We start from the raw sequence: 461,373 nt of genomic DNA, 5'->3' as shown, positions 1-461,373 counted from the left end.
TATGAGACAGTGTGCTTAACGGGGATAAGATACGCGACGAGAGTGATGGTGGTGGGGGAAGGATTCGAACCTTCGAAGTCGATGACGGCAGATTTACAGTCTGCTCCCTTTGGCCGCTCGGGAACCCCACCAGGGGTAATTCAAATTGTAGGTAAAGCTTGAAGATGGTGGTGGGGGAAGGATTATTCGTCGCTTCGCTCCTCACCCTACGGGCCGTTGCCGTTGGCAACGTTCTCTCGCTTTCGCTCAAGTCGAACCTTAATCGAAGGTTCTCACCCTTCCCCGACAAGTGCAAACTTCTGCATTGCTCATCAAGTTAACTACATCGCTGTAGTGAATAATGGTGGTGGGGGAAGGATTCGAACCTTCGAAGTCGATGACGGCAGATTTACAGTCTGCTCCCTTTGGCCGCTCGGGAACCCCACCACGGGGTAATGCTTAATACTGGCCTGCTTCCTTTCGGGAAGCGGGGCGCATCATATCAAATGACACGCCGCTGTAAAGCATTCCTTTGCCTGAAATGAACTGTTTGCGTACTTTTCATCCGTAACGGATTAAAGCTAATCAATTCATATTACTGACGATTAAAGAATAATCGTCCGATTGCCGTAAACAAAGACCCGCTGCGCCAGAACCTGATACAGCGCGCGGCTTAATACGTTTTTCTCAACGTCGCGCCCGGCACGCATCATATCTTCTGCTGTGTAGGTGTGATCGACGTGAATCACATCTTGCATAATGATCGGACCTTCATCCAGATTATCATTCACATAGTGCGCGGTAGCGCCGATGATTTTCACGCCGCGCTCATAGGCCTGATGATAAGGACGTGCGCCAATAAAAGCAGGCAGGAATGAGTGGTGGATATTGATAATTTTGTTCGGAAAGCGCGCCACAAAACCTGGCGTCAAAACACGCATATACTTGGCCAGCACCACATAGTCCGGTTGATGGGCATCAATGGCGTCCGCCATCTTCGTGTCATGCTCTTCACGCGTTAATCCCTCATGGCTGACCAGTTCGAAAGGGATCTCAAAACGTTCAACCAGCGAGCGTAACGTTTCATGGTTGCCAATGACCGCGGCGATTTCAACATCCAGCCCGCCATAGTTGGCTTTCATCAGCAAGTCGCCCAGACAATGCGCCTCTTTAGTAACCAGAATCACTACCCGACGGCGTCCGGCGGGATTGAGTTCACGAACAGAGCCTTCCGGTAAGGCGCTGTCCAGATCGGCCAGAAGAGTGGAATCATTGAAGATGCCTTCCAGCTCGGTCCGCATAAAAAAGCGTCCGGTGCGATGGTCCACAAATTCATTGTTTTGCACAATATTAAGCTCGTGCTTATAGCAAATGTTGGTAATCCGCGCGATAAGGCCTTTTTGATCGGGACAAATAGTACGCAGAACTTTACGTTGTAGTGATTGCATTGCCGGAAAAATCCTGTTGAGAGTGTTTGTTGTATCGATACTGTCAGGCATCACTGGCCGCAGCACTTTTTAAATTTTTTGCCTGAACCGCACGGGCAGGGATCATTTCGACCCAACTGCGGGCGGGTACCGTCAATATAATACCACTGACCGTTTTCTTTGATAAAACGAGAGCGTTCGATAATCGCCCCGGTTTTCCCTTGTTCGGAAAAGCGCGCGATAAAACTAACATACCCTGTATTTTCTGCGTCTGACCAGGTATGTTCAAAAATAGTCAGGCCGAGCCACCTGGTATTGGCAAATCCGGCGATGATATCATCGCGAAACGCGGCCGCATTGCAGGTTGGATGCCAGCTCTTAATTAAGTAATCTGCGTCTTTCATCACAAAAGCGCAGTAACGAGAGCGCATGAGATGTGACGGATCGGGTGCTACTCGTTCTCCGGACACAATACGACCACAACATAGGCTATACTCGTCAGCGCTACCACAGGGACAAGGCTGAGACACAATAATCTCCCTGAATATAAAAAACGGCGTTGAACGCCAGGGTGGCATTATGTTAACTGAGCAGTGGCGATGTTGCTACGTCTTGAAGCCAGGGGAAGTCGTTAAGTACGATGAGAAAAATGAAAATAGGGCTGGCGCTGGGATCTGGCGCAGCGAGAGGATGGTCTCATATTGGGGTCATCAAAGCCCTCAAGCAAACAGGCATTGATATTGATATCGTTGCGGGATGCTCAATAGGTTCACTGGTCGGCGCCGCGTATGCCTGTAATAAATTATCGGCGCTTGAACAGTGGGTATGTTCATTCCGCTACTGGGATGTTTTACGCCTGATGGATGTATCCTGGGGCAGAGGAGGGTTGCTTCGCGGCGAACGCGTATTTAATCACTATCGGGATATTATGCCCGTCACGGATTTTGACCACTGTTCAAGACGTTTTGGCGCGGTCGCGACGAATCTTAGCACGGGACGAGAGCTATGGTTTACTGAAGGCGATCTACACCTTGCCGTACGCGCGTCGTGCAGTATGCCAGGGCTGATGTCTCCGGTTGAACATAACGGTTACTGGCTGGTAGATGGCGCAGTCGTTAATCCGGTACCTGTTTCGTTAACCAGGGCGCTGGGGGCTGATATCGTTATTGCGGTAGATCTGCAACATGATGCCCACCTCATGCAGCAAGATTTGCTCTCTGTAAATGTCGGGAATATAAATGAAGAGAGCGATGATGCGCTGCCCTGGCATAAGCGTTTAAAAGAACGTTTCAGTAGCCTGACTTCACGCCGTGGCGTGAGTTCGCCTGGGGCAATGGAAATCATGACAACCTCCATTCAGGTGTTGGAAAATCGTCTTAAACGTAACCGTATGGCTGGCGATCCGCCTGATATTCTCATTCAACCATTCTGTCCGCAAATCTCTACGCTGGATTTTCATCGCGCCCATGCCGCTATTGCGGCGGGTCAGTTAGCCGTAGAGAAAAAGATGGACGAACTTATACCCTTGGTGCGTACCGACGTTTAATGTACCTTTTACGATCACTTAAGCAAATTCTGACAGGCGCAAGCGGCAATACCATGCCACTATTGATTAAAGCCAGTCAGGGGAGAGAACATGACGCAGCCATTGGTCGGAAAACAGATTCTTATTGTTGAAGACGAGCCTGTATTTCGCTCGCTTCTGGATTCGTGGTTTTCCTCTTTGGGAGCGACAACGGCATTGGCAGGCGACGGGGTGGATGCCCTGGAGTTGATGGGGCGTTTTACCCCTGATCTCATGATATGTGATATCGCTATGCCGAGAATGAACGGTCTCAAACTGGTAGAAAACTTACGTAATCGCGGAGACCAGACGCCTATTCTGGTTATTTCCGCAACAGAAAATATGGCGGATATCGCCAAAGCGTTACGCCTTGGGGTTGAAGATGTCTTGCTGAAGCCGGTAAAAGATCTCAACCGCTTGCGGGAAACCGTATTCGCTTGCTTATACCCTAATATGTTTAACTCGCGGGTTGAAGAAGAAGAACGCCTGTTTCGTGACTGGGATGCAATGGTGAGTAATCCGACCGCCGCAGCGCAATTGTTGCAGGAATTGCAGCCCCCGGTACAGCAGGTGATTTCTCATTGCCGCATTAATTACCGGCAGCTCGTCTCCGCCGATCAGCCTGGACTGGTGCTGGATATTGCGCCGCTATCTGATAACGAACTGGCATTTTATTGCCTGGATGTCACCCGGGCGGGCGATAACGGCGTGTTAGCCGCATTGTTGCTGCGGGCGCTATTTAACGGCTTATTGCAGGATCAGCTCGGCCAACAAAAGCACCGTTTACCGGAGTTAGGCGCGCTATTAAAACAGGTAAATCATCTGCTCAGACAAGCCAATTTACCTGGGCAATTCCCGCTATTTGTCGGCTACTATCACAGTGAGCTCAAAAATTTGATTCTCGTCTCCGCCGGATTGAACGCCACCTTAAATACGGGCGCTCATCAGGTTCAAATTAGCAGCGGCGTGCCGCTAGGAACATTGGGTAACGCCTACCTTAACCAATTAAGCCAGCGTTGCGACTCATGGCAGTGTCAAATATGGGGCGCAGGAGGGCGTCTGCGATTGATGTTGTCTGCGGAATGACCAAACGGAAGAGTGAGCGGAAATTGCTTTACCGGCCTTTCCCGACGAGTGTTACTATCTGCGGCAGATTTATAAGTATTTGTCTTAATTATACCAATATAAGTCCTTTTTGGACCTGAGGCTTGTTCTGGTACTGATATACTGGAACACGATACAGATTAATGAACACGTTCAATACATGAACAGTCCAGGAGAATTTTAAATGGCTGCCCTTAATTCGAAAGTCAAAAAAGCCGTTATCCCGGTCGCGGGATTGGGAACCAGGATGTTGCCAGCGACCAAAGCTATCCCGAAAGAGATGCTGCCGCTGGTTGATAAGCCATTAATTCAGTACGTCGTGAACGAATGTATCGCTGCTGGCATTACTGAAATCGTGCTTGTGACGCACTCGTCTAAAAACTCTATTGAAAACCACTTTGATACCAGTTTTGAGCTGGAAGCGATGCTGGAAAAACGCGTTAAGCGTCAGCTTCTGGAAGAGGTCCAGTCTATTTGCCCTCCGCATGTCACTATTATGCAGGTACGTCAAGGGCTGGCAAAAGGCCTGGGCCATGCCGTATTGTGCGCGCATCCCGTTGTCGGAAACGAACCTGTCGCTGTTATTCTGCCAGACGTTATTCTTGACGAATATGAGTCCGACCTGTCTCAGGATAACCTGGCTGAAATGATCCGCCGTTTCGACGAAACCGGCAATAGCCAGATTATGGTTGAGCCAGTAGAAGATGTGACTGCATACGGCGTGGTCGATTGTAAAGGCGTTGAGCTGGCACCGGGCGAAAGTGTGCCGATGGTTGGCGTGGTTGAAAAACCAAAAGCGGATGTCGCGCCGTCTAACCTTGCGATTGTCGGGCGTTATGTGTTGAGCGCGGATATCTGGGCGTTGCTGGCGAAAACCCCTCCGGGCGCCGGGGATGAAATTCAGTTGACCGATGCTATCGATATGCTGATCGAAAAAGAAACGGTTGAAGCCTACCACATGAAGGGTAAAAGCCATGACTGTGGTAATAAGTTAGGATATATGCAGGCATTCGTTGAATATGGCATCCGTCATAATTCGCTGGGTGCTGAATTTAAAGCCTGGCTTGAAGAAGAAATGGGTATTAAGAAGTAACGATACGTTATAAATTTTTTAACAGAAGCGCTGGTAAATCCGGCGCTTTTTTTATGCCTGGGGTTGTCAGCGGAGAACTCAGGCAAAAAAAATCCCGCCAGCGGCGGGATTTTAAGCATCCAGGAAGTAAATTATTCCTTGATCAGGAAATCTTCCAGTTGCTTACCTTGTTCTTCCATTGCTTTTTTGATTACAGCCGGTGTACGACCCTGGCCAGTCCAGGTTTTAGTTTCACCGTTTTCGTCAACATAGCTATATTTAGCCGGACGAGCTGCGCGTTTAGCTTTGGTGCCGGATTTAGCGGCAGCCATGCTATTCAGCAGTTCATTCGGGTCAATGCCGTCGGCAATTAACATTTCACGATACTGTTGCAGTTTACGAGTGCGTTCTTCCACTTCAGCAGCAGCAGCGCTTTCTTCTTCACGACGCTCATTAACGACAACTTCTAATTTTTCCAGCATTTCTTCAAGCGTTTCCAGAGTACATTCTCTTGCCTGCGCACGAAGAGTACGGATGTTGTTCAGAATTTTAAGTGCTTCGCTCATTGTAGTAATCTCAAACTTATATTGGGGTGGTTTGTTGAGCTAATAATAGAGCGATAAATTCAGTTGTGCAATAGCCAGGAATGTAAGGAATTCAAAATTACGCTTTATTAAGCACACGTTTTAATTATCTCAACTTAAATTTTCCTTGAGGCGCCGCACAAAAAAGAGCTTATTGGCAGGGGGGATACTCACCGTCTGTCGCTAAAAATTTAGGAGTCAGGTCACATTTTATCATGATGAAATACGATCTCATTGCAGAGATATCAATCTCTTGTATTAGCTTTCCTTACAAGAAAACCCTATTACTTTGCACCGGGTATGAGTAACGGTAACAATAAGTACAAGGTTTTCATATTGGCGGGTGATGATAAGCATTGTTGATGAATTTTAACGGCATAATTTGTGAAGGAATGTGTATATACCCTTCATACTTCAAGTTGCTTATGTGTTGGCTACGCTCGCTCACCCCAGTCACATAGTTATCTATGCTCCTGGGGACTCACTCCCTTGCCGCCTTTAAGCAACTCGAATTATTTTGGGTATAGTGAGCGATGTTTGTACAATTCTTAATACTCACCGGAGCGCGAGCCGCGCCGTCGCGTCGGTAAATTATGGTACAATCCCGCCAATCTTTATTTCACTCAGGTGAGGTCCTGCGACCAATGGCACAGCTATATTTCTACTATTCGGCAATGAATGCGGGTAAGTCGACTGCACTGCTGCAATCTTCATACAATTATCAGGAACGCGGGATGCGTACCGTCGTATATACGGCGGAAATCGACGATCGTTTCGGCGCAGGCAAAGTCAGCTCTCGTATCGGTTTGTCGTCGCCGGCAAAATTGTTTAACCAAAATACATCCTTGTTTGAAGAGATTCGTGCCGAGAGCGCGCGGCAGACAATACATTGCGTGTTAGTCGACGAAAGCCAGTTTTTGACTCGCCAGCAGGTTTATCAATTATCCGAGGTTGTCGACAAATTAGATATTCCAGTACTCTGCTATGGGCTACGAACAGACTTTCGTGGGGAGCTCTTTGTCGGCAGCCAATACTTGCTGGCATGGTCAGATAAGCTGGTGGAATTAAAAACTATCTGTTTCTGCGGTCGTAAAGCCAGTATGGTTCTGCGACTTGATCAGGACGGCAGGCCTTATAACGAAGGCGAACAGGTGGTTATTGGCGGGAATGAACGCTACGTTTCAGTTTGCCGTAAGCATTATAAGGACGCGCTGGAGGAGGGCTCACTGACGGCGATTCAGGAGCGTCATCGGCACATATGATACCTGAGGTAAAGATCGGCTTATAAAACGCCCTGTAGCGCTTTGGAGGTCATTATTCAGGCCTCCAGACGAAGGGCGTGCCGTGAGCACGTAGGCCAGATGATCAGCATAGCGCCTTCAGGCATCAGGTAAACAGGTAAAACAAAAAAACGGCCTCAATTGAGGCCGTTATTGTCATGCTAAAGCAGATAACGAATTAAGCGGATTTTTTCGCTTTTTTCTCTGCTTTCGGTGCGGCAACGACGTCTTTCTTCGCTGCAACTTCACCTTCGGTGAAATCACGACCGTAGTAGGTATCCAGCAGAATCTGTTTCAGTTCGGAGATCAGCGGATAACGCGGGTTAGCGCCGGTGCACTGGTCATCGAAGGCATCTTCAGACAGTTTGTCAACGTGTGCCAGGAAGTCAGCTTCCTGCACGCCTGCTTCACGGATAGACTTAGGAATACCCAGCTCAGCTTTAATGCTTTCCAGCCATGCCAGCAGTTTTTCAATCTTAGCGGCGGTACGGTCGCCCGGCGCGCTCAGGCCCAAGTGGTCAGCAATTTCAGCGTAACGACGGCGTGCCTGCGGACGATCGTACTGGCTGAAAGCGGTCTGCTTGGTCGGGTTGTCATTCGCGTTGTAGCGGATAACGTTACAAATCAGCAGGGCGTTCGCCAGACCGTGCGGAATGTGGAACTGAGAGCCCAGTTTGTGCGCCATGGAGTGACATACACCGAGGAAGGCGTTGGCAAACGCGATACCGGCGATAGTCGCTGCACTGTGAACACGTTCACGCGCAACCGGGTTTTTAGACCCTTCGTGGTAAGACGCCGGCAGGTTTTCTTTCAGCAGTTTCAGAGCCTGCAGAGCCTGACCGTCAGAGAACTCAGAAGCCAGTACGGAAACGTAAGCTTCCAGGGCGTGAGTTACCGCATCCAGACCACCGAACGCACACAGGGACTTCGGCATATCCATCACCAGGTTGGCATCGACAATCGCCATATCCGGGGTCAGGGCGTAGTCAGCCAGCGGATATTTCTGACCGGTTGCATCGTCGGTCACAACCGCAAACGGTGTGACTTCAGAACCGGTACCGGAAGTGGTGGTGACGGCGATCATTTTCGCTTTCACGCCCATTTTCGGGAACTTGTAGATACGTTTACGGATGTCCATAAAGCGCAGCGCCAGTTCTTCGAAGTGAGTTTCCGGATGTTCGTACATGACCCACATGATTTTCGCCGCGTCCATCGGGGAACCACCGCCCAGCGCGATGATCACGTCCGGTTTGAAGGAGTTAGCCAGCTCAGCGCCTTTGCGAACAACGGAAAGCGTCGGGTCGGCTTCAACTTCGAAGAAGACTTCGGTTTCAACGCCAGCCGCTTTCAGCACAGAGGTGATCTGGTCTGCGTAGCCGTTGTTGAACAGGAAGCGGTCAGTCACGATGAGCGCACGTTTGTGGCCATCAGTAATCACTTCATCCAGCGCGATGGGCAGAGAGCCACGGCGGAAGTAGATAGATTTCGGAAGTTTGTGCCACAACATGTTTTCAGCTCGCTTAGCAACGGTTTTCTTGTTGATCAGGTGTTTCGGACCAACGTTTTCAGAGATGGAGTTACCACCCCAGGAACCACAACCCAACGTCAGGGAAGGTGCGAGTTTGAAGTTGTACAGATCACCGATACCACCCTGAGAGGCCGGGGTGTTGATCAGGATACGCGCGGTTTTCATCATCTGACCGAAGTAAGCAACGCGTTCTGGCTGGTTATCCTGGTCAGTGTACAGGCAGGAGGTGTGACCGATACCGCCCATAGCGACCAGTTTTTCTGCTTTTTCTACCGCTTCTTCGAAATCTTTCGCACGATACATCGCCAGAGTCGGAGACAGTTTTTCGTGTGCAAACGGTTCGCTTTCATCAACGACCGTAACTTCACCGATCAGAATCTTGGTAGTTTCTGGTACGGAGAAGCCTGCCAGTTCAGCAATTTTGTAGGCTGGCTGACCGACGATAGCGGCGTTCAGAGCGCCATTTTTCAGGATAACGTTTTGAACCGCTTTCAGCTCCTGGCCCTGCAGCATGTAGCCGCCGTGGCTGGCGAAACGTTCGCGAACGGCATCATAGACGGAATCAACAACGACAACAGACTGTTCAGAAGCACAGATTACGCCGTTATCGAAGGTTTTAGACATCAGAACAGACGCCACAGCGCGTTTGATATCAGCGGTTTCATCAATGACAACCGGGGTGTTGCCTGCGCCTACGCCGATAGCAGGTTTACCGGAGCTGTATGCTGCTTTAACCATGCCTGGACCGCCCGTCGCAAGGATCAGGTTAATATCCGGGTGGTGCATCAGCGCATTAGACAGTTCTACGGAAGGTTGATCGATCCAGCCAATCAGATCTTTCGGCGCGCCGGCAGCGATAGCCGCTTGCAGAACGATGTCTGCCGCTTTGTTGGTTGCTTCTTTAGCGCGCGGATGCGGAGAAAAGATGATGGCGTTACGGGTCTTCAGGCTAATCAGCGATTTGAAGATCGCGGTAGAGGTCGGGTTAGTGGTTGGAACGATACCGCAAATAATGCCGATAGGTTCAGCAATGGTGATGGTCCCGAAGGTGTCGTCTTCAGACAGCACGCCGCAGGTTTTTTCATCTTTATAGGCATTGTAAATATATTCAGAAGCGAAGTGGTTTTTAATCACTTTGTCTTCCACGATACCCATACCGGATTCGGCGACGGCCATTTTGGCCAGCGGAATGCGGGCATCAGCGGCTGCCAGAGCGGCGGCGCGGAAGATTTTGTCGACCTGTTCTTGAGTGAAACTGGCATATTCACGCTGGGCTTTTTTTACACGCTCTACGAGTGCGTTAAGTTCAGCGACATTAGTAACAGCCATAATGCTCTCCTGATAATGTTAAACTTTTTTAGTAAATCATCTGCGCGATACGTGAGTATAGACAGAACGACGATACTTTGTATAAATGCCTGAAATTCAGGTGGTTACTTAACGTCCGTTTCGCTCTGATTTACTAAAAGAGCTTCTGCGTTAGTATCATTTAACTCTAACGCGTTACGTCCAGGTGGCGTAAGCAAGATTACTCACTTCTGAGTAGCGATTGTGTGATCTAAATCAAGATTACGCAAAGCTGACACCTTTCAGCAGGCCATTTTAGCCTTTTATGTAAATTGTTAAGAAATCGTTGTCATGAAGAGTAAGTGGATTAGCATAACGAGTACATATAAATAACAGCGATGAATGGATGAAATTAGGTGTAGATAAGAGGTGAACTATGCGAATAAAAGGCGTATCTTCTGCGCGTTTTGATCATTAACGAACATTGACTTCATCCGGCTAACGCTTCGGAGCTAACCGTGATTCAACCGCTTTTTGATTTTCCTGTTTACTTTAAGTTCTTTATCGGGCTCTTTGCGCTGGTTAACCCGGTGGGGATTATCCCCGTTTTCATCAGCATGACCAGCTACCAGACGGCCACGGCGCGTAATAAAACTAACCTCACCGCGAATCTGTCGGTCGCGATTATCTTGTGGAGTTCCTTATTCCTCGGCGATGGCATCCTGCAGCTGTTTGGTATTTCTATTGATTCGTTCAGAATTGCGGGCGGTATCCTGGTTGTCACCATTGCAATGTCGATGATCAGCGGGAAGCTGGGGGAAGATAAACAAAACAAGCAAGAAAAGTCAGAGACGGCCATACGCGAGAGCATTGGCGTTGTGCCGTTAGCGCTGCCGTTAATGGCGGGGCCAGGGGCGATTAGCTCCACTATCGTCTGGGGGACGCGTTATCACAGCATCGCGCATTTGCTTGGTTTTTCAGTTGCCATTGCGCTTTTTGCGCTTTGCTGCTGGGGCGTGTTCCGTATGGCGCCGTGGCTGGTTCGTTTGCTGGGGCAAACCGGCATCAACGTTATTACCCGAATCATGGGGTTGTTGTTAATGGCGCTCGGCATCGAATTTATTGTCACAGGAATAAAAGGCATTTTCCCCGGCTTGCTCAACTAAACTCCCACCTGTTGATTTACAGGCGGCGCCCTAAGGGGGCCGCCTTGTGACATTCCCACGTAACACTTCTTACTTTGATAAGCATTCAGCGTTTTAATGATAAAAAATACTAATATAATCTAACGCTATTTATTTTTATTAATCAAACTATTATGAACATTACTGAGTCCGTGAGAAGCGGTAGGTCTGTTATTTTATTCACACCATACTCTGGGGCTTGATGAAGGATTATTGAAATGTTATTAGTTGTTTCAGCTCCATCGTAGATGAATGTGCTAAATAATGAGCATTTGTTAAATTTGTGTGTGTTTTCTGGCGCAAGTATATCCTACGATGTGACAGCGAGATGATTTTCTTTCAACTGGTTGATTATAAATAATAAATTAAAATTTTTTAACATTCTTTAACTGTTTTTCTGGGCAGGAAATTTTCCATAAAAGAGAATTGGTTAACAAAATTGTAAAATGAATTGGCGGTTCAGAAACGCATTTGATACTTTTCGGCCAAACATTTTGCAGAAGATTTCACATTGTTGATAACTATTTTCATTTACATGGTTGTCAGAAATAACGTGCGACGTGGGCAGGTACGTCGTATACCGAATCGACGAAAGGCGATCGAACGAATCGTCAGAATAAATAAAGTCGGTGATAGCAAAAGCAGTGACAGACCTGGCAGTACACCACCAGTGCTGTACAGGAGCCCTGACGGGATTAAACAGGCTGGTAAAAACCAGTAATTATAATGAGTGGAGTACAAACACAATGTCTAACATCACGAAAAAAAGTTTGATTGCAGCGGGAATACTCACTGCGCTCATCGCCGCCAGCGCCGCGACTGCGGCAGACGTGCCCGCCGGTGTTCAGTTAGCCGACAAGCAAACGTTGGTACGTAATAATGGATCAGAAGTGCAGTCTCTCGACCCGCATAAAATTGAAGGCGTGCCGGAATCGAACGTCAGCCGTGATCTCTTTGAAGGCTTATTAATTAGTGATGTCGAGGGGCATCCTTCACCGGGCGTCGCGGAAAAATGGGAAAATAAAGATTTTAAAGTCTGGACATTCCATCTACGTGAAAATGCGAAATGGTCAGATGGTACGCCCGTCACCGCCCATGATTTCGTTTATAGCTGGCAACGCCTGGCCGATCCTAATACGGCATCGCCGTACGCCAGCTATCTGCAATACGGTCATATCGCTAATATCGATGACATTATCGCCGGTAAAAAACCCGCCACCGATCTGGGGGTAAAAGCGCTTGATGATCACACCTTTGAAGTGACCTTAAGTGAGCCGGTGCCTTATTTCTACAAATTGTTGGTCCACCCTTCAGTGTCTCCTGTACCGAAATCGGCGGTCGAAAAATTTGGCGATAAATGGACACAACCAGCCAATATTGTCACTAACGGCGCTTATAAGTTAAAAAATTGGGTGGTGAACGAACGTATCGTGCTGGAGCGTAATCCGCAATACTGGGATAACGACAAAACCGTCATCAATCAGGTAACTTATTTGCCGATCTCTTCGGAGGTGACGGATGTTAACCGCTACCGCAGCGGCGAGATCGATATGACTTATAACAATATGCCGATCGAATTATTCCAGAAACTGAAGAAAGAGATCCCGAATGAAGTCCGCGTAGACCCTTATTTGTGTACCTATTATTACGAAATTAATAATCAAAAAGCGCCGTTTAACGATGTCCGCGTGCGTACCGCGCTGAAACTGGCGTTAGATCGCGACATTATTGTTAATAAGGTTAAAAATCAGGGCGATTTACCCGCTTATAGCTACACGCCGCCGTATACCGATGGCGCAAAACTGGTAGAGCCTGAGTGGTTCAAATGGTCCCAGCAAAAGCGTAATGAAGAAGCGAAGAAATTGTTGGCTGAAGCCGGCTTTACGGCGGATAAGCCCTTAACATTCGACCTGCTGTATAACACCTCCGATCTGCATAAAAAACTGGCCATTGCCGTGGCGTCTATCTGGAAGAAAAATCTGGGTGTCAATGTGAATCTGGAGAATCAGGAATGGAAGACCTTCCTGGACACCCGTCATCAGGGCACCTTTGATGTCGCCAGAGCCGGGTGGTGCGCAGATTATAATGAACCGACCTCGTTCCTGAATACCATGTTGTCCGACAGTTCAAATAACACCGCGCATTATAAGAGCCCGGCGTTTGATAAGCTGATTGCCGACACGCTGAAAGTGGCGGACGATACGCAGCGCAGCGAACTCTACGCTAAAGCGGAGCAGCAGTTAGATAAAGACTCGGCTATTGTGCCGGTGTATTACTACGTTAACGCGCGCCTGGTGAAACCCTGGGTGGGCGGGTATACCGGTAAAGACCCGCTGGATAATATTTATGTGAAAAACTTATATATTATCAAACATTAATGGCAAGACATGGGACAACTGCGGTTGTCCCATGGTGTCTTTTTTCATCGCACTATAACGTTCCCTGGCGGATCTGTTTGTCACGTCCGGGAAGTAAAGGCACAGGCCAGAAGGTACGGGCAATGTTGAAATTTATTTTACGCCGCTGTCTGGAAGCGATTCCGACGCTGTTTATTCTTATTACCATCTCTTTCTTTATGATGCGCCTCGCGCCGGGGAGTCCTTTTACCGGCGAGCGCGCATTGCCGCCGGAAGTGCTGGCCAATATTGAAGCAAAATATCATCTGAACGATCCTATCATGACGCAGTACTTCAGCTACCTGAAGCAGCTGGCGCATGGCGATTTTGGACCATCGTTTAAATACAAAGATTACACGGTCAACGATCTGGTTGCCGCCAGCTTCCCCGTTTCGGCGAAACTTGGCGCCGCCGCTTTTTTACTGGCGGTCATTATTGGTGTCAGCGCTGGCGTGATTGCCGCGCTAAAGCAAAATACGCGATGGGATTATACGGTGATGGGATTTGCCATGACCGGCGTCGTTATCCCCAGTTTTGTGGTAGCGCCGCTACTGGTGATGGTCTTTGCGATAACCTTGCAATGGCTGCCTGGCGGTGGCTGGAACGGCGGGGCGTTAAAATTTATGATCCTGCCGATGGTCGCGCTTTCACTGGCCTATATTGCCAGCATCGCTCGTATTACGCGCGGCTCAATGATTGAAGTTCTGCATTCGAACTTTATTCGTACCGCGCGGGCAAAAGGATTACCGATGCGCAGAATCATCTTCCGCCATGCGTTAAAACCTGCGCTGCTGCCGGTTTTATCCTATATGGGGCCAGCCTTTGTCGGCATTATTACCGGCTCAATGGTGATTGAAACTATTTATGGCTTACCGGGCATTGGGCAGCTTTTCGTTAATGGCGCGCTCAACCGCGATTACTCGCTGGTGTTAAGTTTGACCATTTTAGTCGGGGCTCTGACCATATTGTTTAACGCCATTGTCGATGTGCTCTATGCCGTTATCGACCCGAAAATTCGCTATTGATACTGGAGCTCGCGATGATGTTAAGTAAGAAAAACAGCGAGACGCTGGAAAATTTCAGTGAAAAGCTGGAGGTGGAAGGTCGCAGCCTTTGGCAAGATGCCCGTCGGCGCTTTATGCATAACCGTGCGGCGGTGGCCAGTCTTATTGTCCTGTTTCTGATAGCCTTATTCGTGACAGTGGCTCCTATGCTGTCGCAATTTACCTATTTCGATACCGACTGGGGCATGATGTCCAGCGCGCCGGATATGGCGTCCGGTCACTATTTCGGCACTGACTCTTCCGGGCGCGATCTGTTGGTGCGCGTTGCCATCGGCGGGCGTATCTCATTGATGGTCGGGATTGCCGCCGCGCTGGTGGCGGTCATTGTTGGAACGCTGTATGGCTCGCTGTCCGGCTATCTGGGCGGCAAAATTGATTCTGTGATGATGCGGTTGTTGGAGATCCTCAACTCGTTCCCGTTTATGTTCTTTGTGATTTTGCTGGTGACGTTTTTTGGGCAGAACATTCTGTTGATTTTCGTCGCCATCGGCATGGTCTCCTGGCTTGATATGGCGCGTATCGTGCGTGGCCAAACCCTAAGTCTTAAACGTAAAGAGTTCATCGAAGCCGCGCAGGTGGGTGGTGTGTCGACCGCCAGCATTGTGATCCGCCATATTGTGCCTAACGTCCTGGGCGTAGTGGTAGTGTATGCATCGTTGCTGGTGCCCAGCATGATTCTGTTTGAGTCTTTCCTCAGTTTCCTGGGGCTTGGGACGCAGGAACCGTTAAGCAGTTGGGGAGCGTTGTTGAGCGATGGCGCAAATTCAATGGAAGTCTCACCGTGGCTGCTGCTGTTTCCGGCTGGCTTTCTCGTGGTGACGTTATTCTGTTTTAACTTTATTGGCGATGGCCTGCGTGATGCCCTCGACCCGAAAGATCGTTAAGGAGTACAGCCATGAGCTTATCAGAAACCGCAACTCAGGCGCCGCAATCGGCGAATGTACTGCTGGAGGTAAACGATCTTCGTGTTACGTTCGCTACGCCTGATGGTGATGTGACGGCGGTCAACGATCTGAACTTTACGCTTCGCGCTGGAGAAACGTTAGGTATTGTTGGCGAGTCTGGATCGGGGAAATCGCAAACGGCGTTCGCATTAATGGGACTGCTGGCGACGAATGGTCGAATCGGCGGTTCCGCGACCTTTAACGGACGTGAAATTCTTAATCTACCTGAGCGCGAACTGAATACGCTGCGCGCAGAACAGATTTCGATGATTTTTCAGGACCCGATGACCTCGCTAAATCCTTATATGCGCGTTGGGGAGCAGTTAATGGAAGTCCTGATGCTGCATAAAGGGATGAGCAAAGCGGAAGCTTTTGAAGAGTCCGTCAGAATGCTGGATGCCGTAAAAATGCCGGAAGCGCGCAAACGGATGAAAATGTATCCGCACGAATTTTCCGGCGGAATGCGTCAACGTGTGATGATTGCGATGGCGCTGTTGTGCAGGCCGAAACTGCTTATTGCCGATGAGCCTACCACCGCGCTTGATGTTACCGTACAGGCGCAGATTATGACCTTGCTTAATGAGCTAAAGCGCGAATTTAATACCGCCATTATCATGATTACCCACGATCTGGGTGTGGTCGCGGGTATTTGCGATAAGGTCCTGGTAATGTATGCCGGGCGTACCATGGAATACGGTAAGGCGCGCGATGTCTTTTATCAGCCCGTTCATCCGTATTCGATAGGCCTGCTTAATGCGGTGCCGCGTCTGGATAGCGAGGGGGCGGAAATGCTGACGATTCCGGGCAATCCTCCCAATTTATTGCGTTTGCCTAAAGGGTGTCCGTTCCAGCCGCGTTGTCCTCATGCGATGGAGATCTGCAATAATGCGCCGCCACTTGAAGCGTTCAGTCCTGGTCGCTTGCGCGCCTGTTTTAAACCGGTGGAGGAACTGCTATGAATGCTGTGATTGAACAACGTAAAGTTCTTCTCGAAATCGCCGATCTGAAAGTACATTTTGATATCAAAGAAGGGAAGCAGTGGTTCTGGCAACCGCCGAAAACCCTGAAAGCGGTGGACGGCGTTACGCTACGCCTGTATGAAGGCGAAACGCTGGGCGTGGTGGGCGAATCCGGCTGCGGCAAGTCGACGTTTGCGCGCGCCATTATTGGTCTGGTGAAGGCGACGGACGGTAAAGTCGCCTGGCTGGGAAAAGATCTGCTGGGCATGAAAGCGGATGAGTGGCGCGAAGTGCGCAGCGATATCCAGATGATTTTCCAGGACCCACTGGCGTCACTCAACCCGCGAATGACGATTGGCGAAATTATCGCTGAACCGCTGCGCACTTATCATCCTAAACTTTCGCGCCAGGACGTGCGTGACCGCGTGAAAGCCATGATGCTGAAAGTGGGGCTGCTGCCGAATCTCATTAACCGTTATCCCCATGAATTTTCCGGGGGGCAGTGCCAGCGCATCGGTATCGCCCGGGCGTTGATCCTGGAACCTAAGCTTATTATTTGCGATGAGCCGGTGTCGGCGCTGGACGTTTCTATTCAGGCGCAGGTGGTGAATTTGCTCCAGCAGTTACAGCGAGAGATGGGGCTGTCGTTGATTTTTATTGCGCACGATCTGGCGGTCGTAAAGCACATATCCGATCGTGTCCTGGTGATGTATCTCGGTCATGCGGTAGAATTGGGCACCTATGATGAGGTGTACCATAACCCACTGCATCCTTATACCAAAGCGCTGATGTCGGCGGTACCGATTCCCGATCCCGATCTGGAGCGAAATAAGAAGATACAATTGCTGGAGGGCGAATTACCTTCGCCCATTAACCCACCTTCCGGCTGCGTGTTCCGTACACGCTGTCCGCTAGCCGGGCCAGAATGCGCGCTAACGCGACCGGTGCTGGAAGGGAGTTTTCGCCATGCCGTTTCCTGCCTTAAAGTAGACCCGTTATAATCGCAAGGGCTGACAATTCGTCAGCCCTTCTTTTAGGTGAGGTTACCGTGTCACTTTCTTTGTCGTCGGTTCGCCGTCGTCTTTATCATAATCTGTTCGATTTGACTACGTGCTCAGGTCGCCGTTTTGAAGGGTTATGCGCGCTGTTTGCGCTGCTTAGCGTACTGGTCATTTTTGTTGAATCAGGCGTAGGAACGGAATATCACCTGACATTTGATGAATGGCATATTTTTGTCTGGCTGGAGCTCTGCGTTACCCTGATATTTACCGGTGAATACTTGCTCAGACTGTTTAGCTGGCCCGACCCGACAAAATACGTTTTTAGTTTTTGGGGATTTATTGATCTGGTGACGATTTTGCCGCTGTACGTCATGTGGCTGTGGCCGGAAATTAGCCTGAACTATATGTTTGCCTGGCGTGCTATGCGAGCGATTCGCGTGCTGCGTATTCTTAAACTGCTACGCTTTATGCCATCTCTGCGCGTATTCTGGAGCGCCATTATTAGCGCGCGTCATCAGCTTATTCTGTTCTATTCATTTATTGCGATCGTGATGATTATTTTCGGTGCCCTGATGTATCTTATTGAAGGACCGAAATATGGCTTCACGACGCTTAATGCCTCGGTGTATTGGGCGATAGTGACAGTCACAACCGTGGGGTACGGTGATATTACGCCGCATACGCCGCTGGGACGTATTGTCGCGTCGGTGCTTATTTTGATTGGTTATTCGGTGATTGCGATTCCTACAGGACTGATTACCACGCACATGAGCAGCGCGTTTCAAAAACGTCACTGGCAGCGAAAATGTCCGCAGTGCCAGCAAAGCCAGCATGAACATAGCGCGCAATATTGTAACCGATGCGGCAGTAAGCTACCGGATTAAACAGGCTTGCCGGAGGGCGCAATCAAACGCCATCCGGCCTGAACCGCTTATTCGCGCCAGAGAATATGGCACAGCTTGTGGTCCTTTTCCCGGCACAGCAGAACGCGGGCAAAAATGTCGTTAATTTCGCCGTCTTCGGTATCCGCCAGGCCAATCACCACCTCGGCAAAAAAGTCTGGATTCAGGTCAAAATCGACGTGCTCTTGCCAGTCTTCAGCGGGATCAAACAACTCCGCGCCACCGCGCTCCTCGAATTGCAAATTGAACAGAATGATATCAGCCGGATCAAGATTATCCGCCGCCAGCTCAAGAAAAATATCGTAAGCCTGCTCAAGCGTTTCGTCTTCAGTCAGGCGATTGTTCAGATCCATTTCCATAGTGACTACCTGTTTACTCATGTTGGTCACGTTTTACAGCAATGGACTAAAGAAGTAAAACAATCGCTCGGTAATACGCTGCCATAACGGACGTTTTACCCACAAACGCGCATCTAACAGGCGGGAGCGCGAAATATAATCGTCCTGTACCGCAGCCAGATCGGCGCCGAAACCCGTATCATCAATGACCAGCGTAATCTCGAAATTAAGCCACAGGCTACGCATGTCGAGATTCACGGTACCGACCAGGCTCAGTTCGCCATCGACCAGCACGCTTTTAGTATGTAACAGCCCGCCTTCGAACTGATAGATTTTCACGCCCGCCGCCAGTAACTCGCTGAAAAAGGCGCGACTGGCCCAGCCGACGAGCAGTGAATCATTTTTACGAGGCAGGATAATACTGACATCCACGCCGCGCTGCGCAGCGGTACAAATGGCGTGCAGCAGATCGTCGCTGGGGACGAAATATGGCGTGGTCATAATTAAATATTCGCGCGCAGCATAGGTGGCGGTTAATAGTGCCTGGTGAATGAGATCTTCCGGAAAACCAGGACCGGAAGCAATGGTATGAATGGTATGCCCGCTGGCCTGCTCAAACGGCATAATATTCACGTCCGGCGGGGGAGGCAGAATGCGTTTACCCGTCTCGATTTCCCAATCGCAGGAGTAAACAATCCCCATTGCTGTCGCCACGGGGCCCTCCATCCGCGCCATCAAATCGACCCATTGCCCAACGCCGGCATCCTGTTTGAAAAAACGCGGGTCCACCATATTCATACTGCCGGTATAGGCGATGTAATTGTCAATCATCACCATTTTACGGTGCTGGCGAAGATCCATACGGCGTAAAAAGACGCGCATCAGATTCACCTTCAGCGCCTCTACGACTTCAATGCCAGCGTTACGCATCATGGCCGCCCAGGGGCTGCGGAAGAAAGCGACGCTACCCGCGGAATCCAGCATAAGCCGGCAGTGGATGCCACGGCGGGCGGCGGCCATTAACGATTCAGCGACCTGATCCGCCATGCCGCCTGGCTGCCAGATGTAAAACACCATTTCGATATTATGCCGCGCCAGTTGGATATCGCGAATAAGCGCCTGCATGACATCATCGGAGTCGGTAAGCAATTGCAACTGGTTGCCTTTGACGCCCGCAATCCCCTGACGTCGTTCGCACAGCTTAAACAAGGACGATGCGACGCTACTGTTTTCTTGCGCGAAAATGTGTTTGCAGGCTTTGAGGTCATTCAACCATTTGGCGGTAGACGGCCACATGGCACGGGCACGCTCGGCGCGACGTTTGCCTAAATGCAATTCGCCCACGGACAAATAGGCGATGATCCCGACCAGCGGAAGGATATAGATGATTAATAACCAGGCCATTGCGGAGGGAACTGCGCGCCGTTTCATTAGAATACGTAATGTGACGCCGGCAATGAGAACCCAGTATCCCAAAATGACCAGCCAACTCACCACGGTGTAGAAGGTTGTCATAACTTTAAAAATCCTTTAGAAAGCGTGTTGTTAAGAGTTTACGCGTCAGGATTCACATGGCAAATAAAAACACGGGAAAAGCGCTGGTCTGCATCCGGCGAGGGGGTATAATGGCGCTTCTGTTACAGTGAGAGTCGTAAACATGAAGCGTAGTAGAACGGAAGTGGGGCGCTGGCGAATGCTACGTCAGGCGAGCCGCCGTAAAGCGCGTTGGCTTGAAGGGCAATCACGCCGTAATATGCGTATCCATACCATCAGGAAATGCATCTTTAATCGTCAGCGTAATTCATTACTCTTTGCGATTCACGGTGTGTGAGCCAGAAAGGGCACCGTATGCGGTGCCCAACAGGCCATCCTTTTCAAAAGATCTTCTTATATGGTTTGACCGAAACCTGCGCATAGACGCCCGCTGCGACGTAGGGGTCCGCATCAGCCCAGGATTGCGCCGCTTCTAAAGATTCAAATTCAGCAATCACCGTTGACCCGGTAAATCCGGCTACCCCAGGATCGTTACTGTCCACTGCGGGCATCGGCCCGGCAGTTAATAATCGCCCTTCATCATGCAGAAGTTGCAGGCGCGCCAGATGCGCGGGCCGTACCGAGAGGCGTTTTTCAAGCGAGTTGGCATTATCCTGAGCGTAAATAACATACAGCACGGGTAGAGCTCCTTAATCGGTAAAAGTTGCTGATTACGTTATTGGAAAGGGCATTTAACTGCAATGTAAAGATACCGACTTTGTTAAACATGCACATTTTGTGTGGTGTTTTTGTGCGATATCATCTTTTAAATGCCGCTATCGGCAATGCCTTATTGAATATGATTGCTATTTGCATTTAAAATTCAGCTCTGGTTTTTCAACTGAAACGATTATGACTTCAATGACCCTTGATTTACCTCGTCGCTTTCCCTGGCCGACACTCCTTTCCGTAGGCATTCATGGTGCTGTAGTGGCAGGTTTGCTCTATACCTCGGTACATCAGGTTATTGAATTGCCTGCGCCAGCGCAGCCTATCACGGTGACAATGGTTTCACCCGCTGACCTGGAGCCGCCCCAGGCGGTTCAGCCGCCGCCGGAGCCAGTGGTTGAACCCGAACCGGAGCCAGAGCCGATCCCTGAACCGCCTAAAGAAGCGCCCGTGGTGATTGAGAAAACCAAACCTAAGCCAAAACCCAAGCCAAAACCGAAACCGGAACCGGTGAAAAAGGTTGAAGAGCAGCCGAAGCGCGAAGTCAAACCGGCTGCGCCGCGTCCTGCCTCACCGTTTGAAAATAGCGCCCCGGCGCGGCCAACAAGCAGCACCGCGTCGGCGACCAGCAAGCCGGCGGTGAGCGTGCCCACTGGGCCTCGCGCTCTGAGCCGTAACCAGCCGCAGTATCCGGCGCGAGCACAGGCGTTACGTATTGAAGGCCGCGTAAAGGTGAAGTTTGACGTGACCTCTGCTGGGCGAGTGGAAAATGTACAGATTCTGTCCGCGCAGCCAGCCAATATGTTTGAGCGTGAAGTTAAGAATGCGATGCGCAAATGGCGCTATGAAGCAGGCAAGCCGGGTTCCGGGCTGGTGGTCAATATTATCTTCCGTCTGAACGGTACGGCACAGATTGAGTAATCTCTGGCGCCGCCAGTAGGAATATTACCATCACCTGCTGGCGGCGTAAGCGGGTATACTTAACCCTGAACCGGGAGCGGGCGAGGTTTACCGTCCGGATCGACGGCAACATAAATAAACAGCGCCTCGGTGGCCTTGTAGCGCTGCCCAATCGGTTCTGACGCGACTTTTTTCACCCAGACTTCAATATTTATGCTAATAGACGTCGTACCGCGTTTAACGCAGCGCGCGTAGCAGCATACGACATCGCCAACCGCGACGGGGCGCAGAAATGTCATTCCTTCCACGCGTACGGTTACAACCCGACCGTGCGCGATCTCTTTGGCCAGTATCGCGCCGCCAATATCCATTTGCGACATCAGCCAGCCGCCAAAAATATCGCCGTTCGCATTGGTATCGGCAGGCATGGCCAATGTACGTAAAACCAGCTCGCCCTGAGGAGTATTATCCATTGTTGTCATTGTAAAACCGACTATCAGAAAAAATTACAGCCGCGATGCTACTATGAATTTTGTGTGGAGAATAGAGGGAATAAAGGTACTGACGGGAAAGCGCAGGGCGTAAAGGTGGAGAAAATATCGCCAGGCGTTCGCAGTCTGGCGATGATAAGTCACGGGAGGGTTATGATTTATCTTCCTGTGGCAGATGCCGGTAGATATAGACGCCGCTCAGCAGGGTAAAAATGAGCGTCAGCGCCGTGAGTCCGAAGACCTTAAAGTTGACCCAGATATTTTGCGGCAACCAGAAGGCGATATAAATGTTAGCCAGACCGCACACAATAAAAAACAGCGCCCACGCCAGGTTCAGCTTTGACCAGACCTGCTGCGGCAACGCCAGTTCTTTACCTAACATACGTTGGATTAACGGTTTTTTCATCACCCACTGGCTTATTAACAGCGCGCCAGCGAACAGCGCATAAATAACCGTCACCTTCCATTTAATAAATTCATCGTTATGGAAGAAGAGCGTCAGACCGCCGAAGACGGCAACCAGAACAAAGGTAATCAGCGCCATCTTCTCTATTTTCCGATAGCGCACCCAGCTATAAATCAGCACGATTGCCGTCGCGACAATCAGTGCGGAGGTCGCCGCATAGATGTCATAAAGTTTATAAAACGCAAAAAAGACAACCAGCGGTAAAAAATCCAGAAACTGCTTCATTCTTCGATTCCATCATCAACGAGCGTCGAATGCGCCGCGTAACGGCGCATTGCGGATTATTGGCGAATCAACATATACAGGCGGAATAAGTAGATAAGCAATACTGCGGAAATCAGATTGCTCAACGTATTCGCCAGTACAGCGCCTACATTTGGGGTCAGTACAGCGAAGCTGGGCGCGAACAGCAATAGCAATGTTTTAGCCAGTAACCAGCCTATCACCGCAGGCGCGACCAGTCTCATGTTAGCCCAGGCCAAACGCATACTATTGCGCATTGCGGCAAACACGCCCATTTTCTCTTCAACCAACATCACTGGCGCAAGCGCCAGCACAATGGCCATAATAATCCCCGGAACGACAATCAGCATTATACCGATTTGCACTAACAGGGTAGTCAGAAAAATGAGAATAAACAGTTTAGGCAATGCAGGGGCGCTGGCGCCGATAGCGCGCAGCGCGCTAACCCGATGTCCCGCTGAAACTAACTGAATCATCAGGATGATACCGCCGGCCAGAATAGCGTTGCCGATAAGCCCGGAAAACGTCGAGGCGGCAGAGGCGCGCAACAGGATCTGCTGCTGCTCCGGCGTCATATTTTGTACCAGCTCAAACAGGCCAGCGCTGCCTGCCAGATGTTCTCCTTCACTGAGTTGCGCGATTTGCGCATCGCTGGGTGAAAAGGCATGACCTAAGACCACCGTGATAAATGCGCACAGCAACGAAACCAGCAAGATAGTAATAAATTGATTTCGGAAAAAATTTCCGGCGTCACGGTAAACGGACTTCGCCGTGATAGACATGCACTCTCCTTGAGTTTTGCAGGTGTTAATTTGCGGGCAATTGTACCCTGGATAACTCTACAGTGGCAGCATCAGCAGTTGTATGGAAAAGCATATCTTTGTAAAGCGGCGGTAATCCGTATCGCGCGCGGGCGCGATTGCACGCCTCATTCACTTCGCCTCCTTCGCCCGATATCGAAAATTCGCGACAGGTTGAAGGGCGGTTTTCATAAATAGCGCAACTGACATTTTCACCCGGCGTGCCAATTAGCGCTTTACAGTGCGGCTGTTTTTGGTTTGTACCGGCCATACAACGTAAAAAAGGGGTAACAGGCTCGGTTAATGATGCCGGAACGCGTTCGCTGGCATCGTCGCCTTCAGCCCAATAAAAGGAGACACGAAAATAGGCACAACAGGCACCGCATGTCATGCATGGGTTAAGAACGCTCATGATTCACCTGCAAAAAACTCACGTATCAATAGATTACAACGGAAATTAATCTGTCCCGCAGTGTTCGTGAATCTTAACGCCACGCGCCATTGCGGGACATTGATTACCTTAGCCAGCCTTTATCGCCATGGCAACAGAGCAGACAAATATTTGCATAGCGTGAATATGTCAAAATTGATCTGAATTCCTATAACCAGGATTTTCAATACAAGTTCTAAATTAATCTGGATCAATAAATGTTAAATTATAAGAACAAATGTGATCTGTGTTAGATCACTTATTACTTCATTGTGGGTATATTCATCACGCTTTTATAACCATAACGATGGAGCGGGTATGAAAAAATTTACAGTGGCGGCACTGGCGTTAACAACTCTTCTCTCAGGCAGCGCGTACGCGCACGAAGCCGGAGAATTCTTTATGCGTGCAGGTCCGGCAACCGTCAGACCTACAGAAGGGGCGGGTGGTACGCTGGGGCATTTAAACGGGTTTGATGTGAGTAATAACACGCAACTCGGCCTGACATTCACTTACATGGCGACGGACAATATCGGGGTTGAATTGCTGGCGGCTACGCCGTTCCGCCATAAGGTGGGGACGGGCGCGACGGGCGATATCGCCACGGTCCACCTGTTACCGCCAACGTTAATGGCGCAGTGGTACTTCGGCGATTCCAGCAGCAAAGTGCGTCCTTATGTCGGCGTAGGGGTGAACTACACCACCTTCTTCGATAACGGCTTTAACGATAATGGTAAAAATGCCGGGCTGTCCGATCTGAGCTTTAAGGATTCCTGGGGCGCGGCAGGGCAAGTTGGGGTAGATTACCTGATTAACCGCGACTGGTTAATTGGCGCCTCTGTCTGGTACATGGATATTGATACTACCGCCAATTATAAAATGGGCGGCGTTCAGCATCATGACAGCGTGCGTCTGGACCCATGGGTATTTATGTTCTCGGCAGGCTATCGTTTCTAATCGCGTGATGTTGTGACGAAAAAAGACCCCGCCAGGCGGGGTCAAAAAAGGACATGACACACGGATTTTACTTGTCGGAACTCACTTGTCTTCTTTCGGTTCGCCGCAGCCTAGTTCTGCGCCAGTGAGAGGATCAACGGTGGGGGCCGATTTCGTTCTTTCTGCCATCGCTTTGAGCAGCGCCAGCTGCTCGCGCGGCAATTTCACTGTCGCCAGGCCATCGCCGCCATCAACAGCAGGCATCGGTTCTGCGACATAGTTGAAGTTCTCATCGCTATTCCAGCTACCTCGCGGATCCTCGCCTTGCGACATGTTGTAGTACACGTCGGTATACTGTTCTACTGGCGGTAATTTACCCGGCGGGAAGTTGTTACGAATCGAATACAGCGCCTTTTCAAAAGAGAGCTGGTGCGCGACTTCACGGGTCATTAAGAAACTGAGCGTGTCTTTTACGCCAGGATCGTCGGTCAGATTAATCAGGCGTTCATAAATGATCTTCGCTCGCGCCTCTGCCGCGATGTTTGAGCGTAGATCGGCTGTGACTTCGCCGATAGTATCAATATAAGCCGCGGTCCACGGTACGCCGCCGGAGTTTGTCAACGCAGGGCCGCCGCCATACAGCAGAGAGGTGATATGGCTGTCATTACCATTCTGCGTCAGCGAGCGATAAAGTTCCGCTTCGCTTTCGGTGCCTTCCGCCAGCTCGCCTTTAGCGCCTTTATTAAGCATTCCTACCAGTGAGCCGATAATTTCCAGATGACTCAGCTCCTCGGTGGCGATGTCCATTAACATCTCTCTACGACCGGCATCATCATCGCTTAAACCTTGCGTGAAGTAGCGGCAGGCGGCCGCCAGTTCGCCCTGCGGGCCGCCAAACTGTTCCAACAGCAGGTTCGCTAATCCAGGATTAGGTTCGCTCACTCGCACAGTATATTGAAGTTGTTTTACGTGTCGAAACATATTGCCTCCTGCTTATTATTTATTTTTTGGCTTCAACGCCATCTGCTTCAGATCGCAGTAAAAATTGTTCCGTTGTCTGCGGAATATGTTTGATAAGCCAGTCAGCCATTTGCATTTCTTCTTTCAGAATGGCTTCAATCGTCGGAATTGAGGCAGTGTCGCCAGCTTTTTTTGCCGCCGCCAGCAGGGAGGTATAACAAGCAATTTCGAACTGCTCGAAAACATAACCGCTAATTGAGCCTTTGACAATTTCATCGGAAGGGAACATGCCACCGATAGATTGCCCCATTGCTGCCATTTTACTCATGGAGTCTTTCAACACCGAACGAGAAATGCCATTACGGTCCAATACTTCTTCGAGCATGGTAATTTGATGTTTGGTTTCACTAATATGTTGTTCAATTCTGGCTTTTATATCAGGATAATTTTCAATACGGCTGGCCATAGATTCAAGCATCGATTCTGCCTGTTTTTCCATGGCATGGGCGTCACGAAGCCAGTCATGATAATGTTCAGTATAATTCATTTTAAATTCCTCAATGCGTGATAATCTGCTCCGATAATAAAATCGGAATCATGCAAGCTGATAATTAAAAATATTATTTCGATTTGCGTTCAGCACTTTTATTAACATTGCTGACTGCTAAATCGGTAAGTTTTAAATCAGTTTGTTTTTCCTCGTCGAGGGTTTCTTTGAGCAGTTTTAATGCTTTGCTATAGCCAAGCTGCTCGGCCAGGGTGGCTAGCGTGCCGTAGCTGGCGATTTCGTAATGCTCGACTTTTTGCGCCGCGGCGATAAGCGCTGCATCTCGTACTTCGTTTTTCTCCGTACTTTCGATGACTTCATTGGCTTCTTCAATCAGCCCTTCCATAGCGACGCATTTCATTCTTTTCAGTTTAATGCCAGATTCAGATTCGACGATCTGATCAATACGTTCAATCTGACCCTGGGTTTCTTCAAGATGAGATTGAAAGGCCTGGCTTAATTTTTCATTGGACGTGGCTCTGGCAAGTTTAGAAAGAGCCTTGGTTAATTGTTTTTCTGCACTATAGGTATCTGAAAGTAGATGGATAAAAAGGTCTTCAACGGTTTTGATATTCATAAATCTAATTCTCCTGGGTAAAATACTGCGAGCCAGAAGACTCGCAGATTGCTTGATAAAAGCATGTGTTATATTTACATTACAGTAAATCAGGAATTATCGGATTTACGTCCGCCGTGACTATTCTGACCACCTTTTTTACCGGCTTCAGAAGCTCGTTGCGGATCGTTTTTGAAATTCCCGCCGCTATGTTGACCGCCTTTGCGGCCCGCTTCAGATGCTTTTTCACGATTTTCGGCGAAATTTCCTGAACCACCACGATGTTCGGCCATATTATTTCTCCTGTCTCGTTGCTTGCTGAAAAAATCGGTTTTAACCGTGTCGACACCCTATTAAAATTAGTTGGTTAAACCGATTAGTCAAATTGACGGAAATAGTTGTGATTTACCGCGTAAATAACGCACAAAAAATGGTTTAGAGATAATATATTCTATATTTTCTTTTAGAATAAGCGATTTAACAGAAAATACTTTGCATTGTTATTAATAACAAGTGTCACTATCTGCGGCAATAGAAACGTTAATGCATTGCTTGTTGACATTTCTTTACATAAAGGTGGGGGAAATTGACGTGAAAACGCTAAATTTTTCGGCGTGATTAGGAGTTTTCTTAACAAAAATTGACTTCAGACTTTTTGAAAGCTGGACAGGGAATAACACCAAAAAGATTGATGATGTACGCCTGAATCGTGATTCTGGTTCGGCGCAACCTCTCATTAAGCCGCCAGCGTTATGCTGACGGCTTAACCCGTTATGCGCGGCTGGCGGCTTTCATCGCTGAGACAAAGGACCTGAGCTCCGCCAACATCTGTTCGGGAGACGTGTGGTTTTTCTCGATAATGTTGACAATGGCTGAGCCGGAGATAGCGCCAGCCGCCCCGGCACGCACGGCCGCAGACACCTGTTCCGGCGAGGAGATACCGAAACCCTGTAACGCAGGCGCGGCATGGTACTCTTTAAGCTTCTCAATGAGATGATGCAACGGCAATGCGCCACGGTTTTCCGCGCCGGTGACGCCCGAACGCGAAAGCAGGTAGGTGTAACCGCGGCCGTAAGATGCGACCTGGCGCAGAAGATCGTCATCCGCATTTGGCGGGCAGATGAAGATCGGCGCGATATTATGCCGTAACGCCGCCTGGCGGAAGGGGGCCGATTCTTCAACCGGGACATCTGCGACCAGCACGGAATCTACGCCAACCTGTTCACAACGGGCATAGAACGCATCTATGCCGTTATTGAACACCAGATTCGCGTACATTAGCAGGCCAATCGGAATGGTCGGGTGTTTTTCACGAATCAGCGCCAGCATTTCAAAACACTGAGCCGGCGTGACGCCAGCGGCGAAGGCGCGTAAGTTCGCATTCTGGATAGTAGGGCCATCGGCCAGCGGATCGGAGAAGGGAACCCCTAGTTCCAGAGCGTCGGCGCCAGCGTCAATCAGTGTGTCGATAATTTTCAGTGACTGTTCAATGCCAGGGTCGCCCAGGGTCACGAAGGGGACAAAAGCGCCTTCCCGGCGATCGTTGAGCTGTGCAAATAAATTTTCGTAGCGTTCCATCAGATTTCCCCTCGCGCTTTCAGGATATCGTGTACGGTAAAGATGTCTTTATCTCCGCGGCCAGAGAGATTAACCACCAGCAGTTGCTCTTTTTCCGGCTGCTCGCGCATCATTTTCAGAGCGTGCGCCAACGCGTGGGAGGATTCCAGCGCCGGGATAATTCCCTCATGGCGGCACAACGTTTTGAAGGCTTCCAGCGCCTCATCATCGGTAATGGAGACATAATCCGCGCGTCCGATGCTGTTCAGGTACGCATGTTGCGGCCCAACGGACGGGAAATCGAGCCCGGCGGAAATGGAATAGGACTCTTCAATTTGCCCGTCCGCTGTTTGCATCATCGGCGCTTTCATCCCGAAATAGATGCCAACGCGACCATGTTTAAGCGGCGCGCCATGCTCGCCGGTTTCAATACCGTGACCGCCAGGTTCAACGCCTATTAGCCCGACGCTGGTATCATTAATAAAATCCGCAAACATCCCGATAGCGTTTGAGCCGCCACCGACGCAAGCGATAACGGCATCTGGCAGACGGCCCTCTTTGTCGAGGATTTGCGCTTTCGTCTCTTCGCCAATCATGCGTTGGAACTCGCGAACGATGGTGGGATAGGGATGCGGTCCTGCCGCCGTGCCGAGCATATAGTGCGCGGTTTCGTAACTACCGGACCAGTCGCGCAGCGCCTCGTTACAGGCATCTTTTAGCGTAGCGGAGCCGCTATGAACCGGGATGACCTCAGCGCCCATCAGACGCATACGGAAGACGTTCGGCGACTGGCGCTCAACGTCTTTGGCGCCCATATAAATACGGCATTTCAGACCCAGCAGGGCGCTGGCGAGCGCAGAGGCGACGCCGTGCTGACCGGCGCCGGTTTCAGCGATAATCTCGCTTTTCCCCATCCGTTTGGCCAGCAGCGCCTGACCCAGTACCTGATTGGTTTTGTGCGCGCCGCCGTGCAGTAAATCTTCGCGCTTTAAATACAACGTGGTACGCGTACCGGCGGTAATGTTCTGGCATTTCGTCAGCGCAGTGGGGCGTCCCGCGTAGTTTTTTAGCAGATCGGCGAATTGCGCCTGAAATTCAGGATCTTTTTGCGCGCTGACGAAGGCCTCTTCAAGCTGGTTCAGCGCAGGCATCAGGATCTGCGGCACATACATGCCGCCGAATTCACCAAAGTAGGGGTTGAGAAGTGTTGTCATGTTTTTTCCTTAATATGCGCGCAGTGTCTGAAAAACCGAGGCCAGAAGACGAGCATCTTTGATGCCCGGCTGTGACTCCACACCTGAATTAAAATCGAGACCGGCACAGCCGACTTGCGCCGCCTGGACGCAGTTATCGGCCGCCAGCCCGCCCGCCAGTAACACATTATCCAGCGGTTGCCCCTGTAGCAGTGACCAGTCGAAGCGCTGCCCGCTGCCGCCTTGCCCATTGTCGAAAATGTATTTATCGACATGGTGGTAATCGCGTGCGGGAAGGGCATCGCTAACGCTCAGCGCCTTCCAGATTTGCACCTGTTTGGGCAACGCCTCGCGCAGCGCGTTGACATACGCCTGGTCTTCGCTGCCATGTAGCTGTATGGCAGAAAGCGGCAGGACGGCAGCTTTCTGGCAAACATCGGCGATATCAGCGTCCTGGAAAACGCCGACGTACTGCAATGGCGCGGCGCTTATCACTTCTCGCGCCTGCTCAACGCTCACCGCGCGCGGAGATGAGGGCACAAAAATCAACCCGCCATATATTGCGCCAGCGTCACAGGCAGCTTTAGCGTCCTGGGCGCGGGTCAGGCCACAGACTTTATTCTCGCCAAGCAGCACGCGACGGACGGCGGCGTTAAGATCGTCATGCGCCATTAACGCCGAGCCAATTAAAAAACCGTTGGCGAAGTGGCTCAGTTCGCGTACCTGACCATAGGTGTTAATCCCGGACTCGCTGATGACAGTCACGCCGTGGCCCAGTTTTGGCGCCAGCTGGCGGGTGCGATTCAAATCAATCGACAGATCGCGCAGATCGCGATTGTTGATACCTACCACTTTTGCGCCTAACGCTATCGCGCGCTCCCGTTCTTCGTCATTACTGACCTCCGTGAGCACGCCCATTTTCAGACTGTGCGCGACGGCGGAGAGTTGGCGATACTGTTCGTCATCCAGAACCGAGAGCATCAGTAAACAGGCATCGGCCTGATAGTAACGGGCAAGGTAGATCTGATAGGGATCGATAATAAAATCCTTACACAGAATCGGCTGCGGCGCGCTTTGGCTAACGACCGGCAGAAAATCGAAGCTCCCCTGAAAATATTTTTCGTCGGTGAGCACCGAGATTGCCGAGGCGTAATGTTGATAAATACTGGCAATACACGCCGGATCGAAATCATCGCGAATCACGCCTTTTGATGGCGATGCTTTCTTACACTCCAGAATAAAGGCGGTACGCGCGCCCTGGAGCGCATCATAAAAATGGCGTGTACTTGGCTGGATCTCATTTTGAAAACTGGCCAGCGGCTGTTGCTGTTTGCGGGCTTCTACCCAAATCGCCTTGTCTGCGACGATTTTAGCTAAAACGGTTTGCATTATTTACCCTCTTGCCGCCAGTGCGGTGACTCTGTCATATGCGGTGCCGTTGCGCAGAACATCAAGCACGGCTTGCGCGTTGGCTTTGAGATCTTCCTGACCATGCAGACGCATCAGCATCGCCACATTGGCGGCGACGGCGGCCTCATGCGCGGCATCGCCTTTACCTTGTAATAACCGCGTTAGAATGTCACGGTTTTCTTCCGGCGTGCCGCCAGCCAACTGATCCTGATGGTAAGGCGTCAGGCCAAAATCCTCCGCCGTAAGTTGATAGCTTTTAATTTCGCCGTCATGCAGCTCCGCGACAATCGTCGGCGCATGGAGTGAAACCTCATCCATGCCGCCGCTATGTACCACCGCCGCGCGCTGATAGCCCAGTACCCGTAAGGTTTCCGCAATCGGAAGCACCAGTTCCGGGCTATAGACGCCAATCAATGCCAGCGGCGGATGCGCCGGGTTGATCAGCGGGCCGAGTACGTTGAACAGGGTTCGCGTTTTTAACTGTTGGCGAACCGGCATCGCGTGACGGAATCCGGTGTGATATTTCGGCGCGAACAGGAAACAGACGCCCAGTTCATCTAACGCCTGACGTGATTTATCGGCGTTCATATCCAGATTAATACCGAATGCCGCCAGCAGATCGGATGACCCCGATTTGCTGGACACGCTGCGGTTGCCGTGTTTCGCCACTTTCAGTCCACAGGCCGCCGCGACAAAGGCGCTGGCGGTAGAGATATTGATACTGTTACTGCCATCGCCGCCGGTACCAACGATATCCGCAAACAGATACTCCGGGCGCGGGAACGGGGCGGCATTTTCCAGCAACGCAGTGGCGGCGCCGGCAATTTCATTGGGATGCTCGCCGCGAATTTTCATGCTCACCAGCGCGGCAGCGAGCTGTTCAGGCTTAAGTTCGCCGCGGACGACCGCCGAAAACAACTGATGGCTCTCTTGTTGCGTCAGAGTTTGCGCCTGATAGAGTTTCTCCAGAATCGGCTGTAGGGTGTTGGTCGGTTCCAGCTTTTGCTGCGCCCAGGCTAATGTTTGCTCCAGCAGACGCGCGCCCTGTGTCGTCAGGATGGACTCAGGATGAAATTGAAAACCGCAAACGCGATCCGCATCATGACGTACCGCCATCACCATGCCGTTGAAATGGGCGTTAATGGTCAGCCCGGCAGGAACATTACTGCCGACCAGCGAATGATAACGCGCGACCGGTAGCGGATTCGCCAGCCCGGCGAACATCGCCTGACCGTCATGCTCAATGCTGGAGGCTTTGCCATGCAGGATTTCTCCCGCCTGACCGACATAACCGCCGTAAGCTTCGACAATCGCCTGATGCCCCAGACAAATGCCGATGATCGGTAACTTGCCGCGTAGTCGGGTCAGCAGCTCCGGCATACAGCCTGCCTCGCTGGGAACGCCCGGACCGGGGGAGAGCATTAGCACCGGATTTTTCATTGTCGCCAGGCGATCGATAAGGGTCTGCGCCGGAATATGGTTACGGTAAATCACCACGTTATGACCGTTGGTCCGTAGCTGATCTGCCAGGTTCCAGGTAAACGAGTCGATGTTATCGAGCAGCAGAATATCAGCCATCAGAAGGTCTCCTGTGCATGATGCGCGGTGGCGATAGCACGCAATACGGCGCGCGCTTTATTACGGGTTTCATCGGCTTCAGACTGCGGAACAGAGTCCAGCACGATTCCGGCGCCCGCCTGTACGGTGGCGATACCGTTCTCCACCAGCGCGGAGCGGATAACAATACAGGTGTCCAGATCGCCGTGGGCGGTGAAGTAACCGACAGCGCCGCCATAGCTGCCGCGGCGCTGTCCTTCCGCATCGGCAATCAACTGCATGGCGCGTACTTTCGGCGCGCCGCTCAGGGTGCCCATGTTCATGCAGGCGCGATAGGCGTGCAGCGCGTCGAGATCGTGACGCAGTTCGCCCACCACCCGGGAAACCAGATGCATCACGTACGAATAGCGGTCAACTTTTGTCAGATCGGCAACGTAGCGACTGCCCGGCGTACAGATGCGCGCCAGGTCATTGCGCGCCAGATCGACCAGCATCAGATGTTCGGAAAGCTCTTTATGGTCGGTACGCATGTCCAACTCAATACGGCTGTCGAGATCTCTGTCCAGCGTACCATCGGCGCGGCGACCGCGTGGACGGGTACCCGCGATGGGGTAAATTTCAATCTGACGGCTGGTGGCGTCATATTTCAGCGAGCTTTCCGGCGACGCGCCGAAAAGCGTGAAATCATTATCCTGCATAAAGAACATATACGGGCTGGGGTTGCTCTTTTTCAGCACGTAGTAGGCAGCCAACGGCGACGGGCAGGGCAATGAAAAGCGGCGCGACGGCACCACCTGAAATATCTCCCCCGCGCGGATGGCTTTTTGCAACTGGCGTACCACCGCGCCGAACGCGTCATCGCTCTGATTACATTCGCAGCGCATGTCCGGCACCGGCGTCACCGGCAACGGCGGCGCAGGCTGGGTTAACTGTTGGCTAAGATAGGCCAGGCGGGCGTTCAGGCGCTGTTTTTCCCGGTCGCTGGCGGTGAACAGACTGGCCTGAATACGGGTGCTTTTTTTCTGATGGTCTATCACCATCAGCGTTTCCGCTAAATAAAAGCAGTAGTCCGGGCAGTTATTGCCAGCCTCAAGGTGTGGCAGCGCTTCAAAGCCAGCGACCAGGTCGTAGGCAAACAGACCGCCGAAAAACATAGCCTCCCGCTCTTGCGTCGGTATGTTCACCACTCCCTGTAACAGGCGGAACGCATCAAATACCGACAGAGAGCATAAACGGGCGTCTTCATCTAATAATGGGCTGACGGGCGGAAAGCGTAGAATGCGACCGGCAGGCAGGACTTCGTTCTCCACGCCAGCGGGCAGGGCGGTATCCAGTAGCGGTAATAACGAGGCGCCATTATCAGATAACGCCTGAATAGTGACAGTGTCACCTAGAGCGGTAATGCGCAGCGCGCTATCTACCAGCAGCAGGCTTTTTAAATCGTCTTTACTGTCGATATCTGCGGACTCCAGCAGCAGCGTTGCCGGGCGATCGCCGCAGACCTGGTGAAAAAGCGCCGTTGGGTTTTCCCGGTAGGCGGCATCGCAGGTCAACAGTTCGAGCGTGGGTTTTGGTGTTTGCATGGTTATTCTCATTATTTTGTTCAAAAAAAAGCCCGCTTAACAGGCGGGCCGGGTATCGTTTGGCTGATTACAGCTGTTCATACACCGCCCGCTATCAGGAAGTGCGCCACCAACCGTGTAATGCAAATGTCGCTGCCATTTTAGATACCCTCTTCATGTGAACTTTCGTACTAGTTAACTAGTTCGATGGAATAATGTCAACACCTATTTCAGTATATTTGCCGGAACCGTTATGATGTACATGACATACCTTTATCTCTATGGGAGCCGCCTTGAGCGACACGAATTACGCAGTGATTTACGATCTGCACAGTCATACCACGGCGTCCGATGGACTGTTGACGCCAGAAACATTAGTACACCGTGCGGTAGAGATGCGAGTCGGCACGCTGGCGATTACCGATCATGACACCACAGCCGCGATTCCTGCGGCAAGAGAAGAAATTTCACGTTCCGGGCTGGCCCTGAATCTTATTCCCGGCGTGGAGATTTCAACGGTCTGGGAGAATCATGAGATTCACATTGTGGGTCTGAATATTGATATTGCGCACCCGGCAATGCGCGATTTTCTGGCGCAGCAGACACAGCGGCGTCAAGCACGCGGTCGGCTCATTGCGGAGCGTCTGGAAAAAGCCCATATTCCCGGCGCGTGGGAAGGGGCATTGAGACTGGCCAATGGCGGCGCGGTGACGCGCGGCCACTTCGCCCGCTTTCTGGTGGAGTGCGGCAAAGCCGCGACCATGGCGGAGGTTTTTAAAAAATATCTCGCGCGTGGGAAAACCGGTTACGTTCCGCCGCAGTGGTGTACAATAGAACAAGCTATTGATGTCATTCATCATTCTGGCGGTAAGGCGGTGTTGGCCCATCCGGGACGCTACGACCTTAGCGCTAAGTGGCTGAAAAGATTAGTGGCGCATTTTGCCGACCATCACGGCGACGCGATGGAAGTGGCGCAGTGCCAACAATCGCCCAATGAACGCACCCAACTGGCGACGCTTGCGCGTCAGCATCATTTATGGGCATCGCTTGGATCTGATTTCCATCAGCCCTGCCCGTGGATTGAGTTGGGGCGTAAACTCTGGCTGCCCGCTGGCGTTGAAGGCGTATGGCAGACATGGGAACAGCCGCAAATATCACAGTGAGGGAAGTATGAGCCAGTTTTTTTATATCCATCCGGATAACCCACAGCAACGGCTGATTAATCAGGCCGTCGACATTGTGCGTAAAGGCGGTGTTATTGTTTATCCAACCGATTCCGGCTATGCCCTTGGTTGTAAAATTGAAGACAAAGGCGCAATGGAGCGCATTTGCCGCATCCGTCATCTGCCGGACGGCCACAACTTCACGCTGATGTGCCGCGATTTGTCCGAGTTGTCGACCTATTCCTACGTCGACAACGTGGCGTTTCGTCTGATGAAAAACAATACGCCGGGTAATTACACCTTTATCCTGAAGGGGACAAAAGAGGTGCCGCGCCGTCTGTTGCAGGAAAAGCGTAAAACCATCGGCCTGCGCGTACCGTCAAACCCGATTGCGCTGGCGTTATTGGATACGCTGGGCGAACCGATGCTCTCGACGTCGTTGATGCTGCCTGGCAGCGACTTTACCGAGTCGGACCCGGAGGAGATTAAAGATCGGCTGGAGAAGCAGGTGGATCTGATCATCCACGGCGGTTACCTCGGTCAACAGCCTACCACGGTAATCGATTTGACCAATGACTCCCCGGTGGTGCTGCGCGAAGGCGTCGGCGACGTTACACCTTTCTTATAAGGGTGTAAGCCTGTATACTACGCGGCCTTAAAATGGCGCGGCAACGCGCCGTTCATTCTCCTGTTCGACGCCTGTGAAGGCGACACCTGAAGGAAGCTCTATGAGCGAAAAGTTACAAAAAGTGCTGGCGCGCGCTGGCCACGGCTCTCGCCGTGAAATCGAATCCATTATTGAAGCGGGACGTGTCAGCGTTGACGGTAAAATCGCCACGCTTGGCGATCGTGTTGAAGTCACTCCCGGTTTGAAAATCCGTATCGACGGTCACCTGATTTCGGTGAAAGAGTCGGCGGAACAAATTTGCCGCGTTCTGGCCTATTACAAACCAGAAGGTGAACTGTGTACCCGCAATGACCCTGAAGGGCGGCCAACCGTTTTTGATCGCTTACCGAAACTGCGCGGCGCGCGGTGGATTGCGGTAGGACGTCTGGATGTCAACACCTGCGGGCTATTGTTGTTTACCACCGACGGTGAACTGGCGAACCGCCTGATGCACCCTAGTCGTGAAGTTGAACGTGAATATGCCGTGCGCGTGTTCGGTCAGGTGGATGAATCGAAACTGCGTGATTTAAGCCGTGGCGTACAGTTGGAAGATGGTCCGGCGGCATTTAAGACCATTAAATTCAGCGGCGGCGAAGGCATTAACCAGTGGTATAACGTAACGCTGACGGAAGGGCGCAACCGCGAAGTTCGCCGACTGTGGGAAGCGGTAGGCGTTCAGGTCAGCCGTCTGATCCGCGTTCGTTACGGCGATATCCCGCTGCCGAAAGGCCTGCCGCGCGGCGGCTGGACTGAGCTCGACCTCGCGCAAACGAACTATCTGCGTGGTCTGGTAGAGCTCCCGCCGGAAACCTCGTCGAAGGTTGCCGTCGAAAAAGACCGTCGTCGTATGAAAGCGAACCAGATCCGTCGGGCGGTAAAACGCCACAGCCAGATAGCTGGCGGACGCCGCTCCGGTGGGCGTAATAACAACGGGTAATCTCTACCACGGTCTATAGGCCGAGAATCATCAGACAAGAGGGTTTGTGCCGGATGGCGGCGCAAACGCCTTAATCCGGCCTACGGTTAATAATCAATTCCCATCTGGGCTTTTACGCCCGCGTCGAAAGCATGTTTAACCGGACGCAGTTCGCTGACGGTATCCGCAAGATCAAGAATATCCCGATGACAGCCGCGACCTGTAATAATCACCGTCTGGTGACCAGGGCGCGCGTTTAGCGCGCTTATGACCTCTTCCAGCGGCAAATAGTCATACGCCACCATATAGGTCAGCTCATCCAGTACCACCATATCAAGCAGCGGGTCGGCCAGCATCCTTTTCCCATGCTGCCAAACGGCCATACATGCTGCGGTGTCTGCCTCGCGATTTTGCGTCTCCCAGGTAAATCCCGTTGCCATCACCTGAAATTCGACGCCATGCGGTTCCAGCAGATTACGCTCGCCGTTGGGCCAGGTGCCCTTAATAAATTGCACCACGCCTACGCTTTTACCGTGTCCTACGGCGCGGGCGGCAGTCCCGAAAGCCGCCGTGGTTTTGCCCTTACCATTGCCAGTAAACACGATAATAATACCGCGCTCTTCCTGTGCCTGGGCGACGCGGGCGTCAACCCGATCTTTTACCTTCTGCTGGCGCTGCTGATAACGTTCATCACTCATTGGGCGATTCCTGGTTTACGGCCCGGTTGGGCGTCAAAGGTCATACCGGTTTTACGGCGACTGTCGTCGCCCATAAGCCACAGGTAAAGCGGCATAATATCGGCAGGCGTTTTTAATTTCTGTGGATCTTCCGTCGGAAAGGCGCTGGCGCGCATACTGGTGCGCGTGCCGCCCGGGTTAATGCAGTTAACACGCAGAGAACGGTTCTGGTATTCGTCCGCCAGCACCTGCATCATTCCTTCAGTAGCAAACTTCGAGGTGGCATAGGCGCCCCAGTTGGCGCGCCCCTGACGGCCAACGCTTGATGACGTAAAGACCAGCGAGCCGGCATCGGACTTCAATAATAACGGTAACAGCGCCTGGGTGAGCATAAAGGTGGCGTTAACGTTTACCTGCATGACATCCTGCCAGATCTGCGGATCTTGTTCGCTCATTGGACCGATTTCCCCCAGTAACCCGGCATTGTGCAGGACGCCATCCAGGCGGGGATAGTGCGCGGCGATGCGATCGGCCACTTGCCGGCACTCTTCAGCGGTGCAGGTCAGTAGATCAAGCGTAAACCACTGTGGTTGAACATGTTGCTCGTCAGCAATGTGCTGCGCGACCCGACGCAGTTTCTCTTCGTTACGTCCCAGCAGAATCACCGTTGCGCCGTAACGCGCATACGTGAGCGCGGCTTCCCGCCCAATGCCATCGCTGGCGCCAGTGACCAGAATAATGCGGTTTTGCAATAGATCTTGTTTCGGTTGGTAATGCATGGCTACTCCTCAACGGCGTGGTACACCGTCCTGCCAGGTTGTCTTATCTTCGCGTTAACTTTTCGGGTTTATGCCTGAAAGCGCCTTTTTTTTCAATCAGACAGGGGCGATAACGCCGTAAAATGAACGTCTTGTCATACTTTTTCTTCCTCAACAGGCATACGGATGAAGAGAGACTGGCTTCGATGCCTGTTGTACACTGAGCGCAAGTCGCGTTATTTAATCAAGGTGGGAGTCGTGGAATTGTTGTCTGAATATGGCTTATTTTTGGCAAAAATCGTCACCGTTGTGGTGGCCATTGCCGTCATTGTGTTGCTGATCGTGAATGCTACGCAACGCAAACGTCAGCGCGGCGAGCTGCGCGTGACCAATTTGAGCGAGCAGTATCAGGAGATGAAGGATGACCTTGCTGCGGCGTTGATGGATGGCCATCAGCAAAAACTGTGGCATAAAGCGCAGAAAAAAAAGCATAAGCAGGAGGCGAAAGCCGCCAAAGCGAAAGCGAAGCTGGGGGACATTGCGACATCGGACAAACCGCGCGTATGGGTGATAGATTTCAAAGGCAGTATGGACGCTCACGAAGTTAATGCGTTACGCGAAGAGGTCACGGCGGTGCTGGCAGTGGCGAAACCCGGCGATCGGGCGGTTGTGCGTCTGGAAAGCCCCGGCGGCGTTGTGCATGGCTATGGCCTGGCGGCATCGCAATTGCAGCGCCTGCGCGATAAAAATATTCCGCTGACCGTGACGGTGGATAAAGTCGCGGCAAGCGGAGGCTACATGATGGCCTGCGTGGCGGAAAAAATTATTGCGGCGCCGTTCGCTATTGTGGGGTCAATTGGTGTTGTCGCGCAAATTCCGAACTTTAACCGCTTTCTCAAAAGTAAAGACATTGATATTGAACTGCATACCGCAGGGCAGTACAAACGTACCCTGACATTGTTAGGCGAGAATACGGAAGAAGGGCGGCAGAAGTTTCGTGAAGATCTCAACGAAACGCACCATCTGTTCAAAGAGTTTGTGCAACGGATGCGTCCGGCTCTGGACATTGAACAGGTCGCCACGGGCGAACACTGGTACGGTCAGCAGGCGCTGGAGAAGGGGCTGGTTGATGAGATTAACACCAGCGATGAGGTTATTCTCGGCCTGATGGAAGGGCGCGAGGTGCTGAATGTGCGCTATATGCAGCGTAAAAAACTGATCGATCGTGTTACCGGCAGCGCGGCGGAAAGCGCGGATCGGCTGCTGCTGCGCTGGTGGCAGCGTGGACAAAAGCCGTTGATGTAAACCGCTATTGCCGGATGGCATTCAGTGCCATCCGGCATGGATTAATCAACCAGGTGATACTTCTCAGACAGCACATGCGCCAGGTGTTTAAACATGTTAAACACCGCGGTGCTTTTAGGGGTCGGTAACCCTTGCTCGTCTAAAAAGTAATCGCCGCTGAAAACCAGCACGCCATTTCTCTGCGTTACGCCGGTGGCGACAATACCTGCCATCGTGTCTTCATGTTCCCGAATAATTTTGTTGGCTTCAAGCAACAGTGTTTCGCGATCGATAGGTTGCGTCTCTTTATGCATTTTTTACTCCTTAAACAAGGAGATTAGTCTACGCTGAGCACTTCTGATGGGCAAATATTCTCACAGGAAATTGATGGATTTGTCATGTTGCGTTCACTGGCAAGATTTGTTTTTGCATGCTAATAAAGTTGCGTATCGAATTTTATCAGGTACAGTGTGACGCTTTCGTCAATCTGGCAACAGAATTGCTTGACATTCGACCAAAATTCCGTCGTGCTATAGCGCGTGTGTGCAAAAAAGCCTGTTAACTCAGTCACCTGAGGGTTACATTTCGTACACAAAGCCAGTACAAGGGGTTGATATCCGCAGACGCAGAGACCATATATCGTTGTCTCGTCGCCAGTGGAAGGTGAATCAACATGCGACGCATTCCTGGAAGAATCAACTTAGGTAAAGGTGAATATGGGTAAAGCTCTTGTCATCGTTGAGTCCCCGGCAAAAGCCAAAACGATCAACAAGTATCTGGGTAATGACTACGTGGTGAAATCCAGCGTGGGTCATATCCGTGATTTGCCGACCAGTGGCTCAGCAGCTAAAAAGAGCGCCGACTCTACCTCCACCAAAACGGCTAAAAAGCCCAAAAAGGATGAACGTGGCGCTCTCGTCAACCGTATGGGGGTTGACCCGTGGCACAACTGGGATGCGCACTATGAAGTGCTGCCCGGTAAAGAGAAGGTCGTCTCTGAACTGAAACAGTTGGCGGAAAAAGCCGACCACATCTATCTCGCAACCGACCTTGACCGCGAAGGGGAAGCCATTGCATGGCACCTGCGGGAAGTGATCGGCGGCGATGACGCGCGCTACAGTCGCGTAGTCTTTAACGAAATAACCAAAAATGCCATTCGCCAGGCGTTTGAACAGCCGGGCGAGCTGAACATTAACAGGGTCAACGCCCAGCAAGCGCGCCGCTTTATGGACCGCGTGGTAGGCTATATGGTCTCGCCGCTGCTGTGGAAAAAGATCGCCCGTGGTTTGTCGGCAGGTCGCGTTCAGTCTGTCGCGGTCCGTCTGGTCGTTGAACGCGAGCGCGAGATTAAAGCGTTTGTTCCGGAAGAGTTCTGGGAAATTGACGCCAATACGACGACGCCGTCTGGCGAGGCGCTACCGCTACAGGTCACGCATCAGAACGACAAGCCATTCCGGCCGGTAAATCGCGAGCAGACGCTTGCCGCCGTCAGCTTGCTGGAAAAAGCGCGCTATAGCGTACTGGAGCGTGAAGACAAACCGACCAGCAGCAAACCTGGCGCGCCGTTTATCACCTCCACGCTACAACAGGCGGCCAGCACCCGGCTGGGCTTTGGCGTGAAGAAAACCATGATGATGGCGCAGCGTCTGTATGAGGCGGGCTACATCACCTATATGCGTACAGACTCCACCAACCTGAGTCAGGATGCGGTCAACATGGTGCGTGGTTATATTGGCGATAATTTCGGCAAGAAATACCTGCCGGATAACCCGAACCAGTACGCCAGCAAAGAAAACTCTCAGGAAGCGCACGAAGCGATCCGTCCTTCCGACGTTGCTGTCATGGCGGAGTCGCTGAAAGACATGGAGGCTGACGCGCAGAAGTTGTATCAGCTAATTTGGCGTCAGTTTGTCGCCTGTCAGATGACGCCAGCACAATATGACTCTACTACGCTTACCGTTGGCGCAGGCGAGTTCCGCCTGAAAGCGCGTGGGCGTATTTTGCGCTTTGACGGCTGGACAAAAGTGATGCCGGCGCTGCGTAAAGGCGATGAAGATCGCACATTGCCTGCCGTGAATAAGGGCGATGCGCTGACGCTACTTGAATTGACGCCTGCTCAGCACTTTACTAAACCGCCAGCCCGGTTTAGCGAGGCTTCTCTGGTTAAAGAGCTTGAGAAGCGCGGTATTGGTCGTCCGTCTACCTATGCGTCGATTATCTCGACCATTCAGGATCGCGGCTATGTTCGTGTTGAAAACCGTCGCTTCTATGCGGAAAAAATGGGTGAAATCGTCACCGATCGGCTGGAAGAAAACTTCCGCGAATTGATGAACTACGATTTTACCGCGCAGATGGAAGATAGTCTGGATCAGGTTGCAAATCACCAGGCCGAGTGGAAAGCGGTACTGGATAACTTCTTCAGCGATTTTACTCAGCAGCTCGATAAAGCCGAGAAAGATCCGGAAGAAGGGGGGATGCGCCCTAACCAGATGGTGCTGACCAGCATCGACTGTCCAACCTGTGGCCGTAAAATGGGAATTCGTACTGCCAGTACGGGGGTTTTCCTTGGATGTTCAGGTTATGCGCTTTCGCCGAAAGAGCGTTGTAAAACGACCATTAACCTGGTGCCGGAAAATGAAGTTCTGAACGTGCTGGAAGGCGACGACGCCGAAACCAACGCCCTGCGCGCCAAACGTCGCTGTCAGAAGTGCGGTACGGCGATGGACAGCTATCTGATCGATCCGAAGCGTAAATTGCATGTGTGTGGTAATAACCCGACCTGTGACGGCTACGAGATTGAAGAAGGCGAGTTCCGCATCAAAGGGTATGACGGCCCGATCGTTGAGTGTGAGAAATGTGGTTCCGAAATGCACCTGAAAATGGGGCGTTTTGGTAAGTACATGGCCTGTACTAACGACGAATGTAAAAATACCCGTAAGATCTTGCGTAACGGCGAAGTTGCGCCGCCGAAGGAAGATCCTGTTCCATTGCCGGAACTGCCGTGTGAAAAATCGGACGCGTACTTTGTGCTGCGCGATGGCGCCGCAGGGATATTCCTGGCGGCCAATACGTTCCCGAAATCACGCGAAACGCGCGCGCCATTAGTCGAGGAGCTATACCGGTTCCGCGATCGCCTGCCGGAAAAACTGCGTTATCTGGCGGATGCGCCGCAGCAGGATCCGGAAGGCAATAAAACCGTTGTTCGCTTTAGCCGCAAAACAAAACAGCAGTACGTTGCGGCGGAAAAAGACGGGAAGGCGACGGGATGGTCAGCGTTCTTCGTCGACGGCAAGTGGGTTGAAGGCAAGAAATAACCCCTGCCTGTCGTCACTATAGTCAAGCGGGCCGCGTAAGCGGCCCTTTTTTATATACCCTTCATATTTAAAGTGGCTTATGTGTTGGCTACGGATTACTCGGCCCATCCATGGGCCTCGTCCTGACGGGCCGTCGCACGCGACGTTCAAATCTGCTCCCGGCAGATTTGTCGCTCATCCCAGTCACCTTATGCTCCTGGGGACTCACTCTCTTGCCGCCTTTAAGCACTCGAATTATTTTGGGTATAGCGGCCTTATTATTTTATCGCGCTGGCTATACAGTTCAGATATAAATGATATAGTGGTTATAGTTAACACCTTTTTTATTATTAAATCGTATTAGCAGCCCGATTAAGTCTGCAGATAAACGATGGCCTGATGGCGCTAATCTGGATGATGTATTATGAAATTGCAGCAGCTTCGTTACATTGTTGAAGTGGTTAATCATAACCTTAACGTCTCCTCTACCGCTGAGGGGTTGTATACTTCCCAGCCGGGGATCAGCAAGCAGGTTAGGATGCTGGAAGATGAGCTTGGCATCCAGATTTTCGCCCGCAGCGGTAAGCATCTGACTCAGGTGACGCCCGCAGGACAGGAGATTATTCGTATTGCGCGTGAGGTGCTTTCCAAAGTCGATGCCATTAAGTCGGTCGCCGGCGAGCACACCTGGCCGGATAAAGGCTCGCTCTATATTGCCACTACCCATACTCAGGCGCGTTACGCATTGCCAGGCGTGATTAAAGGCTTCATCGAGCGTTATCCGCGCGTTTCGCTGCATATGCACCAGGGGTCGCCAACGCAGATTGCGGAAGCGGTATCGAAAGGGAACGCCGATTTCGCGATTGCCACGGAAGCGCTGCATTTATATGACGATCTGGTGATGTTGCCATGCTATCACTGGAACCGTTCGATAGTGGTGACGCCGGATCATCCATTGGCGGCAACGTCTTCCGTAACGATTGAAGCGCTGGCGAAGTATCCGCTGGTGACGTATACCTTCGGCTTTACCGGGCGTTCCGAACTGGATACCGCTTTTAATCGCGCAGGGTTAACGCCGCGGATCGTCTTTACTGCAACCGATGCGGATGTGATTAAAACGTATGTCAGGTTGGGGCTGGGCGTTGGCGTCATTGCCAGCATGGCGGTCGATCCGCTTGCCGATCCTGATTTAGTGCGGATTGACGCGCACGATATTTTTAGCCACAGCACCACAAAAATTGGTTTTCGCCGTAGTACTTTTTTACGCAGCTATATGTACGATTTTATCCAGCGTTTTGCGCCGCATCTGACGCGTGATGTGGTGGATACGGCGGTGGCGTTGCGTTCTAATGAAGAAATTGAAGCGATGTTTCAGGATATAAAGCTGCCTGAAAAGTAATAGCACCGTCGGTTTGCGTCGTAGTGGCATGGCAGACAAAGCCGCTTTTTGCAATATCCCTCAAAGTATTACGGGTAATGATCAGCAAAATAGTGTTGAATTACCCGTCCCGCCAGTTTCTTTTTCCAAATAGTTATCTTGAGTCAAAAGATTGATTTATTCACTGGCAACGATTCGTAAATTGACTGGATTTTTGACTAAAGTTTATTTAGGATTTGTCTCATCTGATGATTAATTGTACCGATTGTTTGGTGCTGAAATGATAAGTGATACCGATAGCATGAGGTTAGTAATGCCTTCTGAAAACCAGGAACCGCGCCGCGACCCTGAGCTCAAACGTAAAGCATGGCTGGCGGTTTTTGTGGGTTCTGCGTTGTTCTGGGTAGTGGTAGCGCTTGTTATCTGGCATTGGTGGGGTTAAGTGAGCATTACGTCGGAACGCGAGCGCGTGGTCGCGCCCCCGATTCAATCTTGTGACGATGATAACACCCCGGATACGACCGTTTTTCGGTCTGTTCCGCAACACTGGACGCTCACACCGCAGCAGCGGGCATTTATTGATGCTTTTGCTGATGAGGTGTCACAAAAATAATATCCGTCTTTTTATTGGCGTTATTGTTTTATTAACGCTGTCTTATTACACCGCAGCAACCGTGTGCTGAGCGCCTCTCAGTATTGATTAAACACAGTTGGTGTCGCCTATGTTAACGTCAAATATAAAGTATTGGTCATGGACTGGCGCGTTTATATTATCGCTACTGTTCTGGGCCGAGTTAATCTGGATTGCCGTCTAATCTCGTCAAAGCCCGATAATGCGCTATTTATCGGGCTTTTTCATCTTCGCTCCTCGCCTGTTAGGTTTCTCCTCTTTTAGCAATTTGGGTTGTTATCAAAACGTTACATTTTGTTTGTGTTATCTTTAATACAACCCTGTGGAGAATCAGGGTAACGCAACCCTGTCATTTAAGGAGGAGCTATGTCGTCAACCCTACGAGAAGCCAGTAAGGATACATTGCAGGCCAAAGATAAAACGTATCATTACTACAGTCTGCCGCTGGCTGCCAAATCCCTGGGCGATATCGCCCGTTTGCCCAAATCACTTAAAGTGTTACTGGAAAACCTGTTGCGCTGGCAGGACGGCGAATCTGTGACTGATGAAGATATTCAGGCGCTGGCCGGTTGGCTTAAAAATGCCCATGCCGATCGTGAAATTGCCTGGCGGCCCGCCCGTGTCCTGATGCAGGACTTTACCGGCGTGCCTGCCGTTGTCGACCTGGCGGCGATGCGTGAAGCCGTTAAACGCCTCGGCGGCGATACGTCGAAAGTGAACCCGTTATCGCCGGTTGATCTGGTTATTGACCACTCTGTGACGGTCGATCATTTCGGCGATGACGATGCGTTTGAAGAAAACGTGCGGCTGGAAATGGAACGTAACCATGAGCGTTATATGTTCCTGAAATGGGGAAAGCAGGCATTCAGTCGTTTCAGCGTGGTGCCACCCGGAACCGGCATTTGCCATCAGGTTAACCTGGAATACCTGGGTAAAGCCGTCTGGAGCGAATTACAGGACGGGGAGTGGATTGCTTACCCGGACTCGCTGGTGGGGACTGACTCCCATACGACCATGATTAATGGTCTGGGCGTATTGGGGTGGGGCGTGGGCGGTATTGAAGCGGAAGCGGCGATGCTTGGTCAGCCCGTGTCGATGCTTATCCCGGATGTCGTCGGCTTTAAGTTAACCGGTAAACTTCGGGAGGGGATCACTGCCACTGACCTGGTGCTAACCGTCACGCAAATGCTGCGTAAGCATGGCGTCGTGGGTAAATTTGTTGAATTTTATGGTGATGGTCTGGATTCGCTGCCGTTGGCGGATCGCGCGACCATCGCTAATATGTCGCCGGAATATGGCGCAACCTGTGGTTTCTTCCCTATTGACGCCATTACCCTGGAATATATGCGATTAAGCGGACGTAGCGACGATCTGGTCGAGCTGGTTGAAGCCTACGCGAAGGCGCAGGGAATGTGGCGTAATCCCGGAGACGAACCGGTATTTACCAGTACGCTGGAACTGGATATGGGCGATGTCGAGGCCAGCCTGGCCGGGCCGAAACGCCCGCAGGATCGCGTAGCGTTAGGCGATGTGCCGAAAGCCTTTGCCGCCAGCGCCGAGCTGGAGCTGAATACCGCGCAAAGAGATCGCCAGCCGGTTGACTATACGATGAACGGACAGCCATATCAGCTTCCTGATGGCGCTGTCGTCATTGCCGCCATCACCTCCTGTACGAATACCTCGAATCCCAGCGTGCTGATGGCTGCGGGATTACTGGCGAAAAAGGCAGTAACGCTGGGGTTGAAGCGTCAACCTTGGGTCAAGGCTTCTCTGGCGCCGGGGTCAAAAGTGGTATCTGACTATCTGGCGCAGGCCAAACTTACGCCTTACCTGGATGAGCTCGGTTTTAACCTGGTCGGTTATGGCTGTACGACCTGTATCGGGAACTCCGGTCCGTTGCCGGAGCCTATTGAGACCGCGATTAAAAAAGGCGATCTGACGGTAGGGGCCGTGCTTTCCGGTAACCGAAATTTTGAAGGGCGTATCCATCCGCTGGTGAAAACGAACTGGCTGGCGTCGCCGCCGCTGGTGGTGGCGTATGCGCTGGCCGGAAACATGAATATTAACCTCGCGACAGACCCGCTGGGGTACGATCGTAAAGGCGATCCGGTATACCTGAAGGATATCTGGCCTTCAGCGCAGGAAATTGCCCGCGCCGTTGAACTGGTATCATCGGATATGTTCCGTAAAGAGTATGCGGAAGTGTTTGAGGGCACGGACGAATGGAAATCGATTCAGGTTGAATCGTCCGATACCTACGGATGGCAGTCGGATTCAACCTATATTCGCCTGTCGCCTTTCTTTGATGAAATGCAGGCCCAGCCTGCGCCCGTCAAAGATATCCACGGCGCGCGTATCCTGGCGATGCTGGGTGATTCGGTGACGACCGACCATATTTCCCCGGCCGGCAGTATCAAGCCGGACAGTCCCGCCGGACGCTATCTGCAAAATCACGGCGTTGAGCGGAAGGATTTTAACTCTTATGGATCACGGCGCGGTAACCATGAAGTGATGATGCGCGGTACGTTCGCCAATATTCGTATTCGCAACGAAATGCTGCCCGGCGTCGAAGGTGGGATGACGCGGCATTTGCCGGGTACGGAAGCGATGTCGATTTATGATGCCGCGATGCTCTACCAGCAGGAAAAAACGCCGCTGGCGGTGATTGCCGGGAAAGAGTATGGGTCGGGATCGAGCCGTGACTGGGCGGCAAAAGGTCCGCGGCTGTTAGGTATCCGCGTGGTGATCGCCGAGTCGTTCGAACGTATCCACCGCTCAAACCTGATTGGGATGGGGATCCTGCCGCTGGAGTTTCCACAGGGCGTAACGCGTAAAACGCTGGGACTGACCGGGGAAGAGGTGATTGATATCGCGGATCTGCAAAACCTGCGCCCTGGCGCGACCATTCCGGTGACGTTAACGAGATCGGACGGCAGCAAAGAAACGGTACCTTGTCGCTGTCGCATTGATACCGCCACCGAGCTGACTTACTACCAGAATGACGGCATATTGCACTATGTCATTAGAAATATGCTGAACTAAAGCCGTTTATCGGGCCTGCCGTAAACAGGCAGGCCCGCGCTTTAATACCGGTGGCTTACTTGTTTAGCAGGTGACCCATTTTGGCCGCTTTAGTATCGAGATAATGCTCATTATTTGGATTACGACCCACAATGAGCGGAACGCGTTCCACGATATTAATTCCCGCCTCGGTCAGTATTTCGACTTTCTTCGGATTATTGGTCAGCAGGCGAACTTCATCCACGCCGAGTAATTTGAACATATCCGCGCACAGGGTGAAATCACGCTCATCGGCGGCAAAGCCGAGCTGATGATTGGCCTCCACCGTGTCATAGCCTTGATCCTGTAACGCATAAGCGCGAATTTTATTAAGCAGGCCGATATTGCGGCCTTCCTGACGGTGGTAAATCAGAATACCGCGTCCTTCTTCCGCAATATGCGTCAGCGCGGCTTCCAGTTGAAAACCACAATCACAGCGCAGACTAAAAAGCGCGTCCCCGGTAAGACATTCGGAATGAACGCGAGCCAAGACCGGCGTTTTACCTGAAATATCGCCAAAAACCAGCGCGGCATGGTCGTGTCCGGTTGCCAGTTCTTCAAATCCCACCATCAGAAAGTCACCCAATGGGGTTGGCAGTTTGGCTTCTGCCACACGTTTAAGCTGCATGTATTTCTCCAGATTATGCTGACGCCTGCGGTGTCGTCGCCTGTTGGATTGTATCCCGCTATTTTGCCATAAGGCGGCGGTCATCACCTAATCACTACCACGTAATTGCTCAGGAATGGCACAAATTTGTCAATTTTCCAGTCCGGCGAGAATTTTCAGTTATGATTGTGATACTTACTTATAAAAGGAGCATCCATGCTTTCAATTGCGAGGCGCACCGCGGCAGGCGCAGCCCTGTTGCTTATCATGCCGCTTGCCGTATGGGTATCAGGCTGGCAGTGGCAGCCAGGACATCAGGTCTGGTGGCTAAAAACGCTATTCTGGATAACGGAAACCGTGACCAAACCCTGGGGCGTTATCACGCATGTGATTCTTTGCGGATGGTTCTTATGGTGCCTGCGATTTCGCCTGCGCGCCGCCATTATGCTGTTTGCGATTCTCGGTGGGGCGATTATCGTCGGGCAGGGCGTGAAGTCATGGGTAAAGGAGCGCGTACAGGAGCCGCGGCCATTTGTGGTCTGGCTTGAAAAAACGCACCATATTCCCGTCGATGAGTTCTACACTTTAAAGCGTACAGAACGCGGACATTTAGTGAAAGAGCAGTTGGCCGGGCAACAGAACATCCCCGTTTTCCTGCGTCAGCACTGGCAAAAAGAGACGGGTTTTGCGTTTCCCTCCGGACATACCATGTTTGCAGCGAGCTGGGCGCTTTTGGCCGTGGGTCTGTTATGGCCGCGCAGACGGACTTTCACCATCGCGTTTTTGTTAGTCTGGGCAACCGGCGTAATGGGCAGCCGTTTGCTTCTGGGAATGCACTGGCCGCGAGATTTAGTGGTCGCCACGCTTATCTCCTGGCTATTAGTTACCCTGGCGACCTGGCTGGCGCAGCGAATTTGCGGGCCGCTTATGCCGCCTCGTGAAGAAGCGCAAGAAATTGCTGAACGCGAGCAGGAAAGCTGACAACGGTTGATTTTCTGACTATTGCCCTTAAATCATCTGATGGCGGGCGCATTTCCATTTCGCGCGAGGCGGGAAAATGGTAATTTAGAAGGCTGGATGCGGTAAGTTGGACACGATTTATTCGCGCAAACCACATAACGGGAAGTAATGTGAAATATTTACTCATTTTCTTACTGGTATTGGCGATTTTTGTTATTTCGGTGACGCTGGGCGCGCAGAATGATCAACAGGTGACGTTTAACTACCTGCTGGCGCAAGGGGAGTATCGTATCTCCACGTTGCTTGCTGTGTTGTTCGCCGTCGGTTTTGCGATTGGCTGGCTGATTTGCGGCCTGTTCTGGCTGCGGGTCCGCGTTTCCCTTGCCCGTGCTGAACGTAAAATTAAACGACTGGAAAACAAGCTTTCGCCAGCAACCGACGTTGCGGTCCCTGCCGATTCGTCGGTTGTAAAGGAATAATCATTTATGTTGGAGTTGTTATTTCTGCTGTTGCCTGTAGCCGCTGCCTATGGGTGGTATATGGGTCGCAGAAGTGCGCAACAAACAAAACAGGATGAAGCTAACCGCCTGTCGCGCGATTATGTCGCAGGGGTTAACTTCCTGCTGAGTAACCAACAAGATAAAGCGGTGGATCTGTTCCTCGATATGCTTAAAGAGGATACCGGCACCGTTGAGGCTCATCTCACTCTCGGTAATCTGTTTCGCTCACGAGGCGAAGTCGATCGCGCCATTCGTATTCATCAAACGCTCATGGAAAGCGCTTCATTGACCTATGAACAGCGTTTACTGGCTGTTCAGCAACTGGGGCGCGACTATATGGCCGCCGGTTTATATGACCGCGCGGAAGATATGTTTAACCAACTTACCGACGAAACGGAATTTCGCGTAGGCGCGTTACAGCAGCTCTTGCAAATCTATCAGCTAACCAGCGACTGGCAAAAGGCGATCGAAGTAGCAGAACGGCTGGTGAAACTGGGCAAAGATAAACAGCGTATCGAAATCGCCCATTTTTACTGTGAGTTAGCGTTACAGCAAATGGGCAACGACGACATGGATCGCGCGATGGCGTTGCTGAAAAAAGGTGCCGCCGCAGATAAAAATAGCGCCCGGGTGTCTATCATGATGGGGCGCGTTTATATGGCGAGAGGGGATTACGCCAAAGCGGTCGAAAGCCTGCAACGTGTGATCGTTCAGGATAAAGAGCTGGTCAGCGAAACGCTGGAGATGCTGCAAACCTGTTATCAACAGCTCGGTAAAAATGCCGAGTGGGCGGAGTTTTTACGTCGCGCCGTTGAGGAGAATACCGGTGCTGGCGCTGAGTTAATGCTTGCCGATATTCTGGAAGCGCGTGAAGGTAGTGACGCAGCTCAAGTCTATATCACACGTCAGCTACAGCGACATCCTACCATGCGGGTGTTCCATAAGCTGATGGATTACCATCTCAACGAGGCGGAAGAAGGGCGAGCGAAAGAAAGCCTGATGGTACTGCGTGATATGGTTGGCGAGCAGGTGCGCAGTAAACCGCGGTATCGTTGTCAGAAATGCGGTTTTACCGCCTATACCTTGTACTGGCACTGTCCGTCCTGCCGGGCATGGTCGACCATTAAACCTATTCGCGGACTTGATGGGCAGTAGTATATAAAAAAAGCTTCACTTTAGTTACAACATACTTAATGATGTAAAACTAAAAACAACGCTGGCATCGGCGACCAAGGCTTATCAGGTTGTCAATCGAACCTATTAATTTCCCTGCGCCGCAGGTAGAATGCACGCCGTTTATCCAATTTGCGCCACTTCCGGTGCCCATCATCAAGAAGGTCTGGTCATGACGTTTACTGCTTCATCTTCTTCCTGCGCTATTACTGAATCGCCTGTCGTTGTGGCGTTGGATTACCATGAACGCGATAAAGCCCTGGCGTTTGTCGATAAAATCGATCCTCGCGATTGTCGCTTAAAAGTAGGCAAAGAGATGTTCACGCTGTTTGGTCCACAGCTCGTTCGGGATCTCCAGCAGCGTGGGTTTGATGTCTTTCTTGATCTAAAATTTCATGATATTCCCAACACCACGGCCCGGGCAGTCGCCGCAGCGGCAGACCTGGGCGTCTGGATGGTAAACGTTCACGCGTCTGGCGGGGCGAGAATGATGGCCGCAGCGCGCGACGCGCTGGCGCCATTCGGTAAAGATGCGCCGTTGCTCATTGCCGTGACCGTGTTGACCAGTATGGAAACCTGCGATCTGCGCGATCTGGGCGTGACGTTGTCACCGGCGGAACATGCGGAGCGGCTGGCGCGCCTGACGCAGCAATGCGGGCTGGATGGCGTGGTCTGTTCCGCTCAGGAAGCGGTCAGATTTAAACAGGTCTTTGGCACTGCATTTAAGCTGGTGACGCCGGGCATTCGGCCCGCAGGCAGCGAGGCAGGCGATCAGCGACGCATTATGACGCCCGAACAGGCATTATCCGCCGGCGTCGACTATATGGTGATTGGCCGCCCGGTTACGCAATCGGTAGATCCGGCGCAAACGCTGAAGGATATTAACGCGTCACTGAAACGGGAGGCATAATGAGCGATTCCAATAGTCGTCTGGTTTATTCAACACAGACGGGGCGCATTGAAGAACCTAAAACGGCGCCGGTTCGTCCCAAAGGGGATGGTATCGTTCGCATTCAGCGTCAAACCAGTGGCCGTAAGGGTAAAGGCGTATGTTTGATTACCGGTATCGAGATGAATGATGCGGAATTAACCAAACTGGCGGCTGAACTGAAGAAAAAATGCGGCTGTGGCGGGGCAGTAAAAGAAGGGATTATTGAAATTCAGGGTGATAAACGCGACTTGATAAAATCATTGCTGGAAGCTAAAGGAATGAAAGTAAAATTAGCTGGCGGCTAATGAAAACGCCACGGTTGTAAATTACCGTGGCGTAAAAGTCAACTTTGTCTATTTTTGTAATCCAGACCTGAAAAGAATAAACGTATTATTTTGAGCCGTTCAATATTTAAACGTCTGGATTATTTTCCAACCTGGTGACCAATCACGCCGCCGACCGCCGCGCCGCCCAGGGTGCCTAATGTACTGCCGTCCGTTAACACTGCGCCGCCTAACGCCCCCGCACCTGCGCCAATAGCCGTGTTGCGATCGCGCTTGGACCAGTTTGAGCAGGCGCTCAGAGACATTGCTACGGTGATTGCCAGCACAGCAGCGGCCATTTTTTTGCTCGTCATAAACATAATACTCTCTCCTGAATTAACGATTCACGGAATTAAGCTCACTATAACTATAGTTAAAATAAAACCTGTTAAGAGATTTTCCGTAAAACCTGATTGCGCAGGGGTATATCACGCAGGTGATAGTCACTTCCTGTTATTTCGCTAATATTAATTTTACGACGTTACGCTCGTTACAACAGGTAAATAGTCTTAATTGGGGTGTCAGAAAAGTCTTAGAGAGAGGATGATTTGCCATAGGGCAAACCATCGGGAAATATTTTAAACGGATGAGCCAATAACATTGACTAGCAGCCCTGCATGTTCTAACTGCATTTGATCGCTGGCGGAAATTCTGGAATCCGTAATGACACGATGGAAGCGAGAGAGCGGGCCCAGGGGATAGGGATGCACACAGCCAAATTTGGAGCTGTCGGTGAGGACAATCGCTTCTGAGCCTTTTTCCAGAACAGCGTTAACCACATCCGATCGCATCATATCGCGTCCGGTAAAGCCGGTATCAGCCTGCCAGCCATCAATACCGATAAATGCTTTGCTGAAATGCACTTGATGGATAAACTGTCGCGTCAACGGCCCTACCATGCTTTCACTTTTTTTCTGATAGATTCCACCGAGGAGAATGACTTCGCAAGGAGTTTCTTTGAGCAGATGCGCGATATAACTGCTCACGGTGATGATCGTGACATCTTTTTGTTCCGCCAACGTCCGGGCCAATAGCGCATTGCTGCTGCCATTTTCAATAAAAACGGATTCCCCTGGACTGACCAGCGAGGCGGCGAACTCCGCCAGTCGGCGTTTTAGCGTGTAGTTCGTCATCATGCGAGTCTCTACGTCATCGCTCTCAAGCGAAACGGCGAAACCGTGCGCACGGCGTAAATAGCTCTGCTTTTCCAGGGTATTCAGATCCTGACGAATCGTGACTTCAGATACGCCGGTAATTTTCGCCAGTTCAGCAACGCTCATCTGGCCTTTATCAACCACCATTTGCAAAATTGATTGTTGTCGGGAGTTCATAGTATTAATTTTATACGTTAAGAGGAGTCAACAGACAGTTAGAGAGCCGGGAAGGGCTAACGGCCATCCCGGACAAATTATCGCTATCAGATTTCCCAGGGCGACCCGGGAGCCTGGGATGGCGAGATACCGTCTTTAACCTGATCTAACAGCTCTGCTCTCAATATTTCAAGGTTATTGATGGCCGAGTGGTAATCGCCAGCAACAAGGATATCCAGCACGGTATCAATGCGTGCGGCAATTCGTTGTGCTTCGATATCAGACATGTTTGTCATCCTTAATGTCAGAAAAGGTTTCAATTCATGATGCAGAAATTAATCTGAAAAGAGAAGGGAAAAATAGGGCTATGCCTGTCTGCACAGGCTGTTCTCCCTATTATCGTCGCCATTAACGCATTTTTTTCGTCTGATAACGTTTGTACCAGCGTTCAAAAGAAACGGCGGGCATAGGTTTGGCGAATAAAAAACCCTGTCGTTCATTGACGCCGTTTTTTGTCAGGAAGGCATCTTCTTTAGCATTTTCTACACCTTCGGCAATCACTTGTAAATTTAGCGCCTGAGCCACCGCGACAATCGCCCTAACCAGAGATTGCGACAGCGGTTGCTTATGGATATCTCTGACGAAAGCCTGATCCAGTTTAACGGCATCAATAGGGAACCGGGCGAGTTGAGAAAGCGAAGAATACCCGGTGCCAAAATCATCCAGATGGATCTGAGCGCCGAGCTGACTAAATTGCTGGATAACCGATAGCGCCAGCGTGTCGTTTTCGATCAGGCAGCTTTCCGTTAGCTCGACATCGATCGGGCAATACTCAAAATTCAGATCGTACAAAGCCTGTTTAAGCGCAGTAAAAAGCGTCTGGTCGGCCAGTTGTCGCGCCGAAAAGTTAACGGCTACGCGCAAGTTAATCCCCTTATCGCGCCATTTCGCAATCTGGCGAACCACATCCAGAATCACCCAGCGGCCCAGCGGGACGATGAGTCCTGACTCTTCGGCGTATGAGATGAACTCCAGCGGCGGAATTAATCCGCGTTCCGGCGATTGCCAGCGTACCAGCGCTTCCAGGCTACGTACTTCGCCGCGCCAGGTAATTTTGGGCTGATAGTGAATAAGTAACTGGTCGTTTTCCAGCGCTTTTCGCAGGTTTGTATCCAGCCAGTGATAGTCAAATACGCGCTGATTCATTTCCGGCGAAAAAACGCAGAACTGACCGCGGCCGCCTTCTTTGGCGTTATACATTGCGGTGTCGGCAGTGCGAATGAGACTTTCGCTGTCCTGTCCGTGCCGGGGGGCCAACGAAATGCCAATGGCGCATCCCGTGTAAACTTCAATGAGTCCAATGCGAAACGGTTGCCGCAGCCGGGTAAGGATTCGTGAGGCTACTGCTTCCAGCGCGGCCTGAGACGTATGGGCAGCGAGGACAATGAATTCATCTCCCCCCAGTCTGGCCAGCAATTGATCTTCCTCCAGACAACTCAACAGCGCCAGCGAAACGGCCTGTAAGAGCTGATCGCCAAACATATGCCCATAGGCGTCATTAATTTTCTTGAAGTTATCCAGATCGAGATAAACGATACCCACCTGCGACTCGCCAGCCGAGGCAATAGCATGATTAATAAATTCATGGATAGCATTGCGATTGGGCAGGCCGGTGACGGTGTCTGTATTCGCCAGTATGCGTAAACGCTCCTGAGCCCGCCTTTCTTCGGTGATATCCGTGCCTGCGCAGATCAGGAAAATTTCGTTTTTTCCGCTGCCGTTATGGACGAATTTATTACGAAATAAGAACAGGCGTTGGCCTTTACGGGTCTTTATCCAGCGTTCGATTTCATAGGCATTGCCATTGCGAAAAAAATTCTCAATGTAGTGCCGGGAGGCAACCGCCTCCCGGCGACTCATAAATAATTTAAAGACGCTTTGACCAATTACATCTTGCTCTTTTAAGCCCGTGTACTCTTCGCATAACCGATTAAATCGACAGATTTTTCCCCGACTATCCAGTATCGCAATGACTGAGTTGGCTTCTGATACGATTTGCTCGGCAAAAGAGAGCTCCTGCGCCTGCGTTGGCGAGACGGCAGGCGTATCAGGCCAGGTTGCCAGGCTGCCAGCCCATTCACGGTTATTAATCTTACGGCCTACCAGGTGCACAGCGGTAACCTGTTTTTCTATCAACAACGTTATCAGCAGACTGGACGTAATCGCCGTTATTTCCCGGATACGCCCGGCTTGTTCCGGCGATAGCTCAACCGTTTTTTCTGCATCCGTTTCACCTGTCGGGGAGAGATACAGCACGTTGCGGTTATCAGCCAGACGCCAGTGAGAGTGAAGGGGACTTAGCGCCGTTTGTTCCTGAATCTGTTTCATCATGCATACCATCCCATTTAAGCGCCAGGTGCCCGAAAAGAAAGGTTAGCCATGTTATAAATAAGGGTAATTATGGCTGAACGTATTGTTTTATCTATGTATTCATATGTAATCCAGATTCTGGAAAAAGCATAGTCGCCAGCTAAAAATAACAAGAAATGGGGCGCTTGAATAAGATTAAACGCAGAGCATGACGGAAGGGAGAAGAAGAAAAGAAACGGCCTTTGCCTTCTCAGCAAAGGCCGTTGAGCGAGCTAAGCGTGGTTACGCTGCCGGTCGGGCAATAATGCTGCGGGTTTCCATGCGAACTTCCGCAATAGTGACATCAATGACATCCGTCACTTTATAAACCGTCTCACCTTTAATCTGTACCGTACCGTTTTCCTGGCTGCATACCAGTTCATCGCGAACGGCGTGCAGGAACGGGGCAGGGATAAAGGCGATAGCGCCGTTATCGACCAGTCGCACACGCATACCACCGCGGCTGACGTCAATAATTTCTGCCGCGAAACGGGTATTTGTCCCCGCCTTATCGTTAAGGAAGCGTGCATATAACCAGTCGCCGACATCGCGCTCCGCCATACGGTTCAGGCGACGGCGTTCCGCCATTTGCTGGGTGATATCTTCCTGCGGACGCGCAATAGCCTCCCCCTTGATGACCGCTTTCAGCAGGCGATGGTTAATCATATCGCCATACTTACGGATGGGAGAGGTCCAGGTGGCGTAAGCCTCAAGACCAAGACCGAAATGCGGCCCCGGCTCGGTGCTGATTTCCGCAAAAGACTGGAAGCGACGAATGCGGCTGTCAAGGAAACCGGAGGGCTGCGCATCCAGTTCGCGACGCAGTTTACAGAAGCCTTCCAGCGTCAGCACCTCTTCGGCATCGACATGAAGACCATGCGTTTTCAGCAGTGCGGCCAGCGCGTCGGCATTCGCGGGATCGAAGCCCGTATGTACGTTGTAAATACCGAAACCGAGCTTATCGCGCAGTACGCGCGCGGCGCAAAGGTTAGCGGCGATCATCGACTCTTCTACGATACGGTTAGCGATACGGCGCGGTTCCGCCACAATATCCAGTACTTCGCCTTTTTCGCCAAGCACAAAGCGATAATCCGGGCGGTCTTTAAAGACTAACGCATGATGATGACGCCACTCACTGCGGCTTAGACAAATACGGTGCAACAGACGAATCTGCTGGGCAATGCCTTCGTTATCCGGCTGCCAGGTGCCGTTATTTTCCAGCCAGTCGGAGACATTGTCGTACGCCAGCTTGGCCTTCGATTCGATGGTGGCCGCAAAAAAGGCGATATCATCGTCAATGGTGCCGTCTGCGGCGATTATCATGCGACAGGCGAGCGCCGGACGCACTTCGTTGGCGCGCAGTGAGCACAGATCGTCAGACAGCTCACGCGGCAGCATAGGAATATTGAAGCCCGGCAGGTAGTTGGTGAAGGCGCGAATTTTCGCGGCGTTATCCAGCTTACTGCCTTCGGCAATCCAGGCGGTAGGATCGGCGATAGCCACCGTAAGCTGGAGTCTGCCGTCCGCTAATTCCTCAGCATAAAGCGCGTCATCCATATCTTCAGTGCTGGCGCTATCGATAGTGACGAAATTCAGCGCGGTCAGATCCTGGCGCTCCAGCCCTTCGTCCAGCATCTCCGTCGCTACGCCGTTCGGCGCTTCTTTTTCCAGGTTGTGGCGGGCAAGCGTAACCCACCAGGGAACAAAGTGATCGTCGGCAAAGGTGATGTACTGCGTTAAATCGGCGTAAAACGAACGGTCGCCTTTAAGCGGATGGCGGCGCATTTCAGCAACCGCCCAGTCACCTTCTTTGAACTCATGCTGAACGCCGCGCGCGGCGCGGCAGGGAATCGCGTCTTTCAGCAACGGATGATCCGGCACGATGGACAGGCGGTCATTTTTACCCTGAACTTTTCCCACAAAGCGCGTCAGGAACGGTTCGATCAGTTCTTCCGGCTCGGCAGACTCCCGTTCTTTTTCCGTGTGGATGACCGCGACGATACGATCGCCATGCATCACTTTTTTCATCTGCGGCGGAGGAATGAAATAGCTTTTTTGCGCGTCAACTTCAAGGAAGCCAAAGCCTTTTTCCGTGGCTTTTACGACCCCTTCAGCGCGCGGCGTCTGGGAATGCAGTTGCTGTTTAAGCTGCGCTAGCAGCGGGTTGTCCTGAAACATATTCGTCTATTTTCGTAGCCAAAAGAGCGGCTGACAGTTTTACGCGATTCTGCCTGGCGCAGCAAGCGCTCTTTCTGTAATGGATGAGTTAATAGGTTTCGCCCAACGCGATTTTTAAACGATTTAACCATCCGCACACGCCGCACCAGCCTAACATATTAATGGCCTGCTCCGATGAAACTCCCCTGGTGAGTAGCGGGAAAAAATGCGCGGCGCTAAAGCGATCGGGCGCTCTGGTGAGCCATTGTATCGCCTGTGTCAGCGCAGGCTCAAGTTCCCAACGAGCGATGTCGTCGTCTTCCTGGCGTAACGTGATGACAGCGCGACGCCACGCGCCAGGTTGGGTTGCCTGTTCGTTAAAGCAGGCGGCGCTGCCGTTGATACGTGATGTGAGGAGCGTGATAAGTGGAAGTAAAGAGGGGGGCGACGCAGTGTGTAATGTGCTGGTCAGTATGCGTTCGAGTAACGCGAATGAAGACGGATCGCAGATGAGTACCGGTGCCATCATTTGGCATTGTGAAGACGAATATTGCCGCTGAACTTTGGTATGGGCGGGAGGATATTCTACCAGACTGGCGGCGGGCTGCCATGTCGTCTGGGGGTTTTGAAACCGCGCGGCCCTGGCAAAGCGCTGCATCTCCTGGCCGGGCAGTTCGCGCACGGGTAGACGACAAAACGCCTGAAATATCGCCGCTACCCGCGCCTGAAAACCGATAAACCCAATGATCTGATTGATGAGTACGGTATCCCGGGTGGTTAATCCCACCTCTGCAAGTTGTTCGCGGGCCCGCGTATTGATAACGGAGGGGGAGCCGGCAAGCTGACGAGCGTATTGCGTAATTTGCGCCAGCCGTTGATTGCTCTCTCTTGAGGCATCAGGGCCGGGTAGCGGCGCCAGACGAGCGGCATAATAGCGGCACAAACGCTGAACCCCAAATACCTGAGCGGCGGTCAGCGCGGTGCTCATACGTTCATAGGCGCTAAATGTATGAAGCCGGTCGTTGAGAACCGTGCGGGGAAATAAGACATCCGCCAACTGGCGAGCTGGCTTTAACCATGACTCAAAAGGCGTCAACGCGGTTTCTGCTACCGCTAAATCCAGTAAAAATCGATCGTTAACATACGCGGCTTCCGGCATTAGCGAAAGCGGGGTTTGTGACGACATAGTGGATTGTGTTTCATGATACCAGTGGCTTTTACCCGCTTTTCGGCATTGTTCCATAGGGTTTCCCGAGGATGAAATGGCGATCGATAATGATTCGGCGTCGGATCGTTTATGCTGGATTATCCTGGCGTATGCGGGAAAGGGATGAAAGATTGTTAGGTGATAACAAATATCAGAACGCTATATAACGAGATGAGTGGTGAGTGAGGGGAATGGGGCAGCACAGCCGTGCCGCCCGCTAATAAACTTAATGCGCTTACTTCAGTTCCAGTTCATTCATTGCCGCAATGCTGAACCCGCCGTCAACATGGACGACTTCGCCAGAAATGCCTGCCGAGAGATCGGAACACAGAAACGCCGCTGAGTTACCCACATCTTCAATGGTCACGGTGCGACGAATTGGCGTAACGGCTTCACAATGCGCCAGCATTTTACGGAAATCTTTAATACCGGACGCCGCCAGCGTGCGGATTGGACCCGCAGAGATGGCGTTGACGCGAACCCCTTCCGGCCCCATTGCATTTGCCATATAACGCACGTTGGCTTCCAGAGAGGCTTTCGCCAGACCCATGACATTGTAGTTCGGGATGGCGCGCTCCGCTCCCAGATAAGACAAGGTCAACAGCGCAGAACCCGGATTCAGCATGGTGCGGCAGGCTTTCGCCATGGCAACAAAGCTGTAAGAGCTAATATCGTGAGCGATTTTAAAGCCTTCGCGGGTAACCGCATTAACATAATCGCCGTCCAGCTGATCGCCAGGCGCGAAACCAATTGAGTGTACGAAACCGTCAAATTTCGGCCAAACGTTACCCAGCTCCGCAAACATAGCGTCAATGCTGGCATCTTCAGCGACATCACACGGTAAAACGATGCTGGAACCCAGCTGGGCAGCAAATTCTTCTACGCGGCCTTTCAGTTTGTCGTTCTGGTAGGTGAACGCCAGTTCAGCTCCTTCGCGGTGCATCGCCTGTGCGATACCGTAGGCGATGGACAGTTTACTGGCCACGCCAGTGACCAGAATGCGCTTACCGGAAAGAAAACCCATAGCTTTAATCCTTATAGTCATTGCTTATTTTTTGCTTTTACGAACAATGGTTAACAGCAACTTTTCAACATTATTCGAAATTAGTCTGAAATTATATCTCACTCCTGACCCCGTGTGTCACGCTATTTTTCCGCCGCTATCTCCGGCAGGTGACGTTCTAAAACCACACGGTAACGAAGTCCCTGAGGATTTTGAGCACTCCCCAGGGCCAAACTGGCAAATCAAAGAGTCTAATGGGACAGGCCCTACGCTGCAGTATACCAGCTGGTGTAAGGTTCGCCTCATCCAACCAGAGACACCGGGACGGATAGCAAGTACGCATAGCGATGCACCTTCCACCAGACAAATAAAGGTTCTGTAGGAAGCCTGAATATTCATCCGAATGGTTTACCTCACCTATTAGCGATGTTATGGACATGTAATTTTAACCATCAAATGCTTAACAAAAATAATTTCTTTTTTAGGTGCTGAAGGTTTTCTCTATTTATTGATGCAGAGTAATACTTAATATGAAAAATTTTGGAAATCAGGTGATTACAGTAGTTACAAATCGGGTTTTTATATGTTTGCATGTGTATTATAATAAATTTTCAGAGGATGAGACATATGCCGTTTACATTTCAGATCGGAAATCATAGTTGCCAGATATCAGAAAGGTATTTAAGAGATATCATCGATAATAAAAAAGAGCATGTTTTTTCAACGTATGAGAAATTCATAGATTTTTTCAGGAATATATTTACCAGTCGAAGTTTAATTTCTGATTATAAAGAGATATATAATCTACTGTGCCAAAAAAACGAGCGTCCCGATATTACGAAGCCTTTCTCGCTACGACCATTTTCGAGGCGAGATGAAGACTGTACACGATGGCGCCCCCTTCTTGGATATATTAAACTGATTGATGCCTCCAGACCTGAAACAAGAGATAAATACACTGTAGAGGTATTAGCGTATCAAGAAAATACGTTACTACTAAAACTGTTTTACGATGGAGTATTAGTGACCGAGACGGAGTGTTCTGAGCGTTGCGTCGATTTTTTAAAAGAAACGATGTTTAATTATAATAATGGGGAAATTACGCTTGCCGCTTTAGATAATGATAACCAGCCGCCGAGCGAAGCAGGTAGTAATGGGATCTATGAGGCTTTTGAGCATCGTTTGATAGACTTCCTGACCACGCCCGCCACGGCGTCTGGTGATGAGAGCTGCGCTACTGATCAGACGGATGCATCACAACCAGCGGCAATAGAGGCGTTTATTAACTCGCCGGAGTTTCAGAAAAATATTCGCATGCGTGATATTGAAAAAAATAAAATAGGTAGCGGAAGTTATGGGACAGTCTATCGGTTACATGAAGACTTTGTTGTTAAAATTCCAATTAATGAGCGGGGAATAAAAGTGGATGTTAACTCTCCGGAACATCGTAATTGTCATCCTGATCGTGTCAGTAAGTATTTGAACATGGCCAATGGCGACAAGGATTTTTCTCGTTCGGCCATCATGAATATTAATGGTAAAGACGTTACGGTTTTAGTTTCAAAATATATTGAAGGTCAGGAGTTCGATATTGAAGATGAAGATAACTATAGAATGGCGGAGGCGCTTCTTGAATCCCGGGGGGTTTATATGCATGATATAGATAACTTAGGTAATATTCTGGTTAAAGAGGGGGTACTTTTCTTTGTGGATGGCGATCAAATCGTGCTGTCACAAGAATCCCGGCAACAGCGAAGCGTTTCTCTTGCAACAAGGCAACTGGAAGAGCAAATTAAGGCCCGTTACCTGATAAAATTAAAGCAGGCCGAGACCGAAGGAAATACTGAAGATATTGAATATTATAAGTCACTTATTACAGAGCTTGATGAGTTAATCGGAGAGGAAGAACAAACACCTGCGTCAGGAAGACGTTTTAAACTAGCCGCGCCGGAGGAAGGGACTCTTGTGGCTAAAGTATTAAAGAATGAATTAAAAAAATAGCATTTAGTTCCGTTCTTTTCTGCGAATCGCCGGGGCTCATTCGCTACAGATTTGCCGATCAATTATTGAGAGTTGCTATTCGTTTAAAGGTCGTTCAGGGGATTTGGACAGCCTGCAGCGGAGATGCAACTCGCAAGTACGGTTGGTGATGCCGCGCCGCCATAGTGGATGAAATGCCTCGCGATGGTGCAACAACATTAACTCGCCTTGATTTTTCCCCTCTACCTGGCAAGAAGACCCCGGCTTTACGGATGGTCTCTTGCCGTCGTATTAGCGTTGTTTGGCGTAGTATGTAAATTTCCTTATAGCAATAGAAGAACATTCTCAAAACATAAAATTAGCAAGTTATCATGAAGTTAACATATATTGTTTTTTTCGATCATTTTTTATATATTGATCGTTTTTATTGATTGATTTGCGTTAAAAGCGCATTATCAGGGAGTTAAGATCAAGTGGAGTGGTCACATGCGCTATTTTTTTATGGCAGAGCCGATAAGGGCAATGGAGGGGGATTTACTGGGTGTCGAAATTATTACCCATTTTGCATCGTCGCCCGCTCGTCCGCTACACCCTGAGTTTGTTATCTCGTCATGGGACAATTCGCAGAAGCGCCGTTTTCTGCTTGATCTGTTGCGGACAATCGCGGCCAAACATGGCTGGTTTCTACGCCACGGCCTGTTCTGTATCGTAAATATCGATCGGGGTATGGCGCAGCTTGTCCTTCAGGACAAAGATATTCACGCATTACTACACGCCATGCTATTTGTGGAGCTGCAGGTCGCTGAACATTTTTCATGTCAAGATAACGTCTTAGTCGATCCTTTAATACACGCGCTTCATAAACAACCTAATCCATTATGGCTGGGCGACCTGGGCGTAGGGAACGCAACCGCTGCGCCATTAGTTTGCGGGTGTTTTAGCGGCGTAAAACTTGATCGCAGCTTTTTTGTCTCACAAATTGAAAAAATGACGTTTCCGCTGCTTGTCAAACATATCCGGCGTTATTGTGACAAGATCGTGGTGGGGGGCCAGGAAAACACACGCTATTTGCCGGTGTTAAAAACGGCAGGCATTTGGGCAACCCAGGGCACGTTATTTCCTTCCGTTGCGTTAGAAGAGGTTGAAACATTGCTGTTGGGCAGTCGCATGAACACCCTCAGAGAATCGAACTGAGGGTATTTGTTTCGCTTAGCGATCCTTTCGCCATGCGTCAGCGGTCAGCGCCTCGCCAAAATGGCCTGCGATTAAACGGCGGGTAAGCTCATGTAGCGGAGAGGCGAGCACATCGGCGGTGCTGCCGCGTTCAACCACTTCCCCCTGATGCATCACTAATACCTGATCGCTAATATGCTTCATCATGCCGATATGCTGCGTGACATAGATATAGGAGATGCCTTGCTTTTCCTGCAATTCAAGCATCAGATTGATGAGCTGCGAGCGCATGGACATATCAAGCGAAGCCAGCGCTTCGTCCGCGATAATGACTTTAGGGCGTAAAATCAGCGCGCGGGCCAGGCCCAGACGCTGTTTCTGCCCCGGCGCCAGCATATGCGGGTAGTAGCTCACATGATCGGGCAATAGCCCCACCATACGCATCGTCTCGACAATCTGTTTGCGCCGCTGTTCCGGCTCCAGATCGGTATTAAGGCGCAGGGGGAAGTCAAGGATCTGCGAAATACGTTGACGTGGATTCAGTGACGTTGAGGGATCCTGAAAAATCATTCGAATACGTTGGCTTCGAAACGAATAGTCGCCGTAATGCAGGGGATGATCGTCAATAAGAAGCTCGCCGCTGGTGGGTTCAATCATGCCGGCCAGCATCTTTGCCAGCGTGGATTTGCCGGAACCGTTTTCGCCAATAATGGCCAGAGTCTGACGCTCACGAAGCGTAAAGCTTAATGGTTTCACGGCGTCGACGGTCTGGCGGCGAAACCATCCTGTCCGGTAGCGAAAGGTTTTACTCAGGTTGCGCACTTCAAGCAGAGTTTCCACCATATCACTCTCTCTCCATATTCAGCGGAAAATGACAGGCATAGAGATGATTTTTCGCGCCGGTTAAGCGTGGCGTGATAATGCATTCTCGTTGCGCGTAAGGGCAGCGCGGCCCCAGACGACAACCTATCGGTAACTGCTCCAGTAGCGGGATCGCGCCCGGCAGCGTATTCAGACGGCTTTTATGCGGCATCGCGCTGCCAAAATCCGGAATCGCGCGGATAAGCGCCTGCGTATAAGGATGATGTGGCGTCGTCACCAGATCTTTACTTGGCGCGGTTTCTACCGTCTGGCCGCAGTATAAAACGTTGATTTTGTCAGCCCACTGACTCAGCATTTGCAGGTCGTGGCTAATCAACAGAATGGTGGTATTACTGTTTTGATTCAGTCGGGTCAGCAGGCGAAAAATTTGCGCCTGCGTCGTCGGTTCCATTGAGTTGGTGGGTTCATCAGCGATCAGGAGTCGCGGTTGATTCGCCAGCGCGATAGCGATCATGACTTTCTGACACTCGCCATCGGTCAGTTCATAGGGAAAACTGCGCATCGCGTCTTTATGATCTTTAATTCCCACCCGGTGCAGTAATTCAATAGCACGCCGTTTACGCCAGCCTAAACGCTGCCACCAGCGGCCTTTATAGGTCCAGGCGGGAATATTTTGCATTAACTGGCGGCCGACGCGTTCGGAAGGATCAAGGCACGACTGCGGCTCCTGGAAGATCATCGACACATTATGCCCGACCAGCTTACGCCGTTCACGAGAGGAGAGGCGCAGCAGATCGATATCATCAAAACGCATACGGTCGGCAGTGACTCGCCAGTTGTCTTTCGCGACGCCGCAAATAGCTTTAGCAATCAAGCTCTTTCCGGAACCCGATTCACCTACCAGGCCGCGAATTTCACCTTCGCTTAATGTCATACTGACGCGATCGACCGCTTTTACCCAACCTTCGCTGGTTTTAAATTCAATGGTGAGATTGCGGATATCCAGTAACGGCATTATTCCACCCCCGCAATAATCGCACGACGAATCCCATCTCCGAGCAGGTTTACCAGTAAAACACTGAGCGTTATCGCCGCGCCGGGTAGCATAACGGTCCACGGCGCGACATAGATTAACTCCAGCGCATCCCCCAACATGGCGCCCCATTCAGGAGAGGGAAGCTGCGCGCCGAGATCTAAAAATCCCAGCGCGGCGATGTCCAGAATCGCCATCGACAGCGCCCGGGTAATTTCGGTGACCAGACCGGCGGTAATATTCGGTAAAATGGCGAACCACAGAATATTCAGCGTTGTCGCGCCATCCAGACGGGCGGCAATGACGTACTCTTTTTCCAGTTCATCATGCACCATGCTATAGACGGAACGTACCATTCGCGGCAACAGGGCCAGCCAGACGGCAAACATCGCGTGTGACAGATGTGGGCCGGCAAATGCCACGACGATAATCGCCAGCAAGAGCGAAGGGATGGAAAGCAGCGTGTCCAGAATATGGTTCAGTACGGCAGAGCGTAAACCGTGCGTCGCGCCTGCCACTACGCCGAGGACTAATCCACATAGCGTAGCCGCCAGCGTTACGATAAACGCGCCGCCGACCGTGGGCGCCGCGCCGCTTAACAGGCGGCTCAGCACATCGCGCCCCAGATCGTCAGTCCCCAGAAAAAAGGAGACTTCGCCATAGCGTGACCAGGAGGGCGGCAGTAGCTGATAGCCCAAAAATTGCTGATCGATACCATAGGGCGCGATCCAGCCGCCAAAAATACACAACAACGCCAGACCGGCGCATCCATACAGACCCACCATCGCAGGCGCGTCGCTATAAAATTTGCGCCAGGCAGTACGCAGGGTGCCTGGCGGGCGCTTTTCGCTGTAGACGCTATCGTAAGGCATATTTACTCGTTTTATTTTTGTTTACCATGCTTTATGTCTTTTGAAATTTTAAAACATTATCAATTGGTTATCGAGCGTTGGTGTTTTAATTTTGTGCACTTTGAGGTTATCAATTATGCAAAATGTGTAAACTAATGTGCATATCCTCTCATGGAGTGTACACATTGCTTGCCGATACAAAATTAAGAAAGGCTCCTGCAAAAAAAGAGACCAAATCAAGGTCATCTCAGACGCTCATGGTCTCAATGTCAGGCTCTCTACATCCGGCAGTATAACATTCTTTTACCGATACAGATGGAACGGGAACGCTGCTCAACTGACGATTGGCGATTATCCAACCATATCACTATCTCATGCCAGGGAACGCCGTCAGTACTTTAGATCATGGTTAACTGAGGGACTCGATCCTCGTCGCCAGATGGTACTGGAGAAGAAGAAAAAAACAGAAGCGTTAACCGTAAAAGAACATACGACTACTGGGAGAAGTTTTAGCACTGTACGGAATTTGGGCCAGGGTCATTAAGACCGACAGTGGCGGCTGGCGCCAGTTCGGAGTATGGCGCGATCAGGATGTTGCGGTATTAGTCTCTGGGAGGTTCACAATAAGACAGATCGGAATACTCCGGCATGGGGTGTTGCGTCTTAAACCGCTGCAGCGGGTCAGCAGGGGGAATTATATTTATTAGCTCAGATGTGAGCTGACAGTTACCGATTATTTATACAGTAACTGTCAGTTTACAATATCGCAAAAACATTAACAAAAATATAATTTTGATGATAACCCCCTTGATCTACCCAAAAGTAATAGAGCTGAGTTTATGATTTAATCTATAGGACTTTCCAGCGTTACTCTTACGGACTTTCTTTTTACAGTGATAGTTGGCGGGATCGTCGTGCTTCTAAGATGTGTAAATGGGATTTCACCAGCATAAAATACACCAGCACCATGGTAACCAGAAACTTTGACATCTATGTAGCCTCTACTCCAGATCTCATTAGCAACCCTCTCTATAAAAGTATCACGTTCTCCAAACACCATTCGTTCAAAGAAACCAGCATTTCTATTCGCTTTATCTATGTCCTCCTTTTTAAAACTATTAGGCTCTCTTTTATCTGCGGAATAACAACTACTAATCCTTATATCCTTTATAACCTCTAAAACTTTATTAGCAACCAGAATATCAACCAGTTGTTTTGCAGAAAAAACAGAGTCGCCACTGGCTAGAACATTAGTGCCTGCTGCACCATGACCGGTAATATAGACCTTTTTAAACGTGCTTAATGTGATCTCATCTAGTATGAGGTTTTCTTGCTGCCGTGCAACAATACCTACAGCTGCTCCGCAATTTACATCATTAGTGTATTGTTGCAGATCAATGTGACTCGAAAGAGTTTTATAATGAGTGCTGATTGTTTTTTCAAATTCGGACGCTGCGTCTTTACTTATAAAAACACCAGGATATAAGTGCTTCCCAGAAAAAACTCTGGATATTTGTTGTCCCAGCATATGCAGGCAAGCCGATTTGTTGAAGCCTTTCTCTCCCATTACTAACAAGAAACCACTTTTTTGCTCAACCTGTGAAATATTATAAGCAATATTAGCTACCCTAATAATATCTTTGGCTAGGTTAGTTGCGCCATTTCCGAAGTGGCAGTGCCGGGGGCTGTCCCTCTAATATTGAGAATCGCGGCAGAAATAGGTTTCATCATATTCACCTCTCATGTAGTGATAATGGTTATTATGTGATATTTACTTTTTAATATTTATTTGTTATCACTTACCTGCTGTCCAGTCAATATTAATACATGATTACGCCTATTTTTACATTAATTTTACTGGTGCGGGATTGTATGATCTTGTTATTACTCAACGTAAGCCTCTGTTTATATATAATAAAATTGGAGAAATCTGTTGACTGTATTTTATTTACATTAATATAAATATGCTATGAATTATTACGCATGCATAATCTAACGTTATTAGATGCTATATCCGTAACCGGGTCTGAGGTGAGCATGGCTAAATTACCGCGCCGTAAATGCAAAGTTTGCCGGGAATGGTTTTCTCCTGCTTACAGCAACGTTGTCTGGTGCTGTCCTGAACATGGCGCTATCTACGCGCTGGAACTGCGTGCCAGGCGTATCAGGGATAAATATCAGACGGATAAAGCCGAACGCCAGGCGAACGCCGCAGTTTAAGGATAGGCATTGTGTGATTACGGGGATTTTCGTGCCCGTAAACCAGGGAGGTTTGTTTTTCTAATTTTATCCAGCGAGACGTAAAGTATGACTGAGCTATGGTTAGCACTCGGTTTAACACATTAGGTGGTTTGCCTGATAGTTTCTGTGGGAGGGGGTATGATAAAAAAGTAATATTATTTTTAGTGTTTTTCTGATTATGCAAGTGCCGTTGATTTTGTATATCGTGTTGACTCGAGACCTTCAGATGTGATTTTTCGGGATGGTTTTGCTTCGCACGGTAATAACAGGAATCTTCAGCAACATATAAGAGATGACTCCTGTGCATCCGGTAGTCGAGACAGTACTATATTGCGACTATCTCAGATATTAATGAGTCTTATAATATAGCACGATTATATTACTCCAGAGCAACATTTAGCGGCAGGTTGTACAGATACAGAATCCGTGCAGACAATAGTTTCTACAGCCTTCCGCCGTCTGTTGCTTATATTGAGTTATGTGGTATCCAGTTTGGTCATTTTGAGCGAGTGATGATGCGGTTACAAAGTGAGTATGTATCTGTAAATTCTATCCCAATTGAAAATATCCATGAAGCAGTTGAGCTTGTTTACGAGAGAAATGCAAGTATGGTAAATATTGTTGGAGTGGATTATGAAAAAGAAATTAAAGGTTCTGACTCTTGCTCTTGCGTCATTATCCAGTGTTTGTTATGCAGCTATGGCTGATTATGATACGTATGTGAGTAATGTTCAGATTAAAAACCTGTCTTATGGTGTGTATACGTCAGGGGATAAGGAAACTCAGTTTTTTTGTATCGAACTGAAGCGCGGGAGTGAGGCTATTAGTGTCAATGCCATGTGTAAAGTGGATGTGTACGGGAATCATAAACAGGGGTTTGATAACATGCTAAATATAGCAAAGTATTATTATACAACAGGGGGGGATGTAAGGATATATTATAAAGAGAATGTTTGGCGCGACCCCGATTTCAAAAGTGCATTCTCTTCCAGGGAATTAATTGCGATAACTACTTGTAGCTCATCAAGTTATTGTATGGGGCCTATGTTGACAAATTAAATGTTGCTGGGTATTAAACGCTCTAAAGAACAGGCTTAATCTTGTTGGTGAGACGATTATGTCTGAACCTTTATCAGGTTCCTGTATGGCTGTAGCGATCTGTGGGGCAACGATATTCAGACTGTTTACTGGAGCGGATTTTGGGATTGTATTTTGAGCATTTGCGGGAACGTTGTTCGTGGCAACAATGCCGCAGATACTGTCACCCCAAAGCACTCCTTCAAGCTTCTGACAATTGTGGGTGGTTTGTTTGATGGAGTGCCTCTTAAGATTAGAACTCTCACCATAAAGGCTGCGCATTTACGTGGCCTTTTTCGTATTCAGCCTCACGGGAAACACTCACTACGCGCTTTGTTGGATAAATCCAGCCCGTGAAGCCTGCTCCTTTTAGTCAGGACGTTATCAGAAGGGGACACACTGGTTGTATGGAAGCTTGATCGCCTGGGTCACAGTATGCGTCATCTGGTCGTTCTGGTAGAAGAATTGCGCGAACGCGGCGTTAATTTCCACAGCCTGACCGACAGCAGCATAGACACGTCGACGCCAATGGGGCGATTCTTCTTTCATGTCATGGGCACACTCGATGAAATGGAACGTGAATTGATTGTGGAAAGAACCCGCGCTGGACTGGAAGCGACAAGGGAGAGGGGGTGTAATGGTGGCCGACGACCGAAACTAACATTGGAACAATAGGCGCAGGCCGGGCGTTTGATTGGGGCTGGCGTACCGCGACAGCAGGTAGCGATACGTAGTGAAACCCGGAGGCGCTGATACAGAAGATAAATCTCCGGCAATCATCATCGAAGCATGGACTGCCGGAGAAAGTAGAAAACAAAGTGTATATATTTGTGTACTAAAAAACGAACTTATCACAAAAATAAAAGCATAACTTTTTGATTTAATGATATTTTTATTGTTTCTTATCGTAAGGCATACCATTCCTTATGTTTCAGAGGGTTAGCCATAGCACCCAAAATATCGGAAATCACATTGACCACAATAACCAGCGACCCAATGACCATCACGCCAGCGGAAATAGCGGCATAGTCCTGCTGACGAATGGCGTGAATTAACCATCGTCCCAGCCCTGGCCAGCTGAAAACCATTTCGGTAATCATCGCCAGCGTTAACATGGTTGAAAACTGCAGGCCAAGACGGGGAATGACCGGCGGCAGCGCATTATGCAACACGTGACGGCGTAAAATCGTAAAGCGCGACAAGCCGCGCGTGGCCGCCGCTTTAACGTAGTTCTGATCGTAGACCTCAATAGTGCTGATTCGCATCAGGCGGATCACTTCTGTGGTCGGCGCGACGGAAAGCGTGAGCACCGGTAAAACCATATGTCGTATGGCGCTCATCACCATTTCATCGCGCCACGGCGAATCTGAAATCCAGGCGTCAATGATGGCGAAACCGGTAACCGGTTTAACTTCATAAAGTAGGTCAAATCGCCCGGATACCGGCAGCCACCCCAGCGTGAGCGAAAAGAACAGTGTGAGCAGAAGCGCCAGCCAGAAAACCGGAATTGAGAAACCTAATAGCGCCAGCGCGCTGATAAAACGATCCGGCCATTTGCTACGCGTCACGCCAGCCAGCATCCCGACCGGGATGCCGACCATCAGCGCAAAACCAAAGGCGAGAATGCACAGCTCCATCGTGGCGGGAAACACCTCTTTAAGCTGTTCGGAGATCAGCTGGCCGTTAATGCTGGACACGCCAAAGTCCCAGTGCAGCAGACCATTGAACCAGAAAACCCAGGCATTCCATAATGATGCGCCTTGTAGCGGCGCGTGCGGCGTAAAATAGCTCAGACTAAAGCCGATAAAGGTCAGGAAGAATAGCGTCACCAGCAACAGCAATAACCGACGCAGGGTGAAGATAATCATGGTTTTTTCACCTCTTCGTGTTTTTCGCGGGAGACGCCGGCAAAAGACGCATTGCCGAACGGGCTTAACACCAGCCCTTTAATATCGTAGCGGTAAGCCTGCAGGCGTAGTGATGATGCCAGCGGCAGTATCGGCAGCTCTTTCTCCAGGATATTCTGCGCTTCCTCATACGCTTCTATGCGCGAAGCCAACTGCTGCGACGACAGTGCTTTACGCAGCACGCTGTCAAATTCAGGGTTACACCAGTGGGCGAAATTGGTTTGCGAATTGATGGCTGCACAGCTTAACAGCGGTCTGAAAAAGCTATCCGGATCGTTGCTGTCCGTGGCCCAGCCGGATAAGGTCAGATCGTGATTCATATCCATCAGACGCGCCTCTTGAAAACGACCTTCAACCGGCACAATGACCACTTTTACGCCAACCTGCGCCATATCCGCCTGAATAAGCTCCGCCGTTTTTAGCGGACTTGGGTTCCAGGCCTGAGAACTGGTCGGCACCCAGAGATGCAGCGTAAGATTCTCAATGCCCAGCGCTTTTAGCTGTTCGCGCGATTTTTCCGGATTGTACTCCGTAATTTTGGCATCGTTATCGTAAGCCCATGAGGCTCTCGGTAAAATGGAGGCTGCGGTTTCTGCCGTGCCGTAATAAATCGACTGCATCAGGCGCTGGTTGTTGATCGATAAGGCCAGCGCATGGCGCACTGCGGGATTATTCAACGGCGGCTTATCGGTGTTAAAGGCCAGATAGGCGATATTCATCCCCGGGCGCAACGTCAGGCGCAAACGCGGATCGTCGCGTAAAATAGTTAGCTGGCTGGCGGCGGGCCAGGCCAGAACATCGCATTCACCGGTCAGTAATTTTGATAAACGCCCGGTACCGCCGGAGCCTAAATCCACTACTACTTGCGGCATCAGCGGTTTGCCGCGCCAAAAACCATCGTGGCGCTGGAGACGAATAAACTGCCCGGCACGGTACTCCGAAAGCTGGAAAGGCCCGGTGCCGACCGGTTGGCGGTCTAGCAGTTCCTGACGATCTTTTCGGCTAAGCTGCGCGGCGTACTCAGCGGACATGACGGAAGCGTAGTGTGTGGCCAGATGCCATAAAAAGGAGGCGTCTGGCTGCGTCAGGCGAAACTCAACGGTGTTATTGTCCAGCTTACGCACGCTTTTTACATTGTCGGCGAACTGTAGGCTATCAAAGTAGGGGAAGCTACTGCCGTTAATGTTATGCCACGGATGTCGACGATCGAAAATCCGCTGAAAGGTAAAGACAACATCATCAGCATTGAGTTTTCGGGTCGGCGTAAACCAGGCGGTTTTTTGAAAGGAAACGTCGCGGCGCAGGTGAAAACGGTACGTTGCCCCGTTATCCAGCACTTCCCAGCTTTCTGCCAGCTCTGGGACTAAACGATAAGTATAGGGATCGACATCCAACAGGCGGTCATATAACTGGGCGGCCAGGGTATCGACGATGAGGCCGCTGCTCGCTTTTTGCGGATTAAAGGTGTTGACCTGCCCGCTGACACAATACACAAAGCCGCTATCGCGAATATCTGCACTCGCAGTTTGTTCGGGCGCAGTCGCAGCCGTAGCCTGACTACTCAGTAGACCCGCTATCACGATCAGAGACGATAAAACCAGGCGCATAATAGTTAAGTTTTTGAAGTTCAATTTGCAAAGTGTATCGCACTTCGGCCCGCCACGTAAAAATGTCGGTGGATAACTGGCGTAAATGTCGTCAATTAGCCGGAGAAATAGCTAAAGCTGATGCTTTTTAAGCAAGGCGCGAAACTGGTGGTAAGTGAGTGCCAGCAAATCGGCGGCTCGTTTCTGGTTAAATTTCGCCTGCTGTAAGCTACGTTGCAGCAGCGCTTTTTCCTGTTGCAGTTGAAACTCCCGCAACTTGAGCGGCAGGTCGGGCGTGGCGGTTGCCGATGGCAGGGCGGGCGCGGGTGGTTCGGCGGGATGGCGTTGAAAAGGATCGATAACAATTTCATCCAAAGGATGTTCACTGCTGCCGTGGCGATACACTGAACGTTCGACTACGTTTTTCAGCTCGCGGACATTACCCGGCCAGGCGTAATGCAACAACGTTTCTTTTGCCCGATCGGTAAAACCGGGAAATAAGGGCAGACGTAGTTCACGACACATCTGAATAGCAAAATGCTCGGCCATCAGCATGATATCGCTCTGGCGTTCGCGCAGCGGCGGCAGTTGTACAACATCAAAAGCCAGCCTGTCGAGCAGATCGGCACGAAATGTTCCTTCCTTTACCATGGCGGGTAAATCGGCATTGGTGGCGCATACTAATCGCACATTAACCTGTAACGGCTGGCTGCCGCCGACGCGCTCTAGCTCGCCATATTCAATCACCCGCAGCAGCTTTTCCTGTACCAGCATCGGCGCTGTCGCCAGTTCATCCAAAAACAGCGTGCCGCCATCGGCGCGTTCAAAGCGACCGGGATGACGTTTTTGCGCCCCGGTAAAAGCGCCCGCTTCATGACCAAACAGTTCGGAGTCCAGCAGATTTTCGTTAAGCGCCGCGCAGTTAAGCGAGATAAGCGGCCCCTGCCAGCGTGAAGAGAGATAGTGCAGGCGATTGGCGATAAGTTCTTTACCCGTACCGCGTTCGCCAATAATCAGCACTGGCTTATCCAGCGGCGCGAGCCGGGAGACTTGTTCCAGTACTTCAAGAAAACGGTTTGCCTCGCCGAGCAGGTTATCTTTAAATTCAGCCATGATGAAAATCGCCACTTGTTAGTGTTTTTCACCACTTTATCCTTTTTTGCTGGCGAGGTAAAACGAAACAATTTCTTTATTATCAGTCGCATGAAAAGTTGGCACGCAAATTGTATTAATCATGTAGCAGGGCATCGCCCGTTATCAGAACATTATGTGAGGATTGAATTATGGGTATTTTTTCTCGTTTTGCCGACATCGTGAACGCCAATATCAATGCGTTGTTGGAAAAAGCGGAAGATCCGCAGAAGCTGGTGCGCCTGATGATTCAGGAGATGGAAGATACGCTGGTGGAGGTTCGCTCGAACTCCGCGCGTGCTTTAGCGGAAAAGAAACAGTTATCCCGTCGTATTGAACAGGCTACGGCTCAGCAGACCGAGTGGCAGGAAAAAGCGGAACTGGCTCTGCGCAAAGATAAAGACGATCTGGCGCGCGCCGCGTTGATTGAAAAACAAAAGCTGACCGATTTAATTGCTACGCTTGAACAGGAAGTGACGCTGGTGGATGACACGCTGGCGCGCATGAAGAAAGAGATTGGCGAGCTGGAAAACAAACTCAGCGAAACACGCGCTCGCCAGCAGGCGCTGATGCTGCGTCATCAGGCGGCGAGTTCTTCCCGCGATGTCCGTCGTCAGCTTGACAGCGGCAAACTGGATGAAGCCATGGCGCGGTTTGAATCCTTTGAACGTCGTATCGATCAAATGGAAGCGGAAGCGGAAAGCCATCGTTTTGGTAAGCAGCAATCGCTGGACCAACAGTTTGCCAACCTGAAAGCCGATGATGAAATCAGCGAGCAGCTGGCACAGTTGAAAGCCAAAATGAAGCAAGATAATCAATAATGACAATGGCGGCGCCGGTACGCGCCGTCGCTCATCAGCTTTAGGTGTAAGGAGAACGCATGAGCGCGCTATTTCTGGCCATCCCGTTAACCATTTTTGTGTTGTTTGTGTTACCGATTTGGCTGTGGCTGCATTACAGCAACCGCGCCGGTCGGGGAGAACTTTCGCAAAGCGAGCAGCAACGCTTACTGCAACTCACAGACGATGCGCAACGTATGCGCGAGCGCATTCAGGCGCTGGAAGACATTCTTGATGCAGAGCATCCGAACTGGAGAGAGCGCTAATGGGTGGAATAAATCTTAATAAAAAACTATGGCGTATGCCGCAAAAGGGCATGGTGCGGGGTGTTTGCGCTGGGATCGCCGACTACCTTGATGTACCGGTAAAACTGGTACGTATTCTGGTCGTGCTGTCGATTTTCTTTGGGCTGGCGTTTTTTACCGTAGTGGCCTATATCGTTCTGTCTTTTGTAATGGACCCTATGCCGGATAATCTGGCCGCAGGCAAACCGCAGCCGACCAGCGGCGAACTGCTGGATACCGTAGACAGAGAGCTTGCCGCAGGCGAAAAGCGTTTGCGAGAAATGGAACGCTACGTCACGTCAGATACGTTCACACTGCGTAGTCGTTTCCGTCAACTTTAAGTGTTATATCGGGAAGGTGAAGATGAATACTCGCTGGCAACGCGCCGGGCAGAAGGTAAAGCCCGGCTTCAAAATAGCAGGTAAGCTGGTTCTGTTGACCGCGTTACGCTACGGGCCTGCCGGCGTGGCGGGATGGGCGGTAAAATCCGTCGCCCGTCGTCCGCTAAAAATGTTGCTGGCGTTTGCGCTGGAGCCAGTACTTCGTAAGGCGGCGAATAAAATTTCGCAGCGTTACAAATAGCGAGTCTGGTCATAATATTTCGTTAAGCTCTGGCGTATAGTGTGTGCGAAATACATTACGTGTCAGGACGGAAGTATGTTGAAAAAAGGAATATTTGCGTTAGCGTTATTCGTAGCCATGCCGCTTTATGCCGCAGAATACTGGATAGATGTCCGCATTCCGGAACAATATCAGCGTGAGCATATTCAGGGCGCGATTAATATCCCATTGAAGGAGATTAAATCTCATATCGAAACGGTAGTTCCAGACAGGAACGATACGGTAAAGTTATATTGCAACTCCGGACGACAGTCGGGCATGGCAAAACAAATGTTGCTTGATATGGGGTATACGCACGCGATGAATATGGGCGGCATCAGTCGTCTTGATATGCCGAAAGTAAAAAAATAGATAATCTATTGCTCAATACTCATACTAACCGCGGCGCTTAATGCGCCGTTGTTGATCTCTCCGGGTAGTTGATAATAACGTTTTTGCACATATCTATAACGCAGGCTCGTTATTATTTTTTCTTCTCTTCAGGCTCAACAGGATGTCAATGAAGCGACTTAAAACTGAACTCAACGCGCTGGTCAATCGTGGGGTAGACAGGCATTTGCGACTTGCCGTAACCGGGTTGAGCCGCAGCGGCAAAACGGCGTTTATCACGGCGATGGTTAACCAGTTGCTTAATGTCCACGCGGGCGCGCGCTTACCGTTGCTCAGCGCGGTACGCGAAGAACGCCTGCTTGGCGTAAAGCGCGTGCCTCAACGTGATTTTGGTATTCCCCGTTTTACCTACGACGAGGGGATACTTCAGCTTTATGGCAATCCTCCCGCCTGGCCCACACCGACGCGCGGCGTCAGTGAGATTCGGCTGGCGTTGCGCTATCGCTCAAACGACTCGCTGCTGCGCCATTTTAAAGATACCTCGACATTGTATCTGGAGATTGTGGACTATCCAGGGGAATGGTTACTCGATCTGCCCATGCTGGCTCAGGATTATTTAAGCTGGTCCCGTCAGATGAACGGCTTGTTACAAGGACAACGCGCTGAGTGGGCCGCAAAATGGCGGCAACTTTGCGACGGACTCGATCCGCTGGCGCCCGCCGATGAAAACCGGCTGGCGGAGATTGCCGCCGCCTGGACGGATTATTTGCATCAGTGTAAATCGCAGGGATTGCACTTTATTCAGCCTGGACGGTTTGTTTTGCCGGGCGATATGGCGGGCGCGCCAGCGTTGCAGTTTTTCCCGTGGCCGGATGTGGACGCCTTCGGCGAGTCAAAACTGGCGCAGGCGGATAAGCAGACCAACGCTGGAATGCTGCGCGAACGCTTTAACTACTATTGCGAAAAAGTGGTCAAGGGGTTCTACAAAAATCATTTTCTACGCTTTGATCGCCAGATTGTGCTGGTCGACTGTCTGCAACCGCTTAATAGCGGGCCGCAGGCGTTTAATGATATGCGTCTCGCTTTAACGCAGCTGATGCAAAGTTTTCACTATGGTCAGCGAACTCTGTTTCGCCGCCTGTTTTCGCCGGTGATTGACAAATTGCTGTTCGCCGCGACGAAAGCCGACCATGTCACCCTCGACCAACATGCCAATATGGTGGCCTTGCTCCAGCAACTTATTCAGGATGCCTGGCAAAATGCCGCGTTTGAAGGCATTAGTATGGATTGCCTGGGGCTGGCGTCGGTACAGGCGACCACCAGCGGCGTGATTGAGGTCAACGGTGAAAAAATCCCGGCTTTACGTGGAAACCGTTTGAGTGACGGCGCGCCGTTAACCGTGTACCCCGGCGAAGTGCCTTCGCGTTTGCCGGGGCAAGCGTTTTGGGATAGTCAGGGTTTTCAGTTCGAAGCCTTTCGTCCGCAGGTGATGGATGTTGATAAACCGTTACCGCATATTCGTCTGGACGCTGCGCTGGAGTTTTTAATAGGAGATAAGCTGCGATGAGCGAACCGTTAAAACCGCGTATTGATTTTGCAGAACCGCTAAAGGAGGAACCTACGTCGGCCTTCAAAGCGCAGCAAACTTTCAGCGAAGCGGAGTCGCGTACATTTGCGCCTGCAGCTATCGATGAGCGCCCGGAAGACGAAGGCGTGGCAGAAGCGGCGGTCGATGCCGCGCTGCGTCCCAAACGCAGCCTGTGGCGTAAAATGGTGATGGGAGGGCTGGCGCTGTTTGGCGCGAGCGTGGTCGGGCAAGGCGTACAGTGGACAATGAATGCCTGGCAAACTCAGGACTGGGTCGCTTTAGGCGGCTGTGCCGCAGGCGCGCTGATCGTTGGCGCTGGCGTGGGATCGGTGGTCACGGAGTGGCGGCGATTATGGCGCTTGCGCCAGCGGGCGCATGAGCGGGATGAAGCGCGTGAGCTGTTACATAGCCATAGCGTCGGGAAAGGTCGCGCATTTTGCGAAAAACTGGCGCAGCAGGCGGGGATTGATCAATCACATCCGGCATTACAACGTTGGTATGCCGCTATTCACGAAACGCAAAACGACAGGGAAATCGTCGGTTTGTATGCGCATCTGGTACAGCCGGTACTTGACGCGCAGGCGCGACGTGAGATTAGCCGTTTCGCCGCGGAATCGACTCTGATGATCGCCGTCAGCCCGTTAGCGTTGGTGGATATGGCATTTATTGCCTGGCGTAATTTACGCCTGATTAACCGTATCGCAACGCTGTATGGCATTGAACTTGGTTATTACAGCCGCCTTCGTCTGTTCCGTCTGGTGTTGCTGAATATCGCGTTCGCGGGAGCCAGTGAGCTGGTGCGTGAAGTCGGTATGGATTGGATGTCTCAGGATCTGGCCGCACGCCTGTCCACGCGCGCGGCACAGGGGATTGGCGCAGGTCTCCTTACCGCTCGACTGGGAATAAAAGCGATGGAGCTATGTCGACCATTGCCGTGGATCGATAACGATAAACCACGTCTCGGTGATTTTCGTCGTCAGCTTATCGGTCAGCTAAAAGAGACGTTACAAAAGAGTAAGTCGTCGCCTGAGAAATGACCTTCCACAGGGCGCTGACTGCCTGGCTTTACGCCGCAGCGCCCGTTTTTCCGTCATGCTGTCAATATTTGTTGACAGAATCCTTCCTGCCAGCCGAATAGTGGCTTATCATCTATTTAATGGTTCATTATTCAGGTGAAGGTTCCCATGCGTCTGGAAGTCTTTTGTGAAGACCGACTTGGTCTGACCCGCGAATTACTTGATTTACTGGTGTTACGTAGCATTGATTTACGCGGAATCGAGATTGATCCCATTGGGCGAATTTATCTTAATTTTGCTGAGCTGGAATTCACCGACTTCAGCAGCCTGATGGCCGAAATCCGCCGTATTTCCGGCGTAACGGATGTCCGTACCGTTCCCTGGATGCCGTCCGAACGTGAACATCTGGCCCTGAGCGCGCTGCTTGAGGCGTTGCCGGAGCCGGTGCTCTCATTGGATATGAAGAGTAAAGTGGAGATGGCGAACCCGGCGAGTTGTCAGCTTTTTGCCCAGAGCCAGGAGCGAATGCGGCACCATACCGCCGCACAATTAATCAACGGCTTCAATTTTCAGCGCTGGCTGGACGGTAACCCGCAAAGCTCCCATAACGAACATGTCGTGATCAACGGGCAAAACTTCCTGATGGAGATTACGCCGGTACATTTACAAAACGAAAATGACGAATACGTGTTGACCGGGGCGGTCGTGATGTTGCGTTCCACGATTCGTATGGGGCAGCAGCTACAGAATTTGTCCACGCAGGATCTGAGCGCGTTTAGTCAGATTATTGCCGTGAGCGCAAAGATGAAGCACGTTGTTGAGCAGGCGCGCAAACTGGCGATGCTCAGTGCGCCGCTGCTGATTACCGGCGATACGGGAACCGGCAAAGATCTTTTCGCCTATGCCTGTCACCAGGCAAGCCCTCGTTCAGCGAAGCCGTATCTGGCGCTCAACTGCGCTTCAATCCCGGAAGATGCGGTAGAAAGCGAACTATTTGGCCATGCGCCGGAAGGTAAAAAAGGCTTTTTTGAACAGGCGAATGGCGGTTCGGTGCTGCTGGATGAAATTGGCGAAATGTCGCCGCGTATGCAGGCGAAGCTGCTACGTTTTCTCAATGATGGTACGTTCCGTCGCGTCGGCGAAGATCACGAAATTCATGTTGATGTCCGCGTTATCTGCGCCACGCAGAAAAATCTGGTGGAGCTGGTGCAAAAAGGACTGTTCCGCGAAGATCTCTATTATCGACTTAACGTTCTGACGCTTAATTTGCCGCCGTTGCGCGATTGTCCGCAGGATATTATGCCGTTGACCGAACTGTTCGTGGCGCGTTTTGCCGACGAACAGGGCGTTCCGCGACCGAAACTGTCTGCCGATCTGAGTACGGTCCTCACTCGTTACGGCTGGCCGGGTAACGTTCGCCAGCTTAAAAATGCGATTTACCGGGCGCTGACGCAACTGGAAGGGTATGAGCTGCGTCCGCAGGATATCCTGCTGCCTGACTACGATGCCGCGACGGTGGCAGTCGGCGAAGATGCGATGGAAGGTTCGCTGGATGACATTACCAGTCGTTTTGAACGTTCTGTCCTGACCCAGCTTTATCGTAGCTATCCGAGTACGCGTAAACTGGCGAAACGGTTGGGGGTATCGCACACCGCGATTGCCAATAAGCTGCGTGAATATGGTCTGAGCCAGAAGAAGGGTGAAGAGTAGAAAAAAAGAAGGCCTCTGGATAGAGGCCTTCTTGTGACAAAAGAGCACCGCCTGTAGCACTGACAAACGTAGCGCCAGCAGTCGCTGGCTTATGCCTTCAGGACATTAAGCGCGGCGTCGTAATCCGGCTCGTGGGTGATTTCATCCACCAACTGGCTGAAAATAACGTTGTCGTTTTCGTCAAGCACGATGACTGCGCGCGCCGCCAAACCTTTCAGCGGGCCGTCAACGATTTCGACGCCGTAGTTTTTCAGAAACTCGTTATTACGCAGAGTGGAAAGCGTAATAACGTTGCTCAGGCCTTCCGCGCCGCAAAAACGCGACTGTGCAAAAGGCAGGTCAGCAGAAACGCACAATACGACGGTATTCTCCACTTCTGTGGCCAGTTGATTAAACTTACGAACTGATGCGGCGCATACGCCAGTATCAATGCTTGGGAAAATATTCAGCACTTTGCGTTTGCCTGCATATTGGCTGAGGGAAACGTCAGACAAATCTTTTGCGACAAGAGTAAAAGCCTGTGCTTTGCTACCAGCCTGCGGAATAACGTTGGCAACGGTGACCGGGTTACCCTGGAAATGTACAGTCTGTGACATAATTATGTTCCTATTTACTTATAGTTAACGTCGAAATCCAGTTTAAGTCATTATTCATTAACACGGCAAATACTATTTGTAGCAAGCCGCGTCCGGCGCTATCAGAGGGGAAGAGATGAGATCTGTTAAGGTATATGAGGAAACCTGGCCGTTGCATACGCCTTTCGTTATTGCGCGTGGTAGCCGAAGCGAAGCGCATGTTGTCGTTGTCGAACTGGAAGAAGAGGGCGTAAAAGGCATCGGGGAATGTACGCCATATCCACGTTATGGTGAAAGTGATGCCTCGGTCATGGCGCAAATCATGAGTATTGTGCCTCAGTTGGAAAACGGGCTGACTCGCGAAGCATTGCAGAAACTGTTGCCGGCAGGCGCGGCGCGCAACGCGGTGGATAGCGCCTTATGGGATTTGCAGGCCCGCCAGCGGCAGCAAAGCCTTGCCGGGCTGCTCGGCGTGACGCTGTCCCCGGTTTTTACTACCGCGCAAACGGTAGTGATAGGCACGCCGGAACAGATGGCAGCCAGTGCGGCGGCACTATGGGAAAAAGGGGCGACGTTGCTGAAAATCAAACTCGATGCTCGTCTGATTAGCGAACGTATGGTGGCGATCCGCGCGGCGGTGCCGGAGGCGACGCTCATTGTGGACGCCAATGAATCGTGGCGTCCGGAGGGGCTGGCGGCGCGTTGTCAGTTACTGGCGGATCTGAATGTCGCGATGCTGGAGCAGCCGCTGCCCGCGCAGGATGACGCCGCCCTGGAAAATTTTATTCATCCGTTGCCCATCTGTGCAGATGAGAGCTGCCATACTCGCAGTAGTCTGAAAGCCCTGACGGGGCGCTACGATATGATTAACATTAAGCTGGATAAAACCGGCGGTCTGACCGAGGCGCTGGCGCTGGCAACGGAGGCGCGGGAGCAAGGATTCGGCCTGATGCTGGGCTGTATGCTCTGTACATCAAGAGCGATTAGCGCCGCGCTGCCGCTTATGCCGCAGGTGAGCTTCGCCGATCTTGATGGCCCAACATGGCTGGCGGTTGATGTTGAGCCCGCGCTACGCTTTACGACGGGTCAACTCCATCTTTAGGATGCCAGCGGAGCAGATTCGACATAGCCAGCAGGTATTTTTCGCTGGCTTCATCGGCAGAAACAGGGGGAAACTCGGCGGTAATGCAGTGCAGGTTGAGGTCGGCGCACCAGCTGCCAAACGAACCGGGCGTTTCGTAACCAACGCTGGTCACCAGCGGCAACGCAAACGCATCGGCCAGCCACTCGCCTAGCTCGCTGCGACGTGGATCTTCAATGCAGGCTAGCGGATCGTGAAAAGAGACGACCCAGGCGGGTTGGAGTCGATGTATTAACTGGCAAAGCGCCTGGGTTTCCGGTTCTGAGCCGGGATGGTCGCCGGTTAGCAGCACGACATCACGCTCTTGCGCGCGGCTATTCCAGCGATAAACTGTTTCACCCGCTTTCCAGTTGGCGGCGGGAAAGTTACGGTTTAAATCAATGCCATTTGCATTTGCCCTTAATCCCAGTTGACAGCCATCAGGATTAACGGCAAGTACGACATGATGACGGCGAAGGGAAGGATTTAAGGTGCGTAACGCACAGGAGAGCGTCACCACGGATGAGGTTTCATCCCCGTGGGTGCCAGCCAGTATCAGGCCGCTTTCGCGATCGGCGGCAGGCGCCGGAAACCAGATTAGCGGTGCGCCTAGTAGCGAACGTCCATAATGTTCAGTGCCTGGCGGAAATGCGCCGCGCTCGGCACGGGGGCGGGTGACAGTCATACATGTTTCCCGAAGCTGAGACCAGTAGGGTAATCATCGTAGTGTTGTGTAAAACCCGCCGATTATCAAATGGTTTCTATTTACCCTCTTGTATGGCGCGATATCAACTTTCTGGCGGAAGATAATTGCATTTCTTTCTGCTGAAACAAATAATTACGTTGTTATTTAACTCATCTTTGAGGAACTTCTATGAGGCATTCTGTTTCAGTAACCTGTTGTGCGCTGTTGGTTAGCAGCTTTTCCCTGGCATATGCTGCGGATGTTCCCGGTGGAACGGTACTGGCAGAGAAACAAGAACTGGTGCGTCATATCAAAGATGAGCCCGCTTCGTTAGATCCAGCGAAAGCCGTTGGGCTGCCTGAAATTCAGGTGATCCGCGATCTATTTGAAGGGCTGGTTAACCAGAACGAAAAGGGTGAAATTATCCCTGGCGTCGCCAGCCAGTGGAAGAGCAATGATAATCGTATCTGGACGTTTACGTTGCGGGATAATGCGCAATGGGCCGATGGAACGCCGGTGACCGCCCAGGATTTTGTCTATAGCTGGCAACGTCTCGTTGATCCCAAAACGCTTTCCCCCTTCGCTTGGTTTGCCGCTCTGGCTGGCATCACTAATGCGCAAGCCATTATCGACGGTAAAGCCACGCCGGATCAGCTTGGCGTCAGTGCCGTGGACGCGCACACTTTGCGTATTCAGCTTGACAAGCCGTTGCCCTGGTTTGCCAGTCTGACCGCCAGTTTTGCCTTTTATCCGGTCCAAAAAGCGAATGTTGAAAGCGGTAAAGACTGGATGAAGCCGGGAAAACTGATCGGCAATGGCGCGTATGTGCTTAAAGAGCGCGTGGTAAATGAAAAACTGGTGGTCGTGCCTAATACGCATTACTGGGATAACGCGAAAACGGTACTGCAAAAAGTGACATTTTTACCCATTAACCAGGAGTCGGCTGCGACGAAACGTTATCTTGCCGGTGATATTGATATCACCGAATCTTTCCCTAAAAATATGTACCAGAAATTATTGAAGGATATTCCAGGGCAAGTTTATACGCCGCCGCAATTAGGGACTTATTATTATGCGTTTAATACGCAGAAAGGGCCGACGGCGGATTCCCGCGTTCGTCTGGCGCTAAGTATGACCATTGATCGCCGTTTGATGGCGGAAAAAGTCTTAGGTACCGGTGAAAAACCGGCCTGGCATTTTACACCGGATGTCACGGCAGGATTTAAGCCCGATCCTTCACCGTTTGAACAAATGAGCCAGGAAGAACTTAATGCCCAGGCGAAAACATTGCTGCGTGCAGCAGGCTACGGATCGCAGAAGCCGCTTAAATTAACCCTGCTTTACAATACCTCAGAAAACCATCAGAAAATCGCGATTGCGGTGGCGTCAATGTGGAAGAAAAATCTGGGGGTGGATGTGAAATTGCAAAACCAGGAGTGGAAAACGTATATCGACAGCCGGAATACCGGTAATTTTGATGTTATTCGCGCCTCCTGGGTGGGGGATTACAACGAACCGTCGGCTTTCTTATCCTTATTAACGTCCACGCATACGGGGAATATTTCACGCTTTACTAATCCGAATTATGACAAAATCCTGACGCAAGCGACGATGGAAAATACCGCCGAAGCGCGTAACGCGGATTACAATGCAGCGGAGAAAATTTTAACGGATCAAGCGCCTATAGCGCCTATTTATCAGTATACCAATGGCCGGTTAATTAAACCGTGGGTAAAGGGATACCCCATTACTAACCCGGAAGATGTGGCCTATAGCCGTACAATGTATATTGTGAAGCACTGATGCGTACTGGTTACCTTTTGATGAAAGGTAACCACGCCCGCCGCCTGATGCCGCCGTTCTCATTGGTGTGTTTTCAGCCAGGCGGCAATATCCTGTGTCGGCAGATGATGTTGTGCATTCCAGGTGTCACTCATCGGCCACCACATACCGTCACCACGCGCGAAGGCAACGCGATAGCGCAGCATTGGGTCATGCGGATGTAAACGGAGCTGCTCCTGTAAGTCAGGTAGCGTCAATACGCCTCGGGTAAAGGTTTGCTGCGTCACGCGTTCGACCGTTTCCGCCAGTTTTGCATAAGAGGTCGTTTCCCCCGCAACAAAGACGACTTCGTTAGTGATACGCGGCTGATGCAGATAAATTTCAGTGGTCAGGCGACCAATATCCGCAGGCGACGTGACGGTGACCTGCATTTCCCATCCGCCGAGGGCATTGATGGTTTTTTTGGCTAAGTTGACCACATCAAAGGCCGGTTCGAAGAGAAAAGAGGTAAATATACCGGTTGAAACAATCACCCACTCTGTGACGTTTTGCTCGCGCAAAAGCGTCCTGACGTCATACTGTTCGTCCCACACCGGCTGGCCGCTGCCTTTGCCGACCACATCGTAATTCACGCCAAACTGCCAGGGGAAATAGCGCTTAACGCCCGCCTCCAGTACCGCGCGGGTGATTTTTATCTGGGTACCCGCACCGGCGACAAACCCCATACAATTGATGATCGTATCAAAACCGTGGAATTGATCTTTTAACGCTGCAACCGAACTGCCCGCGATGTCGACCGGGATAAACCGCGCACCGGCATCTGCCAGTTGTTGATGAATGCTGGAACGTCGTTTGCTCTGTTTATCCCTGGATCGCCCTGACACAATAACGCTAACGGAACCATTACGCTGTGTGACCGCCGGAACCAACGACGCCAGCACTGACGCCCCCAGTTGTCCCGCGCCCAGCACCAATACTTTTTCACCCACCTGATTATTGGATTGTTTCATTTGCCCCTCTCTGTGTTGGTTCACCTGTAGATAGAGATTACGTCAGGGATCTGCGTTCGATAAGACGCCGAAGACGGGTTAGACTGTTCTGATAAATGGGATAATTGGCGGGGGGAAAATGGACAAGCTGGAAGCGATGCAGGTCTATGTTTGCGTAGTGGATACCCATAGTTTTATCAGAGCCGCCGAAGTGCTGGGCGTGCCGCGCTCAACGGTATCGCGGGTGGTTAAAGAACTGGAATCCTGGCTTAAGATTCAGCTTTTGCAACGTACAACTCGCAAACTTAGTGTGACCGCAGAGGGGCGGCGTTACTACGAAGAGTGCAAAAGAGTGCTGGCAGATATCGCGGCCATGGAGTCGTCATTTCCCGGCCGGGCGGCACAACCCAAAGGGCGTTTTAAAGTGGGGATGCCGCAATCTCTCGCCCGACATTGCATTATTCCCACGCTCCCGGCCTTTTTGCGCCAGTATCCGGAGCTGGAGCTGATACTTTGTTCCAGCGATAGCGTGGAGGATATTATCCTTCAAGGGTATGACTGTGTGATTCGGGCCGGCAGGATCGATGATTCCACCACGCTGGTTGCCCGTCCGCTCGCCAGTTTTAACTGGGTGATAGCAGCATCGCCCACTTACATTGAGCGTTACGGTAGCCCTGAAAATTTAGATGATCTGCAAAAACACCATGCGGTCGGCTACCTGAACCACCGCACCGGGCGTACCACCGACTGGTTTTTTACGCGTGAGGGGGAGGATTACGCGATGCGGGTGCAGGAGACGCTGGTTGTCGATGATACGGACGCTTATATTCAGGCCGGAATACAGGGGCTGGGGTTAATTCGCGTCGCCAGCTATCTGGTTGCGCCGTATCTGCGCAGCGGGGCGCTGGTGACCTGCATGGACAACCATTCTTATGATTTGCCGCTTGCGCTGGTCTATGCGCAAAACAGGTTTCTGCCGCCTGCGGTACGCGCTTTTTATGACTGGTGCAAAACGGCGCTGAGCCAGCCGGAGCCTCTTCGCTAAAAAATATTATTCCGGATATCGCATTGCCTGTTCAGAAAACTTTTTCACAGACGGTCAAAATGACGGTACTGGTTTTTGACGCATAAGTAAAAGGCATTATCAAACAGGTGCTACACGGCGAGGATATAGCAAGCACTGAACGTTTGGATGCAATAAAAAATCTGTACAACTGTTATTAATGAACTTTTTGTATAAATATAATCGGATTTAACAATACTCATTGTACCTGTCTTTTGCTCTTATCATGGCGTCTTTACAACGAAAGGGTGCTTTAGCGTGGAATATTCAATATTAAGTAACAACCTTAAAATGCCTATGGTGGGTTTTGGCGTTTTTAAGGTAACCGACAAAGAAGAATGTCAGCAGTCAGTGTTAAGCGCTATTCGCAGCGGTTATCGTCTTATCGATACCGCTGCGGTATACGGCAATGAAGATGCCGTTGGTGGCGCTGTTCGTGAAGCCATCGCGACAGGTCTGTGTACCCGTGAGGAGTTATTTATTACTTCTAAACTGTGGGTGCAAGATATGGCTAACTACGATCTGGCCAAAGCAGGTATTGAAGCATCGCTGAAAAAATCCGGGTTAGATTATTTTGATCTCTATTTATTGCATCAGGCAATGGGCGATTATTTTAGCGCGTGGCGCGCGCTGGAAGACGCTTATGAAGCCGGTAAACTAAAAGCCATTGGCGTGTCCAACTTCTATGCGCATGTGTTAGCCAACTTCGGTGAAACCGTCAGAATTACGCCAATGGTAAACCAGGTCGAATTGCATCCATACTTTGCACAACCCGCCGCGCTGGAAACCATGAAGCATTATAACGTTCAGCCTGAAGCGTGGGCACCGTTAGGCGGCGGGAGACATAAACCGTATGAAAATGTCATGCTTCAAAGGATTGCCGATGCCCATCAAAAAACCATCGCGCAAGTTGTCCTGCGTTGGAACGTGCAGCGTGGCGTCACGGTTATTCCTAAATCCACTCGACAGGAACGTATTGAAGAGAACTTTGCCATCTGGGATTTCTCACTAACGGATAACGAAATGGCTCAAATCAACGCCCTTGATTTAGGCTACGTTGGCGAAGCGGTGAAGCATTTTAATCCTGAATTTGTTCGCGGTTGTCTTGGCGTTAAAATCCACGATTGATCCCGGCGCTTGCGGATGTTTTCTCGCATGAACAGCTTCTAACACGGTTGCCGGAGCGTAGACGGCAACCGTGTGATATTCGCCTGGCCGTCAGGCGCCGAAGGCACCATCGATGGTGTGCATCGCGCCGGTGACGAAAGAGGCTTCCGGGCCGGCAAGCCATGCCACCATTCCAGCCACTTCTTCAGGTCTTCCGTGTCGTTTGATCGCCATGAAACTGTGCATCAGCTCTTTCATGGGGCCATCTTCCGGATTGATGTCGGTATCAATGGGGCCTGGCTGCACCACATTTATCGTAATCCCGCGGGGGCCAAAATCACGGGCCAGGCCGCGCGCCAGCCCTTGCAGGGCTGATTTACTGGCGGCGTACGCGGCCATTCCCGGTACGGGCATCCGATCGCCATTCACGGAACCGATAATAATAATGCGTCCACCTTCCGGCATGTTGCGGGCTGCTTCGACTGACGCATGGTAAGGTGCATGGATATTAATTCGGAACAAACGATCTATCGCATCGCTATCTTGTTCCAGCGCATCGCCGAAGAGAGCGATGCCCGCATTGACGACCAGAATATCCAGCGGTCCGTACTCACGCACGAGGCTGATGACGGCATCACGATCGGCGCTATCCGTCTGGATGGCGGTGCTACCGGTTTCTGCTGCCAGTTTTTCGGCGGCTTCACGCGATCCGGCGTAGCTGAAAACGACCGATGCGCCGTCAGCGCTAAAGCGTCGTACAATAGCCGCGCCGATACCACGACTTCCCCCTAAAACCAGTACAGATTTGTTGCGAAATAGCGTCATCAGGATGTCCTTTATGATATTGTAGTAACCACTACAATATGCGTAATGAAATCATGCCGTCAAGGAGTTATGTAGTAATGACTACAAAACATAGCCGAACGCCGGGTCGCCCTCGCCAGTTCGATCCGGAGCAAGCCATTGAAACCGCTCAACACTTATTTCATTCGCGCGGCTACGACGCGGTGAGCGTAGCGGATCTGACAAAAGCGTTCGGGATCAATCCTCCCAGTTTCTATGCGGCGTTTGGCAGCAAGCTGGGGCTGTATACCCGCGTATTAAAGCGTTACAGGATGACCGACGCGATTCCGCTCGGGGCGCTTCTGCGTCACGATCGCCCGACCGCGAAGTGCCTTATTGATGTGCTGATGGAAGCGGCAAGACGTTACGTTGCCGATCCTGATGCCACCGGATGTCTGGTTCTGGAGGGCGCTCATTGTAACGATAAACCGGCACGAGAGGCCGCCTGCGAGTTTTACATCGCTGCTGAAAACCTGATTCGCACTTATGTCGCCATGCGGTATCCGCAAGAGGCTGACCGGATGACTGACTTTATGGGGACGCTAATGGCGGGGCTTTCCGCCAAGGCGCGAGCAGGGTATAGCCTGGAGCGTCTTCAGGAGAGCGTACTTCTGGCTGGAGATGTGCTGGAGCGATTACTACCGGATTAACGCAGCGCATCAAAAAACCTGAGCCAATCAGTACGGGCAAACAGGGAGCAATAGCCCTAATCATCCATCTTGCCGTTGCGGTATTCGGTAAAGTACATCAAAAATAGAGGTGTCAGGGAAACGAGAGATGCAAAAATGTAGTCTTATTACGGTACTTAGCTTATCAGTGTTGATGCTAGCCGGATGTACAACGACCTATACCATGACGACCCGGACGGGAGAGATTATTGAAACGCAGGGTAAGCCGGAGGTTGACACCGCAACCGGAATGACGAAATACGCTGATGTTTATGGTTATCATCGCGTTATTAAAACCAGTGAAATAGTGCAGACGACAGAAGGCGCATCGAAGCTGGACTGGTAATGCGCTAAAGCAGTTGGGAGGCCGTGTCCAGTATGGGTACCGGACTGTTTCTGGGCCTGAATTGAATAGAGCGCCTGTATAGCCGAATTCCGGGTCTCGGCTTGATTTGCGTTGTCAGTTATTTGGTTGTTCCCTGTATAGTGAAGATAAACAGTACTCATGGCTAACGGTCTGTTTTGGATTGCTAACTATCCCGGATTCTGCGCGTTTTATTTAGTCACAACCGTGGTTAAGAATATTTTGGGTCAGACTTACACGCCGGGTATTAAGATAATCCGTCGCATAGAGAGCTTGATCGGCATCATTCGGTTCAAGAAGAAACGGCGTGACTTTAGGTATGAGATCAGCAAACAGGTTATATTGATCCACAGAGGCAAAATGCTGGGTAGCGCTGGCCCAGGGTATTCGCATCAGCTCCGCGTAAGAGGGGGATAGTTGAACAGGCAAATCAAATTCTTTCAGATTAGCAAGCATCTCCTTACTCATATAAAATGTGACCCTGTTTCGCGAAAAGGTGTTAAGTACTGCCTTCAGTCGTTTAACTTTTGCTTCTTTACTCATGCTATTATCAAAAAAACGTGGTGAAAGCATAATAGCAATCGATGCATTTGATGAAATAACATTATGTAGTGGTTTCAGGGCTACAACAATCTGATCGTTTGTGAAGATACGCTGCGTACCAGAGGAAGTAGTATAGTTTCCACCCAGCCAGATCACATAATCTGTTGTTTTGAGGGGAAGCGCTTTTTCCGGTATATTACCCCTGTCAGGTGCCACTGTTTCAATTGCTAGTGAGTCTTGTCCCCAGACATTATTTACTTTAGAACTCAAAAAATTATATTCTGAAATGTTCCTTAGTTTTAGTAGAGTTATCTGTGAACGGGTAAAAAAGAGATTGAATCTCACTTTGTTCTGCAATTGCCGAAGTAATCTGAGCGTGTTCTGATCGATCAGATGAGTATACAGACCAACAGTTTTTCCGGAAAGTATTGCTGAGGCATTGTTCGCAAGAAGCATTTCTTTTATAGCTCCTTGCCCAATAATCAGTACGCAACTGTATTTTTCTGGTCTGATTTTATCTATGGGGATATCGGTAAGATTGACCAGGTCAGGAGTGCCATGCCGCCAATTATCATGAATGACTGTGGCTCCGGAGGCGTCTCCTCCGGCTCCCCTGGTGATAATAAGAGGAGGGTGGGTACTGGCATGTGCGATATACGAAAAACAAGCTACCATTGCTAGCGCTGAGTTTCTGATGGTTGTATACATATCGTCTGCCCTGATTTCGAAAATATGAATAATGTCTCCTCTTATAATGTACATCAAAAAGAGAACATTTTAATTAAACGTTATCTCAACGAGATAAAAGGTTAGCACAGGAAAGTATAGAGAGAATGTAATCATACCAACATTATAGATGTGGGAGCATGAAGGCCCCGCAAGCCGCCCGGCCAGCATACTCCCATTAATAGTTAAAGTATGGACTTTGCTTTTACCGTAAACTGTAGCCAATATGACCTGATCACTACACCGTACAGTACTGTCAGAAATCTGTCCACGGCGTCGCGTGCACGCAAGTTATTTTCTCAATCCTTTCAAAACGTTAACTTATTTAATAGTCACTTATTTTATCAGAATCAATACTGAGAGTTTTATTACCGCTCTGAAAAGAGAAGGCTTTTCAGATGAAATACGTGGATGGTACGAAGTCATTACAGTACAGGGATATAATAATAAAGATCGACAATGGATTCATTATTCTGTTGCTTTTGGACGGATGCCATATGGAAGTATTCAATATCTTCTCCTTCTCTCCTGATAATATTCAGTTTTGGCAATATACACATATATATTGTATTGGAAAATTGTTGATATTTTTCCTTATGACCAACGAAATGGAATTTTGCATATTTACCACATTTTATTACCCTCGGCATGGGTATTTTGCCTCCATCGACGGAATTATGTTCCATACCAAAAAAACTGCTTACGGCGATGACCTGGTCATTGGTATTATCCGGCTTAAAAGACGAGAGACAATACACATTTTCGCCCCACGTTCTGAGCGTCTCATGAATGATTTTCCATTTTATAGGCGACGCTTTTTTAGGAAGGTCATTTGTTGCGATCTGATGAGATGTTTGAAATCCGAAAATTTCTTTTGACGTAAGCTGACAAATTTCGAACTGATAATGCTCATCACAGTCAAGCCAGTAGGGAGGCCGTAGGTTTCTGAGATCCCAGAAATCAGCCTTGCGATAGTTATTGGGATTGACACCAAATGTTTTTTTGAACTCTCGACTATAGGACTGCACTGAATCAAACCCCATTCTGAACGCGATATCTGTGACCGACTGAGAGGTCAGCTTTAGCAGAGTGGCGCTTCTGCTCAACTTGCGTTGTCTGATATATTTTCCGATAGAGACTCCACACTTTTCTTTAAAAAAATCCTGCAAACTCCTTCGCGAATAACCTGTTATAACAACCAGCTTTTCAATATCAATCCTCTCTTCAAGATTTTTTTCTATTTGCTCTAATACTGAGATTATTATGGCTTTTTTCATCATCATTCCTCTTTATTGAAGCCGAAAATATAAACATTTAAGGTATTTGACATACTGTGTTATTAAACTAGTGGGGTTGTTAGCTTTTCTGGCAAAACAAGAAATATTTAAATTGCTTGACGTTTTTGAATAAACTTTACACTTGGAGATCGGTTTTTGCCAGTAAAGCTAAGTAATTAGCATGGCGAAGGGCATAATTTCACAGGCGGTTAAAATGATTGAATAACTCTGAATTTTTAGCCCGTGAGATTATAAATCTCGTAATTATTTCTAATGATTTAATAAAAGGGAATTGTTTTGTACTTCAAAAAATCTTTATTAGCGTTAGCGATTTGTGCATCCGTGGTCTCAGTAGAGGCGGTGGCGAATACCAGAGCCAATGATATGGCTTCTTCTGCTACACCTGCTTCTGTTGGTCACCGTCCTGTGGCAACTACTAATGCAAAAAAGATAGAAGTGTCTGGGGAACTGACGACCGGTTCAACCCTCCAGATAGCGGATGTTTTTATTGAGGATGAGGATGGGGATCCCTTATCGCTGGATAAAATGAATAATGCCGACGATATTAAATGGTACCTGGTGGATAATGAGGCCGCCGATCCTTCTGGAACCCCGGCGGCAACCGGGACGGCTTTTACCATTCCTGCTGATGCAGGCGGTAAAAAAATTAAAATCGTTTACCGGATTAAGACGGCAACGGGGACGCCGGATAGTGCATTCTTGCCTGCCACTGTCTTATTAACTTCTTCATCTTCTGGCGTGGGCGGCGACTCCGCCGCAGACGGTACGATTTCTAATAAGTTACGTTCTGTCACTATCAATGTGGTGAATGAAAGTGGTAAACCGACTGATGAACTCAACGGTACCAATGACGCCAACACTCCAGTGGTGGGCGGCACCCTTGAAGCGGTACTGGAATGTGCCGCCACAGCGGCGGCTGAGTGTGAGGTCAGTAATTATAACTTTACCTGGCAGATGGCGGATGCCGGGACACCAAATAAGTTCACCGATCTGAATAATACCAACGCTGAAAAGCATAAATATATTATTAAGGGAACTGAGCAGAATAAACTGTTCCGTGTCCACGTTACGCCTAAAACGACGAAAACCACGCCGGAGAATAAACGCGCTATCCGTCGCTGATGGTTATCGCTAAATAAACCTCTTATTTAAATACTCCCTCTGCCAGGCAGGGGGATATAGCAGGAGATAATAAAGTGGTTTTTTCTAAAAAACCCATTACTAAATATATAACCTGGGCCATTGTTACCAGTCAGATTTCACTCCCGGTCATCGCTGATAGCGATAATGAAATTCAGTCGTGGATTGCGGGGACGGCATCGTCTATTTCTCCGCATCTGCAGGAGGGGACGCTGGAGGATTATGCCAAAGGAAAAATAAAGGCATTACCAGGGCAAGCCGCTAATCATTTGGTGAACGAGGGGATGAAGAGCGCTTTTCCGGAGATTATTTTCCGTGGTGGCGTCAATCTTGAAGATGGCGCGAAATATCGCTCATCAGAGTTCGATATGTTTATTCCCGTCCAGGAAACGACATCGTCTTTACTCTTTGGCCAGCTTGGCTTTCGCGACCACGACAGCAGCCGTTTCGATGGCCGCACCTATGTTAACGTTGGTGTGGGTTACCGCCAGGAGGTCAATGGATGGCTGCTCGGCGTCAATACGTTTCTGGATGCCGACATCCGTTATTCCCACTTGCGTGGCGGCATTGGCGGGGAAGTCTATAAAGACAGTCTGGCCTTTTCCGGCAACTATTATTTCCCTCTCACCGGCTGGAAAACGTCAGCAGTTCATGAATTACATGATGAGCGTCCGGCATATGGCTTTGATCTGCGAACAAAAGGCACGCTCCCCGATTTTCCCTGGTTCAGTGGCGAGCTGACATATGAACAGTATTACGGGGATAAAGTTGATCTATTGGGTAACGGTACATTAAGCCGGAATCCCCGCGCCGCAGGTGCGGCTCTGGTCTGGAATCCTGTCCCCTTGCTTGAGGTCAGAGCAGGATATCGGGACGCCGGTAATGGCGGATCGCAGGCTGAGGGCGGTCTGAGAGTCAACTATTCCTTCGGTACGCCGTTACATGAACAGCTTGATTACCGCAACGTTGGGGCGCCGTCAAATACGACTAATCGGCGTGCCTTTGTCGATCGTAATTACGATATCGTCATGGCGTATCGGGAGCAGGCCAGTAAAATCCGCATTACGGCAATGCCAGTGTCAGGCCTGTCCGGGACGCTCGTGACATTAATGGCGACGGTAGATAGCCGTTACCCGATTGAGAAAGTTGAGTGGTCGGGTGATGCGGAGCTTCTCGCCGGGCTCCAGCTTCAGGGGAGTTTGGGCAGCGGCCTTATCCTTCCTCAACTTCCGCTGACGGCGACCGACGGTCAGGAGTATAGCCTTTATTTAACGGTGACTGACAGCCGGGGTACTCGCGTGACCTCCGAGCGTATCACGGTAAGGGTGACACAGGATGAGACCAGTTTCCGTTCCTGGATAAATGTTATCAATGACGATGTTCAGGTTGAGGATGGCAACTTTGTTGTCAGTACGCCGCTTCCCGCCGGAGAAGAGGGGAAGGTTATTGAGTGGCACTACGTGCGCGAGCGCTCTGAAGAGGAGTGGGCGTCGCTCAAACCACGTAATATTAAGTATCAATCAGATACGCCGGGTCTGGCATTTAAAGCGCTCGGTGGTACAGAGCGTGACGGCCATTGGGTTGAACGGGTTCTGGTGACCCATATCGGCGATGATGCCCGCTCGCTCAAATTACATATTGAAGCAAGCGGACCAGACGATAAACATCCGGTGAAGGGTACCGTACTACTACAAGCGCAGTCAGACAGTATTGCGCAGAAGGTCACTTCTGTGGAGGTGCTTTTTACGCCGGGTACTGAAGAAGCCAACGGAAGCGTCACTGCGCCAGTCGTCGGAACAGAAATGCGAGCCAGAACGCTTTGTATAAATAACACGGACTGTACTGATGCGTTTAATTATCAGTGGGAAATCTCGGATGAAATGAAATCCTGGCAATCCGTACCGGGGGCGACAAAAGCCACCTGGCTTATCCCTTATAGCCTTAACGGGGAATCGCTACAGAATAAATATATTCGCGTCAGAATTATTTCTGATAAAGAAAATGCTAAGAGTTCTACCGCAGCATCTGATGCGAATTAATGTTTTAAAAAGGATCAACAGTGCGTATGTCGAAACATAATCTTATTATCTATAGCCTGCTTCTGGCGGCTGCGCCGATAAGCGTCTTGGCGGATTCGTCGACAACGTCCGCGGCAACCGTCGGGATGTTTTCTCCTCCTACGGCGCCGAGCGTTGGGCACAGGCCTAGTTCGCCGTTGAGTGATTATGGGTTGGAATTGAATGGGTATTATGGATATTTTGAATCATATATACCTATACCAGGCATGCTTTTAAAAGCAAGAATGGTTGGGAGAGTCAGTGATCTTGATTCTGAAAAATATCAAGCTAATGAAACGGCTACCACAGTATGTACGTATTATCGCGTTGAGAAAGATGACTCACAGCATGAGCTTCTACGTGAAAAGCCGTGTAAATATGAAATTGTTATCAGCGAGGATAATGTAGGTTCGAAGATAAGAATTGAGCATTATAACGAAACAGATATGGTCTCAGCACCAGGATATACGCCTGTGCCGATGGTTTCTGAACTCCATTCTATTGAAACAAAACGTATAGTTAAATTGAGTAAAGATTTATCTGTCATTAGTGCAGATAAATCTTTACTGATGCCAGGAGAGAGTGCTGTTGTGAAAATTATTGTTAAAGATATAAATAATAACCCCATATCTAATCTCAATCTCCAGTGTGGGCATTTTTCAACAGGAAGTTGGAATAGTCGATGCGATATCAAAGCCGGGGGTAATCCCGGAGAGTATCTTCAGACGGTAACTTATAATGGAGGTTCAAATGGAGAGTTGAAATTGACATATAAATATTTTGGGGAATTGATTAAAGATAAATTTACTATCTCCGGGACAATAAAAAAGTAGAGTAAAAACAGCAATGAATAATGGGTTGGCTTTTATTTCACTGCTCTTATTATGGATGTTGACTTGGTTCTTTAGTAGATTGCTAAATAATTATTATGGCTAAAATAATACAAACGTTAAAAGGAGAACTTTTTATGACACCAGCAACAACACAAGATTATATCTCATTGGGTCAGGAACACGCTGTCACCTTTGGCAAAACGCAGCTGACCCTCAAACCCGGTATACTGGCTGAAGGCAAACCATTACCCTGCACAAAGGGGCTGGTGAGCCATAATTTATTACCGGGTTACTGTATCCCGGGGATAAAAAAGCGGATTATTGTCGTCCCGTCACTGGATACGCCGGTTTGTGAATGGCAGGTAAAAGACTATAGTGACCGCCTTAAATCAGCGGGTAGCCACTCAAACCGGGCGGTATATGTGCTGAGTATGGATACGCCATTTGCTCAGGCCCGTTTTATTCGGGAACATGATATTCATCCCGGCATAACCTTTGTTTCTGACTACGCTTGCCGCCAGTTTTTGGATAATTCCGGGCTGAAAATTAATGAGCTCAGTATTTTTGCCAGAGCGTTGATAGAGTGCGATGAAAACAATGTGGTTACGCGTGTTATTGTACCACGAGATATCACTCATCTTCCTGTTTACTAATCACTTATATCAGCACCGTCCCTGCACAGAGAACCGAATAACCGGCAATGCAGGGGCGCAGACATCCTCCTGTAGTGCCCCCACATTTAACACATATACTATTGCATCACGCATAAGGAACTGAAAATGATGCCAGCGGATGGGGCAGGTTAACGTTATGGCACCCCTGAATTTCTGCAATAATCGTCTGGTAACCGGAAAGCCACTTATGACTTTGTGATTTGGCCTGCTGGTGCTGTAAATTATTTATCAATAGCTCCATTGATTCGCGGGTCTGCCAGTAATAATTATTAACCATTCTTCCGCTGGCGGCATCGGTATAGCTTTCCATCCCAATATAGCCATCAATAGACTGCGTATAGCGCTCAATCCAGCCATCCAGTTGATAAAACTCTTCGTCGTACTCTTTTTTTTCGAAAATAAAACTTGTCAGAAACAGCGACATGGTATTTCTCCTGTTACGCAATATCAATCAGACACCCATCAACGTGGATTCAAAACGTAAACCTGGCATCATTTTTTCAAGGCCGTCAGTCAGCATGTTTCCTGCCGCGTACAATTCATCAACCGGCATTTCCGGCAAGCTTTCAAGGATAAACCACATCGCTTTATCTGAAGCGCTTAGTCGGGTACGTACTCCCTGACGCCAGTTCCAGCGCCGACAGGTGACGCCTCTGTCATCGCGCCAGATAACTTCGCCCGGTTCTGGCGACTCGGTGACGGGTTGTCCTTCTTTCAGGGTATCAAATGTTTCACTTCCGTCTGCGAAAACCAGCCGCGGCGATCCACAATAAGCCGCGCTATTTTCGCCGCCTACCGGTACGGCATAGCGCAGGCTCACCGCGTTATAAAGATCAACGACCGGATCCAGCGCCGCCATTGTTCCATCCTTCAACACGCGTTTTCGTAGCGCTTCAGCCGAGCAGGGGGTGCGCTTTGGTTTTGCGCCGAATGCTTTAAACACCGCATTCCAGGCGTCTATATGCGCCTGTGCCCACGTCGGTTGGCCGTTAATTACGGCCTGACAGGCCTCTTTTAGCGCGATTTCTCCGACCTGCGCATCGCGAATCGGAGCGGCAATAACATTAATACTTAATGCACGAAAGCCGGGAGCGATACGGGCCAGTTCCGGGCTGATTGACGGTAACATAGAAGACATCGCATAATCCTGTAATGACTATTTTATTCTATGATATCGACCAATGACCAAAAAAGTCAACTTATCGACCACGGCGGGCGCTGACGTCAGCACGATAAATGAAGCTGTTTCCCAACGTATCAAACAATTTCGTAGCCAAAAAAAGATGTCGCTGGATGAGCTTGCGCGGCGTTCCGGCGTCAGTAAAGGAATGCTGGTGGAAATTGAAGGCTGTAAAGCCAATCCAAGCATTGCGCTGTTATGTAAGATCGCGGCGGCAATGGGAGTGTCCGTGGCGGATGTTGTCAACGTCGCCAGCGAGCCGATGGTCCATCTTATCGACCGGGATGCTATTCCGGTGTTGTGGCGCGGCGAGAAAGGCGGCAGCGCAAAACTGATGGCGGGAACCAGCGGGCCGGATATGCTGGAACTCTGGCAATGGATAATGCATCCTGGTGAACAGTTTGAATCGGCAGGGCATCCGGCAGACACCTGTGAATTACTGTTTGTTAATCAGGGAACACTGACATTAACAGTCGACGGTAGACGCTTTATTATTCGGGAGGGCTGCTCCGCTGTAGCCAGAACCGACATGCCTCATGCCTACGTTAACGACACTAATGAGGTGCTTGAATTTACCATGACGGTGAATGAAAAGAGCCGTTGATCACCGTAAGGCGCTAACAACCCGCCATCCGGACAGGGAAGCCTCGGTGCCCGATAACACTTATCGGGCACCGGCTATCTTTTATTTTGTCGCAGGCGCGGCCTCCGGGTCATCGATATAGAGCGTCTGGCTTGGGAAGGCGAAGTCAGCGCCGTTTTCCTGGACAATCGCAATAATTTTCAGGTAAACATCCTGCTGTACGGCAAGCCATTCCTGCCATACTGTTGTTTTGGTAAAGCAATACACCATAATATTCAGCGAAGAGTCGGCGAATTCATTAAAATAGACCAACAGCGTCTGTTTCTGATCGATATCTCTGTGCGCCTGCAACATGTTTCTGATAGCGTCAACAATGAGGCCAATTTTGTCGGCATCTTCGTAACGTAACCCAATAACCGTTTTTATTCGACGGTTGGTCATCCGTCCCGGATTCTCAACGCTAATGGATGAAAAGACGGAATTAGGCACGTACAACGGGCGGTGGTCGAATGTGTTAATTCGCGTAATTCGCCAGCCGATTTCGGCGACCGTACCTTCGATATTTCTGTCAGGAGAACGAATCCAGTCTCCGATACTGAAGGGGCGATCGAAATAGAGCATAATACCGGAGAAAAAATTGCTCAGGACATCTTTGCCCGCCATACCAACAGCGATACCGCCGATACCGCCAAAGGTCAGCAGACCGGACAGACTCATGCCAAAATGTTCTCCATACAGTAAGACAATCGCGACAATAATAGTTATTTTTATGACCCGTGCCAGAATACGGGTACTGGTGACATCTCTACCTTTATTGACCTGTGCTTTTTCAAATTGGTTAATAATCAGGAAAAGTTTTATCGTCAGAATAAGCGCAATGAGCGAGGTGCAGATAAAATCAATGACCCCGGAAGAGATAAAACGCAAATTATAATCTTCAATAGCATTATTCAGGATGCTCCCGATGGTCCCAATAATAATTGCATAAATAAAAAACTGTGCCGCATGGAACGTGAATCCTTTCTTCCACTGTACGTTACGGCTGAGCCAAAATCTCACGACCAGCAACGCCATACCGCAACTGAAAAGTATCGCCAGATTAAATGCGTTTTTGAGAAAAAATTCAGTGAACATTATTGTTTTCCGCTCCTTCCTACGATAACAGCTCAGAATGACCTGATTAACAGGTATTTTACCCAGGATAAACGCGTAGATCATCGATAAGTAAAAAGAAGAAATAGTGCTATCAGCTTTAATCTCAGCGGTTTACTTTTTATGTAAATACAATGTCACGTTTTATAGGGCAGACATCGCGTGATTGTCATGGTATTGTTGCTATCAGGTAACAAAGCCATCTGTAAAGGACAATACTATGATCATGATGAAGCTGAAATCGGCGAAGGGGAAAAAATTTCTGTTATGCCTGCTGGCAGTGTTTATCGTTGCGGCATCGGTGGTAACGCGCGCGACTATCGGCGGTGTGATTGAGCAATATCATATTCCACTGTCCGAGTGGACAAGCTCTATGTATGCCATTCAGTCGGCAATGATTTTCGTTTACAGTCTGGTGTTCACTATTCTGCTGGCGATTCCTTTGGGGATCTATTTCCTCGGCGGAGATGAGTAACAGGAATAGAGTATTGGCCGGATGGCAGTGCCATCCGGCAGGACGCAAGAGGGATTAATCGTCCTCGTCGTCCAGTTCAACCGGTGTTTGATACTCATCAGGCTTAATGACTAACAGGTCGCAGCGCAGATGGTCAATGACCTGTTCGGCCGTGTTCCCCAGAAACGCGGCCGAGAGTCCGGTACGTCCAACGGTGCCAAGCACAACGATCCCCGCCTGGAGATGTTCGGCAAGATCCGGGATAACTTCTTCCGGCAAGCCTTTTTCTACATGCGTAACTTTTTCATCAATGCTGAATTTCTGGCGCAGCGCTTTCATCGCCAGTAAATGCTGGCCTCTGATGGCGTCGTTATACACGCTGGGATCAAATTCCGGCAGCTCAATGGCGATATTGATTGGCGTAACGGGGTAGGCGCCGACCAGGTGTACTTCGGTATGATTAACCTGCTCCGCCAATTGTAAGGTCTCTTTTACCAGCTTTTCGTTGAGAGCATTGTGATAGGGCTCTTCGCTTGCCAGGTTCACGGCGACCAGGGCTTTGCCGCCTTCTGGCCACGGCTGATCTTTGACCATCCACACGGGGCTTGGGCATTTACGCAGCAAATGCCAGTCGGTAGGGGTAAAAATGACCGCTTCCAGTCGATCGTGCTGATGCGCCATTTTCAACACCAGATCGTGACTGCCGGCGATAACCTCCTGGATGATGGCCTCAAAGGGACGATTGTGCCAGACCACTTTAATTTCAATGGGGACACCGGCTTCAAGATAATATTTCGCCTGCTCACGTATCCAGGCTGTGCGTTGACTTATTACGCCCTGACGCATTGCGGTGCGTTCGTCAGGAGAAAGCAGGGTGGTCATCTCATACGAGAAATCGTAAATAGGCAGGAAAGCTTTAATTTTGCCGCCAATCCGTTGATGCAAATAAACTGCTCGCCGTAATGCGGGTTGGTCGTCCTGATTGGGATCGATGACCACCAGCATATTTTGATACATAGCCATACAGGGTCTCCTTACAACTGTCATCGCAGTTTGTAACTAAAGAGTAACTCAAATATGGTGAATGAAACAGAGGAAGCGCTTCTGCCAGATCAATAAATGAGAAAAATTTAACGATATGGCAGAAGATAACATCAATGGTTTAGCTGACGTTTAAGCGACGTTGCGGGTATGACCGGCGAGGGCCGCCAGCGCATCGCTGTTTTCAATAGTAATATACTTACCTTTCACCGCCAGCATGCCGCTTTTCTGGAAACGCCCCAGCAGACGGCTAATGGTTTCGACCGTTAAGCCCAGATAGTTGCCGATATCGCCACGGGTCATCGTCAGGCGGAATTCACGCGGTGAAAAACCACGCTGCGCAAAGCGGCGGGACAGGTTGTAAATAAACGCAGCCAGACGTTCTTCGGCGTTTTTCTTCGACAATAACAGGATCATATCCTGATCGCCTTTAATTTCACCGCTCATCAGACGCATCATTTGCTGACGCAGGTTAGGCATTTTGCCGGACAGGTCATCCAGTGTCTCAAAGGGTATTTCACATACCATTGAGGTTTCCAGCGCCTGTGCAAAGCTCGGATGATGACCGCTGCCAATGGCATCAAAACCCACCAGGTCGCCTGCTAAATGGAATCCAGTAATCTGCTCATCGCCTTGCTCGGTAATGGTGTAGCTCTTAATCGTTCCGGAGCGGATAGCATAGAGCGATTTCAATTCATCACCTGCTTTAAACAGAGTTTGCCCTTTCTGAATGGGCTTTTTGCGCTCGATGATATTATCAAGCTGATCAAGCTCATGCTCGTTAAGTGTGAACGGGATGCAAAGCTGGCTGATACTGCAATCCTGGCAATGGATAGCACAACCGCCAGACTGAATGCGCCGTATAATTCGCTTTTCCGGGATCATAGGTCTGCTCAAGCCGTAATTGATATTTGTCAATTTTAACATCTTTTTGGTGAGCGCGTAAGTCTGAGCTATCCCGGAGAAGGAATAATTCAAGTATAAGTTTGATGAATACTTTTATCTATTTGAAAATACGTAATTTATTTGTTGTCGCTTTACATAAAAGTGTGACCGATAAGGCACTTTTTGCCTGTATATTCATAATAAAAGATAGCCTTCATGGCGTAATAGCCACTCTTTTCGCTGCACGCCACCGGCGTATCCGGTCAGAGTGCCGTTACGCCCAATGACGCGATGGCAGGGAACAACAATACTGATGGGGTTAGCGCCATTCGCAGCACCGACTGCGCGTGCGGCGCCCGGTCGTCCCAGTTGCGCCGCCAGCTGACCATAGTGCATCACCTGCCCGCAGGGGATAGCGCGCAACGCCTGCCATACTTCCCGTTGAAAAGGTGTGCCCCCCGTTGCGGTTTCCAGGGTATCAATTACGGCGAGATTGCCTGCAAAATAATCTGCAAGCTTATCGCTGAGTCCACCGGGGTTAGTCGCAGAAAGGCGTTCATAGCCTTCGTGACGGTAGTGGATATTTAGCAGTTGCTCCATACGATCGCGGTACTGTTCCCACTCAATGGCCCGCAGTCGAAACTGCTCATCGCAAACCACCCATAACGGTCCTAATGGCGTGGCTATCTTCTCTTCAAGTAATCTCAGCATCCGTTCTCTCACATCGTCTTAATCTAACGTAAGAGACAAGATATCATGCCAGGAATACCCGCAACCATACTCCTTAAAAGATAGTCAGGGATAACACATTTAGCGCCAGTAATATCGTTGGCGGAGAAAAAGGGAGCCTGGCGAGACGGTTAATTGCCTGACATTGTCGCTGTTATTGGAAATAACTGTAAACCGTTGTCGGTATAACAGGGCACGGTTATGATAACGGCAGTCGCAAAAACGCTGGAGGATGAACCATGAACCTTGACGATAAAGCGCTGTTTCTTGACGCCATGGAGGATGTCCAGCCGCTGAAACGCCATACTGATGTACACTGGCAGCCAACGCGTAATCTTAAAACGCCCCAGCGTATCGACACGCTTCAGCTTGATAATTTCCTGACGACGGGCTTTCTGGATATTCTGCCGCTGAATGAACCGCTGGAATTTCGTCGGGAAGGATTGCAGCAGGGTGTCATCGACAAGTTACGCAGTGGGAAATACCCTCAGCAGGCCAGCCTCAATTTGTTACGCCAGCCGGTCGAAACGTGCCGAAAAATGCTGTTTCGTTTTATCCTGGAGGCGCAGAAAGAGGGGTTGCGTAATGTCCTGATCATTCATGGTAAAGGGCGAGAGGCGAAGTCGCATGCCAATATCGTCCGAAGCTATGTGGCCCGTTGGTTGACAGAGTTTGAGGATGTACAGGCTTATTGTTCGGCGCTGCCGCACCATGGCGGCGGCGGGGCATGTTATGTCGCGTTACGTAAAACGGTGCAGGCTAAACAGGATAACTGGGAGCGCCATGCGAAGCGTAGTCGGTAAATCGTTGCCGCTGGCGGACAGGACCGCCAGCGCAAGCTCGCGCGAACCCGATTTTATGCCTGATGCTCAGGATTCTGCAAGAGAACGGGCGATAACGCTGTCCGCGGTAATAACACGGAGAAACAGTCATTCGCTTATTTAAGCGTCTATTAAAATATACTGGCTTTCGACTTAACTGTTAAGCAGAAAATGGTGACAAGTACATCACTTGTCAATATGGATGGATGAATATCCTGGCATAGCGAATATAGGTGATTTTATCTGTTGCACTAAGGGAAATGGCGATGGTCTGGTATTGAATATGGAGAATGTCGAAGAAACGAATGGCAATAGATATCTGAAATGCTATAAAAATAAAACCTGTCTCCTATCCTGGTTGTAGGCCGTCAAAAATGTTGAGAAATATCAGCGTCAGGACATGCATTATTCTATTTATGGTATGTACGTTTCTTTTGGTGGATACTTTACAAATAGCTTTTCTGCACGATCTCCCTATTTTAATTACGTGTAATATCATTTATCTGATCTCGGCATTACTGCTTTGGTGGTATATGACCTGCTATCTGGTAGTGCCGATTAATACCGTGAAGAAAAGTATTGAAGAGGTCGCAGCAGGAAACTTGTCTATTCATATCTCCGAATTTGGCAATAATTGCGCCGGACGACTCATCCCCGGGATTAATAGCCTGTCGGAGAATATTTCCGCGCTGGTACGTGAAATCAGATCCTCTTCGCAAACGGCAATGACCCTTTCCGAACAACTGGCGGCGCGCAGTATGTCGCTATCCGTAAAGACGGAACAGCAGTCGGCCTCGTTAATTCAAACTGCCGCCAGTATGGATGAAATGGCGGCGAGTACCAAAAACAATGCGGATAATACCCGAATGGCGAGCATACAGGCGGATTGTGCAACCCAATGCGCCCGTAAAGGCGGTGAATTAATGGTGCGGGTTACAGAAAATATGCGTTCTATTACCGATTGTGCCTCGCAGATGACGGAGATTATTTCATTGATTGACGGTATCGCATTCCAGACTAATATTCTGGCGCTTAATGCGGCGGTAGAGGCTGCGCGGGCGGGCGATCATGGAAAAGGTTTCTCCGTGGTGGCCGGGGAAGTGCGTAATCTGGCGCATCGTAGCGCCGAGGCGGCAAAAAGTATCAAGGCGCTGATCGACGTTACGCATGACAATGTGCGGCAGGGGGCCGCCATAGTGCAGGAGGCTGAAAAAAATATGCAGGAGATTGTTGGCGGCTCCGGGCAATTAAACGTGCTGATGAATGAAATTTCCACCACCACGCGGGAGCAGGAAAAGGGCATTAACCAGATAACCCTGGCGTTGAGCGATCTGGAAAGCGCAACCCATAGCAATGTCTTAATGGTTGAAGCGCTATCTGCTTCTTCGGATGTTTTAAAGGCGCAGGTGATCGAGTTACAGACTAAAACCGACAAATTTCGTTTAAGCCAGCCGGGTTACAGTGAACATGCGCTGACGCGCTCTCATGTATCATCTCTTTCGACCATCACCAGGCGCGGCCAGGCCTGATAATACATGTTTGGTAAGCGCCTGTTGCTAAGGCGCTTTTTCCGCACGTTCCCGTCATTCTTTTTGCGCAATGAGAAAATGAGAGATTGCTTAACCTTTCCCGAAAGCTAGACTAACGGCATGAGAGTTGTAACGTGGAGGCGCTGTGGAAGCCATTAAGGGATCGGATGTGAACGTGCCGGATGCCGTTTTCGCATGGCTACTGGATGGTCGTGGTGGAGTAAAACCGCTCGAAGATAATGATGTGATCGATAGTCAGCATCCCTGTTGGCTACATCTTAATTATACCCACCCGGACAGCGCCCGCTGGTTGGCTTCAACGCCTTTACTCCCCAATAACGTGCGTGATGCGCTGGCTGGTGAAAGCTCGCGCCCGCGCGTAAGTCGTTTGGGGGAAGGGACGCTCATTACGCTGCGCTGTATTAATGGCAGTACTGACGAACGCCCGGATCAATTAGTGGCAATGCGTTTATATATGGACGAGCGATTCATTGTGTCTACCCGTCAGCGAAAGGTTCTGGCGCTGGACGATGTGGTCAGTGATTTGCAGGAGGGCACCGGGCCCGTAGATTGCGGCGGCTGGTTAGTGGATGTGTGCGATGCGTTAACCGATCACGCCAGTGAATTTATTGAAGAGCTACACGATAAAATTATCGATCTGGAAGATAATCTTCTCGACCAGCAAATCCCACCGCGCGGTTTCCTCGCATTGCTACGTAAACAGCTAATTGTTATGCGTCGCTATATGGCGCCGCAGCGCGACGTCTATGCCCGGCTTGCGAGTGAACGGCTGCCGTGGATGAGCGACGATCACCGGCGCAGAATGCAGGATATCGCCGACAGGCTGGGAAGGGGGTTGGATGAAATTGACGCTTGTATCGCGCGTACTGGCATCATGGCGGATGAAATTGCCCAGGTGATGCAGGAGTCTCTGGCGCGCAGAACTTATACCATGTCGCTTATGGCGATGGTTTTTCTGCCCAGCACCTTTTTAACAGGGTTATTTGGCGTTAACCTGGGCGGTATTCCTGGCGGCGGATGGCGGTTCGGCTTTTCTCTGTTTTGTATTCTGTTAGTTGTCCTGATCGGTGGTGTTACTTTATGGTTGCATCGCAGTAAATGGTTGTAACAAAAGCGCTTTTCAGACCATTTCGTATGAAAAAACGCCGAGAAATTTGAGCGAAGTCAATAAACCATCTACCTATTCGGGGCAATATCTCTCTCGCAGGTGAATGCAACGTCAAGCGATGGGCGTTGCGCTCCATATTGTCTTACTTCCTTTTTTGAATTACTGCATAGCACAATTGATTCGTACGACGCCGACTTAGATTAGTCGGCTTTTTTTTGCCTGTAGAATATCTGCGTCTACCCTTTAAGAGTCTGAATGACATTCTGGAGGGTAATATGAGCTGTCTTTTGACCTTATTATATCTACACTCGTCCTTGTCGGACCCGATTCCCACTGACCCTGTTCCCATTCCTGAGCCGCTTCCCCGTCCTCAGCCGATGCCCGACCCGCCGCCGGACGAAGAACCGATTAAAATGTCGCATCAAACGCGCGGATCTGCGAGGATACGCGCCTGCTGACTATGAGTCGTTACCGCGAGAGTAAATTGTGACCGCTTTTTCAACCCTGAATGTTTTGCCCGCCGCCCAGCTCAATAACCTTACTGAGCTGGGCTATCTTGAGATGACGCCTGTTCAGGCCGCAGCATTACCCGTCATTCTGGCGGGAAATGATGTGCGTGTGCAGGCCAGGACCGGTAGCGGCAAAACGGCGGCGTTTGGTCTTGGGCTCTTGCATCGAATTGATGTCACTCTGTTCCAGACACAGGCATTAGTGCTGTGTCCGACGCGGGAGCTGGCGGATCAGGTTGCCGGAGAGTTACGTCGCCTGGCCCGTTTTCTGCCAAATACCAAAATTCTGACCTTGTGTGGCGGGCAACCCTTTGGCGCACAGCGCGACTCGCTTCAGCACGCTCCGCATATCATTGTCGCGACGCCGGGGCGCCTGCTGGATCATTTACAAAAAGAAACCGTATCGCTGGATGCGCTGCACATTCTGGTAATGGATGAAGCAGACCGAATGCTGGACATGGGATTCAGTGACGCCATTGATGAGGTGATCCGCTTTGCGCCTGCGACGCGCCAGACGTTATTGTTTTCAGCAACCTGGCCTGAGGCCATCGCGGCGATTAGCGGTCGTGTACAGCAGCAGCCAATACGTATTGAAATCGATACGGTAGATGCGCTACCGGCTATCGAACAACAGTTCTTCGAAACGTCTGCGCATGAAAAAATTTCGCTGCTACAAACGTTGCTTAGCCAGCATCAGCCAGCGTCCTGCGTGGTATTTTGCAATACCAAAAAAGATTGTCAGGCCGTTTGTGATGCGCTTAATGCGGTAGGACAAAGCGCGTTGGCGCTCCACGGCGATCTGGAACAACGCGACCGCGACCAGACGTTGGTGCGTTTTGCAAATGGTAGCGCGCGCATTCTGGTTGCCACCGACGTTGCCGCGCGAGGATTAGACATTAAATCGCTCGAACTGGTGGTTAACTATGAGCTGGCCTGGGACCCGGAGGTGCATGTCCATCGTATTGGCCGTACGGCGCGCGCGGGAAGCAGCGGCCTGGCGATCAGTTTCTGCGCGCCGGAAGAGGCGCAGCGGGCGAATATTCTTTCAGAAATGCTGCAACTCAAGCTGAACTGGCTGAATGCGCCCGCCCGGCAGCCGTTGCTCCCTCTGGCCGCAGAGATGGCTACCCTATGCATTGACGGCGGCAAAAAAGCGAAAATGCGTCCGGGAGATATTTTGGGCGCGCTGACCGGCGATATTGGATTAGACGGGGCGGATATCGGCAAAATTAACGTGCATCCAATGCACGTTTATGTCGCCGTACGTCAAGCAGTAGCGCAAAAAGCCTGGAAGCAGTTGCAAAACGGGAAGATCAAAGGCAAGTCATGCCGGGTACGGCTATTAAAATGATCGATAGCATGGCGTCTCAGCGGAGTGCTGAGACGCCTGCAGATTATTTCACTTCGATAACATCAAGCCGCAACGCCTCTAAGGCGGTGTCATCTTCTTCCGGCTGCCAGCCGGCGGGCTGTAAGGGAATCTCTTCACGATCGAACGCTAAATCGCCGCCGTCGACGACCTCGGAACCGTGAGTGATCCCTTTGAAATCGAACAGGTTAGTGTCACAAAGGTGAGACGGCACGACATTCTGCATGGCGCTAAACATCGTCTCGATCCGTCCAGGATAGCGTTTATCCCAGTCGCGTAGCATGTCGGCAATCACCTGGCGTTGCAGGTTGGGTTGCGAACCGCACAGATTACAAGGAATGATAGGAAAGGCTTTGGCCTCAGCAAAACGGATAATATCTTTCTCGCGGCAGTAAGCCAGCGGGCGGATCACGATATGTTTGCCGTCATCGCTCATCAGCTTCGGCGGCATCCCTTTCATTTTTCCGCCATAGAACATATTCAGAAACAGGGTTTGCAGAATATCGTCGCGATGGTGGCCCAGGGCGATTTTAGTCGCGCCCAGTTCAGTCGCCGTACGATACAGGATACCCCGACGCAAACGCGAGCACAGCGAGCAGGTGGTTTTTCCTTCCGGAATCTTCTCCTTCACAATGCCGTAGGTGTTTTCTTCGACGATTTTATATTCTACGCCCAGCTGCTCAAGGTAGGCTGGCAGGATATGTTCCGGGAAACCTGGCTGCTTTTGATCGAGGTTGACGGCGACCAGTGAAAAATTGATCGGAGCGCTTTGCTGCAAATTACGTAAAATTTCCAGCATCGTATAGCTATCTTTGCCGCCAGAAAGGCAAACCATAATGCGATCGCCTTCTTCAATCATATTAAAATCGGCAATCGCTTCGCCAACGTTACGGCGCAGGCGCTTTTGCAACTTGTTCAGGTTGTATTGTTCTTTCTTTGTATTCTTTTGAATTTCTTGCATTATTTCAGTTCTCTGGTACTAAATGGGGCAAATTGGGGGCAAACTTTGCAACTACGATAACCGCACATTCAACATCGCTACTTGTTCGTCGTTCATGTCATCAATCTACATACCGTAAATTTCATACACCATCTGTGCAGTTTCATGCCCCATTTGGCTGGCGATAAATGCCGGGTTCGCTCCTGCCGTCAACAGCCAGCAGGCAAAAGTATGTCGCGTATGGTACGGATTACGGCGACGAATGCCAGCACGTTTTTATGGCAAGATACGCAATGGTTCAAAAGCGTCTTTATTCTGACATCCGTATTACTTAAGATATCATCACGACCCGAAAAATATTGGAACGAAGAGATGTATGACTAAAGAAGCTGTAATCTTTCTATTTATCGCCATCGTGGTAGAAGTTATCGCCACGATCTCATTAAAATTATCAGATAGTTTTACGCGTCTGGTACCGAGCCTCGTTACTATCATCGGATATTGTATTGCGTTCTGGTGTCTTACCATCCCAATGCGAACCATCCCTGCGGGTATCATTTATGCTATTTGGTCTGGGGTAGGGATTGTTCTTATTGGATTGATAGGATGGTTATTTCTCGGCCAAAAACTGGATATGCCGGCTATTATTGGCATGTTGCTTATCATCTGCGGCGTAATCGTAATCAATCTGTTTTCAAAAAGTGTCAGTCACTAGGCGATGATGATTGATTTGAGCCCGCACTCTCTTATGCGGGCTCGGGTATTTAGCGTACCACCAGTACGGAGCATTCCGCATGACGCACAACGGCTGCGGCGTTGGAACCCAACAGATAGGTAGTAATATCCGGGCGATGCGAGGCGATAATCACCATATCGGCCGGTAATTTTTTTGCCATTTCCAGAATCTTATCTTTAGGAGAGCCTTCTGCAACGTGAGCCTGCACGCGGTCCGCAGGAAGGTTGAATTTCTTGATAATCGCTTCCAGTTGAGATTTGGCTTCGGCTTTCAAATCGTCCATTGCGGGAAGCTCTGCTGAATAAGCCAGTCCCAGTGAAGCGTAATAGGGCAAAGACGGGATTACAGTCAAAAAGTGCACTTTAGCGTCGTCAATCTTTGCTTCAGCTTCAACATGCGAAATCACGCGTTGAGTTAATTCTGAATCTGAAATATCGATGGGTACAAGAATCGTTCTGTTCATAAAACCTCCTGTTTAAGTATCCACTGAAATTCTACTCCCTAAAGGCACTTTATGTACAATGACATACGTCACATTTTAGGTGCTGCTCCACGATACTCTGCGGGGACTACCTACAGGGGAGGGCGACGTAATATTACGCGTATTCCACGTAAATAATCAGCGAGTTGACGTTAAAACGTTATTTCTGCCTTGTCAGGAAAGACCTAAAAAGAGATGTTACCGTTTAATTCAATAATTAATGAAATAATTCGCAGTGAAATAGATATAATTTATACGAATGCTTTTGGGGGTATTATACGAAATAAAAATTATACAATATCATTCGGTTACGATATTCTACGCCTGTTATATGCCTTTATTGTCACATATTCATTTTGTCGCTGGGCCATTGCGTTAACCTTTGCTTTCCAGCGTATAAATTGACAAGCCCGAACGGATGTTCGGGCTTTTTTTGTTTCCAGGTTAATCCTTAGAATATTTTTTAATCTGCGCCGGGTTTTTCCGCTTTTCCTGCCAGCAAGGCAAGAAAATCATAGCGTTTTTGCAAATCCAATGCGGCATCTCGCCATAACTGTTCAGCTACTTCAGGCTGTTGCGCATTCAGGCGACGGAAACGCTGTTCATTAAGCAACGTTTCCGCAAGCGCATCTGACGGTGGCCGAGAGTCCAGAGCCAGCGGCGGCTTGCCTTCATCCGCACGGCGGGGATCAAAGCGGTATAACGGCCAGAAACCGGTCGCCGTTAACTGACGCATCTGGTCATGGCTTAGCGCCAGATCGTAACCATGTTCCTCACAGGGGCTATAGGCAATGATCAGCGACGGTCCTGGCCAGGCTTCGGCTTCCTGGATGGCTTTCACCGTCTGGTTTAACTGCGCGCCCAGCGAAATTTGCGCGACATAAACATGACCATACATCATCATGCTGACGCCAAGATCTTTACGGGCTTTACGCTTGCCATGTTCGCCAAATTTAGTGACGGCGCCAAGCGGCGTCGCCTTCGACGCCTGGCCGCCAGTATTGGAATAACACTGCGTATCCAGAACCAGAATATTGACATTCTCCGTCAGGCTTAACACATGGTCTAAACCGCCAAAGCCGATGTCGTATGCCCAACCATCGCCGCCAATCAGCCAGATTGATTTTTCTACCAGCGCATCAGCATCCTTTAACAGTTCCTCTGCGCCCGCAACCGATTTCAGATGTTGGCGTAATGCGGCGACCTGTTCACGCCGAACGTCAGGCGTTGCTTCGGTATGCAGAGCATCGTTTAATTCCGCCGGAATGCGATCGGCGAATTGCGCCAGTAAACGCATGACGCGCGCCCGGTGCTGATCCACGCTCAGACGGAAACCGAGACCAAATTCCGCGTTATCTTCAAATAACGAATTCGCCCATGCCGGGCCGCGTCCGTTGGCATCGGTGGTATAAGGCGTTGAGGGCAAATTACCGCCGTAAATAGAGGAACACCCCGTGGCGTTAGCGATTAACATTCTGTCGCCATATAACTGAGTCAGCAGTTTAATATACGGCGTTTCACCGCAGCCGGAACAGGCGCCGGAATATTCAAACAGCGGCGTAATAAGCTGCGATGTGCGGATATCAATTCGTTCCAGTTTGCTGCGATCGATTTCCGGCAAGTCGAGGAAAAAGTCATAATTCACTTTCTCTTCTTCCACATGCTCAAGGCGTGACATCATGTTAATCGCCTTGATCTGTGGATTTTGCCGATCTTTAGCCGGGCAGACCTCTACGCATAAATTACAGCCAGTACAGTCTTCCGGCGCGACCTGCAGCACATATTTCTGGCCGCGCATATCGCGGGACTTCACGTCCAGCGAATGCAGACTGGCTGGCGCGTTCTCCATCGCCTGCGGGGAAACGACTTTCGCACGAATCGCCGAGTGAGGGCAGGCGGCGACGCAGTGATTACATTGTGTACACAGTTCCTCTTTCCAGACAGGAATCTCTTCGGCGATATTGCGCTTTTCCCAGCGGGTGGTGCCCATTGGCCATGTTCCGTCCGGCGGCAGGGCGGAAACAGGCAGTGCGTCGCCGAGGCCCGCCAACATGGCGGCGGTAACGGTTTTCACGAAATCCGGCGCGGCGTCGGAGACGACCGGCGGGCGATGCGCGCTGTGCGGATTAACCGCCTGCAACGGCACTTCCGCCAGCGATGCCTGCGCCAGCGCCAATGCCTGCCAGTTACGCTCAACCAGATCCTGACCCTTGCTGCTATAGCTTTTGGCAATCGCGCCCTGCAGCTCAACCAGGGCGCTATCGCCCGGAAGAATATGCGTCAGGTGGAAGAAAGCCATTTGCATGACGGTATTGATGCGGGCGCCAAGTCCACATTCGCGGGCGATTTTCGCCGCGTTAACCACGTAAAAACGCGCCTTTTTCTGATTCAACACCGCCTGAACTTCTTGCGGCAGACGCGACCAGACCTCGTCGGCGCTGTACGGCGTATTAAGCAGAAAGATACCGCCGGGCTTCAGACGCTCCGCCATCTGATATTTATCGATAAACTGTAATTGATGGCAGCCGACAAAATCCGCCTGAGCAATTAAGTAAGCGGAACGAATGGGTTTTTCGCTGACGCGCAGGTGCGATACCGTGAGCCCGCCAGCTTTTTTAGAGTCATAAACGAAATAACCTTGCGCATACCACGGCGTAGAATTACCGATAATTTTAATATTATTTTTCGTGGCGGATACGCTGCCGTCGCTTCCCAGACCGTAAAATAACGCTTCAAGTTTAGCGCTGCCGGGCAGAGTATTTTCCGGTAATGGCAGCGAGAGATTAGTGACGTCATCATAAATGCCCACTGTAAACCGTGGTTTGGGTTTCGCGCGGCTGAGTTCATTAAAGACCGCCAGTACGCACGCCGGGCCGAACTCTTTGGATGATAGCCCATAACGGCCGCCAATGGTGCGCGGCAACGTTTCGCGCTCGCCATTATTAAAGGCTTCCGCCAGTGCGGTCATCACGTCCAGATAAAGCGGCTCGGCCTGCGCGCCAGGCTCTTTGGTGCGATCCAGCACGGCGATAGCGCGAACGGTTTCCGGTAATGCCTGTAACAAATGTTTGGCGGAGAAGGGGCGGAACAGACGGACTTTCAGAACGCCGACCTTTTCTCCGCGTATCAGTAGCTCGTCCACGACCTCTTCGCAGGTGCCGAGGGCGGAGCCCATCATAATGATGACGCGTTCAGCCTGGGGATGGCCATAATATTCAAATGGCTGGTACTGACGGCCCGTAGCGTCGCCAAATGCCTTCATCGCCTCTTCAACATGATCATAAACGGCGTTGTACCACGGGTTGGTCGCTTCGCGAGACTGGAAGTAGGTGTCCGGATTCGCTGAAGTTCCACGAATCACCGGATGTTCCGGATTCAGCGCGCGGGCGCGGTGAGCGTCGATCTCCGCCTGCGGCATCAGGTTCAGAATGGTTTCATCCGTTAGCGGTATAATTTTGTTGATTTCATGCGATGTACGGAAGCCATCAAAAAAATGAATAAACGGAACGCGGCTTTTCAGCGTAGCCCTGTGCGCGATCAGCGCAAAATCCTGCGCTTCCTGAACGCTGGCGGCGCATAACATCGCGCAGCCTGTCTGGCGGACCGCCATCACATCGGAATGGTCGCCAAAAATAGAAAGCGCGTGTGTGGCGACGGTGCGCGCGGCAACGTGCAGTACAAACGGCGTGAGCTGCCCCGCCAGTTTATACAGCGTTGGAATCATCAGCAGCAGCCCCTGCGATGATGTAAATGACGTGGAAAGCGAACCGGTTTGTAACGCACCGTGAACGGCGGCGATCGCGCCGCCTTCCGACTGCATCTCTACCACACGCGGCGTATCGCCCCAGACATTTTTAAGCCCATTACCGGCCCAGGCATCCGCTTGTTCAGCCATTGTTGAACTGGGCGTAATCGGGTAAATGGCGATAACCTCGCTGGTACGGAACGCCACCGACGCTACCGCGCCATTACCGTCAATTGTTTGCATATGACACCCTTACATTGCGCAAAAAAGAGGGACACGCATAATCGTGAGCGCATCCTGTAGTTATCCTTTTATTTTAGCAAAGCCCTTCAAGCCCCATTTTCGCTTTTGTGTCCCTGGCGGGAGGAGAATGGCGATTTCTTGCCGAAAAGACGTAAAAAATTGCCAATAAATGTTAATGAAGCGCATAAATGCGCGCTTTGCCTCTCGACGCGTCAGTTTCTGCTGCCTATTATTTAGGGCGGTGTCGTTTGGATGAATAAACAGAGGGGAGAGAAATGCGCGCAGCGTTTTGGGTGGGATGTGCCGCGTTATTATTGTCGGCTTGCAGTAGCGAACCTGTTCAACAGGCAACCGCGGCGCATGTTTCGCCAGGGATGAAAGCGGCGATGTCCAGCGCCGGCGAAGCGAATTGCGCTATGATTGGCGGTTCGCTTTCAGCGGCCCGGCAGCTTGATGGTTCAGTAATTGGTATGTGCGCGCTCCCCAACGGCAAACGTTGTAGCGAACAGTCGCTTGCCGCCGGAAGCTGCGGGAGTTATTAAGCGCGGCGTTTCGCCTGACGCGTATAACTTTTCACTTAATGGCTTAGTGCGCTAAATCTGCCAGTTTATACATTAGCGTTGTTTCTGCCGTCGCCAGCGTTAATTGGTTCGCGGTTAAATCGACCTGTGCGCCTTTGCTGAAGAGCTCGCTGAGGGTACCGTCCAGCGCATTAAGCTGCGGATCGGCGCACATCATTCGGGTCATCGCTAAATTTTTCACTTTTAATTCGCCGTCCGACAGTTTTCCTTCGCCGGTGAATTGATTGCACATTTTGCCAGATACCGTCATGTCCTCGCCAAAGCTGAGCTCCGGGCCGGTGACCGTTTTACCGTTTACGCTTTCCAGAACAAAGCGGTGGTGCTCCAGTTGCTCGCGTTTGACGGACACTTTTCCACTGCTCACGCACCCTGTGATTATGATGCTCAGGGCGACCAGCGTGACGATTTTCTTCATTGATATTCTCTGTAATCTGATAGTTAACACTGACTATAGTAATAATATGACCGGATAGATCTTCAGGGGTTATCCGAAAATGCTCCCCTGAGCGCAGGGGAGCGACAGGATTAGAACAGCGCGTTCGGGCAGGCTTCGCCCTTCTCAAGCTGGCTTAAGTTTTGTAGCGTGGTTTCAGAGATGCTGATCAGCGCTTCTGCGGTCAGGAATGCCTGGTGCCCCGTAAACAGTACGTTATGGCAGGCCGACAGACGGCGGAAAACATCATCCTGGATAACATCGTTTGACTTATCTTCAAAGAACAGGTCGCGTTCGTTTTCATACACATCCATCCCCAGCGAGCCGATTTTCTGATTCTTCAGAGCTTCGATAGCCGCCTGGGAATCAATCAGCGCGCCACGACTGGTATTAATGACCATAACGCCATTTTTCATTTGGTCGAATGCCGCATGGTTCAGTAAATGGTAGTTTTCCGGCGTGAGCGGGCAGTGCAGGGAAATGACATCCGATTCGGCAAACAACGTTTGCAGATCCACATACTCGACGCCGAGGTCAAGCGCGGCGGTGCTGGGATAGGGATCAAACGCCAGTAAACGCATTCCGAAGCCTTTCAGGATACGCAGCGCGGCGACGCCGATTTTACCGGTACCAATGACGCCAGCGGTTTTTCCGTGCATGGTAAAGCCGGTCAGTCCCTCAAGGGAAAAGTTAGCGTCGCGGGTGCGTTGATAAGCGCGGTGAATACGGCGGTTCAATGTCATCATCATGCCAATCGCATGTTCAGCGACGGCTTCCGGAGAATAAGCCGGCACGCGGACCACCTGCAAACCGAGCTCTTTAGCGGCATCCAGGTCGACATTATTAAATCCGGCGCAACGCAGCGCGATGTATTTCACGCCGTGTTTTTTCAGCTCTTCCAGTACCGGTCGGCTCCCGTCGTCATTCACGAAGATACAAACTGCCTCACATCCATTGGCGGTTTTCGCCGTTTTCTCGGTCAGCAGAAAATCAAAAAACTCCAGTTCAAAACCGAACGCTTCGTTCACTTGCTGTAGATATTTCTTGTCATACTGTTTGGTACTATAGACGGCGAGTTTCATATGACCTTCTCCAGTGATGTTAGAATCACACAAATATACTTAAAATTATCTTACAAAAAATCAAAAATAATTGATAGTCATACATATAATGAATAATTTTAGGTTATCATTCTCCACAACGCCTCAAATAGCCGGAGGGCGCCCCTGCAACATGCATAACGCATCACCCGCTTGCAACATGAACTATTAGGCTATGTACGGGCAATCATGCCAAAATAAAGAGATAGCCGACTGAATTTTTCGTTAAATCAGGAAATTAATGGCCCATGAAGGGTAAATATAAAGCCGCCCTTGCGCTACTGTTACTGCTGATTCTTGTCCCTCTGACGCTACTGATGACCCTCGGGCTGTGGGTTCCCACTCTGGCGGGAATTTGGCTACCCGTCGGTACCCGTATCGCTCTGGAACAAAGTCCACGCTTGACACGTCATGGGTTAGTGATTCCCGATCTTCGCTATCTGGTCAATGATTGTTCGTTAGCGCATATTACCCAGGCGGAACTGACGCATCCCAGCCGTTGGTTGCTGAATATTAAAAGCCTTAAACTGGATGCCGCGTGCCTGGCGAAACTGCCCGCTTCGGAAGCTTCTCCCGCCGCGCCGCGTACGCTGGCGCAGTGGCAGTCAATGCTGCCCAATACCTGGATTAACATTGATAATGTCATTCTCGCGCCCTGGCCGGAATGGCAGGGCAAGCTGGCGATCTCCATGACGCCGCTCATTCAGCAGATACGTTATCAGGGCGAAAAAGTAAAATTTCAAGGGCAGTTACGCGGTCAGGCATTGACGGTGAGCCAACTGGAGATCGCCGCGCTGGCCAACCAGCCTCCCGTTAGCCTGGCGGGGGAGTTTATGTTGCCGCTGGTACCGGATGGCCTGCCGGTCAGCGGTCATGCGGCAGCGACCTTGCGTCTGCCGCAGGAACCGTCGCTGGTGGATGCGGAACTGGAGTGGCGTGATAACGCCGGACAGCTCATCGTGATGGCGCGAGGTAATCCTGACCCGATTCTCGATCTCCCCTGGGCGGTAACGCGTCAGCGGCTTACCATCAGCGATGGCCGCTGGAACTGGCCATATCAGGGATTCCCCTTGAGCGGACGTCTGGCTTTTAATATCGATAACTGGCAAGCCGGGCCGGATAATGCGCGAGTCAGCGGACGCCTGAATATTCTGACCCAGGGCGATGCCGGTAAAGCGAACGCTGTACTGACTATCGGCCCGGGAAAACTCAGCATGGATAGCAGTGAGATGCCTCTACAGCTTACCGGCGAGGCTAAACAGAAGGATTTAATCTTTTATGCCGTATTGCCCGCTATGTTCCGCGGCAGTCTGGCCGATCCGCAGCTCACCTTTGCACCTGGCGCATTGCTACGCTCGCGCGGACGGGTGATTGATGCGTTAGATATTGATGAAATTCGTTGGCCGCTGGCGGGCGTTAAGGTGACGCCGCGCGGCGTTGATGGTCGATTACAGGCTATTTTACGGGCGCACGAAAATGAGATGGGCGATTTCGTTCTTCATCTTGATGGCCTGGCGAATGATTTTCTCCCTGATGCTGGTCGCTGGCGTTGGCGCTATTGGGGGCAAGGAAGCTTTACACCAATGCGCGCCCGCTGGGATATTGCCGGACAGGGCGAATGGCATGATAACACCATCAGGTTGACCAGTTTGTCCACCGGCTTTGATCAGTTGCACTATGGCGCAATGACCGTCACATCGCCAAGACTGGCGCTGAATAAACCTATTGTCTGGGTTCGCGACGCCACAACGCCGTCGCTACAGGGCGCGCTGTCTCTGGAGGCGGGAAAAACCGTATTTACCAGCGGGAGCGTGCTGCCGCCTTCTACCATTAATTTTAGCGTTGAAGGGCGCGAGCCAACCCTGTTCCAGTTTAAAGGCGACCTTCGGGCGGGGGCGATAGGGCCGGTACGGCTGAATGGGCGCTGGGATGGCGAACGCCTTCGCGGACAGGCCTGGTGGCCGAAGCAGTCGCTTATCGTTTTCCAGCCGTTGCTTCCACCAGACTGGAAAATGACGCTGCGCGAAGGCTCACTGTATGCGCAGGTGGCTTTTTCCGCCGCACAGGGGCAGGGGTTTGAAGCAGGTGGACACGGCGTGTTAAAAGGCGGTAGCGCCTGGATGCCGGATAACAAAATCAACGGCGTCGATTTCATTCTGCCATTTCGCTTCCACAACGGCGCGTGGCAATTGGGGACGCGCGGGCCCGTCTCGCTGCGTATTGCCGGGATAGTCAACCAGGTCACGGCGAAAAATATCACTGCTGATTTACAGGGCGGTTATCCCTGGAGCGAGTCGAATCCATTACTGCTAAGCGATGTCAGCGTAGACGTGCTGGGCGGTCAAATCATTATGAAACAGTTGCGAATGCCGCAGCACGACCCGGCGCTTTTGCGGGTGCAAAATATTTCATCCAGCGAATTGATTAGCGCCATAAATCCAAAGCAATTCGCCATGTCTGGTCCGGTTAGCGGCGCGCTGCCGCTGTGGCTGAACAATGAAAAATGGATAATCAAAGATGGCTGGCTTACGAATCCCGGGCCAATGACGTTGCGCATCGATAAAGATACTGCGGATGCGGTGGTGAAGGATAATGTCACGGCAGGCTCGGCGATTAACTGGCTACGTTATATGGAGATTACGCATTCGTGGACGAAAATTAACGTTGATAACCTGGGCGTACTAACGATGCAGGCGGCTATTACCGGCAAAAGCCGGGTAGATGGTAAAAACGCGATCGTTAACTTGAACTATACCCATGAAGAAAATGTGTTTACGCTGTGGCGCAGTTTGCGTTTTGGCGACAATTTACAGGCATGGCTTGAACAAAATACAGCGTTGCCGCAACCTCCTTGCCGGAAAGACAAGGACTGTGAGGATAAATAATGAAAATGAGTATTGCCATGCTGTCAGCGCTTGCGTCATTTATCGTGGTGGGGTGCACGCCACGTATTGAAGTCGCCGCGCCGGAACAGCCGATTACCATCAACATGAATGTAAAGATCGAGCATGAAATACATATCAAAGTCGATAAAGACGTTGAAGAACTCCTGAAATCACGCAGCGATCTATTCTGAGGCCATAATGAAAAAGTATTTAATACTATGGGTGCTGACGCTGAGCTTGCTCACACCTTCTGTGTGGGCCTTAACCCTGGACGAAGCGCGCACGCAGGGCCGGGTCGGGGAAACGCTGAATGGCTATCTGGTGGCCTTAAAGAATGATGCCGAAACCCAGAAGCTGGTGCTTGATATCAATCATGCCCGCCGCGCCAGTTATCAGCAGTTAGCGGATAGCAATCATCTTCCCGTGGACGAGGTGGCGAAGATGGCAGGGCAAAAACTGGTTGAGCGTGCCAGGCCGGGAGAATATGTCCAGGGAATTAATGGCAAATGGATGCGTAAATAACCGCTTTCCGACAATTTTTTTACCGCAAAATGCATTTTTATATTGGTAATTTCTGAATATGAAGGTCGTATTTATATTAGGCGAACCGGAAACGCCATTTCTATACTGTTGACTGGTATCACTATTCGCGAGAGTAACCAGGTATGACGTCTGAAAAATTATCTGCTGCCTGCCATTGTGGCAGCGTCGTGTTTACCGTTCAACTTAGCGATGGCTTTCATACCGCCAGGCGCTGCAACTGTTCGTTTTGCCGGATGCGCGGAGCGGTGGCAGTGTCTGCGCCGCTATCGGGTATTAAAGTGCTAAAAGGGCAGGATAAGCTTACCGAATATCGCTTCAATACGGGCAAGGCGGTGCATTTTTTCTGTTCGGTATGCGGGATATATACTTTTCATCAGCGCCGATCCAATCCCGATCAATATGGGGTCAATGTGGCGTGCATCGAAAATGTGTCGCCTTTTGATTTCGCCTGCGTTGAAGTCAATGATGGGGTAACGCATCCCAGCGATGGCGGCAGTAGCGGCGTGGTAGGATATTTGCGCTACGAACCGAAGAAGTCACCTCCCGTCGAAACGGGAGGCAAAAATATTTAAGCGGCCACTACGCTGTCAATCGCAGCTTTTGCATCGGCCTGAGCTTTAGCCGCCACTTCCGGCCCGTAGGCGATGCCTTCGGCAAAGACAAAATTCACGTCGGTAATACCGATAAAACCAAGGAACACTTTCAGGTAAGGCGCAATCAAATCCGTCGGGGTGTCTTTATGGATACCGCCGCGACTGGAGAGAACCACCGCGCGTTTACCGGTTACCAGACCTTCCGGGCCTTTTTCGGTATAGCGGAAAGTGATACCGGCGCGGGCAATCAGATCAAAGTAGTTTTTCAGCTGCGTCGGGATATTGAAATTGTACATCGGTGCCGCAATAACGATGACGTCGTGGGCTTTCAGTTCAGCAATGAGTTCATCAGACAGCGCCAGAGCCTCCTGCTGACGTGGCGTTAAAGGCGCATCGCCCGGACGCATCGCGCCCACCAGCTCGCCATCCAGCACCGGAACAGGGTTGGCCGCCAGATCGCGGACAGTAATTTCATCTGCGACGTGTTTTTCGCGCCATTGTTCAATAAAATAGTCAGTCAACTGACCAGACTGAGAGTACCCTGCCAGAATACTGGATTTAAGAACTAATACCTTGCTCATGGGTGTTTCCTTTTATGTGTTTGAAGGGGCGTGCCCCGTTGCTTGTTGACACTTTATTCACAAATATGTCGCAGGGATAGCGCAATATATCGAACCCTTTGTTCGAAATTATTGAACAACACAAAAAAAGCCCCAATGTGGTACTCTATACCTATCATTTAAAACGATTTTAAACAGGCAGAATGCTGCCCAAGAGCTTTATGACTGAACAATCTACGTTGACGCTTCAGGTGTTACAGCAGCGGCTGGATGCACTGATGCTGCGCGACAAACAGCGCTTTGCTCGCCGCCTGCATGGCGTAAAGAAAGTAAAAAATCCTGATGCGCAACAGGCTATTTTCCAGACGATGGCGAAAGAAATTGAACAGGCTGCGGCGCAGGTCGCTCTACGCGAAGCGGCGCGCCCCTCAATCACTTATCCGCAAAATTTACCTGTTAGCCAGAAAAAACAGGACATTCTGGAAGCGATCCGCGATCATCAGGTGGTGATCGTGGCAGGGGAAACCGGTTCCGGTAAAACCACCCAGTTGCCGAAAATTTGTATGGAGCTGGGACGCGGAATTAAAGGACTTATTGGACATACTCAGCCGCGTCGCCTGGCGGCGCGCACCGTCGCTAACCGCATTGCCGAAGAGTTGCAAACGGAGCCAGGCGGCTGCATCGGCTATAAAGTTCGTTTCAGCGATCATGTCAGTAGCAACACCATGGTCAAACTGATGACGGACGGTATCCTGCTGGCGGAAATCCAGCAGGACAGGCTATTGATGCAGTATGACACCATCATTATTGATGAAGCGCATGAACGCAGCCTGAATATTGACTTCTTGCTCGGCTATCTGAAAGAGCTTCTGCCGCGTCGCCCCGATCTGAAAGTGATTATTACCTCTGCGACCATCGACCCGGAACGTTTCTCGCGCCACTTTAATAACGCGCCGATTATCGAAGTCTCTGGCCGAACGTATCCCGTAGAAGTTCGTTATCGCCCTATCGTGGAAGAGGCTGACGACACTGAACGCGATCAGCTACAGGCAATTTTCGACGCTGTTGATGAACTGGGGCGTGAAAGTCCCGGCGATATTCTGATTTTTATGAGCGGAGAGCGGGAAATCCGCGATACCGCCGACGCCCTGAACAAGCTGAACTTACGGCATACCGAAGTGTTGCCGCTGTATGCACGCTTGTCGAACAGCGAACAGAACCGCGTTTTCCAGTCGCACAGCGGACGCCGTATCGTGCTGGCGACTAACGTGGCGGAAACCTCGCTGACGGTGCCGGGTATCAAGTATGTGATCGATCCTGGCACTGCGCGCATCAGCCGCTACAGCTACCGCACTAAAGTGCAGCGCCTGCCGATTGAACCGATCTCACAGGCTTCCGCCAACCAGCGTAAAGGGCGTTGCGGACGCGTATCGGAAGGGATCTGCATTCGTCTGTATTCGGAAGATGACTTTTTGTCACGTCCGGAATTTACCGACCCGGAAATTCTACGTACCAACCTGGCGTCGGTTATTTTGCAGATGACCGCCCTGGGGCTGGGTGACATCGCTGCCTTCCCGTTTGTCGAAGCGCCGGATAAGCGCAATATTCAGGATGGCGTGCGTTTGTTGGAAGAGCTGGGGGCGATTACCGCCGACGAACAGCAAACGGCATATAAGCTGACGCCGCTGGGCCGACAATTATCCCAGCTGCCGGTCGACCCGCGCCTGGCGCGTATGGTTCTGGAAGCGCAAAAGCATGGCTGTGTGCGCGAAGCGATGATCATTACTTCCGCACTCTCTATTCAGGATCCGCGCGAGCGCCCAGTGGACAAGCAGCAGGCTTCCGATGAGAAACACCGGCGCTTCCATGATAAGGAGTCCGATTTTCTGGCGTTTGTTAACCTGTGGAATTACCTCGGCGAGCAACAAAAGGCCCTGTCGTCGAATCAATTCCGCCGTCTGTGTCGCACCGACTATCTGAACTATTTACGCGTGCGTGAGTGGCAGGATATCTATACCCAACTGCGTCAGGTGGTAAAAGAACTGGGGATTCCGGTAAACAGCGAACCCGCAGAGTACCGGGAAATTCACGTTGCGTTGTTAACGGGGCTGTTGTCGCATATCGGGATGAAAGATGCCGATAAACAAGAGTACACCGGCGCGCGTAACGCCCGATTCTCTATTTTCCCCGGATCCGGTTTATTCAAAAAACCGCCGAAATGGACAATGGTCGCAGAACTGGTGGAGACCAGCCGTTTGTGGGGGCGCATCGCTGCCCGCATTGAGCCAGAATGGGTGGAACCGGTAGCCCAGCACCTGATTAAACGTTCATATAGCGAACCGCACTGGGAGCGGGCGCAAGGCGCGGTGATGGCGACGGAAAAGGTTACTGTCTACGGTCTGCCGATTGTCGCCGCGCGCAAGGTGAATTACAGCCAGATTGACCCGGCGTTGTGTCGCGAGTTGTTCATCCGCCATGCGCTGGTGGAGGGGGACTGGCAAACCCGTCATGCCTTCTTCCGTGAGAATCTAAAATTGCGTGCGGAAGTCGAGGAACTTGAGCACAAATCTCGCCGCCGCGATATCCTGGTGGATGACGATACCCTGTTTGAGTTTTATGACCAGCGTATTAGCCATGACGTTATTTCCGCCCGCCACTTTGATAGTTGGTGGAAAAAAATCAGCCGCGAGACGCCGGATCTGCTCAACTTTGAAAAAAGTATGCTGATTAAAGAAGGCGCGGAAAAAATCAGCAAACTGGATTACCCGAATTTCTGGCACCAGGGCAATCTCAAGCTGCGTTTGAGCTATCAATTTGAACCGGGCGCGGATGCTGACGGCGTGACCGTCCATATTCCGTTGCCGCTACTTAACCAGGTTGATGAGAGCGGTTTTGAATGGCAGATCCCAGGGTTGCGCCGTGAATTAGTGATTGCGCTGATTAAATCGTTGCCAAAACCGGTACGTCGCAACTTTGTTCCGGCTCCAAACTATGCTGAAGCGTTTTTAGGTCGCGTAACGCCGCTGGAGCTGCCGCTGCTGGACGCTCTGGAGCGTGAACTGCGCCGGATGACCGGCGTCACGGTCGACCGGGAAAACTGGCATTGGGATCAGGTGCCCGAGCATCTGAAAATCACGTTTCGCGTGGTGAATGACAAAAACAAGAAACTGCAGGAAGGGCGTTCGCTCGCCGAGCTTAAAAATGCGCTGAAAGGCAAAGTGCAGGAGACGCTCTCGGCGGTGGCGGATGACGGCATCGAGCAGAGCGGGCTGCATATCTGGAGTTTCGGCGAGCTGCCGGAAAGCTACGAACAGAAACGCGGTAATTATAAAGTGAAGGCGTGGCCGGCGTTAGTGGATGAGCGTGACAGCGTCGCTATCAAATTGTTTGATAATCCGCTGGAACAACAACAGGCGATGTGGTGCGGTTTACGCCGTCTGCTGTTGCTCAATATTCCTTCACCGATTAAGTATCTGCATGAGAAATTGCCGAATAAAGCCAAGCTGGGGCTGTACTTTAACCCGTACGGCAAAGTACTGGAGTTGATTGATGACTGTATCGCCTGCGGGGTAGATAAGCTGATAGATGCCAACGGCGGACCGGTGTGGAGCGAAGCAGGTTTCACCGCGCTGCACGAAAAGGTTCGCGCCGAGCTGAATGATACTGTGGTGGATATCGCGAAGCAGGTTGAGCGCATCCTGACGACCGTATTCAATATCAATAAGCGTCTGAAAGGGCGGGTGGATATGAGCATGGCGTTGGGGCTTTCCGATATCAAGGCGCAGATGAGCGGTCTGGTATACCGTGGTTTTGTGACTGGCAACGGCTTTAAACGTCTCGGCGATACGCTGCGTTATCTGCAGGCAATTGAAAAGCGGCTGGAGAAACTGGCTGTCGATCCGCACCGCGATCGGGCGCAAATGCTGAAAGTCGAAAGCGTCCAGCAGGCGTGGCAACAATGGATAAATAAATTGCCTCCAGCGCGTCGCGAAGATGATGATGTTAAAGAGATCCGTTGGATGATTGAAGAACTGCGTGTCAGTTATTTCGCCCAACAGCTCGGTACGCCTTATCCTATTTCCGATAAGCGTATTTTACAGGCCATGGATCAGATTACGGCCTAAAAAGCCAGGCGACGACGTCTTTCAAAGAGATCCGGTACAAGTTCGGAACAAAAAGGAGGAATTATGAATACAACGCCATTTCCGGCGCTCTCTGCGGAAACATTGCTGGCGGTGAATACCGTCGGACAGTGGCTGGCGCAAAATGATTTTTCCGGCGAACAACCTTATTCGTCGGATTGCGTCGTCCTGGCGGGCAATGCGGTGATCCCCACTATCGACGCGGCCTGTCGCATCGCCAAAGCGCAAGGCGTTCCTTTACTGATTAGCGGCGGTATAGGTCATTCAACGCCGTTTTTGTACGCCGTGATTGCCCGGCATCCGCGCTACCACACTATTCGCACAACCGGACGCGCTGAAGCCGCGATCCTCGCGGATATCGCGAACCAGTTCTGGCATATTCCGGCTGAGAAAATTTGGCTGGAAGATCGGTCAACTAATTGCGGCGAAAATGCCCGTTTCTCCTGCGCACTGATCCGTCAGGCGAAAGAAAACATTAACACGGCTATTGTTGTGCAAGACCCCACCATGCAGCGGCGCACTATCGCGGCGTTTCGGCGCGTGACAAACGACGACACCGATGCGCCACGCTGGCTGAGTTTTCCTGGCTTTGTTCCGGTACTGCGCCACCTTAATGACGGTACACGTTTTGCCAATGTTGAAGAGGGCATCTGGACGGTGGAGCGTTATCTGTCTCTGATTGCCGGCGAACTGCCACGTTTGCGTGACGATGAAACAGGGTATGGACCGCGTGGTAAAGATTTTATCATTCACGTTGATATCCCACGTGATATTGAAAACGCATGGCAGGTATTGCAGGCAGATACTACGCTGCGCAGTGCGTTAGAACAGAGAGCTTTACGCTAAAAATCGCCCGTTTGCGAGGGTGAACGGGCAAGTGCGACCACCATCTCATAAATTTGATGAATTATTTATAAAAGCTGGTTATGTTGTCGCTTTACGGTTTTCATTCAGGACGCGCTATGGGCAATAAGTATTCCGGCCTGCAAATTGGTATTCACTGGTTAGTCTTTTTTCTGGTTATTGTGGCTTACGCCGCGATGGAGCTACGCGGTTTTGCGCCGCGTAGTTATCGGCCCTGGTTTAATATGACGCACGTTTCATGTGGTATCACTATTTTGCTTTTAATGGTGGCACGCTTGTTTATTCGGCTGAAATATCCCACGCCGCCCATTGTTCCTCGTCCAAAACCGATGATGACCGGAATGGCGCATTTAGGACATCTGGTGATTTACCTGTTATTTATCGTGCTGCCTGTTATTGGTCTGGTCATGATGTATAACCGCGGCAATCCCTGGGTCGCATTTGGCATTACTATGCCCCATGCCGCCGAGGCTAACTTTGAACGCGTAGATATGCTGAAATCCTGGCACGTCACGCTGGCGAATCTGGGCTATTTTGTTATTGGACTTCATGCCATCGCTGCTTTGATGCATCACTATTTCTGGAAAGACAATACGCTGTTACGGATGATGCCGCGTAAGCGTGACTAACCGTCCTGTATGACGTTTGGCGCAGGCGGGGTTAACCGCTTTAGGCAAACAAGGCATCTATCAGTGGGGATGGCGTATTCCATACAGAAAACGCCTGCGTCTAACCAGGACCCGTGACGCAGGCGAAGGAGGACGGGTCTACATCGGAAGCGGGTATTATACTTATTTGTATGACAAATAAAATAAGCAATTGCTATTCCGTAATCCAATGTTTAATCAACGGGTTAAACCCACATGATCGCGCTGCCCGACCGCTCGGGAGTGCCTACACTTACGATGAACGTGGCGTAGTGGCGAAAAATAGCGCAACGGCGCCATGTTGCTCCAAAGTCACCTTAGCAAAATGTTCGTCCAACACGCTGCGTAACGTATCGGCTGAATCATTGGTATTACTGAATATTCCTTTCTTGTTATAAACAGCCATCAATTTCTTGCCAAAAGCATTGTGAGGAACCTCTTTGCCCAGAATCGTGGCACCAAAAAGTGTGCCGCCGGGTTTAAGCGCCATACCGGCATTTTTAATTGCCTTCGCTTTTGTTGTCATCTCACCAGGTAAGCAGTGCAGAAGATAGTACATCGAAACGGAATCGAAGCGCCCGTGCCAGTCCGCCGGGAACGTGTCGAAAACATCGTGTTGTAGTGTGGCGCGGATTTTCGTATTACCTACTCGGCTGGCGGCTATTTTCAGGCTATCCGGATTTAAATCCATCAGCGAAATGGCATGAGTCGCAGGTGCATGTTTCAGGTAATAACCTGTACCTACGCCAATATCCAGGTGAGTCTCGCCCATGTGATGCAGGAAGAAAGGAAGTAGTCGCGTATCAGTAGGACACTTCCAGGCATATTTGTTTGAGATATTGAGTACCCACCAGTCATATAAGCTAAGCGTGAATGGGTTATAGACTTTTGCGCCTGATTGTTGTGTATGCTTCATTGTTCTCTCACTAAATAATTTCGCGCTGGAATTAAAACAACGAAGCAATCGTTAGGCAAGCATTAATCAGGTGAGTGAGTAATTTAATGCGACGAATAAAGGCGATATTATGAATTAAGCGGCTATCTTAAAGAAGGTAGAGGATAATAATAGCTGATAAATGAATTGGACATTCATATTATTATAAGCTGATAATTAATAATCGTTAATATACACATATTAAGTCCTATGATAATAGCAATGCAATTAAATACATGAGGAACAATATTTATTCATACACATAAAGCGATTATTGCACTTTAGTTGATATTTTAAATGTTACGATGAGATAGCCATCTTGATTTAATATCACCTACCCGGAGGCGATATGATTGAGGTTTTTGAAGCGTTTGGCTGGACCCTACTTTTAGGCGGTCTGGCAGTGGCAGTACTGTTTATCACTGCACTGGATAAAAAACGGTAATCATTGCATTTGATGCGCCTGTTGAGTCGGTATTACAAATAATTGTACCTGAAATCTACCACTTCTGAAGTTTGCGATATTTTGCCATTCTGACGGCAAGGGGTAATCCTGACTAAAGTTACCGCCGCTTATCAACCAGACACGATGGTGACTTTTTGAAAGCGTTGTCAGAGTATCAATATATGTCTGGTCGGCTTGCGCATAAAACAGTGAACCAAAGCCATAGGCATTCGGTCTGCCTGATGTTCCGTGTGCGTTAGGTGGTGTATAAAGAAACGCACGATAATCTCGCTTATTATAATACACATAACTTAAATAATCGAACATTTTACTGACTACCACGGCATCATTAGGCTGGTGACGGGTATTAATATAGTTTACCAATGGTTTAAACTCGTCTATGTGCTCAGGATTATTATGATATGAACCATAGCCGAATAATAAGGTGAATAAGATAAAACCGAAGCCACAAACCGCTTTTTTTGCGCGGGTAAGTAATACCGCGAGCAGGGGAGGAATGCTCAGCGATGAGAAGAAGAAATAACGATCGATAAATAACGGCATCCACCAGGAAATGATGAAGACCAGCATTACAGGGATGACCAGATTACAAAATAATATCAGCTGATATCTTTCATATTCTCCGTTGCATAAAGATATTCGCCCCACAGTACCGATAAAACTTCCCACAGCCAGCCACAGAATGATCGACGGAAAACCCTGTCCGTTGTTTCCGGTAAAGAAATGCCAGTACATTGCAGGCAGATCACGCCATGTTACGGGGGGAATCCAACCGATATCATTACCGGCTCTCAACTGCGCCAGATGAGTCAGTAAATTAAACAATACGGGCAACCAGGGGAGATAAGCGACAGCAATCGCCAGGTTAGCAAACCACCAGCCAGGAAGTTTAAGGTAGCAGGCCGTTTTATGGCTTTGGCAGGATAATATTGTTACTGCGATCCAGTGGGCAATAAGTGCAAATAGGGTGAAATAATGGGTGTAAAAACTGAACGTCATAAGCAAAGCATACGCGACAAGATAGCGATTATGGGTGGGTGTTTTTATCCACATCATCAATGCTAACGCGGCAGCGAGCGTTAGCATTCCCATTAACGCGTACATGCGCGTTTCTTGACTGTAATGAACTGCCATCGGCATCAGGGCGGCAAACCATCCAGCCAATAAGGCTGTACGCTCATTTGCCAGCCATCGCGTAAGCGCGATAACCAGCACAACTGTCAGGATCCCAAAGAGTAGACTGAGAGAGCGTACCGCTGCAATGCTATCACCCCATAATATGATCCAGTCATGCAGTAACAGATAATAAAGCGGGGGATGCACGTCAAAAGCGGCATGGAATAGCAGATTATCTACGCTATGTCGACTAATCAGCACGCTGGACGCTTCGTCACACCAAAGGTAGCGGTCAGTTAAAAACAGCAACCGTATAAGGACGGAGAATATGACAATGAGACAAACATGATATTTATACTTTATTTTTCTTAACCCATCGCCGGGCTGCCATATTGATAGTTGTGGTAGCGCCATAATATCCTCAATGGAGTAAGACTTAGACCAGAATGGACACCTGACGCAATAATGAAGGTTAAAATCTTAACCAACACTAAATAAAAATAACTTTGATAATGTCAGCGGTGAATTAATCAGAATAGTGCAGTACAACTCAGTAATCCTGACCGTAATGGCGAAGCAGTCTATGCTCTAAAAACCGGGTCAAACCGACAATAAAGGTAACGCCAATAAGATACACTATGGCGGCAAAAAGGTAAGCATGGAAGAATTTAAAGCTGGTTGCAGCAACCTCCTGAATTCGCGCGAAAAACTCTGTATATTGGATAAGAAAAACGATGGTACTGTCTTTAAGGTTATTAATCACCTGATTCGTTAAGGCTGGAATGGAAGACAGCAACACCTGAGGCAGTATAATCCACAAAAAGACCTGCCGTTTGTTCAACCCCTGAACGACTGCGGCCTCCGTTTCATACTTATTCAATGCGTTATAGGCCGTTGTCATGTACGCGGCATTATATGCGCCGACATTCAAGGTAAAACCTGTAACCGCCACGGTAAAAGAGGACAGGTGAATGCCAGATTGAGGTAAACCATAATAGATAACAAACAGAATAAGAATGAGTGGCGTACCGATAAAGAAATCCATGTACAGTCGAGTTATGGCTTTTACCACGGGGCGATGGCTCAGGCTCAGAAAGAAAATAATAATTCCCCACAAAAAACCGGTGATGGAAACAATCAGCGCAAGTTTACAGGTTTCTTTAATACCGTCCACAACAAGTGGCAGTTGTTCAGTCAGGTCATTAAAGAAAAGAGACCAGCCAGCGATCATCGTTGTGCCTCGCTAAAAAAACAGTGGATATCTGGATCCGTTTCTCGTAAGGCAAGATCGGTAAAAGCGCCTTCTGCACGAATCTTGCCATGATTAAGAAACGTTACGTTATCGCTTAGTAATCTGGCGAGGCGAATATCATGAGTGACGCATAATATAGTGACGCCATTGTCGTGAAGTTGCTTGATCAACATTCCGACTTCACGAGTCATGAGCGGATCAAGCGCAGACGTCGGCTCATCAAAAATAATGAGTTCTGGGTCGGTGACCATTGTTCGGGCCAGTGCGACGCGCTGTTGCTGGCCGCCCGATAATTGCGAAGGGTATTTCGCGCTATGCGAGGCCATATCAAGTTTTTGTAGCTCATGTAAGGCTTTCTCCCGGGCTAGTTGTCCCGGCATGCCAAACACTTTACATAGGGCAAGGGTAATGTTATCCATAACGTTAAGATGGCGATACAAAGCGTAATTCTGGAAGACACAACCAACTTTTTTTCTGAACTCAAGAATAGTAAATTCCTTGTCATAAATATTTCTCCCGTGAAAATAAATATCACCATAATCAGGCTCTTCTAATCGAAGCAGACAGCGTAAAAGCGTCGTTTTTCCACAACCCGATGGCCCCATGACTACTTTCATGTCTCCCGATTGAATTTTCAGACTAACCGTATCAAGAACCTTTTTTCCTGAATATTCCTTACTTATCTCTTTTAGTTCCAGTAAAGCCATGAGTATCACCTCTATTTTTATGCTTCAACTGATGCGATATTTTTTCTCAAACACTCCGGCCAGAAGAGTAAAAAATTTATAAATAATGAAATATAATACCCCGGCAAGAGTATAAATCTGTAACCCGTTCAGCGTGATGGCTGTCAGTGACATTGCCTGCTTCGTTATTTCAGCGATGCCGACAGTATAAGCAAAGGGCGTCGCTTTTAATACAGAAGAAAACTCATTGATAATACCGGGCACAGAAAATCGCAACATCTGTGGCAGTTCAATATTTACTATAACCTGTAATTGACGCATTCCTGCTACTTTCGCTACCGTTATTTCGAATGGCTCAACTAATTTAAGCGCCCCTCTGAACACCTCGGCAAGATAACTTCCGCTGATTAAGCCGACGCTGAGGTTCATGGCCACCAGAGGTGAAACATATATGCCAATCGCTGGCAATCCAAAATAAACAAGAAAAACAGCAATAAGTATTGGAATTCCCCGAAGAATAAAGACCAGTACGTCGAGTATCTTCTGTAGTGGAAGGGGGGATAGTCGCCGTAATACGGCGACTGTAAGCCCGGTAAAAAACGCTGAGAGAAAACAGGTAAAGGTTACAAGCAGCGTATTACCAATCCCTTCCAATAGGAAATAAAAGATAGCCAGCATATTACCTGATGACATAGCTTACTATTTCATCCAGTTATCGACGATGCCAGATATTTTTTGTGGCCCTTGCTCTTTAAGCCATAAGTTAAAATCATCGCGCACGGGAGAGCCTTTCTTAAAGGCAATGCCAAGTTGATCAACATTCTTGAAAACATAACGACTTTCTATCGGCATCTTTTTCTTATTTTTGAAGGTAAAATAAACCGGCTCTTCTATAAAAGCCAGATCAAGATTGCCATTTTTTAGATCAGCCATCGTCTCATTATATGTTGGATACAATTTTACTTTACTTAACGAGTAGTATCCTTTGGGCTCCAGATCGTTTTTGATAAGGTCGGAGTAAGCCATTCCTCGAGGGTATCCAATAGAATATTGATTTAATTCATTGAGGTTATTGAGCGTTATTTCATGATTGGCCATACTGACCAGATAAAAAGAGTTGATGTAATAAGGTTCAGAAAAATCAATAACTTTCTTACGTTTATCTGTGATTGAAATTCCCGAAAATGCGACATCTGCCTGACCACTCGCCACTGCGCCAAGCATTCCATCCCAGGCATATTCGGTGATGTTTAGCTTACAATGCCGTGACTGACAGTAAGACGAAAAAAGCTCCAGATCTATCCCCTGCAATTTGCCATCAGCACTTTTAAATAACATAGGGGGAGAGGCCGGTGATACTGCGACATTGAGTGTTCTCCCTTCAACGATGCTATCAGCAAACGCTGAAGACGACATTATTCCCAACACTATCATCGATAAGCCAAATTTTTTGGATAACATGCTATCTATTTCCTGTAGTAAGGTAATGCGTATTATAAATTAAGCATTAGGGCGTGAACCTGACATTTGCAGGCGTAAAGTACTTAACATTATGTATTCCATCGCTGTTAACTAATTTAATCAGGAGGTTTGACAGGAATCATCAAAGGGAATGGATTGAATATACCATGAGATATCAACTGGATATGAGTGCAGCGACCCCATGAAAGGTGAAAATGTAAAGATACCATAGACATTAGTATACTGGACATAGTTTATGCTCCATTTACGCATACATATTTACATGATAAGCAGATAAATGCTTCAGTGACGGTGTGTTTAATGTCTCTAAGTATCATCTTGCCACTCTATCCAGGGCCAATATAAAGACTTATCTTTGCTTGTCAAATACATTTTCTGAGCTAAGTTGATTTGCGTGCTATCTATATTTGCAAGCATATAAATTATTTATCCTATGAACAAACGACAACAAATCAGGAGTTCTGACGATGTTGTTATGTTTATCAAAACGTTAACTTGTTTTAATCGACAATAATCTTAATTCAGAAATATCTTAATATATGCGGTTGTCGAGATAAAATTCTCAAATTAACATCGTACATCTTATGTAATAAATATAAATACGATAAATAAATCCAAAACTGAGACTGCCAACCGGATAACAAACAGCAATAAAGAGGGCTCTCCATTAAGTTATCCTGGCAATGGTTAAGGTGGTAACATTTTTGGTGGCTTTACCCATTTTAATCGTGTTCACAACACGTTAATTACCTTATGATTACCATGGTAATTAAAAATGAATCCTCGATGACTCGATGACTCGATGACTCGATGACTCGTTGGCTGAATGAAAAGAAAATTCTACATCACATAGGCGCATGTATCGCGTATAATGGGCTCCGATGTCCCTAATCATTGCTATGACATAATAATATGTATCTTAACCGCTTTTGTTATTTACTCCTGATCTCCGCTGCGGTCGGAAGCATTTTTACATCGCATCCCGTCGCGATGTGGTTCCTGCTCGCCAACGTGCTAACGCTGGCGATCTACGGTATAGACAAAACGGCGGCACGTAAAACCTGGCGCAGAGTGCCGGAATCCACTTTGTTGGTGTTTGGGGTTGTCGGTGGGTGGCCTGGTGCGATTGTTGGTCAACAACTCTTCCGTCATAAAACGCAAAAGCAGCCATTCAAAACATACTTTATCGTCAGTGTGATAGTGAGTATTGTAGTTACGGTGGCGATCTATCGACTCTATCCATTTTTGTCCTACTGAACATAGAGTATGGATCACTTATTGACCAACCGGCAGCAAAGACAACCTCATATTTTCATGCCACCGGCACTATGATATTGAGCGGTGTTTTGCTCAAGGCGTACCGCAGCCGATGGAACATTATTCAGTGGAATAATGATGAGCTATAAAACTTTCTAACATTGTGGCAAAACAATGATGGACTTCCTGGGTTGGATGGACAAAGTCATTGAAGACGTATTGCGGACATATATCCAGCTGAGGGTCTTTAGCCCCGGGAACATGTACATAGCCGTGGTGAGTATAAGGGTTTTCCGTATCATAACCAATATTACTGGCCACCTCCATTATCATCTTAAATGCATCGGCAGTCTCGAAATAGCATATTTTGTGCTGGGGGTATTTTTCTTTTAATTCTTCAACATTAGTTTTTAGCAGGGCATTGTGAGCGGTGCTTTCATCCTTAAGTTTTCTTTTTTCATCAGAATGTTTGCCATAGGGCGTCAAAGACAAATCGGGAATCCCCATGACTAAAACATTATTAACTCCACCGGAAATTATTTTTTCAATATCATCAATTTGTTGCTCAACGACCATCATTACATTATCTTTGTGTAGTGTCATATAGTCATTAGCCCCCAATAAAAATATCGCCAGGTCCTGGTGAGAAGGGGTGTAAGATGCGACTTGTCTGTCCGTATTTGATACAAAGTCACCGAGGCAATTAAAGCAGGAATACCTTGCCGATGTACTTCCCCCTTCAGCAAAATTAAGCATCTCTTTACCTAAGAAGTGTGGAGATGATAAAAACTCAGTCCAGGTAAATCCATTAGTAAACCTTCCGCCAAAGTATTGACCATAGGAGGGTAAGATATGATGTGTTTTTTCAAACATACGCCCCATGGAGTCAGATAAACTGTCGCCAAAAAATACCAGTCTGGTAATATCACCTAAAGAAATATTTTTTGGCTTGGGATGTAATCTATTGATTTCTTTGGCAAGACCAAAAGCTTCCGGATGACATTCAACCTCAATAGATAAAATATTTTCACCATTATCATCTTTAATAATCAACTTATCGGCGTGTTCCTGTGATTCTATAATAAACTGTTCTTTACATCCCTGAGACGCTAAGGCTCGAAGTTTGATGTAGGCTCCGCGAACCTGTACCGGTGTTAGATTCAGTTCCTGATAGTGGTAAAGTTTAAAGATACATTCGAGCGCCTCGGCATGGTAAGTGGTGAAGAAATATGCTTTGATTTTCTCCCATAAACTTAATTCCGGAGGGCGTGCGCTTTCTTTTATCACATTAAATCTTTCAGCACTGATAGATGATGTGAAATAACCCTGTCCAACACTCAATGGCATAGTGTCCTCCTTACTAATTAATCACGCTTTAGCAAAACATTAATTAACAAATATTAGCAAGAAAAGTAATCAGGTAAATGGTGTATATAGAATTGCGCTTCTTTAACAGTTTGTCGCCGCCAAAAAAACACATGCAATATTTATTATTTTTCAACGAAGTAAATATATCATCAACAACGTGAGGTTAATGCCGGGTACATATTATCTGACTGCTATCATTATTGACTGTGCGTCTGGTTAAGGCAAACCTCTAAAAAAAGTAGCCACTCCTGATTTTAGTGTGCTGGCGTGGGTATGAGCTGGCTTGATACTCAGGAAAATTAGGTAAGCTTATCATCAAGCTATTATTTCCAAGGGGGTGGTGTTTTATATAACGTGTTGATTTCTATTTTCATATTAAATATTTCTTAAGTGAGTTAACTATAATGAGTGATGATTCAATTATTAAAAACTCTTCAATGCTTTTGGCCTATTTAGGTGGTCTGGGATGGGGGAGCGCCTATTTTTATGGCTGGGGCGTCTCCGCGTACTATGGTTTCCCGTGGTGGTATGTAGGCGTCGGCCCTGACAACATTGCCCGAAGTCTATTCCATGCGATTAGCCTGATGGCTATATTCATAATAGCGTGGGGAGTGGGTATTCTATTATTTTTTTTAGTAAAGCAAAAAGCACGTATTCACGACCTTAGCTTCTTACGCCTTTTTTTGGCAGCGGTTTTGTTCTTTATTCCAATTGTTATCGAGTTTTCTCTCTTAACAGAATCGTTTTTGTGGGAGCTTTTTTTTATCATTTTACTGGTGGCTTTATGCCTATCGGTGGGGATGCGTTTTTATAGTAAATTGATGCCAGTGATTTGTTTTACGCAACTCAGTTGGGTGCGAAGACATTGTTTCACTATAGTTATGATTGGTTTTATTATATATTTTTTTATATTTTCTTTTTTTGTTGGGATCTATAAGCCACAATTAAAGAAAGAATACGAAATGATATTGTATGATGGAGGCTGGTACTACGTCCTGGCCAGGTATCATGATAGTTTTATTTTGTCGAAATCCTTTACTAAAAATAACAATAGATTTATTATTTTTAGACCAGAAGATGGACACTCTTATGAAATTACCCTGGTAAAAGTCAGACTTTAATAAAATACTGGTTGGCAAGAGCGTGAAATGACGCCAGAGCTTCCCATGGCAGAGATTAGAGAAAGAACTGAGCGCCTATATCTGTAGGCTGTGGAATAGCAATGCCGGGAAGGGCATGGCATGACACTTTATCTGACATTACCATCTGAGTGGCAGTTTAGCAGATGTTTCAGGCCAAACCCAAGTTGAATTGGACCGCTCAGAAGCCGATTACTTACATAACAAATCCTGGCCGCAAGCTTATGCTGTGGGCGGAATATACGACCGCTATTATCCAGACTGGCTGTTAACTTATTTATTTTCCCATAGTAACCTATAACAGGCCTCCCTGAGGCATTGGCTAGCATCTGTGCATTGGAAAAACAGGCTCCATTTGCACTATAGCAACTTATAAATTTTATTTCCTCATGAGAGTTGCTAATATGGCGGATTGATTTGAAAAGTGATGATGACTGACTTGCACCGGAACCGTACCGATTTTCATGTTGAACAACAAAAGGAGCACCATGTTTACAAATCGAAATAGGCATGGATTATTACCTGAGATTGATTTCAAATTAACAATAATGATGACGCTTTTGGGTATTAAAAATCTTTCAAATAACGCTCATTTGATTTTTTGTCCACTATTAACTAAGTCTGGAAAGACACAGGGTTGAGATATTTTCGCTAGCCGTCGGCGGTGTATCGCAGTTGTGATGTTACGTTCTTACAAGACTGACATCTGCATATCATAACCTTTATTCATTACCACCTGGTGAGTAAATAAAAACTATTGAGCAAATATTTACTTCTGGGTAATGGGACTGGATTCACCGGCATTACCTCTGTGCCCAGTCGGGCAAAACATTGCAGCATATAAAAGAAGCTTTGGCGTTTATTGTCTGTAGCCTGAAAAAGTTCCCGTGAGCTGAATATGCTGAATGTGAACTGATTCTTGATTGTCTATGCCGGAAAGCTATAAGCGATTGATTTTTATATTGTGTGTAATTTTACAATTACATAAACATTAAATTCTGATAGTATACTCCCCTATAGTATATGGAGGTCGAATGCCGCATTCACCTGAAGATAAAAAACGTATCCTTACCCGCGTTCGTCGCATACGCGGGCAGGTTGAAGCGCTGGAGCGGGCGCTTGAGTCTGGCGAACCTTGTCTGGCTATTCTGCAACAAATTGCCGCCGTGCGCGGCGCTTCTAATGGCCTGATGAGTGAAATGGTTGAGATCCATCTGAAAGATGAGCTGGTCAGCGGGGAAACTACGCCAGATCAGCGCGCGGTTCGGATGGCGGAAATCGGCCATCTTCTTCGCGCTTATCTAAAATAACAATTTCCCTCACCGTAACAGGAAGAGATATATGAAATCACGTGCAGCAGTTGCTTTTGGTCCCGGTCAGCCGCTAAAAATTGTCGAGATTGACGTTGCGCCGCCGAAAAAAGGCGAAGTTCTGGTCAAAATCACCCATACCGGCGTTTGCCATACCGATGCTTTTACCCTTTCCGGCGATGATCCGGAAGGCGTATTCCCGGCAGTCCTGGGTCACGAAGGCGGCGGCGTGGTAGTCGAGGTCGGCGAGGGGGTCACCAGCCTGAAACCCGGCGACCATGTTATTCCACTGTATACGGCGGAATGCGGCGAGTGTAAGTTCTGTAAGTCCGGTAAAACTAACCTTTGTCAGGCCGTACGCGCCACTCAGGGAAAAGGGCTGATGCCGGATGGCACTACCCGCTTTTCTTATAACGGCGAACCCGTTTATCACTATATGGGAACCAGCACGTTCAGCGAATATACCGTTTGCGCGGAAATTTCTCTGGCGAAAGTGAACCCGCAGGCGCCGCTGGATAAAGTGTGTCTGTTGGGCTGCGGCGTGACGACGGGTATTGGCGCCGTCCATAACACCGCTAAAGTGAAAGCGGGCGACACCGTTGCCGTTTTTGGTCTAGGCGGTATTGGGCTGGCGGTTATTCAGGGCGCGGTTCAGGCTAAAGCCGGGCGTATTTTAGCTATCGACACGAATCCGGAAAAATTTACGCTGGCGGGCGAAATGGGGGCCACGGACTTTATTAATCCGAATGATTACGACAAACCGATCCAGGACGTTATTGTTGAGCTTACTGATGGCGGCGTAGATTTCAGTTTTGAATGTATCGGCAACGTTAACGTGATGCGAGCGGCGCTGGAATGTTGTCATAAAGGCTGGGGCGAAAGCATTATTATTGGCGTAGCGGGAGCAGGGCAGGAAATCAAAACCCGTCCCTTCCAGCTAGTGACCGGTCGCGTCTGGCGTGGCTCCGCCTTTGGCGGCGTGAAAGGGCGCACGCAGCTGCCAGGGATGGTCGAAGATGCGATGAACGGTAAAATCCGTTTAGATCCTTTTATTACTCACCGCCTGCCGCTGGAGCAGATTAACGATGCCTTTGAACTGATGCATCAGGGTAAATCCATCCGTACTGTTATCCACTTTAGCGATAACTGATTCATCCGCCAGCGGATTTTCCGCTGGCGCTTTTCTGAATTTTCTGGAATGAATGTTGTGAAAATGTGACGAAGGCGATGCTTTTCGCGGTAAGCAAACGTCATGAAGTGCCGATGACTATCTAACGGGCGTGTTTTACGCATAAAACCTACAAGAGAGTCGACGGTCATGGGCAACACATTCTCGATGCAAGCCTCGCATAAACTGGGCTTCCTGCATCATATTCGGCTGGTTCCGCTGTTTTCCTCCATTCTCGGTGGCATCCTTCTTCTTTTTGCTTTGAGCGCCGGGCTGGCAGGCTATTTTCTGTTACAGGCCGATCGCGATCAGCGTGATGTCACGGACGAGATTCAGGTACGGATGGGATTATCCAACAGCGCTAACCACTTACGTACCGCACGTATCAATATGATCCACGCTGGCGCGGCGAGCCGGATTGCTGAAATGGATGAAATGAAAGCCAATATTGCCGCTGCGGAAACGCGGATCAAGCAGTCTCAGGACGGCTTTAACGCTTATATGTCCAGAGCGGTGAAAACACCCGCCGATGACGCGCTGGATAACGAGTTAAACGCCCGCTACACCGCCTATATCAACGGCCTGCAACCGATGCTGAAATTTGCCAAAAATGGCATGTTCGAAGCGATCATTAATCATGAAAACGAGCAGGCAAAACAACTGGATGCCGCATATAACCATGTCCTGTTGAAAGCGATTGAACTGCGCACCGAGCGGGCAAGACTACTTAGCGAACAGGCTTACCAACGTACCCGGCTCGGTATGATGTTTATGATTGGCGCATTTACGTTGGCGCTGGTATTGACGTTAATGACCTTCATGGTGCTGCGTCGCACGGTGATACAACCCTTGCAGCAGTCTGCGTCACGTATCGAACGCATTGCGGCGGGCGATCTGACCATGGCTGACGAGCCCACAGGACGCAGTGAAATTGGTCGTCTGAGTCATCATCTTCAGCAGATGCAGCATGCGTTGCAACAAACGGTAGGGGCGGTGCGTCAGGGGGCGGAGGAAATTTATCGAGGCACCAGCGAAATTACCGCCGGTAATACGGATTTATCTTCTCGTACTGAACAGCAGGCTGCTGCCATTGAACAAACCGCGGCCAGTATGGAACAGTTGACGGCAACCGTTAAGCAGAATGCGGATAATGCGCATCACGCCAGCAAACTGGCGGAAGATGCTTCCGGTAAAGCCAGTCGCGGAGGCCAGATGGTTTCCGGGGTCGTACAAACGATGGGGAATATTTCCACCAGCTCGAAAAAAATCTCGGAAATTACCGCCGTCATTAACAGTATCGCTTTCCAGACCAACATACTGGCGCTGAACGCGGCGGTCGAGGCGGCACGTGCCGGGGAACAAGGACGCGGTTTTGCGGTGGTCGCCAGTGAGGTTCGTACCCTCGCCAGTCGCAGCGCGCAGGCGGCAAAAGAGATTGAAGGCTTGATCGGCGCATCGGTCAGCCTGATTGAACAAGGATCTGAAGAGGTTATCGCTGCGGGGAGCACCATGAATGAGATTGTGGATGCCGTCAAACGCGTCACCGATATTATGCTCGATATCGCGGCAGCCTCTGATGAGCAAAGTCGCGGTATTGTTCAGGTCAGTCAGGCGATTTCTGAGATGGACAAGGTTACGCAACAAAACGCGTCGCTGGTCGAAGAGGCGTCCGCGGCGGCGGCTTCGCTTGAAGAACAGGCCGCCCGCTTGACGCAAGCCGTTGATGCGTTTCATTTACAGGATACTGGCGCGACGATGCGATCATCCTTCCTTTAATGAGCGTCGCGCCAGCGGGCTATTTTAGCCGCGGGCGCGTTTAATGCCCGACAGCCGCTATCACAGCGGCATCGATTTACGGATCGCCGCAATCAGCATTTGCGCCCCGGTTGAGAGCGGGATATCAACTCGCGTAAGAATACCTATCGGTTCGCCTGCGCTCTGGGTCGGCACGGGTAATGAGACCAGCGTTGCCTGGCGAAGATCTTCTTTAACCGCGCCAGAGGGGACGAACCAGACGTAATCGTAATCTACGGTAAGTTGTCGTGATAACGATGCGGATAACGTTTCGATACATCCGGCAGGCATTTTACACCCTTGGCTTTGCAACAGGGCTTCCGCATTCTGGCGCGGTACCGTGCCTTTTGGCGAGACGACTACCGGCCATTCCATAACCCGACTGAGCGTGATCGTCTCCTGTAACAGGGGATGACCGGGGCGTACCACTAATTTAAGCGATTCTAAAAACAGCAGTTCGTAATTTAAACCGCCCATTAATTCCGGGTCTGACATGCGGCCAATACCCAGATCGATCTCGCCTGATTTCAGACCTGCAAGCAACATCGTATTGTTCATGGTCGCGACCTGTAACGAGGTCGATTTTTGCTGTTGATGGAACCGCCCAATAGCCGCCGGGAGTATACCCAGCGCAGCGGTGGGGAGCGCGCCAACACGCACCACATCGGCGCTGGCGTCCTCTTTGCGATTCAGCGCCTGCCCGGCGGTATTCAATGCATCTAATACTTTTACCGCATGAGTCAAAAATTGTTCGCCAGGAACCGTTAATTGCGCGCCCAGTCGCCCGCGTTCGAACAGACGGGTTCCGGTGAGTTGTTCCAGTTCGTTCAGCGTTTTAGAAAGCGCTGGCTGGCTCAGGTTAAGGGTTTCAGCCGCGCGCCCCAGCGTTCCCTGTTGCGCAACGGCGACAAATGTATGAAGGTGGCGCAACCGAATGCGCTGACTAAACAGACCATTTTTTTCCATAAGCGATGTTAAAAACAGAGCCGTGCGGGTGACAAGTAAAGTTGTTTGTTTTTGATAACCTGATAGCAAAATATTATTAACATTTTACCATTTCAAGTTACAACTGTTTTATTTTACTGATGATTCAACTGCCGTTAAGCGTGTTAAGCCGCGATCTGGTCGGGGATACGCCAGCTCATGTCAATCCGTTCTGCATAATGAATTCAGACCGGATCACACTTTATAAATTCTTCTCCCCGGAATGGATGAGGTTTTCTACACTCCAGGTAACATTCACTGGAGGCATGACATTATGGCGGACACCATCACGGCAGATGAGATTCGGGAACACTTTTCGCAGGCAATGTCGGCAATGTACCAGCAGGAAGTTCCGCAGTACGGTACGTTACTGGAACTTGTGGCTGACGTGAATCTGGCGGTGCTGGAAAATAATCCCAAACTGCATGAGCAGTTGGCTAATGCCGATGAACTGGCGCGATTGAACGTGGAACGACATGGCGCCATTCGTGTTGGCACCGCAGAAGAACTTTCTACCTTGCGTCGGATATTCGCCATCATGGGGATGTACCCAGTAAGTTATTACGATCTCTCTCAGGCGGGCGTGCCTGTGCACTCCACGGCATTTCGTCCCATTGACGAGGCTTCGCTCTCGCGTAATCCCTTTCGCATGTTCACTTCGCTATTACGCCTGGAGCTCATTGAAAACGCGGCATTACGCCAGCGGGCGGCGGAAATCTTATCGCAGCGGGATATTTTTACATCGCGCTGCCGACAATTGCTGGATGAGTACGACGAGCAGGGCGGTTTTAGCGCTGCTCAGGCCGAAGAGTTCGTCCGTGAAACGCTGGAGACTTTTCGCTGGCATCGTCAGGCTACCGTTGATGAAGAAACGTACCTCAGCCTGCATCGTGAGCATCGTTTAATTGCCGACGTGGTCTGTTTCCCGGGATGTCACATTAACCATCTGACGCCGCGTACTCTGGATATCGACCGGGTACAGGCCATGATGCCGGAGTGCGGCATTACGCCTAAAACTCTTATCGAAGGTCCGCCTCGCCGCGAAGTGCCTATTCTGTTGCGGCAAACCAGTTTCAAAGCACTGGAAGAGCAGGTGCTCTTCGTTGATGAAAAGCAGGGTACGCACACGGCGCGCTTCGGCGAAATTGAGCAACGTGGCGTCGCGCTGACGCCAAAAGGTCGTCGATTATATGACGAACTGTTGCACAAGGCGGGAACGGGTAAGGATAACTTCACGCATCAACTCCATTTGCGGGAGGTCTTTAACGCCTTTCCGGATAGCGAATTTCTGCTTCGCCAGCAGGGGCTTGCCTGGTTCCGCTATCGCTTAACGCCTTCCGGCGAGGCGCATCGTCAGGCGATCCATCCTGGCGACGATCCGCAGCCGCTTATTGAGCGCGGTTGGGTGATCGCGCAGCCGATTACCTATGAAGATTTTCTTCCGGTCAGCGCAGCCGGCATTTTTCAGTCGAATTTGGGAAATGAAACGCTGGCCAGAAGCCACGGCAATGCCAGCCGCGACGCCTTTGAACAGGCGCTGGGATGTGCAGTACGGGATGAATTTTCGTTATATCAGGAAGCGGAAGAACGCAGTAAACGCCGTTGCGGTCTGCTTTAAAAGCGGTAAGCTTCACAGGCTGTGAGGATACTGTAAAAGGAAGGCGTTATGTTGAATCCCTCCATCCCACTGGTGGAGACGCGTCACGGTAAAATCGTGGGCGTCGTACAGGAAGAAATCCATATCTGGCGCGGTATACCTTATGCCGCGCCGCCAACAGGGGAGCTACGCTGGCGTGCGCCGCAGCCTGTTACAGCCTGGCAGGATGTGCGCCAGGCGGATTGTTTCTCCTGCGCCAGTTGGCAGGATATTACCTGGTGTCGCGAACTCGGCGGCGGCGATCCGGGAAATTTTTCCGAAGACTGTCTCTATCTGAACGTCTGGGCTCCCGCCGTGCGTCATGAACCGTTGCCGGTCATGGTCTGGCTACACGGCGGCGGTTACACCATTGGCGCGGGGAGTTTGCCGCCCTATGACGGTCAAGCGCTGGCGAAGCGCGGCGCGATCGTGGTGACGGTCAATTATCGGCTTGGCCATCTGGGCTTTTTCGCGCATCCGGCACTGGAAGGCGAAGAGGCGGAGTGTATTCATAATTTCGCTTTACTCGATCAAATCGCTGCGCTGCGTTGGGTGCAGGACAATATTGCCGCATTTGGCGGCGATACGCAGAATGTGACGTTATTTGGCGAATCCGCCGGCGCCCGCAGCGTGCTGTCGTTGATGGCTTCGCCGTTGGCGAAGGGGCTTTTTCATAAAGCGATTATTCAGAGTGGTTATACGCTGCCGGATACGCCCCGCGAGGTGGCGCTAAAAAAAGGCGTTGCGCTGGCGGAACATCTTGGCTTAGCCCATGCCACTGCCGAACAGCTACGCGCTTTACCGGCAGAGACGTTTTGGCCGTTGGACGCGCCTTTTAAAATTGCGCCGACGCCGATTTCCGGCGACGTCGTGCTGCCGCATCCGATGCTGGAAACCTTCTTTGCGGCGAAACAGCATCCCATACCGGTGATGATCGGCTCGAATAGCGATGAAGCCAGCGTATTGGCAGTTTTTGGCGTCGATATTGCCGGTCAAATTCAAAAAATGCGCCGTGAGCGGCGTGTTGGCCTGGGGTTAATCCGGCTGCTTTATCCTGGAGTGAAAGGCGACGAAGCACTAGGGCGGCAGGTCTGTCGGGATATGGTATTTACCACGTTGGGTTATGTCGTCATGCAAGCGCAGCAGCGGATCGGCGAACCGTGCTGGCGTTACTGGTTTGATTATGTCGCCGAAGCGGAGCATAACACCTACGCGAATGGTGCCTGTCATGGCAATGAAATACCGTATGTATTCGATACGTTAACGCGGGCTGAGCCCACATGCCATTATGTGAATGAGAATGACCTGGCCTTTGCCTCGCAGGTGGCGGATTACTGGGTGAATTTCGCTCGTCATGCCAGCCGCACGCGCGACGTGCTGCACGGCCCGGTTCGCTGGCCCGCCAGCATTCGGGGGCGAGATCGTCTGTTGCGGATTGGGCTGAACAAACTTGCCGGTTTTAAAGTGGAAAACCGCTTTATGCGTGCGCGTCTGGCGCTGTTTAAACGAGTCATGAAACATCACGTTAGTCTGGAATAAACTTTTCATAATCTGAAGAATGCTGCGTGAGGTTTACATCCGATTAGGTCGGTTCTTATCGACATAAAATATTTACGCTTTTGCACAGTTTCCAGGCGACCAACAATTGGATTATTAATGAATTTTGTCTAGAGTGAGCGGTCAGAAACGGGCACATTCTTGCTGCTGAAAAAACCAGCGCGGGACCATTCACAAGACCAGAAGGACTCATTTTCAGGTATGAATCGTAGACGATTTATTAAAGGTTCAATGGCAATGGCCGCCGTGTGCGGTTCCAGCGGTATTGCTTCACTCTTTTCTCAGGCGGCGTTTGCCGCGGAATCCGATATTGCGGATGGTAAAATTGTCCGTTTTGATTTTGCTGGTCTGCAATCAATGGCCCAGGCGTTAGCGAAAAAGCCCTGGGGCGGCGCGCCGGGCCCCTTGCCGGATACGCTCGCCAATCTGACGCCGCAGGCCTATAACAGCATTCAGTATGACGCGGCGCATTCACTCTGGAACGGTGTTGCCAACCGGCAGCTCGATATTCAGTTTTTCCACGTAGGGATGGGCTTTCGTCGTCGCGTACGCATGTTTTCCGTTGATACGACGACGCATCTTGCTCGCGAGATTCATTTTCGCCCGGAACTGTTTAAATACAACGATGCCGGCGTCGATACGACGCAACTGGAAGGGCAGAGCGATCTCGGTTTCGCCGGTTTCCGTGTCTTTAAAGCGCCGGAACTGGCGCGGCGCGATGTCGTCTCCTTCCTGGGCGCCAGTTATTTCCGGGCGGTAGATGATACTTATCAGTATGGCCTGTCGGCTCGCGGGCTGGCGATAGATACCTATACTGACGGTCAGGAAGAGTTCCCTGACTTCACCGCATTCTGGTTTGACACCGCGAAGCCGGGCGATACTACGTTTACCGTTTACGCTCTGCTGGACAGCGCCAGCGTGACGGGCGCGTATAAATTTGTGATTCATTGCGAAAAATCGCAGGTGATCATGGATGTAGAAAACCATCTCTACGCCCGTAAAGATATTAAGCAACTTGGCATTGCGCCGATGACCAGTATGTTTAGCTGTGGGAATAATGAACGCCGGGTATGCGACACCATTCATCCGCAAATTCACGACTCCGATCGGCTGGCGATGTGGCGGGGTAACGGCGAGTGGATTTGCCGCCCGCTGAATAATCCGCAGAAATTGCAGTTCAATGCATATATGGACGATAACCCGAAAGGGTTCGGCCTGCTGCAACTCGATCGCGATTTCTCGCATTATCAGGATGTGATGGGCTGGTACAACAAACGTCCGAGCCTGTGGGTGGAGCCGCGCAGTAAGTGGGGGAAAGGCGCGGTTAGCCTGATGGAGATCCCAACCACTGGTGAAACTCTGGATAATGTGGTCTGTTTCTGGCAGCCGGAAAAAGCGATCAAAGCCGGGGATGCGCTGGCGTTCAATTATCGTTTGTACTGGAGCGCGCAGCCGCCGGTACAATCGCCGCTTGCGCGGGTCATGGCGACCCGTACAGGGATGGGCGGCTTTCCCGAAGGTTGGGCGCCGGGCGAACATTACCCGGATAAATGGGCGCGCCGTTTTGCTATTGATTTTGTCGGCGGCGATCTGAAAGCGGCCGCGCCAAAAGGCATTGAGCCGGTAATTACGCTCTCCAGTGGCGAGGCGAAGCAGATTGAGATCCTCTACGTAGAGCCTTTCGACGGTTATCGTATCCAGTTTGACTGGTATCCGACCTCGGATTCTACGGCACCGGTGGATATGCGTATGTTCCTGCGCTGCCAGGGGGAGGCTATCAGCGAAACCTGGCTGTATCAGTATTTCCCGCCTGCGCCGGATAAGCGCCGTTATGTCGACGATCGTATCATGCGTTAGTCTGTTTGCCTTCTGTACCGCCACAAAGGCGGTACAGGTTCCGGAAATTGCCCTGGCATAAACTCATCCGTGAGCCGCTGTTTTTGTGACACGGCCTTTCCATCGTTCTATTTTTGCAACAGTCCTTCCTGTTTATCCCTCTCGATCCTGCGGACAGGGGACATTAAGATAGCTTCACCTTATTTAAGATATAAAGTGAATATAATGAAAAAGAGTTTTCTTGGTGCTCTCCTGTCTCTGGGTTTATTAAGTGCTGCTCATGCAGATGTATATAAATTTGATAATACGCATACCAATGCGGTATTTAATATCGATCATTTCCAGACCTCAACCAATCATGGCGGGTTTTATGCTATTAGCGGCGAACTGAAATATCAGCCGGAAAAGCAAGTCGCAGAGATGCGTGTGACGATTCCCGTGAGCGCCTTAAATACCGGGGTGGATGCGTTTGATAACCATATTCGCAGTAGCGATATTCTGGATGCGGAAAAATATCCAGAAATAGTATTTAAATCGACAAAATGGCATTTTGACGATAATAAACCAGTCTCTATTGACGGTTTGCTAACAATGAAGGGAGTAACTAAGCCCGTCACCTTAACCACCACCAAGTTTGGCTGTTATATGAGCCCGATATTCAAGGCGCAGGTTTGCGGTGGTGATTTTGTCACGCAAATAGATCGCACCCAGTGGGGGGTAGATTATCTGGTCGATATGGGGATGACGAAAGTTGTCGATATAAAAATCCAGGCAGAAGCGGTTAAGCAATAAAGGGAATGATGATGAAAACTAATCACCTCATTCGGGTAGTGGCCTCGCTGGCGATGTTGGCAACGTCAGGCCTGGCTTATGCTGAAGAGTACAAAGCCAGCACGGACGAAAAAGCAATAAAAATGACGAACGTAGCCTCTCTGGAAGCGCGCGTTCAGGCCAGAATGGAGAAAGGGGCATTTGGTTATATTCGCGGTGGAGCCGAAGATGAGAATAACCTTCGCAGCAACACCGAAAGCTTTGACAAAAAATATATTATGCCGCGCGTATTACAGGGCATTGAGTTAAAAGAGATCGATTTATCAACGCAGCTACTGGGTATTCCGCTTAAAACGCCTATAATCCAGGCACCGATGGCAGCGCAGGGCCTGGCCCACGCCTCCGGAGAGTTGGCGACGGCGAAAGGCATGGCGCAGGTCGGTTCGATTTTCTCGTTGAGTACTTATGGCAACAAGACCATCGAAGAGGTGGCTAACGTTTCCGGGAAAAATCCGTTCTTCTTCCAGCTTTATATGAGTAAGAATAATCAATTTAACGAATTTATTCTTGCACAAGCGGTAAAGCATGGCGCTAAAGCGATTATTCTGACCGTAGATTCGCCTGTCGGTGGCTATCGGGAAGAAGATATTAAAAATAACTTCCAGTTCCCGTTGGGCTTTGCAAACCTGGAAATGTTCGCCAGAAAAAATGACGATGGTTCAAAAACCGGCAAAGGGGCAGGGATAAGTGAAATTTACGCGCAGGCTAAACAAGCCTTTACGCCGGAGGATATTGCCTATGTACATCGTATTTCCGGTCTGCCGGTTATCGTAAAAGGCATTCAGTCGCCGGAGGATGCTGAAATTGCTATCCAGGCCGGGGCCGCAGGAATATGGGTTTCTAATCATGGTGGTCGTCAATTAGACAGCGGGCCGTCCTCATTCGATATGCTTCCTGCGATTGCAAAAGTTGTCAACAAGCAAGTGCCTGTTATTTTTGACAGCGGAGTACGCCGTGGTTCGCACGTATTCAAAGCGTTAGCCAGCGGGGCGGATATTGTGGCGGTTGGCCGGCCTGTATTATACGGTCTTAATCTTGGCGGCGCTCAGGGTGTGGCATCAGTGATTGAACAGCTAAACAAAGAGCTGACAATTAACATGATGTTGGGTGGCGCCAGGAATATTGAACAAGTGAAAACGACACGCTTGTTAACTGAAAAAGAGCTGCCCCAGTAATATAAAGGTCGGGTACTATACCCGACCTTTTCCTGTATGATTTCCCTCAACAACGCTTCCGGTAGAAAATGACGCGCTCTGTTTCCTCAAATCCTAACGCCTGGTGAACTTTCTGGGAAATTGTATTTTCCGGCGAGGTATCGGAGGCCATTTCCCGACACCCTTTATTCGTCCCCCATCGTTGCACCGCTGCAATCAATTGTTTCGCTACGCCGCGTTGACGGAATGAGGGGAGAACAAAAATACCTTCAAGGAAAACCACGGGCGAACTGTCACAACCATTGACATAATCGTGGCGGATTGAGGCATCCGCAAAGCCAATCGCCACCCCGTCTGCCATCGCAATAAATGATGCCAGATGATCGGCTTGCAGAATTTCTTCGCCGTCCGCCAGATGGGCGTCGTCCGGGTGATCAGGCCAGAGCTGTTTTCGCAATCCGCGCCAGTGCTCCAGATGGGTTTTGTTCATGTGCCTGATGTCCATTAACGCGCTCCTGATGAGGGGGTTGACATGATGAGACGGCATCCCGCCTGCTGATAACGTCGGGCGATAGCAGACGGGAGCGCACTGTCGCTAAGAATAGTAGTAATACAGGACAGCGTCGCCACCGCATGGGGTTCTACAGTATCAAACTTTGAGTGATCGGCCATCAATATGACCTCGCGTGAGCGCTGAATAATGCGCGTTTTAACGCCCACTTCAAACATGGTAGCGTTGGTGATGCCCGTTTCAATCGACAGCGCATCGCAGGAGATAAAGGCGCGTTCAACGGCAAAGGCGTTAATCATCTCCAGCGCCAGACTCTCGCCCACCGAAAAGTAGCCGGGGCGGATCAGTCCGCCGATAATGTAGCTCTCTACGTGTGGGAAGCCACCCAGTTCATTAGCGATTTTGATGTCATTGCAAATGACTTTTACTTTGGCGTCAACCAGACATTTTGCCAGTTCCAGACAGGTGGAGCCGGAGTCGAGAAAAAAGCAGTCTCCATCCTTGATGAACGTGCGGGCGAGGGCAGCGATTTCGCGTTTCGCCTCGCTTTGTAACGTTCGCTTAACGTCAAAAACATATTCTTTATCTTCCGTACTGTCGTCGAAGTCAATACAACCATGGCCGCGAACCATTCCGGGATAACGGCTGGCGATATAGTGAAAATCCCGGCGCACGGTTGCCTCTGCATAGCCAAAAAGCTCAATAGCTTGTTGTGTTGAGAGGTGCCTGTGTTGCCAAAGGTAATGCAACATCTGTTTGATACGGTCGGGGCGCTGTTGGCTCATCAGCATATGACTCCTTTATAGCGCGGTGAATTGTGACAACGTCACATCATAGTTCGCCGTCGTGAATAACGCCCGGCCAATCACCAGATGCTGTGCGCCTGCGGCGGCAAGCAGCCGTGCGGCGCGAAGTGTAATACCGCCGTCCGCCCAGCATTCCGCAGCAGGGAAATGCTCTCTGCTTTGGCTCACTTTTTCACACATCGTGGCGATAAATTGCTGCCCGCGCCCGTCGGGTTCGCTGGTCATGATCATCAGCGCATCCAGTTGCAATGCCAGATAACGATAAGGCAATAGCGGCGTTGCCGGGTTAAGCGCCAGTCCTGCTTTCGCCCCGATAGCGCGAATATCCGCCAGAATCTCCGAGGGGTTTTGCACGCTTTCGGCATGAATGAAAATCCAGCCGGGGCGAATAGCTGCAAGCCAGGGTAACCAGCGTTGCGGTGATGAGACCATCAGGTGAAATGAGAGCGGATGGCGAGTGTGTTGTGCGACTGCCTGAATGGTTTTCATACCGAAGGTAATATTGTTGATGAAACTGGTATCTTCGATATCCAGATGCAGTGAGCCGAGAGGCGCATCGTGTAAAGCGGTCAACGCCTCGGCATAGCGCAGCGGATCGGCGGAGGCCAGTGAAGGGTGCAGGATCATCGAAACCTCCATCAGCGCAATGCGGTTAATTGCGCGAAAAGCGCGGCGTCATTTGGCGCATCTTGCAGCATCGCGACGCTTTCCGGCGAGTCGAGCCACTGGCTGATGCGTTGAATGGTGCGAATATGTGCTTCGGCATCCGTGGCGCTGGCGCAAAGCAACAGCCAGATGGGATCGCAATCCGCATTGCCGAAAGCGACCGGCGTTGATAACGTAGTGACGCTGATTTGATTATGGTTGGCGCCTTGCTCCGGTCTGGCATGGGGCAGCGCAATCCCCGGCGCGATAAGATAATATGGCCCCCATTTAAGGGTGTTCTCAATAATACCGTCCAGGTAGCAGGGGGCCGCCGCGCCGAAGGTAATCAGCGGACGAACGGCGATATCCAGCGCGTGTCGCCAGTCGCTGGCATGGCGTTGCGCCTGAACCCACTTAACATCATTAATCATCGATCGTTGACTCCTTGCCGGTTCGGGTTACTCTGAAACCGATCCCCGGCGTGTCTTTTGGCGAAGGCGACGGAGATCGGCAGAAGAGTTATCGCTCTCTGCAGGGGATAAGCGTTTTGCTTATCCCCATTTTATTGTCGGATATGGCGTACTTTCTCCATAAACTTCGCCACGCGCGCCTGGTCGACAAAGTTGGCGAAGACGCCGTCTTTTTTAAACGTGGTTGCCGTTACGCATCCGTCGGCAATGCAGAGCTGCTCCTCAACGTTTTCCAGACACACCCCGGTATTCGCCAGCACGACCGTGTCGGGAACGGTCTCTTTTACCCGCTTCAGTATGGCGCTATCCGTGCGGGCACCCGCCGTCAGGCCTGAGACGCACAGGGCATCGGGGTTATTGTTAAATACGGTCGATTTCGCAATTGAACAGACATCGCGGTTTCCCAGATACACCGCCGCTTCCGGAACGATGTTAAACAGCGTTTTCACGTGGCCTGCGCCGATGCGATGCTGATGGCGAATGGTTTCGCCGACATTCGTATCCCAGACGCCAAAATCGCTGGCGTAAGCGCCGGTGAAAATTTCGCGGATAAATTTTGCGTCGGTCGCCATCGCTAAATCAAACGAGGCCACAGGGTCCCACAACACGTTTACCCCAAACGGTACGCGGATTTCACTCATTAACTGACCGATGATTCTTGCCATCGCGGTGGTCGTTTCCGGTCTGACTTTCGTTAAATAAGGCAGACTAAATTCGTTGGAGAACATCACTGCATCCACGCCGCCATTTTGTAGCGCCATTAAATCGTCATGGGCGCGGTCAATCACCCAGTTCATGCCTTTCCTGGTATCGAACCCGGGATCGCCCGGCAACGCCCGTAAATGGCACATGGCGATAACGGCTTTTTCTGTTCCTATTACCTCTTTTAGCCAACTCATTCTGGGTTGCTCCTTATTCCGGTAGTTCACGTTTACGTAAGACAAGTATGATGCTGGCGACAATGCCGACCACAATAACCACGCCAATCATGCCCAGCGACATCAATTCAGATATTGACCAGCCAAACATATTTCCCACCGACAGCGCGGTAATTTGCGCGTTTTCAGCGGCGAAACTAAAGCCGCCTTTGAGCGCCATATCGGTAAAGTACGGTGCGAACTGGGTGGCGATCAGCAAAACGGTAATCATGACAATGATGCCGCTGAGCAGAGTACGAATCAGATCGCCGCGATGAATTACCGTGGCCATGCAGATAAAAAATGGCGCGACCGGTAAATCAGCTAGCGGCAGGACTTTATTGCCCGGCAGTATGCTCGCCAGAATTAACATGATGGGAATTAACAGCAGTCCAACCGCGATGGTGGTCGGGTGGCCTAACGTCACTGCGGTATCCAGACCGATAAAGACTTCGCGCCCTTTAAAGTGTTTCTGGAAGAACTTACGCGCACCGTCGGAAATGGGCATTAATCCCTCAACGATAAGGCGAATCATGCGCGGAAACAGCACCATAATCGCCGCCACGGTAATCATTAAGGTTGCGCACCCTTTAAAGCCTTCGCCTGCGGCAAGCCCGAAGATCAGCCCGAGAACAACGCCAATAATCACCGGGTCGCCGACCATCCCATACCGTTTTTGGATCTCCTGAGCGTCAATATTGCGTCCTTTCATAAACGGTATTTTTTCGTATATCGCATCCAGCAATACGAACAACGGCACGGAACTGGAGCCATACCCTTGCGGAATAGAAATCCCTTCCAGACCCACAATGTTCTGTACTCGTTTCGCCGTCCAGTCGGCCATTTTCAACGACAAGGCGGCGTGACAAATCGCGCCCAGTACGCCATAAATCAGACTGCCGGTCATCAACTGGACGACCGTTCCGGTAATGGCGTAGTGCCAGTAGTTATAAATATCAACGTTCATGGTTTTGGTCAGACGAGTCACCAACATACCGACGTTGAGCAGAAAGATAACGGGAATGATCATAGCGCCGATGGCCGTCGCATAGCCGACGCCGGACGCGGGCCCGGCGCCGACGTCAAACACATGCAGCGTCAGGCCAAAACGCTCAATCATCACTTTAATCGGCGGACTGAGACTGTCGATCGCCATGACGATCACCAACCCCATGCCGACAAAACCGATGCCGACCGTCACCCCGGCTTTCACCGCCTGCAGCCAGGGAATACGAAAGATTAAACCGATGATAATCATAATGATGGGCACAAAGACGGTGCCGCCGAGAGACAGGATGTAATCAAACATAATGCCCCCTTTATTGTGTTAACAGCGCCTTGATTTCTTGTTTTAATGCGTCGTCGTTGATGCCTGTCAGCAGGGCGGCGCCGTTGAGCGTCGGGATGCCATAGTCACTGTGCGTACGCATGGACGTTACGATGAGATCCATACCGTTACAGTTCAACGGGATCTCATTCAGACAACATTGCGCCGTGGTTGCCGCAATGCCTTGCTCCGCAAGAAAGTCCTGCAGTTTTTGTGCAATCATGGTTGATGTCGACATGCCGGTACCACATGCCACAAGGATCTTTTTCATCATGGTCGTGCCTCTTGTGTAGCGCCTGTTTCAGGCTCAATGGGAAACTGTTCTGGCGACATATTGGCCAGCGCAGTCAGTAAACGGATACAATCAGCCAGGTCGCGCAGGCTGGCGACTTCGGCTGGCGAGTGGGTATAGCGGCAGGGAATAGAAAGACTGGCACAGGGAATACCGTCCAGTTCAACCTGAATATAGCCGGTTTCGGTGATGACGCCTGGCGCGACTTCTCGCTGTACGGGAATATTATTTTCGTGCGCGGTGGTCTCCAGCATCCGCAGCAAACGCGGCGGCGTAATCAGTCCCGCCAACGTACCGCGTCCGTGATAGTTCAGACAGGTGATGCCGACGCCGTGGTTGACCCGCACATCCGAGTAATCCTGCAGGTCAGGCGTGTCGCAGGATGGGGTGATATCAATACCAATCGCCAGGTCGGGGCGCACGCGTCGTAAAACGGGAACAATACCGCGAATATTGAACTCTTCCTGTACCGACGCGACCAGGAATACCGCGATATCGAGCGGTGTGGAGGCGAGGGCCTCGGCGACGCCCAGTAGCGCCGTACACCCCAGCCTGTCATCCAGCGCCTTACTGCATACCAGATCGTTGCCCAGACAGTGCGGCGGGTTGTAAAGGGTTACTGGCGTCCCCACCTGAATACCCATTCGTTCGGCATCCGCTTTATCTTTTGCGCCGATATCAATCCAGAGTTTATCGAGCGCGGGTGGCAGGGTGCGCTCGTCACCCTTCGCGAAGTGATATGCTTTAATACCGATACAGCCCATGATATCGCCTGAACGTCCGGCAAGCGTCACAATCGAACCGGGCATAGTAATTTGCGCCGGGCCGCCCACGCGTTCAAAACGTAAAAAACCGGAGGGTTCGATCTTGCGTACCATAAAACCCACTTCATCCATATGCGCAAAAATCATCAGGCGAAGCGCGTCGGGTTTATCGCTGCCATAACGGGCGACGACATTGCCTAAGCGATCCCGCCAAACGTCTTTGGCCTGCTGTTCAAACGCGTGCTGCATAACGTTTGCAATACTGCTTTCATGTCCTGAAATCCCGTTTAGCCGCAGTAAAGAAAAAAGCGTTTCCTGCACAGAAAAGGTCATTGGCGTCTCCGTGGTGATAAAACAATCAGTCGTTGAGCGTTTTATAGGCGGAGAATGGTTGGATAAGTGTGAAATGTGTCACGCGGAAATACGCTAAATAGGGCCAATAAAAAATAATGTGATGGCGATACAATAAAAACGCTCATATCACCTGCGGGTTATCGGTAAACCAGGCTATTTATGTGATTACGACCAACAACGAAGAAGGGCAACGCGATGGTGGAAATTATTCCTGTTAGCACGACGCTGGAACTGCAAGCGGCAGATGAAAGTCATGTTCCGGCGCTGCACCAACTGGTACTCAAAAACAAAACGTGGCTACAACAGTCGCTCGACTGGCCGCAATATGTCACGTCGCAGGAGGAAACGCGTAAGCATGTGCAGGGTAATATACTGTTGCACCAGCGTGGTTACGCCAAAATGTACCTGATTTTCTGCCAGAATGAGATGGCGGGCGTACTCTCATTTAATGCCATCGAACCGGTAAACAAAGCCGCCTATATCGGTTACTGGCTGGATGAGTCCCTCCAGGGACAAGGGATAATGTCGCAATCATTACAGGCGCTGATGACACATTATGCCCGGCGCGGCGATATTCGGCGCTTCGTCATTAAATGCCGCGTTGATAATCAGGCCAGTAATGCGGTCGCACGGCGCAACCATTTTACGCTGGAAGGCTGTATGAAACAGGCCGAGTATCTTAACGGCGACTATCACGACGTTAATATGTATGCCCGCATTATTGATACGGATTAAAGGGAACCGACTAAGGGGGTACGCGTAATACGATCCTCGCCATTGATCACTTTTGGGCCGCGCAGGTGAATAGTATTGCCGTCAAAGGCTATCACCGCCGCCCGTCCGCTAATCTCGACCTGGTGCTCAATCAGAATTTCGCCCTGTATACAGGCATGGCCTTCAATCAGCACGCGGTCGTCCAGTAAAATCGGGCCTCCGCGTACCTCTGCATGTCCGCCTACCAGCACATGATGTTTTAACACACAGTTGCCTTCGATTAACGCATGTTCCGCTACCTGCGAGCTGTAGCGAAGGGTAGGGATAGCATCTTCCTCTGTGCCTGCGATAACCCGCGCATGGCCATAGACTTTGGCGCAGTCACAGATCCAGACATTATTGTCTTTGTTGCCTTCGATGAGCGCGAAATCAAAGACCTCCGCCCGGTGCTCAATAAAAGCGTGTGTGATAGTGGCGTCGCCATAAAGCTGTACCTGATGGACAATCCGCGAATGGTTCACAGTGGCGCGATCGTAAATTTGTAAAATCTGCGCATGTTCATGCGTTAGTCCCTGAATGGCGAGAATTTCTGACTGGTTTAACACGCGGGCATCGCCATAAATCGCACACTCTCCGCGCACGGAAGAGGACTGAATGGTGACGTTGTCACTTATCCGTGCGCCATCGCTGATATCAGCGCGATCAATCCAGACGTTATCGCCTATTCGCACGTTATTGTAGAGCGTGCACGGCTGCGTGATACGCGCATTACCCGTAATTTCCGTGCCCGCAAAGGCCATCGCGTTTTCATCATAAATCCAACAATCCCCCTGTTGTGACAGCACATTATCGGCATCAACCCAGCCGCCGGAGGTTCCGGCTTTAACATCGTTAAAATCCGTTACGGCAATAACTTGTCGTAATAAGACGCTTTTCTTCTCACCGTCTACCTGATAAGTAAAAGCACGAGGTTCTTCACTCAGTCGATATTTGGTCATAGGGAAATTCCGTGTGAACGATTAAGATAACCGTAGCAAAGGTACTGGCGAAACAACCAGAAATTCCATAAAATGCATTTAAAATATACTTTATAAATTAAACAAAATGCGTAATCACAAGCAGAGCGATCGTGTGCTCAATCTGCCTGCGGGCTATTTTGGCATCGTCCTTGGCACTATCGGTATGGGATTCGCCTGGCGTTATGCCAGCCAGATATGGGCAATAAGCCACTGGCCCGGCGACATCATGGTGATCCTGGCGATGATTATTTGGGCACTCTTGACCCTGGCGTTCCTTAGCCGTCTGGTGCGCTTTCCCCATAGCGTGATGGCTGAAGTGCGACATCCGGTAATGAGCAGTTTTGTCAGCCTGTTTCCCGCCACCACGATGCTGGTCGCGATCGGCTTCGTTCCCTGGTATCGCCCGTTGGCCGTTGCGCTATTCAGCGTGGGGGTCGTCATACAACTGGCGTATGCCGCATGGCAGACGGCGGGACTTTGGCGCGGAGCGCATCCGGAAGAAGCGACAACCCCGGGGCTTTATCTGCCCACGGTAGCGAATAATTTTATCAGCGCCATGGCCTGTGGAGCGCTCGGTTACAATGATGCCGGACTGGTGTTTTTAGGCGCAGGTGTCTTTTCGTGGTTAAGTCTGGAACCGGTTATTTTGCAGCGACTGCGTAGCTGCGGCGAATTACCGGCGGTGCTGCGTACGTCGCTGGGTATCCAACTGGCACCCGCGCTGGTCGCCTGTAGCGCCTGGCTGAGCGTCAATGGCGGGGAGGGCGACACGCTGGCGAAAATGCTATTCGGCTACGGTCTGTTACAGCTTTTATTTATGCTGCGATTAATGCCCTGGTATTTATCACAACCGTTTAATGCTTCTTTCTGGAGTTTTTCGTTCGGCGTTTCCGCGCTGGCGACCACGGGGTTACATCTTGGTCACGGTAGTGAATCAGGGCTTTTCCATATTCTGGCCGTCCCGCTGTTTATTTTCACTAACGCTATTATCGCCTTATTGCTGGTTCGTACATTTCTATTGCTGGTGCAGGGGACGTTGCTTATTCGCACTGAGCGCGCTGCACTGTTGAAAACGGAGGAAAAAAATGACCGTTCGTGACGAAAATTACTTTACTGAGAAATACGGATTAACCCGCACGCATTCGGATGTGCTGGCGGCGGCAAAGGTTGTCGCGCCGGGCCGAACGCTGGATTTGGGATGCGGCAATGGCCGCAATAGTCTGTATCTGGCCGCGAACGGTTATGACGTTACCGCGTGGGATAAAAATCCGGCCAGTATGGCTAACCTTGAGCGTATTAAAGCGGCAGAAGGGCTGGATAATCTGCAAACCGACCTTGTCGATCTGAATACATTGACCTTTGACGGCGAGTACGATTTTATTCTCTCGACGGTGGTTATGATGTTTCTTGAGGCGCAAACCATTCCCGGTTTAATTGCCAATATGCAACGCTGCACAAAACCCGGCGGGTATAATTTGATTGTTGCGGCAATGGATACGCCGGATTTTCCCTGTACGGTGGGATTCCCGTTTGCTTTTAAAGAAGGCGAATTACACCGCTATTACGAAGGATGGGACATGCTGAAATACAACGAAGATGTCGGCGAGCTTCACCGCACGGACGAAAACGGCAACCGTATCAAACTGCGCTTTGCTACGATGCTGGCGAGAAAACCGGCCTGACCGATGCAAGTTCTGTAAGTCTCGCTGCGTTCGGCATTTTTTTGTCGGGCGCCGCGTTCAAATTGTGCTGTCGTTACCATTTTTAGTGCATCCAGAATGATTTCGTTTTGCTATTATTTCCTTTGCATCATTGCGAAGACTAAAGGGATCGTTTCATGCGTACTCATACTTTATTTAAAGTTGCAGTGCTTACTGGCTTGCTGGCGTTATCCGGCTGTGCGTCCAAAGTCACACAGCCGGATAAGTATTCTGGATTCTTAAAAAATTATTCGGACCTGCAGGAAACTACCTCCGCCACGGGAAAACCGGTGTTGCGCTGGGTAGATCCACATTTCAATGACTCTAACTATGACAATATTGTTTACAATCCGATAACGTACTATCCCGTCCCCAAGCCAACGACCCAGGTCGGGCAGCAAGTTCTTGATAAACTGCTGGCTTATACGAACAGTAAAGTAAAATCAGCAATTGAACAGCGCAAACCGCTGGTCACGACACCAGGGCCGCGCAGTTTGATTTTCCGCGGGGCGATTACGGGCGTGGATACCAGCAAAGAAGGGCTACAATTCTATGAGGTAATCCCTGTAGCGCTGATTGTGGCGGGCACGCAAATGGCGACGGGCCACCGAACCATGGATACCCACCTTTATTTTGAGGGTGAGCTGATAGATGCCGCGACCAACAAGCCGGTCGTCAAGGTAGTGCGCCAGGGTGAAGGTCAAGACCTGAGTAATTCCAGTACGCCAATGGCGTTTGAGACGTTGAAACAGGTCGTGGATGATATGGCGACGGATACCTCTATGTTTGACGTTAACAAAAAATAGTTCTGCGGCGCCATCGCAAGATGGCGCAAACCCCGGCAGATTAGCGGTCGCCATCAGCCAGACAACGATGGGCGGCGCGTTCTCGTTAATACAGCGTAGCCTATCCCGCCAGCGATCAACCCCCAGAATGCCGATCCGATGCCCATCAGCGTTAGCCCGCTGGCGGTGACGAGAAATGCGATAACTGCCGCGTCACGCTCATTTTCGTGAGTAAGCGCCTGATACAGGCTACCGCTAATCGTACTTAACAGTGCCAGACCAGCCAGCATTTGCACCCAGCTAACCGGCAGGGCGACCATCAGCGCGGTTATCGAACCGCCAAACCACCCGGCAAGTAAATAAAAAACGCCTGCGGCGGCGGCCGCTAACCAGCGACGCGTTGGATCGGGGTGCGCGTCCGGGCTTTGACAAATGGCGGCTGTAATGGCGGCAATGCAGATAGAATAAACGCCAAATGGCGAAAGCAGCAGCGCCAGCAATCCGGTAAAAATCATTAACGGAGAGACAGGAAGCTGATAGCCAGACGCCTTCATTGTTGCGACGCCGGGGGCGTTTTGCGATGCCATCGTCACCAGAAAGAGCGGTACCGCGACGCTCAGGCTTTGCGCGAATGAAAAGTGGGGGGGAACGAAGGTGGGCCACACCGGCGCGAAATGAATACCGCTCATCGCCACCTTACCCTGGATGAGCGCCACCGTTATTCCCATCACCATGGCAGCAATAACGGCATAGCGGGGCGCGAATACTTTAAAGAGTAGCCACGCCAATAGCATACCGCCGCACATGACAAACTCTCCGTTGAGCGTCCCGAACGCCTGCAGGCCGAAGCGTAGCAGTATTCCCGCCAGCATTGCGGCGGCAAGAGAATGGGGGATTATCCGCATCAAACGCGCAAACAATCCCGTGACGCCGCACAGCACAATCAGGGCATTGGCGACAATGAATATGCCCACCGCGTCTGGCAACGATAATCCCTGAAGCCCTGTTACCAACAGAGCGGCGCCAGGCGTTGACCAGGCGGTTAAAACCGGCGCACGATACCACAAGGTTAACGTTAGTGTGCTTATGCCCATGGCTATACCGAGGGCGGTCATCCAGCCGGCGATCTCTGCGGGTGTTGCGCCAGCGGCGAGCGCCGCCTGCCAGATAATGGCGGCGGAACTTGCATAGCCGACCAGAACGGCGACCAGACCAGATAATACAGTAGGTAACGGCAGTGATAACAGACGCATGATCGCCTCTTGTGCGTTATAACGGTCAGTCAATGTAGCATTGTGCGTTATAGCGTACAAGTGATACGCTATGGCCTTACAGGGGGGAAAAATGGATAACCTGACACACTATCTGGCGACCACGTTAAGAACGCTACGCCATCAGCGAGGCTGGAGTTTATCGCGTCTGGCGGAGATCTCCGGCGTCTCAAAAGCCATGTTGGGGCAGATAGAGCGTAATGAATCCAGCCCGACAGTCGCAACGCTGTGGAAAATTGCGACGGGCCTGAACGTTCCATTCTCAATGTTTATTTCGCCTCCGCAGGCCGAATTTCCTCCGACCTTCGATCCCCAGCAGCAAGCGATGGTAATCACACCGCTGTTTCCGTGGGATCCTGAACTCTGTTTTGACTATTTTTCCCTATTGCTGGCGCCAGGCGCGGTCAGCGAATCAACGCCGCATAAAACCGGCGTTATCGAACATGTGGTGGTGATTCAGGGTCGGCTGGACATGTGTACTGGTGGGGTATGGCAAACCATAGACGCCGGTAAAGGTTTGCGTTTTGCCGGTGATATGGCGCATACCTATCGCAACAGTAGTGACCAGACGGTTCATTTTCACTCGCTGATCCATTACCCGCGTGATTAAGCGGGAAAACTATTTCGTTAGTTTGCGCTTCTGACTACAATAGCCGCCATTTCGCTGCTATTGGATAAGAAAGACTGTATGCGCCAGCAACCTCACTATCTCGAATTGTTAAGTCCGGCCCGTGACGCCGCAATTGCTCGCGAAGCGATTTTGCATGGCGCAGATGCCGTCTACATCGGTGGACCCGGTTTTGGCGCGCGTCATAACGCCAGTAACAGTCTGCGCGATATCGCCGATCTGGTCCCGTTTGCTCACCGTTACGGCGCCCGGATTTTTGTCACGCTGAATACTATCCTGCATGATGATGAGCTGGAGCCCGCGCAGCGGTTAATCACCGATTTGTACAACACCGGGGTGGATGCGCTGATTGTGCAGGATATGGGCATTCTGGAGCTGGATATCCCGCCGATTGAGCTTCACGCCAGTACACAGTGTGATATTCGTAGTGTGGAAAAAGCGAAGTTTCTTGCCGATGTCGGTTTTTCACAGATTGTACTGGCGCGCGAGCTTAATTTGAGTCAGATAGCGGCTATTCATCAGGCTACTGACGCCACGATTGAGTTCTTCATTCATGGTGCGCTGTGTGTCGCTTATTCTGGGCAGTGTTATATCTCTCATGCGCAAACCGGGCGTAGCGCCAATCGGGGCGACTGTTCGCAAGCCTGTCGTTTACCGTATACGTTAAAAGACGATCAGGGGCGGGTGGTCTCTTACGAAAAACATTTGCTATCGATGAAAGATAACGACCAAACGGCTAACCTCGGCGCGTTGATCGATGCAGGCGTACGTTCCTTCAAGATTGAAGGGCGCTATAAAGACATGAGCTATGTCAAAAACATCACCGCGCATTATCGTCAGATGCTGGACGCGATTATCGAGCAACGTGGCGATCTGGCGCGTGCGTCGGTTGGTCGGACCGAACACTTTTTTGTTCCCTCCACGGAGAAAACCTTCCATCGCGGCAGCACCGACTATTTTGTTAACGCGCGTAAAGGTGATATTGGCGCATTTGATTCACCAAAATTTATTGGCTTGCCGGTAGGCGAGGTGCTGAATGTGGCGAAGGATTATCTCGACGTAGAAGCTACGGAGCCGTTGGCGAATGGCGATGGCCTGAACGTGTTGATTAAGCGTGAAGTGGTAGGTTTTCGCGCCAATACGGTGGAGAAAACCGGTCATAACCGCTACCGCGTTTGGCCAAATGATATGCCTGCCGACCTGAATAAAGTCCGTCCGCATCATCCGTTGAATCGTAATCTGGATCATAACTGGCAGCAAGCGCTGACAAAAACCTCCAGTGAGCGCCGTGTGGCGGTTGATATCATGCTGGGCGGCTGGCAGGAACAGCTTATTCTGACGCTGACCAGTGAAGACGGTGTCTGCATCACGCATACGCTTGACGGGGTATTTGAGGAAGCCAATAACTCTGAAAAAGCGTTGAATAACCTAAAAGCCGGACTGGCGAAGCTGGGACAGACGCCTTACTACGCGCGTGATATGCAGGTGACATTACCGGCGGCGTTGTTCGTGCCAAATAGCCTGCTCAATCAGTTCCGTCGGGAGGCGATTGATATGCTTGACGCGGCGCGGCTGGCCCACTATCAACGAGGTCGTCGGAAACCCGTGGCGCAGCCTGCGCCGGTCTATCCGCAAACGCATCTCAGCTTTCTCGCTAATGTCTACAACCACAAAGCGCGGGAATTTTATCACCGTTACGGCGTACAATTGATTGATGCGGCCTATGAGGCGCATCAGGAGAAGGGCGAGGTACCGGTCATGATCACCAAACACTGCCTGCGTTTTGCGTTCAACCTTTGTCCTAAGCAGGCGAAAGGAAATATTAAGAGCTGGAAAGCCACGCCGATGCAGTTGGTGCATGGCGATGAAGTACTGACGCTAAAATTCGACTGCCGCCCTTGCGAAATGCATGTCATTGGCAAAATTAAAAACCACATCTTAAAAATGCCCCAGCCCGGCAGCGTTGTCGCTTCAGTGAGCCCTGAAGCGCTAATGAAAACGCTGCCGAAGCGTAGGGGCGTTTAATTAACGAAAATAGCTCTCTGGTTTGCGCGATTTCTGCCAGTTGTGGTGCTCGCGCAAGCCTTCCGCGGATTCTTCCGCTGCCGCCCGTAATTCATCACTGTCGGCTTCGTGTCTAAGCTGGTGCCCTCCCGTCGCAAACCATACGAATGCGTGGTCTTGCTGTTTCGCCAGTAACTGGCCTGAAAACAGCGCACAGGTCAGTAAAACTACTGATAACGTTTTTGTAAGCATCATGCCACCTTCCAGTTACGTCGTGAGGCTATGATGCCAATAATTTCTTTGAGTTATTATTCAACACTTCAAATTAGCGAAAACGGTTTGTCAATAAGTGCGATAAGTTGTATGAGAAAATATACTTATACTCAGTATCTCAATTATAAAAATAACGAGCCAATTCGTTCCATGCGAAATTCATTATTTCCTGGAAGTATATTTTAAAGGTATTGTATTAGATGGTTTTGGTATTGCCAGGGGATTGTAAGCCATACTATTTATGGTGTGGTCAACTCTGGTGATGAGCCTCATTTTTTGTTGTTTCAACGAGTGAAGATAAATCTTCAGAAAAAAGGCTGTTATGAACTTGTAACGCTACATATTCAACAAGGTCGTTTAAACATAGCAGGCCATGAGAGGAACTTTCCTCAAGCATATTCATTAATATCTCATTCTTAAACAAACATGAATAAACTAGTTGAGTAACTGAGCTTTGTGTATGATTTGCATGAAATGTTGCATTCTTTAAGTTAGTATTCTCAATAACCTTTGCGGCTATTTTGTTTTTAATAGCGTCGTCAATAGGTGGTACACCTGCCTGGGCGATGCCCAGATTAATCCTGGAGGAGATGGCGGCTTTTCTTTCCTGTTCCTTCCAGTCACATAAATTACCCTTTTCTGCCATGTCGATAAGCGTCTCTTTTATATTTTTTAGGTCAACGGAAAATGTTATACCGCCGGATAGCGAGAGTAGTAACCGCTCAGGGAACAAGCAACATAGTGGTTCACAAACATAAGTGCTAGCTTTTATATTAATATCAGAATATCTTTTCAGGTGGGCAGACTGAGTATCAACACAGAGTACTGTTCTATTCATTATCTCATAATAGTAGTGATCCTGACGTATCACAATGCATAACGGAATATCTTCGTCATCTTTAATGCAGAGATTTGTATATTGATACTCAGCATCTTTATAGTGCTGAAAATGGAAATTTCCTCTGCATGATGGTGATGATAATTCATATAACTTGCAAAATAAATCAAATAAACGTTGCGCATCAGGCGGAGAGGCAACATCACATAATTCATTTATATATTGATCGGCAGCGGATCTTTGCGTGCTACAGAAAAAATCTTTAATCTTTTCCCATAGTAACGTAAAGAAGGAACGTTGAGAGATGGCACTTTGAGAAAACATCTCACTCTTTAAAAACCCTCTCCCGATAGTAATTGGCATAATTTAGACCACAAGTGAGTATATAATACTTCATTACTGGAATAGGTGGTATTCAAAATATTATCCCATGTTGCCCATCGGTTTGCCTATCGGTGAAACACCTGATTTTTGCTTTGTCCTGAACGTTCAAATTGACCCGTAGTTTTAGTCATGCCCACGCCTCCTGGACATGAAGTATGTCAGGTAAAACGAATGAAACTAAAACGGTTTTCTTAATTTTCACATCATCATGTACCATGAGTAATGATTAATTACGCGCTATATTATTTTTAGAGAAAGTAAATAGTTGCTCAACCGTGTAGAAATTGTCTTATAAGAAATTAAACTAAAAGTATTATTAGGCTAACAACAATGAGATATTTAGCGGCAGGGCAGAAGGCCAATACTGATAGCACTTATGATATAAATACCTTACTCTTTAGTTTTTGTCTTAATTATATTTGTTGTAACGATTAGCTGACGGGTTTATTTCCAGTTGGGTGATAAGACTATAAAAACCTGCGAGGAGGCTCAAAATGAAGAAATCAGATGGTGAAATTCACGAAAAGACAGCATCCTGGGGCATTTTGCAGTCAGAATGGCTAAAAAAATGTGGACGGCTATTATTGCTGTTACTTTACCGCTTCGTTATCGGATGGGCTTTTTTTCAGTTACTCGCCATGATTGTGGCAGGGATATTTTTGTTAGGCATCTTATTATTTCATCCCATAATATTTGTACAGACTATCGCAATTACTGAGAAGTTAAATCATGCTTCGCTTGATTTATGGCATATCCTTAAGTTATGTCTATGGCATTACGGTATCATCGCAGGGTTTATTTTTATGGCGGAGTGTACGTTAAGTAAAAGTATACGGCAGGTTCAGCGCTTGTCCAAAAAGTTTGGGGCGCAGGATTTTTCTTCACGCCCGTGATCCGCCGCTGCAACCTGCGTTCTTACTGAATAATGACTATGACCAGCAGACCGAATCATCTCGGTTCGAAGGGGATTCTATGTGTTTGAACAACTGCGGTGAATCGTAATTTCAGATGCATTATCGCCGACAATTGACGCGTTCCTCACTAATTGCCTTCCTGACTATATAGTGGTCTTATCTTTGGCGAAACAATCTTATTTAGTTATGGAAGGCGACAACAACTGTACTACTGCTTATCAAATAACCTTTCTGGTCAGGTAGACTCGTCTTCGTCAAAACACATCGTTATCTGTGCTCCTGGGGACTCACTCCCTTGCCGCCTTTAAGCAACTCGAATTATTTTGCGTATAGAACAGGCGGCGTCATGGTCATATAAGCAAAATATAACCTCTCCGTTTGTAATAAGGCACAGATTACAGGGGGGAATGATGTTTATTTTAACCATCTGTTTAAGCGCTGTCCGCTAATCTGTACCTGCTCAAATACATAATCACCCCTGTGACTCTCGCGAGGTGTAACATATGGTAAAATGCGTATCTTCTTTCCTCCTGTTCAGCCTGTTTTCCATTCAGGCAATGTCAGCTGAAAACCATATTGATCTCCACCAGCCAAAAGACTTTGTCGATATTACTACGGTCGCCCCCGACGTACAGGTAGACATGCGATACTTCACTTCCCATAACTTTATTGGTCGCCCAATTAAAGGCTATAACGCGCCTGTTTGCCTGTTAACACGACCAGCCGCGAACGCAGTGAAGCAGGTCGCCGATCGTTTACGTCCCTTCGGACTTACCTTGAAAATATATGATTGCTACCGTCCGCAAAGCGCAGTGGACGACTTTATCGCGTGGGCCAAAGATCCTTCTCAAAACCAAATGAAAAACGAATTTTATCCGCAAGTAGAGAAAAAGCGTCTGTTTGAGGAAGGTTATCTTGCCGCCAGATCCGGCCACAGTCGGGGAAGTACGCTTGATCTAACAATTGTTCCACTCGACAGTAAAATACCGATATACCATCCCGGACGACCACTGGTGAATTGTACTGCGTCCGCGGCGCAACGCTCGCCAGATAATAGTTTGGATTTTGGTACCGGCTTTGACTGTTTTAGTCCGTTATCCCATCCCGATAATGTCATGCTTACCGCTCAGCAACTCGCAAATAGGTTGTTATTACAAACGTTGATGCGTGATGCGGGCTTTACGCCACTGGATACCGAATGGTGGCACTTCTCCCTTACTCATGAACCATACCCGAACACCTGGTTTGACTTTCCCGTTAAGCAGAGACCCTGAAACGGCGTTTTGTTGCGAAATCTAATCATTACGCCTGTTGGAAAGCACCATAACAGTTAGCAAATCATTGTTAATTTTAACAACTGATATACACTGCGGTTGCCACCTGCAAGCAGCGCTCAATGAGAACGAATAATGAAAAAATATCAACGTCTGGCGGAGCAAATTAGAGAACAAATCGCCTCTGGCGTTTGGCAGCCCGGCGATCGATTACCCTCGCTGAGGGAGCAGGTCGCCAGTAGCGGCATGAGTTTTATGACTGTCGGTCATGCGTACCAGTTGCTGGAAAGTCAGGGACGGATTATCGCCCGTCCGCAATCCGGTTATTATGTCGCGCCGCATCCGGTTTGTCGGTCAGTCGCGACGGCAGCGCACGTTATTCGGGATGAAGCCGTAGATATCAATACCTATATTTTTGAGATGCTGCAGGCCAGTCGTGATACCTCAGTGGTGCCCTTTGCTTCAGCGTTTCCCGATCCGCGCCTGTTTCCCTTGCCGCAATTGAACCGCTCTCTGGCGCAGGTCAGTAAAACCGCGACGGCAATGAGCGTCATCGAAAACTTGCCACCAGGTAATGCAGAATTGCGCTATGCGATAGCACGCCGTTACGCGCAGCAGGGGATTACCGTTTCTCCTGACGAGATTGTCATTACCGCCGGCGCGCTGGAAGCGTTGAATCTTAGTTTACAGGCGGTGACGGCGCCGGGAGACTGGGTGGTGGTGGAGAACCCCTGTTTCTACGGTGCGCTACAGGCCCTGGAGCGATTGCGCCTGAAAGCGTTGTCGATACCCACCGATGTTAAAGAAGGTATCGATCTTATGGCGCTGGAACAGGCGTTACAGGAATATCCGGTGAAAGCGTGCTGGTTAATGACCAACAGCCAGAATCCGTTAGGGTTCACGCTGAGTGCTGAGAAAAAAGCGCGGCTGGTTGCGTTACTCACGCACCATAACGTGACGCTAATTGAAGACGATGTTTATAGCGAACTCTACTTTGGCCGCGAGAAACCTCTGCCTGCCAAAGCATGGGATCGCGACGATACCGTGTTGCATTGTTCATCTTTTTCCAAATGTCTGGTTCCCGGTTTTCGCATTGGCTGGGTTGCGGGAGGAAGCCATGCCAGACAAATTCAGCGTTTGCAGTTAATGAGCACATTATCCACCAGTTCCCCCATGCAATTGGCGTTAGTGGATTATCTCTCGACACGTCGATATGACGCGCATCTGCGCCGATTGCGAAGGCAGCTTGCCGAACGTAAACAGCAAGCCTGGCAAACCCTTTTGCGCCATCTCCCGGCGGAAGTAAAAATTCACCATAACGATAGCGGTTATTTTCTTTGGCTGGAGCTACCTGAGCAGCTTGATGCCGGTGAACTTAGCGCCAAAGCGCTTGAACACCTTATCAGTATCGCGCCGGGGAAAATGTTTTCAACGTCCGGCGCCTGGACGCGTTTCTTTCGTTTTAACACCGCATGGCATTGGGGAGAACGGGAAGAACAGGCCGTAAAACAGCTTGGCAGCCTGATTCGCGAGATGCTGAGCGCTAAAAGCCTTGTGTGAGGTGGAATGCGTGTCAGCTCACAACCTGACTAAATTTCCCGAGTGTGCCGGGTGAGCATCTGGCGCGCCGTCTATTTTTAGGAAAGCGGCGGCCCGTTCGCCGGAAATCGATTAATGACGATATGGGAAAATGCTATGCAATATCAATTACTGATTAATGGCGTGCTGGTGGACGGCGAGGGAGAAAGGCAGTCTGTTTATAACCCGGCGACAGGCGAGGTCATACTTGAGATTGCGGAAGCGTCGCCCGCGCAGGTTGACGCCGCAGTGCTGGCCGCCGATAGCGCGTTTGCCGAATGGGGGCAGACCACACCCAAAGCACGGGCGGAATGTCTGTTAAAACTGGCGGACAGCATCGAGCAAAACGCCCTTGAGTTCGCCCGGCTTGAATCGCACAACTGCGGTAAGCCTTTGCACTGCGTAATTAATGATGAAATTCCGGCAATCGTGGATGTCTTTCGCTTTTTTGCTGGCGCGGCCCGTTGTTTGAGTGGGCTGGCGGCGGGCGAATATCTGGAAGGGCATACGTCGATGATCCGCCGGGATCCGATTGGCGTGGTTGCCTCTATCGCGCCGTGGAATTATCCGCTCATGATGGCGGCCTGGAAGCTGGCGCCAGCGCTGGCGGCAGGTAACTGCGTGGTGATTAAGCCTTCTGAAATCACGCCGCTGACGGCGCTTAAACTTGCCGCGCTGGCGAAGGATATCTTTCCGCCGGGGGTGCTCAATGTCCTGTTCGGACGAGGGCAAACTGTTGGCGATGTATTGACCGGCCATGAAAAAGTACGCATGGTCTCTTTAACCGGTTCTATCGCGACCGGGGAGCATATTCTGCGCCATACTGCGCCAGCGATAAAACGTACGCATATGGAACTCGGTGGTAAAGCCCCGGTAATTGTTTTTGATGACGCCGATCTGGATGCGGTGGCGCAGGGCGTCCGGACTTTTGGTTTCTATAATGCCGGACAGGATTGTACTGCGGCGTGCCGTATATACGCGCAGCGCGGTATCTATGATGCGCTGGTCGAAAAGCTAGGGAACGCGGTGAGCAGCCTGAAAATAGGCGCGCCGGAGGATGAGTCGACAGAGCTGGGGCCGTTAAGTTCGCTGGCGCACCTGAAGCGCGTCACAGCGGCTGTAGAGGAGGCGAAGGCCCTCAGCCATATCCGTGTGATTACTGGCGGAAGTCAAACGGAAGGTAAAGGTTACTATTTCGCTCCGACGTTGCTGGCAGACGCAAAACAGGAAGATGCCATCGTGCAACGCGAGGTCTTCGGCCCGGTGGTCAGTATAACCGTCTTTGATGATGAAGATCAGGTTCTGAGGTGGGCCAACGATTCTCGCTATGGTCTGGCATCCTCCGTCTGGACTCAGGACGTCGGGCGGGCGCACCGGCTTAGCGCCAGATTGCAGTATGGCTGTACCTGGATTAATACCCATTTCATGTTGGTTAGCGAGATGCCGCATGGAGGGCAAAAACAGTCGGGATACGGCAAAGATATGTCATTGTATGGTCTGGAAGACTACACTCTTGTCCGCCACATCATGGTTAAGCATTAAGGATCATTTACTGTTCAGAAAAATCATGAAAAAATAGGCGCATGTTGGCGGAGAGGGGGACCTCCCCGCCAACATGCGCAGCAAGTACTCAAAGGTTGAACACCTCAAGCAAACCAGCCGAATCTCAACGAGATCAGACCCAAAAGTCCTGCAGCAGCAAAGACATTAATCAGCACGACGGTTTTACTGGAAACATTCATTTTCGCCACCTTTCATCATAACCCCTATGGGTATAGTACGGGTTGGCGAGATCCGCAATAATACGTAAACAGGATATTCTGTGAGCGGAGCCGTGCATTGAGAACGTTTTGCTGTTAAGGCTGATAAACCTTGATGTGTGTCGAATAAAAAGAGCATATTGCGCGCGTTTTTTCCTCTGGTTGGCGCGGATGCCTGATATGACCCTCTTTCAAAAGATATTAATTTTTTACGCCGTCATGGCGGTGATATCATCCCTGATCACCTGGTTTTTGACTCATGACAAAAAACGAATTCGTTTCCTGAGCGCCTTTTTGGTTGGCGCGACATGGCCGATAAGTTTCCCCGTCGCGTTGCTGTTTTCGCTTTTCTGACCTCAAGCCCGATACAGGTTACCGGGCATGGTTTTTCCGCCAGGTCAGGCTATCAGGGCAATTAATTGCTCTCTGTCTACGTCGGTAACGTCCTGCGGATGCCGATATCCTGCGTTCTCATTGGCCAGGGTATACAGCGCAACAAGCCAGTCATAGACATAGCGGCTGGCGGCGTGAACGGGCTGTTCGTCAAGCTTTGTTAGACGCAACATTGTCGAACGCGACGTTGCGGCGAAAATGGCTGCGCCTTTCTGAACGCGGCTGGCCGGGCGTTGGGCCTCCTCGATATTTGTGTAGCCGAGCCAGGCGATGAAGTTACCAATGATGGCATGAAGCTGCGCGCCGCTCACCTCCTCGCGCTGCATGGTTTTCTGTAACTGCTGAGGTAAACCGAGGCGATAGCTGGCGGTAATTAAAATCTCCGCCACGGCGTTGAGCATCTGCGGTTCCAGACCCAGACGCTGCGCATTATCCCGGCAGTGGGCCCACTGGCGCAGATGATTGATCCACATTTTGTGCGCCTGGTAGCCTGTTTCATGACCTTCTGACGCTGAAGCGCGCGTTGGTTCGTCGGCAAAGAGATCGATCGCGTCATTAAATAAACCGCTGACCTGTTCTTCTCGCGACTGTCGGGTGCGCAGCAACGCTTCGAAGTTCTGTACCGGCGGTAACAGCCCGGCCAGCAGGTCGCCATGTCTGGCGGCCTGGGCCTGAAGACGCCGGATCACGGTTTCAACCGGTAGCTGCGCGTCATCAAACATCGGTAACAGATCGCGCACGCGGCCTCGCAGTTGTTCGCGTAACGCCTGTAAGCGCGCCTGTCGCTGTGGTGCCGATGTCGCCTGCGATAACCATTCCACCAAACGCTGCATACTGTGTTTATCCAGCGCCTGCAGCGTTCCCCAATGCACGCCAGGTTTACCCATCAACTGCTGGACGGCTTCATCCAGATTTTGCTGGGTGGCAAAACGGGCATCCTGTGGAGTAATAGCCCAGACGACGCCCGGTAACGCTGATTCATGCTGCGGCTGCGTGGCGTTAACCCACTCCAGTAAGTGACGGGCGGCGGTGGGCGTTTGCGAGCGAGATGCCAGAGCATTGCAAATCACCAGAACATCGGGCTGTACCTGTTGACGGTAATGGGCCAGCATCCAGCCTAATTTCGCCCGCCATAACGGATGAGGATGACTGTCTGGCGCGACCGGAATATCCAGTAAATCAACATTATCCAGTACGCTGTTTTCAACGGTTAGCACCAGTTCGCGGGTAAGCAGCGCCAGAGAATCAAGCGAAAGGCTGACCGCATTGAGCAGTCGGCCTTCCTTAACCGGATGCACCACCACATCGCTTTGCGTATCGCTGGCGGTTAGCGCCATTTGCGTCAGGAAGTTTTCCGCCGGTAAGCCAAAATGATCGACCAGCAGGCTGAGCGGCGCCGCCAGTTCCCCGGCATGGCTGGTTTGTTGCAACATATGCGCCAGCGCCAGCCATTGCTGGGTGATCTCCGGTTGCTCTCCCCACAGTAATGCCCAGGCGTGCGCCCGTGTCGTGAGATCCAGCGCAGGCAAGAGCGAGGCAAAGTGTTGCCATGTCGCATCATCAATATGTTGTCTGGCGGACGGAAGACAAGAGCGCCAGAAACTCGCGATGGTCGCTACCTCTTCAGCGGTAACGCCGGGGACGGGCTGCGGTTGGCGAAGCGATTGCCATTTCTCCAGGCGTGATGTGATAATGGATTTTTCGACCTGGCGACAAATGTGGGACGAGCTGGTCCAGGCAATAAAGATCTGCACCAGTTCGGCTTCACTGATCAAGCGCAGGCGCAACGGCCAGCTGTTCTCGTTTGAAAAAATGTCGCGCGTAAAGCGAATAGCCATATTCGCTGGCGCATGACCCGGATTGATGTGGCTGAAATAATCATAGTCACGGTCCGGCGTGATAATTTCCAGCTTGCCATTCTCGTTACCGCATAGCGTCGTTAACAGATGCGCTTTTGCGGATTGCGCATACCCGTACAGACCAACGCAGCCATGTGATGCGCAGGCGGCGTTGAGCGCTGACTCATCCGCCGCGGCAAGCGTAAGTTGCGCCAGCAGAGCGTCGGCTTCGTCATCCAGTCGCGTTGCGTAACGGCGCGTGTTGTTAACCCACTCGATAACAGCCTGGGTGGTGTTTAACGGTTTTGTCATTTCAGGTATACACTCCCACTATCTATCCAGTAGTGGCTGCCGCTGTGGCGACGGTCAGCCAGCGTATTCAATTTTAATGTCAGCGCATCGGCGGCGACCGGCGTCCCGTCCTGGAGCCAGGCATCACTTAATATGAACGATTCCGGGGCGCTATCTTTGCTACTGCCGCGTAATTTCAGTCGCACATTCAGTACGCCGTCGCCAGCGATGGTTTTCGCCAGTTCGGCGGAATTAATGCTCAGGCAATAGAGTGGGGTCGCAGGCCAGCGACTGTTCGCCAGTTGACGAAAGCCCAACGTTACGTTGCCGCGTAGCGGAAAATGCAGGCGAGCGTCCAGCGTTGCGCCGGGTTTATCCAAATCGATCTCGTGATACCAGATATTTTCATCGCGAAGCGTATTAACGGTATTATCCAGTACGCCGAGATAACGCACAGTCGAATACGCGCCGATATCAGCCGCTTTAAAATTGAATCGCGGCAGACGTAAGTCCAGCGCCAGGCTGCATAACATCGCGCCCACCGCAGCAGTGGATTTTGGATTGCCGATACGCCCTTGCTGACTGAAGGGATACCATTCATGTACCTGATACTTATCCATCCACACAATGCGATTAACCGGCACCGGTTGTAAGTGCCGGATGAGCGCCTGTACGCCGGGTAAACAGGTCGGTCTCCCCGTCACCAGCAAGATATCGCAGTGATAGTGGGAGATCGCTTCGCAGACCGCATGAAGCGGCGTTGTCAGCGTAAACTGGCCGGCCAGCAGAGCCTCCTGAAGCTGGCTAAACTGAATTTGCAACGGCACATTGAATATATCAAATGTCGGCGAACCAGACGGTAAGGCATGATCGATCGCCTGCTGGATATAGTTCATCACGTTGCTCGTTGGGCGGCGGATTAGCAGATCGCCAAATGTCGCATGTAAACCGGCAAACGGATCGTTAATGTCGCTTTGCTCCCAGGCGGAAAGTACCGCGTGGCCCAGCGGCATAAATAATTGCAGCGCCGTTTGCTGGCGCAAAATGGCCTGAGTATCAATTCGTCCCGAATCGCCAAATAAGGTCGCCAGCAGGGCGGCGGCATCCGTAACGCCTGCTCGTTGCAACGCCGTTTGCAGGGAAGGGAGTACGCAGCGTTGGATAATATCCAATAGCAGATCGTCCCCGGCGACTTTAAAACCTTCGCGAAACAGGAGATGAGGCGTAATTTTTACATTGGCCCCTACGCCGTCATCTAACTGATAGTGAACGATCGCCATATCCGTCGTGCCGCCGCCGATATCAATCGATGCCACGCGCAATGCGCGCCCGGGGACGACGCCGGGTTCAGGCTGGCGATCCGGTCTGGCGAGTGCATTAAAAAAGGATTCGGTACGCCCGGCGTAATGCGAAATGGCTTCGTTATAAAGCCATACCAGTTGGCCACAACTTGCTTCGTCCCATTCCATCTGTATTTCTGGTACCGGCACCACGCTTTTTTCACGCTGCTTAGGCGTGGTGAAATCCTCATCCTGCGGATGCCAGCCCATAGCTTTCCAGACCAGCGCCAGCGCTTCAAACATTCGCTGGCGGAAAATTTCTCGCTCCTGTTTCGGCATGGCGGAAGGCAGCGTTAAAATCAGGGTGCGTAGCTGGCGCGGCGAGGCGGGAAAGCCGAGTCGCAGCCGGGTGGCGACGCTGTTAATTTGCCCCAGCGCCTGAGCCAGAATTTCGCACAACATATGCGTCATCAAGGTGCTACGGCTGTATTGCGGCGAAAAAACCGGTAGCCTTTCTTCATGCGGCAGGCGGAATAACGGCTGTCCGTCGTCGTTCATCAGATTCATCAGCGGAAACGCGGTGGCAAGCGGTTCGCGCTGCGTTTTACCGTGGATCTGGCTAAAACGCCAGTCCTGCAAGGCGGGGGTTTCATCCCACAGGTAGCGGCGCGGGCTGGAGATACCGCTGCTGCCTTCGGTGCCCACACGCTGCATAGCAAGGGCGCGAGCCTCGTCGCCCACACGCACAATGGAAGGCCAGACAAAGGCGTCGTCTCGTCCGCTTTCGACAGAAAAGTGTTGCTTGCCAAAGCGCGCTTCTGAGAATTCTACCCGGCTGGTAAATAAAGGATCGTTCAGATACTGCGGCTCGCTTAAAGAACGCACCTGAAGCTCTGCCGTCTGGCGTAACCCGTCATTCGCATCGCCATGATCCTCGATCAAGACGCCGCAGGTATGCGTATTGCCGACATCCAGAATCAGATCGACCGGGATTGCGGGCGTGCTTAACGTATGTGTCACAAACTTTACTTCCGGCACCGTAAGCTGTTCGCCTAACAGCGTCAGTAAATTCAACCAGTGCGCCTGATACTCAAAGCTACGCAGCGCTTGTTGTATGGCCTGTTCCGAACGGTTTTCCACCTGTGAGGCATACTGAAGAAACGACTCGCGCAGCCAGCCGTCAATCCATGTCTGGTCAAGAAAATCGGCAACTTCTTCATCGCGCCAGGCGAGCGCAAAACGTGTGCCATTGAGCAGATCGTTTTCGCAAGGCGCCAACGCCGCAGGCATATTTTTTGCCAGCTGACTGTCGAAGGCGAGGGTGATGCGGTGTGTGTTTCCGGCGCTATCTGGCTCGCTGAGTTTACGTACCTGAATGCGCGCCCAGTTATCCGGCCCGTCAATAAAGGTACGCGGCGGATTAAAACGCAGGAACGGCAGGGGGAGCCAGATTCCGTCGAGTACATCCAGAGAATAGTGCAGCGTCTGAGTGCTTTCCGGTTTCACGACTTCGGGTTGGCCGCCAGCACGTCCTGGCAACGTGTAGCGCCCGCTGGTCGGATCAAAATCGAGGCGCAGTAGCGGACCGTTTGCCGTTTTGCGCACAAAACGTCCGTAGTGGGCCGACTCTTGCGGCGTTAAGCCAAAATCAAGAAACTGGACGCCGCTGTTTGCAATGAGCGTGACGCTCTGTTTGTAATCACACAGATTGACCAACATAAAATCAGGCACCTATCTTTTTAAACGTCAACGGAATTGCCGCGTGGTCGCCATAACGGGCGGTACAGGTTGCGACGTCATTGACGCCTGCTTTACAGGTAATTTCCGGCATCGGATAACGTGAACCGTCGGTGCAGCGCGCATTGCCGCGACTTTTAATCATCAGCTCGCCCGTTTGATGCAGACCAGAGAAAATTTCCGCCCGACAAACCACGTTATCGCCATGTACTACGCGCGCGATACCTTTGTTATTTTGGATCTGATAACGCAGAGAGGGCGGCTTGCCGGTAATCGGATCTTTGACATCCACGCTGACCCGCCAGCTACCGTTTAAAAAGCGCGTGGTTCCAAGCTTCATCTGCGTACTGTCCATCACCAGCGCGTCCTTGGGGATAGCGGCAATAATAACAGGCGCTTCCGGCAACGGCGCCGCTTTGGGGGCGGGCGTCACCTCAGCGCGATGCAGCGGCAAATGCGCGGTGAGTTCAGGCAATGGGGTAACGTCAGTTTTCGCGGTAGCGACAGGCGCGGCGCGAACAGGAGAGGCCCCGTCAACGGATGAAGATGGCCAGAAAAAAGGCGTGGCGACGGCGGCGATAACCACGGCAGCGACAGGTAAGCTCCACAGCGGTAGACGGCGAGCTCTTTTCGCCTCAGCAATCGGGATGGGTGTGGCCGGCTTCGGCTCGCTAACGATAACGGGCGGCGCAACAGGTTCCTCCGGCATTTTCGGCGGCTCGATGACAGACGTTAACAAGGGTTCATCCGCCTGACTAAACGCCGCCTCTACCAGCGGCTTTTCTTCGGGCTCCGGCTCCGGCTCGACCAGAGGGATGTCGGGGATTGCCTCGGTTATCCGCAGGCAGTCCAGCACATCATCGCGTGTATTTTCGTTGAGATTAACGAATCCCCAGAAGGTGATAACCGGTTTGCCGTTAACCAGGAAAACATGATTTTCGCCGGGAAATTGCGTCGCTTTCTCAAGTAGCGATCCAAATAGCTGAAGCGCTGTTTTACCGGATTGCAGACTTTTGCGACTGAGTGCAGCCGCGCTTTCAAAAGTGCTGGCTAAATAACGTAAAGCCCGAGAACGTGTCTCTTCGTCAGCCGCTTTCCACGCTATCGCCTGACCTTCAATCGGCGAATACCAGTCAACCCGATCGCCATTATCGTTAAGTTGCGGAATCGCCAGACAGTCAACCATCGCCTGCTGTTTACGCAGACGAAGCGTTTCGCGAATTTGCAATGCTGATTCAAATACGGCCTGACCGCCGCCGCCCACGGCCTGATAATCATCCAGATTGCCGCTGCGCAAGAGAGATTTTGCCACGTTGTTATCCCTTAGACTTCTTCACGCGTCTACTTTACGGGGTCTATACGCAAGCAAACGGCGGAAGAAAGGCAAAAAGGCGCGAATTCTCGGTCTATTAAGCCCCGTGTTTTCACTTGACGTAAGTTAAATCAGGAGGGCGGCGGCGAATTACCGCATCGGGCGACAATAACGCGTATAATAGGCGAATCATGCTGTTACAGAATAAAGAGTAGGAGAGCTTATGTCGCACCTGGAGGAAGTGAGCGCCCGCGTGGATGCCGCCATTGCGGAGAGCGTAATTGCCCATATGAATGAATTGCTGATTGCCTTGAGCGATGACGCTGAATTACGTCGCGAAGATCGTTATGTGCAGCAGCAGCGTTTACGCACGGCTATCGCGCATCACGGCAGGCAATATCAAGAAGATCGGGACGCGCGCCGCGAGCAGCTCACCAAAGGCGGCACGATCCTGTAACCCATTAAAACTGGCGCTTCGCAATCAGCCATGCGCCAATGACCAGCAACAGCGCGCCAAACGCCGGCCCGACCATTGCGCGTAACGTGACGCCGTGGCTACGCGCGATATCCAGCGCCAGTCCGCCGATTAACTGGCTGGCGACCAGTACCGCGATAGTCGTCGCGGCGCCAACGTTCTGATACCCGCTAATGCTGGCAAATACAAAAAATGACCCCAGCAGACCGGGGATCAATGTCCACCAGCGCACGCTGGCGACCAGCTCGCCGAAGCCCGCAGCACCTTGCTTAAACCACAATATCGTCACAAATAAAACGATCCCTACCAGCGAGTTCAACAGCATAGCGATCAGAATCGTCGATGATGTCTGCGTAATACGCACCATAATACTGTTTTGTACCACCAGCCCGACGCCGGCGGCGATCAAAAAGATAAGCGTCAGCGACTGGTTCATCAGCAGGCGTCCGGCGCGGCGTGTTCATCAAGCTGGAGCTGCATAAACGTAAGATCTAACCAACGGCCAAATTTTACGCCGACCTGCGGCATTTGCGCGGTAACGGTAAATCCCAGCGAATGATGCAGGCGTATCGAGGCGGCATTCTGTGACTCAATACCGGCCACCATCACATGCTTGCCGCAGCGTCGGGCTTCGTCGATCAGTCTGCTGAGCAGTTTTCGCCCCAGTCCTTTCCCCTGGTGCGCCGGATGAACATAAACCGAGTGCTCGACGGTATAGCGAAAACCGTCGAAACTGCGCCAGTCGCCAAATGATGCATAGCCAGTCACCACGCCATTTTCTTCGCTTACCAGCACCGGATAGCCCAGCAATTGACGGGCCTCATACCAGGCAAGGCGGTTATCCGTATCGACCGTCCGATCGTTCCAGATGGCCGCAGTATGTAATACCGCATGGTTATAGATTTCGGTAATCGCGGCGCAGTCTGCTTTATCGGCAAAGCGAATCGTCATAGGGAACCCCAGGGAATGTTTACGATAGTGTTAGAAATACTATTGAAGGCGGCATAAATCAACGAATTAGCGCAAGAATTCATGTTTAGCGAGGAGGGGAAGAAAGTCGTTCATAAAAGCGCACAGCCTGATATCTGAGAGTGTTTAACTCCCTCAGAAAGCTAATGTTCGACTATTATTGATGGATTATGCCAGGCATGAGGAGAATAGAATGAAGCAACAGACCAACCGAAATCGTCGTTGGGTTTTGACCTCGCGTCCCCACGGCGCGCCGCAGATGGATAACTTCCGCCTCGAAGAAGATGACGTCGCGACGCCCGGTGAAGGGCAGGTGCTATTGCGTACCGTTTTTTATCACTCGACCCTTATATGCGTGGCCGCATGAGCGATGAACCCTCTTATGCGCCGCCTGTTGAACCTGGCTGCGTTATGGTTGGCGGTACGGTTAGTCGCGTTGTCGCGTCAAACCATCCTGATTACCGACCAGACGAATGGGTGTTGAGTTACAATGGTTGGCAGGATTATGACATTTCAGATGGCGAAGGGTTGGTAAAGCTGGGTGATAATCCGCAACATCCTTCCTGGTCGCTGGGGATTTTAGGAATGCCGGGGTTTACCGCCTATATGGGGTTACTGGATATCGGCCAGCCGAAAGAGGGCGAAACGCTGGTTGTCGCCGCCGCCACCGGCCCCGTAGGCGCAACGGTTGGGCAAATTGGCAAGCTGAAGGGCTGCCGGGTCGTGGGTATTGCTGGCGGCGCGGAAAAATGCCGTCATGCGACAGACGTTTTGGGATTTGATCTGTGCCTTGATCATCACGCTGATAATTTCCCACAACAGCTTGCGCAGGCCTGCCCGCAGGGTATCGATATCTATTATGAGAATGTCGGTGGTAAAGTCTTTGACGCCGTCTTACCGCTACTGAATACGTCGGCGCGGATTCCGCTCTGCGGTCTGGTCAGCGGCTACAATGCGACAGCGTTGCCGGACGGTCCAGACAGACTGCCTCTGCTGATGGCAACATTACTTAAAAAGCGTATTCGCCTGCAAGGTTTTATCATCAACCAGGACTATGGTCACCGGATACATGAGTTTCAGCAAGAAATGGGGCGTTGGATAAAAGAAGGGAAAATACATTACCGGGAGCAGATTACTGATGGGCTGGAAAATGCGCCAGAAGCGTTTATGGGGCTGCTGGCGGGGAAGAACTTTGGCAAAGTCGTGATACGTTTAGCGGACGATGCGTAAAGAAAAAATGGCGGCATTATGTCGCCATAAAAATGTGCAAATTTTAAAATTCCGGCTTTACTTATATTCATCATTCAGATCGCGGTGGGGCAGCTTATCTCCCTCAGCGGCCTGAACCGGTCAAAAATCTCGATACATGAAGGAATGACGGAGATAAAACGGTTGCCATAAAGAAACCTGTATTGTTGTAAAAGATGAGAATATCACGCAAGTAAATTATCACTTTTATTTATTTGGCCGTTCAGGCCTGGATTATCTTTTTTACAATTAAGTTCCGAAACTTCTTCGGGACTCGATTGCGATGTTGTTCTGCCAAGAGGTGAAGGAAGGAAAATGCCGGGTACGGAAAAAACACAACATATAAGCCTGACCACACAGGTTGAAAATCGGTTAAAGCATCAATTGTCTATTGGCGCATTAAAACCAGGCGCAAGGCTTATCACTAAAAATATCGCTCAAGAGTTAGGCGTCAGTATTACGCCGGTGCGTGAGGCTCTGTTAAGGCTGGTCTCTTCCAGTGCTTTGGCGGTGGCGCCAGCACAGGCGTTTATGGTGCCGGAGATCTCGCTGGAAAGTTTGCTGGAAATTAATACGATTCGTACTGCCCTGGAGGAGATGGCGGTGGTCGCCGCTGCGGGTAAGATTACTCCGGATCGCGAGCAGACGCTGAATGCGCTATTAGATGAATTTCAACAGGCGCTGGAAAGTGGCGTTATGGAGAAAATTCTTTTGGCCAACCGCGCATTCCGCTTTGAGATCTACCACTACGCGGATATGCCAACGCTGTATGCCATGATCGAGCAATTATGGGTACGCCTGGGGCCAAGCCTGCATTTTTTATATGATAATTTTAAACTTGATGATTATCAAAACGGCGTTAATCTGTACAGAAAATTGCTTAATGCGTTAGTGACTGGTGATAAAGAAGCCAGTCGCCACTGCCTACAGAACGTTTTGCAACAAAACGTAGCGACGATTAAAAATCAGTACTTCATGTAACCTTCATGCAACTATGACTTATCAATAGCGGGGGTTCCCCGCTATTGCCGGATATTTATTCAAATTGCCATGCCAGATTAATCCCCACGCCATAGTTACGCCCTGGCGCTGGCTCATAATATCGGCCATTAGATTCATTAACGATCACCGAACCGATATATTCTTTATCAAATAGATTATCTACCCGCCCAAAAATATCGACGGTAAGCTGACTGTAATTAAATTTATACCCTGTATTTAGTCCAACAACGGTATACGAAGGCGCTTTGGCGGTATTTTCATCATTGGCCATGATATCGCCCATATAGCGAACGTCTGTTCCGGCATACCACCCCTCATCCGGGATAAAACCTAATGAGGCGAATCCCATATTACGGGCGATGCCGGGCATTCGGTTTCCATCACAGTTTTGCCCCTGACAAACGTTACTGCGATAGGTCGCATCCAGCCAGGTCCATGATGCTTTCACCCGCCAGTCGCCGGCGAAGCGCTGGTCCAACGCGAGTTCTGCGCCCTGGCGGCGTGTTTTACCCGCGTTTTTGTAGGTAGTGCGTCCTCCCATACTACTGGCGACAACAATTTCATCATCGGTATCGGTTTGAAATAACGCGGCGGTCAACAAGCCGTTGCCAATCCGCGTTTTACTGCCGACTTCCACCGTATCATTGGTCGACGGTTTGAGGTCAAAGTTGAACCCGCTTTGGCCGTCAGCGCGATAAGAAAGCTCATTGATAGTGGGAGTTTCAAATCCGCGACCGGCAGCAAGATAGAGATTCCAGGCGTCAGTTAACGCATATTTTAGCGATCCGGCGGGTAGCCAGTGGTGATAGCTGGCGTCGCCGCTGTCATCGCCATTGCCGGGCGCGATATAGTGATCGTTAGAATCGAACCACACGGAACTGTAGCGCACGCCAGCATCCAGCGAGAGTTTTTGCGTAAGCTGCCACTGGGTTTGCAGATAAGGATCGACATTCCACATCAGGTTACGTTCATCCCGGCGTAAATCGCCTTTATGCCCGAACTCAGGGGTGCCGTTGTTGAGACGGAAGTTATTGTAACCCTTGCGGTTTTCGCTCATATTTTCATAATTTAATCCGCCAGTGAAGGTGACCGGCACACCTAATTCTCCCCGGTGAGTCCAGCGGGAATCAATGCCCTGATAGTGACGTTGCAGTGTAATTACGCCGCCAGCCTGGGCCGGTTTTAGCTGTGCCACCAGGGGAATAGACTGGTATTGCGTGGTTTCCCGCTCTCCGGCGTAGGCCATCACGCTGATATCATCCTGCGCGCTGAGCTGACGTTCATAACGCAATCCTGCCTGAGTTTGTTTGATGGTTTTACGCGTATTGTACTGTTCAGCGCGCGGCGCCTGTTGCGGATCGGCTTTCCATTCAGATTCGGTAAGTCCGCCGGGATCGTCCGCCTTAATGTCCACACTATTAAAAATCAGCGAGAGTTTACTGACATCGTCAAGGCGAACGCCCAGTTTGGCATTAGCCAGATTTTTTCGCGCGCCGCTGTGATCGCGGTAGCCGTGGGTGGTGAAACGGGTAGTCGATACCGTGTAATCCACGTCGCCTGGCTGTGTGCCGTCACCCATCGCGCCCGTGGCTTTTAGCCCATAGCGCCAGCTTCCATAACTGCCGTAGTAGCTGCTGGCCTCAAGGGTAGGCGGCTGTTTGCCGGTTTCGGTGGTGACATTTATCACGCCGCCGGAAGCATTGCCGTATAGCGCTGAGAAAGGGCCGCGTAACACTTCAACGTCTTGTATGCTGTTAATATCAATATTCGAAATCTGGCCTTGCCCATCCGGCATGGTGGCGGGAATGCCATCAACATACAGACGAATGCCGCGCACGCCAAAGGCGGAACGCGAGCCAAATCCGCGGATAGAGATTTGCAGATCCTGCGCGTAGTTCTGCCGGTTCTGCACCTGCAATCCCGGGACGCTGGTTAAAGACTCAGATAAATTGACGCGCGGCGTCGCCAGACGCATGTCTTCTCCCTCAATGACGCTAACGGCGGCAGGTGTATCGAGTTCGGATACGGTTTGCGGCGTTGCGGTGACTATCATGGTTTGTTCATTGGGCGTGCTGGCGGCCTGAAGGACCGGGGAGAAGGTCAGAGGCAATAAGAGGGCGGGATAAAGTCGCTGTCTAATGGAAATAATTTTCATGAAAATGCCGGATAAATGTAAGCGTATCAACGGAAAACGTGACATTAAGGGTAGTCAATATGTAAAGTTTTGAAATTTTAATCGCACATTAAGTTAAGAAAATGTGCGGTATTTAAGAGCCATGACATTCGCAGGCGAGGAAAAGCTCCACTTTCTGATAAATAATGATTATTATTCTCAACTTATAATAAGTGCGGAACGAAGATCCCGCGCAGCGAAGTAGTGTGAAGCAGCTATACACGTTTTTATCAAAGGGAGTCGTCATGCACTTACGTCATCTTTTTTCGCCGCGCCTGCGTGGTTCTTTATTGTTAGGTTCGCTCCTCGTCGCATCCTCATTTAGCACGCTGGCGGCGGAAGACATGCTGCGTAAAGCGGTAGGCAAAGGCGCTTATGAGATGGCCTGGAGTCAGCAAGAAAACGCGCTCTGGCTGGCTACATCGCAAAGCCGTAAACTGGATAAAGGCGGCGTAGTTTATCGTCTCGACCCGGTGACGCTGGAAATCACGCAAGCGATTCATAACGATCTCAAGCCGTTCGGCGCCACCATCAATGCCGCGACCCAAACGCTGTGGTTTGGCAATACCATTAACAGCGCTGTTACCGCGATTGATGCCAAAACGGGTGATGTAAAAGGTCGTCTGGTACTTGATGCGCGCAAACGTACTGAAGAGGTTCGTCCGTTACAGCCCCGTGAGCTGGTTGCCGATGCGGCGACCAACACGATCTACATTAGCGGTGTTGGTAAAGAGAGTGCTATTTGGGTAGTGGATGGCGAAACCATCAAACTGAAAACGACGATCGAAAATACCGGCAAAATGAGTACGGGTCTGGCGCTCGACAGTAAAGCGCAACGCCTGTACACCACCAATGCGGATGGCGAATTTATCACCATCGATACCGCCAGCAATAAAATTCTCAGTCGTAAGAAGTTGCTGGATGACGGTAAAGAACACTTCTTTATTAACCTGAGTCTCGATACCGCAGGTCATCGCGCGTTTATCACCGACTCGAAGGCGACTGAGGTTCTGGTTGTCGATACCCGTAATGGCAATATTCTTGCCAAAATCGCGGCGCCTGCTTCTTTGGCCGTCCTGTTTAACCCGACACGTAACGAGGCGTATGTGACACATCGTCAGGCAGGGCAGGTCAGCGTGATCGATGCGAAGACCTATAACGTTGTTAAAACGTTCGATACGCCAACGTACCCGAATAGCCTGGCGCTATCGGCAGACGGTAAAACGCTCTACGTCAGCGTGAAGCAGAAATCGACACGTGAACAGGAAGCGACGCAGCCGGATGATGTTATTCGCATTGCTCTGTAAATAGGGTATGGAGGGGGAAACCCCTCCAGTCATCTCTTTAAACGCACCGATACGCCTCGTTACACCCCGCCGATAGTCTGATGATTCTGTGAGAATTACACTGCCTTTTTGCTGTAGTTAACTCATTATATTCACGAGGAAAATATGAAAAAGTTATTTATATGCTCAGGTTTGGGCATGATGTTTTTTATGCTTGCGGGTTGCACAACCAACTATGTAATGACGACGAAGAATGGGCAAACGATCGTAACTCAGGGTAAGCCACAGTTAGATAAAGAGACGGGGATGACCAGTTATACCGATCAGGAAGGCAACCAGCGGGAAATTAACAGCAATGATGTGGCGCAGTTGATTAAGGCTGACTAAGCATTGGGCGCGATGCGGTGTTGGCGGCAACGCGCATTAAACCCGGCAGGCCTGGGGCTGCCGGGGAAGGGTAATGTTATGTCGCTGCTTCTTCTTTCAATACGACACTCTCTGTCGAATCCGCCGTCACTGGCGCAGTGCGATGAATCTCCGCCACGCGACGTCGCACGCCAAACCAGCCGGCGACCAGCAGAATAGCGATCAGCGGCAACGAGGCGATAGTGTAAGTTCCATTCGGGTAGTCAAACGCCATGAGTACCAGCACGCTTAGTAAAAACAGCAGCGTTAGCCAGGAGGTAAAAGGCGCGCCGGGCAGTTTAAAACTGACGTCTGCGGCTTTGCCTTCTTTTATCGCCTGGCGTAAACGCATCTGGCACACCATGATAAACGCCCACGACGCGATAATGCCGAGCGAGGCAAAATTAAGAACGATCTCAAACACGCGGGAGGGGACCAGGTAATTCAGGAACACGCCGACCACGTAAACCACCAGAGTCGCCAGAATACCCGCATAGGGCACATGCTGACGGCTCATTTTCGCCATGAATTTCGGCGCGGAACCCCCCATCGACATTGAACGTAAAATTCTCCCCGTACAGTAAAGCCCGGAGTTCAGGCTGGAAAGCGCGGCGGTTAACACCACGATATTCATAATACTGCCGATATAAGGCACGCCAAGTTTAGAAAAGAAGGTGACAAACGGACTTTGCCCCGCCTGGTAGGCGTTCCACGGCAGCAGCAAAACCAGCAATACGACCGATCCTACATAGAAAAGACCAATACGCCAGATCACGCTATTGATGGCTTTTGGCACCATCGTCTGTGGATCTTTGCACTCCCCAGCGGCGGTACCGACCAGTTCAATCGAAGCAAAAGCGAACACCACGCCCTGAATCAGTACCAGCGCGGGCAACAGGCCGTGCGGGAAAAAGCCGCCATTATCTGTAATCAGGTGAAAACCGGTGGCATTACCCTCAAGCGGTTGACCGGTACCGAGAAAAATCGTGCCTACCACCAGGAAGATAACAATGGCGAGTACTTTTATCAGCGCGAACCAGAACTCCATTTCGGCAAACCATTTTACGCCGATCATGTTCATGGTACCGACAATGGTTAACGCACCGAGCGCGAACACCCATTGCGGAACGTCGCCAAATGCGCCCCAGTAGTGCATATATAACGCCACTGCGGTGATATCGACGATCCCTGTCATCGCCCAGTTAATAAAGTACATCCAGCCTGCGACGTAGGCCGCTTTTTCACCCAAAAATTCACGGGCGTAGGAGACGAAACTCCCGCTGGAAGGGCGATGCAATACCAGTTCGCCCAGCGCGCGTAAAATGAAAAAAGAAAAAATGCCGCATATCAGATAGACCAGCGCCAGTGCCGGTCCGGCCATTTGCAATCGGGCGCCTGCACCTAAAAATAAACCGGTGCCAATCGCGCCGCCGATAGCAATCATCTGAACCTGACGATTCCCCATCGCTTTGTGATACCCCTCTTCATGGGCGTTCAGCCAGCGTCGTTTCGCCGCATGTTGTTCTGCGGCGTGCGTAGTCTGTGTTTTCATTACGTTACCTGTTATAGCCTGTCCTGACAGAAAAATTCCTTATGCCGCGACGGGCGCTCACCAATCGATTGCCTGCAATGGCGAATGCCGCTTTTCCCTGATTCTGTGACAGGGATAAAACCGCCGGCGGAGCATCCTACCTGCAATTGTTAAATGACGCAAAACATACGGAAAGAACAAAATGAGAATGTCGAGTTTATTTGTGTGGTCAGATGTGGTGCGGTGTGGTCACGATTCAGCCAGATAAGACGCCAGCACAAATCCGCAGTGCTTGCGTTGCGCAATAATTAACCAGCGCTAATCACTTGTGGGATTTATGGTCATAGATATAACCTCGAACGGTAAACTACCTGACGATATTGCAGCAGCATAAGATAAGGCCGTTGCGCCTGTTATTCTCATTTTCTCCTGAAAATATATGCCTTTGAGCAATTTTGTTGATTGACATATCGTCATAATGAGAGAGGAGTAGGACATATAAAGCTATTGAGCAAAATTTGAAGGAGCAGGATATGCCACATACATCAGTTTCTACCTATGCCAGAGCTTTATCAGGAAATAAGCTACCTCATGTTGCTGCAGGAGATTATGAAAATAAATTATCAACAAAAATCATGAAAGGCATCTTGTGGGTGCTTACCGCAGGACTGGCCTACGGATTTACAAGAGTAATTGAACATTGTTGCAATGTTACGCCTAAAGTTGAGGAGTTCTGTGCCAATGCAGGGAATATCCATAATCACCTTGCTGATGCTGTGTGTGATGGGCTGTATACTATAGATGTCGACCTTTCTGATGGTCGGAGGTTAACATTCGAACAACTCTCGCTGATGGCTGGACGTGAGCCAATCGTCAGGATATCGGATGGCGAACATACCGTTGAGGTTAAGGGGTCCTTTGAAGATATCTGTATGAGACTGGAAGAGGGCTTTTTAGAAGCGCCAGCGTACTATCATTATGATATTGATGAAAAATATAAAACCGTCAGAGAGCGAATAGCAGCATATAATGCCTTACCTCAGGCATTAGGCGCCATTCCGAGTTTAAAATATTATACCGATCGGGCCAGCGACATGCCGGAGGCGAAAGCGCAACGGGCGGCCGACATAAAAGATCGTTACCATAACTATTTGGACAATTATTAAAAAGCGTTTATGTTTAGCCAGTTTTGTTAGAAATCAGACTCGCTGAGCTGGCGTTAAAAATTTTAACACGCCGCTATTTTGGCGGCGTGTCGCAAAGAGATTCTCAGAACCGATTTCCGTTTGTAGGCCAAAATCCCACGTACCTCCGGCGCTGTAGCCGGCCTGTCTTATTTTTTTCAAAAGTATCCAACGCTATTCCACGGATAGGGTATCCTGTTGCGCAGCGATATCCGCCTCAGCCTGTGTGCCGAACGCAAGCATTAATGTTAATGGAAGCCTCAGATGACCTCTTTTTTACATGCTTATTTTACGCGATTACATTGTCAGCCGTTGGGGGTTCCTACGGTTGAAGCGCTCAGAACGCTTCACTTAGCGCACAACTGCGCGATTCCTTTTGAAAATCTGGATGTGCTACTGCCTCGTGAAATACAGCTCGATGAGACGGCATTAGAGGAGAAACTGCTTTATGCCCGACGCGGTGGATACTGTTTTGAACTGAATGGCCTGTTTGAACGTGCGTTACGCGACATCGGTTTTAACGTCCGAAGCTTATTGGGGCGGGTCATTCTGTCTCATCCCGCCAGTTTACCGCCGCGCACGCACCGTTTGCTGCTGGTTGATGTTGAGGACGAGCAGTGGATCGCTGACGTGGGGTTTGGCGGCCAAACGCTAACCGCGCCGCTTCGTCTGCAGGCCGAAATTGCCCAGCAGACGCCGCATGGCGAATACCGCCTGATGCAGGAGGGGAGCACATGGATTTTACAATTCCGCCACCATGAGCACTGGCAGTCGATGTACTGTTTTGATCTGGCGGTGCAGCAGCAGAGCGATCATGTAATGGGCAATTTCTGGTCGGCTCACTGGCCGCAATCCCATTTTCGTCATCATTTGTTGATGTGCCGCCATTTGCCTGATGGCGGCAAGCTGACATTAACGAATTTCCACTTCACGCGTTACCACCAGGGACATGCCGTTGAACAGGTCAATGTACCGGATGTACCGTCGTTGTATCAGTTACTTCAGCAGCAGTTTGGTCTCGGCGTAAATGATGTAAAGCACGGTTTTACCGAGGCGGAGCTGGCCGCGGTAATGGCTGCATTTGATACCCATCCGGAGGCGGGAAAATAGTTTTTTGCCGCGAGGATTTGCGGGCCTGACAACGATTAAAAAGTAATGGCCCATTCGGCATGAAACAGAATGACCGCCTGGCCGGAGATGGTGACGTTGTCCGGCTGGTTATCGCGAATGGTGACGGTAACATCAACAGTACCCTCTTTGCCTAAAGCGCGCCCCTGATGGCCTTGAATCTGCAGCGTTTTACCGTCATGCGCCATCAGGCCATGATGGACGAGCCATGCCCCCATCGGGCCATTGGCGTTTCCCGTTACCGGATCTTCCACAATCCCTATCGCCGGGGAAAACATTCGCCCATCGGTTTCGTTTTTTCCCGGACGAATCTGGAAAGGAAAAAAGCCGTTACAGCCAATTTGCTGGCTGATTGCCGTCAGGGCTTCCAGATTCGGAGAAAGGGCATCAATATCAACGTCTGGTTTGAGCAGGATCATCACTTTTGCATGTCCTGTTGAAGCCACCTGAATTGGCGCTCCCGGCACGATATCATCTTCAGTCAGGTTCAACGCGGTGATGATGGCAGCCCGAATCTCTCCGACTAGCGGTGGTTCAAAAGAGGGCTGACCTTGTTCCAGCGTGATGCGATAGTCATTGTGTTCGGCATGAATTTCAACGCGATGACGGCCCGCTAACGAGGTTTGCCAGACGGTGGTGTTTCCCAATCCCAGTACCGTTGCCCGAACATAATGCGCGGCCACGGTGGCATGACCACAGATGGGGACTTCTACTGTCGGTGTAAAATAGCGTATGCGCACATCACTCTCTTCGCTTTTTAGCAAAAAGGCGGTTTCCGAGTGACGAAGTTCACGGGCAATCAGCTGCATCTGTGCGTCGCTTAGCGTATCCGCATGTAAGACAACGCCAGCAGAGTTGCCGCGAAAAGGTTCGCTGGTGAAGGCGTCAACATGGTAAATCTGCGGTTTCATTGATGTTCTCCTTTGGCTGAAGAATCATCATAGCCTGTGCGCTGCCGAATGACGACGCCCATGTGTTTTCTTTGCCCGGTAAGCGTACGCCCCGGGCAAAGAGAATTAGCGGCGGGTACGAACAATCTGGTAGCGACGGGTGAAATACTCAAACGGCGCGCTCCAGACATGAACCAGACGGGTGAACGGGAAGAGCAGGAAAATAGTCATTCCCAGCACCAGATGAACGCGGAAAACAAACGCCACACCGCTCAGCATTTCCGAAGACCCGCCGCGGAAGGTGACTATACTTTGCGCCCAGCCCACCAACTTCATCATTTCGCTGCCATCCGGATATTGCGCCGAAAACGGAATGGTGCTCAGGCCAAGCAGGCACTGAATCAGCAAAATGCTCATGATGATAATATCTGGTGTAGTGGATGTCGCCCGCACACGCTGATTGGTCAGACGACGCCACAGTAATCCCGCGCCGCCGATCAACGTTAATACGCCGCACACGCCGCCGAGGATCATTGCCATCTGCTGTTTTACCGCAATCGGCAGGAACCAGGCATACATCCAGTGTGGCGTCAGCATCCCAAACAGATGGCCAAAAAAGATCCCCAGAATGCCAATATGGAACAGATTCGACCATATCACCATCCCACGCTTATCCAGCATCTGGCTGGACGACGCGCGCCAGGTGTATTGTCCGTAGTCATAGCGCAGCCAACTGCCGAGGAAGAATACCGTGGCGCAAATATAGGGGTAGATGTCGTAAAAAAAGACGTTCAGGTACTGTATCATTTCGGGCCTCCCGCGCTGACGTCGACGTACTGCGGCGCCGCGTCCTGGCTAAAGCGTCGTTGATAATGGTGTAACGGTGAACTGTCACAGGTCGTGGCGTTATCTTCGATAAACTTCACCTGCTCTTCTTCCCAGACGGCATCCAGTGCCTGACGGGTATCATCCCGCGATTCCTGAACAATTTGCTTTGTGACACTGTCACTTGTAAGCGTACTGCCCGCCAGCGTCAGCAGGGCGTCAAACAGTTGATACCACGGCGCTCCTCGCTGTTTCAGACGACCGCCCAGCAGCGCCAGAATAGGGGCAATATTCTGTAATCCCTCGCGCGCTTCCGCTTCCGGCAACACGCTTAAGTACTCCAGATAGAGCGGCAGGTGATCCGGTAGTTCGCGGCAGTTGAGCTGCAGGCCCACGGTTTCATACTGGCTTAACAAATCGACCATCGCCTGGCCGCGATCGCGGGACTCCGCATGAACATGCTCGAATAACAGCAATGAAGTGGCGCGCCCGCGGTCGAACACTTCGCACCATTCTGCTTGTTTATCCAGTAACGGCGCATAAAGCAGCTCGCGAGTGAAGTCGGTCAGCATTGGCGCATCGTGTTGGATAAGGGCAAGCGCTTCATCCCGATATTCCCACAACTCGTCGTCCGGATACTCCATCAACAGGCCAATCGCTTTGAGGATTTGCATTATTCCCCCTCCGCTTTATCACGTACTTCAGTGATATTGATGGCATCAATACGGCTACTGTTGAACAGATTGAATTTGGTATCCGAGCCGTGACAACCGTCGCCAAAAGTAAAGCCGCAGCCGTTGCGCTCCGGAAAGGCATCGCGCGCCATTTCCCGGTGACTGGTGGGAATGACAAAACGATCTTCATAATTGGCAATCGCCAGGTAGCGATACATCTCTTCAACCTGTTGTACGCTCAGACCCACTTCGTCAATCGCGCGGGTATCCGTCACGCCTTCAACCGTCTGCGAGCGCATGTAGTGGCGCATCGCCATCATCCGCTTTAGCGCCCGAATGACCGGACCGGTATCGCCCGCGCTGAGCATATTGGCCAGGTACTGGACTGGAATACGCAGCGTCTCCACCGCCGGCAGAATATTGCCATTGTGCGGCAACCCGCCCGCGTCGGCGTATGACTGGATGGGCGACAGCGGCGGTACGTACCAGACCATCGGCAGGGTACGGTATTCCGGGTGCAGTGGAAGCGCCAGCTTCCAGTCCATCGCCATTTTGTACACCGGCGACCGTTGGGCGGCGTCGATGACGTTTTGCGGGATGCCCTGTTTAAGCGCCTCTTCGATGACCGCCGGATCGTGCGGATTGAGAAACACATCGCACTGACGTTCATACAAATCTGTCTCGTGTTCGGTACTGGCCGCTTCTTCAATCCTGTCGGCGTCGTAGAGCAGAACGCCAAGATAACGGATGCGCCCGACGCAGGTTTCCGAGCAAACGGTCGGCTGACCGGATTCAATACGCGGATAGCAAAATATGCACTTCTCAGACTTGCCGCTCTTCCAGTTAAAGTAGATTTTTTTGTATGGGCAGCCGCTGATACACAAACGCCAGCCCCGGCATTTATCCTGGTCGATTAGCACGATGCCGTCTTCTTCACGCTTATAAATAGCGCCACTTGGGCAGGTGGCGACACAACTGGGGTTCAGGCAGTGTTCGCACAGGCGCGGCAGGTACATCATGAAGGTGTTTTCGAACTGACCGTACATCTCCTTTTGTATGTTGTCGAAGTTACGGTCGCGGGCGCGTTTTTCAAACTCGCCGCCGAGCAGCTCTTCCCAGTTTGGCCCCCAGATCACCTTGTCCATCCGTTTTCCGTCAATCAGTGAACGAGGGCGAGCAGTGGGCTGATGCTTACTCTCCGGCGCATTATGTAAATGCTGATAATCGAAGGTAAAGGGTTCATAGTAATCATCGATTTGCGGAATCACCGGGTTGGCGAAAATTTTGCTAATTACCCCCATTTTGCCGCCCAGACGGGGCCTTATCTTGCCATTAACATCACGAACCCAACCGCCTTGCCACTCCTGCTGGTCTTCCCAGTTTTTGGGATAGCCGATACCCGGTTTAGTTTCGACGTTATTGAACCATGCGTATTCCATCCCTTCACGTCCGGTCCAGACGTTTTTACAGGTGACGGAGCAGGTGTGACAGCCAATACATTTATCGAGATTCAGTACCATCCCAACCTGTGAGCGTATTTTCATTTTTTCGCCTCCTGTACCTGATCCCGGCCCTCATCATCCAGCCAGTTAATGTTTTTCATTTTCCTGATCATGATGAATTCATCGCGATTCGAACCCACGGTTCCGTAATAGTTGAAGCCGTAAGCCAGTTGCGCATAGCCGCCGATCATATGCGTCGGTTTTGGACAGACCCGGGTCACGGAGTTATGGATCCCGCCGCGCATCCCGGTCACTTCCGAACCCGGAATGTTCATAATCCGCTCCTGGGCGTGGTACATCATGGTCATACCCGGCGGGACGCGCTGGCTGACCACCGCACGAGCGGTAAGGGCGCCATTAGCGTTGAAGGCTTCAATCCAGTCGTTATCTTCAATACCCAATTCACGGGCATCGGCTTCGCTAATCCAGACAATCGGCCCGCCGCGCGACAAGGTCAGCATCAGCAGGTTTTCGCTGTAGGTGGAGTGAATTCCCCATTTCTGGTGCGGCGTCAGGAAGTTAAGCGCTTTTTCCGGGAAACCGTTGGGCGGAATTTCTCGCATTTCGCTGACGCTGCGGGTATCAATCGGCGGGCGATATGCCACCAGGCTTTCGCCAAAAGCGCGCATCCACGCATGATCCTGATAGAGTTGTTGCCGCCCCGACAACGTGCGCCACGGGATCAGTTCATGTACGTTGGTATATCCGGCGTTATAAGAGACATGCTCGCTTTCCAGTCCTGACCAGGTCGGGCTGGAGATAATTTTGCGCGGTTGCGCCTGGATATCACGAAAGCGAATTTTCTCATCTTCTTTATTGATGGCCAGATGGGTGTGCTCGCGCCCGGTCATCTCGCCCAACGCCTGCCAGGCTTTCACCGCCACCTGGCCGTTAGTTTCCGGCGCTAAGGCAAGAATCACTTCCGAGGCATCCAGCGCGGTGTCGATGCGCGGACGTCCTTTCGCCGGGCCATCGTGTTTGGTGTAATTGAGCTTACCGAGGAAATCGACTTCATCTTGCGTATTCCAGGCAATCCCCTTACCGCCGTTGCCTAATTTATCCAGCAGGGGACCCAGCGAGGTAAAACGTTCATAGGTGGCCGGATAATCGCGTTCAACCACGACGATATTGGGGGCTGTTTTGCCCGGAATAAGTTCGCACTCGCCTTTACGCCAGTCGAGAATATCAAATGGCTGCGCCAGTTCCGCCGGGGAATCATGCTGGAGCGGGTGTAACACCACATCGGTTTCCTGTCCGAGGTGTCCGACACACACCTCAGAAAAGACGCTGGCGATACCTTTGTAGATTTCCCAGTCGCTTTTGGATTCCCAGGCAGGATCGACCGCGGCGGAAAGGGGGTGGATAAACGGATGCATATCCGAGGTATTCATATCGTCTTTTTCATACCAGGTGGCGGTCGGCAAGACGATATCGGAAAACAGACAGGTACTGGACATACGGAAATCAAGCGTGACCAACAGATCGAGCTTGCCCTCAATCGCGGCGGACTGCCATTCCACCTCTTCAGGCTTAATTCCTTCGCTGGAGCCCAGCGCTTCGCCCTGGATACCGCTGTCGGTGCCCAGCAGATATTTGAGGATATACTCATGACCTTTCCCGGAGGAGCCGAGCAGGTTAGAGCGCCAGACAAATAAATTTCGCGGGTGATTATGACCACTGTCAGGCTGTTCGCAGGCAAAACGGATAGCGCCTGATTTCAACGCCTGCACGGTATAATCCGCCGCAGACAGCCCGGCTTTAGCGGCGCTCGCTTTCACGCTGAGCGGGTTAAGATTAAGCTGCGGCGCCGAGGGTAGCCAGCCCATACGTTCCGCGCGCACGTTGAAATCGATCAGGTGTCCGGAAAATTTAGCCGGATCGGCCAACGGCGACAGCAACTCTTGCGCAGTCAGTTTTTCATAGCGCCACTGGCTGGCATGGTTGTAGAAAAACGAGGTACTGTTCATCTGACGCGGCGGGCGATTCCAGTCCAGCGCGAAGGCCAGCGGCAGCCAGCCGGTTTGCGGCCGCAGCTTCTCCTGGCCGACATAGTGCGCCCAGCCGCCGCCGGTTTGTCCAACACAGCCACAGAACACCAGCATGTTAATCATCCCACGGTAATTCATATCCATGTGATACCAGTGATTCACTCCCGCGCCGAGGATGATCATCGAACGACCATGAGTTTTATGGGCGGTCTCGGCAAATTCACGCGCAATAGTTTCGATATGTCGACGCGGCACGCCGGTAATCTGTTCGCCCCAGGCCGGCGTGTAGGCTTTTACGTCGTTATAATTATTGGCGCTATGGCAGTCATCCAGACCACGATCCAGCCCATAATTAGCCAGCACCAGATCGTAAACGCTGACGACCATCCGCTCGCGACCGTCCGCCAGAGCCAGGCGTTTCACCGGTAACTGACGTACCAGCACCGGTTCCTGCCGTACGCTGCGAAAATGTGGGTTTTCGTTGCCGCCAAAATAGGGGAAAGCGACACCCGCCACGTCATCATGCTGACCAAGTAAAGAGAGCGACAGTTCAGTTTCGACGCCCGCCGCCACCGGTTCCAGGTTCCATTTTCCCTTTTCGCCCCAGCGAAAACCGATAGAACCGTTGGGCGCGACCAGTTCGCCCGTACTGTTGAGCGCGACGGTTTTCCATTCCGGATTATTGGCTTCTCCCAGTCCATCCACCAGATCCGACGCGCGCATCATACGCCCCGGTACATAACTGCCGTCTGCGCGCTCATCCAACAGGACCAGCATTGGCATATCGGTATAACGGCGGCAATAGTTAAGAAAATAGTCGCTGGGATTATCGAGATGAAACTCTTTTAAAATGACGTGACCCATGGCCATCGCCAGCGCGCTGTCGGTACCTTGCTTTGGCGCCAGCCACTGATCGCACAGTTTAGCGACTTCGGAATAGTCCGGGGTGATGGCGATTGTCTTGGTGCCTTTGTAGCGCACTTCGGTAAAGAAGTGGGCGTCCGGGGTACGCGTCTGCGGCACGTTAGAGCCCCAGGCAATAATGTAGGCTGAGTTATACCAGTCGGCGGACTCCGGCACGTCAGTCTGCTCGCCCCAGGTCATTGGAGACGCGGGCGGAAGATCGCAATACCAGTCATAGAAACTCAGACAAGTACCGCCAAGCAATGACAGATAACGTGTTCCGGCGGCGTAAGAAACCATCGACATTGCTGGAATAGGTGAAAACCCCGCCACACGATCCGGGCCATAGGTTTTGATTGTCCAGACGTTAGCGGCGGCAATGAGCTGATTCAGCTCTTTCCAGTTCGAACGAATAAAGCCGCCATGTCCGCGCACCTGTTTGTAACTTTGGCATTTCTGCGGGTCGTTCATTATCGATTCCCATGCCAGTACCGGATCGCTGTGCCGGGAAAGGGCCTCGCGCCACAGTTCTATCAGCCGCTTACGCACCAGAGGGTATTTCAGACGATTGGCGCTATAGAGATACCAGGAGTAGCTGGCGCCGCGCGGGCAGCCGCGCGGTTCATGGTTCGGCAAATCGGGACGCGTGCGCGGGTAGTCGGTTTGCTGAGTTTCCCACGTCACCAGACCGTTTTTGACATAAATTTTCCAGCTACAGGAGCCCGTGCAGTTGACGCCGTGGGTTGAGCGCACGATCTTATCAAACTGCCAGCGCTGGCGATAACTGTCTTCCCAGTCGCGGTTGGTATACATCACCTGACCATGGCCGTCGGCAAAGGTATCGCCTTTTTGTTTAAAGTAACGAAAGCGATCCAACAGTTTACTCATGACATTTCTCCTGCTTCGATAAATTTTCCGCCATCCTGTCGATTTGGCGTTAAACCATTGCCGGATGGCCGTCCTACAGGTATGTATGTTGTTATTGTTGTTTAGGCTTACGACGCCCGTAGACCAGCCAGGTCAGCAGGACGCAAGCGATGTAAAACAGCAAAAAGATTTTCATGGCGCCCACCGGCGAGCCGGTCAATGCCAAAGAGGTGCCAAACGCTTTTGGAATAAAGAAGCCGCCCACAGCGCCAATAGCGGAGATAAACCCGAGCGCGGCGGCGGTATCCGTCACCGCTTCGCGCTGCGCCTGCTCATCGCTCCCGCCGCGCAGTTTGACGTTGTAGAGCGTGATCTGACGAAAGATCACCGCAATCATCTGGAAGGTAGAACCGCTGCCGAGACCCGCTGTCAAAAACAGGCCCATAAAAACAAGATAGAACGCGCTAAAGCTGCCTGCGCCGGATCCTGGCAGCGTGAGGAATAGCAGGGCGGTAAACAGCGCCATAAAGATAAAATTAATGAGCGTTACGCGAACGCCGCCGAATTTATCGGAGATCACGCCGCCTGCCGATCGCGCCAGCGCGCCGATAAAGGGGCCAAAGAACGCCAGTTGCAGAATGTTTACGTCGGGAAATTGCGTTTTGGCGAGCATGGCGAAACCTGCGGAAAAGCCGATGAATGACCCGAATGTCGCCAGGTACAGCAGGCTAAGCAGCCACAGGTGCAGGCGTTTTAGCACCGGCAATTGCGAGGCGACAGACGCTTTTGAACTGCCGATATCGTTCATACCAAACCAGGCGGCAAGTGTCGCGACAGCCAGTAACGGCACCCAGATCCAGGCGGCGTTAGTGAGGGCGAGCAGGGAGCCATCAGGTTGCGGTACGCCCCGGACGCCTAAAAAAGTAAATATCGGCAGAAAAATAACCAGCGGCGCAATCAACTGCATCACACTGACGCCAAGATTTCCCAAGCCGCCGTTAATACCCAACGCGCTACCTTGTCTGGCTTTTGGAAAGAAAAAACTGATGTTGCCCATACTGGACGCGAAGTTTGCCCCCGCAAAACCGCACAACAGAGCGATGAGCATAAATACCCCGAAAGGGGTGGCGGGATTTTGCACGGCGAATCCCAGCCAGGCGCAGGGAATAATCAATATTACGGTGCTTAATACGGTCCATTTACGGCCACCAAACAGTGGCACCATAAAGGAGTAGGGAACGCGTAATATTGCGCCGGAAAGAGAAGGTAATGCGGTTAATAAAAAGAGTTGGTCGGTGGTAAAATTAAATCCAATTTTATTGAGGTTGACGGCAACAGCGCTAAACAACATCCAGACGCAAAATGCCAGGAGCAAACAACTTACTGAAATCCATAAGTTTCTTCTGGCGATGCCTTTCCCTTTATTCTCCCAGAAGGCTGGATTTTCGGGCCGCCAGTCACTCAAGAGATAACGGTTATAATTCTCGTTTTGTCGTGTCATTTTACCCCTCACATGCGCATATCATTTGAAAAAAACACAAAAAAGAGACAGAGCGTCACGCGCTCTTTTGAGAACTTATTGAAGTTTTTTTAGAATATTGAGTGAAAGAATAGATAAAAAACCAGGCCAGCGCGGCGCGAAGAGGAGATATGATGTTTCTTAATTGTTACTATTTGTAAACTAAAAGTGATTTTTATTAAATTATTTGTAACTTTACGCAAAGAGTTCAAGCGTAATCATCCGATCCAGATGGTATTTAAACGCGGGATCGGCCATTTCCGGAATACCCAGCACATACATACCGTCCAGCCCGCACACCAGTGCGATAAGCCGCCAGGCGATATCCGTGGCGTTAGCAGTAAACGTAAATTCTCCTGCCTGTTTGCCCTGCTCAATAATTGTGACCGTTTCCTCATGCCACATCTGCATCGTAAGGAGATAAGCATCTCTGATGTGCGGATCCCGGTCGGCCAGAATTTGCGCCTCTCGCCACAATTTTATGTAAGGCTCAAAGCCGCCGTCTTCGCTACCCAACATAGCGTGAAGCCGTGCACGCCAGGTGGCGGGCGGCGGAACTTGCCCGGCATCAAGCAGGGTGCGGATCAAATGGACAAAGGCCAGCGCTTTGAGCTCGCCCGCCGAGCTGAAGTGGTGATGCACCTGGCCGGCGGCGACATCGGCTTCTGATGCAATTCGTCGCACCGTCATGGCGGCAAACCCGTCTGCCAGCGCCACGCGCATCGCCGCTTGCAGGATCACTTCGCGGCGTTCATCCCGGTTAAGGTAACTCATATTTTCCCCACATTAGCCAATGCGCGCAGTGTAACAAAAAGCTGGACATTCGTTCAACTTACCGTAGGATCCTGAAGCTGGACAAGCGTCCAAATTTGAGTTTTTGAAGGGAGAGTTATGTTTCGTCAGTGGTTAACGTTAGTCATTATTGTGCTGGTCTATATTCCTGTCGCCATTGATGCCACGGTCTTGCATGTCGCCGCCCCGACACTGAGTATGACACTGGGGGCCAGCGACAACGAGCTGCTGTGGATCATTGATATTTATTCTTTGGTCATGGCTGGCATGGTGTTGCCGATGGGCGCGCTTGGCGATCGTATCGGTTTTAAACGCCTGCTGATGCTGGGCGGGACGCTCTTTGGCCTGGCATCATTGGCGGCGGCGTTTTCGCATACCGCCAGTTGGCTTATCGCCACCAGGGTATTACTGGCTATTGGCGCGGCGATGATTGTACCGGCGACGCTGGCCGGGATACGCGCCACCTTTTGTGAAGAGAAGCATCGCAACATGGCGCTGGGCGTCTGGGCAGCGGTAGGTTCGGGCGGAGCGGCGTTTGGGCCGCTCATCGGCGGCATATTATTAGAGCATTTTTACTGGGGATCGGTTTTCCTGATCAACGTGCCGATTGTGCTGGTCGTAATGGGCTTAACCGCCCGCTATGTTCCTCGCCAGGCGGGCCGTCGCGATCAACCGCTCAATCTTGGCCATGCGGTGATGCTGATTGTTGCTATTTTGCTGTTAGTCTATAGCGCTAAAACCGCGCTGAAAGGGCATCTGTCGCTGTGGGTCATCTCGTTTACCCTGCTTACCGGCGCGCTGCTCCTGGGACTCTTTATCCGCACACAGCTTGCGACATCGCGTCCGATGATTGATATGCGACTATTTACCCATCGCATTATCCTGAGCGGCGTCGTGATGGCGATGACCGCGATGATCACTCTGGTGGGTTTTGAGCTGCTGATGGCGCAAGAGCTGCAGTTTGTTCACGGGCTATCGCCTTATGAGGCCGGGGTATTTATGCTGCCGGTGATGGTCGCCAGTGGATTCAGCGGGCCGATTGCGGGCGCGCTGGTCTCGCGTCTGGGACTACGGCTGGTCGCGACGGGCGGCATGGCGTTAAGCGCGCTGAGTTTTTATGGCCTGGCGATGACGGATTTCAGCACCCAACAATGGCAGGCTTGGGGGCTGATGGCGCTGCTGGGATTTAGCGCCGCCAGCGCATTGCTGGCTTCCACGTCGGCAATTATGGCCGCTGCGCCGGCAGAAAAAGCGGCGGCGGCCGGCGCGATCGAAACGATGGCTTATGAACTGGGCGCGGGACTGGGCATCGCCATTTTCGGTCTGTTGTTAAGCCGTAGCTTCTCCGCGTCTATCCGTCTGCCTGCCGGGCTTGAGGCGCAAGAGATTGCCAGAGCGTCATCTTCAATGGGGGAAGCCGTGCAGTTGGCGAATAGCCTGCCGCCCACGCTGGGGCAGGCAATACTGGACGCCGCCAGACAGGCCTTTATCTGGTCGCATAGTGTGGCGTTAAGCAGCGCCGGGAGTATGCTTCTTTTGCTGGCGGTAGGGATGTGGTTCAGCCTGGCAAAAGCCCAACGCCGATAACATAACGCCTGATGAGATAAGCGCTTAATGCGCTAGCTGGCAGGGGGAGTCCATTTCCTCAACCTCTTTACCGCTGAGGCGTGCGTATTGCCCCGTCAGTCGCCAGAAAGCAGGCTGGGTTTCGGTATAAATTTCCGCAGCCAGAATCAGCCGACGGCGATCAACTTCGTTCAGTTCCAGTAAGGTCCAGGGAATAAAATAGCGATCGGTATCGGTAAGCCGAAACCACAGCGGACACCCGCAGCCGGAACAGAAGTAGCGTTCGCCGCGTGAAGAGGATGAAAAGTATGGCGGTTCCGGGGAAAGGGGGTCTAGCTGTGGTTGCCCGCAGGCTTCCAGATACATGGCTATTCCACCCGACCATTTTTGACACAGCGTACAATGGCAGGCATAGACATCCAGCATTTCGACGTCAACGGTAAAATGGCTCTGTCCGCAAAGACAACGACCAGTGAACGTCTGCACGGCATACTCCTTATGACCGAGTCTACATCAAGAGAAAAAGCCAGCCCTGAAAGGACTGGCTTTGTATTCAGACTACAACAAAATTAGAACTGGTAGTTCAGACCAACAGCAACGATGTTGTCAGTGCTGATCTGCGCAACATTTTTAGTGAAGTTGGTGTCATCCAGCAGGTTGATTTTGTAATCAACGAAGGTGGACATGTTTTTGTTGAAGTAGTAGGTAGCACCGACATCGATGTACTCAACCAGATCCTGGTCGCCGTAAGCACCCAGATCTTTACCTTTGGATTTCAGGTAAGCAATGGACGGACGCAGACCGAAGTCGAACTGGTACTGAGCAACAGCTTCAAAGTTCTGAGTTTTGTTAGCAATACCGTCGATTTTACCGAATGTGGTCATATTCAGCGTTTCGGAGTAGGTGGTCGCCAGATAGATATTGTTCGCATCATATTTCAGACCAGCAGCCCACACTTCCGCATTCTGGCCAGAAGCATACAGGCCATTGGTGCCGTTGCGCACCTGACGGTCAGTACGGTCAGACTTCGCATAGGCCGCACCCACGCCAAAACCTTCGTACTCATACGTTGCGGACAGACCGAAACCGTCGCCGTTTGCTTCTACTTCATTGTCACGATCGTTTTTGCCCTGATACTGCGCGGCAAAGTTCAGACCTTCAACCAGACCGAAGAAATCGGTGTTACGGTAGGTGGCAACGCCGGTAGCACGCTGGGTCATGAATACGTCAGTCTGGGTCCAGGTATCGCCACCGAACTCAGGCAGAACGTCGGTCCATGCGCCGATGTCGTAAGCAACGCCGTAGTTACGACCGTAGTCGAAAGAACCGTATTCAGCGAATTTCAGACCAGCGAATGCCAGACGGGTTTTGTCTTTGTCGGAACCTTCAGATTCAGTACGGTTGCCTTTGAATTCATATTCCCACTGGCCAAAACCAACCAGTTGGTCATTGATCTGCGTTTCGCCTTTAAAGCCCAGACGCGCGTAAGTTTTGTCACCATCACTTCCGTTATCATCAGAGAAATAATGCTGAGCGTGAACTTTACCGTACAGATCCAGTTTATTGCCGTCTTTGTTATATACCTCGGCTGCATTTACAACGCCTGCTGCCAACAGGGAAGTCACTGCCACTGCCACTAACTTAAGTTTCATTTTAATAATCCTTATAATTTTCTTAGCGTGTTTCCTCAACCATTGTTAAACGAGGCGTTTGTCAATGGCAGACTATTTTTAAATGACGGAGTGGCATAAGTTCAATAATAAGTTTCATAAGATTACAAATTATTTTAATTTGTGTGATCGAGATCTCCTTAATACATTTGAGAGTATTAATTCAAATAGGGACTGTCTAATAAGATATATTTTCGGAGGGGACTATTGGGCTGTTTATGGTTTTATTTTTGGTAGTAACTACTGATTATTATATGCACTAATAACAGTTGCGAGCTAGCGTTAATTATATATTTGTTAATAAAATTATATCATCAAATTAACATATTTAACGATTTTATAAAATTCATTTTTACCAGCGCATACTGGTATGGCGCAGGAGGAGCACGTGAAAATGGAAAATCGTCAAATACACACAGGCGATAGATAAAAGCGTAGTTGTGTTATGAAGAGTGTCAAGGTACAGCGGGTCGATTTAATATCAACATCGGCCCGCCCGTCGCTATTAGCGCCGCCGCGTTGCCAGCCAACAAAGTAGCGAGCCTACGCAAACCATGACTGCGCCTTGCCAGAAGGAGAATGACAGTGGTGAGCTGAGTAACAGCGCGGCCAGAGCAGAGGACATGACGGGGGTAAAATAAGACCCTACGGCCATGATAGTCACATTGCCATGAAGTATGCCCACATTCCATGCGGCGTAGGCAAACCCTAACGTTAATGCCGCGGTAAAAAGTTTAGCAATCACCGGTAGGCTAAATATCATGGCAGGTTGCGGAGTAAGAAAATAGTGGAACCACAGCGCCACGGCGGTGAGTAACACAAAGACGGTGATACCGTTAAAACCACGCGCATATTTATTGGTGACCGTGCAGTACGTCGCCCATATAAACGCCCCAAGAAATGCCAGTAAATAACTTAGCGGACTGGTGGCGACATTGTTGATAATTTCTCCGGCATTAAGACCATTCTCGCCCCCCAGAACCCAGCAAACGCCAGTAAGTGCAATAAGCAATCCAGGCACAATAAGCCAGTTAGTTTTTTGCCCATTAAAAAGAATGGCAAACAGAATAGTCAGGCTGGGCCATAAATAGTTAACCATGCCGACTTCGATAGCCTGATGGCGAGTGGCGGCATAACCGAGAGAAAGCGCCAGGCATATTTCATAACTGACAAACAGTACGCTGCCTGCGATGAGGTATCGCCCCGGGAAACGACGGATATCAGGTAATCCGACGGTAAAAATCAGCAGCAGGCCGCTTAATGAATAGATCATGGCTGCGCCGCCTACCGGTCCGAGACCTTCGCTGACGCCGCGAATTAACCCAACCATCGTGCTCCACAGAACGATGGCAACAAGCCCTATTAGCGTTGCTTTTTGTGATGTCATGCTTTGTGACTGTCCTGAATACCGCGCAAAATAAACTGCCACTTATAGCACTTTTTCCGAGTGCGATGCCATGCAGTGTCATTTTTTAGTACCTCCCTGGAGTTATTGCAGTTTAAAAATAGGGCTATTTAATAGCGGAACCGTTTCAATATTGATTTGACGCAAAAAAGTTATCGATTTTGCTGTTAGTTTCCTCGCGAAGTTATACACGCATCCTGGACTGAGGTTTTGCTGCAGTTCGAAGGAGGCGTGCATCCGTGGAAAAAAGAGGAAAGCAATGGACGTCAGCCGCAGACAATTTTTTAAAATCTGCGCGGGCGGTATGGCGGGAACAACGGTGGCCGCACTGGGTTTTACCCCTAAAATGGCCCTGGCTCAGGCGCGAAACTATAAGCTGTTGCGCGCAAAAGAGATCCGTAACTCCTGCACATACTGTTCCGTAGGTTGCGGGCTATTAATGTATAGCCTGGGAGATGGGGCAAAAAACGCGAAAGAAGCGATTTACCATATTGAAGGCGACCCGGATCATCCGGTAAGCCGTGGCGCGCTGTGCCCGAAAGGGGCCGGTTTGCTGGACTATGTTCACAGTGAAGATCGCCTACGCTATCCGGAATACCGCGCGCCGGGTTCCGACAAGTGGCAGCGCATTAGCTGGGATGACGCTTTCACTCGTATTGCTAAATTAATGAAAGCCGATCGTGACGCCAACTTTATTGAAAAGAATGAGCAGGGCGTCACGGTTAACCGCTGGCTCTCTACCGGGATGCTGTGCGCCTCGGCGGCCAGCAATGAAACGGGTATGCTGACGCAGAAGTTTGCCCGTTCTCTCGGTATGCTGGCGGTAGATAACCAGGCGCGCGTCTGACACGGACCAACGGTAGCAAGTCTTGCTCCAACATTTGGTCGCGGTGCGATGACCAACCACTGGGTGGATATTAAAAACGCCAACGTCGTGATGGTGATGGGCGGCAATGCCGCAGAAGCGCATCCGGTGGGTTTCCGCTGGGCGATGGAAGCGAAAAACAATAACGATGCGACGCTGATTGTCGTTGATCCACGCTTTACGCGTACGGCGTCGGTGGCGGATATCTATGCGCCAATACGTTCCGGTACAGACATTACCTTTCTGTCCGGCGTTTTGCTGTACCTGATCGAAAATAACAAAATCAACGCTGAATACGTTAAGCATTACACCAACGCCAGCCTGCTGGTGCGGGATGATTTTGCCTTTGATGACGGTCTTTTCAGCGGCTATGACGCCCAAAAGCGTCAGTACGATAAATCCTCCTGGAACTACCAGTTCGATGAAAACGGCTATGCCAAACGTGATGAAACGTTGACGCACCCACGCTGTGTGTGGAATCTGCTGAAGCAGCACGTTTCGCGCTATACGCCGGACGTTGTGGAAAACATTTGCGGTACGCCGAAAGCGGACTTCCTGAAGGTGTGTGAGGTGTTGGCCTCTACCAGCGCTCCGGATCGCACTACCACCTTCCTGTATGCGCTGGGCTGGACGCAACATACCGTCGGGGCGCAGAACATCCGTACCATGGCGATGATCCAGTTGCTGCTCGGCAATATGGGGATGGCTGGCGGCGGTGTGAACGCCTTGCGCGGCCACTCTAATATTCAGGGCTTAACGGATTTAGGACTGCTCTCCACCAGCCTGCCGGGTTACCTGACGCTACCGTCAGAAAAACAGGCCGATCTGCAAACTTATCTGGCCGCGAATACCCCCAAAGCGACGCTGGCCGATCAGGTCAACTACTGGGGTAATTATCCTAAGTTCTTCGTCAGCCTGATGAAATCTTTCTATGGCGATGCGGCGCAGAAAGAGAATGACTGGGGTTTTGCCTGGCTGCCTAAGTGGGATCAGTCCTATGACGTGATCAAATATTTCAACATGATGGATAGCGGGAAAGTCACCGGCTATTTCTGTCAGGGCTTTAACCCGGTGGCGTCCTTCCCGGACAAAAACAAAGTGGTGCAAAGCTTAAGCAAATTGAAGTATCTGGTCATTATCGATCCGCTGGTGACTGAAACGTCAACATTCTGGCAGAACCACGGCGAATCTAACGATGTCGATCCGACAACGATTCAGACCGAAGTCTTCCGTCTGCCGTCTACCTGTTTTGCGGAAGAGGATGGCTCTATCGCTAACTCCGGTCGCTGGCTACAGTGGCACTGGAAGGGTCAGGACGCGCCGGGCGAAGCGCGTAACGACGGCGAGATTCTGGCCGGTATTTACCATCGTCTGCGTGAAATGTATCGCGCAGAAGGCGGTAAAGGCGCCGAACCACTATTGAAGATGAGCTGGAATTACAAGCAGCCGGATGAACCGCATTCGGAAGAAGTGGCGAAAGAGAACAACGGCTATGCGCTGGAAGATCTCTATGACGCCAACGGTACACTGCTTGCCAGGAAAGGCCAGTTGTTGAGCAGTTTTGCATTACTGCGCGATGACGGTACGACATCCTCCTCCTGCTGGATTTATACCGGTAGCTGGACGGAGCAGGGCAACCAGATGTCCAGGCGTGATAACGCCGACCCGTCAGGGCTTGGCAATACACTGGGTTGGGCGTGGGCGTGGCCGCTAAACCGTCGCGTATTGTATAACCGCGCTTCGGCGGATCCGCAGGGTAAACCGTGGGATCCAAAACGGATGCTGATCCAGTGGAACGGCGCGAAGTGGACAGGGAACGATATTCCGGACTTTAACAACGCGGCGCCGGGGAGCGGGACCAATCCGTTTATCATGCAGCCGGAAGGGCTGGGACGTCTGTTTGCTATTGATAAGATGGCGGAAGGACCGTTCCCTGAGCACTACGAGCCGATGGAAACGCCGCTGGGCACTAACCCGCTGCACCCGAATGTGGTCTCGAACCCGGCGGCGCGTCTGTATGAAGAAGATGCGCTGCGTATGGGTAAGAAGGAGCAGTTTCCGTACGTGGGCACGACTTACCGCCTCACAGAGCATTTCCATACCTGGACCAAACATGCGCTACTTAACGCTATCGCTCAGCCGGAACAGTTTGTGGAGATCAGTGAGACGCTGGCGGCAGCGAAAGGTATTGCTAACGGCGACTATGTGAAGGTGAGCAGTAAACGCGGGTTTATTCGCGCGGTCGCGGTGGTAACTCGTCGTCTTCGCACCCTGCATGTCAACGGTCAGCAGGTTGAAACGGTGGGGATCCCGATTCACTGGGGCTTTGAGGGTGTCGCGCGCAAAGGCTATATCGCCAATACTCTGACGCCAAATGTCGGTGATGCCAACTCGCAAACGCCGGAATACAAAGCGTTTTTAGTTAACATCGAGAAGGCGTAAGGGAGGCGAACATATGTCTATGGAAACGCAGGACATTATTAAACGGTCCGCAACAAACGCCATCACGCCGCCTCCACAGGCGCGTGATTACAAAGCCGAAGTCGCGAAACTGATCGACGTCTCCTCCTGTGTCGGCTGTAAAGCCTGCCAGGTAGCCTGTTCTGAGTGGAACGATATTCGCGATAACGTTGGTCATTGTGTCGGGGTGTACGATAACCCTGCCGATCTCAGCGCCAAGTCCTGGACGGTGATGCGCTTTACCGAAACCGAGCAGAACGGCAAGCTGGAGTGGCTGATTCGTAAAGATGGTTGTATGCACTGTGAAGATCCAGGCTGTCTTAAAGCCTGTCCATCTGCCGGGGCTATCATCCAGTACGCGAACGGGATTGTTGATTTTCAATCTGAACACTGTATCGGCTGTGGTTACTGTATCGCCGGGTGTCCGTTTAATATTCCGCGCCTCAACAAAGAGGACAACCGCGTTTATAAATGTACGCTCTGCGTCGATCGCGTCAGCGTGGGCCAGGAACCGGCCTGCGTCAAAACTTGTCCGACCGGGGCTATTCACTTCGGCACCAAAAAAGAGATGCTGGAACTGGGTGAGCAACGCGTGGAGAAGTTAAAAGCGCGTGGCTTTGAACATGCCGGTATCTACAACCCGCAGGGCGTCGGCGGTACGCACGTCATGTATGTGCTGCACCATGCCAATCAGCCGGAGTTGTACCACGGCTTGCCGAAAGATCCGCAGATCGATACCTCAATCAATCTGTGGAAAGGGGCGCTAAAACCGCTGGCCGCAGCGGGCTTTATCGCCACTTTCGCCGGTCTGATTTACCACTACATCGGTATTGGCCCGAATAAAGAAACGGACGACGATGAGGAGGATCATCATGAGTAAGTCGAAAATGATTGTGCGCACGAAATTTGTCGACCGCGCCTGTCACTGGACGGTGGTGATCTGCTTCTTCCTGGTAGCGCTGTCGGGGATTTCGTTTTTCTTCCCGACGCTACAATGGCTGACGCAAACCTTCGGCACGCCGCAGATGGGACGTATTTTGCACCCGTTCTTCGGTATTGCCATTTTCATCGCGCTGATGTTTATGTTCGTGCGTTTCGTCCACCACAACATCCCGGATAAAAAAGATATTCCGTGGCTGAAAAATATTGTCGAAGTATTGAAAGGCAATGAGCATAAGGTGGCGGATGTCGGCAAATACAATGCCGGACAGAAGATGATGTTCTGGTCCATTATGAGCATGATTTTTGTGCTGCTGGTGACTGGCGTGATTATCTGGCGTCCGTATTTCGCGCAGTATTTCCCCATGCAGGTGGTGCGTTATAGCCTGTTAATTCATGCGGCGGCGGGCATTATTTTAATGCACGCGATCCTCATCCATATGTATATGGCATTTTGGGTGAAAGGCTCGATTAAAGGCATGATCGAAGGGAAGGTCAGCCGTCGCTGGGCGAAGAAACATCATCCACGCTGGTATCGTGAAATCGAGAAGGCGGAAGCAAAAAAAGAGAGCGAAGAAGGTATTCAGTAATTCTTTCGCGATCTGATAAACAAGGCGCTATCCTGGTAGCGCCTTGTTTTCATCTGCTGTCTGTATACTCAGACGGCCACAGCAAATCGTTTAACGACGGAAATCGATGACCATACGGCCACGAATTTGTCCCTGTTCCATCTCTTTAAAAATAACGTTGATATCTTCAAGCGGACGTAGAGCGACTTTTGGTACGACTTTTCCTTCCGCCGCGAACTGGAAAGCTTCGGTCAGATCCTGGCGTGTCCCCACCAACGAACCGACAACCTGAATGCCATCCAGCACCAGGCGAGGGATATCAAGGTTCATGGCTTCTGGCGGCAGTCCGACTGCCACCACGCGGCCTCCGGCGCGAACGGCATCTACTGCGGAATTAAACGCCGCCTTAGCGACCGCGGTAACCACCGCTGCGTGCGCGCCACCGGTTTTTTCCTGCACAATTTTAGCCGCATCTTCCGTGCGTGAATTAATGGTCAGATCTGCGCCCATTTCCTCGGCCAGTTTCAGTTGTCCATCATTGACATCAATGGCGATCACTTTCGCATTGAAGACGTTTTTCGCGTACTGCAAGGCCAGATTACCCAGACCGCCCAGACCGTAGATGGCAATCCACTGGCCAGGTTTAATATGAGAAATCTTCACCGCTTTATAGGTGGTAACGCCCGCACAGGTAATACTACTTGCCGCCGCAGAGTCCAGACCTTCCGGTACTTTCACCGCATAATCCGCGACGACAATACACTCTTCGGCCATGCCGCCATCTACCGTGTAACCGGCATTTTTCACGTTGCGGCATAAGGTTTCATTGCCCGTATTGCAATACTCACAGTGTCCGCATCCTTCATAAAACCACGCGACACTCGCGCGATCGCCGGGTTTCAGCGAGGTGACACCAGGACCGACTTCCGCCACGACGCCAATGCCTTCGTGTCCCAGAATGACGCCGGTTTTGTCACCGAAATCTCCGTTTTTCACGTGTAGATCGGTATGGCATACGCCGCAGCACTCCATTTTTAGCAAAGCCTCACCGTGGCGAAGGGGACGCAGCGTTTTCTCAGTAACATCAACCTGATGATCTTGTGTGACAACAGCAGCTTTCATAACCTTCTCCTTTTATTAATAGTGAACTGCATAGCAGGTAATAGCAGGTAAGGTGCTATTACCTCTTTAGGATTAATATTTCTGATGAGTTATGCAAGGCGGCAGAAATACAATGTAATAGTTTAGCCAGGATTATCCTGATAAATCCCCGTTCAATACATAAAGGTGGCTAATATTAGTAGCTTGACAAATAAGCAGGGAAAGGAATTCAGGTGTGTCGACAGACTCGCCAAAACTAAAGAAGAAGTGATATCCGGCGGCATTCACCGCCGGGTACGTATTAAATGGAAGTCCGACGGTAGTCGCGGTATTCCGGTTTCCAGAAGTTATCGTCAATCGCCTGTTGCAGCGCTTCCGCAGAGGTTTTCACCGCTACACCTTGTTGCTGCGCCATTTTGCCTACGGCAAAAGCGATAGCGCGCGACACGACCTGGATATCTTTAAGCGCTGGCAACACTAATCCTTCGCCGTTATTGACCAGCGGAGAATGTTTCGCCAGCGTCTCACTGGCTGACATCAGCATTTCATCAGTAATGCGCGATGCGCCGGAAGCGATAACCCCCAGACCGATGCCGGGGAAAATATAGGCGTTATTACATTGTGCGATCGGATAAATCTTATCTTTCCAGATGACCGGCGAGAATGGGCTGCCGGTTGCCACCAGCGCGTTGCCTTCCGTCCAGGCGATAATGTCCTGTGGCGTGGCCTCCACGCGAGAGGTGGGATTAGAGAGCGGCATGACGATTGGGCGAGGGCAATGCTTATGCATCTCGCGGATGATCTCTTCAGTAAAGAGCCCGGTCTGGCCGGAAACCCCGATCAGAATATCCGGCTTCACGTTACGCACCACATCCAGCAGCGACAGCACGTCATTTTCGGTATCCCAGTGCTGGAGATTGTCGCATTTCTGCACCAGTTTTGCCTGGAACGGCAATAAATTAGGCATCCGGTCCGTCAACAGGCCGAAGCGATCGACCATAAAAACGTTCTGTCGAGCGGCATCTTCGCTTAAACCTTCACGCTGAGTCTGCGCGATGATCTGTTCAGCAATTCCACATCCGGCGGAACCCGCGCCGAGGAAAACGATTTTCTGCTCGCTAAGCTGACTGCCGGCAGCGCGGCTGGCGGCGATCAACGTACCGACGGTCACGGCTGCGGTGCCCTGAATATCATCGTTAAAGGAGCAAATCTCATCACGATAGCGCGTCAACAGCGGCATTGCGTTTTTCTGCGCGAAATCTTCGAACTGTAGCAGGATATCTGGCCAGCGCTGCTTAACGGCCTGAATAAACTCGTCGACAAACGCATAATACTCATCGTCGGTAATGCGCGGATGACGCCAGCCCATGTAAAGCGGATCGTTGAGTAACTGTTGATTGTTGGTGCCGACATCCAGCACAACGGGAAGGGTATAGGCCGGACTAATGCCGCCGCAGGCGGTGTATAATGACAGCTTACCGATAGGGATCCCCATCCCGCCGATGCCCTGATCGCCAAGCCCCAGAATCCGCTCGCCATCCGTCACCACAATAACTTTAATGTTGTGGTTAGGCACATTCTGCAAAATGTCGTCCATATTGTGACGGTTCGGATAAGAGATAAATACGCCGCGCGCCCGGCGATAAATCTCAGAGAAGCGCTCACAGGCCGCGCCCACGGTCGGGGTATAGATAACCGGCATCATCTCTTCAAGATGGTTTTGCACCAGTCGATAAAAGAGCGTTTCGTTGGTATCCTGGATGTTACGCAGGTAAATATGCTTATCGATTTCTGTTTTAAACCCCTGATACTGGAGCCAGGCGCGTTCGGCCTGTTCTTCAATCGACTCGACGACCTCCGGCAGCAGCCCTGACAAATTGAAGTTGCGGCGCTCTTCTACGCTAAAAGCGCTGCCTTTGTTTAACAGGGGGAATTCCAGCAATACAGGGCCAGCGTAAGGGATATAAAGGGAACGTGCTTTCTTGGTTGTAGTTTCCATGTTACTCACTCTTTTTCGAATAACTGTCCCTGGCACCGTCGTTTATCATCATATATTGCCTTCCACCAGGGAACCGACCCTGAGTATAAAGCATTGTGAGACGTTAAGGTCATTCCTATAAACAAAAACACCATTGCAGATGCAATGGTGTTTAACGTCATTTCAGGACTGTACGATTACTTTTGGCTATCGGCGCGGCGCTTTCTGCCGGTTGGGTTATTCACCACGCTGCTGGTGTCGCCTTCAGTAACAACCTTACGCTGGTTGGAAATTCTGTAATCCAGTCCAAGTATATGACGAGCCTGACGGTTCGATTTCATGTTAACTCCTCAATCCTGTTGCTAGTTTTAAGGACAAATTCGCTTACGCGAAAGAAACGTAACCCCTAAGGTTGCCGATACAGCATAGCAGGTTTTACAGAGTAGGGTGCTGCCCGCTTACCACATAGTTGATGGTCTGCTGGTAGATGTCACTGAGGATGTCATTGTCGGAAGCCTCAACCCATTTGGTCAGCTCCATTAAAATATCATCTTCAGTGACAACGCCTAACTCCGCGCGTAATCCTTGTTCAATCGCGTTGACCAGGGCCGGTTGTGCTGCTGAGGTATTTGCTGAGTGATAAGTAAACATATAATGCCTCCGTGAACATGTATTTATTTAGTACGGCTCGCAGAAAATTAATTCGTATTCAGCATGGCAAATATTTTTGCGGCTGTGGTTAAGATTAGTCCTGGAGTTATTTTAACGCAAGGCGGAACTCTAATTGTTTACCCCAGAAGAAAATATATTACGTTTGCCAATTACATATCCTCATACAAATAGTGGTCAATTAATATACATTTAAAAGGCTAGTTATTGCGATTTTTATCTTTTATTACAACGAGATAAGACAAATCTTAATTTGAATAAAAATATACATAGTGGAATACGCTTCCGGAAGAAAACGTAAGGATAAAAGGAGGGATATATTCTTTAAAGAAAGGGAGGCCTGTTGATTTAATATCCATCACTGAAAAAGCATACAACTATTTTCTATATCTGAAGTGCGGGTAATTGACAACATGCTACATCCATCGGCATGGACAACGCAGATTAGCAGCATGGTCTATACTTTATTTTTTGAGCCAACAGGAGAGCAAAAATGACAATCCATAAGAAAGGTCAGGCACACTGGGAAGGCGACATCAAACGGGGTAAAGGTACTGTATCAACAGAAAGCGGCGTGCTTAATCAACAACCGTATGGATTCAATACCCGGTTCGAAGGCGCGCAGGGGACCAACCCGGAAGAGTTAATTGGCGCCGCACATGCGGCCTGTTTCTCCATGGCACTATCACTCATGCTGGGAGAGGCTGGATTTACGCCGACATCCATTGACACCACCGCTGACGTATCGCTTGATAAGGTGGAGGCGGGCTTCGCCATTACCAAAATTGCGCTACAAAGCAAAGTCGCGGTAGCAGATATTGATGCTTCAACTTTCGATCAAATCATCCAGAAAGCAAAAGCCGGGTGCCCGGTATCGCAGGTTCTGAATGCGGAAATCACCCTCGACTACCAGCTTAACGCCTGATAACTCCGCCAGCCCGGTAACGACTCTTGTTTATCGGGCTGTTGAATATCGCTTTTTCTCCCTCTCTCATTTTCTTCACGCTATCGGGCGTTAAAAGTACACGGAGCGAATGAAAAAGTATCAGACGTCAGGAACCTCGAGAAGCGTCTTCTTACCGTGTCTTTGTTGGTATTCATTACAGGTGTTAATCATTTTCTTTGCAGCTCCTTTTAGTAAAGAAAGCATTAAATCATCATAATCAACGTAGAATCTGGTTGTTTCGGTTTCCGTTTTTATCTCCCCAATTGCTGCTATTTCAGTGGCTAATTTCAATTTTGCCGCATCGATATCTTTATTCGCTTGTTTCACTGTAGCCGATAAGCTAGTAAAGAAATTTTGCACTGCTTTTAGCCTGTTATTCAATTCTGGAATCAATTTCCCTTCAATCACGCCCGCAGCAATAGAATAGGAAATAATTAATCCAAATGGACCGGCGACTATGCCTGCAGCAGCACCGGCATAAGCTTCCTTACGAATTCTATCCACCTGTGACTGGAAATAACTACTTTTTTCCGAGAAATCATTGGTTAACTGGCTATCTAATGCCAGCAGTTTTCCGGAAGCGTTGTTGAAACTTTGTGAACTTGCCAGGAGAGATTTTTGCGCTTCATTCAGTTTATTGACGCCATCATCTAATATCCTGATGAGAATATCTTTCTGGGCTGATGCTTTTTTCTCATTATATTCATCAAATAGTAAAATATACGCTGAGAGTAATTGCGTCACGACACCACACCATTCATAAACAGTTTGTGTCGCTTCAAAATACTTGTCCTGGCTGTCCATAAGCAAAACTTTAATATCACCAACTAAAACAGAAGCTGCCTGCGAGTACTCCTGTTTAAAACGGCTTAACTCTTTTATGGTTTCATCAAAGGTCTTCCAGGGGATGACCTGGTCGAGGTATTTGTTATAAAGATCTAATGCCCCATCTGCGGTTTCGATCGCGCTTTTAACTACCTCTACAGTTTGTTCTGCAAATATTCCGGTCATGATCATTTGCCTCTTTAAATATATAAATTGCAATTAAGCTATTGTTTTATAACTTATTTCTATCTATTACCTCCAGACAGCTTTTGTAGCTTAAGTTAACATTCCAGAAGCTGGAAATACTGCCAGCTTCCTGCTTATCTACGCAGGGTACGATTACTCTGCTGCATTTTCTCCAGAATACGACCAAAAGAAACTGTTTTGCTTCCTACTTTCACCATCCCATCTTCCGGTAAGTAGCTAAATTTGACGTACAGTATATTGTTGCTGGTTTTATCTTTTGGCTTCATAGCCAAAATAGCTTGCTGTAATGCTTTTAGGTCGGCGGGGATTCCCACCGCATCGGTGATATCGGTACCGGGCACAAATTTCGATACCTGATCAACAGTTTGAGTCAATATATCCTGCAGCGGAAATAAGCCGGTAAAACGTTGTTTGGGTTTATATTTTGTCACTCCAATATAAATGTCAGGTAGACCTTTAATGTGGTTTTCAATACTGCGAGTTTTATTTTGCAACATAAATTCGCTAATCTCTACCGGGGAGCCGATCAATACCAGCGGTTTCACTCCTGCACCTTTTTCGGAAAAGAGATAGTTGTTATTGCTGCTTTTTACTGCTTTCTGCAACTCGCCACGATCCATGATTAAGCTGTAATATTTACCCTCTTTCACAACAGGTTTGGGTTCACGCCACATATTGATATCGCTAGCTTGTGCTAAACTGGATGCCATCATGTAACCGAAAAACGCCAATGTTACGGATAGTTTCATTAACTTTACCTTTTAATTAGCCAAAAAAAATAGCACTCGTAAAAAGTATAAAGCCGTGGTTACAACAAAACTTAAACGTCGCTCACTTCACCGATAAGCATTTATTTATCTTAATAATGTAAATTACCCTTCCAATAATGCCTGAATTATTACCCTTTGGATTCAACTGCTTGCAGTTATAGTGCTAAATAACAATAAATCTACTGGAAGTATACAGTTTGTGTACGAAAGGTGTTTTTTATGATTACGGAAACCTGAAATTGTCCGACTATCTGTAAATGCTATGAAATTGTATTGTAGATCCGATTGCGCCCGGTGTTGATGACTACCGGGGCAATAGTGGTTGGTTTAGCCCTGATAGGGTTCGCCAGCGGCGTAGACGCCGCAAGCCGTTTTGGCCAGGGCTGGTGGTTGCCTCCGGAATGCTGACAGGCAATCTGTTTACGATGTTTGTTCTGCCCACCGTTTGTGTCTGGCTGGCGCGATTGCGACAGCATGTCAGAGCGAAGTTCTCTTTCATCAGCTCAACGTAGTGCATACCACGTCATTTGCTATTGTCGTGGTCTACTTTTTCGCCCTAAAATCTGCTCGCCATGTTGCTTTATTCATCAAACATCAAAATCAGTCAACGTAAATATCAATAATAGCCATATCACGGAGGGTGATCTTTATTCCTGAGAGAGGAGGGGTATTATTTTCTGCGTTCTACATTAACGGGTTAACGCGCAGATGTAGAGGTTATTTATATAATTATTGGAGCAACAACAATGAATAAATTCTCCCTTGCTACAGCAGGTATTATCGTGGCAGCGCTGGTAACCAGTGTTAGCGTGAATGCGGCAACAGATACTACTAAAACAAACGTTACGCCTAAAGGTATGAGCTGCCAGGAGTTTGTTGACCTCAATCCGCAGACGATGGCGCCAGTCGCTTTCTGGGTGCTGAATGAAGATGAAGATTTTAAAGGCGGGGACTACGTTGATTTCCAGGAAACTGAGACGACAGCAGTGCCGCTAGCCGTTGAGCTTTGTAAGAAAAACCCGCAGAGTGAATTAAGCAAAATAAAAGACGAAATCAAGAAAGAACTCTCAAAATAAGAGTAAACTGATATCAAAACCCGGCCTGTGTGTCGGGTTTTACTATTTGTGACACCGTCACAAATAACATCTTCCATTTCTTCTACCAATCACGTGGTATTGCACTATTTTCATTAGAGCCCTTTCACTATATGGAGACCTAATGAAAATTTTACCGCTGGCACTCTTTATCATTCCTTTTCTGGCCGGATGTGGCGCCAATAATACGCCGCCGCAAACGCCTATTCCCGGGGAAAAAACATCTGCCAAATTACGTACCCTGGAAACAGGCGCGGCGGCTATTCAATCCAGACCACCTGTCGATGCCATCAGTACCTACCTTGACGGGTTCCATTTTTATAGCGGTGATAAAAACGGACAGATGGAAGCGCACCATTACGTTACCGTCCTGAACGAAGATGTCATGCAGGCGGTGATTTACGACGGCAATACGAAAAACGCGCGCCTGATGGGGGTGGAGTACATTATCAGCGAACGTTTATTTAAAACGCTTCCTCCCGAGGAGAAAAAACTGTGGCACAGCCACCAGTACGAGGTGAAATCCGGTAGCCTGGTGGCGCCTGGCTTACCGCAGGTCGCTGATAAGGCGTTGATGAGTAAGATTGTTAATACCTATGGCAAGACCTGGCACACCTGGCATACCGACCGGGATAAAACCCTGCCAATGGGTATCCCTGCGCTGATGATGGGCTTTACTGGCGACGGGCAGCTTGACCCCGCGCTGCTGGCCGATCGGGATCGCCGTCTGGGAATTGATACCCAGGCCATTAAACGCGAGCGGCAGGATCTGCCTGAACATCCCGTTATCAAGGGGGCTAACGCCTGGGAGCAGGGAGAGGTTATCCAGCTACAGCGTGTTCAGGGCGCTGGCGAACACGGGCGAGGCGATACCGCGCACTTCGGTACATCTGAGCAATCCCGACAATAATTCCACGCTTTTACACGCAGATACGAAAAAGAACGCCTGTTAAGTGACAGTGTCACGTAAAGATTAGCCCCATAGTCTATGCTTGTTCTTCGGATGCTGTAGAGGTTATGGGTTAAACGGAGCGATAAATGAGTTCAAAAATTTTTTGCAAAAGCTGGGGGGCTGAATATATCGCCGCTGATGTTGTCCGCTTTCGTCTTTGGGCCACCGGTCAGCAAAAGGTTATGCTCAGGCTTGCGGGTAAAGACCAGGAAATGCAGGCGAGCGGTGACGGCTGGTTTACGCTGGACGTCTCCGGGGTGACGCCAGGTACGGAGTATAATTTTGTACTCAGCGATGGCATGGTGGTCCCCGATCCGGCTTCCCGCGCCCAAAAAACTGACGTCAACGGTCCGTCATATGTGGTTGATCCAGGCAGCTACGCGTGGCGCAACACCGGGTGGAAAGGTAGCCGTTGGGAGCAGGCCGTGGTGTACGAGATGCATACAGGCACGTTCACTCCGGAAGGAACCTTCCGCGCCGCAATAGCGAAGCTGCCTTATCTCGCTGAACTCGGCGTTACCGTTATTGAAGTGATGCCCGTTGCGCAATTTGGCGGCGAACGCGGCTGGGGCTATGACGGCGTACTGCTTTACGCGCCGCATTCAGCCTATGGGACGCCGGATGATTTCAAAGCGTTTATTGACGCCGCGCATGGGTATGGTCTTTCCGTCGTCCTGGATATTGTGCTGAACCATTTCGGCCCGGAGGGAAATTATTTACCGCTATTGGCGCCGGCGTTTTTCCACAAAGAGCGCATGACGCCGTGGGGAAATGGTATCGCCTATGATGTCGACGCCGTGCGGCGCTATATCATCGAGGCGCCGTTATACTGGCTGACAGAATACCATCTCGACGGCTTACGCTTTGACGCTATCGATCAGATTGAGGACAGTAGCGCCAGGCATGTGCTGGTTGAAATCGCACAACGTATTCGGGAAGACATTACCGACAGACCCATTCATCTGACCACCGAAGATAGCCGCAATATTATTTCTCTGCATCCCCGTGATCAGGGTGGCAATGCGCCGCTGTTTACCGCCGAATGGAATGACGATTTTCATAATGCCGTCCACGTTTTTGCGACCGGAGAGACCCAGGCCTACTACAACGATTTTGCTGATGCCCCGGAAAAACACCTCGCAAGAGCGCTGGCCGAAGGATTCGCTTATCAGGGAGAAATTTCACCACAAACCGGCGAACCTCGCGGCGTAAAAAGTACCGGACAACCCCCGGTCGCCTTTGTGGATTTTATTCAGAATCACGATCAAGTCGGTAACCGCGCCCAGGGCGACAGACTGATAACCCTTGCGGGAGCTGAACGAACAAAAGTATTGCTCGCCACGTTGCTGCTTTCACCGCATATTCCGCTGCTTTTTATGGGCGAAGAGTATGGCGAAAGCCGTCCTTTTCTTTTTTTTACCGATTTCCATGGGGATTTAGCCCGCGCCGTTCGTGAAGGTCGCGCAAAAGAGTTTGCCGATCATGCAGGGGAAAATGTTCCGGACCCGAATGCGCCAGAGACCTTTCAACGCTCAAAACTTAACTGGAAGCAACAGCACAGTGAAGAGGGTAAAGCGTGGCTGGCGTTTACCCGCGAACTACTGCTTTTGCGCCAGAAGCATATCGTACCGCTGTTGTCCGCTGCCCGTGAGAGCTCAGGAACGGTATTGCAAACCGCGCCCGGGTTTATTGCCGTTAGCTGGCGTTTTCCGGGAGGAACACTGTCACTGGCGCTGAATATTAGCGCCACGACGGTATTACTGCCCGATTTACCGGGTAAGACTCTCTTCGCCTGGCCGAATGAATCCACCGGGTCGCTTTCCCAACATTCTCTTATTGTCCGCTTAGCCCAGGGAGAGTCTGCATCATGATCCCAACTGCAACGTATCGCCTTCAGTTTCGCAATGGCATGACCTTCGATCGCGCTGCGGCGCTGGTGCCTTATCTTAAAAATCTGGGTATCAGCCATCTTTATGCCTCACCCATCTTTACCGCCACCAAAGCGTCAACGCATGGTTATGATGTCACCGATGCGAATGAGATTGAGCCTTCTATTGGCGGGCGCGAAGGATTTGAAAGACTGGTGGCCGAACTTAAAGCGCAAGGTCTGGGATTGATCATCGATATTGTGCCTAATCACATGGCCAGCTCGCTAGAAAACGCCTGGTGGCGCGACGTGCTTGAATATGGCAAGGAGAGCCGTTACGCGCGCCATTTCGATATTGACTGGTCGCGCCGACTGACGCTGCCTTTTTTAGGCGACACGTTTGACGCCGTGCTGGAAAACGGAGAAATTGCGATCAAGCCCGATCCCGCTACGGGTAAACCCGCGTTCGCCTATTATGATAACTATTATCCGCTTGCGCCGGCGACATGGCAGGGGCGCGAGGCCGAAATACTGGCGCTTACCGATAAAGCCGCTATTGCTGATTTGCATGAGCGCCAGCCGTGGAAATTAATGTCCTGGCGCGATGCTGCTCGCTCGCTTTCATATCGGCGTTTCTTTGAGGTCACAGGGCTGGTAGGAATGCGGGTGGAAGATAAAACCGTCTTCGACGATACACATCGGCTGATTCTGGAGCTGGTCAGAACGGGGGCGGTTGACGGTTTACGTATCGATCATATCGACGGCCTTGCCGATCCGAAAGCCTATCTTGCGCGTTTACGTCAGGAAGTGGGGCCGGCGTGCTATATCACCGTGGAAAAAATTCTCGCTAAAGGCGAGCAACTTCCTGATGACTGGCCGGTTTCCGGCACCACAGGCTATGAATTCATCGCCTCGCTGGCGGAGGTGCTGGTTGACGATGAGCAGATAGACAATCTGCGCCAGGCTTACGAGACCGTTAAAGGCGCGCCAGTGGATATGCGGGCGGAATTACGGGCAGCTAAATTGCTGATGGTCGATCGCAATTTCGAGGGGGAATTTACCCGGCTGCTCGCGCTTGCGCTGTCGATTGCCAGCGAGCTACAGATCGCACAGGAAGAGAGCGTCGTTCGGCAGGCGTTACGCGAGTTATTAATTGCCTTTCCCGTATATCGCACTTACGGCACGGCAGAAGGGCTACCGCCGACCGATATTTGCCTGTTACATCGTATTGTGGAACGGGTAAAGACGCTTGAAAACCCTCCGCAGCCAGAAGCGCTTACATTTCTGAGCCGCCTTCTTACCGGCGATGTTCCCACCTCCAGCCTGGAGGAGGCGACACAGTTTCGCGTTCGGTTCCAACAACTCACCGGTCCGCTGATGGCGAAATCGGTAGAGGATACGCTTTTCTTTCGTCAAAACATGGGACTGGCGTTAAATGAAGTCGGCGCCGAGCCCGTCACGCATCACTTCTCCATTGAACGCTTTCACCATGAGATGAAAACCCGACAGGCGCGACAGCCTGACGCGTTATCCGGTACGTCGACCCACGATACCAAGCGAGGCGAGGATGCGCGAGCACGGCTGTATACGCTTACCGAAGCGCCGGAACAGTGGAGCGAATGCCTTGCCCGCTGGCGGCAGATGAACCAGACCCATGTCAAATTTTTGAATGATGGCACTGCGCCAAAATCGGCGGATACGTGGATGTTATATCAGGCGCTGACCGGCGTCTGGCCCCCGATGCTACAACCACAGGACGAAACAGGTTTAAACGCGCTGAAAATACGCTTTGAAGCCTTTGTGGAGAAAGCGCTACGCGAAGCGAAGCTACGTACCGATTGGGTGGACAGTAATGAGGCTTACGAAACGGCAATGCTTGATTACGCCCGTTATTTACTGGCGCCGGATAATCAGACATTTTTGCAGGATTTTTATCGTTCCTTGCAACCCTTCATCCGCGCAGGGCTGGTTAACAGCCTGACGCAGACCGTTATCAAATTAACCGCGCCGGGGGTACCTGATATCTATCAGGGGAGCGAGGCGTTAAATTTTAGTCTTGTCGATCCCGACAACCGCCGCGAACCGGATTTCGCCACGCTGGCGCAGCAGTTAGACCAACTAACGCCGGGAGTTTTCTCGTGCGAAGAGAGTTGGCTGAACGGGCAGGTGAATCAGTATGTCACCGCTGCATTACTGCGTTTGCGTCAGCAGAATCATGAGCTCTTCCGTTTTGGCGACTATATACCGCTGCGGGCTGTTGGTCAGCGTGCCGACAAGGTCATCGCTTACGCCAGAGTCAATCATGATGATGCGCTGATTGTTGTTGCGCCCCGACTGGTGTTCGCCGAATGTGACGGCTTATTGTCACAATCGCATAGCGGTTTCTGGGCAGGAACCGACATTATTATACCCGGACAGCTTAATCAGCATCGTTATCGCAATGTGCTTACCCAGGAGAGGTTAATGCCTGGTGAACGCCTGTCGTTGGCCTCACATCAGGGCGGCGTACTGGTTTTAATGAGCGACTGAGTTTATGTGTTGATGTGCCGTGACAGGACAACGTTTACCGTGGGTGGAGAAAGAGAATGACAACAAACAGGGCTTTTGAAATCGGATCAGGATACAACCATACGCTTGGCGCAAATTATGACGGCGAAGGTGTGAATTTCGCTATTTTTTCCGCCCATGCGGAACGCGTCGAGCTTTGTCTTTACGATCCGAGCGGGGAGCATGAAATCGCTCGTCTGGAGTTACCGGAATATACCGACGAAATATGGCACGGCTATGTCCCGAAGTTGCAGCCCGGCGCGCTGTATGGGTACCGCGTTTACGGTCCTTATGACCCGGAAAATGGTCATCGTTTTAACCCCAATAAGCTGCTTATTGACCCTTATGCCCGTGAGCTGGTGGGCGATATTCAGTGGAACGATGCGCATTTCGCGTATCAATTACTTCATGACGATAAAGATTTGACCTTTGATGACCAGGATAGCGCGCCATTTACGCCTAAATGCCGGGTGATTGATCCGGCTGAGGCTAACTGGGAGGATAGACAACGGCCTTCCATACCGTGGTCGAACGCCATTATTTATGAAACGCATGTAAAAGGCTTTACCCAGCTTAATTCCGCGATCCCTGAGCCTATACGCGGTACGTTTGAGGGCATGGGGCATAAAGCCAGCGTGGATTACATTAAAAGTCTGGGGATTACCTCCGTCGAGCTTTTACCCGTTCACTGGTTCCCGGACGATCAGCATCTGCTCGATAAAGGACTGAAAAATTTCTGGGGATACAACTCGCTGGGCTTTTTTGCACCGGCGACGCGCTACTATGGTCCAAAAGGTATTCAGGGATTCCGCGATATGGTGCGCGCTTTCCATGATGCCGGCATCGAAGTGATACTGGATGTGGTCTATAACCATACGGCAGAAGGGAATGAGCTTGGTCCCACGCTGTCATTTAAAGGTATCGATAACTTCTCTTACTATCGCACCATGCCCGATCAGCATCGCTATTACATTAACGATACAGGGACAGGTAATACCGTCAATACCTCTCATCCACGGGTACTGCAAATGGTGATGGATTCCCTTCGCTATTGGGCGGAGTCAATGCATGTCGACGGCTTTCGTTTTGATTTGGGCACCATTCTTGGTCGTGAGCCGGAAGGCTTTGATCAGAGAGGCGGCTTTTTTGATGCGGTAACGCAAGACCCGGTACTGGCAAAACTGAAACTGATTGGCGAACCCTGGGATATCGGACCGGGCGGCTATCAGGTTGGCGGCTTTCCACCAGGGTGGGGCGAATGGAATGATAAATACCGCGATACGGTACGCGAATACTGGAAAGGTGACAACGTCACAAATGATTTCGCCGCACGCCTGCTGGGTTCCGGCGATCTCTATGATTTGCGCGGCCGTCGCCCCTGGTCAAGCGTTAACTTTATTACTGCCCATGACGGCTTCACGCTGAACGATCTGGTGTCTTATAACGACAAACATAATGAAGCCAATGGCGAAGATAATAATGACGGGCATAATGATAACCGCTCCTGTAACTATGGCGCAGAAGGGCCAACCGACGACGAAGGCATCAATGCGATACGCGAGCAACAGAAACGTAATTTCCTGACCACCTTGCTTTTCTCGCACGGCACGCCGATGTTATTAGCGGGCGATGAGTTTGGCCGCAGTCAGATGGGCAATAACAATGGCTACTGTCAGGACAGTGAAATATCGTGGGTCCACTGGGATAATTTGCCGGAAACCGCCAATGCGCTACGGGAGTTTACCCGTCATCTGATTCAACTGCGCGCCACGCAACCGTTGCTGCGCCGGGAGAGCTGGCGTGACGGTCTGGAGATCCGCTGGTTTAACGCCGGCGGAGGGGCGCAGCAATCCGAACAATGGGATGAGGGATCGACCATAGGCGTATGCATTAGTCGTCCCGATCTCCAGCCGGAAGCGGGGATCTGGCATGACGCCTTACTGCTTTTCAATCCGTTTGAAGGCAGCGTACCGTTCCGTATTCCGATGTGGGGAGAAGGCGGCTGGGTACTTGAACTGACGACTGCCGATAACGCGCAGCAGGGAATGCGGATTACCGAAGAAATGGATTTCGATCTGGCCGGGCGCAGTATCGTGTTATTCAGACGCCCCTGATAGTAAAACCGCGCTCCGGACCCAACCGGCCTTGATGGCCGGTTTTTTTACTGGCGCTCAGGCGATATCATGCCGCAGAAATAACCCCGGTGTCAGTTTACCGCCCGAAAAATTCATCCGCCTGTTGGTATTCCTTTGATTGTCTTCACCGATATTCGCTTCAGGCCGTCTATTGCCATTTCAAGGTAGGTACGTGGACATCCCAGATTTAAACGGATAAATCCGCTGCCCGCCGGGCCAAAGCCGCTGCCCATTGAAGGAGCAATACCCGCGACATCCGCCATTACCCATTTTAGCTGTTCGTCATCCAGTCCCAGTTTTTTACAATCCATCCATAATAAATAGGTTCCCTGCGCCGGGACAATTCTTGCCCAAGGAAGGTGCTCTGTCGCCTGTTCAACAAACCAGCGGCGGTTTTCCGCCAGGTAATCCAGTAGCGAATCCAGCCACTGTTTGCTTTCATTCCATGCGGTAGTCGCCGCCTGAACGGAGAGGGCGTTAAAGACGTCCAGCCCATGAGCGTCCAGACGAGACAGAAAACGCTGGCGAAGCGTAGGATCGGGAATGAGAAAATTAGAAATTCGCAACGACGATAAGCCAAATGTTTTGCTGGCCGCAGTGGCGGAGATGACCCGTTTATGCCAGCGCTCCCCTAAATGCAGTACCGAGGTAAAGGTTTCGCCGGGCAGCAATAGATCGGCCCATATTTCATCCGAGATGAGAGTGACATCATAAGCTTCACATAATAAAAGCAGTTTCTCCAGTTCGTTGGCCGACCAGCAACGCCCGGTTGGATTATGTGGATTACACAAAATCATCAGCGGAGGGCGCTCATGGCGAAACAGCCTTTCCAGTTGGCAAAAATCCATCTGGTAACCGTCGTCCGGCGACTCACTAAGGGGATTCTCCAGCAGTTTTCTACCATTAAGCGTGATTATTTTGGCGAAGGAGCCATAGTATGGCCCCTGTACCACTACGCCGTCGCCTGGATGCGTCAACATTTGCACTAAGAGCGCCAACCCTGGTACGACGCCTTCCACGCTGCATACCCATTCTTGTTTTAACGTGAGCTGGTGGCGTGATGAAAACCAGTGAAGCAGGGCGTTAAAATAGGCCTCATCGCGTTCGCTATAGCCAAATACGCCGTGCTCGATTCGCTGATGCAATGCCGCCTGAACCTCAGGCGGGCAGGCAAAATCGAAATCAGAAACCCACATCGGCAGCAGTTTTCCAGCGCCGTCGCCAAAGTGACGCTCAATAAAATCCCACTTTACCGAACCAGTATTGTTGCGATTGATAATCTGGTTAAAATCCATCTTGTTTCCTTATTATTTCGTCACTGACGCTTGCGGCGACTTTTCTGAAGCGGAGGCAGTTCTGGCAATACCAATTCCGCTAAAACCATAAATTAATGCGAAGAAGATCGCCGCATAGCACTGGATAGCCCAGGGCAGAAGATCAAGCGTGCTAACGCCCAGCGTGGTCGCCATGTAGACACCAGCCGAGGTCCACGGCAGGAGAGGTTCGATAACGGTACCGGCATCTTCTATCGTCCGTGAAAGGTTTTTAGTATCCAGCCCCATACGACGATAGGCATCTTTAAACAGTTCGGCGGGAACTAACAATGCCAGTTTACCGTCGCTGGTCGCTCCTGTGACCAAAATTGTGGTGCCGATAGTGGCGGCAATGAGCTGACCAACGCTATGAATAATAGTCAGCAGCCGGTTAATGATGATCGTTAACGCGCCGGTTAACGTTAGCGCTCCGGCAAATGAAAAAGCGCAGAAAACTAACAGTATTGTTCCCATCATCGAGAACATTCCGCCCCGGTTTAGCAGGCGCGGAACATCGGCCACGACACCTTCAGCGCCTTGTGGGAACATGGCGATATCAAATCCATCAATGAAAGCGTCCAGTCCCTGTTTGATGCTCAGTCCCTGCATGATGACGCCGAGGAATAAGGCAAGTACGCAGGCGCTTAACATTAATGGGATGACAGGCTTCTTGCGAATTGCGCCCCACAGTACGATCACCGGCGGCAAAATAAGAACAATATTAAAATGGTATAGCGACTCCAGCGAGTGGATGATGTCCGTAACGCGCTGCGGCGTGGCCACCTCGCCCAGCATATTACTGTGTCCGGCGATAAGATAAACCACGGCGGCAAGCAGGAAACTTGGCAGGGTCGTCCAAAGTAAATGCTGAATATGCTCAAACAGAGTAGTGTCTGCGACAATCGCGGCAAAGTTAGTCGAGTCGGACAACGGTGAGATTTTGTCGCCGAAATAAGCGCCAGAAACGACGGCGCCAGCTGCTGCTGCAAGAGACACGTCCAGCCCGGCGGCAACCCCCATTAACGCAACGCCAACCGTCCCGGCGGATCCCCACGATGTACCGGTACAGACGGAGACCACGCTGGTTAAAAAGAAGGCTGCAATCAAAATATATTCCGGGCTTATGAGTTTTAGCCCCCAGTACACCATGTAGGGAATGGTGCCACTAAACATCCAGGTGCCAATCAAACCGCCCACGCAGATCAGGATCATGATAACCGGCATTGCTTTAGCCAGCTTATCCACCACTGAGTTGATGATGTCTTCCCAACAGTATCCTTGCCACCATGCAATGCCTGCCGCTACCGCCGCAGAGCACAGAAGGAGCGGTTCGATACGTAGCCCCATGATGCCGTAACCGATAATCAACAGTAACAACATGGAGATGACTGGGATTAGCGCTAAACCCAATGACAGCGTTTTCTTCTTGTTTTGTGATGCACTCATAATGGAGCTCCGGTCAGTAAGGTAGCTCAAGGGTAGGGGGATACGCTTCTCACTACTGTGATCCATTACTTTCGTCCATGTAACCGATTACATGAGAAGGGTTAATTTGATAGTCATCACAGTTTTTACTGTTGACGACGCATTCATCGTGAAAAATAGGGCGCGACAGAATCGCGGATCACCAGTTCGGCATTGAAATGATTGCTGCTGGGCGGCGGCGTAATGCCCTGGTATAACTGTATCGCCAGTTGCGCGGCACAACGCGCCATTTGTTCGACCGGATAATGCATTGTTGTTAACGCCGGATAAAGATACCGGGCCAGCACCACATCATCAAAGCCGACAATAGAGAGCTGTTGCGGAAGCTGAACGCCGCGTTGATGAAGAATACGCATAATGCCAGCGGCCATCACATCGTTAAACGTGACCGCAGCCGTAAGGGGAAGCCCGCTATTGATAAGTTGATGCGCGGCCCGCTCGCCGCCTTCTTCGTTAAACGGAACGCTAATCACCCAGCGAGGGTCTGGAGAAATACCATATTCTTCCAGCGCCTGACGGTAACCATCAAGGCGTTCCTGACGATCGATAATTGGCAAGTCAGATGTCACACAGGCAATGCGCCGATGCCCGTTCGCCAGGAGATATCGGGTCGCTTCCCTGGCGGCGCTGCGATTTTCCAGCCAGATACACCGGTTGGCCATACCGGCGATATAACGATTAACAACAACCAGCGCTGGAAAGTGGGCTGCGTAGCGCAGCAGCTCTTTATCCGGTAATCGGCTGGCGTGTACAACAATAGCCTCACAGCCTTGATTAACCAGAAAATCCAGTCCCGCTTTTTCCATTTCTTCGTCGTGGCCGCCGCTACATACCATCAAGCGATACTGCTGCTTACGAGAAACATCTTCTACGCCGCGAGCAAGGCGGGCAAAAAAAGGATCGGCCAGATTGCCGGTTAACAATCCGAGCATATCGCCGCTGCGTTTCGCCAGCGCGATAGCGGCGGCATTCCGGCGATAATTGAGATCGCGCATGGCTTTCTCTACACGTTCGCGCGTGACGGGTTCAACCCACGCGGTCTGGTTAATGACGCGTGATACAGTCGCGGTTGATACACCGGCCATGGATGCAACATCCTTTATTGTCGCCATGTTAAGCTCATATTTGTTCGTTTAAAGGGTATCAAAGCCATTGATTATCATGTTATGTGGAAATCAGTGCAATCGCTGCGGCGCAGCCTGAATTTATAAACATTTTTAAAATCATCCTAAATCCTGGTAACTGCAAATTTTAGTAGCTACCTCAATGAGTTATTGACCACTGAATTTTCTACGATAACATGACTAACAATATACACATGATAAGAACCACTACACTGGGAAATCGTTGCGTGGTGGTTCGGAGATAGATGATGAGTAGTATTACAAAAAGCATACAGAATGAATATGTTTTATTGATGGAAAACGCTTTTTCTGAAAAATATAAATATGCGTTTAGAAATTTAGAACTGAAAGAATTACGTAGATTCATCCTGAAAGAGCTAATTAGCTCTCCCGAGTTAGATAATCAACTTACAAACCTAATGGTGTTGCTAAATAAATTTTGGGATACTCACGCTGCGGCGCTTATAACAGAAGTGCGGGCGTCTAAAAGTTATCGATTATTACTTCCGATTCAACGGTTTGGTTATAACATATCTAATCACCTTAGATCTCTGGGAATTTATTTTGATAGCATCATAATGGTTGATCCATTACATTTTCCTTCTCTTAGCTCTCTGCATTCATTTTTGTCATTGCCACCAGATAATAGTTATGTCCGCATGCGCAGGTTGGTATTACTTGAACATGTTTCCAATCTATTTCGCGCCATCCCATTTATGACTATTGATGATGATTATCCAATTTTTCTAATCGTTCCTGAATTACTAGATTTTGATAAAGAACGCAATCATGAACAATCTGCCGCTTTTCTAAGCCAGCTCTTTTTTAAAGATAGAAAAATGGATTACGCTACTTATTTAGCGTTTCTTGAGCACTTTGGGAGAAATGAAGAAACGTTCCAGAAGATCCTAATAAATAAAGAATTATTAAAAATGCGCTTTCCGATCTGGAATTAAAAAAGATTAGAGAAAGAGGTCAACTGGAATCCTTAAGGCATGAACTAAGAATCTCGAGGCATGACTTGCAAGGAAAAACACCAGATCAAATGCAAGATGCGGCAAATAATTTTTCAAAACATTTAATCAATGTGGTCGAAGAGTATGGAAAGTCGCATGAATCAGCCATTAAGAATTCAAAGAAAAAAAAGATCTCATCTGGATTAATTTTTGCAGGAACTGCCACGTTAGGTATAGCTTCACTTGCCATGCCGCAATTGACATTACTTTCAGCAGCAGCAACGGGAATTGGCCTGGCCTTTGGAGGTAAAAGTCTGGCAGATATTTTTAGTGAACATAAAGCACATAAAAATGAAATCCAGATATTAGAAAAAACACCCGTATCGCTTTTGTATGGGGCATATAAAAAGAAATAGTCATACTGTGTATACCGTCTGGTAGCGGAAGTCTGGCATTTGATAGTTTTTGAAGCAATTATCGTAAAGTTACTCAAACAATCACATTGTTCAGGAAGGCCTGTGAGGAAATGGTTGAGAATAAGGGGTCTTCCGCTGATTCCCCGAACTATCCACCAGTTCACGCAAACGCTGTGCTAGCTGGTCTACTGTTTTTCCCCGGTAGCTGCTTCGACTGTCAGATTTTCCAGTGTATTGTCAGTATCATAACGATCTGGACGCCGTCGAATTATCTGAGTAGTAACATGATGAAAACAAGGAAGACAGTTTTTCCGGGGGAAATATATGACACCGTCTGACAATCAATTACCCTCTGCAAAGCGCGGGGAACTAGCCACAGCTATACAGCGCGGCACTGACGAGTTAAGAACTATTGGCCATGAGGTGACGGTAACGAAAGCATTCGGGAAAAGCCGGACTCAACGCAAAATTCATGGAGAGTAATGACAAGCACTTCACAACAGACTGGGCACCGCTCTATCTTCAAACAGGCATAGAGGGAGAGGGTTATGACAGAAGGATCAAGCTATATCTTACGCGGGAAAGCCTCCCTCCCTGGAAGAGTAAGGCGGATAATTACCTGAGTTGCAGCTTTGAAACAAGGACCTATGTGCGGGATAAAAGCAGCAGTAAGAAAGAAGCAGACTATTTCAGAGAACAGATGGATCGGGTCGTTACCAGTATCCAGACGCAATTTAATAAAATTAAATCCTCATCCTGATCTGACATAGTACTGGACTGTACGTACGATAGAAGCCGCTCATGCGGCTTTTTTATTGTCTATGGAAAACCCCCAGCCAGGCTGGGGTTCTGGAAAGCTTTCAGCCTTAAGCCAGTTATTAAAACCCCTTTTGATTTGTTAAAACATCTTGCGGTCTGGCAACTGCAAAAGTTCAACAAAAAATCAAAAGGGGGTTCCAATGGGGGACGAAAAGAGCTTAGCGCACACCCGATGGAACTGTAAATATCACATAGTTTTCGCGCCCAAATACTGAAGACAAGCGTTCTATGGAGAGAAGCGTAGAGCAGTAGGCAGCATATTAAGAAAATTGTGTGAATGGAAAAATGTACGAATTCTGGAAGCGGAATGTTGTGCAGATCATATTCACATGCTTCTGGAGATCCCGCCAAAGATGAGTGTGTCGAGTTTCATGGGATATCTGAAGGGTAAAAGTAGTCTGATGCTTTACGAGCAGTTTGGGGATCTAAAATTCAAATACAGGAACAGGGAGCTCTGGTGCAGAGGGTACTATGTCGATACGGTGGGTAAGAACACGGCTACATAAGGCACCAGCTTGAAGAGGATAAAATGGGAGAGCAGTTATCGATCCCTTATCCGGGCAGCCCGTTTACGGGCCGTAAGTAACGAGGTTTGATGCAAATGTCAGATCGTATGCGCCTGTTAGGGCGCGGCTGGTAAGAGAGCCTTACAGGCGCATCAGAAAAACCTCCGGCTATGCCGGAGGATATTTATTACTGGCGCCGGTAGTCACAGGGTAGGGGAGGAATACAGCCTATGGCGTTTCAATGTCTGAAAACACTACCACATCTTGTGTCAGAGGGCCGCTGCGCGCCAGGCCGTTTCGCAAAGTTCGATTGTTTTTGCAGTCAGTACTGACCTTAACAAATGGCCAGCTCGTTCACGACCTCAGCTACGCTCTTGATGCTGCGGATATTTCCGATGCCCGTGCCCAGCGCAATGTATCCTTCATCTGTATTACCTTCCAGCATGCCGATACGCAACCCGCGTAAACCTCCCATCGTCTGGGCCAGTTCTTCATTGCTTGCACCAGCTTTATCCATCGACACGAGCTTGTCAGCCAGCTTGCCAGGAAGTGAGCGGTAGTAATCTGGCAGGGTACGGAAAAGCAGCAAATCCAGGCCGTTAGCATTAATGATTTTATCCTTTACTGACTGTGGTACACGGCTTTCTTCTGTCCCAATAAACACCGAACCAGCAAAGACACCTTCTGCTCCCAGCGCATGGGCAGCACGGGCGGTACGGCTATCGGTAATCCCGCCTGCAGCCATGACGGGAACACTCTTCACCGAGTCCGCAATCAGCGGCACGATCGAAAAGGTGCCAAGCGCGGTACCAGGCAATGTGCCACCTTCATCAAAACCTGTTGCAACAATAATGTCGGCGCCGGCTTTTTCCGCTAAACGTGTATTTTCAGGTGTCGGATTAATATCGCGGTAAATAATTGCAATACCCGACGCTTTTAGTTCATTAAACAGCGAAGTGATAATAGCTCCTTCTCCGTAACCGGTATAAACAACAGCTTTTACTCCCTCTTCCTTTATTACCTGTAGGATAGGCGGAGTCCAGATGTCATTTTCAGGGGTTGGAATAAGGTTCACCCCGAATGGTTTTTCGGTAAGTTTTTTGGTTTTACGAATCTCTTCACGCATTTTTTCTGCTGTTTCTTCAGGCGTTGATACAGCAGTTTCCGCTGTTAAGCCCGCATTTGGGCCAAGCACACCCAAACCACCGGCGTTGCTTACGGCTGCAACCAGTCTTGCATCGGTAAGCCAGGACAATGGGCCTTGTATAACAGGTTTTTCGATACCCAGAATCTGGCAGATACGGTTGTACTTCATGACGTAATCTCCTTCGAACAAATTTTCAGCCAGCCTTTTAGGCGACTGTGGTAGTTAATTAATCTGAAGAAGATCTTAAGCCTCTTTATTGTTACGAAAAACCATCCAATCTTTAAAACAGAATTACTGATAAAGTAACAATAGCCAGGTCGGATATGCACGAAAGAGCGTTATCAGAGATGTGCATCCGGACCAAAAACCTCGCACAGCCAGTCGATGAATACACGAACTTTAGGTGCCAGATACCGACGATCCAGGTAAAGCAGTGAAACCGGTTTTGGCGGGGGCGGGAAATCAGTGAGGATCTCTGTCAGCTCTCCACTGGCAATAAAGGGTGCAAGCGACGGACGCAATCCGTGTAGAATCCCCAACCCCGCCAGCCCACATGAAAGAAACGCTTCTGAATTGTCTACCAGGATGCTGGAGGGAACTTTTATTGACGCAATACTGCCATCAACCGTGAATTTCCACTCCATTATCTGCAGGCTGTGATTACTGAAAAAATTTACAGCCCGGTGGGACTTCATCAGCTCATCGATAGAGTGCGGCGTGCCATGCTTCGCAAGATAAGATGGCGCAGCACAGGTCACCATGGCTGCCGTTCCCAGACGTCTGGCAACAAAACTGGAGTCATTAAGCTCACCAAATCGGATGACGCAGTCCACACGCTCGGCAATCAAATCAATCTTGCGATCGGACGTGCCAAGTACAATCTCAATATCCGGGTATCGGTTCTGAAAATCTCCAAGAGCCGGAATGATGACTGCCCGGGCGAGTGTAATAGGGACGTCAAGGCGCAGGCGACCTTTCGGCGGTTGCGTGCGGGAAAATAATCGCCGGACGTCGTCCAGCTCACTTAAGAGCGACAGGCAACGCTGGTAAAACTCTTCCCCTTCATCCGTCATACTGACCTGTCGTGTTGTACGATGCAGGAGCTTAACGCCCAGATCATGTTCCAGATTCTGAACGGCGCGGGTAACAGCAGGGCGGTGCAGTTCAAGCACCTCCGCCGCGCGGATAAAGCTCCCTTGCTCTACCACATTGACATAAATATTCATGGCTTCCAGCATATTCAGCTGCATCTGTTCTTAGTCCTCAACCATTATTTGTGTCGAAGGGGGAAGCTCCTTATAACATTCCTGTCTGCTGGAACATATCCCTTTCTGAGCTGATTGTTTTATCTGGAGTAACATACTGCTATCGATATATGACTTTTACCGGGTGGTTGAGGTAAGACATGTCATTTGTAAAATCGCTACCAATTCTTCGCAACCTTTTTGGATGTTCGGCGGCGTCGTATACAAAAACAAACAGGCCAGGCGATACGGTTACGCATGTGCAGGTCATGCCAGGCGCGACGTTAATATACGAACCGATTATGTTTGACCGCCGCCGGTGTAGGTGGCGAGTGTGAATGCAAGACATTGGCAGACAGTGAATAATCAAACCTCATGAAATGAGGTTCCCATTGATTTTTTAGCCCATGTCAGCGCATGGAAAAAAGCCCGTCATTAAAACGGGAACTGTCGGAAATGGCTGTTGAGTCCTACGGCGATGCCGTGTTATCTGCAGCGCGTGAAACAGGCCTTGATGAAAAGAGTTTTACGTCTGAAATGCCGTGGGCGCTCGCTGATACGCTGCGCGACGATTTCATCCTGGACTGACACACTGACAATGACGAACCGAACACAATAGCCGGTTTTTTTATGCCTGAGCGGCGTGTGCTGCGTGAAATCGTGTGCAGGAATAGCGGGTGCAAATCAACAGAATTCGCTCAGCGTCACGGCAGGGAAGGGATCAAACTTATGGGCCAGAAGTTTTTTGACATGCACGAATCCAGCCGCCTTAACATGTCTTTTAAATGTTCTGGTGCATTTAACATAATATACATTATGCGCATTAGAATAGCAGAGGGCGAAAAGCAGCCCCCCAGCGTGAATCAGTCATACAACCAGCGACCAGACCTGGCAGACGCAATGAGCATACCTATCGTGAACTCCGGCACCTGAGGAATATCGTTTTTGCGAAACGGATTAAGCAAATGCTTTAGCGGTGGTTCTGGCGGATAGTATGTTGTGATCGAGAAGCAGGATGCACATTCGATGACATAGTGGATGTCACCACATTCCATACCGATCCAGAGCAACAACTTAACGACGTTATGGCGGTGAAACAGGAGATATTTGCCCATCCCCCTTATCCTAACTGGACCGCTATTGGCGTTACCTGGCTGGCCGGCTTTGATTTCGAAATAAAGGTTATTGCCCGAATCCCCTGATGCTTATTCTCGGTAAAACCGGTAGCATTATGTGTACCGGTTTTATTTTATTCATCCCTGCCCTTCATCCTGTATGATTAACATGCAATCACCAAACATATCGAACTGACATGACTGGATATCTTCTGAGGCATAGGCCTTCATGAGTAGATCAACCCCAGCAAACTGACCGGTTAACACCATATGCGTCGTTTTTGGCTGATGTAAGTTCGTTAGCAGGCAGTCAACCACTTTCAGTTGATAGCCTGGATGTATATAAAGTGCAGTCCAGCCAGAACTTGCTTTGAGGCAATTGTGCTCCCTCGAATACGCGGATTCCAGGCATCGTGTAACGGTAGTTCCTACGGCAAAAATACGTCCGCCATTTTGCTTCGCAGTATTAATGATATCCGCTGTTGCTTGCGAAACCTCGTAATATTCTTCGTTGATAGTCACTTCCTCTACACATTTTGTTTGTATTTTTCTGTTGGACAACATTTCTGTTGATGCAACATGTAAAGTAATAAAAGATATTAACCCACCTTTATCTTTGATTCTTTGGATAAGATCCCAGGTAAAATGAATGCCGGCAGAAGGTATTTCCAAAGAGCCATACTTTTTAGAAAAAACGGAACGGTAAGCATCTGGATATTTATAAAACAAGCTGGAGTCCACATACTCATCAAGACGCTCACCATGACTGGCTAAATAGCAAATTAAGGCCTCATGATTTTCCACGACGGCTCGGTACTGGCTCTCTTCGCTAAACTTTTGCTCTATTTTAATGGAAATCCCAGGGTTATCAACCAAATAGAAAACATCATTCGCGTTAAGCCTTTCTTTTAAAAGTCCGGAAATAATTACTCTATTATTTGGTAAAAATCCCTCTAAAACAATTTTAATTAACCTATTCTGTCTTGTTTTACAGATAAACATATGGTTTATTATAGTACTGTCGTTAAAACAGATTACATCACCTTCTTTGATATAATCTGTTAATTTACTAAAGTCTACCTTATGAATTTCTCCTTTACTCCGGTTGAGGACAAGCATTTTACACTTTTCCCTGTATGAATCATTGGCTATCCAATGAGGTCTGAGTGGGATAGTCATCTGATCGGTAATGCGAAAATCATATTTTTCGGTAAGCATATATTTACCCTTTGAAAAACCATTGATACGGCGATTGTTATATAGCCGTATTCTGCAGTATACGTTGGTCTTTCAGAGGGTGAAAATTAACTCAATAAATGTTGTTGTTATATTTACTTTGCTGGCTATTTAATCAATGTCAGATACCGATATTAAGCTGGACGATCGGATTTGACCGCCCTTTTCTTTTGCTTATTCCGGCATTGAAGCATCGCTATCCATTGCATCGGCAAACTTTTGCATTAGCCGAACAAAGACATCAAGTTCATCCTGAGGCCAGTCTTTAAAAACAACTTTGCCCATTTGCTCTCGCGCAGCGTCTATACGCTCCGTCATCGCCTTTCCTGTCCGGGAGATAACGGCCTCGCGTATACGACGATCGATGGCATTATGCTGCCGTATTATCAACCCCAGCTTCTCCAGTTTGGCGACCTGTCGGCTTACCGTCGTATAATCACGACCGGCACGTTCGGCTAACTCAACAACGCCAATCGGCCCTAAACGTTCGATACTAATAAGGATCGAAAATAGCGCACGATCGAGTTGAATCCCCGCCTCTGCAATTAATTTCTCATCATTACGAGGCCGGTTAAGCGCGCTCACCACGCGAATCAACGCACCGTGAAGCGCCTTCATTTGCTCGGAAATATGTGTATCTTGCACATTTTTATTTTCTGACATAGCATGTCTCCTCTTATGTGCATAATACACATATTGGAGAGACGATGACAAGATACACCACTACAGATGTACTGATCTGCGGCGCTGGCGTTACCGGGCTTACTTTAGCCATCGAACTGGCGCGTCACGGGGTCTCATTTCGCCTGATTGAGAAAAGAGCGACGCCTTTTATCGGCTCCCGCGGTAAAGGTATTCAGCCGCGAACGCAAGAAATCTTCGAGGATCTTGGAATACTCAATAAAGTGGTCGCCGCCGGCGGGCTCTATCCCCGACTACGAACCTACCGTCACGACGGAAGCTATGTAGATTCAGATATTGCGCATCATACAAAACCGACCCACGCCGAACCCTACCATCTGCCATTGATGGTTCCACAGAACGTGACAGAAACGATTATGCGAGAGCAATTAAAAGCATGGGGACATCGGGTGGAGTTCGGCTGCGAGTTACGACATTTTGCGCAAACCCCACGCACAGTCACCGCGTATGTTGCCGGGCCGGCTGGAGAAGAGGTCATCATCGCGCATTATTTGATAGGCGCGGATGGCGGCGGAAGCTTTGTCAGAAAAAAATTAGGCGTCAGCTTCCCCGGTCGTACGTTGGGAATCCATGCGCTTGTGGCTGACGCTTCACTTTCCGGTCTGAACCGGGATGTATGGCACCATTTTAACGATGGCGATATGGCGCGGATGATAACGATTTGCCCTCTCGCCGGCACGCAGCTCTTTCAAATCCAGGCGTTGTTGGCCCCGGACGACTCGCAGAATTTCTCAGCCGACGTGCTCACGGCTTTTCTTACTGAACGAATCGGGCGGACGGATGTTCGCATCCATTCGATTCCCTGGGTATCGAAGTACCAGATGAATGCGCGCATAGCGGAACATTACCGTGTGGGTAAGGTATTTTTAGCCGGTGATGCCGCTCATGTGCATCCGCCGACGGGTGGGCAAGGGTTAAATACCAGTATCCAGGATGCCTATAACCTGGGATGGAAAATGGCAGCCTCGCTGCGGGGCGCAGGAAAAGAACTTCTCGATAGCTATGAACAGGAACGCCGCCCGGTAGCCGAATCACTGCTCCACCTTTCTACCCGATTACTTGACTCTCAAAAACAGGGTGGCATCAAACGAGAACGCGACGTTCAACAACTTGACATCCAGTATACCGACTCCCCCTTAGCCCACACGTTGCCCGAACGTCAGCATGGGTTACAAGCGGGAGAAAGAGCGCCGGATGCTCCTCTTTTGGGCGCCGGCGGCCAATCATTACGATTATTTCAGTTACTACAAGGTCCGGACTGGAATCTGTTGGCCTACGAAACCCACGGTAAGGTCATCGATGCGCGGCGAAATCTGCGTATTCATCACATTGGCGAGCAGGACGAGCTCATCGATACCCTGGGGCACTTCCGGGAGTCCTATCAACTGGCGCCGGGTCAATGCGTGCTGATCCGACCCGATGGCTATGTCGGCGCATTCTTTCACAGCAAACAGAGCAACGATATTGAAAATTATCTCTCTCGTTTTGCCATAGGGATTAAAGATGAATACTAATGTCTATGAGAACACCGACAGCGAAACTATCACCCCGCTCAACAAGCGGCGTATTTTGCCTGTTTTCCTGCTTGTCGGCCTTTACGCCGCCAGTACAGCGGCTGTGATGTCGGTACTGCCTTTTTATATCCGCGAGATGGGCGGTTCGCCGCTTATCATTGGAATCATCATCGCCACTGAGGCTTTTAGCCAATTTTGTGCGGCGCCCCTGATTGGCCACCTTTCCGATCGCGTTGGCCGCAAGCGAATACTGATTATCACGCTGACTATTGCGGCGATAAGTTTACTATTACTCGCCAACGCGCAATGTATCCTGTTTATCCTGCTCGCCCGCACGCTTTTTGGCATTAGCGCCGGGAATTTGTCAGCCGCCGCAGCCTATATTGCCGATTGTACGCACGTCAGAAATCGGCGCCAGGCAATCGGTATCCTCACAGGCTGCATTGGTTTAGGCGGTATTGTCGGGGCAGGCGTTTCAGGGTGGCTATCGCGTATCAGTCTGAGCGCGCCGATCTACGCCGCCTTTATACTTGTCCTTGGGTCTGCCCTGGTCGCGATTTGGGGGTTAAAAGACCCGTCCACAACATCACGTACCGCAGATAAAATAGCGGCGTTATCTGCCCGCGCTATTTTAAAGATGCCAGTCCTTCGCGTCTTAATCATCGTAATGCTTTGTCATTTCTTCGCCTATGGCATGTACTCTTCACAATTACCTGTTTTTCTTTCTGACACCTTCATCTGGAATGGGCTTCCCTTTGGGCCAAAAGCGTTAAGCTACCTGTTAATGGCGGACGGGGTTATTAATATTTTCGTTCAGCTATTTCTGTTAGGTTGGGTGAGCCAATATTTTTCGGAGCGAAAGCTAATTATTCTAATCTTCGCCCTTCTTTGTACTGGATTTCTCACTGCGGGTATCGCCACGACCATACCAGTGCTTATTTTTGCTATCGTTTGTATTAGTATCGCTGATGCGCTAGCCAAACCCACTTATCTTGCCGCCTTGTCCGTCCATGTATCGCCTGCCCGACAAGGTATCGTCATCGGAACGGCGCAGGCATTAATCGCAATCGCTGATTTTATATCCCCCGTATTGGGCGGATTTGTCCTGGGTTATGCCCTGTATGGTGTCTGGATCGGTATAGCTATCTCTGTCGCCATTATTGGTCTGGTGACGGCAATGATTTACCTTTCAAAAAGTTCAGTGCTAATAGCGAAACCAGAAACAGAATAATGTGACAACGTCACAAGCATTATTACTCCCTTCTTCCCTTATTTATCAAAAGTATTGTACTTATATTGAATGTTTAAGAGGTATTTATGGAAATTATGCTGGTTGGCATTTGCCCTTGTAAAGCGCGGGGAAAGCATGAAAAAAATATATCTCGTTGTTATCGTACTGTTTTTTATTTCTACAAAAGTTTATACACTACTTCATAACAACATCTTCTTTTGTCGAAACAGCCCGGAGTGTGATTTGTCTCATGTTCTCTCCGACTACCGGGAGCAGATTTCAGGCACACCGTTAAAATATACCTTGATTAATATAGCTCCATTAGCACAGGTGGTAGTCAGACACTATGAGTTATTATCGCAACACTGGTCGCCAGATGACATGGTAACCCCTGCGCAATGGCGACATAACGTTGATATTTATATCCCTGAAACGGCAAAAGAGCACCATGCTTTGGTGGTTGTAAACAACGGAATTAATTATGAAAAAGGCGTACAAATCCCCAGTAAAGCTGGTGATTTCCCCCAGGAAACACTGGCAAGCATCTCCCGTGATACGAATACCATCGTAATATCAGTGAGTGATATACCTAACCAATATTTAACCTTTCAGGATGATAAAAAACCACTGAAAGAGGACGAGAGCGTTTCCCGAAGCTGGGCATTATTTATGGAAGCGCCGGAGCAACGTGAGTTAATGCCTTTAAATATTCCTATGGTCACTGCCATATCGCAAGCGATGAGATTAGCAAAAAAGGAGTTAACGCAATGGAATATAAACTCCTTTATCATTACAGGTATTTCAAAGCGTGGGTGGACCACCTGGTTGTCAGCTATTGCCGATCCTGATGTTGAAGCAATTGTTCCCTTCGCCATTGATCTACTTGATATTGATGCTTCACTTGAGCATATTTATCAATCATACGGTGGGAATTGGCCCATTACATTCTACCCCTACTACCAGCAAGGCATAGATGAGAAAATAAAATCCTCCACATTTACCCAACTAAGGCAAATAATAGATCCGTTAAGATATCTCAACACTATTTATCAACCCCGCCTTGCAATACCGAAATATATTATTAATGCAAGCGGCGATGATTTTTTCGTACCAGACAATACTCGCTTCTATTATAGCAAACTTCCTGGCGTAAAATCATTACGTATAGTGCCTAATATGAACCACTACTCAATTAACCAGTTCGCTGAAGAAAGCCTCGTTCCATTTATTAATAGGTTTCAAAGTAAAAAAACATTACCACAGTTGATCGGCCTTATTCACCACCATCTTCTTACGGTCTATTTCTCAGAAGCGCCGGTAAAAGTCGTTCGCTGGACAGCCAACAATCCAAATGCGCGTGATTTTCGTTATGCCTGTGGCATCCGCTATCAGCCGCTTACAATAGATATTCCCGCCAACAATAAGATCAGTATTACGCTAAATGAACCGAAGACAGGTTGGGAAGCTACCTATATCGAAGCCACTTTTAATGATGGCTATGTCGCCACGAGTCAGGTTTATATTACGCCCGATGAAAAATACCCACAGACAGCACCACCTTCCGTTAACGCCGCATGTCAAACGTTACCGGGGCGTGGATTAGGGGAAAACGATAGTCCCGATTGAATTTTCAAGTAATTGACTGATTTTAAAGAATTTTATCCATCACACTTGCGATGGATAAAATTCCTCTGCGATAAATTTTTGTTATATTGATCACGTTCTAACCACAAGAGAGGTGATTTGAAAATAACCTTAAAATATTGTGGTCAGGCCGCTAGACCGCAATAAGAGGATTAATCATGAAAAGAAAAACAATGGGATGGCTTATCGTTTTTCTTCTATTTATAGTTTACATGCTCAACTATATGGATCGTTCAGCATTGTCGATAACTGCCCCCTTGATCGAAAAGGAGTTAGGATTTAACGCCGCGGAGATGGGAATGATCTTCAGCGCATTTTTTATCGGATACGCCCTGTTTAATTTTATTGGTGGCTGGGCCAGCGATAAAGTTGGGCCAAAAACGGTTTTTCTCATCGCAGCGTTACTATGGTCTGTATTTTGTGGCTTAACTGGTTTGGTCACCGGATTGTGGACAATGCTTATCGTGCGCGTTCTTTTCGGTATGGCTGAAGGACCGGTCAGCGCTGCCGGAAATAAAATCATCAATAACTGGATTTCCCGAAAGGAGTCTGCCACGGCGATCGGAATTTTTAGCGCCGGTTCCCCGCTCGGCGGCGCGGTGTCCGGGCCGATAGTGGGCCTGCTGGCGTTATCCTTAGGCTGGCGCCCCGCATTTGGCATTATTTTCTTATTTGGCCTGGTCTGGGTACTGCTGTGGTACTTTATCGTTAGCGATAAGCCAACAATGAGTAAACGCCTGGCGCCGGAAGAACGCATTGATTTTGAAAATCATGAGGACGTTATTTTATCTGATGATGGCCGGGCTACACCTTCACTCGGCTATTACATGAAACAACCAATGGTATGGGCGACAACTCTGGCTTTTTTCAGCTACAACTATATTCTTTTTTTCTTCCTGACCTGGTTCCCAAGTTACCTGAACCATTCGTTACATCTCGATATTAAAGAAATTAGTATCGCCACGGTAATTCCCTGGGTCATCGGTGCCATTGGTATGGTGCTCGGCGGCGTCTGTTCTGATGTAATTTATCGGATTACCGGTAATGCTCTGCTCTCACGTCGACTTATTCTGGGCGTATGTCTGGCAGGCGCGGCGGTATGTGTTGCCGTTTCCGGTACTGTTAGCACTATTGGTAGCGCAATTACGCTCATGTCAGTTTCACTCTTCCTGCTCTATTTAACGGGCCCAATTTATTGGGCGGTTATTCAGGATGTTGTTCATAAAGATAAGGTAGGGAGCGTCGGCGGAGCCATGCATGGCCTGGCTAATATATCCGGCATTATCGGTCCGCTTGTCACCGGTTTTATCGTTCAATTTAGCGGTAAATATGACTATGCGTTCTATCTGGCTGGTGCTATCGCTATCGTTTCAAGCCTGTTGGTCTTCGTGTTTGTAAAAAGTAAAGGATTCAAAGCCAATGAAAGTCAAAGCTGTGTTCATTAATAAGCCTGGTGAAGTTGAAACCCGCTGGGTGGATTATCCCCATAAGAAAGAAAATGAAGTATTAATTAAGGTTGATGCTGCAGGCATTTGCGGATCGGATATCGGGGCTTTTCGTGGAACGAACCCACTGGTTACTTACCCAAGAATTATTGGGCATGAAGTGACCGGAATTGTTCTTCAGGAAGGCACCGGAATGCCGGGCAATATTAAAAAAGGCGACCGCGTGATTGTTGACCCCTATATTTATTGTGGTCACTGCTACCCTTGCTCTGTCGGCAGAACTAATTGTTGTGAAAATTTAAACGTCATTGGCGTGCATATCGATGGCGCAATGCAGGAGGTGGTTACTCATCCCGCACATTTAATTCATAAAATACCAGATAATGTGCCTTCTGAAATGGCGCCGCTGGCAGAACCGCTGACCATCGCTCTGCACGCGCTGCACCGGGCAAACGTTAAGGCCGGGGAATATGTTGCCATCATCGGCGCGGGGGCCATTGGTCTTATGGCGGCATTAAGCGCGCGACATTACAAGGCAACGCCTATTCTGATCGATATTGTGGAAGAAAGGTTACGCTATGCGCAAAAGCTTGGCGTTCCTTATGTACTGAACGCCGCTGACGATCAGGTTATCGACGCTATTAAAAATATCACCCACGGCACCATGGCGCAGGTCGTGATAGAAGCCTCCGGCGCAAATAGCGCTATTCGAAATACGCTTGATTTAGCATCGTTTGCTGGTCGTATTTCGTTTACCGGATGGCCAAAACAGGAAACGTCGCTGCCGACGAACCTGATCACCTACAAAGAACTGGATTTACGCGGTTCCCGCACCAGTGCCGGTGAATTTGATGAGGCATTACGTATGCTGTCTACGCTGGAGATTAATCCGCAAGATGTTGTCAGTAAGGTCGTCAATCTTGATGAGATCCCTGATGCAGTTAAAGAACTTGATCGCTATCCGGAGCGCTACTTAAAGATTAATGCTGTTTTCCATTGATTTACGGCAAGCTCCACCGCATGGCATGACCGCCATGCGGTGTTATTCATCGACAAAATTAGCCGCCGACAATCTTTCTCACATAGCGTAAATGTTCCAGCGATCCCTCATAGGCGCTGTCAGCATCAGACTGTCGCATCGCATCCACTATCGCTTTATGTTGTTTGTTGAGATTAAGTAAAACATTTCTGTCTCCAGACTGCTCATCAAGCCCGGCATAAGGGATATTAATCCGTTGTTCCCATAACATACGGGACATATCGAACAACACCCGGTTACGGCTGGCCTCAGAGATCGCAAGGTGAAACTCTTTATCCAGCGAGTAAAAGCCGTGGACGTTATTATCGTTAATGGCTTGATCCATACGATGATAAATCGCCTCTATTTGATTGATGACGTCAACGTTATCGTTTTGTGCGGCTAAGCGCGCACAATGGCTATCGACCAGCTCGCGAGTAGAGAGAATTTCTTCGATGGTATAGTCGCTGGCAAGGTGTTTTTTATCTGAAACGATAACCCCATTACCGGACTGAATCACGATCCATCCGGAGATCTCCAGTACAATAAGGGCTTCTCGCAAGGAGGCGCGGCTCACGCCAAGCTGTTTTGCCAGTTCGCGTTCTGGCGGTAAAAAAGTTCCCGGGGGAAAAATATTATCATTGATCAGCTTAATGATGAGGTTGGCTATCTTCTGATAGAGCCTCTCCTGCCTGACCTCAGGTATAACCATGCGCCCTCCAATCCATATCCAGGGGATTTTGAATGGATTTAGCATACCATCCTGGCGCTGGTGATCGTGATAATTAATTACCGTGCATGATAAAGAGAAGCAACCGCCGGTAGCCTCCATTACCTTCGCCGAGACTACCGGGGAAACTAAACCGAGATGAGCTATTTATCCTTTGACGTTGATTTTCTCGAACACGGGCGCTGTCGCGTTCTTAAACTGAGAAAGAGACCAGGTTTTATAGTTGATATCATTGTAGCCGCGCACCATCATCTCACCGTGCGTTAAGTCAGACAGCGTTGTCCAGACCGTATATTCTGAGACCGGTTTGCGGGTGGCGTTGCCTTCCCCTTCACTCCCCATATAATCAACCGTAATATTTTTCGGACGATCGAAACGGCTCATAATATGCGCAAGCGTATTCATTGCATCGTGGGCGGATGTCGCTTGCGGCGCATATGTGGTGTAATAAACGCCGCGTATAAAACGGGAAACCGACGTATCGGACGATGGCAAGTCTGCAATAGCAATCCCGCTATCAGGCTGCATCACTTTTATCCCGCCCAGTGTGCCTGAAGAGCGGTCCACATTGGTTAATTGCGTATAGTTATTCAGATTTGTCAGATGCCAGGGGAATGCGGGACCATTTGTCATCACGCGAGTGGGATTGTCATAGACATGGAATTTGCCATTTTCCACTTCAACGACAATGCTTCCTCCTTTCTTGTCGTAAAACGCATAATGAAATGGCGATTTCAGATCGCCAAACCGATGCAGTTCCGGTGACCAGAATTTACCCTCTTTTATTGCCTGTTTTACCTCGCCGACAGTAGCAAAACGGGCCAGCGCCCATTCTCCCAACGAGGTGACAGGAATTGCCTGTTTATATTCACTCGCGGGCAATGGCGGCAACTGCGCATTCATGATCATGTTTTCACTAAATGACAATCCCGCGCTATTCATGCCTTCAAGTATGTCTCTGCTATCGCCATCAGTGATGGTGGAAGTAATGGCCAGTATCGGATATTTCGCCTGATAGCTCACTCCCTGACTGCCATCCGGCGTTTTTTTATCAAACTGTGTTCCCGCCGGATAATACGTTAACCATGAGGGTAAATCCTGCATATATTCCAGCGTACGTCCATGAAAAACATCGCCTTGTTTATCCTGAATAGCAAGGGTTGTGCAGGCCTGTGCAGCCAGGGCGTATGAAAACAACGCCGGAGCGATAAATAACATTGCTTTACTTTTTTTCATCATGCTCTCCTTGTTTGTAAAATGGATTGGATGAATATATTAAATTAAACCTATCAATGGTTATGCAGCACGTAATTAATTGTGATCTTATTTTACAAGCTAATAAATTTAACTGACGGGTTTAAAGGAGAGTTAAACACAGCGAACTAATATGAAACGCGTTATCCGTGTGACCATTTAAAAAAATCCCATCATGTTATAAATAAATCTTATCAACATTAAGAGATACCTTCACAACGCTATATTTACTCCACATCACCAATAACATTAAATTAATTTATGTTTTTGAGGAATGTGAGTAGCACACATGTAATCGGTTGTTACGAATTAGAAACATAATTGCTACTAAAACACGTTGAGAAAGACAAGAAATGCAACATATGATGCCCACACTAACTATAGTGGTTTGGGATAAACGTTATGCAAACACAAGATACATTTTATCAAGTTATGCGTAGACACGGCGTGACAAGGCGTAGCTTCCTCAAGTTTTGCAGCCTTACCGCAACGTCTTTAGGCCTGAGCAGTTCGATGATTCCTCAGATAGCTTATGCCCTGGAGAATAAACCGCGTACGCCTGTGATATGGCTGCATGGTCTTGAATGTACCTGTTGTACCGAATCTTTCATTCGCTCTGCGCACCCGCTGGCAAAAGATGCCATTCTGTCGCTCATTTCCCTGGATTATGACGACACCATTATGGCCGCCGCAGGGCAACAAGCCGAGCAGGCGTTGGCGGATGTGATGCGTGAGTACAAAGGAAATTATATCGTTGCCGTGGAAGGTAACGCGCCGCTGAATGAAGATGGGATGTTTTGCATACTGGCTGGCGAGCCGTTCCTGGAGAAGTTAAAACGCGTCAGCGCGGATGCTAAAGCGATTATCGCCTGGGGGTCCTGCGCATCATGGGGCTGCGTGCAGGCAGCCCGTCCCAACCCAACTAAAGCCACGCCGGTTCACAAATTAATTACCGATAAACCCATTATTAAAGTCCCAGGCTGCCCGCCTATACCTGAAGTGATGTCCGCCGTTATCACCTATATGCTGGCATTTGATCGCATCCCTCCCCTTGATCGTCTTGGACGACCAAAAATGTTTTATGGCCAGCGAATTCATGACAAATGTTACCGACGCGCGCATTTCGATGCCGGTCAGTTTGTGGAAGCGTGGGATGACGAAGGCGCCAGAAAAGGGTATTGCCTGTACAAGATGGGCTGTAAAGGCCCGACCACCTATAACGCCTGTTCAACCGTTCGCTGGAATGATGGCGTGTCTTTTCCTATCCAGTCGGGTCATGGATGCCTCGGATGTTCGGAAGATGGATTCTGGGATTACGGTTCTTTTTACAGCCGGGCAACGGGCATTCCGCAAACCGGCATTGAGGCTACCGCCGATAAAATCGGACTGGGCGTTGCCGGCGTCGCGGGCGCTGCCGCCATCGCTCACGCCACGGTGAGCGCCATAAAACATGCCCGCAATAAAAACAACACGTCATCAGAAAACGCTCCGGAAGAGAAAAAATAATTATGGCATATCCTTATCAGACTCAGGGTTTTACGCTGGACAATAGCGGACGGCGAATTGTGGTCGATCCGGTTACTCGCATCGAAGGGCATATGCGTTGCGAAGTGAATATCGACAGTAATAATGTCATTACTAACGCCGTGTCGACCGGCACCATGTGGCGCGGCCTTGAGGTTATCCTGAAAGGTCGCGATCCGCGAGACGCCTGGGCATTCGTTGAACGCATTTGCGGCGTCTGCACCGGTACACACGCTCTGACCTCAATCCGTGCCGTAGAAAATGCGCTGGGAATCGCGATTCCGGACAACGCAAACTGTATCCGTAATATGATGCAGGCTACGCTACACGTTCACGATCACCTGGTGCATTTTTATCATCTGCACGCGCTGGACTGGGTCGATGTGGTTGCGGCCCTGAAAGCCGACCCACATCAGACCTCCGCCATCGCGCAAAGCCTTTCCGCATGGCCGCTATCCTCGCCGGGATATTTCCGCGATTTGCAAAATCGACTGAAGCGGTTTATCGAGTCCGGTCAACTTGGCCCTTTCCGTAATGGCTACTGGGGACATCCGGCGATGAAACTTCCGCCGGAAGCCAATTTGCTGGCGGTCGCCCACTATCTTGAAGCGCTCGATTTTCAAAAAGAGATCGTAAAAATTCACACCGTTTTCGGTGGTAAAAACCCGCATCCTAACTGGCTGGTGGGCGGCGTTCCTTGCGCCATCAACCTTGACGAAACGGGCGCGGTCGGCGCAGTGAATATGGAACGCCTGAACCTTGTCAGTTCCATCATCCAAAAAGCTCGCCAGTTCTGCGAACAGGTTTATCTTCCGGACGTCTTGCTGATTGCCAGTTATTACAAAGACTGGGCAAAAATCGGCGGCGGGTTATCGAGCATGAACCTGCTGGCTTATGGCGAGTTTCCGGATAACCCTAACGATTATTCCGCCAGTAATCTTCTGCTTCCGCGTGGGGCTATCATTAACGGTCGTTTCGACGAAATTCATCCTGTCGATTTAACCGCCCCCGATGAGATTCAGGAGTTTGTCACTCACTCCTGGTATACCTATGGTAACGGCAATAACGATAAGGGCCTGCATCCGTGGGATGGTCTGACCGAACCGCAACTGGTCATGGGCGAACACTATAAAGGCACAAAAACCTTTATCGAACAGGTGGATGAGTCCGCTAAATATTCATGGATTAAATCGCCGCGCTGGAAGGGACATGCGATGGAGGTAGGTCCGCTGGCGCGTTATCTGATTGGATATCATCAAAATAAACCGGAATTTAAAGAACCTGTGGATCAACTGCTTAGTGTATTAAAGCTGCCTAAAGAAGCGCTCTTTTCTACATTAGGACGTACTGCCGCGCGTGCGCTGGAATCCGTATGGGCAGGCAATACGCTGCAATATTTCTTCGATCGTCTGATGCGTAACCTCAAGTCCGGCGATACGGCGACGGCAAACGTCACGCTCTGGGAACCCGATACCTGGCCTACATCGGCAAAAGGCGTTGGTTTCAGCGAGGCGCCGCGCGGCGCGCTGGGGCACTGGATAAAAATTGAAAATCAGAAAATCGACAGCTATCAGTGTGTGGTACCGACAACCTGGAATGCCGGGCCACGTGACGATAAAGGTCAAATTGGCGCGTACGAAGCGGCGTTAATGGGGACTAAACTCGCCGTTCCCGATCAACCATTGGAGATTTTACGTACTCTGCACAGCTTCGATCCCTGCCTGGCCTGCTCCACCCATGTTATTGATAATCATGGAGGGGAGCTGGTCAGGGTTCAGGTACGATGACGACGATTCGGAGGTCTCAATGCATCTCAAAGAAATAACCAGCCAGGGGTACTATATCTATGAAGCGCCGGTCCGTTTATGGCACTGGATCACGGCGTTATCCATTGTCGTCCTGGCTGTTACAGGATATTTCATTGGCCGCCCCCTGCCATCGATTCAAGGTGAAGCGACCTTTATGTTTTGGATGGGCTGGATACGACTGATCCATTTTACCACGGCGTATATTTTTACTGTCGCGCTGCTGTTTCGTATTTACTGGGCATGTGTCGGCAATGAGTACGCCAGGGAGATGTTTCTGGTTCCGTTCTGGCGCCGCGCCTGGCGCAAAGGCGTTATCAGCGAAATCCGCTGGTATTTTTTCCTCGAAAAAGAGGCCCATCGTTACTATGGACATAATCCGGTAGCGGGACTGGCGGTAATGTTCTATTTCTGGATGTCCGTACTGATGGTGTGTAGCGGCTTTGCGCTCTATGGCGAAGGGCTTGGAACAGACAGTTGGGCGTATCAATGGTTTGGCTGGATGATTCGCCTGACTGGCAACGATAGCCTCGCGCTACATTTCTGGCACCGGCTGGGCATGTGGTTCATTATCGCCTTCGTCATTGCGCATGTTTATACCGCTATCCGCGAAGACATTATGAGCCGACAAAGCGTGATTTCCGTCATGATAAGCGGCTGGCGCTGGTTCAGGTGATAACAATGGCAGAAGTAACAATCTTAGGGCTTGGCAACCTGCTTTGGGCAGATGAAGGGTTCGGCGTCAGAGCGGCGGAAAAGCTGTTTGAACAGTATGCCGATAACGAGAAAGTTGACGTTGTTGATGGCGGTACGCAGGGACTGGCGCTGCTGCCCTGGCTGCAACAGACCGAAAAACTGTTAATCATGGATGCTATCGATTTTGGTATGGCGCCAGGTTCGCTGGCGATGTTTCGTGATGAACAGGTTCCCGCCTATCTGACGGCGAAAAAACTCAGTTTACATCAGACCAGTTTTTCTGAAGTGCTGGCATTGCTGCAATTAACCGGCGGCCAGTTATCGGAGATTGTGCTGATTGGCGTGCAGCCGGAATGTCTGGATGACTATGGTGGAAGTCTTACGCCGCAGGTAAAGGCGCAACTGATGCCTGCGGTCTATCTCGCGCAGGAAGTGCTGGCGCAATGGGGTATCACCGCCTCTTCAACGGACTTGCCCACTGAGAGACTCAATCATTACAGCCTGTGTATGGAACGCTACGAAGATGAACGGCCAGATGCGCAAAGCGCTTGCCGGGTCGGCGATATTCGGGTGCTACAGAGAGAGAAATCATAATGTGTATCGGCGTTCCTGTGCAGGTTATTTCACCCGGTCAGTGGTTCGCCAAATGCCGCGACCGACACGGCGAGCTTATCGACGTTGATATTCGGCTTGTGACTCCCCCCTTAGCAGGCGCATGGCTGCTGACATTTGGCGGCGCAGCACGACGAGAAATGGACGAAGCGGAAGCCGCTGAGGTACTGGCGGCGCTGGACTCACTGGAACAGGCCATGCTCACGCAAAGCGATCCGCTGACCGGTTTTGCCGATTTATTGTCTCGCACGCCTGAATTACCGGAGCATTTAAAAAAATGACTATCTCACCCCAAAATCCTGTTTGTCCACTGGCGGATAAAGGCTTTCTGGTTACCGATGCGCAAACGCTCCCGTCGTTGATTAATACGCATCCGACTCTGCTGGTTTTGCTGCAAAGCGACCCCAACAAACATCCGGAAGTCGCCGACAGTTGGGTCATTATCCCGGAGATCCTCAAGCAATTTCCGGCGACGTCTTATACCGCGGCATTTGCGGATAGCGAACAGAGTGAACTGATCGCCCGGGAGTATCGCATTCTGAAATATCCGGCGCTGCTTTTCTTTCGCCAGCACCGTTTTGTCGGCAGTCTGGCGGGATTATATAGCTGGCAAGAATACTCTCAGCGGGTGGTCGCATTGCTGACCACACCGGGCTATCGTCAGGATATTCCCGTTATCACGCAATAGAATGAAAGGTAACACACGTGAATCATTCCAGAACTATTCCAGTCGTTAATATTGCCGGACCAGGCTCGCAGCCAGAAGAGGAAGACTTTAACTTTCTTCCTATCCCCGCCGGCATTAATCTCCCACTGACGCCGGTTTTACCGGAACAGGCGTTGCCCGCTGAGCTTCGTGTTGCCAGACACATCCTGACTACGCTTATTCGCGATATGGATAACCCGGTGGCAACGCTCCCATTTCCCCTGAGCTATAAGCTGAATGCCACTGAGCAACAGAATAGCGGTTTGTTGGATCAACTGCTCGGCGAAGGTGAAATCTCCGCCCGGGTACTATTATCCGATGGAAAAGAACAGCGTATTCAGGAGACGGTTTTTACGGGTGTCTGGCGTGTGCGTGAATATAACGCTGACCAGCAACGGGTTGCCGATGAAATTATCATTGGCCCGATCCCGGAGAGCATCTGGCAGACGCATCCGCAGCCGACGATTACGCCAGAATTGCCGCCACAACCGGCGGGACTGATGAATGGCGCCTTTATCGCGCATGAAATAGCCGAGCGCGTAAAACAGCCGGTAAAAGAGCCGCATATCATTAACTTAACGCTGTTGCCAGTAAACGATGCCGATCGCGAGTATCTGGATCATTTTTTAGGCGAAGGTTGTAGCGCTATTTTTTCACGCGGATATGGTAAATGCCGGATTGTAAGTACGCATTTTCCCGGCGTATGGCGGGTAAATTATTTCAATGATATGAATACATTACTGCAAGATATGATTGAGATAGCGGACATTCCTGATATCGCCGTTGCAGGCATCGACGATATCGAAGATGCCTACGCGGGGCTAAAAAATACGTTGGAATGGTTGAAAGAATACCCGGTCACAGAAAATGAGCCAGTGGTGCGCATGGAGTGCAAAGTATGTTGGTGGGTTTACGACCCTGCGCTGGGCGATGACGTATGGCAAATTCCACCCGGCGTGCCCTTCAGCCAGTTACCTGATTACTGGTGCTGTCCGGTTTGCGAAACCAGTAAGTCCGGGTTTATGGTGATCGATGAAGGTAATAATTCGTGCAAAGATTGACCGTCTATTCTCACCCGCTACGGATTATCTGGCAGGAGGCGCCGATCGGTCGTTTGTTACAGGGCGCAACACCGGTATACGCAAAAACGCTTATTTCACGTTTGTTTACGTTGTGCGCTCAGGCACACAGCGTAGCGGCGGCTTTACTGTTGTTTCCTGAAGAGAAGCCAGATATGCAGGCCGCACAACAGGAGCTGGCGCGAGAAACGCTCCGTCGCGCGTTGACCGACTGGCTCCCCCTGTTTAGCCACCGACAGGCAACCGCTGAAGAATGGGCGTTGTTACGTCGCGGAGAGTTATCCCCGCTGGCAAGCACAATCTTTTTTGACGATGATCCTCAGACCTGGCTTGCCGCTGGCGTAAAGGGCTGGGAAGCCTGGTTTTTGCAAGAGCGTTCTGAAACCGCCCGCTGGCTGGCGGCAGTACAGAATATCATTACACCTACACTACCGATGGCGTCGTCCCCGGACCATACGTTAATAACCCATGGTCCCCTGGATGTCTCGCCTCTGGCTATCGAATATCCGCTGCTGTCAGCCTGTTGTCTTAGCGGTAAAACGACTGCGCTACGTCTGCTGGCCCGCTGCATTACGCTCGCCCGAAGTTTGAGCGCCCTTCCTACCCTGCGCTGGAATCGTTTTGATGATGGCGATTGGAAAATCGCAGTAGTGGAAACCGCGCGAGGATGGTTAGTTCATCAGGCCAGACTGACGACGTCAGGCAATATTCTTGATTACCGTATTATCTCGCCTACCACACGTCACGCCCAATCTGACGGCGTCATTGCTCGCGAACTGGCCACTATTCCACTCTCATTGTGGTCGCAACAGTTACAGGTAATTGATCCTTGTGTCGCCGTAAATATTGTTGAATGAAGGAGCTGGCCCATGCATGAATTAGCCCTGGCGCAAAATATTATCGAATTGCTGGAGGAGCAGGCAGTAAATCACCAGTTCAGCAAGGTAAAGCAAGTCTGGCTGGAGATTGGCGTTATGGCCTGTGTTGAGGTGCCGGCGCTGCATTTTGGCCTGGACGTCGCCGCTCGTCATACCCTTGCTGACAATGCGCGTTTCCACATTACTATCGCACCGGCGCAAGGTTGGTGTCTGTCCTGTAATCAACCCTTCACCTCTCAAACGTCCACACTCTGTTGCCCCTTTTGTCATTCAGGTAAAGTGCAGATAGATGACAGTAGCAGAATGCGCATTCGCGAGATCGAAGTCGAATAGCCAACGAATAGTCAATAAAAAAGGACGCCAGAAGCGTCCTGAAATAATAAAAGAATAAATTAACAATAATAAAGGTTAAGCAGTGACACAGTTTTGGGAAAAGGAGGGTATCCCTAAACTGTCTTAATCAGCAAGTTTTATCAAAACTCGTAGACTAAGCCGAGCGCCACGGTGTTGTCTGTATTAGGATTCGATGGGTTGCCATCTTTTAGCAGATTGATTTTGTAGTCAACATACGCGGACATATTTTTATTGAAGTAGTAGTAGGAACCCACATCAATATATTTCACAAGGTCGAACGAACCCAGTCCATCAACATCATTGGCTCTGGATTGCAGGAACGCCAGTGATGGGCGTAAGCCATTATCAAATTGATATTGCCCTACCATTTCCCAGTTATCGGTTTTATGTGCAAAGCCGCCCAATGTATCGCCCATATAGGTCATATCATAAGTACGGGTATAGTTTGCCGCCAGGTAAATATTATTGGCATCATACTTCACGCCGCCAGTCCAGGCTTCAGCGCGGTTACCATTGTCGTATTTATCTTGCGTCATCTGATCAAGCGTGCGTTTGGAACTGGTATAGGCTGCCCCCAGGCTCACCCCCATGCCCAAATCATATGTCGCTGATGCCCCGAAACCATCGCCATTCTGGTACGCGATACTTTTTCTGGCATTATTACTTAAAGGATCACCTTCTTTCGACAGGCCGTCATTTTTACCCTGATACTGCAACGCAATATTCAGACCATCAACCAGACCAAAGAAATCATTATTGCGATAAGTCAGAACGCCATTCGCGCGTCCGGTCATAAAATTATCGGAAGCTTCATACGAATCATTACCAAATTCAGGCAGTACGTCAGTCCATGAACCAATGTCGTATAACACGCCATAGTTACGACCATAATCAACAGACCCCATATCGGCAAATGCTAAACCAGCAAAACCGAGACGCGTCCAGCTTTGCGGGGAACCGCTGGAGTCACCATCTTCCGGACGATTGGCGTTGACCTGATACTCCCACTGTCCAAAACCGGTTAGTTGATCGGTAATTTGAGTCTCGCCTTTAATACCCATACGGATATAAGATTGATCGCCATCCGTACTATGATTACTGGAAAAATAATGCAGGCCGTCGACCTTGCCATACAAATCCAGTTTATTGCCATCCTTGTTATAGATTTCTGCTGCATTGGCGGCTCCAGCCATCATTACGGCTGCGGCTACCGCAGATAACACCACTACTTTTTTCATTTTATATGCCTTATTTGTCTTATTTTTGGACTTTCCGCAAAGCCTGCTCGCGGAACTGTCCAGGACAATATCACTAACAATTACCGTGCGTTAAGTTTCAAAGTGTAATATTAGCTTGCTATGTATTAGTGATGTTAAAATGCAAGTTAAGCATGGCTACATCAATGATATGCCCTGTTTTCTGCTGTAATAACAAAGAGGTTACCAGTAGAGAACTGGCTTACGGTCGGGGATGCCAGGGCGAGAACGGCACTGAACACCAGGCTGACATTCGGTAAGACGGAATCATAATCAAGTCAGTTGAGGCCACAGCCCTTCTTATTTTTGTGTATAATTTGTTACGTTTACATTTATTTTTAAATTAGCGTTATGAAAATATCAGTACTACTGAAATAGCACTTCTTCGCTTCGTGTATTTTTACTATGGTTAATTATCACATAGCGCAAACGGTCATTTTTGTATCACTATTCATAAGATTAACTATTTACCAGCGGTAATAAATACAAAAACAAATCAAGGGACAACAACAATACTGAAACTCTAAATGTTGATATTTTGAGTCATGCCGTTACAAAAAAATACGATATTCTTAATTGCACTACTCCCTTTTCGGGGTAATTTTATAGAAGGATGTTTTTTATTGTTCGTGAGCCATGCTCCTTTAGTATAAAGGTGAACGTAACAGGAAAGATAAAGCGTCTCAAAAACAGACCATATGGGTATAACTATTATGCAAAAAACGTCACTATTGTTTTCGGCCGCCGCAATAACGTTAACTCTGATGGCGTCATCGGCATCAGCGGCAACGCCAACCGCCGCACAAAATGAAGCTACGTCGACCGTTAAACAAGAAATTACAGAAGGTATTAACCGCTACCTTTATTCAATAGATAAGGCAGACCCAACGTTAGGCAAGCAGCTCTTTTATGTTTCACCGGAAACCAGTTTTATTCATCCACGCGGTCACGAACGCGGATGGTCGCAGATCGCTGAAAATTTTTATGGCACCACTATGGGTAAAACCTTCAGCAAACGCACATTAAAACTGGACGCTCCCCCTGCTATTCATGTGTATGGCAATGCCGCCGTTGCAGAGTTCGACTGGCATTTTACCGCGGTACGCCGTGATAATGGGCAGACTCAACACACGGCAGGCCGCGAAAGCCAGGTGTGGGCGAAGATACCAAACACAGGATGGCGAATCGTTCATGTCCACTACTCCGGTCCAGCTAAAACCGGCGTTGGAGAAGGCTATTAAGCTTTGCTCTTCAGGTTATGGCGCAGATGAACATTCTGCGCCAGTTAAGACGATCTCAGGTCAGTTGATAGTGCTTATCCGGTATCCGTTTTGCCGGAATATCCCTTTCATCATTCATTTGCAGTAAATCGATTTCTATCGCATTGCATATCGCATCCAGCGGTAAATCATTATTTTCAGTACCGAACGGATCTTCCAACTCTTCCGCCAACGCATCCAGCGCGATAAACGTATAAGAAATAAGCACCGAAATAAACGGCGTCATATAGTGCAGATCAACCACCAGTGCAAATGGCAACATAATGCAGAAAAGATAAACTGTACGATGCAAAATTAACGTATAGGCAAAAGGCACCGGCGTATTGGCGATGCGCTCACAGCCGGCCAATACTGACGACATATCATTTAAGCGGTTGTTGAGGCTATGAAATAAAATATCGGAAAGCTTTCCGCTGCGGCGGCGAATCGCCAGCCACTCTCCCATCAGCAATAAGATACGGTTAGCGGGGGAATGGGAAGCGACAACTTTCTGTAACGCCTCCTGGTCAAGATAGTTTCCCAGAACTTGCGTTTGAGGCTGTCGACGCAATGTCATACGCAAACAGTGGGCAAAAGCGATTTGTAACCGAACAAAATCCTCGATACCGCGTTCATCAGGCAAGGTTGTTTTCACCTCTCGCAGTATTGAGCGTGAAGCGATCATCAACTGTCCCCACAAATGTCGGGCTTCGACGTAACGCGCATAACAGGCATTATTGCGAAACCCCAGAAAAATGGCGATAGCGACGCCCAGTATGCTAAACGGCGCAAGGGTAAACTTAATACCCAGCATTGTGTACCAGGGCAGCATGATAATAACGGCGATAGAAAGAAGAAAGTTAAGGAGTAGTCGTGAAAAGATTTTAGATAACACGGAACCATGCCAGACAAATATCAGGCGAATCCAGTGCTGTTGTGGTCTAACGATCATGATTATCTTCAGCAGGTGAAAAAGCACTGTCATTAAACGTGATCCAGATCAAGGTTGCAAGCTTCTGGCGATACACGGGTTCCCTGCCCTGTAGAACATTTTTTTGCACAGTGCTGATAGGCGTTGAAAAAAAAACAACCAAATGTATGTTGTAACTAAAAAGACATTTCAGCACATGAGATATATGACGGTCAACGGCTGCTATCAGTGGTATAGGGTGTTTTATCGGGGAAAGCGTCAGCAACGACGCACTGCCCTACCGCTGATTCATTTGTATGACCAGCCAGTAATGGATAACGTTGACAATATACTGTTGCTGCGCTTCGCTCAGCGGTTCTCCCTGAGGTATCTGGTGCCACTTCGCCAGGCACCCGCGACAGCAGGTTGCCGTCGCATGTTGCGCGATAAATACCGGATGGCCCCGCATCGGCGTTTGCTTACCATCATTCGCCGGGTGAGCTGGCGCCAGTCGCTGGGCGATGAAATCGGCGGCGTGTTTATCAATTACCTCCGCGCCTTTATCCCAGCAATATTGTCTTTCTTTTATCCCGAGACGAAAACGCGAACGAAATGTCGATCGCGCCAGGCGGGCAAAGAGCGGTTCAAGCGCATTCATCAGTATACCGAACGTCCTAACGTTTGTGTTAATTGTTCAAGCGCGGCGATACCTGCCAGAGAGTTTCCCGCAGGATCCAGCTCCGGACTCCAGACGGCAATCGCCATTTCATGCGGCACAATGGCGACAATACCGCCGCCCACGCCGGACTTAGCGGGCAATCCCACCCGCCAGGCAAACTCTCCGGCATTCTGATACATACCGCTGGTCGCCATTAGCGCATTAATCTGCCGGGCCTGCATGGGGGTAACTACCGGCTCGTCGAGATGAAACGCCTCGCCCTGATTCGCCAGAAAGACAAACGTCCTCGCCAGTTCCATGCAGCTCATTTTCAACGCACAGTAGTGGAAGTAATTTTGCAACACGGTAGGCACATCATGATGAAAATTACCGAATGATTTCATCAGCCAGGCAATTGCGGCGTTACGGGCGGAATGCTCAAATTCAGAGCGCGCGACCGTAGCGTCATACGTAATATCCGATACGCCGCAAAGCGCGCGCACAACTTCCAGCATCCGCTGACGCGGCGCGCTAAGCCGGCCTTGCAACATGTCGCATACCACCAGCGCGCCCGCATTAATAAATGGATTACGCGGGATGCCTTGTTCCATCTCTAACTGAACCAACGAATTGAACGGCGAGCCGGAAGGATCTTTTCCGACGCGCTGCCAGATCTCCTCTTCCGGATAATGACGCATCGCCACCACCAGACTAAGCACTTTCGAAATAGACTGAATAGAGAAGCGTTCGTGCGCATCGCCCGCCTGATAATGCTGCCCGTCCACGGTACAAATCGCTATCCCCAGCTTTGAACCCTCGACGGACGCTAATGCCGGAATATAGTCAGCGACTTTGCCCTGGCCAATGAGGGGGCGAACGCGCTGTAAAATCGTCTCTAAAATTGCATTATCCATGGCCCTGGCCACAACATGCTCCTTGCTCGCAGGTCTGAAAAGGCCTGCGAGTATAGCAGAGGGCGCCACGCGACGTCAGGGCGATTAGACGCGGTTCTTCCAGACGGTCTGCACATTACAAAATTCGTGTAAACCAAAGTGCGAAAGCTCACGACCGAAGCCGCTTTTCTTCACCCCGCCGAATGCCACACGCGCATCGCTGGCGCTGTACCCATTAATGAATACCCCGCCGCACTCAAGACGCGCCGCCATCTCCGCGGCCAGCGTATCGTCGGCGGTAAAGATCGTCGCCGACAGGCCAAACTCACTGTCATTCGCCAGCGCGAGGGCGTGCGCCGCATCTTTTGCAACGGTAATGGCGGCAACAGGCCCAAAAAGTTCCTGACGAAATGCCGTCATGTCAGGTGTGACATCCGCCAGAACGGTCGCGGCATAATAGTTGCCCTCCCCGGCGATTTTCTCGCCGCCCAACAGTAGCCGTGCACCTTCGGCGACGGAAGCCTGCACCTGTTGATGGAGTTCATCACGCAGATCAAAGCGCGCCATCGGCCCCAGGTCATTCTCTTCAACCAGAGGATCACCCATCTTTAATGCTGCGGCAGCCGCCACAAAACGATCGGTAAACGCCTGCGCAATGCCCTCTTCGACAATAAAACGTTTGGCGGCGGCGCAGACTTGTCCGGTGTTTTGATAGCGTCCTGCAACCGCGGCTTTTACCGCCAGTTCGAGATCGGCATCATTGAGTACAATAAACGGATCCGAGCCACCCAGTTCCAGTACGCACTTTTTCAGCGCCGCCCCAGCCTGAGCGCCAATCGCCGCGCCGGCGCGCACGCTACCGGTCACCGTCACCGCCGCGATTCGCGGATCGTTAATCATCTGACTCACGCCCTCATTATTGGCGTTCACCCATCCATAGACGCCAGCAGGAGTACCGGCTTCCGTCAAGATTCGGGCTATCATCTGCGCGCAACCCGTGACATTGGGCGCATGTTTTAACAAGTAGCTATTCCCCGCCAACAGTATCGGCACTGCCCCGCGTAACACCTGCCATAAAGGAAAATTCCACGGCATTATCGCCAGAATGACGCCCAGCGGACGGTATTCAATCACCGCCTGCTGATTTTCTACCAGCGTAGGCTCAGGATTCAGCATTGCCGGGCCATGTTCCGCATACCAGTCGCATAACGCGGCGGATTTCGTCACTTCCGCACGCGCCTGCTTTATGGGTTTACCCATTTCACGCGTAATACATTGCGCCATCTCTTCTGCATGAGCGCGAAGCGCCTGACCAATATCGCGTAATGTTTGCGCCCGTTGCGCTACCGATGTCAATTTCCACTTTTTGAAACCGCTCGCCGCCAGACTCAGCGCATGTTCAATCTCTTGCGCGTTAGCCCAGGGCATTGCCGCCAGCGTCTGGCCGGTCGCAGGATTCACGGATAACGCCTGTGTTGCAGTCATCATGGTCATGTTCTTTCTCTCGTTATCAGGGGAGTTGTACCATCATGACGCCCTTTACCGTTTCTGAAAAATGAATAATATTAACCAGACTATTCACGAATTGAGAAAACCATGGACCTGACGCAACTGGAAATGTTTAACGCTGTCGCTCTGACGGGCAGCATTACGCAGGCGGCGGCAAAAGTACACCGCGTTCCGTCCAACCTGACCACGCGTATCCGTCAGCTTGAAGCCGACCTGGGCGTTTCTCTGTTTATTCGCGAAAACCAGCGACTCAGGCTGTCACCAGCCGGGCATAACTTTTTACGCTACAGCCAGCAGATCCTGGCGCTGGTCGATGAAGCCCGCATGGTGGTTGCCGGAGAGGAACCGCAAGGACTGTTTTCACTCGGCGCGTTAGAAAGTACTGCCGCCGTACGTATCCCCGCGCTGCTGGCGGGTTATAACCAGCGTTACCCTAAAATTCAGTTCGCGTTAACGACCGGTCCTTCCGGCGCCATGCTGGATGGCGTGCTCGAGGGAAAGCTGAACGCCGCCTTTATTGATGGCCCGCTAATGCATCCGGGGCTGGAAGGTATACCGGCTTACCAGGAAGAGATGATGATCGTCGCGCCACACGGCCATTCCGTCGTTTCGCGGGCCAGCGAGGTGAATGGTTATAACATCTATGCTTTTCGCGCCAACTGTTCTTACCGACGGCATTTCGAAAGCTGGTTTCATGCCGATGGCGCGACCCCCGGTACGATTCACGAAATGGAGTCATATCATGGAATGTTGGCGTGCGTAATTGCCGGCGCAGGTATTGCGCTGATGCCAGCAAGTATGCTCAACAGTATGCCAGGACATCATCAGGTGGAAGCCTGGCCGTTGGCGGAGAAGTGGCGCTGGCTTAACACATGGCTAATGTGGCGGCGCGGGGCGATGACGCGCCAGCTTGAGGCCTTTATCGAGTTACTTAACGCCCAACTGGCGAGCGTCGACTGAAGACGAAACGGCCTGCGAAGTAAATGAGAAGCAGGTCACAAAATGATTGTCTTTTCGCCAGTAAACGTTTTAAGATCGCGGCCTCACCTTCTCGCAACTAACCCGAAATATTTTTATGACAATCAATCCAGTTTCCCGCAAGGTCGCGTGGCTACGGGTAGTTACGCTTGCTATTGCCGCTTTTATTTTCAATACCACAGAATTTGTGCCGGTTGGTTTGCTATCAGACATTGCTGAAAGCTTTCATATGCAAACCGCGCAGGTCGGCATCATGCTAACCATTTACGCCTGGGTAGTTGCCGTCATGTCGCTGCCTTTTATGCTTCTTACCAGTCAAATGGAGCGCCGTAAGCTACTCATTTGTCTGTTTGTTTTGTTTATTGCCAGCCATGTGCTCTCCTTTCTGGCATGGAACTTTACCGTGCTGGTCATTAGCCGTATTGGCATCGCTTTCGCCCACGCTATTTTCTGGTCGATAACCGCCTCGCTGGCGATCCGCCTGGCCCCTGCCGGGAAACGCGCTCAGGCATTAAGTCTGATAGCGACCGGCACCGCGTTGGCCATGGTGCTTGGGCTGCCGATAGGTCGCGTTGTTGGTCAGTATTTTGGCTGGCGCACCACCTTTTTTGCCATCGGCATGGGCGCATTAATTACGCTGCTATGTCTGATTAAGCTTCTACCGAAATTGCCGAGCGAGCATTCCGGCTCACTAAAAAGTTTACCTTTGCTATTCCGGCGCCCGGCGCTGATGAGCCTCTATGTACTGACCGTCGTTGTGGTGACTGCGCATTACACCGCTTATAGCTATATTGAACCGTTCGTTCAGAATGTCGCCGGGCTCAGTGCGAATTTTGCTACCGTTCTGTTACTGATCCTCGGCGGCGCCGGGATCATCGGCAGCCTTGTGTTTGGTAAACTGGGTAATCGCCATGCCTCGTCGCTCGTCAGTATCGCTATTGCCCTGCTGGTTATCTGTCTGCTTCTGCTGCTGCCTGCGGCGAATAGCGAAGCGCATCTGGCCATACTGAGCATTTTCTGGGGCATCGCGATTATGGTGATAGGGCTCGGTATGCAGGTGAAAGTACTGGCGCTGGCCCCGGACGCGACCGATGTCGCAATGGCGCTATTTTCAGGCATCTTTAATATTGGTATTGGCGCTGGCGCGCTGGTAGGCAATCAGGTGAGTTTGCACTGGTCAATGTCGGCCATCGGCTATATTGGCGCTATACCCGCCTGTGCCGCGCTGGTATGGGCTGTGCTCATATTCCGCAAATGGCCAGTGACGCTGGAAGAACAACCGCATTAAGACATTCGTCTGCCGGGAACAGGTTTCCGGCAGACGAAAATGCGCCTTAGTGGTACGTTTTAATAATTTCCAACACGCCGTTGATAATAAATTGCACGCCCATACACACCAGCAGGAATCCCATTAAGCGGGAGATCGCTTCAATCCCCCCTTTCCCCACCAGCCGCATAATAGCGCCAGAACTGCGTAAGCATCCCCACAGGATCACCGCCACGGCAAGAAAAATAATCGGCGGCGCGACCATAATGACCCAGTCGGGAAACTCGCCGCCATGACGCACCGTGGAAGCGGAACTGATGATCATTGCGATGGTCCCCGGTCCTGCGGTGCTTGGCATAGCCAGTGGAACAAACGCAATATTGGCCGTCGGTTCGTCTGCCAGCTCCTCCGATTTGCTTTTCGCTTCCGGCGACTCATGCGCCTTCTGCTGCGGGAAAAGCATTCTGAAGCCGATAAACGCCACGATTAACCCCCCGGCGATCCGTAGCCCTGGAATCGAAATACCGAAGGTGTTCATGACTAACTGCCCGGCATAGTACGCCACCATCATAATAGCGAAGACATAAACCGAAGCCATATAGGACTGCCGGTTGCGTTCCGCACTATTCATATTGCCCGCAAGGCCAAGAAACAGCGCCACGGTGGTTAGCGGATTGGCTAACGGGAGCAGTACGACCAGCCCCAATCCAATCGCTTTAAACAAATCCATCATAATACTATCTCTTACCCATCAGCGTTTCATGAACCGGAAGTATAAAGTGAAATTGCCCAGGCGCGCCATTTCGCCAGTGTGCAAATTAATATCCTCTACAACATATAACCTGTAATTATCAATTAGTTACAAGTTATCACAACACAATACTCCGGACGCCTTTTAGCAAATCGTGGCATCGGTCAATTCATTTAGTTGACTTATACTTGCCTAGGCAATAGTATCTGACGAAATTAATTACTTGCCGGGGCAACCATTTTGAAAAGCACCAGTGATCTGTTCAATGAAATCATTCCGCTGGGTCGCTTGATCTACATGGTAAATCAAAAAAAAGATCGCCTGTTAAATAACTATTTATCCCCGCTGGATATCACCGCAACACAGTTTAAAGTGCTGTGCTCGATACGCTGCGCGGGATGTATTACCCCGGTTGAACTTAAAAAAGTGCTGTCTGTCGATCTCGGCGCATTGACGCGGATGCTCGATCGCCTGCTGTGCAAAGGCTGGATCGAAAGACTGCCGAATCCTAATGACAAACGCGGCGTACTGGTGAAGCTAACGCCGGACGGCGCGGCAATTTGTGAGCAATGTCATCAACGACCAGGGCAAGACCTGCATCAGGAATTAACAAAAAACTTAACGGCGGACGAAGTGGCAACGCTTGAGTATTTGCTCAAGAAAATTCTGCCGTAGACAAAAAAGAGGTATGACGATGTCCAGACGCAACACTGACGCTATTACTATTCATAGCATTTTGGACTGGATCGAGGATAACCTGGAGTCGCCGCTCTCACTGGAAAAAGTGTCTGAGCGTTCAGGATATTCCAAATGGCACCTGCAACGGATGTTTAAAAAAGAGACCGGTCATTCATTAGGCCAATACATTCGCAGCCGTAAAATGACGGAAATCGCGCAAAAATTAAAAGAGAGCAACGAGCCCATTCTCTATCTGGCGGAACGCTATGGCTTTGAGTCACAGCAAACATTGACCCGGACGTTCAAAAACTATTTTGATGTGCCGCCACACAAATACCGGATCACCAATATGCATGGCGAATCACGGTATATGCTGCCGCTGAACCATGGCAACTACTAGTTTGTTTATGCGCCACGCGAAGAGCACCATGAAAATGCTGTTTCCCGCCCTGCCGGGTCTGTTACTTATCGCCTCCGGATATGGCATTGCAGAACAAACTTTGTTACCTGTGGCGCAAAATAGCCGCGATGTGATGCTGCTGCCCTGTGTGGGCGATCCGCCAAATGACCTTCACCCCGTGAGCGTGAACAGCGATAAGTCAGATGAATTAGGCGTGCCCTATTATAACGACCAACACCTTTAACCTCTTTGCCCCGTTTTGCGGGGCATTTTTTTAGTACCGTCTGGCGATGACAAGTCCGCCGCTATCACCTCGCGGTATGGTCTGAAATTAGCGTTTGTCTTCTTAGTAACATAATGCCTCATCCCCTGACGCGCGCAGTACGGCGCACACGAAATCCAAACACATTGATATAGAGTCCAGCCATAATCAGTACTGCGCCCGCAAGCTGCATCCCGGTCAACGTTTCCCCGAGTAACACCGCAGCGCTCGCCAGCCCGACTACCGGCACCAGCAATGATAACGGCGCCACGCGCCAGGTCTCATAGCGCCCCAGTAACGTGCCCCAGATGCCGTAGCCAAGTATAGTGGCGACAAAAGCCAGATAAAGCAGCGACAATATCGTCGTCATATCGATGGTAATAAGGCTTTGCGTAATGTGATCCGCCCCCTCCAGTAGCAGCGATGACAGCAGGAACGGCAGGATCGGGATCAGCGCGCTCCAGACCACCAGCGACATCACCGCCGGGCGCGGACTATGTTGCATAATTTTTTTATTAAAGATATTGCCGCAGGCCCAGCTAAATGCCGCCGCCAGAGTCAGCATAAATCCCGACATCGCTATATGCTGTCCGTTGAGACTGGCTTCAATCAATACCAGTACACCTATGATCGCCAGGGCGATCCCCGCCAACTGCTTACGTTGTAACCGCTCGCTAAAAACAAACGCCCCCAATGCCATGGTAAAAAAGGCCTGCGCCTGTAATACCAACGACGCCAGTCCTGCGGGCATACCAAACTTTATCGCGCAAAAGAGAAAGGCGAACTGCCCAAAGCTTATCGTCAGCCCATAGCCCAGCAACAGCGTAAGCGGGACTTTAGGCCGGGCGACAAAGAAAATTGCCGGAAACGCCACCAGTAAAAATCGTAATCCTGCCAGCAATAATGGCGGCATATGGTGCAGGCCTACTTTGATGACAACAAAATTGAGCCCCCATACGACAACCACCAGTAACGCCAAAAAACCGTCTTTACGCGACATCATCGGCCCCTGTCATTATTAAAATTTTGTAAAAAGGTAAGTTATCGGAAATCAGTGCGCCATAACAGGACTTTTCTTTTTACCGTGAGCATGGCATTGAACAACACACGATGGGCAAAATCCTGCGTTATGGTATGTTAAGACTACGCTATAGCGTATAGACATCATGCTTTTGCGGGCACGGTAGATTAAAACGTCCCGATACGTAACCTCCATTTCAGGCAGGAAAAATGAATCCAGGATTGAGACGTTCGACGTTGGCTCTACTCGCCTCATCGCTGTTATTGACAATTGGACGCGGCGCCACGCTCCCCTTTATGACCATCTATCTTAACCGTCAGTACGGTTTAGGCGTGGATCTGATTGGCTACGCGCTGACCAGCGCGTTAACGATTGGCGTCATTTTTAGTCTTGGCTTTGGGATTCTGGCGGACAAGTTTGATAAAAAGCGCTACATGTTACTCGCGATTATCGCCTTCGCCTGCGGATTTATCGCCATCCCAATGGTGCATAATGTCGTACTGGTTGTCCTGCTTTTTGCGCTTATTAACTGCGCCTATTCGGTTTTTTCTACCGTCCTGAAGGCCTGGTTCGCCGATAATCTCACCGCGACAACAAAAACACGGATTTTTTCGCTCAACTATACCGTACTCAATATCGGCTGGACGGTTGGCCCGCCGCTCGGCACGCTGCTGGTGATGCAAAGCATCAATTTACCCTTCTGGCTTGCCGCTATCTGTTCCGCATTTCCGCTGGTCTTTATTCAGGTATGGGTGACACGTTCGGTTGCCGCCAGCGAGGGGAAAAATGCCGCTATCTGGTCTCCCTCCGTTCTGCTGCGCGACAAAGCATTATTGTGGTTTACGCTTTCGGCATTTCTGGCCTCCTTTGTGGGGGGCGCCTTTGCGTCCTGTATTTCACAGTACGTTATGGTCGTTGCCGATAGCGGCTTCGCGGAAAAAGTGGTAGCCGTCGTCCTGCCGGTTAATGCGGTTATTGTGGTCAGTTTGCAATACGCCGTGGGCCGTCGACTTACCGCCGTCAATATTCGACCAATGATGACGACCGGCACCGTCTTTTTTATCGCTGGGCTCATCGGATTTATTTTTTCAGGCGACAATCTGTTTTTTTGGGGGCTTTCAGCGGCAGTATTCACGATTGGCGAAATTATTTATGCCCCCGGCGAATATATGTTAATTGACAACATTGCGCCTGCCGGGATGAAAGCCAGCTATTTTTCAGCGCAATCGCTGGGCTGGCTGGGTGCGGCGGTAAACCCGCTGGCCAGCGGCGTCATCCTGACGACACTTCCCGCCTGGTCGCTTTTCGTTGTCCTGATAATCGCCATTGTGTTCGCCTGGGCACTGATGTTAAAAGGAATGCGGATTACCCCTACGCAACAGGCTATCACCTGTTAATTATCTGCAGCCAGTGATGTGCGCAGTTTCTGGCGCACCGGGTTAACCCTATATATTGCAGGCTAATTATCTGCTGTCACTGCGGTAATTCAGGAATATTCCTGGGCGCTGACGAAAATATTCTAATGCTTTACCCTTCCAGTAAAATAAATACGCAATTCAGACTTTGCTTAAGTATAAATTAGTACTATAGTCTGTACGAGGTTTTTTAAAAAAGAGGATGCACGCTAAAATAAGGAGAAACGAGATGTTAGGCAGTATTAACCTTTTTATCGTTGTATTAGGAATTATTTTATTTTCCGGATTTCTGGCCGCCTGGTTCAGTCACAAATGGGATGATTAATGAACGGAGATAATCCCTCGCAGAGCCGGCCCCTTGCTGCATCGTTGCGCAAGGGGCCGCTTTTGTCTGGATGGCAGGCAAAAAAAAACCGCCGGTTCACCAGCGGTAAATGCTTGCATGGATAGATTTGTGTTTTGCTTATACGCTACCGGGCAAATTCTTGCGAGGATAACGGATCGCTAACGACTGTAGCACCGTCAATATCAATGAAGCTTAAACGATACGCAACCAGACCTGAATAAGACATTATGGGATCTTTTTGTCCCCCAGGCGCTTTTACAAGACCCATGGTATCAGGCCAGCCGCGTGCCTCGTATGGCTGACCTGGAGATTGCCGGTTAGCGCGCGTTATTTTTGCAGTCGGTTCACGCGAACAAGCGGTTCCTTCGCTTTCTTGTCCAGACTACCGTTAATGTTGATCATTTGATCCGGCTGAACTTCCCGCCCATCAAATACGGCGGAAGGAATTATCACGTTAATCTCGCCGGATTTATCACGAAATACATAGCGATCGTCGCCTTTATGATCAATAAGGTTGCCGCGCAGCGAAACGGTCGCGCCATCATGCAGGGTTTTTGCCTGTTCGATGGTCATTTTTTCTGCATCATCCGTACCGCGATAACCATCCTCAATAGCATGAGGCGGCGGCGGCGCCACGTCTTTTTTTAATCCCCCTTGATCATCCGCTAGCGCGTAAGGCATTATCAGCAAACTTAAAAATGCAGCCACCGGTAGTTTCATGCTCTCTCCTTAATAACGTCTATTTGACGTATTAAGTCTGGCCGCTATTTTTAGTTTTTACAAACATGAATTTACCCGCAGGATATTAAGCAATAAAATCAACCCATCCGGATTAATATGCAACCGATATCAGCGCCGGTGAGCACGAAAGCGTAACGGCGTAATAGTTAACTCGCCACATCGCTGAAGTCATATGCATCAACGTCTTGATAGCAATTCAGAATAATCGGCTTTATTTTTTGAGGATAATGGCCTTACGCATAATCAATGACAGTCATCGCCGCAGAAAAGTAAGCAAGTTATGCAACAGCGGGTTTGTTGGTAACTGGATAAAATAATCATTCACTGACAATGTCATAAAATAAATATGCCATACTTGAGAAGAACGAACATATTTCATTTGTCTCTGTAACGGAAAAATAAACGATGAGATTAGAACAGCACGATATTGTCACCCTTGATGAAGCCGAAACCATCGATAGCCTGACAAAAAAACTTGGTCATTTACTGGTTAACCAGAAACTCCGTCTGACCACTGCAGAATCCTGCACTGGCGGGAAACTGGCTTCAGCATTGTGCGCAGCAGAAGATACGCCCTCATTTTACGGTGTGGGTTATGTCACCTTTACTGATGAAGCCAAAGCAAAAATCTTACGCGTACAACGCCACAGTCTTGCCGAACATACCGCCGTCAGCGAAGCGGTCGTTACTGAAATGGCACAGGGCGCTAAGGATCAGGCTGAGGTCAATATCAGCATAGCGATCAGCGGCTATGGCGGTCCGGAAGGCGGCGAAGATGGCACGCCGGCGGGCACCGTTTGGTTTGCCTGGAATATTAACAATACAACTTTTACAAGCCGACAACATTTCAACGGAGATTGTCAGGAAGTATTGGAAAAATGCGTACGCTTCGCCCTCGCTGAATTGCTTTTTCTGTTAACGAAGAAAGCATAAAAAATAATTTCATCTGACCGGTCAGAATAACTCCCGGTCAGAATAAAAAAATGCGAGCCTATGGCCCGCATCGTATGCGCAATATTTCAGAATATATTTACGAAATATCAGGAGTAAAATTAATTGCCGGATTTCCGTCCGCCACTGTGGCTATTCTGGCCACCTTTTTTACCCGCTTCAGATGCACGCTGTGGGTCGTTTTTAAAGTTCCCACCGCTATGCTGACCGCCTTTACGACCTGCTTCTGAGGCTTTCTCTTTATCTTCTGCAAAATTACCGGAACCGCCGCGATGTTCTGCCATAATATAATCCTCATGATGATGTTGCGTTTTAAATATGATATGTCTTCTCATATCATGTGATACAGTTCTAAATCTAGTCGCCCTGTGCGCAGTGTCAAATTCATTTCTGCATTATTTACATAACGCCGATACATGGCGGAAAATATATTTTTTGAAAACATCAACAGCGAAGCGGTAATAAATCTTTGGCAATCAATCCACCACGGAAAAATAAGTAGAAAAATCCGAATGCACGCCCTTGTTATATTCAGACAATTTAACCCCATAAATTTAACTGGCTGTCATCAGAAGTGCAGGATTCATTTTCAGGCGGTTGTTCGACAGTGCCGAACAACCGTATCAGCTTAGCGATCGAGCCCACGATATTGTAACATGGGGTCAATATGCGGTTCATGTCCACGCCAGGCTGAATAAAGCGTTTCTAAATCAGTACTATTCCCCCGGGAAAGGATAGCATCACGAAAACGCTGCCCGTTTTCACGCGTCAGGCCGCCCTGCTCTACAAACCATTGATAACCGTCATCCGCTAACATTTGCGTCCACAGGTAGGCGTAGTATCCCGCTGCGTAGCCGCCGCCGAAGATATGGGCAAAATAACTGCTGCGATAGCGGGGCGGCACTGCCGGTAAATCAAGATGCTCGGCGGCCAGCGCCTGCTGCTCGAACTCAGCGACAGACTGCTCTGCTACGCTCTCCTCCAGCATATGCCAGCGCATATCCAGCAATGCGGCGCCGAGCAATTCAGTCATATCGTAACCTTTATTAAATAAACTCGCCTTGCGCATTCTTTCCTGTAAATCAGCAGGCATTTTTTCACCGCTGTCGACATGACGCGCGTAGCGTTCGAACACACGCGGATGGCTCGCCCAATGCTCATTAATCTGGGAGGGAAACTCAACAAAGTCGCGGGGCGTATTGGTACCTGAAAGCGTGGCATAGCGTTGGACGGCAAACAAACCATGTAGCGTATGACCAAACTCATGGAAGAGCGTAATAACGTCGTCCCAAAGCAGTAATGCAGGCTGCCCATCAACCGGTTTCTGATAGTTACAAACATTGTATATAACGGGCCGGGTTTCGTTGAGTGTGGATTGCTCGACAAAATTCCCCATCCACGCGCCGCCGCTTTTCGAGTCCCGCGCGAAGAAGTCGCCATAAAATAACGCCATGCCGACACCATCGGAATCGAAAATCTCCCACACCCGAACATCAGGGTGATACACCGGAATGTCAAAACGCTCGACGAAGGTGATGCCGAATAGCTGGTTGGCGGTCCAGAAAACCCCCTCTTGCAAGACCGTATTTAAGGCAAAATAGGGCTTCAGTTGCGCTTCATCTAACGCATATTTTTCCCGCCGTACCTGTTCGGCATAGAACATCCAGTCCCAGGCCTGAACGGTGTAGCCGCCCTGCTCACCCTCAATGACGTTCTGAATTTCCGCCTGTTCATTGAGTACGCGCTGACGCGCTGGCGGCACAATGCCACGCATAAAGCTCAGTGCGGCTTGCGGCGTTTTCGCCATCTGATCGGCCATTTTCCATGCGGCATAATTGGGGAAACCCAGCAGTTTTGCCTGACAGCGACGAATCTCTACCAGACGCTGAACGATAGCGCGGGTATCGTGGGCATCTCCTTTTTCCGCCCGAGTCCATGACGCTGCGAATAAATTTTCGCGGGTCTGGCGATCGCGCAGCGTAGCAAGCGCAGGCTGTTGCGTCGTATTAAGGAGCGGAATGAACCAGCGCTCCTCCAGGCCTTTTTCACGCGCCGCTTCAGCAGCGACGGTCATTTCTTCCGGGCTTAATCCTGCCAGGCAATGCGCGTCATCTACCGCCAGCCCGCCCGCTTTACTTGCCGCCAGCAGACGCTGATTAAACTGGCTCATTAAGGTCGCGGATTCAGTATTCAATACCTTCAGCCGCGCTTTATCCTCTTCGGCAAGCTGCGCGCCTGCCAACACAAAACGCTGATGGATCACATCGACCAACCGTAGCGACTCATCATCCAGCCCCAGTGAGTGACGCTGTTGCCAGACGGCATCCACGCGAGCGAATAACGCGCTATTCAGATAAATATCGTTGGAGAGCGCCGCCAGCTCGGCAGAAAAGGCCTCATCCAACCGCTGGAGTTCATCGTTAGTGTGCGCGGCCGTCATCGCGAAAAAAACGCTGGTGACGCGTGACAGAAGCGCCCCGCTTTGCTCCAGCGCCAGAAGCGTATTCGTAAAATCAGGGGCCGCCGGATGATTGACGATGGCCTCGATTTCCACACGTTTTTGCCGCACGCCCTCATCAAAAGCAGGACGATAATGGCAATCTTTGATCCGATCAAAACGCGGTGCCTGATAAGGCAACATACTCTGGTCTAACAAAGGATTCGTCGACATTTTTCACTCCTGAAAATAGGTTGATCATAAGAGTAAGCTTCCCCCTATGCTGACCGCAACCGTGTTAACCAGGATTACCCTTTCATAAACGCCGCGTGCTATGGTAATACAACACAAAAAGCGTTGAGGAACTGTGTGATGATCGTTTTAGTAACTGGAGCAACCGCAGGGTTTGGCGAGTGCATTGCACGCCGTTTTGTTGAGAATGGACATAAAGTCATTGCCACGGGACGTCGTCATGAACGCCTGCAAGCGTTAAAAGATGAGCTTGGCGAGAACGTATTGACCGCCCAACTGGACGTGCGCAACCGCGCGGCCATCGAAGAGATGATGGCCTCTCTGCCTGCGCAGTGGCGCGATATTGATGTGCTGGTCAATAACGCCGGTCTGGCGCTGGGTCTTGAACCGGCGCATAAAGCCAGCGTAGAAGACTGGGAAACTATGATCGATACTAATAATAAAGGCTTAATTTATATGACCCGCGCCGTGCTGCCAGGAATGGTCGAACGTAATCGCGGTCATATCATTAACATCGGTTCAACCGCCGGCAGTTGGCCTTATGCTGGTGGCAACGTCTATGGCGCGACGAAAGCCTTTGTGCGCCAGTTTAGCCTGAATTTGCGCACGGATTTACACGGCACGGCGGTTCGCGTGACCGACATTGAACCGGGTCTGGTTGGCGGTACCGAGTTTTCCAGCGTCCGTTTCAAAGGCGACGATGAGAAAGCGGGTAAAACTTACGAAAATACCACCGCGCTCACGCCAGAAGACATTACCGAAGCGGTATGGTGGGTGGCCACACTCCCCGCGCATGTGAATATTAATACCGTTGAAATGATGCCTGTTACCCAATCCTTCGCAGGGCTCAGCGTCCACCGTAGCTAAGGGGTTATACCCGGTCTGCGGGCCGGGTAATCCCTGGCAAACGTATCTGCAACCAGAAACATGAAAGGTATAGACCACCACGGAAAAGTGGTAGAGTATCCGGGTCAACCGCCTAAAAAGTAAGAATGAATGACCGTCGAAACGCAGCTTAACCCTACACAGCCAGTCAACCAGCAAATTTACCGTATTCTTCGGCGTGATATCGTGCATTGTCTGATCCCGCCTGGCACGCCGCTATCAGAAAAAGAGGTCTCAACCCGTTTTAACGTTTCGCGTCAACCGGTGCGCGAGGCTTTTATAAAGCTGGCGGAAAATGGGTTGATTCAGATCCGCCCTCAGCGCGGTAGTTATGTGAATAAGATTTCGCTTTCTCAGGTACAGAATGGCTGCTTTGTTCGGCAGGCAATCGAATGCGCGGTGGTCCGCCGTGCGGCGGCGATGATCACCGACAACCAGTGCTATCAACTGGCGCAAAACCTGCACCTGCAACATATTGCCATCGAGCGCAAACAGATTGATGATTTTTTCCAGCTTGATGACGATTTCCACCAAAAGCTGGCGCAGATCGCCGATTGCCAGTTAGCGTGGGATACCATTGAAAATATCAAAGCGACAATCGACCGGGTTCGCTATATGAGTCTGGATCATGTTTCTCCGCCGGAGATGTTGTTGCGCCAGCACCATGATATTTTCTCCGCGCTGGAAAATCGTGACGGCAATGCGGTTGAGAGCGCAATGACCCAGCATTTGCAGGAAATTAGCGAATCCGTTCAGCTTATCCGTCAGGAAAACAGCGGCTGGTTTAGCGAAGACTAACCCCCCTTTAACGTCGGGGTGAGACGCCTTCTCCGCTTTCTCACCCTGCACATTCCCGCCTAAAAAGCCGTGAGCTTGATCAAAAACAAAAAAAATCCGCAACGAGAAGCGTATTTATATGTCGCCCGTCATGCGGGGAAACCTGCGGGCTTTGGCTGTAAGTTTGAAAGGAGAAAACACCATGATGACATACGATCGTAACCGTAACGCAATCACTACCGGTAGCCGGGTCATGATAAGCGGCACGGGTCATACCGGGATTATCAAAGCCATTGAGAGCGAAGGTCTGGATGCAGGTCAAATTCGCCGCGGCAAAACGGTGATTGTCGAAGGTTGTGAAGGTAAATTCGCGCCGGTCGAACTGATTCGTCTTGGCATGAACTGATACCACTGGCCGCTAAGAACCGCCCCGGCCTTCCCGGTAGCATAATGCTACCGGGTCTCTGTTGCGCTATTTCAACCGCTCGGCATATTTCGCCACGCTCGCTTTCGCGCCATATGTCAGTAAACTGTCATAGGCTTCTTGCACTTTTTGCGTAAACCGCGCCGCCTGCGGCAAATCGTTGCCGAAAATTTCAGCCATTCCCAGCAGCGCCTTAACACGACTGGCGCCTTCTTCACTATTTGCCACGGCGCGCTGAATAACCGGCAATAGCGGATCGCTGACGTCGATCGCCTTGCCCTGCTCATCCACGCCGCCAACGTAACGCATCCACCCCGCCACGCCCAGCGCCAGCAAATCAAAATCGCTATGATTAGCAAGATGCCAGCGAACGGAGTCCAGCATACGCTGCGGAAGTTTCTGGCTGCCATCCATCGCAATCTGCCAGGTACGATGACGCAGCGCCGGATTACGGTAACGCGCAATCAACTGATCGGCATAACGCTGTAAATCTACCCCCTGGACTTTTAGCGTGGGCGCCTGCTCGCGTAACATTAACGCCTGCGCGGTCAGACGATAGTTGTCGTCATCCATACAGTCATTAATATGCTGATAGCCGGCAAGATACCCCAGATAAGCCAGGAAAGAATGACTGCCGTTAAGCATTCGCAGTTTCATCTCTTCAAACGGAACCACGTCGGCGACCAACGTCGCGCCCGCGTTTTCCCACTGCGGACGACCCGCCACAAACGTATCTTCTATCACCCACTGACGAAACGGCTCACAGGCGACACCCGCCGGATCGCGCACGCCGGTCAGTTGTTCGATTTTATCCAGCGTCTCCGGCGTGACCGCAGGGACAATCCGATCAACCATGGTTGACGGAAATGTCACGTTTTGCTCGATCCATATCGCCAGTTCCGCATCCACCTCCCGGGCGTAAGCCGTCACAACCTGACGCGTCACATGCCCATTTTCCGGCATGTTATCGCAGGACATCACGGTAAATGCCGATAAGCCTGCGGCTTTACGACGCGCTAACGCTTCGACAATAATACCCGGTGCCGTTAGCGGTTGATGCGGATTTTGCAGGTCGGCGGCAATCATGGGATGTTCCAGCAGAAGTTGGCCCGTGGCTGGCGAATGACAATACCCTTTCTCGGTAATGGTCAGAGACACAATCGCTATTTGCGGTTCGCACATCGCCGCCAGCACACGTTCCAGACCATCAACCTGAACATGCAACGCCGCTTTGACGACGCCCACCACACGCGCCGTCCAGGCTTCCGCCGACATCTCCGCCACGGTATAGAGGTTATCCTGCTGCTTTAGATCGGCAATCTGCTGTTCGCCGCCAATAAGGTTAACCTCATAATAGCCCCAGTCGCTATGCTGCTCCGCAGCCAGAATATCTGTATAAACCCCCTGATGCGCGCGATGAAACGCGCCAAAACCGAGATGGACCATCCGCGCCACCAGCGCCGCGCGATCGTAATCAGGAAGCGTCGCCTTTGCCGATAAAAGCCTGTTTTGCATTTTATAACCTCTATATTCTGAAAGCGGAACAGTCGCAGAGTAACGCCTGCCCTGGTGCATTTGGATTTACGCTAATTAAACAAAAGTGGCCGGACAGCATGGCCGAAACCGCATTAGCGTTCCGGCCATACCGTCGACACGATTTAACTCGTCTGGGTTGCGGAGTGGCGTAACTTCTCTGCCGCTGTCGCTTCCGCCGCATCCTCAGGCAAGCTCAGATCGCGATCTCTGACCTCCGGCATCAACAACGCAGAAATCAGACCAATACACGAGTAGAGCACCAGCATAATTAATATGGGCAGCCAGGAATCGGTCATGTTACAAAAGATCCCCGCAAGAACAGGGCCAAAGCCAACCGCCACCAGGCCTCCTGCCTCTTTTGAAATCGCCATCCGGGTGAAGCGATTACGCGATCCGAAAATTTCCGCCATGGTGATGTTTTCCAGCGCAAATAATCCCAGCACGGCAAAGTTATGAATAACAATGAGCGCCGCCATAATTACGCCAGGGCTATACGTTTTATCTACCACAATAGACAGCATCGGCCAGGCGAGGATAATCGCGGAGATATTCAATATTATATACGGCAGCCGACGACCGTATTTATCGGACAACCACCCTAATAGTGGGATAGTGATAAAACCAATTACGGAACTTATCATTAACGCATCGGTTGGGATAGATTTGTTAAATAATAACGTCTGAACTAAATATCCGGCAAGGAAGGTTTGAATAAGCCCCGAATTCCCAGCTTGTCCAAAACGTAAACCGGTGGCCAGCCAGAAAGATTTGCTGGTAAACATCGCGCCCAATGTATTTTCTGACGCAGACGTTAACGCTGGCGATTTTTCGCCTTCACTTACTTTTTCGAATACCGGACTTTCTTTCAGATTCATTCGCAGCCAGATCGCGAATATCATGACAACGACGCTCGCCAGGAAAGGAATACGCCATCCCCAGGCGATCAGCTGTTCGCGTTCAAGCGCAAAGAACATCACCGCCCAGATCGCCGTCGCGCTCAACGTACCGCAGTTGGTGCCCATCGCAACCAGCGAGGAAATGATGCCACGCTTTCCTTTCGGCGCATACTCGGCCAGCATGGTACCCGCGCCGGAAATTTCCGCCCCGGCGCCCAGCCCCTGTATAATTCGCAATGTCACCAGTAATACTGGCGCAAAAATGCCGATTTGCGCATACGTCGGCAGTACGCCAATCAGCGTGGTGCAGATCCCCATCATGGTGATGGTAATAAACAATACTTTTTTTCGTCCGATGCGGTCGCCCATTTTACCAAAAACAAAGGCGCCGATAATTCTGGCTATATAACCTGCACCATAGGTGCCCATTGCCAGAATAAGCGCCATCGCGGCAGACTGTTCCGGGAAAAATATCTCATGGAAGACCAGAGCCGCGCCTAGTGAATATAACTGAAAATCCATAAATTCAAGCGCGGTGCCTAACCAGCCAGATACGGCAGCGCGCACTAAATCCTGAGTCGATCGTTCATGCTTTATTTGTGTCATATAGGCAATCTCTAAGAGGTAAGATGCGTACCACTTACTCGCAATTATTTATATTATTTCGCAAACGTGAGTAAGACTTTGCAGCATTGACGCTGGTCTTTCTCGAAAAGCTCAATCGCGTCGGTGACATGTTGATAATCAAATGTATGCGTTATCAGCTTATCCGGATCAATAAGCCCTTTATTCAGCCAGTCAATCACGACCGGGAATTTATTGGCATTAAGACGCGATGAATAAATAGCCAGCTCTTTTCCGGTAATACCCTGCTGTACAATCTCACACGGGTCGCTGGAAAATCCCATCAGGACAATGCGTGCCGCAGGCGATGCAAGGGTAATCGCCTCTTGCAGGATAGCGGGATGACAGGCGGCATCGACAATCAAGGTCGGTTTTAGCGCCTTCTGCTGTAGAAATTCCGCCAGTGAATGTTGACCATTATTGAGGGTCCAGTCAGCGCCGCTCTGCTTCGCCATTGCTAAACGCTCTTCAATGCGATCAACGACTATGACCGTTTTAACCTGATAAACCCCCTTCAGCGCCTGTACGGTCGTCAATCCCATCGGGCCTGCGCCATAGATAAGCGCCACGTCCTGCTCGGTTGGATTCACCTGCCCCGTCACATTTGCCGCAATGGTAAACGGCTCAACCATGACGGCATGATGATCTGCGATGTTGTCCGGTATGCGATGAGCATTACGGGCCGGCGCCACCGCATACTCGCTGAAACCGCCGTCACGATGCACGCCCAGCACCACCAGCGAGGTACACACATTGGGTTTACCGACTGAACAAGGGTAACAATGCCCGCAACTGATCACCGGATCGACGGATACCCGTTCTCCTATCCGGTCGTGATTGACGTTGTCGCCTACCGCGTCGATGACACCGAAAAATTCATGGCCTATGACACGGGGATATTTTGCAAAGGGATTATGTCCCCGATAAATATGACTGTCGGAACCGCAGATACCCGCCAGTTTCACTTTAATACGAACTTCACCCGGCGCAGGCTGAGGAAGCGCGCGCGTTTCGATAGTTAATGTATTCGGTTTTTCGATTACGATGCTTTTCATTTTTCGCTCCTTACCAGTTCCACAGTGTGCCGTCTTCCAGGCGGGCCACCGGCAAATAGGCTGGATCGTACGGATATTTCGCCGCCAGTTTTTCATCAAACTCAATGCCCAGTCCTGGCTTGTCGCCCGGATGCATATAGCCGCCCTCGAACGTCCAGTTATGCGGGAAAACCTCCAGCATTTGTTCGGAGTAGCCCATAAACTCCTGCACGCCAAAGTTAGGCACCCACAGGTCGAAATGTAATGCCGCGGCCATACAAACCGGCGACAGATCGGACGGCCCATGCGAACCGGTACGCACCTGGTAGAGCGAGGCAAAATCGGCAATGCGGCGCATCCCGGTAATACCACCGGCATGGGTAAGCGTGGTGCGGATATAGTCAATCAATTGCTCTTCAATGAGCTGTTTGCAATCCCAGATACTGTTAAAGACTTCGCCTACCGCAATCGGCGTGACCGTATGCTGGCGGATGAGGCGGAAGCACGCCTGATTTTCAGCCGGCGTCGGGTCTTCCATCCAGAACAAACGATAGTCTTCAATACATTTGCCAAAGCGGGCAGCCTCAATAGGCGTCAACCGGTGATGCATATCGTGCAGAAGATGTTCATTAAAACCGAACGTATTACGCACGGCGTCAAACAGCTTTGGCGTAAAATCGAGATACCTTTCCGTTGACCACAATTGTTCTTCCGGCCACTGGCCTTTTGTCGCGGGCTCATAGGCCAGCCCCTTGCCTTTCGCCATGCCGTAGGTGGTTTTCATCCCCGGAACGCCGCACTGCACGCGGATTGCTTTGAACCCTTGCTCTTTATGACGCGCGTAGTCTTCCAGCACATCGTCGATGGTGTGGCCTGTGGTATGGCAATACACCATGACGCCTTCACGCGAAGCGCCGCCGAGTAACTGATACAACGGCATATTGGCGGCTTTGGCTTTAATATCCCATAGCGCCATATCAACCGCGGAAATGGCGGACATGGTGACAGGGCCACGGCGCCAGTACGCGCCTTTGTAGAAGAACTGCCAGATATCTTCAATGCGGCGAGCATCCCGCCCGATAAGCTGTGGGCACAGGTGATCGGTAAGGTACGAGGCCACCGGGAGCTCGCGTCCGTTCAGGGTGGCATCCCCCAGACCGGTGATCCCGTCTTCCGTGGTTATCTTTAAGGTGACGAAGTTACGCCCTGGACACGTAACAAAAACTTCAGCCCCTACAATCTTCATTTTTATTCCTTACATCGCATTATGGGATGCAGGAAATTTACCCAACTGAGCTACTACCATACAAGTATATTAATGTAAAAAGCGCTGCCAGATCACAAAATGTTCTGGTCGCGCGGCAATGTTACGTACGTCCCCATCCGACGACGATAATCAGCATTCCACACAGCGCGATCAGCGCGCCGCACCAGTCATAAACCGTGAGCCGGACGCCATCGACAACACGTAACCACAGGAGCGCAGTACAGACATATACCCCACCGTAAGCCGCATAAACCCGCCCACTCGCCGCCGGATGCAAGGTCAAAAGCCAGACGAATAACGCAAGTGACGCGGCGGCGGGCAGAAGCCACCACACGCTGGCGCCGCGCTTAAGCCATAGCCAGGGAAGAAAACATCCAATGATTTCACAGAGGGCGGTGACAAAGAAAAGCAGAGTCGTCTTTAGCATGAGATTCATTTGGTTACGAAATGATAAGTGATAATACAACAGAATATCGTTACGGTTATCCGGCCATTCTTGTGTATATGCCAGGCATAAGGATTGGTGTAGAATTTACAGGTGGTTTACCGCTTTTTCCCCTCTAATGAAAGGATGTTGTGATGAACAATACGCTGAGCAAACGCCTGTGCCTGACGGCAATGCTTACGTTGGCGGCCGTTGTATATACTACTTCCGCATTCGCTGAAACCAGTAAACTGGTGATTGAATCGGGAGATAGCGCACAAAGTCGTCAGGAAGCGGCGATGGAAAAGGAACAATGGAACGACACTCGCAGTCTGCGTCAGAAAGTGAATACCCGCGCAGAAAAAGAGTGGGACAAAGCCGATGCCGCCTTTGATAACCGCGATAAATGCGAGCAAAGCGCCAACATCAACGCCTATTGGGAGCCTAATACGCTGCGGTGTCTGGATCGTCGTACAGGTCGCGTTATTACGCCCTGATGCAGGATAACTAAAAGGAAGTGTAAGGATACAGTATGACAAGTGACTACAAGGTCAGACTGCGCCCGCTTGAGCGTGAAGATTTACGATTTGTCCACCAGCTTGATAATAATGCCAGCGTTATGCGTTACTGGTTTGAAGAGCCGTATGAGGCTTTTGTCGAACTGTCGGATCTCTACGACAAACACATCCACGACCAAAGCGAACGGCGCTTTGTCGTCGAATGCGATGGTGAAAACGCTGGGCTGGTAGAACTGGTGGAAATTAACCATGTGCATCGGCGGGCGGAATTTCAGATTATTATCTCCCCGGAGTACCAGGGAAAAGGCCTGGCGTCACGCGCGGCCAAACTGGCGATGGATTACGGATTTACCGTACTCAATCTCTATAAATTGTATTTGATCGTCGATAAAGAGAATGAAAAAGCGATTCACATCTACCGTAAACTCGGGTTTAGAGTAGAAGGCGAGCTGATTCATGAGTTCTTCATTAACGGCGAATACCGTAACACCATCCGCATGTGTATCTTCCAGCAGCAGTATCTGGATGAACATAAAACGTCCGGTTCTACGCTCCTGAAACCCACCGCGCAGTAAACGCGGCGCGGTAGTCACGGAGAATCGCACCGCGCCCGGTTTAGTAGTAATCGATACGATTTTTAATGGTGTAATGGTGGGACACTGCCGGCTTAACGCTCTCATCGACGATAACAAGCCGGCAGTCAACAGGGTTCGCGTACGCATCATATTCGCAGCTCTGTGTGACGTTGCCGACCTGTCGATCATCCACCCGGCTGACTGCCGTGTAATCCAGCTTTTTACGCGGGTCCGCGGAGGGTTTTGCCGTCACAGAGAGCGTATTCTGCGAGTTTATGGTTGTCTTACCTAGCGGATAACCTTCGCTATCATAGCGATACTCGACTTTCATCTCTTTGCCCGTCGCCGATACCACAAAACCGTTGTCGTCCGTTTCCCAGGTCACGCCCGCCGAAGGCAACGCCGCCAGCTGGCACTTCCCCTGTAACTGCACCTTTTTTTCCAGCGTCTGAGCATCCCGGTAATAATTGGCATCCAGCACGAGCGCCAGCCCCGTATTATTCTCCAGATCGTGTAACTCAAGCGTATCAAAACAGCCTTCCTGTGAAAGCGTACCGGTGACCTGCTTCGCCACTTCGCCATTCTCACTCATCAATGTCTGGCTGAAATCCTTTACCGGACCACGTAATGGATCAAAATCAAATTCGTTCGAAAAACTGGCCATTTCCGGCGTAAAAGACTCAAGGGATTTCGGGTTATCACAACCTGCCAGTATCATGCACAATAACGTCAGTAAAAGGGGTTTCTTCACACGTATCACCAGGATGAAAAGATATTTATCATCATATTAGCAAATACAGTTATTTACACGAAAAATGCTAAGCTTAGAACATCGTCATTAATCACAGGAGTTCATGATGAAAATCGCAACTGCAATAGCCGCTCTGGCGTTAGTCAGCGCCCCCTCGCTGGTGATGGCGGCACCGGGATCGTGCGAGAGAGTAAAAAGCGATATTGAACAACGTATCATCAATAACGGCGTACCGGCGGATAATTTTACGCTCACTATCGTTCCTAACGACCAGGCCGATCAGCCCGACTCACAGGTGGTGGGCCATTGCGCGAACGACACGCATAAAATTCTTTATACCCGCACCAGCAGCGGCAATGCGCCAGCCAATACCTCTCCCGCTCAAGACGGTTCATCCGCCGAACCGCAATAATCTCCTCCTGCCCTCCGGGTCCGGAGGGTAACGCTCTTTGACATGGATTAATAATCCTTACTCCCAAAGGGGTAAACTCATTACATCATTAGCATGTTAATAATTTCGTTATAGTTATCAATATATAGCGAAATAATAACGACAATGGAGTGAGTGATGCCCGGAGAAAAGCAACAAACAGGCGTTAGCCGCAGGACGTTAGTGAAATCAGCGGCGCTTGGCTCACTGGCGCTGGCTGCCGGAGGCGTATCTTTACCGTTTGGGATGCGTACCGCGGCCGCGGCGGTGCAGCAGGCCATGCGCAACGAAGAAGATAAAATCGTCTGGGGCGCCTGTTCGGTCAACTGCGGCAGTCGCTGCGCCCTGCGTTTGCATGTAAAAGATAATGAAGTCTGGTGGGTTGAAACTGATAACACTGGCGACGATGTCTACGGCAATCATCAGGTTCGCGCCTGTCTGCGGGGCCGTTCAATCCGTCGGCGCATTAACCATCCGGATCGCCTTAACTATCCCATGAAACGCGTTGGCCGCCGCGGCGAAGGCAAATTTGAACGCATTAGCTGGCAGGAAGCGCTGGACACCATTAGCGCCAGCCTGAAAAAGACCGTAGAGACCTACGGCAATGAAGCCGTTTATATCCACTATTCATCCGGCATCGTAGGCGGCAACATAACCCGCTCGTCGCCTTCCGCCTCGCCGGTGAAGCGTTTGATGAACTGCTACGGCGGTTCGTTGAATCAATACGGCTCATACAGTACCGCGCAAATTTCTTGCGCCATGCCCTACACCTATGGCTCCAACGACGGCAACAGCACGTCTGATATCGAAAACAGTAAACTGGTGGTCATGTTCGGCAATAATCCGGCTGAAACACGCATGAGCGGCGGCGGCATTACCTGGTTTCTGGAGCAAGCGCGTGAACGCTCAAATGCGCGCATGATCGTGATAGATCCGCGCTATACCGATACCGCTGCCGGACGTGAAGACGAGTGGATACCGATTCGCCCCGGCACCGACGCCGCGCTGGTGGCAGGGATTGCCTGGGTATTGATTAACGAAAATCTCGTTGACCAGCCTTTTCTCGACAACTATTGCATCGGCTACGATGAAAAGACCCTTCCGGCTGACGCGCCCCCCAATGGCCATTATAAGGCTTATATTTTGGGCCAGGGCGAGGACGGTATCGCCAAAACGCCGCAGTGGGCGTCACACATTACCGGCATCCCCGCCGATCGGATTATCAAACTGGCGCGCGAGATAGGTAGCGTCAAGCCGGCCTACATCTGTCAGGGTTGGGGACCGCAGCGTCAGGCGAACGGCGAACAAACCGCTCGCGCCATCGCCATGTTACCGATTCTGACCGGCAACGTCGGCATTCATGGCGGTAATAGCGGCGCACGCGAATCCACTTACACCATTACCATTGAACGTCTACCGGTCCTGGAGAATCCCGTTAAAACCGCCATCTCCTGCTTTAGCTGGACGGACGCCATTGCGCGCGGCCCGGAAATGACCGCCCTGCGCGACGGCGTACGCGGCAAAGATAAGCTGGATGTCCCGATCAAATTTCTATGGAACTACGCTGGCAACACCCTGATTAATCAGCATTCGGATATTAATAAAACCCATGAAATTCTTCAGGATGAAGCGAAATGCGAAATGATTGTGGTCATCGACAATTTTATGACCTCTTCCGCGAAGTACGCCGATATTTTACTGCCGGATCTCATGACCGTCGAACAGGAAGATATCATCCCCAATGATTACGCCGGCAATATGGGATATCTGATTTTTATCCAACCGGCGACGACGCCTAAGTTCGAGCGCAAGCCCATCTACTGGGTACTCGGCGAAATCGCCAGACGCCTCGGCGACGATGTGTATCAGCGGTTTACCGAAGGCCGTACCCAGGCGCAATGGCTGCAATATCTGTACGCCAAAATGCAGGCAAGAGATCCGGCATTGCCCGCGTATGACGAGCTGAAAAAAATGGGCATCTATAAACGTAAAGATCCCAACGGCCATTTTGTCGCCTATAAAAAATTTCGTGAAGATCCGCAGGCCAATCCGTTAAAAACGCCGTCCGGTAAAATCGAAATCTACTCAAGCAAACTCGCTCACATCGCCAGTACCTGGGAGCTGGCGGAAGGCGACGTGATAAGCCCACTGCCGATTTATACCCCTACTTTTGAAGGATGGGACGATCCGAAACGGAGTACCTTCCCGCTACAGCTGTTTGGCTTTCACTATAAATCCCGTACCCATTCAAGCTACGGCAATATTGATGTTCTGCAGGCCGCCTGTCGCCAGGAGGTGTGGATAAATCCGCTCGATGCGCAAAAACGCGGTATCGCGAATGGCGATAAGGTTCGCGTCTTTAACGATCGTGGAGAGGTGCGTCTACCCGCCAAAGTCACGCCGCGTATTCTGCCCGGCGTCAGCGCGATGGGTCAGGGCGCATGGCATAATGCGGATATGGCTGGCGATAAAATTGACCACGGCGCCTGCATCAATACGCTCACGACGCTGCGTCCTTCCCCCCTGGCAAAAGGGAATCCTCAACATACAAATCTGGTGGAAATCGAAAAAATCTAAGCCGCCTGCTCCGGGACGTTTTTACGCGCCCGGAGCTCCCCGTTTTGCGAACACAACGACATTTAAAACTCTTTTTGGATGAGCATAGTGAGCTGTTATGAAAATCACCAACCCTGAGGCATTAATGGCGGCCAGTATCAGCCGACGAAGCCTGGTAAAAACCTCCGCTATCGGTAGCCTTGCGCTTGCCAGTAGCGCTTTCACCCTTCCGTTCTCCCGCATCGCCCACGCCGCAGCAGACCTCGCATCTGGCAATGTGGCAGAAAAAGCGGTCTGGAGTTCATGTACCGTTAACTGCGGCAGCCGCTGTCTGCTACGCCTGCACGTAAAAGATGACACCGTATATTGGGTTGAATCAGATACCACGGGCAACGATGAATATGGCAACCATCAGGTACGCGCCTGCCTGCGCGGTCGTTCCATTCGTCGCCGGATGAACCACCCCGATCGCCTGAAATATCCGATGAAACGCGTTGGTAAACGTGGAGAAGGCAAATTCGAACGTATCAGTTGGGATGAAGCGTTGGATACCATCGGCGATAACCTGAAACGTATCCTCAAGGACTACGGCAACGAAGCGGTACATGTGCTTTACGGTACCGGCGTGGACGGCGGCAATATCACCAATTCTAACGTACCGTATCGCCTGATGAACGCCTGCGGCGGCTATCTCAGCCGTTACGGTAGCTACAGCACCGCCCAAATCAGCGCGGCCATGAGCTATATGTTCGGCGGCAACGACGGCAACAGTCCGGATGATATCGCCAATACAAAACTGGTGGTGATGTTTGGCAATAACCCCGCGGAAACACGTATGAGCGGCGGCGGCGTGACATACTATGTCGAACAGGCGCGCGAACGCTCCAACGCCCGGATGATCGTCATTGACCCGCGTTATAACGACACTGCCGCCGGCCGCGAAGACGAGTGGCTGCCGATTCGCCCAGGTACCGATGGCGCGCTGGCGGCGGCAATCGGCTGGGTGCTGATTACCGAAGATCTTATTGATAAACCGTTTCTGGATAAATACTGCATCGGCTACGACGAAACCACTCTGCCCGCCTCGGCCCCGCGTAACGCGCACTATAAAGCCTATATTTTGGGTCAGGGCGAAGACGGTATTGCTAAAACGCCGCAATGGGCCGCGCAGATTACCAGTATTCCGGCGGAAAAAATCATTCAACTGGCGCGGGAAATCGGCTCGGCGAAACCGGCTTACATTTGCCAGGGCTGGGGACCGCAACGCCACTCTAACGGGGAGCAGACCGCACGCGCAATCGCCATGTTGTCTGTACTCACCGGTAACGTCGGCATAAATGGCGGTAATTCCGGCGTGCGCGAAGGCACCTGGGATCTGGGCGTCGAATGGTTTTCTATGCTGGAGAACCCGGTAAAAACCCAGATTTCGGTCTTTACCTGGACCGACGCTATCGATCATGGCGCGGAAATGACCGCCACACGCGACGGCGTACGGGGAAAAGACAAGCTCGACGTGCCGATCAAATTTTTGTGGTGCTACGCCAGTAATACGCTGATCAATCAGCATGGCGATATCGCCCACACCCACGAGGTGCTTCAGGACGACAGTAAATGTGAAATGATCGTCGGCATCGAGCACTTTATGACCGCGTCGGCAAAATATTGCGACATTCTGCTGCCTGATTTAATGCCGACCGAGCAGGAAGATCTGATTTCCCACGAATCCGCAGGCAATATGGGCTATGTCATTCTTGGTCAGCCCGCCACCTCGCCGAAATTTGAAAGAAAGCCCATTTACTGGACGCTCAGTGAAGTGGCTAAACGGCTTGGTCCGGACGTATACCAGACCTTCACAGAAGGCCGCACGCAGCATGAGTGGGTCAAATACCTGCACGCAAAAACCAAAGCGCGTAACCCGGAAATGCCGGATTACGAAGAGATGAAACAGACAGGGATTTTCAAGAAAAAATGCCCGGAGGAGCACTACGTCGCTTTCCGCGCCTTCCGCGAAGACCCTGCCGCCAACCCACTGAAAACGCCGTCCGGTAAAATCGAAATCTATTCCGAGCGTCTGGCAACCCTCGCCAACACGTGGGAGCTGAAGAAAGATGAGATTATCCATCCTTTACCCGCCTATACGCCAGGCTTTGACGGTTGGGACGATCCGCTTCGTCAGCGCTACCCGCTACAGCTAACCGGCTTCCACTATAAAGCGCGTACCCACTCCAGCTACGGCAATATCGACGTCCTGCAACAGGCGTGTCCGCAGGAGATCTGGATCAACCCGATTGATGCGCAAGCGCGCGGCATTCAGCACGGCGACACCGTGCGGGTCTTTAACCAGAACGGACAGATGCTCATTCCGGCAAAAGTCACGCCGCGCATATTGCCTGGCGTCACCGCTATCGGCCAGGGCGCCTGGTTAAATGCCGACATGTTTGGCGACAAAGTCGATCGCGGCGGCTCCATTAACATTCTGACGTCGCACCGACCTTCCCCACTGGCGAAAGGTAATCCGTCACACAGTAATCTTGTTCAGGTTGAAAAGGCGTAAGGAGTAACCCATGACAACCCAGTATGGATTTTTTATTGATTCCAGCCGTTGCACCGGTTGCAAAACCTGCGAACTGGCCTGCAAGGACTACAAAGATCTCACTCCCGACGTCAGTTTCCGGCGGATATATGAATACGCAGGTGGCGACTGGCAGGAAGATAACGGCGTCTGGCACCAGAACGTCTTTGCCTACTATCTCTCCATCTCCTGTAACCACTGCGAAGACCCGGCCTGTACCAAAGTCTGCCCGAGCGGCGCGATGCACAAGCGCGATGACGGTTTTGTGGTGGTGAATGAAGAGGTCTGTATCGGCTGCCGCTACTGCCACATGGCCTGCCCGTACGGCGCGCCGCAGTACAACGCGGCCAAAGGTCATATGACCAAGTGCGACGGCTGTTATGACCGTGTCGCTGACGGCAAGAAACCGATCTGCGTCGAATCCTGTCCGCTGCGGGCGCTGGATTTCGGCCCGATAGACGAACTGCGCAAAAAACACGGTGAGCTGGCTGCCGTCGCGCCGCTGCCGCGCGCGCATTTCACGAAGCCGAATATTGTGATTAAACCCAACGCCAACAGCCGCCCGACCGGGGACACTACCGGTTATCTGGCCAATCCGAAGGAGGTATAAGATGGGAAGTGGATGGCATGAATGGCCGTTGATGATCTTCACGGTCTTTGGTCAGTGCGTGGTCGGTGCGTTAATCGTTAGCGGACTGGGCTGGCTGACGGCAAAAGACGATACCATCGCCCGTCAGCGCATCGTGCGCAGCATGTTTTTTCTGTGGCTGGTGATGGGACTGGGATTCCTCGCGTCGATTATGCATCTCGGCTCGCCGATGCGCGCGTTTAACTCGCTTAACCGCGTAGGCGCTTCCGCTCTGAGTAATGAAATCGCCGCAGGATCGGTGTTCTTTGCCGTAGGCGGCATCTGGTGGCTGGTGGCGGTACTCGGTAAAATGCCCCCGGCGCTGGGTAAAGTGTGGCTGCTGGTCAGTATGGCGCTCGGCATTGCATTCATCTGGGCAATGACGCTCGTTTATCAGATAGATACCGTGCCAACCTGGTATAATGGCTACACCACGCTGGCCTTTTTCCTCACGGCATTCCTGTGCGGCCCGGTGTTTGCGGCGCTACTGCTACGCATCGCGCGCGTCCCATTTTGCAGCGTGACGTTTGCCAGTATTAGCGGCCTGGCGTTGGTGGTGTGCGTGGCGGTCATCGTACTACAAGGGCTGTCTCTCTCAACCATTCACAGTTCCGTGCAACAGGCCAGCCATCTCGCACCGGATTACGGTATGCTACAGGTCTGGCGCATTGTCTTGCTTGCTGCCGGATTAGGCTGCTGGCTATGTCCGCTAATCCGTCGCCGCGAACCGCATACCGTTGGTTTGCTGCTCGGTGTCGTGCTGGTGCTGGCAGGCGAAATTATTGGCCGCGGACTTTTTTATGGCCTGCATATGACCGTAGGTATGGCCGTCGCAGGTTAATTTATGCGTGCGGGGCGACCCGCACCTTTCGGGATTGTTTGAATGACCACTTTTTTACAACGTGATGATTTTTCAGTAACGGCGCGTGTTCTTGGCGCGTTGTTTTATTATTCGCCGGAAAGCCACGAAACCGCTCCTCTGGTTCAGGCGCTATTAACCGACGACTGGCAGGCGCAGTGGCCGCTTGATGCCGAGGCGCTTGCGCCTGTGGCGGCTATGTTTAAGACCCACAGCGAAGAGTCGTTGCCACAGGCCTGGCAGCGTCTGTTTATCGGCCCTTACGCTCTGCCGTCTCCGCCGTGGGGTTCCGTCTGGCTGGATCGTGAGAGCGTATTATTTGGCGATTCTACATTGGCGCTACGTCAGTGGATGCGCGAAAACGGGATTCAGTTTGAAATGCAACAAAACGAGCCAGAAGATCATTTTGGGTCGCTGTTGCTGCTGGCGGCCTGGCTTGCCGAGAACGACCGTCATCATGAATGCGAACAACTCCTGGCCTGGCATCTGTTTCCGTGGTCGTCCCGCTTTCTGGACGTATTTATCGATCATGCCGGGCATCCGTTTTATCAGGCGTTGGGGCAACTGGCGCGTCTGACTCTGGCGCAATGGCAAGCTCAACTCATTATTCCCGTCGCTGTAAAACCGTTATTCCGTTAATCCCCACAAAAGGCAGGATTTTACCTGCCTTTTCTCCCATTGCGGCCTATTTTTATCTACAAAAAGTGACAACGTCACACTACGTTTCTATTTTTAAGATAATTCTTTATCGTGAATGTTCACGCGAAGCCGCATAAGGGCAAAACATAATTGTTAATAGATGTTTAACAGTGTTAAACATCACGCTCCGCTGGAATCCTTCCCAACCTGTTGCTATAGCTCAAAGCACCCTGCCGGAACATGGCATAACAACACGCGACTCTTAACGTCGCCATAACACATGCAAACAGGGAGACACACCGCAATGCACACCCTCACCCTAAAACGCGTACTTGGGTTCACTATCGTCATTTTGCTGTTACTGGCGCTGTTTATCTGGGGAATCGGTCTGGAGACGCTGAAAGCGCGTCAGGTCGATCTGCTGTATCTCGGACAACGGCATTTGATGCTGGTCTTTACGTCCATGTTTTTTGCTTTACTGGTCGGTATCCCGAGTGGGATTTTACTCAGCCGTCCTGCGGCAAAAGGATTTGCTGAATATGTCATGCAAATCTTTAATGTTGGTAATACCTTGCCGCCACTGGCCGTCCTGGCCTTAGCGATGGTGATTATCGGGATCGGCGATACGCCCGCCATTGTCGCGCTATTTCTGGCTTCTCTTCTGCCTATCGTCCGCAATACCTATGCGGGCCTCTGTTCCGTTCCCGCCTCACTGATTGAAGCGGCGAACGGGATTGGGATGACAAAATGGCAGCGGCTTCGCCAGGTAGAGCTACCTAATGCGTGGCCAGTGATGTTGTCCGGTATTCGCATCGCGACCGCCATCAATGTCGGCACCGCGCCGCTGGCCTTTCTGATCGGCGCCAGCAGCTACGGCGAGCTGATTTTCCCGGGGATTTATCTCAACGATTTTCCGACGTTGATCCTCGGCGCAACGGCCACGGCATTATTCGCGCTGATTCTTGACACTCTGCTTGCCTGGTTTGGGCGACGCCTTAGCCCTCATACCGTCTGAACGCATAAATAACAATAAGGAGCGTTAAATGAGATTCAAAAAACACCTGTTGGGATGGCTTGCCGCAACGCTGTTGTTCAGTAGCCAGACGCAGGCCGCGCCGCTGGTTCTCGCCACCAAAAGCTTTACCGAGCAGCATATTCTTTCCGCTATGACCGTTCAGTATTTGCAGAAGAAAGGCTTTCAGGTTCAGCCGCAAACCAATATCGCCGCGGTGATTTCACGTAATGCGATGGTGAATAAACAAATTGATATTACCTGGGAATACACCGGTACATCGCTGATTATTTTCAACCGTATCGATAAGCGCATGAGTCCACAGGAAACCTACGACACGGTAAAACGCCTGGATGCGAAGCTGGGCCTGGTATGGCTCAAACCGGCTGACATGAACAATACTTACGCGTTCGCGATGCAGCGCAAACGCGCCGAGTCGGAAAATATCACCACCATCTCGCAAATGGTGGCAAAAATCGAACAGGTCCGGCAGAACGATCCTGACCACAACTGGATGCTCGGTCTCGATCTGGAATTTGCCGGGCGCAGCGACGGGATGAAGCCCCTTCAGCAAGCCTACCAGATGCAGCTCGATCGCCCGCAAATACGACAGATGGATCCAGGGCTGGTCTATAACGCCGTTCGGGATGGGCTGGTTGACGCCGGGCTGGTCTATACCACCGACGGACGGGTGAAAGGGTTTGATCTGAAAGTGTTGGAAGATGATAAAGGCTTCTTTCCAAGTTACGCTGTCACGCCCGTGGTGCGTAAAGAGGTGCTGGAAGCCAATCCTGGCCTTGATGACGCCTTAAACACCCTTTCCGGCCTGCTCAATAACGATGTGATATCGACCCTAAACGCTCAGGTCGATATCGAGCATCGCACGCCGCAACAGGTAGCCCATCAATTTTTGCAGGACAAAGGTCTGCTGTAAGGAGCGCCTATGGATACGATACATTATATGCTGGATAACGCAGGCTATCTCGCCAGCCTTACCTTTCAGCATCTCTGGCTGGTCGCGCTGGCCGTCGGTCTGGCGATTATCATCGGCGTACCGTTAGGCGTTTTGATTGTACGCCACAAATGGCTGGCAACGCCGGTATTGGGCGCAGCTACGCTACTTCTTACCATTCCGTCTATCGCGCTGTTTGGGTTAATGATCCCGCTCTTTTCGCTAATCGGACATGGTATTGGCGTTCTGCCCGCCGTGACGGCTGTTTTTCTCTACTCTTTACTGCCGATTGTCCGTAATACCCATACTGCGCTTGATAGTTTGCCGCCCGGTCTGCGTGAAGCGGGACGCGGCATCGGTATGACTTTCTGGCAACGGCTGCGCTGGGTCGAAATCCCAATGGCCCTACCGGTTATTTTCGGGGGTATCCGCACCGCGGTAGTGATGAATATCGGCGTGATGGCGATTGCCGCGGTGATCGGCGCCGGCGGTCTGGGGCTGCTACTGTTAAACGGCATTAGCGGCAGCGATATTCGCATGTTAATTGCCGGCGCGCTGATGATCTGTCTACTGGCAATTGTACTTGACTGGCTGTTGCATCGTCTGCAAGTCGTACTGACACCTAAGGGGATACGATAATGATAAAACTGGAAAATCTCACCAAACAATTTGTACAGAAAAAGGGTCAGCCGCTAAAAGCCGTCGACAACGTCAACCTGAATGTGCCGGAAGGCGAAATGTGCGTCTTACTCGGTCCCTCCGGCTGCGGCAAAACCACCACGTTAAAGATGATCAACCGGCTGATCGCGCCCAGCAGCGGTAATATTCTTATCAACGGCGAGAATACCAACGATATGGATACGGTAACGCTACGCCGCAATATTGGGTATGTTATCCAACAAATCGGCCTGTTTCCTAATATGACGATTGAAGAAAATATTACCGTTGTGCCGCGCATGTTGGGTTGGGACAAAGCACGCTGCAAGCAACGCGCCGAAGAGTTGATGGACATGGTGGCGCTGGATGCCAGAAAATTTCTGCATCGCTATCCAAAAGAGATGTCCGGGGGACAGCAACAGCGTATTGGCGTGATCCGCGCTCTGGCCGCCGATCCGCCGGTACTGCTGATGGATGAGCCCTTCGGCGCGGTGGACCCAATTAACCGCGAAGTGATCCAGAACCAGTTTCTGGATATGCAGCGTAAGCTAAAAAAGACCGTGATGCTGGTCAGCCATGATATCGACGAAGCGCTAAAACTCGGCGACCGTATCGCCGTGTTCCGTCAGGGGCGAATTGTACAGTGCGCCAGTCCTGATGAACTGCTGGCCAAACCGGCTAACGAGTTTGTCGGGTCGTTTGTCGGTCAGGACAGAACGTTAAAGCGTTTGCTACTGGTCTCCGCAGGCGATGTTACCGACCAACAGCCAACCATTACCGCGCGGCCTTCCACGCCGTTAAGCGAGGCGTTCGGCATTATGGATGATCACGATATTCGCGCCATTACCGTCATTGACAACGACGGTAAGCCACTGGGATTTGTGAAGCGCCGGGAAGCGCGGAACGCCAGCGGAATCTGCGCCGATATCACCCATCCTTTCCGTATTACGGGCAAAGCGGAAGATAATCTGCGTATTGTGCTGTCCAGATTGTACGAAAGTAATACCAGCTGGATGCCGATCGTTGATGAAGACGGGCGCTATAACGGTGAAATCTCTCAGGATTACATCGCCGACTATCTCAGCTCAGGCCGCACGCGTCGGGCGCTAAATATTCACGAAAGCAGCTAACGTTGCCGCCGGATGGCGTCTCGCTATCCGGCAGTATCATTATTGTACGCAATATTATATCGCACATAGTGCTTTTGCGTCTGACGCCATTTCCCCGCAGAATAGGCTATCCTGAAACTCCCTGTTTACCCGCTCATGCATCGTTTACACGCTTACCCGGATCTGCGCACGATGTTTCGTCGCCTGCTGATCGCTACGCTCATCGGTATTCTCGCGGCGCTGGCTGTCGCCGCCTTCCGTCATGCGATGCAATTGCTGGAGTGGATTTTCCTGAGTAATGACACCGGCAGTCTGGTGAATGCGGCTGAGGGGCTTTCGCCCTGGCGACGGCTGATTACGCCGGCGCTTGGCGGCCTGGCCGCTGGCCTGTTGCTGTGGGGGTGGCAAAAAATGAACCAACAGCGCCCCCATGCGCCCACTGACTATATGGAAGCATTGCAAACCGACGGGCAATTTGACGTTGGCGCCAGTCTGGTGAAATCGCTGGCCTCGCTGCTGGTCGTGGTCAGCGGCAGCGCAATTGGTCGCGAAGGCGCAATGATCCTCCTCGCCTCGCTGGCGGCATCCAGCTTTGCCAGACGCTTCACGCCGCGTGAGGAATGGAAATTATGGATCGCCAGCGGCGCCGCTGCGGGCATGGCGGGCGCTTACCATGCGCCGCTGGCGGGCAGCCTGTTTATCGCGGAAATCCTGTTCGGTACCTTAATGCTGGCTTCCCTCGGCCCGGTTGTCGTTTCCGCCGTCGTCGCCCTGCTAACCACCCATGTATTAAACGGTAGCGATTCACTACTCTATACCGTACATCTGACCGTTGATCTCCACGCGCGGGAGTACGTCATGATAGTCAGTACCGGTCTGGTCGCCGGTCTGTGCGGCCCATTGCTGATGTGGCTGATGACGGCCAGCCATAATAGTTTCTTACGCTTAAAATTGTCCCCGCCCTGGCAACTGGCGCTGGGCGGGCTTATTGTCGGATTACTGTCGTTACTCACGCCCACGGTATGGGGAAACGGCTATAGCGTCGTACAATCATTTTTGCTCTCTCCGCCGCTATTCTCGCTGATTGGCGGAATTTTTGTGTGCAAAATCCTGGCGGTGCTCGCCAGCAGCGGGTCTGGCGCGCCGGGCGGCGTCTTTACGCCAACATTATTTGTCGGATTATCAATTGGAATGTTTCTGGGTCGGATATGGGGATTCTGGCTGCCAGGCTCGGATGAAATAGCAATTTTATTGGGGCTGGCGGGTATGGCGACGCTACTGGCGGCGACAACCCATGCGCCGATAATGTCCACCCTGATGATTTGTGAAATGACCGGCGAGTATCAGTTACTCCCCGGTCTGCTGATTGCCTGTGTAGTCGCGTCAGTGCTCTCGCGAACGTTACGCCATGATTCTATCTACCGCCAGCACGCTGCCGAGCATTGACAAACGAATATACTGCCCCAGCTCACGCTGCTCGGCGCGCGGCAGGTACGGCAACTCGCCAATCAGCGGCGCTGGCAGTTTTTTCCCAAGCACATCAATAATTTCAGCATAATGCGCCAGCCCAGGATTGATACGATTCGCCACCCAGCCAATTAATGGCAGTCCATCGTTAGCGACAGCTTGCGCAGTCAGTAGCGCATGATTAATGCACCCCTCCTGAATCCCTACCACCATCAATACCGGTAACTGTTCCTGTACCACCCATTCGGACAATGGACGTAAATCATTCATCAAACTACGCCAGCCGCCAGTGCCCTCCACAACCACGTGGTCCACTTTATCGCTCAGGTTCGCCAGACCGTTGGACAGCAAGGTGTAATTTATAGGACAGCTATGCGCGACGCTGCTTTCTTCTTCGCTTAACGCGATCGGATTAATCGCCTCATACGGCAACTCCAGCGAAGAGACGCTTTGCAATACCAGCGCATCTTTGTTGCGCATCCCTTCTGCAGTCTCTTTGCTCCCTTTAGCGACAGGTTTATACCCTGCAACGCTCTTACCACCCGACGCTAACGCTTGTAGTAATGCGCGGGAAACCACCGTCTTCCCAACAGAAGTGTCTGTACCTGTAATAAAGAAACGCTTCAGCATCACTAACTCCACCGTTATGCTTCGAAAATATAAGCCAGGAAAATAATACAGTGGAGAAAGTCTAAGATATGGCAAGGGCAATCAGCTTGAGTTAGCGCAAATTTTTGTACAACAGTTAAAAAATGTTAACCCTGTAATAGACGAATCAACAAAGAGCCGTTATACATCGCGTCTTTTACCAACGCCGCCCCGGCCATCGTGCCCTGGTTGGTAAACTGCGTGCTTTCCACAACCGTGTTCCTGCTGTAGGCAGGCAGCGCCTGCTGACGGATACTGTCAGCAATGGCCGGAAAAAGGATATCAGCCGCTTTACTTAGCGGCGAACCAATAAGAATTTTTTGCGGATTAAATAAATTCACCATGATAGCCAGAATGCGTCCGACATGCGCGCCAACGCCGCTAATAATATCTTTTGCTAATAGATCTCCCTGCATCGCCGCCTGACACAGTGAATCTACCGTTAACGGCTGGCCGTGCAACATTGAACTCATCGACTGATTAAGCCGAAGCTGCGTAAGTTCCAGCACGCTATCGACGCTGGCGATGGTCTCCAGACAGCCATGATTACCGCAATAACAGCGCTTACCATAAGGATCGACCTGGGTATGCCCAATCTCTACCAGACTGCTACTGCCCGCATGAAGCAAATGACCGTCGGTGATAACGCCCGCCCCCACATTATGATCAATCACCACCTGGATAACGTCGCGCGCGCCGCGTGAGGCGCCAAAAAGCGCCTCTGCCATCGTCCAGGCGCTAATATCATGCTGAATGTAAACCGGTACGCCGGTGTGCCGCTCCAGCGCATCTCCCAAAGGCATCTCTTTGACATCTTCGTAATACGGCATCCGGTGCACAACGCCGTTTTCGGTATCGATAATGCCCGGTAACGTAATGGCAATGGAGGTCAGACGCTCCAGTTTCTGCTGATGGCGGGTAAAAAACCGATCAACGTGCGTAATAATTCGCTCAAGCAACGGAATGGCTTCGGTTAACGGCAGCGGCAGACACTCTTCTACCACCAGTTTGCTGCTAAGATCGCGTAGCGCAAGGAAAATTTCGCCACGGCTAATACGAATAGATAAATAGTGCCAGGCTTCCGTTTCCACCATCAGCCCGACGGCGGGACGTCCACGACTGCCCGCCTCTTTAATTTCAAGTTCCTGAACCAAATGCGCTTCCAGCATTTCGCGAACAATTTTCGTAATACTGGCAGGCGCCAACTGCGCCAGACGAGACAGGTCAATTCGCGATACCGGTCCGAGCTGATCAATCAGGCGATACACTGCGCCAGCATTGGTCTGCTTAATTTGATCGATATGCCCAGGCTGACTATCAGCAACCACCGCTCACTCCCTTTATTTTCGCGCTCCGAAATAATCTGTGTGCTATGGTGAAACACTTCAATACTCGCCGTCAACTTTTTGCTTAGCCGTGTGATTAACTGCACATTTTCACCCTTTTAAAGCGTAATTAATCCCGTCGGGCAGCCAGTAATAGCAGTTGGCAAAACCGCTGTACGGCATGACTCTGTTCATGATGCTTTGGCCATACCAGCCACATTTCAGATACGGCGTCCTCTTCTGCCAGGGGAACCCAGCGCATCTCGCTCATCTGTACACGCTTAAAGGATGCCGGCAGAATCGAGACACCCAGTCCCGCCGCCACCAGACCGATAATGGTCATTGCCTCGCCAACCTCCTGCGTGATGGTCGGCGACAGGTTATAGCGCCGCATCAGGCCGAGAATATCGTCGTAGAGGCCCGTCCCGACATGCGGATCGAAAAAGACGAAAGGTTCTTCCGCCAGTTCTGTCAGACTGACGACCGGCTTTTGCGCCAGCCGATGTTCGCGCGGGATCATGGCCATAAGCGGCTCATGCAAAATCACCTCGCGATTAAGTGTGTCGGGCAGCGGCGTATTCCGCAGCAAGCCAATATCCAGTACGCCTTCGTTGAGCGGCGCGATTTGCTCACGCGTATTCATTTCACGCGTTTGCATATGCACCCCCGGATAGGACTGGCGGAACAGCGAAAAGGTATGCGATACCGCCCGAATAAAAGGCGCTGAAGACGTAAAGCCAATACGGATTTCTCCCGCTTCGCCCTGATGCAACCGCTCGGCGCGAGCGGCGGCGTCGTTTACCAGACTCAGGATGTGTCGGCTATCCACCAGAAACTGTCGCCCGGCGGCGGTTAACGCTACGCTGCGGTTGGTCCGCGCCAGTAATCGCGCGCCGACCTGCTGCTCCAGAATTTGTATCTGCTGACTCAGCGGCGGCTGCGAGATATTGAGGCGCGCGGCGGCGCGACCAAAATGCAGCTCTTCTGCTACTGCCACAAAGTAACGTAAATGACGTAATTCGATATTCATATTTTTAACGTCTTATTTGAGACAATTAATATATTAGACAGAATATTTTGCTTTTTCTATGCTTTACATGTCGGTTATACCCGTCTCCTGTTGACGGAGATGTAAAGCAAGGATTTAACGTGAGTCGTACAACTATTCTCGATGACGCCACGGCGAGCGATATCGATGAACAATGCCATTCTCAGCCGGTTCAATTTATTAAACGCGGTACAGCGCCTTTCATGCGCGTCACGCTGGCCCTTTTTTCCGCGGGCCTGGCGACTTTCGCGCTCCTTTATTGCGTTCAGCCTATACTACCGGTACTTTCCCAGGAGTTTGGCGTCTCCCCCGCCAGCAGCAGCGTTTCACTTTCTATTTCTACCGCCATGCTGGCTATCGGCTTACTTTTTACTGGCCCGCTTTCTGATGCGATAGGCCGTAAACCGGTGATGGTCACCGCCTTGTTATTAGCCTCCTGCTGCACATTGTTATCAACCATGATGACCAGCTGGCATGGTATTCTGATTATGCGTGCGCTGATCGGTCTATCGTTAAGCGGCGTCGCCGCGGTGGGAATGACCTACCTGAGCGAAGAAATCCATCCCAGCTTTGTCGCTTTCTCCATGGGGCTCTATATTAGCGGTAATTCCATCGGCGGGATGAGCGGGCGTTTATTAAGCGGCGTCATGACCGACTTTTTTAACTGGCGCATCGCGCTGGCGGCCATCGGATGCTTTGCGCTGGCGTCCGCGCTGATGTTCTGGAAGATTTTACCCGCCTCACAACATTTCCGTCCCACGTCGCTACGGCCTAAAACGCTATTTATTAATTTCCGTCTCCACTGGCGCGATCGGGGGTTACCTCTGCTGTTTGCGGAAGGCTTTTTACTGATGGGCGCGTTCGTCACCCTGTTTAACTACATTGGCTATCGCCTGATGCTCTCCCCCTGGGAATTAAGCCAGGCCGTGGTCGGACTGTTATCCGTAGCCTATCTCACCGGCACATGGAGCTCGCCGAAAGCTGGCGCAATGACCTCACGCTATGGCCGGGGGCCGGTGATGCTGTTCTCTATCGCAGTAATGCTGGGCGGGCTTTTACTGACACTTTTTACCTCGCTTTGGCTGATTTTTGCCGGAATGCTGCTTTTTTCCGCCGGCTTTTTCGCCGCGCACTCCGTGGCCAGTAGTTGGATTGGCCCGCGTGCGCGCCGGGCGAAGGGACAGGCCTCGTCACTTTATCTTTTCAGCTATTATCTGGGGTCCAGTATCGCCGGGACGCTAGGCGGCGTATTCTGGCATAGTTACGGCTGGAACGGCGTAGGCGGTTTTATCGCGCTAATGCTGGTGCTGGCCATCCTGGTCGGGACGCGGTTACATCATCGTCTTCACGCCTGAAAAGAAATAATCCGGCGATAGCAACGTGCGCTATCGCCGGGCTGGTTTCACGCCACGACTCACTGTTTACCACAGACCTGTCAAGCTTGATACTCCCATGACTTCTCTGATTGCATCCAGCGCCAGAAGCGTAAATACCACCCAGATTATCGGATTCATATACGGTGTACTTGTTATTCTGGAGAGCGAATATTACCGACTCTGCGACCAAAAATAACGGCCGGTAACGTAAAGCTACCTATTATGGTGGGGGCTGACATCGCGTTACCGGGGGATTGTACATAGCGTTACATGCCGAAACCAATCACTCACGGAAGCCTTTTGATAACAGCGATATAGTCATTTCACCGGCCCCGCAGTGGGGTTGAATGAAAACCAAATCGAGGGTATCAAAATGAAAAAAGTATTAGCTCTGGTTGTTGCCGCTGCAATGGGTCTCTCTTCCGCAGCATTCGCGGCTGAGACTGCAACGCCTGCCAAAACAACCCAGACCACCCAGCACCACAAAAAGCAGCATAAGAAAACCGTTGAGCAAAAAGCGCAGGCGGCTAAAAAGCACCAGAAAAAAGGTGGTAAAGCGCCAGCCAAAACCACGTCAAAACCAACTACTCAACCGGCTGCGTAAGTCGTAACATGCTGCGGCGCGCCCCCGCGCCCGTTTTTACGGCGCTAAATTGTTCTGGTTTAGCGCCGCCTTCCGGGAGGGCAAAAAAGTGTCTCGCTACCGCTTTGAGCTCATTCTTATCGTGCTTATTTTATGCGCCGTTATTGCCACGCATTTCTATCTTTCCTGAGTGTAGTTATCTGATTTTACTCCCACTTTCTTACCGTCACGTCTATAGTAGTACTGAGGGTTTGTTGTTAATAATCATAATTACCCACCAGAGTGTGATATGCATAAAACCATTGCTGTATTACTGGGCATAGTGTGTTTTTTACCGGTTATGGCGAAAGCCGGGGAGGCTGAAACAGACGCCACGGATGCCAGCGACGTTAAAACGCTTTTTTTTAACCATGACGATCGGGTGCCCGTCGCCGATCCTACCCAATCGCCGTGGGATGCCATCGGGCAACTAGAGACCGCCAGCGGTAATTTGTGTACGGCAACGCTTATCTCCCCGCATATCGCCCTGACAGCAGGTCACTGCCTGCTAACGCCACCGAAAGGAAAACCAGACAAGGCGGTTGCGCTGCGTTTTGTGGCGCGAAAAGGAGTATGGCGCTATGAAATCCACGGCATCGAAGGCCGCGTTGAACCGTCGCTGGGCCGACGCCTGAAGGCGGATGGCGATGGCTGGATTGTGCCGCCTGCCGCGGCAAGCTGGGATTTTGGTCTGGTAATATTGCGCTACCCACCTTCCGGTATCACGCCAGTGCCTTTATTTACCGGCGATAAAGCGGCGCTCACTGCGGCGTTGAAAGCCGCAGACCGAAAAGTCACGCAGTCCGGTTATCCGGAAGATCATCTGAATGCGCTTTATTCCCATCAGGATTGCGTCGTGACCGGCTGGGCGCAGAATGCCGTACTCTCACACCAGTGCGACACGTTACCTGGCGACAGCGGCTCGCCGCTCTTATTGCACACGGATAGCGGATGGCAGCTTATTGGCGTACAAAGCTCCGCCCCTGCGGCTAAAGATCGCTGGCGCGCCGATAACCGCGCTATATCCGTCACCGGCTTTCGCGATAAGCTGAAAGCTCTGGCGCAGGATTAATGCGGGAATCGCTGCCTGAATCGACAGGCAGCGATCGTCTCAGGCAAATTTGATCATGACCATTCCGGCGAGCAGCAATATCACGCCAACCCAGCCTTTGGGGTTTAAGCGCTGACCGAAGAGCACCCAGCCCGCCGCCAACGTGGCGGCAATACCAAAACCGCCCCATAATGCATACGCCACCGACAGGTCTATCCCTTTAACCGCCTGGGAAAGCGCGCTGAAGGCGGCCAGAACAGCGGCAAGCGATAAGATGCCATAGCATTTACGGCGAAAGCCGTCCGAAAATTTCAACAGTACGTTAGCCGCGATTTCCAGCATTATTGCCAGCCCAAGCCAGGCGCCGTGTATCCATTCAAATTGTTGCACGAGCCGCCCCCTTCACCGGTTTGCCGGGTTTACGCGTCCCTGATTTGATCAATACGATGCCGGCGACCAGCGTCAGCAAGCCGGCAATCTTCATGGTTGATAATGCTTCATCAAATAGCAGCACGCTAAAAATGGTAATAAATAAAATGCCGATCCCTTCCCATAAGGCATACGCTACACCCAGGGCAATCTTTTTTACCGCAAAAGAAAGGAATATATATGACAGCGTGATCATCACCAGCATTAAAATAAAACCCGCATTGCCATTACCCACGCTAGCCCATTTCATTGAGAGCGTGCCGGTAATTTCAGTCGCGATAGCCAGAGCTAATAAAATCCAGTAAAACATGACACTTCTCCTGCATGAGAATATACTCTTTCGAGTCTGCTGCACGCAGCAAACTAAAAAATAAAATCAGTTAGCACAGCGCGTTGCGCCAGCTCAGGCAGAAGTGAGAGACTAAAGTGCGTTACGCCAGTGCTGCTCGCCGATAAGCAGGAAAAAGGAGGTAGAGTGAAGATGCGTTTGCGTGGAGAAAAAAGCGCTGAACATATTGTCCATAATATTACAATTATCCGCAGTGTTGCTTCTCGTCATCGCGGATGATAATTGTCCTCGGTAGTTGAACACGCCTGATTTGTATCATAAGCCAGGAATTAACTCAAAATATTTTCACTTCTTTACCTGAAGTGTTTGATTTTAACCAGAACAGGTCGACCGACATCACATTATTATTCGTGTCGGCATCAGAAAACAGGGACTGATATGGCAAAACCGATCATCACGCTCAATGGTCTAAAAATCGTCATTATGCTGGGAATGCTGGTGGTTATTCTGAGCGGTATCCGCTTCGCCGCAGATATCATTGTTCCCTTTATTTTGGCGTTATTTATTGCAGTCGTTCTCAATCCCGTTGTGCAACGGATGACCCGATGCCGAATTCCGCGCGTTATCGCCGTATCATTGCTCATTGTGATTATTGTTATGTTAATGGTACTGCTACTGGCCTATTTGGGGACATCATTAAATGAACTGGCTCGTACCCTACCGCAATATCGCTCCTCATTGGTGATACCGTTGCAACGTATTGAACCGTGGTTACAGCGAGCAGGCATTGGCGTGTCGGTTGATGAGCTGGCGAAATATATCGATCCAAACGCCGCCATGACTCTGGTAACGAACCTGCTCACCCAGCTGTCCAATGCCATGTCGTCCATCTTTTTATTGTTATTGACCGTGGTATTTATGCTGCTGGAGGTTCCACAATTGCCTGAAAAACTGCAGCAGATGATGAGCCGTCCGGTGGAAGGCATGGCGGCAATTCAACGCGCGCTTGATAGCGTTTCCCATTATCTGGTGTTAAAAACAGCGATCAGTATCGTGACGGGGCTGGTCGCATGGGGAATGCTGGCCGCGCTGGATGTCCGCTTCGCCTTTGTCTGGGGTCTACTGGCCTTCGCGCTGAATTATATCCCTAATATTGGATCGGTGCTCGCTGCCCTGCCGCCCATTATTCAGGTGCTGGTATTTAACGGGTTTTATGATGCGCTGCTGGTGCTGGCAGGCTATCTGCTGATTAATCTGGTCTTCGGCAATATCCTTGAGCCACGTATCATGGGACGTGGTTTAGGCCTTTCAACCTTAGTGGTATTTTTGTCGTTAATTTTCTGGGGCTGGCTATTAGGTCCGGTGGGCATGTTGCTCTCCGTTCCGTTAACCATCATTGTCAAAATCGCCCTCGAACAGACCACCGGCGGGCAGAGTATCGCCGTTCTGCTTAGCGATTTAAACAAAAGATAAAATGCAATACATACACAAAATCATTCAAGATGCCTCGCGGCGGCAAGGGAAGAAATCCCCGGGAGCATAGATAACGATGTGACCGGGGTTTCTGAGCGCAGCCAACAAAGAGGCAGCTTAAAGGATGAAGTTTATAAAAACGGCCTCCGAAGAGGCCGCCGCACGTTTAAAAGATTAAAGCGCTTTCAGAATTGCATCCACGCTGGCTTTGGCATCGCCAAACAGCATTTGCGTATTCTCTTTAAAGAACAGCGGGTTCTGCACACCAGCATAACCAGTATTCATTGAACGCTTAAAGACCACGACATTCTGTGCTTTCCACACTTCGAGAACCGGCATACCGGCGATCGGACTGCGGGGATCGTCTTGCGCCGCCGGGTTCACCGTATCGTTCGCGCCAATCACCAGCACGGTATCGGTATCGGCGAAATCATCATTGATTTCGTCCATTTCCAGCACGATGTCATAAGGCACTTTCGCCTCCGCCAACAGCACGTTCATATGACCGGGCAAGCGCCCCGCCACCGGATGAATGCCGAAACGCACGTTGATACCGCGCGCACGCAGTTTTTCGGTGATTTCCGCCACCGGATACTGCGCCTGCGCCACCGCCATCCCGTACCCCGGCGTAATAATGACGGAGTGGGAGTTTTTCAGCATCTCAGCGGTCTCTTCCGCTGTGATTTCGCGATGTTCGCCAGCTTCCTGATCGTCGCCTGTTGAGGAGCCGTCAGTACCGAACCCACCGGCAATAACGCTGATGAAAGAGCGGTTCATCGCTTTACACATAATGTAAGACAGGATCGCGCCTGACGAACCGACCAGCGCGCCGGTCACAATCAGCAAATCGTTGCTTAACATAAAGCCAGCCGCCGCGGCAGCCCAACCGGAATAGGAGTTCAGCATTGAAACAACCACCGGCATGTCCGCCCCGCCGATAGAAGCGACCAGATGCCAACCAAACGCCAGCGCGATAATGGTCATCAGCAGTAGCGCCAGTACCTGTAGACCCACGCTTTCGGTGCGGACAAAAACCAGCAGCAACAGGAAAGAAACAACCAGCGCCGCCAGGTTCATTTTGTGACGGTTAGGCAACATCAACGGCTTAGAAGAGATTTTGCCGCGCAGTTTACCAAACGCTACGATCGATCCAGTGAAAGTGACTGCGCCAATAAAGATACCGAGGAAGACTTCGGTCAGATGGATATTCACCAGCACCGGTGCCAGACTGGCGTCATGGTACAGATAGCTGTTAAAGCCAACCAGTACCGCCGCCAGGCCCACGAAACTGTGCAGAATCGCGACCAGCTCCGGCATCTCGGTCATCTCAACTTTTTTCGCCATGCGGATGCCAATCGCGCCGCCAATAATCATGGCGACCAGAATCCATGCCACGTTGCCGGTATCCGGCCCGAAAATGGTCGCCAGCAACGCGATCGCCATCCCGGCAATACCGAAGTTATTCCCCTGGCGGGACGTTTCATGCTTTGAAAGCCCGGCAAGACTGAAAATAAACAGGATCGCGGCAACAATGTATGCAGCTGTAACTAATCCTCCAGACATGTGTTACCCCTTAGTTTTTCCGGAACATTTTCAGCATACGCTGAGTCACGGTGAAGCCACCGAAAATATTAATGCTGGCGATAAGCACCGCGATAAAGCTCAGGAAGCTGACCCAGCCGCCCTGACCAATTTGCAATAATGCCCCGACAACAATAATCCCTGAAATTGCGTTGGTCACCGACATTAATGGCGTATGAAGCGCATGAGACACGTTCCACACCACGTAATAACCAACCACGCAGGCGAGCGCAAACACGGTAAAATGGCCGAGGAACTCTTTTGGCGCGACATCGGCCAGCCAGCCAAAAAGAATGATCGCCAGCGCCATTAACGCATACTTCCGCCAGGGTGAAGCGGGCTTTTCCGGCTCTTTTGGCGCAGGTGCTGCTTTAGGCGCGGCCTGTGGCTGCGCGGAAACCTGGATTGGCGGCGCAGGCCAGGTAATGTCGCCGTCGCGAATCACCGTCACGCCACGGATCACAACATCGTCAAAATCCACGTCAATATTGCCGTCTTTCTCTTTGCACAGCAGCTTCAGCAGGTTAACCAGGTTGGTGCCATAAAGCTGGGATGACTGCGTCGGCAAACGCCCCGGTAGATCGGTGTAGCCAATCACTTTCACGCCATTGTCCGTCGTCACAACCTGATTGGCGACGGTATATTCGCAGTTACCGCCATTCTGCGCGGCCAGGTCGACAATCACGCTGCCGGCCTTCATAGAATCGACCATATCGCGGGTAATCAGCTTCGGCGCTGGTTTGCCCGGAATCAACGCGGTGGTAACAATGATGTCGACCTCTTTGGCCTGGGCGGCAAAGAGCGCCATTTCCGCTTTGATAAACGCCTCGGACATCACTTTGGCGTAACCATCGCCGCTACCGGCTTCCTCTTTAAAATCCAGTTCGAGGAACTCAGCCCCCATACTCTGGACCTGCTCTTTGACTTCAGGACGAGTGTCAAACGCGCGGACAATCGCCCCCAGGCTGTTTGCCGCGCCGATAGCCGCAAGACCGGCTACGCCCGCGCCAATCACCATCACCTTCGCCGGCGGCACTTTCCCGGCGGCAGTGATTTGCCCGGTAAAGAAGCGTCCAAATTCATGCGCGGCCTCTACAATGGCGCGATAACCCGCGATATTCGCCATTGAGCTTAACGCGTCGAGCGACTGCGCGCGGGAAATACGCGGCACGGAGTCCATCGCCATCACCGTAACCTTACGTTCGGCAAGTTTCTCCATTAACCCAGGATTTTGCGCAGGCCAGATAAAACTGACCAACGTAGTCCCGGGGTTCAGTAAAGCGATTTCATCTTCTTCAGGCGCATTAACCTTGAGAATAATTTCCGACTGCCAGATAGCATTGCCGTCTACAATATCCGCGCCAGCCTGCGCAAACGCTTTGTCGTCAAAACTTGCCAGTTGACCCGCCCCGCTTTCGATAGCGACGCTAAACCCCAGCTTCAGTAGCTGCTCTACCGTTTTCGGCGTCGCAGCGACACGGGTTTCATTGGGTAACCGCTCTTTTGGTATGCCAATTCGCATAAATGTTCCCTTCCATCGGTATTTTTGATGATGGTTTGTCAGTAAGCGCGAGAAGCGTACGCCTGCCCGCGTTTGAGGTAAATGTTACCCCTGCAGAATAAAACCGTTACAAACTCTCTATAACCTACTGAAAATAACGCCTGTGATCTAGCGCCAAAAAACAGAATTTTTTATCAAATTTGCAAAACATGAACGATTCAGCCACTAAGCAGCCATAATGCCTTGAAAATGGCCTGCGAGGGCTGATAATTCGCTCAAATTTGACAGTAAAACATCATTAAACCTCTGTCGATATCAAGAAATTAACATTAAATTAACTTATTAAATTCATGCGCTTCATTAGCTTAGCCGCCCGGACGCCGTTTTTTTCGACATATCGGCAAATGTTATCATCAAAGATAGGATACATGACACGATGCGTGAAAAATCCCGCAGACATCCATATGGTTTAAATGCAATAATCAGCCACGTTTCTAGTCAATAACAATACCAGTACCTGGTTTGCGCAAGGCGAAGGATTATTTTTATGAAGCTTAAGAACACTCTCCTGGCGTCGGCTCTGCTTTCTGCGGCTGCTTTTTCTGTCCATGCAGCAACAGAACTGACGCCGGAGCAAGCGGCTGCACTAAAACCTTATGACCGCATCGTTATTACCGGTCGTTTTAATGCTATTGGCGATGCGGTCTCCGCCGTGTCCCGCCGCGCAGATAAAGAAGGCGCAGCCTCCTTCTATGTTGTCGACACCTCGGAGTTCGGCAACAGTGGTAACTGGCGTGTTGTGGCGGACGTGTATAAAGCCGACGCGCCGAAAGCCGACGCGCCCAAAAATCGTGTCATTAATGGCATCGTGGAATTACCGAAAGACCAGGCCGTACAATTAGAACCGTATGACACCGTCACCGTTCAGGGCTTCTACCGTAGCCAGCCGGAAGTTAACGATGCCATTACGAAAGCGGCGAAACAGAAAGACGCATACGCTTTCTATATTGTTCGTCAGGTGGATGCGAATCAGGGCGGAAACCAGCGCATCACTGCATTTATCTATAAACAAGATGCGAAAAAACGCATCGTCCAGAGCCCGGACGCTATTCCGGCAGACTCTGAAGCTGGCCGCGCCGCGCTGGCTCAGGGCGGCGAAGCTGCGAAGAAAGTCGAAATTCCAGGCGTCGCTACGTCAGCCTCGCCGAGCGCCGAAGTAGGCCGTTTCTTCGAAACGCAATCCACCAAAGGTGGGCGTTACACTGTCACACTTCCGGATGGCACAAAAGTTGAGGAGCTGAATAAAGCGACGGCTGCGATGATGGTGCCTTTCGACAGCGTTAAGTTCACCGGCAACTACGGCAATATGACAGAAATCTCCTACCAGGTCGCCAAACGCGCGGCGAAGAAAGGCGCTAAGTATTATCATATTACGCGTCAGTGGCAGGAGCGCGGCAATAACATCACCATCAGCGCCGACCTCTATAAATAAGGCGCGCGTCGCCATCAGGCTTCTCGCCGGATGGCGGCATACCTGCCTTATCAGGCCTACACGATCGTTCAACGGCAGGCCTGATAAGCCACCATCAGGCACTTTCTCGCGGGATGCCAGTTCCGTCAAATATCGCGATGAATCTCACTTTTCGCTTTTTTGGCGATAAATCTTATCCAGGCCGTTGCATGCAGTCCCTTCTCTCCGTAAAATCCCGCGCCTTAGTGGCTTTCACCATTTTTATGCGTTTTGCCATAATAATTATTCTTCCAATTTCATTTTTATAGCTGGATACCAATGGAAAAAAAACTGGGACTGAGCGCGCTGACCGCGCTGGTTTTAAGCTCAATGCTTGGCGCAGGTGTTTTCAGTCTGCCCCAGAATATGGCCGCCGTTGCCAGTCCGGCTGCGTTGTTAATTGGCTGGGCCATTACCGGCGTGGGGATACTCTTACTGGCATTCGCCATGTTAATCCTCACACGCATTCGCTCCGAGCTTGACGGCGGTATCTTTACTTACGCCCGCGAAGGCTTCGGCGAACTGATTGGCTTTTGTTCTGCCTGGGGCTATTGGCTGTGCGCGGTCATCGCCAACGTATCCTATTTGGTTATCGTCTTTTCAGCGCTGAGTTTCTTTACCGATACGCCTGCGCTGCGTCTGTTTGGCGACGGTAATACCTGGCAGGCTATTGTCGGCGCTTCAGTCCTGCTCTGGATTGTCCATTTCCTCATCCTGCGCGGCGTACAAACGGCAGCCAGCATCAATCTGGTCGCGACTCTGGCGAAACTGTTGCCGCTCGGCGCGTTTATTGTGCTGGCTATCATGATGTTCAAACTGGATACCTTCACACTGGACTTCACCGGTGTTGAGCTCGGTATTCCCGTATGGGAACAGGTCAAGAACACCATGCTTATTACGCTGTGGGTGTTTATTGGCGTTGAAGGCGCCGTCGTCGTCTCGGCCCGAGCGAAAAATAAACGCGATGTAGGCCGCGCCACGCTACTGGCGGTACTCGCAGCGCTGGGAATATATCTCCTGGTCACGCTGCTTTCTCTTGGCGTTCTTGCGCGTCCGGAACTGGCGGAGATGCGTAACCCGTCGATGGCCGGTCTGATGGTGAAAATGATGGGGCCGTGGGGAGAAATTATTATTGCGGCGGGGCTGATTGTGTCTGTCTGCGGGGCTTATCTAAGCTGGACTATCATGGCGGCGGAGGTGCCATTTCTGGCGGCAGCCTATAAATCCTTCCCGGGCATCTTCGCGCGACAAAATGCGCAAGGCGCGCCTTCTGCGTCGTTATGGCTCACCAATATCTGTGTGCAAATCTGTCTGGTGCTGATCTGGCTGACCGGTTCAGACTACAACACGCTATTAACGATTGCGTCAGAAATGATTCTGGTGCCCTACTTTCTGGTCGGCGCATTTCTGCTGAAGATTGCAACGCGTCCCCTCCATCGGGCGGTCGGTATCGGAGCCTGTATTTATGGCTTATGGTTATTATATGCGTCGGGTCCCATGCACCTGCTGCTGTCCGTCGTACTGTACGCGCCTGGATTACTGGTTTTCCTGTATGCGCGTCGGACGCACAAGCATGACAACGTATTAAATCGTCAGGAAGTCGTGCTGATTGGTTTATTGTTGGTCGCGGCGGTTCCGGCTACGTGGATGCTGGTGGGTTAACAACCTCCCCATCGTAATATCCGTATGTATTACGATGGGGAAACCACGGTCTTTGCCAATATTAATGCCATTTAATCCAGCAAAAAATCAGCAGCCACGCGCTTAGCCCCCAGCAGACCACCGCACCGCCAAGCGCGACGGGCAGGCGCATCACGCCGCTGAAATACCATAGCGTTGCAAGATAAATGAAATAAGGAATGATCGACCACATGCTAAAGACGATGGTGGTACGCATCGCGTCGATGCCCCGCTCGCTGGCCACGATATAGTGCGCGATAAGCGCAAACGTTGGAAACAGAGGAATTAATCCGGCGATATAATAATTTTTCGTTTTTGACAGCAGACCAATCAATACGACGACCAGCGCCCCCAAGGCAGCTTTAATCACGAGTCCCATTACCTTGCCTTAACACGCTAATAACAACAGCGTGTAGCATAACGGAACCGCTCTCGTTTAGAAAAGATTTATGGAAGGGAAAACAGAGGCGGTGTATGTTGGCGTTTTCTATTCTCCATTTATAATATGAACCGCATTGTATTTGTTGAAGACGACGCTGAAGTGGGTTCTCTCATTGCCGCTTATCTGGCGAAACATGATATTGATGTCATTGTTGAGCCGCGTGGTGACCGGGCGGAGGATCTTATCCTCACCACTCAGCCCGATCTGGTTTTACTGGATATTATGCTTCCAGGTAAAGATGGCATGACGATATGCCGCGATTTACGCCACCGCTGGCAAGGCCCGATTGTCCTGCTCACCTCGCTGGACAGTGATATGAATCATATTCTGGCGCTGGAGATGGGCGCCTGCGACTACATCCTCAAAACCACGCCTCCGGCCGTTTTGCTGGCGCGTCTGCGCTTACACCTGCGGCAAAGCGAACAAACGCAACAGGCAAAAAGTCTTCAGGAGAGCGCGCTTACGCCGCATAAAGCGCTGCGTTTTGGCGCGTTAACCATCGATCCCCTTAACCGGGCGGTCCAGCTCAACGGCGATTTCATATCGCTCTCCACCGCCGATTTTGAATTGCTCTGGGAACTGGCGACACACGCCGGACAAATTATGGATCGCGACGCGTTGCTAAAAACGCTGCGCGGCGTCAATTATGATGGTCTGGATCGCAGCGTGGATGTGGCGATTTCCCGCCTGCGTAAGAAACTGCTGGATAGCGCTGCTGAGCCCTATCGTATAAAGACCATTCGCAATAAAGGCTATCTTTTTGCCCCTCATGCCTGGGACGAAACGACGGGATAAGTTAGCTGCAGATTTTACCTGCCTTTATCAAATCACAGTGGCGATGCTCATCACCGCCACTGTTCAAAAAACAGACATTGTATACATGAATGCTATTTTTATTAGTCGAAACGGCCCCTTTATTACCGTTTTCTCTGCGTTGCGGTTCTTCATTACGTCTTTTTCGCCCAAGAAAATTAAATTAAAAAAACTCGAAGCCAGTTCACAAAATTGATAACAGAATGTCTGACCGGCGCTATATTGCCGTCTTTTTTCGCAAATTGTGAAATCAAACAAATCATAATCATGAATATATAATAACAAATATATTCACCATAAATATATGCGTTTCCGATAGTAACTTTTGTATTAATTAATAACATATAAGAAAAGTTAGCATTTGCTGAAATAATATTATTCAGATTAGGATGCCTTTGATTCAACGAATCTGTAGAAGTTCAATCTTTTGCAAATAAGTTAAGTTTTTAAGGATAAAAAAATGAAAAGAAAAGTATTGGCACTTGTCATCCCGGCTCTGCTGGCTGCTGGCGCGGCACACGCCGCTGAAGTCTATAACAAAGACGGCAATAAGCTGGACCTTTACGGGAAAGTAGACGGCCTGCACTATTTCTCTGACAATAGTGGCTCTGACGGCGACCAAACCTATGTTCGTTTCGGTTTTAAAGGCGAAACGCAGATTAACGACCAACTGACCGGTTACGGCCAGTGGGAATATAACGTTCAGGCTAACACTACCGAAGGCGAAGGCGCTAATTCCTGGACTCGTCTGGCATTCGCCGGCCTGAAATTCGGCGACTACGGCTCATTCGACTATGGTCGTAACTACGGCGTCCTGTACGACGTGGAAGGCTGGACCGATATGCTGCCTGAGTTCGGCGGCGACTCCTATACTTACGCAGACAACTACATGACCGGTCGTGCTAACGGCGTGGCCACCTACCGTAACACTGATTTCTTCGGTCTGGTAGACGGTCTGAGTTTTGCTCTACAATACCAGGGCAATAATGAAAATAGCGGTAACGGTAATGAAGGTACAAATAACCGTACTGATGATGACGATTTCCGTAGAGAAAACGGAGATGGTTTTGGTATTTCTACCACTTACGATTTTGGCATGGGCTTTAGCGCAGGTGCTGCTTACACAACATCTGACCGTACAAACGATCAGGTTTCGCGTGGCGAACAGTATGCAAAAGGCGATAAAGCAGATGCATGGACTGCTGGCTTGAAATATGATGCCAACAACATCTATTTAGCCACTATGTATTCTGAAACCCGGAATATGACGCCATATGGCTCTTTGGATTCTTATGCTCATGGTGGTGTGGCTAATAAAACACAAAACTTTGAAGTTACTGCGCAGTACCAATTTGATTTCGGTTTACGTCCGGCAGTTTCCTTCCTGATGTCTAAAGGTAAAGACCTTGTCAATAACGGCGTAAATGATGACAAAGATTTGGTTAAATATGCTGATGTAGGTGCTACCTACTATTTCAACAAAAACTTCTCCACCTATGTTGATTATAAAATCAACCTGCTGGATGACGACGATAACTTCTATGCAGATAACGGCATTAATACCGATGACGTTGTCGCGCTGGGTATGGTTTACCAGTTCTAATTATTCATTAATTCTTCTCAAGCCCGCCGTTTCGGCGGGCTTTTCTTTTTTCATCACCACCGTTCTAAAAACAGAACGCACTGTTCCCTGGGTACGGATTGAACGATTCTTGTTCGCTCTCTATGGTTTGCTTATCGCCCGACAAAAGGAACATGCTAATGATCAGTCTCGTCCCGTCTCTGCTTTCCAGAACCGCGCTTCTCTTTCTGCTCACGGCCACAGGCGCAGCCACCGCCGCCCGCCCGGCAGCGGATATTATTTTGCATAACGGTAATATCATCACTCTGAATGATGCCCAGCCGCAGGCCAGCGCGCTGGCGATTTCCGGCTCGCGGATTGTGGCGATTGGCGATGATACGGCGACAGATGAATGGCGCGGCGACCATACCCGTACCATCGATTTACAGGGTAAAACCGTGATACCCGGCCTGACCGATACCCACATCCACGCCATTCGCGGCGGACAAACCTGGACATTCGAAACCTACTGGTACAACAGCCCTTCGCTTAAAGACGCGCTGGATAAATTACGCGCCGACGCTAACCGTCGTCCCCACGATCAATGGGTAGCCGTAGTGGGATCGTGGATACCGGCACAATTTGCAGAAAACCGGGCGCCGACGGTAGCCGAACTGAGTCACGCCCTTCCCGATCATCCGGCTTATATTCAGTATCTTTACGACTATGCGTTAGTGAATCAGCGCGGTATAGACGTACTTGGCCTTAACGACACCCCTCCTCCTGATTTAGCGGGAATCCGCGTAGAGCGCGACGCAAAAGGTAGCGCCACGGGGAAATTATTTGGTGACATCGCCGCGTTTAACCAGCTTTTTGCCAGCATAAGTAGTAACGCCGATCGCGAGAGCGGTCTGCGACAATTTTTCGCTGATATGAACGCTCGCGGCGTGACCGGCATCATTGACCCCTCTGCCGGGCCTGCCGCCGCTTATGAGCCTTTATTTGCAATGCGAAACCAGGGGGATTTACCGCTGCGCGTGGGGTATCGCATTCCGGTACAGCCGGAAGCGAAAGGTCATGAAGCGCAGTGGTTCAGCAACCTGATGGCCTTCCGCCCGGCGCGTGCCGATGACGGGCAACTGGCTTTTCTTGGCCTGGGGGAAAGCCTGGTGGCCGGAATGAATGACGGCGTGCGGATGGCCCCAGGATTTTCTTCCTCAGAGCAGGACAAAACCGCGCTTCGCCAGGTCGCGACGTTTGCGGCAAAACGGGGAATACCGCTTGAGATCCACGCCTATACCGATGACAGCGCCGACGCGATATTGACGATTTTTGAGCAGGTAGCGCAGCAGTACGATCTGCGCCCTCTCCGCTGGTCTATTGCGCACCTGAATACCGGTTCGCCACAGACGCTTGAGCGAATGCGTAAGCTGGGTCTGGCATACACTGTGCAAATGGGGCCTTACTTTGAGGGGCTTGCCATCCGTGACGCCAATCCACCCGGCGCGACGGACAATTCGCCGCCGGTTCGACTGGCGCTGGATAAAGGGCTTGTCGTAGCTGGCGGCACCGATTCGACGCGTATTGGCATTGCCGGTGTCTGGCACGCTATCGAATATCATATCACCGGTATAGCGTCAGGCGGTTCCGTGCGTAAACCCGCCAGCGAGCGGCTCACGCGTCTGGAAGCGCTAGCGTTATATACACGTCATGCCGCCTGGCTCGCCTTTGCCGAACAACACCGGGGCCAGCTTAGCGTCGGAAAACAGGCCGATCAGGCGGTACTCAATCAGCCATTTATGACGATGCCGGAAGACAGAATTGATACCATTCGCGCTGTTTTGACGCTTGTCGATGGACGCATTGTTCACGAAAGTCCGGACCTTAACGCCGGACAATGAGGTTGTCAGTTGACGCAAAGCCTGCTTTTATAACCCACCAGCGGCGCTGACGGGAAATCTTTTCCGTCAGCGCGCGATAGAGCTAATGTATTAAGATCCGGTGGGCGTTGATGAAAAAGCTGTTTGTGCAGTTTTACCTTTTGCTGTTCGTCTGTTTTCTGGTCATGACCTTATTGGTCGGACTGGTGTACAAATTCACCGCCGAACGCGCGGGCAGGCAATCGCTCGACGATCTGATGAAAAGTTCGCTCTATCTGATGCGCAGCGAACTGCGGGAAATCCCGCCGCGTGAATGGGGGAAAACGTTAAAAGAGATGGACCTGAACCTCTCTTTCGATTTACGCGTTGAACCGTTAAATCACTATAAGCTTGATGCCGCCACCACGCAGCGACTGCGTGAAGGCGATATTGTCGCGCTTGACGATCAATACACCTTTATTCAACGTATCCCGCGCAGCCATTACGTCCTGGCGGTTGGCCCGGTTCCCTATCTCTATTTCCTGCATCAAATGCGACTGCTGGATATCGCCTTAATGGCGCTCATTGCCTTTTCTCTCGCCTTTCCTGTGTTTATCTGGATGCGCCCGCACTGGCAAGAAATGCTCAGGCTCGAATCCGCCGCGCAGCGCTTTGGCGAGGGTCATTTGACTGAACGCCTGCACTTCGATAATGGCTCCAGTTTCGAACGTCTGGGCGTCGCGTTCAACCAGATGGCGGATAATATTAATGCTCTGATCGCCAGTAAAAAACAGCTGATTGACGGTATCGCCCACGAACTTCGCACGCCGCTGGTACGTTTACGCTATCGGCTTGAAATGAGTGAAAATCTGACACTGCCGGAATCACAGGCGCTCAATCGCGATATTGGTCAACTGGAAGCGCTGATTGAAGAACTGCTCACCTATGCGCGCCTTGACCGACCACAAAATGAACTGATGTTGACCGAACCCGACCTCCCCGCCTGGTTGCTCGCGCATTTGCAGGATGTGCAGAGCGTGACCCCGGAACGTGCCGTAAACCTTCTCACATCTGTAATCGGCGATTATGGCGCGCTTGATATGCGGTTAATGTCGCGAGTGCTGGATAACCTGCTGAATAATGCGTTGCGCTACAGTCGTACCACCGTTCAGGTCAGTCTGTTACTCGACGGCAGTCAGGCAACATTGATAGTCGAAGATGATGGCCCCGGCATTGAAGCGGATGCGCGTGAGCGCATATTTGAACCTTTTGTCAGACTCGACCCCAGTAGAGACCGGGCGACAGGCGGCTGCGGGCTTGGACTCGCCATCGTACACTCTATCGCCCTGGCGATGGGCGGTAGCGTCGTCTGTGACGAGAGCGAACTGGGCGGCGCAAAATTTAGCTTTCGCTGGCCGGTCTGGCACGCGATGCCCGACATGACCGCTGCCTGACGCATTTTGCACGCTGGTTGAGCGGCGGGAACTGTGCTATACAGATAGTATGTTGTAACTAAAGTGAATGATACCATGTCCCGCTACGATCTCGTTGAACGCCTGAATGGCACTTTTCGCCAGATAGAACAACACCTGGCGGCGCTGACGGATAATCTACAGCAGCATTCGCTACTTATCGCCCGTGTCTTTTCACTGCCGCAGGTGACCAAAGAGGCGGAACATGCGCCGCTGGATACTATCGAGGTAACGCAATATCTGGGGAAAGAGGCCGAAGCGCTGGCGCTACATCACTATCGCCATTTGTTTATTCAACAGCAGTCCGAAAACCGCAGCAGTAAAGCCGCCGTCCGCCTGCCTGGCGTCTTATGCTATCAAGTGGATAATGCGATACAGTTAGATCTGGAAAATCAGGTACAGCGCATTAACCAGTTGAAAACCACCTTCGAGCAGATGGTTACGGTAGAGTCCGGTCTTCCCTCAGCGGCACGTTTTGAGTGGGTGCATCGGCATCTACCCGGCTTAATTACGCTGAACGCTTACCGCACGCTGACGCTTATCAATAACCCCGCCACCATACGTTTCGGCTGGGCAAATAAACATATTATTAAAAATTTAAGCCGGGATGAGGTTCTGAGCCAGTTGAAAAAAAGCCTCGCGTCGCCGCGCAGCGTCCCGCCGTGGACGCGCGAACAATGGCAATTCAAGCTGGAACGGGAATATCAGGATATCGCTGCCTTACCGCAGCAGGCCCGACTCAAGATTAAGCGTCCGGTTAAAGTACAGCCGATCGCCCGCATCTGGTATAAAGGCCAGCAGAAACAGGTGCAACACGCCTGCCCCACGCCGATTATCGCATTAATCAACACGGACAACGGCGCTGGCGTGCCGGATATTGGCGGGCTGGAAGACTATGACGCCGATAATATTCAGCACCGTTTTAAACCACAGGCGCAGCCGCTGCGACTGATTATTCCGCGACTGCACCTGTATGTGGCGGATTAACGTCCCGGCGTCATACTGCCAACCATCAATTCCGGACGTACCCAGGCGTCGAACTCCTCATCGCTAAGATATCCTAATGCCACGGCTGAGGCTTTGAGCGTCAGCCCTTCTTTATGCGCCTTCTTCGCAATCTCCGCCGCTTTATCGTAACCGATGTGCGTATTCAGCGCAGTGACCAGCATCAGCGACTCATTCAGCAACTGCGTAATACGCTCGCGGTTTGGCTCGATTCCTGATGCACAGTGTTGATTGAAACTCGCCATGCCATCGGCCAGCAGGCGCACCGTTTGCAGAAAATTATGAATAACCATCGGACGATAGACGTTGAGCTCAAAGTTGCCCGATGCGCCCCCCATATTGATGGCCACATCGTTACCCATCACCTGGCAACATAGCATCGTTACCGCTTCACACTGGGTCGGGTTCACTTTACCAGGCATAATGGAACTGCCCGGCTCATTCTCAGGGATAGCAATCTCGCCAATGCCGCAGCGCGGGCCGGATGCCAGCCAGCGAACATCGTTGGCGATTTTCATCAGCGAGGCCGCCAGCCCTTTTAATGCGCCATGCGCCTGTACCAACGCGTCACAGGTCGCCAGCGCTTCGAATTTATTCGGGGCGGTAACAAACGGCGCCGCGGTAATCGTCGCCAGTTCCTCGGCCACGCGCCGGGCATATTCCGGGTGGGTATTAAGCCCTGTCCCTACTGCGGTTCCGCCGAGCGCCAGTTCCGCGACGTGCGGTAAACTGTGCTCAATGTGCCTGAGGTTATGTTCCAGCATGGCTACCCAACCGGAAATCTCCTGGCCTAAGGTGAGCGGCGTCGCGTCCTGCAGGTGAGTACGGCCAATTTTGACAATATCGGCGAAAGCGTGGGATTTATCGCGAAGCGTATCCGTTAATGCGGATAATTGCGGGATGAGGTGTTCGCGTAACGCCAGTAACGCCGCCACGTGCATGGCGGTTGGGAACACATCGTTTGAGCTTTGACTCTTATTGACGTCATCATTGGGATGCACCTTGCGCTCCATACCGCGAACGCCGCCCAAAATTTCACTGGCGCGGTTCGCTAACACCTCATTCATATTCATGTTGCTTTGCGTACCGGACCCGGTCTGCCAAATCGCCAGCGGAAACTCATCAGCATGTTTTCCCGCCAGCACTTCATCAGCCGCCTGGATAATCGCGCTGGCTTTTTCCGCCGCCAACAACCCTAAGTCCTGGTTGACCTTCGCAGCGGCGCGCTTGGTCAACGCCAGAGCGTGAATGAGCGAGACGGGCATTTTCTCCGTGGAAATCCGAAAATGCTCCAGCGAACGTTGAGTCTGCGCCCCCCACAGTTTATCTGCCGGGACTTCAATCGCGCCCATTGAATCTTTCTCGCGGCGTACCGTTACCATTACCTGCTCCTTACTCAAGTTGATGAGATCATGTGTCGATATTGCTCACATGTTTGCGGTCTTATGAGTATTAACGATAACAACACAACGGTGTAGACCGGATAAGGCGCTTGCGCCGTTCTCCGGCAAAATAGCGAATCATGTTACCGCCCCGCAGGGCGGCGACATTACTTAACGCAGCGCGCGCACTGCGATGACTGAATCTGCTGGAAGAAATCGTTGCCTTTATCATCCACCAGAATGAAGGCCGGAAAATCCTCCACTTCAATTTTCCAGATAGCCTCCATACCCAGTTCAGGATATTCCACGCACTCCAGGCGCTTGATACTACCCTGCGCCAGAACGGCTGCGGGGCCGCCGATACTGCCCAGGTAGAAGCCGCCATGTTTCTTACAGGCATCGGTCACCTGCTGGCTGCGGTTGCCTTTCGCCAGCATGATCATACTGCCGCCCTGCGACTGGAGCTGATCAACATAAGAGTCCATCCGTCCTGCGGTAGTCGGCCCAAGCGACCCGGAGGCGTACCCTTCCGGCGTTTTTGCCGGCCCCGCATAATAGATAGGATGATCTTTGATGTACTGCGGCAAACCTTCGCCTCTGTCCATCCGTTCTTTCAGTTTAGCGTGCGCGATGTCGCGGCCCACAATAATCGTGCCGTTCAGCGACAGGCGCGTTGATACCGGATACTGCGACAGTTGTTGCAGTATCTCGCTCATGGGACGGTTAAGATCAACGCGCACCGCCTCGCCCTCTCCCGCCTGGCGCAGCGCCTCTGGAATATATTTACCGGGATTGCGCTCCAGCTTCTCGATCCAGATCCCTTCCCGGTTGATCTTCGCTTTAATGTTTCGATCTGCGGAGCAGGATACGCCCATACCTACCGGACACGATGCCCCGTGACGCGGCAATCGGATGACACGAATATCGTGAGCGAAATATTTGCCGCCGAACTGCGCGCCTAAGCCAAGATTTTGCGCCTCAAGCAACAATTCTTTTTCCAGTTCAATATCGCGGAAGGCCTGCCCGTGTTCATTGCCTTCGGTCGGTAGCGCATCATAGTATTTTGCCGAGGCCAGCTTAACGGTCTTCAGGTTCGCTTCCGCCGAGGTGCCGCCAATGACAAACGCAATGTGATACGGCGGACAGGCGGCGGTACCCAGCGTACGCATTTTATCAACGAGATAATTTTTGAGCTTACCCGGCGTCAGAAGCGCTTTTGTCTCCTGATAGAGGTAGGTTTTATTCGCCGATCCGCCGCCTTTAGCGATACAGAGGAATTTATATTCATCGCCATCGACGCTGTAGAGATCGATCTGCGCCGGCAGGTTAGTACCGGTATTGACCTCTTTGTACATATCCAGCGCCGCGTTTTGCGAATAGCGCAGGTTATCTTCGATATAGGTGTTATATACGCCGCGAGCCAGCGCCGCTTCATCACCTCCGCCAGTCCAGACGCGTTGGCCTTTTTTGCCGACAATAATGGCCGTACCGGTATCCTGGCAGGTGGGCAACACGCCCTTGGCCGCGATATCGGAGTTTCGCAGGAATTGCAGCGCGACATATTTGTCGTTTTCACTGGCCTGCGGATCGCGCAGAATATCCGCCACCTGCTGCTGATGCGCGGGACGTAGCATAAAAGACGCATCGTGGAAGGCCTGACGCGCCAACAGCGTTAGCGCTTCCGGCGCGACTTTCAGGATCTCTTGTCCTTCAAATTCGGCGACGGAAACATGTTCGCTGGTCAACAAGTAGTACTCGGTATCGTCCTTTTTGAGGGGAAAAGGGTCTTGATAAAAGAAGGGTTTGTTTGACATTGTGCTCTCACTTACCGCTCGGTATGGTTATTCTCTGGGCAGGTGTTCCATTGCCCGACTCAAAGCGAGTAACACTATCCTACACAATTTTTTAACAAAAACTGAGACAAGTACGACTTTTTACGCCCGGAGGTTACTTCATGCGGGTTTCTTGGTTTAATACCTCCCATTGATCTCCACATTGAAACAGGGCTTGATAATGCAAAAACTCATTAACTCAGTGCAAAACTATGCCTGGGGAAGTAAAACTGCGTTAACGGAACTTTATGGCATCGCCAATCCGCAGCAGCAGCCAATGGCTGAACTCTGGATGGGCGCGCATCCCAAAAGCAGCTCGCGAATCACCACCGCCAACGGCGAAACCGTCTCCCTGCGTGACGCCATCGAAAAGAATAAAACCGCCATGCTGGGCGAAGCGGTAGCCAACCGTTTCGGCGAACTGCCGTTTCTGTTTAAAGTACTGTGCGCCGCGCAGCCGCTCTCTATTCAGGTACACCCGAATAAACGCAACTCCGAAATCGGTTTCGCGAAAGAAAATGCGGCGGGTATCCCCATGGATGCCGCAGAGCGGAACTATAAAGATCCTAACCATAAACCAGAGCTGGTTTTTGCCCTGACGCCTTTTCTGGCGATGAACGCGTTCCGCGAATTTTCTGACATTGTCTCTTTACTGCAACCTGTCGCCGGCGCGCATTCCGCTATCGCCCACTTTTTGCAGGCGCCAAACGCTGAACGTCTGAGCCAGCTTTTCGCCAGCCTGTTGAATATGCAAGGCGAAGAAAAATCCCGCGCGTTAGCCGTACTCAAAGCGGCGCTTAACAGCCAGCAAGGCGAACCGTGGCAAACGATCCGCGTGATTTCAGAGTATTATCCTGACGACAGCGGGCTTTTCTCTCCTTTGTTGCTGAATGTGGTCAAACTGAATCCCGGCGAAGCGATGTTCCTGTTTGCCGAAACGCCTCACGCTTATCTGCAGGGCGTTGCGCTGGAAGTCATGGCGAACTCCGATAACGTTCTGCGCGCTGGCCTTACGCCAAAATATATCGACATCCCTGAGCTGGTCGCGAACGTGAAGTTCGAACCTAAGCCTGCCAGCGAGTTGCTGACTGCCCCGGTAAAAAGCGGCGCGGAGCTGGACTTCCCAATTCCGGTTGACGATTTTGCTTTTTCACTGCACGACCTGGCGCTTCAGGAGACGAGCATCGGCCAACACAGCGCCGCGATTCTGTTCTGCGTTGAGGGTGAGGCGGTGTTACGTAAAGATGAACAGCGTCTGGTACTGAAGCCGGGTGAATCTGCCTTTATCGGCGCGGATGAGTCTCCGGTTAACGCCAGCGGCACAGGCCGTTTAGCGCGTGTTTATAACAAGCTGTAGCAACGTACTGAATTTTTTAACAACTCTTGCTAAGCTTATAACAGACGTAAAACTCCTCCAGGCGGTTTAATCCGCCTGGTTTCATTTTTATGGACAATTGATATGAAAAAAACACTGGTAGCTGCAGGTGTAGTAATTGCACTTGGCATCGTCTGGACAGGCGGCGCCTGGTATACGGGGAAAAAGCTGGAGAACCATCTTTCAGAAATGGTGACTCAGGCCAATGAACAGCTCAAGCGTACTGCGCCGGAGGCCGGTGTCGAATTAAGTTATCAAAACTACCAGCGTGGCGTGTTCAGTAGCCATCTGCAACTGGTTGTCAAACCGGTTGCCGGCGCAGACACTACCTGGTTGAAACCCGGGCAAAGCATTGTGCTGGACGAGTCCGTTTCACATGGTCCCTTCCCGCTCGCCCAGCTCAAAACGCTCAATCTGATCCCTTCTATGGCGTCGGTAAAAACCACCCTGGTGAATAACGATGCGGCAAAACCCCTCTTTGATATCGCGAAAGGCGACACGCCCTTTGTTATCAATACCCGCATTGGTTATGGCGGCGATACCCGCTCCGATATCTCTCTCAAGCCGTTAAACTACGAGAATGCCGGTGAAAAGGTCGCCTTTAGCGGCGGCGAGTTCCAGCTTAACGCCGATAAAGACGGTAATGTGGTTTCGCTGTCGGGCGAAGCGCAGAGCGGCCTGGTCGATGCCGTTAACGAATATAATCAGAAGGTCCAACTCACCTTTAATAATTTGAAAACAGACGGTACCAGTAAGCTGGCAAGCTTTGGCGAGCGTGTAGGCGACCAAAAGTTAACGCTGGATAAACTGTCCATCGCCATTGAGGGTAAAGAGATGGCGGTGCTGGAAGGGATGGAAATTGCCGGCAAGTCCGATCTCGTCAACGACGGAAAAACCATTAACAGCCAGTTGGATTACTCGCTTAACAGCCTGAAAGTGCAGAATCAGGATTTGGGCAGCGGTAAATTAACGCTGAAAGTCGGTCAAATCGACGGCGAAGCCTGGCACCAGTTTAGTCAGCAATATCATGCGCAAACGCAGGCGCTGTTGAATCAGCCGGACGTGGCGCAGAATCCTGAGCTTTATCAGCAAAAAGTCACTGAAGCGTTCTTTAGCGCTCTCCCCGTGCTGTTAAAAGGCGATCCGGTACTGACCCTGGCGCCGCTTAGCTGGAAAAACGCCAAAGGGGAAACCACGCTGAATCTGTCGCTGTTCCTCAAAGATCCGGCAACCACAACGGCACAACCGCAAACGCTGGCGCAGGAAGTCGACCGCTCCGTGAAATCGCTGGATGCGAAACTGGCAATTCCGATGGACATGGCGGTCGAATTTATGACGCAGATAGCAAAACTGGAAGGCTATCAGCAGGATGATGCGGAAAAACTGGCAAAACAGCAGGTGCAGGGGCTGTCCGCAATGGGTCAGATGTTCCGACTGACAACGCTGAAGGATAATACTATCGCCTCCAGTTTGCAGTACGCCAATGGCCAGATCACGCTCAACGGACAAAAAATGCCGTTGGAAGACTTTGTCGGCCTGTTTGGGATGCCGGCGCTTTCCGTTCCGGACGTTCCGGCGCTGCCTCAACAGTAATCGCCTTGCCGGGTGCCGCGACGCTGCACCCGGTCTGCGCCGAACGACGCGCAGCCTCTACTTTTGCGTTACCAGGCGAGCGGCTATCGTTTGACTCCGCACATGGTGCTCGTCGTGAGCAATACGCTGCAATATTCGTTCGGCCAGGGTATAGCCTATTTCTCGCGCCGGCGTACTGGCCCAGATAATCGGCAGGTCGTCGAGGGCGTTCTCCGCCACATCAGCAAACGCCGCCAGCGACACCTGCTGCTCGAAATAACGATCGACACCGCTCTCGCCACTCTGTCGTCCGGCTCTCAGCAGGCCAAACCACGCCCCCATCGCAATGGTTTCGTTGTAACAAACGACAGCGCTAATGGTCGGATTGTATCGCAACAGCGCGGTAATGCTTTCTGCTGCCTGCTTCTGACTGGAAGCGCATTCCACGACCCACTCGCTGTGAAACGGTAGACCGTATTTTAACAACGTCGCGCAATAGCCGCCCACGCGCTCCGCGCGGGTTAAAGATGCGCTTTGTCCACCCAGCCAGGCGATGCGCTGATGGCCCTGACGAATAAGGTACTCCGTCAGGAGCTGCGCCGCCTGCATGTTGTCAGGCCGAACGGTATCGGCATCATCAAGATAGCTGGCGCGTGACGCAAACACGACCGGAATTCCTTGTGCGTCGGCCTGCGCTCTCAGCGCTTCGCTACTGCCCGCCGCACCGGCGATCACCATGCCATCCACACCCTGATTGAGCAACATGGTAAAACGCTGATTTAGCTGTTCGCCATCTTTCCCCCCGTGCAGGAGAAAAACCATACGGCCTTGCGCTTCCAGCGCTTCCGTTAACCCGGCGGTCAATTCGGCATAAAAGGGTGCCGATAAATCACGCACGATCAAACCGATAACGCCGCTTTGCCCGCCACGCAGCGCGGACGCCTGGCGGTTACGCACAAAACCCAGTTGTTCAATTGCCGCGTTCACGCGCTCGCCGGTCGCGGCCGATATTCGCCCCTTGCCGCTCAGCACTAAGGAAACGGTGCTCACCGACACGCCAGCCGCCAGCGCAACATCGTGGATAGTGATTTTTTTGGCGATAGCCATGTCAACAAATCGCTCCAGAACCTGACAGATAAAACGTTTTACCTATTCGTTATCTTTATACGCGTTATTATCGGTCAGTAATGTGATTAATGCCGCACTAAAATTTGATAAAACGTTTTATCTTTTCGCCATCATAACCTGACACCGGCCTTTATTAACAAGGAGTCGTTAGATGACGACGAAAACCACGCCAAAAATAACGCTATGGGAATTTTTCCAGCAACTGGGCAAAACGTTTATGTTGCCCGTCGCCTTGCTCTCGTTCTGCGGCATTATGCTCGGTATCGGCAGCTCGCTCAGTAGCCACGACGTTATCACCCTGCTCCCCGTGCTGGGTAATCCCTTGCTACAGGCTATCTTCACCTGGATGAGTAAAGTAGGTTCTTTTGCCTTTAGCTTCCTGCCGGTGATGTTTTGTATCGCGATTCCGCTCGGTCTGGCGCGGGAAAACAAAGGCGTCGCCGCGTTTGCCGGGTTTGTCGGTTATGCGGTCATGAACCTTGCAGTCAACTTCTGGCTCACGGCAAAAGGCATTCTGCCGACCACCGATGCGGCGGTGCTGAAAGCCAATAACGTACAAAATATTCTGGGCATCCCCTCTATCGATACCGGCATCCTCGGCGCCGTTATCGCTGGTATTATTGTCTGGATGCTGCATGAACGGTTTCATACCATTCGTTTGCCGGATGCGCTGGCTTTTTTCGGCGGTACGCGTTTTGTACCTATCGTTTCCGCCGTTGTGATGGGGCTCGTCGGCCTGGTTATCCCGCTCGTCTGGCCGGTTTTTGCGATGGGAATTAGTGGACTGGGTCATATCATCAATAGCGCCGGCGACTTTGGACCGATGATTTTCGGCACCGGCGAGCGCCTGCTGTTGCCTTTTGGTCTGCACCATATTCTGGTAGCGCTGATTCGCTTCACCGAGGCGGGCGGTACGCAAGAGGTATGCGGGCATACCGTGAGCGGCGCATTGACTATTTTCCAGGCCCAACTCAGTTGCCCAACGACGCACGGCTTCTCTGAAAGCGCCACTCGCTTCTTATCGCAAGGCAAAATGCCAGCGTTTCTCGGTGGGTTGCCGGGCGCCGCGCTGGCAATGTACCACTGTGCCCGTCCAGAAAACCGCCCTAAAATTAAAGGATTATTGATTTCCGGTTTAATCGCCTGCGTTGTCGGCGGTACAACGGAGCCGCTGGAATTCCTGTTCCTGTTCGTAGCGCCGGTGCTGTACGTTATTCATGCTCTGCTGACCGGGCTGGGCTTTACCATCATGGCTATTCTCGGCGTCACTATCGGCAATACGGATGGCAATATTATTGACTTTGTGGTGTTTGGCATCCTGCATGGTCTGTCAACAAAATGGTATCTGGTACCGGTAGTGGCGGCGATTTGGTTTGCGGTTTACTACCTCATTTTCCGCTTCGCCATTACACGCTTTAACCTCAAAACACCGGGGCGCGAAGCGGAGATCGCCACCAGCATTGAAAAAGCGATCGCTGGCGCGCCAGGAAAATCCGGCTACAACGTGCCTGCTATCCTGGCGGCATTAGGCGGCACGGAAAACATCGTGAGTCTGGACAACTGCATCACCCGCCTACGTCTGTCCGTGAAAGATATGTCGCTTGTCGATGTCCAGGCATTGAAGGACAATCGTGCGATAGGCGTCGTACAGCTCAATCAGCATAATTTGCAGGTGGTTATCGGCCCGCAGGTTCAGTCGGTAAAAGATGAAATGGTTGGTCTGATGAATACCGTTCAGGCATAAGGAAGAGATATGTTCGATTTTTCACAGGAAGTTGACCGTCGCGGGACATGGTGTACGCAGTGGGATTATGTCGCCGATCGTTTTGGCGAAGCCGATCTGCTCCCCTTTACGATCTCGGATATGGATTTTGCCACCGCGCCGTGTATCCTGGAGGCGCTAAACCAGCGCCTTTCCCACGGTGTGCTGGGCTATAGCCGCTGGAAAAATGAGGCGTTTTTAGGGGCAATTACCCACTGGTTTGCGACACGCCATCAGACCACGATAGATGCCCACTCCCTCGTATACGGCCCCTCCGTTATCTATATGGCGTCCGAGCTTATCCGCCAGTGGTCCGACGAAGGCGATGGCGTGGTAGTTCATACCCCCGCTTACGATGCTTTTTATAAAGCGATTGAAGGCAACCATCGCATCGTCACTCCCGTCCCGCTGGAGAAAGAAGGCAACGCCTGGTATTGCGATATGGCCAAACTGGAGGCGGCGCTGGCGCGTCCGGAAAGCAAAATCCTGCTGCTGTGCAGTCCGCAAAATCCCACCGGTAAAGTGTGGACGCGTGACGAGCTGGAAACGATGTCAACGCTGTGCGAGCGCCATGGCGTACGGGTGATTTCCGATGAAATTCACATGGATATGGTATGGGGAAACCAGCCGCATATTCCCTGGAGCAATGTCGCGCGCGGAGACTGGGCGCTGCTCTCCTCCGGCTCGAAAAGCTTCAACATTCCGGCATTAACCGGCGCTTATGGAATCATTGAAAATAGTGAAAGCCGTGAACGCTACCTGGCCGCCTTAAAAGGGCGCGACGGCCTCTCTTCGCCAGCGGTGCTCTCACTCACGGCGCATATTGCCGCGTATCAGCACGGCGCGCCGTGGCTGGATGCGTTACGCGCCTCGCTGGCGGCTAATATGCGCTATATTGAGCAGGCGCTGAATGGCGCCTTTCCGACGTTGAACTGGCAAGCGCCGCCATCGACCTATCTGGCCTGGATTGATCTCCGTCCACTCGGCATTGACGATCAAAAATTACAGCACACGCTCATTCATCAGGAGAAAGTCGCCATTATGCCCGGCGATACCTATGGCACAGAAGGCCGGGGATTTGTGCGTCTGAATGCCGGATGCCCTCGCCTGAAACTTGAAAAAGGCGTCAACGGATTGATTAACGCTATCCGCACCGTTCGCTGATACCGTCTACAAGCGGGGTGTTGACCCTTTATCCTAAGATGCGATAACAGAGCCCCCCGTGAGCTAACCGGGGCGCGTTAAAGAGAATGATACAAAATTTCTCCCGCGCTCTCGCGAAGTTGCAACGTAATGGCTCCGTTTTTGCAAAATTTCCAGAGCATTATCAATCTGTAGTATAATGGTGCGCACTTTTATTAAAAATTGAGTGCGCCCATGATTGATATTACGCTTCCTTTGACTGACATCCACCGCCACCTTGATGGCAACATTCGCGCCCAAACAATTCTGGATCTTGGTCGGCAGTTCAACATCGCCCTTCCCGCCCAAACGCTGGAAACGCTGATTCCGCATGTCCAGGTCACCTCAACCGAACCCGATTTAGTAAGCTTTCTCACGAAGCTCGATTGGGGGGTAAAAGTCCTGGCATCGCTTGACGCCTGCCGCCGTGTGGCCTTTGAAAATATTGAAGATGCCGCACGTAACGGCCTGCATTACGTCGAGCTTCGCTTTTCGCCCGGCTATATGGCGATGGCGCATCAGTTACCGATCGCAGGCGTGGTTGAAGCCGTTATCGACGGAGTACGCGACGGCTGTAACACGTTTGGCGTCGAGGCGCGACTCATTGGCATTATGAGCCGTACCTTCGGCGAGGCGGCATGTTTACAGGAGCTTGATGCGCTGTTGGCGCACAGAGAGAAAATCACCGCGCTGGATTTAGCCGGTGATGAGCTGGGCTTTCCCGGCAGTCTGTTTTTGTCGCACTTTAATCGGGCGCGCGATGCGGGCTGGCATATTACCGTTCACGCTGGCGAAGCCGCAGGGCCGGAAAGTATCTGGCAGGCGATTCGCGAACTGGGGGCCGAACGTATCGGACATGGCGTAAAAGCTGTCGAAGATCGCGCGTTAATGGATTTTCTTGCACAGCAGCGTATCGGTATTGAATCCTGTCTGACCTCGAATATTCAGACCAGTACCGTCGCATCGCTGGCAGATCATCCGCTCAAAACCTTCCTTGAACATGGCGTTCTCGCCAGTCTTAATACGGACGATCCGGCTGTTCAGGGCGTAGATATTATCCATGAATATCACGTCGCCGCGCCAGCGGCAGGATTGAGCCGCGAACAGATTCGCCAGGCGCAGATTAACGGTCTGGAAATCGCCTTTCTGAGCGATGACGAAAAACGTGCGCTGCGCGAAAAAGTGGCCGCGGCGTAAAATTGCTTTATTGATGCTAACGCCCTCTCTCCGCCTGCGGTTTAATGCTATCCCAGGCGGAGAAATGCGACATCTCAGGCAAGACACAGCGTCGCGCGATGTTTTGCCGATTCCATGCCCAGTTCAATCAACTCCATAATTTGAATCGCCTGGCTTGCCGGCACGGGATTTTCACCATTACCGTTTAACGCATCGCGGATGGCGGCATAATATGCCGGATAGTTACCCGGCAACGTAAGCCAGTTCTCTTCTTTGCGCTTCTCTCCCTCAACCAGGGTCAATACGCCGTCACGCATGTCATATCCCCAGTCTTCCTGCGGTAAACGCTCGCCGTTTTTTAACCGTTCTTCCTGGGGATCGAGGCCATATTTTACATAGCTACCGCGCGAACCATGAACGATGTATCGCGCGGATTCCGCCGCGGCCAGCATCGTACCGTGCAAAATCACGCGGCGCTGGGGGTAGGATAAAATCGCGTGGAAATAATCTGTAGATTGCGCACCCGGACGCAGCTGCGCTAAATCCACCGTCATGCTGACCGGCAGGCCAAAAAGTTGAATGGCCTGATCCAACAAGTGCGGCGCCAGATCGTACCAGATACCACTTCCTGGCCCGCCTTGCTCGCGCCAGCGGTCGCGCACCTGGGGACGGAAGCGATCAAAGTGGGATTCAAACAAGGACACCTCGCCGAGCACGCCATCCGCCAGCAAGGCCTTCAGCGTCAAAAAATCGCTGTCCCAGCGTCGGTTGTGGAAGACGGAAAGTACCCGACCAGTGCTCCGCGCAAGCGCATCCAATTCTCGCGCCTGTGACAGTGTCACGGTAAAGGGTTTATCAACCACCACATGCTTACCGGCTTCCAGCGCAGCTTTCGCCAGCGGGAAATGGGTATCGTTGGGCGTCGGGATCACGATCAGGTCGATATGCGGATCGTTAAATAAATGTCGGGGCTCAGAGACCACGGAAACCGCCGGCCAGTCTGCTTTCACTTTTGTTTCATCGCTGCTGGATACCGCCGCAAGCTCTAGCCCTGGCGTTCCCATAATTAAGGGCGCATGAAAGGTTTTACTGGCGTAGCCATAACCGATTAACCCAACGCGGATTTTGTCATTCATCTCACTGCCTCCGGTTTTAGATATCGCTATTCCACACCATCGTGCGATTAGCCGCAATAGCGTCCTGACCATCAACGTAGCATCAAATGATTAACTTGTTACAGAACAGAGGCTAAAAACGTTTCCCTCCCTCTTGCCGACCGTTCGCCAGGAAAGTAACATTTACCCCCTGTGTTTATGGATAAATCAAAGCAAATGTCGTCAATAATGAATCGTCTTATTGAATTAACTGGGTGGATAGTTCTCGTTATCTCAGTCATTCTTTTAGGTATTGCCAACCATCTTGACAATTACCAACCACCAGAGCCCACGGCTTCCGTTCAGAAGAAGTAAGCGTCAGATAATGTAAAGGCATTTTCGCGTGGTACGGTAAGCGGCGCCCCGGGGGGTGCAAAGAAAAGTCAAAAACCGGCAAAAAAAAACGAAATATGTCCTATCTGGTCTGACGTTTATTGCCTGTTGTAGGAAAGCGCGTTAACCTTTCGCCCCAGGCGCCATGTGGCGCCTGACTCTTTACCGGTAAGAATATTCCCTTTTTACCTGCACCCCTGACCTCTCACTGGTGCGGTTTTGTTTATTTTTTATCAGTGACTACTCCGTTGGCATTATATTTAATATGGATCAACTTTATATGACTGTTCAGGATTATCTATTAAAATTCCGCAAAATTAGTTCGCTCGAAAGTCTGGAAAAACTGTTCGACCACCTTAACTATACCCTTACTGATGACATGGATATTGTTAATATGTATCGCGCTGCAGATCACCGCCGTGCCGAACTGGTTTCCGGAGGACGCCTGTTTGATGTAGGTCAGGTTCCGCAATCCGTCTGGCGCTATGTGCAATAAAGAAAGTAGCGTTTAACATCAAAAACCTTATAATATTTGCCCCAAAATGAGCGGCATGACCGTTAACGCGCGTAACCCCGGAGAAGATATGACTACAACACCGCCACAACGAATTGGAGGCTGGCTTCTTGGCCCGTTAGCCTGGCTGTTAGTCGCGTTGTTGAGCGCCTCGCTGGCGTTATTACTCTACGTTATGGCGCTTGCCACACCGCAAACGTTCAAGACGCTTAGCGGACAGGAAACCGGTAATTTACTGCTATGGGGCATTTCATTTATTACCGCTATCGCCATGTGGTACTATACCCTGTGGTTGACGATCGCATTCTTCAAGCGCAGACGCTGCGTGCCGAAGCATTACATTATCTGGCTGCTGGTGTCGGTGTTACTGGCGGTTAAAGCATTTGCCTTTTCGCCCGTCTCAGATGCCTTTGCCGTGCGTCAGTTACTCTTCCCACTGTTGGCGACGGCGCTCATTGTGCCTTATCTCAAACGTTCAGCGCGCGTTAAAACAACGTTTGTTAATCCGTAATAACCCTACAGTTAACCTGTTGTCGCCTGTGGTAGTTTGACAGATAATAGGCGGCTTTTTTATTTCAGGCCGAAACATGACTGATTACCTGCTGCTCTTTGTCGGAACTGTACTGGTCAATAACTTTGTACTGGTCAAATTCCTGGGCCTTTGTCCCTTTATGGGCGTATCCAAAAAACTGGAAACCGCCATGGGGATGGGCCTCGCGACGACCTTTGTCATGACGCTGGCGTCGATATGCGCCTGGCTTATCGACACCTGGATACTTATTCCGCTGGATCTGATTTATCTGCGGACGCTGGCCTTTATCCTCGTCATTGCTGTGGTCGTGCAATTTACCGAAATGGTTGTACGGAAAACCAGCCCGGCGTTATACCGCTTGTTAGGCATCTTCTTACCACTGATTACCACTAACTGTGCGGTTCTGGGCGTAGCGTTACTGAATATTAATCTCGGTCATCACTTTCTTCAGTCGGCGCTGTACGGATTTTCCGCCGCCGTCGGTTTTTCATTAGTGATGGTTCTGTTTGCCGCCATCCGCGAACGCCTTGCCGTGGCGGATGTGCCCGCCCCTTTTCGTGGTAACGCGATAGCATTGATTACCGCAGGATTAATGTCTTTGGCCTTTATGGGCTTTAGTGGTTTGGTGAAGTTGTAATGAATACTATCTGGATTGCCGTTGGCGCCCTGACCCTTCTGGGCCTGGTGTTCGGCGCCATTCTGGGTTATGCCTCCCGCCGATTCGCGGTTGAAGATGATCCGGTTGTTGAAAAAATCGATGCGATTTTGCCGCAGAGCCAGTGTGGTCAGTGCGGCTATCCCGGCTGTCGCCCCTACGCCGAAGCCGTGGGTCTCCAGGGCGAGAAAATCAATCGTTGCGCGCCCGGCGGCGAAGCCGTCATGCTGAAAATGGCAGAGCTGCTAAACGTAGAGCCGCAGCCATGCGATGGTGAAGAACAGCAGGCCGCGCCAGTACGTATGCTGGCAGTTATTGATGAAAATAACTGCATTGGCTGCACAAAATGCATTCAGGCCTGCCCGGTTGACGCCATCGTTGGCGCAACGCGCGCCATGCACACGGTCATGAGCGATCTCTGTACTGGCTGTAATCTGTGTGTCGATCCGTGTCCGACGCACTGCATCGAATTACGTCCGGTGAATGAGACGCCCGACAGTTGGAAATGGGATTTGAACACCATTCCCGTTCGCATCATTCCCGTGGAACAACATGCTTAAACTATTTTCCGCTTTCAGAAAAGATAAAATCTGGGATTTCGACGGTGGTATTCATCCGCCCGAGATGAAGACCCAGTCAAACGGCACGCCGCTGCGCCAGGTGCCTTTAGCGCCGCGCTTTGTTATCCCTTTAAAACAGCACATTGGCGCTGAGGGCGAGCTGTGCGTTAGCGTCGGCGATCGCGTGCTACGCGGCCAGGCGCTTACCCGTGGACGTGGGAGAATGCTGCCGGTACACGCGCCCACCTCCGGGACGGTTATCGCTATTGCCCCCCACTCGACGGCACATCCTTCGGCGCTGGCGGAGTTAAGCGTCATCATTGATGCCGACGGCGAGGACCGCTGGATTGAACGCGAGGGCTGGTCTGATTACCGCGCCCACAGCCGTGAAGCGCTCATTGAACGCATTCATCAGTATGGCGTTGCCGGGCTTGGCGGCGCGGGGTTTCCCACCGGCGTTAAATTGCAGGGCGGCGGCGATAAAATCACCACGCTTATTATCAATGCCGCAGAGTGCGAACCTTACATTACGGCGGACGATCGTTTGATGCAGGACTGCGCCGCGCAGATTGTGGAAGGTATTCGCATCCTGGCGCATATTCTGCAACCGCGTGAGGTATTAATCGGCATTGAAGATAACAAACCGCAGGCTATTTCCATGCTGCGCGCCGTACTGGCTGACGCCCACGATATTTCGTTACGTGTTATCCCAACCAAATACCCTTCCGGCGGCGCAAAACAGCTCACCCAAATACTGACGGGAAAACAGGTTCCCCACGGCGGGCGCTCCTCTGATATTGGCGTGCTGATGCAAAACGTCGGTACGGCTTATGCCGTTAAACGCGCCGTGGTTGACGGCGAACCGATCACAGAACGCGTTGTCACCTTAACGGGTGAAGCGGTAAGCCGTCCGGGTAACGTCTGGGCGCGGCTCGGCACTCCCGTTCGTCATTTGCTTAACGATGCCGGGTTCTGCCCTTCCGCTGACCAGATGGTCATCATGGGCGGCCCGTTGATGGGATTCACCCTTCCCTGGCTTGACGTACCGGTCGTAAAAATCACCAACTGCTTGCTGGCGCCATCCGTGACTGAAATGGGAGCGCCTCAGGAAGAGAAAAGCTGTATTCGTTGCAGTGCTTGCGCTGACGCTTGCCCTGCCGACCTTTTACCGCAGCAGCTTTATTGGTTCAGCAAAGGGCAGCAGCATGACAAGGCTACCGCTCACCATATTGCTGATTGTATAGAATGCGGCGCCTGCGCCTGGGTCTGCCCCAGTAATATTCCGCTCGTCCAATATTTCCGTCAGGAAAAAGCGGAGATTAATGCGATCAGGCTTGAAGAAAAACGCGCCGCCGAAGCCAAAGCACGTTTTGAGGCTCGTCAGGCAAGACTGGAGCGCGAAAAAGCCGCCCGCCTTGCACGTCATAAGAGCGCAGCGGTACAACCAGCGGCAAAAGATCAGGATGCCATTGCCGCTGCGCTGGCGCGGGTAAAAGAGAAACAGGCGCAGGCCACGCAACCGGTGGTTATTCAGGCGGGTAGTCTGCCAGACAATAGCGCCGTCATCGCGGCCCGTGAAGCGCGTAAAGCGCAAGCGCGCGCTAAACAAGCCACTCATCCGATGGCTGACAGCGCGATACCCGGCGACGACCCGCGTAAAGCTGCAGTGGAGGCAGCCATCGCCCGCGCCAAAGCCCGTAAGCAGGAGCAGCAGGCCGGAAGCGAACCTGCCGAACCGGTCGATCCGCGTAAAGCCGCGGTGGAAGCGGCCATCGCCCGCGCCAAAGCCCGTAAGCAGGAGCAGCAGGCCGGAAGCGAACCTGCCGAAGCGGTCGATCCGCGCAAAGCCGCGGTGGAAGCGGCTATCGCCCGCGCCAAAGCCCGCAAGCAGGAGCAGCAGACCGGAAGCGAACCTGCCGAACCGGTCGATCCGCGTAAAGCTGCGGTGGAAGCGGCCATCGCCCGCGCCAAAGCCCGCAAGCAGGAGCAGCAGGCCGGAAGCGAACCGGTCGATCCGCGCAAAGCCGCGGTGGAGGCGGCTATCGCCCGCGCCAAAGCCCGCAAGCAGGAGCAGCAGGCCGGAAGCGAACCTGTCGAACCGGCCGACCCGCGTAAAGCCGCGGTTGCTGCGGCGATCGCCCGCGTTCAGGCAAAAAAAGCAGCACAGCAGCAGGTAGTTAACGAGGATTAAATGGTATTCAGAATCGCAAGCTCGCCTTATACCCATAACCAGCGCCAGACATCGCGAATCATGTTGCTGGTATTAATCGCCGCTCTGCCGGGGATTGCCGCGCAGACGTGGTTTTTTGGTTGGGGAACGCTTTTCCAGATCGTTCTGGCTGCCATCACGGCGCTCGTCGCGGAAGCCATTGTCCTTAGACTGCGCAAACAATCGGTCGCCAGTCACCTACAGGATTATTCCGCGTTATTGACGGGGCTTTTGCTGGCGGTCAGCATCCCTCCGCTCGCGCCCTGGTGGATGGTCGTGCTGGGAACCGGATTCGCCATTATTATCGCTAAACAGTTATATGGCGGGCTGGGACAAAACCCCTTTAATCCGGCAATGATCGGTTACGTGGTGCTCTTAATCTCCTTTCCGGTGCAAATGACAAGCTGGTTGCCGCCTTATGAAATAGCCGCAACAACGCCCGATATGCTGGACACGTTGCGGATGATTTTTACCGGGCATACCGCCAGCGGCGGCGATATGACACTGCTACGTATTGGTATTGACGGTATCAGCCAGGCGACGCCGCTGGATACGTTTAAAACGTCCTTGCGCGCCGGGCACTCCGTTGAGCAAATCATGCAGTACCCGATATACAGCGGCGCGCTGGCTGGCGTGGGCTGGCAGTGGATTAACCTCGCCTGGCTTGTCGGCGGCGTATTCCTGCTGTGGCAAAAAGCTATCCGCTGGCATATCCCGGTCAGTTTTCTACTGACGCTGGCGCTATGCGCCGCGTTAGGTTGGCTTTTCTCGCCCGCTACGCTGGCCTCGCCGCAGCTTCATCTGCTGTCAGGCGCCACCATGCTGGGCGCATTTTTTATCTTGACGGATCCGGTTACCGCCTCCACGACCAACCGTGGACGTTTAATTTTCGGCGCGCTGGCTGGGGTATTAGTGTGGCTGATTCGTAGCTTCGGCGGCTATCCGGACGGCGTTGCTTTTGCTGTCCTGTTGGCGAATATCACGGTTCCTCTGATCGACTACTACACGCGCCCCCGCGTCTATGGACATCGCAAAGGATAAACCATGCTGAAAACGATTCGTAAACACGGTATTACGCTGGCGCTTTTTGCCGCAGGTTCTACGGGATTGACTGCGGTGATTAATCAGATGACAAAATCAACCATCCACGAACAAGCGCTGCAACAACAGCATGCCCTGTTCGATCAGGTATTGCCGCCAGATCGTTACAATAATAATCTGCAAGATAGCTGTTATCTGGTCGATGCGCCCGCCCTCGGCAAAGGCACACATCGTGTTTTTATCGCTCGCAAGGATGATAAACCCGTAGCGGCCATCATTGAGGCCACCGCGCCAGATGGCTATTCCGGCGCTATCCAGCTTATTGTTGGTGCAGATTTCAACGGTACCGTCCTGGGGACGCGCGTGACGGAACATCATGAGACGCCAGGGTTAGGTGATAAAATTGAGCGCCGTTTGTCTGACTGGATTACCCACTTTAGCGGTAAAACCATCAGCGGTGAAAATGATACGCACTGGGCGGTGAAAAAAGATGGCGGTGATTTTGATCAATTTACCGGGGCGACAATAACGCCGCGCGCCGTGGTGAATGCGGTTAAACGCGCCGGGCTGTACGCCGAATCACTGCCCGCTCAGCTCCCCCATTTAACCGCCTGTGGAGAATAGCCATGAGCGAAATAAAAGACATTGTTGTTCAGGGGTTATGGAAAAATAACTCTGCTCTGGTGCAGCTACTTGGCCTGTGCCCTTTACTGGCGGTGACGTCTACGGCAACCAACGCTCTGGGGCTGGGTCTGGCCACAACGCTGGTATTAACGCTGACCAACCTTACGGTATCCGCACTACGTCGCTGGACGCCGGCAGAAATCCGTATCCCGATTTACGTTATGATCATTGCCTCGGTGGTAAGCGCAGTACAGATGCTGATCAATGCGTATGCGTTCGGTTTATATCAGTCTTTAGGGATTTTTATTCCGCTGATTGTAACGAACTGCATTGTTGTCGGTCGCGCCGAAGCGTTTGCCGCGAAAAAAGGATCGTGGCTTTCCGCGTTGGACGGTTTTTCCATCGGCATGGGCGCGACAGGCGCGATGTTCGTGCTGGGTTCGCTGCGCGAGATCCTCGGGAATGGTACGCTTTTCGATGGCGCGGATAGCCTGCTGGGAGGCTGGGCAAAAGTATTACGGGTCGAGATATTTCACACCGACTCGCCTTTCCTGCTGGCGATGCTACCGCCAGGCGCGTTTATCGGCCTGGGGCTCATGCTGGCGGTAAAATATCTTATTGATGAAAAAATGAAGAAACGCCGCGCCGAAACCGCGCCTTCCGCTGTTCCGGCAGGTGAAACAGGGAAAGTCTGATGAACAAAGCAAAAAGGCTGGAAATTCTGACGCGCCTGCGCGACAACAATCCGCACCCCACAACGGAACTCAATTTCACGTCGCCGTTTGAGTTGCTGATTGCCGTGTTGCTTTCCGCGCAAGCAACCGACGTCAGCGTGAACAAGGCTACCGCCAAACTTTACCCGGTCGCCAATACGCCAGCCGCGATGCTGGAACTGGGCGTAGAAGGCGTGAAATCCTATATCAAAACCATCGGTTTATTTAACAGTAAAGCGGAAAACGTGATTAAGACCTGCCGTATTTTACTGGACAAGCATAATGGCGAAGTGCCGGAGGATCGGGCGGCGCTGGAAGCGCTTCCCGGCGTGGGCCGTAAAACCGCTAACGTGGTGCTAAATACCGCCTTCGGCTGGCCGACCATCGCCGTTGATACGCATATATTTCGTGTATGCAACCGAACACAGTTCGCGCCGGGTAAAAATGTCGAGCAGGTAGAAGAGAAGTTACTGAAAGTGGTGCCGAATGAGTTCAAAGTGGACTGCCATCACTGGTTAATTTTGCATGGCCGCTATACCTGTATCGCCCGAAAACCCCGCTGCGGCTCCTGCCTCATTGAAGACCTTTGCGAATACAAAGAAAAAGTCGATATTTGATATGCTCGGAGCGCGTCCGTCACGCCAGCGCGCTCCCACCTTCGGCCTGGATCTATTTTAGCCATCAATCATTCCAGTCTCTGTCCTTTTTCTGATGTAATGTGCTTTCGTTTTCCCTCCACGTCAGGTTAATCATTTTTTTAATCGCAAAAATTTCTATCTATCCGTGATCAGGATCACTTTGATAACTTCATGTGAAATTTAATGACATCTAAGGTTACATTTACAACCGGATAGACTGACGCCCCGTTTTCACTACAAAATATTACTCTGCCATTTTTTCAGATAATGGCCTATATCACTGCTTTTCACCTTAAATAGCAGAAGATATCGCCTTTCACCCAAACCAATCGCCTTTTTGCAGTGTAAAAATCTGCCATTCTTCAAATGAAGAAATTTAACGCTGGATAACATTTCTGACATCGGACGATTCAACCAGAAGAGTTATATGTAACAGATTATTACAAAGCTCTTGTCTGGAGAGGAAAGATAGTGAACATTACCTGCCGTTTCCCCTCCAATATAACAATCGGACGGATGAGTCTGACTCATCACGCGCCAGACAATCCCTGTTAATACGGGGCGTAAAAAAGAGGTAAAAGTGTCTACTGCAAACAAAAAACCAACTGAGAGCGTCAGTTTGAACGCTTTCAAACAACCGAAGGCGTTCTATCTCATCTTCTCGATAGAGTTATGGGAGCGTTTTGGTTATTACGGCCTGCAAGGCATTATGGCCGTCTACCTGGTAAAACAACTGGGTATGTCAGAAGCGGATTCCATCACCCTTTTCTCTTCCTTCAGTGCGCTGGTGTACGGCCTGGTCGCCATTGGCGGTTGGTTAGGTGATAAAATTCTGGGCACCAAACGCGTTATTATGCTGGGTGCCGTGGTGCTGGCTATCGGTTATGCGCTGGTCGCATGGTCTGGTCATGACGCTGGCATCGTCTATATGGGCATGGCGGCTATCGCTGTGGGTAACGGTCTGTTTAAAGCTAACCCGTCTTCCCTGCTGTCTACCTGTTACGCGAAGGACGACCCGCGTCTCGACGGCGCATTTACGATGTATTATATGTCCGTCAACATCGGCTCCTTCTTCTCTATGCTGGCGACGCCGTGGCTGGCGGCGCGTTATGGCTGGAGCACCGCGTTTGCGCTTAGCGTCGTCGGTATGCTGATAACCGTCGTTAACTTTGCTTTCTGCCAGCGCTGGGTGAAAAGCTACGGTTCCAAACCCGACTTTGAACCGATCAACTTCCGTAATCTGCTGCTGACAATCGTGGGTATTGTCGTTCTGATTGCGGTCGCCACCTGGCTGCTGCACAACCAGGATATCGCGCGTATGGTGCTGGGCGTAATCGCTCTTGGCATCGTCATTATCTTCGGTAAAGAAGCGTTTTCCATGCACGGCGCGGCTCGCCGTAAAATGATCGTCGCCTTTATTTTGATGCTGCAGGCGATTATCTTCTTCGTACTGTACAGCCAGATGCCGACGTCGCTGAACTTCTTTGCCATTCGTAACGTCGAGCACTCTATTCTCGGTATCGCGTTCGAACCGGAACAGTATCAGGCGCTGAACCCATTCTGGATCATTATCGGCAGCCCGATTCTGGCCGCTATCTATAACAGGATGGGCGATACGCTGCCGATGCCGATGAAATTCGCCATTGGTATGGTGCTGTGTTCCGGCGCGTTCCTGATTCTGCCGCTGGGCGCCAAATTTGCGAACGATGCCGGCATCGTATCCGTAAACTGGCTGATCGCAAGCTACGGCCTGCAAAGTATCGGTGAGCTGATGATCTCCGGTCTGGGACTGGCAATGGTCGCACAGTTGGTTCCGCAGCGTCTGATGGGCTTCATCATGGGTAGCTGGTTCCTGACAACGGCAGGCGCTAACATCATCGGCGGTTATGTCGCCAACCTGATGGCTGTGCCGAGCGACGTGACTGACCCACTGATGTCCCTGGAAGTCTATGGTCGCGTATTTATGCAGATTGGCATAGCAACCGCCGTTATCGCCATCCTGATGCTGCTGACAGCGCCTAAGCTGAACCGTATGACCCAGGACGATGATACCGCTGAAAAAGGCTCTAAAGCCGCTACAGTTTAATTTTCCGGGAAACAACATTCAGGCCGCTAACTGTGCGTTAGCGGCTTTTTTTTTGCTCGTCCCCGCACTACCATACTTTAAACCTCAGCAAAAAGGAGTTACCGATGAAACTGTTCTACAAACCGGGTGCCTGCTCTCTTGCTTCCCATATTACCCTGCGCGAAATTGGCAAAGACTTTACGCTTGATGGCGTCGATCTCGCAAAAAAACGCCTGGAAAATGGTGATGATTACCTGGCAGTCAACCCTAAAGGACAGGTTCCGGCTCTGCTGCTGGATGACGGCACACTGTTGACTGAAGGCGTCGCCATTATGCAGTATCTCGCCGACAGCGTTCCCGACCGCCAGCTTCTGGCGCCGGTAAGTAGTCTTGCTCGCTATCATACGCTGGAATGGCTCAACTATATTGCAACGGAACTGCATAAAGGCTTTACCCCTCTGTTCCGCCCTGACACGCCAGAAACACTCAAACCCGCCGTTCGCGCCGGTCTGGAAAAGAAATTGCAGTATGTGGATGAGTCGCTTTCAGACGACCAGTGGATTTGCGGCCAGCGTTTTACCATTGCAGACGCTTATCTGTTTACCGTATTGCGTTGGGCCTATGGCGTAAAACTGAATATGGACGGGTTAACGCATATTGAAAGTTATATGCAGCGTGTCGCAAAAAGACCGACCGTTGCGGCAGCGCTTAAAGCGGAAGGACTGAATTAATGTCATGTTGCCGGATAGCTCGCTGTACCGCCATCCGGCCTCTTTTTAACAGCAATAATTACAGCCGCGTTGCGCTGAAGTAATGTTCAGGGTTAGCGATCCTGTCCTGGGCCGCCACGACCTGCAGTTCGTACTCCTGCATCGTTTTGGTGGCGATCATAATCTCATAGACTGCCGCCGTAACGTGCTCCAGCGCCTGCTGCAACGTCGCGCCCTGCAAAAGTTTGACCAGCAATAAACCACTGGTGACATCGCCAACGCCAACCGGCTGACGTGAACCGAAATCCACCAGCGGACGGCTAATATGCCAGGCTTCCTGCGCTGTCACCAGCAGCATTTCAAAGCGTTCTGAACTGTAACCGGCGCGGGCGAGATGTTTTACCAGTACAATTTCTGGCCCCTGAGCAATCAGTTCACGCGCCGCCTGCACGGCGTCATCCACATTATTCACGCTATGTTTGCTGAGAATTTCCAGTTCAATCAGGTTAGGCGCGATAATATCGCTGGCGGGTAGCGCATAACGCACATGGAACTCTGCGACGCCAGGCGCCACGATACAACCCTTTTCCGGATGCCCCATCACGGGATCGCAGAAATATTTTGCCTGCGGATTTGCCGCTTTAACCTGGCGCACAATACCGAGAATGTGTTCTCCCTGCTCGGCAGATCCCAGGTAACCGCTAAGTACGGCGTCGCAGTGCGCTAACTGGCCAATGTCCGCAATCCCCTGGACAATCTCAGTCAGATGGCTGGGCGGCATAACACAGCCGGTCCATTTACCATATTGCGTGTGGTTAGAAAACTGAACGGTATTCAGCGGCCAAACATTCGCGCCAAGACGGCGCATGGGAAATTCGGCGGCGCTGTTGCCCGCATGTCCGAAAACAACATGGGACTGGATAGCGAGGATATTCTTCATTTTTTTACCTGAACATCAAAAATAAGGGAGTGATTTCTCACTCCCTGTTACTTAATGCCTTATTTCCAGCAAATCAGACAATAGTTCTTTTTGCCGCGACGTAATAAGGTATAGCGGCCAAACAGACGGTCCTCATCGTTAAAGATGTATTCAGGATCGGATTGTTTTTCACCATTGATAGTGACAGCGTTGGAGGCGATAGTCTTACGCGCCTGACCACGTGACGGCTGGAGCTCGGCGTCTACCAGCGCCTGCATCAGGTCGGCGCCTTTTTCCATTTCAACCATCGGTACGCCGTCCTGCGCCAACTGCTCAAAGTCAGCTTCGCTCAGCGCGCTCAGTGAACCGCTGAACAGACATTCAGTGATCCGTTTCGCCGCGACCAGCCCTTCTTCACCATGAACCAGGCGCGTCACCTGCTCGGCCAGCACATACTGCGCGCGCGGCGCTTTCCCGCTGTTTTTATCTTCTTCTTCCAGGGCATTGATCTCTTCAATGTCCATAAAAGTGAAGAATTTCAGGAAGCGATAAACATCGGCATCTGCGGTGTTAATCCAGAACTGGTAGAATTTGTACGGACTGGTTTTCTTCGGATCCAGCCAGACAGCGCCGCCTTCGGTTTTACCGAATTTCGTGCCGTCAGCTTTGGTGATCAGTGGAACGGTCAAACCAAATACCTGATTCTGGTGCAGGCGACGGGTCAGGTCGATACCGGAAGTGATGTTCCCCCACTGGTCAGAACCGCCAATCTGTAAGGCAACGCCGTGCAGTTTATTCAGACAAGCGAAGTCGTACCCCTGTAGCAGGTTATAAGAGAACTCCGTGAAAGAGATACCCTGATCGTCACGGTTCAGACGCTGCTTCACCGCTTCTTTGTTGATCATCTGATTAACGGAAAAATGTTTACCGATATCGCGCAGGAAAGTCAGCACATTCATGCTGCCGAACCAGTCATAGTTATTGGCCGCGATAGCGGAGTTTTCGCCGCAATCAAAGTCCAGGAATGGGGCAACCTGTTTACGAATTTTCGCCACCCACTCCTGAACGGTCTCTTCAGTGTTCAGTTTACGCTCGGCGGCTTTGAAGCTCGGGTCGCCAATCAGACCGGTCGCGCCGCCTACCAGCGCAACAGGTTTGTGCCCTGCCTGCTGGAAGCGTTTCAGGCATAACAATGGAACCAGATGCCCCAAATGCAAGCTGTCAGCGGTAGGATCGAAGCCGCAATAGAGCGCGATCGGGCCTTGCGCCAGTCGCTCTGCCAACGCGTCTTCGTCCGTCACCTGGGCTACCAGCCCCCGCTCTTGCAATTGTTTAATCAAGTTACTGCTTGCCATCAAAATCTCCATGTATAAAACGACTGCACCTTTGCCGGTACACGACTTTTCGCCAGACGCGAAAGAGACATAGCATAAAACGGCGGATTCATCCGCACCAGTGCTTAAAACAAGATTTTTGCATCTTTAGGGCGCAAGACGGTCGATTTTCCATGCGCCGTCGTCGCGTTGGTATAAAAAGCGATCGTGCAGACGATGTTCGCCGCCCTGCCAGAACTCCATCTGTTCGATACTCACGCGAAAACCGCCCCAGAAGCTGGGTAACGGCACTTCGCCCTGTTGAAACTTCTGCTTGAGCTCCAGGAATTTGCTTTCGAGGATACCGCGCGCGGAAATGCGGCTGGATTGTTTAGAGACCCATGCGCCAATCTGGCTGTCGCGCGGACGGCTGTGGAAATACCTCACCACCTCAAGTGTGGAGAGACGCTCGGCTTTGCCTGTCACCATCACCTGGCGTTCAAGCATATGCCAGGGAAATAACAGGCTGATACGCGGATTGTGCTCAATCTGATGCGCCTTGCGGCTTCCCAGGTTGGTATAAAAGACCAGGCCTTTTTCATCATAATGCTTGAGCAATACAATACGCTGGTACGGTTGCCCCTTGTCATCTACGGTCGCCACGACCATTGCCGTCGGATCGGCCAGTCTGGCGTCGCACGCTTGCCCAAGCCAGCGCTCGAATAAGGTTAACGGTTCAGCGGGTAAATCGCGGCGACGCAAGCCGCCTTTCGTGTATTCACGGCGCAGATGCGCGATCTGCTGCAATTGGTCGTTATCAGACATGGCGTTGATCAGAAATAAACAGTGGGTGGCGCTATTGTGCGCCCCCATACTGAAAATCTCAACGCTTCGGATTTTGTAACTGACAGTTATTAAGCACAATTCTGTCTCGTTTATAGACCGTGGCGCTCTCGCCTTGCGACCAGAAAACATAAATCCCGTCGGTATAACGCGCGCCCGAGGCCGAGATTCCTTGCTTCAGGGTCAGCAGCTTATTGTCATAAACAAAACTGACCTCTTCACGCGGGTTATTGACTTTAACGGTAAGCGGCTTCTCATCACACTGGTATTCCAGCGTATCCGTTTGCATACGTTCAACAAATTGTTGATAAACGCTACAGCCGGTCAGCAGCACAGGTAAACACATTATTGCGATCTTTTTCATAGGCATATCCCGAAAGCTCTCCTGCTTCTGGAAGGGCAAACGCCCCTTCCTGACCTTGCTAGTTTACCGATATAGGGTCCGGGAAAAATTCAGTTAACTCTGAGTTATTGGGTTAGCCGGGTAAATAGCGCCTAAAACACTGGCTTCTGTAGCCCCCGTCACGGAAGGTAAATTTCCCGGCAGGCCCGCGAGCGTTCGCCAGGCAAGCCATGCAAAGGCCAGCGCTTCCATATCATCGCCGCTAATCCCCGCCTTATCGGTGGTCGAAACCTCGATACCGGGCAACAACGCCGCCAGACGGGCCATCACTAACGGATTCCGGCTTCCACCGCCACAGACCATCAGCCGCTCGCAGCCGCCATTGAGCAGCACCTGTTGGGCGATGGAGACCGCCGTCAGCTCAGCCAGCGTGGCCTGCACATCGCGCGCGTCTGCACCAGGGAAAGCCGTAAGATGACGTTCTAACCAGCCATAGTTGAAATATTCGCGTCCTGTACTTTTGGGCGCCGACGCAGCAAAGTACGGATCGCGCAACATCTTTTGCAGCAAGGGAAGAATAACCTGACCTTCTTTCGCCCATGCCGCATCTTTGTCGTAGGGCTGCGCGCATTGTCGCCAAATCCACGCATCCATCAACATATTACCCGGCCCCGTGTCGTACCCGCGCACCGCCTGTCCGGGGAAAAGCAGAGATAAATTGGCGATGCCGCCGATATTCAGGACCATACGTTTTTCCGTCGGATGTCCCAACAGCGCGTGATGGAAAGCGGGCACCAGCGGCGCGCCTTGTCCGCCCAGCGCAATATCCCGCCGCCGAAAATCGCCGACCACTGTAATCCCCGTATGGGCGACGATGTGATTATTATCGCCAATTTGCAGCGTATGCGGGGCCTCGCCGGTCGGCTCATGCCAGACCGTTTGCCCATGACAACCAATGGCGACGATATCCCGCGGCTGCAAACGTTGTTGCGCTAACAGCGCATTAACCGCCTGTGCAAAAAGCCGGCCTAACTGGGTATCCAGCTGGCCGAGTTGCGAGAGCGTAAGCGGTTGTCCCTGGCAAATATCGAGAATGCCTTTTTTCAGATGAACGGGAATGGGCCAGGTGAGACTTGCCTGTTGCGCAACCATGGTTTCATCAATTGCCGCCAGTACAACATCCACGCCATCAAGGCTGGTCCCGGACATAACGCCAATAAAACGGCCCGATTTCATACCTCTTCCTTATTAAGCTGGGTTAAGCCTTAACACTCGGCATAACGTATTTTGCAATGCGATGCCCGCGTCACGTTTTTTGCCGTGCCGTCCACGGATATCAATGACCTATCTTTTCTTGCTTCCCACTTCGTTTAAGATTAGTTAATTAACTTCTGATTATGATTTTTACATTCTTTTGGCAGAAGATATGACCTTAACTGCATAAATGCCATATAATTTAGCTATAGGGATGCTGAAATAGCGTTTCGTGAAGAACAGGAGATGGGTAAATGATTAAACGTGTACTGGCCGTTTCACTGATGGGGTTATCCTTAGCGGGGTGTGTTAACAATGATAGCCTTTCGGGTGATGTTTATACCGCATCCGAGGCTAAACAAGTTCAGAATGTAACGTACGGTACTATCGTTAACGTTCGTCCGGTTCAAATTCAGGGCGGTGATGATTCTAACGTGATTGGCGCTATCGGCGGCGCGGTGTTGGGCGGATTCCTCGGCAACACTATCGGCGGCGGTACGGGTCGTTCACTGGCGACCGCGGCAGGCGCGGTGGCTGGCGGCGTAGCGGGCCAGGGCGTCCAGAGCGCAATGAATAAAACCCAGGGTGTGGAACTGGAAATTCGTAAAGACGATGGCAACACCATTATGGTTGTGCAGAAACAAGGAAATACGCGTTTCTCGGCAGGTCAGCGTGTCGTGCTGGCCAGCAATGGCAGCCAGGTTACTGTCTCTCCACGCTAAACCAGGCTTTACGTGTGGTCACATGGCCACACGTATGCCCCTGCACCTCAATCGTGAGAGTGCAATTCCATAATGTTGTGTTCAAGCTTGGCGATAAGTTTAATCAGAATCTCAATCTCCTCTGAAGAAATCCCAGCCAAAATTTCACCGCGCGTTTTATGAATGACCGCTTCCATCTCAGCGATCAGCGGCTCCGCTTTCTCGGTCAGTTTAATGCGCTTAGCGCGACGATCGCTGGCGCAGGTTTGCCGCGAAATTAGCCCCTTATCTTCAAGTTGATCCAACGTGCGTACCAGCGATGGCTGCTCAATGCCTATCGCTTTAGCCAATTGAATCTGCGACTGGTCAGGCGGCAATTGATGAATATTGTGCAACGTGACCCAATGTGTCTGCGTCAATTCCAGAGGCTTGAGGCGATGGTCAATCAGAGCACGCCAAATGCGCACTAACCGTGCCAGATCAGAACCTAGTGGCGATTCCAATTTCATCTCCTTATAATTAGCTTGCTAAGTTATTATGCTGATTTTAGAATAGTGTGCAGTATTTGTATTCTCAAAACAAATGTATTGCTAAATTTGCTTACCAATAGACATTTTTTCAGACATAGTGCGCACCTGGCACCTGTAGCTTCAGTTTTGGCTAAAACTAAAGCATCGATGTCTGACGCAAAGGAACATTGCTTGTGAAGTGTATACTCAACGCCACAGGATTGCCCTTACAAGATCTCATGTTGGGAGCATCTGTTTACTTTCCGCCATTCTTTAAAGCCTTTGCGCTTGGGTTCGTTATCTGGTTGTTTATTCACCGACTCCTGCGTGACCGGATATACTCTGATGAAATCTGGCATCCCCTGTTAATGGATCTCTCCCTCTTTACGCTTTGCGTATGTCTGGGCCTCGTTTTACTGATCGCGTGGTAAATATGTCGTTAAAAACAATAAAATATTTTTCTACTCTCATTGTCGCCGTCGTCGCCGTTCTGGCCGCGTGGTGGTTATGGAATTACTATATGCAGTCACCGTGGACACGCGATGGTAAAATCCGCGCGGAACAGGTCAGCGTAACGCCGCAGGTTTCTGGCAGCATTACCCAACTCAATATCAAAGATAATCAGTTCGTCAACGCCGGGGACGTTCTCTTTGTCATTGATAAAACGCCCTTCCATATTGCAGAACTTAACGCGCAGGCGCAGTTGGCCAAAGCGCAGTCCGATCTGGCAAAAGCGAATAATGAAGCCGATCGACGTCGACATTTATCGCGTAACTACATCTCTGCTGAAGATCTGGATAGCGCCAATCTGAATGTTAAAGCGATGCAGGCCAGCGTAGATGTCGCACTGGCGACGTTAAAACAGGCGCAGTGGCAGCTTAGCCAGACGGAAGTAAAAGCGCCGGTATCCGGCTGGGTGACCAACCTTTCCACACGTACCGGTGATTATGCCAGTACCGGTAAGCCGCTTTTCGCCCTGGTAGATAGCCATTCATTTTATGTAATGGGATATTTCGAAGAAACCAAACTACGCCATATCCGCGAAGGTGAGCCTGCATTAATAACACTGTATAGTGGCAATATTAAGTTACAGGGTCACGTTGGCAGCATCGGGCGCGCTATTTACGACCAAAGCGTGGAAAGCGACTCCGGTTTAGTGCCCGATATCAAACCCAACGTACCGTGGGTACGTCTGGCGCAACGCGTACCGGTACGTATCGAATTTGACGCTTTGCCGCAGGATATCACGCTCGTCTCCGGCACTACCTGCAGCGTAGCCATTGGACAGCGGTAATGAAACTCTCCCTGCCGGCCCTGCGAAATACGCCCTGGTTTAAAGCGACCTCCGGCCAGTGGCGTTACGCGTTGCGCAATACCATTGCTATGTGTCTCGCGCTGACATTCGCTTATTATCTCAATCTGGATGAGCCCTACTGGGCGATGACTTCGGCCGCAGTGGTGAGCTTTCCGACCGTAGGCGGCGTAATCAGTAAAAGTCTGGGGCGTATTGCCGGGAGTTTACTCGGCGCGACCGCCGCGTTAATTATTGCCGGCCATACGCTGAATGAACCCTGGTTGTTCTTATTTAGCATGGCTGCCTGGATCGGTTTTTGTACCTGGGCCTGCGCGCATTTTACCAATAATGCCGCTTATGCTTTCCAGTTGTCCGGCTACACGGCGGCAATCATCGCGTTCCCGATGGTTAATATTGTAGAAATCACGCAGTTGTGGGATATCGCCCAGGCACGTGTATGTGAAGTTATCGTCGGCATCCTCTGTGGCGGCATGATGATGATGATCCTACCCAGCACATCGGATGGCACTGCCCTGCTCACCGCGTTGAAAAACATGCATGCGCGCTTGCTGGAACATGCCAGTCTACTTTGGCAGCCGGAGACTACCGACGCCATCCGCTCCGCGCATGAGGGCGTGATTGGGCAAATTCTGACCATGAACCTGCTGCGTATTCAGGCCTTCTGGAGTCACTACCGTTTTCGCCGCCAGAATGCATTGCTAAATGCATTGTTACACCAGCAATTACGGCTAACCAGCGTGATCTCCAGTCTGCGTAGAATGCTTTTAAACTGGCCGACGCCGCCGGAAAACAGCCGCGAAGTCATTGAACAACTCTTAGCTGAGTTGGCAAAACCGCGCGCGGACAGCTACACCGTGGCGCGGATTATTGCGCCGCTACGCCCGCAGGATCAACAGGATTATCGTCACCTCGCGTTCTGGCAGCGATTACGCTATTTTTGCCACTTATATCTGCGCAGCAGCCGTCAGTTATATCTGATCGAAAGCGGCGCGCCGGTGGATCAAATCCATATCCGCCGCACTCCCGGCCTTGCGCGGCATACGGATAACGCAGAGGCCATCTGGAGCGGCGTGCGTACCTTTTGCACGCTCACGGTGATTGGCGCCTGGAGTATTGGCGCGCAATGGGAATCCGGGCCCGGCGCATTAACCCTGGCGGCGATCAGTTGTGTCCTCTACTCCATCGTCGCCACGCCGTTTAAGTCGCTCACCTTATTGATGCGAACTTTAGTGCTGCTGTCCTTATTCAGCTTCGTGGTGAAATTTGGCCTGATGGTGCAAATCACCGATCTGTGGCAATTCTTGCTTTTCCTTTTTCCGCTGTTCGTCACGATGCAACTGCTTAAACTGCAGATGCCTAAGCTGGCGGGACTGTGGGGGCAGCTTATCGTTTTTATGGGCTCATTCATCGCCGTGACCAATCCGCCGGTGTACGACTTCGCCGACTTCCTTAACGATAATACCGCCAAGATTGTCGGCGTCGCGATTTCCTGGCTGGCGTTTGCGATTTTGCGCCCCGGTTCCGATGCCGTAAAAAGTCGCCGCCATATCCGCGCGCTACGCCGGGATTTCGTCGATCAGCTTAGCCGTCATCCTTCCCATAGCGAAAGCGAGTTTGAATCGCTGACCTATCATCACGTCAGTCAGCTCAGCAATAGCCAGGATGCGCTGGCGCGCCGGTGGTTATTACGTTGGGGAGTGGTACTGCTGAACTGCTCGCATGTGGTGTGGCAGCTGCGCGCCTGGGAGTCGCGTTCCGATCCGCTTTCCCGGGTGCGGGATATTTGTATATCCCTGCTGCGTGATGTGATGAGCGAGCGCGGCGTGCAGCAACGCCCGCTTGCCGTCACGCTACAGGAACTGCAGCGTATCTGCGACACGCTCGCACATCATCATCAACCCGCCGCGCATGAGCTGGCGGCGATTATCTGGCGTTTACACTGTTCGCTGTCGCAGCTGGAACAGGCTCCAGCGCAGGGAACACTGTCTCCGGGTTATTTAATGACGCCGCAGGCGTAACGCATTCCGCCGCCGCCGAGCGGTTTCGGCTGATCGGACATGTTATCGCCGCCCACATGGATCATGAGCGCTTTATCTTTCACTTCATCAAGAGACTTCAGACGCGGCGCAGTAACCGGTTCGGTGGCGATACCATCATTATTAACGACTAACACCGGGAGGTCGCCCAGATGCCCCTGGCCTTCCGGTCCTTCATGCTTGCCGGTATTTTGTGGGTCCAGATGACCACCAGCGGCCTCTGCGGCAACTGCTTTGCCGTCTTTAATCGCGGGCTGGCAGCTACCGTTGGCATGAATGTGAAAACCATGCTCGCCCGGCGGTAACGCTTTAAGGTGTGGGGTAAATTTTAAGCCGCCTTCGGTTTCATCGATGACGACGGTGCCGATAGACTGTCCTACGCCTTGCGCCGTCACCAGGTTCATCTCTACTTTCTCGCTGGCGGCCTGCGCACCCGCACAGGCCAGCAGCGTCACCATCGCTAAACTTAATCGCTTCATAAAACCTCCGTTACATGTGGTCGTCTGTTAAGTGTAAACCACTGGCGAAAACATGAACGGAAAGTCAACGAGTTGGCGATTACGGCACGTCATAACCCAGTGCCGCCTTGCGGATTCGGAACCACTGTTGACGCGACAATGACAGCGTTTCCGCTTCTAGTGCGGCGCGTACGCGTTCGATTTTACCCGAGCCAATAATCGGCAGCGGCTGCGACGGCAAACGTAAAATCCAGGCATAGACCACCTGTTCAATAGAACTGGCGTTGAGTTCTTGCGCGATAACGGAAAGTTCCTGGCGCAACGGCTGATAAGCCTCATCATTAAACAGCCGACCGCCGCCAAGACATGACCAGGCCATCGGACGAATACGCAGTTGCTGTAATTGATCTAATGTGCCGTCCAGCAACAAAGGCTGATGAACCGGCGAGATCTCCACCTGATTGGTCGCCAGGGTGAACGGCAGGCGCGATTGCAGCAACGTAAATTGCGCTGGCGTAAAATTAGAAACGCCAAAATGGCGCACTTTGCCGCTTTGATGTAGATGTTGAAACGCCTCGGCGACGTCATCCGCATCCATTAACGGATCGGGACGGTGAATTAACAACATATCCAGATAATCTGTCGCCAGATTTTTTAATGACTGTTCGGCGCTCAGAATAATATGGCGGCGATCGGTAATATAATGACCGAGCCTATTTTCCGCTCTGGCGGTGGTCGCAATACCGCATTTGGTAACGATTTGCAGTTTTTCCCGCAAATGCGGCACCAGCGTTAGCGCCTCGCCAAACGCCGCTTCGCACTGATAACCGCCATAAATGTCCGCATGGTCAACGGTAGTGACGCCCAAATCCAGATGTTCTTCGATAAAACTCACTAACTGACGCGCGGACATATTCCAGTCCATCAGACGCCAGTAACCCATGACAAAACGCGAAAACTCCGGGCCTTGTGGAGCGATGGTGATACGCTGAACCATAACAGATTCCTCATAGAGAATAATGAGGTTGAGTATACGCAATTCCGCGTTTAAAAGAGTGAAGGTTGTTGAGGATCTTCCGATGGGAGAGGCTTGTTTGCGCGTATTTTACGCAAGAAACGCTGGCGACAAAGCCGCAGTACATTTTGTTTCTCGGCATCGCTCATTTTTTGCCAGTTAAACCGTTCGTCGCGGCTGCGCATACAGCCCCGACAAAAGCCACGCTCATCAGACTGACAGATACCGCGACATGGGCTTGCTACAGGAAAAAACTCCAACTGCTCGGCCACATCCCCTCCTCAACGTTTGGCGCTTATGACTATTGAAGACGCTAACTGACATTATGGCAACTCTGCTTGCAGTAGACCGACTGGTCTACTATACTGCCTGCTATGAATAAGCAAACCGAACACGATACCCGCGAACATCTGCTGGCCACCGGCGAGCAGCTTTGTATGCAGCGGGGTTTTACCGGCATGGGGCTTAGCGAGTTGCTCAAAACCGCCCAGGTGCCTAAAGGGTCGTTTTATCACTACTTTCGCTCGAAAGAAGCCTTCGGCGTCGCCATGCTTGAGCGACATTATGCCTGCTATCATCAGCGTCTTACGGCGCACTTCACCTCCGGTCCCGGTAATCATCGCGATCGTCTTCTCGCCTGGTATCAGGAAACGTTAAATCAGTTTTGCCAGCAAGGCGCCATCAGCGGTTGCCTGACGGTGAAACTGTCAGCGGAGGTCTGCGATCTGTCGGAGGATATGCGCTCTACGATGGATAAAGGGGCGCAGGAGATCATGGCACTGCTTGCACGCGCGCTGGAAGATGGCCGTAATAGCCACTGTTTACATTTCACCGGCCAGCCGTTGCCACAGGCGCAGGTACTTTATGCCCTGTGGCTGGGCGCCAATTTGCAGGCCAAAATATCCCGTAGCGCCGCGCCGCTGGAAAATGCGTTGGCGCATGTTAAGACCATCATTGCAACGCCTGAGCAGTAACAGGCGTTTTTATTTCCTTTATTACAAGACGACCGGTCTACTTATATCAGGAGCCACTATGTCATCAGCAAAATTGTTTACCCCCCTCAAGGTGGGTGCCATCACGGCGACAAATCGCGTATTTATGGCGCCTTTGACGCGTTTGCGGAGTATTGAACCGGGCGACATTCCTACGCCGTTAATGGCGGAATATTACCGTCAACGCGCCAGCGCCGGATTGATCATCAGCGAAGCCACACAAATCTCCGCACAGGCGAAAGGTTATGCCGGCGCACCGGGATTACACAGCGATGAGCAGATCGCCGCCTGGAAAAAAATCACTCAGGGAGTCCATGCCCAGGGCGGCCATATGGCGGTGCAACTGTGGCATACGGGCCGTATTTCACACGCCAGCCTGCAACCAGGCGGACAAGCGCCCGTCGCGCCATCCGCTATCAATGCGGGAACCCGCACCTCTTTGCGTGATGAAAACGGCCAGGCCATCCGCGTAGAGACTTCCACGCCGCGCGCGCTGGATACTCACGAGATTCCAGGGATCGTCAACGATTTCCGCCAGGCTATCGCCAATGCCCGAGAGGCAGGCTTCGATCTGGTGGAGCTGCACTCCGCGCACGGTTATCTGCTGCACCAGTTCCTCTCGCCGTCTTCTAATCACCGTACCGATCAGTACGGCGGCAGCGTAGAGAATCGCGCCCGTCTGGTGCTGGAAGTGGTTGATGCCGGCATTAAGGAATGGGGCGCGGACCGTATCGGCATCCGCCTTTCTCCTGTCGGCACTTTCCAGAATGTCGATAACGGCCCGAATGAAGAGGCTGACGCCCTTTATCTGATTGAAGCGTTAGGCAAACGCGGCATTGCTTATCTGCATATGTCTGAACCAGACTGGGCGGGCGGCGAACCGTACAGCGACGCGTTCCGTGAAAAAGTGCGCGCACGTTTCCACGGTCCCATCATCGGCGCTGGCGCCTATACGCCAGAAAAAGCGGAAGATCTGATCGAAAAAGGGCTGATTGACGCCGTGGCGTTTGGTCGCGATTACATCGCTAACCCGGATCTGGTAGCGCGTCTGCAATGTAAAGCGAAACTCAATCCACAGCGTCCCGAAAGTTTTTATGGCGGCGGCGCGGAAGGCTACACTGACTACCCTACTCTGTAATTTCATTGATAGCGGCCTCACATCGCCGCTATACTTTGAATATCTTGACTATTTTAAGGACAACGAAAATGCGTTTATTGCATACTATGCTGCGCGTCGGCGATTTGCAGCGTTCCATCGCTTTTTACACTAACGTTCTGGGCATGAAATTGCTGCGTACCAGTGAGAATCCGGAATACAAATACTCGCTGGCCTTTGTGGGATATGGTCCGGAAACGGAAGAAGCGGTCATCGAACTAACCTATAACTGGGGCGTTGAGAGCTACGACATGGGTAATGCGTACGGGCATATCGCGCTGAGCGTTGACAATGCTGCTGAAGCCTGTGAACGCATTCGTCAGAACGGCGGCAACGTGACCCGTGAAGCGGGGCCGGTAAAAGGCGGTTCGACCATCATCGCCTTCGTTGAAGATCCGGATGGCTATAAAATCGAATTGATTGAAGCTAAAGACGCAGGCCGCGGTCTGGGTAACTGATCCCCCGCCGGGCGCAGGTCACTGCGCCCGTTGTTTTACTGCATCCCGGCGTAAAATTTGCCATAATACGCGCTGCATTTTTTCGTATTAAGAGACTCAGATGTCCGATAACGCTCAACTTTCCGGTCTGTGCGACCGTTTTCGTGGTTTTTATCCTGTCGTCATCGACGTTGAAACTGCAGGATTTAACGCTAAAACCGATGCGCTGCTCGAAATCGCCGCCATCACGCTGAAAATGGATGAACAAGGCTGGCTGATGCCGGACATGACGCTGCATTTCCATGTGGAGCCATTCGCTGGAGCCAACTTACAGCCGGAAGCGCTCGCGTTTAACGGTATCGATCCCTCTAACCCGCTACGCGGCGCGGTGAGTGAATATGAGGCGCTACACGCTATTTTCAAAATGGTGCGTAAAGGTATCAAAGAAAGCGGTTGTAGCCGCGCCATTATGGTCGCGCATAACGCCACTTTTGATCACAGTTTTATGATGGCCGCCGCAGAGCGCGCCTCGCTGAAACGTAACCCGTTTCATCCGTTCGTCACCTTTGATACCGCGGCATTGAGCGGACTGGCGCTGGGACAAACGGTGTTATCAAAAGCGTGCCTGGCGGCAGGTATGGAGTTTTACGGCGAAAAGGCCCATTCCGCTTTGTATGATACCGAGCGGACAGCGGTGCTGTTTTGTGAAATCGTCAATCGCTGGAAGCGCCTGGGCGGCTGGCCGTTACCTTTGCCGACGGACAAATAACGAGGCTAACAACGCCACTCTTGCTCACGATGGCAGTAAAAAAGCGACCTTTACAGGTCGCTTTCTCCTTTCACAGATTACTCTGCGTCCGGCTCCTGAGTTTTATATTTTGCCGCAGTTTCTTTAATAAGCTGCTGCAACTCACCACGCTGATACATTTCAATCACAATATCACACCCGCCGACCAGCTCGCCGTCCACCCACAGTTGTGGGAATGTCGGCCAGTTGGCGTATTTCGGTAATTCAGCGCGAATATCCGGGTTTTGCAGGATATCAACATAGGCAAAACGTTCCCCGCAGGCTGAAAGCGCCTGAACGGCCTGCGCAGAGAAACCACAGCTTGGCAGTTTCGGTGAACCTTTCATATACAGGAGAATCGGGTTTTCAGCGATCTGGCGCTGAATTTTTTCGATAGTGGTGCTCATTGTCTCGCTTCCTTAAACTACTTTTACGACTGAAGCCTGTCATTGTAACGGGTCAGGCTGGCAACGGAAAATAACATTTTCCTCATGCCTTATTATTTTACCGTCTGCGGGAATAAGTTGTATACAAAATATCTTTTAAGCGGGTTGCCACGCAGTGATTTGTAGATAACGCGTTCGTATTTAGCATTAATTGCTATTTTTTTTACATCTGTTAACGAAACACAGCTTCAGAAACCAAAAGCAATTACCAATCTGTGCTTTTGTAGATTAGAATTATCAGGTTTTGTAAATCATACGCAGGCATGAATCGCCTGCCTTTAACAGAGGATTGCTCAGTGGCGCGGATAAACAAAATCTCGATCACGCTCTGTGCTTTACTTTTTACTACTCTCCCTTTTACGCCAATGGCCCATGCTTCCAGGCAAGCCAAAGCGACGCCTGCTGTTTCTCATGTCACGAAAACGGCAGATAAAAAGAAAAGCACAACGAAAAAGATCAGTAAGACCAACAAAAAAAACGTAAAAAAAACCTCAAAAACCAGCCGTTCTTCTTCCGCTTCTACGCCAAAACGTACCACCGCCTCCACGAAATCTCGTCATACGACGCATCGTCGTAACAGAACCGCGCCCACGTCAATCGCCGCCCTCGACGTAACGGAAAAATGCACGACGCGTAAAGGCCGTAAGCCGCACTGCGTGAAGGGGAAAGGAACATTGCCGGTCTCTATTGCCGATGCGCATCGTGCAAAAGTACAAAAAGCGACGAAAACCGCGATGTCCAAACTCATGAATCAGATTGGTAAACCGTATCACTGGGGAGGCGCGTCGCCGCGCACCGGTTTTGATTGCAGCGGTCTGGTTTATTATGCCTATAAAGATTTAGTGAAGATCCGTATCCCCCGAACGGCGAATGAGATGTATCACCTGCGTGACGCGGCGCCCATTGAGCGTAGCGAGTTGAAAAACGGCGATCTGGTGTTCTTTCGTACGCAGGGGCGCGGCACCGCCGATCACGTTGGCGTCTATGTCGGCAACGGTAAGTTTATTCAGTCCCCGCGCAGCGGTCAGGAAATTAAGATCACCTCACTGAACGAAGAATACTGGCAACGTCATTATGTCGGCGCCCGCCGGGTGATGACGCCTAAAACAATTCGCTAATATTTTATCCTGTCGTTTAACGACAGGATAACTTCTTCTTTTGCGCCACCTCTCAATTTGCTACCCTATCCTTACGCGCACCAGGGTTATTGTGCGTGCGCAATATTAATAATAAGGAGAGAAGCAATGTCGTTCGAATTACCTGCATTACCGTATGCCAAAGATGCTCTGGCGCCGCATATTTCTGCCGAGACGCTGGAATATCACTATGGCAAACATCATCAGACTTACGTGACCAATCTTAACAATTTGATCAAAGGCACGGCGTTTGAAGGCAAATCGCTGGAAGAGATCGTGCGCGCCTCCGAAGGCGGTATCTTTAATAACGCCGCTCAGGTGTGGAACCACACCTTCTACTGGAACTGCCTGGCGCCAAACGCTGGCGGCGAACCGACCGGGAAACTGGCTGATGCTATCGCGGCATCTTTTGGCAGCTTCGCGGAATTTAAAGCGCAGTTCACCGATGCCGCTATCAAAAACTTTGGTTCCGGATGGACATGGCTGGTAAAAAGCGCTGATGGCAAACTGGCTATCGTTTCTACCTCAAATGCCGGTACGCCGCTGACTACGGATGCAACGCCGTTGCTGACGGTTGATGTGTGGGAACACGCGTATTACATCGACTACCGCAACGCCCGTCCAAACTATCTGGAGCATTTCTGGGCGCTGGTTAACTGGGAATTTGTTGCGAAAAATCTCGCCGCATAAGTCTGAGTACGCAGAAGGTACGCCTTCTGCGTTTTAGAGAGGGATAGACAGAGGAGACGCCCCCCTCAGAAGAGAGGAAATCAGTGCAGAGCGGCCGTTAATCCACCTGCGACAATCACGCCCAGAACAATCAGCGTAGTAATCAACGAAAATTTCAGGTCGGTACTCATCAAGTTTTCTCCTTTTTATTCCCACACAAAAAGTGATATAGCGCATTTTTGCACATTCCCGCACAAAAATCTCTCATGTTTTATATTGATAACTGTTTTTAACGCTTCCCCTTTTCCTCAAGATCAGACAAAATTCCAGGCTTACTGAATTAGCGTAACGGCCATTGACCCCTTCCTGACGTTCCGTGTCGTTTTTCCGGCGTGCCGCAACCCTGATGTTGCGATTAGGGTGTGTGTAGGCAAACGTTTACCTGGCGTTTCTCAGGAGCTTAGCGAGGGTCTGGAGTGAAATGTAATGGCAACAATTAAAGATGTAGCGAAACGGGCAAACGTTTCCACTACAACTGTATCACACGTAATCAACAAAACGCGTTTTGTCGCTGAAGAAACGCGTAACGCGGTCTGGGCGGCAATTAAAGAGCTGCACTACTCTCCCAGCGCCGTCGCGCGTAGCCTGAAGGTTAACCATACCAAGTCGATAGGCTTACTGGCGACCAGCAGCGAAGCGGCCTATTTTGCCGAAATTATCGAGGCGGTTGAAAAAAACTGTTTCCAGAAAGGCTATACGCTGATTTTAGGCAACGCCTGGAATAACCTGGAAAAACAGCGCGCCTACCTATCCATGATGGCGCAAAAGCGCGTGGATGGCCTGCTGGTGATGTGTTCTGAGTATCCAGAACCTCTGCTTTCCATGCTGGAAGAGTATCGCCATATTCCGATGGTGGTGATGGACTGGGGTGAGGCGAAGGCCGATTTTACCGACACGGTGATTGATAACGCCTTTGCAGGCGGCTATATGGCGGGTCGTTATCTGGTTGAGCGCGGCCACCGGGATATTGGCGTTATTCCCGGCCCGCTGGAGCGCAACACCGGCGCGGGCCGGCTGGCAGGCTTCATGAAAGCCATGGAGGAGGCGCTGATCAACGTGCCGGACAACTGGATTGTTCAGGGCGACTTCGAGCCGGAATCCGGTTACCACGCGATGCAGCAAATTTTATCGCAGTCACACCGCCCTACCGCCGTTTTCTGCGGCGGCGATATTATGGCGATGGGCGCGCTTTGCGCGGCTGACGAAATGGGGCTTCGCGTACCGCAGGACGTTTCGGTGATCGGTTATGACAATGTGCGTAACGCCCGTTTCTTTACCCCGGCGCTGACGACGATTCACCAGCCCAAAGACTCTTTAGGCGAAACCGCATTTAATATGCTACTGGATCGCATCGTCAATAAGCGTGAAGAGTCACAGTCTATTGAAGTTCATCCACGCCTGGTTGAGCGTCGCTCGGTCGCTGACGGCCCGTTCCGCGACTATCGGCGTTAATCCCCGCAGTCGGGAGCCTCTTCTGGCTCCCGAAGCCACTCCCGATTCAACGTTTCGCTATCGCCCAAATAGTCCAGCAGCCATGCCAGCGCGGGCGAGGCCTCGTTTTGCTGCCACGTCACGCAACAGGCCGCATCGGGAAACGGATTCTCTAACGTCAGCGCCACCCATTTTCCGCTGTCTATCCACTGTCGGGCAAAATGCGTCGGCACCATTCCCACGCATAGTCCTGCCGACAGGCAGGTTGCCGATGACTCCCAGTCCGGTACGACGACCCTTTTTTGGTTATCCAGCAACCAGGTAATCCGTTTCGGTAAGGTTCGCGAAGTGTCTTCCCTGACCAGCGACGGCCAGTTGCGCAGGGTATCGTCGCTTAACGGCCCAGGCATTGACGCCAGCGGATGATCGCTTGCCACTACGCAGCTCCAGCTCAGGGTCCCCATATCCCGAAAAGCGTAACGCCCCCCTACCGGAATCGCCTGCGTCGCCCCAATCGCCAGTTCGACACGCCCGTCGGAGAGCGCGTCCCAGACGCCGTTAAACACCTCCTGAAAAACCAGCAGTTCCACATCGTCAAAATGGCGATAGAAATCGACGATCATCTGCCGGGTACGTTCTGGTCTGACGATATTGTCCACCGCAATAGCTAACTGCCCGCGCCAGCCATTAGCAATTTGCTGACACTGCTGGCGAGTGATCTGCATTTTTTTGATAACAGAACGCCCTTCTTTTAAAAACCAGATGCCAGCAGGCGTCAGTTCAACATCACGGTGACGTCGTACAAAAAGCGGTACGGCCAGCCACTCCTCTAGCTGACGAACGGTGTAACTGACTGCTGAAGGCACACGGTGCAGTTCCTGCGCCGCCGCGCTAAAACTGCCATTGCGCGCCACGGCGTCAACCACTTCAAGCGAGTATTCCGACCACATAATTTGCCTACAAAAATTTTGAATTCACTGGACAAATATTAACGTTTCACAACCGTAATTTCACTCCCTACACTCTGCGACAATGTCTGTCTGATAAGAAAGAGAAACAAATATGCAACCTGGAAAAGGTTTTTTAGTCTGGTTAGCCGGCCTTAGCGTGCTGGGGTTTCTGGCTACGGACATGTACCTGCCCGCGTTTGCCGCCATACAGGCGGATTTACAAACGCCTGCCGCCGCGGTCAGCGCCAGCCTCAGCCTGTTTTTAGCTGGCTTTGCCGTCGCGCAACTCCTCTGGGGACCGCTATCGGATCGTTATGGCCGTAAACCGATTTTACTGCTGGGGTTATCTATCTTTGCACTCGGAAGTCTGGGGATGCTGTGGGTAGAAAGCGCGGCAGCACTGCTGACGCTGCGCTTTGTGCAGGCCGTCGGCGTTTGTGCGGCAACGGTAATCTGGCAAGCGCTGGTGACCGATTATTATCCTTCGCAAAAAATTAACCGTATCTTCGCCACGATCATGCCACTGGTGGGATTATCCCCGGCGCTTGCGCCCTTACTGGGAAGCTGGATACTGACGCATTTCTCATGGCAGGCGATTTTCGCCACCCTGTTCGTGATTACGTTGTTGCTGATGTTGCCAGCGCTGCGCTTAAAACCATCGGTAAAAGCGCGTACCGAGGTACAGGATAAACTCACTTTCGCGACGTTGTTACGCTCTAAAACCTATCGCGGTAATGTGCTGATTTATGCCGCCTGTTCCGCCAGCTTTTTTGCGTGGCTAACAGGATCCCCGTTTATTCTCAGCGCGATGGGTTACAGCCCGGCAGTGATTGGCCTAAGCTATGTTCCGCAAACCATCGCTTTTCTGATTGGCGGATATGGTTGCCGCGCGGCGCTACAAAAATGGCAGGGCTACCAATTGCTTCCGTGGCTGTTAGGGCTGTACGCGCTGAGCGTTATCGCCACCTGGGGAGCGGGCCTTCTGAATAATGCCTCACTGGTGGAGATCCTGATTCCTTTCTGCGTAATGGCGATTGCTAATGGCGCCATCTACCCTATCGTCGTCGCGCAAGCGTTACGCCCTTTCCCTCAAGCCACGGGGCGCGCTGCGGCGCTACAAAATACGCTGCAACTGGGGTTATGTTTCCTGGCAAGCCTGGTGGTTTCATGGCTCATCAGCACGCCGCTGTTGACCACCACCAGCGTAATGCTCTCTACCGTTGTTCTGGCGGCGTTAGGTTACAAAATGCAGTCTCATGCAGAGTGCGCTGAGGCCGAATTTCACCATGCCAATGTCGCCCACGACAAGTCTCACTAAAAGCTTGTTAACCGCTGGTAATTAGCACGCTAACAATTTTCGGTTGAATCATCAAAAATTGCGGCCTATACTGATTCACGGTTGTTTATATTACGATAATTATTAGGCATTAACGGGAACCGGAGCGTTCCCGATTCACCATGGATGGCCTTTTCGGCAAGGGTTCCTCCCTTCCTCTGTTCTACGTCGGATAACTGGCTCACGGAATTGCCCGTGGGATTTCTCACAAAGCCAAAAAAGCGTCTACGCTGTTTTAAGGTTCTGATCACCGTCCAGTGATGGAGAAACTATGAGTTCATCGTGTATAGAAGAAGTCAGCGTACCGGATGATAACTGGTACCGAATCGCCAACGAATTGTTAAGTCGCGCGGATATTACAATTAATGGTTCCGCCCCGTCTGACATTCGTGTTAAGAATCCCGATTTTTTTAAACGCGTCCTTCAGGAAGGATCGTTGGGGTTAGGTGAGAGTTACATGGATGGCTGGTGGGAATGCGAGCGTCTGGATATTTTCTTCAGCAAAGTCTTACGTGCCGGTCTTGAAAATCAACTCCCCCACCATGTTAAAGATACGCTCCGTATCCTCGGCGCGCGTCTGATTAATCTACAAAGTAAAAAACGCGCCTGGATTGTCGGCAAGGAACATTACGATCTTGGTAATGACCTTTTTTCCCGTATGCTCGATCCCTATATGCAATATTCTTGCGCCTACTGGAAAGATGCCGATACGCTGGAAGCGGCACAGCAAGCCAAGCTGAAATTAATTTGCGAAAAGCTACAGCTACAACCCGGGATGCGTGTGCTGGATATCGGCTGCGGCTGGGGCGGCCTGTCGCAATATATGGCGACCCATTATGGCGTTAGCGTGGTGGGCGTAACGATCTCCGCTGAACAACAAAAAATGGCGCAGACGCGTTGCGAAGGTCTGGATGTCTCCATTCTCCTGGAAGATTATCGCGACCTTAACGATCAGTTTGACCGAATCGTCTCCGTCGGTATGTTCGAACATGTCGGGCCAAAAAACTACAACACCTATTTTGAGGTTGTTGACAGGAATTTAAAACCGGATGGTCTTTTCCTGCTCCATACTATTGGTTCTAAAAAAACCGATCATAATGTCGATCCGTGGATCAATAAGTATATTTTCCCCAACGGTTGTTTGCCGTCTGTTCGTCAAATCGCCGAGGCCAGCGAATCACACTTTGTAATGGAAGACTGGCATAACTTTGGCGCCGACTATGACACGACTCTGATGGCGTGGCATGAGCGCTTTATCAATGCCTGGCCAGAGATTGCGGGCAATTATAACGAGCGCTTTAAACGTATGTTCAGCTATTATCTCAACGCCTGCGCGGGTGCGTTTCGCGCGCGTGATATCCAGCTTTGGCAGGTGGTATTTACGCGCGGCGTTGAAAACGGTCTGCGCGTTCCTCGCTAATCATCTCCCCCGCATTTCATGCGGGGGAATCTTATTTTCCGTTAGCCAATGTCGGCCTGATTTCTGACCGCATTTTCTCGTGCAGCCAGTACGCGTTCTACGGTATCAACAACCGCCTGCGTTTGCGGATCGATCTCGATATTCACACGCTCACCCAGTTTTTTTCTGCCAAGCGTAGTACGTTCCAGCGTTTCCGGAATGAGATGCACGCAGAAGCGCGTTGGCGTTACCTCGCCGACGGTCAAACTGATGCCGTCGACGCCGATAAAGCCTTTATACAGGATATACTTCATCAGGGACGCATCCTGCACTTTAAACCACACCTGATGGTTATTTTCGGAGGTCAGGATTTTCGCGATCTCCGCCGTCGTAATAATATGCCCCGACATCAGATGACCACCGATTTCATCGCTGAATTTGGCGGCGCGCTCTACGTTGACCTCATCACCTACCCTCAACGCGCCCAGATTGGTGATGCGCAACGTTTCTTTCATCAGATCAAAGCTTATCTGGTTGCCGTTTATTTCAGTCACCGTCAAACAGCATCCGTTATGCGCTACCGACGCCCCCGTCTCCAGCCCCTCCAGCATGTAGTCCGGTAACGTCACCACATGGGTGCGAAAGTTGGGTTTTTCATCAATCGATACCAGTTTCGCGGTACCCTGTACGATCCCCGTAAACATATCTTCAACTCCTGAAATAAATAAAAGCAGAACTGTTCAGCACAATAGCAGGTGGAAAAACAGCTTGCCAGCAATGCGCCGTTAACAACTGTTTTTTCGCTGGAGAAATAGTAATACCCCGCTACAATAGACTGAAATTTCCCCTGCTATTTCTTTTGGCTGCCACTACGGCGGCTTTTTAGTCTTTCATATAACAACAAAATAAAAGGTGAATACGTGCAGAAGTATACCAGTGAAGCGCGTCAGTTATTAGCGTTAGCGATACCGGTGATCCTTGCGCAAGTGGCACAGACCGCAATGGGATTCGTCGATACCGTCATGGCAGGAGGCTATAGCGCTACGGACATGGCTGCCGTCGCTATCGGCACCTCTATCTGGCTTCCCGCCATTTTGTTTGGTCACGGCTTACTGCTGGCCTTGACGCCTGTGATTGCGCAACTCAATGGCTCCGGCCGTCGTGAGCGTATCGCGCATCAGGTTCGACAAGGGTTCTGGCTGGCGGGCTTTGTCTCCGTGCTGGTGATGATCGTCCTGTGGAATGCCGGATACATTATCCGCTCTATGCATAATATTGATCCGGCGCTGGCCGATAAAGCCGTGGGTTATCTTCGCGCGCTACTGTGGGGCGCGCCAGGATACCTTTTCTTTCAGGTAGCGCGAAACCAGTGCGAAGGTCTTGCCAAAACCAAACCGGGTATGGTGATGGGATTTTTGGGCCTGCTGGTGAATATTCCGGTGAACTATATTTTTATCTATGGCCATTTTGGTATGCCTGAACTCGGCGGTATCGGCTGCGGCGTTGCGACCGCGGCGGTCTATTGGGTGATGTTTATCGCCATGCTTTCTTACATTAAACACGCGCGTTCAATGCGTGATATTCGTAATGAAACAGGCTTTGGCAAACCCGATAGCGTCGTCATGAAGCGCCTGATTCAACTGGGGTTGCCGATTGCGCTGGCGCTGTTCTTTGAAGTGACGTTGTTTGCGGTCGTTGCGCTGCTGGTTTCGCCATTAGGTATTGTGGATGTCGCGGGTCATCAGATTGCGCTTAACTTTAGCTCGCTGATGTTCGTACTGCCGATGTCGCTGGCTGCGGCGGTAACGATTCGAGTGGGTTATCGTCTGGGCCAGGGCTCAACGCTGGATGCGCAAACCGCAGCGCGTACCGGTTTAGGCGTCGGCATTTGTATGGCTGTGGTTACCGCGATCTTTACCGTTACTCTGCGTAAGCATATTGCTTTGCTCTACAATGACAACCCTGAGGTCGTGACGCTTGCCGCGCAATTAATGCTGCTCGCTGCGGTTTACCAGATTTCCGACTCTATACAGGTTATCGGCAGCGGTATTCTGCGCGGTTATAAAGATACGCGTTCCATCTTTTTTATCACCTTTACCGCCTACTGGGTGTTAGGTTTACCCAGCGGTTATATCCTGGCGTTAACGGATCTGGTGGTTGATCGTATGGGACCGGCAGGCTTCTGGATGGGGTTCATCATCGGCCTGACCTCGGCGGCGGTGTTAATGATGCTACGGATGCGCTATCTACAACGTCAGCCGTCCGCCATCATTTTGCAGCGCGCTGCGCGATAATACGACGATAGCCGTCGCATGGCGGCTATTTTCTCGACATGTTGCATATTTCCACCGCAATCAGGTGATTTCAGGAAGAAAATTGCGATTTCCCTCTTGCCTCATTGCAGTTGTGACGCTAATATTCGTCCCCGTTGTCACCTACAACGTTGCGTTCATAGCTCAGTTGGTTAGAGCACCACCTTGACATGGTGGGGGTCGTTGGTTCGAGTCCAATTGAACGCACCATCATTTTAATGCGTCTGTAGCTCAGTTGGTTAGAGCACCACCTTGACATGGTGGGGGTCGATGGTTCGAGTCCATTCAGACGCACCAATCCATTATCTTGTTTAATTTTATAATACGCTATCTGGTGCTTGTGTCAGGCTAAAAGCGATTATTTTCAGTCTCTCATCTTTATCGTCAAACAAATCAACGCGCTGCTCTATACGCTATTACCCTCTTAACCTTCGCAGTGGCCTGAAGAAGCATACCAAAGGCATTTATGGTGTTTCGGTAGAATGCGCATAATCTATCTTCATCACCATACGTAACAAGGCTGCAACGGGTTCAAATAACGTTTCAGGAATTTTATCTCCACGTTCCACTTCAAAAAATAATGAGCGGGCCAGCTCAACATTTTCAACAACGGGGATGCAGTTGCGTTCAGCGATGTTAACAATATAGTTAGCTTGAGCATCACTACCTTTTTCCAGAACGCGTGGTATTGGCATATCGGTGGGATGATAGCCAAGACAAACCGCAATATGCGTTGGATTACGCACTACCGCAACAGATTGTTTAACAGATTGAGCTAAACTCCCACTTTGTATTTCACTCTGCATTTCCCGACGCCGTGTCTTCATTTGAGGGTCTCCCTCCAGATCTTTATGCTCCTGTTTTACGTCATCTTTACTCATTTTTAGATCTTTTCTAATCTTATAATATTGAAAAGAATAGTCCAGTATGCCAACGACGATATAAAAAGCCATCACCCCTACCCATAACCATTTTATTAAAGAAGAAACTACAAGCAGGCCACAGGCTAACCCACAGTACGGTAGTGCCCGAAAAGTACTGGCATAATAATAAAAGAAAAAGGCAAAGATAAGAGATAGCATGATAACTTTTAGGCTGGATTTACATAATTCCACTACGCTATGTAAAGAGAATATCTGCTTAAAATTACTTACCGGATTTATATGCTCGCTTTTAAAACCAATGGCCTTGCTGGCAATAACCACCCCCACCTGAAGAAACACGCTACCCACAGTAGCAACTATTACCCCTGCGCCCAGAAACAGCAGTGCAGAAGTCAATGACTCTATCAAAGCATGAGTCAATTGCGTTAATGCATAAGAAAATGGTTTATTTACTAATTGTAATGTGAAAGTTATTGACGCAATCAGTATCAAAATCATCTTTTCAGTAAAAAAATGAAAATACAAATAAAGCGCAATCAGCTGAAATAATGATGTTATTTCAATACTTTTGACGACCTGCCCTTCCTTACGGCCATCACGTAATTTCTTTTCTGTAGGCTGTTCTGTTTTCTCGCTCATACAGATGGGAACCAGTCTTTCAGATAAATATAAAATTTATCGCTTTCAACCAAATAGTGATGAAGAGCATAAGGGAATGAGATCAGGAGCGTCAGTAGAACTAATATACTTTTGAGCGGCATTGAGAAGAAAAACACATTCAATTGTTGTGCCGACCGATTTAAAAGACCTAAAGCCAGATCGGCTAATACCATACATATTATGGCAGGAAGAGAGAAACTGACACATAATTGATAAAGCGTTCTCCACTCTGCCTGGATATATTTTAAAAATTGCCGATCAAATAATAAAGTACGCCCCGGTGGTAAATATTGGTATGACTCATACAGAATGTTTAATATAAACTCCATGCCGCCGCTTATAAAGAAAATAACACACAAAAACTGGCTGAAAAGCAAGCCAAAAAGTGAGGTTTCAGCTTCCATTGTAGAATTGAATATCGTACCCATTGTCGCGCCACGTAAAGTATCAAGCAGAAACCCCGCCATATCAACGGCCCAAAAGGGAACCGCCGCACAAAACCCAATTAAAAAACCAATAATCACCTCTCCGGTGACTAACCCTAACCAACTGTAATCTTTACCAATATGCATCATAATCTTCTGCTGGTAAATGATTGGTAAGATGGGAAAGGTAAGTGACATAAGCACGCCATTACGTAAAAGCGCGGACCCTAAACTGCCACTTTTTAATAGGGGAAGTAATAAAGAGAGGCTCAATGGTCGAATAAAAGCCACAGCCAATGCAATAAGCCACTCATTTACCTGTTGTGCCATTCAACCATGCTCTCCAATTCGTAACATTATCTGCCGGGTATAATTCAACAGGATACCGCTAAGCCATGGGTAGCTGACCATTAAGGTTATTGCAATTGCCAATAATTTAATCATGAACTGTAGCGTTTGGTCCTGTATTTGAGTCAAGGCCTGAACAAGGCTTACGATGACACCAACTACCGATGCCACCAACACCACCGGCATAGACGTAAACAGGACGATCCATAAAAGTTGCGTTACAAATTGCGTCAATTCAGAATCATTCATGAAAAGCTCTGTACCAATTGCGCCAGTGTCAGATCCCAACCGCCTGCCAGTAAAAATATTAGCAGCTTAAACGGCAATGAAATGGTCATCGGCGACACCATCATCATCCCCATAGCCAGCAGTATATTTGAAATAAGCAGGTCAATAGCCAGAAAGGGAAGATAAATAAGTAATCCAATCCGAAACGCCTGCGTTAACTGACTCACCGTAAATGCCGGAATTAATATGAGCAAAGAATCAGGTTTTATCTTTCTTTTTATGTCTTCAGGCCAGGTTCGTTTTATCAAATTCCGAAAATAATTGGCTTCCTTTTCTTCAGAGTTTTTTTGCAAAAACTGTCGATAAGGCGCTAATGCTTTACTGTCCCACTCCGACGTCCAGAAAGGAGCGCCAGCGACCTGAACCGGATGCCAGCGCTCTTTTACAGCTAATAGCGTCGGCCCCATAATGAATAAGGAAAGTACAAGCGCGAGGCCATACAGTGCGATATTTGGGGGAACTTGTTGAATACCCAGAGCATTTCGTAAAATCGAAAATACCACCGCCAGTTTAAGGAAAGAGGTTCCCATGACGATAATGAGAGGCAGTATTGAAAGCAGAAACAATATACCAATCAGTTGCAAAGGCGAATCGGGTAAAGACATACTGTATCTCTCATGACACGACCTGGAACGCTATTATATTGTTCGCATATTATTTTTCTTATCAGGTTTACGCTGTATTTTTGGAAAGATACCAACGTGTAATACGCACCATAAATTCATTGCCACAGGCAATCAACTCACCTTGCCCAATAATACGGTCATTTACTCTTATCGTCACCTCTGGCGCAAAACATCCACCTACAGGCAAAACGTCCCCCGTTTTAAGTTGCCGTAATTGTCCAATTTCCAGACTCGCACGTCCGATCTCAAAGAGCACCTGTTGTGGTATCTGCTCAAGTTCGACTGAAGACGTTCCGTCACTCTTTGACATTGGGCTCCCTGACGCAAGTAGCGTTTCGATATCCTGGACTAATTCGTCAAATTTCATCGTGTTATCCTCTGTCAGCAATACCCTTGCGTAGATTCCCCCTGGTAGTTGAATAGCAAAAAAACCGAGTCTGATGTCGCCAAAGCAATGAATCCGAACGCCCATGCCGATTTCGATAGACTCAAGTTCAATTAATGTAAGCTGGCACCAGCCTAAATATACAGGGACTACAATAGGAGGAGCAGGATAAATCTGTTGACGCTCAGCAGAAAGCTCTCCGACTATATTGCGCAAAAAACCCGTTGGCCATGTAAAAATAATGCTATGGAACTCATGTTCTTCAACTATCCATTTAATATGCAACGCTAGCTGATGTGGTAGATTACTGCAGGATGTTGGCGGTTCGTTCTGACAGAGGGTGGCATCACTGGCTTGCAATAACGGCGCCAGCCCCCATTCAGCTATTCCATATAGCAATTCAGGATCGATAGCCGATCGATTAGCGGTGCCAATTAACCCTTCACACCAGCGCTGCCAGCATTGTTCTGCAATCCACACCCTACCCAGCTCATTATGATAATTTATGGTAAATAATGTCCCTTGCTGTACTGGATATTGTTGCATACTCAATGTCAGCTCACCAATGGTAGCGCCTTGCGTTGGAAGCATCTCCACCCACGGACGCTCTTCATTCGCTATTCTTAACATAGAATATCTCCAGGGAAATTATATACCCCATATGCAGCAACTGAGACTCCAGCCACTGCTTTAGCGCTTTCATCGAACGGTAAATTTCATGATGAGGGACATTGATTCTTAACTGGATTAGCCCCCCTGATTCACATACTTCACACTCTACACCGTCAAGATAACCGCCACTAACACGATAACGTTGCGTGAAAACCACGTTCTTATTCAATGCTGCAGGAGGATTATTCTCACCAATGGGTAATGCCTGGTGCATGAGTTGTTCAAAGTCCATACGTTCCGCCTCCGCCTCGTTATCATCCTGATAAGACTGGCATGGCAACCCTAGACTTCCTTCAACTTTGGTAATACGCATCGCTTAATACCATAGTAATTTTTTCTTTCTTTTTCATAAGCGCATTAAAATTCTTCTGTAATTCGCTTCGCCGGGAGACAAGCTGCTGATACTGATTTTCTAACTGCTGCCGTTGCGTCAAAAAGCTCTGCGCCTGTGTGAATAGTCCGGCCATTTGTTGTTTCTTATCCAACAATAAATGACAAGATAACGTACCTTGCCAGCCCATTAATTCTTTCAGTCTGGTAGTCACTGCTAAAACGCGCGTCTGGCAAATCTGCTGTTCCGTAATAATCGCCTGTTGCTGCTGATCAAGTACGGTAAGTTTGCCGCGTAATTGCTTTTCACGCCGCGCGATTATCTCCAGCAAAGTTTCCATGATCACTCGGTGAGTATTTGGTGTAATTTTTCTATGAGTAGCTCGGGTCCGCATACTTCATCCTTACTTTGTCGCAAAAATGTGCAAATATCCGGATAGGTATCAATGGCTTTGTCAGTATCTGTATCAACTCCTCGCTGGTATTCCCCAATGCGTATTAACAGTTCAACCTCCTGGTAAAGCGCCAGGCGCCGTCGCAATATAGCCGCCAGTTGACGATGCTCATGGCTGGTAACGACTGGAAAAACGCGGCTGAGCGTTGCCAACACGTCAATGGCAGGATAATGCCCCCTCTCTGCAAGCCGTCGGGATAGCACAATATGTCCATCAAGCAGTGAACGGACTTCATCCGCCAACGGCTCATTCATATCATCGCCTTCCACCAGTACCGTATAAAATGCGGTAATACTGCCTTTTTCCCCCATTCCTGTACGTTCTAAAAGTCGTGGCAATGCACTAAATACGCCTGGCGGATATTCCCCAGAAACCGCGGTCTCTCCGGCGGCCAGAGCGATTTCCCGCGCGGCCCTGGCATAACGCGTCAGTGAGTCGGCAAGCAAGACGACTCGCTTTCCATTATCGCGAAAAAATTCTGCTATCGTGGTGGCCACAAACAGCGCCCTCACGCGCTCTAAGGCGGGTCTGTCAGAGGTTGCGACAACAATGACACAACGTTTTCGGGTCTCTTCAGACAGTGTAAAATCGATGAATTCGCGGACTTCTCGTCCACGCTCACCAATTAACACCAGAACATTACTGTCTGCGTCTGGAGCATTACACAGCATCGCCAGAAGCGTGCTTTTCCCCACGCCAGGAGCAGAAAAAATACCCACTCGTTGCCCTTCGCCACAGGTCGCAACGCTATCAATAGCGCGAATCCCCGTCATTAATGGTTGAGTGATAGGCTGTCGAACCATTGCGGGAGGAGGCATTGCATCATAGTCTTTCCAGCAGACGTCGGGCAGTTCGCGGCCATCAAGGGGACGACCAAAGCCATCAATGACTCGCCCTAATAACGCTTCGCCCACGGGAACCTGATGGCGTCGCCTTAAGGCCGTCACTTGCTGCCCGCAGTGAAGTCCGATAGTACTCGTAAAAGGAGATAGCAAAGCTTTGCTGCCATTAATCCCCACGACTTCAGCAAGTTCTTCTCCAGGCTTTATACAGCACAACTCGCCCATAAATACCCCAGGCAACCACGCATTTAACAACGTTGCGCTGACATCCTGAATTCGGCCCCATCGACAATAACCATCAGGGGGCGGATATTTCAGCCTCAGACGTTGCATCAATTCATTCTTCATTGTCCGCCAACTCCTCTTCGCTAAGGTCAATACTTTCTACCACTTGTATAAGGCTCTCCTCTCCTAATTCCTGCCATGACAAAATCGGTACGTCGAACAAGGTGGCTTCTGTAATTTTTCGCAAGAAACGTCGGGTGTCGACAGAAGTGACAATGAATAATTTGGCTGACTGCTTCAGCGCCTGCTCGATAAGTTGCAGGATCTGCGTCTTATGACGAGACGACAGCGCAGTATAGGTCCCCATTGCCGTCTGGCGAATGGATTCACGCACGAGGTTCTCAATACCTTCGCCGATCCGCAAAATCGGCAGCGGTTTTCCTTCCGGATTAAGACGACGCAGAATATGACGGCGAAGCGCGATACGGACATATTCTGTCAACATCAGGACATCTTTTTCACGTGGTGCCCAGTCAATTAAGGTGCCGAAAATAAGACGTAAATCTCTAATAGAAACCCGCTCTGATACAAGCCGCTGCAAAGTTTCAGCGATTTTATTAATGGGTAACTGGCGCTGAAGTTCTTTCACCAGCTCAGAGTAGTTTTTTTCCATCGCATTCATTAGATAACGCGTTTCCTGAACACCAATAAACTCTCCCATATGCCGAAGCAGGACACATTTTAATAAGGCAGAGATACGTTGGCTGCCCGCGAAAACGTCCAGTCCAAAACCTTGCGCCTTATGGGCCATGTCTTTTGTAAGCCAACATATCTGCCCCATCCCGTTCGGTAACGTCTGGCTATCACCCACCACACTGGCGTCCGCGCCTATCAATAAATAATCCGCCTGGGCGGGAATAGATAAACTAAATACGGGTTCCTGATATAGCAGTACCGTCAATTTTTCGGTGGGTTCAGGCAAAACCTCAATATTCACCTCAGGGAGAGGGACGCCGGTATCCTCAAATAAAAACCATCTCATGGCGTCAATATCACGAATCAGGTCGGCAGAATGTAACGTCGGGGTAAGACGTAAGATTAGAGGACATGCGCCGGGAACCATACTATCTTTTTCCGGCGCTTCGACGCCATTTGCGGAAACCACAGTCTTTTTGCGGCGAATGAGGATAATTGGCAATGCTAACAACGCTGAAAAGAAAGCGAGAGTAATAAAAGGAAAGCCAGGAATTAAAGCGAGGAGCATTAAAACCACAGCGGTTAATATGAGCGACTGAGGTTGTCTGGCAATTTGAGAACTCAACTCTGTCGCCAGGTTCTGGCGTTTCTCACCCGGAACACGGGTGACAATAATTCCCGCGCTAAGGGAAATCAGCAGCGATGGAATTTGTCCACATAAACCATCTCCGATTGACAGTACGCTATAAGTGTGAACAGCCTCACTCATCGACATATCATATTGTACGATAGCGATAATAATACCGCCGATAATGTTCACCAGAACAACAATAATACCGGCAATCGTATCGCCTTTAACAAATTTCATCGCACCGTCCATCGCACCGAGAAAGCGGCTTTCCTGCTGGACGTGCTGTCTTAATGTACGGGCATGGTCTGCATCGATAACTCCGGCACGCAAATCGCCATCGATACTCATTTGTTTGCCTGGCATCCCATCAAGCGAGAAACGTGCGCTAACTTCCGCCACCCTCTCGATACCTTTTGTAATGACAATAAACTGCACGATAGTAATGATGGTAAATACGACCAACCCAACGGTGAGATTTCCTCCTACGACAAACTTACCGAAAGCATCCACAATATTACCGGCATTATGTTGTAACAGTACCAGCCGTGATGTGCTGATTGTGAGTGACAAACGATATAATGTAGTAATAAGTAATAAAGACGGAAATACCGATAAATCGAGAGGGTCACTAAGATAAATAGCAATTAAGAGCAGGATCACTGAAAACATAAGGTTGATAGTAATCAGGATATCAACCATCCAGGTCGGCAAAGGTAACAGCATCATCACAATAGCGATTAATAACACCGTCGCCAGAACCATATCCTGCCGACCCGCGCATACACTGAGCCACTGTTGCGCCCTGGTTCCCTCACCTAACCATGAACGCATTGCGACTCCAGAAATTTTATTTGTCGATGATGTAATCGTAACCAGAGCTCGGCGGAGCTGGAAAGAGGAGGAGAACAGCTCATTGCAAGCCCGTCGCGCAACAAAAATAATCGCTGAGGAATACCCTGGAACGCTGCAGGTTTCCAGTGAGTTAAGGCTTTAAAAAGCAGATCTTCGTCTAAGAAGGTTTGCTTGAGTATCTGACATAAGTGAATACGACCGTTATGATAGTTTAGATAGGTTTCATATTGTCCTTGCCGCCAGAACATATTGGTTGCTAAAGGCCGTTCAGCCAATCCTGCTAATTGAATAAAAAGCTGAATATTACGTTCAGTAATGAGATCCCAATCCATCCTGCCGCCTCATGATGAGCCAGAACGCCAATTTACCTAAATATTGAAAGCCAGGTATCAGAATAAAACCTGATTTACCTTTACTTCACGAAGCGTTTCGAGAATTTGTTCACGTTGATCTTCGTCGTTAAAACAGTTATCGGGTATCAGCATAAACTGCGCATCAAGTTGTTGGAGTAGCCGATTGAACATCTTCGATGAAGAAACTATAGCGGTAAGTCTATCAAGCAACCAATCACTGAAAAGCCAGCGCTCACAAATAATATCGAGTAGTAGCGGCAGTAATGTATTAGGCGGCAACTGGCAAATCCACTCCTCACGCTGGCACTCTTTTTCAAGGCCAAGGAATAACAACAAACGACGCAAACGTACTAATGCTGCGGCCAAACGACTTTGCTCCGAGGGTTCGATGCATATGCTAAGTTCAAAGGCTATCGCTCTTAGCAAAATACGGACCCGTTCACAGCGATCCGGCCAGTCTGCCACGCGTCTGAACCACTGCGATAAGGGCATTTCATCGTTGTCTATCGCCTGTTGCATAAAACGCTTCAGCGAGGACAGCGTAGCGGTATCCACTTCGCCAAGTTCCAGTAAACTAAAAACGGCAAGTTCCCATCCCTCCTCCGCTGTAAGCGTATCCAGTTGCGATTGCAAATCGCGTTTTTTCTTTTTTGACAACCCGCCGGCAGTAAGCGCCATTGCAAGAGCGATAATTTGATACGCATTCTGTAAATCAGGATCACTATTCTCTTCGGTAAGCGGACGCAACGGTGCTCCATTATCCTCCTGTATTTGTTTTATCAAACGCAGCAAAGCCTGCTGTCTGCGCTCCAGTTTCTCAGCATCAGTGAATTTATAACTTTCGCGCAGTTTACCACTCAGCGCCATTCCTATTTCTTCCATCGTCTCATAGAGCGCTGCCCCCGTCGTTTCCTGTAACTCCTGGAGAGCTAACATTGAAGGCGAAATAACCTCTTGTTCCTCTATAACCTGGCCAGGGGTAAATGCTGTAGGGGGCGTCATTTTTATCTCATTAATTTTAATATTCATCGCTACCTCCTTTATCTTCACCATTACGTAACCATTTCAGTAACGCGTTGAAATGACGAGAAAGTGAAAATTCAACGGCATATCGTGTTGAGGAAAGTTCAGCCTGATCGGGAGAGAAACCAGACTCGATAATCAACGTAAACCGCTTGCCAAAAGTTTCACGCATCAATGCCTCTTTTTCAGGATGAATACGCAAATAAAGCGCTCCCTCTTCCGCCATAGCCGTAGCCTGGCGTGCCAGACGATGGCACATAACACTGTCTACCGACTGTTGGTCGAACCAGGCCAACAGAACCTGTTCTATACTATTTTTAATATGATGCTCTGCTTGATCGACCAATGAACGAAATTGATTTTCATCGTCTTGTAAATGTTTTACATGCTGTTCCAGCCATTCCACTTCCATTTTTTCCAGCGTATTTTTACGCAACCACGCTAGTTCTTGTTGCTGCTCAACTTTCTGTTCACGCTGATAACGATAGGCGTCTCGGATGATTTTTTCAGCCTTACGGTAAGCGGAGCTCACAATAGCATGTGAAACTCTCTTAGCTTGTTGCTCTTGTGCAAATAAAGTTAATTGTAATGTTATCCACTGTGACTCAATAATATTTCGAGCGGGTAGCTTATGGTTAATTTCCGTCAGTGGAAGTGAAGTGAAACTCATAGCAAATGCTCCATGAAGATAATCTCGGTAAGAGAAGTCTTCGGCCAAAGTATACGCTGCGGAGGGGGTAATAATACTAATAGCGCATGTAAAACCGCATCGTCATGCGCTTCCCGATTAAGAATGGCGGTACCGATCTGCAATGCAGTTTGTTGCATCACTTGCGGAGGAAGTAATTTGCCATCTCTTTGCCCCAACCAACCATATAGCTGCCAGATCTCATCCTCGCTAAACCACTGTAGAAGCAATTGCCGATACTCTGGTAGCATAAAATAGTCACTGCACCTGAGTTTGAATAATCCCAGCCCAAAGGCAAATGCCGATATACGCGGCGCAAGACGAACCTGCCGTTTTTGCCTGTCATTTAAACAGGCTGGAATAACAGAGCTTCCCCTTAGTCTATTTAACGCTCTGTCAAGAAGACGATCCAACTCGGGCCGATCGCCATAACGCCAGCAGTTTGAAGGATGAAAACCCAGCTTATCAAGCCATTCCGGTACAGCGTAACGAGCAGGTTGCCAGAAATAACGATAAAGTTGCAACACCTCGGGATCAGGTCGGCTCAAAAACGGCGTCTCAGGCAAAAATAGCCGATCAGGATGCCCACTCCTATTAACAGTCCTGTCAACGATAACATCAACTGATAAGGGTATTTCATCAACCACTTCTCCACCTTCCCTTTATTGGCGTTGATCACGTCCATAATCCAGAATGTTTGTTTCACGGGTACATCAGGTACCATTCTGAATTCAGCAGGCTGCATCAAGATACTAATCTTACTGTATTGCAACCCAGGAATTGACATTTCTATTAAATCTTTAATTTTTACCCGAAAGGCCTCCATATTGACCTGAGGTGAATATTTTATAAATACGGCAACTGAGCTCGGAGAAGCGTTACTTCCCTCATCATAAGTCGGTAGCGCAATGGTCACTTTTGCATTAATTACGCCCTCCATCTGACTCAGCATTCCTTCAATTCTTTGTTCTTTTAAAAAATTAATCTTCTGCTGTTCTTCCTGGGGTGATACCACTAACTGATTAGCCGGAAACATCTTATCCGCCGTTGTAAACTGCCGATGCGGATAACCGTTAAGTCTAAGTAGCTCAACCGCATTAATAAACTGCGACTGCTCGACACGTAAGGTTACACCATCCTCTTCCTGTTTTTTTTCCGCATCAATATGATGCTGCATAAGTAATGCCAGCATTTGATTCGCCTCATCTTCTGGCAATGAGCGATAAAGATCCACATCACATGCCGTAAGAAAGAACGTAAGGACAGTAAGAAATACTATACGCTGAACCTTCATGTCATGCTATCCAGCTTATTAAGCGCTTGCGATGCTGCGCCTGATATTCTGGCAAGATAATCGACGCCTACCGTTAACTGCATATAATCCATTTGTCTGGTCAACATAACCTGCGGTAATAAAGCACTGGCGTTACTGGTGGATGCATCATCTTTCAGCAATTGTTCAAAAAAATTAATTTGCTCCTGGCTCGGTTCTGCAGAGGACTTTACATAAGATTGAGTGCTTACAGGCACTACGCTCATATCAGAAATATTCAATTTTCAAACCCCTCATTTGGTGCAGGAAATAACAGACGCAGCGCCATAGCCTCTGGCAAATCAATATCCGATAAAATTTTCGCGGCTTTTAGCGGCTCATTTAAACCCGCCAACAATAATGCCAGACATACCAACTGTAATTTTTTATCCGGAACAATAACCGTTAGCGCTGGTAACATCGCATGTACCTGGGAAATCAGGCTATGGTTAACGCCCGCAAACATGATTTCCAGCAGCAACCGTCGAACATCGTCGCTAATAACTTCAGATTTTAGCAATGATTCCACTAAGCATATCCTTGATCATTTTGATCAGTGAACTTTCGTAATTAATAAATGTAGAATACTGCTGTAAGGCAAATTGCGCTTTAATCATCGATTCTGGGTTGAGCAAATCATTACCATTCATTTTGTCATTAATGGCCTGGCCTGCCTGGTGCGCCATGTGGGAGAGCATATCCACTAATTGTGCAATATCCATAATGCTTTTCCTTAAAATAAATACATCGTAAGGATACTGGCAACATAGCAAAATTTAGAAATCAATGAACATCCGGTATATACCTGAAAACGATTACTCCGGCGCACGTTGTTCTGGCGTCACTTGGGCCAGCAAACGATATAATGGGCTGCTGACCTGCATACCGGTCATTGCCATCCCATCCATACCGAAGCGAGTAAAACTCATTAGTCCGTAGGTAATATCATTAAAGCGCTCTAATAAATGAGGCTGTAGTCCCAAACTACCACTCCAGTATGAATGCGTCATTACCGTCGCGGTTAAGGCTAATCTACCTCCCAGGGAGACAGCTTTAGCAATCGCCATACTTTTGCGTTGATTGACAAAACAATTAGCAATACAAAAAACGGCATTGCCTATACTGTCGTGAGCCATAGGCAAATGATGTTTATGATGGTAGATAAGACAGGCGACATCCGCAATGGCAATAGCAAGGCCAATTCCCGCCAGGGCTAAGAGCGGTGCGCCTCCACCACTTAGCACTGTTAATGCTATTCCAGCGGAACAGCATAAAATCTGTCCGCCCAAAATGACCGTTTGCCAACTAAAAATTTCTTTTGGAAAACATTCTATCACTCGTTTCGCAAGTCCAGCCAATACCCGCTCTTTTCCTTGTTGAGGTCCTATTCTACCACTCTCTATATTGGTTTCCGGATGTGGCAATGAGGGACATGGAGGTGATTCCTCAGGCGCGTAAACAGGACGTTGCCCTCCTACCTGAGCATTTGGGCTAACAGGTTTCATGGTTCTCCCCGAGATGTATGACCAGAACTGTCCATTAATGCAGGTGTAGTAGCAGATTGACAGAGCGATGCCATTTGTTCCGCCAATAACACACTGGGATCGGCATGAAGTTCATCAACAGAATTTTCCCGATCGTCGCCAGAGCGGCGGGCAAGGCAATAATCCAGTACCGCACCTATCGCCGTCAGGCTAACGGAGGTAATTACACTCCCCATGTCCAAAGAGGCCGCAATATTTTCAGCGGCGGGCAGTGGAAACTGTAGGGGTAAAACCAACATAGAAATAGCGATTCCTGAACGTATTAATAAAGAAAGACAATTAGCAAGGGTGTTAGCGCAGTTAAGACTTGCCCCACATTTTAAGGCCAGCGCACTGACCACAAGAGCAACGCTATCACTGGCGGTTTGTAACGGCTCCTTTTGCTGACATATCAATTGATAATTATGATACGCACAGCAAGCATCCCCAATAGCAATCACGAGCGCCGCCCCCGCAAGAATAGCAATGGGTAATCCTGCCCCGCCAGAAATTACCGCTGCAGCAACCGATAACCCAAACACGACTGTCGCACCCAGCGCACGAATAGTGTATTGCATAAAATGTATCGCATAATCCCTCTGCTGCCTTATTTGTTCAGGCGTAAGCAGCACCGGGGCTGCGGGGGTACCTGGGGCTGGAATTTCAGGGGGAGGAAACGATACCTCCTTCGCTTGTATATCGGAAGGAGGGCTATTACCATCGACTATATTACTTGCCGCTGACGGAATATGAATTTTCATATTTCGTTCTGTTATTTAAGCAATAAGAGTATCAACCATTATTTGCGCATTCTGGCGAATCTCACTCCATGAGGCATCCGCATAACTCATCTTGATTGCGGTTTGAAAAGCCTCTCTCGCCAACCCGGGTTCCCCCATCATTTTGAGACAGACGCCCGTTTGGTAAACCGGTTCTGGATGGCTGGCATCCAGCATTAAGGCATGTCCATAGAAATTAATGGCCGTCGTGTATTCTTTAAGCATCATCCAGGTGCCAGCCAATGCAATATGGGCACGCCAACTCCATGGCTGGGCCATCACCAGCCAGCTAAAATCGATTACGGCGCGCGAATAATCCCCCTCCTGCCATGAGGCGTAACCACTGGCATAAACGGTTTCCGGATCAACGGATAATAGCTGTTTCAGAATGTCTTCGGGTATTTTATTTTTCTGATCTTCTTTCATCATCATACCTATTGATTGTTATTTTCACGTGATAATGATTTACGTCAGGAAGGTCATTTAAAAACGTCGCTGGATAAGATGCTCGGCGGATAAAACTGTCCAGTTATCGCCATCAAGCTGTGTAAAGGTCGCTCCCATTACTGTCAGGATGCGCAATAATTTCCTGCGTAGCAGGGCTTTTTTTTCATCCAGAACGTCGGTGATTATCAACATCTTTAAACATGTTAACTGCGGGTGATGCACAAATATCCCGCGTAAAAGTCCCAGTAAGTGAAACAATTGCTGTGGTCGAGGTTGCCCGGGCGTCAGGCGCCTGAACTCACAAATAATCATTTCTTTTGCCTCAATACGATAGATCACCAGGTAAGGCGATAATATAAACTGTTGCCCAAGTAATATGGCGGTCTCCCCTAAATATGCAGGCTCAGTAAACACCTGATGCCGACGCAACCATTGCTCTATTTCTTGCACCATATTTACCTCGTTAATGCCCGGAGTATTTCAGCAAGAACCGTGACCAGTGACGACCCCACACCGATGATTTGCTGCATAATTTCAGCCGCTTTCTCCATAATATCCATCAGGGATTTATTATAAGATTGGGCCCCATTTTGTTGCAGGTCGGCAATCGCTTTATCTTGATCACTTTGACGTTGCGCTACACCAGCCCCCAGGCCCATGACGCCCCCAGCTGTGTGGCCTACGGCTTGACCCGCTATAAGACCGGTTTCCCCGCCTACAGCCCCTAATCCTATCGTCAGCACTCCCGACAATATTGCGCCACCCGCAGTAATCATTGATGCTTTAAACGCTTCATCAATTGTTTTCATTTGCGTCTGTAAAACATTGACTTGCAGTTCCCAGCCCAGCCGTTGTTTTACTACGTTATAGCTGCGCATGATATCGCGCAACTTTTTGGCAAGCTCCATTAGCTTCGTCCAGATATCATCAAATAACAGAAGCATTGATTCAGTACCCATTCCCTCCCCGGAGGGAGCTTGACTGGAAGAAGGCGTTAACAAGGAAGGCGCTGGTAATACCAGTGCTACGTTACTCGCTTCCATATTTTTATCCTCAGATTAAGCGCGACAGCCAGCTATTCTCGCCTGAACGCTACTATAGTGATCAATGGTATCTAATACATCTCTAAGCGCGGCACCGCTACTCTTATAAAGCTCCTCTAAGCGTTTTTGTTCTATCTTTTTTTGGTCTTCCGTTTGTTGCATTATGAAATCCAGAAATCGTTGCTGAGTTATTAATTGCTCTATTTTCTTTTCGAGCTTCGCTTTTTCTGTGTTAACCATGCCAGTATTCATCTGACTGGCACCCTCGGTTGCACATCTGATAGCCTGTAAGCCTTTAAATGAACAATCCCTCAGTAAGGCATACAGGATTTTTTGGAACATATTCCAGAGAACTTTCTTACGAAAATTTTTTAACAGAAATTTTCCCCCTTCTTGCGCATATTTTTCCAGGGCTTCTTTTGCCGCTGCTTTTGCCATGGCTTTCACCCCCTCTTTCGTAAAGCTTTTTCCCGCGCTTCGCGTCATATTATTTTCTACCTCACGAGAAAACTCGGCAGACTCCTCTGCCATCTCATTCGCCATAACCATTTCACGTTCAAGCGGCTCAAATTGTTTGAGAAAACTTTCGCTCACTTCTTCGCCAAACTTTTCAGCCAACTCCTCTATTTCTGCTTCCCCTGCACCAACCATACGCTCAACCACTTCCTCGCCAAAACCGGAGTCAAGCACTTTTGCAGCTGCGCCAGATAAACCTCTCGTCGCCATAAAAGCACGGCCAATCTGGAAAACATCCAGTGCCAGCGCGACGGCTTCACAACCAAATTGAATCTTACTTGTCACGTCAATAATCGCCTGACAGGTATCGTGGTCAGCACCGCACATCATTGCCGTTTCGGCTCCGGCTTTAACCATTCCTGCACAACCTGCGGCTATATAAGCTACGCCGCTAGCCATTTCTGCGGGATTACCGGACAGAAAACCTTCCACAACCTTTAAGGCGCCAATCACGGTTTCAAATATGCCGGTAATCCAGTCAAAAATAGCGCCAAAAATGCCCGCTTTACGCGCTTTATCCTCCTGCTCTATCGCTTTCTGGATCTGCTCCTGATACTCCTTTACCTGCTTATCACGTAATGCATTTTGCACCTCAGTTGCCCGCTCAAGCTGTTGGCATAACGATTGAGCGTTATTACCAAAAACGCTGAGTATTAATGTCGTCATCATCATTGATAAAACCGCGGGATTGGTCTGCAAAAAGTCAGGCAATGATGGACGCTTATGATTTCCGGGTACGGCATCAAGCAGTTGCTTCAACGCATTGCTTGCCTCCTGAAGACTAATTTTCCCTGACAGCAGACACGCGGCGTTGCCATCGCCAAAAGTAGAATTCACACGATGCTGGCGCTTTCCCAGCGAACCCGAGGAAACGCAACTGACATTGCTTAAGTGATGATGTGTTAAGGCGGTTACTCCTGCGGCGCTATCGCTATTACTGTGAATTCGATTCATTTTTAGCTCCTGTCAGAAAGTTGCTGTAACATCTTTTCTGCACGTAGTCGGAGGATTTGATGTTCACTGACCTCGCCGCAAATACGCACCACGGCCTTTAGCGCTTTTATTGCATAACAGACGTTATCACACGCGAGATAGCATTCCGCTGCGGCCCATGGCGCCTGCGGCGCATCAATCTTAATTTGTGCCGCGCGTCCATAGGCGTATATCGCTTCCCCCCAATGTTTTTGAGCCTGGCAGCATTCCCCTAACCTAAACCAGTAGTCAAATGACCAGGCATCATATATCGTCAACAATTGAAAAAGTCGCGCTGCGCCGGCGAACTCTTTTACCTCCATAAGCTGCATGGCATAGCGATACAAAGTATTAAGCGGCTGTGTAACATCGTCATCCAACAACATACGCAGCGAGCCGCCACGCCGGAAAAATCGCATCGTGTCATGTGCCTGTTGTAGGGTCGGGTCTTTTTTCATGAGTACGTTTTCTGCGCTATCATACTGGAAATTTCCCCCCACTTACTGATAAGCCCTGTCAGTTGGGTAAGGACAGCGTTAAGCTCCTGAGACATTTTTTGAATTGTTATCTGCCCCTGACTCATAAGATCGGTATTCCGGTTGGCGTCATTATCCAAAGCCGCTTTGATCGCCTGTAGACCACCTTTATCCAGCTTCCCATGATCGCCATATTTAGCCATATATTCATCAATGGTCAGACCATCGATGAGAATACCGTGATCGCGCATGTATTTAATTACGTCATCAGGCACCTCCTCTTTGGTTTTAGCATCCCCTTTTGCTGCTTTAGCAATCACCTCATCCATCTCATTTGACTTTTCCTGGGTATTTCTGGCACGTTCAGCGTTCTTCTGGACTTCAATAAATTTATCGTTTGCAATAGCCTGAATAACCATAAGGAGAATAAGCAAAACACCATACCCTTCGGCAAACGGATTTTGCTGGGATAAGTCATCCTGCCCCCCGGTATCAGTGTTGCTAACGCCGAAACTATTTTTAAACACAATAGGGTTTTGACTTCCCCATAAGATGTTTCCTGAAGACATTATGCTTTACCTTTTTGTTTTTCCTGACGGTATCTCCACCGGGGCTTGAGCATTAAGTTGTTTCAGTCGTACTTCAAGTTGTTTAAACAAACTTACTATTTTCTTTAAATCCTTCTCGGCCTCCTGGTTAACCCCGGCAACGCCTTGTGGAAATAGGTTATGAAGAATACTCTCTGTCTCTCTGCTCTTTTTGGGGCTCTCTGCCCTTTCAGCAAGCTGTTGACTCACCTTAGCCCGGATTTGGTGAAATTTTTTAAGACAGTGATTTAGCTGCATGTAACTTTGCTCTAAATCACGATATTCACTAAACGCAGCCTTTTTCTTTATCATCATTCCCCTCCATATACACGATAGATAATTAACGTGCTAACTAAGAGCCTATCCCATTAGAGCTATTTTACTTGCCATTTTGGACCTGGGCAGTGCTCAAAATCCTCACGTACTACGTGTACGCTCCGGTTTTTGCGCGCTATCCGTGTCCAGGCTGGCTGCGCCAATTAACGCCTGGTGGGATAGGCTCTAAGATATTTTTACTTTACTCTTGCTCACTCACTACAAGTGCGCTGTTATGGTAACGATAATAAATAATGTTGATGATATTTTCGGCCTGCTCGATCGCTTCAAGCAATAAGGTGTTTTGCTGATATTGCTGCGGATCCTGTAACTTACCGTTGTTCTCTTCTAACTGTTTCCGGGCAGCCCTTAATTGTAAAATTATGCCTTTGGCCTCTTCACGCGAATGAAGCAGCAAATCTTCTAACCGGGTCAGAGTTGTCATTTTCCACTCACTTAAAATCTAATGGATAGTTAATCAAAGTATCATTATGTTTAATCGTTACCACATCGGCACTCAGATGGACAATTTCTCCCCCATTGGGTAACAATGCCCCTACACGTAAACGCTCTTTATTCGTCAGTAATAAGTAATTACCATGGCGACTCTGTACAAAGCCAGCCACTGACGCAGGCAGATACTTGCTTTCATCATGAGAAGGCGCAATATCCTGATAAATTAAAGAAAGAGCGGGGTCCTTTTTCTTTAATGCTGCTAACGTTTCTTGCAAAATGCGTTGATGAGATTCATCCAGTACACCACTGATAACAAAAGAGCGCCGCATTGGCGTAACATTGACAAGCCCCACTAAACCGTTCTCTATTATCGCAGAAATAATATCATCCCCCTGAGACTGATGAGAATGACTAATCTGCCAGTGCAATAACCCGGGAATATCTGCAAGTAATGGTTGAACCTTACGCCATTGCTGATCCATTTGTATATCATCATGAATTAACACGCTTCCCGGCCCTTCGCTGGATACTTCAGCATGCGGGTAACCCATTTTTATCAAAACATCCTGCACTTCTCGTACCAATAAGTCATCACAGATTACACCATCCCGATACATGACCCCCCATGATTCGAGAGTCGCTCTCACCTTTTGCATCTGTTCGCTTGACGAACAATATCCGGACAACTGCAGGCTTCCATCTTCTTTCCATTGCGCCCGCACATAATGAATATTGCTTTTGTCTAATAAAAACTTAACCCGCAAAGGTAAGTCATTTACCGTTTCAGGCTGACCGCCAACACTTAACAGGACACCCATTCCACCGATGAAAATCAAGAATACGCCAGTCAACCACCAGTACCCTGATCTGGAAACGGGTATTTGATAATCAGCAAGTTCACAATCCTGTTTACCAAACGCGATAGCCACTCCCGCAACCTGCAAAACCCCACTGGATGGTAGCGGTTTATTTGGATTAAATCTGCGGCCGTTAACTTTAACTCTGGCTTTCCCGGCATCAACAAATAAACTATCTGCCTGTTCTCTCAGAATAATTTTTTCATTTATAGTAAGCGGAATACAAATATCGCATCCTTTCTCCCCCAGTGACAGGTTACCTTCATTCAGCCATACTTCCCGGCCTTGTAAAACGTGACCTAAAAAACGTATTTTCCATGAGCTCTTTGGATTAACCATGAGATATGCCATTATTTACTACTGAGGCTTTAATCAAAAAAAGCCTGATTACACTATGCACTTGAGTCGTATCATTGCGAAACAAATGACCTACGACAGGAATATCTCCCAATAAAGGGATTTTGTTTTGCGAGTGGATTTGTTTACCTTGTTTAAATCCTCCCAGCAATAGACTTTGCCCGGCCAATAATGTGGCTTGCGAAGCAATTTCAGAATTTTGCACTTCGGGCAGCGGGTCTGTTTCGCTTTGCGTATCACTTTGTTGTCCATCCTGAATATTAAGATTAAGCATTATTTTTTGCGTGCCATTGTCATTTAACAAGCGAGGTGTAACGCGCAACAAAGAACCCGTAGTGATGGATTCAAGTTTAGCCACTTTTTCTCCCTGCAGTTTGGTATAGAAAGTAATATTCTTATCCAGCACAGCCTGGATATTATTTAAAGTCACCACAGATGGCTGGGAAAGTACATAAGCCTGAGAGCTTTTTTCCAGGGCATTCAAACGCACCATAAAGTTTGAGGTATCGCTGATTACCGTTGAAAAACCGCTAGCTCCACCGTCATTCAAACCTGTATTGAACGCAATTTTCTTGCCACCCAGCGACACTGCCGTTCCCCAGTCGATGCCTAACTGGTTAATATCGCCAGCATTAACATCGATAATTTTCACCGAAATCTCTATCATCTGCTGGCGTTGATCTAATTCTGTGATGAGTTTCCGATACCCGGCCATATTGGCCGCATAATCACGAACGATCACTGCATTCTGGCGTGGGTCGGCAGCAAACATGGGCAATGCCTGTGTAGCGGGTGAACCATTGTTCGTCGATGACGCCGGGACGCTGGTTTTACTCATCTCACGCAATACACTCACGACCCCAGGAACCACGACGGACTGATCGCGATATTGGTATTGGGTATCCATCGCAGTGGCATACTTAAGCGTATATATACTTACACTCACCGCACTGTCTTTTCGTTTGATTAACGCATTATCCAGCACTGAAGCTAATTGACTAATACGGGTCAGGCAACTGGGAACACCGCTCACCTCCACAGCTCTGGTACCGGTAATTTCTTTAACCTCGCATCCCGGTGATGAAAGGATATTCTGGCTGCGTAAGTAATGAATGAACCGCCCAGTAGATAAAATATTGAAAGTGATAACCTGATGTTTTAATAACGATGCAGGATATACATATAACATGCTACCATCAAACCAGGTAAGCAAATCATATTGTGCTGCCAGGTTATTCAAAATATCGACCGGTGGTCCAGGCGGAATTTTTCCACTAAATGTAGCTGTTATCAATGGGCTAATAGTAATAGCCGTATCATAGTTCTCTGAGAGCAGATGTAAAACCTCTGCTAATGGCATTTGTCTGGCATAAAGGGTGAAGTCATTACCTTTCCATGATAACTCATCACTCTTTGCCGTATTGAGTATAAATAGTAAAATTAAAATTAAACGTTTATTTACTACCATTTTATACCCCACCCGAATAAAGTTTATGGTGATTGCGTATTACATTTTTTAAAATGCAAGTTAAAGCCAGGTGTTTTTCTATCTCAATAGCAATAAGCTCAGAGCTACTACTTGTGGTATAATAACCGTTTAACCATCCTCCATCCGCTGTGAGCTGTATAGCATAATCATGGACATCCGGGTGTGCTGCAAGCAGTAGTGTCACATAGGCAAGACAAGGCTTAGGTAAGCTTTCCAGGTCATTTAAGAACAAAGAAATAGAAAATGCTTCTGAGAAAATTTCTCCTCTGGCAGGATGCCCATCAATAGTCATTATCCAGGATCGGCTATTACCTTCGGCCTTGATATCCTGAATTAATGGAATGCCTTTTAAAACTGCCAGCATGAATCCCTCCTCAGACATAAATGAGAGTTTCTATCAAATTCGCTCACAACCACATCCGTAAAAAGCCTGATTCACATTTATTTCGACTATACTCTTCTTGTACAATATCAGGATGCTGTCTACATACACCTTGTGACAGGCGATTCTATCATTCGGATTTTCCGATAAATTTACAATTACACTTTCAGTATTGACATAAAAAATTACAATTTGAAAAATTATTTATTAAATAAACTGTTACGATGTTTTTACATCGCCGCTTTATTAAAAAGTAATTGTAGTCATCGACTGGGTTATATATGAAGAAATTTACCTTCCTAATGATAACACCATCGATTAATCTTCTGATGAAACTATATGTACTGCGATAGTGATCAAGTGCCAAAGATTTTGCAACAGGCAACTGAAGGAAAGCATTATGAATTTGCTCAATCTCAAGAATACGCTGCAAACATCTTTAGTAATCAGGCTAACTTTTTTATTTTTATTAATAACAATAATTATTTGGCTGCTATCTGTGCTTATTGCAGCTTATATATCAATGGTTCAGAAACGGCAGCATATAATAGAGGACTTATCTGTTCTATCCGAGATGAATATTGTACTAAGAAATCAACGATTTGAAGAGGCTGAGCGTGACGCTAAAAACTTAATGTATCAATGCTCATTAGCGACTGAGATTCATCATAACGATATTTTCCCTGAGGTGAGCCGGCATCTTTCTGTCGGTCCTTCAAATTGCACGCCGACGCTAAACGGAGAGAAGCACCGTATCTTTCTGCAGTCCTCTGATATCGATGAAAAAAGCTTTCGTCGCGATAGTTTTATTCTTAACCATAAAAATGAGATTTCGTTATTATCTACTGATAACCCTTCAGATTATTCAACTCTACAGCCTTTAACGCGAAAAAGCTTTCCTTTATACCCAACCCATGCCGGGTTTTACTGGAGTGAACCAGAATACATAAACGGCAAAGGATGGCACGCTTCCGTTGCGGTTGCCGATCAGCAAGGCGTATTTTTTGGGGTGACGGTTAAACTTCCTGATCTCATTACTAAGAGCCACCTGCCATTAGATGATAGTATTCGAGTATGGCTGGATCAAAACAACCACTTATTGCCGTTTTCATACATCCCGCAAAAAATACGTACACAGTTAGAAAATGTAACGCTGCATGATGGATGGCAGCAAACTCCCGGATTTCTGATATTACGCACAACCTTGCATGGCCCCGGATGGAGTCTGGTTACGCTGTACCCATACGGTAATCTACATAATCGCATCTTAAAAATTATCCTTCAACAAATCCCCTTTACATTAACAGCATTGGTGTTGATGACGTCGGCTTTTTGTTGGTTACTACATCGCTCACTGGCCAAACCGTTATGGCGTTTTGTCGATGTCATTAATAAAACCGCAACTGCACCGCTGAGCACACGTTTACCAGCACAACGACTGGATGAATTAGATAGTATTGCCGGTGCTTTTAACCAACTGCTTGATACTCTACAAGTCCAATACGACAATCTGGAAAACAAAGTCGCAGAGCGCACCCAGGCGCTAAATGAAGCAAAAAAACGCGCTGAGCAAGCTAACAAACGTAAAAGCATTCATCTTACGGTAATAAGTCATGAGTTACGTACTCCGATGAATGGCGTACTCGGTGCGATTGAATTATTACAAACCACCCCTTTAAACATAGAGCAGCAAGGATTAGCTGATACCGCCAGGAATTGTACACTGTCTTTGTTAGCTATTATTAATAATCTGCTGGATTTTTCACGCATCGAGTCTGGTCATTTCACATTACATATGGAAGAAACAGCGTTACTGCCGTTACTGGACCAGGCAATGCAAACCATCCAGGGGCCGGCGCAAAGCAAAAAACTGTCATTACGTACTTTTGTCGGTCAACATGTCCCTCTCTATTTTCATACCGACAGTATCCGTTTACGGCAAATTTTGGTTAATTTACTCGGGAACGCGGTAAAATTTACCGAAACCGGAGGGATACGTCTGACGGTCAAGCGTCATGAGGAACAATTAATATTTCTGGTTAGCGATAGCGGTAAAGGGATTGAAATACAGCAGCAGTCTCAAATCTTTACTGCTTTTTATCAAGCAGACACAAATTCGCAAGGTACAGGAATTGGACTGACTATTGCGTCAAGCCTGGCTAAAATGATGGGCGGTAATCTGACACTAAAAAGTGTCCCTGGGGTTGGAACCTGTGTCTCGCTAGTATTACCCTTACAAGAATACCAGCCGCCTCAACTAATTAAAGGGACACTGTCAGCGCCGTTCTGCCTGCATCGCCAACTGGCTTGCTGGGGAATACGCGGCGAGCCACCCCACCAGCAAAATGCGCTTCTCAACGCAGAGCTTTTGTATTTCCCCGGAAAACTTTACGACCTGGCGCAACAGTTAATATTGTGTACACCAAATATACCAGTAATAAATAATTTGTTACCACCCTGGCAGTTGCAGATTCTTTTGGTTGATGATGCCGATATTAATCGGGATATCATCGGCAAAATGCTTGTCAGCCTGGGCCAACACGTCACTATTGCCGCCAGTAGTAACGAGGCTCTGACTTTATCACAACAGCAGCGATTCGATTTAGTACTGATTGACATTAGAATGCCAGAAATAGATGGTATTGAATGTGTACAATTATGGCACGATGAGCCGAATAATTTAGATCCTGACTGCATGTTTGTGGCGCTATCCGCTAGCGTAGCGACAGAAGATATTCATCGTTGTAAAAAAAATGGGATTCATCATTACATTACCAAACCAGTGACGTTGGCTACCTTAGCTCGCTATATCAGTATTGCCGCAGAATATCAACTTTTGCGAAATATAGAGCTACAGGAGCAGGATCCGAGTCGCTGCTCAGCGCTACTGGCGACAGATGATATGGTCATTAATAGCAAGATTTTCCAATCACTGGACCTCTTGCTGGCTGATATTGAAAATGCCGTATCGGCTGGAAAAAAAATCGATCAGTTAATTCACACATTAAAAGGCTGTTTAGGTCAAATAGGGCAGACTGAATTGGTATGCTATGTCATAGACATTGAGAATCGCGTAAAAATGGGGAAAATCATCGCGCTGGAGGAACTAACCGACTTACGCCAGAAAATACGTATAATCTTCAAAAACTACACCATTACTTAATATTATCTTAATTTTCGCGAGGGCAGCAAAATGAAAGAATATAAGATCTTATTAGTAGACGATCATGAAATCATCATTAACGGCATTATGAATGCCTTACTACCCTGGCCTCATTTTAAAATTGTAGAACATGTTAAAAATGGTCTTGAGGTTTATAATGCCTGTTGCGCATACGAGCCTGACATACTTATCCTTGATCTTAGCTTACCTGGCATCAATGGCCTGGATATCATTCCCCAATTACATCAGCGTTGGCCAGCAATGAATATTCTGGTTTACACAGCATACCAACAAGAGTATATGACCATTAAAACTTTAGCCGCAGGTGCTAATGGCTATGTTTTAAAAAGCAGTAGTCAGCAAGTTCTGTTAGCGGCATTGCAAACAGTAGCAGTAAACAAGCGTTACATTGACCCGACGTTGAATCGGGAAGCTATCCTGGCTGAATTAAACGCTGACACGACCAATCATCAACTGCTTACTTTGCGCGAGCGTCAGGTTCTTAAACTTATTGACGAGGGGTATACCAATCATGGGATCAGCGAAAAGCTACATATCAGTATAAAAACCGTCGAAACACATCGGATGAATATGATGAGAAAGCTACAGGTTCATAAAGTGACAGAGTTACTTAACTGCGCCCGAAGAATGAGGTTAATAGAGTATTAACCAGGGGCATCCGATGGTATTAAGCATTGGTCATATTTTGATGAGCCTTACGCCACGCAGTATTGCTCATCATCGACAAAATCCATACGGATGCCCTGGTATGCCGCACCATTTATCACTACCTTAGTCTTCATTTAATCATGATATAGTAGAATCCCCTTATTTAACGGGCTTTACCATGTCGTATTCTATCGGCGAATTTGCCAGACTATGCGGTATCAATGCCGCCACGCTAAGGGCATGGCAGCGACGCTATGGTTTATTGAAACCGCAGCGTACTGATGGCGGGCATCGCTTATACAGCGATGACGATATTCGACAAGCGCTTAGCATCCTCGACTGGGTGAGAAAAGGCGTACCGATAAGCCAGGTCAAACCCTTACTATCGCGTCCGGTCATTCGCCTGGGCGATAACTGGATAACGATTCAGGAGACGATGCTTCAACATCTCCACGAAGGGCGAATTGACGCGCTGCGGCAGTTGATTTATGACTGTGGCCGGGAATATCCTCGCGCAGAACTGGTGACCCATTTATTGCGTCCGTTGCGCAGCAAAGTGTCCGCGCATCTTCCCGCCGTGATGACGCTGCGCGAAATACTGGATGGCATCATTATTGCCTACACCTCTTTTTGCCTTGAAGGCGACAGAAAAGCGCCTGGCAACAATGCCTTTATTAGCGGATGGCATCTCTCGGATCACTGTGAAATCTGGCTGGAAGCGTTGACTCGTACCGGACAAGAGCTGCGGCTCAATGTGCTTCCCTCTCCACCAGCCATGCTGGCGCCCGAGCTGTTCGCCCAGAGAAAATGGTTCCTGGTGACCACCGGAAAGCTCACTACCGGGCAGAAAAAACAGCTTGCCCAGTGGCGCAACGTGGTCGCTTCGCTGGAGGTTATCACACTATAAGCGCTGAAATAGATTTCTTCCCCTCATTCTATCTTATTGATATTTAACTACGTCAAAAAAATTCCCGCGAAAACTTAGACAAAAAAACAAAGTTGTGTAAGTTTTAAATCAGCGTGAGATAACATTTTGCGCCATTGGCGTCAGTCGTCGTACTTTCAATAAGGGGCAATCATGAATAACAAACCCGTAGTCGGCATTAGCGGATGTCTGACTGGCGCCGCGGTACGCTTTGATGGCGGACATAAGCGTATGGATTTTGTCATGAACTCTCTGGCACCGTGGGTGGACTACAAACCGATCTGCCCGGAGGTGGCGATCGGCCTGCCCGTGCCTCGCCCTGCGCTGCGTCTTATCCAGACGACCTGTGGCGACATTCGGATGCGTTATAGCCATGCCCCGCACGATGACGTTACCGAGCGAATGAATGCCTTTACCGATCGGTTTCTGCCAACAATAGGCGAACTGGCGGGGTTTATTGTGTGTGCAAAATCGCCCAGTTGCGGAATGGAGCGCGTTCGCCTGTATGATGAAAAGGGTAACAGGGGCCGCAAAGCTGGCACGGGGCTGTTTACCGCCGCGATGATGGACAAATATCCCTGGCTGCCGATAGAGGAAGATGGTCGCCTGCACGATCCGGTACTACGCGAGAATTTCATCGCACGTATCTTCGCGCTACATGAATTAAATGCGCTACGCGCGCAGGGCTTGAGTCGTCATAGTTTGCTCGCGTTTCATAGCCGATACAAACTTCAGCTTCTCGCCCACCACCAGGCCGGCTACCGCGAAATTGGCCCTTTCGTCGCGCGTCTGCATGAGTGGGACGATCTGGATGCCTTCTTTGTCCGATACAGAGAAAAACTGATGGCTATCCTGCGCCATCCCGCTTCACGTAAAAATCACACCAATGTGCTGATGCATATCCAGGGCTATTTTCACCGTGCGTTGAACAGCAGGCAACGCGCGGAATTACGCGAGGTGATTCTCGGCTACCGGGCGGGCCGACTACCTATCCTGGCACCGTTAACGCTGCTGAAGCACTATCTGGCGGAACATCCGGATGACTATCTACGCAGCCAGAATTATTTTGAGCCGTACCCTGATACATTAGGGCTGCGCTTAGCCATCAACTGATAACCCTGCGCATCGCTAACGGCGGGCAACCTGCCCGCCATGGTGACAATAGCGACAATTCAAAGGCGATTTCGTTATTGCCAACAGACTGTTTCCACCCTGATAGCGGCTATGACCGCGCCAGAGCGTTAATCACGGTTTCCATAGCCTGTTTTTCTAACGCGCTACGTTGGATGCGTTGATTCGCCAGCGCGGTTCTTAGCACGCCCGCAATAACAATATATTTAGGCTCCTGCCCCAAATCGCGCATTTCAAGCACGACCTTGCCCACCACCCGGCACATCTCGCGGTACAGCTCGTCATCTTTTGTCGGTTTTGTCATACGTTTTACTCGTCGCCAGATCAAACCAACAGAATATAACAGTCTTCTCTATTAAACAAAATTTGATGCAAATCAAAGAAATAACGCAGTTTATTATTCATGGTTCATACGTTGTTCGTATTCTAGTCTCTGGCGAGGCCATTTTTTCGAAACGCCTAATCAGTTCCGCCAGGCTACCGGCCTGCATTTTTTCCATGACTCTGGCGCGGTGCACCTCTACGGTACGCACCGCGATATTCATCGCTTCCGCAATTTCACGGTTCATAAATCCTTTTGCCACCAGGCTGGCCAGCTCACGCTCTTTCGGCGTCAACTGCTGGTAACAAAGTATAATCTCACGGCGCGCCACCGCTGCCGATGAAACCGTCAGCGCACGCTCCAGCGCCGCCTGTAGCGGTTTTACCGATACCGGTTTTTGCAGAAAATCGACGGCACCGCGTTTCATCTGCTCCACGGCCATCGGTACATCGCCATGCCCGGTAAGAAAAACAACCGCCAGGGTACTTCCGCACTGGCGCAACGCATCATGAACGCCCTGCCCATCCAGTACCGGCATTCGCATATCCAGTAATACGACCCCGGCCTGATACAGACTGGCCTGCGCCAAAAAATCCGCCCCCTGCGTCCAGCATTTTACGTCATATCCCAGACTTTCCAGTAAAAACGCGCACGCGTTAGTGACCGCCGTATCATCATCCAGTAGATGAATTGTCGCCATCCCTGCCCCCATGTTCATGTAAGAAATGTATCGTGACCACCGTTCCCGACAGACCGTCCGGCGCGGTCTGGTTCCTGATGCTGATATCGCCCCGCCCATACCGCACCAGCCGCTGGCAAATCGCCAGCCCTAAGCCCATCCCCTCTTTGCGGGTGGTCATAAACGGCTGAAACGCCTGACGTAATAGCGCCTCGTCGATTCCCCCGGCGTTATCCTGTAAAACGATACTGATGCCGTTTTCAGTACGTTCAGCAACGACCCATAAATGGGTGGCGCCCGCCTGAGCCGCATTAAGAATGATATTCGCCAGCACCTGTTCCAGCAGCACTGACGGCAGCGTTACACGCAGCGCAGCGCTAACCTCGGTATGCAGAGTCACTGTCGGAAACTGTTGCGCCATACGCAACAATTGCCAGACATGATCAATCGCCTCGCGAATGGCTATGGCCTTCCACGCTTCGGTTAGCACCGGGTTGCCCTGCGCCTGGCTGACCCAGTGACGCAGGTTACGCAGAGTATCCGCACCGCGTTGCGCCTGCTGGTCAATCTGCTCCAGCGCCGGCAGCAAGGGATGCTGTTCATCTGCAACGCGCAGTCGAATCAGGCACCCCTGGGCATAATGTCGAATCGCGGAAAGCGGCTGATTAAGCTCATGGGCAAACCCGGAGGTCATTTCACCCAACACGCTCATTTGCCGGGCGGTTTCCAGCGCCCGCTCATGCTGATGAAGGACTACGCTATTACGTTCCAGTTGCTTTCCACGTCGACGCACCAGCAGCATGACCCAAATATAATTGAGCGTGAGCAACAGGAACGCCAGAATCACGCCGCCAACCATTAGCTGATGCTGGATTAACCAACTTTTGACATCCAGCCACAGTCGACGCTGCTGAGGGTGCTGACGAACATCGCGCAGCAACGCTTCCACCTGACTGGTCGACGCAGGCGCGCCCCAGTGAAATGGCGCGGCGGCGGGCGCGTTGAATAGCGCTCGCGTTACGCGATCCGCCAACGCATCGCTTACCGCAGGTAGCGCCGCGAACGACCAGTCAGGATATAACGGCGTACTGGTTAAGCAAGGTAGGGGCGTCGGTCGGGAAAGCAGCGCGATAAAGTCCTTTTTATTAATCAAGCCTTCCTGATCCATATTTTCTAACAGGCACACTGGCACAATTGCCGCCTGCACCGCTTTTTCGCGCAGCATATAGACTAAGGCATCGCCAGGGAATCCGGTAAAACGGAGATGAAAGTCGCGCTCCGGGCGTAAGCCCGCGTCGCTGAGCGCTTTATAGCCTAATAAATAGCCGCCAAACGCCTGAGCATCAATCGCGCCGACTGTCTTACCGATGAGATCATGCGCCGTGGTGATGCCGCTATCGCGCCGGGTCAAAATCACGCTGCCAATAACATTACTCACCGCTTTCCCATCGCGCGTGGAGCGCAGGGAAGCTAACCAGCGCAGCGGCGCATGGCTGTTCAGTTGGACAAATTGAGCCGGGTTGGTTATCACAAACTGCACGGTTCCCTGGTTAACGGCCTCCTGCATTTGATGCAGATCCAGCGGCTGGATGTGAAAGGTTTCGCCTGGAAGCTGTTGGCTTAATGTCTTTGCCAACGGTTGCCAGTGGCTACGCGTAGACGCCTCGCCGCGCATGGCCAAAATACCGATATTCCACGTCCCTGCCCACGCGCCATGACAAAGTAGCCCTACTGCCGCCAACACCGCCAGGCACCTTACGGTTTTACCTCTCACCCCAATATCCCTGTCAATTATGTTGTTTTAGATCAACAACAAGCCGGGTATGTGGTTAACCACAATAGAGTGCACCCCGTCTCGATTTTTACACTGTAAATCATCAACATTTTTTATTCATTACACATGAACCAACATCGTGACAAATGTTTCATTGTTGGCAATGTGGACGGGAGTCAATATGGACAGCAGTAAACGGCTATTTCTCCAGCAACTCGGCGCCCTGACCGCTGGCGCCTCGCTGGTTCCGCTGGCTGAAGCGAAATTTCCTTTTTCGCCGGAGCGGCATGAAGGCTCTCCCCGACACCGTTACGCCATGCTTATCGACCTGCGGCGTTGTATCGGCTGTCAGTCCTGTACCGTAAGTTGCACTATTGAAAACCAAACGCCGCAGGGCGCATTTCGTACGATGGTGAACCAATACCAGGTCCAGCGTGAAGGTAGTCAGGAAGTCACGAATGTGCTATTGCCGCGTCTGTGCAACCATTGCGATAACCCCCCCTGTGTGCCGGTCTGCCCGGTACAAGCCACCTTTCAGCGGGAAGACGGCATTGTGGTGGTGGATAACAAACGCTGCGTCGGCTGCGCCTATTGTGTCCAGGCGTGTCCTTACGACGCCCGATTTATCAATCATGAAACGCAAACTGCCGATAAATGCACGTTTTGCGTCCATCGTCTGGAAGCCGGACTGTTACCCGCTTGCGTAGAGTCCTGCGTCGGCGGCGCGCGTATTATTGGCGATATCAAAGATCCCCATAGCCGCATCGCCACCATGCTTCATCAACATCGCGACGCTATCAAGGTATTAAAGCCGGAAAACGGCACGTCGCCCCATGTTTTCTACCTGGGTCTGGACGACGCCTTTGTCACCCCATTAATGGGCCGTGCGCAGCCCGCGCTTTGGCAGGAGGTCTGAATGACGCATTCACTCATCATTGAAGAAGTGCTGGCTCACCCGCAGGACATTAGCTGGCTGCCGTGGGCGGTACAATATTTCTTTTTTATTGGCATTGCCGCCTGCGCCGCACTGTTTGCCTGTTATCTTCACTGGCGGAAAAAAGACGCCGCAACAGAAGAAAATCGGGCATTACTGATTGCCATTACCTGTGCGATTACCGCACCGCTGGCGCTGACGGCGGATCTGCACCAGACCGCCCGCGTCTGGCATTTCTATGCCTGGCCGACGCCCTGGTCGTGGATGCCCTGGGGAGCGTTGTTCCTGCCGCTGTTTACCGGATTTCTCGCTCTGTGGTTCCTGGCGCAGCAAATAAAACGATTATTCAATAAAAGTTACAACGTCACTAAATGGTTGGCGTTAGCCAGCGCGCTTTGCGCGGTGGGCCTGTTGATTTATACCGGCCGCGAAGTCTCAGTTGTGCTGGCGCGCCCAATCTGGTTTAGCTACGCCTTCCCCGTGGCGATGTTTCTTAGCGCCTTACAGGCGTTCTTCGCGCTGATGATTGTCGCCGCCCGACGCGACTCGGTAAGGCTGCCAAAAATACTGTGGGGACAACTCTGGACGCTGGCGGCGCTGGGGCTGGTTGTGGCCATGTGGGTCAGCGGCGATACGCTTTCCGGCACGGCAATCCGTCAGTGGATTACCGTCGCCCTGTCAGCCAAATATTACGCTGTCGGCTGGCTAGCGCTGTGGGTATTCACACTGCTGTTCTGTAGCCTGGCGCTACGTCATCCGTTATCGGAGCTAAGACGCGTCCTGCTGGTTCTGAGCGCGCTGGCGCTATGTTGGCTGATGCGCTGGACATTGTTGATTCAGGTACAAACCGTACCCAAGTTCAACGCGCAATTTAACCCTTACTCGTTACCAGGCGGAACGGATGGCTGGCTGGCTATTCTCGGCACCTTCGGCCTGTGGATAGCGCTACTGATTATTATTCGTGAAACGCTGAACGGACTCACCAGGAGATTACAACATGGCTAATTTAACCCGTCGTCAGTGGCTAAAAGTCGGTCTCGCCGTCGGTGGGATGGTCACTTTTGGTCTGAGCTACCGTGATGTGGCGAAACGCGCAATTGATGGCCTGTTAAACGGGACGTCCGGCAAGGTAACGCGCGACCGCATCTTTGGCAATGCGTTAATTCCGGAGGCGCAGGCGCAAACGCACTGGCAGCAAAATCCACAACAAACCATCGCCATGACGCAATGCTTCGGCTGTTGGACACAGTGCGGTATCCGCGCCCGGGTTAATGCCGATGGCAAAGTGATACGCATCGCCGGCAATCCCTATCACCCCTTGTCGCAGGAACACCCGATTGACTCGTCCGTCCCTTTTAGCGAAGCCATGGAGCAACTGGCGGGAGAAAGCGGTCTTGACGCCCGCTCAACCGCCTGCGCGCGCGGCGCCACGCTGCTGGAAAGCCTGTACAGTCCGCTGCGACTGCTTGAACCGATGAAACGCGTGGGTAAACGCGGCGAAGGGAAATGGCAGCGCATCAGCTTTGAGCAGCTTATTGAAGAAGTCGTGGAAGGCGGCGATCTGTTTGGCGAGGGTCATGTGGACGGACTGCGCGCGATTCATGCGCCGGATACGCCAATTGACGCAAAGCACCCCAGTTTCGGGCCCAAAACCAATCAGTTACTGGTCACGAATACCAGCGACGAAGGCCGCGATGCGTTTCTGCGTCGTTTTGCGCTAAATAGCTTCGGCAGCAAAAATTTCGGCGCGCATGGCGCCTACTGTGGACTGGCTTACCGGGCCGGCTCCGGGGCGCTGATGGGCGATCTGGATAAAAACCCGCATGTCAAACCCGACTGGGAAAACGTGGAGTTTGCGCTCTTTATGGGCACCTCCCCGGCACAGTCCGGCAATCCGTTTAAACGCCAGGCGCGTCAGTTGGCGAGCGCCCGGCTGCGTGAGAATTTTCAATACGTCGTGGTCGCCCCCGCCCTGCCCTTATCAACGGTGCTCGCCGATCCTCGCGGTCGCTGGCAACCGGTCATGCCCGGCAGCGATTCGGCGCTGGCAATGGGGATGATCCGCTGGATCATGGATAATCAACGTTATAATGCTGATTATCTGGCGATTCCCGGCGTACAGGCGATGCAGCAGGCCGGCGAGCAAAGTTGGACCAACGCCACGCACCTGGTCATTGCGGATGAACTGCCGACGCTTGCCGGACAACACCTGACGCTACGCCATCTTACGCCCGATGGCGAAGAGACCCCCGTCGTACTTAATACCGACGGCGAGTTGGTCGATGCCTCCACTTGCCGACAGGCACGGCTTTTCGTGACGCAGTACGTTACGCTCGCCGACGGCCAACGGGTCACGGTGAAGAGCGGGTTGCAACGCCTGAAAGAGGCGGCAGAAAAGCTCTCGTTGGCGCAATACAGCGAACAGTGCGGCGTGCCGGAAGCGCAAATTATCGCGCTGGCGGAAACCTTTACCGGTCACGGACGTAAAGCCGCGGTCATCAGTCACGGCGGCATGATGGCCGGCAATGGGTTTTATAACGCCTGGTCGGTCATGATGCTTAACGCGCTGATCGGCAACCTCAGCTTGTCCGGCGGCGTCTTTGTCGGCGGCGGCAAATTCAACGGCGTTAGCGACGGCCCCCGCTACAACATGAACAGTTTTGCCGGAAAAGTGAAACCGTCCGGATTAAGTATTGCCCGTAGCAAAACCGCTTATGAAGCATCGGAAGAATACCGCGACAAAATTGCCGGCGGGCAATCCCCTTATCCAGCCAAAGCGCCGTGGTATCCCTTTGTGGCAGGCCAGCTTACCGAACTGTTGACCTCCGCGCTCGAAGGCTATCCTTATCCGCTTAAAGCCTGGATTTCCAATATGAGCAACCCGTTTTACGGTGTTCCCGGTCTACGCGCCGTGGCGGAAGAAAAGCTAAAAGACCCTCGCCGACTGCCGCTCTTTATCGCGATTGACGCCTTTATGAATGAAACGACGGCGCTGGCGGATTACATTGTGCCGGATACGCACAATTTTGAGAGCTGGGGCTTTACGGCGCCCTGGGGCGGCGTAGCCAGTAAAGCCACTACCGCCCGCTGGCCGGTTGTCGCCCCCGCCACTCACCGAACGGCGGACGGGCAACCTGTCTCAATGGAAGCCTTTTGTATTGCGGTAGCAAAACGGCTCCATCTGCCCGGCTTCGGCGACCGGGCGATAACCGATCCGCAGGGCAATGCTTTTCCACTGAACCGGGCGGAAGACTTCTATCTGCGCGTAGCCGCTAATATCGCCTTTATGGGCAAGACGCCGGTCGCGCCGGCAAATCAGGAAGATATTACACTTACCGGCGTCAGCCGCATTCTGCCAGCAATTCAGCACACGCTTAAAGCTGATGAGGTCGGTCGCGTGGCGTTTATCTACTCGCGTGGCGGCCGGTTTGCGCCCGAGGATAGCGGCTATACGGAGCAACGGTTAGGTAACGCGTGGAAAAAACCCTTACAGATCTGGAATGCAGATGTCGCCGCCCACCGTCACGCCATCACCGGGGAGCGTTTCAGCGGTTGCCCGGTCTGGTATCCGGCGCGTTTGTCAGATGGTCGTGCGATTGACGACCAGTTTCCCATTGGGCAATGGCCGCTGAAACTGATTTCATTTAAATCAAATACCATGTCCAGCTCAACAGCCGTCATCCCGCGCTTACACCATGTGAAGCCAGCAAACCTGGTGGCGCTGAATCCGCAAGACGGCGAGCGTTATGGGCTGCAACATGGCGATCGGGTACGGATCATTACGCCGGGCGGTCAGGTCGTGGCGCAAATCAGTTTGTTAAATGGCGTGATGCCAGGCGTCATCGCCATCGAACACGGATATGGTCACCGCGAGATGGGCGCAACGCAGCACTCTCTGGATGGCGTGCCTATGCCGTATGATCCACAAATCAGGGCAGGCATAAATCTTAACGATCTGGGCTTTGCCGATCCGACAAGAACCATTACCAACACCTGGCTCGACTGGGTTTCTGGCGCGGCGGTACGTCAGGGGCTACCGGCAAAAATCGAGCGTATATAACCCCAGGGCCGGAGAGCGATATCGTCTTATTTCGTCGAGGGTAGCGACTGATAAGCGAACGCTGTCCGGCTGCATATACTCACTGAATCGTGCAAGCCCAACTATTTTACGTTCACCCCGTCATATTACATAGAAAATATATGACAACACTCACAAAACTATTTTTCCCTTCTGTAAGCAATTAATATTTAACACATTGGCTGCGCTTCTGATTATTGACATTCATTTGGGGTTACTTCCGGTTGACCGCATAATCTGTGATTGAATTCACCGCATGACAACATTGCCATAAATACAATTCAACTCACTACCCGGAGGCAATATGTTTAAAGAAGAAAGACGTCATGCCATCATTAATTTACTGATAAAGGATAATAGTGTTAGCGTCAGTAAACTTTCAGACCTTTATAAGGTTAGCCAGGAGACTATTCGTTCCGATCTACGCTATTTCCAGAAATCAGGTATGCTTCAGCGTTGCTATGGCGGAGGGATTTTAAACCGTGACGCGCTGAGTAAGCTTATCACTGAAAATAAGATTGATATCTCCAGCACTATCGCCACGCCAATCCATCAGGATGCAAAACTGCGCCGGGAAAACACAAAAAAAGCAGGCAAGGTGTGTGTTTTAGGCTCATTCAATATTGATGTTTCAGCAACCGTGCCGTGGTTTCCACAAAGCGGAGAATCCATTCTGGCCAGTCAATTTGGATTCTATCCTGGCGGTAAAGGAGCCAACCAGGCTTTAGCGGCAAACAATGCCGGCGCTGCGGCGCATTTTATTTTTAAAGTGGGCAAAGATCAGTTCAGCGCATTTGCTATGAATCATATTATTCAATCAGGCATCACCTCATACAGCGCGTATCAAACAGATAAAGCGCCCACCGGTAGCGCATTGATCTATGTCTCCGCCGTGGATGGCGATAATATTATCGCCATCTACCCTGGCGCCAATATGATGCTCACCACGCAAGAGATTAACGAGCAACACCGTTATATCGCCGAGTCTGACGTTATGCTAATGCAGCTCGAAACGAACATTGAAGCGTTGACTGAATTTATTCGCCTGGGAAAACAAGAAAATAAAATGATCATGCTGAATCCTGCCCCCTATACGAAACAGGTGACGCATTTATTATCTGATATTGACATCATCACGCCGAATGAAACTGAAGCCTCTTTTTTATCCGGCGTAACCATTACTGATATTAATGATGCGAAAAAAGCCGGAAATATTATTCTGCAATCCGGGGTGAAAAAAGTCATCATTACCCTTGGCGCCCGTGGTTCTCTGCTCTGTGAGCACGCCCGCACGTTGTATATTCCTGCGTGGAGCGCCGTGGTAAAAGATGCCGCCGGGGCCGGTGACGCTTTTAATGGCGCCTTAGCCGCCGCGCTGGCGCGACAAGCAGACATGGTCGCAGCCATTCAATATGCCTCCGCTTTCGCTTCTCTGGCGGTGGAACAAGTCGGTGCGTCGAGTATGCCTCAGCACTTGCAGGTTTTACATCGAATGCGTACCCAATCTAATAAAGTCATTAACATTAATTAACAGGTGACATAATGAAAATTTTATTTATTGGCGAATCCTGGCACATTCATATGATTCACTCTAAAGGTTTTGATAGCTTTACATCGAGCAAATATGAAGAAGGCGCAGACTATTTATTATCCTGCTTACGCCAGGGTAATATCGATGTGGACTACATGCCTGCCCATATTGTGCAAACTCGTTTTCCACAAACCGCCGAAGCATTAGCCTGCTATGATGCGATCGTCATCAGTGATATCGGTAGCAATACGTTCCTGCTACAAAACAGAACGTTTTATAATATGGATATTATTCCTGATGCATTACAACTTATCGCGGATTATGTTGCTGAGGGCGGCGGTCTGTTGATGATCGGCGGGTATTTATCCTTTACGGGAATAGAAGCAAAAGCCAATTATAAAAATACGGTTCTGGCGGAGGTATTGCCGGTTGATATGCTGGATGTAGATGACCGCGTAGAACTACCGCAAGGATGTAAAGCAGTAAATACTGCGGTAGAGCATGTTATTACCCAGCCATTTAGCGAATGGCCGCCGCTATTGGGCTATAACAAGCTTATCGCCAAAGAAAATAGTCAGGTCCTTGCTGAAATTAATGGCGATCCACTGTTAGTTATGGGTACTTACCATAAAGGGAAAGTATGTTGCTTTGCCAGTGATTGTTCACCGCACTGGGGAAGCCCGCAGTTTCTGCAATGGGAACAGTACGCCACCTTCTGGTGTAATGTTTTACACACAATAAAAAAATAATATTACCCAGGCGAATATAAATTTCGCCTGCCCTGCCACACACTGAGTCATTAAGAATATGAATGATACTTATCTCTATGGCGAAATGTTTTCTGAAAACATATTGACAAGCTATCGGATTTATGGAGACAGAAAATCATTACTCACGCCGCTCATTATCCTTCACGGCGGCCCTTCTGGCGGCTTTGATTATTTATTAAATTATCGCCATCTGGCTGATGACGGGCGCATGGTAATATTTTACGATCAATATGGCTGCGGTCGTTCAACGCATTTTCCTCATGCCGACGCGTCTTTCTGGACTATTGCGCGTTATCTCCGTCAATTAACCCAATTAATTAATCACCTGGGTATTGGACACGGGTATTCGATACTGGGACATTCCTGGGGCGGAATGCTTGCCGCAGAGCACGCCTGCTTACAGCCTGCCGGGCTTCGCGGGACGATACTGGCCAGTTCGCCGGCCAGTATCGCCCTGTGGCAACAGGAAGGCATACGGCTCTTTAACGCTCTGACGCCAATGTCCGATGACGATATCAAAAACGTCATTATGCCCGCCGTCATTTATCAAAACCCACCGGAACAGCTGGTCGCTTATTATGCCAGGCACGTTTATACCCTCGCGGAAGAAGCCGTTCATGTTCAGCGATCTAATGCGCAGTTCGCCGCCGACCCTACGGGTTATCACATTTTATGGGGAACCAATGAACTGGCGGCAAATGGCAAACTTGCCGACTGGGATATTACGCCCCATTTGTGCCAGATACGCTGTCCTGTTCTGGTATTACGCGGCGAAAACGATCAGGCAACCGAGCGCGTCGTCTCTCCGCTGCTCTCTCACATTTCAGACTGCCGCGCGGTCACTATTCCCGGCAGCAGCCATAACCCACATGAAGAAAATATCGCGCCCTGCCTCGCAGCGGTAAGCGCGTTTTTACGCGATCTGGCATAAAAAGCCATTAAGGTATTTATCATGAAAAAAGTCAAAAAATTGTCTCTTACCGATTTAGTGCTTTATGGTCTGGTGTTTATGGTGCCTATCGCGCCAGTCTCTCTTTATGGCGTCGTTTATAATCTTTCGCACGGTATGGTTGCGCTGGTTTATATTATTGGCGCGATCGCGATGTTTTTTACCGCGTACAGCTACTCTACCTTATCGCAACATATCTCCTCGTCGGGTTCGGCCTATGCGTATGCTGGCGTATGCATTAATCCCGCCGTAGGGTTTCTGACCGGATGGATATTACTGTTGGATTATCTTTTGTTCCCTACGCTCGTGGCAGTGCTGGGCGGCGTCGCGGTCCACGCTATTTTACCGCAAATCCCGGTCTGGGTCTGGCCGTTGATTTATGTGGCTATTGGCACCGGAGTCAACTATCTCGGGATACAGCAAACGGCGAAATTTGATAAGTTACTGGTCTTCATTCAACTCGGTATTCTGGCGATTTTCGTTCTGCTCATTGTCCGTCTGTTGATGCTGGACAGTAGTCAGATAACGCTTTCCTTCCGGCCTTTTTTCGATTCACAGTGGTTCACCCCAGGGCTCATCGCGACGGCGATTTCGGTGGCTGCGCTGAACTTTCTCGGCTTTGACGCTATCAGTACATTAAGTGAAGAAAGCGAAGGCGGGGGACGCGCCGTCAGTAAAGCAACGCTGTTGGCGTTAGTTTTGGCGACGGTACTGTTTATTATCGTTGTGGCGTTTGCGGCGTTCGCCACCGGTAATGTCGACCGCTTCGCGGAAGGTAATGCGACGAATGAAGCATTTTTCACCATTGCCGGCAACGTTGGCGGTATCTGGCTCAAAGTGGCGTTTTCCATCATTGTGGCGTTTGTGTGCGCCGTCGGCAACATTATTACCGCGCAAACGGCGGTGTCCAGAGTGCTATTTTCAATGGGGCGCGACCGAATGTTGCCCGCCTTCCTCGCTCACGTCCATACCACGCGTAAAACGCCGGATTATGCCATTCTGTTTACCGGCGGCGTCACCCTACTGCTCAGCTACCTGTTTTCCGGCAAGATTGAATCTATCTCCACGCTGGTGAACTTTGGCGCGCTTTTCGCTTTTTTTGTCGTGAACCTGTGTGTGTTTATCCTGTTCAATTTCCGGATGAAAGCCCAGCGGCGCATTTTCGCCCATGTCATTTCGCCGATCATGGGGATGATCGTCATCGGCTACGTCTGTTTAAACATGAACATTCACGCTCTGATACTCGGAATTAGCTGGGCGGCGATCGGGATAGCGATTCTGTGCTATCGAAAAGCACACAACCAAAACATCGCCATCGACCTGGAAGGCAAAAAGTTGCTCGATTGACATTATGCGCAACAACACCCACTGTTGCGCAACGCCGCCCCTGTTCGGGCGGCGTCATCGCCAGCGACATCGTAAACAGCGTAATAACAAACCGTTGTGGATCTGCACAGATGTCTTTTGAAACAGGGTTTTCATTTTCCTTTTTTGTAAATTTCAGCGTATAATGCGCGCCAATTGTCTCTTGAATGGTTTCAGCGCATTGGACTGTAAAACTCAACGACTAAAATTATCCCCTTCCCGTTGGGCTGAAACGCGAGCACACATTCCTCTGCACGCTCTTTCGATGTCACCTATCCTTAGAGCGAGGCATCATCACTTTAGCAACACAGGCTTAGCTTCCGGGCCGTGCGCGCCCGAAGCCAGATTTCCATATCCTCCTCAACTTAAAGACTAAGACTGTCATGAAAAAGACGAAAATTGTTTGTACTATCGGTCCGAAAACCGAATCCGAAGAGATGTTAAGCAAAATGCTGGACGCGGGCATGAACGTGATGCGTCTGAACTTCTCTCATGGCGATTATGCAGAACACGGTCAGCGTATCCAGAACTTGCGCAACGTGATGAGCAAAACTGGTAAAAAAGCCGCTATTCTGCTTGATACTAAAGGACCAGAAATCCGCACCATTAAACTGGAAGGCGGTAACGACGTTTCGCTGAAAGCGGGTCAAACCTTCACTTTTACCACCGACAAATCCGTGGTCGGTAATAATGAAATCGTTGCCGTCACCTATGAAGGCTTCACCAGCGACCTGAGCGTTGGCAACACCGTCCTGGTTGACGATGGTCTGATCGGTATGGAAGTGACCGCCATCGAAGGCAATAAAGTAATTTGTAAGGTGCTGAACAACGGCGATCTGGGCGAGAACAAAGGCGTTAACCTGCCGGGCGTTTCTATTGCTCTGCCGGCGCTGGCTGAAAAAGACAAACAGGACCTGATCTTCGGTTGCGAACAGGGCGTTGACTTTGTTGCGGCGTCCTTTATCCGTAAACGTTCTGACGTTGTCGAAATTCGCGAGCATCTGAAAGCCCACGGCGGCGAAAACATCCAGATTATCTCTAAGATCGAAAACCAGGAAGGCCTGAACAACTTCGATGAAATTCTCGAAGCTTCCGACGGCATCATGGTTGCGCGTGGCGACCTGGGCGTAGAAATCCCGGTTGAAGAAGTGATTTTTGCGCAGAAAATGATGATCGAAAAATGTATCCGCGCACGTAAAGTCGTGATCACCGCGACTCAGATGCTGGATTCTATGATCAAAAACCCGCGTCCGACCCGTGCAGAAGCAGGCGACGTTGCGAACGCCATCCTCGACGGTACGGATGCGGTTATGCTGTCCGGCGAATCCGCAAAAGGGAAATACCCGCTGGAAGCCGTTTCTATCATGGCGACCATCTGCGAACGTACCGACCGTGTCATGAACAGCCGTCTGGACTACAACAACGACAGCCGTAAACTGCGCATTACGGAAGCGGTATGCCGCGGTGCGGTAGAAACCGCCGAAAAACTGGAAGCGCCGCTGATCGTGGTAGCGACCCAGGGCGGTAAATCCGCTCGCGCCGTGCGTAAATACTTCCCGGACGCCACCATCCTGGCATTGACCACCAATGAAGTGACCGCCCGTCAGTTAGTACTGAGCAAAGGCGTGGTATCGCAGCTGGTGAAAGAAATCAATTCTACTGATGATTTCTACCGTCTGGGCAAAGATGTCGCCCTGCAAAGCGGCCTCGCCCAGAAAGGCGACGTCGTAGTGATGGTCTCCGGCGCGCTGGTTCCAAGCGGCACCACTAACACCGCCTCTGTTCACGTACTGTAATAATTGTTGTGTGAATTAATTTGTTTAAAAAAGCGCCCTTCCGGCGCTTTTTTTATTTAATCGATAGCCACTATTAATAAAAAAATCAAATCGGATTTTACTATCTAATTGCGGATTATCTAAGAAGAATCCGATGGAAGCCCCCTGTTTTCTTTCGGTTTTTTAGGGACTTTCATGCATTTCGATGCTTCTTTGAGCGAACGATCAAAAATAAGTGCATTCCCATCAAAAAAATATTCTCAACATAAAAAAGTTTGTGTAATACTTGTAACGCTACATGGAGATTAACTCAATCTAGAGGGTATTAATAATGAATCGTACTAAACTGGTACTGGGCGCGGTAATCCTGGGTTCTACTCTGCTGGCTGGTTGCTCCAGCAACGCTAAAATCGATCAGCTGTCTTCTGACGTTCAGACTCTGAACGCTAAAGTTGACCAGCTGAGCAACGACGTGAACGCAATGCGTTCCGACGTTCAGGCTGCTAAAGACGACGCAGCTCGCGCTAACCAGCGTCTGGACAACCAGGCTACTAAATACCGTAAGTAATAGTACCTGCGTAATAAAAATGGCGCACGATGTGCGCCATTTTTTTTACATATATAACCACACAAAATATAAGGTTATTATTATGAACCGTACTAACAGGCTGATCTTAGGTGCAGTAGTTCTGGGTTCCACGTTACTGGCAGGTTGTGCCAGCAACGCTAAAATCGATCAGTTGTCTTCCGATGTACAGACGCTAAGCGCTAAAGTTGAGCAACTGAGTAATGACGTAAATGCAATGCGTTCCGACGTTCAGGCTGCTAAAGACGACGCGGCTCGCGCTAACCAGCGTCTGGACAACAAAGTAGTATCCCACGTCCGTAAGTAATTTGACGCACGATATAAAATGGCGCACATCGTGCGCCATTTCTTTATACATATAACCACTCATAATATAAGGATATTATTATGAACCGTACTAACAGGCTGATCTTAGGTGCAGTAGTTCTGGGTTCCACGTTACTGGCAGGTTGTTCAAGCAACGCTAAAATCGATCAGTTGTCTTCCGATGTACAGACGCTGAGCGCTAAAGTTGAGCAACTGAGTAATGACGTAAATGCAATGCGTTCCGACGTTCAGGCTGCTAAAGACGATGCTGCTCGCGCGAACCAGCGTCTGGACAACAAAGTATTCCGCATCTGTAAATAATTTGACGCACAATATAAAATGGCGCACATCGTGCGCCATTTTTTTGTCCGTCGTTTGCTGCGAAGGCTACTGCGTCGCGCGCGTTTGCCCCTCTTCCCCGACAAAACCGTTCTGAGCGGATTCGACTGCGGTCGTATTTACCGCTGGCGTCTGCCCGGCGCTCACACTGACAGGATACCCGGCTCGCCGGTATAGCGCCTTATCGACCAGGCGACTATCCACCCCTTGCGCGTTTCTGAACGCGGTAAATTCCGCAGGCAACACGTAGGGCATCGTCTGCACGTTTTGCTCTTCTTCCGGCGATAGCGGCCTGTGTACCTCTACATAACGAATGCCATTCGGCTCGACAGAGAATTTCACCGGCTGGTTAATCACTTTTACCGGCGTCCCCGTTCTGACCTGCGCAAATAACGCTTTGATGTCCGGCGCGTTCATGCGAATGCAACCGGAACTCACGCGCAGACCCACGCTATCCGGCGCGCTGGTACCATGAATGAGATATTCCCCATTACCGTGCGCCAGACGCAGCGCATAGCGTCCCAGCGGGTTATTTGGCCCGGCAGGGATCACCGGCGGCAGCGTGATCCCCCGCTCAAGCGAACGTTGGCGTATGCCCGCCGTCGGCGTCCACGTCGGGTTGGGGATCTTTTGCCCTATCCGGGTGTCCATGACGGGAGTTTCCAGTCCCTGCAAACCGATGCCGATGGGGTACACCTGAACGCGGTTTTCTCCCGGCGGGTAATAATACAGCCGTAGCTCCGCGAGGTTGACGATAACGCCTTCCCTGGGCGCATCCGGCAATAGCATCTGCGAGGGAATGGTAATTAGCGTACCGGGCTTAGGCACCGGCGCAATCGTATTGTTCGCTTCAAGAATGAGCATCGCCGCCGTATCAAAACGCCGGGCGATAGCCTGCAGGTTTTTATCACCTTCCTGTACGGTATAGGTTTGATTCTGACCAATAAGACGGCTGCCTTCGGGCGGTAATGGATAATCAACCGCCCAGGCTGCCTGTAACGCGCTATACGCGCCGATAATAGCTAGAGTAATGAAAGACGCACGTTTCATACCAAACCTCCTGTATTCCTGGTGATGTCCTCTGCGACGGCTGATAGCGCTTCGCTTATCAGAACAACAAAATACACGCTCTGTCCCCTCTGGATAAAGCGACGTCGCCGTCCGACAAAGGATTTGACATCAGGTAGAACGCTGTCTGTACAGTTTAGCTAAGAGTGGCGGCCTTAGCGCGAATTGCGCGAATCATTGCTTCCAGCCCCTGAGAACGAGAAGGCGTGAGGTGCTGTGTAAGCGCCATTTTTTCGAACCATGGCCGGACATCAAAATGCACAATATCCTGCGCCGTCATTTGGTGGTACAAAATAAATACCACCGCCATAAGGCCTTTAACGATCGCCGCGTCGCTGTCGCCCTGCAATTCGATAATGCCGTTGGCGTTTCGCCGCATCACGATCCACACCTGGCTCTGACAGCCATGAATCGTATTTTGCGGATTGCAATCCTGCGGATTTAACTCCTCCAGGCGCTGGCCCAACTCAATAATATATAAATATTTCTCTTCCCAATTAGCGCAACGCGTAAAGTTACGCAGCAATTTTTCTTTATCCGGTAGCGCAGCCATAAAACCTCACTGTTATCCCAATAAGCGGTGGATACGCGTTAATCCTGCCACCAGTCGGTCCACTTCTTCATGGGTGTTATACATCGCCAGCGAAGCCCGGCACATTGCCGGCACGCCATACCAGGCCATGAGCGGCATCGCGCAGTGATGCCCCGTTCGTACCGCGATGCCGTAATTATCAAGAAAGCTGCCGACGTCATAAGCATGGTGTTTACCCAGATTAAACGCGATGACGCCCAACCGCTGCGCCGGGCCATATAGCGTGATATCAGGCACCTGCGCCAGTTGCTCCAGCGCATAGCGCATCAGCATCTGCTCATAATCGCCAATCTTATCCAGTCCCAGCGATGTCACATAGTCAATCGCCGCGCCCAGACCGATGATGCCGCCAGTATTCGGCGTTCCCGCCTCAAAACGCCAGGGCGCTTTCGCCCATGTCGTTCCCTGCGTCAGGCTGACGGTCGAAATCATCGACCCGCCCCCTTCCCACGGCGGCATTTCTTGCAGCAACGCCTCTTTAACATACAGAATGCCAATGCCGGTCGGCCCGTAAAGTTTATGGCCGGAGAAAACGTAAAAATCGCAGTCCAGCGCCTGGACGTCAACAGCATGGTGCATCACGGCCTGGGCGCCATCCACCAGCACTTTCGCCCCATGCTGGCGCGCCAGCGCAATCATGTCCGGCAGCGGGTTTTCCGTCCCCAGCACATTGGAAACATGGGTAATGGCCAGCAGTCGGGTCCGGTCATCGAACAGCGCAGCTAAGGTCTCCAGCCGCAGCGTACCGTCAGGATGCAACGGGATCACGCGCAGTTCAGCGCCTTTGCGCTCGCACAGCATCTGCCAGGGAACGATGTTGGCGTGATGCTCCATCTCGCTGATGATAATGTTATCCCCGGCGCGAATATTTTCCGTTCCCCAACTGTTGGCGACAAGGTTAATGCCCTCCGTCGTACCGCGCACGAACACCAGTTCTTCTGCGGAGCGGGCGTTAATAAACCGCGACGCCTGCTTACGCACATTCTCCATGCTTTCGGTCGCCTGCGCGCTTAACGTATGGATACCTCGATGTACCGCAGCATAGCCGTGACGGTAGAAGGCAGATTCAGCGTCAATCACCTGATTGGGTTTTTGAGCGCTGGCTGCGCTGTCCAGGTAAGCCAGCGGCAGGCCGTTAACTTCACGCTGCAGTATGGGAAAATCTGCCCGTACTTTTTCTACAGGAAATGTCATACCAGGCCTCCGGGCAGTCGCTGGCCGATTCGCGCCAGCACCTGCTGTTTAAGGGTGCTATCATGGATAGCTTCCGTTAACTCTGCGGCAAACGCGTAAAGAATCATGTGCCGCGCCTCCTGCTGCCTGATGCCGCGTGATTGCAGATAAAACATCTGCTCATCGTCAATACGCCCGATCGTCGCGCCGTGGCTGCACTTCACGTCATCGGCATAGATCTCTAATTGCGGTTTGGTATCGACTTCAGCCAGTTTCCCCAACAACAGGTTATTATTGGTCATCTGGCCGTCGGTTTTAATGGCGTGTTGCGCCACGTTGATCAGGCCATTAAAGACCGCGCGTCCTTTGTCGCTGACGATGGTCTTGTGCAACTGGCGGCTGTTACAGTAACCTTTGTTATGTTCCAGCCATGTCCGCGTATCGCAGACTTCATTTTTCACCGGCATCGCCAGACTATTCAGTCGAAGCGTCGCGTTTTCGCCATTCAGTTGTGAGCTGCTGTGGTGACGTAGTACTGCGGCGCCCAGCAGAAAACTGTGGCTAAACGCCGAGGCGTCTGTCGCCAGCAGAAGATCGTTATGCGCAAAGTGATAGCTGGACGCATTTTCAAACGCCAGTTTGATATGACGCAGTTGCGCATTGTCTGCAACGTTCATCGTCAGACGCGCGCCGGTAAAATGTTTTGCCGCTGTAAGGCTGACATAATGCTCAATAACCGTCGCTTCCGCGCCTTCCGCCAGCGCCAGATGGTGGCGATAATGCGCGGTATTCAGCTCGTCGCTATCCACGCCCTGCGTGATATGCATTAACAGTAGCGGCCTGGTCGGACGCTGATTTCGCCGTACCTGTATATACGTGACACATTGCGCCAGGCTTTCCGTCAGATGCAGAAAAACCTCGGGATGTACCGGCGCGGCAAGCGTCTGGCGCTCATCCCTGACGCTAACGTCAAATCCGCTGTTTTGCGTGCTATCACTGAGCTCTGGCATAAACCGACCATCGACAAACACCAGCCGCACGGCATCGATTTGCAGCGCCAGCGCATCACGCTGTGCGGCGCTGATAGTCGCACACTGCTGGATAAACTGGCTATGGGTTAAGCCCTCCAGCGGCGTGTATTTCCAGTCTTCATGTTTACGCGTCGGCAATCCCAGACGTAACATCTGTTGTAAATGTTGTCTTGCCTGCTCAGTTCGACTTACTCCTTTTTCTTCAAAGAGATGCTGCCATTGCTGTAGCGCTTTACTGCTGTTCGGTAAGCCAGCCATAACCCTGCTCCTCCAGTTGTTTGACCAGAGTAAAATCGCCGGATCGGACAATTCGCCCCTGATAGAGGACATGGACGTAATCGGGTTTGATATAGTCCAGTATGCGCTGATAGTGGGTCACGATAATAAAAGCGCGTTTATCGTCGCGTAACGCGTTGACGCCTTCCGCCACAATTTTTAACGCATCGATATCCAGTCCGGAGTCAGACTCATCAAGGATGCACAGTTCCGGCTCCAGCACCGCCATTTGCAAAATATCATTGCGCTTTTTCTCCCCGCCGGAAAAACCGACGTTTACCGAACGGGTCAGCAAATCTTCCGGCATTTTCAGCAATGCGATCTTTTCTTCCATCAGATCCTGAAAATCAAAGCGATCCAACGACGTCTGCCCGCGGTAGGCGCGCACGGCATTCAGCGCGGTTTGCAGGAAAAACTGGTTACTGACGCCGGGGATTTCTACCGGGTACTGGAAGGCCATAAAAATCCCTTCGCCCGCCCGTTCCTCCGGCGACAGTTCAAGCAGATCTTTACCTTTGAACGTAACCGAGCCGCCGGTGACCTCGTAATCTTCACGTCCCGCCAGGGTGGCGGAGAGCGTGCTTTTCCCGGAACCGTTCGGCCCCATAATGGCGTGAACTTCGCCGGGGCGAATCTCCAGATTCAGGCCACGCAAAATCGCTTTTTCTTCCACACTGACCTGTAAATCTTTAATGCTTAACATGGGTTTTCCTTCATCATTAACCGACGCTGTGCTCAAGGCTAATCGCCAGCAGTTTTTGCGCTTCAACGGCAAACTCCAGCGGCAGTTCCGAGAAAACGTCTTTACAGAAACCGTTGACGATCATCGAAATAGCGTCTTCTTCGCTGATGCCGCGTTGCAGACAATAGAAAAGCTGATCTTCACCGATGCGTGATGTTGTCGCCTCGTGCTCCAGCTGCGCGCTGTTATTGCGGCATTCAACATACGGGAACGTATGCGCGCCGCAGTCCGCGCCAATCAACATGGAGTCGCATTGGGTGAAATTTCGGGCGTTGGTCGCCGTCGGCATAATTTTTACCAACCCACGGTAGCTGTTCTGGCTGTGGCCGGCGGAAATGCCTTTTGAGATAATGGTTGAGCGCGTGTTTTTACCGATATGGATCATTTTGGTGCCGGTGTCAGCCTGCTGATGTCCACTGGTCAGCGCAACGGAATAGAACTCGCCGATAGAATTATCACCACGCAGAATACAGCTCGGGTATTTCCAGGTAATCGCCGAACCGGTTTCCGACTGGGTCCACGACATCTTGCTGTTTTCCCCTTCGCACAACGCACGCTTGGTCACAAAGTTCAGAATACCACCCGTGTTGTTGTCGCCCGGGAACCAGTTTTGTACGGTGGAATATTTTACTTCAGCATCTTTATGGATGATGACTTCCACTACCGCGGCGTGGAGCTGATAACTGTCGCGTACGGGCGCGGAGCAGCCTTCGATATAACTCACATAGCTGCCTTCATCCGCCACCAGAATCGTGCGCTCAAACTGACCGGTTTTCTCGGCGTTAATGCGAAAATAGGTGGATAACTCCATCGGGCAACGCACACCTTTGGGAACATAGATAAATGTCCCATCGGAAGCGACTGCCGCATTCAGCGCGGCAAAAAAGTTATCGTTCCCCGGCACGACGGTGCCAAGATATTTCCTGACCAGGTCAGGGTGATCGTGTATCGCTTCGCCAAAAGAACAGAAAATAATGCCCTGTTCCGCCAGTTTTTCACGGTATGTGGTCGCTACGGAGACCGAGTCAAAAATCGCATCGACGGCGACCTCTTTCCCTTCGCGAACCGGAACGCCAAGCTGCTCGAAGGCGTCTTCAACCTCTTTACTCAAAAAGGTATTCGCGCCCGTTTGCTGTACGGCTCCCGGCTGGGAAACGCAGCTATCGTCGCAGTTTCCGCATGATGGCGCAGAGTAATAACTGTAGTCCTGATAGTTCAGTTTATCGTAGTGCGCCTTCAGCCAGTGCGGTTCATCCATGTCCAGCCAGGCTCTATAGGCATTGAGACGAAATTCCAGCATCCACTCAGGTTCGTTACGCTTTGCGGAAATCGCGCGCACCACCTCTTCGCTGATGCCTTTTGCCAGTTCATCAGTGGGTAGTTGCGTGAAAAATCCTTCTTTGTAATTAAGGCGTCCGCCTGTCCAGATGCCGACCTCTTCCGTTGCTTCAGTATTACGAGACATAGTACCGCCTATACCCCAAAACTTTCGCCGCAGCCGCATTCATTCTGGGCTTTGGGGTTATGAAATTTAAATAACTGGTTCAGCCCTTCCTGTACGTAATCCACTTCTGTTCCGTCAATAAAAGGCATCGCCTGTAACGGTGCGAAAAGCTTTGCGCCTTCGGCTTCAAAAACCAGATCGTCTTTATCCGGCTCCCGAACGGTATCCAGAACATAGCCAAATCCGGCACATCCCGTCTGTTTTACGCTTAACCGCACGCCCAACATGCCCGGCTGCTTTGCTGCCAGTTCACGTATGTGCGCTGCCGCCGCTGGCGTTAGCGTCAGCCCTTGCCAGGGGAAGTCCTCCGGGTTAAACGTGTCTGAATGCAATTCCATAGAGTTACCTCGCGTTCTAAATCACCAGGATATAACAGCATGTTAGTGATAATGATTATCACTTCAACCCCTTAACCGCAGGGGCTTTCCAACAAATGGTCATATTGAGCGCCTTTTATTAAGCATAGACCCTGTCCGCCAGGTCATACGATAGACAAAAAATCACTTAACCTTTTGATAATTAACGATTTATAAGATGTTAACCGTTCTGGCAGGTCAAAAACGAAAAGATGTATAGAAAATGACTATTTAATTAATAGGCTGTCGACATTGCCGGGTGGCGAGGTCAGAACCCCATTTTTTGTATGGATACCTGGCGTTGCGCTCTTTATAATCCGCTGCGGTTCTATAACTCAGTTTGAGCTATAGGTTTATGTAAACTCTTTCCGGCATTTCAGGTGCTGAATGAGGCAAGAGGCTTAAAATATGGTTGTTACGCTCGCGTATATCGCACTTTTTTTGGTTTTCTCGTGGGTCATCTCGAGAATTAATCAAAAAAGCGATTCCCTGTCGAAAAGCGTTTTTATCGCTATCTTTTTAGGGGCTGTTATTGGTTTATCCCTGCATTTTATTTCAGCAAATCACACTAAAACTATTATCGAATGGTACAGCATCGTCGGCAATGGTTACGTCCACCTGTTAAAACTGGTCGCTATACCGCTAATTTTTATTTCTATTCTTTCCGCCATCAATAAACTGGAAAATAGCGCCGGCATCGGAAAAATGTCGCTGACGATCGTCGGATGCATGTTATGCCTGGTGATGGCTGCCGGTTTTATCGGATTACTGACCGCTCATGTGCTGGGGCTTGATGCCAGCGCTTTTGTGCACATGCCGTCAATGTTAACTACGGAAGAAGTCAATAAGACTGCCGCGGTGTCGATTCCCCAGTTAGTGACATCGCTGATCCCGACTAATATTTTTCTTGATCTTACGGGAGCCAGAAGTGTTTCCGTTATCGGCATCGTTATCTTCACGCTAATAGCGGGGATCGCTCTGTTAAAGGTCAAAAAAGAGGCGCCGGAAGAAGGTCAGAAATTAAGCGCAGGCATTAACGCTATTCAGATCTGGGTCATGAAGATGGTACGTATCGTTATTGCATTAACTCCCTATGGCGTCATGGCATTAATGACTACCGTATTTTCATCATACCGCCTTGAACAATTCGCCAGTTTACTTGGTTTTATCGGTGCCTGTTACATCGCGATTTTCATGATGTTTATCGTGCACGCCATTTTGCTGATCCTCAGCGGTAATAATCCAGCGCGTTATTTCAGAATGGTCTGGCCCGTCTTAACCTTTGCGTTTGTTTCCCGCAGCAGCGCAGCCTCTATCCCGCTGGCCATTTCCGCCCAGGAAAAATTTGGCGTACAAAGCACCATTGCCAATATTTCCGCCTCGTTTGGCTCCAGTATGGGGCAAAATGGCTGCGCCGGGATTTATCCGGCTATTATGGTAGCGATGATTGCGCCCACCATCGGCATTGATCCGCTCTCGCTGCATTTTCTGGCCGCGATGTTGCCTGCCATTGCGCTAGGGTCTATTGGCGTAGCCGGCGTCGGCGGCGGTGGTACGTTCGCGGCGCTGATTGTCCTGTCGACGTTGAATTTTCCCGTTGCGCTGGTCGGTATTTTTATTGCCATCGAACCTATCGTTGATATGGCCCGCACGGCTCTGAACGTTAACGGATCGATGATGTCAGGTGTGCTGGCTAACCGTATTTTGAATAATCATACGGCTGACGACATGCCAGCGGTTATTGACAGACCTTAGTTTTTTACGCGCCCGGAAAAGAAAAACCCTTAAGTCTGTTCAATACAGGCTCAAGGGTTCCGGCCCCATCCGGCGCTTATCTCCGGCACTCTTAATGGCTTAGCTCTTGAAGGGGCATAAGAACAATCTCATAAAGAGAGCACGCCTTTTTAGCACAAATGGCGATCTGTATTTTTTTTAAACAAAATCAAGGGGGTTATCTATTACCTGGGGACAGGGTCTGGTGAGATTGCCTGGTAACATAGCCGGATGGCGGCTAACGCCTTATCCGGCCTACACAGACTTTATTAATGCACTCCCAACCGCCAGGCGAAATAGATCTCTTCTTTCAGTTCGGTTGCAGAGAGGGTGAGGAGATCGGCAAACTCTAACTCCAGCTGTTTTAAACGCTTCAAATACTGCGCGGGAGAAAGTTCGGTTTTATCACGGCGTAAAAATTCAATCGCCAGTTGGGTTGGGTCTAAATCAGTAGACATATCATCCTCGCTTATGTGTAAACGTGCACAGTATATCACCTTTTTCTGCGCACATTTTGACCAAAAGCAATATGCATCACACTTTTATGGTGACAACGTCACACAATCGCCGTAGTAAGACGCGAAGAACAGCACAGACGTCCCTGTTCATCAAAGATCTCTATCTGCCAGACCTGATGGCGAGCCCCGGTATGCAACGCTTTACAGACGCCCCGTACACGCCCCTGACGCGCCGACCGTACATGGTTGGCATTCACCTCCAGCCCCACCACCTTTTGCTCCCCCTGCGTACACAGATAGCCTGCGACCGAGCCGATACTTTCCGCCAGCACCACAGACGCTCCGCCATGCAGCAAGCCGAACGGCTGTTTGGTGCGATGATCGACGGGCATTGTCGCTTCCAGCGTATCGTCCCCAATACGCTCAAAGCGGATATCAAGCAGGCCAACCATATTCCCTTCCCCCATCGCATTAAGCGCATCGAGGGTCACTTCACGTTTCCAGATCAACCTATAATCTCCAGTAATGCCTGCAACGGGTGACGCACGCCCGTACCTTCAATGCGTTTAACCTGGCTTCGGCAGGAATAGCCGGTTGCCAGGCAGCGGTTTCGCGGTAGACGTTGCATCGCCTGATGCCAGGATAGCTCATAAATTCCCAGCGAATTTTTATGATTGGTGAGTTCATGTCCATAAGTGCCCGCCATACCGCAGCAGCCTACGCTGACATTTTCCAGCTTCGCGCCAAAATGGGCAAAGATGGCGGCCCACTGCGCAGGCGCGCCGGGTAACGCCGTGACTTCCGTACAATGACCAAAAAAGTACCACGGTTCGCCGCTCACCTCGACGGACAGTCTTGCATTTATTTCCTGCGCCAGCCATTCATTCACCAGCAACACATGAAAATCGCCGCGCTGTTCGCCCAGCGCCAGTTTGTATTCGTCGCGATAACACAGGATCAGCGCCGGATCGACGCCCACCATTGGCATCCCCAACGCGGCGATCCGATTAAGGAACTCAGAGGTTTTTTTCGCCGTTTTCGCAAAGCGATTAAGAAAACCTTTAATATGCTGCGCCTTACCATTCGGCGAGAACGGTAACAATACCGGCCTCCTGCCCAGTTTTTCCGCCAGGCGGATAAAGTCCGCCACGACCCGGGCGTCGTAGTAGCTGGTAAACGGGTCCTGAACCACCAGTACCGTTTTCGCTTTTTGCTCGGCGCTCATGCGCTCCAGTTGCTCAAGCGTCAAATTAGCGGACGGATGGCCCACCAGTTGCTGTTGCAATGAAGGGGCAGAAAGCAGAGGTAAATCCACCATACCGATATGTTTTTTCGCCAGATTACGAACCACCGGTTGGTTAATAAAAAAGTTAAAGGTCTTTGGCGCACGCGCCATCAGCGGCGCGTAGGTCTCGACCGTCGCCACCAGATGATCGCGTACCGGGCGCAGATAACGCGTATGGTAAAGCTGTAAGAAACGTGAACGAAACTCCGGAACATCGATTTTAATCGGACACTGGGTCGTACAGGCTTTACACGCCAGACAGCCGGACATGGCCTCTTTAACTTCATGGGAAAAGTCATACTCGCCTTTGCGTTTGTGCCAACTATTCCGGGTGCGGGCAATCAGCGTGCGTAAGCTGGCGCGTTTTTCTGGCAACTCCTTTTCCAGCTTCAACGGATCGACGCCGCGATCGGCCAATAGACGGAGCCATTCCCGCACCAGCGTCGCCCGCCCTTTCGGCGAGTGGATCCGGTTAAGGCTAATTTTCATCGACGGGCACATTGGGCTTTTCGCATCGAAATTAAAGCACAGGCCGTTACCATTACACTCCATAGCGCCGCGCCAGGTCTGCCGTACCGCCAGCGGAATTTGCCGATCCCAGGTGCCGCGTTTTACCGCATCCACCTTCATCATCGGCGCCTCTATCCCCTGCGGTGGACAGATTTTACCCGGGTTAAGTCGATTATGCGGATCAAAAGCCGCTTTTATTTTGCGCAGCTCGCCATACAGGACTTCGCCGAAAAAGGCCGGGCTGTATTCCGCACGAAAACCTTTTCCATGCTCGCCCCACAACAGCCCGCCGTATCTGGCAGTCAGTGCGACGACCTCATCGGAGATCTGTTTCATCAGCAGTTCCTGCTGCGGATCGCACATATCCAGCGCCGGACGCACATGCAGCACCCCGGCATCCACGTGGCCGAACATGCCGTAACTTAAGCCATGACCATCCAGCAGAGCGCGAAATTCGGCGATGTAATCGGCCAGATGTTCAGGCGGCACGCAGGTATCTTCCGCAAAAGGAATCGGTTTGGCTGCGCCTTTCGCATTACCCAGCAGCCCTACCGCTTTTTTACGCATCGCGTAAATACGCTCAATACCCGTCAAATCGGTACAAAGTTGCCAGCCGATCACGCCCGCTTCCGCACGCGCCATCAGGCCATCCAGCCGGTGGCACAGCGCCTCGACCTGCCCGTCAATAAGCGCTTCATCGTCACCCGCGAATTCCACGATATTCAGGCCAAGCATCTCTTTATCCGGCACATCGGTAATCAATTCGCTAACGGAGTGCCAGACAATATCTTCCCGCGCGAGGTTAAGGACTTTGGAATCGACCGTCTCGACGGATAAGGCGCGCGCATCAACCATAAAAGGGGCGTTACGCAGCGCGGAATCAAAGGAGTCGTATTTTACATTCACCAGACGGCGGACTTTGGGTATCGGGGTAATATCCAGCCGGGCTTCAGTAATAAACGCCAGCGTCCCTTCCGACCCCGTTAAGATGCGGGTAAGATCGAAGCGGGTCATGTCATCGTTAAAGACGTGGCGTAAATCGTAGCCTGTCAGGAAGCGATTGAGCTTTGGAAAGCTATCGAGGATAAGTTGACGGTTTTCCAGGCAGGACTGATAGACGGTCTGATAGATGCGGCCTGGCATCGTCGTGTTTTCACCCAACGTCCGGGCAAGCTCTACGGGCATCGATTGCGTGTCAAGGATATCGCCCCCCAACAATACGGCCCGTATGCCTAAGACGTGATCTGACGTTTTTCCATAGACCAGCGACCCCTGACCAGAGGCATCGGTATTAATCATACCGCCAAGCGTTGCGCGATTACTGGTGGAAAGTTCCGGCGCAAAAAAATAGCCATACGGCTTTAACGCCTGATTAAGCTGATCTTTTATCACTCCCGCCTCTACCCGCACCCATCCCTCTTCAGGATTAATTTCAATAATGCGGTTCATATAGCGGGACATATCAACAATAATGCCCTGGTTTAGCGCCTGGCCATTCGTGCCAGTACCGCCGCCTCGCGGGGTAAATATCAGCGACGTAAAGCGCGGCTCCGCCGCCAGACGGGCAAGAAGCGCGACATCCGCCGTAGAACGGGGAAACACAACAGCATCGGGAAGAAGCTGGTAGATACTGTTATCGGTCGACATTGTCAGACGGTCGGCATAGCTGGTTGCCGTATCGCCCGTAAACCCTTGCTGCTCCAGCGCCTGCAAAAAATTGAGCACCAGCTGAACGACGCCGGGTGCCTGAGAAATTTGTGGAATCATTATAATGACCTTTTCCTGCGGTCTATGTTGTGAACGGTGGCGCCCAACCCGGCGAGCGCGAGCGGTCTACGCACAGGAAGGGATGCTTAATCGTTTGCGTGTTGCGTTATTTGTTGTATCACATTTTTTTCCTGTGCGCCCAACAGAATTACATGCAGAATCGGCCTGTTAAAAACCGCTGAAATTGCTCATCATTATAGGGTGTGGTTTGCATGTTCACGTCGCGCCAACGTTCTGGCGCAAAGACAAAGGTGAAAAGTATTTATGGTAAATGTTCGTCAGCCCAGGGATATTGCGCAAGTGCTGCTATCGGTGCTGTTTTTAGCCATCATGATTGTGGCCTGTTTGTGGATAGTACAGCCTTTTATTTTGGGGTTTGCATGGGCAGGTACGATTGTTATCGCGACCTGGCCCGTTTTGCTGAAATTACAAAAAATATTGTGGGGCCGCCGCTCGCTTGCCGTACTGGTCATGACGCTGCTGTTAGTGCTGCTCTTCGTTATTCCCGTCGCCTTGCTGGTGAACAGCATTGTCGACGGTAGCGGCCCGCTCATCCATGCAGTGACCGGCGGCGATATGACGCTACCCGATCTGGCATGGTTAAATAATATTCCGTTAGTTGGCGCCAAACTGTATGCCGGATGGCATAGCCTGCTGGATATGGGCGGTAGCGCTATTATGGCGAAAGTGCGGCCTTATATCGGCACAACCACGACCTGGTTTGTCGGTCAGGCGGCGCATATCGGACGCTTTATGATGCACTGCGCCCTGATGCTGTTGTTTAGCGCCCTGCTTTACTGGCGCGGCGAACAAGTGGCGATGGGAATACGTCATTTTGCCTGTCGTCTCGCGGCTAAACGCGGCGATGCGGCGGTTCTGCTGGCTGCCCAGGCGATCCGCGCCGTGGCGCTTGGCGTGGTGGTCACCGCGCTGGTACAGGCGGTACTTGGCGGCGTCGGGCTGGCGATTTCCGGCGTGCCTTACGCTACCCTGTTGACGGTAGTGATGATCCTTTCGTGTCTGGTTCAGTTGGGGCCGTTGCCGGTATTGATTCCAGCCATTATCTGGCTTTACTGGACAGGCGACACCACTTGGGGCACCGTGCTGCTGGTTTGGAGCGCCGTCGTCGGCACTCTGGATAACGTGATTCGCCCGGTACTCATCCGCATGGGCGCCGATTTACCGCTGCTTCTGATCCTTTCCGGGGTAATCGGCGGCCTGATTGCATTCGGTATGATTGGTCTGTTTATTGGACCGGTGCTTCTGGCCGTGACCTGGCGTTTGTTCTCCGCATGGGTACATGAAGTTCCGGCGCCGACGAATGAACCAGAGGAGATCCTTGAAGAGCTGGATGACATCGAGGAAGCCAACAAGCAGTCATAATCCCGTCGGGCGGTATTGCCGCCCGATGCTTTAGCGACGTTTATCAATTCAACGCACACCCCATTTTGATTCGCCCGTCTGTTCCCCGCCGCATCTCATTTCTGTCGCAAATCCGTTACAGTTTTTAAACTATTGAGACGAATCTGATCGACGCAAAAAGTGCTCATGCCTACTATTAGCACACGGTTATAAATCAACACATTGATTTATAAGCATGGAAATCCCCTGAGTGAAACAACGAATTGCTGTGTGTAGTCTTTGCCCGTCTCCTACGATGGGCTTTTTTTTTAACTTTTTTCGCTGCATTGTTACATAAGCCAGCTCCCGTTTCCCTTCAACACCGCGATATCTGCAACGAACAAATAATATTGCACAAAATAGTGTGATTCTGTTCAAGTCGAAACGGTGTCGGTGGTGCTATTTATAGCATCACTTTTTTCATATAAAAGCCTAAAAAATGATGAACGCGTTAGAACTACAAGCACTACGGCGTATTTTTGATATGACGATTGAAGAATGCACAATCTATATCACCCAGGATAATAATTCGGCAACCTGGCAACGATGGGAAGCTGGCGACATACCCATCTCTCCAGAAATCATTGCCAGGCTAAAGGAAATGAAAGCCAAGAGACAGCGACGAATTAACGCCATTGTTGACAAAATAAATAACCGCATCGGCAATAATACAATGCGTTACTTCCCTGATTTATCTTCTTTTCAGTCCATTTATACAGAGGGTGATTTTATCGAGTGGAAAATTTATCAATCTGTTGCTGCCGAACTTTTCGCACATGATCTGGAGCGGCTGTGTTAGACGTAAACTTTATCGCCGCATCGTATTGATACCGGATAGAAAACCACACAATCACGACATTGACTTGTCACCCTATCCAATATGCTTCCTGCCTGTGTATACCACTGTAACGTTCAGGCGGCATCTCTGAGTCAGATAATATGAAAAATCGTTATTTCCCTACCGCTGTAGGGTTGTATTTTAATTACTTTGTACATGGCATGGGGGTTATCCTGATGAGCCTGAACATGTCATCGCTTGAACAGCAATGGCATACCAGTGCCGCAGGCGTATCTATTGTGATCTCTTCGCTTGGTATTGGCCGGCTAAGCGTTTTGTTAATCGCCGGTATGCTTTCCGATCGCTTTGGTCGCCGTCCTTTTATCATTCTGGGGATCGCCTGTTACCTGATTTTTTTCATTGGCATTCTTTATGCTCAGACGATTTTTGTCGCTTATGCCTGTGGCTTTTTAGCAGGTATGGCCAACAGTTTTTTGGATGCAGGTACCTATCCCAGTTTGATGGAAGCCTTCCCTCGCTCCCCCAGTACGGCAAATATCCTGATCAAAGCATTTGTCTCTGGCGGGCAATTCTTGTTGCCCATTATTATTAGTTTATTAGTCTGGGCTAATATGTGGTTTGGCTGGTCCTTCCTGCTTGCCGGGGCGATCATGCTTATTAATGCTCTGTTTTTATTACGCTGCCCTTTTCCACCCTATCCTGGTCGGATATTGAAGCCTAAAATCTCGCAAGCGCCTGTCGCAGGCGCACATCATTGCTCCCTCATCGATCTTATCAGCTACACCCTTTATGGCTATATCTCGATGGCAACCTTTTATCTTATCAGTCAGTGGCTGGCGCAGTATGGACAGTTCGTCGCAGGCATGTCGTATACCCAATCCATCAAACTGTTAAGTATTTATACCTGCGGCTCGCTACTGTGCGTTTTTATTACCGCTCCGTTGGTCAGAAAAACAATTCGTTCTACCACATTATTGATGTTTTATACCTTTATCTCTTTTATTGCGCTTCTGACGGTCTGCCTGCATCCTCAGGTCTATGTTGTTATGATCTTCGCATTCGTCATTGGATTCTCTTCCGCCGGTGGCGTAGTACAAATCGGCCTGACGCTGATGGCGGCCCGTTTTCCACAGGAGAAAGGTAAAGCGACCGGCATTTATTACAGCGCCGGCAGTATCGCGACGTTCACTATTCCGTTGATCACAGCGCGGATTTCAGAAATGAGCATTGCACATATTATGTGGTTTGATACCGGTATCGCCGCAGTGGGATTTCTCCTCGCGCTGTTCATCGGTTACCGAAGTCGGGCTGAATCACAACATCACGCTGAAGCAGCGTCAACTGCGCAATAAATGTTAGCGTGCCAACTGCAATATTATTGCCTTGCTATGCAAAATAAAACGTTAGCCATTATCACCGGGAAACAAAAAATGTAATTTTCGTGTTAATTATTATTCATTATCTTCACACTTATCAGAAAAATTGCGATGAGCATCACGAGTTATATGTGTTAAACAACAAATTCGCAGCAATTTTTATATTTCATGGCTAACAAATGAAATGCTATCAATGCAATAAACCTGGCATTTTAAACGCCATGTTATGTACATATAACGACAGTACCGACTTATAGTGTTACTGAACAATCGCTGCATGTAGTAAAGCAGTAATAAGCAGGACATTGAATCAAACCATCAGCAAGGAGCTGTGAACAAATGTCTCAGAACAAGGCTCGCAACATGCCATATTTGCTGGCTGTTATCTGCATTTATTTTAGTTACTTTCTCCACGGCATGAGTGTTATTACACTAGCCCAGAACATGACTTCCCTTGCACAGAAATTCTCCACGGATAGTGCCGGTATCGCCTATTTAATCTCTGGCATTGGTCTTGGCCGTCTGGTCAGTATTTTATTCTTTGGCGTGCTGTCCGATAAATTTGGCCGTCGGGCAATAATACTGCTTGGCGCCGTACTATATATGCTGTTTTTCTTCGGTATTCCCGCCAGCCCTAACCTGATGATCGCTTTCATATTAGCGGTGTGTGTCGGCGTGGCGAACTCCGCGCTGGATACTGGCGGATATCCTGCATTAATGGAGTGTTTTCCCAAAGCATCGGGCTCGGCAGTTATTCTGGTTAAAGCGATGGTCTCTTTTGGGCAAATGATTTATCCCCTTATTGTCAGCGCCTTGTTAGTCAACCATATCTGGTACGGCTACGCGGTGGTAATCCCCGGTATCCTTTTCGTCCTCATCACGTTGATGCTGTTGAAAAGCCGCTTTCCCAGCCAACTTGTCGATGCCAGTATTGCGAAAGAATTACCCCAGATGAACAGTACTCCCCTCGTCTGGCTGGAAGGCGTAGCTTCCGTTTTATTTGGCGTCGCCGCGTTCTCAACCTTCTATGTGATTGTGGTCTGGATGCCTAAATATGCGATGGCCTTCGCCGGAATGGCGGAATCCGACGCGCTGAAAACCATCTCTTATTACAGTATGGGATCGTTGGTTTGCGTGTTTATTTTTGCCGCATTGCTGAAAAAAATGGTTCGCCCCATCTGGGCCAATGTTTTCAATGCCGGGCTGGCGACACTCACCGCTGCGGCAATTTACCTGTATCCCTCGCCACTGATCTGTAACGCTGGCGCCTTCGTGATTGGTTTTTCCGCTGCTGGAGGTATTTTACAATTAGGTGTATCGGTAATGTCGGAATTTTTCCCTAAGAGTAAAGCTAAAGTCACCAGTATATATATGATGATGGGGGGCGTTGCTAACTTTATTATCCCACTGATTACCGGTTATCTCTCTACTATTGGCCTGCAATATATCATTTTGTTAGATTTTGCCTTTGCACTACTGACATTTATCACCGCCATTATTGTATTTATTCGCTATTATCGCGTATTTAAGATCCCGCAAAATGATGTCCGATTTGGCGAGCGTTATTTCCAGTAAAAATGTTAACTATGCGCAACAGGCATGCGCCCTGCTCTGCACTGCCCACTTATTAAGGAGTATAAAATGGATGTTACCGCAAAATATGAATTAATTGGTCTTATGGCGTATCCTATCCGTCATAGCTTATCGCCCGAAATGCAAAACAAAGCGTTAGAAAAAGCGGGGCTACCCTATACCTATATGGCTTTCGAAGTGGATAACACGACGTTTGCCAGCGCCATTGAAGGACTGAAAGCATTAAAAATGCGCGGTACGGGCGTCTCCATGCCAAACAAACAGCTCGCGTGTGAGTATGTTGATGAATTAACGCCAGCAGCAAAACTGGTTGGCGCTATCAACACCATTGTTAATGATGACGGCTATCTACGCGGCTACAATACGGATGGTACGGGCCATATTCGGGCAATTAAAGAAAGCGGTTTCGATATTCGAGGAAAAACCATGGTGCTGCTCGGCGCGGGAGGCGCGGCTACCGCCATTGGCGCCCAGGCAGCCATTGAAGGCATTAAGGAAATTAAACTGTTTAACCGTAAAGATGACTTTTTCGAAAAAGCGGTTGCCTTTGCGAAGCGGGTGAATGAAAACACCGATTGCGTCGTTACCGTCACCGATCTTGCCGATCAGAACGCTTTTACTGAAGCGCTTGCCAGCGCAGATATTCTGACGAACGGCACCAAAGTTGGCATGAAACCATTGGAGAACGAATCCCTGATCGGCGATGTTTCCCTGCTCCGCCCTGAATTGCTGGTCACCGAATGTGTTTATAATCCGCATATGACAAAGTTATTGCAGCAGGCGCAACAAGCTGGTTGCAAAACAATTGATGGTTACGGCATGTTGTTATGGCAAGGAGCCGAACAGTTTGAACTGTGGACAGGAAAAGCATTTCCATTGGACTATGTGAAGCAGGTGATGGGATTCACAGCCTGACCGGTAAAATTATAATTGCGACGAATGACAATGAAGGGTACCAAATGAAAACCGTAACTGTAAGAGATCTCGTGGTTGGCGAAGGCGCGCCAAAGATCATTGTGTCGCTAATGGGAAAAACCATTACCGATGTGAAATCGGAAGCACTCGCCTACCGTGAAGCGGATTTCGATATTCTGGAGTGGCGTGTTGACCATTTTGCCAACGTGACGACGACGGAAAGCGTACTTGAGGCCGCCGGCGCCATCAGGGAGATTATTACCGATAAACCCTTGCTATTTACCTTCCGCAGCGCGAAAGAAGGCGGCGAACAGGCGCTAACCACCGGACAGTATATCGCTCTGAATCGTGCAGCGGTTGACAGCGGTCTGGTCGATATGATCGATCTCGAGCTTTTTACCGGCGACGATGAGGTGAAAGCCACCGTCGGCTATGCTCATCAACACAATGTTGCGGTGATCATGTCTAACCATGATTTTCATAAAACGCCCGCAGCGGAAGAGATTGTTCAGCGTCTGCGTAAAATGCAGGAACTGGGCGCCGATATTCCGAAGATCGCCGTCATGCCGCAGACTAAAGCCGATGTTCTGACCTTACTTACCGCCACTGTAGAAATGCAGGAGCGCTATGCGGATCGTCCGATTATTACCATGTCGATGTCGAAAACCGGGGTAATATCTCGTCTTGCCGGCGAAGTGTTCGGTTCTGCAGCAACGTTTGGCGCGGTGAAAAAAGCATCTGCGCCGGGACAAATATCGGTAGCCGATCTGCGTACCGTATTAACTATATTGCACCAGGCGTAATACTTTATCGTGTGGCGGAATATTCTCTTTCTGCCACAATAAAAATAAATAGTTATCTGACATGAATATGTTCCATATTCATTGAAAGCCGCTGTCTTTATTACTTTAACACAGTTATATCGATATTGCTTTCAGGGATAATAGTGGAGTAAATATGAAAATCAATAAGCCATCACGCATTAATGGCCGCGTTCCCGTGCTATCTGCACAAGAAGCAGTAAATTATATTCCAGACGAGGCCACTTTATGTATTCTGGGCGCAGGCGGCGGTATTCTCGAAGCGACAACATTAATTACCGCACTGGCAGATAAATATCAAACAACCCAGTCACCACGAGATTTATCTATTATTAGCCCTACCGGATTAGGTGACCGCGCCGATCGCGGCATCAGCCCGCTGGCGCAGGAGGGATTGGTAAAATGGGCGCTATGCGGACATTGGGGGCAATCTCCCCGTATTTCTGAACTGGCTGAACAAAATAAAATCGCCGCCTATAACTACCCACAAGGCGTATTAACCCAGACGCTGCGCGCCAGCGCCGCACACCAGCCGGGTATTCTGAGCGATATCGGTATTGGTACCTTTGTCGACCCTCGCCAACAGGGCGGAAAATTAAACGACGTGACTAAAGAAGATCTCATTAAGCTGGTAGAGATCGATAATAAAGAATATCTCTATTATAAAGCGATAGCGCCTAATGTGGCTTTTATCCGCGCCACCACCTGCGACAGCGAAGGCTATGCATCATTTGAAGATGAGGTGATGTATCTTGATGCGCTGGTGATCGCCCAGGCCGTTCACAATAATGGCGGTATTGTAATGATGCAGGTGCAGAAAATGGTAAAAAAAGCCACGCTGCATCCAAAATCCGTGCGTATTCCCGGCTATCTGGTGGATATTGTGGTTGTCGATGCCGACCAGACGCAACTCTATGGCGGCGCGCCGGTAAACCGATTTATCTCCGGGGATTTCACTCTTGATGATAGTACCCAGCTTACCCTGCCCCTTAATCAGCGCAAGCTGGTAGCCCGACGCGCGCTGTTTGAAATGCGTAAAGGCGCGGTAGGCAATGTGGGCGTAGGCATTGCCGACGGTATTGGTCTGGTCGCTCGCGAGGAAGGCTGCGCCGATGACTTCGTGCTGACCGTAGAAACCGGCCCGGTGGGCGGTATTACCTCTCAGGGCGTGGCCTTCGGAGCCAATGTCAATACCCGCGCGATCCTCGATATGACCTCACAATTTGATTTTTATCACGGCGGTGGGCTCGATGTCTGCTATTTAAGTTTTGCCGAAGTGGATCAACACGGTAATGTCGGTGTACATAAATTCAACGGAAAAATTATGGGCACCGGCGGGTTTATCGATATTAGCGCAACGTCGCAAAAAATTATCTTCTGCGGAACTCTGACGGCCGGAAGTTTAAAAACTGAAATTACCGATGGCAAATTAAATATTCTGCAGGAAGGTCGCGTGAAAAAATTCGTCAGCGAACTGCCGGAAATTACGTTCAGTGGAAAAATTGCGCTTGAGCGCGGGTTAGACGTGCGTTACATCACTGAACGTGCGGTTTTCACTCTCAAACAAGATGGCCTGCATTTAATTGAAATTGCGCCAGGCGTCGATCTGCAGCGGGATATTCTTGACAAGATGGATTTTTCACCGGTTATCTCACCAGATTTAAAACTGATGGACACAAGATTATTTGCCGATAGCACTATGGGATTCACGCTTCCTGACGCAACACATTAAAAGGAGTACAAATATGGATTTTTCATTAACTGAAGAACAAGAACTATTACTGGCCAGTATTCGCGAGTTAATCACCAGCAATTTTCCGGAAGAGTATTTCCGTACCTGCGATCAAACGGGCACCTATCCCAGAGAATTTATGCAGGCGCTGGCGGAAAACGGTATTTCGATGCTGGGCGTCCCGGAAGAATTTGGCGGCATTCCGGCTGACTATGTAACGCAAATGCTGGCGCTGATGGAAATCTCAAAATGCGGCGCTCCGGCCTTTTTGATTACCAACGGCCAATGCATTCACAGTATGCGCCGTTTTGGTTCCGCAGAACAACTGCGTAAAACAGCAGAAAGCACTCTGGCCACCGGCGATCCAGCATATGCGCTCGCCTTAACAGAACCTGGCGCGGGATCTGATAATAATAGCGCCACAACAACCTGGACGCGTAAACACGGTAAGGTTTATCTTAACGGCCAAAAAACGTTTATCACCGGTGCAAAAGAATATCCTTACATGCTGGTTCTGGCGCGCGATACGGAGCCAAAAGATCCTAAAAAAGCGTTCACGCTTTGGTGGGTGGACTCAAATAAACCGGGCATAAAGATTAATCCGCTGCATAAAATTGGCTGGCACATGTTGAGTACATGCGAAGTTTATCTCGATAATGTCGAGGTTGACGAAAGCGACCGGGTCGGTGAAGAAGGCATGGGTTTCCTCAATGTCATGTACAATTTTGAGATGGAGCGTTTGATTAATGCGGCGCGCAGTACAGGTTTCGCCGAATGCGCATTTGAAGATGCCGCCCGTTACGCCAACCAGCGTATCGCCTTTGGTAAACCCATCGGCCATAACCAGATGATCCAGGAAAAGCTGGCGTTAATGGCCATCAAAATCGAAAACATGCGCAATATGGTGTTGAAAGTCGCCTGGCAGGCCGATCGGGAAGAGTCACTGCGTACCAGCGCCGCGCTGGCTAAGCTGTACTGCGCACGCACAGCGATGGAAGTGATTGACGATGCGATTCAGATTATGGGTGGGCTTGGTTATACTGACGAAGCCCGTGTCTCCCGCTTCTGGCGCGATGTTCGCTGCGAACGTATCGGTGGCGGCACGGATGAAATTATGATCTATGTGGCAGGACGCCAGATTCTGAAAGACTATCAGAACAAGTAAGGATCGTACCGGAACGTCTTATTCGGCCTGACCGCTTTACGGCGCCAGGCCGGATAAATCAGATAAATTTCGCCGTCAGGTATTTGGCAGCAAATACGCCTGCTCAACCAGACTATTTTTAAATTGCTTACGATAATCGTTGGGAGAACATCCTACATGCCGCATAAACAATTTGGCAAAATGATCCACATTTTCATATCCTACCCGCCATGAAATTTCTGCCAGTGGCGACTCAGTGTTTGTCAGCGCAAACTTGGCCTCGGTCATACGTCGTTGAATAACATAGTTGATAGGGGATATATGATATTCCTTGGCAAATTCATGGCATATATAACTGACGCTGGCGCGAAATTTTTTCGATAGCTGGTCAAGCGTGATTTTTTCACGATAATTATTATTGAGATAAACAAGCACATCCTTAATTAATACATCTTTTTTAATGTAGCCTTGTTCAGAACGATAGGCATTTTTAAAATTTTCATAATAAAGCGCGGTCAGTGTGTAAGCAAATGCATCGTATACAGAGGAAGCCAATACGTTTTTCCCCTGCGGAAGTAACACGCTTAATTCATTAAAGATACTTTTAATGACCTCTTTCCCCTGAACCACGGAAACCACCGGACAGGAATGACTCTGCAATAGTTGGTTTTCTTCCCAACCTGGAAAACAAAACCCATACAGCGCACAGGTATAGGTAGTAGCCGGCGAATTGCTGTCGGATGCTACAGCGTGTAGCCGCCCCCGCTCAACGACGACAATATCGTCCGCATGCGCGACGTAGAGTGAAGAGTCAATAATTAACCTGGCTATCCCTTTTTTGACGTAAATAAGCTCTGTTTCATTATCATGCATATGATGGCCAGACTCCCAGTTTGGATCATCGCTAATGACAAAACGTGAAAATCGAGGGGTCTTGTCCTGTTCAAAAATCGTCTCCGCGGCGGAGTCAAAACAGCGCTGATACATAATAACCTCTGTCAGGTTTAAAAAGATAACCAGGATAAAATAAAGCGAGCGTCAGTGTTGTACAACCGTGGAGATTACCAGCAAAACAAGATTATTCGTTCCGAATGCAAGATATTATGTTCTTTTGCAGACAGCTCAGATTACCTGTCGATAGCGTATTATCAGACAAAAATACATAGCCGACATATCTTTGATGTTTTCTTTTAACCTCACAGAAACAACATCGCACGTTTCATGTTAAAAAATGATGATATGCTTCGCACTTATTATTCTCACTACCGTATTTATATTTTTATGACGCCCTTTTCAGATGGTTGCTAACGATTCTCCGTTCGCAGATTTTTCGTGCAAGATTGTTGGCAAGGAAAACAGATTGATCCATCGTAAACCTCTTCAGACTGCCGCAGACTATTTTCAGTCAGATTTACGTTACTTATCCGCACGCGACTCACTGGAGATGCAATGAAAATAATAACCTGCTTTAAGTTGGTGCCTGAAGAACAGGACATTACCGTGACCCCGGAGCATTCGCTCAATTTTGATCGTGCCGAGGCCAAAATCAGCCAGTTTGATTTAAATGCAATTGAGGCCGCCGCGCAGTTAGCTGGCGATGGCGACGAGATCGCCGCGCTCACCGTCGGCGGCTCTCTGTTACAAAATTCAAAAGTCCGCAAAGATGTGTTATCCCGCGGGCCGGATGCGCTTTTTATGGTTCAGGATGCGCAACTGGAGCACGCCCTGCCCAAAGAAACCGCGCTGGCGCTAGCATCCGCGGCGGAGAAAATCGGCTTTGACCTGCTGCTCTTTGGAGAGGGCTCCGGCGATATTTATGCCCAACAGGTGGGCCTGCTGACTGGCGAACTCCTGAAACTCCCCGTCATCAACGCAGTAAGCCATATTCAACGCGACGGCGACAAAATCATCGTTGAACGCACACTGGAAGAAGACGTTGAAATTATCGAGCTCACGCTGCCCGCGGTGCTTTGCGTGACCTCAGATATTAACGTTCCACGCATCCCGTCAATGAAAGCCATTCTCGGCGCCGGGAAAAAAGCCGTTACGTCTTGGCTGGCGAGCGATATCCACTGGACCCCAACCACGCCACTGGCGGAACTGGTCGCCATCTCGGTACCGCCGCAGACAGAACGCAAGCATATCATTCTCGATAACGATTCGCCGGAAGCCATTACCGCACTGGCCGACCATTTGAAAAAATCCCTGAACTAAACCCAACGGAGAAAAATTATCATGAATCATTTAGCTAACGTATGGGTATTTAGCGATAACGTAGAGCGTTATGCCGAATTAATGACCGGCGCGCGGCAGTGGGGAGAAAAAGTTTACGCCATCGTGCAAGGAAACACGGAGATCGACTACGTTAAAGCGCTTGGCGCTGATGAGATAGTCATTCTTGAATCGCATACGGATTTGCAGCGCGTGGAAAACTATGCCGAAACGCTGGCCTCGTTATTAGGCGACAAAAATGGGCTACTGCTCATGGCGGCGACCAAGCGCTGCAAAGCGCTGGGCGCCCGGCTGAGCATCCAGCTTGACGCCGTGATGGTGAACGACGCGACGTCTATTGACCTCCTCGACGGGACGCTACACGCAGAGCATCGCATGTACGGCGGACTTGCTTTCGGCAAAGAGAAATTAAACAGTCCGCAGGCGATTATTACGCTGGCACCCGGCGTGCTGGAACCCGCCGCCCCTCTCCCCGGTCATACCTGCCCGCAGACCACGCTGGCATATATTGCCCCACGCCACGAGGTATTGTGCCAGCAGCGGCGCGCGAAATCGTTAAGCAGCGTCGATTTGAGCAAAGCCAAACGGGTCATCGGCGTAGGACGAGGTCTGGCGGCGCAAAGCGATCTGGATATGGTGCATAAACTGGCGACCGTCCTCGGCGCAGAAGTGGGCTGTTCCCGCCCCATTGCGGAAGGTGAAAACTGGATGGAACGCGAGCGTTATATTGGCGTATCCGGCGTTCTGTTGAAATCCGATCTCTATCTGACGCTGGGCATTTCCGGCCAAATTCAACATATGGTGGGTGGAAACGGCGCAAAAATTATTGTCGCAATTAACAAAGATAAAAACGCGCCCATTTTCAATTATGCCGATTATGGTCTGGTGGGCGATATCTATAAGGTTGTTCCTGCCCTCATCGACCAGTTAAGCCGCTAATTCCTTTTTCAACGCACATCTCCCGTCGTCGATACGGCGGGAAAGGAGCATAAAGCATGTCGGATGATAAATTTGACGCTATTGTGGTGGGCGCAGGCGTAGCAGGAACGGTCGCCGCGTATGTGATGGCAAAAGCGGGACTGGATGTACTGGTTATTGAACGCGGAAACAGCGCGGGCAGCAAAAATATGACCGGTGGCCGGCTCTACGCTCACAGTATCGAAAGTATTATGCCGGGATTCGCAACGTCCGCCCCCATCGAACGTGTCGTTACCCGTGAAAAAATCTCCTTTTTAACCGAAGAAAGCGCCGTCACACTTGATTTTCACCGCGCGCCCCCTACTCCGCCCCTTACGTCATATACCGTACTGCGCAACAAACTGGATCCGTGGCTAATGGCGCAGGCGGAGCAGGCTGGCGCGCAGTTTATCCCAGGTGTACGGGTCGACGCTCTGGTACGTGAAGGCAATCGCGTCACTGGCGTTCAGGCCGGGGATGATATTCTTGATGCGAATATTGTGATTCTCGCGGACGGCGTGAATTCCATGCTGGGCCGTTCACTGGACATGGTGCCTGTCTCTTCTGCGCATCACTATGCCGTCGGCGTAAAAGAGTTGATTGGGCTCTCTCCGGCACTTATTGAAGAGCGCTTTAATCTGGCGTCCCATGAAGGCACCGCCTGGTTATTCGCTGGCGCGCCCTCCAACGGGCTCATGGGCGGCGGGTTTCTTTATACCAACCGCGATTCGGTTTCTCTGGGGCTGGTATGTGGCCTGGGCGACATTGCTCACGCGACCAAAAGCGTACCGCAAATGCTGGAAGATTTTAAACAGCATCCGGCAATACGCCCTTTGATTCAGGGGGGAACGCTGCTTGAATACTCCGCTCATATGGTGCCCGAAGGCGGCATAGCAATGATGCCGGAGCTGGCAAATGACGGTGTGATGATTGTCGGCGACGCCGCCGGTCTTTGTCTGAATCTCGGCTATACCGTCCGCGGCATGGATTTAGCCATCGCGTCCGCGCAAGCGGCCGCTCAAACCGCCATTGACGCTAAAGCGCGGCAAGATTTTTCCGCCGCAAGTCTTGCCGGGTACAAGCGCGCGCTGGAGAAAAACGGCGTGTTACGCGATATGCGGCATTTCCGCAAACTCCCCGGATTAATGGAAAACCCACGGCTTTTTACCGAGTACCCGCGAATGGCGGCAAACATTGTGGGTGATCTGTTCACCGTTGATGGCGGTCCGATCCCACCGTTGCGTAAAACTATCCTGTCACATGCGAAAAAAATTGGACTGGTAAATCTATTAAAAGACGGCATAAAAGGGGCTACGGCATTATGAGTTCGGACAATAAGGTGAATGTTGACGTCAAATTGGGCGTAAATAAATTTCACGTAGATGAAGGACACCCACATATCATTTTGCGATCCTCGCCTGACATGCAGGAGTTTACTAAATTAATAAAAGCCTGCCCTGCCGGACTCTATAAGCTGGACGATGCGGGAAATATTCATTTTGACTCCGCGGGCTGCCTGGAATGCGGGACCTGCAGGGTTCTCTGCGGCAATACTCTTCTCGAAAAATGGGAATACCCGGCGGGAACGTTCGGCGTTGAGTTTCGCTACGGCTGACGCTCTGAAACACCGGATAACGACGCTACGGCGTCTTATTCGGCTTGCCCCCGGAGATTACGTCATTTGTATTAATAGAGAACAAGTCAATGAGTGTTACATTAACGTTTGACGCCGCGCGGCGGAAAACCTATCGCGAGTCCGGCTACTGGGGCGATGCTTCACTGGGCGACTACTGGCGGCAAACCGCACGCGCCGTACCCGATAAAATCGCCGTGGTCGATAATCATGGCGCGTCCTGGACCTACGCCGCACTCGACTGCGCGGCAAGCCGCCTGGCAAACTGGTTGCTGTCTCAGGGGATTCAACCGGGCGATCGCGTGGCCTTTCAGCTTCCGGGCTGGTGTGAGTTTACCCTCATTTATCTGGCCTGCCTGAAAACGGGCGCGGTATCTGTCCCGCTACTTCCCGCCTGGCGAGAAGCGGAGCTGGTTTGGGTGCTGAACAAATGTCAGGCTAAAATATTCTTCGCCCCCACCGTGTTCAAACAGAATCGTCCGGTCGATCTTATCCTTCCGCTACAAAATCAACTGCGCCATCTGACGCATATTGTCGGCGTGGATAAACTGGCGCCTGCCACCACAGCGCTTGCGCTTAGTCAAATCATCGACCGCAGCGAACCGTTGCAGTCAGACATTAACATTCACGGTGATGAACTGGCGGCAGTGCTGTTTACCTCCGGCACAGAAGGAATGCCGAAAGGGGTAATGTTGACCCACAATAATATTCTTGCCAGCGAACGGGCGTATTGCGCGCGGTTGAATTTAACCTGGCAAGATGTGTTCCTGATGCCTGCGCCACTGGGCCACGCCACCGGATTTTTACACGGCGTCACCGCACCCTTTTTAATCGGGGCGCGTAGCGTATTGCTGGACATCTTTACCCCAGAAGCCTGCCTTACCTTATTAGCGCAGCAACGCTGTACCTGTATGTCAGGCGCGACGCCGTTTATTTACGATCTGCTTTGTGCCGTTGAGCAACAGCCTGCCGACCTCTCCTCACTGCGATTCTTCTTATGCGGCGGCACGACTATTCCCAAAAAGGTTGCCCGCGACTGCCAGCAGCGCGGTATCAAATTATTGAGTATTTACGGTTCTACAGAAAGTTCTCCGCACTCGATGGTTAATCTGGGTGATTCGACTTCACGCATGATGAACACCGATGGTTATGCCGCCACCGGTGTAGAAATTAAAATCGTGGATGAAGATCGCAATACGCTTCCAGCAGGCCACGAAGGCGAAGAAGCCTCGCGCGGGCCGAACGTTTTTATGGGATACCTGGACGAGCCGGAACTTACCGCCCGCGCACTGGATAATGAGGGCTGGTATTACAGCGGCGACCTCTGCCGCATGGATGAAGACGGTTATATCAAAATTACCGGGCGCAAAAAGGATATTATTATACGTGGAGGTGAAAATATCAGCAGTCGCGAAGTCGAAGATATTTTATTACAACACCCTCGCATACACGATGCTTGCGTCGTTGCTATGCCTGATGAACGCTTAGGCGAACGTTCATGCGCGTATGTGGTCTTAAAACCGCCGCACCTTTCGCTGGCGCTGGAAGAAGTGACCGCTTTTTTCAGTCGAAAACGGGTAGCGAAGTATAAATATCCGGAACGGATCGTCATCGTAGAAAAACTGCCCAGAACCGCCTCTGGCAAAGTGCAGAAGTTTCTGTTGCGGCAGGATATTATTGAGCGGCTGCGCCAGGAGCACACCGCGGAGTAAATTGCCGGATGGCGACGTTAACGCCGCCATCCGGTATCACACTACTTCTTCAGTTCAGCCAGACTCAGCCAGGTCTGAACCACGGTGTCCGGGTTCAGCGACAGGCTGTCGATCCCCTCTTCCATCAGCCAGGCGGCAAAGTCTTCATGGTCGGACGGACCCTGACCGCAAATTCCAACATATTTACCCTGTTTTTTCGCCGCGCGGATCGCCATCGACAGCAGCGCTTTCACCGCGTCGTTACGCTCGTCAAACAGTTCAGACACCACGCCGGAATCGCGATCCAGCCCCAGCGCCAGCTGCGTCATGTCGTTAGAACCAATCGAGAAGCCATCAAAATATTCGAGGAACTGTTCAGCCAGCAAGGCATTGGACGGGATCTCGCACATCATGATGATCTTCAGCCCGTTCTCGCCGCGTTTAAGCCCCTGGCACGCCAGCTCTTCGATGACCGCTTTCGCCTGGTCGACCGTCCGCACGAACGGGATCATGATTTCGACGTTGGTAAGGCCCATATCGTTGCGCACGCGTTTCACCGCTTCGCATTCCAGCGCAAAACAATCGCGGAAACTTTCTGCGACGTAACGACCCGCGCCGCGGAAGCCCAGCATCGGGTTTTCCTCATGCGGCTCATAACGTTCGCCGCCGACCAGGTTGGCGTATTCGTTGGACTTAAAGTCAGACAGGCGAACGATAACGCGTTTCGGGTAGAACGCGGCACCTAACGTCGCGATCCCTTCCGTCAGTCGACCAACGTAAAATTCACGCGGCGAGTCAAACCCTTTCATCATCTCACGAATGTCGTTTTGCAGCGCGGCATCCTGGTCGTCAAACTCCAGCAGCGCGCGCGGGTGAACGCCAATCATACGGTTAATGATGAATTCCAGTCGCGCCAGACCTACGCCTTCATTCGGCAGGCAGGCAAAGTCAAATGCCCTGTCCGGGTTGCCGACGTTCATCATGACCTTCAGCGGTAGCTCTGGCATGGTATCTACGCTGGAGCTTTTTACGCTGAAATCCAGCATGTCGGCATACACATAACCGGTATCACCTTCTGCGCAGGAGACGGTTACTTTTTCGCCATCTTTCATGCGTTCGGTGGCGTCGCCGCAGCCGACTACCGCCGGAATACCCAATTCGCGGGCGATAATCGCCGCGTGACAGGTGCGCCCGCCACGGTTAGTGACAATCGCCGCCGCTTTTTTCATGATCGGTTCCCAGTCCGGGTCGGTCATATCGGTGACAAGCACATCGCCAGGCTCAATACGGTTCATTTCGCCGATATCATGAATAACTTTTACCGTACCCGCGCCGATACGATGCCCAATGGCGCGACCTTCGGCAATGATTTTCCCCTGCGCATGTAGCGTATAACGCTCCATCACCTGGCCACGGGAGCGCACGGTTTCCGGACGTGCCTGCACAATAAAGAGCTTACCGGTATGACCGTCTTTCGCCCATTCGATATCCATCGGACGACCATAGTGCTGCTCAATCTGCACCGCTTGTTTCGCCAGTTCCTGCACTTCTTCGTTGGTGAGCGAGAAAATGTCGCGCTGTTCCTGCGGCACATCTTCAATCTTCACTTGCTTGCCGTGCTCCTGGGTGGCGGCGTAAACCATGCGGATTTTTTTCGACCCCATGGTGCGGCGTACGATGGCCGGACGGCCTGCCGCCAGGGTTGGCTTATGGACATAAAATTCATCCGGGTTAACCGCGCCCTGCACCACCATTTCGCCCAGTCCCCATGCCGAGGTGATAAAGACCACCTGGTCAAAACCGGATTCGGTATCGATAGAGAACATCACCCCTGACGAGGCGAGATCGGAGCGAACCATCCGCTGCACGCCAGCGGAAAGCGCTACGCCGCGATGATCATATCCCTGGTGAACGCGATAAGAGATGGCGCGATCGTTAAACAGAGAAGCAAATACGTGTTTCACTGCCACCAGTACCGCATCGAAGCCCTGAACGTTAAGAAACGTTTCCTGTTGACCCGCAAACGAAGCATCTGGCATATCTTCCGCCGTGGCGGAGGAACGCACGGCAAAAGAGGCATTTTCATCATCCGACGAAAGCTGCGCATAGGCATCGCGGATGGCGTTTTCCAGCTCCGGCTGGAAAGGAGTGTCGATAATCCACTGGCGGATCTGCGCGCCCGCTTTCGCCAGCTGGGAGACATCATCAATATCTGTCTTATCCAGCAGCTCATAAATGCGCTGATTTACGCCGCTTTGATCCAAAAACTGGTTAAACGCATCGGCAGTGGTTGCAAAACCATTCGGAACGGATACGCCCATGCCGGAAAGGTTAGTAATCATTTCACCCAGGGAGGCATTTTTGCCCCCAACTCTGTCTACATCATTCATGCCGAGTTGGTTATACCAAAGCACCAGCGGTGACGAGCCATTGTTGGACATCGAACAATCCTTTTGTGATAAATGAACGAGTTTAAGAAACACATAGTTGCGTATTTATCCTGGCATACTTAAACCCGCGAAAAAAACGGTGAATCGTTCAAGCAAATTTATTTTTTCATTTTTTCAGATTGTTTACGTAGTTGCGCAAACCCGCGCATAGCACGGCATTCCCTTAATCACCCCCGGTATAAACTGCGTTTCCAGGAAATGAAACACACTTTTCATTAATTATAAAAAGCGCCTGTCATTTTATAAAATAAGCGACAAGTTATACGTTTCCCGTTACTTTTAATTTATGCTTTCAGATAATTATGTTTACTCTTCAGGATGAACAGAATGGATAATGTTGTTGATCGCCATGTTTTCTATATTTCTGATGGTACCGCCATCACCGCCGAGGTCCTGGGTCACGCGGTTATGTCGCAGTTTCCGGTGACGATCAGCAGCATCACGCTGCCATTCGTGGAAAACGAAAGTCGCGCCCGCGCCGTCAAAGACCAAATTGACGCCATTTATCAGCAAACCGGCGTTCGCCCGCTGGTATTTTACTCGATTGTTTTACCTGAAATTCGCGCCATCATCTTACAGAGCGAAGGTTTCTGCCAGGATATCGTCCAGGCGCTGGTGGCGCCGCTTCAGCAGGAGATGAAACTGGATCCGACGCCGATCGCTCATCGTACTCATGGGCTTAATCCGGGTAACCTGAACAAGTATGACGCCCGTATTGCCGCTATCGATTATACCCTGGCGCATGATGATGGCATTTCATTGCGCAACCTCGATCAGGCTCAGGTCATTTTACTTGGCGTTTCGCGCTGTGGAAAAACGCCCACCAGCCTCTATCTGGCGATGCAATTCGGTATTCGTGCGGCTAACTACCCTTTCATCGCCGATGATATGGATAATTTGACGCTGCCCACATCGTTAAAACCGCTACAACATAAACTGTTCGGCCTGACAATTGACCCTGAACGCCTGGCGGCTATTCGCGAAGAACGCCGTGAAAACAGTCGCTATGCCTCGTTGCGTCAGTGCCGCATGGAAGTGGCGGAGGTTGAAGCGCTGTATCGTAAGAATCAGATCCCCTGCCTGAACAGCACCAATTATTCCGTTGAAGAGATAGCCACCAAAATTCTCGACATTATGGGGCTTAACCGCAGGATGTACTAGCAAACTAGTTTAATGGGTTGGTTTTTGTTATCATGCCGTTCTGCCTGCGAGGTGTGACACGCCTCGCACTTGAAATCAGCAGGGATTGGTTTATCGTGATGCCCATCACTTCCCGGTAGTCCTGCCGTTGAAGCAACAAATTTCTGAGACTTGTAATGAACAGAACCGACGAACTCCGTACTGCGCGTATCGACAGCCTGGTAACACCGACCGAACTCGCGCAGCGGTATCCTGTATCGTCCTCCGTCGCCAGTCACGTTACCGACTCCCGACGCCGGATAGAAAAGATTTTAAATGGTGAAGATCCACGGCTACTGGTCGTCATTGGCCCCTGTTCGATTCACGATCTGAATGCTGCTATGGAATACGCGACGCAGCTCCAGGCACAACGCCAAAAGCATCAGGCGCGTCTGGAAATCGTCATGCGCACCTATTTTGAAAAACCGCGCACCGTTGTGGGATGGAAAGGCCTGATTTCCGATCCCGACTTGAATGGAAGTTACCGCGTCAATTATGGGCTTGAACTGGCGCGTCGCTTGCTATTGCAGGTGAACGAATTGGGAGTACCGACCGCCACAGAATTTCTTGATATGGTCACCGGCCAGTTTATTGCCGATCTGATCAGTTGGGGAGCGATTGGCGCGCGTACCACCGAAAGCCAAATCCATCGAGAAATGGCTTCTGCGCTCTCTTGTCCGGTCGGCTTTAAAAATGGTACGGATGGCAATACTCGCATTGCCGTTGACGCTATTCGCGCCTCCCGCGCCAGCCATATGTTTCTCTCGCCGGATAAAGACGGACAGATGACCATCTACCAAACGAGTGGCAACCCGTATGGGCACATCATCATGCGCGGCGGTAAAAAACCTAACTACCACGCTGAAGATATTGCCGCCGCCTGCGACACGTTGCATGAATTTGATCTGCCGGAACATCTGGTCGTCGACTTCAGCCACGGCAACTGTCAAAAACAGCATCGCCGCCAGTTGGAGGTATGTGATGATATTTGCCAGCAGATTCGTAATGGCTCCACGGCAATTGCCGGGATTATGGCCGAGAGTTTTTTACGGGAAGGCACGCAAAAAATTATCAGCGGTCAACCATTAATCTATGGTCAGTCCATTACCGATCCCTGCCTGAACTGGGAAGATACGGAAGTTCTGTTGGAAAAACTGGCCGCGGCGGTAGATAGCCGCTTTTAATAGCTCGCCCATCCTGCCGGGATGGGCGTTTCTTCGATGCTTTACCCGCCCTTTTCTCTCCGCGCGCGTATATCACTCCACAGAATTAGCACTTGCTGTTATCGCATTAATTATTGATAATAATAATCATTGTGAGTTTGATTATTAATAAATAACATGTCGCGTATGGATAACACCGAGCTGCCTCACCCTAAGGAAATAGACAATGAAACGCTTCTCCCTGCCGCTGAACGGCGCGTCAACAGTCAGGCGCTATTAGGTCCGGACGGCAAAGTCATTATCGATCACAACGGTCAGGAGTATCTGTTGCGCAAAACTCAGGCCGGTAAGCTACTGTTAACCAAATAGCGCTCCGCCAGCAGACGATACTGCTGGCATCAGGCTAACTTGAACAACTGACCTCCAGCCGCTTTCCCCACTCCGGTGGTCGGCTGGCATAGTCATCATCTCGATCGGTAAAAGGTTGACGTAAAACTTCATGCAACCGATGCAGTTCCGCCATATCTCCCTGTTCAGCCGCATCTATCGCGCGTTGCGCCAGCCAGTTGCGCAACACAACCGCAGGATTCACGCGTTGCATCTGCTGCTGGCGTAGCGCGTCATCCACCGCCTCTGTGCGCAATCGCGCCCGGTAGCGATCGAACCAGGCATCGAACGCCGTGCGATCGATAAACGTATCCCGCAACGGCGAGGAAGCGCTCTGTTGCTCCGTATGGCTTAACATCCGAAATGTACGGGTATAATCACTCCCTTCGCGCGCCATCAGACTAAACAATTCATTCAGTAAAGCGTTATCGTCTTTTTGCTCGGTAAAGAAGCCCAGCTTCTGGCGCATTCGCTGCCCATAGTGCGTTAACAACGCGTCCTGGTAACGATCCAGCGCTCTGTTTAACGCGTCGATCTCAATAAAAGGAGTTAGCGTCTGCGCCAGACGTTGTAAATTCCACAGCGCCACCGACGGTTGATTATCGAAGCGGTAACGTCCCTGATGATCGGAATGGTTACCAATGAAGCCGGGATCGTAGTCATCGAGAAAACCAAAGGGGCCATAGTCGATGGTCAGCCCCAGAATCGACATGTTATCCGTATTCATAACGCCGTGCGAAAAACCGACGGTTTGCCACTCGGCGATAAGTCTTCCGGTACGCGCCGCCACCTCTTCAAACCACAAAGCATATTTTTCCGGGACATCCTGCCATTGCGGCCAGTAATGACGAATAGCGAAATCAGCCAGTTGCTGAACTTTTTCCGGCTCACGGCGGTAATAGAAATGTTCGAAATGACCAAAACGCATATGACCTTGTGCCAGACGCATTAACATGGCGCCCGTTTCCTGCGTCTCTCGCTGAACCGGCGTATCGCTGGCTACGATAGATAACGCGCGCGTAGTGGGAATACCCAGATAATGCATGGCTTCGCTGGCAAGACTTTCTCGTATGGTTGAACGCAGGACGGCGCGTCCATCCCCCATTCGCGAATAGGGTGTTAATCCGGCGCCTTTCAGATGCCAGTCGAGGGTCGAGCCATCCGCCAGGAGCTGTTCGCCCAGCAAAATACCGCGTCCGTCGCCGAGTTGTCCCGCCCAGACGCCGAACTGATGCCCGCTATATACCTGCGCGACAGGCGACATACCGGGTAATAAGGTTTCGCCGCCCCAAACGCCAGCGCCATTGGTAACGTCAAATAACGACGCGGGAATGGCTAACTGCTGCGCCAGTTCGTCGTTATACCAAATCAGTCGCGCATTTTTTAACGGTGTGGGTAAAAGCGCGGTATACGTTGCTGGCAGTTCATCGCGCCAACGGGCAGTAAAAGACAGGGTCATAGGGCCTCCTGTCTTCAGTGTAGACGGTTAATCACCGGTTAAACACCGGCAAACAGAAAGGTTATCGCTGAACGAGTTTAATGAGCTGGTTTACCGGCACCGGAGGCCATAGTCCGCCCTGGAATGCGCTAAACCCCAATGGCGCTGCGCGCGCAAACATCGCCTCAGTATCAATACCGGCAATCATCAGCGACTCGCAGCTGGAGGAGATCTGGGCAACGATAGCGTGCATGAATGGTTCGAATGAGATCATTTCAGCTCGCTGCTGAATAAAATTTTTATCCAACATGACTCGTTTGAAAAGTCCATCGAAAATAGCTTTAGTCGACGCCTCGCCTGCCCCAAAATTTGCCAGCATTAATGGGAAATGCATTGCCAGATTAGCTAACGTTTCATTGTTTTTGCCCTGGTTTAACCCAGGATAATTCTCATTTATAGCTAATTCAAGAAACGGAAAGCGTGCTGCCCGGGAAAAAAGTTCGCTATCTAATAATAAGTCACTAATTGCAGGCGGTAAATTAAGCCATGCAATAAGTTTATGCTGAATAAAAAAGTGCTGACAGGTTTCTAACAACGCAAGTTTTTCAACAAACAGACAGTATTGCTCCTCCACCGAAAGGCGAGGCGCTACCAACTCAGTCGGCATCCGCACGGCGCCGTCTTCAGCGGCAAACGTTGCAATAATCTCTAAACCAACAAGCCGAGCGTTTTCATCCATGACGGGAAGGAAAAAGAGTTCGGAATGGTAAAGCTCATCAAGTGAAGCAATCATTACGCCAGTCCCATGGTTAGGGCGCTATTCGCCATCCAGTCACTACGGACGGAAACAGACGTAACTTCAGATACTAATTGAAGCGTCATCATTTTTCTTGTTTACCGGTAAACCGGTTCCTTTTTTTAACTTACTCTGATTATAAACCAATATCCAATGTTGTACTTTTAACAGGGCGTGAGCACGCCCGTTTTTAATAAAAGTACGTTTGTAAATGCTACGGTTATATCATTATATATGATGACAACAGATGTCATAAGTTCAACCGACGGTATGTTAAAAATAGACTATAAAATTTATATCGTCTGCGAGGTTAAATTCGCCGTGCCTGCCAGAAGTTTTTTCGCCAGTACACATTATCCAGCGATGAACGCATCACGCCACGACTGGTAGAGGCATGAATAAACTCATTATTTGTATCGTAAATACCAACATGTAAACCACTTTCGCCCGAACCGGTTTTAAAGAAAACCAAATCTCCGGGCAGCAATTCATCTTTATCGATTCTGGTGCCGATTTTTGATTGTTCACGCGTATCACGAGGCAACTGCAAATCAAACTTGTCGCGCATAGTGACTACCACAAAGCCGGAACAGTCCACACCTCTGCGACTCATGCCGCCGTAACGGTATGGCGTACCGCGCCAGGACTGCAACTGATCGTTCAAACCCGCAATGACGGTAATGGAGTCTGATAATCTGGCGTTTGGCGCCGGTGCCCGATGAGTACTGCATCCTGCCAGGAACAATGCTGTGATAACAAGAAGCCAAAAACGCATGCCGCAACAATCCTCTGTTTTTATTTTGGTATTAATTTAGCGTCGAAATTACCTGCTTTTCAAGAAACGATTTTACTTAAGTGGCCGAAATGAGCATTGGATGCCCCTCAACGTCGAGTCGTCGAAAGCGCAGACCGTAGGCTTGCGCCAGATAAGAGGGGGTGAGCACCTCTTCCCGGCGGCCGCAGGCAATGAGTTTACCGCGCTTTAGTAACCAGGCTTTATGCGCATGGCGCAGCGTGTGGTTCAGATCGTGGCTACTCATCACAATCGCAATTCCTGCCTGACACAAATGATGTAATACCCGATCCAGAGCGTTTTGTTGCGCAACATCGAGACTGTTCATCGGCTCATCAAGCAGCAATAATTGACCGACCGGATTAGCGTCAGGATGAATTTGTAGTACAACGGCAGCAAGGCGAACACGTTGCCACTCGCCACCGGAAAGCTGATTCACGCTTCGCCCCAGTTTGTCGCCCAATCCAAGCATATCGGCCACCTCGTTAAGCTGCCCGGTTCGCGTTTTATCAGGTTGATGCAATGTCAGGTAATGCCAGACCGGCATGGCGAACGGCGGATTTTGCTGTTGCGCAAGATAAGCGCGGTGTTGGGCAAGCGTTGCCGTCGCCCATGCCTCCAGCGGCGCTCCGCCAAACCTGATGCTCCCCTCGCCTGAGGTTAACCCCGCCATACGCGCCAGCAACGTGCTTTTTCCGGCGCCGTTCGGCCCGACAAGGTGAAGGATCTCTCCTGCGCTTACTTCGCCGGAAAGCGGCCCCAGGCGGGTGCTCTCGGCGACGTCCTTTAATTGCATCAATTGAGACATTATTTTGCCAACGCGATTTTTATGCTTTCCATCACAATAGGATCTTCAGGCGTCATATCCGGCGAAAAACGCTGTACCACCTGACCATCCCGGCCTACCAAAAATTTTTCAAAATTCCACAGAATATCATCCGGATAGAGTGGCGTACGCCCTTTGCTTACCATCCGTTCGTAAAAGCCGCTCTTCTCCGGCGCGACTGCCGTTGGCGCAGCGGCTATCAGTTTTTGATACAGCGGATGACGCGCGTCGCCATTCACATCAATTTTACTGAACATCGGGAACGTGACGCCCCAGGTGCTGGCACAATAGGTTTTAATCTGCTCTTCGCTGCCTGGCTCCTGCCCCATAAACTGGTTGCAGGGAAAACCCAACACGACAAACCCCTGATCTGCCCACGCCTTCTGGATATTTTCCAGCTGTTCATATTGCGGCGTCAGACCACATCTGGAGGCGACGTTTACAATGAGCAGCACTTTTCCGACGTATTTTTCAAGTGTAGTGACCTCTCCATCAATCGTCGTAACGTGAGTATTAAGAAGCGAGTTTTGCATGGTGTCTCCCTGATGTCGGTAGAATAGCGGGTTTCATCGTTAGCCTTTAATCATAGACTGCGAATGATGAAAGCAGTTGTTTACCGATGCGCTAACGCGCGGATTTGAGCAGCAGCCAGATAAACACTGGTGCCCCCAATGTGGCGGTGACCACCCCGATAGGCAGTTCAGCCGACGCCAGCGCCAGTCGGGCGACCACATCAGCCAATAGCAGGGCGATAGCCCCGGCCAACGCACAGCCGGGAAGTAAAACCCGGTGATCGGTTAAACCACATAAGCGCAGGATGTGCGGAATAACCAGACCGATAAAACCAATCGCCCCCGCCATCGCCACGCTGACGCCCACCATCCAGCCGGTGGCGACGACCAACAAATTGCGCCAGAACCACAGCGGCAGGCCAAGCTGCCGCGCCGAGGTTTCCCCTAGCGCCAGCATATTCAGCGGTTGCGACTGGCAACATATCCAGATCAGTACCGGGATGAGCGCAATCATTAGCCAGCTCTGCTGCCAGTCAACGCCGCCGAATCCTCCCATCATCCAGTACATTAATTGCCGCAGATCGAAAGAGGTGGAAAAATAGATAGCCCACGTCATCAGCGCGCTACAGATAATGCCCAGCGCGACGCCCGCCAACAACAAGCGGCTGGTAGAGAGATGGCGGCGCGCAAAACGCAGCAGGATTAACGTAATAATGAGCGCGCCGGCTATAGCGCACAGTCCCAGCGCCCATCCAGGCAGTTGCCCCTGCCCCAGTAAGACGGCGGCAATAAGCCCAACACCGGCCCCATTCGAAACGCCGAGCAGGCCCGGTTCAGCAAGTGGATTTTCAAACAGCGCCTGCATCACAGCGCCCGATAGCGCCAGCGCAGCGCCAACCAGCAATACCGCAAGCGTGCGGGGAAGACGAATTTGCCAGACAAACAGTTCTCCCCGGGCGCTTAACCAGTCACCGGGGGCAATCCACTGTTCGCCTGCGCATAAGCTCAGAAATGTAGCCAGTAGCACCAGCAGTGACAGGCTCAGAAGCCAGCGAACGTTTCGTCGCTGTTGTTGGCGGGCAAAAGTCAGCATGTTATCCATTCAGCTGAAAAGAGGTAGCGTGATTTTACGGTGGGTATCCTTTACTTGAAAGAAAAAAGGCCGCAATGCGGCCTTTTTAGTTATACGAGTCATCTTTCAGGCTAACAGATACGCTGTCATCCCGCTGATCTACTTTCGGGATGGCAGCGTATCTGCCGCAATACACCCTGATGGATGTTATGCCTGGATCTGATTACTCTTCTTTGGGCGAAGCGTTCTCGACCCGGCTCTTTAACTTCTGCCCGGGTCTGAAGGTCACCACGCGCCGTGCTGTAATAGGAATATCTTCACCCGTTTTCGGGTTACGCCCCGGACGTTGATTTTTATCACGCAGATCGAAGTTACCAAAACCAGAGAGTTTCACCTGCTCACCGTTTTCCAGAGCACGACGGATCTCTTCGAAAAACAGTTCAACCAGTTCTTTGGCATCCCGCTTGCTAAGCCCAAGCTTATCAAACAGATATTCTGACATTTCAGCTTTTGTAAGCGCCATAGGTTCAATCCCTCAATGATGCCTGGAATCGCTCTTTTAATGCCTCTACACATTTGGCGACGGTAGCGGCAATCTCCTCTTCTTCGAGTGTACGGTTGGTATCCTGAAGGATCAGGCTGATAGCGAGGCTCTTATAACCCTCCGCAACACCCTTACCGCGGTACACGTCAAATAAGTTTACGCCAACTACCTGATTTACGCCAACTTTCTTACATTCGGATAAAATATCCGCTGCGGGAACGTTTTCTGCAACAACAACCGCAATATCGCGACGGTTGGCCGGGAAGCGTGAAATCTCCCGCGCCTGCGGCACGATACGGTCTGCGAGCTTATTCCATTCCAGTTCAAACACCAGCGTACAACCATTCAGATCCAGTTTACGTTCCAGTTCAGGGTGAACAACCCCAATAAAACCAATACGTTCATCTTTCAGATAAATCGCCGCAGACTGTCCCGGATGCAGAGCCGGATTCATCTCCGCCTTAAACTGGATATCACCCAGTTTGCCGGTTAAATCCAGTACTGCTTCCAGATCGCCTTTCAAATCATAGAAATCAACGGTCTCTTTTGCCAGGTTCCAGTGCTCATCATAGCGGTTGCCGCAAATCACGCCAGCCAGCATCAGATCCTGTCGAATACCCAGATTGGCTTGTGTATCCGGAACGAAACGTAAACCGGTTTCAAAAATACGCACGCGATTCTGCTGGCGGTTTTGGTTATAGACCACCGTCGTCAGCAATCCGCTCCACAGAGACAGACGCATCGCCGACATCTCAACGGAGATAGGGTTTGGCAGCAGCAGCGCTTCTGCGCCTGGATGGATAAGCTGTTGTACTTTAGGATCGACAAAGCTATAGGTAATCACTTCCTGATAGCCTTTGTCGTTCAGCATGGTTTTAACCCGCTTCAACGACAGATCGGCTTCACGGTGCGTCCCCATGATTAAACCGGCCTGGATTGGCTCGTCCGGAATATTGTTATAACCGTAAACGCGGGCCACCTCTTCCACCAGATCTTCTTCAATTTCCATATCGAAACGCCAGGTCGGCGCCACGGCTTTCCACTCGTCCTGCCCTTCGGTCACTTCACAGCCCAGACGACGCAGAATATCACTGACCTGCTCATCCGCAATATGATGCCCGATCAGGCGATCCAGTTTACTGCGACGCAGCGTAATGGTGGCGCGTTTCGGCAACGTTGCTTCGTTGCTCACATCAATTATCGGACCCGCATCACCGCCACAGATATCAAGAAGCAGACGAGTAGCGCGCTCTATCGCTTTATATTGCAGCGCCGGGTCTACCCCGCGCTCGTAGCGGTGAGACGCATCGGTATGCAGACCGTGGCGGCGAGCGCGACCGGTGATAGACAGCGGATTAAAATACGCACACTCCAGCAGCACATTTTGCGTTTCGCCGTTCACGCCGGAATGTTCGCCGCCAAAAATACCGGCTATCCCCAGCGCCTTATGGTGATCGGCGATCACCAGCGTGTCCGCATTTAACGTCGCTTCGCTACCGTCCAGCAGGACGACGGTTTCACCCTCTTTTGCCATCCGCACGACAATACCGCCATCAATGCGATCTTTATCGAAAGCATGCATTGGCTGACCCAGTTCGAGCAACACATAGTTGGTGACGTCAACCACCGCATCGATGGAGCGAATACCGCAGCGACGCAGTTTCTCTTTCATCCACAGCGGCGTCGGCGCGTTAACATTGATGCCTTTTACCACCCGGCCAAGATAGCGTGGACACGCATCAGCGGCCTCTACCGTAATCGGCAGCGTATCGCTGATGGTTGCCGCAACCGGCGCCATTTCAGGCTCCTGGAGCGGCGCTTTGTTCAGTACCGCCACATCACGCGCAACGCCGATGATACCTAAGCAATCCGCACGGTTTGGCGTGACGCTAATTTCGATGGTATTGTCGTCGAGCTTCAGGTATTCACGGATATCGGTACCCAGCGGCGCATCCGCCGGCAGTTCGATAATGCCGCTGTGATCGTCGGAAATCCCCAGTTCGGAGAAGGAGCACAGCATCCCTTCAGACGGTTCGCCGCGCAGTTTTGCCGCTTTAATTTTGAAATCGCCCGGCAGAATAGCGCCAATGGTGGCCACCGCTACTTTCAGCCCCTGACGACAGTTTGGCGCGCCGCAGACGATATCCAACAGGCGTTCTCCGCCAACGTTGACTTTCGTTACACGCAATTTGTCAGCGTTCGGATGCTGGGCGCACTCAACCACTTCCCCAACCACAACGCCATTGAAGCTTCCCGCGACCGGCTCAACGCCGTCTACTTCCAGGCCAGCCATCGTAATCTGGTTAGCCAACGCATCGCTATCAATTGCCGGGTTAACCCACTCGCGTAACCACAGTTCGCTGAATTTCATTGTTTTATCCTGCCTTTATTTAAACTGTTTGAGGAAACGCAGATCGTTTTCGAAGAATGAACGCAGGTCGGTGACGCCGTAACGCAACATGGTCAGACGTTCCATCCCCATACCAAAAGCGAAGCCAGAATAGATTTCCGGATCGATACCGACATTACGCAGCACATTCGGATGCACCATCCCGCAGCCCAGCACTTCCAGCCATTTGCCGTTTTTACCCATCACATCCACTTCCGCAGAAGGTTCGGTAAACGGAAAATAAGAAGGACGGAAGCGAATCTGCAGATCCTCCTCAAAGAAATTACGCAGGAAGTCGTGCAGCGTACCTTTGAGGTTGGTGAAGCTGATGTTGGTATCAACAATCAGACCTTCCATCTGATGGAACATCGGAGTATGCGTCTGGTCGTAGTCATTACGGTATACACGGCCCGGCGCAATAATACGGATCGGCGGTTGCTGCGCTTTCATCGTCCGGATCTGGACGCCAGACGTCTGGGTCCGCAGCAGACGGGTCGCGTCAAACCAGAAGGTATCATGATCGGCGCGGGCCGGATGATGACCCGGAATGTTTAACGCATCGAAGTTATGGTAGTCATCTTCGATTTCCGGGCCAGTCGCCACGGTAAAACCAAGCTCGCCGAAGAAACTTTCAATACGGTCAATGGTACGTGTGACCGGATGCAGACCGCCGTTCTCAATACGGCGCCCCGGCAGGGAGATATCAATGGTTTCAGCGGCCAGACGGGCGTTAAGCGCTGCGCTTTCCAGCTCGGCTTTACGCGCGTTAAGAGCCTGTTGTACCTGCTCTTTCGCGGCGTTAATGACTGCCCCGGCTGCCGGACGCTCTTCCGGCGGCAGATCGCGTAGGGTCGTCATCTGAAGGGTTAAATGCCCTTTCTTGCCCAAATATTCGACGCGTACATTGTCTAACGCGGCAACATCTGACGCCTGGTTAATGGCGGCCGCTGCATTGGCAACCAGCTCTGCGAGATGTGACATGGTTTTCCTCATTGTGTCGGTGAAGACACCGGTTCATTGGACGTAATCTCTCGATTTCAGATACAAAAAAAGCCTCCATCAGGAGGCTTTTTTGCGCTGTTTTTCGTTTCGTTTTTCACGCGCTAGCCTCCTGGGATCAGGTGCTAAAGTAAAAAAAGAAACGGAAAATAGCAGCGTTCATGCTTGCGTTACCTTATGTGGTAAAACCGAATATCCTTTATTGAAAAAGGTTACAGGTCAATTGTCAACTCACTGAACAGTAAATAAAAGAGAGGGAGCCAGGCTCCCTCTTTTCACTGGCTTATGCCAGAGCTGCTTTCGCTTTTTCAACCAGCGCGGTGAACGCGACTTTGTCGAATACGGCGATATCAGCCAGGATCTTACGGTCGATTTCAACAGAGGCTTTTTTCAGGCCGTTGATGAATTTGCTGTAAGAAATACCGTTCTGACGTGCTGCTGCGTTGATACGCGCAATCCACAGTTGACGGAACTGACGCTTACGTTGACGACGGTCACGGTAAGCATACTGACCAGCTTTGATAACTGCCTGGAAGGCAACGCGGTATACGCGAGAACGCGCACCGTAGTAGCCTTTGGCTTGTTTCAAAATTTTCTTGTGACGTGCGCGTGCAATTACACCACGTTTTACGCGAGCCATATGTGCTCTCCTGTATCTATTCTAATTAAAAAGTTAAAAACGTTAACGGCTTATGCGTACGGCAGGCACGCGATAACCAGGCCCAGATCGCCTTTAGAAACCATGGCTTTCGGACGCAGGTGACGTTTACGTTTAGTCGCTTTTTTGGTCAGAATGTGACGCAGGTTAGCGTGCTTGTGCTTAAAACCACCTTTACCGGTTTTTTTGAAGCGCTTAGCAGCACCGCGTACGGTCTTAATTTTTGGCATTTTAATAACTTCCACTTCGCATTGTTAATAAACGAAACATAGGCGAACAAAACCTGTGAAGCCTGAAGGCTTCACAGAATTGTTACTTGAAGGCCTTACTGTTTCTTCTTAGGAGCAAGCACCATGATCATCTGACGGCCTTCGATCTTCGTTGGGAAGGATTCGACCACTGCCAGTTCTTGCAAATCGTCTTTCACGCGATTAAGCACTTCCATACCGATTTGCTGGTGGGCCATTTCACGACCGCGGAAACGCAGCGTGATTTTGGCCTTATCGCCCTCTTCGAGAAAGCGAATCAGGCTGCGGAGTTTTACCTGATAGTCGCCTTCATCTGTCCCAGGACGGAATTTAATTTCCTTCACCTGGATAACTTTTTGCTTTTTCTTCTGTTCCTTAGAAGACTTACTCTTTTCATAGAGGAATTTGCCGTAATCCATTATACGACAAACCGGCGGCTCGGCGTTAGGGCTGATTTCGACTAAGTCTACTCCGGCTTCTTCAGCTTTTTCCAGAGCTTCTCTCAGACTCACAATACCAAGCTGCTCGCCTTCCAGACCTGTTAAGCGAACTTCTTGCGCGCGAATTTCGCTATTAATACGATTCGGACGCGCCGTTTGAACTCGTTTTCCGCCTTTAATACTTTATTCCTCCAGTTGTTGAAGACTGCGGCTGCGAATCTCTTGTTGCAGCTTCTCAATCACGTCATTTACGTCCAGACTGCCCAGGTCTTTACCGCGGCGGGTGCGAACGGCAACTTTGCCTGCTTCCACCTCTTTATCACCACAGACCAACATATAAGGGACACGACGTAAAGTGTGCTCGCGGATTTTAAAGCCAATCTTCTCATTTCTCAAGTCTGCTTTTACACGAATGCCCGCATTTTGTAGTTTCTGCGTCAATTCGTTAACGTATTCAGACTGCGAATCGGTAATATTCATCACGACTACCTGAACAGGCGCGAGCCATGTCGGGAAGAAACCAGCGAACTCTTCGGTCAGAATACCGATGAAGCGTTCCATCGACCCAAGAATCGCACGGTGAATCATTACCGGCACCTTACGCTCGTTGTCTTCGCCTACATAGGAGGCGCTCAGACGAGACGGTAAGGAGAAGTCCAGCTGTACTGTACCGCACTGCCATGCACGATCGAGGCAGTCATATAAGGTAAATTCAATTTTCGGACCGTAGAATGCGCCTTCACCCAGTTGATACTCAAACGGGATATTATTTTCTTCCAGCGCAACCGCCAGATCCGCCTCAGCACGATCCCACATCTCATCGCTGCCGATACGCTTGTCAGGACGAGTGGAAAGCTTGACGACGATCTTCTCGAAGCCAAAGGTGCTGTACATATCGTAGACCATACGAATACAAGCGTTAACTTCATCGCGGATCTGCTCTTCGGTGCAGAAGATATGCGCATCATCCTGCGTAAAGCCGCGTACGCGCATCAGACCATGCAGCGCGCCTGATGGCTCGTTACGGTGGCAGCTACCGAATTCCGCCATACGCAGCGGCAAATCACGATAGGATTTCAGACCCTGGTTAAAGATCTGAACGTGGCCCGGGCAGTTCATCGGCTTGATGCAATATTCGCGGTTTTCTGAGGATGTGGTGAACATCGCATCTTTATAGTTGTCCCAGTGCCCGGTTTTTTCCCACAGCACACGGTCCATCATGAACGGGCCTTTAACTTCTTGATACTGGTACTCTTTGAGTTTAGAACGAACAAAGACCTCCAGCTCGCGGAAGATAGTCCAGCCGTCGTTATGCCAGAACACCATGCCCGGCGCTTCTTCCTGCATATGATACAGGTCGAGCTGCTTACCAATTTTACGGTGGTCGCGTTTTGCGGCCTCTTCCAGGCGCTGCAGATAAGCGTTCAGGGCTTTTTTATCTGCCCATGCCGTACCGTAAATACGCTGCAACATCTTATTATTGCTGTCACCGCGCCAGTATGCGCCAGCAGTTTTCATCAGTTTAAAGTGATGGCAGAAACGCATATTCGGCACGTGCGGACCACGACACATGTCGACATATTCTTCATGATGGTACAAGCCTGGCTTATCATCATGGGCAATGTTTTCATCAAGAATGGAAACTTTGTAGCTTTCACCACGCTTCACGAAGGTTTCACGCGCTTCGTGCCAGCTGACTTTCTTCTTGATAACGTCGTAATTTTTCTCGGCGAGCTCATGCATCCGCTTTTCGAGCGCTTCGACATCTTCCTGAGTTAGCGTGCGGTCAAGATCAACGTCATAGTAAAAACCGTTGTCGACAACCGGGCCGATCGCCATTTTCGTGTGCGGCCAAAGTTGCTTGATAGCGTGACCTAACAGATGCGCGCAAGAGTGACGAATGATCTCCAGACCCTCTTCATCTTTTGCGGTGATGATGGAAAGCGTCGCATCATTTTCAATCAGATCGGAAGCATCAACCAGCTCGCCATTCACACGGCCCGCAATGGTGGCTTTCGCCAGGCCAGGACCAATGTCCAGAGCAACATCCATCGGGCTTACAGGGTGGTCATAATGGCGTTGGCTGCCATCAGGAAGAGTAATAACAGGCATGTTATATCCTTATTTGCAGTGGTGACCCATACGCAAGATCACATACAAAGAGAAAATGAATTTATTGACAGTGAGTTGTGTATCCATCTAGCCAACCATTGCTAAATTGGCGCACAACCTTCGACACAGACGAAAATCGCTATTTTCGTCCGGCATGACGATGGTAACACTAAAAAAAGGGAGATGGCATCACTCTGTAGCAAATCAAGACCCTTGACAGGATTTCTCCGTTATCTTTCTACGCGCCGTATAGCGCTTCTCATCGACAACCTAACTTCTGCGCCAGACTCCCCTTTGTTGTTTTCACCTCGCTGGCTACCGCTTCAGGCAAGGCAGACCACAGCGTCAGCACTGGCTTCGTTTTATGTTCGATAGCGTCCACGGTAACCTGATAGTCGCAAAAATTCGCCGAACGGGGCGTATTCTGATCCATAATAAACGCAGCGTAATTTCCTTCACTTTTTGACGGCGCCGTTCCGGTGAATAAAACCTTCCAGTACCCGCTGGGAATTTCTACCGTCGCATCTTCTGGCAATGTGGCGATATGCCGCTCAAAAAGGGGGCCGGTCACTACGTGCACTACAGATACATCAGCCTGTTTGGCAAGTTCGCGCACCCGGTTTTCCAGTGCAGCCCATGCTCCCTGATTCAGGGCGGATTTCTGCGGCGTAATATTCGATAAATAATTTAACGACGGCCAGTCCGATACGCCGCCCAATCCTGCCAACGGCGCCTGGTGTCCCCTATCGACTTTTAATAGCGTATGGGCATTTTTATAGGCGGAAGGGGCCAACGTATCCGAGGGCGGTAAATCGGGGTCCTGCGCCCAGTTCCGCGGGCGACCGCTTGCCTGGCTGGTTTTTGTCACGCTATAGGCAACCCAGTTGGCAAATTTCGTGGCGCTATTATTATTGAGCGTATAGACATGGCGATAGATTGTTTGTTGACTTCCTCCTTGAGGACAGCCAACGCTACAGTTATCAGGTTGTTGAACGAGTACGTTACGATGGGGTAACTCGGGTGCCGATGTTGTATCCTGGGGAGGATACGATGTAGTACATGCGCTTAATAATACTACGGGCAGTAATTTTAGCAGATTAATGGTCTTATTCACTTTTGCTTCCTTAATAATAACTGCCCTAATAATTCAGATAGTAATAATTTGGTTATATTACCCTACCAGCCGTTAGATACTCTCATCATTAAAGACAACACTATCACGGTAAAAATTAATAACAGATAAACATCGAAGTCATCATAGAAAATGAGCTCAAAAGAATACAACGTGATATTCATGTTGATACCAAAAAACATCGTATTATATGCATAATCGTGAAGCCAATAATTTCTCGCACTCAGATAGCGAATGAAAAATGGATATTCAATAATATCTGACGCATTTTTTTCAACACCATTTTTCAACATTAAGGCAACGTATCCTCTCAATGACTCGCTGCTGGCAGGAGTTTAGTTATATTTAAAGGTTTAATAAGCACTGCGCATCATGCTGCTGTGCTTATTACTTTGTAAAAATAAGAGTATTCACTTTCATATTCAGGGGTAAAAAGTGAACAAATACAGCTATTGCGCAACGATGATTGCCGCCATACTCAGTACGACCACAATGGCCAATGCCAGTAGCCTTGCTATTTCAGTGGCGAATGATGATGCAGGTATATTTCAACCATCCTTAAATGCCCTTTATGGGCACAAGGCTGCAGACCGGGGTGATTATACTGCCGGGCTCTTTTTAGGCTACAGCCACGATCTCACTGACGCCAGTCAACTCTCTTTTCATATCGCGCAAGATATTTATTCTCCATCAGGCGCTAACAAGAGAAAGCCTGAAGCCGTCAAAGGCGACCGCGCGTTCAGCGCCTTTCTTCATACCGGACTGGAGTGGAATTCATTAGCCACCAATTGGTTACGTTATCGTTTAGGTACCGATATCGGCGTTATTGGTCCTGACGCAGGTGGTCAGGAGGTTCAGAATCGGGCGCATCGAATAATAGGCGCAGAAAAATACCCTGCCTGGCAGGATCAAATTGAAAACCGTTATGGTTATACGGCCAAAGGAATGGTGTCCCTTACGCCAGCTATTGATATTCTGGGCGTCAATGTGGGCTTCTATCCAGAAGTCTCTGCTGTCGGCGGCAATCTCTTCCAGTATTTAGGGTACGGCGCAACCGTTGCGCTGGGAAATGATAAGACCTTCAACTCTGATAATGGGTTTGGGTTACTGTCCCGCCGAGGGTTAATACACACTCAAAAAGAGAGATTGATCTATAAGGTATTTGCTGGCGTTGAGCGCAGGGAAGTTGATAAAAACTACACGTTACAGGGGAAAACGCTGCAAACAAAAATGGAAACGGTGGATATTAATAAAACCGTGGATGAATATCGCGTCGGTGCCACCATCGGCTATTCTCCCGTCGCATTTTCTCTTTCTTTAAACAAAGTCACGTCGGAATTTCGCACCGGAGACGACTATTCTTATATCAACGGCGACATCACCTTCTTCTTCTGAGGCGTCACCACGGAATAACCGGGTTACGTAATGTAACCCGGTACAATATTACATCTTATAGCCCAGCGTTACCGTAGTGCGGCGATCGGTATGTTCAGGCGCTGATTCAGGCGGCTGCGAGTTCCACGTTAAATTATACCCCACCTTTAGACCAAAATGTTCGTTAATGGCGACATTGAGGGCTGTTTCCGAATTTAGTGTGGTGTCTTCTGCGCCAAATACTGACACCCCCTGTGTAAACTTAGCATTGTCAGTTAACTGCCAGGCATAGCTGCCGGAAGCATAACCCAACGGCTGCGTTTCAGTGGTATCGTCCGTATGTTCGTCATAGCGAACCCCTGGACCGAATTCAAAACGGAAGCTGTGCACTGGACCATTAAGGAACTGCCGCCCGTAACCGGCGGTCAGTACGTCGCGCTGACGATAACCGTTGAAACGGTCTGTCAGCCAACTGGCCTGGCCAAAGGTATAATCATAATCCGTCATATTAAAACGGTTACGCGCGCCTACCGCATATTTTTCTGAAGAGCGTTCATCATTAGAGGAGGTATTGCTGGCATTGCCCCATAATGACCAGGCGGTACGTTGTCCATACCAGGTCATCGCCGTGTCAGCCGTTAAGGAAGAACTTTTAGTATTGCCTGACTGAGCAAGGTAGCCCGCATTCAGATTACCTTCAAAAGGTTTTTTCGCGGTGGAGGGATCATCCATGACAGTAAAAACGGAATCATCGGCGGCGGCATACAGAGACGCGAACACGCCACCCGCCAGCATAACTACAGCGGGTACTGCCTTCAAAAGCTTCATTTATATAGAGTCCGTACAACTAAAAAAGAGACCACGACGGTCCCGGAAACTTTCATAGGGATCAATGACAAACGCCCCTGGAAAGGTAGCGAATTATAAGAAGCCCCGAATAACATAGCAATCAATTACTATTTCATTTTTTGAATAAGAACCCTCCCGAAGCATTCATTTATTTATATAACTTTACATCGTACTTCTTTAAATAAAGATCCGGAAAATCATGTTGTTAATTCCTTCACTTTCCGGGGATTAAGTGCCAGACTGAAATCAGCCTAACAGGAGGTAACGATGGTACGTATCTATACGTTGACGCTTGCGCCCTCTCTCGATAGCGCAACAATCACGCCGCAAATTTATCCCGAAGGTAAACTGCGGTGCTCCGCGCCGGTATTCGAACCCGGTGGCGGGGGTATTAATGTCGCTCGCGCCATTGCGCATCTTGGCGGCACCGCGACCGCAATTTTCCCGGCTGGCGGCGCTACCGGCGAACATCTGGTCGCACTACTGGCTGACGAAAATGTCCCCGTGTCTACCGTCGATGCGAAGGACTGGACGCGTCAGAACCTGCACGTCCACGTCGAGTCCAGCGGCGAACAGTATCGTTTTGTTATGCCCGGCGCCACGCTGGACGATGACGAATTTCGCCAGCTTGAAGAACAGGTACTGGAAATTGAATCCGGGGCAATTCTGGTTATCAGCGGCAGCCTTCCGCCCGGCGTTAAGGTCGAGAAACTCACGCAACTGATTTCCGCCGCGCAGAAGCAAGGCATTCGCTGCATTATTGATAGCTCTGGCGACGCGCTCACCGCCGCGCTGGCGCTTGGCGATATCGAACTGGTGAAACCTAACCTGAAAGAATTGAGCGCGTTGGTTAATCGCGATCTGACGCAACCTGATGATGTGCGTAAAGCGGCCCAGGAATTAGTGCAAAGCGGCAAGGCTCGCCGGGTAGTGGTCTCTCTGGGGCCGCAAGGGGCACTGGGCATAGACAGTGAGAATTGCATCCAGGTTGTTCCTCCCCCGGTGAAAAGTCAAAGTACTGTTGGCGCAGGCGACAGTATGGTAGGCGCGATGACGTTAAAACTGGCGCAAGACGCGTCGCTGGAAGAGATGGTGCGCTTCGGTGTGGCGGCAGGCAGCGCTGCTACGCTCAATCAAGGTACGCGTCTGTGTTCTCGTGACGATACCCAAAAAATATACGCCTATCTTTCCGCGCAATAATCGTTTCCCCCTCGCCGAGGGGGAAACCGGAAAATCGGTTAACGGGCGGCGCATCCGCCGCTGCTAAAAACACAGTTGCTCCCAACAAGGTGAACGATGGCCAGTGGCGATATTACCCGTTATGTTATTACCGTAACCTTCCATGAAGATTCCCTGACCGAGATTAACGAACTCAATAATCATCTGACGCGCAGCGGTTTTTTGCTGACATTAACGGACGATGAAGGGAATGTGCATGAGCTCGGCACCAATACGTTTGGCTTTGTTAGCGCTCAGAGCGCTGATGAAATCAAAGCGCTTGTCGCCGGACTTGCGAAAAGCGCGTTAGATAAGGATGTCGACATTACCGTGGCGACCTGGGAGGCGTGGAGTAAAAACGCACAATAAGTGCCATTCCCGCCGCGGCGCGTCCGCGATGTGCGTTAGTTCGTATTTTTTAACCGCATTTTTGCGCTAACCTTATGATCTAGCAGACAACGTGGGGAGAGACATTATGTGGCAAGCTATCAGTCGTCTTTTAAGCGAGCAAGTCGGTGAAGGCGAAATCGAACTGCGTAATGAACTGCCTGGCGGAGAAGTTCATGCCGCATGGCATTTACGTTATGCAGGCCATGATTTTTTCGTGAAGTGCGATGAACGAGAAATGCTTCGCGGTTTTACCGCTGAAGCCGATCAGCTGGAGCTGCTCTCCCGCAGTAAAACCGTTGTTGTGCCTAAGGTATGGGCGGTAGGTTCGGATCGGGATTACAGCTTTTTAGTCATGGACTACCTCTCGCCCCGCCCGCTGGATGCTCATAATGCGTTTATTCTTGGGCAACAGCTGGCGCGTCTGCACCAATGGAGCGATCAACCTCAATTCGGTCTCGATTTTGACAACGCGCTCTCTACCACGCCGCAGCCGAATACCTGGCAACGCCGTTGGTCGACTTTTTTCGCCGAACAGCGCATTGGCTGGCAGCTTGAACTCGCCGCGGAAAAAGGCATTACTTTTGGTAATATTGACGCCATTGTTGAACATGTTCAGCAACGTCTGGCGTCGCATCAACCGCAGCCTTCTCTTTTGCATGGCGATCTATGGTCGGCGAACTGCGCGCTTGGCCCTGACGGCCCCTATATCTTCGATCCAGCCTGCTATTGGGGCGACAGAGAATGCGATCTGGCGATGCTGCCGCTGCATACCGATCAGCCACCGCAGATTTATGATGGCTATCAGTCCGTTTCGCCGCTACCGCTGGATTTTCTCGACAGGCAGCCGATTTACCAGCTCTACACCCTGCTTAATCGGGCAAGGCTGTTTGGCGGTCAGCACCTGGCTACTGCGCAAAAAGCGATGGATCGGCTGCTTGCGGTATAGGTACAGCCCATGCCGGATACGGGCTATCCGGCATTTTTCAGTTTACATGAAGCCTAACAAGGAAAAGAAAAAGTAGCCGAGCACGATAATAATGACCGGCAAAATATAGAGCGGGAAAAACTGTAAAAAGATGGTATGGTGCGGCACCACGATACGTGACTCTATCTGCTCACGCGTTAGCCCTTCCGCGCCTTTTGCTTTTTCCAGAATCAACTGATCTTCCACGCCTTCACGCAAAAAACGTGACTGGCGGCTCATTCTGGCGCCGGAATCCTGCATCGCCAGCCCGACAAAAATCAGAATAAAAATGAGCCAGAAACCGATATTCAGGCTTCCCTGAAAATTCGGCGTCGGCGAGTTGTACCAAAAAACATTCAGAAACGGCGTATTCACGCGCATCATGTCTATCATTACGTGGGTAAAATCCAGCATTACCGCATTTATCCCCTCCTGCTTTTCACTGTGCGCATACATAAATTTAAGGACTGAGATGAGCGTGGAAAGCAGTGCCGGAATAAAAATAACCCACCCAACAACTCTTTTTAGGATTGCAATGCGTCCAGCTTGTTGATACGTCATGAGTTCCCCTTGATAAAGACGCGTCGTTTTGGCCTAAGTCTACCTGTTGATTCCCGTTTTCGCCTGATCTTTAAGGGCGATATACTAAGAACATGGTCATAATGAACGCTTAATTCGTTATTTTTTAATCTCAACAGGAGAGGTTGTGATGTCAACCCCACGTCAAATTCTTGCTGCAATTTTCGATATGGATGGACTACTGATCGATTCCGAACCGCTCTGGGATCGCGCTGAACTGGACGTGATGGCAAGTTTAGGCGTAGATATTACTCGGCGCCATGAGTTACCAGACACGCTTGGGCTACGCATTGATATGGTTGTCGATCTCTGGTTTGCGCAGCAACCGTGGAGCGGCCCCGATCGCCAGGAAGTGACAAACCGTGTCATTGCCCGCGCGATTACGCTTATCGAAGAGACGCGCCCTCTTTTACCGGGTGTGCGCGAGGCCGTGGCGCTGTGTAAAGCGCAGGGGCTATTAGTGGGGCTTGCCTCGGCATCGCCGCTGCATATGCTGGAAAAAGTGCTCACCATGTTTGAGCTGCGCGACAGTTTTGACGCGCTGGCCTCTGCGGAAAAATTGCCCTACAGCAAACCGCATCCGCAGGTCTATCTGGATTGTGCGGCCAAATTAGGCGTTGGTCCATTAACCTGCGTGGCGCTGGAGGATTCGGTGAATGGTCTAATCGCGGCAAAGGCGGCGCGAATGCGCGCCATTGTGGTGCCAGCAGAAGAAAACCAGCATGATCCGCGCTTTGCGCTGGCGAATGTCAAACTTAACTCACTGACAGAGCTGACGGCGGCGCATCTACTCGGTTAAGATGTTTCCGAAACAAAGTCAACGGGCAATTAGCCGCTGAGCCAGACGGCAAGCGGCTTTGACAGAGACAAAGAGTTACAACGTCACCACTTCCGCCTACTGTATAAAAACCCTATACTGTATGAATTGACAGTTTAATGGGTTTTATCATGACGGCGGAAGGACATCTTCTTTTTTCTATAGCCAGCGCGGTTTTCGCCAAGAATGCCGAGTTAACGCCCGTCCTTGCGCACGGCGACTGGTGGCATATTATTCCTTCGGCTATTTTGACCTGTCTGCTGCCGGATATCGACCACCCCAAATCTTTTCTTGGTCAGCGCCTGAAATGGGTATCGAAACCGATCGCCCGCGCGTTCGGTCACCGGGGGTTTACCCATAGTCTGCTGGCGGTCTTTGCCCTACTGGCGACCTTTTATCTCAAGGTTCCGGATACGTGGATTATCCCGGCGGATGCGCTGCAAGGCATGGTACTCGGCTATTTAAGCCATATCGTCGCGGATATGCTCACCCCCGCAGGCGTTCCCTTACTGTGGCCGTGCCGCTGGCGTTTCCGCCTGCCTATTCTGGCGCCGCGCAAAGGCAATCAACTGGAGCGATTTTTATGTATGGCGTTGTTTGCCTGGGCGGTGTGGATGCCGCAGTCCATGCCGGAAAACAACGTCATACGCTGGTCTTCGCAGATGATCACTATCCTGCAAATGCAGTTCAATCGTTTTATAAATCACCAGATTGATTAGTAAATCAACGCCAAAGTCATTTTTGGTATAAACCATTCCATTTGAATATAAGAGCCAGCTCACAGTTCTGCTAATCTTGCGCGAACAGAATCGCTAAAACACAGCGCTTCATAATAAAAAAATCAGGAGAACGGGGATGAATTTTCCATTAATTGCGAACATTGCGGTGTTCGTCATTCTGCTGTTTGTACTGGCGCAGGCCCGTCATAAACAGTGGAGTCTGGCTAAAAAAGTGCTTGTCGGCCTTGTGATGGGCGTGGTCTTTGGTCTGGCCCTGCACACCATTTATGGCGCTGACAGTCAGGTGTTAAAAGACTCCATTCAGTGGTTCAATATTGTCGGCAACGGCTATGTGCAATTGCTACAAATGATTGTGATGCCGCTGGTATTCGCCTCTATTTTAAGCGCCGTGGCACGACTGCATAACGCCTCTCAATTGGGGAAAATCAGTTTTCTGACTATCGGCACGCTGCTGTTTACTACCCTTATCGCAGCGCTGGTAGGCGTGCTGGTTACCAATCTGTTCGGACTGACGGCGGAAGGTCTGGTTCAGGGCGGCGCGGAAACCGCGCGTCTGAATGCCATTGAGACGAGCTATGTCGGCAAAGTGGCCGATCTCAGCGTGCCGCAACTGGTGCTGTCTTTTGTACCGAAAAATCCGTTTGCGGATCTGACTGGTGCAAATCCTACGTCTATTATCAGCGTGGTGATTTTCGCCGCATTCCTGGGCGTGGCCGCGCTTAAACTGCTGAAAGATGATGCGCCAAAAGGCGAGCGTGTGCTTGTTGCTATCGATACCCTGCAAAGCTGGGTGATGAAGCTGGTGCGTCTGGTGATGCAACTTACGCCTTATGGCGTACTGGCGCTGATGACGAAAGTGGTTGCCGGCTCCAATCTGCAGGACATTATTAAGCTTGGAAGCTTCGTGGTAGCGTCATATCTTGGTCTGGCGATAATGTTTGTGGTTCACGGCATACTATTGGGCGTGAACGGGATTAGCCCGCTGAAATATTTCCGCAAGGTGTGGCCGGTGCTGACATTTGCCTTTACCAGCCGCTCCAGCGCCGCCTCCATTCCACTTAATGTGGAAGCGCAAACCCGCCGCCTGGGCGTGCCGGAGTCCATCGCCAGCTTTGCGGCCTCTTTTGGCGCGACCATCGGCCAAAACGGTTGCGCCGGTCTTTATCCTGCGATGTTGGCGGTAATGGTTGCGCCGACGGTCGGCATCAACCCCTTAGACCCCGTATGGATAGCCACGCTGGTGGGTATCGTTACCGTAAGTTCGGCGGGTGTTGCCGGCGTTGGCGGCGGCGCGACCTTCGCCGCGCTGATTGTGCTGCCTGCCATGGGCTTACCGGTCACGCTGGTCGCGCTGTTAATCTCCGTCGAACCGTTGATTGATATGGGCCGTACCGCACTGAACGTGAGTGGCTCAATGACCGCGGGTACGCTGACCAGCCAGTGGCTGAAGCAGACCGATAAAACCATTCTCGATAGCGAAGAAGACGCCGAACTGGCGCATCGATAATACATTATCGGGAGTTCACATCGTCTGAGACACGACGATCAACAACTCAAAATGTCTGTCACTAAAAACGCCGGTCTCCAGTACCGGCGTTTTGTTTTTTCTTAGTCAGCGATTTCGTTTTCCTGGCGAACCTGATTCGCCCAACGTTGCGCCGATTCTGGCACGCTAAAGGCGGGCGACCGTTGAAATGACTCCCCCGTCAGAACAAAGGCAACATATTTACCGCGCAGTATCCAGACGTCGCGAAACGTATCCATTTTTATCGCATGTTCCGGCGGCGCGGGTTCAACACGCGGAATATAGCTAATAATCTGGCGATTTTGCTGGCGAAGAGGTTTCATCATTAATGCTTCACTAAAAGAGGCTAAGGCTAAAAATCAGAAAAACACTATTTTAGCCGATCTTCGCCCCCGACGTCCTGTTCCGCGCGTGCGATTTCCCCGTTATACCCTGTCTGCCGTTCCGCTCTCCCCCGGCATAATTGCTGAAATGTTCTATAGTTAGAGTGATTTTGACTACTACCACGCCCATTTCAGTGATGAAAGCAGGAGACGAGTTCAATGTCGCATAATGAGAAATCCCCCCATCAGTCCCCCGTGCATGATACCCGTGAATCACAGCCCGGCCTGGACTCCCTGGCGCCGTCAGACGGTTC

General features: G+C 50.5%; 441 protein-coding genes, 4 tRNA genes, 3 other RNA genes, 16 pseudogenes and 2 other annotated features (2 of these 466 running past the window's edge). Of the genes and pseudogenes, 238 read left to right on the top strand and 226 right to left on the bottom strand.

Features of this window, described 5'->3' with window-relative positions:
• From J4645_RS07210 to J4645_RS07185, 6 genes are all read right to left on the bottom strand, one after another.
• Window positions 1-3, bottom strand: a non-coding RNA gene (locus tag J4645_RS07210) — RtT sRNA (it extends 129 nt beyond the left edge of the window).
• A gap of 43 nt (window positions 4-46) precedes the next feature.
• Window positions 47-131: transfer RNA gene (locus J4645_RS07205), tRNA-Tyr, on the bottom strand.
• A 34-nt stretch (window positions 132-165) separates the two neighbouring features.
• A non-coding RNA gene (locus J4645_RS07200) (RtT sRNA) lies at window positions 166-297 on the bottom strand.
• A gap of 44 nt (window positions 298-341) precedes the next feature.
• Window positions 342-426, bottom strand: a tRNA-Tyr gene (locus tag J4645_RS07195).
• 158 nt (window positions 427-584) lie between these two features.
• Complete coding sequence (gene purU, locus J4645_RS07190) at window positions 585-1,427, bottom strand: formyltetrahydrofolate deformylase (RefSeq protein ID WP_001191156.1); 843 nt, start codon at window positions 1,425-1,427, stop codon at window positions 585-587.
• 50 nt (window positions 1,428-1,477) lie between these two features.
• Window positions 1,478-1,936 carry a YchJ family protein gene (locus J4645_RS07185; RefSeq protein ID WP_023257667.1) on the bottom strand — a complete coding sequence of 153 codons (459 nt, stop codon included), beginning with the start codon at window positions 1,934-1,936 and terminating at the stop codon, window positions 1,478-1,480.
• A 110-nt stretch (window positions 1,937-2,046) separates the two neighbouring features.
• Here J4645_RS07185 and rssA point away from each other — a divergent pair, with 110 nt between their 5' ends.
• From rssA to galU, 3 genes are all read left to right on the top strand, one after another.
• Entirely contained in the window at window positions 2,047-2,952 is a 906-nt protein-coding gene (gene rssA, locus J4645_RS07180; RefSeq protein ID WP_001230575.1) for a patatin-like phospholipase RssA, read from the top strand.
• Between the two features lie 90 nt (window positions 2,953-3,042).
• A complete protein-coding gene (gene rssB / locus J4645_RS07175) occupies window positions 3,043-4,056 on the top strand; it encodes a two-component system response regulator RssB (RefSeq protein ID WP_000193432.1) in 1,014 nt (337 codons plus the stop codon).
• A 202-nt stretch (window positions 4,057-4,258) separates the two neighbouring features.
• Entirely contained in the window at window positions 4,259-5,167 is a 909-nt protein-coding gene (gene galU / locus J4645_RS07170; RefSeq protein ID WP_000729450.1) for a UTP--glucose-1-phosphate uridylyltransferase GalU, read from the top strand.
• Window positions 5,168-5,298: 131 nt separating this feature from the next.
• Here galU and hns read toward each other — a convergent pair whose 3' ends face one another.
• Window positions 5,299-5,712, bottom strand: coding sequence for a histone-like nucleoid-structuring protein H-NS (gene hns, locus J4645_RS07165; protein WP_001287383.1), 414 nt, complete (start codon window positions 5,710-5,712; stop codon window positions 5,299-5,301).
• A gap of 662 nt (window positions 5,713-6,374) precedes the next feature.
• Between hns and tdk the strand changes: the two genes are divergently transcribed.
• Entirely contained in the window at window positions 6,375-6,992 is a 618-nt protein-coding gene (gene tdk, locus J4645_RS07160) for a thymidine kinase (RefSeq protein ID WP_000068097.1), read from the top strand.
• Window positions 6,993-7,188: 196 nt separating this feature from the next.
• On the opposite strand, the gene adhE is transcribed toward tdk, so the two are convergent.
• Window positions 7,189-9,867, bottom strand: a complete 2,679-nt coding sequence (adhE, locus tag J4645_RS07155; RefSeq protein ID WP_000301678.1) for a bifunctional acetaldehyde-CoA/alcohol dehydrogenase — start codon at window positions 9,865-9,867, stop codon at window positions 7,189-7,191.
• Window positions 9,868-10,343: 476 nt separating this feature from the next.
• On the opposite strand from adhE, the gene J4645_RS07150 reads away from it, so the two are divergent.
• From J4645_RS07150 to J4645_RS07120, 7 genes are all read left to right on the top strand, one after another.
• Entirely contained in the window at window positions 10,344-10,991 is a 648-nt protein-coding gene (locus J4645_RS07150; protein WP_000615840.1) for a YchE family NAAT transporter, read from the top strand.
• Window positions 10,992-11,755: 764 nt separating this feature from the next.
• The gene (gene oppA, locus J4645_RS07145) at window positions 11,756-13,387 is read left to right on the top strand and encodes an oligopeptide ABC transporter substrate-binding protein OppA (protein ID WP_001527794.1); all 1,632 of its coding nucleotides are present in this window, start codon (window positions 11,756-11,758) and stop codon (window positions 13,385-13,387) included.
• A 122-nt stretch (window positions 13,388-13,509) separates the two neighbouring features.
• Complete coding sequence (gene oppB, locus J4645_RS07140; RefSeq protein WP_000911097.1) at window positions 13,510-14,430, top strand: oligopeptide ABC transporter permease OppB; 921 nt, start codon at window positions 13,510-13,512, stop codon at window positions 14,428-14,430.
• Window positions 14,431-14,444: 14 nt separating this feature from the next.
• Complete coding sequence (oppC, locus tag J4645_RS07135) at window positions 14,445-15,353, top strand: oligopeptide ABC transporter permease OppC (RefSeq protein WP_000979653.1); 909 nt, start codon at window positions 14,445-14,447, stop codon at window positions 15,351-15,353.
• 11 nt (window positions 15,354-15,364) lie between these two features.
• On the top strand, window positions 15,365-16,372 hold the full coding sequence (locus tag J4645_RS07130) for an ABC transporter ATP-binding protein (protein ID WP_000058861.1): 1,008 nt from the start codon (window positions 15,365-15,367) through the stop codon (window positions 16,370-16,372).
• On the top strand, window positions 16,369-17,373 hold the full coding sequence (gene oppF, locus J4645_RS07125) for a murein tripeptide/oligopeptide ABC transporter ATP-binding protein OppF (protein ID WP_000994697.1): 1,005 nt from the start codon (window positions 16,369-16,371) through the stop codon (window positions 17,371-17,373). The genes J4645_RS07130 and oppF overlap by 4 nt, the downstream gene beginning before the upstream one ends.
• Before the next feature lie 47 nt (window positions 17,374-17,420).
• The gene (locus J4645_RS07120) at window positions 17,421-18,257 is read left to right on the top strand and encodes an ion transporter (RefSeq protein WP_023214656.1); all 837 of its coding nucleotides are present in this window, start codon (window positions 17,421-17,423) and stop codon (window positions 18,255-18,257) included.
• Between the two features lie 47 nt (window positions 18,258-18,304).
• Here J4645_RS07120 and J4645_RS07115 read toward each other — a convergent pair whose 3' ends face one another.
• Both J4645_RS07115 and cls read right to left on the bottom strand, forming a co-directional pair.
• The gene (locus tag J4645_RS07115; RefSeq protein ID WP_000425070.1) at window positions 18,305-18,634 is read right to left on the bottom strand and encodes an HI1450 family dsDNA-mimic protein; all 330 of its coding nucleotides are present in this window, start codon (window positions 18,632-18,634) and stop codon (window positions 18,305-18,307) included.
• A gap of 33 nt (window positions 18,635-18,667) precedes the next feature.
• Complete coding sequence (gene cls, locus J4645_RS07110) at window positions 18,668-20,128, bottom strand: cardiolipin synthase (RefSeq protein WP_000206886.1); 1,461 nt, start codon at window positions 20,126-20,128, stop codon at window positions 18,668-18,670.
• 142 nt (window positions 20,129-20,270) lie between these two features.
• Between cls and J4645_RS07105 the strand changes: the two genes are divergently transcribed.
• A complete protein-coding gene (locus J4645_RS07105; RefSeq protein ID WP_001531561.1) occupies window positions 20,271-20,444 on the top strand; it encodes a YciY family protein in 174 nt (57 codons plus the stop codon).
• Window positions 20,445-20,487: 43 nt separating this feature from the next.
• Here J4645_RS07105 and J4645_RS07100 read toward each other — a convergent pair whose 3' ends face one another.
• The gene (locus J4645_RS07100) at window positions 20,488-20,784 is read right to left on the bottom strand and encodes a YciI family protein (RefSeq protein WP_000967605.1); all 297 of its coding nucleotides are present in this window, start codon (window positions 20,782-20,784) and stop codon (window positions 20,488-20,490) included.
• Between the two features lie 223 nt (window positions 20,785-21,007).
• On the opposite strand from J4645_RS07100, the gene tonB reads away from it, so the two are divergent.
• Complete coding sequence (gene tonB / locus J4645_RS07095) at window positions 21,008-21,736, top strand: TonB system transport protein TonB (protein ID WP_023376765.1); 729 nt, start codon at window positions 21,008-21,010, stop codon at window positions 21,734-21,736.
• A 59-nt stretch (window positions 21,737-21,795) separates the two neighbouring features.
• On the opposite strand, the gene yciA is transcribed toward tonB, so the two are convergent.
• The 4 genes from yciA to J4645_RS07075 form a co-directional block, all read right to left on the bottom strand.
• Window positions 21,796-22,197, bottom strand: coding sequence for an acyl-CoA thioester hydrolase YciA (yciA, locus tag J4645_RS07090; RefSeq protein WP_000210317.1), 402 nt, complete (start codon window positions 22,195-22,197; stop codon window positions 21,796-21,798).
• A gap of 160 nt (window positions 22,198-22,357) precedes the next feature.
• Window positions 22,358-22,897, bottom strand: a complete 540-nt coding sequence (locus tag J4645_RS07085) for a septation protein A (protein WP_000808683.1) — start codon at window positions 22,895-22,897, stop codon at window positions 22,358-22,360.
• Between the two features lie 56 nt (window positions 22,898-22,953).
• Window positions 22,954-23,697, bottom strand: coding sequence for a YciC family protein (locus J4645_RS07080; protein ID WP_023214657.1), 744 nt, complete (start codon window positions 23,695-23,697; stop codon window positions 22,954-22,956).
• A 25-nt stretch (window positions 23,698-23,722) separates the two neighbouring features.
• A complete protein-coding gene (locus tag J4645_RS07075) occupies window positions 23,723-24,127 on the bottom strand; it encodes a YkgJ family cysteine cluster protein (RefSeq protein ID WP_023214658.1) in 405 nt (134 codons plus the stop codon).
• Between the two features lie 336 nt (window positions 24,128-24,463).
• Between J4645_RS07075 and ompW the strand changes: the two genes are divergently transcribed.
• The gene (gene ompW, locus J4645_RS07070; RefSeq protein WP_023214659.1) at window positions 24,464-25,102 is read left to right on the top strand and encodes an outer membrane protein OmpW; all 639 of its coding nucleotides are present in this window, start codon (window positions 24,464-24,466) and stop codon (window positions 25,100-25,102) included.
• An 81-nt stretch (window positions 25,103-25,183) separates the two neighbouring features.
• Here the strand turns inward: ompW and J4645_RS07065 are convergent, their stop codons facing one another.
• The 10 genes from J4645_RS07065 to trpL form a co-directional block, all read right to left on the bottom strand.
• Window positions 25,184-26,062 (bottom strand): manganese catalase family protein, encoded by an 879-nt coding sequence (locus J4645_RS07065; RefSeq protein ID WP_023214660.1) that lies wholly within the window; start codon window positions 26,060-26,062, stop codon window positions 25,184-25,186.
• A gap of 19 nt (window positions 26,063-26,081) precedes the next feature.
• Window positions 26,082-26,588, bottom strand: a complete 507-nt coding sequence (locus J4645_RS07060) for a ferritin-like domain-containing protein (RefSeq protein WP_001109977.1) — start codon at window positions 26,586-26,588, stop codon at window positions 26,082-26,084.
• 73 nt (window positions 26,589-26,661) lie between these two features.
• A complete protein-coding gene (locus J4645_RS07055) occupies window positions 26,662-27,165 on the bottom strand; it encodes a ferritin-like domain-containing protein (RefSeq protein ID WP_001022826.1) in 504 nt (167 codons plus the stop codon).
• Window positions 27,166-27,254: 89 nt separating this feature from the next.
• Complete coding sequence (locus tag J4645_RS07050; protein WP_000807657.1) at window positions 27,255-27,437, bottom strand: general stress protein; 183 nt, start codon at window positions 27,435-27,437, stop codon at window positions 27,255-27,257.
• A 478-nt stretch (window positions 27,438-27,915) separates the two neighbouring features.
• Window positions 27,916-28,722 carry a tryptophan synthase subunit alpha gene (gene trpA, locus J4645_RS07045; protein WP_000443032.1) on the bottom strand — a complete coding sequence of 269 codons (807 nt, stop codon included), beginning with the start codon at window positions 28,720-28,722 and terminating at the stop codon, window positions 27,916-27,918.
• Window positions 28,722-29,915, bottom strand: a complete 1,194-nt coding sequence (gene trpB, locus J4645_RS07040) for a tryptophan synthase subunit beta (protein ID WP_000209485.1) — start codon at window positions 29,913-29,915, stop codon at window positions 28,722-28,724. Before trpB ends, trpA begins: the two co-directional genes overlap by 1 nt.
• Before the next feature lie 9 nt (window positions 29,916-29,924).
• Entirely contained in the window at window positions 29,925-31,283 is a 1,359-nt protein-coding gene (gene trpCF, locus J4645_RS07035; protein WP_023214661.1) for a bifunctional indole-3-glycerol-phosphate synthase TrpC/phosphoribosylanthranilate isomerase TrpF, read from the bottom strand.
• Between the two features lie 3 nt (window positions 31,284-31,286).
• The gene (trpD, locus tag J4645_RS07030) at window positions 31,287-32,882 is read right to left on the bottom strand and encodes a bifunctional anthranilate synthase glutamate amidotransferase component TrpG/anthranilate phosphoribosyltransferase TrpD (RefSeq protein WP_000763491.1); all 1,596 of its coding nucleotides are present in this window, start codon (window positions 32,880-32,882) and stop codon (window positions 31,287-31,289) included.
• Window positions 32,882-34,444, bottom strand: coding sequence for an anthranilate synthase component I (gene trpE / locus J4645_RS07025; protein ID WP_001194377.1), 1,563 nt, complete (start codon window positions 34,442-34,444; stop codon window positions 32,882-32,884). The genes trpD and trpE overlap by 1 nt, the downstream gene beginning before the upstream one ends.
• Window positions 34,445-34,466: 22 nt before the next feature.
• Window positions 34,467-34,562 (bottom strand) — a sequence feature (Trp leader region).
• Complete coding sequence (trpL, locus tag J4645_RS07020; protein WP_010989026.1) at window positions 34,539-34,583, bottom strand: trp operon leader peptide; 45 nt, start codon at window positions 34,581-34,583, stop codon at window positions 34,539-34,541. Its footprint overlaps the feature before it by 24 nt.
• A 121-nt stretch (window positions 34,584-34,704) precedes the next feature.
• Here trpL and rnm point away from each other — a divergent pair, with 121 nt between their 5' ends.
• The 3 genes from rnm (at window position 34,705) to rluB (ending at window position 37,190) form a co-directional block, all read left to right on the top strand.
• The gene (gene rnm / locus J4645_RS07015) at window positions 34,705-35,586 is read left to right on the top strand and encodes an RNase AM (protein ID WP_000500452.1); all 882 of its coding nucleotides are present in this window, start codon (window positions 34,705-34,707) and stop codon (window positions 35,584-35,586) included.
• Window positions 35,587-35,593: 7 nt separating this feature from the next.
• Window positions 35,594-36,214 (top strand): L-threonylcarbamoyladenylate synthase, encoded by a 621-nt coding sequence (locus tag J4645_RS07010; RefSeq protein ID WP_000077250.1) that lies wholly within the window; start codon window positions 35,594-35,596, stop codon window positions 36,212-36,214.
• 100 nt (window positions 36,215-36,314) lie between these two features.
• A complete protein-coding gene (gene rluB, locus J4645_RS07005; RefSeq protein WP_001291233.1) occupies window positions 36,315-37,190 on the top strand; it encodes a 23S rRNA pseudouridine(2605) synthase RluB in 876 nt (291 codons plus the stop codon).
• 86 nt (window positions 37,191-37,276) lie between these two features.
• Here the strand turns inward: rluB and cobO are convergent, their stop codons facing one another.
• Both cobO and J4645_RS06995 read right to left on the bottom strand, forming a co-directional pair.
• On the bottom strand, window positions 37,277-37,867 hold the full coding sequence (gene cobO / locus J4645_RS07000) for a cob(I)yrinic acid a,c-diamide adenosyltransferase (RefSeq protein ID WP_001278865.1): 591 nt from the start codon (window positions 37,865-37,867) through the stop codon (window positions 37,277-37,279).
• A complete protein-coding gene (locus tag J4645_RS06995; protein WP_000559310.1) occupies window positions 37,864-38,625 on the bottom strand; it encodes a YciK family oxidoreductase in 762 nt (253 codons plus the stop codon). Before J4645_RS06995 ends, cobO begins: the two co-directional genes overlap by 4 nt.
• Window positions 38,626-38,862: 237 nt before the next feature.
• Here J4645_RS06995 and sohB point away from each other — a divergent pair, with 237 nt between their 5' ends.
• Window positions 38,863-39,909 (top strand): protease SohB, encoded by a 1,047-nt coding sequence (sohB, locus tag J4645_RS06990; RefSeq protein ID WP_000422082.1) that lies wholly within the window; start codon window positions 38,863-38,865, stop codon window positions 39,907-39,909.
• Window positions 39,910-39,950: 41 nt separating this feature from the next.
• Here sohB and J4645_RS06985 read toward each other — a convergent pair whose 3' ends face one another.
• Complete coding sequence (locus J4645_RS06985) at window positions 39,951-40,202, bottom strand: YciN family protein (protein ID WP_000548616.1); 252 nt, start codon at window positions 40,200-40,202, stop codon at window positions 39,951-39,953.
• 402 nt (window positions 40,203-40,604) lie between these two features.
• On the opposite strand from J4645_RS06985, the gene topA reads away from it, so the two are divergent.
• The 5 genes from topA to acnA all read left to right on the top strand — a co-directional run bounded on the left by topA (window position 40,605) and on the right by acnA (window position 48,232).
• Window positions 40,605-43,202, top strand: coding sequence for a type I DNA topoisomerase (gene topA / locus J4645_RS06980; protein ID WP_000513593.1), 2,598 nt, complete (start codon window positions 40,605-40,607; stop codon window positions 43,200-43,202).
• A gap of 403 nt (window positions 43,203-43,605) precedes the next feature.
• Complete coding sequence (gene cysB, locus J4645_RS06975) at window positions 43,606-44,580, top strand: HTH-type transcriptional regulator CysB (RefSeq protein ID WP_000776232.1); 975 nt, start codon at window positions 43,606-43,608, stop codon at window positions 44,578-44,580.
• A gap of 280 nt (window positions 44,581-44,860) precedes the next feature.
• A complete protein-coding gene (locus J4645_RS06970) occupies window positions 44,861-45,001 on the top strand; it encodes a YmiA family putative membrane protein (protein WP_213083417.1) in 141 nt (46 codons plus the stop codon).
• Window positions 45,002-45,281: 280 nt separating this feature from the next.
• Window positions 45,282-45,374: a small membrane protein YmiC gene (gene ymiC / locus J4645_RS22190; RefSeq protein WP_223148964.1), complete on the top strand. Its 93-nt coding sequence runs from the start codon at window positions 45,282-45,284 to the stop codon at window positions 45,372-45,374.
• A gap of 182 nt (window positions 45,375-45,556) precedes the next feature.
• Window positions 45,557-48,232 (top strand): aconitate hydratase AcnA, encoded by a 2,676-nt coding sequence (gene acnA, locus J4645_RS06965; RefSeq protein ID WP_000099466.1) that lies wholly within the window; start codon window positions 45,557-45,559, stop codon window positions 48,230-48,232.
• 55 nt (window positions 48,233-48,287) lie between these two features.
• Here the strand turns inward: acnA and ribA are convergent, their stop codons facing one another.
• Window positions 48,288-48,878 carry a GTP cyclohydrolase II gene (gene ribA / locus J4645_RS06960; RefSeq protein ID WP_001176283.1) on the bottom strand — a complete coding sequence of 197 codons (591 nt, stop codon included), beginning with the start codon at window positions 48,876-48,878 and terminating at the stop codon, window positions 48,288-48,290.
• 195 nt (window positions 48,879-49,073) lie between these two features.
• On the opposite strand from ribA, the gene pgpB reads away from it, so the two are divergent.
• The 5 genes from pgpB to yciH all read left to right on the top strand — a co-directional run bounded on the left by pgpB (window position 49,074) and on the right by yciH (window position 52,726).
• Window positions 49,074-49,838 (top strand): phosphatidylglycerophosphatase B, encoded by a 765-nt coding sequence (gene pgpB / locus J4645_RS06955; RefSeq protein WP_000948651.1) that lies wholly within the window; start codon window positions 49,074-49,076, stop codon window positions 49,836-49,838.
• Window positions 49,839-49,987: 149 nt separating this feature from the next.
• Window positions 49,988-50,296 carry a LapA family protein gene (locus J4645_RS06950; RefSeq protein WP_000876301.1) on the top strand — a complete coding sequence of 103 codons (309 nt, stop codon included), beginning with the start codon at window positions 49,988-49,990 and terminating at the stop codon, window positions 50,294-50,296.
• Between the two features lie 6 nt (window positions 50,297-50,302).
• Window positions 50,303-51,472, top strand: coding sequence for a lipopolysaccharide assembly protein LapB (lapB, locus tag J4645_RS06945; protein ID WP_000891378.1), 1,170 nt, complete (start codon window positions 50,303-50,305; stop codon window positions 51,470-51,472).
• A 190-nt stretch (window positions 51,473-51,662) separates the two neighbouring features.
• On the top strand, window positions 51,663-52,400 hold the full coding sequence (gene pyrF / locus J4645_RS06940) for an orotidine-5'-phosphate decarboxylase (protein WP_023212463.1): 738 nt from the start codon (window positions 51,663-51,665) through the stop codon (window positions 52,398-52,400).
• Window positions 52,400-52,726 (top strand): stress response translation initiation inhibitor YciH, encoded by a 327-nt coding sequence (gene yciH / locus J4645_RS06935; protein ID WP_001285199.1) that lies wholly within the window; start codon window positions 52,400-52,402, stop codon window positions 52,724-52,726. The genes pyrF and yciH overlap by 1 nt, the downstream gene beginning before the upstream one ends.
• A 119-nt stretch (window positions 52,727-52,845) precedes the next feature.
• Here yciH and osmB read toward each other — a convergent pair whose 3' ends face one another.
• From osmB to J4645_RS06890, 9 genes and pseudogenes are all read right to left on the bottom strand, one after another.
• Entirely contained in the window at window positions 52,846-53,064 is a 219-nt protein-coding gene (gene osmB / locus J4645_RS06930) for an osmotically-inducible lipoprotein OsmB (RefSeq protein ID WP_000481166.1), read from the bottom strand.
• Between the two features lie 258 nt (window positions 53,065-53,322).
• On the bottom strand, window positions 53,323-54,075 hold the full coding sequence (locus J4645_RS06925) for a DNA-binding transcriptional regulator YciT (RefSeq protein ID WP_001088594.1): 753 nt from the start codon (window positions 54,073-54,075) through the stop codon (window positions 53,323-53,325).
• An 86-nt stretch (window positions 54,076-54,161) separates the two neighbouring features.
• Window positions 54,162-54,341, bottom strand: a complete 180-nt coding sequence (locus J4645_RS06920) for a hypothetical protein (RefSeq protein ID WP_001279854.1) — start codon at window positions 54,339-54,341, stop codon at window positions 54,162-54,164.
• Window positions 54,342-54,462: 121 nt separating this feature from the next.
• Window positions 54,463-56,445 carry a cyclic di-GMP phosphodiesterase gene (gene pdeR / locus J4645_RS06915; RefSeq protein ID WP_000977605.1) on the bottom strand — a complete coding sequence of 661 codons (1,983 nt, stop codon included), beginning with the start codon at window positions 56,443-56,445 and terminating at the stop codon, window positions 54,463-54,465.
• 261 nt (window positions 56,446-56,706) lie between these two features.
• Complete coding sequence (locus tag J4645_RS06910; protein WP_000485041.1) at window positions 56,707-58,641, bottom strand: exoribonuclease II; 1,935 nt, start codon at window positions 58,639-58,641, stop codon at window positions 56,707-56,709.
• A 244-nt stretch (window positions 58,642-58,885) separates the two neighbouring features.
• Window positions 58,886-59,863 (bottom strand): annotated as a pseudogene (locus tag J4645_RS06905) (CMD domain-containing protein); the annotation flags it as partial.
• A gap of 199 nt (window positions 59,864-60,062) precedes the next feature.
• On the bottom strand, window positions 60,063-60,851 hold the full coding sequence (fabI, locus tag J4645_RS06900) for an enoyl-ACP reductase FabI (RefSeq protein WP_000506501.1): 789 nt from the start codon (window positions 60,849-60,851) through the stop codon (window positions 60,063-60,065).
• Window positions 60,852-60,968: 117 nt separating this feature from the next.
• A pseudogene (locus tag J4645_RS06895) lies at window positions 60,969-61,269 on the bottom strand (hypothetical protein).
• 13 nt (window positions 61,270-61,282) lie between these two features.
• Entirely contained in the window at window positions 61,283-61,423 is a 141-nt protein-coding gene (locus tag J4645_RS06890) for a hypothetical protein (RefSeq protein ID WP_043942882.1), read from the bottom strand.
• Window positions 61,424-61,457: 34 nt separating this feature from the next.
• On the opposite strand from J4645_RS06890, the gene steC reads away from it, so the two are divergent.
• Together steC and J4645_RS06880 are read left to right on the top strand one after the other, a co-directional pair.
• The gene (gene steC, locus J4645_RS06885) at window positions 61,458-62,831 is read left to right on the top strand and encodes an SPI-2 type III secretion system effector kinase SteC (protein ID WP_024147112.1); all 1,374 of its coding nucleotides are present in this window, start codon (window positions 61,458-61,460) and stop codon (window positions 62,829-62,831) included.
• A 465-nt stretch (window positions 62,832-63,296) separates the two neighbouring features.
• Window positions 63,297-64,004, top strand: a complete 708-nt coding sequence (locus tag J4645_RS06880) for an EAL domain-containing protein (RefSeq protein ID WP_001527637.1) — start codon at window positions 63,297-63,299, stop codon at window positions 64,002-64,004.
• 15 nt (window positions 64,005-64,019) lie between these two features.
• Here J4645_RS06880 and sapF read toward each other — a convergent pair whose 3' ends face one another.
• The 3 genes from sapF to sapC are packed head-to-tail and all read right to left on the bottom strand — an operon-like array spanning window position 64,020 to window position 66,710.
• Window positions 64,020-64,826 carry a peptide ABC transporter ATP-binding protein SapF gene (sapF, locus tag J4645_RS06875; RefSeq protein ID WP_000230462.1) on the bottom strand — a complete coding sequence of 269 codons (807 nt, stop codon included), beginning with the start codon at window positions 64,824-64,826 and terminating at the stop codon, window positions 64,020-64,022.
• A gap of 1 nt (window position 64,827) precedes the next feature.
• Window positions 64,828-65,820, bottom strand: coding sequence for a peptide ABC transporter ATP-binding protein SapD (gene sapD / locus J4645_RS06870; protein WP_001128869.1), 993 nt, complete (start codon window positions 65,818-65,820; stop codon window positions 64,828-64,830).
• The gene (sapC, locus tag J4645_RS06865) at window positions 65,820-66,710 is read right to left on the bottom strand and encodes a peptide ABC transporter permease SapC (RefSeq protein WP_001146150.1); all 891 of its coding nucleotides are present in this window, start codon (window positions 66,708-66,710) and stop codon (window positions 65,820-65,822) included. Before sapC ends, sapD begins: the two co-directional genes overlap by 1 nt.
• A 134-nt stretch (window positions 66,711-66,844) precedes the next feature.
• On the opposite strand from sapC, the pseudogene J4645_RS06860 reads away from it, so the two are divergent.
• Window positions 66,845-67,199: pseudogene (locus J4645_RS06860) on the top strand (Arm DNA-binding domain-containing protein); the annotation flags it as partial.
• A 334-nt stretch (window positions 67,200-67,533) separates the two neighbouring features.
• Here J4645_RS06860 and J4645_RS06855 read toward each other — a convergent pair.
• On the bottom strand, window positions 67,534-68,256 hold the full coding sequence (locus J4645_RS06855) for a hypothetical protein (protein WP_001629330.1): 723 nt from the start codon (window positions 68,254-68,256) through the stop codon (window positions 67,534-67,536).
• A gap of 470 nt (window positions 68,257-68,726) precedes the next feature.
• Here J4645_RS06855 and J4645_RS06850 point away from each other — a divergent pair.
• The 5 genes and pseudogenes from J4645_RS06850 to J4645_RS06830 all read left to right on the top strand — a co-directional run.
• Window positions 68,727-68,891 (top strand): annotated as a pseudogene (locus J4645_RS06850) (recombination protein NinG); the annotation flags it as partial.
• Between the two features lie 207 nt (window positions 68,892-69,098).
• Window positions 69,099-69,532: pseudogene (locus tag J4645_RS06845) on the top strand (pertussis toxin-like subunit ArtA); the annotation flags it as partial.
• A 31-nt stretch (window positions 69,533-69,563) separates the two neighbouring features.
• Window positions 69,564-69,989 carry a subtilase family AB5 toxin binding subunit gene (locus tag J4645_RS06840; protein ID WP_000727928.1) on the top strand — a complete coding sequence of 142 codons (426 nt, stop codon included), beginning with the start codon at window positions 69,564-69,566 and terminating at the stop codon, window positions 69,987-69,989.
• Window positions 69,990-70,047: 58 nt separating this feature from the next.
• Window positions 70,048-70,143, top strand: a pseudogene (locus J4645_RS06835) (holin); the annotation flags it as partial.
• Between the two features lie 233 nt (window positions 70,144-70,376).
• Window positions 70,377-70,679: pseudogene (locus J4645_RS06830) on the top strand (recombinase family protein); the annotation flags it as partial.
• 230 nt (window positions 70,680-70,909) lie between these two features.
• On the opposite strand, the gene sapB reads toward J4645_RS06830, so the two are convergent.
• From sapB to pspF, 3 genes are all read right to left on the bottom strand, one after another.
• Window positions 70,910-71,875: a peptide ABC transporter permease SapB gene (gene sapB / locus J4645_RS06825; protein WP_000583298.1), complete on the bottom strand. Its 966-nt coding sequence runs from the start codon at window positions 71,873-71,875 to the stop codon at window positions 70,910-70,912.
• The gene (gene sapA, locus J4645_RS06820) at window positions 71,872-73,521 is read right to left on the bottom strand and encodes a peptide ABC transporter substrate-binding protein SapA (protein WP_001241628.1); all 1,650 of its coding nucleotides are present in this window, start codon (window positions 73,519-73,521) and stop codon (window positions 71,872-71,874) included. Before sapA ends, sapB begins: the two co-directional genes overlap by 4 nt.
• A 111-nt stretch (window positions 73,522-73,632) precedes the next feature.
• On the bottom strand, window positions 73,633-74,613 hold the full coding sequence (pspF, locus tag J4645_RS06815; protein WP_001543112.1) for a phage shock protein operon transcriptional activator: 981 nt from the start codon (window positions 74,611-74,613) through the stop codon (window positions 73,633-73,635).
• A 170-nt stretch (window positions 74,614-74,783) separates the two neighbouring features.
• On the opposite strand from pspF, the gene pspA reads away from it, so the two are divergent.
• The 8 genes from pspA (at window position 74,784) to tyrR (ending at window position 81,019) form a co-directional block, all read left to right on the top strand.
• Window positions 74,784-75,452 carry a phage shock protein PspA gene (pspA, locus tag J4645_RS06810; protein ID WP_000511000.1) on the top strand — a complete coding sequence of 223 codons (669 nt, stop codon included), beginning with the start codon at window positions 74,784-74,786 and terminating at the stop codon, window positions 75,450-75,452.
• A 59-nt stretch (window positions 75,453-75,511) separates the two neighbouring features.
• Entirely contained in the window at window positions 75,512-75,736 is a 225-nt protein-coding gene (gene pspB, locus J4645_RS06805; protein WP_001274953.1) for an envelope stress response membrane protein PspB, read from the top strand.
• Entirely contained in the window at window positions 75,736-76,095 is a 360-nt protein-coding gene (pspC, locus tag J4645_RS06800) for an envelope stress response membrane protein PspC (RefSeq protein ID WP_000508941.1), read from the top strand. Before pspB ends, pspC begins: the two co-directional genes overlap by 1 nt.
• A 22-nt stretch (window positions 76,096-76,117) precedes the next feature.
• Window positions 76,118-76,336, top strand: a complete 219-nt coding sequence (pspD, locus tag J4645_RS06795; RefSeq protein WP_001097607.1) for a phage shock protein PspD — start codon at window positions 76,118-76,120, stop codon at window positions 76,334-76,336.
• A gap of 75 nt (window positions 76,337-76,411) precedes the next feature.
• Window positions 76,412-76,726 (top strand): thiosulfate sulfurtransferase PspE, encoded by a 315-nt coding sequence (gene pspE / locus J4645_RS06790; RefSeq protein WP_000913432.1) that lies wholly within the window; start codon window positions 76,412-76,414, stop codon window positions 76,724-76,726.
• Window positions 76,727-76,874: 148 nt separating this feature from the next.
• Entirely contained in the window at window positions 76,875-78,272 is a 1,398-nt protein-coding gene (locus J4645_RS06785) for a YcjX family protein (protein ID WP_000825860.1), read from the top strand.
• The gene (locus J4645_RS06780) at window positions 78,269-79,330 is read left to right on the top strand and encodes a TIGR01620 family protein (RefSeq protein WP_001294472.1); all 1,062 of its coding nucleotides are present in this window, start codon (window positions 78,269-78,271) and stop codon (window positions 79,328-79,330) included. The genes J4645_RS06785 and J4645_RS06780 overlap by 4 nt, the downstream gene beginning before the upstream one ends.
• Before the next feature lie 147 nt (window positions 79,331-79,477).
• Entirely contained in the window at window positions 79,478-81,019 is a 1,542-nt protein-coding gene (gene tyrR / locus J4645_RS06775; protein ID WP_001235493.1) for a transcriptional regulator TyrR, read from the top strand.
• Window positions 81,020-81,108: 89 nt separating this feature from the next.
• Here the strand turns inward: tyrR and tpx are convergent, their stop codons facing one another.
• A complete protein-coding gene (tpx, locus tag J4645_RS06770) occupies window positions 81,109-81,615 on the bottom strand; it encodes a thiol peroxidase (protein ID WP_000084401.1) in 507 nt (168 codons plus the stop codon).
• Between the two features lie 115 nt (window positions 81,616-81,730).
• Here tpx and ycjG point away from each other — a divergent pair, with 115 nt between their 5' ends.
• Window positions 81,731-82,696: an L-Ala-D/L-Glu epimerase gene (gene ycjG, locus J4645_RS06765; protein WP_001258075.1), complete on the top strand. Its 966-nt coding sequence runs from the start codon at window positions 81,731-81,733 to the stop codon at window positions 82,694-82,696.
• Here ycjG and mpaA read toward each other — a convergent pair.
• Complete coding sequence (gene mpaA, locus J4645_RS06760) at window positions 82,671-83,399, bottom strand: murein tripeptide amidase MpaA (protein ID WP_000219104.1); 729 nt, start codon at window positions 83,397-83,399, stop codon at window positions 82,671-82,673. The two genes, ycjG and mpaA, sit on opposite strands and share 26 nt — an antisense overlap.
• A gap of 189 nt (window positions 83,400-83,588) precedes the next feature.
• Here mpaA and J4645_RS06755 point away from each other — a divergent pair, with 189 nt between their 5' ends.
• Entirely contained in the window at window positions 83,589-85,202 is a 1,614-nt protein-coding gene (locus tag J4645_RS06755) for a peptide ABC transporter substrate-binding protein (RefSeq protein ID WP_023214666.1), read from the top strand.
• 59 nt (window positions 85,203-85,261) lie between these two features.
• Here J4645_RS06755 and J4645_RS06750 read toward each other — a convergent pair whose 3' ends face one another.
• On the bottom strand, window positions 85,262-86,191 hold the full coding sequence (locus J4645_RS06750) for an aromatic alcohol reductase (protein ID WP_023214667.1): 930 nt from the start codon (window positions 86,189-86,191) through the stop codon (window positions 85,262-85,264).
• Between the two features lie 118 nt (window positions 86,192-86,309).
• On the opposite strand from J4645_RS06750, the gene J4645_RS06745 reads away from it, so the two are divergent.
• Together J4645_RS06745 and J4645_RS06740 are read left to right on the top strand one after the other, a co-directional pair.
• Window positions 86,310-87,215, top strand: a complete 906-nt coding sequence (locus J4645_RS06745) for a LysR family transcriptional regulator (RefSeq protein ID WP_023214668.1) — start codon at window positions 86,310-86,312, stop codon at window positions 87,213-87,215.
• A 276-nt stretch (window positions 87,216-87,491) separates the two neighbouring features.
• Window positions 87,492-88,361, top strand: a complete 870-nt coding sequence (locus J4645_RS06740; RefSeq protein ID WP_023215452.1) for an aldo/keto reductase — start codon at window positions 87,492-87,494, stop codon at window positions 88,359-88,361.
• 90 nt (window positions 88,362-88,451) lie between these two features.
• On the opposite strand, the gene bdcA is transcribed toward J4645_RS06740, so the two are convergent.
• Window positions 88,452-89,165 (bottom strand): SDR family oxidoreductase, encoded by a 714-nt coding sequence (gene bdcA / locus J4645_RS06735; RefSeq protein WP_023214952.1) that lies wholly within the window; start codon window positions 89,163-89,165, stop codon window positions 88,452-88,454.
• Window positions 89,166-89,242: 77 nt separating this feature from the next.
• Here bdcA and J4645_RS06730 point away from each other — a divergent pair, with 77 nt between their 5' ends.
• Window positions 89,243-89,833, top strand: a complete 591-nt coding sequence (locus tag J4645_RS06730; RefSeq protein WP_000208475.1) for a TetR/AcrR family transcriptional regulator — start codon at window positions 89,243-89,245, stop codon at window positions 89,831-89,833.
• Between the two features lie 127 nt (window positions 89,834-89,960).
• Entirely contained in the window at window positions 89,961-90,197 is a 237-nt protein-coding gene (locus tag J4645_RS06725) for a YgdI/YgdR family lipoprotein (protein ID WP_001168017.1), read from the top strand.
• A gap of 213 nt (window positions 90,198-90,410) precedes the next feature.
• Here the strand turns inward: J4645_RS06725 and J4645_RS06720 are convergent, their stop codons facing one another.
• Entirely contained in the window at window positions 90,411-91,520 is a 1,110-nt protein-coding gene (locus J4645_RS06720) for a hypothetical protein (protein ID WP_023214953.1), read from the bottom strand.
• A 389-nt stretch (window positions 91,521-91,909) separates the two neighbouring features.
• Complete coding sequence (locus J4645_RS06715) at window positions 91,910-92,767, bottom strand: GyrI-like domain-containing protein (RefSeq protein WP_077946957.1); 858 nt, start codon at window positions 92,765-92,767, stop codon at window positions 91,910-91,912.
• Window positions 92,768-93,058: 291 nt separating this feature from the next.
• Between J4645_RS06715 and zirU the strand changes: the two genes are divergently transcribed.
• The 4 genes from zirU (at window position 93,059) to J4645_RS06695 (ending at window position 97,465) form a co-directional block, all read left to right on the top strand.
• Window positions 93,059-93,904: a two-partner-like secretion system exoprotein ZirU gene (gene zirU / locus J4645_RS06710; RefSeq protein WP_023214954.1), complete on the top strand. Its 846-nt coding sequence runs from the start codon at window positions 93,059-93,061 to the stop codon at window positions 93,902-93,904.
• A gap of 74 nt (window positions 93,905-93,978) precedes the next feature.
• Window positions 93,979-95,961, top strand: coding sequence for a two-partner secretion translocator ZirT (gene zirT, locus J4645_RS06705; RefSeq protein WP_023214955.1), 1,983 nt, complete (start codon window positions 93,979-93,981; stop codon window positions 95,959-95,961).
• 26 nt (window positions 95,962-95,987) lie between these two features.
• Window positions 95,988-96,812 carry a ZirS family two-partner secretion-like system exoprotein gene (locus J4645_RS06700; RefSeq protein WP_001527813.1) on the top strand — a complete coding sequence of 275 codons (825 nt, stop codon included), beginning with the start codon at window positions 95,988-95,990 and terminating at the stop codon, window positions 96,810-96,812.
• Between the two features lie 95 nt (window positions 96,813-96,907).
• Window positions 96,908-97,465, top strand: a complete 558-nt coding sequence (locus J4645_RS06695) for a peroxiredoxin (RefSeq protein WP_001062620.1) — start codon at window positions 96,908-96,910, stop codon at window positions 97,463-97,465.
• Between the two features lie 106 nt (window positions 97,466-97,571).
• Here J4645_RS06695 and J4645_RS06690 read toward each other — a convergent pair whose 3' ends face one another.
• On the bottom strand, window positions 97,572-97,910 hold the full coding sequence (locus J4645_RS06690; protein WP_000051812.1) for a hypothetical protein: 339 nt from the start codon (window positions 97,908-97,910) through the stop codon (window positions 97,572-97,574).
• Between the two features lie 27 nt (window positions 97,911-97,937).
• Window positions 97,938-98,624: a B3/4 domain-containing protein gene (locus tag J4645_RS06685; protein WP_000097255.1), complete on the bottom strand. Its 687-nt coding sequence runs from the start codon at window positions 98,622-98,624 to the stop codon at window positions 97,938-97,940.
• Between the two features lie 43 nt (window positions 98,625-98,667).
• Between J4645_RS06685 and J4645_RS06680 the strand changes: the two genes are divergently transcribed.
• A complete protein-coding gene (locus J4645_RS06680; protein WP_000163371.1) occupies window positions 98,668-99,270 on the top strand; it encodes a helix-turn-helix domain-containing protein in 603 nt (200 codons plus the stop codon).
• 81 nt (window positions 99,271-99,351) lie between these two features.
• Here J4645_RS06680 and J4645_RS06675 read toward each other — a convergent pair whose 3' ends face one another.
• Window positions 99,352-100,383 (bottom strand): mechanosensitive ion channel family protein, encoded by a 1,032-nt coding sequence (locus J4645_RS06675; RefSeq protein ID WP_000493665.1) that lies wholly within the window; start codon window positions 100,381-100,383, stop codon window positions 99,352-99,354.
• 238 nt (window positions 100,384-100,621) lie between these two features.
• On the opposite strand from J4645_RS06675, the gene J4645_RS06670 reads away from it, so the two are divergent.
• Complete coding sequence (locus J4645_RS06670) at window positions 100,622-100,876, top strand: DUF2534 family protein (RefSeq protein WP_000605645.1); 255 nt, start codon at window positions 100,622-100,624, stop codon at window positions 100,874-100,876.
• A 54-nt stretch (window positions 100,877-100,930) separates the two neighbouring features.
• On the opposite strand, the gene uspE is transcribed toward J4645_RS06670, so the two are convergent.
• The 3 genes from uspE to ogt form a co-directional block, all read right to left on the bottom strand.
• The gene (uspE, locus tag J4645_RS06665; RefSeq protein WP_001262138.1) at window positions 100,931-101,878 is read right to left on the bottom strand and encodes a universal stress protein UspE; all 948 of its coding nucleotides are present in this window, start codon (window positions 101,876-101,878) and stop codon (window positions 100,931-100,933) included.
• Between the two features lie 150 nt (window positions 101,879-102,028).
• Window positions 102,029-102,781 carry a fumarate/nitrate reduction transcriptional regulator Fnr gene (gene fnr, locus J4645_RS06660; RefSeq protein WP_000611914.1) on the bottom strand — a complete coding sequence of 251 codons (753 nt, stop codon included), beginning with the start codon at window positions 102,779-102,781 and terminating at the stop codon, window positions 102,029-102,031.
• A 195-nt stretch (window positions 102,782-102,976) separates the two neighbouring features.
• Window positions 102,977-103,492 carry a methylated-DNA--[protein]-cysteine S-methyltransferase gene (gene ogt / locus J4645_RS06655; RefSeq protein WP_000945034.1) on the bottom strand — a complete coding sequence of 172 codons (516 nt, stop codon included), beginning with the start codon at window positions 103,490-103,492 and terminating at the stop codon, window positions 102,977-102,979.
• Window positions 103,493-103,749: 257 nt separating this feature from the next.
• Between ogt and smrA the strand changes: the two genes are divergently transcribed.
• The 4 genes from smrA (at window position 103,750) to dbpA (ending at window position 108,849) form a co-directional block, all read left to right on the top strand.
• Entirely contained in the window at window positions 103,750-104,313 is a 564-nt protein-coding gene (gene smrA / locus J4645_RS06650) for a DNA endonuclease SmrA (RefSeq protein ID WP_001046799.1), read from the top strand.
• Window positions 104,314-104,705: 392 nt separating this feature from the next.
• The gene (locus J4645_RS06645) at window positions 104,706-105,860 is read left to right on the top strand and encodes a methyl-accepting chemotaxis protein (RefSeq protein ID WP_000945618.1); all 1,155 of its coding nucleotides are present in this window, start codon (window positions 104,706-104,708) and stop codon (window positions 105,858-105,860) included.
• A 145-nt stretch (window positions 105,861-106,005) separates the two neighbouring features.
• A complete protein-coding gene (gene zntB, locus J4645_RS06640; RefSeq protein WP_000387370.1) occupies window positions 106,006-106,989 on the top strand; it encodes a zinc transporter ZntB in 984 nt (327 codons plus the stop codon).
• 486 nt (window positions 106,990-107,475) lie between these two features.
• Window positions 107,476-108,849 carry an ATP-dependent RNA helicase DbpA gene (gene dbpA / locus J4645_RS06635; RefSeq protein WP_000123685.1) on the top strand — a complete coding sequence of 458 codons (1,374 nt, stop codon included), beginning with the start codon at window positions 107,476-107,478 and terminating at the stop codon, window positions 108,847-108,849.
• Between the two features lie 43 nt (window positions 108,850-108,892).
• On the opposite strand, the gene ttcA is transcribed toward dbpA, so the two are convergent.
• Together ttcA and J4645_RS06625 are read right to left on the bottom strand one after the other, a co-directional pair.
• Window positions 108,893-109,828: a tRNA 2-thiocytidine(32) synthetase TtcA gene (gene ttcA / locus J4645_RS06630; RefSeq protein ID WP_001156208.1), complete on the bottom strand. Its 936-nt coding sequence runs from the start codon at window positions 109,826-109,828 to the stop codon at window positions 108,893-108,895.
• 105 nt (window positions 109,829-109,933) lie between these two features.
• Window positions 109,934-110,083: pseudogene (locus J4645_RS06625) on the bottom strand (tyrosine-type recombinase/integrase); the annotation flags it as partial.
• Here J4645_RS06625 and J4645_RS22390 point away from each other — a divergent pair.
• Window positions 110,039-110,191 (top strand): hypothetical protein, encoded by a 153-nt coding sequence (locus J4645_RS22390; RefSeq protein ID WP_023214589.1) that lies wholly within the window; start codon window positions 110,039-110,041, stop codon window positions 110,189-110,191. The pseudogene J4645_RS06625 and the gene J4645_RS22390 sit on opposite strands and share 45 nt — an antisense overlap.
• Window positions 110,184-110,522 carry an SMR family transporter gene (locus J4645_RS06620; protein ID WP_000159240.1) on the top strand — a complete coding sequence of 113 codons (339 nt, stop codon included), beginning with the start codon at window positions 110,184-110,186 and terminating at the stop codon, window positions 110,520-110,522. Before J4645_RS22390 ends, J4645_RS06620 begins: the two co-directional genes overlap by 8 nt.
• A 49-nt stretch (window positions 110,523-110,571) precedes the next feature.
• Here the strand turns inward: J4645_RS06620 and uspF are convergent, their stop codons facing one another.
• The 3 genes from uspF to J4645_RS06605 form a co-directional block, all read right to left on the bottom strand.
• Window positions 110,572-111,006: a universal stress protein UspF gene (uspF, locus tag J4645_RS06615; RefSeq protein ID WP_001082296.1), complete on the bottom strand. Its 435-nt coding sequence runs from the start codon at window positions 111,004-111,006 to the stop codon at window positions 110,572-110,574.
• 481 nt (window positions 111,007-111,487) lie between these two features.
• Window positions 111,488-115,012: a pyruvate:ferredoxin (flavodoxin) oxidoreductase gene (nifJ, locus tag J4645_RS06610; protein WP_023214590.1), complete on the bottom strand. Its 3,525-nt coding sequence runs from the start codon at window positions 115,010-115,012 to the stop codon at window positions 111,488-111,490.
• A gap of 60 nt (window positions 115,013-115,072) precedes the next feature.
• Complete coding sequence (locus J4645_RS06605; protein ID WP_031607629.1) at window positions 115,073-115,384, bottom strand: hypothetical protein; 312 nt, start codon at window positions 115,382-115,384, stop codon at window positions 115,073-115,075.
• Between J4645_RS06605 and J4645_RS06600 the strand changes: the two genes are divergently transcribed.
• The gene (locus J4645_RS06600; RefSeq protein ID WP_001200680.1) at window positions 115,288-115,554 is read left to right on the top strand and encodes a DUF333 domain-containing protein; all 267 of its coding nucleotides are present in this window, start codon (window positions 115,288-115,290) and stop codon (window positions 115,552-115,554) included. The genes J4645_RS06605 and J4645_RS06600 overlap by 97 nt on opposite strands.
• 43 nt (window positions 115,555-115,597) lie before the next feature.
• Here the strand turns inward: J4645_RS06600 and hslJ are convergent, their stop codons facing one another.
• Complete coding sequence (hslJ, locus tag J4645_RS06595; RefSeq protein ID WP_000725238.1) at window positions 115,598-116,008, bottom strand: heat shock protein HslJ; 411 nt, start codon at window positions 116,006-116,008, stop codon at window positions 115,598-115,600.
• 110 nt (window positions 116,009-116,118) lie between these two features.
• Window positions 116,119-117,108: a D-lactate dehydrogenase gene (ldhA, locus tag J4645_RS06590; protein ID WP_000762206.1), complete on the bottom strand. Its 990-nt coding sequence runs from the start codon at window positions 117,106-117,108 to the stop codon at window positions 116,119-116,121.
• A 266-nt stretch (window positions 117,109-117,374) separates the two neighbouring features.
• Between ldhA and J4645_RS06585 the strand changes: the two genes are divergently transcribed.
• The 4 genes from J4645_RS06585 to J4645_RS06570 all read left to right on the top strand — a co-directional run bounded on the left by J4645_RS06585 (window position 117,375) and on the right by J4645_RS06570 (window position 121,126).
• On the top strand, window positions 117,375-120,011 hold the full coding sequence (locus J4645_RS06585; protein ID WP_023214591.1) for a YdbH family protein: 2,637 nt from the start codon (window positions 117,375-117,377) through the stop codon (window positions 120,009-120,011).
• Window positions 120,011-120,202 carry a YnbE family lipoprotein gene (locus J4645_RS06580; RefSeq protein ID WP_000784063.1) on the top strand — a complete coding sequence of 64 codons (192 nt, stop codon included), beginning with the start codon at window positions 120,011-120,013 and terminating at the stop codon, window positions 120,200-120,202. Before J4645_RS06585 ends, J4645_RS06580 begins: the two co-directional genes overlap by 1 nt.
• Before the next feature lie 7 nt (window positions 120,203-120,209).
• Window positions 120,210-120,533, top strand: a complete 324-nt coding sequence (locus J4645_RS06575) for a YdbL family protein (protein ID WP_000760345.1) — start codon at window positions 120,210-120,212, stop codon at window positions 120,531-120,533.
• Between the two features lie 143 nt (window positions 120,534-120,676).
• Window positions 120,677-121,126: a GFA family protein gene (locus J4645_RS06570; RefSeq protein WP_001518898.1), complete on the top strand. Its 450-nt coding sequence runs from the start codon at window positions 120,677-120,679 to the stop codon at window positions 121,124-121,126.
• Here J4645_RS06570 and azoR read toward each other — a convergent pair.
• Complete coding sequence (gene azoR, locus J4645_RS06565; protein WP_000048931.1) at window positions 121,123-121,728, bottom strand: FMN-dependent NADH-azoreductase; 606 nt, start codon at window positions 121,726-121,728, stop codon at window positions 121,123-121,125. The genes J4645_RS06570 and azoR overlap by 4 nt on opposite strands.
• 200 nt (window positions 121,729-121,928) lie before the next feature.
• On the opposite strand from azoR, the gene hrpA reads away from it, so the two are divergent.
• The 3 genes from hrpA to cybB all read left to right on the top strand — a co-directional run bounded on the left by hrpA (window position 121,929) and on the right by cybB (window position 127,342).
• Window positions 121,929-125,831, top strand: coding sequence for an ATP-dependent RNA helicase HrpA (gene hrpA / locus J4645_RS06560; protein ID WP_024147056.1), 3,903 nt, complete (start codon window positions 121,929-121,931; stop codon window positions 125,829-125,831).
• 63 nt (window positions 125,832-125,894) lie between these two features.
• The gene (locus J4645_RS06555; protein ID WP_001098503.1) at window positions 125,895-126,695 is read left to right on the top strand and encodes a YdcF family protein; all 801 of its coding nucleotides are present in this window, start codon (window positions 125,895-125,897) and stop codon (window positions 126,693-126,695) included.
• A 116-nt stretch (window positions 126,696-126,811) separates the two neighbouring features.
• Entirely contained in the window at window positions 126,812-127,342 is a 531-nt protein-coding gene (gene cybB / locus J4645_RS06550; protein WP_000527275.1) for a cytochrome b561, read from the top strand.
• A gap of 271 nt (window positions 127,343-127,613) precedes the next feature.
• Here the strand turns inward: cybB and J4645_RS06545 are convergent, their stop codons facing one another.
• The 6 genes from J4645_RS06545 to J4645_RS06520 all read right to left on the bottom strand — a co-directional run bounded on the left by J4645_RS06545 (window position 127,614) and on the right by J4645_RS06520 (window position 133,275).
• A complete protein-coding gene (locus J4645_RS06545) occupies window positions 127,614-128,276 on the bottom strand; it encodes a class I SAM-dependent methyltransferase (protein WP_001551832.1) in 663 nt (220 codons plus the stop codon).
• Window positions 128,277-128,739: 463 nt separating this feature from the next.
• The gene (locus J4645_RS06540) at window positions 128,740-130,290 is read right to left on the bottom strand and encodes a glycosyltransferase family 39 protein (protein WP_001530166.1); all 1,551 of its coding nucleotides are present in this window, start codon (window positions 130,288-130,290) and stop codon (window positions 128,740-128,742) included.
• Between the two features lie 136 nt (window positions 130,291-130,426).
• On the bottom strand, window positions 130,427-131,107 hold the full coding sequence (locus tag J4645_RS06535) for an amino acid ABC transporter permease (protein ID WP_000560165.1): 681 nt from the start codon (window positions 131,105-131,107) through the stop codon (window positions 130,427-130,429).
• Window positions 131,104-131,835, bottom strand: a complete 732-nt coding sequence (locus J4645_RS06530) for an amino acid ABC transporter ATP-binding protein (RefSeq protein ID WP_001185901.1) — start codon at window positions 131,833-131,835, stop codon at window positions 131,104-131,106. The genes J4645_RS06535 and J4645_RS06530 overlap by 4 nt, the downstream gene beginning before the upstream one ends.
• 24 nt (window positions 131,836-131,859) lie before the next feature.
• Window positions 131,860-132,507 (bottom strand): amino acid ABC transporter permease, encoded by a 648-nt coding sequence (locus J4645_RS06525; RefSeq protein ID WP_023214593.1) that lies wholly within the window; start codon window positions 132,505-132,507, stop codon window positions 131,860-131,862.
• A gap of 6 nt (window positions 132,508-132,513) precedes the next feature.
• A complete protein-coding gene (locus tag J4645_RS06520; RefSeq protein ID WP_023214594.1) occupies window positions 132,514-133,275 on the bottom strand; it encodes a transporter substrate-binding domain-containing protein in 762 nt (253 codons plus the stop codon).
• Window positions 133,276-134,208: 933 nt separating this feature from the next.
• On the opposite strand from J4645_RS06520, the gene J4645_RS06515 reads away from it, so the two are divergent.
• Entirely contained in the window at window positions 134,209-134,553 is a 345-nt protein-coding gene (locus J4645_RS06515; protein WP_000281190.1) for a DUF1294 domain-containing protein, read from the top strand.
• Between the two features lie 120 nt (window positions 134,554-134,673).
• Here J4645_RS06515 and sseJ read toward each other — a convergent pair whose 3' ends face one another.
• Window positions 134,674-135,900 carry an SPI-2 type III secretion system effector SseJ gene (sseJ, locus tag J4645_RS06510; protein ID WP_001131418.1) on the bottom strand — a complete coding sequence of 409 codons (1,227 nt, stop codon included), beginning with the start codon at window positions 135,898-135,900 and terminating at the stop codon, window positions 134,674-134,676.
• A gap of 425 nt (window positions 135,901-136,325) precedes the next feature.
• Between sseJ and J4645_RS06505 the strand changes: the two genes are divergently transcribed.
• Window positions 136,326-137,042, top strand: coding sequence for a hypothetical protein (locus J4645_RS06505; protein WP_001527697.1), 717 nt, complete (start codon window positions 136,326-136,328; stop codon window positions 137,040-137,042).
• A 128-nt stretch (window positions 137,043-137,170) separates the two neighbouring features.
• Here the strand turns inward: J4645_RS06505 and steB are convergent, their stop codons facing one another.
• Window positions 137,171-137,572 (bottom strand): type III secretion system effector SteB, encoded by a 402-nt coding sequence (steB, locus tag J4645_RS06500; RefSeq protein WP_077911084.1) that lies wholly within the window; start codon window positions 137,570-137,572, stop codon window positions 137,171-137,173.
• Between the two features lie 522 nt (window positions 137,573-138,094).
• Between steB and J4645_RS06495 the strand changes: the two genes are divergently transcribed.
• From J4645_RS06495 to J4645_RS06485, 3 genes are all read left to right on the top strand, one after another.
• Window positions 138,095-138,370, top strand: coding sequence for a metal/formaldehyde-sensitive transcriptional repressor (locus J4645_RS06495; protein ID WP_001120770.1), 276 nt, complete (start codon window positions 138,095-138,097; stop codon window positions 138,368-138,370).
• 31 nt (window positions 138,371-138,401) lie between these two features.
• Window positions 138,402-139,520 (top strand): S-(hydroxymethyl)glutathione dehydrogenase/class III alcohol dehydrogenase, encoded by a 1,119-nt coding sequence (locus tag J4645_RS06490; RefSeq protein ID WP_000842138.1) that lies wholly within the window; start codon window positions 138,402-138,404, stop codon window positions 139,518-139,520.
• A 168-nt stretch (window positions 139,521-139,688) separates the two neighbouring features.
• Window positions 139,689-141,314 (top strand): methyl-accepting chemotaxis protein, encoded by a 1,626-nt coding sequence (locus J4645_RS06485; RefSeq protein WP_000528480.1) that lies wholly within the window; start codon window positions 139,689-139,691, stop codon window positions 141,312-141,314.
• A 60-nt stretch (window positions 141,315-141,374) separates the two neighbouring features.
• Here the strand turns inward: J4645_RS06485 and J4645_RS06480 are convergent, their stop codons facing one another.
• Entirely contained in the window at window positions 141,375-142,298 is a 924-nt protein-coding gene (locus J4645_RS06480) for a LysR substrate-binding domain-containing protein (protein ID WP_000414259.1), read from the bottom strand.
• 292 nt (window positions 142,299-142,590) lie between these two features.
• Here J4645_RS06480 and J4645_RS06475 point away from each other — a divergent pair, with 292 nt between their 5' ends.
• The 5 genes from J4645_RS06475 (at window position 142,591) to J4645_RS06455 (ending at window position 149,351) form a co-directional block, all read left to right on the top strand.
• Window positions 142,591-143,934, top strand: coding sequence for a VOC family protein (locus tag J4645_RS06475; protein ID WP_023214596.1), 1,344 nt, complete (start codon window positions 142,591-142,593; stop codon window positions 143,932-143,934).
• Between the two features lie 48 nt (window positions 143,935-143,982).
• Window positions 143,983-145,491 (top strand): carboxylesterase/lipase family protein, encoded by a 1,509-nt coding sequence (locus tag J4645_RS06470; RefSeq protein ID WP_023214597.1) that lies wholly within the window; start codon window positions 143,983-143,985, stop codon window positions 145,489-145,491.
• Between the two features lie 219 nt (window positions 145,492-145,710).
• Complete coding sequence (locus J4645_RS06465; protein WP_001081945.1) at window positions 145,711-147,366, top strand: glucan biosynthesis protein; 1,656 nt, start codon at window positions 145,711-145,713, stop codon at window positions 147,364-147,366.
• A gap of 195 nt (window positions 147,367-147,561) precedes the next feature.
• Entirely contained in the window at window positions 147,562-148,137 is a 576-nt protein-coding gene (locus J4645_RS06460; RefSeq protein WP_001024309.1) for a YceI family protein, read from the top strand.
• 11 nt (window positions 148,138-148,148) lie between these two features.
• Window positions 148,149-149,351, top strand: coding sequence for a lactate oxidase (locus tag J4645_RS06455; protein ID WP_000856050.1), 1,203 nt, complete (start codon window positions 148,149-148,151; stop codon window positions 149,349-149,351).
• A 46-nt stretch (window positions 149,352-149,397) separates the two neighbouring features.
• Here the strand turns inward: J4645_RS06455 and aac(6') are convergent, their stop codons facing one another.
• The 8 genes from aac(6') to J4645_RS06415 all read right to left on the bottom strand — a co-directional run bounded on the left by aac(6') (window position 149,398) and on the right by J4645_RS06415 (window position 155,395).
• Window positions 149,398-149,835, bottom strand: coding sequence for a cryptic aminoglycoside N-acetyltransferase AAC(6')-Iy/Iaa (gene aac(6') / locus J4645_RS06450; protein ID WP_000354598.1), 438 nt, complete (start codon window positions 149,833-149,835; stop codon window positions 149,398-149,400).
• A complete protein-coding gene (locus J4645_RS06445; RefSeq protein WP_023197658.1) occupies window positions 149,835-150,626 on the bottom strand; it encodes a DeoR/GlpR family DNA-binding transcription regulator in 792 nt (263 codons plus the stop codon). The genes aac(6') and J4645_RS06445 overlap by 1 nt, the downstream gene beginning before the upstream one ends.
• 15 nt (window positions 150,627-150,641) lie before the next feature.
• Window positions 150,642-151,274, bottom strand: a complete 633-nt coding sequence (locus J4645_RS06440) for a ribulose-phosphate 3 epimerase family protein (protein ID WP_000600604.1) — start codon at window positions 151,272-151,274, stop codon at window positions 150,642-150,644.
• An 11-nt stretch (window positions 151,275-151,285) separates the two neighbouring features.
• Complete coding sequence (gene sgcA, locus J4645_RS06435; protein ID WP_000606458.1) at window positions 151,286-151,723, bottom strand: SgcA family PTS sugar transporter subunit IIA; 438 nt, start codon at window positions 151,721-151,723, stop codon at window positions 151,286-151,288.
• Window positions 151,724-151,854: 131 nt separating this feature from the next.
• Window positions 151,855-152,661 carry a BtpA family protein SgcQ gene (sgcQ, locus tag J4645_RS06430; protein WP_000118619.1) on the bottom strand — a complete coding sequence of 269 codons (807 nt, stop codon included), beginning with the start codon at window positions 152,659-152,661 and terminating at the stop codon, window positions 151,855-151,857.
• 13 nt (window positions 152,662-152,674) lie between these two features.
• Window positions 152,675-153,988: a PTS sugar transporter subunit IIC SgcC gene (gene sgcC, locus J4645_RS06425; RefSeq protein ID WP_000460835.1), complete on the bottom strand. Its 1,314-nt coding sequence runs from the start codon at window positions 153,986-153,988 to the stop codon at window positions 152,675-152,677.
• A 10-nt stretch (window positions 153,989-153,998) separates the two neighbouring features.
• Window positions 153,999-154,280, bottom strand: coding sequence for a PTS sugar transporter subunit IIB SgcB (sgcB, locus tag J4645_RS06420; protein ID WP_000976132.1), 282 nt, complete (start codon window positions 154,278-154,280; stop codon window positions 153,999-154,001).
• Window positions 154,277-155,395 carry a M42 family metallopeptidase gene (locus J4645_RS06415; protein ID WP_001656036.1) on the bottom strand — a complete coding sequence of 373 codons (1,119 nt, stop codon included), beginning with the start codon at window positions 155,393-155,395 and terminating at the stop codon, window positions 154,277-154,279. The genes sgcB and J4645_RS06415 overlap by 4 nt, the downstream gene beginning before the upstream one ends.
• 216 nt (window positions 155,396-155,611) lie before the next feature.
• Between J4645_RS06415 and rimL the strand changes: the two genes are divergently transcribed.
• Window positions 155,612-156,151 carry a 50S ribosomal protein L7/L12-serine acetyltransferase gene (gene rimL, locus J4645_RS06410; RefSeq protein WP_023207792.1) on the top strand — a complete coding sequence of 180 codons (540 nt, stop codon included), beginning with the start codon at window positions 155,612-155,614 and terminating at the stop codon, window positions 156,149-156,151.
• On the opposite strand, the gene ydcK is transcribed toward rimL, so the two are convergent.
• Window positions 156,148-157,128, bottom strand: a complete 981-nt coding sequence (ydcK, locus tag J4645_RS06405) for a YdcK family protein (protein WP_001527770.1) — start codon at window positions 157,126-157,128, stop codon at window positions 156,148-156,150. The two genes, rimL and ydcK, sit on opposite strands and share 4 nt — an antisense overlap.
• A gap of 106 nt (window positions 157,129-157,234) precedes the next feature.
• Here ydcK and tehA point away from each other — a divergent pair, with 106 nt between their 5' ends.
• The 3 genes from tehA (at window position 157,235) to J4645_RS06390 (ending at window position 159,655) form a co-directional block, all read left to right on the top strand.
• A complete protein-coding gene (gene tehA / locus J4645_RS06400) occupies window positions 157,235-158,248 on the top strand; it encodes a dicarboxylate transporter/tellurite-resistance protein TehA (RefSeq protein WP_001243996.1) in 1,014 nt (337 codons plus the stop codon).
• Window positions 158,235-158,831: a tellurite resistance methyltransferase TehB gene (tehB, locus tag J4645_RS06395; RefSeq protein ID WP_000218278.1), complete on the top strand. Its 597-nt coding sequence runs from the start codon at window positions 158,235-158,237 to the stop codon at window positions 158,829-158,831. The genes tehA and tehB overlap by 14 nt, the downstream gene beginning before the upstream one ends.
• A 155-nt stretch (window positions 158,832-158,986) precedes the next feature.
• Entirely contained in the window at window positions 158,987-159,655 is a 669-nt protein-coding gene (locus J4645_RS06390) for a DUF3313 domain-containing protein (protein ID WP_001259021.1), read from the top strand.
• A gap of 53 nt (window positions 159,656-159,708) precedes the next feature.
• Here the strand turns inward: J4645_RS06390 and J4645_RS06385 are convergent, their stop codons facing one another.
• Window positions 159,709-160,887, bottom strand: coding sequence for a benzoate/H(+) symporter BenE family transporter (locus J4645_RS06385; RefSeq protein WP_001238500.1), 1,179 nt, complete (start codon window positions 160,885-160,887; stop codon window positions 159,709-159,711).
• A gap of 91 nt (window positions 160,888-160,978) precedes the next feature.
• Here J4645_RS06385 and J4645_RS06380 point away from each other — a divergent pair, with 91 nt between their 5' ends.
• Entirely contained in the window at window positions 160,979-161,515 is a 537-nt protein-coding gene (locus J4645_RS06380; RefSeq protein ID WP_000369550.1) for an XRE family transcriptional regulator, read from the top strand.
• Between the two features lie 78 nt (window positions 161,516-161,593).
• Window positions 161,594-163,558, top strand: a complete 1,965-nt coding sequence (locus J4645_RS06375; RefSeq protein ID WP_023214598.1) for a U32 family peptidase — start codon at window positions 161,594-161,596, stop codon at window positions 163,556-163,558.
• On the opposite strand, the gene J4645_RS06370 is transcribed toward J4645_RS06375, so the two are convergent.
• Together J4645_RS06370 and sifB are read right to left on the bottom strand one after the other, a co-directional pair.
• Window positions 163,559-163,789, bottom strand: a complete 231-nt coding sequence (locus J4645_RS06370; protein WP_000956438.1) for a DUF2554 family protein — start codon at window positions 163,787-163,789, stop codon at window positions 163,559-163,561.
• Window positions 163,790-164,060: 271 nt separating this feature from the next.
• Complete coding sequence (gene sifB, locus J4645_RS06365) at window positions 164,061-165,011, bottom strand: SPI-2 type III secretion system effector SifB (RefSeq protein ID WP_023214599.1); 951 nt, start codon at window positions 165,009-165,011, stop codon at window positions 164,061-164,063.
• A gap of 515 nt (window positions 165,012-165,526) precedes the next feature.
• Here sifB and J4645_RS06360 point away from each other — a divergent pair.
• The 5 genes and pseudogenes from J4645_RS06360 (at window position 165,527) to patD (ending at window position 170,340) form a co-directional block, all read left to right on the top strand.
• Window positions 165,527-165,925 (top strand): hypothetical protein, encoded by a 399-nt coding sequence (locus J4645_RS06360; protein WP_023214600.1) that lies wholly within the window; start codon window positions 165,527-165,529, stop codon window positions 165,923-165,925.
• A gap of 32 nt (window positions 165,926-165,957) precedes the next feature.
• Window positions 165,958-166,189: pseudogene (locus J4645_RS06355) on the top strand (hypothetical protein).
• A 260-nt stretch (window positions 166,190-166,449) separates the two neighbouring features.
• Window positions 166,450-167,220: a M15 family metallopeptidase gene (locus tag J4645_RS06350; RefSeq protein WP_023214601.1), complete on the top strand. Its 771-nt coding sequence runs from the start codon at window positions 166,450-166,452 to the stop codon at window positions 167,218-167,220.
• Between the two features lie 135 nt (window positions 167,221-167,355).
• Window positions 167,356-168,780, top strand: a complete 1,425-nt coding sequence (gene ycdR / locus J4645_RS06345; RefSeq protein ID WP_000760692.1) for a GntR family transcriptional regulator YdcR — start codon at window positions 167,356-167,358, stop codon at window positions 168,778-168,780.
• 114 nt (window positions 168,781-168,894) lie between these two features.
• Window positions 168,895-170,340 carry an aminobutyraldehyde dehydrogenase gene (patD, locus tag J4645_RS06340; RefSeq protein ID WP_024145724.1) on the top strand — a complete coding sequence of 482 codons (1,446 nt, stop codon included), beginning with the start codon at window positions 168,895-168,897 and terminating at the stop codon, window positions 170,338-170,340.
• A 104-nt stretch (window positions 170,341-170,444) separates the two neighbouring features.
• Here patD and yncL read toward each other — a convergent pair whose 3' ends face one another.
• Entirely contained in the window at window positions 170,445-170,540 is a 96-nt protein-coding gene (yncL, locus tag J4645_RS06335) for a stress response membrane protein YncL (protein WP_001103198.1), read from the bottom strand.
• A gap of 198 nt (window positions 170,541-170,738) precedes the next feature.
• Between yncL and J4645_RS06330 the strand changes: the two genes are divergently transcribed.
• A complete protein-coding gene (locus J4645_RS06330) occupies window positions 170,739-170,912 on the top strand; it encodes a GhoT/OrtT family toxin (RefSeq protein WP_000171943.1) in 174 nt (57 codons plus the stop codon).
• A gap of 44 nt (window positions 170,913-170,956) precedes the next feature.
• Here the strand turns inward: J4645_RS06330 and srfC are convergent, their stop codons facing one another.
• The 3 genes from srfC to srfA are packed head-to-tail and all read right to left on the bottom strand — an operon-like array spanning window position 170,957 to window position 177,409.
• Window positions 170,957-173,101 carry a virulence-associated effector SrfC gene (gene srfC / locus J4645_RS06325; protein ID WP_000165641.1) on the bottom strand — a complete coding sequence of 715 codons (2,145 nt, stop codon included), beginning with the start codon at window positions 173,099-173,101 and terminating at the stop codon, window positions 170,957-170,959.
• Window positions 173,098-176,079: a virulence factor SrfB gene (locus J4645_RS06320; protein ID WP_023214602.1), complete on the bottom strand. Its 2,982-nt coding sequence runs from the start codon at window positions 176,077-176,079 to the stop codon at window positions 173,098-173,100. The genes srfC and J4645_RS06320 overlap by 4 nt, the downstream gene beginning before the upstream one ends.
• 4 nt (window positions 176,080-176,083) lie before the next feature.
• Window positions 176,084-177,409, bottom strand: coding sequence for a virulence-associated effector SrfA (gene srfA / locus J4645_RS06315; RefSeq protein ID WP_208208946.1), 1,326 nt, complete (start codon window positions 177,407-177,409; stop codon window positions 176,084-176,086).
• A gap of 223 nt (window positions 177,410-177,632) precedes the next feature.
• Between srfA and J4645_RS06310 the strand changes: the two genes are divergently transcribed.
• Window positions 177,633-177,866, top strand: coding sequence for a YdcY family protein (locus tag J4645_RS06310; RefSeq protein WP_000018720.1), 234 nt, complete (start codon window positions 177,633-177,635; stop codon window positions 177,864-177,866).
• Between the two features lie 4 nt (window positions 177,867-177,870).
• Here the strand turns inward: J4645_RS06310 and J4645_RS06305 are convergent, their stop codons facing one another.
• Complete coding sequence (locus J4645_RS06305; RefSeq protein ID WP_001076565.1) at window positions 177,871-178,320, bottom strand: DMT family transporter; 450 nt, start codon at window positions 178,318-178,320, stop codon at window positions 177,871-177,873.
• Window positions 178,320-178,835: an L-methionine sulfoximine/L-methionine sulfone acetyltransferase gene (gene mddA, locus J4645_RS06300; protein ID WP_000155373.1), complete on the bottom strand. Its 516-nt coding sequence runs from the start codon at window positions 178,833-178,835 to the stop codon at window positions 178,320-178,322. The genes J4645_RS06305 and mddA overlap by 1 nt, the downstream gene beginning before the upstream one ends.
• 211 nt (window positions 178,836-179,046) lie before the next feature.
• Between mddA and J4645_RS06295 the strand changes: the two are divergent.
• Window positions 179,047-180,083, top strand: a pseudogene (locus J4645_RS06295) (NADP-dependent oxidoreductase).
• 333 nt (window positions 180,084-180,416) lie between these two features.
• Window positions 180,417-181,082, top strand: a complete 666-nt coding sequence (mcbR, locus tag J4645_RS06290) for a colanic acid/biofilm transcriptional regulator McbR (RefSeq protein ID WP_001119592.1) — start codon at window positions 180,417-180,419, stop codon at window positions 181,080-181,082.
• 55 nt (window positions 181,083-181,137) lie between these two features.
• Here the strand turns inward: mcbR and pqqU are convergent, their stop codons facing one another.
• A complete protein-coding gene (pqqU, locus tag J4645_RS06285) occupies window positions 181,138-183,258 on the bottom strand; it encodes a TonB-dependent receptor PqqU (RefSeq protein ID WP_023197673.1) in 2,121 nt (706 codons plus the stop codon).
• Window positions 183,259-183,521: 263 nt separating this feature from the next.
• Here pqqU and J4645_RS06280 point away from each other — a divergent pair, with 263 nt between their 5' ends.
• Entirely contained in the window at window positions 183,522-184,583 is a 1,062-nt protein-coding gene (locus J4645_RS06280) for a YncE family protein (protein ID WP_000550636.1), read from the top strand.
• Between the two features lie 144 nt (window positions 184,584-184,727).
• Window positions 184,728-184,949: a YgdI/YgdR family lipoprotein gene (locus J4645_RS06275; RefSeq protein ID WP_000732362.1), complete on the top strand. Its 222-nt coding sequence runs from the start codon at window positions 184,728-184,730 to the stop codon at window positions 184,947-184,949.
• 76 nt (window positions 184,950-185,025) lie between these two features.
• Here the strand turns inward: J4645_RS06275 and ansP are convergent, their stop codons facing one another.
• The gene (gene ansP / locus J4645_RS06270) at window positions 185,026-186,519 is read right to left on the bottom strand and encodes an L-asparagine permease (RefSeq protein WP_000857112.1); all 1,494 of its coding nucleotides are present in this window, start codon (window positions 186,517-186,519) and stop codon (window positions 185,026-185,028) included.
• A gap of 512 nt (window positions 186,520-187,031) precedes the next feature.
• Between ansP and J4645_RS06265 the strand changes: the two genes are divergently transcribed.
• Both J4645_RS06265 and nhoA read left to right on the top strand, forming a co-directional pair.
• Window positions 187,032-187,664 carry a hypothetical protein gene (locus tag J4645_RS06265; protein ID WP_023214603.1) on the top strand — a complete coding sequence of 211 codons (633 nt, stop codon included), beginning with the start codon at window positions 187,032-187,034 and terminating at the stop codon, window positions 187,662-187,664.
• Between the two features lie 282 nt (window positions 187,665-187,946).
• The gene (gene nhoA, locus J4645_RS06260; protein WP_023213289.1) at window positions 187,947-188,792 is read left to right on the top strand and encodes an N-hydroxyarylamine O-acetyltransferase; all 846 of its coding nucleotides are present in this window, start codon (window positions 187,947-187,949) and stop codon (window positions 188,790-188,792) included.
• A 35-nt stretch (window positions 188,793-188,827) separates the two neighbouring features.
• On the opposite strand, the gene J4645_RS06255 is transcribed toward nhoA, so the two are convergent.
• From J4645_RS06255 to J4645_RS06225, 7 genes are all read right to left on the bottom strand, one after another.
• Window positions 188,828-189,721, bottom strand: coding sequence for a PhzF family isomerase (locus tag J4645_RS06255; RefSeq protein ID WP_000804302.1), 894 nt, complete (start codon window positions 189,719-189,721; stop codon window positions 188,828-188,830).
• Between the two features lie 105 nt (window positions 189,722-189,826).
• Window positions 189,827-190,507, bottom strand: a complete 681-nt coding sequence (gene narI, locus J4645_RS06250; protein WP_000617106.1) for a respiratory nitrate reductase subunit gamma — start codon at window positions 190,505-190,507, stop codon at window positions 189,827-189,829.
• Window positions 190,504-191,199: a nitrate reductase molybdenum cofactor assembly chaperone gene (narW, locus tag J4645_RS06245; protein WP_023214604.1), complete on the bottom strand. Its 696-nt coding sequence runs from the start codon at window positions 191,197-191,199 to the stop codon at window positions 190,504-190,506. The genes narI and narW overlap by 4 nt, the downstream gene beginning before the upstream one ends.
• Window positions 191,199-192,743 (bottom strand): nitrate reductase subunit beta, encoded by a 1,545-nt coding sequence (gene narH / locus J4645_RS06240; protein WP_000702595.1) that lies wholly within the window; start codon window positions 192,741-192,743, stop codon window positions 191,199-191,201. The genes narW and narH overlap by 1 nt, the downstream gene beginning before the upstream one ends.
• Entirely contained in the window at window positions 192,740-196,480 is a 3,741-nt protein-coding gene (locus J4645_RS06235; protein ID WP_023214605.1) for a nitrate reductase subunit alpha, read from the bottom strand. The genes narH and J4645_RS06235 overlap by 4 nt, the downstream gene beginning before the upstream one ends.
• 91 nt (window positions 196,481-196,571) lie before the next feature.
• Window positions 196,572-197,960: a NarK family nitrate/nitrite MFS transporter gene (locus tag J4645_RS06230; protein ID WP_000198255.1), complete on the bottom strand. Its 1,389-nt coding sequence runs from the start codon at window positions 197,958-197,960 to the stop codon at window positions 196,572-196,574.
• Between the two features lie 213 nt (window positions 197,961-198,173).
• Window positions 198,174-198,752, bottom strand: a complete 579-nt coding sequence (locus tag J4645_RS06225; RefSeq protein ID WP_000121038.1) for a TetR family transcriptional regulator — start codon at window positions 198,750-198,752, stop codon at window positions 198,174-198,176.
• A gap of 117 nt (window positions 198,753-198,869) precedes the next feature.
• Between J4645_RS06225 and smvA the strand changes: the two genes are divergently transcribed.
• On the top strand, window positions 198,870-200,357 hold the full coding sequence (smvA, locus tag J4645_RS06220; RefSeq protein WP_023214606.1) for a methyl viologen efflux MFS transporter SmvA: 1,488 nt from the start codon (window positions 198,870-198,872) through the stop codon (window positions 200,355-200,357).
• 24 nt (window positions 200,358-200,381) lie between these two features.
• Here the strand turns inward: smvA and J4645_RS06215 are convergent, their stop codons facing one another.
• The 3 genes from J4645_RS06215 to yddG all read right to left on the bottom strand — a co-directional run bounded on the left by J4645_RS06215 (window position 200,382) and on the right by yddG (window position 203,393).
• Window positions 200,382-200,762: a GFA family protein gene (locus J4645_RS06215; RefSeq protein WP_077905442.1), complete on the bottom strand. Its 381-nt coding sequence runs from the start codon at window positions 200,760-200,762 to the stop codon at window positions 200,382-200,384.
• Window positions 200,763-200,905: 143 nt separating this feature from the next.
• Complete coding sequence (gene ompD / locus J4645_RS06210) at window positions 200,906-201,988, bottom strand: porin OmpD (protein ID WP_000769043.1); 1,083 nt, start codon at window positions 201,986-201,988, stop codon at window positions 200,906-200,908.
• Window positions 201,989-202,511: 523 nt separating this feature from the next.
• Complete coding sequence (gene yddG / locus J4645_RS06205) at window positions 202,512-203,393, bottom strand: aromatic amino acid efflux DMT transporter YddG (RefSeq protein WP_000203786.1); 882 nt, start codon at window positions 203,391-203,393, stop codon at window positions 202,512-202,514.
• Between the two features lie 277 nt (window positions 203,394-203,670).
• Here yddG and fdnG point away from each other — a divergent pair, with 277 nt between their 5' ends.
• From fdnG to fdnI, 3 genes are read left to right on the top strand one after another with little or no spacing between them, the layout of a single operon-like run.
• Window positions 203,671-206,718, top strand: a complete 3,048-nt coding sequence (gene fdnG, locus J4645_RS06200) for a formate dehydrogenase-N subunit alpha (protein ID WP_077912246.1) — start codon at window positions 203,671-203,673, stop codon at window positions 206,716-206,718.
• 13 nt (window positions 206,719-206,731) lie between these two features.
• A complete protein-coding gene (gene fdxH, locus J4645_RS06195) occupies window positions 206,732-207,616 on the top strand; it encodes a formate dehydrogenase subunit beta (RefSeq protein WP_000061599.1) in 885 nt (294 codons plus the stop codon).
• Window positions 207,609-208,265, top strand: coding sequence for a formate dehydrogenase-N subunit gamma (fdnI, locus tag J4645_RS06190; RefSeq protein ID WP_000045657.1), 657 nt, complete (start codon window positions 207,609-207,611; stop codon window positions 208,263-208,265). Before fdxH ends, fdnI begins: the two co-directional genes overlap by 8 nt.
• Before the next feature lie 90 nt (window positions 208,266-208,355).
• Here fdnI and adhP read toward each other — a convergent pair whose 3' ends face one another.
• From adhP to bdm, 4 genes are all read right to left on the bottom strand, one after another.
• Window positions 208,356-209,366: an alcohol dehydrogenase AdhP gene (gene adhP, locus J4645_RS06185; RefSeq protein ID WP_000642447.1), complete on the bottom strand. Its 1,011-nt coding sequence runs from the start codon at window positions 209,364-209,366 to the stop codon at window positions 208,356-208,358.
• Window positions 209,367-209,646: 280 nt separating this feature from the next.
• On the bottom strand, window positions 209,647-211,344 hold the full coding sequence (locus J4645_RS06180) for an NAD-dependent malic enzyme (protein ID WP_000450509.1): 1,698 nt from the start codon (window positions 211,342-211,344) through the stop codon (window positions 209,647-209,649).
• A gap of 176 nt (window positions 211,345-211,520) precedes the next feature.
• Entirely contained in the window at window positions 211,521-211,664 is a 144-nt protein-coding gene (sra, locus tag J4645_RS06175) for a stationary-phase-induced ribosome-associated protein (protein ID WP_000841559.1), read from the bottom strand.
• A 94-nt stretch (window positions 211,665-211,758) separates the two neighbouring features.
• On the bottom strand, window positions 211,759-211,974 hold the full coding sequence (bdm, locus tag J4645_RS06170) for a biofilm-dependent modulation protein (RefSeq protein WP_000495700.1): 216 nt from the start codon (window positions 211,972-211,974) through the stop codon (window positions 211,759-211,761).
• 511 nt (window positions 211,975-212,485) lie between these two features.
• On the opposite strand from bdm, the gene J4645_RS06165 reads away from it, so the two are divergent.
• Window positions 212,486-212,917 carry an OsmC family protein gene (locus J4645_RS06165; RefSeq protein WP_000152297.1) on the top strand — a complete coding sequence of 144 codons (432 nt, stop codon included), beginning with the start codon at window positions 212,486-212,488 and terminating at the stop codon, window positions 212,915-212,917.
• 120 nt (window positions 212,918-213,037) lie between these two features.
• On the opposite strand, the gene hlyE is transcribed toward J4645_RS06165, so the two are convergent.
• Both hlyE and J4645_RS06155 read right to left on the bottom strand, forming a co-directional pair.
• Window positions 213,038-213,949 carry a hemolysin HlyE gene (gene hlyE, locus J4645_RS06160; protein ID WP_001545517.1) on the bottom strand — a complete coding sequence of 304 codons (912 nt, stop codon included), beginning with the start codon at window positions 213,947-213,949 and terminating at the stop codon, window positions 213,038-213,040.
• 134 nt (window positions 213,950-214,083) lie between these two features.
• Window positions 214,084-214,719 carry a hypothetical protein gene (locus tag J4645_RS06155; protein WP_000778345.1) on the bottom strand — a complete coding sequence of 212 codons (636 nt, stop codon included), beginning with the start codon at window positions 214,717-214,719 and terminating at the stop codon, window positions 214,084-214,086.
• A 300-nt stretch (window positions 214,720-215,019) separates the two neighbouring features.
• Here J4645_RS06155 and J4645_RS22385 point away from each other — a divergent pair.
• From J4645_RS22385 to glgX, 6 genes and pseudogenes are all read left to right on the top strand, one after another.
• A pseudogene (locus J4645_RS22385) lies at window positions 215,020-215,252 on the top strand (efflux RND transporter permease subunit); the annotation flags it as partial.
• A 234-nt stretch (window positions 215,253-215,486) separates the two neighbouring features.
• A complete protein-coding gene (gene hdeB, locus J4645_RS06145; protein ID WP_001032161.1) occupies window positions 215,487-215,816 on the top strand; it encodes an acid-activated periplasmic chaperone HdeB in 330 nt (109 codons plus the stop codon).
• 142 nt (window positions 215,817-215,958) lie between these two features.
• Window positions 215,959-216,744 carry an OBAP family protein gene (locus tag J4645_RS06140; protein ID WP_000698596.1) on the top strand — a complete coding sequence of 262 codons (786 nt, stop codon included), beginning with the start codon at window positions 215,959-215,961 and terminating at the stop codon, window positions 216,742-216,744.
• Window positions 216,745-216,872: 128 nt separating this feature from the next.
• Window positions 216,873-218,657: a malto-oligosyltrehalose trehalohydrolase gene (gene treZ / locus J4645_RS06135; RefSeq protein ID WP_000095563.1), complete on the top strand. Its 1,785-nt coding sequence runs from the start codon at window positions 216,873-216,875 to the stop codon at window positions 218,655-218,657.
• Complete coding sequence (gene treY, locus J4645_RS06130; protein ID WP_023215035.1) at window positions 218,654-221,182, top strand: malto-oligosyltrehalose synthase; 2,529 nt, start codon at window positions 218,654-218,656, stop codon at window positions 221,180-221,182. The genes treZ and treY overlap by 4 nt, the downstream gene beginning before the upstream one ends.
• 56 nt (window positions 221,183-221,238) lie before the next feature.
• Window positions 221,239-223,314, top strand: a complete 2,076-nt coding sequence (gene glgX, locus J4645_RS06125; RefSeq protein WP_023215034.1) for a glycogen debranching protein GlgX — start codon at window positions 221,239-221,241, stop codon at window positions 223,312-223,314.
• A 113-nt stretch (window positions 223,315-223,427) separates the two neighbouring features.
• Here the strand turns inward: glgX and J4645_RS06120 are convergent, their stop codons facing one another.
• From J4645_RS06120 to J4645_RS06110, 3 genes are all read right to left on the bottom strand, one after another.
• Window positions 223,428-224,630 (bottom strand): MalY/PatB family protein, encoded by a 1,203-nt coding sequence (locus J4645_RS06120; RefSeq protein ID WP_023376788.1) that lies wholly within the window; start codon window positions 224,628-224,630, stop codon window positions 223,428-223,430.
• A 12-nt stretch (window positions 224,631-224,642) separates the two neighbouring features.
• A complete protein-coding gene (gene nhaC, locus J4645_RS06115; RefSeq protein WP_001276630.1) occupies window positions 224,643-226,094 on the bottom strand; it encodes a Na+/H+ antiporter NhaC in 1,452 nt (483 codons plus the stop codon).
• Window positions 226,095-226,237: 143 nt separating this feature from the next.
• Window positions 226,238-227,245: a LacI family DNA-binding transcriptional regulator gene (locus tag J4645_RS06110; RefSeq protein ID WP_000201082.1), complete on the bottom strand. Its 1,008-nt coding sequence runs from the start codon at window positions 227,243-227,245 to the stop codon at window positions 226,238-226,240.
• A gap of 257 nt (window positions 227,246-227,502) precedes the next feature.
• Here J4645_RS06110 and J4645_RS06105 point away from each other — a divergent pair.
• Together J4645_RS06105 and tnpA are read left to right on the top strand one after the other, a co-directional pair.
• A pseudogene (locus J4645_RS06105) lies at window positions 227,503-228,629 on the top strand (hypothetical protein).
• 959 nt (window positions 228,630-229,588) lie between these two features.
• Window positions 229,589-230,034: pseudogene (gene tnpA / locus J4645_RS06100) on the top strand (IS200/IS605 family transposase).
• A gap of 254 nt (window positions 230,035-230,288) precedes the next feature.
• Here tnpA and J4645_RS06095 read toward each other — a convergent pair.
• Window positions 230,289-231,269: a nitronate monooxygenase gene (locus J4645_RS06095; protein ID WP_000876807.1), complete on the bottom strand. Its 981-nt coding sequence runs from the start codon at window positions 231,267-231,269 to the stop codon at window positions 230,289-230,291.
• Between the two features lie 173 nt (window positions 231,270-231,442).
• Window positions 231,443-232,351 (bottom strand): LysR family transcriptional regulator, encoded by a 909-nt coding sequence (locus J4645_RS06090; protein ID WP_023214939.1) that lies wholly within the window; start codon window positions 232,349-232,351, stop codon window positions 231,443-231,445.
• A 411-nt stretch (window positions 232,352-232,762) separates the two neighbouring features.
• Here J4645_RS06090 and J4645_RS06085 point away from each other — a divergent pair, with 411 nt between their 5' ends.
• Window positions 232,763-232,933 carry a DUF29 family protein gene (locus tag J4645_RS06085; RefSeq protein WP_000415762.1) on the top strand — a complete coding sequence of 57 codons (171 nt, stop codon included), beginning with the start codon at window positions 232,763-232,765 and terminating at the stop codon, window positions 232,931-232,933.
• Window positions 232,934-233,208: 275 nt separating this feature from the next.
• Here J4645_RS06085 and J4645_RS06080 read toward each other — a convergent pair.
• Window positions 233,209-233,355 (bottom strand): annotated as a pseudogene (locus tag J4645_RS06080) (DUF1493 family protein); the annotation flags it as partial.
• On the opposite strand from J4645_RS06080, the pseudogene J4645_RS06075 reads away from it, so the two are divergent.
• A pseudogene (locus J4645_RS06075) lies at window positions 233,356-233,547 on the top strand (Rid family hydrolase); the annotation flags it as partial.
• A 51-nt stretch (window positions 233,548-233,598) separates the two neighbouring features.
• Here the strand turns inward: J4645_RS06075 and J4645_RS06070 are convergent.
• Complete coding sequence (locus J4645_RS06070; RefSeq protein ID WP_023215663.1) at window positions 233,599-234,678, bottom strand: S-adenosylmethionine:tRNA ribosyltransferase-isomerase; 1,080 nt, start codon at window positions 234,676-234,678, stop codon at window positions 233,599-233,601.
• Between the two features lie 192 nt (window positions 234,679-234,870).
• Complete coding sequence (locus J4645_RS06065; protein WP_001293634.1) at window positions 234,871-235,359, bottom strand: MarR family winged helix-turn-helix transcriptional regulator; 489 nt, start codon at window positions 235,357-235,359, stop codon at window positions 234,871-234,873.
• A gap of 44 nt (window positions 235,360-235,403) precedes the next feature.
• Between J4645_RS06065 and J4645_RS06060 the strand changes: the two genes are divergently transcribed.
• The 5 genes from J4645_RS06060 (at window position 235,404) to J4645_RS06040 (ending at window position 242,232) form a co-directional block, all read left to right on the top strand.
• Window positions 235,404-236,912 (top strand): FAD-dependent oxidoreductase, encoded by a 1,509-nt coding sequence (locus J4645_RS06060; protein WP_000199405.1) that lies wholly within the window; start codon window positions 235,404-235,406, stop codon window positions 236,910-236,912.
• Window positions 236,902-238,143, top strand: coding sequence for an MFS transporter (locus J4645_RS06055; protein WP_001095723.1), 1,242 nt, complete (start codon window positions 236,902-236,904; stop codon window positions 238,141-238,143). The genes J4645_RS06060 and J4645_RS06055 overlap by 11 nt, the downstream gene beginning before the upstream one ends.
• Before the next feature lie 69 nt (window positions 238,144-238,212).
• Window positions 238,213-239,769, top strand: coding sequence for a PhoPQ-activated pathogenicity-related family protein (locus tag J4645_RS06050; protein WP_001644428.1), 1,557 nt, complete (start codon window positions 238,213-238,215; stop codon window positions 239,767-239,769).
• 176 nt (window positions 239,770-239,945) lie between these two features.
• Entirely contained in the window at window positions 239,946-241,232 is a 1,287-nt protein-coding gene (locus tag J4645_RS06045) for an MFS transporter (protein ID WP_000824240.1), read from the top strand.
• Window positions 241,207-242,232, top strand: coding sequence for a zinc-binding alcohol dehydrogenase family protein (locus J4645_RS06040; protein WP_023214932.1), 1,026 nt, complete (start codon window positions 241,207-241,209; stop codon window positions 242,230-242,232). The genes J4645_RS06045 and J4645_RS06040 overlap by 26 nt, the downstream gene beginning before the upstream one ends.
• A 58-nt stretch (window positions 242,233-242,290) precedes the next feature.
• Here J4645_RS06040 and J4645_RS06035 read toward each other — a convergent pair whose 3' ends face one another.
• Both J4645_RS06035 and J4645_RS06030 read right to left on the bottom strand, forming a co-directional pair.
• Window positions 242,291-243,082 (bottom strand): FadR/GntR family transcriptional regulator, encoded by a 792-nt coding sequence (locus J4645_RS06035; protein WP_000388417.1) that lies wholly within the window; start codon window positions 243,080-243,082, stop codon window positions 242,291-242,293.
• 45 nt (window positions 243,083-243,127) lie between these two features.
• Window positions 243,128-244,219 (bottom strand): linear amide C-N hydrolase, encoded by a 1,092-nt coding sequence (locus tag J4645_RS06030; RefSeq protein ID WP_000976505.1) that lies wholly within the window; start codon window positions 244,217-244,219, stop codon window positions 243,128-243,130.
• 417 nt (window positions 244,220-244,636) lie between these two features.
• Here J4645_RS06030 and J4645_RS06025 point away from each other — a divergent pair, with 417 nt between their 5' ends.
• Genes J4645_RS06025 through hypA form a run of 9 tightly spaced genes read left to right on the top strand, consistent with a single transcriptional unit; the run spans window position 244,637 to window position 251,867 of the window.
• The gene (locus J4645_RS06025) at window positions 244,637-245,740 is read left to right on the top strand and encodes a hydrogenase small subunit (RefSeq protein WP_001194448.1); all 1,104 of its coding nucleotides are present in this window, start codon (window positions 244,637-244,639) and stop codon (window positions 245,738-245,740) included.
• A 2-nt stretch (window positions 245,741-245,742) separates the two neighbouring features.
• The gene (locus tag J4645_RS06020) at window positions 245,743-247,545 is read left to right on the top strand and encodes a nickel-dependent hydrogenase large subunit (protein ID WP_000331200.1); all 1,803 of its coding nucleotides are present in this window, start codon (window positions 245,743-245,745) and stop codon (window positions 247,543-247,545) included.
• Entirely contained in the window at window positions 247,496-248,239 is a 744-nt protein-coding gene (gene cybH, locus J4645_RS06015; RefSeq protein WP_000924456.1) for a Ni/Fe-hydrogenase, b-type cytochrome subunit, read from the top strand. Before J4645_RS06020 ends, cybH begins: the two co-directional genes overlap by 50 nt.
• A gap of 5 nt (window positions 248,240-248,244) precedes the next feature.
• Window positions 248,245-248,853 carry a HyaD/HybD family hydrogenase maturation endopeptidase gene (hybD, locus tag J4645_RS06010; RefSeq protein WP_000852666.1) on the top strand — a complete coding sequence of 203 codons (609 nt, stop codon included), beginning with the start codon at window positions 248,245-248,247 and terminating at the stop codon, window positions 248,851-248,853.
• Window positions 248,853-249,152: a HypC/HybG/HupF family hydrogenase formation chaperone gene (gene hypC, locus J4645_RS06005; RefSeq protein ID WP_000334912.1), complete on the top strand. Its 300-nt coding sequence runs from the start codon at window positions 248,853-248,855 to the stop codon at window positions 249,150-249,152. Before hybD ends, hypC begins: the two co-directional genes overlap by 1 nt.
• Window positions 249,149-249,559, top strand: a complete 411-nt coding sequence (locus J4645_RS06000; protein WP_000155988.1) for a hydrogenase — start codon at window positions 249,149-249,151, stop codon at window positions 249,557-249,559. Before hypC ends, J4645_RS06000 begins: the two co-directional genes overlap by 4 nt.
• Window positions 249,560-249,576: 17 nt before the next feature.
• Window positions 249,577-250,638 carry a hydrogenase expression/formation C-terminal domain-containing protein gene (locus J4645_RS05995; RefSeq protein WP_001016748.1) on the top strand — a complete coding sequence of 354 codons (1,062 nt, stop codon included), beginning with the start codon at window positions 249,577-249,579 and terminating at the stop codon, window positions 250,636-250,638.
• Window positions 250,626-251,513 (top strand): ATP/GTP-binding protein, encoded by an 888-nt coding sequence (locus J4645_RS05990; protein WP_001189405.1) that lies wholly within the window; start codon window positions 250,626-250,628, stop codon window positions 251,511-251,513. The genes J4645_RS05995 and J4645_RS05990 overlap by 13 nt, the downstream gene beginning before the upstream one ends.
• 12 nt (window positions 251,514-251,525) lie before the next feature.
• Window positions 251,526-251,867: a hydrogenase maturation nickel metallochaperone HypA gene (hypA, locus tag J4645_RS05985; protein WP_000544772.1), complete on the top strand. Its 342-nt coding sequence runs from the start codon at window positions 251,526-251,528 to the stop codon at window positions 251,865-251,867.
• A gap of 140 nt (window positions 251,868-252,007) precedes the next feature.
• Here hypA and ompC (J4645_RS05980) read toward each other — a convergent pair whose 3' ends face one another.
• Window positions 252,008-253,126: a porin OmpC gene (gene ompC / locus J4645_RS05980; protein ID WP_000758339.1), complete on the bottom strand. Its 1,119-nt coding sequence runs from the start codon at window positions 253,124-253,126 to the stop codon at window positions 252,008-252,010.
• Window positions 253,127-253,842: 716 nt separating this feature from the next.
• Between ompC (J4645_RS05980) and J4645_RS05975 the strand changes: the two genes are divergently transcribed.
• Entirely contained in the window at window positions 253,843-254,385 is a 543-nt protein-coding gene (locus tag J4645_RS05975) for a nuclear transport factor 2 family protein (protein WP_000513120.1), read from the top strand.
• 55 nt (window positions 254,386-254,440) lie between these two features.
• Here J4645_RS05975 and J4645_RS05970 read toward each other — a convergent pair whose 3' ends face one another.
• The 4 genes from J4645_RS05970 to sad form a co-directional block, all read right to left on the bottom strand.
• Window positions 254,441-255,355: a bestrophin family protein gene (locus J4645_RS05970; RefSeq protein WP_001562768.1), complete on the bottom strand. Its 915-nt coding sequence runs from the start codon at window positions 255,353-255,355 to the stop codon at window positions 254,441-254,443.
• Between the two features lie 256 nt (window positions 255,356-255,611).
• Entirely contained in the window at window positions 255,612-255,971 is a 360-nt protein-coding gene (locus J4645_RS05965) for a DUF4186 domain-containing protein (RefSeq protein WP_000992447.1), read from the bottom strand.
• The gene (gene glsB, locus J4645_RS05960) at window positions 255,971-256,897 is read right to left on the bottom strand and encodes a glutaminase B (protein ID WP_000090081.1); all 927 of its coding nucleotides are present in this window, start codon (window positions 256,895-256,897) and stop codon (window positions 255,971-255,973) included. The genes J4645_RS05965 and glsB overlap by 1 nt, the downstream gene beginning before the upstream one ends.
• A gap of 72 nt (window positions 256,898-256,969) precedes the next feature.
• Window positions 256,970-258,358, bottom strand: a complete 1,389-nt coding sequence (sad, locus tag J4645_RS05955; RefSeq protein ID WP_001522569.1) for a succinate-semialdehyde dehydrogenase — start codon at window positions 258,356-258,358, stop codon at window positions 256,970-256,972.
• Window positions 258,359-258,460: 102 nt separating this feature from the next.
• On the opposite strand from sad, the gene J4645_RS05950 reads away from it, so the two are divergent.
• Together J4645_RS05950 and J4645_RS05945 are read left to right on the top strand one after the other, a co-directional pair.
• Window positions 258,461-259,333 carry a LysR family transcriptional regulator gene (locus J4645_RS05950; protein ID WP_000366539.1) on the top strand — a complete coding sequence of 291 codons (873 nt, stop codon included), beginning with the start codon at window positions 258,461-258,463 and terminating at the stop codon, window positions 259,331-259,333.
• A 115-nt stretch (window positions 259,334-259,448) separates the two neighbouring features.
• On the top strand, window positions 259,449-260,639 hold the full coding sequence (locus J4645_RS05945) for a sugar transporter (protein ID WP_000154613.1): 1,191 nt from the start codon (window positions 259,449-259,451) through the stop codon (window positions 260,637-260,639).
• A 46-nt stretch (window positions 260,640-260,685) separates the two neighbouring features.
• On the opposite strand, the gene J4645_RS05940 is transcribed toward J4645_RS05945, so the two are convergent.
• Window positions 260,686-261,351, bottom strand: coding sequence for a MarC family NAAT transporter (locus tag J4645_RS05940; RefSeq protein ID WP_000968968.1), 666 nt, complete (start codon window positions 261,349-261,351; stop codon window positions 260,686-260,688).
• A gap of 258 nt (window positions 261,352-261,609) precedes the next feature.
• Here J4645_RS05940 and marR point away from each other — a divergent pair, with 258 nt between their 5' ends.
• Genes marR through marB form a run of 3 tightly spaced genes read left to right on the top strand, consistent with a single transcriptional unit; the run spans window position 261,610 to window position 262,691 of the window.
• Window positions 261,610-262,044, top strand: a complete 435-nt coding sequence (gene marR / locus J4645_RS05935; RefSeq protein WP_000843434.1) for a multiple antibiotic resistance transcriptional regulator MarR — start codon at window positions 261,610-261,612, stop codon at window positions 262,042-262,044.
• 19 nt (window positions 262,045-262,063) lie between these two features.
• Entirely contained in the window at window positions 262,064-262,447 is a 384-nt protein-coding gene (gene marA, locus J4645_RS05930) for an MDR efflux pump AcrAB transcriptional activator MarA (RefSeq protein ID WP_000091194.1), read from the top strand.
• Window positions 262,448-262,475: 28 nt separating this feature from the next.
• Complete coding sequence (gene marB / locus J4645_RS05925; protein WP_000783049.1) at window positions 262,476-262,691, top strand: multiple antibiotic resistance protein MarB; 216 nt, start codon at window positions 262,476-262,478, stop codon at window positions 262,689-262,691.
• A 118-nt stretch (window positions 262,692-262,809) separates the two neighbouring features.
• Here marB and eamA read toward each other — a convergent pair whose 3' ends face one another.
• Window positions 262,810-263,712, bottom strand: coding sequence for an O-acetylserine/cysteine exporter (eamA, locus tag J4645_RS05920; protein WP_000987753.1), 903 nt, complete (start codon window positions 263,710-263,712; stop codon window positions 262,810-262,812).
• Window positions 263,713-263,939: 227 nt separating this feature from the next.
• On the opposite strand from eamA, the gene ydeE reads away from it, so the two are divergent.
• Both ydeE and mgtS read left to right on the top strand, forming a co-directional pair.
• Entirely contained in the window at window positions 263,940-265,127 is a 1,188-nt protein-coding gene (gene ydeE / locus J4645_RS05915; protein WP_001068050.1) for an efflux MFS transporter YdeE, read from the top strand.
• 247 nt (window positions 265,128-265,374) lie between these two features.
• Entirely contained in the window at window positions 265,375-265,470 is a 96-nt protein-coding gene (mgtS, locus tag J4645_RS05910; protein WP_000901531.1) for a protein MgtS, read from the top strand.
• A 348-nt stretch (window positions 265,471-265,818) separates the two neighbouring features.
• Here the strand turns inward: mgtS and J4645_RS05905 are convergent, their stop codons facing one another.
• On the bottom strand, window positions 265,819-266,211 hold the full coding sequence (locus J4645_RS05905; RefSeq protein ID WP_000775494.1) for a YdeI family stress tolerance OB fold protein: 393 nt from the start codon (window positions 266,209-266,211) through the stop codon (window positions 265,819-265,821).
• A gap of 426 nt (window positions 266,212-266,637) precedes the next feature.
• Here J4645_RS05905 and J4645_RS05900 point away from each other — a divergent pair, with 426 nt between their 5' ends.
• Complete coding sequence (locus tag J4645_RS05900) at window positions 266,638-267,165, top strand: 2-oxo-tetronate isomerase (RefSeq protein WP_001235359.1); 528 nt, start codon at window positions 266,638-266,640, stop codon at window positions 267,163-267,165.
• A 119-nt stretch (window positions 267,166-267,284) separates the two neighbouring features.
• On the opposite strand, the gene J4645_RS05895 is transcribed toward J4645_RS05900, so the two are convergent.
• Both J4645_RS05895 and dcp read right to left on the bottom strand, forming a co-directional pair.
• Window positions 267,285-267,467, bottom strand: a complete 183-nt coding sequence (locus J4645_RS05895; RefSeq protein ID WP_000807642.1) for a general stress protein — start codon at window positions 267,465-267,467, stop codon at window positions 267,285-267,287.
• Window positions 267,468-267,811: 344 nt separating this feature from the next.
• Complete coding sequence (dcp, locus tag J4645_RS05890; RefSeq protein WP_000106269.1) at window positions 267,812-269,854, bottom strand: peptidyl-dipeptidase Dcp; 2,043 nt, start codon at window positions 269,852-269,854, stop codon at window positions 267,812-267,814.
• A 138-nt stretch (window positions 269,855-269,992) separates the two neighbouring features.
• Here dcp and ydfG point away from each other — a divergent pair, with 138 nt between their 5' ends.
• From ydfG to ydfZ, 3 genes are all read left to right on the top strand, one after another.
• Window positions 269,993-270,739, top strand: a complete 747-nt coding sequence (gene ydfG, locus J4645_RS05885) for a bifunctional NADP-dependent 3-hydroxy acid dehydrogenase/3-hydroxypropionate dehydrogenase YdfG (RefSeq protein WP_000636564.1) — start codon at window positions 269,993-269,995, stop codon at window positions 270,737-270,739.
• Between the two features lie 129 nt (window positions 270,740-270,868).
• Window positions 270,869-271,555: a GntR family transcriptional regulator gene (locus J4645_RS05880; RefSeq protein ID WP_000215562.1), complete on the top strand. Its 687-nt coding sequence runs from the start codon at window positions 270,869-270,871 to the stop codon at window positions 271,553-271,555.
• 181 nt (window positions 271,556-271,736) lie between these two features.
• A complete protein-coding gene (ydfZ, locus tag J4645_RS05875; protein ID WP_000989267.1) occupies window positions 271,737-271,940 on the top strand; it encodes a putative selenium delivery protein YdfZ in 204 nt (67 codons plus the stop codon).
• Between the two features lie 66 nt (window positions 271,941-272,006).
• Here the strand turns inward: ydfZ and J4645_RS05870 are convergent, their stop codons facing one another.
• The 5 genes from J4645_RS05870 to J4645_RS05850 form a co-directional block, all read right to left on the bottom strand.
• Window positions 272,007-273,473 carry a mannitol dehydrogenase family protein gene (locus J4645_RS05870; protein WP_023214823.1) on the bottom strand — a complete coding sequence of 489 codons (1,467 nt, stop codon included), beginning with the start codon at window positions 273,471-273,473 and terminating at the stop codon, window positions 272,007-272,009.
• A 143-nt stretch (window positions 273,474-273,616) separates the two neighbouring features.
• A complete protein-coding gene (locus J4645_RS05865) occupies window positions 273,617-274,996 on the bottom strand; it encodes an MFS transporter (RefSeq protein WP_000192119.1) in 1,380 nt (459 codons plus the stop codon).
• Between the two features lie 53 nt (window positions 274,997-275,049).
• The gene (locus J4645_RS05860) at window positions 275,050-276,069 is read right to left on the bottom strand and encodes a Zn-dependent oxidoreductase (protein ID WP_000836487.1); all 1,020 of its coding nucleotides are present in this window, start codon (window positions 276,067-276,069) and stop codon (window positions 275,050-275,052) included.
• Between the two features lie 10 nt (window positions 276,070-276,079).
• Window positions 276,080-277,294 (bottom strand): starvation-sensing protein RspA, encoded by a 1,215-nt coding sequence (gene rspA, locus J4645_RS05855; RefSeq protein ID WP_001644449.1) that lies wholly within the window; start codon window positions 277,292-277,294, stop codon window positions 276,080-276,082.
• 121 nt (window positions 277,295-277,415) lie between these two features.
• Window positions 277,416-277,742: a YnfA family protein gene (locus J4645_RS05850; protein ID WP_000921389.1), complete on the bottom strand. Its 327-nt coding sequence runs from the start codon at window positions 277,740-277,742 to the stop codon at window positions 277,416-277,418.
• A gap of 152 nt (window positions 277,743-277,894) precedes the next feature.
• Between J4645_RS05850 and J4645_RS05845 the strand changes: the two genes are divergently transcribed.
• Window positions 277,895-278,236, top strand: a complete 342-nt coding sequence (locus tag J4645_RS05845) for a DUF1283 family protein (protein ID WP_001066440.1) — start codon at window positions 277,895-277,897, stop codon at window positions 278,234-278,236.
• Window positions 278,237-278,271: 35 nt separating this feature from the next.
• Entirely contained in the window at window positions 278,272-278,832 is a 561-nt protein-coding gene (speG, locus tag J4645_RS05840) for a spermidine N1-acetyltransferase (protein ID WP_000199997.1), read from the top strand.
• A 40-nt stretch (window positions 278,833-278,872) separates the two neighbouring features.
• Here the strand turns inward: speG and J4645_RS05835 are convergent, their stop codons facing one another.
• Window positions 278,873-279,583, bottom strand: coding sequence for a YnfC family lipoprotein (locus tag J4645_RS05835; RefSeq protein ID WP_000743122.1), 711 nt, complete (start codon window positions 279,581-279,583; stop codon window positions 278,873-278,875).
• Between the two features lie 103 nt (window positions 279,584-279,686).
• Between J4645_RS05835 and J4645_RS05830 the strand changes: the two genes are divergently transcribed.
• From J4645_RS05830 to clcB, 11 genes are all read left to right on the top strand, one after another.
• On the top strand, window positions 279,687-279,995 hold the full coding sequence (locus J4645_RS05830; RefSeq protein ID WP_000975516.1) for a DUF1161 domain-containing protein: 309 nt from the start codon (window positions 279,687-279,689) through the stop codon (window positions 279,993-279,995).
• A 156-nt stretch (window positions 279,996-280,151) separates the two neighbouring features.
• Complete coding sequence (gene ynfE, locus J4645_RS05825) at window positions 280,152-282,590, top strand: selenate/tellurate reductase subunit YnfE (protein WP_023214822.1); 2,439 nt, start codon at window positions 280,152-280,154, stop codon at window positions 282,588-282,590.
• Window positions 282,591-282,687: 97 nt separating this feature from the next.
• Window positions 282,688-285,123: a selenate/tellurate reductase subunit YnfF gene (gene ynfF / locus J4645_RS05820; protein ID WP_000705287.1), complete on the top strand. Its 2,436-nt coding sequence runs from the start codon at window positions 282,688-282,690 to the stop codon at window positions 285,121-285,123.
• Between the two features lie 10 nt (window positions 285,124-285,133).
• On the top strand, window positions 285,134-285,751 hold the full coding sequence (gene dmsB, locus J4645_RS05815; RefSeq protein WP_000213064.1) for a dimethylsulfoxide reductase iron-sulfur subunit DmsB: 618 nt from the start codon (window positions 285,134-285,136) through the stop codon (window positions 285,749-285,751).
• Window position 285,752: 1 nt separating this feature from the next.
• Window positions 285,753-286,610 carry a dimethyl sulfoxide reductase anchor subunit family protein gene (locus J4645_RS05810; RefSeq protein ID WP_000534695.1) on the top strand — a complete coding sequence of 286 codons (858 nt, stop codon included), beginning with the start codon at window positions 285,753-285,755 and terminating at the stop codon, window positions 286,608-286,610.
• A gap of 42 nt (window positions 286,611-286,652) precedes the next feature.
• The gene (dmsD, locus tag J4645_RS05805; RefSeq protein ID WP_000206571.1) at window positions 286,653-287,267 is read left to right on the top strand and encodes a Tat proofreading chaperone DmsD; all 615 of its coding nucleotides are present in this window, start codon (window positions 286,653-286,655) and stop codon (window positions 287,265-287,267) included.
• 304 nt (window positions 287,268-287,571) lie between these two features.
• Window positions 287,572-288,282: an osmoprotectant ABC transporter permease OsmY gene (gene osmY / locus J4645_RS05800; RefSeq protein WP_000557304.1), complete on the top strand. Its 711-nt coding sequence runs from the start codon at window positions 287,572-287,574 to the stop codon at window positions 288,280-288,282.
• Window positions 288,283-288,310: 28 nt separating this feature from the next.
• On the top strand, window positions 288,311-289,213 hold the full coding sequence (gene osmX, locus J4645_RS05795) for an osmoprotectant ABC transporter substrate-binding protein OsmX (RefSeq protein ID WP_001211193.1): 903 nt from the start codon (window positions 288,311-288,313) through the stop codon (window positions 289,211-289,213).
• A 9-nt stretch (window positions 289,214-289,222) separates the two neighbouring features.
• Complete coding sequence (gene osmW / locus J4645_RS05790) at window positions 289,223-289,870, top strand: osmoprotectant ABC transporter permease OsmW (protein ID WP_000379677.1); 648 nt, start codon at window positions 289,223-289,225, stop codon at window positions 289,868-289,870.
• Window positions 289,870-291,018: an osmoprotectant ABC transporter ATP-binding protein OsmV gene (gene osmV, locus J4645_RS05785; protein WP_000593093.1), complete on the top strand. Its 1,149-nt coding sequence runs from the start codon at window positions 289,870-289,872 to the stop codon at window positions 291,016-291,018. The genes osmW and osmV overlap by 1 nt, the downstream gene beginning before the upstream one ends.
• A 135-nt stretch (window positions 291,019-291,153) precedes the next feature.
• Window positions 291,154-292,443, top strand: a complete 1,290-nt coding sequence (clcB, locus tag J4645_RS05780) for a voltage-gated ClC-type chloride channel ClcB (RefSeq protein ID WP_000554920.1) — start codon at window positions 291,154-291,156, stop codon at window positions 292,441-292,443.
• Here the strand turns inward: clcB and bioD are convergent.
• The 3 genes from bioD to J4645_RS05765 form a co-directional block, all read right to left on the bottom strand.
• On the bottom strand, window positions 292,399-293,094 hold the full coding sequence (bioD, locus tag J4645_RS05775) for a dethiobiotin synthase (RefSeq protein WP_023195782.1): 696 nt from the start codon (window positions 293,092-293,094) through the stop codon (window positions 292,399-292,401). The two genes, clcB and bioD, sit on opposite strands and share 45 nt — an antisense overlap.
• A gap of 125 nt (window positions 293,095-293,219) precedes the next feature.
• Window positions 293,220-294,440 carry a sugar metabolism global transcriptional regulator Mlc gene (gene mlc, locus J4645_RS05770; RefSeq protein ID WP_023214821.1) on the bottom strand — a complete coding sequence of 407 codons (1,221 nt, stop codon included), beginning with the start codon at window positions 294,438-294,440 and terminating at the stop codon, window positions 293,220-293,222.
• Between the two features lie 127 nt (window positions 294,441-294,567).
• Window positions 294,568-295,467: a LysR family transcriptional regulator gene (locus J4645_RS05765; RefSeq protein ID WP_001019577.1), complete on the bottom strand. Its 900-nt coding sequence runs from the start codon at window positions 295,465-295,467 to the stop codon at window positions 294,568-294,570.
• Between the two features lie 119 nt (window positions 295,468-295,586).
• Here J4645_RS05765 and J4645_RS05760 point away from each other — a divergent pair, with 119 nt between their 5' ends.
• Complete coding sequence (locus tag J4645_RS05760) at window positions 295,587-296,840, top strand: MFS transporter (protein ID WP_000091786.1); 1,254 nt, start codon at window positions 295,587-295,589, stop codon at window positions 296,838-296,840.
• Window positions 296,841-296,906: 66 nt separating this feature from the next.
• Here the strand turns inward: J4645_RS05760 and J4645_RS22180 are convergent, their stop codons facing one another.
• Window positions 296,907-296,999 carry a hypothetical protein gene (locus J4645_RS22180; protein ID WP_001068154.1) on the bottom strand — a complete coding sequence of 31 codons (93 nt, stop codon included), beginning with the start codon at window positions 296,997-296,999 and terminating at the stop codon, window positions 296,907-296,909.
• 235 nt (window positions 297,000-297,234) lie between these two features.
• On the opposite strand from J4645_RS22180, the gene asr reads away from it, so the two are divergent.
• Window positions 297,235-297,465, top strand: coding sequence for an acid resistance repetitive basic protein Asr (asr, locus tag J4645_RS05755; RefSeq protein ID WP_023214820.1), 231 nt, complete (start codon window positions 297,235-297,237; stop codon window positions 297,463-297,465).
• A gap of 268 nt (window positions 297,466-297,733) precedes the next feature.
• Window positions 297,734-298,555: a serine protease gene (locus tag J4645_RS05750; RefSeq protein WP_000549638.1), complete on the top strand. Its 822-nt coding sequence runs from the start codon at window positions 297,734-297,736 to the stop codon at window positions 298,553-298,555.
• Window positions 298,556-298,594: 39 nt separating this feature from the next.
• On the opposite strand, the gene mdtI is transcribed toward J4645_RS05750, so the two are convergent.
• On the bottom strand, window positions 298,595-298,924 hold the full coding sequence (gene mdtI / locus J4645_RS05745; RefSeq protein WP_001183821.1) for a multidrug/spermidine efflux SMR transporter subunit MdtI: 330 nt from the start codon (window positions 298,922-298,924) through the stop codon (window positions 298,595-298,597).
• Window positions 298,911-299,273 carry a multidrug/spermidine efflux SMR transporter subunit MdtJ gene (gene mdtJ / locus J4645_RS05740; protein WP_000500279.1) on the bottom strand — a complete coding sequence of 121 codons (363 nt, stop codon included), beginning with the start codon at window positions 299,271-299,273 and terminating at the stop codon, window positions 298,911-298,913. The genes mdtI and mdtJ overlap by 14 nt, the downstream gene beginning before the upstream one ends.
• Window positions 299,274-299,690: 417 nt before the next feature.
• Between mdtJ and J4645_RS05735 the strand changes: the two genes are divergently transcribed.
• The gene (locus J4645_RS05735) at window positions 299,691-300,725 is read left to right on the top strand and encodes an AI-2E family transporter (RefSeq protein WP_001118268.1); all 1,035 of its coding nucleotides are present in this window, start codon (window positions 299,691-299,693) and stop codon (window positions 300,723-300,725) included.
• Between the two features lie 174 nt (window positions 300,726-300,899).
• Here the strand turns inward: J4645_RS05735 and pntB are convergent, their stop codons facing one another.
• Window positions 300,900-302,288 (bottom strand): Re/Si-specific NAD(P)(+) transhydrogenase subunit beta, encoded by a 1,389-nt coding sequence (gene pntB / locus J4645_RS05730; protein ID WP_000014056.1) that lies wholly within the window; start codon window positions 302,286-302,288, stop codon window positions 300,900-300,902.
• Window positions 302,289-302,298: 10 nt separating this feature from the next.
• On the bottom strand, window positions 302,299-303,828 hold the full coding sequence (pntA, locus tag J4645_RS05725) for a Re/Si-specific NAD(P)(+) transhydrogenase subunit alpha (protein WP_001219354.1): 1,530 nt from the start codon (window positions 303,826-303,828) through the stop codon (window positions 302,299-302,301).
• Between the two features lie 526 nt (window positions 303,829-304,354).
• Between pntA and ydgH the strand changes: the two genes are divergently transcribed.
• Together ydgH and J4645_RS05715 are read left to right on the top strand one after the other, a co-directional pair.
• Window positions 304,355-305,299 carry a DUF1471 family protein YdgH gene (gene ydgH, locus J4645_RS05720; RefSeq protein WP_000769292.1) on the top strand — a complete coding sequence of 315 codons (945 nt, stop codon included), beginning with the start codon at window positions 304,355-304,357 and terminating at the stop codon, window positions 305,297-305,299.
• Between the two features lie 297 nt (window positions 305,300-305,596).
• Window positions 305,597-306,979: an amino acid permease gene (locus tag J4645_RS05715; protein ID WP_000412353.1), complete on the top strand. Its 1,383-nt coding sequence runs from the start codon at window positions 305,597-305,599 to the stop codon at window positions 306,977-306,979.
• A gap of 61 nt (window positions 306,980-307,040) precedes the next feature.
• Here the strand turns inward: J4645_RS05715 and J4645_RS05710 are convergent, their stop codons facing one another.
• Window positions 307,041-307,376 carry a GlpM family protein gene (locus J4645_RS05710; RefSeq protein WP_000524877.1) on the bottom strand — a complete coding sequence of 112 codons (336 nt, stop codon included), beginning with the start codon at window positions 307,374-307,376 and terminating at the stop codon, window positions 307,041-307,043.
• 126 nt (window positions 307,377-307,502) lie between these two features.
• Here J4645_RS05710 and rstA point away from each other — a divergent pair, with 126 nt between their 5' ends.
• From rstA to tus, 5 genes are all read left to right on the top strand, one after another.
• Window positions 307,503-308,234: a two-component system response regulator RstA gene (gene rstA, locus J4645_RS05705; RefSeq protein WP_001080048.1), complete on the top strand. Its 732-nt coding sequence runs from the start codon at window positions 307,503-307,505 to the stop codon at window positions 308,232-308,234.
• Window positions 308,235-308,712: 478 nt separating this feature from the next.
• Entirely contained in the window at window positions 308,713-309,855 is a 1,143-nt protein-coding gene (ompC, locus tag J4645_RS05700; protein ID WP_000824337.1) for a porin OmpC, read from the top strand.
• Window positions 309,856-310,007: 152 nt separating this feature from the next.
• A complete protein-coding gene (locus tag J4645_RS05695; protein ID WP_072206320.1) occupies window positions 310,008-311,714 on the top strand; it encodes an amidohydrolase in 1,707 nt (568 codons plus the stop codon).
• A gap of 110 nt (window positions 311,715-311,824) precedes the next feature.
• Window positions 311,825-313,126, top strand: coding sequence for a two-component system sensor histidine kinase RstB (gene rstB / locus J4645_RS05690; protein WP_000732940.1), 1,302 nt, complete (start codon window positions 311,825-311,827; stop codon window positions 313,124-313,126).
• 75 nt (window positions 313,127-313,201) lie between these two features.
• Window positions 313,202-314,131 carry a DNA replication terminus site-binding protein gene (gene tus / locus J4645_RS05685; RefSeq protein ID WP_023215613.1) on the top strand — a complete coding sequence of 310 codons (930 nt, stop codon included), beginning with the start codon at window positions 313,202-313,204 and terminating at the stop codon, window positions 314,129-314,131.
• Here tus and fumC read toward each other — a convergent pair.
• Together fumC and fumB are read right to left on the bottom strand one after the other, a co-directional pair.
• Window positions 314,128-315,531, bottom strand: coding sequence for a class II fumarate hydratase (gene fumC, locus J4645_RS05680; RefSeq protein WP_000259117.1), 1,404 nt, complete (start codon window positions 315,529-315,531; stop codon window positions 314,128-314,130). The genes tus and fumC overlap by 4 nt on opposite strands.
• A gap of 167 nt (window positions 315,532-315,698) precedes the next feature.
• Complete coding sequence (gene fumB / locus J4645_RS05675; protein WP_000066609.1) at window positions 315,699-317,345, bottom strand: class I fumarate hydratase; 1,647 nt, start codon at window positions 317,343-317,345, stop codon at window positions 315,699-315,701.
• Between the two features lie 199 nt (window positions 317,346-317,544).
• On the opposite strand from fumB, the gene manA reads away from it, so the two are divergent.
• Together manA and J4645_RS05665 are read left to right on the top strand one after the other, a co-directional pair.
• On the top strand, window positions 317,545-318,720 hold the full coding sequence (manA, locus tag J4645_RS05670; RefSeq protein WP_001170625.1) for a mannose-6-phosphate isomerase: 1,176 nt from the start codon (window positions 317,545-317,547) through the stop codon (window positions 318,718-318,720).
• A gap of 102 nt (window positions 318,721-318,822) precedes the next feature.
• The gene (locus J4645_RS05665; RefSeq protein ID WP_000753341.1) at window positions 318,823-320,331 is read left to right on the top strand and encodes a YdgA family protein; all 1,509 of its coding nucleotides are present in this window, start codon (window positions 318,823-318,825) and stop codon (window positions 320,329-320,331) included.
• A 57-nt stretch (window positions 320,332-320,388) separates the two neighbouring features.
• Here J4645_RS05665 and J4645_RS05660 read toward each other — a convergent pair whose 3' ends face one another.
• Window positions 320,389-321,417 (bottom strand): Mal regulon transcriptional regulator MalI, encoded by a 1,029-nt coding sequence (locus tag J4645_RS05660; protein WP_000951918.1) that lies wholly within the window; start codon window positions 321,415-321,417, stop codon window positions 320,389-320,391.
• A gap of 172 nt (window positions 321,418-321,589) precedes the next feature.
• Here J4645_RS05660 and malX point away from each other — a divergent pair, with 172 nt between their 5' ends.
• The 3 genes from malX (at window position 321,590) to add (ending at window position 325,579) form a co-directional block, all read left to right on the top strand.
• Window positions 321,590-323,182 (top strand): maltose/glucose-specific PTS transporter subunit IIBC, encoded by a 1,593-nt coding sequence (malX, locus tag J4645_RS05655; protein ID WP_000208903.1) that lies wholly within the window; start codon window positions 321,590-321,592, stop codon window positions 323,180-323,182.
• Window positions 323,183-323,191: 9 nt separating this feature from the next.
• Window positions 323,192-324,364: a MalY/PatB family protein gene (locus J4645_RS05650; RefSeq protein ID WP_023214843.1), complete on the top strand. Its 1,173-nt coding sequence runs from the start codon at window positions 323,192-323,194 to the stop codon at window positions 324,362-324,364.
• 213 nt (window positions 324,365-324,577) lie between these two features.
• Window positions 324,578-325,579 carry an adenosine deaminase gene (add, locus tag J4645_RS05645; RefSeq protein WP_000565564.1) on the top strand — a complete coding sequence of 334 codons (1,002 nt, stop codon included), beginning with the start codon at window positions 324,578-324,580 and terminating at the stop codon, window positions 325,577-325,579.
• 74 nt (window positions 325,580-325,653) lie between these two features.
• Here the strand turns inward: add and J4645_RS05640 are convergent, their stop codons facing one another.
• Window positions 325,654-326,694, bottom strand: coding sequence for an oxidoreductase (locus tag J4645_RS05640; RefSeq protein WP_000998241.1), 1,041 nt, complete (start codon window positions 326,692-326,694; stop codon window positions 325,654-325,656).
• A gap of 207 nt (window positions 326,695-326,901) precedes the next feature.
• Here J4645_RS05640 and blr point away from each other — a divergent pair, with 207 nt between their 5' ends.
• From blr to gstA, 12 genes are all read left to right on the top strand, one after another.
• Window positions 326,902-327,027 carry a division septum protein Blr gene (gene blr, locus J4645_RS05635; protein ID WP_031607655.1) on the top strand — a complete coding sequence of 42 codons (126 nt, stop codon included), beginning with the start codon at window positions 326,902-326,904 and terminating at the stop codon, window positions 327,025-327,027.
• A 298-nt stretch (window positions 327,028-327,325) separates the two neighbouring features.
• Complete coding sequence (gene ydgT, locus J4645_RS05630) at window positions 327,326-327,541, top strand: transcription modulator YdgT (RefSeq protein WP_000217946.1); 216 nt, start codon at window positions 327,326-327,328, stop codon at window positions 327,539-327,541.
• An 88-nt stretch (window positions 327,542-327,629) separates the two neighbouring features.
• Window positions 327,630-328,070, top strand: coding sequence for a DUF2569 domain-containing protein (locus J4645_RS05625; protein ID WP_000214061.1), 441 nt, complete (start codon window positions 327,630-327,632; stop codon window positions 328,068-328,070).
• 76 nt (window positions 328,071-328,146) lie between these two features.
• Window positions 328,147-328,728 carry an electron transport complex subunit RsxA gene (rsxA, locus tag J4645_RS05620; protein ID WP_000133179.1) on the top strand — a complete coding sequence of 194 codons (582 nt, stop codon included), beginning with the start codon at window positions 328,147-328,149 and terminating at the stop codon, window positions 328,726-328,728.
• Window positions 328,728-329,306, top strand: a complete 579-nt coding sequence (gene rsxB, locus J4645_RS05615) for an electron transport complex subunit RsxB (protein ID WP_001092600.1) — start codon at window positions 328,728-328,730, stop codon at window positions 329,304-329,306. The genes rsxA and rsxB overlap by 1 nt, the downstream gene beginning before the upstream one ends.
• The gene (gene rsxC / locus J4645_RS05610; protein ID WP_023215490.1) at window positions 329,299-331,497 is read left to right on the top strand and encodes an electron transport complex subunit RsxC; all 2,199 of its coding nucleotides are present in this window, start codon (window positions 329,299-329,301) and stop codon (window positions 331,495-331,497) included. The genes rsxB and rsxC overlap by 8 nt, the downstream gene beginning before the upstream one ends.
• Complete coding sequence (gene rsxD / locus J4645_RS05605; RefSeq protein ID WP_000231889.1) at window positions 331,498-332,556, top strand: electron transport complex subunit RsxD; 1,059 nt, start codon at window positions 331,498-331,500, stop codon at window positions 332,554-332,556.
• Window positions 332,557-332,559: 3 nt separating this feature from the next.
• Complete coding sequence (rsxG, locus tag J4645_RS05600; protein WP_000920817.1) at window positions 332,560-333,180, top strand: electron transport complex subunit RsxG; 621 nt, start codon at window positions 332,560-332,562, stop codon at window positions 333,178-333,180.
• 2 nt (window positions 333,181-333,182) lie between these two features.
• Window positions 333,183-333,875, top strand: coding sequence for an electron transport complex subunit E (locus J4645_RS05595; protein WP_023214684.1), 693 nt, complete (start codon window positions 333,183-333,185; stop codon window positions 333,873-333,875).
• Window positions 333,875-334,510 (top strand): endonuclease III, encoded by a 636-nt coding sequence (gene nth / locus J4645_RS05590; RefSeq protein ID WP_001030318.1) that lies wholly within the window; start codon window positions 333,875-333,877, stop codon window positions 334,508-334,510. Before J4645_RS05595 ends, nth begins: the two co-directional genes overlap by 1 nt.
• 601 nt (window positions 334,511-335,111) lie before the next feature.
• Entirely contained in the window at window positions 335,112-336,617 is a 1,506-nt protein-coding gene (gene dtpA / locus J4645_RS05585) for a dipeptide/tripeptide permease DtpA (protein ID WP_000100910.1), read from the top strand.
• A 104-nt stretch (window positions 336,618-336,721) separates the two neighbouring features.
• Window positions 336,722-337,327 carry a glutathione transferase GstA gene (gene gstA / locus J4645_RS05580; protein WP_000765727.1) on the top strand — a complete coding sequence of 202 codons (606 nt, stop codon included), beginning with the start codon at window positions 336,722-336,724 and terminating at the stop codon, window positions 337,325-337,327.
• Window positions 337,328-337,385: 58 nt separating this feature from the next.
• Here the strand turns inward: gstA and pdxY are convergent, their stop codons facing one another.
• The 5 genes from pdxY to anmK form a co-directional block, all read right to left on the bottom strand.
• Complete coding sequence (pdxY, locus tag J4645_RS05575) at window positions 337,386-338,246, bottom strand: pyridoxal kinase PdxY (RefSeq protein WP_000789732.1); 861 nt, start codon at window positions 338,244-338,246, stop codon at window positions 337,386-337,388.
• Between the two features lie 59 nt (window positions 338,247-338,305).
• Window positions 338,306-339,580, bottom strand: a complete 1,275-nt coding sequence (gene tyrS, locus J4645_RS05570; RefSeq protein WP_000168626.1) for a tyrosine--tRNA ligase — start codon at window positions 339,578-339,580, stop codon at window positions 338,306-338,308.
• A 126-nt stretch (window positions 339,581-339,706) separates the two neighbouring features.
• Entirely contained in the window at window positions 339,707-340,363 is a 657-nt protein-coding gene (gene pdxH, locus J4645_RS05565; protein ID WP_001282334.1) for a pyridoxamine 5'-phosphate oxidase, read from the bottom strand.
• A 58-nt stretch (window positions 340,364-340,421) separates the two neighbouring features.
• Window positions 340,422-340,751: a C-type lysozyme inhibitor gene (gene mliC, locus J4645_RS05560; RefSeq protein WP_001132086.1), complete on the bottom strand. Its 330-nt coding sequence runs from the start codon at window positions 340,749-340,751 to the stop codon at window positions 340,422-340,424.
• 87 nt (window positions 340,752-340,838) lie between these two features.
• Entirely contained in the window at window positions 340,839-341,960 is a 1,122-nt protein-coding gene (gene anmK / locus J4645_RS05555) for an anhydro-N-acetylmuramic acid kinase (protein ID WP_000835021.1), read from the bottom strand.
• A 272-nt stretch (window positions 341,961-342,232) separates the two neighbouring features.
• On the opposite strand from anmK, the gene slyB reads away from it, so the two are divergent.
• A complete protein-coding gene (gene slyB / locus J4645_RS05550; RefSeq protein ID WP_000597179.1) occupies window positions 342,233-342,700 on the top strand; it encodes an outer membrane lipoprotein SlyB in 468 nt (155 codons plus the stop codon).
• Window positions 342,701-342,747: 47 nt separating this feature from the next.
• Here the strand turns inward: slyB and slyA are convergent, their stop codons facing one another.
• Window positions 342,748-343,188, bottom strand: a complete 441-nt coding sequence (gene slyA / locus J4645_RS05545) for a transcriptional regulator SlyA (RefSeq protein ID WP_000764550.1) — start codon at window positions 343,186-343,188, stop codon at window positions 342,748-342,750.
• A 194-nt stretch (window positions 343,189-343,382) separates the two neighbouring features.
• Here slyA and J4645_RS05540 point away from each other — a divergent pair, with 194 nt between their 5' ends.
• The 3 genes from J4645_RS05540 to J4645_RS05530 are packed head-to-tail and all read left to right on the top strand — an operon-like array spanning window position 343,383 to window position 346,521.
• Window positions 343,383-343,619 (top strand): DUF1656 domain-containing protein, encoded by a 237-nt coding sequence (locus tag J4645_RS05540; protein WP_000649755.1) that lies wholly within the window; start codon window positions 343,383-343,385, stop codon window positions 343,617-343,619.
• Window positions 343,620-343,621: 2 nt separating this feature from the next.
• Window positions 343,622-344,482 carry an HlyD family secretion protein gene (locus J4645_RS05535; protein ID WP_001518804.1) on the top strand — a complete coding sequence of 287 codons (861 nt, stop codon included), beginning with the start codon at window positions 343,622-343,624 and terminating at the stop codon, window positions 344,480-344,482.
• Complete coding sequence (locus tag J4645_RS05530; protein ID WP_023214683.1) at window positions 344,482-346,521, top strand: FUSC family protein; 2,040 nt, start codon at window positions 344,482-344,484, stop codon at window positions 346,519-346,521. The genes J4645_RS05535 and J4645_RS05530 overlap by 1 nt, the downstream gene beginning before the upstream one ends.
• Here the strand turns inward: J4645_RS05530 and sodC2 are convergent.
• The 3 genes from sodC2 to J4645_RS05515 all read right to left on the bottom strand — a co-directional run bounded on the left by sodC2 (window position 346,497) and on the right by J4645_RS05515 (window position 348,284).
• A complete protein-coding gene (sodC2, locus tag J4645_RS05525; RefSeq protein WP_000826820.1) occupies window positions 346,497-347,018 on the bottom strand; it encodes a superoxide dismutase [Cu-Zn] SodC2 in 522 nt (173 codons plus the stop codon). The genes J4645_RS05530 and sodC2 overlap by 25 nt on opposite strands.
• Window positions 347,019-347,097: 79 nt before the next feature.
• Window positions 347,098-347,994, bottom strand: a complete 897-nt coding sequence (locus J4645_RS05520; RefSeq protein ID WP_001644508.1) for an aldo/keto reductase family oxidoreductase — start codon at window positions 347,992-347,994, stop codon at window positions 347,098-347,100.
• A gap of 50 nt (window positions 347,995-348,044) precedes the next feature.
• Window positions 348,045-348,284: a DUF1289 domain-containing protein gene (locus tag J4645_RS05515; protein ID WP_001538148.1), complete on the bottom strand. Its 240-nt coding sequence runs from the start codon at window positions 348,282-348,284 to the stop codon at window positions 348,045-348,047.
• A gap of 102 nt (window positions 348,285-348,386) precedes the next feature.
• Here J4645_RS05515 and J4645_RS05510 point away from each other — a divergent pair, with 102 nt between their 5' ends.
• The 4 genes from J4645_RS05510 to rnt all read left to right on the top strand — a co-directional run bounded on the left by J4645_RS05510 (window position 348,387) and on the right by rnt (window position 351,366).
• The gene (locus J4645_RS05510) at window positions 348,387-348,986 is read left to right on the top strand and encodes a TetR/AcrR family transcriptional regulator (protein WP_001041828.1); all 600 of its coding nucleotides are present in this window, start codon (window positions 348,387-348,389) and stop codon (window positions 348,984-348,986) included.
• 58 nt (window positions 348,987-349,044) lie between these two features.
• Entirely contained in the window at window positions 349,045-350,142 is a 1,098-nt protein-coding gene (locus J4645_RS05505; RefSeq protein WP_000092927.1) for an alkene reductase, read from the top strand.
• A gap of 68 nt (window positions 350,143-350,210) precedes the next feature.
• A complete protein-coding gene (gene gloA / locus J4645_RS05500) occupies window positions 350,211-350,618 on the top strand; it encodes a lactoylglutathione lyase (protein ID WP_001237787.1) in 408 nt (135 codons plus the stop codon).
• Between the two features lie 100 nt (window positions 350,619-350,718).
• Window positions 350,719-351,366, top strand: coding sequence for a ribonuclease T (rnt, locus tag J4645_RS05495; protein WP_208208944.1), 648 nt, complete (start codon window positions 350,719-350,721; stop codon window positions 351,364-351,366).
• A gap of 77 nt (window positions 351,367-351,443) precedes the next feature.
• On the opposite strand, the gene grxD is transcribed toward rnt, so the two are convergent.
• Window positions 351,444-351,791 (bottom strand): monothiol glutaredoxin 4, encoded by a 348-nt coding sequence (gene grxD / locus J4645_RS05490; protein WP_000108176.1) that lies wholly within the window; start codon window positions 351,789-351,791, stop codon window positions 351,444-351,446.
• A gap of 335 nt (window positions 351,792-352,126) precedes the next feature.
• Here grxD and J4645_RS05485 point away from each other — a divergent pair, with 335 nt between their 5' ends.
• Together J4645_RS05485 and sodB are read left to right on the top strand one after the other, a co-directional pair.
• Window positions 352,127-352,948, top strand: coding sequence for a C40 family peptidase (locus tag J4645_RS05485; RefSeq protein ID WP_023223549.1), 822 nt, complete (start codon window positions 352,127-352,129; stop codon window positions 352,946-352,948).
• Window positions 352,949-353,074: 126 nt separating this feature from the next.
• Window positions 353,075-353,656 carry a superoxide dismutase [Fe] gene (sodB, locus tag J4645_RS05480; protein WP_000007294.1) on the top strand — a complete coding sequence of 194 codons (582 nt, stop codon included), beginning with the start codon at window positions 353,075-353,077 and terminating at the stop codon, window positions 353,654-353,656.
• An 80-nt stretch (window positions 353,657-353,736) separates the two neighbouring features.
• Here sodB and J4645_RS05475 read toward each other — a convergent pair whose 3' ends face one another.
• A complete protein-coding gene (locus J4645_RS05475) occupies window positions 353,737-353,826 on the bottom strand; it encodes a YnhF family membrane protein (protein WP_000102277.1) in 90 nt (29 codons plus the stop codon).
• A 295-nt stretch (window positions 353,827-354,121) separates the two neighbouring features.
• On the opposite strand from J4645_RS05475, the gene purR reads away from it, so the two are divergent.
• Window positions 354,122-355,147 (top strand): HTH-type transcriptional repressor PurR, encoded by a 1,026-nt coding sequence (gene purR, locus J4645_RS05470; RefSeq protein ID WP_000190992.1) that lies wholly within the window; start codon window positions 354,122-354,124, stop codon window positions 355,145-355,147.
• Here the strand turns inward: purR and punR are convergent.
• Window positions 355,144-356,076 (bottom strand): DNA-binding transcriptional activator PunR, encoded by a 933-nt coding sequence (gene punR / locus J4645_RS05465; protein WP_000269512.1) that lies wholly within the window; start codon window positions 356,074-356,076, stop codon window positions 355,144-355,146. The two genes, purR and punR, sit on opposite strands and share 4 nt — an antisense overlap.
• Before the next feature lie 112 nt (window positions 356,077-356,188).
• Between punR and punC the strand changes: the two genes are divergently transcribed.
• Window positions 356,189-357,394, top strand: a complete 1,206-nt coding sequence (punC, locus tag J4645_RS05460) for a purine nucleoside transporter PunC (RefSeq protein WP_023214682.1) — start codon at window positions 356,189-356,191, stop codon at window positions 357,392-357,394.
• A gap of 289 nt (window positions 357,395-357,683) precedes the next feature.
• Entirely contained in the window at window positions 357,684-358,832 is a 1,149-nt protein-coding gene (gene cfa, locus J4645_RS05455) for a cyclopropane fatty acyl phospholipid synthase (RefSeq protein ID WP_000098879.1), read from the top strand.
• A 41-nt stretch (window positions 358,833-358,873) separates the two neighbouring features.
• On the opposite strand, the gene J4645_RS05450 is transcribed toward cfa, so the two are convergent.
• Window positions 358,874-359,515, bottom strand: a complete 642-nt coding sequence (locus J4645_RS05450) for a riboflavin synthase (RefSeq protein WP_000493971.1) — start codon at window positions 359,513-359,515, stop codon at window positions 358,874-358,876.
• A gap of 216 nt (window positions 359,516-359,731) precedes the next feature.
• Between J4645_RS05450 and mdtK the strand changes: the two genes are divergently transcribed.
• The 3 genes from mdtK to J4645_RS05435 all read left to right on the top strand — a co-directional run bounded on the left by mdtK (window position 359,732) and on the right by J4645_RS05435 (window position 361,420).
• Window positions 359,732-361,105, top strand: a complete 1,374-nt coding sequence (gene mdtK / locus J4645_RS05445; RefSeq protein WP_060634064.1) for a multidrug efflux MATE transporter MdtK — start codon at window positions 359,732-359,734, stop codon at window positions 361,103-361,105.
• A gap of 151 nt (window positions 361,106-361,256) precedes the next feature.
• Window positions 361,257-361,333 (top strand) — tRNA-Val (locus J4645_RS05440).
• Between the two features lie 10 nt (window positions 361,334-361,343).
• A tRNA-Val gene (locus J4645_RS05435) sits at window positions 361,344-361,420 on the top strand.
• A gap of 167 nt (window positions 361,421-361,587) precedes the next feature.
• Here J4645_RS05435 and ssaU read toward each other — a convergent pair.
• The 30 genes from ssaU to spiC form a co-directional block, all read right to left on the bottom strand.
• The gene (ssaU, locus tag J4645_RS05430) at window positions 361,588-362,646 is read right to left on the bottom strand and encodes an SPI-2 type III secretion system apparatus protein SsaU (RefSeq protein WP_001291707.1); all 1,059 of its coding nucleotides are present in this window, start codon (window positions 362,644-362,646) and stop codon (window positions 361,588-361,590) included.
• Entirely contained in the window at window positions 362,643-363,422 is a 780-nt protein-coding gene (ssaT, locus tag J4645_RS05425) for an SPI-2 type III secretion system apparatus protein SsaT (RefSeq protein WP_000068771.1), read from the bottom strand. Before ssaT ends, ssaU begins: the two co-directional genes overlap by 4 nt.
• On the bottom strand, window positions 363,423-363,689 hold the full coding sequence (gene ssas, locus J4645_RS05420) for an SPI-2 type III secretion system apparatus protein SsaS (RefSeq protein WP_000999982.1): 267 nt from the start codon (window positions 363,687-363,689) through the stop codon (window positions 363,423-363,425). It lies immediately after the preceding gene.
• Complete coding sequence (gene ssaR / locus J4645_RS05415; protein WP_000056367.1) at window positions 363,686-364,333, bottom strand: SPI-2 type III secretion system export apparatus protein SsaR; 648 nt, start codon at window positions 364,331-364,333, stop codon at window positions 363,686-363,688. Before ssaR ends, ssas begins: the two co-directional genes overlap by 4 nt.
• Window positions 364,334-364,400: 67 nt before the next feature.
• Complete coding sequence (ssaQ, locus tag J4645_RS05410) at window positions 364,401-365,369, bottom strand: SPI-2 type III secretion system cytoplasmic ring protein SsaQ (protein ID WP_000944198.1); 969 nt, start codon at window positions 365,367-365,369, stop codon at window positions 364,401-364,403.
• On the bottom strand, window positions 365,350-365,724 hold the full coding sequence (ssaP, locus tag J4645_RS05405) for an SPI-2 type III secretion system apparatus protein SsaP (protein WP_001223304.1): 375 nt from the start codon (window positions 365,722-365,724) through the stop codon (window positions 365,350-365,352). Before ssaP ends, ssaQ begins: the two co-directional genes overlap by 20 nt.
• Window positions 365,705-366,082: an SPI-2 type III secretion system apparatus protein SsaO gene (gene ssaO, locus J4645_RS05400; RefSeq protein ID WP_000449093.1), complete on the bottom strand. Its 378-nt coding sequence runs from the start codon at window positions 366,080-366,082 to the stop codon at window positions 365,705-365,707. The genes ssaP and ssaO overlap by 20 nt, the downstream gene beginning before the upstream one ends.
• Window positions 366,083-366,084: 2 nt before the next feature.
• A complete protein-coding gene (gene ssaN, locus J4645_RS05395) occupies window positions 366,085-367,386 on the bottom strand; it encodes a SctN family type III secretion system ATPase SsaN (RefSeq protein ID WP_000787224.1) in 1,302 nt (433 codons plus the stop codon).
• Entirely contained in the window at window positions 367,376-369,421 is a 2,046-nt protein-coding gene (gene ssaV, locus J4645_RS05390; protein ID WP_001258230.1) for an SPI-2 type III secretion system apparatus protein SsaV, read from the bottom strand. Before ssaV ends, ssaN begins: the two co-directional genes overlap by 11 nt.
• Complete coding sequence (ssaM, locus tag J4645_RS05385; RefSeq protein WP_000383700.1) at window positions 369,406-369,774, bottom strand: SPI-2 type III secretion system apparatus protein SsaM; 369 nt, start codon at window positions 369,772-369,774, stop codon at window positions 369,406-369,408. Before ssaM ends, ssaV begins: the two co-directional genes overlap by 16 nt.
• A 57-nt stretch (window positions 369,775-369,831) precedes the next feature.
• Window positions 369,832-370,848: an SPI-2 type III secretion system apparatus protein SsaL gene (ssaL, locus tag J4645_RS05380; RefSeq protein ID WP_077908887.1), complete on the bottom strand. Its 1,017-nt coding sequence runs from the start codon at window positions 370,846-370,848 to the stop codon at window positions 369,832-369,834.
• On the bottom strand, window positions 370,814-371,488 hold the full coding sequence (ssaK, locus tag J4645_RS05375) for an SPI-2 type III secretion system apparatus protein SsaK (protein ID WP_000011206.1): 675 nt from the start codon (window positions 371,486-371,488) through the stop codon (window positions 370,814-370,816). Before ssaK ends, ssaL begins: the two co-directional genes overlap by 35 nt.
• Entirely contained in the window at window positions 371,485-372,033 is a 549-nt protein-coding gene (locus J4645_RS05370) for a type III secretion system domain-containing protein (protein ID WP_001531605.1), read from the bottom strand. The genes ssaK and J4645_RS05370 overlap by 4 nt, the downstream gene beginning before the upstream one ends.
• Before the next feature lie 17 nt (window positions 372,034-372,050).
• On the bottom strand, window positions 372,051-372,800 hold the full coding sequence (gene ssaJ / locus J4645_RS05365) for an SPI-2 type III secretion system apparatus lipoprotein SsaJ (RefSeq protein ID WP_000868146.1): 750 nt from the start codon (window positions 372,798-372,800) through the stop codon (window positions 372,051-372,053).
• Window positions 372,797-373,045, bottom strand: a complete 249-nt coding sequence (ssaI, locus tag J4645_RS05360; protein ID WP_001562742.1) for a SctI family type III secretion system inner rod subunit SsaI — start codon at window positions 373,043-373,045, stop codon at window positions 372,797-372,799. Before ssaI ends, ssaJ begins: the two co-directional genes overlap by 4 nt.
• A gap of 11 nt (window positions 373,046-373,056) precedes the next feature.
• Window positions 373,057-373,347, bottom strand: a complete 291-nt coding sequence (locus tag J4645_RS05355; protein WP_000444713.1) for an EscG/YscG/SsaH family type III secretion system needle protein co-chaperone — start codon at window positions 373,345-373,347, stop codon at window positions 373,057-373,059.
• Window positions 373,325-373,540, bottom strand: a complete 216-nt coding sequence (gene ssaG / locus J4645_RS05350) for a type III secretion system needle filament protein SsaG (RefSeq protein ID WP_000350226.1) — start codon at window positions 373,538-373,540, stop codon at window positions 373,325-373,327. The genes J4645_RS05355 and ssaG overlap by 23 nt, the downstream gene beginning before the upstream one ends.
• A gap of 93 nt (window positions 373,541-373,633) precedes the next feature.
• The gene (gene sseG, locus J4645_RS05345) at window positions 373,634-374,323 is read right to left on the bottom strand and encodes a pathogenicity island 2 effector protein SseG (protein ID WP_023215681.1); all 690 of its coding nucleotides are present in this window, start codon (window positions 374,321-374,323) and stop codon (window positions 373,634-373,636) included.
• Window positions 374,320-375,102, bottom strand: coding sequence for a type III secretion systems effector SseF (sseF, locus tag J4645_RS05340; RefSeq protein WP_000690713.1), 783 nt, complete (start codon window positions 375,100-375,102; stop codon window positions 374,320-374,322). Before sseF ends, sseG begins: the two co-directional genes overlap by 4 nt.
• A 15-nt stretch (window positions 375,103-375,117) precedes the next feature.
• A complete protein-coding gene (gene sscB, locus J4645_RS05335) occupies window positions 375,118-375,552 on the bottom strand; it encodes a SycD/LcrH family type III secretion system chaperone SscB (protein ID WP_000979963.1) in 435 nt (144 codons plus the stop codon).
• A gap of 51 nt (window positions 375,553-375,603) precedes the next feature.
• A complete protein-coding gene (gene sseE / locus J4645_RS05330) occupies window positions 375,604-376,020 on the bottom strand; it encodes an LcrR family type III secretion system chaperone SseE (RefSeq protein WP_000249602.1) in 417 nt (138 codons plus the stop codon).
• Window positions 376,021-376,022: 2 nt separating this feature from the next.
• The gene (gene sseD, locus J4645_RS05325) at window positions 376,023-376,610 is read right to left on the bottom strand and encodes an SPI-2 type III secretion system translocon protein SseD (protein WP_023214679.1); all 588 of its coding nucleotides are present in this window, start codon (window positions 376,608-376,610) and stop codon (window positions 376,023-376,025) included.
• A gap of 15 nt (window positions 376,611-376,625) precedes the next feature.
• Window positions 376,626-378,080 (bottom strand): SPI-2 type III secretion system translocon protein SseC, encoded by a 1,455-nt coding sequence (gene sseC / locus J4645_RS05320; RefSeq protein WP_001527831.1) that lies wholly within the window; start codon window positions 378,078-378,080, stop codon window positions 376,626-376,628.
• Window positions 378,081-378,082: 2 nt separating this feature from the next.
• Window positions 378,083-378,556, bottom strand: coding sequence for a SycD/LcrH family type III secretion system chaperone SscA (gene sscA / locus J4645_RS05315; RefSeq protein WP_000711023.1), 474 nt, complete (start codon window positions 378,554-378,556; stop codon window positions 378,083-378,085).
• The gene (gene sseB / locus J4645_RS05310; protein ID WP_000094427.1) at window positions 378,553-379,143 is read right to left on the bottom strand and encodes an SPI-2 type III secretion system translocon protein SseB; all 591 of its coding nucleotides are present in this window, start codon (window positions 379,141-379,143) and stop codon (window positions 378,553-378,555) included. Before sseB ends, sscA begins: the two co-directional genes overlap by 4 nt.
• Before the next feature lie 6 nt (window positions 379,144-379,149).
• Complete coding sequence (sseA, locus tag J4645_RS05305; protein WP_000972855.1) at window positions 379,150-379,476, bottom strand: SPI-2 type III secretion system chaperone SseA; 327 nt, start codon at window positions 379,474-379,476, stop codon at window positions 379,150-379,152.
• Between the two features lie 202 nt (window positions 379,477-379,678).
• Window positions 379,679-379,921 (bottom strand): YscE family type III secretion system co-chaperone SsaE, encoded by a 243-nt coding sequence (ssaE, locus tag J4645_RS05300; RefSeq protein WP_000210202.1) that lies wholly within the window; start codon window positions 379,919-379,921, stop codon window positions 379,679-379,681.
• 7 nt (window positions 379,922-379,928) lie between these two features.
• Window positions 379,929-381,140 carry a SctD family type III secretion system inner membrane ring subunit SsaD gene (ssaD, locus tag J4645_RS05295; RefSeq protein WP_023215619.1) on the bottom strand — a complete coding sequence of 404 codons (1,212 nt, stop codon included), beginning with the start codon at window positions 381,138-381,140 and terminating at the stop codon, window positions 379,929-379,931.
• A complete protein-coding gene (gene spiA / locus J4645_RS05290) occupies window positions 381,121-382,614 on the bottom strand; it encodes an SPI-2 type III secretion system protein SpiA (protein WP_000261286.1) in 1,494 nt (497 codons plus the stop codon). Before spiA ends, ssaD begins: the two co-directional genes overlap by 20 nt.
• Window position 382,615: 1 nt before the next feature.
• Complete coding sequence (gene spiC, locus J4645_RS05285) at window positions 382,616-383,017, bottom strand: SPI-2 type III secretion system protein SpiC (protein ID WP_001562740.1); 402 nt, start codon at window positions 383,015-383,017, stop codon at window positions 382,616-382,618.
• A 400-nt stretch (window positions 383,018-383,417) separates the two neighbouring features.
• Here spiC and J4645_RS05280 point away from each other — a divergent pair, with 400 nt between their 5' ends.
• The 4 genes from J4645_RS05280 to mlrB all read left to right on the top strand — a co-directional run bounded on the left by J4645_RS05280 (window position 383,418) and on the right by mlrB (window position 388,887).
• A complete protein-coding gene (locus J4645_RS05280) occupies window positions 383,418-386,180 on the top strand; it encodes a two component system sensor kinase (protein ID WP_208208943.1) in 2,763 nt (920 codons plus the stop codon).
• A 30-nt stretch (window positions 386,181-386,210) separates the two neighbouring features.
• Window positions 386,211-386,849 (top strand): two component system response regulator, encoded by a 639-nt coding sequence (locus J4645_RS05275; protein ID WP_000666335.1) that lies wholly within the window; start codon window positions 386,211-386,213, stop codon window positions 386,847-386,849.
• A gap of 178 nt (window positions 386,850-387,027) precedes the next feature.
• Window positions 387,028-387,756 carry a MerR family transcriptional regulator gene (locus J4645_RS05270; RefSeq protein WP_000122319.1) on the top strand — a complete coding sequence of 243 codons (729 nt, stop codon included), beginning with the start codon at window positions 387,028-387,030 and terminating at the stop codon, window positions 387,754-387,756.
• Between the two features lie 171 nt (window positions 387,757-387,927).
• The gene (gene mlrB, locus J4645_RS05265) at window positions 387,928-388,887 is read left to right on the top strand and encodes a transcriptional regulator MlrB (RefSeq protein ID WP_001060725.1); all 960 of its coding nucleotides are present in this window, start codon (window positions 387,928-387,930) and stop codon (window positions 388,885-388,887) included.
• A 109-nt stretch (window positions 388,888-388,996) separates the two neighbouring features.
• On the opposite strand, the gene fumD is transcribed toward mlrB, so the two are convergent.
• The 3 genes from fumD to ttrS all read right to left on the bottom strand — a co-directional run bounded on the left by fumD (window position 388,997) and on the right by ttrS (window position 391,680).
• Window positions 388,997-389,209 (bottom strand): fumarate hydratase FumD, encoded by a 213-nt coding sequence (gene fumD / locus J4645_RS05260; RefSeq protein WP_000165779.1) that lies wholly within the window; start codon window positions 389,207-389,209, stop codon window positions 388,997-388,999.
• A gap of 97 nt (window positions 389,210-389,306) precedes the next feature.
• Complete coding sequence (gene ttrR / locus J4645_RS05255) at window positions 389,307-389,927, bottom strand: tetrathionate respiration response regulator TtrR (protein WP_000190927.1); 621 nt, start codon at window positions 389,925-389,927, stop codon at window positions 389,307-389,309.
• A complete protein-coding gene (gene ttrS / locus J4645_RS05250) occupies window positions 389,902-391,680 on the bottom strand; it encodes a tetrathionate respiration histidine kinase TtrS (RefSeq protein WP_077911087.1) in 1,779 nt (592 codons plus the stop codon). Before ttrS ends, ttrR begins: the two co-directional genes overlap by 26 nt.
• A gap of 181 nt (window positions 391,681-391,861) precedes the next feature.
• Here ttrS and ttrB point away from each other — a divergent pair, with 181 nt between their 5' ends.
• The 11 genes from ttrB (at window position 391,862) to J4645_RS05195 (ending at window position 404,295) form a co-directional block, all read left to right on the top strand.
• The gene (gene ttrB, locus J4645_RS05245) at window positions 391,862-392,596 is read left to right on the top strand and encodes a tetrathionate reductase subunit TtrB (protein WP_023214673.1); all 735 of its coding nucleotides are present in this window, start codon (window positions 391,862-391,864) and stop codon (window positions 392,594-392,596) included.
• Entirely contained in the window at window positions 392,597-393,619 is a 1,023-nt protein-coding gene (gene ttrC, locus J4645_RS05240) for a tetrathionate reductase subunit TtrC (protein ID WP_000149764.1), read from the top strand. It abuts the gene before it with no gap.
• Window positions 393,612-396,674: a tetrathionate reductase subunit TtrA gene (ttrA, locus tag J4645_RS05235; protein ID WP_000002369.1), complete on the top strand. Its 3,063-nt coding sequence runs from the start codon at window positions 393,612-393,614 to the stop codon at window positions 396,672-396,674. Before ttrC ends, ttrA begins: the two co-directional genes overlap by 8 nt.
• A 322-nt stretch (window positions 396,675-396,996) precedes the next feature.
• Window positions 396,997-398,223, top strand: a complete 1,227-nt coding sequence (locus J4645_RS05230; RefSeq protein WP_000471823.1) for a PfkB family carbohydrate kinase — start codon at window positions 396,997-396,999, stop codon at window positions 398,221-398,223.
• 11 nt (window positions 398,224-398,234) lie between these two features.
• On the top strand, window positions 398,235-398,972 hold the full coding sequence (locus J4645_RS05225; protein ID WP_000697189.1) for a glutamine amidotransferase: 738 nt from the start codon (window positions 398,235-398,237) through the stop codon (window positions 398,970-398,972).
• A gap of 58 nt (window positions 398,973-399,030) precedes the next feature.
• A complete protein-coding gene (locus tag J4645_RS05220) occupies window positions 399,031-399,924 on the top strand; it encodes a proline iminopeptidase-family hydrolase (RefSeq protein ID WP_001000504.1) in 894 nt (297 codons plus the stop codon).
• Between the two features lie 21 nt (window positions 399,925-399,945).
• Complete coding sequence (locus J4645_RS05215; protein WP_000756083.1) at window positions 399,946-401,289, top strand: APC family permease; 1,344 nt, start codon at window positions 399,946-399,948, stop codon at window positions 401,287-401,289.
• Between the two features lie 401 nt (window positions 401,290-401,690).
• The gene (gene pykF / locus J4645_RS05210; protein ID WP_000751447.1) at window positions 401,691-403,103 is read left to right on the top strand and encodes a pyruvate kinase PykF; all 1,413 of its coding nucleotides are present in this window, start codon (window positions 401,691-401,693) and stop codon (window positions 403,101-403,103) included.
• Window positions 403,104-403,413: 310 nt separating this feature from the next.
• The gene (gene lpp, locus J4645_RS05205; RefSeq protein WP_001082307.1) at window positions 403,414-403,650 is read left to right on the top strand and encodes a murein lipoprotein Lpp; all 237 of its coding nucleotides are present in this window, start codon (window positions 403,414-403,416) and stop codon (window positions 403,648-403,650) included.
• A gap of 82 nt (window positions 403,651-403,732) precedes the next feature.
• Window positions 403,733-403,975 (top strand): major outer membrane lipoprotein, encoded by a 243-nt coding sequence (locus tag J4645_RS05200; protein WP_001527893.1) that lies wholly within the window; start codon window positions 403,733-403,735, stop codon window positions 403,973-403,975.
• 80 nt (window positions 403,976-404,055) lie between these two features.
• Window positions 404,056-404,295, top strand: a complete 240-nt coding sequence (locus J4645_RS05195; protein WP_023136894.1) for a major outer membrane lipoprotein — start codon at window positions 404,056-404,058, stop codon at window positions 404,293-404,295.
• A gap of 66 nt (window positions 404,296-404,361) precedes the next feature.
• Here the strand turns inward: J4645_RS05195 and J4645_RS05190 are convergent, their stop codons facing one another.
• The 7 genes from J4645_RS05190 to sufA all read right to left on the bottom strand — a co-directional run bounded on the left by J4645_RS05190 (window position 404,362) and on the right by sufA (window position 411,037).
• Entirely contained in the window at window positions 404,362-405,363 is a 1,002-nt protein-coding gene (locus tag J4645_RS05190) for a L,D-transpeptidase family protein (RefSeq protein WP_000817051.1), read from the bottom strand.
• Window positions 405,364-405,517: 154 nt separating this feature from the next.
• A complete protein-coding gene (gene sufE / locus J4645_RS05185; protein ID WP_023214672.1) occupies window positions 405,518-405,934 on the bottom strand; it encodes a cysteine desulfuration protein SufE in 417 nt (138 codons plus the stop codon).
• A gap of 12 nt (window positions 405,935-405,946) precedes the next feature.
• Entirely contained in the window at window positions 405,947-407,167 is a 1,221-nt protein-coding gene (sufS, locus tag J4645_RS05180; protein ID WP_000143859.1) for a cysteine desulfurase SufS, read from the bottom strand.
• The gene (sufD, locus tag J4645_RS05175) at window positions 407,164-408,435 is read right to left on the bottom strand and encodes a Fe-S cluster assembly protein SufD (RefSeq protein ID WP_023214671.1); all 1,272 of its coding nucleotides are present in this window, start codon (window positions 408,433-408,435) and stop codon (window positions 407,164-407,166) included. The genes sufS and sufD overlap by 4 nt, the downstream gene beginning before the upstream one ends.
• Entirely contained in the window at window positions 408,410-409,156 is a 747-nt protein-coding gene (gene sufC, locus J4645_RS05170; RefSeq protein ID WP_000948904.1) for a Fe-S cluster assembly ATPase SufC, read from the bottom strand. Before sufC ends, sufD begins: the two co-directional genes overlap by 26 nt.
• 16 nt (window positions 409,157-409,172) lie before the next feature.
• Window positions 409,173-410,660, bottom strand: coding sequence for a Fe-S cluster assembly protein SufB (sufB, locus tag J4645_RS05165; RefSeq protein ID WP_000089383.1), 1,488 nt, complete (start codon window positions 410,658-410,660; stop codon window positions 409,173-409,175).
• Between the two features lie 8 nt (window positions 410,661-410,668).
• Window positions 410,669-411,037 (bottom strand): Fe-S cluster assembly scaffold SufA, encoded by a 369-nt coding sequence (gene sufA, locus J4645_RS05160; protein ID WP_000418969.1) that lies wholly within the window; start codon window positions 411,035-411,037, stop codon window positions 410,669-410,671.
• 426 nt (window positions 411,038-411,463) lie between these two features.
• Here sufA and J4645_RS05155 point away from each other — a divergent pair, with 426 nt between their 5' ends.
• The gene (locus J4645_RS05155; protein WP_023214670.1) at window positions 411,464-412,810 is read left to right on the top strand and encodes an L-cystine transporter; all 1,347 of its coding nucleotides are present in this window, start codon (window positions 411,464-411,466) and stop codon (window positions 412,808-412,810) included.
• Between the two features lie 287 nt (window positions 412,811-413,097).
• Here J4645_RS05155 and J4645_RS05150 read toward each other — a convergent pair whose 3' ends face one another.
• The 3 genes from J4645_RS05150 to J4645_RS05140 form a co-directional block, all read right to left on the bottom strand.
• Complete coding sequence (locus J4645_RS05150) at window positions 413,098-413,286, bottom strand: YdiH family protein (RefSeq protein ID WP_001537749.1); 189 nt, start codon at window positions 413,284-413,286, stop codon at window positions 413,098-413,100.
• 98 nt (window positions 413,287-413,384) lie between these two features.
• Window positions 413,385-413,795 carry a 1,4-dihydroxy-2-naphthoyl-CoA hydrolase gene (menI, locus tag J4645_RS05145; RefSeq protein ID WP_000637930.1) on the bottom strand — a complete coding sequence of 137 codons (411 nt, stop codon included), beginning with the start codon at window positions 413,793-413,795 and terminating at the stop codon, window positions 413,385-413,387.
• On the bottom strand, window positions 413,792-416,848 hold the full coding sequence (locus J4645_RS05140; protein WP_023376835.1) for an FAD-binding and (Fe-S)-binding domain-containing protein: 3,057 nt from the start codon (window positions 416,846-416,848) through the stop codon (window positions 413,792-413,794). The genes menI and J4645_RS05140 overlap by 4 nt, the downstream gene beginning before the upstream one ends.
• 264 nt (window positions 416,849-417,112) lie before the next feature.
• Here J4645_RS05140 and ydiK point away from each other — a divergent pair, with 264 nt between their 5' ends.
• From ydiK to J4645_RS05095, 9 genes are all read left to right on the top strand, one after another.
• Window positions 417,113-418,231, top strand: a complete 1,119-nt coding sequence (ydiK, locus tag J4645_RS05135; RefSeq protein WP_000248615.1) for an AI-2E family transporter YdiK — start codon at window positions 417,113-417,115, stop codon at window positions 418,229-418,231.
• Window positions 418,232-418,413: 182 nt separating this feature from the next.
• An RNA gene (gene rprA / locus J4645_RS05130) (antisense sRNA RprA) lies at window positions 418,414-418,521 on the top strand.
• A 167-nt stretch (window positions 418,522-418,688) separates the two neighbouring features.
• Window positions 418,689-419,048 carry a YdiL family protein gene (locus J4645_RS05125; RefSeq protein WP_000980451.1) on the top strand — a complete coding sequence of 120 codons (360 nt, stop codon included), beginning with the start codon at window positions 418,689-418,691 and terminating at the stop codon, window positions 419,046-419,048.
• A 140-nt stretch (window positions 419,049-419,188) separates the two neighbouring features.
• Window positions 419,189-420,400, top strand: coding sequence for an MFS transporter (locus J4645_RS05120; protein WP_023214479.1), 1,212 nt, complete (start codon window positions 419,189-419,191; stop codon window positions 420,398-420,400).
• A gap of 363 nt (window positions 420,401-420,763) precedes the next feature.
• Complete coding sequence (locus tag J4645_RS05115) at window positions 420,764-421,999, top strand: MFS transporter (protein ID WP_000081209.1); 1,236 nt, start codon at window positions 420,764-420,766, stop codon at window positions 421,997-421,999.
• Window positions 422,000-422,065: 66 nt separating this feature from the next.
• Window positions 422,066-422,932, top strand: coding sequence for a quinate/shikimate dehydrogenase (ydiB, locus tag J4645_RS05110; RefSeq protein WP_023214480.1), 867 nt, complete (start codon window positions 422,066-422,068; stop codon window positions 422,930-422,932).
• A gap of 44 nt (window positions 422,933-422,976) precedes the next feature.
• A complete protein-coding gene (aroD, locus tag J4645_RS05105; protein ID WP_023207847.1) occupies window positions 422,977-423,735 on the top strand; it encodes a type I 3-dehydroquinate dehydratase in 759 nt (252 codons plus the stop codon).
• Window positions 423,736-423,889: 154 nt separating this feature from the next.
• A complete protein-coding gene (locus J4645_RS05100; RefSeq protein ID WP_001527696.1) occupies window positions 423,890-425,485 on the top strand; it encodes an acyl CoA:acetate/3-ketoacid CoA transferase in 1,596 nt (531 codons plus the stop codon).
• Window positions 425,486-425,498: 13 nt separating this feature from the next.
• Window positions 425,499-426,650 (top strand): acyl-CoA dehydrogenase, encoded by a 1,152-nt coding sequence (locus J4645_RS05095; RefSeq protein WP_023214481.1) that lies wholly within the window; start codon window positions 425,499-425,501, stop codon window positions 426,648-426,650.
• A 75-nt stretch (window positions 426,651-426,725) separates the two neighbouring features.
• Here the strand turns inward: J4645_RS05095 and J4645_RS05090 are convergent, their stop codons facing one another.
• The gene (locus J4645_RS05090) at window positions 426,726-427,616 is read right to left on the bottom strand and encodes an AraC family transcriptional regulator (protein ID WP_000284832.1); all 891 of its coding nucleotides are present in this window, start codon (window positions 427,614-427,616) and stop codon (window positions 426,726-426,728) included.
• 462 nt (window positions 427,617-428,078) lie between these two features.
• Between J4645_RS05090 and J4645_RS05085 the strand changes: the two genes are divergently transcribed.
• From J4645_RS05085 to fadK, 5 genes are all read left to right on the top strand, one after another.
• A complete protein-coding gene (locus J4645_RS05085; RefSeq protein ID WP_000692095.1) occupies window positions 428,079-428,843 on the top strand; it encodes an electron transfer flavoprotein in 765 nt (254 codons plus the stop codon).
• A 21-nt stretch (window positions 428,844-428,864) separates the two neighbouring features.
• Complete coding sequence (locus J4645_RS05080; RefSeq protein ID WP_001015877.1) at window positions 428,865-429,800, top strand: electron transfer flavoprotein subunit alpha; 936 nt, start codon at window positions 428,865-428,867, stop codon at window positions 429,798-429,800.
• Between the two features lie 56 nt (window positions 429,801-429,856).
• The gene (locus tag J4645_RS05075; RefSeq protein ID WP_023214482.1) at window positions 429,857-431,143 is read left to right on the top strand and encodes an FAD-dependent oxidoreductase; all 1,287 of its coding nucleotides are present in this window, start codon (window positions 429,857-429,859) and stop codon (window positions 431,141-431,143) included.
• Window positions 431,140-431,433, top strand: coding sequence for a ferredoxin family protein (locus J4645_RS05070; protein ID WP_001634350.1), 294 nt, complete (start codon window positions 431,140-431,142; stop codon window positions 431,431-431,433). Before J4645_RS05075 ends, J4645_RS05070 begins: the two co-directional genes overlap by 4 nt.
• Before the next feature lie 89 nt (window positions 431,434-431,522).
• Complete coding sequence (fadK, locus tag J4645_RS05065; RefSeq protein ID WP_023214483.1) at window positions 431,523-433,163, top strand: medium-chain fatty-acid--CoA ligase; 1,641 nt, start codon at window positions 431,523-431,525, stop codon at window positions 433,161-433,163.
• A 41-nt stretch (window positions 433,164-433,204) separates the two neighbouring features.
• Here the strand turns inward: fadK and ppsA are convergent, their stop codons facing one another.
• The gene (ppsA, locus tag J4645_RS05060; RefSeq protein WP_023214484.1) at window positions 433,205-435,583 is read right to left on the bottom strand and encodes a phosphoenolpyruvate synthase; all 2,379 of its coding nucleotides are present in this window, start codon (window positions 435,581-435,583) and stop codon (window positions 433,205-433,207) included.
• Between the two features lie 336 nt (window positions 435,584-435,919).
• Here ppsA and ppsR point away from each other — a divergent pair, with 336 nt between their 5' ends.
• The 3 genes from ppsR (at window position 435,920) to hemP (ending at window position 438,303) form a co-directional block, all read left to right on the top strand.
• Window positions 435,920-436,753, top strand: a complete 834-nt coding sequence (ppsR, locus tag J4645_RS05055; protein ID WP_000370992.1) for a posphoenolpyruvate synthetase regulatory kinase/phosphorylase PpsR — start codon at window positions 435,920-435,922, stop codon at window positions 436,751-436,753.
• 155 nt (window positions 436,754-436,908) lie between these two features.
• Window positions 436,909-437,955 (top strand): 3-deoxy-7-phosphoheptulonate synthase AroH, encoded by a 1,047-nt coding sequence (aroH, locus tag J4645_RS05050; RefSeq protein ID WP_001082196.1) that lies wholly within the window; start codon window positions 436,909-436,911, stop codon window positions 437,953-437,955.
• Window positions 437,956-438,111: 156 nt separating this feature from the next.
• Window positions 438,112-438,303: a hemin uptake protein HemP gene (hemP, locus tag J4645_RS05045; RefSeq protein ID WP_000089115.1), complete on the top strand. Its 192-nt coding sequence runs from the start codon at window positions 438,112-438,114 to the stop codon at window positions 438,301-438,303.
• A gap of 34 nt (window positions 438,304-438,337) precedes the next feature.
• Here the strand turns inward: hemP and selO are convergent, their stop codons facing one another.
• From selO to J4645_RS04965, 16 genes and pseudogenes are all read right to left on the bottom strand, one after another.
• Window positions 438,338-439,780 carry a protein adenylyltransferase SelO gene (selO, locus tag J4645_RS05040; protein WP_023214485.1) on the bottom strand — a complete coding sequence of 481 codons (1,443 nt, stop codon included), beginning with the start codon at window positions 439,778-439,780 and terminating at the stop codon, window positions 438,338-438,340.
• Between the two features lie 61 nt (window positions 439,781-439,841).
• Entirely contained in the window at window positions 439,842-440,552 is a 711-nt protein-coding gene (gene ydiV, locus J4645_RS05035; protein WP_023214486.1) for an anti-FlhDC factor YdiV, read from the bottom strand.
• A gap of 313 nt (window positions 440,553-440,865) precedes the next feature.
• A complete protein-coding gene (locus J4645_RS05030; protein ID WP_001213256.1) occupies window positions 440,866-441,330 on the bottom strand; it encodes an NlpC/P60 family protein in 465 nt (154 codons plus the stop codon).
• Between the two features lie 76 nt (window positions 441,331-441,406).
• Entirely contained in the window at window positions 441,407-442,156 is a 750-nt protein-coding gene (gene btuD / locus J4645_RS05025; protein WP_000080607.1) for a vitamin B12 ABC transporter ATP-binding protein BtuD, read from the bottom strand.
• Window positions 442,156-442,707, bottom strand: a complete 552-nt coding sequence (locus J4645_RS05020; protein ID WP_208208941.1) for a glutathione peroxidase — start codon at window positions 442,705-442,707, stop codon at window positions 442,156-442,158. Before J4645_RS05020 ends, btuD begins: the two co-directional genes overlap by 1 nt.
• Window positions 442,708-442,798: 91 nt before the next feature.
• Window positions 442,799-443,779 (bottom strand): vitamin B12 ABC transporter permease BtuC, encoded by a 981-nt coding sequence (btuC, locus tag J4645_RS05015; protein ID WP_000954977.1) that lies wholly within the window; start codon window positions 443,777-443,779, stop codon window positions 442,799-442,801.
• A 202-nt stretch (window positions 443,780-443,981) separates the two neighbouring features.
• A complete protein-coding gene (ihfA, locus tag J4645_RS05010) occupies window positions 443,982-444,281 on the bottom strand; it encodes an integration host factor subunit alpha (protein ID WP_001229266.1) in 300 nt (99 codons plus the stop codon).
• Between the two features lie 4 nt (window positions 444,282-444,285).
• Window positions 444,286-446,673, bottom strand: coding sequence for a phenylalanine--tRNA ligase subunit beta (gene pheT / locus J4645_RS05005; RefSeq protein ID WP_000672394.1), 2,388 nt, complete (start codon window positions 446,671-446,673; stop codon window positions 444,286-444,288).
• A 15-nt stretch (window positions 446,674-446,688) separates the two neighbouring features.
• On the bottom strand, window positions 446,689-447,672 hold the full coding sequence (gene pheS, locus J4645_RS05000) for a phenylalanine--tRNA ligase subunit alpha (protein ID WP_000018570.1): 984 nt from the start codon (window positions 447,670-447,672) through the stop codon (window positions 446,689-446,691).
• A 62-nt stretch (window positions 447,673-447,734) separates the two neighbouring features.
• Window positions 447,735-447,858, bottom strand: a sequence feature (Phe leader region).
• Window positions 447,809-447,853 carry a pheST operon leader peptide PheM gene (gene pheM / locus J4645_RS04995; RefSeq protein ID WP_001386830.1) on the bottom strand — a complete coding sequence of 15 codons (45 nt, stop codon included), beginning with the start codon at window positions 447,851-447,853 and terminating at the stop codon, window positions 447,809-447,811. It overlaps the preceding feature by 45 nt.
• Before the next feature lie 115 nt (window positions 447,859-447,973).
• The gene (gene rplT, locus J4645_RS04990; protein WP_000124850.1) at window positions 447,974-448,330 is read right to left on the bottom strand and encodes a 50S ribosomal protein L20; all 357 of its coding nucleotides are present in this window, start codon (window positions 448,328-448,330) and stop codon (window positions 447,974-447,976) included.
• 50 nt (window positions 448,331-448,380) lie between these two features.
• Entirely contained in the window at window positions 448,381-448,578 is a 198-nt protein-coding gene (rpmI, locus tag J4645_RS04985; RefSeq protein WP_001124225.1) for a 50S ribosomal protein L35, read from the bottom strand.
• A 95-nt stretch (window positions 448,579-448,673) separates the two neighbouring features.
• A complete protein-coding gene (infC, locus tag J4645_RS04980; RefSeq protein WP_001574431.1) occupies window positions 448,674-449,216 on the bottom strand; it encodes a translation initiation factor IF-3 in 543 nt (180 codons plus the stop codon).
• A 3-nt stretch (window positions 449,217-449,219) separates the two neighbouring features.
• A complete protein-coding gene (thrS, locus tag J4645_RS04975) occupies window positions 449,220-451,148 on the bottom strand; it encodes a threonine--tRNA ligase (RefSeq protein WP_001144226.1) in 1,929 nt (642 codons plus the stop codon).
• Between the two features lie 259 nt (window positions 451,149-451,407).
• Window positions 451,408-452,262 (bottom strand): DNA/RNA non-specific endonuclease, encoded by an 855-nt coding sequence (locus tag J4645_RS04970; RefSeq protein WP_001044092.1) that lies wholly within the window; start codon window positions 452,260-452,262, stop codon window positions 451,408-451,410.
• Window positions 452,259-452,573, bottom strand: a pseudogene (locus J4645_RS04965) (hypothetical protein). Before J4645_RS04965 ends, J4645_RS04970 begins: the two are co-directional and overlap by 4 nt.
• A gap of 142 nt (window positions 452,574-452,715) precedes the next feature.
• On the opposite strand from J4645_RS04965, the gene J4645_RS04960 reads away from it, so the two are divergent.
• Window positions 452,716-453,675 carry a lipid A deacylase LpxR family protein gene (locus J4645_RS04960; RefSeq protein ID WP_001046435.1) on the top strand — a complete coding sequence of 320 codons (960 nt, stop codon included), beginning with the start codon at window positions 452,716-452,718 and terminating at the stop codon, window positions 453,673-453,675.
• Between the two features lie 48 nt (window positions 453,676-453,723).
• Here the strand turns inward: J4645_RS04960 and J4645_RS04955 are convergent, their stop codons facing one another.
• The gene (locus J4645_RS04955; protein WP_000770981.1) at window positions 453,724-454,482 is read right to left on the bottom strand and encodes a YdiY family protein; all 759 of its coding nucleotides are present in this window, start codon (window positions 454,480-454,482) and stop codon (window positions 453,724-453,726) included.
• Between the two features lie 288 nt (window positions 454,483-454,770).
• Here J4645_RS04955 and pfkB point away from each other — a divergent pair, with 288 nt between their 5' ends.
• The 3 genes from pfkB to J4645_RS04940 all read left to right on the top strand — a co-directional run bounded on the left by pfkB (window position 454,771) and on the right by J4645_RS04940 (window position 457,057).
• Window positions 454,771-455,703 carry a 6-phosphofructokinase II gene (pfkB, locus tag J4645_RS04950; protein ID WP_000251707.1) on the top strand — a complete coding sequence of 311 codons (933 nt, stop codon included), beginning with the start codon at window positions 454,771-454,773 and terminating at the stop codon, window positions 455,701-455,703.
• Window positions 455,704-455,799: 96 nt separating this feature from the next.
• A complete protein-coding gene (gene ghoS, locus J4645_RS04945) occupies window positions 455,800-456,090 on the top strand; it encodes a type V toxin-antitoxin system endoribonuclease antitoxin GhoS (RefSeq protein ID WP_000146133.1) in 291 nt (96 codons plus the stop codon).
• Between the two features lie 106 nt (window positions 456,091-456,196).
• Window positions 456,197-457,057, top strand: coding sequence for a fructosamine kinase family protein (locus tag J4645_RS04940; RefSeq protein WP_000267686.1), 861 nt, complete (start codon window positions 456,197-456,199; stop codon window positions 457,055-457,057).
• Between the two features lie 42 nt (window positions 457,058-457,099).
• On the opposite strand, the gene J4645_RS04935 is transcribed toward J4645_RS04940, so the two are convergent.
• Complete coding sequence (locus tag J4645_RS04935; RefSeq protein ID WP_000222158.1) at window positions 457,100-457,636, bottom strand: YniB family protein; 537 nt, start codon at window positions 457,634-457,636, stop codon at window positions 457,100-457,102.
• Window positions 457,637-457,784: 148 nt separating this feature from the next.
• On the opposite strand from J4645_RS04935, the gene hxpB reads away from it, so the two are divergent.
• From hxpB to tcyP, 3 genes are all read left to right on the top strand, one after another.
• Window positions 457,785-458,453, top strand: a complete 669-nt coding sequence (gene hxpB, locus J4645_RS04930) for a hexitol phosphatase HxpB (protein ID WP_000106857.1) — start codon at window positions 457,785-457,787, stop codon at window positions 458,451-458,453.
• Window positions 458,454-458,590: 137 nt separating this feature from the next.
• Window positions 458,591-459,190: a metal-dependent hydrolase gene (locus tag J4645_RS04925; protein WP_000505804.1), complete on the top strand. Its 600-nt coding sequence runs from the start codon at window positions 458,591-458,593 to the stop codon at window positions 459,188-459,190.
• A gap of 136 nt (window positions 459,191-459,326) precedes the next feature.
• Window positions 459,327-460,718 (top strand): cystine/sulfocysteine:cation symporter, encoded by a 1,392-nt coding sequence (gene tcyP / locus J4645_RS04920; protein WP_001010662.1) that lies wholly within the window; start codon window positions 459,327-459,329, stop codon window positions 460,716-460,718.
• Between the two features lie 101 nt (window positions 460,719-460,819).
• Here the strand turns inward: tcyP and cedA are convergent, their stop codons facing one another.
• On the bottom strand, window positions 460,820-461,062 hold the full coding sequence (cedA, locus tag J4645_RS04915) for a cell division activator CedA (RefSeq protein WP_000977510.1): 243 nt from the start codon (window positions 461,060-461,062) through the stop codon (window positions 460,820-460,822).
• 216 nt (window positions 461,063-461,278) lie between these two features.
• Between cedA and katE the strand changes: the two genes are divergently transcribed.
• Window positions 461,279-461,373, top strand: partial view of a catalase HPII gene (katE, locus tag J4645_RS04910; RefSeq protein WP_000019097.1) — the 5' portion only. 2,158 nt of this gene lie beyond the right edge of the window; 95 of the gene's 2,253 nt are visible here — the first part of the coding sequence; the start codon lies at window positions 461,279-461,281; its stop codon lies beyond the right edge, outside the window.

Origin of the sequence: Salmonella sp. 32082101201600294FB01SM01 (assembly GCF_017572865.1) — a bacterium.
Classification (GTDB): domain Bacteria; phylum Pseudomonadota; class Gammaproteobacteria; order Enterobacterales; family Enterobacteriaceae; genus Salmonella; species Salmonella enterica.
This window is presented reverse-complemented; position numbering and strand designations above follow the sequence as displayed.

Excerpts from the sequence above, each read along its gene's own strand:
- J4645_RS07075 (WP_023214658.1), bottom strand. The coding sequence starts at position 24,127 with ATGAGCGTTCTTAACCCATGCATGACATGCGGTGCCTGTTGTGCCTAT.
- J4645_RS07115 (WP_000425070.1), bottom strand. The coding sequence starts at position 18,634 with ATGGAAATGGATCTGAACAATCGCCTGACTGAAGACGAAACGCTTGAG.
- J4645_RS06415 (WP_001656036.1), bottom strand. The coding sequence starts at position 155,395 with ATGACCTTTTCTGTGCAGGAAACGCTTTTTTCTTTACTGCGGCTAAAC.
- J4645_RS05880 (WP_000215562.1), top strand. The coding sequence starts at position 270,869 with ATGACCGTCGAAACGCAGCTTAACCCTACACAGCCAGTCAACCAGCAA.
- sapC (WP_001146150.1), bottom strand. The coding sequence starts at position 66,710 with ATGCCTTACGATAGCGTCTACAGCGAAAAGCGCCCGCCAGGCACCCTG.
- smrA (WP_001046799.1), top strand. The coding sequence starts at position 103,750 with ATGAACCTTGACGATAAAGCGCTGTTTCTTGACGCCATGGAGGATGTC.
- sad (WP_001522569.1), bottom strand. The coding sequence starts at position 258,358 with ATGACCATGATGACTGCAACACAGGCGTTATCCGTGAATCCTGCGACC.
- fdxH (WP_000061599.1), top strand. The coding sequence starts at position 206,732 with ATGTCTATGGAAACGCAGGACATTATTAAACGGTCCGCAACAAACGCC.
- J4645_RS05715 (WP_000412353.1), top strand. The coding sequence starts at position 305,597 with ATGGAAAAAAAACTGGGACTGAGCGCGCTGACCGCGCTGGTTTTAAGC.
- J4645_RS05225 (WP_000697189.1), top strand. The coding sequence starts at position 398,235 with ATGAAAATTTTATTTATTGGCGAATCCTGGCACATTCATATGATTCAC.
- nth (WP_001030318.1), top strand. The coding sequence starts at position 333,875 with ATGAACAAAGCAAAAAGGCTGGAAATTCTGACGCGCCTGCGCGACAAC.
- J4645_RS05125 (WP_000980451.1), top strand. The coding sequence starts at position 418,689 with ATGATGAACGCGTTAGAACTACAAGCACTACGGCGTATTTTTGATATG.
- J4645_RS06755 (WP_023214666.1), top strand. The coding sequence starts at position 83,589 with ATGAGGCATTCTGTTTCAGTAACCTGTTGTGCGCTGTTGGTTAGCAGC.
- sufE (WP_023214672.1), bottom strand. The coding sequence starts at position 405,934 with ATGGCTGCGCTACCGGATAAAGAAAAATTGCTGCGTAACTTTACGCGT.
- mgtS (WP_000901531.1), top strand. The coding sequence starts at position 265,375 with ATGTTAGGCAGTATTAACCTTTTTATCGTTGTATTAGGAATTATTTTA.
- J4645_RS06925 (WP_001088594.1), bottom strand. The coding sequence starts at position 54,075 with ATGAACTCCCGACAACAATCAATTTTGCAAATGGTGGTTGATAAAGGC.
- rsxD (WP_000231889.1), top strand. The coding sequence starts at position 331,498 with ATGGTATTCAGAATCGCAAGCTCGCCTTATACCCATAACCAGCGCCAG.
- J4645_RS05085 (WP_000692095.1), top strand. The coding sequence starts at position 428,079 with ATGAAAATAATAACCTGCTTTAAGTTGGTGCCTGAAGAACAGGACATT.
- lpp (WP_001082307.1), top strand. The coding sequence starts at position 403,414 with ATGAATCGTACTAAACTGGTACTGGGCGCGGTAATCCTGGGTTCTACT.
- J4645_RS06445 (WP_023197658.1), bottom strand. The coding sequence starts at position 150,626 with ATGAGCCAACAGCGCCCCGACCGTATCAAACAGATGTTGCATTACCTT.
- slyB (WP_000597179.1), top strand. The coding sequence starts at position 342,233 with ATGATTAAACGTGTACTGGCCGTTTCACTGATGGGGTTATCCTTAGCG.
- rssB (WP_000193432.1), top strand. The coding sequence starts at position 3,043 with ATGACGCAGCCATTGGTCGGAAAACAGATTCTTATTGTTGAAGACGAG.
- J4645_RS07060 (WP_001109977.1), bottom strand. The coding sequence starts at position 26,588 with ATGAATTATACTGAACATTATCATGACTGGCTTCGTGACGCCCATGCC.
- J4645_RS07065 (WP_023214660.1), bottom strand. The coding sequence starts at position 26,062 with ATGTTTCGACACGTAAAACAACTTCAATATACTGTGCGAGTGAGCGAA.
- mddA (WP_000155373.1), bottom strand. The coding sequence starts at position 178,835 with ATGACGATTCGCTTTGCCGATAAAGCAGACTGCGCCGCGATTACCGAA.
- J4645_RS06745 (WP_023214668.1), top strand. The coding sequence starts at position 86,310 with ATGGACAAGCTGGAAGCGATGCAGGTCTATGTTTGCGTAGTGGATACC.
- pgpB (WP_000948651.1), top strand. The coding sequence starts at position 49,074 with ATGCTTTCAATTGCGAGGCGCACCGCGGCAGGCGCAGCCCTGTTGCTT.
- pspD (WP_001097607.1), top strand. The coding sequence starts at position 76,118 with ATGAATACTCGCTGGCAACGCGCCGGGCAGAAGGTAAAGCCCGGCTTC.
- J4645_RS06275 (WP_000732362.1), top strand. The coding sequence starts at position 184,728 with ATGAAAAAGTTATTTATATGCTCAGGTTTGGGCATGATGTTTTTTATG.
- cobO (WP_001278865.1), bottom strand. The coding sequence starts at position 37,867 with ATGAGTGATGAACGTTATCAGCAGCGCCAGCAGAAGGTAAAAGATCGG.
- hns (WP_001287383.1), bottom strand. The coding sequence starts at position 5,712 with ATGAGCGAAGCACTTAAAATTCTGAACAACATCCGTACTCTTCGTGCG.
- ycjG (WP_001258075.1), top strand. The coding sequence starts at position 81,731 with ATGAGATCTGTTAAGGTATATGAGGAAACCTGGCCGTTGCATACGCCT.
- pdeR (WP_000977605.1), bottom strand. The coding sequence starts at position 56,445 with ATGATGAAACAGATTCAGGAACAAACGGCGCTAAGTCCCCTTCACTCT.
- hrpA (WP_024147056.1), top strand. The coding sequence starts at position 121,929 with ATGACTGAACAATCTACGTTGACGCTTCAGGTGTTACAGCAGCGGCTG.
- fumB (WP_000066609.1), bottom strand. The coding sequence starts at position 317,345 with ATGTCAAACAAACCCTTCTTTTATCAAGACCCTTTTCCCCTCAAAAAG.
- oppC (WP_000979653.1), top strand. The coding sequence starts at position 14,445 with ATGATGTTAAGTAAGAAAAACAGCGAGACGCTGGAAAATTTCAGTGAA.
- ttcA (WP_001156208.1), bottom strand. The coding sequence starts at position 109,828 with ATGCAAGAAATTCAAAAGAATACAAAGAAAGAACAATACAACCTGAAC.
- rnt (WP_208208944.1), top strand. The coding sequence starts at position 350,719 with ATGTCCGATAACGCTCAACTTTCCGGTCTGTGCGACCGTTTTCGTGGT.
- J4645_RS05505 (WP_000092927.1), top strand. The coding sequence starts at position 349,045 with ATGTCATCAGCAAAATTGTTTACCCCCCTCAAGGTGGGTGCCATCACG.
- sodC2 (WP_000826820.1), bottom strand. The coding sequence starts at position 347,018 with ATGAAGCGATTAAGTTTAGCGATGGTGACGCTGCTGGCCTGTGCGGGT.
- J4645_RS06485 (WP_000528480.1), top strand. The coding sequence starts at position 139,689 with ATGGGCAACACATTCTCGATGCAAGCCTCGCATAAACTGGGCTTCCTG.
- cybB (WP_000527275.1), top strand. The coding sequence starts at position 126,812 with ATGGGCAATAAGTATTCCGGCCTGCAAATTGGTATTCACTGGTTAGTC.
- J4645_RS05710 (WP_000524877.1), bottom strand. The coding sequence starts at position 307,376 with ATGGGACTCGTGATTAAAGCTGCCTTGGGGGCGCTGGTCGTCGTATTG.
- ssaT (WP_000068771.1), bottom strand. The coding sequence starts at position 363,422 with ATGGCACAACAGGTAAATGAGTGGCTTATTGCATTGGCTGTGGCTTTT.
- J4645_RS06360 (WP_023214600.1), top strand. The coding sequence starts at position 165,527 with ATGAAGAAATCAGATGGTGAAATTCACGAAAAGACAGCATCCTGGGGC.
- ydfG (WP_000636564.1), top strand. The coding sequence starts at position 269,993 with ATGATCGTTTTAGTAACTGGAGCAACCGCAGGGTTTGGCGAGTGCATT.
- J4645_RS05900 (WP_001235359.1), top strand. The coding sequence starts at position 266,638 with ATGAGATTAGAACAGCACGATATTGTCACCCTTGATGAAGCCGAAACC.
- trpD (WP_000763491.1), bottom strand. The coding sequence starts at position 32,882 with ATGGCTGATATTCTGCTGCTCGATAACATCGACTCGTTTACCTGGAAC.
- J4645_RS05115 (WP_000081209.1), top strand. The coding sequence starts at position 420,764 with ATGTCTCAGAACAAGGCTCGCAACATGCCATATTTGCTGGCTGTTATC.
- ymiC (WP_223148964.1), top strand. The coding sequence starts at position 45,282 with ATGTTAACGTCAAATATAAAGTATTGGTCATGGACTGGCGCGTTTATA.
- pdxY (WP_000789732.1), bottom strand. The coding sequence starts at position 338,246 with ATGAAGAATATCCTCGCTATCCAGTCCCATGTTGTTTTCGGACATGCG.
- rspA (WP_001644449.1), bottom strand. The coding sequence starts at position 277,294 with ATGAAGATTGTAGGGGCTGAAGTTTTTGTTACGTGTCCAGGGCGTAAC.
- spiC (WP_001562740.1), bottom strand. The coding sequence starts at position 383,017 with ATGTCTGAGGAGGGATTCATGCTGGCAGTTTTAAAAGGCATTCCATTA.
- hdeB (WP_001032161.1), top strand. The coding sequence starts at position 215,487 with ATGAATAAATTCTCCCTTGCTACAGCAGGTATTATCGTGGCAGCGCTG.
- pheS (WP_000018570.1), bottom strand. The coding sequence starts at position 447,672 with ATGTCACATCTCGCAGAGCTGGTTGCCAATGCAGCGGCCGCCATTAAC.
- rplT (WP_000124850.1), bottom strand. The coding sequence starts at position 448,330 with ATGGCTCGCGTAAAACGTGGTGTAATTGCACGCGCACGTCACAAGAAA.
- marB (WP_000783049.1), top strand. The coding sequence starts at position 262,476 with ATGAAAATGCTGTTTCCCGCCCTGCCGGGTCTGTTACTTATCGCCTCC.
- J4645_RS06385 (WP_001238500.1), bottom strand. The coding sequence starts at position 160,887 with ATGCGTCTGTTATCACTGCCGTTACCTACTGTATTATCTGGTCTGGTC.
- J4645_RS05200 (WP_001527893.1), top strand. The coding sequence starts at position 403,733 with ATGAACCGTACTAACAGGCTGATCTTAGGTGCAGTAGTTCTGGGTTCC.
- fdnI (WP_000045657.1), top strand. The coding sequence starts at position 207,609 with ATGAGTAAGTCGAAAATGATTGTGCGCACGAAATTTGTCGACCGCGCC.
- rluB (WP_001291233.1), top strand. The coding sequence starts at position 36,315 with ATGAGCGAAAAGTTACAAAAAGTGCTGGCGCGCGCTGGCCACGGCTCT.
- ompC (WP_000758339.1), bottom strand. The coding sequence starts at position 253,126 with ATGAAAAAAGTAGTGGTGTTATCTGCGGTAGCCGCAGCCGTAATGATG.
- yncL (WP_001103198.1), bottom strand. The coding sequence starts at position 170,540 with ATGAATGTTTCCAGTAAAACCGTCGTGCTGATTAATGTCTTTGCTGCT.
- ssaI (WP_001562742.1), bottom strand. The coding sequence starts at position 373,045 with ATGAGCGTAGTGCCTGTAAGCACTCAATCTTATGTAAAGTCCTCTGCA.
- J4645_RS05975 (WP_000513120.1), top strand. The coding sequence starts at position 253,843 with ATGGGTATAACTATTATGCAAAAAACGTCACTATTGTTTTCGGCCGCC.
- J4645_RS06060 (WP_000199405.1), top strand. The coding sequence starts at position 235,404 with ATGACAAGATACACCACTACAGATGTACTGATCTGCGGCGCTGGCGTT.
- J4645_RS06855 (WP_001629330.1), bottom strand. The coding sequence starts at position 68,256 with ATGGGAGAGAAAGGCTTCAACAAATCGGCTTGCCTGCATATGCTGGGA.
- J4645_RS05090 (WP_000284832.1), bottom strand. The coding sequence starts at position 427,616 with ATGTATCAGCGCTGTTTTGACTCCGCCGCGGAGACGATTTTTGAACAG.
- blr (WP_031607655.1), top strand. The coding sequence starts at position 326,902 with ATGAATCGTCTTATTGAATTAACTGGGTGGATAGTTCTCGTTATCTCA.
- purU (WP_001191156.1), bottom strand. The coding sequence starts at position 1,427 with ATGCAATCACTACAACGTAAAGTTCTGCGTACTATTTGTCCCGATCAA.
- J4645_RS05660 (WP_000951918.1), bottom strand. The coding sequence starts at position 321,417 with ATGGCTATCGCCAAAAAAATCACTATCCACGATGTTGCGCTGGCGGCT.
- manA (WP_001170625.1), top strand. The coding sequence starts at position 317,545 with ATGCAAAAACTCATTAACTCAGTGCAAAACTATGCCTGGGGAAGTAAA.
- pheT (WP_000672394.1), bottom strand. The coding sequence starts at position 446,673 with ATGAAATTCAGCGAACTGTGGTTACGCGAGTGGGTTAACCCGGCAATT.
- J4645_RS05155 (WP_023214670.1), top strand. The coding sequence starts at position 411,464 with ATGGTTGTTACGCTCGCGTATATCGCACTTTTTTTGGTTTTCTCGTGG.
- dmsB (WP_000213064.1), top strand. The coding sequence starts at position 285,134 with ATGACAACCCAGTATGGATTTTTTATTGATTCCAGCCGTTGCACCGGT.
- lapB (WP_000891378.1), top strand. The coding sequence starts at position 50,303 with ATGTTGGAGTTGTTATTTCTGCTGTTGCCTGTAGCCGCTGCCTATGGG.
- pspC (WP_000508941.1), top strand. The coding sequence starts at position 75,736 with ATGGGTGGAATAAATCTTAATAAAAAACTATGGCGTATGCCGCAAAAG.
- J4645_RS07080 (WP_023214657.1), bottom strand. The coding sequence starts at position 23,697 with ATGTCTATCACGGCGAAGTCCGTTTACCGTGACGCCGGAAATTTTTTC.
- sapB (WP_000583298.1), bottom strand. The coding sequence starts at position 71,875 with ATGATTATCTTCACCCTGCGTCGGTTATTGCTGTTGCTGGTGACGCTA.
- trpE (WP_001194377.1), bottom strand. The coding sequence starts at position 34,444 with ATGCAAACACCAAAACCCACGCTCGAACTGTTGACCTGCGATGCCGCC.
- ynfE (WP_023214822.1), top strand. The coding sequence starts at position 280,152 with ATGCCCGGAGAAAAGCAACAAACAGGCGTTAGCCGCAGGACGTTAGTG.
- pspB (WP_001274953.1), top strand. The coding sequence starts at position 75,512 with ATGAGCGCGCTATTTCTGGCCATCCCGTTAACCATTTTTGTGTTGTTT.
- sapA (WP_001241628.1), bottom strand. The coding sequence starts at position 73,521 with ATGCGCCTGGTTTTATCGTCTCTGATCGTGATAGCGGGTCTACTGAGT.
- J4645_RS05830 (WP_000975516.1), top strand. The coding sequence starts at position 279,687 with ATGATGAAAATCGCAACTGCAATAGCCGCTCTGGCGTTAGTCAGCGCC.
- J4645_RS06330 (WP_000171943.1), top strand. The coding sequence starts at position 170,739 with ATGACCCTCTTTCAAAAGATATTAATTTTTTACGCCGTCATGGCGGTG.
- J4645_RS06645 (WP_000945618.1), top strand. The coding sequence starts at position 104,706 with ATGTTGAGAAATATCAGCGTCAGGACATGCATTATTCTATTTATGGTA.
- rsxA (WP_000133179.1), top strand. The coding sequence starts at position 328,147 with ATGACTGATTACCTGCTGCTCTTTGTCGGAACTGTACTGGTCAATAAC.
- J4645_RS06970 (WP_213083417.1), top strand. The coding sequence starts at position 44,861 with ATGAGGTTAGTAATGCCTTCTGAAAACCAGGAACCGCGCCGCGACCCT.
- J4645_RS05475 (WP_000102277.1), bottom strand. The coding sequence starts at position 353,826 with ATGAGTACCGACCTGAAATTTTCGTTGATTACTACGCTGATTGTTCTG.
- adhP (WP_000642447.1), bottom strand. The coding sequence starts at position 209,366 with ATGAAAGCTGCTGTTGTCACACAAGATCATCAGGTTGATGTTACTGAG.
- btuC (WP_000954977.1), bottom strand. The coding sequence starts at position 443,779 with ATGCTGACTTTTGCCCGCCAACAACAGCGACGAAACGTTCGCTGGCTT.
- ompD (WP_000769043.1), bottom strand. The coding sequence starts at position 201,988 with ATGAAACTTAAGTTAGTGGCAGTGGCAGTGACTTCCCTGTTGGCAGCA.
- J4645_RS06515 (WP_000281190.1), top strand. The coding sequence starts at position 134,209 with ATGTATCTTAACCGCTTTTGTTATTTACTCCTGATCTCCGCTGCGGTC.
- J4645_RS06030 (WP_000976505.1), bottom strand. The coding sequence starts at position 244,219 with ATGATGAAAAAAAGTAAAGCAATGTTATTTATCGCTCCGGCGTTGTTT.
- J4645_RS06690 (WP_000051812.1), bottom strand. The coding sequence starts at position 97,910 with ATGTCGCTGTTTCTGACAAGTTTTATTTTCGAAAAAAAAGAGTACGAC.
- J4645_RS05810 (WP_000534695.1), top strand. The coding sequence starts at position 285,753 with ATGGGAAGTGGATGGCATGAATGGCCGTTGATGATCTTCACGGTCTTT.
- slyA (WP_000764550.1), bottom strand. The coding sequence starts at position 343,188 with ATGAAATTGGAATCGCCACTAGGTTCTGATCTGGCACGGTTAGTGCGC.
- J4645_RS05140 (WP_023376835.1), bottom strand. The coding sequence starts at position 416,848 with ATGATTCCACAAATTTCTCAGGCACCCGGCGTCGTTCAGCTGGTGCTC.
- ppsR (WP_000370992.1), top strand. The coding sequence starts at position 435,920 with ATGGATAATGTTGTTGATCGCCATGTTTTCTATATTTCTGATGGTACC.
- cfa (WP_000098879.1), top strand. The coding sequence starts at position 357,684 with ATGAGTTCATCGTGTATAGAAGAAGTCAGCGTACCGGATGATAACTGG.
- nhaC (WP_001276630.1), bottom strand. The coding sequence starts at position 226,094 with ATGAGTGCATCACAAAACAAGAAGAAAACGCTGTCATTGGGTTTAGCG.
- J4645_RS06320 (WP_023214602.1), bottom strand. The coding sequence starts at position 176,079 with ATGTTGGTCAATCTGTGTGATTACAAACAGAGCGTCACGCTCATTGCA.
- fumD (WP_000165779.1), bottom strand. The coding sequence starts at position 389,209 with ATGACAAAACCGACAAAAGATGACGAGCTGTACCGCGAGATGTGCCGG.
- punR (WP_000269512.1), bottom strand. The coding sequence starts at position 356,076 with ATGTGGTCGGAATACTCGCTTGAAGTGGTTGACGCCGTGGCGCGCAAT.
- ydcK (WP_001527770.1), bottom strand. The coding sequence starts at position 157,128 with ATGACCAAATATCGACTGAGTGAAGAACCTCGTGCTTTTACTTATCAG.
- sapD (WP_001128869.1), bottom strand. The coding sequence starts at position 65,820 with ATGCCGTTACTGGATATCCGCAATCTCACCATTGAATTTAAAACCAGC.
- J4645_RS06465 (WP_001081945.1), top strand. The coding sequence starts at position 145,711 with ATGAATCGTAGACGATTTATTAAAGGTTCAATGGCAATGGCCGCCGTG.
- aroD (WP_023207847.1), top strand. The coding sequence starts at position 422,977 with ATGAAAACCGTAACTGTAAGAGATCTCGTGGTTGGCGAAGGCGCGCCA.
- rpmI (WP_001124225.1), bottom strand. The coding sequence starts at position 448,578 with ATGCCAAAAATTAAGACCGTACGCGGTGCTGCTAAGCGCTTCAAAAAA.
- J4645_RS07010 (WP_000077250.1), top strand. The coding sequence starts at position 35,594 with ATGAGCCAGTTTTTTTATATCCATCCGGATAACCCACAGCAACGGCTG.
- sseC (WP_001527831.1), bottom strand. The coding sequence starts at position 378,080 with ATGAATCGAATTCACAGTAATAGCGATAGCGCCGCAGGAGTAACCGCC.
- ssaD (WP_023215619.1), bottom strand. The coding sequence starts at position 381,140 with ATGGCATATCTCATGGTTAATCCAAAGAGCTCATGGAAAATACGTTTT.
- thrS (WP_001144226.1), bottom strand. The coding sequence starts at position 451,148 with ATGCCTGTTATTACTCTTCCTGATGGCAGCCAACGCCATTATGACCAC.
- treZ (WP_000095563.1), top strand. The coding sequence starts at position 216,873 with ATGAGTTCAAAAATTTTTTGCAAAAGCTGGGGGGCTGAATATATCGCC.
- sseA (WP_000972855.1), bottom strand. The coding sequence starts at position 379,476 with ATGATGATAAAGAAAAAGGCTGCGTTTAGTGAATATCGTGATTTAGAG.
- J4645_RS06540 (WP_001530166.1), bottom strand. The coding sequence starts at position 130,290 with ATGGCGCTACCACAACTATCAATATGGCAGCCCGGCGATGGGTTAAGA.
- ppsA (WP_023214484.1), bottom strand. The coding sequence starts at position 435,583 with ATGTCCAACAATGGCTCGTCACCGCTGGTGCTTTGGTATAACCAACTC.
- J4645_RS06680 (WP_000163371.1), top strand. The coding sequence starts at position 98,668 with ATGACCAAAAAAGTCAACTTATCGACCACGGCGGGCGCTGACGTCAGC.
- J4645_RS06490 (WP_000842138.1), top strand. The coding sequence starts at position 138,402 with ATGAAATCACGTGCAGCAGTTGCTTTTGGTCCCGGTCAGCCGCTAAAA.
- trpB (WP_000209485.1), bottom strand. The coding sequence starts at position 29,915 with ATGACAACACTTCTCAACCCCTACTTTGGTGAATTCGGCGGCATGTAT.
- J4645_RS05735 (WP_001118268.1), top strand. The coding sequence starts at position 299,691 with ATGGCAAAACCGATCATCACGCTCAATGGTCTAAAAATCGTCATTATG.
- sifB (WP_023214599.1), bottom strand. The coding sequence starts at position 165,011 with ATGCCAATTACTATCGGGAGAGGGTTTTTAAAGAGTGAGATGTTTTCT.
- J4645_RS06020 (WP_000331200.1), top strand. The coding sequence starts at position 245,743 with ATGGCATATCCTTATCAGACTCAGGGTTTTACGCTGGACAATAGCGGA.
- sseD (WP_023214679.1), bottom strand. The coding sequence starts at position 376,610 with ATGGAAGCGAGTAACGTAGCACTGGTATTACCAGCGCCTTCCTTGTTA.
- ttrC (WP_000149764.1), top strand. The coding sequence starts at position 392,597 with ATGACGCATTCACTCATCATTGAAGAAGTGCTGGCTCACCCGCAGGAC.
- J4645_RS05450 (WP_000493971.1), bottom strand. The coding sequence starts at position 359,515 with ATGTTTACGGGGATCGTACAGGGTACCGCGAAACTGGTATCGATTGAT.
- ttrR (WP_000190927.1), bottom strand. The coding sequence starts at position 389,927 with ATGGCGACAATTCATCTACTGGATGATGATACGGCGGTCACTAACGCG.
- J4645_RS06880 (WP_001527637.1), top strand. The coding sequence starts at position 63,297 with ATGCGCTATTTTTTTATGGCAGAGCCGATAAGGGCAATGGAGGGGGAT.
- ghoS (WP_000146133.1), top strand. The coding sequence starts at position 455,800 with ATGGCCAGTGGCGATATTACCCGTTATGTTATTACCGTAACCTTCCAT.
- osmB (WP_000481166.1), bottom strand. The coding sequence starts at position 53,064 with ATGTTTATGACGAGCAAAAAAATGGCCGCTGCTGTGCTGGCAATCACC.
- cybH (WP_000924456.1), top strand. The coding sequence starts at position 247,496 with ATGTTATTGATAATCATGGAGGGGAGCTGGTCAGGGTTCAGGTACGAT.
- malX (WP_000208903.1), top strand. The coding sequence starts at position 321,590 with ATGACGACGAAAACCACGCCAAAAATAACGCTATGGGAATTTTTCCAG.
- J4645_RS05270 (WP_000122319.1), top strand. The coding sequence starts at position 387,028 with ATGTCGTATTCTATCGGCGAATTTGCCAGACTATGCGGTATCAATGCC.
- tonB (WP_023376765.1), top strand. The coding sequence starts at position 21,008 with ATGACCCTTGATTTACCTCGTCGCTTTCCCTGGCCGACACTCCTTTCC.
- J4645_RS05640 (WP_000998241.1), bottom strand. The coding sequence starts at position 326,694 with ATGAATGACAAAATCCGCGTTGGGTTAATCGGTTATGGCTACGCCAGT.
- sseF (WP_000690713.1), bottom strand. The coding sequence starts at position 375,102 with ATGAAAATTCATATTCCGTCAGCGGCAAGTAATATAGTCGATGGTAAT.
- anmK (WP_000835021.1), bottom strand. The coding sequence starts at position 341,960 with ATGAAATCGGGCCGTTTTATTGGCGTTATGTCCGGGACCAGCCTTGAT.
- galU (WP_000729450.1), top strand. The coding sequence starts at position 4,259 with ATGGCTGCCCTTAATTCGAAAGTCAAAAAAGCCGTTATCCCGGTCGCG.
- J4645_RS06280 (WP_000550636.1), top strand. The coding sequence starts at position 183,522 with ATGCACTTACGTCATCTTTTTTCGCCGCGCCTGCGTGGTTCTTTATTG.
- sseB (WP_000094427.1), bottom strand. The coding sequence starts at position 379,143 with ATGTCTTCAGGAAACATCTTATGGGGAAGTCAAAACCCTATTGTGTTT.
- azoR (WP_000048931.1), bottom strand. The coding sequence starts at position 121,728 with ATGAGCAAGGTATTAGTTCTTAAATCCAGTATTCTGGCAGGGTACTCT.
- J4645_RS06070 (WP_023215663.1), bottom strand. The coding sequence starts at position 234,678 with ATGCTTACCGAAAAATATGATTTTCGCATTACCGATCAGATGACTATC.
- rsxG (WP_000920817.1), top strand. The coding sequence starts at position 332,560 with ATGCTGAAAACGATTCGTAAACACGGTATTACGCTGGCGCTTTTTGCC.
- ssaJ (WP_000868146.1), bottom strand. The coding sequence starts at position 372,800 with ATGAAGGTTCAGCGTATAGTATTTCTTACTGTCCTTACGTTCTTTCTT.
- tpx (WP_000084401.1), bottom strand. The coding sequence starts at position 81,615 with ATGTCACAGACTGTACATTTCCAGGGTAACCCGGTCACCGTTGCCAAC.
- J4645_RS06470 (WP_023214597.1), top strand. The coding sequence starts at position 143,983 with ATGTTGAATCCCTCCATCCCACTGGTGGAGACGCGTCACGGTAAAATC.
- steB (WP_077911084.1), bottom strand. The coding sequence starts at position 137,572 with ATGCCTATTTCGATTTGTAAACATGGTGCTCCTTTTGTTGTTCAACAT.
- rssA (WP_001230575.1), top strand. The coding sequence starts at position 2,047 with ATGAGAAAAATGAAAATAGGGCTGGCGCTGGGATCTGGCGCAGCGAGA.
- sscB (WP_000979963.1), bottom strand. The coding sequence starts at position 375,552 with ATGATGATGAAAGAAGATCAGAAAAATAAAATACCCGAAGACATTCTG.
- steC (WP_024147112.1), top strand. The coding sequence starts at position 61,458 with ATGCCGTTTACATTTCAGATCGGAAATCATAGTTGCCAGATATCAGAA.
- pspF (WP_001543112.1), bottom strand. The coding sequence starts at position 74,613 with ATGGCTGAATTTAAAGATAACCTGCTCGGCGAGGCAAACCGTTTTCTT.
- J4645_RS06700 (WP_001527813.1), top strand. The coding sequence starts at position 95,988 with ATGTCGAAACATAATCTTATTATCTATAGCCTGCTTCTGGCGGCTGCG.
- J4645_RS05765 (WP_001019577.1), bottom strand. The coding sequence starts at position 295,467 with ATGAATATCGAATTACGTCATTTACGTTACTTTGTGGCAGTAGCAGAA.
- J4645_RS05230 (WP_000471823.1), top strand. The coding sequence starts at position 396,997 with ATGTTTAAAGAAGAAAGACGTCATGCCATCATTAATTTACTGATAAAG.
- J4645_RS07085 (WP_000808683.1), bottom strand. The coding sequence starts at position 22,897 with ATGAAGCAGTTTCTGGATTTTTTACCGCTGGTTGTCTTTTTTGCGTTT.
- J4645_RS05075 (WP_023214482.1), top strand. The coding sequence starts at position 429,857 with ATGTCGGATGATAAATTTGACGCTATTGTGGTGGGCGCAGGCGTAGCA.
- J4645_RS06050 (WP_001644428.1), top strand. The coding sequence starts at position 238,213 with ATGTTTAAGAGGTATTTATGGAAATTATGCTGGTTGGCATTTGCCCTT.
- J4645_RS06505 (WP_001527697.1), top strand. The coding sequence starts at position 136,326 with ATGAGTGATGATTCAATTATTAAAAACTCTTCAATGCTTTTGGCCTAT.
- ompC (WP_000824337.1), top strand. The coding sequence starts at position 308,713 with ATGAAAAGAAAAGTATTGGCACTTGTCATCCCGGCTCTGCTGGCTGCT.
- ssaK (WP_000011206.1), bottom strand. The coding sequence starts at position 371,488 with ATGAGTTTCACTTCACTTCCACTGACGGAAATTAACCATAAGCTACCC.
- sseJ (WP_001131418.1), bottom strand. The coding sequence starts at position 135,900 with ATGCCATTGAGTGTTGGACAGGGTTATTTCACATCATCTATCAGTGCT.
- sgcB (WP_000976132.1), bottom strand. The coding sequence starts at position 154,280 with ATGATGAAAAAGATCCTTGTGGCATGTGGTACCGGCATGTCGACATCA.
- tus (WP_023215613.1), top strand. The coding sequence starts at position 313,202 with ATGTCCCGCTACGATCTCGTTGAACGCCTGAATGGCACTTTTCGCCAG.
- J4645_RS06670 (WP_000605645.1), top strand. The coding sequence starts at position 100,622 with ATGATCATGATGAAGCTGAAATCGGCGAAGGGGAAAAAATTTCTGTTA.
- J4645_RS05945 (WP_000154613.1), top strand. The coding sequence starts at position 259,449 with ATGACAATCAATCCAGTTTCCCGCAAGGTCGCGTGGCTACGGGTAGTT.
- cedA (WP_000977510.1), bottom strand. The coding sequence starts at position 461,062 with ATGATGAAACCTCTTCGCCAGCAAAATCGCCAGATTATTAGCTATATT.
- J4645_RS06715 (WP_077946957.1), bottom strand. The coding sequence starts at position 92,767 with ATGATGATGAAAAAAGCCATAATAATCTCAGTATTAGAGCAAATAGAA.
- dmsD (WP_000206571.1), top strand. The coding sequence starts at position 286,653 with ATGACCACTTTTTTACAACGTGATGATTTTTCAGTAACGGCGCGTGTT.
- ydiV (WP_023214486.1), bottom strand. The coding sequence starts at position 440,552 with ATGATTGCTTCACTTGATGAGCTTTACCATTCCGAACTCTTTTTCCTT.
- J4645_RS06370 (WP_000956438.1), bottom strand. The coding sequence starts at position 163,789 with ATGCTTACAAAAACGTTATCAGTAGTTTTACTGACCTGTGCGCTGTTT.
- J4645_RS05860 (WP_000836487.1), bottom strand. The coding sequence starts at position 276,069 with ATGAAAAGCATCGTAATCGAAAAACCGAATACATTAACTATCGAAACG.
- J4645_RS06095 (WP_000876807.1), bottom strand. The coding sequence starts at position 231,269 with ATGAAGTACAACCGTATCTGCCAGATTCTGGGTATCGAAAAACCTGTT.
- J4645_RS06155 (WP_000778345.1), bottom strand. The coding sequence starts at position 214,719 with ATGAAACTATCCGTAACATTGGCGTTTTTCGGTTACATGATGGCATCC.
- pfkB (WP_000251707.1), top strand. The coding sequence starts at position 454,771 with ATGGTACGTATCTATACGTTGACGCTTGCGCCCTCTCTCGATAGCGCA.
- sseE (WP_000249602.1), bottom strand. The coding sequence starts at position 376,020 with ATGGTGCAAGAAATAGAGCAATGGTTGCGTCGGCATCAGGTGTTTACT.
- J4645_RS05625 (WP_000214061.1), top strand. The coding sequence starts at position 327,630 with ATGACTACAACACCGCCACAACGAATTGGAGGCTGGCTTCTTGGCCCG.
- narW (WP_023214604.1), bottom strand. The coding sequence starts at position 191,199 with ATGCAAATCCTCAAAGCGATTGGCCTGTTGATGGAGTATCCGGACGAC.
- J4645_RS05280 (WP_208208943.1), top strand. The coding sequence starts at position 383,418 with ATGAATTTGCTCAATCTCAAGAATACGCTGCAAACATCTTTAGTAATC.
- J4645_RS06555 (WP_001098503.1), top strand. The coding sequence starts at position 125,895 with ATGAATACAACGCCATTTCCGGCGCTCTCTGCGGAAACATTGCTGGCG.
- rimL (WP_023207792.1), top strand. The coding sequence starts at position 155,612 with ATGGTGGAAATTATTCCTGTTAGCACGACGCTGGAACTGCAAGCGGCA.
- J4645_RS06920 (WP_001279854.1), bottom strand. The coding sequence starts at position 54,341 with ATGTCTGATATCGAAGCACAACGAATTGCCGCACGCATTGATACCGTG.
- J4645_RS05940 (WP_000968968.1), bottom strand. The coding sequence starts at position 261,351 with ATGATGGATTTGTTTAAAGCGATTGGATTGGGGCTGGTCGTACTGCTC.
- J4645_RS04955 (WP_000770981.1), bottom strand. The coding sequence starts at position 454,482 with ATGAAGCTTTTGAAGGCAGTACCCGCTGTAGTTATGCTGGCGGGTGGC.
- sra (WP_000841559.1), bottom strand. The coding sequence starts at position 211,664 with ATGAAATCGAACCGTCAGGCTCGTCATATACTTGGACTGGATTACAGA.
- J4645_RS22390 (WP_023214589.1), top strand. The coding sequence starts at position 110,039 with ATGTCGCGTATGGTACGGATTACGGCGACGAATGCCAGCACGTTTTTA.
- srfC (WP_000165641.1), bottom strand. The coding sequence starts at position 173,101 with ATGACAAAACCGTTAAACACCACCCAGGCTGTTATCGAGTGGGTTAAC.
- mpaA (WP_000219104.1), bottom strand. The coding sequence starts at position 83,399 with ATGACTGTCACCCGCCCCCGTGCCGAGCGCGGCGCATTTCCGCCAGGC.
- yciA (WP_000210317.1), bottom strand. The coding sequence starts at position 22,197 with ATGACAACAATGGATAATACTCCTCAGGGCGAGCTGGTTTTACGTACA.
- J4645_RS06545 (WP_001551832.1), bottom strand. The coding sequence starts at position 128,276 with ATGAAGCATACACAACAATCAGGCGCAAAAGTCTATAACCCATTCACG.
- btuD (WP_000080607.1), bottom strand. The coding sequence starts at position 442,156 with ATGTCTCAATTGATGCAATTAAAGGACGTCGCCGAGAGCACCCGCCTG.
- J4645_RS05190 (WP_000817051.1), bottom strand. The coding sequence starts at position 405,363 with ATGAAACGTGCGTCTTTCATTACTCTAGCTATTATCGGCGCGTATAGC.
- oppA (WP_001527794.1), top strand. The coding sequence starts at position 11,756 with ATGTCTAACATCACGAAAAAAAGTTTGATTGCAGCGGGAATACTCACT.
- J4645_RS05865 (WP_000192119.1), bottom strand. The coding sequence starts at position 274,996 with ATGACACAAATAAAGCATGAACGATCGACTCAGGATTTAGTGCGCGCT.
- J4645_RS06495 (WP_001120770.1), top strand. The coding sequence starts at position 138,095 with ATGCCGCATTCACCTGAAGATAAAAAACGTATCCTTACCCGCGTTCGT.
- ssaE (WP_000210202.1), bottom strand. The coding sequence starts at position 379,921 with ATGACAACTCTGACCCGGTTAGAAGATTTGCTGCTTCATTCGCGTGAA.
- sscA (WP_000711023.1), bottom strand. The coding sequence starts at position 378,556 with ATGAAAAAAGACCCGACCCTACAACAGGCACATGACACGATGCGATTT.
- J4645_RS06570 (WP_001518898.1), top strand. The coding sequence starts at position 120,677 with ATGACGTCTGAAAAATTATCTGCTGCCTGCCATTGTGGCAGCGTCGTG.
- osmV (WP_000593093.1), top strand. The coding sequence starts at position 289,870 with ATGATAAAACTGGAAAATCTCACCAAACAATTTGTACAGAAAAAGGGT.
- J4645_RS06215 (WP_077905442.1), bottom strand. The coding sequence starts at position 200,762 with ATGCTGGATGTCTATGCCTGCCATTGTACGCTGTGTCAAAAATGGTCG.
- J4645_RS05510 (WP_001041828.1), top strand. The coding sequence starts at position 348,387 with ATGAATAAGCAAACCGAACACGATACCCGCGAACATCTGCTGGCCACC.
- sufC (WP_000948904.1), bottom strand. The coding sequence starts at position 409,156 with ATGTTAAGCATTAAAGATTTACAGGTCAGTGTGGAAGAAAAAGCGATT.
- topA (WP_000513593.1), top strand. The coding sequence starts at position 40,605 with ATGGGTAAAGCTCTTGTCATCGTTGAGTCCCCGGCAAAAGCCAAAACG.
- J4645_RS06600 (WP_001200680.1), top strand. The coding sequence starts at position 115,288 with ATGCGCGCAGCGTTTTGGGTGGGATGTGCCGCGTTATTATTGTCGGCT.
- ycdR (WP_000760692.1), top strand. The coding sequence starts at position 167,356 with ATGAAAAAATATCAACGTCTGGCGGAGCAAATTAGAGAACAAATCGCC.
- nhoA (WP_023213289.1), top strand. The coding sequence starts at position 187,947 with ATGACCTCTTTTTTACATGCTTATTTTACGCGATTACATTGTCAGCCG.
- J4645_RS04925 (WP_000505804.1), top strand. The coding sequence starts at position 458,591 with ATGGGTTTTATCATGACGGCGGAAGGACATCTTCTTTTTTCTATAGCC.
- J4645_RS06025 (WP_001194448.1), top strand. The coding sequence starts at position 244,637 with ATGCAAACACAAGATACATTTTATCAAGTTATGCGTAGACACGGCGTG.
- J4645_RS05520 (WP_001644508.1), bottom strand. The coding sequence starts at position 347,994 with ATGGTTCAGCGTATCACCATCGCTCCACAAGGCCCGGAGTTTTCGCGT.
- yciH (WP_001285199.1), top strand. The coding sequence starts at position 52,400 with ATGAGCGATTCCAATAGTCGTCTGGTTTATTCAACACAGACGGGGCGC.
- trpA (WP_000443032.1), bottom strand. The coding sequence starts at position 28,722 with ATGGAACGCTACGAAAATTTATTTGCACAGCTCAACGATCGCCGGGAA.
- adhE (WP_000301678.1), bottom strand. The coding sequence starts at position 9,867 with ATGGCTGTTACTAATGTCGCTGAACTTAACGCACTCGTAGAGCGTGTA.
- J4645_RS06000 (WP_000155988.1), top strand. The coding sequence starts at position 249,149 with ATGACTATCTCACCCCAAAATCCTGTTTGTCCACTGGCGGATAAAGGC.
- J4645_RS05020 (WP_208208941.1), bottom strand. The coding sequence starts at position 442,707 with ATGCAAAACTCGCTTCTTAATACTCACGTTACGACGATTGATGGAGAG.
- J4645_RS06620 (WP_000159240.1), top strand. The coding sequence starts at position 110,184 with ATGACTAAAGAAGCTGTAATCTTTCTATTTATCGCCATCGTGGTAGAA.
- J4645_RS06140 (WP_000698596.1), top strand. The coding sequence starts at position 215,959 with ATGAAAATTTTACCGCTGGCACTCTTTATCATTCCTTTTCTGGCCGGA.
- J4645_RS07050 (WP_000807657.1), bottom strand. The coding sequence starts at position 27,437 with ATGGCCGAACATCGTGGTGGTTCAGGAAATTTCGCCGAAAATCGTGAA.
- J4645_RS05665 (WP_000753341.1), top strand. The coding sequence starts at position 318,823 with ATGAAAAAAACACTGGTAGCTGCAGGTGTAGTAATTGCACTTGGCATC.
- J4645_RS06040 (WP_023214932.1), top strand. The coding sequence starts at position 241,207 with ATGAAAGTCAAAGCTGTGTTCATTAATAAGCCTGGTGAAGTTGAAACC.
- ydeE (WP_001068050.1), top strand. The coding sequence starts at position 263,940 with ATGAATCCAGGATTGAGACGTTCGACGTTGGCTCTACTCGCCTCATCG.
- J4645_RS07055 (WP_001022826.1), bottom strand. The coding sequence starts at position 27,165 with ATGAATATCAAAACCGTTGAAGACCTTTTTATCCATCTACTTTCAGAT.
- cls (WP_000206886.1), bottom strand. The coding sequence starts at position 20,128 with ATGACAACCTTCTACACCGTGGTGAGTTGGCTGGTCATTTTGGGATAC.
- J4645_RS05845 (WP_001066440.1), top strand. The coding sequence starts at position 277,895 with ATGAACAATACGCTGAGCAAACGCCTGTGCCTGACGGCAATGCTTACG.
- ssaG (WP_000350226.1), bottom strand. The coding sequence starts at position 373,540 with ATGGATATTGCACAATTAGTGGATATGCTCTCCCACATGGCGCACCAG.
- ttrB (WP_023214673.1), top strand. The coding sequence starts at position 391,862 with ATGGACAGCAGTAAACGGCTATTTCTCCAGCAACTCGGCGCCCTGACC.
- pntB (WP_000014056.1), bottom strand. The coding sequence starts at position 302,288 with ATGTCTGGAGGATTAGTTACAGCTGCATACATTGTTGCCGCGATCCTG.
- ihfA (WP_001229266.1), bottom strand. The coding sequence starts at position 444,281 with ATGGCGCTTACAAAAGCTGAAATGTCAGAATATCTGTTTGATAAGCTT.
- J4645_RS05220 (WP_001000504.1), top strand. The coding sequence starts at position 399,031 with ATGAATGATACTTATCTCTATGGCGAAATGTTTTCTGAAAACATATTG.
- bioD (WP_023195782.1), bottom strand. The coding sequence starts at position 293,094 with ATGCTGAAGCGTTTCTTTATTACAGGTACAGACACTTCTGTTGGGAAG.
- ssaN (WP_000787224.1), bottom strand. The coding sequence starts at position 367,386 with ATGAAGAATGAATTGATGCAACGTCTGAGGCTGAAATATCCGCCCCCT.
- ssaR (WP_000056367.1), bottom strand. The coding sequence starts at position 364,333 with ATGTCTTTACCCGATTCGCCTTTGCAACTGATTGGTATATTGTTTCTG.
- ansP (WP_000857112.1), bottom strand. The coding sequence starts at position 186,519 with ATGAAAACACAGACTACGCACGCCGCAGAACAACATGCGGCGAAACGA.
- pspE (WP_000913432.1), top strand. The coding sequence starts at position 76,412 with ATGTTGAAAAAAGGAATATTTGCGTTAGCGTTATTCGTAGCCATGCCG.
- J4645_RS05950 (WP_000366539.1), top strand. The coding sequence starts at position 258,461 with ATGGACCTGACGCAACTGGAAATGTTTAACGCTGTCGCTCTGACGGGC.
- J4645_RS05970 (WP_001562768.1), bottom strand. The coding sequence starts at position 255,355 with ATGATCGTTAGACCACAACAGCACTGGATTCGCCTGATATTTGTCTGG.
- ydgT (WP_000217946.1), top strand. The coding sequence starts at position 327,326 with ATGACTGTTCAGGATTATCTATTAAAATTCCGCAAAATTAGTTCGCTC.
- J4645_RS06065 (WP_001293634.1), bottom strand. The coding sequence starts at position 235,359 with ATGTCAGAAAATAAAAATGTGCAAGATACACATATTTCCGAGCAAATG.
- marA (WP_000091194.1), top strand. The coding sequence starts at position 262,064 with ATGTCCAGACGCAACACTGACGCTATTACTATTCATAGCATTTTGGAC.
- patD (WP_024145724.1), top strand. The coding sequence starts at position 168,895 with ATGACGATATGGGAAAATGCTATGCAATATCAATTACTGATTAATGGC.
- J4645_RS05150 (WP_001537749.1), bottom strand. The coding sequence starts at position 413,286 with ATGTCTACTGATTTAGACCCAACCCAACTGGCGATTGAATTTTTACGC.
- ssaU (WP_001291707.1), bottom strand. The coding sequence starts at position 362,646 with ATGAGCGAGAAAACAGAACAGCCTACAGAAAAGAAATTACGTGATGGC.
- ldhA (WP_000762206.1), bottom strand. The coding sequence starts at position 117,108 with ATGAAACTCGCCGTCTATAGTACCAAACAGTATGACAAGAAATATCTA.
- aroH (WP_001082196.1), top strand. The coding sequence starts at position 436,909 with ATGAACAGAACCGACGAACTCCGTACTGCGCGTATCGACAGCCTGGTA.
- ompW (WP_023214659.1), top strand. The coding sequence starts at position 24,464 with ATGAAAAAATTTACAGTGGCGGCACTGGCGTTAACAACTCTTCTCTCA.
- ssaP (WP_001223304.1), bottom strand. The coding sequence starts at position 365,724 with ATGCGTATTACCAAAGTTGAAGGAAGTCTAGGGTTGCCATGCCAGTCT.
- sufB (WP_000089383.1), bottom strand. The coding sequence starts at position 410,660 with ATGTCTCGTAATACTGAAGCAACGGAAGAGGTCGGCATCTGGACAGGC.
- yddG (WP_000203786.1), bottom strand. The coding sequence starts at position 203,393 with ATGACATCACAAAAAGCAACGCTAATAGGGCTTGTTGCCATCGTTCTG.
- J4645_RS05650 (WP_023214843.1), top strand. The coding sequence starts at position 323,192 with ATGTTCGATTTTTCACAGGAAGTTGACCGTCGCGGGACATGGTGTACG.
- fumC (WP_000259117.1), bottom strand. The coding sequence starts at position 315,531 with ATGGTAACGGTACGCCGCGAGAAAGATTCAATGGGCGCGATTGAAGTC.
- J4645_RS06785 (WP_000825860.1), top strand. The coding sequence starts at position 76,875 with ATGAAGCGACTTAAAACTGAACTCAACGCGCTGGTCAATCGTGGGGTA.
- sgcC (WP_000460835.1), bottom strand. The coding sequence starts at position 153,988 with ATGTTTGATTACATCCTGTCTCTCGGCGGCACCGTCTTTGTGCCCATC.
- sgcA (WP_000606458.1), bottom strand. The coding sequence starts at position 151,723 with ATGATTAATGATGTTAAGTGGGTTCAGGCGCAACGCCATGCCAGCGAC.
- sapF (WP_000230462.1), bottom strand. The coding sequence starts at position 64,826 with ATGGTGGAAACTCTGCTTGAAGTGCGCAACCTGAGTAAAACCTTTCGC.
- pykF (WP_000751447.1), top strand. The coding sequence starts at position 401,691 with ATGAAAAAGACGAAAATTGTTTGTACTATCGGTCCGAAAACCGAATCC.
- dcp (WP_000106269.1), bottom strand. The coding sequence starts at position 269,854 with ATGTCGACGAATCCTTTGTTAGACCAGAGTATGTTGCCTTATCAGGCA.
- J4645_RS06350 (WP_023214601.1), top strand. The coding sequence starts at position 166,450 with ATGGTAAAATGCGTATCTTCTTTCCTCCTGTTCAGCCTGTTTTCCATT.
- ydiB (WP_023214480.1), top strand. The coding sequence starts at position 422,066 with ATGGATGTTACCGCAAAATATGAATTAATTGGTCTTATGGCGTATCCT.
- pntA (WP_001219354.1), bottom strand. The coding sequence starts at position 303,828 with ATGCGAATTGGCATACCAAAAGAGCGGTTACCCAATGAAACCCGTGTC.
- rsxC (WP_023215490.1), top strand. The coding sequence starts at position 329,299 with ATGCTTAAACTATTTTCCGCTTTCAGAAAAGATAAAATCTGGGATTTC.
- J4645_RS05850 (WP_000921389.1), bottom strand. The coding sequence starts at position 277,742 with ATGCTAAAGACGACTCTGCTTTTCTTTGTCACCGCCCTCTGTGAAATC.
- J4645_RS05095 (WP_023214481.1), top strand. The coding sequence starts at position 425,499 with ATGGATTTTTCATTAACTGAAGAACAAGAACTATTACTGGCCAGTATT.
- J4645_RS06985 (WP_000548616.1), bottom strand. The coding sequence starts at position 40,202 with ATGCATAAAGAGACGCAACCTATCGATCGCGAAACACTGTTGCTTGAA.
- J4645_RS05905 (WP_000775494.1), bottom strand. The coding sequence starts at position 266,211 with ATGAAACTACCGGTGGCTGCATTTTTAAGTTTGCTGATAATGCCTTAC.
- J4645_RS06085 (WP_000415762.1), top strand. The coding sequence starts at position 232,763 with ATGGAAAAAAGCCCGTCATTAAAACGGGAACTGTCGGAAATGGCTGTT.
- spiA (WP_000261286.1), bottom strand. The coding sequence starts at position 382,614 with ATGGTAGTAAATAAACGTTTAATTTTAATTTTACTATTTATACTCAAT.
- cysB (WP_000776232.1), top strand. The coding sequence starts at position 43,606 with ATGAAATTGCAGCAGCTTCGTTACATTGTTGAAGTGGTTAATCATAAC.
- J4645_RS06380 (WP_000369550.1), top strand. The coding sequence starts at position 160,979 with ATGGATAACCTGACACACTATCTGGCGACCACGTTAAGAACGCTACGC.
- J4645_RS06165 (WP_000152297.1), top strand. The coding sequence starts at position 212,486 with ATGACAATCCATAAGAAAGGTCAGGCACACTGGGAAGGCGACATCAAA.
- J4645_RS05275 (WP_000666335.1), top strand. The coding sequence starts at position 386,211 with ATGAAAGAATATAAGATCTTATTAGTAGACGATCATGAAATCATCATT.
- tehA (WP_001243996.1), top strand. The coding sequence starts at position 157,235 with ATGCGTAATCACAAGCAGAGCGATCGTGTGCTCAATCTGCCTGCGGGC.
- J4645_RS06585 (WP_023214591.1), top strand. The coding sequence starts at position 117,375 with ATGAAGGGTAAATATAAAGCCGCCCTTGCGCTACTGTTACTGCTGATT.
- J4645_RS06580 (WP_000784063.1), top strand. The coding sequence starts at position 120,011 with ATGAAAATGAGTATTGCCATGCTGTCAGCGCTTGCGTCATTTATCGTG.
- J4645_RS05070 (WP_001634350.1), top strand. The coding sequence starts at position 431,140 with ATGAGTTCGGACAATAAGGTGAATGTTGACGTCAAATTGGGCGTAAAT.
- rnm (WP_000500452.1), top strand. The coding sequence starts at position 34,705 with ATGGGAGCCGCCTTGAGCGACACGAATTACGCAGTGATTTACGATCTG.
- purR (WP_000190992.1), top strand. The coding sequence starts at position 354,122 with ATGGCAACAATTAAAGATGTAGCGAAACGGGCAAACGTTTCCACTACA.
- J4645_RS06730 (WP_000208475.1), top strand. The coding sequence starts at position 89,243 with ATGACTACAAAACATAGCCGAACGCCGGGTCGCCCTCGCCAGTTCGAT.
- hypA (WP_000544772.1), top strand. The coding sequence starts at position 251,526 with ATGCATGAATTAGCCCTGGCGCAAAATATTATCGAATTGCTGGAGGAG.
- ssaO (WP_000449093.1), bottom strand. The coding sequence starts at position 366,082 with ATGGAAACTTTGCTGGAGATAATCGCGCGGCGTGAAAAGCAATTACGC.
- narI (WP_000617106.1), bottom strand. The coding sequence starts at position 190,507 with ATGATACAGTACCTGAACGTCTTTTTTTACGACATCTACCCCTATATT.
- selO (WP_023214485.1), bottom strand. The coding sequence starts at position 439,780 with ATGACCCTGTCTTTTACTGCCCGTTGGCGCGATGAACTGCCAGCAACG.
- J4645_RS06725 (WP_001168017.1), top strand. The coding sequence starts at position 89,961 with ATGCAAAAATGTAGTCTTATTACGGTACTTAGCTTATCAGTGTTGATG.
- J4645_RS06695 (WP_001062620.1), top strand. The coding sequence starts at position 96,908 with ATGGCTAAAATAATACAAACGTTAAAAGGAGAACTTTTTATGACACCA.
- J4645_RS06375 (WP_023214598.1), top strand. The coding sequence starts at position 161,594 with ATGCGCCAGCAACCTCACTATCTCGAATTGTTAAGTCCGGCCCGTGAC.
- pdxH (WP_001282334.1), bottom strand. The coding sequence starts at position 340,363 with ATGTCTGATAACGACCAATTGCAGCAGATCGCGCATCTGCGCCGTGAA.
- pspA (WP_000511000.1), top strand. The coding sequence starts at position 74,784 with ATGGGTATTTTTTCTCGTTTTGCCGACATCGTGAACGCCAATATCAAT.
- J4645_RS06120 (WP_023376788.1), bottom strand. The coding sequence starts at position 224,630 with ATGGATTTTAACCAGATTATCAATCGCAACAATACTGGTTCGGTAAAG.
- J4645_RS06995 (WP_000559310.1), bottom strand. The coding sequence starts at position 38,625 with ATGCATTACCAACCGAAACAAGATCTATTGCAAAACCGCATTATTCTG.
- J4645_RS06310 (WP_000018720.1), top strand. The coding sequence starts at position 177,633 with ATGTCGCACCTGGAGGAAGTGAGCGCCCGCGTGGATGCCGCCATTGCG.
- J4645_RS05215 (WP_000756083.1), top strand. The coding sequence starts at position 399,946 with ATGAAAAAAGTCAAAAAATTGTCTCTTACCGATTTAGTGCTTTATGGT.
- sgcQ (WP_000118619.1), bottom strand. The coding sequence starts at position 152,661 with ATGAGTTGGCTAAAAGAGGTAATAGGAACAGAAAAAGCCGTTATCGCC.
- tcyP (WP_001010662.1), top strand. The coding sequence starts at position 459,327 with ATGAATTTTCCATTAATTGCGAACATTGCGGTGTTCGTCATTCTGCTG.
- trpCF (WP_023214661.1), bottom strand. The coding sequence starts at position 31,283 with ATGCAAACCGTTTTAGCTAAAATCGTCGCAGACAAGGCGATTTGGGTA.
- J4645_RS06675 (WP_000493665.1), bottom strand. The coding sequence starts at position 100,383 with ATGTTCACTGAATTTTTTCTCAAAAACGCATTTAATCTGGCGATACTT.
- ssaM (WP_000383700.1), bottom strand. The coding sequence starts at position 369,774 with ATGGATTGGGATCTCATTACTGAACGTAATATTCAGCTTTTTATTCAA.
- ssaV (WP_001258230.1), bottom strand. The coding sequence starts at position 369,421 with ATGCGTTCATGGTTAGGTGAGGGAACCAGGGCGCAACAGTGGCTCAGT.
- pyrF (WP_023212463.1), top strand. The coding sequence starts at position 51,663 with ATGACGTTTACTGCTTCATCTTCTTCCTGCGCTATTACTGAATCGCCT.
- add (WP_000565564.1), top strand. The coding sequence starts at position 324,578 with ATGATTGATATTACGCTTCCTTTGACTGACATCCACCGCCACCTTGAT.
- J4645_RS06455 (WP_000856050.1), top strand. The coding sequence starts at position 148,149 with ATGAAAACTAATCACCTCATTCGGGTAGTGGCCTCGCTGGCGATGTTG.
- J4645_RS06840 (WP_000727928.1), top strand. The coding sequence starts at position 69,564 with ATGAAAAAGAAATTAAAGGTTCTGACTCTTGCTCTTGCGTCATTATCC.
- J4645_RS06180 (WP_000450509.1), bottom strand. The coding sequence starts at position 211,344 with ATGGAAACTACAACCAAGAAAGCACGTTCCCTTTATATCCCTTACGCT.
- acnA (WP_000099466.1), top strand. The coding sequence starts at position 45,557 with ATGTCGTCAACCCTACGAGAAGCCAGTAAGGATACATTGCAGGCCAAA.
- ynfF (WP_000705287.1), top strand. The coding sequence starts at position 282,688 with ATGAAAATCACCAACCCTGAGGCATTAATGGCGGCCAGTATCAGCCGA.
- J4645_RS05100 (WP_001527696.1), top strand. The coding sequence starts at position 423,890 with ATGAAAATCAATAAGCCATCACGCATTAATGGCCGCGTTCCCGTGCTA.
- hypC (WP_000334912.1), top strand. The coding sequence starts at position 248,853 with ATGTGTATCGGCGTTCCTGTGCAGGTTATTTCACCCGGTCAGTGGTTC.
- J4645_RS05870 (WP_023214823.1), bottom strand. The coding sequence starts at position 273,473 with ATGCAAAACAGGCTTTTATCGGCAAAGGCGACGCTTCCTGATTACGAT.
- J4645_RS06530 (WP_001185901.1), bottom strand. The coding sequence starts at position 131,835 with ATGGCTTTACTGGAACTAAAAGAGATAAGTAAGGAATATTCAGGAAAA.
- J4645_RS04940 (WP_000267686.1), top strand. The coding sequence starts at position 456,197 with ATGTGGCAAGCTATCAGTCGTCTTTTAAGCGAGCAAGTCGGTGAAGGC.
- sufS (WP_000143859.1), bottom strand. The coding sequence starts at position 407,167 with ATGACATTTCCTGTAGAAAAAGTACGGGCAGATTTTCCCATACTGCAG.
- hxpB (WP_000106857.1), top strand. The coding sequence starts at position 457,785 with ATGTCAACCCCACGTCAAATTCTTGCTGCAATTTTCGATATGGATGGA.
- fadK (WP_023214483.1), top strand. The coding sequence starts at position 431,523 with ATGAGTGTTACATTAACGTTTGACGCCGCGCGGCGGAAAACCTATCGC.
- J4645_RS06255 (WP_000804302.1), bottom strand. The coding sequence starts at position 189,721 with ATGAAACCGCAGATTTACCATGTTGACGCCTTCACCAGCGAACCTTTT.
- J4645_RS04935 (WP_000222158.1), bottom strand. The coding sequence starts at position 457,636 with ATGACGTATCAACAAGCTGGACGCATTGCAATCCTAAAAAGAGTTGTT.
- hlyE (WP_001545517.1), bottom strand. The coding sequence starts at position 213,949 with ATGACCGGAATATTTGCAGAACAAACTGTAGAGGTAGTTAAAAGCGCG.
- sodB (WP_000007294.1), top strand. The coding sequence starts at position 353,075 with ATGTCGTTCGAATTACCTGCATTACCGTATGCCAAAGATGCTCTGGCG.
- J4645_RS05750 (WP_000549638.1), top strand. The coding sequence starts at position 297,734 with ATGCATAAAACCATTGCTGTATTACTGGGCATAGTGTGTTTTTTACCG.
- J4645_RS05530 (WP_023214683.1), top strand. The coding sequence starts at position 344,482 with ATGAAACTCTCCCTGCCGGCCCTGCGAAATACGCCCTGGTTTAAAGCG.
- J4645_RS05080 (WP_001015877.1), top strand. The coding sequence starts at position 428,865 with ATGAATCATTTAGCTAACGTATGGGTATTTAGCGATAACGTAGAGCGT.
- ydgH (WP_000769292.1), top strand. The coding sequence starts at position 304,355 with ATGAAGCTTAAGAACACTCTCCTGGCGTCGGCTCTGCTTTCTGCGGCT.
- J4645_RS05595 (WP_023214684.1), top strand. The coding sequence starts at position 333,183 with ATGAGCGAAATAAAAGACATTGTTGTTCAGGGGTTATGGAAAAATAAC.
- J4645_RS06780 (WP_001294472.1), top strand. The coding sequence starts at position 78,269 with ATGAGCGAACCGTTAAAACCGCGTATTGATTTTGCAGAACCGCTAAAG.
- fnr (WP_000611914.1), bottom strand. The coding sequence starts at position 102,781 with ATGATCCCGGAAAAGCGAATTATACGGCGCATTCAGTCTGGCGGTTGT.
- tdk (WP_000068097.1), top strand. The coding sequence starts at position 6,375 with ATGGCACAGCTATATTTCTACTATTCGGCAATGAATGCGGGTAAGTCG.
- fabI (WP_000506501.1), bottom strand. The coding sequence starts at position 60,851 with ATGGGTTTTCTTTCCGGTAAGCGCATTCTGGTCACTGGCGTGGCCAGT.
- smvA (WP_023214606.1), top strand. The coding sequence starts at position 198,870 with ATGTTTCGTCAGTGGTTAACGTTAGTCATTATTGTGCTGGTCTATATT.
- uspF (WP_001082296.1), bottom strand. The coding sequence starts at position 111,006 with ATGAACAGAACGATTCTTGTACCCATCGATATTTCAGATTCAGAATTA.
- sufD (WP_023214671.1), bottom strand. The coding sequence starts at position 408,435 with ATGGCTGGCTTACCGAACAGCAGTAAAGCGCTACAGCAATGGCAGCAT.
- ydfZ (WP_000989267.1), top strand. The coding sequence starts at position 271,737 with ATGATGACATACGATCGTAACCGTAACGCAATCACTACCGGTAGCCGG.
- J4645_RS06480 (WP_000414259.1), bottom strand. The coding sequence starts at position 142,298 with ATGGAAAAAAATGGTCTGTTTAGTCAGCGCATTCGGTTGCGCCACCTT.
- J4645_RS06055 (WP_001095723.1), top strand. The coding sequence starts at position 236,902 with ATGAATACTAATGTCTATGAGAACACCGACAGCGAAACTATCACCCCG.
- J4645_RS06110 (WP_000201082.1), bottom strand. The coding sequence starts at position 227,245 with ATGGCGACAATAAAGGATGTTGCATCCATGGCCGGTGTATCAACCGCG.
- J4645_RS05195 (WP_023136894.1), top strand. The coding sequence starts at position 404,056 with ATGAACCGTACTAACAGGCTGATCTTAGGTGCAGTAGTTCTGGGTTCC.
- rstA (WP_001080048.1), top strand. The coding sequence starts at position 307,503 with ATGAACCGCATTGTATTTGTTGAAGACGACGCTGAAGTGGGTTCTCTC.
- hslJ (WP_000725238.1), bottom strand. The coding sequence starts at position 116,008 with ATGAAGAAAATCGTCACGCTGGTCGCCCTGAGCATCATAATCACAGGG.
- J4645_RS22180 (WP_001068154.1), bottom strand. The coding sequence starts at position 296,999 with ATGAATCCGATAATCTGGGTGGTATTTACGCTTCTGGCGCTGGATGCA.
- J4645_RS06230 (WP_000198255.1), bottom strand. The coding sequence starts at position 197,960 with ATGACACGACAAAACGAGAATTATAACCGTTATCTCTTGAGTGACTGG.
- rsxB (WP_001092600.1), top strand. The coding sequence starts at position 328,728 with ATGAATACTATCTGGATTGCCGTTGGCGCCCTGACCCTTCTGGGCCTG.
- J4645_RS06225 (WP_000121038.1), bottom strand. The coding sequence starts at position 198,752 with ATGAGTTACCTTAACCGGGATGAACGCCGCGAAGTGATCCTGCAAGCG.
- hybD (WP_000852666.1), top strand. The coding sequence starts at position 248,245 with ATGGCAGAAGTAACAATCTTAGGGCTTGGCAACCTGCTTTGGGCAGAT.
- nifJ (WP_023214590.1), bottom strand. The coding sequence starts at position 115,012 with ATGCAAACAATTGACGGTAATGGCGCGGTAGCGTCGGTGGCGTTCCGT.
- J4645_RS06390 (WP_001259021.1), top strand. The coding sequence starts at position 158,987 with ATGCGTACTCATACTTTATTTAAAGTTGCAGTGCTTACTGGCTTGCTG.
- J4645_RS07105 (WP_001531561.1), top strand. The coding sequence starts at position 20,271 with ATGAAGCGTAGTAGAACGGAAGTGGGGCGCTGGCGAATGCTACGTCAG.
- ttrA (WP_000002369.1), top strand. The coding sequence starts at position 393,612 with ATGGCTAATTTAACCCGTCGTCAGTGGCTAAAAGTCGGTCTCGCCGTC.
- J4645_RS06685 (WP_000097255.1), bottom strand. The coding sequence starts at position 98,624 with ATGTCTTCTATGTTACCGTCAATCAGCCCGGAACTGGCCCGTATCGCT.
- narH (WP_000702595.1), bottom strand. The coding sequence starts at position 192,743 with ATGAAAATACGCTCACAGGTTGGGATGGTACTGAATCTCGATAAATGT.
- J4645_RS06720 (WP_023214953.1), bottom strand. The coding sequence starts at position 91,520 with ATGTACATTATAAGAGGAGACATTATTCATATTTTCGAAATCAGGGCA.
- gloA (WP_001237787.1), top strand. The coding sequence starts at position 350,211 with ATGCGTTTATTGCATACTATGCTGCGCGTCGGCGATTTGCAGCGTTCC.
- ssaL (WP_077908887.1), bottom strand. The coding sequence starts at position 370,848 with ATGGTGAAGATAAAGGAGGTAGCGATGAATATTAAAATTAATGAGATA.
- J4645_RS06090 (WP_023214939.1), bottom strand. The coding sequence starts at position 232,351 with ATGCAGCTGAATATGCTGGAAGCCATGAATATTTATGTCAATGTGGTA.
- oppB (WP_000911097.1), top strand. The coding sequence starts at position 13,510 with ATGTTGAAATTTATTTTACGCCGCTGTCTGGAAGCGATTCCGACGCTG.
- J4645_RS06890 (WP_043942882.1), bottom strand. The coding sequence starts at position 61,423 with ATGCAAACATATAAAAACCCGATTTGTAACTACTGTAATCACCTGATT.
- pqqU (WP_023197673.1), bottom strand. The coding sequence starts at position 183,258 with ATGAAAATTATTTCCATTAGACAGCGACTTTATCCCGCCCTCTTATTG.
- J4645_RS06910 (WP_000485041.1), bottom strand. The coding sequence starts at position 58,641 with ATGTTTCAGGACAACCCGCTGCTAGCGCAGCTTAAACAGCAACTGCAT.
- glgX (WP_023215034.1), top strand. The coding sequence starts at position 221,239 with ATGACAACAAACAGGGCTTTTGAAATCGGATCAGGATACAACCATACG.
- uspE (WP_001262138.1), bottom strand. The coding sequence starts at position 101,878 with ATGGCTATGTATCAAAATATGCTGGTGGTCATCGATCCCAATCAGGAC.
- J4645_RS05965 (WP_000992447.1), bottom strand. The coding sequence starts at position 255,971 with ATGAATGCGCTTGAACCGCTCTTTGCCCGCCTGGCGCGATCGACATTT.
- tyrR (WP_001235493.1), top strand. The coding sequence starts at position 79,478 with ATGCGTCTGGAAGTCTTTTGTGAAGACCGACTTGGTCTGACCCGCGAA.
- mlrB (WP_001060725.1), top strand. The coding sequence starts at position 387,928 with ATGAATAACAAACCCGTAGTCGGCATTAGCGGATGTCTGACTGGCGCC.
- J4645_RS06525 (WP_023214593.1), bottom strand. The coding sequence starts at position 132,507 with ATGTCATCAGGTAATATGCTGGCTATCTTTTATTTCCTATTGGAAGGG.
- J4645_RS06045 (WP_000824240.1), top strand. The coding sequence starts at position 239,946 with ATGAAAAGAAAAACAATGGGATGGCTTATCGTTTTTCTTCTATTTATA.
- ribA (WP_001176283.1), bottom strand. The coding sequence starts at position 48,878 with ATGCAGCTTAAACGTGTGGCAGAAGCCAAACTGCCAACCCCATTGGGT.
- punC (WP_023214682.1), top strand. The coding sequence starts at position 356,189 with ATGCAACCTGGAAAAGGTTTTTTAGTCTGGTTAGCCGGCCTTAGCGTG.
- bdcA (WP_023214952.1), bottom strand. The coding sequence starts at position 89,165 with ATGACGCTATTTCGCAACAAATCTGTACTGGTTTTAGGGGGAAGTCGT.
- J4645_RS06750 (WP_023214667.1), bottom strand. The coding sequence starts at position 86,191 with ATGAAACAATCCAATAATCAGGTGGGTGAAAAAGTATTGGTGCTGGGC.
- sseG (WP_023215681.1), bottom strand. The coding sequence starts at position 374,323 with ATGAAACCTGTTAGCCCAAATGCTCAGGTAGGAGGGCAACGTCCTGTT.
- gstA (WP_000765727.1), top strand. The coding sequence starts at position 336,722 with ATGAAACTGTTCTACAAACCGGGTGCCTGCTCTCTTGCTTCCCATATT.
- mcbR (WP_001119592.1), top strand. The coding sequence starts at position 180,417 with ATGCCGGGTACGGAAAAAACACAACATATAAGCCTGACCACACAGGTT.
- osmW (WP_000379677.1), top strand. The coding sequence starts at position 289,223 with ATGGATACGATACATTATATGCTGGATAACGCAGGCTATCTCGCCAGC.
- J4645_RS06305 (WP_001076565.1), bottom strand. The coding sequence starts at position 178,320 with ATGAACCAGTCGCTGACGCTTATCTTTTTGATCGCCGCCGGCGTCGGG.
- hemP (WP_000089115.1), top strand. The coding sequence starts at position 438,112 with ATGTCGCGTATGGATAACACCGAGCTGCCTCACCCTAAGGAAATAGAC.
- speG (WP_000199997.1), top strand. The coding sequence starts at position 278,272 with ATGACAAGTGACTACAAGGTCAGACTGCGCCCGCTTGAGCGTGAAGAT.
- oppF (WP_000994697.1), top strand. The coding sequence starts at position 16,369 with ATGAATGCTGTGATTGAACAACGTAAAGTTCTTCTCGAAATCGCCGAT.
- J4645_RS06475 (WP_023214596.1), top strand. The coding sequence starts at position 142,591 with ATGGCGGACACCATCACGGCAGATGAGATTCGGGAACACTTTTCGCAG.
- eamA (WP_000987753.1), bottom strand. The coding sequence starts at position 263,712 with ATGATGTCGCGTAAAGACGGTTTTTTGGCGTTACTGGTGGTTGTCGTA.
- clcB (WP_000554920.1), top strand. The coding sequence starts at position 291,154 with ATGCATCGTTTACACGCTTACCCGGATCTGCGCACGATGTTTCGTCGC.
- asr (WP_023214820.1), top strand. The coding sequence starts at position 297,235 with ATGAAAAAAGTATTAGCTCTGGTTGTTGCCGCTGCAATGGGTCTCTCT.
- J4645_RS06535 (WP_000560165.1), bottom strand. The coding sequence starts at position 131,107 with ATGATCGCTGGCTGGTCTCTTTTCTTTAATGACCTGACTGAACAACTG.
- rstB (WP_000732940.1), top strand. The coding sequence starts at position 311,825 with ATGAAAAAGCTGTTTGTGCAGTTTTACCTTTTGCTGTTCGTCTGTTTT.
- J4645_RS07130 (WP_000058861.1), top strand. The coding sequence starts at position 15,365 with ATGAGCTTATCAGAAACCGCAACTCAGGCGCCGCAATCGGCGAATGTA.
- J4645_RS06440 (WP_000600604.1), bottom strand. The coding sequence starts at position 151,274 with ATGATCCTGCACCCTTCACTGGCCTCCGCCGATCCGCTGCGCTATGCC.
- grxD (WP_000108176.1), bottom strand. The coding sequence starts at position 351,791 with ATGAGCACCACTATCGAAAAAATTCAGCGCCAGATCGCTGAAAACCCG.
- J4645_RS06035 (WP_000388417.1), bottom strand. The coding sequence starts at position 243,082 with ATGGAGGCTACCGGCGGTTGCTTCTCTTTATCATGCACGGTAATTAAT.
- J4645_RS05535 (WP_001518804.1), top strand. The coding sequence starts at position 343,622 with ATGTCGTTAAAAACAATAAAATATTTTTCTACTCTCATTGTCGCCGTC.
- osmX (WP_001211193.1), top strand. The coding sequence starts at position 288,311 with ATGAGATTCAAAAAACACCTGTTGGGATGGCTTGCCGCAACGCTGTTG.
- J4645_RS06265 (WP_023214603.1), top strand. The coding sequence starts at position 187,032 with ATGCCACATACATCAGTTTCTACCTATGCCAGAGCTTTATCAGGAAAT.
- osmY (WP_000557304.1), top strand. The coding sequence starts at position 287,572 with ATGCACACCCTCACCCTAAAACGCGTACTTGGGTTCACTATCGTCATT.
- sufA (WP_000418969.1), bottom strand. The coding sequence starts at position 411,037 with ATGGAATTGCATTCAGACACGTTTAACCCGGAGGACTTCCCCTGGCAA.
- ssaQ (WP_000944198.1), bottom strand. The coding sequence starts at position 365,369 with ATGTTAAGAATAGCGAATGAAGAGCGTCCGTGGGTGGAGATGCTTCCA.
- J4645_RS06575 (WP_000760345.1), top strand. The coding sequence starts at position 120,210 with ATGAAAAAGTATTTAATACTATGGGTGCTGACGCTGAGCTTGCTCACA.
- bdm (WP_000495700.1), bottom strand. The coding sequence starts at position 211,974 with ATGTTTACTTATCACTCAGCAAATACCTCAGCAGCACAACCGGCCCTG.
- J4645_RS06235 (WP_023214605.1), bottom strand. The coding sequence starts at position 196,480 with ATGAGTAAACTGTTGGATCGCTTTCGTTACTTTAAACAAAAAGGCGAT.
- J4645_RS05695 (WP_072206320.1), top strand. The coding sequence starts at position 310,008 with ATGCTAATGATCAGTCTCGTCCCGTCTCTGCTTTCCAGAACCGCGCTT.
- tyrS (WP_000168626.1), bottom strand. The coding sequence starts at position 339,580 with ATGGCAAGCAGTAACTTGATTAAACAATTGCAAGAGCGGGGGCTGGTA.
- ydiK (WP_000248615.1), top strand. The coding sequence starts at position 417,113 with ATGGTAAATGTTCGTCAGCCCAGGGATATTGCGCAAGTGCTGCTATCG.
- mdtJ (WP_000500279.1), bottom strand. The coding sequence starts at position 299,273 with ATGTTTTACTGGATTTTATTAGCTCTGGCTATCGCGACTGAAATTACC.
- treY (WP_023215035.1), top strand. The coding sequence starts at position 218,654 with ATGATCCCAACTGCAACGTATCGCCTTCAGTTTCGCAATGGCATGACC.
- J4645_RS06520 (WP_023214594.1), bottom strand. The coding sequence starts at position 133,275 with ATGTTATCCAAAAAATTTGGCTTATCGATGATAGTGTTGGGAATAATG.
- ssas (WP_000999982.1), bottom strand. The coding sequence starts at position 363,689 with ATGAATGATTCTGAATTGACGCAATTTGTAACGCAACTTTTATGGATC.
- tehB (WP_000218278.1), top strand. The coding sequence starts at position 158,235 with ATGACCGTTCGTGACGAAAATTACTTTACTGAGAAATACGGATTAACC.
- J4645_RS05120 (WP_023214479.1), top strand. The coding sequence starts at position 419,189 with ATGAAAAATCGTTATTTCCCTACCGCTGTAGGGTTGTATTTTAATTAC.
- ogt (WP_000945034.1), bottom strand. The coding sequence starts at position 103,492 with ATGCTGAGATTACTTGAAGAGAAGATAGCCACGCCATTAGGACCGTTA.
- J4645_RS05895 (WP_000807642.1), bottom strand. The coding sequence starts at position 267,467 with ATGGCAGAACATCGCGGCGGTTCCGGTAATTTTGCAGAAGATAAAGAG.
- J4645_RS05030 (WP_001213256.1), bottom strand. The coding sequence starts at position 441,330 with ATGCGTTTTTGGCTTCTTGTTATCACAGCATTGTTCCTGGCAGGATGC.
- mliC (WP_001132086.1), bottom strand. The coding sequence starts at position 340,751 with ATGCCTATGAAAAAGATCGCAATAATGTGTTTACCTGTGCTGCTGACC.